Annotated in this window: 387 protein-coding genes, 3 tRNA genes, 4 pseudogenes and 1 riboswitch (2 of these 395 cut by a window edge); of the genes and pseudogenes, 205 read left to right on the top strand and 189 right to left on the bottom strand. The window is 70.8% G+C overall.

The window, feature by feature from the left end:
• Positions 1-2,026, bottom strand: partial view of an APC family permease gene (locus OG782_RS02745; RefSeq protein ID WP_406447782.1) — the 5' portion only. The gene continues 203 nt to the left of window position 1, outside the view; the window shows 2,026 of its 2,229 coding nt (coding positions 1-2,026); it begins with the start codon at positions 2,024-2,026; its stop codon lies beyond the left edge, outside the window.
• 227 nt (positions 2,027-2,253) lie between these two features.
• Between OG782_RS02745 and OG782_RS02740 the strand changes: the two genes are divergently transcribed.
• Positions 2,254-3,606, top strand: a complete 1,353-nt coding sequence (locus OG782_RS02740) for a TerD family protein (RefSeq protein ID WP_406447781.1) — start codon at positions 2,254-2,256, stop codon at positions 3,604-3,606.
• A 16-nt stretch (positions 3,607-3,622) separates the two neighbouring features.
• On the opposite strand, the gene OG782_RS02735 is transcribed toward OG782_RS02740, so the two are convergent.
• On the bottom strand, positions 3,623-4,795 hold the full coding sequence (locus OG782_RS02735) for a glycosyltransferase (protein WP_406447780.1): 1,173 nt from the start codon (positions 4,793-4,795) through the stop codon (positions 3,623-3,625).
• Positions 4,796-4,853: 58 nt separating this feature from the next.
• Here OG782_RS02735 and OG782_RS02730 point away from each other — a divergent pair, with 58 nt between their 5' ends.
• Together OG782_RS02730 and OG782_RS02725 are read left to right on the top strand one after the other, a co-directional pair.
• Positions 4,854-5,639 carry a glutamate racemase gene (locus tag OG782_RS02730; RefSeq protein ID WP_406447779.1) on the top strand — a complete coding sequence of 262 codons (786 nt, stop codon included), beginning with the start codon at positions 4,854-4,856 and terminating at the stop codon, positions 5,637-5,639.
• 68 nt (positions 5,640-5,707) lie between these two features.
• Positions 5,708-6,271 carry a hypothetical protein gene (locus tag OG782_RS02725; protein ID WP_406447778.1) on the top strand — a complete coding sequence of 188 codons (564 nt, stop codon included), beginning with the start codon at positions 5,708-5,710 and terminating at the stop codon, positions 6,269-6,271.
• A gap of 35 nt (positions 6,272-6,306) precedes the next feature.
• Here OG782_RS02725 and OG782_RS02720 read toward each other — a convergent pair whose 3' ends face one another.
• Positions 6,307-7,389, bottom strand: coding sequence for an O-antigen ligase family protein (locus OG782_RS02720; protein WP_406447777.1), 1,083 nt, complete (start codon positions 7,387-7,389; stop codon positions 6,307-6,309).
• A gap of 195 nt (positions 7,390-7,584) precedes the next feature.
• Here OG782_RS02720 and lnt point away from each other — a divergent pair, with 195 nt between their 5' ends.
• Positions 7,585-9,180 (top strand): apolipoprotein N-acyltransferase, encoded by a 1,596-nt coding sequence (gene lnt, locus OG782_RS02715; protein WP_406447776.1) that lies wholly within the window; start codon positions 7,585-7,587, stop codon positions 9,178-9,180.
• 25 nt (positions 9,181-9,205) lie between these two features.
• Positions 9,206-9,688 (top strand): NUDIX hydrolase, encoded by a 483-nt coding sequence (locus OG782_RS02710; RefSeq protein ID WP_406447775.1) that lies wholly within the window; start codon positions 9,206-9,208, stop codon positions 9,686-9,688.
• A gap of 55 nt (positions 9,689-9,743) precedes the next feature.
• On the opposite strand, the gene OG782_RS02705 is transcribed toward OG782_RS02710, so the two are convergent.
• A complete protein-coding gene (locus OG782_RS02705; protein WP_406447774.1) occupies positions 9,744-11,129 on the bottom strand; it encodes an MFS transporter in 1,386 nt (461 codons plus the stop codon).
• A gap of 847 nt (positions 11,130-11,976) precedes the next feature.
• On the opposite strand from OG782_RS02705, the gene OG782_RS02700 reads away from it, so the two are divergent.
• From OG782_RS02700 to OG782_RS02665, 8 genes are all read left to right on the top strand, one after another.
• A complete protein-coding gene (locus tag OG782_RS02700; protein ID WP_406447773.1) occupies positions 11,977-12,330 on the top strand; it encodes a glycoside hydrolase family 97 C-terminal domain-containing protein in 354 nt (117 codons plus the stop codon).
• A 373-nt stretch (positions 12,331-12,703) separates the two neighbouring features.
• Complete coding sequence (locus OG782_RS02695) at positions 12,704-15,055, top strand: discoidin domain-containing protein (protein ID WP_406447772.1); 2,352 nt, start codon at positions 12,704-12,706, stop codon at positions 15,053-15,055.
• 49 nt (positions 15,056-15,104) lie between these two features.
• Positions 15,105-17,483 carry an Ig domain-containing protein gene (locus OG782_RS02690; protein WP_406447771.1) on the top strand — a complete coding sequence of 793 codons (2,379 nt, stop codon included), beginning with the start codon at positions 15,105-15,107 and terminating at the stop codon, positions 17,481-17,483.
• A gap of 703 nt (positions 17,484-18,186) precedes the next feature.
• Positions 18,187-19,479: an extracellular solute-binding protein gene (locus OG782_RS02685; RefSeq protein ID WP_406447770.1), complete on the top strand. Its 1,293-nt coding sequence runs from the start codon at positions 18,187-18,189 to the stop codon at positions 19,477-19,479.
• 113 nt (positions 19,480-19,592) lie between these two features.
• Entirely contained in the window at positions 19,593-20,453 is an 861-nt protein-coding gene (locus OG782_RS02680; protein WP_406447769.1) for a carbohydrate ABC transporter permease, read from the top strand.
• Positions 20,453-21,283 (top strand): carbohydrate ABC transporter permease, encoded by an 831-nt coding sequence (locus tag OG782_RS02675; RefSeq protein ID WP_406447768.1) that lies wholly within the window; start codon positions 20,453-20,455, stop codon positions 21,281-21,283. The genes OG782_RS02680 and OG782_RS02675 overlap by 1 nt, the downstream gene beginning before the upstream one ends.
• A 46-nt stretch (positions 21,284-21,329) precedes the next feature.
• Positions 21,330-22,307 (top strand): aldo/keto reductase, encoded by a 978-nt coding sequence (locus OG782_RS02670; RefSeq protein WP_406447767.1) that lies wholly within the window; start codon positions 21,330-21,332, stop codon positions 22,305-22,307.
• Positions 22,308-22,339: 32 nt separating this feature from the next.
• A complete protein-coding gene (locus tag OG782_RS02665; RefSeq protein WP_406447766.1) occupies positions 22,340-23,182 on the top strand; it encodes an amidohydrolase family protein in 843 nt (280 codons plus the stop codon).
• A gap of 231 nt (positions 23,183-23,413) precedes the next feature.
• Here OG782_RS02665 and OG782_RS02660 read toward each other — a convergent pair whose 3' ends face one another.
• Complete coding sequence (locus OG782_RS02660; protein ID WP_406447765.1) at positions 23,414-24,457, bottom strand: enolase C-terminal domain-like protein; 1,044 nt, start codon at positions 24,455-24,457, stop codon at positions 23,414-23,416.
• Positions 24,458-24,826: 369 nt separating this feature from the next.
• Here OG782_RS02660 and OG782_RS02655 point away from each other — a divergent pair, with 369 nt between their 5' ends.
• The 6 genes from OG782_RS02655 to OG782_RS02630 all read left to right on the top strand — a co-directional run bounded on the left by OG782_RS02655 (position 24,827) and on the right by OG782_RS02630 (position 32,470).
• A complete protein-coding gene (locus OG782_RS02655; protein WP_406447764.1) occupies positions 24,827-25,906 on the top strand; it encodes an ABC transporter permease in 1,080 nt (359 codons plus the stop codon).
• Positions 25,903-26,823 carry an ABC transporter permease gene (locus OG782_RS02650; protein ID WP_406447763.1) on the top strand — a complete coding sequence of 307 codons (921 nt, stop codon included), beginning with the start codon at positions 25,903-25,905 and terminating at the stop codon, positions 26,821-26,823. Before OG782_RS02655 ends, OG782_RS02650 begins: the two co-directional genes overlap by 4 nt.
• Positions 26,820-27,887 carry an ABC transporter ATP-binding protein gene (locus tag OG782_RS02645; protein WP_406447762.1) on the top strand — a complete coding sequence of 356 codons (1,068 nt, stop codon included), beginning with the start codon at positions 26,820-26,822 and terminating at the stop codon, positions 27,885-27,887. The genes OG782_RS02650 and OG782_RS02645 overlap by 4 nt, the downstream gene beginning before the upstream one ends.
• On the top strand, positions 27,884-28,942 hold the full coding sequence (locus OG782_RS02640) for an ABC transporter ATP-binding protein (protein ID WP_406447761.1): 1,059 nt from the start codon (positions 27,884-27,886) through the stop codon (positions 28,940-28,942). The genes OG782_RS02645 and OG782_RS02640 overlap by 4 nt, the downstream gene beginning before the upstream one ends.
• Complete coding sequence (locus OG782_RS02635) at positions 28,939-30,585, top strand: ABC transporter substrate-binding protein (RefSeq protein ID WP_406447760.1); 1,647 nt, start codon at positions 28,939-28,941, stop codon at positions 30,583-30,585. Before OG782_RS02640 ends, OG782_RS02635 begins: the two co-directional genes overlap by 4 nt.
• Before the next feature lie 139 nt (positions 30,586-30,724).
• The gene (locus tag OG782_RS02630) at positions 30,725-32,470 is read left to right on the top strand and encodes a glycoside hydrolase family 35 protein (RefSeq protein WP_406458804.1); all 1,746 of its coding nucleotides are present in this window, start codon (positions 30,725-30,727) and stop codon (positions 32,468-32,470) included.
• A gap of 97 nt (positions 32,471-32,567) precedes the next feature.
• Here OG782_RS02630 and OG782_RS02625 read toward each other — a convergent pair whose 3' ends face one another.
• Complete coding sequence (locus OG782_RS02625) at positions 32,568-33,737, bottom strand: Gfo/Idh/MocA family protein (protein WP_406447759.1); 1,170 nt, start codon at positions 33,735-33,737, stop codon at positions 32,568-32,570.
• A 453-nt stretch (positions 33,738-34,190) separates the two neighbouring features.
• Here OG782_RS02625 and OG782_RS02620 point away from each other — a divergent pair, with 453 nt between their 5' ends.
• The 5 genes from OG782_RS02620 to OG782_RS02600 all read left to right on the top strand — a co-directional run bounded on the left by OG782_RS02620 (position 34,191) and on the right by OG782_RS02600 (position 37,284).
• Positions 34,191-34,967, top strand: coding sequence for a FadR/GntR family transcriptional regulator (locus OG782_RS02620; protein WP_406447758.1), 777 nt, complete (start codon positions 34,191-34,193; stop codon positions 34,965-34,967).
• Positions 34,968-35,312: 345 nt separating this feature from the next.
• Entirely contained in the window at positions 35,313-35,672 is a 360-nt protein-coding gene (locus OG782_RS02615; RefSeq protein ID WP_406447757.1) for a glycoside hydrolase family 2 TIM barrel-domain containing protein, read from the top strand.
• A gap of 346 nt (positions 35,673-36,018) precedes the next feature.
• The gene (locus OG782_RS02610) at positions 36,019-36,528 is read left to right on the top strand and encodes a winged helix-turn-helix domain-containing protein (RefSeq protein WP_406447756.1); all 510 of its coding nucleotides are present in this window, start codon (positions 36,019-36,021) and stop codon (positions 36,526-36,528) included.
• Positions 36,529-36,554: 26 nt separating this feature from the next.
• Positions 36,555-36,941 carry a transposase gene (locus tag OG782_RS02605; protein ID WP_406447755.1) on the top strand — a complete coding sequence of 129 codons (387 nt, stop codon included), beginning with the start codon at positions 36,555-36,557 and terminating at the stop codon, positions 36,939-36,941.
• A gap of 46 nt (positions 36,942-36,987) precedes the next feature.
• Positions 36,988-37,284: a CHAD domain-containing protein gene (locus OG782_RS02600; protein ID WP_406447754.1), complete on the top strand. Its 297-nt coding sequence runs from the start codon at positions 36,988-36,990 to the stop codon at positions 37,282-37,284.
• 307 nt (positions 37,285-37,591) lie between these two features.
• On the opposite strand, the gene OG782_RS02595 is transcribed toward OG782_RS02600, so the two are convergent.
• Both OG782_RS02595 and OG782_RS02590 read right to left on the bottom strand, forming a co-directional pair.
• Entirely contained in the window at positions 37,592-38,416 is an 825-nt protein-coding gene (locus OG782_RS02595; RefSeq protein WP_406447753.1) for an endonuclease/exonuclease/phosphatase family protein, read from the bottom strand.
• A gap of 1,329 nt (positions 38,417-39,745) precedes the next feature.
• Complete coding sequence (locus tag OG782_RS02590) at positions 39,746-39,928, bottom strand: hypothetical protein (protein ID WP_406447752.1); 183 nt, start codon at positions 39,926-39,928, stop codon at positions 39,746-39,748.
• A 111-nt stretch (positions 39,929-40,039) separates the two neighbouring features.
• Here OG782_RS02590 and OG782_RS02585 point away from each other — a divergent pair, with 111 nt between their 5' ends.
• Positions 40,040-43,738, top strand: coding sequence for a beta-galactosidase (locus OG782_RS02585; protein WP_406447751.1), 3,699 nt, complete (start codon positions 40,040-40,042; stop codon positions 43,736-43,738).
• Between the two features lie 914 nt (positions 43,739-44,652).
• On the opposite strand, the gene OG782_RS02580 is transcribed toward OG782_RS02585, so the two are convergent.
• The 3 genes from OG782_RS02580 to OG782_RS02570 form a co-directional block, all read right to left on the bottom strand.
• Positions 44,653-48,180 (bottom strand): discoidin domain-containing protein, encoded by a 3,528-nt coding sequence (locus tag OG782_RS02580; RefSeq protein ID WP_406447750.1) that lies wholly within the window; start codon positions 48,178-48,180, stop codon positions 44,653-44,655.
• A 155-nt stretch (positions 48,181-48,335) separates the two neighbouring features.
• Positions 48,336-48,566: a hypothetical protein gene (locus OG782_RS02575; protein ID WP_406447749.1), complete on the bottom strand. Its 231-nt coding sequence runs from the start codon at positions 48,564-48,566 to the stop codon at positions 48,336-48,338.
• Positions 48,567-49,261: 695 nt separating this feature from the next.
• The gene (locus OG782_RS02570) at positions 49,262-49,813 is read right to left on the bottom strand and encodes a winged helix-turn-helix domain-containing protein (protein WP_406447748.1); all 552 of its coding nucleotides are present in this window, start codon (positions 49,811-49,813) and stop codon (positions 49,262-49,264) included.
• An 833-nt stretch (positions 49,814-50,646) separates the two neighbouring features.
• Between OG782_RS02570 and OG782_RS02565 the strand changes: the two genes are divergently transcribed.
• The gene (locus OG782_RS02565; RefSeq protein WP_406447747.1) at positions 50,647-54,081 is read left to right on the top strand and encodes a discoidin domain-containing protein; all 3,435 of its coding nucleotides are present in this window, start codon (positions 50,647-50,649) and stop codon (positions 54,079-54,081) included.
• A 98-nt stretch (positions 54,082-54,179) separates the two neighbouring features.
• Here OG782_RS02565 and OG782_RS02560 read toward each other — a convergent pair.
• The 11 genes and pseudogenes from OG782_RS02560 to OG782_RS02510 form a co-directional block, all read right to left on the bottom strand.
• Positions 54,180-55,618: pseudogene (locus tag OG782_RS02560) on the bottom strand (SpoIIE family protein phosphatase); the annotation flags it as partial.
• A gap of 94 nt (positions 55,619-55,712) precedes the next feature.
• On the bottom strand, positions 55,713-57,026 hold the full coding sequence (locus OG782_RS02555) for a glucarate dehydratase family protein (protein WP_406447746.1): 1,314 nt from the start codon (positions 57,024-57,026) through the stop codon (positions 55,713-55,715).
• 71 nt (positions 57,027-57,097) lie between these two features.
• Positions 57,098-57,271, bottom strand: coding sequence for a hypothetical protein (locus OG782_RS02550; RefSeq protein WP_406447745.1), 174 nt, complete (start codon positions 57,269-57,271; stop codon positions 57,098-57,100).
• A 67-nt stretch (positions 57,272-57,338) separates the two neighbouring features.
• Complete coding sequence (locus tag OG782_RS02545; protein WP_406447744.1) at positions 57,339-58,019, bottom strand: GntR family transcriptional regulator; 681 nt, start codon at positions 58,017-58,019, stop codon at positions 57,339-57,341.
• Positions 58,019-58,897 carry an amidohydrolase family protein gene (locus OG782_RS02540; protein ID WP_406447743.1) on the bottom strand — a complete coding sequence of 293 codons (879 nt, stop codon included), beginning with the start codon at positions 58,895-58,897 and terminating at the stop codon, positions 58,019-58,021. The genes OG782_RS02545 and OG782_RS02540 overlap by 1 nt, the downstream gene beginning before the upstream one ends.
• Positions 58,894-59,832 (bottom strand): aldo/keto reductase, encoded by a 939-nt coding sequence (locus OG782_RS02535; RefSeq protein ID WP_406447742.1) that lies wholly within the window; start codon positions 59,830-59,832, stop codon positions 58,894-58,896. The genes OG782_RS02540 and OG782_RS02535 overlap by 4 nt, the downstream gene beginning before the upstream one ends.
• A complete protein-coding gene (locus OG782_RS02530; protein WP_406447741.1) occupies positions 59,829-60,617 on the bottom strand; it encodes a ribonuclease activity regulator RraA in 789 nt (262 codons plus the stop codon). Before OG782_RS02530 ends, OG782_RS02535 begins: the two co-directional genes overlap by 4 nt.
• Entirely contained in the window at positions 60,604-62,562 is a 1,959-nt protein-coding gene (locus OG782_RS02525; RefSeq protein ID WP_406447740.1) for a hypothetical protein, read from the bottom strand. Before OG782_RS02525 ends, OG782_RS02530 begins: the two co-directional genes overlap by 14 nt.
• 2 nt (positions 62,563-62,564) lie before the next feature.
• Complete coding sequence (locus OG782_RS02520) at positions 62,565-63,401, bottom strand: carbohydrate ABC transporter permease (RefSeq protein WP_406447739.1); 837 nt, start codon at positions 63,399-63,401, stop codon at positions 62,565-62,567.
• Positions 63,398-64,378 (bottom strand): carbohydrate ABC transporter permease, encoded by a 981-nt coding sequence (locus OG782_RS02515; RefSeq protein ID WP_406447738.1) that lies wholly within the window; start codon positions 64,376-64,378, stop codon positions 63,398-63,400. The genes OG782_RS02520 and OG782_RS02515 overlap by 4 nt, the downstream gene beginning before the upstream one ends.
• Positions 64,365-65,624 (bottom strand): ABC transporter substrate-binding protein, encoded by a 1,260-nt coding sequence (locus OG782_RS02510; protein WP_406447737.1) that lies wholly within the window; start codon positions 65,622-65,624, stop codon positions 64,365-64,367. Before OG782_RS02510 ends, OG782_RS02515 begins: the two co-directional genes overlap by 14 nt.
• A gap of 335 nt (positions 65,625-65,959) precedes the next feature.
• Here OG782_RS02510 and OG782_RS02505 point away from each other — a divergent pair, with 335 nt between their 5' ends.
• Positions 65,960-68,125 carry a right-handed parallel beta-helix repeat-containing protein gene (locus OG782_RS02505; RefSeq protein WP_406447736.1) on the top strand — a complete coding sequence of 722 codons (2,166 nt, stop codon included), beginning with the start codon at positions 65,960-65,962 and terminating at the stop codon, positions 68,123-68,125.
• Between the two features lie 186 nt (positions 68,126-68,311).
• On the opposite strand, the gene OG782_RS02500 is transcribed toward OG782_RS02505, so the two are convergent.
• From OG782_RS02500 to OG782_RS02485, 4 genes are read right to left on the bottom strand one after another with little or no spacing between them, the layout of a single operon-like run.
• Positions 68,312-69,280: a TauD/TfdA dioxygenase family protein gene (locus OG782_RS02500; RefSeq protein ID WP_406447735.1), complete on the bottom strand. Its 969-nt coding sequence runs from the start codon at positions 69,278-69,280 to the stop codon at positions 68,312-68,314.
• A 35-nt stretch (positions 69,281-69,315) separates the two neighbouring features.
• A complete protein-coding gene (locus tag OG782_RS02495; RefSeq protein WP_406447734.1) occupies positions 69,316-70,173 on the bottom strand; it encodes a hypothetical protein in 858 nt (285 codons plus the stop codon).
• Between the two features lie 28 nt (positions 70,174-70,201).
• The gene (locus OG782_RS02490) at positions 70,202-71,461 is read right to left on the bottom strand and encodes a hypothetical protein (protein WP_406447733.1); all 1,260 of its coding nucleotides are present in this window, start codon (positions 71,459-71,461) and stop codon (positions 70,202-70,204) included.
• Positions 71,462-71,489: 28 nt separating this feature from the next.
• A complete protein-coding gene (locus tag OG782_RS02485; RefSeq protein ID WP_406447732.1) occupies positions 71,490-72,632 on the bottom strand; it encodes an amidohydrolase family protein in 1,143 nt (380 codons plus the stop codon).
• Positions 72,633-72,886: 254 nt separating this feature from the next.
• Between OG782_RS02485 and OG782_RS02480 the strand changes: the two genes are divergently transcribed.
• Positions 72,887-74,878: a B12-binding domain-containing radical SAM protein gene (locus OG782_RS02480; protein WP_406447731.1), complete on the top strand. Its 1,992-nt coding sequence runs from the start codon at positions 72,887-72,889 to the stop codon at positions 74,876-74,878.
• A gap of 42 nt (positions 74,879-74,920) precedes the next feature.
• On the opposite strand, the gene OG782_RS02475 is transcribed toward OG782_RS02480, so the two are convergent.
• The 4 genes from OG782_RS02475 to OG782_RS02460 all read right to left on the bottom strand — a co-directional run bounded on the left by OG782_RS02475 (position 74,921) and on the right by OG782_RS02460 (position 78,289).
• A complete protein-coding gene (locus OG782_RS02475; protein ID WP_406447730.1) occupies positions 74,921-76,021 on the bottom strand; it encodes an amidinotransferase in 1,101 nt (366 codons plus the stop codon).
• Positions 76,018-76,875, bottom strand: a complete 858-nt coding sequence (locus OG782_RS02470) for an SDR family NAD(P)-dependent oxidoreductase (RefSeq protein ID WP_406447729.1) — start codon at positions 76,873-76,875, stop codon at positions 76,018-76,020. Before OG782_RS02470 ends, OG782_RS02475 begins: the two co-directional genes overlap by 4 nt.
• A gap of 36 nt (positions 76,876-76,911) precedes the next feature.
• On the bottom strand, positions 76,912-77,949 hold the full coding sequence (locus OG782_RS02465) for a cupin-like domain-containing protein (RefSeq protein WP_406447728.1): 1,038 nt from the start codon (positions 77,947-77,949) through the stop codon (positions 76,912-76,914).
• Between the two features lie 151 nt (positions 77,950-78,100).
• Positions 78,101-78,289: a hypothetical protein gene (locus tag OG782_RS02460; protein WP_406447727.1), complete on the bottom strand. Its 189-nt coding sequence runs from the start codon at positions 78,287-78,289 to the stop codon at positions 78,101-78,103.
• 101 nt (positions 78,290-78,390) lie between these two features.
• Between OG782_RS02460 and OG782_RS02455 the strand changes: the two genes are divergently transcribed.
• Positions 78,391-79,452 (top strand): LuxR C-terminal-related transcriptional regulator, encoded by a 1,062-nt coding sequence (locus OG782_RS02455; RefSeq protein WP_406447726.1) that lies wholly within the window; start codon positions 78,391-78,393, stop codon positions 79,450-79,452.
• A 26-nt stretch (positions 79,453-79,478) separates the two neighbouring features.
• On the opposite strand, the gene OG782_RS02450 is transcribed toward OG782_RS02455, so the two are convergent.
• Complete coding sequence (locus OG782_RS02450) at positions 79,479-81,356, bottom strand: BTAD domain-containing putative transcriptional regulator (RefSeq protein WP_406447725.1); 1,878 nt, start codon at positions 81,354-81,356, stop codon at positions 79,479-79,481.
• Between the two features lie 407 nt (positions 81,357-81,763).
• On the opposite strand from OG782_RS02450, the gene OG782_RS02445 reads away from it, so the two are divergent.
• The 6 genes from OG782_RS02445 to OG782_RS02420 all read left to right on the top strand — a co-directional run bounded on the left by OG782_RS02445 (position 81,764) and on the right by OG782_RS02420 (position 88,345).
• Positions 81,764-82,831 carry a radical SAM protein gene (locus tag OG782_RS02445; protein WP_406447724.1) on the top strand — a complete coding sequence of 356 codons (1,068 nt, stop codon included), beginning with the start codon at positions 81,764-81,766 and terminating at the stop codon, positions 82,829-82,831.
• Positions 82,828-83,517, top strand: coding sequence for an iron-containing redox enzyme family protein (locus OG782_RS02440; protein WP_406447723.1), 690 nt, complete (start codon positions 82,828-82,830; stop codon positions 83,515-83,517). Before OG782_RS02445 ends, OG782_RS02440 begins: the two co-directional genes overlap by 4 nt.
• Positions 83,510-83,719, top strand: a complete 210-nt coding sequence (locus OG782_RS02435; protein WP_406447722.1) for an aroma-sacti cluster domain-containing protein — start codon at positions 83,510-83,512, stop codon at positions 83,717-83,719. The genes OG782_RS02440 and OG782_RS02435 overlap by 8 nt, the downstream gene beginning before the upstream one ends.
• An 89-nt stretch (positions 83,720-83,808) precedes the next feature.
• Positions 83,809-86,880 (top strand): AAA family ATPase, encoded by a 3,072-nt coding sequence (locus OG782_RS02430; protein WP_406447721.1) that lies wholly within the window; start codon positions 83,809-83,811, stop codon positions 86,878-86,880.
• Positions 86,877-87,737, top strand: coding sequence for a S8 family peptidase (locus OG782_RS02425; protein WP_406447720.1), 861 nt, complete (start codon positions 86,877-86,879; stop codon positions 87,735-87,737). The genes OG782_RS02430 and OG782_RS02425 overlap by 4 nt, the downstream gene beginning before the upstream one ends.
• On the top strand, positions 87,734-88,345 hold the full coding sequence (locus tag OG782_RS02420) for a GAF domain-containing protein (RefSeq protein ID WP_406447719.1): 612 nt from the start codon (positions 87,734-87,736) through the stop codon (positions 88,343-88,345). The genes OG782_RS02425 and OG782_RS02420 overlap by 4 nt, the downstream gene beginning before the upstream one ends.
• Positions 88,346-88,378: 33 nt before the next feature.
• On the opposite strand, the gene OG782_RS02415 is transcribed toward OG782_RS02420, so the two are convergent.
• The 6 genes from OG782_RS02415 to OG782_RS02390 all read right to left on the bottom strand — a co-directional run bounded on the left by OG782_RS02415 (position 88,379) and on the right by OG782_RS02390 (position 95,074).
• Positions 88,379-88,852, bottom strand: coding sequence for a GNAT family N-acetyltransferase (locus tag OG782_RS02415; RefSeq protein ID WP_406447718.1), 474 nt, complete (start codon positions 88,850-88,852; stop codon positions 88,379-88,381).
• A 67-nt stretch (positions 88,853-88,919) separates the two neighbouring features.
• On the bottom strand, positions 88,920-90,032 hold the full coding sequence (locus tag OG782_RS02410; protein ID WP_406447717.1) for a glycosyltransferase: 1,113 nt from the start codon (positions 90,030-90,032) through the stop codon (positions 88,920-88,922).
• Positions 90,029-92,164 carry a prolyl oligopeptidase family protein gene (locus tag OG782_RS02405; RefSeq protein ID WP_406447716.1) on the bottom strand — a complete coding sequence of 712 codons (2,136 nt, stop codon included), beginning with the start codon at positions 92,162-92,164 and terminating at the stop codon, positions 90,029-90,031. Before OG782_RS02405 ends, OG782_RS02410 begins: the two co-directional genes overlap by 4 nt.
• Before the next feature lie 50 nt (positions 92,165-92,214).
• Positions 92,215-93,582: an MFS transporter gene (locus tag OG782_RS02400; protein WP_406447715.1), complete on the bottom strand. Its 1,368-nt coding sequence runs from the start codon at positions 93,580-93,582 to the stop codon at positions 92,215-92,217.
• On the bottom strand, positions 93,579-94,775 hold the full coding sequence (locus OG782_RS02395; protein ID WP_406447714.1) for a radical SAM protein: 1,197 nt from the start codon (positions 94,773-94,775) through the stop codon (positions 93,579-93,581). The genes OG782_RS02400 and OG782_RS02395 overlap by 4 nt, the downstream gene beginning before the upstream one ends.
• Before the next feature lie 110 nt (positions 94,776-94,885).
• On the bottom strand, positions 94,886-95,074 hold the full coding sequence (locus tag OG782_RS02390) for a hypothetical protein (protein WP_406447713.1): 189 nt from the start codon (positions 95,072-95,074) through the stop codon (positions 94,886-94,888).
• Positions 95,075-95,476: 402 nt separating this feature from the next.
• Between OG782_RS02390 and OG782_RS02385 the strand changes: the two genes are divergently transcribed.
• Positions 95,477-96,724 (top strand): cytochrome P450, encoded by a 1,248-nt coding sequence (locus OG782_RS02385; RefSeq protein WP_406447712.1) that lies wholly within the window; start codon positions 95,477-95,479, stop codon positions 96,722-96,724.
• A gap of 57 nt (positions 96,725-96,781) precedes the next feature.
• Here the strand turns inward: OG782_RS02385 and OG782_RS02380 are convergent, their stop codons facing one another.
• Together OG782_RS02380 and OG782_RS02375 are read right to left on the bottom strand one after the other, a co-directional pair.
• The gene (locus OG782_RS02380; protein ID WP_406447711.1) at positions 96,782-97,657 is read right to left on the bottom strand and encodes a RimK family alpha-L-glutamate ligase; all 876 of its coding nucleotides are present in this window, start codon (positions 97,655-97,657) and stop codon (positions 96,782-96,784) included.
• A 95-nt stretch (positions 97,658-97,752) separates the two neighbouring features.
• Positions 97,753-98,700, bottom strand: coding sequence for a methionyl-tRNA formyltransferase (locus OG782_RS02375; RefSeq protein WP_406447710.1), 948 nt, complete (start codon positions 98,698-98,700; stop codon positions 97,753-97,755).
• A 245-nt stretch (positions 98,701-98,945) separates the two neighbouring features.
• Between OG782_RS02375 and OG782_RS02370 the strand changes: the two genes are divergently transcribed.
• The 8 genes from OG782_RS02370 to OG782_RS02335 all read left to right on the top strand — a co-directional run bounded on the left by OG782_RS02370 (position 98,946) and on the right by OG782_RS02335 (position 119,033).
• Entirely contained in the window at positions 98,946-100,301 is a 1,356-nt protein-coding gene (locus OG782_RS02370) for a lysine N(6)-hydroxylase/L-ornithine N(5)-oxygenase family protein (protein WP_406447709.1), read from the top strand.
• Between the two features lie 63 nt (positions 100,302-100,364).
• Positions 100,365-101,423, top strand: coding sequence for a FecCD family ABC transporter permease (locus OG782_RS02365; RefSeq protein WP_406447708.1), 1,059 nt, complete (start codon positions 100,365-100,367; stop codon positions 101,421-101,423).
• 11 nt (positions 101,424-101,434) lie between these two features.
• Positions 101,435-102,481 (top strand): FecCD family ABC transporter permease, encoded by a 1,047-nt coding sequence (locus tag OG782_RS02360; protein ID WP_406458802.1) that lies wholly within the window; start codon positions 101,435-101,437, stop codon positions 102,479-102,481.
• Positions 102,482-102,520: 39 nt separating this feature from the next.
• Positions 102,521-103,375, top strand: coding sequence for an ABC transporter ATP-binding protein (locus OG782_RS02355; RefSeq protein ID WP_406447707.1), 855 nt, complete (start codon positions 102,521-102,523; stop codon positions 103,373-103,375).
• A gap of 115 nt (positions 103,376-103,490) precedes the next feature.
• The gene (locus tag OG782_RS02350) at positions 103,491-104,549 is read left to right on the top strand and encodes an iron-siderophore ABC transporter substrate-binding protein (RefSeq protein WP_406447706.1); all 1,059 of its coding nucleotides are present in this window, start codon (positions 103,491-103,493) and stop codon (positions 104,547-104,549) included.
• Between the two features lie 43 nt (positions 104,550-104,592).
• Positions 104,593-106,386 carry an ABC transporter ATP-binding protein gene (locus tag OG782_RS02345; protein ID WP_406447705.1) on the top strand — a complete coding sequence of 598 codons (1,794 nt, stop codon included), beginning with the start codon at positions 104,593-104,595 and terminating at the stop codon, positions 106,384-106,386.
• A 61-nt stretch (positions 106,387-106,447) separates the two neighbouring features.
• Positions 106,448-117,346 carry an amino acid adenylation domain-containing protein gene (locus OG782_RS02340; protein WP_406447704.1) on the top strand — a complete coding sequence of 3,633 codons (10,899 nt, stop codon included), beginning with the start codon at positions 106,448-106,450 and terminating at the stop codon, positions 117,344-117,346.
• Complete coding sequence (locus OG782_RS02335) at positions 117,333-119,033, top strand: ABC transporter ATP-binding protein (protein WP_406447703.1); 1,701 nt, start codon at positions 117,333-117,335, stop codon at positions 119,031-119,033. Before OG782_RS02340 ends, OG782_RS02335 begins: the two co-directional genes overlap by 14 nt.
• 51 nt (positions 119,034-119,084) lie before the next feature.
• On the opposite strand, the gene OG782_RS02330 is transcribed toward OG782_RS02335, so the two are convergent.
• Positions 119,085-120,179, bottom strand: coding sequence for an alpha/beta hydrolase-fold protein (locus OG782_RS02330; RefSeq protein WP_406447702.1), 1,095 nt, complete (start codon positions 120,177-120,179; stop codon positions 119,085-119,087).
• Between the two features lie 222 nt (positions 120,180-120,401).
• Here OG782_RS02330 and OG782_RS02325 point away from each other — a divergent pair, with 222 nt between their 5' ends.
• Positions 120,402-120,614: an MbtH family protein gene (locus OG782_RS02325; RefSeq protein WP_406447701.1), complete on the top strand. Its 213-nt coding sequence runs from the start codon at positions 120,402-120,404 to the stop codon at positions 120,612-120,614.
• A gap of 36 nt (positions 120,615-120,650) precedes the next feature.
• Positions 120,651-121,211 carry a GNAT family N-acetyltransferase gene (locus OG782_RS02320; RefSeq protein ID WP_406447700.1) on the top strand — a complete coding sequence of 187 codons (561 nt, stop codon included), beginning with the start codon at positions 120,651-120,653 and terminating at the stop codon, positions 121,209-121,211.
• An 80-nt stretch (positions 121,212-121,291) separates the two neighbouring features.
• On the opposite strand, the gene argB is transcribed toward OG782_RS02320, so the two are convergent.
• A complete protein-coding gene (argB, locus tag OG782_RS02315) occupies positions 121,292-122,221 on the bottom strand; it encodes an acetylglutamate kinase (RefSeq protein WP_406447699.1) in 930 nt (309 codons plus the stop codon).
• Positions 122,222-122,335: 114 nt separating this feature from the next.
• On the opposite strand from argB, the gene OG782_RS02310 reads away from it, so the two are divergent.
• Positions 122,336-123,130, top strand: coding sequence for a helix-turn-helix transcriptional regulator (locus OG782_RS02310; RefSeq protein WP_406447698.1), 795 nt, complete (start codon positions 122,336-122,338; stop codon positions 123,128-123,130).
• Position 123,131: 1 nt separating this feature from the next.
• Here OG782_RS02310 and OG782_RS02305 read toward each other — a convergent pair whose 3' ends face one another.
• The 3 genes from OG782_RS02305 to OG782_RS02295 form a co-directional block, all read right to left on the bottom strand.
• A complete protein-coding gene (locus OG782_RS02305; RefSeq protein WP_406447697.1) occupies positions 123,132-124,403 on the bottom strand; it encodes an alpha-L-fucosidase in 1,272 nt (423 codons plus the stop codon).
• Positions 124,404-124,595: 192 nt separating this feature from the next.
• Positions 124,596-125,225 carry an HAD family hydrolase gene (locus OG782_RS02300; protein ID WP_406447696.1) on the bottom strand — a complete coding sequence of 210 codons (630 nt, stop codon included), beginning with the start codon at positions 125,223-125,225 and terminating at the stop codon, positions 124,596-124,598.
• A 57-nt stretch (positions 125,226-125,282) separates the two neighbouring features.
• Complete coding sequence (locus tag OG782_RS02295; protein ID WP_406447695.1) at positions 125,283-128,657, bottom strand: pyruvate carboxylase; 3,375 nt, start codon at positions 128,655-128,657, stop codon at positions 125,283-125,285.
• 501 nt (positions 128,658-129,158) lie between these two features.
• On the opposite strand from OG782_RS02295, the gene OG782_RS02290 reads away from it, so the two are divergent.
• The 3 genes from OG782_RS02290 (at position 129,159) to OG782_RS02280 (ending at position 130,915) form a co-directional block, all read left to right on the top strand.
• Positions 129,159-129,917, top strand: coding sequence for an IclR family transcriptional regulator (locus OG782_RS02290; protein WP_406447694.1), 759 nt, complete (start codon positions 129,159-129,161; stop codon positions 129,915-129,917).
• Between the two features lie 141 nt (positions 129,918-130,058).
• Positions 130,059-130,565, top strand: coding sequence for a hypothetical protein (locus tag OG782_RS02285; protein WP_406447693.1), 507 nt, complete (start codon positions 130,059-130,061; stop codon positions 130,563-130,565).
• Positions 130,562-130,915: a winged helix-turn-helix domain-containing protein gene (locus OG782_RS02280; protein WP_406447692.1), complete on the top strand. Its 354-nt coding sequence runs from the start codon at positions 130,562-130,564 to the stop codon at positions 130,913-130,915. Before OG782_RS02285 ends, OG782_RS02280 begins: the two co-directional genes overlap by 4 nt.
• 132 nt (positions 130,916-131,047) lie before the next feature.
• Here the strand turns inward: OG782_RS02280 and ligD are convergent, their stop codons facing one another.
• Positions 131,048-132,016: a non-homologous end-joining DNA ligase gene (gene ligD / locus OG782_RS02275; protein ID WP_406447691.1), complete on the bottom strand. Its 969-nt coding sequence runs from the start codon at positions 132,014-132,016 to the stop codon at positions 131,048-131,050.
• A gap of 190 nt (positions 132,017-132,206) precedes the next feature.
• On the opposite strand from ligD, the gene OG782_RS02270 reads away from it, so the two are divergent.
• Entirely contained in the window at positions 132,207-134,072 is a 1,866-nt protein-coding gene (locus OG782_RS02270) for a serine/threonine-protein kinase (RefSeq protein WP_406447690.1), read from the top strand.
• A 115-nt stretch (positions 134,073-134,187) separates the two neighbouring features.
• On the opposite strand, the gene OG782_RS02265 is transcribed toward OG782_RS02270, so the two are convergent.
• Entirely contained in the window at positions 134,188-134,601 is a 414-nt protein-coding gene (locus OG782_RS02265; protein WP_406447689.1) for an organic hydroperoxide resistance protein, read from the bottom strand.
• Positions 134,602-134,720: 119 nt separating this feature from the next.
• Here OG782_RS02265 and OG782_RS02260 point away from each other — a divergent pair, with 119 nt between their 5' ends.
• On the top strand, positions 134,721-135,200 hold the full coding sequence (locus tag OG782_RS02260; RefSeq protein WP_406447688.1) for a MarR family winged helix-turn-helix transcriptional regulator: 480 nt from the start codon (positions 134,721-134,723) through the stop codon (positions 135,198-135,200).
• A 31-nt stretch (positions 135,201-135,231) separates the two neighbouring features.
• Here the strand turns inward: OG782_RS02260 and OG782_RS02255 are convergent, their stop codons facing one another.
• The 5 genes from OG782_RS02255 to OG782_RS02235 form a co-directional block, all read right to left on the bottom strand.
• Complete coding sequence (locus OG782_RS02255; RefSeq protein WP_406447687.1) at positions 135,232-135,861, bottom strand: hypothetical protein; 630 nt, start codon at positions 135,859-135,861, stop codon at positions 135,232-135,234.
• 298 nt (positions 135,862-136,159) lie between these two features.
• Positions 136,160-136,801 carry a class I SAM-dependent methyltransferase gene (locus OG782_RS02250; RefSeq protein WP_406447686.1) on the bottom strand — a complete coding sequence of 214 codons (642 nt, stop codon included), beginning with the start codon at positions 136,799-136,801 and terminating at the stop codon, positions 136,160-136,162.
• A gap of 172 nt (positions 136,802-136,973) precedes the next feature.
• Positions 136,974-137,987, bottom strand: a complete 1,014-nt coding sequence (locus OG782_RS02245) for an NAD(P)/FAD-dependent oxidoreductase (RefSeq protein WP_406447685.1) — start codon at positions 137,985-137,987, stop codon at positions 136,974-136,976.
• Complete coding sequence (locus tag OG782_RS02240) at positions 137,984-138,511, bottom strand: isoprenylcysteine carboxyl methyltransferase family protein (RefSeq protein ID WP_406447684.1); 528 nt, start codon at positions 138,509-138,511, stop codon at positions 137,984-137,986. Before OG782_RS02240 ends, OG782_RS02245 begins: the two co-directional genes overlap by 4 nt.
• Positions 138,512-138,523: 12 nt before the next feature.
• Positions 138,524-139,579 carry a type III polyketide synthase gene (locus OG782_RS02235; protein WP_406447683.1) on the bottom strand — a complete coding sequence of 352 codons (1,056 nt, stop codon included), beginning with the start codon at positions 139,577-139,579 and terminating at the stop codon, positions 138,524-138,526.
• A gap of 118 nt (positions 139,580-139,697) precedes the next feature.
• On the opposite strand from OG782_RS02235, the gene OG782_RS02230 reads away from it, so the two are divergent.
• The gene (locus tag OG782_RS02230) at positions 139,698-140,567 is read left to right on the top strand and encodes a UbiA family prenyltransferase (RefSeq protein ID WP_406447682.1); all 870 of its coding nucleotides are present in this window, start codon (positions 139,698-139,700) and stop codon (positions 140,565-140,567) included.
• A gap of 47 nt (positions 140,568-140,614) precedes the next feature.
• On the opposite strand, the gene OG782_RS02225 is transcribed toward OG782_RS02230, so the two are convergent.
• The 3 genes from OG782_RS02225 to OG782_RS02215 all read right to left on the bottom strand — a co-directional run bounded on the left by OG782_RS02225 (position 140,615) and on the right by OG782_RS02215 (position 142,297).
• Entirely contained in the window at positions 140,615-141,151 is a 537-nt protein-coding gene (locus tag OG782_RS02225) for a hypothetical protein (protein ID WP_406447681.1), read from the bottom strand.
• Between the two features lie 23 nt (positions 141,152-141,174).
• On the bottom strand, positions 141,175-141,909 hold the full coding sequence (locus tag OG782_RS02220; RefSeq protein WP_406447680.1) for an SDR family NAD(P)-dependent oxidoreductase: 735 nt from the start codon (positions 141,907-141,909) through the stop codon (positions 141,175-141,177).
• Positions 141,910-142,114: 205 nt separating this feature from the next.
• Positions 142,115-142,297, bottom strand: a complete 183-nt coding sequence (locus OG782_RS02215; RefSeq protein ID WP_406447679.1) for a DUF6381 family protein — start codon at positions 142,295-142,297, stop codon at positions 142,115-142,117.
• A gap of 192 nt (positions 142,298-142,489) precedes the next feature.
• Here OG782_RS02215 and OG782_RS02210 point away from each other — a divergent pair, with 192 nt between their 5' ends.
• Positions 142,490-143,176, top strand: a complete 687-nt coding sequence (locus OG782_RS02210; RefSeq protein WP_406447678.1) for a ribonuclease H — start codon at positions 142,490-142,492, stop codon at positions 143,174-143,176.
• A 133-nt stretch (positions 143,177-143,309) separates the two neighbouring features.
• On the top strand, positions 143,310-144,041 hold the full coding sequence (locus OG782_RS02205) for a CDP-alcohol phosphatidyltransferase family protein (protein ID WP_406447677.1): 732 nt from the start codon (positions 143,310-143,312) through the stop codon (positions 144,039-144,041).
• Here OG782_RS02205 and OG782_RS02200 read toward each other — a convergent pair.
• Positions 144,010-144,456 carry an adenylyltransferase/cytidyltransferase family protein gene (locus tag OG782_RS02200; protein WP_406447676.1) on the bottom strand — a complete coding sequence of 149 codons (447 nt, stop codon included), beginning with the start codon at positions 144,454-144,456 and terminating at the stop codon, positions 144,010-144,012. The two genes, OG782_RS02205 and OG782_RS02200, sit on opposite strands and share 32 nt — an antisense overlap.
• Positions 144,457-144,669: 213 nt before the next feature.
• Between OG782_RS02200 and OG782_RS02195 the strand changes: the two genes are divergently transcribed.
• The 3 genes from OG782_RS02195 to OG782_RS02185 are packed head-to-tail and all read left to right on the top strand — an operon-like array spanning position 144,670 to position 148,924.
• Positions 144,670-145,932 carry a glycosyltransferase gene (locus OG782_RS02195; protein WP_406447675.1) on the top strand — a complete coding sequence of 421 codons (1,263 nt, stop codon included), beginning with the start codon at positions 144,670-144,672 and terminating at the stop codon, positions 145,930-145,932.
• Positions 145,929-147,674: a lipopolysaccharide biosynthesis protein gene (locus tag OG782_RS02190; protein WP_406447674.1), complete on the top strand. Its 1,746-nt coding sequence runs from the start codon at positions 145,929-145,931 to the stop codon at positions 147,672-147,674. Before OG782_RS02195 ends, OG782_RS02190 begins: the two co-directional genes overlap by 4 nt.
• Positions 147,671-148,924: a hypothetical protein gene (locus tag OG782_RS02185; RefSeq protein ID WP_406447673.1), complete on the top strand. Its 1,254-nt coding sequence runs from the start codon at positions 147,671-147,673 to the stop codon at positions 148,922-148,924. The genes OG782_RS02190 and OG782_RS02185 overlap by 4 nt, the downstream gene beginning before the upstream one ends.
• On the opposite strand, the gene OG782_RS02180 is transcribed toward OG782_RS02185, so the two are convergent.
• Positions 148,884-150,401, bottom strand: coding sequence for a hypothetical protein (locus tag OG782_RS02180; RefSeq protein ID WP_406447672.1), 1,518 nt, complete (start codon positions 150,399-150,401; stop codon positions 148,884-148,886). The genes OG782_RS02185 and OG782_RS02180 overlap by 41 nt on opposite strands.
• Positions 150,402-150,505: 104 nt before the next feature.
• On the opposite strand from OG782_RS02180, the gene OG782_RS02175 reads away from it, so the two are divergent.
• Positions 150,506-151,666 (top strand): glycosyltransferase, encoded by a 1,161-nt coding sequence (locus OG782_RS02175; RefSeq protein ID WP_406447671.1) that lies wholly within the window; start codon positions 150,506-150,508, stop codon positions 151,664-151,666.
• Between the two features lies 1 nt (position 151,667).
• On the opposite strand, the gene OG782_RS02170 is transcribed toward OG782_RS02175, so the two are convergent.
• From OG782_RS02170 to gmd, 5 genes are read right to left on the bottom strand one after another with little or no spacing between them, the layout of a single operon-like run.
• Positions 151,668-152,495 (bottom strand): glycosyltransferase family 2 protein, encoded by an 828-nt coding sequence (locus OG782_RS02170; RefSeq protein WP_406447670.1) that lies wholly within the window; start codon positions 152,493-152,495, stop codon positions 151,668-151,670.
• On the bottom strand, positions 152,492-153,190 hold the full coding sequence (locus OG782_RS02165; RefSeq protein ID WP_406447669.1) for a hypothetical protein: 699 nt from the start codon (positions 153,188-153,190) through the stop codon (positions 152,492-152,494). The genes OG782_RS02170 and OG782_RS02165 overlap by 4 nt, the downstream gene beginning before the upstream one ends.
• A complete protein-coding gene (locus tag OG782_RS02160) occupies positions 153,187-155,442 on the bottom strand; it encodes a LamG-like jellyroll fold domain-containing protein (protein WP_406447668.1) in 2,256 nt (751 codons plus the stop codon). Before OG782_RS02160 ends, OG782_RS02165 begins: the two co-directional genes overlap by 4 nt.
• A complete protein-coding gene (locus OG782_RS02155) occupies positions 155,442-155,864 on the bottom strand; it encodes a hypothetical protein (RefSeq protein ID WP_406447667.1) in 423 nt (140 codons plus the stop codon). Before OG782_RS02155 ends, OG782_RS02160 begins: the two co-directional genes overlap by 1 nt.
• Complete coding sequence (gene gmd / locus OG782_RS02150) at positions 155,861-156,874, bottom strand: GDP-mannose 4,6-dehydratase (protein WP_406447666.1); 1,014 nt, start codon at positions 156,872-156,874, stop codon at positions 155,861-155,863. The genes OG782_RS02155 and gmd overlap by 4 nt, the downstream gene beginning before the upstream one ends.
• Before the next feature lie 115 nt (positions 156,875-156,989).
• Here gmd and OG782_RS02145 point away from each other — a divergent pair, with 115 nt between their 5' ends.
• Entirely contained in the window at positions 156,990-157,973 is a 984-nt protein-coding gene (locus OG782_RS02145; RefSeq protein ID WP_406447665.1) for a GDP-L-fucose synthase family protein, read from the top strand.
• 96 nt (positions 157,974-158,069) lie between these two features.
• On the opposite strand, the gene OG782_RS02140 is transcribed toward OG782_RS02145, so the two are convergent.
• Entirely contained in the window at positions 158,070-159,560 is a 1,491-nt protein-coding gene (locus OG782_RS02140) for an exopolysaccharide biosynthesis polyprenyl glycosylphosphotransferase (RefSeq protein WP_406447664.1), read from the bottom strand.
• Positions 159,561-159,978: 418 nt separating this feature from the next.
• Here OG782_RS02140 and OG782_RS02135 point away from each other — a divergent pair, with 418 nt between their 5' ends.
• On the top strand, positions 159,979-161,238 hold the full coding sequence (locus tag OG782_RS02135) for an FAD-binding protein (protein ID WP_406447663.1): 1,260 nt from the start codon (positions 159,979-159,981) through the stop codon (positions 161,236-161,238).
• 28 nt (positions 161,239-161,266) lie between these two features.
• On the opposite strand, the gene OG782_RS02130 is transcribed toward OG782_RS02135, so the two are convergent.
• Positions 161,267-162,262: an MASE1 domain-containing protein gene (locus tag OG782_RS02130; RefSeq protein ID WP_406458800.1), complete on the bottom strand. Its 996-nt coding sequence runs from the start codon at positions 162,260-162,262 to the stop codon at positions 161,267-161,269.
• Between the two features lie 67 nt (positions 162,263-162,329).
• Positions 162,330-163,163, bottom strand: a complete 834-nt coding sequence (locus OG782_RS02125; protein WP_406447662.1) for a PP2C family protein-serine/threonine phosphatase — start codon at positions 163,161-163,163, stop codon at positions 162,330-162,332.
• 275 nt (positions 163,164-163,438) lie between these two features.
• On the opposite strand from OG782_RS02125, the gene OG782_RS02120 reads away from it, so the two are divergent.
• The 3 genes from OG782_RS02120 to OG782_RS02110 all read left to right on the top strand — a co-directional run bounded on the left by OG782_RS02120 (position 163,439) and on the right by OG782_RS02110 (position 164,731).
• Positions 163,439-163,738, top strand: coding sequence for a DUF1876 domain-containing protein (locus tag OG782_RS02120; protein WP_406447661.1), 300 nt, complete (start codon positions 163,439-163,441; stop codon positions 163,736-163,738).
• 161 nt (positions 163,739-163,899) lie between these two features.
• Positions 163,900-164,526 (top strand): DUF6629 family protein, encoded by a 627-nt coding sequence (locus OG782_RS02115; protein ID WP_406447660.1) that lies wholly within the window; start codon positions 163,900-163,902, stop codon positions 164,524-164,526.
• A 37-nt stretch (positions 164,527-164,563) separates the two neighbouring features.
• Positions 164,564-164,731, top strand: coding sequence for a hypothetical protein (locus tag OG782_RS02110; protein ID WP_406447659.1), 168 nt, complete (start codon positions 164,564-164,566; stop codon positions 164,729-164,731).
• Between the two features lie 100 nt (positions 164,732-164,831).
• Here OG782_RS02110 and OG782_RS02105 read toward each other — a convergent pair whose 3' ends face one another.
• Positions 164,832-166,904, bottom strand: coding sequence for a SpoIIE family protein phosphatase (locus tag OG782_RS02105; RefSeq protein ID WP_406447658.1), 2,073 nt, complete (start codon positions 166,902-166,904; stop codon positions 164,832-164,834).
• A 225-nt stretch (positions 166,905-167,129) separates the two neighbouring features.
• On the opposite strand from OG782_RS02105, the gene OG782_RS02100 reads away from it, so the two are divergent.
• Positions 167,130-169,019, top strand: coding sequence for a rhamnogalacturonan lyase (locus OG782_RS02100; protein ID WP_406447657.1), 1,890 nt, complete (start codon positions 167,130-167,132; stop codon positions 169,017-169,019).
• Between the two features lie 45 nt (positions 169,020-169,064).
• Here OG782_RS02100 and OG782_RS02095 read toward each other — a convergent pair whose 3' ends face one another.
• Positions 169,065-170,372 (bottom strand): DUF6777 domain-containing protein, encoded by a 1,308-nt coding sequence (locus OG782_RS02095; RefSeq protein WP_406447656.1) that lies wholly within the window; start codon positions 170,370-170,372, stop codon positions 169,065-169,067.
• 239 nt (positions 170,373-170,611) lie between these two features.
• Here OG782_RS02095 and OG782_RS02090 point away from each other — a divergent pair, with 239 nt between their 5' ends.
• Positions 170,612-171,802, top strand: a complete 1,191-nt coding sequence (locus tag OG782_RS02090) for a streptophobe family protein (protein WP_406458798.1) — start codon at positions 170,612-170,614, stop codon at positions 171,800-171,802.
• Here the strand turns inward: OG782_RS02090 and OG782_RS02085 are convergent.
• The 5 genes from OG782_RS02085 to OG782_RS02065 all read right to left on the bottom strand — a co-directional run bounded on the left by OG782_RS02085 (position 171,799) and on the right by OG782_RS02065 (position 178,452).
• Entirely contained in the window at positions 171,799-172,818 is a 1,020-nt protein-coding gene (locus OG782_RS02085) for a serine/threonine-protein kinase (RefSeq protein ID WP_406447655.1), read from the bottom strand. The two genes, OG782_RS02090 and OG782_RS02085, sit on opposite strands and share 4 nt — an antisense overlap.
• Positions 172,818-173,534: a hypothetical protein gene (locus OG782_RS02080; protein WP_406447654.1), complete on the bottom strand. Its 717-nt coding sequence runs from the start codon at positions 173,532-173,534 to the stop codon at positions 172,818-172,820. The genes OG782_RS02085 and OG782_RS02080 overlap by 1 nt, the downstream gene beginning before the upstream one ends.
• A gap of 9 nt (positions 173,535-173,543) precedes the next feature.
• A complete protein-coding gene (locus OG782_RS02075; protein ID WP_406447653.1) occupies positions 173,544-175,898 on the bottom strand; it encodes an FHA domain-containing protein in 2,355 nt (784 codons plus the stop codon).
• A gap of 128 nt (positions 175,899-176,026) precedes the next feature.
• Complete coding sequence (gene pgm, locus OG782_RS02070) at positions 176,027-177,667, bottom strand: phosphoglucomutase (alpha-D-glucose-1,6-bisphosphate-dependent) (protein ID WP_406447652.1); 1,641 nt, start codon at positions 177,665-177,667, stop codon at positions 176,027-176,029.
• Positions 177,668-177,714: 47 nt separating this feature from the next.
• Positions 177,715-178,452, bottom strand: a complete 738-nt coding sequence (locus tag OG782_RS02065; RefSeq protein ID WP_406447651.1) for a 4'-phosphopantetheinyl transferase family protein — start codon at positions 178,450-178,452, stop codon at positions 177,715-177,717.
• Positions 178,453-178,659: 207 nt separating this feature from the next.
• On the opposite strand from OG782_RS02065, the gene OG782_RS02060 reads away from it, so the two are divergent.
• The 7 genes from OG782_RS02060 to OG782_RS02030 all read left to right on the top strand — a co-directional run bounded on the left by OG782_RS02060 (position 178,660) and on the right by OG782_RS02030 (position 189,805).
• Positions 178,660-179,154, top strand: a complete 495-nt coding sequence (locus OG782_RS02060) for a GNAT family N-acetyltransferase (protein WP_406447650.1) — start codon at positions 178,660-178,662, stop codon at positions 179,152-179,154.
• 408 nt (positions 179,155-179,562) lie between these two features.
• Positions 179,563-183,843 carry a discoidin domain-containing protein gene (locus OG782_RS02055; protein WP_406447649.1) on the top strand — a complete coding sequence of 1,427 codons (4,281 nt, stop codon included), beginning with the start codon at positions 179,563-179,565 and terminating at the stop codon, positions 183,841-183,843.
• Between the two features lie 329 nt (positions 183,844-184,172).
• Positions 184,173-185,597 carry an extracellular solute-binding protein gene (locus OG782_RS02050; protein ID WP_406447648.1) on the top strand — a complete coding sequence of 475 codons (1,425 nt, stop codon included), beginning with the start codon at positions 184,173-184,175 and terminating at the stop codon, positions 185,595-185,597.
• Between the two features lie 89 nt (positions 185,598-185,686).
• The gene (locus OG782_RS02045) at positions 185,687-186,646 is read left to right on the top strand and encodes a carbohydrate ABC transporter permease (protein WP_406447647.1); all 960 of its coding nucleotides are present in this window, start codon (positions 185,687-185,689) and stop codon (positions 186,644-186,646) included.
• A gap of 16 nt (positions 186,647-186,662) precedes the next feature.
• Positions 186,663-187,622, top strand: coding sequence for a carbohydrate ABC transporter permease (locus OG782_RS02040; protein WP_406447646.1), 960 nt, complete (start codon positions 186,663-186,665; stop codon positions 187,620-187,622).
• A 124-nt stretch (positions 187,623-187,746) separates the two neighbouring features.
• Positions 187,747-189,372, top strand: coding sequence for a glycoside hydrolase family 13 protein (locus OG782_RS02035; protein WP_406447645.1), 1,626 nt, complete (start codon positions 187,747-187,749; stop codon positions 189,370-189,372).
• Between the two features lie 106 nt (positions 189,373-189,478).
• The gene (locus OG782_RS02030; protein WP_406447644.1) at positions 189,479-189,805 is read left to right on the top strand and encodes a cupin; all 327 of its coding nucleotides are present in this window, start codon (positions 189,479-189,481) and stop codon (positions 189,803-189,805) included.
• 9 nt (positions 189,806-189,814) lie between these two features.
• On the opposite strand, the gene OG782_RS02025 is transcribed toward OG782_RS02030, so the two are convergent.
• Positions 189,815-191,074, bottom strand: coding sequence for an RNA polymerase sigma factor (locus OG782_RS02025; RefSeq protein WP_406447643.1), 1,260 nt, complete (start codon positions 191,072-191,074; stop codon positions 189,815-189,817).
• Positions 191,074-191,430 carry a YciI family protein gene (locus tag OG782_RS02020; RefSeq protein ID WP_406447642.1) on the bottom strand — a complete coding sequence of 119 codons (357 nt, stop codon included), beginning with the start codon at positions 191,428-191,430 and terminating at the stop codon, positions 191,074-191,076. Before OG782_RS02020 ends, OG782_RS02025 begins: the two co-directional genes overlap by 1 nt.
• 154 nt (positions 191,431-191,584) lie before the next feature.
• Between OG782_RS02020 and OG782_RS02015 the strand changes: the two genes are divergently transcribed.
• The 3 genes from OG782_RS02015 (at position 191,585) to OG782_RS02005 (ending at position 194,251) form a co-directional block, all read left to right on the top strand.
• Positions 191,585-192,211 carry a GNAT family N-acetyltransferase gene (locus OG782_RS02015; RefSeq protein ID WP_406447641.1) on the top strand — a complete coding sequence of 209 codons (627 nt, stop codon included), beginning with the start codon at positions 191,585-191,587 and terminating at the stop codon, positions 192,209-192,211.
• Between the two features lie 95 nt (positions 192,212-192,306).
• Complete coding sequence (locus OG782_RS02010; RefSeq protein WP_406447640.1) at positions 192,307-193,179, top strand: ABC transporter substrate-binding protein; 873 nt, start codon at positions 192,307-192,309, stop codon at positions 193,177-193,179.
• Positions 193,180-193,318: 139 nt separating this feature from the next.
• Complete coding sequence (locus tag OG782_RS02005; protein ID WP_406447639.1) at positions 193,319-194,251, top strand: carbohydrate kinase; 933 nt, start codon at positions 193,319-193,321, stop codon at positions 194,249-194,251.
• Positions 194,252-194,463: 212 nt separating this feature from the next.
• On the opposite strand, the gene OG782_RS02000 is transcribed toward OG782_RS02005, so the two are convergent.
• The 4 genes from OG782_RS02000 to OG782_RS01985 form a co-directional block, all read right to left on the bottom strand.
• Positions 194,464-197,784 (bottom strand): S8 family peptidase, encoded by a 3,321-nt coding sequence (locus OG782_RS02000; protein ID WP_406447638.1) that lies wholly within the window; start codon positions 197,782-197,784, stop codon positions 194,464-194,466.
• Positions 197,781-198,101 (bottom strand): sulfurtransferase TusA family protein, encoded by a 321-nt coding sequence (locus tag OG782_RS01995; protein ID WP_406447637.1) that lies wholly within the window; start codon positions 198,099-198,101, stop codon positions 197,781-197,783. The genes OG782_RS02000 and OG782_RS01995 overlap by 4 nt, the downstream gene beginning before the upstream one ends.
• 94 nt (positions 198,102-198,195) lie before the next feature.
• A complete protein-coding gene (locus OG782_RS01990; RefSeq protein ID WP_406447636.1) occupies positions 198,196-201,315 on the bottom strand; it encodes an ATP-binding protein in 3,120 nt (1,039 codons plus the stop codon).
• 152 nt (positions 201,316-201,467) lie between these two features.
• Positions 201,468-202,784: a hypothetical protein gene (locus OG782_RS01985; RefSeq protein ID WP_406447635.1), complete on the bottom strand. Its 1,317-nt coding sequence runs from the start codon at positions 202,782-202,784 to the stop codon at positions 201,468-201,470.
• A 245-nt stretch (positions 202,785-203,029) separates the two neighbouring features.
• On the opposite strand from OG782_RS01985, the gene OG782_RS01980 reads away from it, so the two are divergent.
• The 4 genes from OG782_RS01980 to OG782_RS01965 all read left to right on the top strand — a co-directional run bounded on the left by OG782_RS01980 (position 203,030) and on the right by OG782_RS01965 (position 208,377).
• Positions 203,030-204,967, top strand: a complete 1,938-nt coding sequence (locus OG782_RS01980) for an acyl-CoA dehydrogenase (protein ID WP_406447634.1) — start codon at positions 203,030-203,032, stop codon at positions 204,965-204,967.
• 246 nt (positions 204,968-205,213) lie between these two features.
• Positions 205,214-205,401: riboswitch (cobalamin riboswitch) on the top strand.
• Positions 205,402-205,463: 62 nt separating this feature from the next.
• The gene (locus OG782_RS01975) at positions 205,464-206,504 is read left to right on the top strand and encodes an ABC transporter substrate-binding protein (RefSeq protein ID WP_406447633.1); all 1,041 of its coding nucleotides are present in this window, start codon (positions 205,464-205,466) and stop codon (positions 206,502-206,504) included.
• A 71-nt stretch (positions 206,505-206,575) separates the two neighbouring features.
• Positions 206,576-207,592 (top strand): FecCD family ABC transporter permease, encoded by a 1,017-nt coding sequence (locus OG782_RS01970; RefSeq protein ID WP_406458796.1) that lies wholly within the window; start codon positions 206,576-206,578, stop codon positions 207,590-207,592.
• Positions 207,589-208,377 (top strand): ABC transporter ATP-binding protein, encoded by a 789-nt coding sequence (locus OG782_RS01965; RefSeq protein ID WP_406447632.1) that lies wholly within the window; start codon positions 207,589-207,591, stop codon positions 208,375-208,377. Before OG782_RS01970 ends, OG782_RS01965 begins: the two co-directional genes overlap by 4 nt.
• A gap of 91 nt (positions 208,378-208,468) precedes the next feature.
• Here the strand turns inward: OG782_RS01965 and OG782_RS01960 are convergent, their stop codons facing one another.
• Positions 208,469-209,545 (bottom strand): PRC and DUF2382 domain-containing protein, encoded by a 1,077-nt coding sequence (locus OG782_RS01960; protein ID WP_406447631.1) that lies wholly within the window; start codon positions 209,543-209,545, stop codon positions 208,469-208,471.
• A gap of 497 nt (positions 209,546-210,042) precedes the next feature.
• On the opposite strand from OG782_RS01960, the gene OG782_RS01955 reads away from it, so the two are divergent.
• The 5 genes from OG782_RS01955 (at position 210,043) to OG782_RS01935 (ending at position 215,917) form a co-directional block, all read left to right on the top strand.
• Entirely contained in the window at positions 210,043-210,840 is a 798-nt protein-coding gene (locus tag OG782_RS01955) for an IclR family transcriptional regulator (RefSeq protein WP_406447630.1), read from the top strand.
• Positions 210,841-210,939: 99 nt separating this feature from the next.
• Positions 210,940-212,607, top strand: a complete 1,668-nt coding sequence (locus OG782_RS01950) for an OPT/YSL family transporter (protein ID WP_406447629.1) — start codon at positions 210,940-210,942, stop codon at positions 212,605-212,607.
• 75 nt (positions 212,608-212,682) lie between these two features.
• Positions 212,683-213,741 carry a hypothetical protein gene (locus OG782_RS01945; protein ID WP_406458795.1) on the top strand — a complete coding sequence of 353 codons (1,059 nt, stop codon included), beginning with the start codon at positions 212,683-212,685 and terminating at the stop codon, positions 213,739-213,741.
• An 86-nt stretch (positions 213,742-213,827) separates the two neighbouring features.
• Positions 213,828-215,129, top strand: coding sequence for an alpha/beta fold hydrolase (locus tag OG782_RS01940; protein WP_406447628.1), 1,302 nt, complete (start codon positions 213,828-213,830; stop codon positions 215,127-215,129).
• Positions 215,130-215,251: 122 nt separating this feature from the next.
• Entirely contained in the window at positions 215,252-215,917 is a 666-nt protein-coding gene (locus tag OG782_RS01935) for an adenosylcobinamide amidohydrolase (protein WP_406458793.1), read from the top strand.
• Between the two features lie 16 nt (positions 215,918-215,933).
• Here the strand turns inward: OG782_RS01935 and OG782_RS01930 are convergent, their stop codons facing one another.
• Together OG782_RS01930 and OG782_RS01925 are read right to left on the bottom strand one after the other, a co-directional pair.
• Complete coding sequence (locus OG782_RS01930) at positions 215,934-217,220, bottom strand: sulfite oxidase (RefSeq protein WP_406447627.1); 1,287 nt, start codon at positions 217,218-217,220, stop codon at positions 215,934-215,936.
• A 389-nt stretch (positions 217,221-217,609) separates the two neighbouring features.
• A complete protein-coding gene (locus OG782_RS01925; protein ID WP_406447626.1) occupies positions 217,610-218,572 on the bottom strand; it encodes an RNA polymerase sigma factor SigF in 963 nt (320 codons plus the stop codon).
• Between the two features lie 377 nt (positions 218,573-218,949).
• On the opposite strand from OG782_RS01925, the gene OG782_RS01920 reads away from it, so the two are divergent.
• The 8 genes from OG782_RS01920 to OG782_RS01885 all read left to right on the top strand — a co-directional run bounded on the left by OG782_RS01920 (position 218,950) and on the right by OG782_RS01885 (position 226,318).
• Positions 218,950-219,687, top strand: coding sequence for an SAM-dependent methyltransferase (locus tag OG782_RS01920; RefSeq protein WP_406447625.1), 738 nt, complete (start codon positions 218,950-218,952; stop codon positions 219,685-219,687).
• A 178-nt stretch (positions 219,688-219,865) separates the two neighbouring features.
• A complete protein-coding gene (locus tag OG782_RS01915; protein ID WP_406447624.1) occupies positions 219,866-220,786 on the top strand; it encodes an NADP-dependent oxidoreductase in 921 nt (306 codons plus the stop codon).
• A gap of 68 nt (positions 220,787-220,854) precedes the next feature.
• The gene (locus tag OG782_RS01910) at positions 220,855-221,619 is read left to right on the top strand and encodes a GNAT family N-acetyltransferase (RefSeq protein ID WP_406447623.1); all 765 of its coding nucleotides are present in this window, start codon (positions 220,855-220,857) and stop codon (positions 221,617-221,619) included.
• A 262-nt stretch (positions 221,620-221,881) separates the two neighbouring features.
• On the top strand, positions 221,882-223,093 hold the full coding sequence (locus OG782_RS01905; protein WP_406447622.1) for a PP2C family protein-serine/threonine phosphatase: 1,212 nt from the start codon (positions 221,882-221,884) through the stop codon (positions 223,091-223,093).
• A gap of 163 nt (positions 223,094-223,256) precedes the next feature.
• Positions 223,257-223,928: a TetR family transcriptional regulator gene (locus tag OG782_RS01900; RefSeq protein WP_406447621.1), complete on the top strand. Its 672-nt coding sequence runs from the start codon at positions 223,257-223,259 to the stop codon at positions 223,926-223,928.
• Positions 223,925-224,698 (top strand): SDR family NAD(P)-dependent oxidoreductase, encoded by a 774-nt coding sequence (locus OG782_RS01895; RefSeq protein ID WP_406447620.1) that lies wholly within the window; start codon positions 223,925-223,927, stop codon positions 224,696-224,698. The genes OG782_RS01900 and OG782_RS01895 overlap by 4 nt, the downstream gene beginning before the upstream one ends.
• 57 nt (positions 224,699-224,755) lie before the next feature.
• Positions 224,756-225,796, top strand: a complete 1,041-nt coding sequence (locus tag OG782_RS01890) for an NAD(P)-dependent alcohol dehydrogenase (RefSeq protein WP_406447619.1) — start codon at positions 224,756-224,758, stop codon at positions 225,794-225,796.
• Between the two features lie 207 nt (positions 225,797-226,003).
• Entirely contained in the window at positions 226,004-226,318 is a 315-nt protein-coding gene (locus OG782_RS01885) for a DUF6191 domain-containing protein (RefSeq protein WP_406447618.1), read from the top strand.
• Between the two features lie 39 nt (positions 226,319-226,357).
• Here the strand turns inward: OG782_RS01885 and OG782_RS01880 are convergent, their stop codons facing one another.
• The 3 genes from OG782_RS01880 to OG782_RS01870 all read right to left on the bottom strand — a co-directional run bounded on the left by OG782_RS01880 (position 226,358) and on the right by OG782_RS01870 (position 228,173).
• On the bottom strand, positions 226,358-226,861 hold the full coding sequence (locus OG782_RS01880) for a GNAT family N-acetyltransferase (RefSeq protein ID WP_406447617.1): 504 nt from the start codon (positions 226,859-226,861) through the stop codon (positions 226,358-226,360).
• Between the two features lie 65 nt (positions 226,862-226,926).
• On the bottom strand, positions 226,927-227,529 hold the full coding sequence (locus tag OG782_RS01875; RefSeq protein ID WP_406447616.1) for a phosphatase PAP2 family protein: 603 nt from the start codon (positions 227,527-227,529) through the stop codon (positions 226,927-226,929).
• Positions 227,529-228,173: a DedA family protein gene (locus OG782_RS01870; RefSeq protein ID WP_406458791.1), complete on the bottom strand. Its 645-nt coding sequence runs from the start codon at positions 228,171-228,173 to the stop codon at positions 227,529-227,531. Before OG782_RS01870 ends, OG782_RS01875 begins: the two co-directional genes overlap by 1 nt.
• A gap of 213 nt (positions 228,174-228,386) precedes the next feature.
• On the opposite strand from OG782_RS01870, the gene OG782_RS01865 reads away from it, so the two are divergent.
• The 3 genes from OG782_RS01865 to abc-f all read left to right on the top strand — a co-directional run bounded on the left by OG782_RS01865 (position 228,387) and on the right by abc-f (position 231,674).
• Positions 228,387-228,812 (top strand): BlaI/MecI/CopY family transcriptional regulator, encoded by a 426-nt coding sequence (locus OG782_RS01865; protein WP_406458789.1) that lies wholly within the window; start codon positions 228,387-228,389, stop codon positions 228,810-228,812.
• Positions 228,809-229,747, top strand: a complete 939-nt coding sequence (locus OG782_RS01860) for a M56 family metallopeptidase (protein WP_406447615.1) — start codon at positions 228,809-228,811, stop codon at positions 229,745-229,747. The genes OG782_RS01865 and OG782_RS01860 overlap by 4 nt, the downstream gene beginning before the upstream one ends.
• A gap of 283 nt (positions 229,748-230,030) precedes the next feature.
• Positions 230,031-231,674 carry a ribosomal protection-like ABC-F family protein gene (abc-f, locus tag OG782_RS01855; protein ID WP_406447614.1) on the top strand — a complete coding sequence of 548 codons (1,644 nt, stop codon included), beginning with the start codon at positions 230,031-230,033 and terminating at the stop codon, positions 231,672-231,674.
• A 36-nt stretch (positions 231,675-231,710) separates the two neighbouring features.
• On the opposite strand, the gene OG782_RS01850 is transcribed toward abc-f, so the two are convergent.
• The 4 genes from OG782_RS01850 to dhaK are packed head-to-tail and all read right to left on the bottom strand — an operon-like array spanning position 231,711 to position 234,334.
• A complete protein-coding gene (locus OG782_RS01850; RefSeq protein ID WP_406447613.1) occupies positions 231,711-232,223 on the bottom strand; it encodes an NUDIX domain-containing protein in 513 nt (170 codons plus the stop codon).
• Positions 232,224-232,271: 48 nt separating this feature from the next.
• Positions 232,272-232,682, bottom strand: a complete 411-nt coding sequence (locus tag OG782_RS01845; RefSeq protein ID WP_406447612.1) for a PTS-dependent dihydroxyacetone kinase phosphotransferase subunit DhaM — start codon at positions 232,680-232,682, stop codon at positions 232,272-232,274.
• On the bottom strand, positions 232,679-233,293 hold the full coding sequence (gene dhaL, locus OG782_RS01840) for a dihydroxyacetone kinase subunit DhaL (RefSeq protein WP_406447611.1): 615 nt from the start codon (positions 233,291-233,293) through the stop codon (positions 232,679-232,681). The genes OG782_RS01845 and dhaL overlap by 4 nt, the downstream gene beginning before the upstream one ends.
• Before the next feature lie 54 nt (positions 233,294-233,347).
• Positions 233,348-234,334, bottom strand: coding sequence for a dihydroxyacetone kinase subunit DhaK (gene dhaK / locus OG782_RS01835; protein ID WP_406447610.1), 987 nt, complete (start codon positions 234,332-234,334; stop codon positions 233,348-233,350).
• Positions 234,335-234,574: 240 nt separating this feature from the next.
• Between dhaK and OG782_RS01830 the strand changes: the two genes are divergently transcribed.
• Entirely contained in the window at positions 234,575-235,864 is a 1,290-nt protein-coding gene (locus OG782_RS01830) for an MFS transporter (protein ID WP_406447609.1), read from the top strand.
• A 137-nt stretch (positions 235,865-236,001) separates the two neighbouring features.
• A complete protein-coding gene (locus OG782_RS01825; protein ID WP_406447608.1) occupies positions 236,002-236,547 on the top strand; it encodes a DUF1697 domain-containing protein in 546 nt (181 codons plus the stop codon).
• Between the two features lie 11 nt (positions 236,548-236,558).
• Here OG782_RS01825 and OG782_RS01820 read toward each other — a convergent pair whose 3' ends face one another.
• Complete coding sequence (locus OG782_RS01820; protein ID WP_406447607.1) at positions 236,559-236,981, bottom strand: arsenate reductase ArsC; 423 nt, start codon at positions 236,979-236,981, stop codon at positions 236,559-236,561.
• Between the two features lie 108 nt (positions 236,982-237,089).
• Between OG782_RS01820 and OG782_RS01815 the strand changes: the two genes are divergently transcribed.
• Both OG782_RS01815 and arsB read left to right on the top strand, forming a co-directional pair.
• Entirely contained in the window at positions 237,090-237,398 is a 309-nt protein-coding gene (locus OG782_RS01815) for an ArsR/SmtB family transcription factor (protein WP_406447606.1), read from the top strand.
• The gene (gene arsB, locus OG782_RS01810; RefSeq protein ID WP_406447605.1) at positions 237,395-238,534 is read left to right on the top strand and encodes an ACR3 family arsenite efflux transporter; all 1,140 of its coding nucleotides are present in this window, start codon (positions 237,395-237,397) and stop codon (positions 238,532-238,534) included. The genes OG782_RS01815 and arsB overlap by 4 nt, the downstream gene beginning before the upstream one ends.
• Before the next feature lie 7 nt (positions 238,535-238,541).
• On the opposite strand, the gene OG782_RS01805 is transcribed toward arsB, so the two are convergent.
• Positions 238,542-238,874 (bottom strand): ArsR/SmtB family transcription factor, encoded by a 333-nt coding sequence (locus OG782_RS01805; protein WP_406458787.1) that lies wholly within the window; start codon positions 238,872-238,874, stop codon positions 238,542-238,544.
• A gap of 198 nt (positions 238,875-239,072) precedes the next feature.
• Here OG782_RS01805 and OG782_RS01800 point away from each other — a divergent pair, with 198 nt between their 5' ends.
• The gene (locus OG782_RS01800) at positions 239,073-240,437 is read left to right on the top strand and encodes an NAD(P)-binding domain-containing protein (RefSeq protein WP_406447604.1); all 1,365 of its coding nucleotides are present in this window, start codon (positions 239,073-239,075) and stop codon (positions 240,435-240,437) included.
• Positions 240,438-240,485: 48 nt separating this feature from the next.
• Here OG782_RS01800 and OG782_RS01795 read toward each other — a convergent pair whose 3' ends face one another.
• A complete protein-coding gene (locus OG782_RS01795; RefSeq protein WP_406447603.1) occupies positions 240,486-240,881 on the bottom strand; it encodes a molybdopterin-binding protein in 396 nt (131 codons plus the stop codon).
• 204 nt (positions 240,882-241,085) lie between these two features.
• Between OG782_RS01795 and OG782_RS01790 the strand changes: the two genes are divergently transcribed.
• Positions 241,086-242,588: an MFS transporter gene (locus tag OG782_RS01790; protein ID WP_406447602.1), complete on the top strand. Its 1,503-nt coding sequence runs from the start codon at positions 241,086-241,088 to the stop codon at positions 242,586-242,588.
• Between the two features lie 23 nt (positions 242,589-242,611).
• Here OG782_RS01790 and OG782_RS01785 read toward each other — a convergent pair whose 3' ends face one another.
• On the bottom strand, positions 242,612-243,121 hold the full coding sequence (locus OG782_RS01785; protein WP_406447601.1) for a tetratricopeptide repeat protein: 510 nt from the start codon (positions 243,119-243,121) through the stop codon (positions 242,612-242,614).
• A gap of 193 nt (positions 243,122-243,314) precedes the next feature.
• Here OG782_RS01785 and OG782_RS01780 point away from each other — a divergent pair, with 193 nt between their 5' ends.
• The 4 genes from OG782_RS01780 to OG782_RS01765 all read left to right on the top strand — a co-directional run bounded on the left by OG782_RS01780 (position 243,315) and on the right by OG782_RS01765 (position 249,489).
• A complete protein-coding gene (locus OG782_RS01780) occupies positions 243,315-245,537 on the top strand; it encodes an NADP-dependent isocitrate dehydrogenase (protein WP_406447600.1) in 2,223 nt (740 codons plus the stop codon).
• Between the two features lie 348 nt (positions 245,538-245,885).
• Positions 245,886-247,616: a cytochrome c oxidase subunit I gene (gene ctaD, locus OG782_RS01775; RefSeq protein ID WP_406447599.1), complete on the top strand. Its 1,731-nt coding sequence runs from the start codon at positions 245,886-245,888 to the stop codon at positions 247,614-247,616.
• A gap of 29 nt (positions 247,617-247,645) precedes the next feature.
• Positions 247,646-247,993, top strand: a complete 348-nt coding sequence (locus tag OG782_RS01770) for a hypothetical protein (protein WP_406447598.1) — start codon at positions 247,646-247,648, stop codon at positions 247,991-247,993.
• Between the two features lie 134 nt (positions 247,994-248,127).
• Positions 248,128-249,489: an NAD(P)/FAD-dependent oxidoreductase gene (locus tag OG782_RS01765; RefSeq protein ID WP_406447597.1), complete on the top strand. Its 1,362-nt coding sequence runs from the start codon at positions 248,128-248,130 to the stop codon at positions 249,487-249,489.
• 14 nt (positions 249,490-249,503) lie between these two features.
• Here OG782_RS01765 and rho read toward each other — a convergent pair whose 3' ends face one another.
• On the bottom strand, positions 249,504-250,646 hold the full coding sequence (gene rho / locus OG782_RS01760; RefSeq protein ID WP_406447596.1) for a transcription termination factor Rho: 1,143 nt from the start codon (positions 250,644-250,646) through the stop codon (positions 249,504-249,506).
• Positions 250,647-250,986: 340 nt separating this feature from the next.
• Here rho and OG782_RS01755 point away from each other — a divergent pair, with 340 nt between their 5' ends.
• Entirely contained in the window at positions 250,987-251,868 is an 882-nt protein-coding gene (locus tag OG782_RS01755; RefSeq protein ID WP_406447595.1) for a GNAT family N-acetyltransferase, read from the top strand.
• Between the two features lie 71 nt (positions 251,869-251,939).
• On the opposite strand, the gene meaB is transcribed toward OG782_RS01755, so the two are convergent.
• From meaB to mutA, 3 genes are read right to left on the bottom strand one after another with little or no spacing between them, the layout of a single operon-like run.
• Positions 251,940-252,938, bottom strand: a complete 999-nt coding sequence (gene meaB / locus OG782_RS01750) for a methylmalonyl Co-A mutase-associated GTPase MeaB (RefSeq protein WP_406447594.1) — start codon at positions 252,936-252,938, stop codon at positions 251,940-251,942.
• A gap of 12 nt (positions 252,939-252,950) precedes the next feature.
• Complete coding sequence (gene scpA / locus OG782_RS01745; RefSeq protein ID WP_406447593.1) at positions 252,951-255,152, bottom strand: methylmalonyl-CoA mutase; 2,202 nt, start codon at positions 255,150-255,152, stop codon at positions 252,951-252,953.
• On the bottom strand, positions 255,152-257,008 hold the full coding sequence (gene mutA / locus OG782_RS01740) for a methylmalonyl-CoA mutase small subunit (protein WP_406447592.1): 1,857 nt from the start codon (positions 257,006-257,008) through the stop codon (positions 255,152-255,154). The genes scpA and mutA overlap by 1 nt, the downstream gene beginning before the upstream one ends.
• A gap of 242 nt (positions 257,009-257,250) precedes the next feature.
• Between mutA and OG782_RS01735 the strand changes: the two genes are divergently transcribed.
• From OG782_RS01735 to OG782_RS01715, 5 genes are all read left to right on the top strand, one after another.
• On the top strand, positions 257,251-257,679 hold the full coding sequence (locus OG782_RS01735; protein ID WP_406447591.1) for a DUF6325 family protein: 429 nt from the start codon (positions 257,251-257,253) through the stop codon (positions 257,677-257,679).
• Between the two features lie 53 nt (positions 257,680-257,732).
• On the top strand, positions 257,733-258,086 hold the full coding sequence (locus OG782_RS01730; protein WP_406447590.1) for an SHOCT domain-containing protein: 354 nt from the start codon (positions 257,733-257,735) through the stop codon (positions 258,084-258,086).
• Between the two features lie 218 nt (positions 258,087-258,304).
• A complete protein-coding gene (locus OG782_RS01725; protein ID WP_406447589.1) occupies positions 258,305-259,108 on the top strand; it encodes a tyrosine-protein phosphatase in 804 nt (267 codons plus the stop codon).
• Between the two features lie 86 nt (positions 259,109-259,194).
• Positions 259,195-259,599, top strand: a complete 405-nt coding sequence (locus tag OG782_RS01720) for a DUF1992 domain-containing protein (RefSeq protein ID WP_406447588.1) — start codon at positions 259,195-259,197, stop codon at positions 259,597-259,599.
• A 55-nt stretch (positions 259,600-259,654) separates the two neighbouring features.
• Positions 259,655-260,146 (top strand): GNAT family N-acetyltransferase, encoded by a 492-nt coding sequence (locus OG782_RS01715; RefSeq protein ID WP_406447587.1) that lies wholly within the window; start codon positions 259,655-259,657, stop codon positions 260,144-260,146.
• A 51-nt stretch (positions 260,147-260,197) separates the two neighbouring features.
• On the opposite strand, the gene OG782_RS01710 is transcribed toward OG782_RS01715, so the two are convergent.
• The 3 genes from OG782_RS01710 to OG782_RS01700 all read right to left on the bottom strand — a co-directional run bounded on the left by OG782_RS01710 (position 260,198) and on the right by OG782_RS01700 (position 262,097).
• Complete coding sequence (locus OG782_RS01710) at positions 260,198-260,587, bottom strand: VOC family protein (protein WP_406447586.1); 390 nt, start codon at positions 260,585-260,587, stop codon at positions 260,198-260,200.
• Positions 260,588-260,766: 179 nt separating this feature from the next.
• Complete coding sequence (locus OG782_RS01705) at positions 260,767-261,594, bottom strand: VOC family protein (RefSeq protein WP_406447585.1); 828 nt, start codon at positions 261,592-261,594, stop codon at positions 260,767-260,769.
• Between the two features lie 170 nt (positions 261,595-261,764).
• Positions 261,765-262,097 (bottom strand): DUF6479 family protein, encoded by a 333-nt coding sequence (locus tag OG782_RS01700; RefSeq protein ID WP_406447584.1) that lies wholly within the window; start codon positions 262,095-262,097, stop codon positions 261,765-261,767.
• A gap of 198 nt (positions 262,098-262,295) precedes the next feature.
• Between OG782_RS01700 and OG782_RS01695 the strand changes: the two genes are divergently transcribed.
• The 3 genes from OG782_RS01695 to OG782_RS01685 all read left to right on the top strand — a co-directional run bounded on the left by OG782_RS01695 (position 262,296) and on the right by OG782_RS01685 (position 265,005).
• Positions 262,296-262,688: a hypothetical protein gene (locus OG782_RS01695; RefSeq protein ID WP_406447583.1), complete on the top strand. Its 393-nt coding sequence runs from the start codon at positions 262,296-262,298 to the stop codon at positions 262,686-262,688.
• Positions 262,689-262,915: 227 nt separating this feature from the next.
• The gene (locus OG782_RS01690) at positions 262,916-263,419 is read left to right on the top strand and encodes an ATP-binding protein (RefSeq protein WP_406447581.1); all 504 of its coding nucleotides are present in this window, start codon (positions 262,916-262,918) and stop codon (positions 263,417-263,419) included.
• Between the two features lie 173 nt (positions 263,420-263,592).
• A complete protein-coding gene (locus tag OG782_RS01685; protein WP_406447579.1) occupies positions 263,593-265,005 on the top strand; it encodes an NADP-dependent succinic semialdehyde dehydrogenase in 1,413 nt (470 codons plus the stop codon).
• Positions 265,006-265,099: 94 nt separating this feature from the next.
• Here the strand turns inward: OG782_RS01685 and OG782_RS01680 are convergent, their stop codons facing one another.
• The gene (locus OG782_RS01680; protein WP_406447577.1) at positions 265,100-266,215 is read right to left on the bottom strand and encodes a chemotaxis protein; all 1,116 of its coding nucleotides are present in this window, start codon (positions 266,213-266,215) and stop codon (positions 265,100-265,102) included.
• Positions 266,216-266,356: 141 nt separating this feature from the next.
• On the opposite strand from OG782_RS01680, the gene OG782_RS01675 reads away from it, so the two are divergent.
• The gene (locus tag OG782_RS01675; protein WP_406447575.1) at positions 266,357-266,923 is read left to right on the top strand and encodes a hypothetical protein; all 567 of its coding nucleotides are present in this window, start codon (positions 266,357-266,359) and stop codon (positions 266,921-266,923) included.
• A 14-nt stretch (positions 266,924-266,937) separates the two neighbouring features.
• On the top strand, positions 266,938-268,275 hold the full coding sequence (gene glsA, locus OG782_RS01670; protein WP_406447573.1) for a glutaminase A: 1,338 nt from the start codon (positions 266,938-266,940) through the stop codon (positions 268,273-268,275).
• A 111-nt stretch (positions 268,276-268,386) separates the two neighbouring features.
• Here the strand turns inward: glsA and OG782_RS01665 are convergent, their stop codons facing one another.
• Positions 268,387-269,211, bottom strand: coding sequence for an endonuclease I family protein (locus OG782_RS01665; RefSeq protein ID WP_406447572.1), 825 nt, complete (start codon positions 269,209-269,211; stop codon positions 268,387-268,389).
• Positions 269,212-269,463: 252 nt separating this feature from the next.
• Between OG782_RS01665 and OG782_RS01660 the strand changes: the two genes are divergently transcribed.
• The 4 genes from OG782_RS01660 to OG782_RS01645 all read left to right on the top strand — a co-directional run bounded on the left by OG782_RS01660 (position 269,464) and on the right by OG782_RS01645 (position 272,556).
• Positions 269,464-269,658 (top strand): hypothetical protein, encoded by a 195-nt coding sequence (locus tag OG782_RS01660; RefSeq protein ID WP_406447571.1) that lies wholly within the window; start codon positions 269,464-269,466, stop codon positions 269,656-269,658.
• 128 nt (positions 269,659-269,786) lie between these two features.
• Positions 269,787-270,944, top strand: a complete 1,158-nt coding sequence (locus OG782_RS01655; protein WP_406447569.1) for a methyltransferase — start codon at positions 269,787-269,789, stop codon at positions 270,942-270,944.
• 106 nt (positions 270,945-271,050) lie between these two features.
• The gene (locus OG782_RS01650; RefSeq protein WP_406447567.1) at positions 271,051-272,229 is read left to right on the top strand and encodes an acyl-CoA dehydrogenase family protein; all 1,179 of its coding nucleotides are present in this window, start codon (positions 271,051-271,053) and stop codon (positions 272,227-272,229) included.
• Between the two features lie 186 nt (positions 272,230-272,415).
• Complete coding sequence (locus OG782_RS01645) at positions 272,416-272,556, top strand: hypothetical protein (protein WP_406447565.1); 141 nt, start codon at positions 272,416-272,418, stop codon at positions 272,554-272,556.
• A 21-nt stretch (positions 272,557-272,577) separates the two neighbouring features.
• Here OG782_RS01645 and OG782_RS01640 read toward each other — a convergent pair whose 3' ends face one another.
• From OG782_RS01640 to OG782_RS01605, 8 genes are all read right to left on the bottom strand, one after another.
• Positions 272,578-274,143, bottom strand: coding sequence for a carbamoyltransferase C-terminal domain-containing protein (locus OG782_RS01640; protein WP_406447564.1), 1,566 nt, complete (start codon positions 274,141-274,143; stop codon positions 272,578-272,580).
• Entirely contained in the window at positions 274,137-275,015 is an 879-nt protein-coding gene (locus OG782_RS01635) for an inositol monophosphatase family protein (protein WP_406447562.1), read from the bottom strand. The genes OG782_RS01640 and OG782_RS01635 overlap by 7 nt, the downstream gene beginning before the upstream one ends.
• Positions 275,016-275,019: 4 nt before the next feature.
• Positions 275,020-275,709 carry a methyltransferase gene (locus OG782_RS01630; protein WP_406447560.1) on the bottom strand — a complete coding sequence of 230 codons (690 nt, stop codon included), beginning with the start codon at positions 275,707-275,709 and terminating at the stop codon, positions 275,020-275,022.
• A 26-nt stretch (positions 275,710-275,735) separates the two neighbouring features.
• A complete protein-coding gene (locus OG782_RS01625) occupies positions 275,736-277,025 on the bottom strand; it encodes a DegT/DnrJ/EryC1/StrS family aminotransferase (protein ID WP_406447558.1) in 1,290 nt (429 codons plus the stop codon).
• A 74-nt stretch (positions 277,026-277,099) separates the two neighbouring features.
• Positions 277,100-278,068 (bottom strand): Gfo/Idh/MocA family protein, encoded by a 969-nt coding sequence (locus OG782_RS01620; protein ID WP_406447556.1) that lies wholly within the window; start codon positions 278,066-278,068, stop codon positions 277,100-277,102.
• A 93-nt stretch (positions 278,069-278,161) separates the two neighbouring features.
• Complete coding sequence (locus tag OG782_RS01615; protein ID WP_406447554.1) at positions 278,162-278,605, bottom strand: NUDIX hydrolase; 444 nt, start codon at positions 278,603-278,605, stop codon at positions 278,162-278,164.
• A 534-nt stretch (positions 278,606-279,139) separates the two neighbouring features.
• A complete protein-coding gene (locus tag OG782_RS01610; protein WP_406447552.1) occupies positions 279,140-279,982 on the bottom strand; it encodes an SAM-dependent methyltransferase in 843 nt (280 codons plus the stop codon).
• Between the two features lie 602 nt (positions 279,983-280,584).
• The gene (locus tag OG782_RS01605) at positions 280,585-282,135 is read right to left on the bottom strand and encodes an MFS transporter (RefSeq protein ID WP_406458785.1); all 1,551 of its coding nucleotides are present in this window, start codon (positions 282,133-282,135) and stop codon (positions 280,585-280,587) included.
• Between the two features lie 548 nt (positions 282,136-282,683).
• On the opposite strand from OG782_RS01605, the gene OG782_RS01600 reads away from it, so the two are divergent.
• The 4 genes from OG782_RS01600 (at position 282,684) to OG782_RS01585 (ending at position 288,336) form a co-directional block, all read left to right on the top strand.
• Positions 282,684-283,430 carry a dienelactone hydrolase family protein gene (locus OG782_RS01600; protein WP_406447550.1) on the top strand — a complete coding sequence of 249 codons (747 nt, stop codon included), beginning with the start codon at positions 282,684-282,686 and terminating at the stop codon, positions 283,428-283,430.
• Between the two features lie 124 nt (positions 283,431-283,554).
• Complete coding sequence (locus OG782_RS01595) at positions 283,555-284,454, top strand: oxygenase MpaB family protein (RefSeq protein ID WP_406447548.1); 900 nt, start codon at positions 283,555-283,557, stop codon at positions 284,452-284,454.
• Positions 284,455-284,471: 17 nt separating this feature from the next.
• Entirely contained in the window at positions 284,472-286,739 is a 2,268-nt protein-coding gene (locus tag OG782_RS01590; protein WP_406447546.1) for a tetratricopeptide repeat protein, read from the top strand.
• 52 nt (positions 286,740-286,791) lie between these two features.
• Positions 286,792-288,336: a phytoene desaturase family protein gene (locus tag OG782_RS01585; RefSeq protein WP_406447544.1), complete on the top strand. Its 1,545-nt coding sequence runs from the start codon at positions 286,792-286,794 to the stop codon at positions 288,334-288,336.
• Between the two features lie 25 nt (positions 288,337-288,361).
• On the opposite strand, the gene OG782_RS01580 is transcribed toward OG782_RS01585, so the two are convergent.
• The 11 genes from OG782_RS01580 to OG782_RS01530 form a co-directional block, all read right to left on the bottom strand.
• The gene (locus OG782_RS01580; RefSeq protein ID WP_406447542.1) at positions 288,362-289,336 is read right to left on the bottom strand and encodes an acetylxylan esterase; all 975 of its coding nucleotides are present in this window, start codon (positions 289,334-289,336) and stop codon (positions 288,362-288,364) included.
• 4 nt (positions 289,337-289,340) lie between these two features.
• Positions 289,341-291,764, bottom strand: coding sequence for a polysaccharide lyase 8 family protein (locus OG782_RS01575; RefSeq protein WP_406447540.1), 2,424 nt, complete (start codon positions 291,762-291,764; stop codon positions 289,341-289,343).
• A 10-nt stretch (positions 291,765-291,774) separates the two neighbouring features.
• Positions 291,775-292,926: an SGNH/GDSL hydrolase family protein gene (locus tag OG782_RS01570; RefSeq protein ID WP_406447538.1), complete on the bottom strand. Its 1,152-nt coding sequence runs from the start codon at positions 292,924-292,926 to the stop codon at positions 291,775-291,777.
• Positions 292,923-294,002: a DUF1565 domain-containing protein gene (locus OG782_RS01565; RefSeq protein ID WP_406447536.1), complete on the bottom strand. Its 1,080-nt coding sequence runs from the start codon at positions 294,000-294,002 to the stop codon at positions 292,923-292,925. Before OG782_RS01565 ends, OG782_RS01570 begins: the two co-directional genes overlap by 4 nt.
• Positions 293,999-294,601 carry a hypothetical protein gene (locus OG782_RS01560; protein ID WP_406447535.1) on the bottom strand — a complete coding sequence of 201 codons (603 nt, stop codon included), beginning with the start codon at positions 294,599-294,601 and terminating at the stop codon, positions 293,999-294,001. The genes OG782_RS01565 and OG782_RS01560 overlap by 4 nt, the downstream gene beginning before the upstream one ends.
• A 2-nt stretch (positions 294,602-294,603) precedes the next feature.
• Positions 294,604-296,583, bottom strand: coding sequence for a hypothetical protein (locus OG782_RS01555; protein ID WP_406447533.1), 1,980 nt, complete (start codon positions 296,581-296,583; stop codon positions 294,604-294,606).
• A gap of 3 nt (positions 296,584-296,586) precedes the next feature.
• Positions 296,587-298,374: a heparinase II/III family protein gene (locus tag OG782_RS01550; RefSeq protein ID WP_406447531.1), complete on the bottom strand. Its 1,788-nt coding sequence runs from the start codon at positions 298,372-298,374 to the stop codon at positions 296,587-296,589.
• Complete coding sequence (locus tag OG782_RS01545; RefSeq protein WP_406447529.1) at positions 298,362-299,126, bottom strand: SDR family NAD(P)-dependent oxidoreductase; 765 nt, start codon at positions 299,124-299,126, stop codon at positions 298,362-298,364. The genes OG782_RS01550 and OG782_RS01545 overlap by 13 nt, the downstream gene beginning before the upstream one ends.
• Positions 299,127-299,171: 45 nt before the next feature.
• On the bottom strand, positions 299,172-300,095 hold the full coding sequence (locus OG782_RS01540) for a carbohydrate ABC transporter permease (RefSeq protein WP_406447527.1): 924 nt from the start codon (positions 300,093-300,095) through the stop codon (positions 299,172-299,174).
• Positions 300,082-300,924, bottom strand: coding sequence for a carbohydrate ABC transporter permease (locus tag OG782_RS01535; RefSeq protein WP_406447525.1), 843 nt, complete (start codon positions 300,922-300,924; stop codon positions 300,082-300,084). Before OG782_RS01535 ends, OG782_RS01540 begins: the two co-directional genes overlap by 14 nt.
• A 138-nt stretch (positions 300,925-301,062) precedes the next feature.
• Positions 301,063-302,331 (bottom strand): ABC transporter substrate-binding protein, encoded by a 1,269-nt coding sequence (locus tag OG782_RS01530; protein WP_406447523.1) that lies wholly within the window; start codon positions 302,329-302,331, stop codon positions 301,063-301,065.
• Between the two features lie 226 nt (positions 302,332-302,557).
• Between OG782_RS01530 and OG782_RS01525 the strand changes: the two genes are divergently transcribed.
• Both OG782_RS01525 and OG782_RS01520 read left to right on the top strand, forming a co-directional pair.
• Positions 302,558-303,640, top strand: a complete 1,083-nt coding sequence (locus OG782_RS01525) for a LacI family DNA-binding transcriptional regulator (protein ID WP_406447521.1) — start codon at positions 302,558-302,560, stop codon at positions 303,638-303,640.
• A gap of 256 nt (positions 303,641-303,896) precedes the next feature.
• Complete coding sequence (locus tag OG782_RS01520) at positions 303,897-304,334, top strand: VOC family protein (RefSeq protein ID WP_406447519.1); 438 nt, start codon at positions 303,897-303,899, stop codon at positions 304,332-304,334.
• A 69-nt stretch (positions 304,335-304,403) separates the two neighbouring features.
• Here the strand turns inward: OG782_RS01520 and OG782_RS01515 are convergent, their stop codons facing one another.
• Positions 304,404-306,254: a serine hydrolase gene (locus tag OG782_RS01515; RefSeq protein ID WP_406447517.1), complete on the bottom strand. Its 1,851-nt coding sequence runs from the start codon at positions 306,252-306,254 to the stop codon at positions 304,404-304,406.
• Between the two features lie 183 nt (positions 306,255-306,437).
• Here OG782_RS01515 and OG782_RS01510 point away from each other — a divergent pair, with 183 nt between their 5' ends.
• Positions 306,438-307,547, top strand: a complete 1,110-nt coding sequence (locus tag OG782_RS01510) for an NAD(P)H-dependent flavin oxidoreductase (protein WP_406447515.1) — start codon at positions 306,438-306,440, stop codon at positions 307,545-307,547.
• Positions 307,544-309,085, top strand: a complete 1,542-nt coding sequence (locus OG782_RS01505; protein WP_406447513.1) for an acyl-CoA synthetase — start codon at positions 307,544-307,546, stop codon at positions 309,083-309,085. The genes OG782_RS01510 and OG782_RS01505 overlap by 4 nt, the downstream gene beginning before the upstream one ends.
• Positions 309,086-309,158: 73 nt before the next feature.
• On the opposite strand, the gene OG782_RS01500 is transcribed toward OG782_RS01505, so the two are convergent.
• Entirely contained in the window at positions 309,159-311,582 is a 2,424-nt protein-coding gene (locus OG782_RS01500) for a penicillin acylase family protein (RefSeq protein WP_406447511.1), read from the bottom strand.
• A gap of 150 nt (positions 311,583-311,732) precedes the next feature.
• Here OG782_RS01500 and OG782_RS01495 point away from each other — a divergent pair, with 150 nt between their 5' ends.
• Positions 311,733-313,232: an acyl-CoA synthetase gene (locus OG782_RS01495; RefSeq protein ID WP_406447509.1), complete on the top strand. Its 1,500-nt coding sequence runs from the start codon at positions 311,733-311,735 to the stop codon at positions 313,230-313,232.
• Positions 313,233-313,352: 120 nt separating this feature from the next.
• Here OG782_RS01495 and paaK read toward each other — a convergent pair whose 3' ends face one another.
• Positions 313,353-314,648 (bottom strand): phenylacetate--CoA ligase PaaK, encoded by a 1,296-nt coding sequence (gene paaK, locus OG782_RS01490; RefSeq protein WP_406447507.1) that lies wholly within the window; start codon positions 314,646-314,648, stop codon positions 313,353-313,355.
• A gap of 308 nt (positions 314,649-314,956) precedes the next feature.
• Between paaK and OG782_RS01485 the strand changes: the two genes are divergently transcribed.
• On the top strand, positions 314,957-316,480 hold the full coding sequence (locus OG782_RS01485) for an alpha/beta fold hydrolase (protein ID WP_406447505.1): 1,524 nt from the start codon (positions 314,957-314,959) through the stop codon (positions 316,478-316,480).
• Between the two features lie 22 nt (positions 316,481-316,502).
• Here the strand turns inward: OG782_RS01485 and OG782_RS01480 are convergent, their stop codons facing one another.
• Positions 316,503-318,146 (bottom strand): FAD-dependent oxidoreductase, encoded by a 1,644-nt coding sequence (locus tag OG782_RS01480; RefSeq protein ID WP_406447503.1) that lies wholly within the window; start codon positions 318,144-318,146, stop codon positions 316,503-316,505.
• A gap of 260 nt (positions 318,147-318,406) precedes the next feature.
• Here OG782_RS01480 and OG782_RS01475 point away from each other — a divergent pair, with 260 nt between their 5' ends.
• The 7 genes from OG782_RS01475 to OG782_RS01445 all read left to right on the top strand — a co-directional run bounded on the left by OG782_RS01475 (position 318,407) and on the right by OG782_RS01445 (position 323,725).
• Positions 318,407-319,528: a SchA/CurD-like domain-containing protein gene (locus tag OG782_RS01475; RefSeq protein WP_406447501.1), complete on the top strand. Its 1,122-nt coding sequence runs from the start codon at positions 318,407-318,409 to the stop codon at positions 319,526-319,528.
• Between the two features lie 76 nt (positions 319,529-319,604).
• The gene (locus OG782_RS01470; RefSeq protein ID WP_406447499.1) at positions 319,605-320,039 is read left to right on the top strand and encodes a cupin domain-containing protein; all 435 of its coding nucleotides are present in this window, start codon (positions 319,605-319,607) and stop codon (positions 320,037-320,039) included.
• On the top strand, positions 320,036-321,304 hold the full coding sequence (locus OG782_RS01465; RefSeq protein WP_406447497.1) for a beta-ketoacyl-[acyl-carrier-protein] synthase family protein: 1,269 nt from the start codon (positions 320,036-320,038) through the stop codon (positions 321,302-321,304). Before OG782_RS01470 ends, OG782_RS01465 begins: the two co-directional genes overlap by 4 nt.
• Positions 321,301-322,539 carry a beta-ketoacyl synthase N-terminal-like domain-containing protein gene (locus OG782_RS01460; protein WP_406447495.1) on the top strand — a complete coding sequence of 413 codons (1,239 nt, stop codon included), beginning with the start codon at positions 321,301-321,303 and terminating at the stop codon, positions 322,537-322,539. Before OG782_RS01465 ends, OG782_RS01460 begins: the two co-directional genes overlap by 4 nt.
• 39 nt (positions 322,540-322,578) lie before the next feature.
• On the top strand, positions 322,579-322,836 hold the full coding sequence (locus OG782_RS01455; protein ID WP_406447493.1) for an acyl carrier protein: 258 nt from the start codon (positions 322,579-322,581) through the stop codon (positions 322,834-322,836).
• Position 322,837: 1 nt separating this feature from the next.
• The gene (locus OG782_RS01450; protein ID WP_406447491.1) at positions 322,838-323,317 is read left to right on the top strand and encodes an SRPBCC family protein; all 480 of its coding nucleotides are present in this window, start codon (positions 322,838-322,840) and stop codon (positions 323,315-323,317) included.
• A gap of 75 nt (positions 323,318-323,392) precedes the next feature.
• Entirely contained in the window at positions 323,393-323,725 is a 333-nt protein-coding gene (locus OG782_RS01445; RefSeq protein ID WP_406447490.1) for a TcmI family type II polyketide cyclase, read from the top strand.
• 75 nt (positions 323,726-323,800) lie between these two features.
• Here the strand turns inward: OG782_RS01445 and OG782_RS01440 are convergent, their stop codons facing one another.
• The 3 genes from OG782_RS01440 to OG782_RS01430 all read right to left on the bottom strand — a co-directional run bounded on the left by OG782_RS01440 (position 323,801) and on the right by OG782_RS01430 (position 327,759).
• Positions 323,801-324,862, bottom strand: coding sequence for a methyltransferase (locus tag OG782_RS01440; RefSeq protein ID WP_406447488.1), 1,062 nt, complete (start codon positions 324,860-324,862; stop codon positions 323,801-323,803).
• A 35-nt stretch (positions 324,863-324,897) separates the two neighbouring features.
• Complete coding sequence (locus OG782_RS01435; protein WP_406447486.1) at positions 324,898-325,971, bottom strand: nitrous oxide reductase family maturation protein NosD; 1,074 nt, start codon at positions 325,969-325,971, stop codon at positions 324,898-324,900.
• Between the two features lie 159 nt (positions 325,972-326,130).
• Positions 326,131-327,759, bottom strand: a complete 1,629-nt coding sequence (locus tag OG782_RS01430; RefSeq protein ID WP_406447484.1) for an acyl-CoA synthetase — start codon at positions 327,757-327,759, stop codon at positions 326,131-326,133.
• Between the two features lie 165 nt (positions 327,760-327,924).
• Between OG782_RS01430 and OG782_RS01425 the strand changes: the two genes are divergently transcribed.
• The 7 genes from OG782_RS01425 to OG782_RS01395 all read left to right on the top strand — a co-directional run bounded on the left by OG782_RS01425 (position 327,925) and on the right by OG782_RS01395 (position 335,684).
• On the top strand, positions 327,925-328,725 hold the full coding sequence (locus OG782_RS01425) for a crotonase/enoyl-CoA hydratase family protein (RefSeq protein ID WP_406447482.1): 801 nt from the start codon (positions 327,925-327,927) through the stop codon (positions 328,723-328,725).
• Between the two features lie 16 nt (positions 328,726-328,741).
• Entirely contained in the window at positions 328,742-329,683 is a 942-nt protein-coding gene (locus OG782_RS01420) for a Zn-ribbon domain-containing OB-fold protein (RefSeq protein ID WP_406447480.1), read from the top strand.
• Positions 329,684-330,736 carry a thiolase domain-containing protein gene (locus OG782_RS01415; protein ID WP_406447479.1) on the top strand — a complete coding sequence of 351 codons (1,053 nt, stop codon included), beginning with the start codon at positions 329,684-329,686 and terminating at the stop codon, positions 330,734-330,736.
• The gene (locus OG782_RS01410) at positions 330,729-331,895 is read left to right on the top strand and encodes a thiolase domain-containing protein (protein ID WP_406447478.1); all 1,167 of its coding nucleotides are present in this window, start codon (positions 330,729-330,731) and stop codon (positions 331,893-331,895) included. The genes OG782_RS01415 and OG782_RS01410 overlap by 8 nt, the downstream gene beginning before the upstream one ends.
• A 167-nt stretch (positions 331,896-332,062) precedes the next feature.
• The gene (locus OG782_RS01405) at positions 332,063-332,470 is read left to right on the top strand and encodes an ACT domain-containing protein (RefSeq protein WP_406447476.1); all 408 of its coding nucleotides are present in this window, start codon (positions 332,063-332,065) and stop codon (positions 332,468-332,470) included.
• Positions 332,471-332,648: 178 nt separating this feature from the next.
• Positions 332,649-333,149: a hypothetical protein gene (locus tag OG782_RS01400; RefSeq protein ID WP_018550733.1), complete on the top strand. Its 501-nt coding sequence runs from the start codon at positions 332,649-332,651 to the stop codon at positions 333,147-333,149.
• A 300-nt stretch (positions 333,150-333,449) separates the two neighbouring features.
• Positions 333,450-335,684, top strand: coding sequence for a glycosyl hydrolase family 95 catalytic domain-containing protein (locus OG782_RS01395; RefSeq protein WP_406458783.1), 2,235 nt, complete (start codon positions 333,450-333,452; stop codon positions 335,682-335,684).
• Here the strand turns inward: OG782_RS01395 and OG782_RS01390 are convergent.
• Positions 335,660-337,873, bottom strand: coding sequence for a germacradienol/geosmin synthase (locus OG782_RS01390; RefSeq protein ID WP_406458781.1), 2,214 nt, complete (start codon positions 337,871-337,873; stop codon positions 335,660-335,662). The two genes, OG782_RS01395 and OG782_RS01390, sit on opposite strands and share 25 nt — an antisense overlap.
• 401 nt (positions 337,874-338,274) lie before the next feature.
• Between OG782_RS01390 and OG782_RS01385 the strand changes: the two genes are divergently transcribed.
• On the top strand, positions 338,275-339,606 hold the full coding sequence (locus OG782_RS01385; protein WP_406447474.1) for an N-acetylmuramoyl-L-alanine amidase: 1,332 nt from the start codon (positions 338,275-338,277) through the stop codon (positions 339,604-339,606).
• Positions 339,607-339,715: 109 nt separating this feature from the next.
• Here the strand turns inward: OG782_RS01385 and OG782_RS01380 are convergent, their stop codons facing one another.
• Entirely contained in the window at positions 339,716-340,852 is a 1,137-nt protein-coding gene (locus OG782_RS01380) for an aminoglycoside phosphotransferase family protein (protein WP_406447472.1), read from the bottom strand.
• A 231-nt stretch (positions 340,853-341,083) separates the two neighbouring features.
• On the opposite strand from OG782_RS01380, the gene OG782_RS01375 reads away from it, so the two are divergent.
• Entirely contained in the window at positions 341,084-342,580 is a 1,497-nt protein-coding gene (locus OG782_RS01375) for a hypothetical protein (RefSeq protein ID WP_406447470.1), read from the top strand.
• Positions 342,581-342,721: 141 nt separating this feature from the next.
• Here the strand turns inward: OG782_RS01375 and OG782_RS01370 are convergent, their stop codons facing one another.
• Complete coding sequence (locus OG782_RS01370; RefSeq protein WP_406447468.1) at positions 342,722-344,182, bottom strand: PP2C family protein-serine/threonine phosphatase; 1,461 nt, start codon at positions 344,180-344,182, stop codon at positions 342,722-342,724.
• A gap of 335 nt (positions 344,183-344,517) precedes the next feature.
• Positions 344,518-344,811, bottom strand: a complete 294-nt coding sequence (locus OG782_RS01365) for a hypothetical protein (protein ID WP_406447467.1) — start codon at positions 344,809-344,811, stop codon at positions 344,518-344,520.
• A 209-nt stretch (positions 344,812-345,020) separates the two neighbouring features.
• Here OG782_RS01365 and rpmG point away from each other — a divergent pair, with 209 nt between their 5' ends.
• A complete protein-coding gene (gene rpmG / locus OG782_RS01360) occupies positions 345,021-345,185 on the top strand; it encodes a 50S ribosomal protein L33 (RefSeq protein ID WP_327713035.1) in 165 nt (54 codons plus the stop codon).
• An 85-nt stretch (positions 345,186-345,270) separates the two neighbouring features.
• Complete coding sequence (locus OG782_RS01355; protein ID WP_406447465.1) at positions 345,271-345,540, top strand: type B 50S ribosomal protein L31; 270 nt, start codon at positions 345,271-345,273, stop codon at positions 345,538-345,540.
• A gap of 81 nt (positions 345,541-345,621) precedes the next feature.
• On the opposite strand, the pseudogene OG782_RS01350 reads toward OG782_RS01355, so the two are convergent.
• The 3 genes and pseudogenes from OG782_RS01350 to OG782_RS01340 all read right to left on the bottom strand — a co-directional run bounded on the left by OG782_RS01350 (position 345,622) and on the right by OG782_RS01340 (position 349,476).
• Positions 345,622-346,336, bottom strand: a pseudogene (locus tag OG782_RS01350) (YoaK family protein).
• Between the two features lie 167 nt (positions 346,337-346,503).
• On the bottom strand, positions 346,504-347,877 hold the full coding sequence (locus OG782_RS01345; RefSeq protein WP_406447463.1) for a cryptochrome/photolyase family protein: 1,374 nt from the start codon (positions 347,875-347,877) through the stop codon (positions 346,504-346,506).
• Positions 347,878-347,946: 69 nt separating this feature from the next.
• On the bottom strand, positions 347,947-349,476 hold the full coding sequence (locus OG782_RS01340) for an SDR family oxidoreductase (protein ID WP_406447461.1): 1,530 nt from the start codon (positions 349,474-349,476) through the stop codon (positions 347,947-347,949).
• A 127-nt stretch (positions 349,477-349,603) separates the two neighbouring features.
• Here OG782_RS01340 and OG782_RS01335 point away from each other — a divergent pair, with 127 nt between their 5' ends.
• The 8 genes from OG782_RS01335 to OG782_RS01300 all read left to right on the top strand — a co-directional run bounded on the left by OG782_RS01335 (position 349,604) and on the right by OG782_RS01300 (position 355,730).
• Complete coding sequence (locus tag OG782_RS01335; protein ID WP_406447459.1) at positions 349,604-350,365, top strand: VanZ family protein; 762 nt, start codon at positions 349,604-349,606, stop codon at positions 350,363-350,365.
• Positions 350,366-350,486: 121 nt separating this feature from the next.
• A complete protein-coding gene (locus tag OG782_RS01330) occupies positions 350,487-351,269 on the top strand; it encodes a DUF4389 domain-containing protein (protein WP_406447457.1) in 783 nt (260 codons plus the stop codon).
• Between the two features lie 41 nt (positions 351,270-351,310).
• Positions 351,311-351,826 (top strand): DinB family protein, encoded by a 516-nt coding sequence (locus OG782_RS01325; RefSeq protein WP_406447455.1) that lies wholly within the window; start codon positions 351,311-351,313, stop codon positions 351,824-351,826.
• A 344-nt stretch (positions 351,827-352,170) separates the two neighbouring features.
• Positions 352,171-352,686, top strand: a complete 516-nt coding sequence (locus OG782_RS01320) for a lytic polysaccharide monooxygenase auxiliary activity family 9 protein (protein WP_406447453.1) — start codon at positions 352,171-352,173, stop codon at positions 352,684-352,686.
• 175 nt (positions 352,687-352,861) lie between these two features.
• Complete coding sequence (locus OG782_RS01315) at positions 352,862-353,374, top strand: GNAT family N-acetyltransferase (protein ID WP_406447451.1); 513 nt, start codon at positions 352,862-352,864, stop codon at positions 353,372-353,374.
• 195 nt (positions 353,375-353,569) lie between these two features.
• Positions 353,570-354,556, top strand: a complete 987-nt coding sequence (locus OG782_RS01310; protein ID WP_406447450.1) for an alpha/beta fold hydrolase — start codon at positions 353,570-353,572, stop codon at positions 354,554-354,556.
• Positions 354,557-354,680: 124 nt separating this feature from the next.
• Entirely contained in the window at positions 354,681-355,127 is a 447-nt protein-coding gene (locus tag OG782_RS01305) for a nitroreductase family deazaflavin-dependent oxidoreductase (RefSeq protein WP_406447449.1), read from the top strand.
• Between the two features lie 204 nt (positions 355,128-355,331).
• Complete coding sequence (locus OG782_RS01300; protein ID WP_406447447.1) at positions 355,332-355,730, top strand: DUF6221 family protein; 399 nt, start codon at positions 355,332-355,334, stop codon at positions 355,728-355,730.
• A gap of 112 nt (positions 355,731-355,842) precedes the next feature.
• Here the strand turns inward: OG782_RS01300 and OG782_RS01295 are convergent, their stop codons facing one another.
• Positions 355,843-356,031, bottom strand: coding sequence for a DUF6381 family protein (locus tag OG782_RS01295; protein WP_406447446.1), 189 nt, complete (start codon positions 356,029-356,031; stop codon positions 355,843-355,845).
• A 351-nt stretch (positions 356,032-356,382) separates the two neighbouring features.
• On the opposite strand from OG782_RS01295, the gene OG782_RS01290 reads away from it, so the two are divergent.
• From OG782_RS01290 to OG782_RS01280, 3 genes are all read left to right on the top strand, one after another.
• Positions 356,383-356,976 (top strand): TIGR03086 family metal-binding protein, encoded by a 594-nt coding sequence (locus OG782_RS01290; RefSeq protein ID WP_406447444.1) that lies wholly within the window; start codon positions 356,383-356,385, stop codon positions 356,974-356,976.
• A 187-nt stretch (positions 356,977-357,163) separates the two neighbouring features.
• A tRNA-OTHER gene (locus tag OG782_RS01285) sits at positions 357,164-357,281 on the top strand.
• Between the two features lie 123 nt (positions 357,282-357,404).
• Positions 357,405-357,478: transfer RNA gene (locus OG782_RS01280), tRNA-Met, on the top strand.
• Positions 357,479-357,603: 125 nt separating this feature from the next.
• On the opposite strand, the gene OG782_RS01275 is transcribed toward OG782_RS01280, so the two are convergent.
• The 6 genes from OG782_RS01275 to OG782_RS01250 all read right to left on the bottom strand — a co-directional run bounded on the left by OG782_RS01275 (position 357,604) and on the right by OG782_RS01250 (position 364,023).
• Positions 357,604-358,587 (bottom strand): NAD-dependent epimerase/dehydratase family protein, encoded by a 984-nt coding sequence (locus OG782_RS01275; protein WP_406447442.1) that lies wholly within the window; start codon positions 358,585-358,587, stop codon positions 357,604-357,606.
• Between the two features lie 87 nt (positions 358,588-358,674).
• Entirely contained in the window at positions 358,675-359,808 is a 1,134-nt protein-coding gene (locus OG782_RS01270; protein WP_406447441.1) for a glycosyltransferase family 4 protein, read from the bottom strand.
• A 187-nt stretch (positions 359,809-359,995) separates the two neighbouring features.
• The gene (locus OG782_RS01265; protein WP_406447439.1) at positions 359,996-361,183 is read right to left on the bottom strand and encodes a cytochrome P450; all 1,188 of its coding nucleotides are present in this window, start codon (positions 361,181-361,183) and stop codon (positions 359,996-359,998) included.
• A 37-nt stretch (positions 361,184-361,220) separates the two neighbouring features.
• Positions 361,221-361,955 (bottom strand): class I SAM-dependent DNA methyltransferase, encoded by a 735-nt coding sequence (locus tag OG782_RS01260; protein WP_406447438.1) that lies wholly within the window; start codon positions 361,953-361,955, stop codon positions 361,221-361,223.
• Between the two features lie 14 nt (positions 361,956-361,969).
• On the bottom strand, positions 361,970-363,082 hold the full coding sequence (locus tag OG782_RS01255) for a YcaO-like family protein (RefSeq protein ID WP_406447436.1): 1,113 nt from the start codon (positions 363,080-363,082) through the stop codon (positions 361,970-361,972).
• On the bottom strand, positions 363,079-364,023 hold the full coding sequence (locus tag OG782_RS01250) for an aKG-HExxH-type peptide beta-hydroxylase (protein WP_406447434.1): 945 nt from the start codon (positions 364,021-364,023) through the stop codon (positions 363,079-363,081). The genes OG782_RS01255 and OG782_RS01250 overlap by 4 nt, the downstream gene beginning before the upstream one ends.
• 698 nt (positions 364,024-364,721) lie before the next feature.
• Here OG782_RS01250 and OG782_RS01245 point away from each other — a divergent pair.
• The 3 genes from OG782_RS01245 (at position 364,722) to OG782_RS01235 (ending at position 366,786) form a co-directional block, all read left to right on the top strand.
• Positions 364,722-365,057 carry a ferredoxin gene (locus OG782_RS01245; protein ID WP_406447432.1) on the top strand — a complete coding sequence of 112 codons (336 nt, stop codon included), beginning with the start codon at positions 364,722-364,724 and terminating at the stop codon, positions 365,055-365,057.
• 359 nt (positions 365,058-365,416) lie between these two features.
• On the top strand, positions 365,417-365,884 hold the full coding sequence (locus tag OG782_RS01240; RefSeq protein ID WP_406458779.1) for a sulfotransferase domain-containing protein: 468 nt from the start codon (positions 365,417-365,419) through the stop codon (positions 365,882-365,884).
• 311 nt (positions 365,885-366,195) lie between these two features.
• Positions 366,196-366,786: a hypothetical protein gene (locus OG782_RS01235; RefSeq protein ID WP_406447430.1), complete on the top strand. Its 591-nt coding sequence runs from the start codon at positions 366,196-366,198 to the stop codon at positions 366,784-366,786.
• A gap of 309 nt (positions 366,787-367,095) precedes the next feature.
• Here the strand turns inward: OG782_RS01235 and OG782_RS01230 are convergent, their stop codons facing one another.
• On the bottom strand, positions 367,096-367,479 hold the full coding sequence (locus OG782_RS01230) for a VOC family protein (RefSeq protein WP_406447428.1): 384 nt from the start codon (positions 367,477-367,479) through the stop codon (positions 367,096-367,098).
• Positions 367,480-367,649: 170 nt separating this feature from the next.
• On the opposite strand from OG782_RS01230, the gene OG782_RS01225 reads away from it, so the two are divergent.
• From OG782_RS01225 to OG782_RS01215, 3 genes are all read left to right on the top strand, one after another.
• Complete coding sequence (locus tag OG782_RS01225; protein WP_406447427.1) at positions 367,650-368,642, top strand: GlxA family transcriptional regulator; 993 nt, start codon at positions 367,650-367,652, stop codon at positions 368,640-368,642.
• 84 nt (positions 368,643-368,726) lie between these two features.
• Positions 368,727-369,404: an isochorismatase family protein gene (locus tag OG782_RS01220; protein WP_406447425.1), complete on the top strand. Its 678-nt coding sequence runs from the start codon at positions 368,727-368,729 to the stop codon at positions 369,402-369,404.
• Positions 369,405-369,555: 151 nt separating this feature from the next.
• Positions 369,556-369,897 carry a DUF5713 family protein gene (locus OG782_RS01215; RefSeq protein WP_406447423.1) on the top strand — a complete coding sequence of 114 codons (342 nt, stop codon included), beginning with the start codon at positions 369,556-369,558 and terminating at the stop codon, positions 369,895-369,897.
• Positions 369,898-369,979: 82 nt separating this feature from the next.
• On the opposite strand, the gene OG782_RS01210 is transcribed toward OG782_RS01215, so the two are convergent.
• Positions 369,980-370,357 (bottom strand): MerR family transcriptional regulator, encoded by a 378-nt coding sequence (locus tag OG782_RS01210; protein ID WP_406447421.1) that lies wholly within the window; start codon positions 370,355-370,357, stop codon positions 369,980-369,982.
• A 59-nt stretch (positions 370,358-370,416) separates the two neighbouring features.
• Here OG782_RS01210 and OG782_RS01205 point away from each other — a divergent pair, with 59 nt between their 5' ends.
• From OG782_RS01205 to OG782_RS01170, 8 genes are all read left to right on the top strand, one after another.
• Entirely contained in the window at positions 370,417-371,526 is a 1,110-nt protein-coding gene (locus OG782_RS01205; protein WP_406447419.1) for an alkene reductase, read from the top strand.
• Between the two features lie 443 nt (positions 371,527-371,969).
• On the top strand, positions 371,970-372,176 hold the full coding sequence (locus OG782_RS01200) for a hypothetical protein (protein WP_406447418.1): 207 nt from the start codon (positions 371,970-371,972) through the stop codon (positions 372,174-372,176).
• Entirely contained in the window at positions 372,173-372,763 is a 591-nt protein-coding gene (locus OG782_RS01195) for a sigma-70 family RNA polymerase sigma factor (RefSeq protein WP_406447416.1), read from the top strand. The genes OG782_RS01200 and OG782_RS01195 overlap by 4 nt, the downstream gene beginning before the upstream one ends.
• A gap of 3 nt (positions 372,764-372,766) precedes the next feature.
• The gene (locus OG782_RS01190; protein WP_406447415.1) at positions 372,767-373,453 is read left to right on the top strand and encodes a hypothetical protein; all 687 of its coding nucleotides are present in this window, start codon (positions 372,767-372,769) and stop codon (positions 373,451-373,453) included.
• A 448-nt stretch (positions 373,454-373,901) separates the two neighbouring features.
• Positions 373,902-374,705: an aminoglycoside N(3)-acetyltransferase gene (locus OG782_RS01185; RefSeq protein WP_406447413.1), complete on the top strand. Its 804-nt coding sequence runs from the start codon at positions 373,902-373,904 to the stop codon at positions 374,703-374,705.
• A 64-nt stretch (positions 374,706-374,769) separates the two neighbouring features.
• Positions 374,770-375,282, top strand: coding sequence for a DinB family protein (locus OG782_RS01180; RefSeq protein WP_406447412.1), 513 nt, complete (start codon positions 374,770-374,772; stop codon positions 375,280-375,282).
• A 613-nt stretch (positions 375,283-375,895) separates the two neighbouring features.
• Entirely contained in the window at positions 375,896-377,074 is a 1,179-nt protein-coding gene (locus OG782_RS01175) for an acyltransferase family protein (protein WP_406447410.1), read from the top strand.
• Positions 377,075-377,386: 312 nt separating this feature from the next.
• Positions 377,387-378,133 (top strand): class I SAM-dependent methyltransferase, encoded by a 747-nt coding sequence (locus OG782_RS01170; protein WP_406447408.1) that lies wholly within the window; start codon positions 377,387-377,389, stop codon positions 378,131-378,133.
• A gap of 82 nt (positions 378,134-378,215) precedes the next feature.
• Here OG782_RS01170 and OG782_RS01165 read toward each other — a convergent pair whose 3' ends face one another.
• Positions 378,216-379,073: an EamA family transporter gene (locus tag OG782_RS01165; RefSeq protein WP_406458777.1), complete on the bottom strand. Its 858-nt coding sequence runs from the start codon at positions 379,071-379,073 to the stop codon at positions 378,216-378,218.
• 202 nt (positions 379,074-379,275) lie between these two features.
• Here OG782_RS01165 and OG782_RS01160 point away from each other — a divergent pair, with 202 nt between their 5' ends.
• Positions 379,276-380,154, top strand: a complete 879-nt coding sequence (locus tag OG782_RS01160) for a LysR family transcriptional regulator (protein WP_406447407.1) — start codon at positions 379,276-379,278, stop codon at positions 380,152-380,154.
• A gap of 146 nt (positions 380,155-380,300) precedes the next feature.
• On the opposite strand, the gene OG782_RS01155 is transcribed toward OG782_RS01160, so the two are convergent.
• Positions 380,301-381,272 (bottom strand): aldo/keto reductase, encoded by a 972-nt coding sequence (locus OG782_RS01155; protein ID WP_406447405.1) that lies wholly within the window; start codon positions 381,270-381,272, stop codon positions 380,301-380,303.
• A 274-nt stretch (positions 381,273-381,546) separates the two neighbouring features.
• Entirely contained in the window at positions 381,547-382,536 is a 990-nt protein-coding gene (locus tag OG782_RS01150; RefSeq protein WP_406447404.1) for a GlxA family transcriptional regulator, read from the bottom strand.
• A 72-nt stretch (positions 382,537-382,608) separates the two neighbouring features.
• Here OG782_RS01150 and OG782_RS01145 point away from each other — a divergent pair, with 72 nt between their 5' ends.
• Positions 382,609-383,958, top strand: a complete 1,350-nt coding sequence (locus tag OG782_RS01145) for an MFS transporter (RefSeq protein WP_406447402.1) — start codon at positions 382,609-382,611, stop codon at positions 383,956-383,958.
• Positions 383,959-384,101: 143 nt separating this feature from the next.
• Here the strand turns inward: OG782_RS01145 and OG782_RS01140 are convergent, their stop codons facing one another.
• On the bottom strand, positions 384,102-384,536 hold the full coding sequence (locus tag OG782_RS01140) for an ester cyclase (RefSeq protein ID WP_406447400.1): 435 nt from the start codon (positions 384,534-384,536) through the stop codon (positions 384,102-384,104).
• Positions 384,537-384,674: 138 nt separating this feature from the next.
• Positions 384,675-384,821, bottom strand: coding sequence for a hypothetical protein (locus tag OG782_RS01135; protein WP_406447398.1), 147 nt, complete (start codon positions 384,819-384,821; stop codon positions 384,675-384,677).
• Between the two features lie 256 nt (positions 384,822-385,077).
• On the opposite strand from OG782_RS01135, the gene OG782_RS01130 reads away from it, so the two are divergent.
• Together OG782_RS01130 and OG782_RS01125 are read left to right on the top strand one after the other, a co-directional pair.
• Positions 385,078-386,718: a protein kinase domain-containing protein gene (locus OG782_RS01130; RefSeq protein WP_406447396.1), complete on the top strand. Its 1,641-nt coding sequence runs from the start codon at positions 385,078-385,080 to the stop codon at positions 386,716-386,718.
• Positions 386,719-387,074: 356 nt separating this feature from the next.
• A complete protein-coding gene (locus OG782_RS01125) occupies positions 387,075-387,902 on the top strand; it encodes a class I SAM-dependent methyltransferase (protein ID WP_406447395.1) in 828 nt (275 codons plus the stop codon).
• Positions 387,903-387,999: 97 nt separating this feature from the next.
• On the opposite strand, the gene OG782_RS01120 is transcribed toward OG782_RS01125, so the two are convergent.
• A complete protein-coding gene (locus tag OG782_RS01120) occupies positions 388,000-389,217 on the bottom strand; it encodes an erythromycin esterase family protein (protein ID WP_406447393.1) in 1,218 nt (405 codons plus the stop codon).
• Between the two features lie 58 nt (positions 389,218-389,275).
• Between OG782_RS01120 and OG782_RS01115 the strand changes: the two genes are divergently transcribed.
• Together OG782_RS01115 and OG782_RS01110 are read left to right on the top strand one after the other, a co-directional pair.
• Complete coding sequence (locus OG782_RS01115; protein WP_406447391.1) at positions 389,276-390,025, top strand: TioE family transcriptional regulator; 750 nt, start codon at positions 389,276-389,278, stop codon at positions 390,023-390,025.
• Between the two features lie 247 nt (positions 390,026-390,272).
• On the top strand, positions 390,273-391,445 hold the full coding sequence (locus OG782_RS01110) for a serine hydrolase domain-containing protein (protein WP_406447390.1): 1,173 nt from the start codon (positions 390,273-390,275) through the stop codon (positions 391,443-391,445).
• A gap of 113 nt (positions 391,446-391,558) precedes the next feature.
• Here OG782_RS01110 and OG782_RS01105 read toward each other — a convergent pair whose 3' ends face one another.
• Positions 391,559-392,464: an NAD-dependent protein deacetylase gene (locus tag OG782_RS01105; protein ID WP_406447388.1), complete on the bottom strand. Its 906-nt coding sequence runs from the start codon at positions 392,462-392,464 to the stop codon at positions 391,559-391,561.
• 714 nt (positions 392,465-393,178) lie between these two features.
• Here OG782_RS01105 and OG782_RS01100 point away from each other — a divergent pair.
• On the top strand, positions 393,179-393,673 hold the full coding sequence (locus OG782_RS01100) for a hypothetical protein (RefSeq protein ID WP_406447386.1): 495 nt from the start codon (positions 393,179-393,181) through the stop codon (positions 393,671-393,673).
• Positions 393,674-393,816: 143 nt separating this feature from the next.
• On the opposite strand, the gene OG782_RS01095 is transcribed toward OG782_RS01100, so the two are convergent.
• Positions 393,817-394,308 carry a DUF6886 family protein gene (locus tag OG782_RS01095; protein WP_406447384.1) on the bottom strand — a complete coding sequence of 164 codons (492 nt, stop codon included), beginning with the start codon at positions 394,306-394,308 and terminating at the stop codon, positions 393,817-393,819.
• 148 nt (positions 394,309-394,456) lie between these two features.
• Positions 394,457-394,744: a DUF1905 domain-containing protein gene (locus OG782_RS01090; RefSeq protein WP_406447382.1), complete on the bottom strand. Its 288-nt coding sequence runs from the start codon at positions 394,742-394,744 to the stop codon at positions 394,457-394,459.
• Between the two features lie 335 nt (positions 394,745-395,079).
• Between OG782_RS01090 and OG782_RS01085 the strand changes: the two genes are divergently transcribed.
• Complete coding sequence (locus tag OG782_RS01085) at positions 395,080-395,712, top strand: chorismate mutase (protein WP_406447381.1); 633 nt, start codon at positions 395,080-395,082, stop codon at positions 395,710-395,712.
• A 105-nt stretch (positions 395,713-395,817) separates the two neighbouring features.
• On the opposite strand, the gene OG782_RS01080 is transcribed toward OG782_RS01085, so the two are convergent.
• From OG782_RS01080 to OG782_RS01070, 3 genes are all read right to left on the bottom strand, one after another.
• A complete protein-coding gene (locus OG782_RS01080) occupies positions 395,818-396,363 on the bottom strand; it encodes a GNAT family N-acetyltransferase (RefSeq protein ID WP_406447380.1) in 546 nt (181 codons plus the stop codon).
• Positions 396,364-397,030: 667 nt separating this feature from the next.
• Positions 397,031-397,375: a hypothetical protein gene (locus OG782_RS01075; protein WP_406447378.1), complete on the bottom strand. Its 345-nt coding sequence runs from the start codon at positions 397,373-397,375 to the stop codon at positions 397,031-397,033.
• The gene (locus tag OG782_RS01070; protein ID WP_406447377.1) at positions 397,372-397,776 is read right to left on the bottom strand and encodes a hypothetical protein; all 405 of its coding nucleotides are present in this window, start codon (positions 397,774-397,776) and stop codon (positions 397,372-397,374) included. Before OG782_RS01070 ends, OG782_RS01075 begins: the two co-directional genes overlap by 4 nt.
• Before the next feature lie 551 nt (positions 397,777-398,327).
• On the opposite strand from OG782_RS01070, the gene OG782_RS01065 reads away from it, so the two are divergent.
• From OG782_RS01065 to OG782_RS01055, 3 genes are all read left to right on the top strand, one after another.
• On the top strand, positions 398,328-398,750 hold the full coding sequence (locus tag OG782_RS01065; protein WP_406447375.1) for a GFA family protein: 423 nt from the start codon (positions 398,328-398,330) through the stop codon (positions 398,748-398,750).
• 295 nt (positions 398,751-399,045) lie between these two features.
• Positions 399,046-400,011, top strand: coding sequence for a metalloregulator ArsR/SmtB family transcription factor (locus tag OG782_RS01060; RefSeq protein ID WP_406447373.1), 966 nt, complete (start codon positions 399,046-399,048; stop codon positions 400,009-400,011).
• 1 nt (position 400,012) lies between these two features.
• Positions 400,013-400,615 carry a dihydrofolate reductase family protein gene (locus OG782_RS01055; RefSeq protein ID WP_406447371.1) on the top strand — a complete coding sequence of 201 codons (603 nt, stop codon included), beginning with the start codon at positions 400,013-400,015 and terminating at the stop codon, positions 400,613-400,615.
• 139 nt (positions 400,616-400,754) lie between these two features.
• Here the strand turns inward: OG782_RS01055 and OG782_RS01050 are convergent, their stop codons facing one another.
• The 4 genes from OG782_RS01050 to OG782_RS01035 form a co-directional block, all read right to left on the bottom strand.
• Positions 400,755-401,279, bottom strand: a complete 525-nt coding sequence (locus tag OG782_RS01050; RefSeq protein ID WP_406447369.1) for a GNAT family N-acetyltransferase — start codon at positions 401,277-401,279, stop codon at positions 400,755-400,757.
• A 37-nt stretch (positions 401,280-401,316) separates the two neighbouring features.
• On the bottom strand, positions 401,317-401,700 hold the full coding sequence (locus OG782_RS01045) for a DUF6234 family protein (RefSeq protein WP_406447367.1): 384 nt from the start codon (positions 401,698-401,700) through the stop codon (positions 401,317-401,319).
• Between the two features lie 479 nt (positions 401,701-402,179).
• On the bottom strand, positions 402,180-402,818 hold the full coding sequence (locus OG782_RS01040) for a LysE family translocator (RefSeq protein WP_406458775.1): 639 nt from the start codon (positions 402,816-402,818) through the stop codon (positions 402,180-402,182).
• A 213-nt stretch (positions 402,819-403,031) separates the two neighbouring features.
• Positions 403,032-403,793, bottom strand: a complete 762-nt coding sequence (locus OG782_RS01035; protein ID WP_406447365.1) for a maleylpyruvate isomerase family mycothiol-dependent enzyme — start codon at positions 403,791-403,793, stop codon at positions 403,032-403,034.
• A 113-nt stretch (positions 403,794-403,906) separates the two neighbouring features.
• On the opposite strand from OG782_RS01035, the pseudogene OG782_RS01030 reads away from it, so the two are divergent.
• Positions 403,907-404,133: pseudogene (locus OG782_RS01030) on the top strand (RNA polymerase subunit sigma-24); the annotation flags it as partial.
• 260 nt (positions 404,134-404,393) lie between these two features.
• Here the strand turns inward: OG782_RS01030 and OG782_RS01025 are convergent.
• The gene (locus OG782_RS01025; RefSeq protein WP_406458773.1) at positions 404,394-405,677 is read right to left on the bottom strand and encodes a phosphatase PAP2 family protein; all 1,284 of its coding nucleotides are present in this window, start codon (positions 405,675-405,677) and stop codon (positions 404,394-404,396) included.
• A gap of 388 nt (positions 405,678-406,065) precedes the next feature.
• Positions 406,066-407,016, bottom strand: a complete 951-nt coding sequence (gene sigJ / locus OG782_RS01020; RefSeq protein ID WP_406447363.1) for an RNA polymerase sigma factor SigJ — start codon at positions 407,014-407,016, stop codon at positions 406,066-406,068.
• A gap of 168 nt (positions 407,017-407,184) precedes the next feature.
• Here sigJ and OG782_RS01015 point away from each other — a divergent pair, with 168 nt between their 5' ends.
• The 3 genes from OG782_RS01015 to OG782_RS01005 all read left to right on the top strand — a co-directional run bounded on the left by OG782_RS01015 (position 407,185) and on the right by OG782_RS01005 (position 408,611).
• On the top strand, positions 407,185-407,589 hold the full coding sequence (locus OG782_RS01015; protein WP_406447362.1) for a hypothetical protein: 405 nt from the start codon (positions 407,185-407,187) through the stop codon (positions 407,587-407,589).
• A 348-nt stretch (positions 407,590-407,937) separates the two neighbouring features.
• Positions 407,938-408,195, top strand: coding sequence for a hypothetical protein (locus OG782_RS01010; RefSeq protein ID WP_406447361.1), 258 nt, complete (start codon positions 407,938-407,940; stop codon positions 408,193-408,195).
• 350 nt (positions 408,196-408,545) lie between these two features.
• A complete protein-coding gene (locus OG782_RS01005) occupies positions 408,546-408,611 on the top strand; it encodes a helix-turn-helix domain-containing protein (RefSeq protein ID WP_406458771.1) in 66 nt (21 codons plus the stop codon).
• A 65-nt stretch (positions 408,612-408,676) separates the two neighbouring features.
• On the opposite strand, the gene thpR is transcribed toward OG782_RS01005, so the two are convergent.
• The 4 genes from thpR to OG782_RS00985 all read right to left on the bottom strand — a co-directional run bounded on the left by thpR (position 408,677) and on the right by OG782_RS00985 (position 412,371).
• Entirely contained in the window at positions 408,677-409,273 is a 597-nt protein-coding gene (thpR, locus tag OG782_RS01000; RefSeq protein WP_406447359.1) for an RNA 2',3'-cyclic phosphodiesterase, read from the bottom strand.
• A 95-nt stretch (positions 409,274-409,368) separates the two neighbouring features.
• The gene (locus OG782_RS00995) at positions 409,369-410,217 is read right to left on the bottom strand and encodes a carbohydrate ABC transporter permease (protein WP_406447357.1); all 849 of its coding nucleotides are present in this window, start codon (positions 410,215-410,217) and stop codon (positions 409,369-409,371) included.
• Position 410,218: 1 nt separating this feature from the next.
• Positions 410,219-411,112, bottom strand: coding sequence for a carbohydrate ABC transporter permease (locus OG782_RS00990; protein WP_406447355.1), 894 nt, complete (start codon positions 411,110-411,112; stop codon positions 410,219-410,221).
• On the bottom strand, positions 411,109-412,371 hold the full coding sequence (locus tag OG782_RS00985; RefSeq protein ID WP_406447353.1) for an extracellular solute-binding protein: 1,263 nt from the start codon (positions 412,369-412,371) through the stop codon (positions 411,109-411,111). Before OG782_RS00985 ends, OG782_RS00990 begins: the two co-directional genes overlap by 4 nt.
• A gap of 202 nt (positions 412,372-412,573) precedes the next feature.
• Between OG782_RS00985 and OG782_RS00980 the strand changes: the two genes are divergently transcribed.
• Together OG782_RS00980 and OG782_RS00975 are read left to right on the top strand one after the other, a co-directional pair.
• The gene (locus OG782_RS00980) at positions 412,574-413,191 is read left to right on the top strand and encodes a TOPRIM nucleotidyl transferase/hydrolase domain-containing protein (protein ID WP_406447351.1); all 618 of its coding nucleotides are present in this window, start codon (positions 412,574-412,576) and stop codon (positions 413,189-413,191) included.
• A gap of 170 nt (positions 413,192-413,361) precedes the next feature.
• Complete coding sequence (locus OG782_RS00975; RefSeq protein WP_406447350.1) at positions 413,362-414,591, top strand: sensor histidine kinase; 1,230 nt, start codon at positions 413,362-413,364, stop codon at positions 414,589-414,591.
• A gap of 62 nt (positions 414,592-414,653) precedes the next feature.
• Here the strand turns inward: OG782_RS00975 and OG782_RS00970 are convergent, their stop codons facing one another.
• The 6 genes from OG782_RS00970 to OG782_RS00945 all read right to left on the bottom strand — a co-directional run bounded on the left by OG782_RS00970 (position 414,654) and on the right by OG782_RS00945 (position 421,123).
• Positions 414,654-416,432 (bottom strand): asparagine synthetase B family protein, encoded by a 1,779-nt coding sequence (locus tag OG782_RS00970; protein ID WP_406447349.1) that lies wholly within the window; start codon positions 416,430-416,432, stop codon positions 414,654-414,656.
• Between the two features lie 114 nt (positions 416,433-416,546).
• Entirely contained in the window at positions 416,547-417,092 is a 546-nt protein-coding gene (locus OG782_RS00965) for a hypothetical protein (protein ID WP_406447348.1), read from the bottom strand.
• Positions 417,093-417,190: 98 nt separating this feature from the next.
• Complete coding sequence (locus tag OG782_RS00960) at positions 417,191-418,003, bottom strand: hypothetical protein (RefSeq protein ID WP_406447346.1); 813 nt, start codon at positions 418,001-418,003, stop codon at positions 417,191-417,193.
• Between the two features lie 95 nt (positions 418,004-418,098).
• Positions 418,099-419,340 (bottom strand): hypothetical protein, encoded by a 1,242-nt coding sequence (locus tag OG782_RS00955; RefSeq protein WP_406447344.1) that lies wholly within the window; start codon positions 419,338-419,340, stop codon positions 418,099-418,101.
• The gene (locus OG782_RS00950) at positions 419,337-420,407 is read right to left on the bottom strand and encodes a hypothetical protein (protein ID WP_406447342.1); all 1,071 of its coding nucleotides are present in this window, start codon (positions 420,405-420,407) and stop codon (positions 419,337-419,339) included. The genes OG782_RS00955 and OG782_RS00950 overlap by 4 nt, the downstream gene beginning before the upstream one ends.
• Positions 420,404-421,123, bottom strand: a complete 720-nt coding sequence (locus OG782_RS00945) for a cupin domain-containing protein (RefSeq protein WP_406447340.1) — start codon at positions 421,121-421,123, stop codon at positions 420,404-420,406. Before OG782_RS00945 ends, OG782_RS00950 begins: the two co-directional genes overlap by 4 nt.
• Positions 421,124-421,412: 289 nt before the next feature.
• On the opposite strand from OG782_RS00945, the gene OG782_RS00940 reads away from it, so the two are divergent.
• Together OG782_RS00940 and OG782_RS00935 are read left to right on the top strand one after the other, a co-directional pair.
• Positions 421,413-423,755: a FlgD immunoglobulin-like domain containing protein gene (locus tag OG782_RS00940; RefSeq protein ID WP_406447338.1), complete on the top strand. Its 2,343-nt coding sequence runs from the start codon at positions 421,413-421,415 to the stop codon at positions 423,753-423,755.
• Positions 423,756-423,833: 78 nt separating this feature from the next.
• A complete protein-coding gene (locus OG782_RS00935) occupies positions 423,834-424,283 on the top strand; it encodes a spore-associated protein (protein WP_406447336.1) in 450 nt (149 codons plus the stop codon).
• A 196-nt stretch (positions 424,284-424,479) separates the two neighbouring features.
• Here OG782_RS00935 and OG782_RS00930 read toward each other — a convergent pair whose 3' ends face one another.
• Positions 424,480-424,914: a DUF3592 domain-containing protein gene (locus OG782_RS00930; protein ID WP_406447334.1), complete on the bottom strand. Its 435-nt coding sequence runs from the start codon at positions 424,912-424,914 to the stop codon at positions 424,480-424,482.
• A gap of 247 nt (positions 424,915-425,161) precedes the next feature.
• Here OG782_RS00930 and OG782_RS00925 point away from each other — a divergent pair, with 247 nt between their 5' ends.
• From OG782_RS00925 to OG782_RS00905, 5 genes are all read left to right on the top strand, one after another.
• Positions 425,162-425,770: an ArsR/SmtB family transcription factor gene (locus tag OG782_RS00925; RefSeq protein ID WP_406447332.1), complete on the top strand. Its 609-nt coding sequence runs from the start codon at positions 425,162-425,164 to the stop codon at positions 425,768-425,770.
• Entirely contained in the window at positions 425,767-427,074 is a 1,308-nt protein-coding gene (locus tag OG782_RS00920; RefSeq protein WP_406447330.1) for an MFS transporter, read from the top strand. Before OG782_RS00925 ends, OG782_RS00920 begins: the two co-directional genes overlap by 4 nt.
• A 99-nt stretch (positions 427,075-427,173) precedes the next feature.
• Entirely contained in the window at positions 427,174-427,677 is a 504-nt protein-coding gene (locus tag OG782_RS00915; protein ID WP_406447328.1) for an NUDIX hydrolase, read from the top strand.
• Positions 427,674-427,979: a hypothetical protein gene (locus OG782_RS00910; RefSeq protein WP_406447326.1), complete on the top strand. Its 306-nt coding sequence runs from the start codon at positions 427,674-427,676 to the stop codon at positions 427,977-427,979. The genes OG782_RS00915 and OG782_RS00910 overlap by 4 nt, the downstream gene beginning before the upstream one ends.
• A gap of 8 nt (positions 427,980-427,987) precedes the next feature.
• Complete coding sequence (locus OG782_RS00905; protein ID WP_406447324.1) at positions 427,988-428,590, top strand: gamma carbonic anhydrase family protein; 603 nt, start codon at positions 427,988-427,990, stop codon at positions 428,588-428,590.
• Positions 428,591-428,774: 184 nt separating this feature from the next.
• Here OG782_RS00905 and OG782_RS00900 read toward each other — a convergent pair whose 3' ends face one another.
• Together OG782_RS00900 and OG782_RS00895 are read right to left on the bottom strand one after the other, a co-directional pair.
• A complete protein-coding gene (locus tag OG782_RS00900) occupies positions 428,775-429,209 on the bottom strand; it encodes a VOC family protein (protein ID WP_406447322.1) in 435 nt (144 codons plus the stop codon).
• 87 nt (positions 429,210-429,296) lie between these two features.
• Positions 429,297-429,370 (bottom strand) — tRNA-Ala (locus OG782_RS00895).
• A gap of 561 nt (positions 429,371-429,931) precedes the next feature.
• On the opposite strand from OG782_RS00895, the gene rph reads away from it, so the two are divergent.
• Positions 429,932-432,589: a rifamycin-inactivating phosphotransferase gene (rph, locus tag OG782_RS00890; RefSeq protein ID WP_406447320.1), complete on the top strand. Its 2,658-nt coding sequence runs from the start codon at positions 429,932-429,934 to the stop codon at positions 432,587-432,589.
• Positions 432,590-432,828: 239 nt separating this feature from the next.
• The gene (locus OG782_RS00885) at positions 432,829-433,476 is read left to right on the top strand and encodes a class I SAM-dependent methyltransferase (protein ID WP_406447318.1); all 648 of its coding nucleotides are present in this window, start codon (positions 432,829-432,831) and stop codon (positions 433,474-433,476) included.
• Positions 433,477-433,497: 21 nt separating this feature from the next.
• Here the strand turns inward: OG782_RS00885 and OG782_RS00880 are convergent, their stop codons facing one another.
• The 3 genes from OG782_RS00880 to OG782_RS00870 form a co-directional block, all read right to left on the bottom strand.
• Positions 433,498-434,532: an alpha/beta hydrolase gene (locus tag OG782_RS00880; RefSeq protein ID WP_406458769.1), complete on the bottom strand. Its 1,035-nt coding sequence runs from the start codon at positions 434,530-434,532 to the stop codon at positions 433,498-433,500.
• Between the two features lie 101 nt (positions 434,533-434,633).
• A complete protein-coding gene (locus OG782_RS00875) occupies positions 434,634-436,250 on the bottom strand; it encodes a phosphodiester glycosidase family protein (protein ID WP_406447316.1) in 1,617 nt (538 codons plus the stop codon).
• A 351-nt stretch (positions 436,251-436,601) separates the two neighbouring features.
• Entirely contained in the window at positions 436,602-437,534 is a 933-nt protein-coding gene (locus tag OG782_RS00870) for an alpha/beta hydrolase family protein (RefSeq protein ID WP_406447314.1), read from the bottom strand.
• Between the two features lie 576 nt (positions 437,535-438,110).
• On the opposite strand from OG782_RS00870, the gene OG782_RS00865 reads away from it, so the two are divergent.
• A complete protein-coding gene (locus OG782_RS00865) occupies positions 438,111-438,866 on the top strand; it encodes a hypothetical protein (RefSeq protein WP_406447312.1) in 756 nt (251 codons plus the stop codon).
• Between the two features lie 116 nt (positions 438,867-438,982).
• On the opposite strand, the gene OG782_RS00860 is transcribed toward OG782_RS00865, so the two are convergent.
• The 10 genes from OG782_RS00860 to OG782_RS00815 form a co-directional block, all read right to left on the bottom strand.
• Entirely contained in the window at positions 438,983-439,621 is a 639-nt protein-coding gene (locus OG782_RS00860) for a TetR/AcrR family transcriptional regulator (protein ID WP_406447310.1), read from the bottom strand.
• Positions 439,618-441,366, bottom strand: coding sequence for an AMP-binding protein (locus OG782_RS00855; protein WP_406447308.1), 1,749 nt, complete (start codon positions 441,364-441,366; stop codon positions 439,618-439,620). The genes OG782_RS00860 and OG782_RS00855 overlap by 4 nt, the downstream gene beginning before the upstream one ends.
• A gap of 14 nt (positions 441,367-441,380) precedes the next feature.
• Positions 441,381-444,659: a carboxyl transferase domain-containing protein gene (locus OG782_RS00850; RefSeq protein ID WP_406447307.1), complete on the bottom strand. Its 3,279-nt coding sequence runs from the start codon at positions 444,657-444,659 to the stop codon at positions 441,381-441,383.
• Positions 444,660-444,959: 300 nt separating this feature from the next.
• Positions 444,960-447,032 (bottom strand): discoidin domain-containing protein, encoded by a 2,073-nt coding sequence (locus tag OG782_RS00845; protein ID WP_406447305.1) that lies wholly within the window; start codon positions 447,030-447,032, stop codon positions 444,960-444,962.
• A 241-nt stretch (positions 447,033-447,273) separates the two neighbouring features.
• A complete protein-coding gene (locus tag OG782_RS00840) occupies positions 447,274-448,530 on the bottom strand; it encodes an MFS transporter (protein ID WP_406447303.1) in 1,257 nt (418 codons plus the stop codon).
• A 14-nt stretch (positions 448,531-448,544) separates the two neighbouring features.
• The gene (locus tag OG782_RS00835) at positions 448,545-449,912 is read right to left on the bottom strand and encodes a GH1 family beta-glucosidase (RefSeq protein WP_406447301.1); all 1,368 of its coding nucleotides are present in this window, start codon (positions 449,910-449,912) and stop codon (positions 448,545-448,547) included.
• Between the two features lie 235 nt (positions 449,913-450,147).
• Entirely contained in the window at positions 450,148-450,810 is a 663-nt protein-coding gene (locus OG782_RS00830; protein ID WP_406447299.1) for a TetR/AcrR family transcriptional regulator, read from the bottom strand.
• 196 nt (positions 450,811-451,006) lie between these two features.
• On the bottom strand, positions 451,007-452,209 hold the full coding sequence (gene fabV / locus OG782_RS00825) for an enoyl-[acyl-carrier-protein] reductase FabV (RefSeq protein ID WP_406447297.1): 1,203 nt from the start codon (positions 452,207-452,209) through the stop codon (positions 451,007-451,009).
• A gap of 283 nt (positions 452,210-452,492) precedes the next feature.
• Positions 452,493-453,863, bottom strand: coding sequence for a DEAD/DEAH box helicase (locus tag OG782_RS00820; RefSeq protein WP_406447295.1), 1,371 nt, complete (start codon positions 453,861-453,863; stop codon positions 452,493-452,495).
• A gap of 158 nt (positions 453,864-454,021) precedes the next feature.
• Positions 454,022-455,011 carry a DUF6215 domain-containing protein gene (locus OG782_RS00815; RefSeq protein ID WP_406447293.1) on the bottom strand — a complete coding sequence of 330 codons (990 nt, stop codon included), beginning with the start codon at positions 455,009-455,011 and terminating at the stop codon, positions 454,022-454,024.
• Positions 455,012-455,264: 253 nt separating this feature from the next.
• Between OG782_RS00815 and OG782_RS00810 the strand changes: the two genes are divergently transcribed.
• The 4 genes and pseudogenes from OG782_RS00810 to OG782_RS00795 all read left to right on the top strand — a co-directional run.
• A complete protein-coding gene (locus OG782_RS00810) occupies positions 455,265-456,821 on the top strand; it encodes a S41 family peptidase (RefSeq protein ID WP_406447291.1) in 1,557 nt (518 codons plus the stop codon).
• A gap of 5 nt (positions 456,822-456,826) precedes the next feature.
• The gene (locus OG782_RS00805; protein WP_406447289.1) at positions 456,827-457,558 is read left to right on the top strand and encodes a phosphotransferase family protein; all 732 of its coding nucleotides are present in this window, start codon (positions 456,827-456,829) and stop codon (positions 457,556-457,558) included.
• A 234-nt stretch (positions 457,559-457,792) separates the two neighbouring features.
• Entirely contained in the window at positions 457,793-458,239 is a 447-nt protein-coding gene (locus OG782_RS00800) for a hypothetical protein (RefSeq protein WP_406447287.1), read from the top strand.
• A gap of 27 nt (positions 458,240-458,266) precedes the next feature.
• Positions 458,267-458,392: pseudogene (locus tag OG782_RS00795) on the top strand (IS30 family transposase); the annotation flags it as partial.
• Positions 458,393-458,512: 120 nt separating this feature from the next.
• Here OG782_RS00795 and OG782_RS00790 read toward each other — a convergent pair.
• The 3 genes from OG782_RS00790 to OG782_RS00780 form a co-directional block, all read right to left on the bottom strand.
• Entirely contained in the window at positions 458,513-459,043 is a 531-nt protein-coding gene (locus OG782_RS00790; protein WP_406447286.1) for a hypothetical protein, read from the bottom strand.
• Positions 459,044-459,416: 373 nt separating this feature from the next.
• A complete protein-coding gene (locus OG782_RS00785) occupies positions 459,417-460,778 on the bottom strand; it encodes an MFS transporter (RefSeq protein ID WP_406447284.1) in 1,362 nt (453 codons plus the stop codon).
• Position 460,779: 1 nt separating this feature from the next.
• Positions 460,780-461,373, bottom strand: the 3' portion of a protein-coding gene (locus OG782_RS00780; RefSeq protein ID WP_406447282.1) for a winged helix-turn-helix domain-containing protein. It continues 30 nt past the right edge of the window; only the last 594 of its 624 coding nucleotides appear in the window; its start codon lies beyond the right edge, outside the window; its stop codon occupies positions 460,780-460,782.

Raw genomic sequence — 461,373 nt, 5'->3', positions numbered from 1 at the left:
GGTAGGGGGAGATGACGATCTCCAGGGGCAGATGGTCGCCCCACAGGGTCCAGTAGCCGCGGAAGCGCCGGGCCTCGTCCTCGGTGAGGCCGATGTGGAGGGCCAGGACGGGCTGCTGGAGCGAGGCCGCGTAGGCGAGGGCCCGCATACCGGCGAGGTCGAGTGTGGCGATGGCGACGACCGAGAGATGGCGGATCTCCTCCGGGAATTCCTCGTCCTCCCCGTTTCCGTCCGCAGGCGCGGCGCTCCTCTCGGAAGCGACGGGCGGCGGCTGACCCGGCAGCGGTCCCTCCTCGCTGCGCGCGGGCAGTTCGATGATGTGCGGATGCAGTCGCAGGGCCACGTGGGCGGCCTCGTAATGACGGCGGATCCGTGTGGTCACCAGCAGGAAGAGGGTGACCGCGACGATGGCCACCCACGCCCCCGAGGTGAACTTGCTGATACCCGCGGTGATGAAGACCAGCGCCGACAGCAGACCGCCCGTCGCGTTGAAGAAGAGGCTCTTGCGCCAGTGGTGATCACGCAGCCGCCACCAGTGGACGACCATCCCCGCCTGCGAGAGCGTGAAGGCGAGGAAGACCCCGACGGCGTACAGCGGAATCAGCGACCCGGTCAGCCCGTCGAACGCCACGAACACCAGGGCCGCGGCGAGCGAGAGCAGGACGATTCCGTTGCTGTAGGCGAGGCGGTCGCCCATCCGCATGAACACCCGCGGCGCGTAGCCGTCGCGCGCCAGCAGGGAGAGCACCCGGGGGAAGTCGTTGTACGCGGTGTTCGCGGCCAGCAGGAGCACCGCGGCGGTGGCCGCCTGGACGAAGACGTACATCCACCCCGAGCCGAAGCTCAGATGGGCGAGCTGGGAGAGCATGGTCTCCTGCTCCGTGGGCACCACCCCGGCGAGACGGACGAGCACCACGATCCCGGCGAACATCACGACAAGGAGCGTCACCATCCACGTCAGGGTCGTACGGGCGTTGCGCCATTCGACGGGCTTGAACGCCGGAACCGCGTTCGAGATCGCCTCGATACCGGTCATCGCCGTGGCGCCCGAGGAGAAGGCCCGCATGATCAGCAGCAGGCCGACGGTCTGGGTGACGGCCGGTGGCGGGGCCGGGGCCGGCTCGAATCCCCGGCCGGCCGAGTCGGCCAGACCGACGGCGATCAGCGCGAACATCGCGACGATGAAGGCGTAGGTCGGGGCCGCGAACAGCGCTCCGGCCTGCCGGACCCCCCGCAGATTCCCGGCCAGGAGCAGGACGATCACCCCGACACCCATGGGTACCGTCGCGGAGGTCAGTGAGGGGAGCGCCGAAGTGATGGCCGCGATCCCGGAGGCGATCGACACCGCCACCGTGAGGATGTAGTCGGTCATCAGCCCGGCGGCGGCCATCAGTCCGGGCACCGGGCCCAGATTGTCGCTCGCGACGATGTACGACCCGCCGCCGTGCGGATACGCCCGGATCGTCTGACGGTACGACAGCCCCACCGCGCACATCAGGAACGCGATCGCCGCGGCGACCGGAATCGAGTACGTGAGCCCCGCCGTCCCGGCCAGCACGAGGACCGCGAGCATCGCCTCGGGGCCGTAGGCGACCGACGACAACGCGTCGGCCGACAGCACCGGCAGCGCCAGTGCCTTGCGCATCCGTTCGGTCACGACCGCGGAACTCTTCAGGGCCGCACCCAGCAGCACCCGCCGGGCCCGTACCGTCGCGCGGCCCAGCCGCTGCGCAGGCAGCTCCTCCGTGTCGACCTGTTCCCCCGCTGTGCGTGGCCCCAGTTCGGAGATGCGCACCAGGCGGCCGAATCCGCCGGGTCTGAGCTCCGCCACGGGCGGGAACCTCCCCAGGTCGGGATCGACCGGCAGGGCGCGCCGCCACACCTCCGGAGCCGCCGACACCCGCCCCCATGCCCGCCCCAGCCGTCGCAGCACCCGCAGTTGCTCCTCGCCGAGCCCGGGCGACCCCGCGGCCGGGCCCGGCGGACCTGCCGGGTCCGCGGCTCCACGACTCCTTGCATCCGTCACAGTGCGCAGTGTGACGGAGTGTGGAGGTGGAAGGGGTGCGACATGACGTTCGGCAGCCCTTCACCCGACTCGCGCACCCATGCCGGAAGCGATGTGCTTCGCCCCGTGAACGGCGAGTTCACGGGCGGTTGCCGGCGGATCGGAGGGGCCGTCACGGCACCTCTGTGGGTCCTGGGGTGGGGCTGGCATTAGGTTGACCCGGAAAGGTCTCGGCAGCCGGACTCGCAATGGGGGCGAGCATGACCATGCTAAAGGGAACCAATGTTCCAGTGGCGGCTCAGGCCGTGCGCGTCGAATTGGGGTGGCGCACCGCTCCGGGGACACCGGACGTGGACGCCTCCGCGCTCCTTCTCCTCGGCTCGGGAAAGGTGCGCAGCGACGCGGACTTCGTCTTCTACAACCAGCCCGCCCACGCGTCCGGGGCGGTACGCCATGAGGGCAAGCGGACCGCCGCCGGTGCGGCCACCGACACCCTTGCCGTCGATCTGGCGCGGGTGGAGCCCGCCATCGACCGCGTGGTGCTGGCCGCCTCCGCGGACGGCGGCACGTTCGGGCGGGTGACCGGGCTGTACGTACGGATCACGGACGCGGCGAACGGAGCCGAACTGGCACGCTTCGACAGCACCGATGCCACGGTCGAGACCGCCTACATCCTCGGAGAGCTCTACCGGCGCCAGGGCGCCTGGAAGTTCCGGGCGGTCGGCCAGGGATACGGCACCGGGCTCGAAGGGCTCGCCACGGACTTCGGGATCTCCGTGGACGAACCTCAGAAGCCGCAACGGGCTCCGCAGCCCCAAGCGCCCGTGCAACCTCAACAGCCCCGTCCGGCAACGAGGGTTGCCGCCACACCGCCACCGCCGCAATATCCTCAGCCGACGCTCGCCGCCCCGATGGCACCGCCGGTCCCTCCCGCGCCCCCGGCGCCGCCCGCCACCCAGCCCGTACGCCTCACCAAGGTGACACTCACGAAGGACGCGCCGTCCGTCTCGCTCGCGAAGCAGGGCGGAACTTCGGGATCCATGCGCGTCAATCTCAACTGGGAAGTGCGCAAGCAGTTCAAGGGGTGGGGCAGCAAACTCGGCAGGGCCATCGCACAGCACGCGGATCTCGATCTTGATCTCTGTGCCCTCTACGAACTGACCGACGGCCGCAAGGGAGTGGTGCAGGCGCTCGGAAACGCCTTCGGCGCCCTCCACCAGCCGCCCTATATCCAGCTCGACGGCGACGACCGGACGGGCGCCGTCGCCTCCGGTGAGAACCTGACGATCAACCTCGACCAGAAGGCCAGGATCCGCCGGGTCCTGATCTTCGTCACCATCTATGAAGGCGCCCGGAGTTTCGCCGATCTGCATGCCACGGTCACCCTCCAGCCGCAGCACGGCGCAGCGATCGACTTCTCGCTCGACGAATGCACCGTCGCCTCGACGGTCTGCGCCCTCGCCCTCATCACCAGCAACGGCAACGACCTCACCGTGCAGCGCGAGGCCCGCTACCTGGTGCCGCAGCGCGGAGTGAGTCCGCAGCGCACGATCGACCAGGCCTACGGCTGGGGCATGAACTGGACGCCGGGCCGCAAGTGAGCCGAGTGGCCGGGAGTCACTGATCCGGTGCGGCCTCGGGACGGGCGTACGTACGCCCCTTCCAGGCCGCACCGCGGCCCCGGTAGTGCTGCACCGCGGAATCGGCGGTCATCAGCAGATACAGCAGTGCGGTGAACGGCAGCAGCGGGGCCAGCCACAGCGACTGCCGGTAGTACCCCTGCATCGGCATGTAGGTGCCGGCCATCACGGCCCAGGCCGCGCCCCCGGCCCAGGCGGCGGCCGGGTCGCCGCCGAGCAGCCCCGCGACGAGCGTCACCGGCGGCGCGAGGTAGATCAGCGCGAGCCCCAGCACCGTGCCGAACAGCAGCAGCGGACTGTGCCGCAGCTGGGCGTACGCGCTCCGCGAGACCATCCGCCACAGATCGCCCAGGTGCGGATAGGGCCGCACACTGTCCACCCGCTCCGCGAGCCCCAGCCAGATCCGGCCGCCGCTGCGCTGCACCGCCCGGGCCAGGGACACATCGTCGATCACCGCCTGCCGGATCGAATCCGGCACCCGCGCCCGTACCGCGGCCTCGGTCCGCAGCAGCACGCAGCCGCCTGCCGCGGCCGCCGTCCGCGCCCCCGCCCGGTTCACCCACCGGAACGGATAGAGCTGCGAGAAGAAGTAGACGAAGGCCGGCACGACCAGCCGCTCCCAGACGCTCGCCACCCGCAGCCGCGCCATCTGCGAGACCAGATCGAAGCCGCCCGACCCGGCGGCGGCCACCAGTTCCCGCAGGCTGTCGGGCTCGTGCGCGATGTCGGCGTCCGTGAGCAGCAGGTACTCGGGATCCCGGGCCCGCGCCAGCGCGATCCCGTGCCGCACGGCCCAGAGCTTGCCGGTCCAGCCGGGCTCGGGCTCACCTGGCGAGACCACGGTCACCGGCAGCCCCCCGTACCGTACGGACAGCTCACGGGCGAGATCTCCGGTGCCGTCCTCGCTGCAGTCGTCGACCAGGAAGATCTCGGCGGCTCCCGGGTAGTCCTGCGCCAGCAGCGACGGCAGGCTCACCGGGAGCATGTCGGCCTCGTCACGCGCGGGCACGACGATCGCGACCGACGGCCACCGCGCCGGGACCGTCCGTCGGGGCAGCCGCTGGTCGGTCCGCCAGAAGAACCCCTGTCCCAGCAGCAGCCACACCCATACGACCAGCGAACCCACGGCGATCCAGGCAACGGCGCTCATTGGCCGAAGTCTGCCCCACTGAGCCGGGACCGCAAGGGTGGTCGACTATGGTGACCGGGTGAAGATCGCGCTCATGGACTCCGGAATCGGCCTGCTCGCCGCCGCCGCCGCAGTACGCCGGCTGAGGCCGGACACCGATCTGGTGCTCTCCTCGGACCCCGGCTCCATGCCCTGGGGGCCGCGCACACCCGAGGACGTCACGGCCCGCGCCCTCACGGTCGCCCGGGCCGCCGCCGCCCACCGGCCCGACGCGCTGATCGTCGCCTGCAACACGGCGTCCGTGCACGCACTGGCGGCGCTCCGGGCCGAGCTCGAGCCCACGCTGCCCGTCATCGGAACCGTCCCCGCCATCAAGCCGGCCGCCGCGGCCGGCGGCCCGGTCGCGATCTGGGCCACCCCCGCCACCACCGGCAGCCCGTACCAGCGCGGACTCATCCGTGACTTCGCCGGGTCCACGGCCGTCACCGAGGTCCCCTGCCCCGGACTGGCCGACGCCGTGCAGTACGCGGACGAGGCCGGGATCGAGAAGGCCCTGGCCGCGGCCGCCGCCCTCACCCCGCCCGACGTACGGACCGTCGTGCTGGGCTGCACCCACTACGAGCTGGTCGCCGAGCGCATCCGCGACGCCGTGCAGCAGCCCGGCCGGCCCCCCGTCGTCCTGCACGGTTCCGCGGGGGCCGTCGCCGCCCAGGCCCTGCGCCGGATCGGGGCCGAACCCGCTCCGTCGGCCGAACCCTCCGCCGGCCTCGTCGTCCTCCTCGGCGGACAGGTGTCCGAGCTGCCGGAAGTCGCGCTGGCCTACCCGGAAGGGCGCCGGCTCGCCGCCGTCAGCTCCGCCCGCTGACCGTACGGCGACCCCGCGGGAGCCGTTCTGCCCGTCCCCCCGCGCGGATTCTTCAGTACGCTGCTGGCATGAGGGACCATCCCCGAAATCCGGCGCGCACCGGTGCCGACACCCACACCGCGGTATGGACCGGACGGGCCACCAACCGGACCCAGTGGGTGCTCGCGGCCGCCGGCGCCGCCTGCCTGGCGCTCGGCGTCCAGCTCGCCGTCAGCTCCACCTGGACCTCCGGCATCGCCCCGCTGCTGATGTCGGTGATCGGCTGTGTCGCGGCCGGACTGCTGATGCTGTTCGGAACCCTCGCCTTCGTGAACGTGGCGGTCCGCGTCGACGGTGACGCCCTCGAGGTGCGCTGCGGCCACATGGGGCTGCCGCGCCGCCGGATCCTGCTCACCCATGTGGTGGGCGCGGACTTCGTACCCCGGGTGACCCCGCGCCAGTGGGGCGGCTGGGGCTACCGCTGGCGCCCCGAGCAGGGCACGGCCGTGGTCGTGCGCCGCGGCGAGGGCCTGGTGCTCAGGCTCGGTGACGGCAGGACCTTCACCGTCACGGTGGACGACGCCGAGGCGGGCGTCCGGTTCATCCGCGACCGTCTGCACCTGCCGGCCACCGGGGCACCGGCAGGGGCCTGACCCACGCCGCACGGCCGGCGCGGTCCGCCCGGGGATCAGACCCCGCGCGCACCCTCCACGTCGCGCGCAGCCCGCTTTGCACCTCCGCCGCCCGCCCCGGCACCGGCCTCGATCGGCCGTCGTGCCGAGGCCATCCCGGCGAGCAGCCCCGCCCCCGCCGTCACCGGCGTGAAGCTCAGCGCATTGCCCACACTCGCCAGCGCCGCCAGTGCCGTGAGCGCGGCTCCGGCCGTCAGCACGACCGCGGTGGTGCGCGGCGAGCGCCACAGCGAGTACAGCAGCCAGCCGAACGCGGCCGCCAGCAGCACCACCCCCACCACTCCCTGTTCCGCCGCCTGCTGCAGCGCGGCCGAGTGCGGCTTGCCGTCCGAACCGAGGCTCTGCTGCGCGGTGGGACTGAGCTCGGCGAACCGGTCGGGGCCGACACCCAGCACCGGGTGCTGCCCGGCCAGCCGCGCCGCGTCCTGCCAGAGCTGGACGCGGTTACTGGTGAGCTGGCCCTCGAAGGAGGCCGTGAGCCCTTCGGGCAGCGCGTCCTCGGCCACCGCCCACGAGAGGCCGGCCATCACAGCGGTGGCCAGCGCGAGACCGGCGAGACCGAGCAGCCGCCGGTGCGTCCTGGCCGCGGCCAGTGAGCACAGCAGTACCCCGAGAGCCGCCGCGAACCCGGCCACCGAGCCGACACCGAGCGAGGCGCAGGCCGCGCCCAGGGCGAGCAGGCGCAGAGTGAACCGCAGCGATTCCCGCCGGGCCGCGGCCGCCGCGCAGCAGGCGGCTCCCGCCGCGAGGACCAGCAGAGCCGCGGCCGCCCCGGTGTGTCCGGGCGTGGTCTCCGCCGTGGCCGTCGCCCCCGGCATGCCGTGGCGCCATACGAGCGCCATGACGAGGGCGGCCAGTGCCGCGGTGGTCGCCGCGGCCACCGGAAGCAGCGTTCCGCAGATACGCCCGCAGGCGAAACCCGCCGCGACGGCGAGCAGCGCGAGCAGCACCCCTTCGGGCCGGGTCTCCCGGCCCGCCGCGCTGATCAGCGACCAGATCGCGCAGGCGGCGAGAATCAGGGCCCCGGCCACGTCCGACGCATTGCCACCCTCGTGTCCGCGTTCTGTGGATGCAGTCATCAGGTCCGTCCCCCGGCCTGTGACCGTCCCGTCCGCCAGGGCCGGATCCGGCCCGGTCGGCGGGGGACTGGCGCACAGGCTAACGGCCGCGGCCGCCATCTGTGCAGAAGATGCGGAGAAACGATCCGGCGGTAAGGATTCCGTCACCGGGACGGGGCTCCCCGGCACCCGGGCCGTCACCGTAGACTCCGCCGGGTGAGCACCACCATCGCCCAGGTCGGCGACCCGCAGAAGCCCGCTTCCGCCCCCAGAGCCGGCCGCATGCTGCCGCGCCTCGCACGTCCCGCCGCAGCCGTGCTCTCCGGGGTGATGCTGTACGCGAGCTTCCCGCCCAGGCCCCTGTGGTGGCTGGTACTGCCCGGATTCGCCCTGCTCGGCTGGGTGCTGTTCGAGCGCAGGTTCCGTGCCGCGTTCGGACTCGGCCTGCTCGCGGGGCTGGGCTTCATGCTGCCGCTGCTGCACTGGACCGGTGAAGAGGTCGGACCGGTGCCGTGGCTGGCCCTGGCCGCCGCCGAGGCGCTGTTCGTCGCGGTGGGCTGCATCGGCATCTCCGCCGTGACCCGGCTCGCCTGCTGGCCGCTGTGGGCGGCCGCGGTCTGGACCCTGGACGAGGCGGTCCGGGCCAGGATGCCGTTCGGCGGCTTCCCCTGGGGCAAGATCGCCTTCGGCCAGGCGGACAGTGTGTTCCTGCCGCTCGCGGCGCTGGGCGGCACCCCGCTCCTCTCCTTCGCCGTGGTGCTGTGCGGCTTCGGACTCTTCGAGGCGGTCCGCCGCTTCCGTATCCACCGCACCACGGGCGAACTGCCCCGCGGCGCCGTCGTCGCGGTGGCCGCGACCGTCCTGCTGCCGGTGGCCGCCGCCTTCGGGTCGCTGCCGCTGGTGGACGACTCGGCCGAGGACGGCACCGCCACCGTCGCCGCGATCCAGGGCAACGTGCCGCGCCTGGGCCTCGACTTCAACGCCCAGCGCCGCGCCGTCCTGGACAACCACGCGAACCGTACGCAGCAGCTCGCCCGTGACGTGAAGGCGGGCAAGGTCCCGCAGCCCGACTTCGTCCTGTGGCCGGAGAACTCCTCCGACCTGGACCCCTACCGCAACGCCGACGCGCGGATCGTGATCGACGACGCGGTCAAGGCCATCGGCGTGCCGACCGTGGTCGGCGCGGTCGTCGAACCCGACACCGGAAAGCTGCGCAACACCCTCATCCAGTGGGACCCGGACAAGGGGCCGGTGGCCACGTACGACAAGCGCCACATCCAGCCGTTCGGCGAGTACATGCCGATGCGTTCCTTCGTGCGCGTCTTCAGCTCGGACGTGGACCGGGTGCAGCGGGACTTCGGACCGGGCAGGAAGGTCGGCGTCTTCGACCTGGCCGGCACCTACGTCGGGCTCGTCACCTGCTACGAGGCCGCGTTCGACGACGCCGTGCGCGACACGGTCGAGCACGGCGCCCAGCTGATCGCCGTCCCCAGCAACAACGCCACCTTCGGCCGCAGCGAGATGACCTACCAGCAGCTCGCCATGTCCCGGGTGCGCGCGGTGGAGCACAGCCGGTCCGTCGTCGTTCCGGTCACCAGCGGTGTCAGCGCGGTCATCCGCCCCGACGGCACCATCGTCCAGAAGACGAAGATGTTCACCCCGGACGCCCTGGTGGACGAGGTGCCCCTGCGCTCCTCGCTGACCCCCGCGACCCGGATGGGACCGCTGCCCGAGGGACTGCTGGCGCTGCTCGCGGTGTTCGGCCTCGGCTGGGTGGCGACGCGGGCGGTACGGGCACGACGCGTCCGTTGAGCCGCACGCAACGTAGGGTCGGAGCATGGCTACTCCTGACTTCATCCGCGAGATCCGCGCCACCGCGGGTCACCAGTTGCTCCTGCTGCCCGGCGTCAGCGCCATCGTGTTCGACGACGAGGGCAGAGTGCTGCTCGGGCGGCGCGCCGACACCGGCAAGTGGTCGGTCATCGGAGGCATTTGCGAGCCGGGGGAGCAGCCCGCCGCGACGGCGGAGCGCGAGGTGTACGAGGAGACGGCCGTGACCTGCGTGGCTGAGCGGGTCGTGCTCACCCAGGTTCTGCCGCCCATGCAGTACGAGAACGGCGACCGCTGCCAGTTCCTGGACGTCACCTTCCGCTGCCGCGCCACCGGAGGCACGGCCCGGGTCAACGACGACGAGTCGCTGGAGGTGGCCTGGTTCCCGGTCGACGCGCTGCCGGAGCTCGCCGAGTTCGCGCTCCTGCGGATCAAGCTGGCGCTCACCGACGGGCCCACCTGGTTCGAGGCCACCGCCCCGCAGAAGTGAACGCGCGGGCCGGGCGGGCCGTGCACGGCCCGCCCGGCCCCGGAAACGCGCCGGTTCAGACGCTGCGCACCGTGTCGGCGGGCAGGGCCGCGGGCGCGTCCTGCCCGCCGCCCGGCTCCACGTCCGCCAGGTCCCGGTGCCGGGTCTCCTTGGCGCAGACGACGGCGAGCACGGTGATGAGCACGGCGGCGATCACGTACAACGAGATCGGGGTCGAGGTGCCGAAGTCCGCGAGCAGCGCGGTGGCGATGAGCGGCGCCGGGGCGCCGGCCGCGACGGACGAGAACTGGGCACCGATCGACGCACCCGAGTATCGCATCCGGGTCGCGAACAGTTCCGAGAAGAAGGCCGCCTGCGGCGCGTACATCGCTCCGTGGAAGATCAGCCCGACCGTGACGGCGAGCAGCAGACTCCCGAAACTCCGGTTGTCGATCAGCGCGAAGAACGGGAACATCCAGAGCCCCACCCCGACCGCACCGGCCAGATACACGGGCCTGCGCCCCACCCGGTCGGACAGCGCGCCCCACATCGGGATGACGGCGAAGTGGACCGCCGACGCGATGAGTACGGCGTTGAGGGCCGTCTGCTTGCTGAGATCGGCCGCGGTCGTCGCGTAGACGAGGATGAAGGCCGTGATGACGTAGTAGCTGATGTTCTCCGCCATCCTGGCGCCCATGGCGATCAGCACATCGCGCCAGTGATGCCGCAGCACGGCCACGACGGGCATCTTCTCCGCCGCCCCCGAGGCGGCCCTGCGCTCCTCGGCCTGCGCCAGCGCGGCCTTGAACAAGGGCGATTCGTCGACGGACAGCCGGATCCACAGACCGATGATCACCAGTACGCCGGAGAGCAGGAAGGGGATGCGCCAGCCCCAGGCCTCGAAGGTCGAGTCCGACATCAGCGCGGTGAGCGCGGAGAGCACACCGGTGGCGAGCAACTGCCCGGCCGGCGCACCGGTCTGCGGCCATGAGGCCCAGAACCCGCGTCGCTTCGCATCCCCGTGTTCCGACACCAGCAGCACGGCCCCGCCCCACTCACCCCCGAGGGCGAAGCCCTGCACCAGGCGGAGCACGGTGAGCAGGACCGGAGCGGCGACCCCCACGGTGGCATGGGTCGGCAGCAGTCCGATGGCGAACGTGGCACCGCCCATCATCAGCAGGCTGAGCACCAGCAGCTTCTTGCGTCCGAGCCGGTCGCCGTAGTGCCCGAAGACCAGAGCGCCGATCGGCCGCGCGGCGAAGCCGACGGCGTACGTGAGGAAGGACAGCAGCGTTCCGACGAGCGGCTCGGACTCCGGGAAGAACAGCTTGTTGAAGACCAGAGCGGCCGCTGATCCATAGAGGAAGAAATCATACCATTCAATGGTCGTACCGATAAGGCTGGCGGCGACGATGCGCCGGAGGCTGGAGGGGGGTGGGGGAGCGGATGCTGGGGCGGCCATGGGTACCACTTCCGGACGGTGGGCGGGGACGGGGGTCGTGTCGCCACACCGTAGGAAGGGGCAGGTCAGGGGCGTATGTGGTGGGAGACCATAGTTCTCGGTGCGGGTGTGCGCGGGGCCACTATGACAGGCACGTCGAGACTGCTTCGAGGACCGTATTGAAGGCCGGCAGGCGCTCGTCAGGATTGCGCTATTAGGCATGGTTTATTGCTCTGGTGCTGACTCCCGTGCTGGTTTGGTGCTGACCTGAAACCGCATGTCAGCACCCCTGATCACCTGGCCCGTGCTGACTTGGCGCTGACTACGCAGCGTTGAAATTCGGCGTTCGGGGCGGATCGGGCGGGTCGTGTTCTCCCCTTCCCCGCGCCTGCGGTCAGGCCTGGCGGGTTTCTGCGGAGCCGGCCATGGTTGGTGGCACGTGGTCCCGCACCGGCAGGCCCCCGCACCGTGAAACCCATACATAGGCGGCCGGATGAACCCACGCGACCACACCCATGCCCCGCCAACCGCCGCTTCACCACCATCGACCGGAACCCTCCACGGCCGGAACGCCCAACACCTCGCCGTACGCCTATGTCAACAACGCCCCCAACCAGTCCGCCCCCTCCAGCCGCTGCCCCCTGTGCTTCTCCGCAGTAATCGGCGAACCGTCGCCACGCGGTGTGAGACCAACGCGGCTGGATACCGGAGGCACCAAGCAGCCGGGCAGCGGCAGCGCATCGGACAGGCATCGACTACGCCGACGTCCCCCGCGACGACATCGCCCCCGTCCTTGCGGAACTCGTGCGCCAGCCCGGCATCCGCCGCCGCATCCTCGAACTCACCGCAGGACCCACCCCCATCGCGGATGCCGTTCTCGGACTACCAGGTGTGTCCCGAGGCGCAGCGCTGGATGTGCGGGCTTCCGACCGTCTGGGGCGAGACCCAGTACGTGTCCGGAGACCCGCGCACCGGCGCCGTCATCGCCCGGCACAACGGCGATGACGGGTTCGTTGGCGCGCTCAAGTACGGGGACATCGGCACCATTTCGTACCCGACGGCCTTCCTCGGCTCGGGTACGTGGCGGGCCGAGATCATCACCGTCGGGCCGTCCGGCGGCCTGGTCCACATACGAAAGGCGATCCGGACCGGAGTCACGCTCGGCGTGCCGGTCGTGACGAACGGTGGACACGTGGTGAAGCTGACCAAGGTCGCACCGTAGAGAGGTGTCTTCGACGGCTTCGGCCGTCTCCTCCCCTGCGGCCCGGTCACCGCGACCGGGCCGCAGGTCTACGTGCTTCGCGATCTCAAGATGTATAGGATCTATTGGCTATCGCTTCTTGACGTGCTCGCGATTAAACCGCACACTTTTCTGAGCCAGGGGAGCTTGAAGATCAGGTGCTGGGCGTGAGGGCGTCATCTAGGCCTGTACGGCCATCAGAAGAATCTGAACTATATGAGATCTCTACGATCGATTGTTTAGGCCATCTGGCCTGTCGTCTTGGGAGGATGCTCAACCGGTCCCGCACAGGCCCCCTCTCGGAACGCGCACGCACCTCCAGGAACGATCCCGTCGAGAACGCTTGGAGCCCGCCATGAGATGTCGCCTGAGACGCTTCGCGTGTCTGTTCTCCCTGTTCGTCTCCTTACTGGCCCTGACCCTGGCTGTCCCCGTCGCCCCGGCGACCGCTGAACCCGCCGCCGTGAATGCCAGGCCCACGGTGGTACCCGCCCTGCAGAAGTGGCAGGGCGGTGCAGGCTCCTTCGAGCTGCGTCGGCACAGCCGCATCGTGCTCGCGGGGAAGCAGGGCGACGGCCTGCGCGACCAAGTGGCCGCGCTCCCGAGCGAGATCGAGCAGGTGTCAGGGCGCAGGTCCGCCCTCTCGGCTCGGTCTCCCCAGAACGGCGACATCGTGCTGGCTGTCGATCCCGCGCTGACGGAAGCCGAGGGCGGGGCCCGGTTCAAGGAGGAGGGGTACATTTTCACGGTCACCGACCGGAACGTGCGGATCACCGCACGGACCGCGAAGGGTGTCTACTACGGCACGCGCACCCTGCTGCAGGTCCTGCTGCTCGACGACGGCCGCGACTCCGTGCCCGTGGGCACCGCCGTGGACTGGCCGAACTACAAGGTGCGGGGCTTCAGCCTGGATGTCGGGCGGCGCTTCTTCACCGCTGACTTCATCCGCGACTACGTACATCTCATGGGCTGGTTCAAGCTCAACGAGCTCCAACTGCACCTGAACGACAACGGGTTCAAGGGCAGCGGGTCCTGGAGCGACGTCCAGGCCGGCTTCCGGCTCAAGTCCGACAACCCCGAACTGGCCGGCCTTGCCTCGAAGGACGGGGCCTATGACCGGCGCGACTGGGAATCCTTCGAGGACACCGCCGCCGTCAACGGCGTCACGATCATCCCCGAGATCGACGCTCCCGCCCACTCGCTGGCGTTCACCCGGTTCCGGCCGTCACTGGGGCTGAACAACGGCGACTCCGACCATCTGGACCTGTCGAAGCCCGAGACCACCACGTTCATGAAGTCGGTCTTCGATGAGTTCGTCCCCTGGTTCCGCAGCCCGGACGTGCACTTCGGCGCCGACGAGTACACGGTCGACAAGCCCCGCTACAAGACCTACTTCAACGAGATGGCGGCCCACATCCGCGCGCTCGGGAAGCATCCACGGGCCTGGGGAAGCCTGTCCGTGATGGCGTCCGACACCGAGGGCTACGACCGCGACGTCACCCTCAACAGCTGGAACAACCAGTGGTACGGGCCGCAGGCCGCCAAGCGGGACGGCTATTCCTTCATCAACACCAACGACGCGCTGCTCTACATCGTCCCGTTCGCGGACTACTACCATGGGCGAGGACTTGACGGAAAGTACCTCTACGACCAGTGGGAACCCAACGTCTTCCCGGGCGGCCAGAGCGTCGAACCCCAGGACCCCCAACTCCTCGGCGCCATGTCCGCCGTCTGGAACGACCTGACCCAGGCCACCTACGGCGAACTGGACGTCCATGGGCTGGTCGAGCCCACGTTCGGTGTGCTCGCCCAGAAGATGTGGAGCGGCGCCGCGTCGGGCGTGCCGTACGACTCCTTCCTGAAGACCGTGCGCCGACTCGGCGTGGGTACCGGTCTGACCAAGGTCGCCACAACGCTGGCCGCTCCGGCGAACAGCGAGGTGAGCCTGGGCCGACCGGCGACCGCGTCCGCGGGCGACGCCGGCGCGGCGTTCGACGGCGTAGGCACCACCAGGTGGGAGAGCGGCCCGGGGGAGAAAGCCTGGCTCCGCGTGGATCTCGACCGGCCGGAGACGGTCAGCAAGGTCGAGCTGGACTGGGCGCCCGAGTACGGGCGCGACTACGCGATCCAGGTGTCCGGGAACGGCACGACCTGGACCACGGTCGCCGCGCGCACGGACCGGGCGTCCGCGGGTTCCGACACGCTCGCCTTCGATCCGGTCACGGCCCGGTACGTACGTGTCGTCGGCAGCGAAGCGGCCCGCAAGCAGGACGGATACGCGCTGTGGAGCATGCGCGTGTTCGACGCTCCCGACCTCGCGCTGCACCGTCCGACCACGGCATCGTCGTCCGAAGTGCCGAGCCTGGCACCGGAGAACGCCACCGACGGGGACGGGAAGACCCGGTGGGCCAGTGCCTATCGGGACGACGAGTGGATCCAGGTGGACCTCGGCCGCTCGGGGACCGTCCGGCGCGTCCTGCTCGACTGGGAGACGGCCTCCGCCGCGGACTACGACATCCAGGTCTCCGACGACGCGGAGCACTGGACGACGGCCGCCACAGTCCGAGGCAAGCCGTCGGGCGCGCGTGTGGACGAACTCGTCTTCGCGCCTGCGAAAGCCCGATACGTGCGCATGCGTGGGATCAAGCGCACCTCGTCCTTCGGCTACTCGCTCTGGCGCTTCGAGGTCCGGGCCACAAGCCCGTGACCAGCGCCTGAACCAGCCCCTGCACTGATCACAACAACCAGGAGGAATCATGGACAGGCGGAGTTTCCTGATCGCGGGCGGGGTGAGTTCGCTGGCGACGGTCGCCCTCCCGACGCTGGCCGAACCGGCCTTCGCGGCACAGGAATCCGGCGAATCCAGCGGATCCGGCGCACTGCGCATCAAGGCGGGCCTTCTGGCGATAAGCCTTGACCGGGCGGGCCGAGTGGCCGGCCTCGTGGACCTGCGCAACGGCACCGACTACGTGGCGGCGGACAGAACGGGCCCCTTGGTGTCCGTCGTACTGGCGGACGGGACACGCGAAGTCCCTGCCCGGGTGCAGGCGTCGCGACGAGATCCGCGGGTGCTGGTGTTCAGCAGCGAGAAGGTGACCGTAGAAGTCAAGGTCGTCTCGCACGGGGCCTACTCGACGCTCGAGGTCGTCGGTCTGGACGCCGCGTCGGGTGTCGAGGTGCAGACGCTGCTGTGGGGGCCGCTCGCGGCACGCGTCAACCAGACGGTGGGCGAAGGCGTCGGCGTGGTCGGCGACAGCCGCTTTGTGTTCGGCATCCACCCGCTCAACGACAAGACTGTCGGTGCCTGGCCCAAGGAGTTCGCCGAGTTCGGTTTCGGCGCGGACGTCGAGGCCAAGCCGTACGGGCAGGGCGGGACACAGAACGACTGGAGCGCCGGCGCCAAGACGTCCTGGGGCAGCATCCTGCGCGCCTACACCTACGACTACACCAAGACCAGGATCAGGGACGGGCAGATCCCGACCGGCCCGCTCTCCGGATCCGAAGCGGAGATCGTCGGATCGAAGCTCGCGGTGTACGGCAGTGCACCGGATCTTGTGCTCACCGTGCTCAGCCAGGTCGCGCAGGACCAGAATCTTCCGTATCCGACCATCGACGGGCAGTGGCAGAAGGTGGCCGAGGCGACCCGGCAGCCGTTCCTCGTGCTGCATGACCTGAGCACCACCAACCTGGCCGCCGCCGTCGCGTTCGCCCAGCAGGCGGGCATCAAGAACGTCTACTCCGTCGAGGGGGCCGCAGGGCCCTGGAAGTCGACCGGCCACTACCAGTTCAACGGCAACTTCGGCGGTTCGGACGCCACCGCGACCCAGATGGCGACGACGGCCGCTGCGAGCGGTGTGCGGGTCGGTGTGCACACCTTGTCCAACTTCATTTCCTCCAACGACCCTTACATCGTTCCGGCGCCGGCCGACAGGCGGCTCACGACCGGCAGGACGGTGCAGCTGACGCGTCCTCTCGCCGCCGCCGACACGACCCTGTACGCCGACGGCGACTCGGGTGGCGGCGGGTACGTCCTCGGTCACCGCCTGCGCCTCGGCGACGAGTTCGTCACCTTCTCCGGTGTGTCCCAAGTCGGCCCGGACGAATGGCAGTTCACCGAGGTCAAGCGCGCGCAATGGGGCTCGGCTGCGGCGTCCTACCCGCAGGGGACCAACGCCGTCCGGATCTCCGAGAACCAGTACGGCGGAGCACGGGGCGACCTGCCGATCATCGATGAGATCGCCACCCGCCTTGCCACGGCATGCAACACCACCGGCATCAGGAACATCTCGTTCGACGGCCTTGAGGAGGTGGCCTGGAACGGCTGGAGCGGGCAGGGCTACGCGCACATGCTCAACGGCTTCCACCGTCAGCTGAAGTCCCAGGACAACTTCATCTCCGAAGCCTCCAACCCGTCGTCCAACTCCTGGCACGCCCAGTCCCGGGTCAGCTGGGGCGGCATCGGCTGGTCCGACTCCAACTACGACCAGGTGTCCAGGAACGTCAGCTTCTACCGGGCCAACTACCTCCCCCTCATGGGCGGGTCACTTCCGATCGGCGGCGACTCGAAGACGCTCGACATCGAGACGAACCTGGCGCGGGGCGCGTCCCTCGGCGTGAACTTCGGCTGGTTCGAGACGAGCATGGGCAGCCTGTCCCAGGGAGGCAACACCAAGGCGGTCCTTGCCGTCATCAAGACCTGGAACGCCGCGATCGCGGCAGGCGCCTTCACCTCCGCTCAGCAGCAGCTCATGGCGGACCAGAACAAGTACTGGCACTTGAGCGAGGAGAGTGCCGGCAGGCGCTGGTCACTGCAGGAGATGGACGCGGACAGCAACCCGGTCGGCGCCCCGCAGGCGGTGCAGGCGCCGCGGCCAGGCTTCACCACGCCCGCGCCTCCCGGGGCCAAGGTCGGTGAACTGTACACGTTCAAGGTCACCTCGAGCACGCCGCAGACGGTGCGCTACGAGATCACGTCCGGCGCCCTGCCGGCCGGGCTGACCCTCAACAAGGACACCGGCGGGATCACCGGAGTACCAACCGGTGCCGGCGCCAAGTCCTTCGCCATCACGGCCCGCAACAGTGGCGGAGTGCCCGATGTATCCGTGAATTATCGGATGAAGGTCACCGTGAATTAAGCGAGTTTGCGACTGCCCGGGGATGGCAGAAGGCCGCTCTCTCGCTACGGAGAGAGCGGCCTTCGCCTGTGGTGAGGCCTTGTCCACGGCCGGGTCGTCACCCGGTAGGTGATCTCGGCGTCGTCGGTGTGGCCGCCGCCTCGGGCGGCGACGGCGAACGTGCTTGCGCCTGCGGCGGTGGGCACGCCGGTGATCGCGCTGCGACCGGTACGCCCCGCTGGCGGCCGCCTCTGCGGCCTCGGCCGGGGCGGCGGTGAGCCCCATCGCGGCCGTCGCCGCGATAGAGCCCAGACCACTGACGACAAGAAGACGCCGTCTGTCCATGGTTCCTCCTCGGTGAAGCCTTGATAGTTCGTACTCTTCTGCGAGGGGCCGGAGGCAGGAGGACGGCAGGCTGCCACTTCCGCATCCTCGCCAAGAGAGAGAATTCCTTGCCTCTTCCGGGTAGACGTCCAGCACAAGTGCGATCTAGCGTGCAGTGGACCGCGCAACGAGTCAAGATATAGTTCCTATCCATGTTATTGGTTCTGAGGGATGGTTATGTTTCATCTCTTGACAGTGCTGTGAACGGACTTCGATACTCAGAGCGCTTTCGACGGGGGCGCTCGCGGCGAGCGGTCACCCACAAGCGCAGTAGGGCTCTCCGTAGATCCCGGAAGAGTCTGAACCATGTGACGCATTCGGCGGCTAGGGGAAGAGACGCATGACACGCAATCCGACACTCCTGAGGGTCGTGGCTCTCGCGGGTGTAGTGGTCCTGGCCGGATGCACGGCGGGCAGCACCGGTGGGAGTGCGTCGTCAGGCGACAAGGTCACCTTGACCTTCCTCACCTTCGAAACGCCCAACCTCGATGCCAAGTACTGGGATGCGGCGATCGCCAGGGCCTCGGCGAAGGTGCCCGGGGTGACCATCAAGAAGCTCGTCTCCCCCAGCGCGGACCGCACGGGATACGCGAAGCAGCTGGACAGCACGGGCCAGTTCCCGGACGTCATGATCGGCCTGAACCCGGCCGGGTTCGCCGAGGCGGGCAAGCTGGCACCGTGGTCGGACGGCGAGCTCGCCAAGTACGCCGAGCCGCACGCCAACACGTACGACGGCAAGGTCTACCAATTGCCCTATGCCGCCCAGACGACTCTCGTCTACTACAACAAGAGCGACTTCGCTAAGGCCGGCATCAAGGCGCCGCCGCGTACGTACGCCGAACTGGTTGACGACAGCGCCAAGTTGAAGGCCAAGGGAGTCAATCCCTTCGTGGTCGGCGGTGGCGGCAAGGACTCATGGGCCGACATGTTCCCGCTGATCTGCACCGTGGCCACCGACGTCTACAAGGAGACCCCGGACTGGCTGTCCCAACGCGCCGCGGGCAAGATCAAGTTCACCGACCGGGCCTTCGTGACGGCCGCCAATAAGGTTGCCGATCTGGCCGAAAAAGGTTACATAGACCGGGCGGGGCTCTCCCGCTCGTACGCCGACACCGAGCAGGCCTTCCGTGACGGCAAGGGCGCCATGTACCCGATGGGCAGCTGGTTCTCAGCCTCCGCCGACGCGAAGAGGCCGGGCTTCGACACGGGTGTCTTCGCGTGGCCCACCGATCAGGGAGCGCCGGCGCTGCCTGGCGTCACCGGCGGCGGGATGACGGTGAGTTCGAAGGCACCGGACGTGGCTCTCGCCAAGAAGTGGGCGAAGGCGTTCATGGAGGACGAGAAGAACCTCGACGCCGCCGTCAAGGCCGATGGGCTCATCATCGACATCAAGGGCTATACGCCGCCGCCGAACATGGGCCCCGTCTACAGGGAGACAGCGGCCGTCTATCAGCGGGCACAGAAGTCCGACGGAGTCGTCAACTCCTTCTCCCAGGAGACCGGTGACGGTTCTCTGCCGCCGGGCCTCGCCGACAAGGCCGCGGCAGGGATGCAGAAACTCCTCAGTGGCCGTATGACAGCCGCCCAATTCGGTGCCTACATGGACACCCAGTGGGACAAGGCCACCCGCTGATGCGCCCGCGTACCCCCACGGCCGTAGAGCCCGACGCACCAGAAGAACCGGAGGCACCCACCGTCTCGAAGGGGGCGCCGAGTAGGCCACGGAGGGCACTTTCAGGAGACGGCATGAGCCGCTTCGCCCTCTTCGCGGCGCCGGGCCTGCTGGTCTATCTGGCTCTGGTGCTCGTGCCCATCGCCATCACGACCGGCTACAGCCTCACCAACAAGAACCCCTTCAATCCACCGACCAAGTGGGTGGGCCTGGACAACCTGACCAGTCTCGCCTCCGACGACGAGTTTCTCAATGCGTTGGGGAACACCGTCATCGTCACCGTCATCGTCACCCTCGTCACCAACGCGGGGGGCCTTGCGATCGCCATGCTCCTCGATCGACGCGGCTGGCTGTACAACGTCCTGCGCAGCGTATTCTTCGTCCCGGTCGTCCTCAGCGCCGTTGTGGTCAGCGTCATCTGGCAGTCGATTCTCGTCGACGACGGCCTGCTCAACTCCATGCTGCGTCAGGTGGGGGTGAGCGACCCGCCGGGGTGGCTCTCCGATCCGAGTCTCGCTCTCTACACGGTCTCGTGGGTCATCGCCTGGCAAGGACTCGGCTTCTGCGTCGTCATCTACCTGGCCGGACTCCAGGGAATCCCACAGGAGTTGCACGAGGCTGCGGCGATCGACGGCTGCGGACCACTGATGCGGTTCCGCAATGTCACCTGGCCGATGCTGGCGCCCGCCGTCACCATCAACACGGTGATGTCGCTGATCGGCGGCTTCAAGGCCTACGACCAGGTCCAGGTCCTCACCAACGGCGGCCCCGGCCCCGGCACCACATCCACCCTCGCTTTCCAAGTGATCCAGACCGCGTTCAACGGCAACCACGTCGGCTACGCCTCCGCAATGGCTGTGGCGATGCTCATCCTGGTCGCTGCTGTGTCGGTGATCGCGCTCGGCCTCCTGCAGAAACGCGAGGTGTCCTCCTGATGGCCAACGCATCCAGGGCCTGGCTCCGTCCGGTCGTCGCGCTCCTCGCCGGCCTCGTGTTCTTCCTGCCGATCTACCTCGTGCTGGTCAATGTGTTCAAGGACGGTTCGACGATCGTGTCGAACCCGGTGGGCCTGCCGGTCCCGCCGACCATGGACAATATCCACAGCGTGCTGTCCCGGCCCGACCACCTCTTCTGGTACGGGCTGATCAACAGCACGGAAGTTACCGTGATCTCCATCATCGTCACCACGGCCATCTCCGCCATGCTCGGCCACTACCTGGCGCGGGCGACCGGCGCCCTGGCCAAGATCGCCATGGTCGCGCTGCTGTGCGGCCTCATGGTGCCGCCGGCGGTCATCCTCACCCCGATCACCGACGTACTCAGGGGACTTGGCCTAATGAGCACCGTTCCCGGCCTGATCCTCGCGTACGTTGGGTACTACATGCCGTTCGGAGTCTTCGTCTTCGCAGGCTTCGCCAAGACGATTCCCCGTGAGGTCGAAGAGGCGGCGGCCATCGACGGCGCCAGTGCGTTCCGTGCCTTCTGGCAGGTGGTCTTCCCGCTGATGCGACCCGCGTCGGCCAGCGTGCTGATCTTCCTCGGCGTCTGGATCTGGAACGACTTCCTCAACCCGCTGATCATCCTGGGCCCGGCCTCCGGCACCACGGTGACCGTCGGAATCTACCGGGCCATCGGCGAACACCAGGCGGACTACGGCTCGGTCTTCGCCCTCATGTTCCTGGCGACGCTGCCCATCCTTGTGTTCTACCTGGCCTTCCAGAAGCAGTTCGTCAAGGGCCTCACCGGTGGGGCGACGAAGGGCTGACCGGCCGGTCGACACCAGGGTCTGAACGAGAGGCACCTCCGAACTCATGCGCACCACCGCAGCGGTTGGCGAACTGTCCCTGGGGGCAGCCCCGTTGGGCAACCTGTTCCACGCGATCAGCGACGAGGACGCGGCAGCCACCGTCGATGCGGCCTGGTCCTGCGGAATCCGTGGCTTCGACACCGCCCCGCACTACGGCCTCGGCCTGTCCGAACGCCGACTCGGAGCAGCCCTGCGCACCCGCCCCCGCGACCAGTACACCCTGTCCACGAAGGTCGGCCGCCTGTTGCGTCCTCGTACGGGACCGCATGGTGACGACCGGGCCAACGGCTTCGCCGTCCCGGCCACCCACGAACGGGTGTGGGACTTCACCGCCCACGGCGTCCGTACCTCCGTCGAGGAGAGCCTGACCCGGCTCGGCCTCGACCGGGTCGACATCGTCTACCTGCACGACCCGGACCGGCACGAGCGGCAGGCCCTGGACTTCGCCTACCCCGAGCTGGAACGGATGCGCGCCGAGGGCACGGTCGGCGCCATCGGCGTCGGCATGAACCAGACCGAGATACCGGCCCGGTTCGTCCGCGACACCGACATCGACGTGGTGCTGCTGGCCGGCCGCTACTCTCTCCTCGACCAGAGCGGCCTCACCGCGCTCCTGCCTCAGGCCGCGAGGCGCGGGGTGTCCGTCCTGGTGGGCGGGGTGTTCAACTCGGGCCTGCTGGCCGACCCCAGGCCGGGCGCCACCTTCGATTACGCGCCCGCGTCGCTGTGCGTGCTCGAACGGGCCCTGGACCTGCGGAGGTTGTGCGAGAGCCACGAGGTTCCGTTGCGCGCGGCGGCCCTGCAGTTCCCGTTCGGACATCAGGCGGTCACCGGTGTGCTGCTCGGGGCGCGCACCGCCGCCGAGGTGACGGACGCCGCCGCGATGCTCAGCCACCCCATCCCGTCGGAGCTGTGGGACGAGCTGCGCTCCGGGGGCCTGCTGCCCCGGACCGTGCCGGTGCCCGACCGGCAGGGATCGTGAACGAGCCCGAACACCCGGAAGGCGGAGCAGCCATGACCGTCATCGACGCCCACCAACACGTCTGGGACCTGTCGGTCCGCGACCAGGACTGGATCGCTGGGCCCGAACTCACCCCACTGCGGCGGGACTTCACCCTCGACGACCTGCGCCCGCAAGCCGCGGCCGCAGGCGTCGACGCCACCGTTCTCGTACAGACCATCTGCGTACCCGAGGAGACCCTCGAGTTCCTGACGCTCGCCGCCGCCGACCCGCTGGTGGCCGGAGTCGTTGGCTGGACCGACCTGACCTCGCCCGCGGTCGCCGACGCCCTGGCCGCACTGCGTGCCCGGCCCGGCGGCGAGCACTTGGTCGGCATCCGCCATCAGGTGCAGGGCGAGGAGGACCCGGACTGGCTGCTCCGGCCCGACGTCGATCGTGGCCTGGCCGCGATCGCGTCCGCCGGGCTCGCCTACGACCTCGTCCTGCGGCCCGAGCAGCTGCGCTCCGCGGTGGCGGCGGCGCGCGCACGGCCCGAACTCACCTTTGTTCTCGACCACCTGGGCAAGCCTCCGATCCGCCCGCGCCGGCCCGACACCTGGTCCGCGGACCTGCGCGACCTGGCCCGGCTGCCCAACACGGTGGCCAAGCTCTCCGGCCTGGTCACAGAGGCCGATTGGCGGGCTTGGCGCCCCGCCGACCTACGGCTGTACGTGTCCGTCGCGCTGGACGCCTTCGGCCCGGGGCGACTGATGTTCGGCTCGGACTGGCCGGTGTGCACGCTGGCGGCCGACTACGGGCAGGTGGTCGCCACCACCCGTGAACTCCTGGTGAACCTGTCGGAGTTCGAACTGAGCGAGGTCTTCGGCGGCACGGCTTCGCGGGTCTACCGTCTCTGAGCTGCGACGAGGAAGCAGCCCCTGCTCATGGAGCAGGGGCTGCTTCCTGGTCTACGCACTCGAACAGAGGTGGGGCGTGGTGGCCGCGACGTCACCACCGTCCGCCGGTTCGTCGACCCACCAGTCGGCGAACGTCACCCCTCGACCGGCAATCCGGACGGCGGCGACTCACGTCTTTCGGAGCAGGCCGCACCGCCTGTTGTCACGGGTGACCGCCGCCCACGAGCAGGTTCACCAACTGGGCGAGTCGAACCCGATGCCGGGAGCTGACGGAGCCCGGACCAGACCGTCGGCGCCGACCGAGGGCTCGCGCACCACGGGGTTCGTGTACACCAGGGACTCGTAGTACGTGGTGTTCGGTATCGCCATGCAGAGATGGGCGTTGACCACTCCGCTGCCGTGCACCTCCGCCCGTAGCTGGAAGCTGTCGGCGAGGTGTGCGATGCGCATCGCACCGGTGATGCCGCCCTTGAGCTGTGCGCTCGTCCTGACCCGGCCCGCCGCGCCGGCCGCGATGAAGTCTCCGGCGTTCAGGTGCGCGCCGTCGGAGGTCTCCGCGACCAGCAGCGGGATGTCGACCCGCTCGGCGAGCCAGCGGTACGAGGTCACGCTGAACTCGCGCATCGGCTCCTCGTACCAGAGATACCCGGCCTCGGAGAGCGCCCGGCCGAGGTAGACCGAGTCGTCGAGGTCGAAGCCGGCCGAGCCGTCGTACATCAGCGGAACGTCGTCGCCGACGTGCGCCCGCAGCTTCTGGCACAGCTCCGCGTCCGCCTTCGCGTCGCCCCAGCCGTGCGGCTTGATGGCGACGTAGCCGAGCTCCAGGCACTGGTCGGCGACGTCGAGGTACTCCTCGACGCTGCCGAAGGTGACCGTGCTCGCGTACGCGGGAATGGACTCGCGGTACGGGCCGAGCAGCCGGTGGACCGGCTGCCCGGCGGCCTTGCCTGCGAGATCCCACAGCGCCACGTCGACCAGGCCGAGCGCGTAGAGCGGAAGCTCCTCGATGCGGTCCAGCTCCCACAGCCGATGCCACAGCAGCTCGCGCATCAGCGGATCACGGCCCTTCAGGTCCGCGCGGATCCGCCGCTCCACCAGGTCGGAGACGATCACTCCGCGCCGTGTGTGGGCCTCGCCCACCACGCCCTCATCGGTGTGGACGCGCAGGATTCCGCCCACCACCGCGGGCTCCGAGCCCGGCAGCCCGGCCCGCCACCGGAAGGGCGGCTGAGCGGGCAGGTCGACCAGTTCCACGGTCACATCGGTGATTCGCATGGATGTCCTTCACGGCTGGAGGTTCAGGGCTCAGCCGGGCCCGCACCCTGACCTCGGCGCCCATCAATGTTTACTATACATAGCGTGATCGCGTCATAGTGAATCACATCTAAACTCTTGACGCCAGGACGTGGCCACCTCAGACTCATCCCGTCCCAGTTGGCTTGATCTGACGGGGAATTGACATGAGGTGGGCCCCCGTCGACCGTCGTCGAACCCTCCGTACCCCGCGGTGGTTCTGCACTCGGTTCGATGCAGTTCGCCTTCTCGGGTCTGCCATGAATCAGATCTATCTGTGGCTTGCTTGTGCGCCAGTCACCAAGTAGGCGGCCCTACTCCACCACCGCATCACCGACGAAAGGAGCGGGGATGGCTGCGACACGCGCCGCGCCCGTGCCGGTGCCGACGCAACGCGGCACGTCCCGTGGCTCACGCACCGGGTCACGCGCGGGCCTGACCTTCCTGCTGCGCCGCCTGGGGTTCTACGTTGTCACTGCATGGGCCGCGATCACGCTGAACTTCCTGATCCCGCGCTTCATGCCGGGCGACCCCGCCCTCGCGCTGCTGAAGAACCTCCAGCAGACCACCGGCGCTGCGCCGAACGCGGCGGCGGTGCGGGCGGTGCGGATGTTCTATGGCGATCCGACGCGCAACCTCCTCCAGCAGTACCTGGACTACTGGAACAACCTCGCGCACTTCGACTTCGGTCTCTCGGTGAGCCACTACCCGACACCGGTCTCCAGCATCGTGCTCGACGCGCTGCCGTGGACCGTGCTCCTGGCCGGCTCCACCACCGTGATCGGCTGGCTGCTCGGCACCCTGCTCGGCGCCTACGTCGGCTGGCGGCCCGGCGGCCGGGCCGACTCGCTGCTGACCCCGCTCACCACCTTCTTCTACGCACTTCCGCCGTTCTGGCTGGCGCTCCTTGTTGTCTACGTCTTCGGGTTCACGCTCGGCTGGTTCCCGATCTCCGGGGGCTACGACCCGGACGTGCCCTTCCAGTTGAACAACCTGTGGTTCCTGCTCAGCGTGTTGCGCTACGGCGCACTGCCGGCCTTCACGCTGATCTTCATCGGGATCAACGGCTGGATGTTCGCCATGCGCAACGTCATGGCCACGACCGTCGGCGAGGACTACGTGCTGCTCGCCCGAGCCAAGGGCCTGCGCCCGCACCGGGTCATGCTGCGTTACGCCGCCCGCAACGCGCTCCTGCCCAACGTCAGCGGACTCGCCCTGGCCCTCGGCTCCATTTTCGGCGGCGTCGTCTTCGCCGAGATCGTCTTCACCTACCCGGGCCTGGGCTACGTACTGTTCGAGGCCGTCAGCAGCCACGACTACCCGCTGATGCAGACGATCTTCCTGCTGATCACCCTGGGCGTGCTGGCCGCCAATCTGATCGCGGACTCCACCTACGTGCTGCTCGACCCTCGCACCCGGGAGGAGCGATGAGGCAGTTCCTGACCCATGGCAAGGTCCGCGTCGGGCTCGCGGTCTTCGGCGTGTTCCTGCTGATCGCCCTCATCGGACCCTGGCTGGTGAGCACAGCCTTGGGCACCGACCCGCACCGCATCGACTATGACGCGCTCGGCGCATCGCCCGGCGGTGACCATCTGCTCGGCACCACCACCTCGGGCCAGGACGTCCTGGCCCAACTCATCACCGGCTGCCGGGGATCCGTCGTCGTCGGCCTGCTCTCCGGCGTGATCGCGGTCGGGGTCGCCGCCCTCGTCGGCGTCAGCGGCGGCTTCCTCGGCGGCCGCACCGACCAGGGGCTCACCGCGATCACCAACATCTTCGCCACCCTGCCCAGCTTCCCGCTGATGCTGATCGTGGCCGGATACATGACCAACGTCGGCTCGGTCGCCATCGCTTTGCTGATCGGCCTCTTCGAGTGGCCCGCCTGCGCCCGCTATCTGCGGGCCCAGACGCTCTCCCTGCGCGGCCGCGACTTCGTCCAGGCCCTGCGCATGGTGGGAGAGAGCCGCCGGCGGCTGGTGTTCGTGGAGATCATGCCGCACCTCACCGGCGTCCTCTCCTCGCTCTTCCTGCGGGCCGTGGTGACCGGCGTGTTCGCCGAGGCGGGGCTGCGTTTCCTGGGCATCGGCGGCGGTGACGGCGTCACCTGGGGAACCATGATCGCCAACGCCCAGCAGCAGGAAGGCGTGGTGCGCGGCTTGTGGTGGTGGTTCGCCCCGCCCGGCCTGTTCATCGCGCTGCTCGGGACGGCCACCGCACTGGTCAACTTCGGTCTCGACGAGATCGGCAACCCCGTACTGCGCCACAGCAGCCGCGCCTCGATCCGGCGCGCCCGCGCCCACCTGGCCGCACGCCGAAACCGTACAGCCCCTGCGGAGGTGGCCTCATGAGCGCCCGTCCCCTCGACATCGCCCCCTCTGCGGACGCACCCGCCGCAGCCCCGAGTGGCGAGCAACTCCTCGACGTATCAGGGCTGATGGTGGACTACGTCACCGAACGCGGCGCGGTCACTGCCTGCAACGAAGTGTCCTTCACCCTGCGCCGCGGCGAGATCCTGGGCCTCGCGGGGGAGTCGGGTTCGGGCAAGAGCAGCCTGATCACCGCGCTGACCCGACTGCAGCGGTTGCCCGCGCTGACCACCGGCGGTCAGATCCGCTACCACGCGCGCGACGGGCAGGTGCACGACCTGACCACCCTGGACGAACGACGGCTGCGCGCCCTGCGCTGGAGCGACCTCTCGATCGTGCTGCAGAGCGCGATGGCCGCGTTCAACCCGGTGATGCGCCTGGACGCACAGTTCGCCGACGTGATGACCGAGCACGAGCCCGGCCTCACCCGCGACGAGGTGGCCGAGCGCACCGCCCGGCTGCTGCGCATGGTCGGCATCGCACCCGAACGTGCCCGCTCCTACCCGCACGAACTATCCGGCGGGATGCGCCAGCGAGCCCTCATCGCGCTCGCCCTGGCCTGCGAGCCCGAGCTCGTCGTCATGGACGAACCGACCACCGCGGTCGACGTAGTGATGCAGCGTCAGATTTTGGCGCAGATCCTGCGCCTGCAGCGACGGCTCGGCTACGCCGTCGTTTTCGTGACCCACGACCTGTCCCTCCTCATGGAGATCGCCGACCGGATCGCCATCATGTACGCCGGCCGGATCGTGGAGATCGGCGCACCCAAGGATCTCTACGCCGACCCGCTGCACCCCTACACCCGCGGCCTGCGCGACGCCTTCCCGCCCCTGCACGCGCCCCTGACGCGACTCACAGGTATCCCTGGCAGTCCACCCGACCTGCGCGACCCTCCGCCGGGCTGCGCGTTCCATCCTCGCTGCGGCCGGCGCCTGCCGGAGTGCGAGCAGGTCCTGCCGAGGCTGCACCAGGTCGTACAGGAGCACGGCGAGCGGCAGGTGGCCTGTCTGCTGCACACGTCCATCGCCACCGAGGAGGCTTCATGACATCAATGTTCACGACCTCGGAGACCGTGGAAGAGCCCGCGCTCCTCGCGGCGGTCGACGTCAGCAAACACTTCACCGTGCGCGACCAGTTGGGCCGCAAGGCCACCGTGCGCGCCGTGGAGAACGCCTCGGTGGCGCTGCACCGCGGCCGCGTGGTGGCCCTCGTCGGCGAGAGCGGCAGCGGAAAGACCACGCTGGCCCGGATGATGGCCCAGTTCCACTCGGTCAGCGCCGGGGAGATCCAGCTCAAAGGACAACCGGCGCCGCCCGCCGGGCGGGAGTACTTCCGCCAGGTGCAGCTGATCTTCCAGGACCCGTTCTCCTCGCTGAACACCCTCAAGACGGTGCGGCACATCCTCGGGCGCGTCCTGCGCCTGCACGGCCACGCCCGCACCCGCGCCGAGACGGAGGAACAGGTCCTCGCCCTGCTGAATCGGGTCAACCTCACCCCCGCCGAGGAGTTCATCGACAAGCGCCCCAGCGAGATGTCCGGCGGCCAGCTCCAGCGGGTCGCCATCGCGCGGGCCCTCGCGGTGCGCCCGACCGTGCTCCTCGGCGACGAGCCGATCAGCATGCTCGACGTCTCCATCCGCCTCGACGTGCTCAACCTGCTGGCCCGGCTGCGCGACGAGGAGGGTCTCGCCCTGCTCTACATCACCCACGACATCGCGAGCGCGCGCTACCTGTGCGACGAGGTGCAGGTGATGTACGCCGGACAGACGGTCGAGGGCGGGCCCAAGGAAGCGGTGATCCAGTCACCCAAGCACCCTTACACCCGCCTCCTGATCGACTCCTCGCCCGACCCCGACCGGGCCGGACGCGGACTGCGCGACGAGGCCGACGACGACGCCGAGGACCTGGGGGAGCCGCCCAACCTGACCGCGCCGCCCGACGGCTGCCGGTTCCACCCCCGCTGCCCGTTCGCCATGGACGACTGCCGGCGGGCCTTCCCCGACCGCACCACCTTCGCCGACGGCCAGTGGGCGCATTGCTGGCTGCACCAGCACGGCCGCTCGGCCGAGCTCGACAGAACGACACCGAAGGAGCTCCCATGAAGCGCTCGACCGCCGCGGCCGTCGCGGCCTTGGCCACCGCTGGTCTGCTGACCGGCTGCAGCACCGCCAAGTCGGACGGATCCGGCGACAGGGCCGCCAGCACGGTGCGCCTCACCACCCACCCGACGCAGTCCTTCCAGGCCGGGTGGAACCCGTTCGCGGCCCAGCCCAACGCCGGGGTGTCGTTCTTCTACGAGCCGCTGATCCGCGCCGACGCCCAAAACCCCACACCACAACCGTGGCTGTCCGACTCCTGGACGTTCAGCGACGGCGGCAAGACCCTCACCTTCCGCATGCACAGCGGAGTGAAGTGGTCGGACGGCAGACCGCTCACCGCCAAGGACGTCAAGTACAGCCTGGAAGTGCCACTGAAGAACAAGGAGTTGAACATCACGGGGGCGCCGTACACCTCGGTCGACGCACCCGACGACACCACGGTGGTGGTGCACTACCCGAAGGTCGGCTACAGCGACCTCTACGCCTTCAAGAACCGCAACATCTACCCGGAGCACATCTGGAGCGGCAAGAACCTGAAGACGTATCAGAACCTCAAGCCGGTCGGCAGCGGCCCGGTCACGTTGAACTCCTTCAGCCCGCAGCAGATCACCCTGAAGATCCGCAAGGACTACTGGAACGGGACGTTCCCGGCCGTCAAGAAGGTCGCCATCGTTGCGGCCCAGGAGTCCAGCATCCGCAGCCTGCTCCTGAAGGACAAGCTCGACTGGAGCACCATGTCCTGGCAGGGCGCGGACAAGAACTACGTCGCTCAGGACCCCGAGCACCACAAGTACCAGGTCTATCCGCTGCTCGGCTCCGAAGGCGTGCTGTTCAACACGAAGAAGGGCCCGACCGCCGATGTGCACGTCCGCCAGGCCCTGACCAAGGCGGTCGACGTCGGCAAGGTGCTCCAGGTGATGGGGACGGAGCAGCCCGCCGTCAACCCGTCCGGCCTGAACAACAAGGTCGGTGCCGCCTGGCTCCCCGCCGACCTGGCCGGCAAGACCCTGAAGCAGGACGCGGCCGCTGCCCGCGCCGAACTCGCCGTCGGCGGATGGACCGTACGGAACGGAAAGCTCACCAAGGACGGCAAGAGCCACCCGCTCACGCTCAACGTCTTCCAGCCCTACGCGAACTGGGTCGACATGGGCACCGCCCTCAAGGACCAGTGGAAGACGGCACTCGGCCTGGACGTCATCGTCACCAACATGCCGGAGTCCGCCTTCTACCAGAAGGAGCCGACGGGCGACTTCTCGATGGAGACCGCGTTCACCCCGCCCTCCGCCGACGGCAGCATCTTCGGCGTCCTGAGCACCCTCGGCAGCGACTACTACACCCCGCTCGGCAAGGGAGCCGTCAACAACTTCGGGCGCTTCAACGACTCCGACTACAACGCCCAGTTGAAGAAGATGGCTGCGGTCGACCCGACCGACACCGCCCGGCTCAAGGAACTCGCGGGACCGGCGCTGCGGATCCTCGCCAAGCAGGCACCGTTCCTCCCGATCGGCGCCTCGGCCTCCTTCGTCGACATCAACTCCAGCCACTTCACCGGCTGGCCGACCCCCGAGTCCGCCACGTACACGCCGTCCACCACCGTCGGCCCGGACACCACGCTGACCCTGCAAAAGCTGCGTCCGGCCTCCTGAAAGCCCGGTGGGGCCGGCGGCGGAGAAACCGTCGCCCGCCCCACCGCCACGACCACTGTCTCCACCCCTGTCGCCATCCGACACCACCTGACCACCGGGAACAGTCGTGACTCATCCCCGCCCCGCCGCCGAACTCACCATGAACGAACACGGATTCCTGCGCGACGGCCAACCCCACCAGATCATCTCCGCCGCCATCCACTACTTCCGGGTCCACCCCGAACTGTGGGAGGACCGGCTGCGCCGCCTGCGCGCCATGGGCGTCAACACCATCGAGACCTACATCGCCTGGAACCTGCACCAGCCGACCCCCGACCGGACCGACTTCTCCGGTCAGGCCGACATCACCCGCTTCATCCGCACCGCCGCACACCTCGGCCTGGACGTGATCGTGCGGCCCGGCCCCTACATCTGCGCCGAGTGGGAGTTCGGGGGCCTGCCGGCATGGCTCCTCGCCGATCCCGCGCTGCGCCTGCGCCGCAGCGACCGGCGCTATCTGGCGTCAGTGGACGCCTGGTTCGACGAGCTGATCCCCGTCCTGCGCCCGCTCCTCGCCGGCCAGGGCGGGCCGGTAGTCGCCGTCCAGGTCGAGAACGAGTACGGCAGTTACGGCACCGACACCGCCTACCTCGACCACCTGCGGCAGGGCCTGATACGACGCGGCGTGGACTGCCTCCTGTTCACCGCCGACGGCGCCACCGACGGCGTACTGCGCGGAGGGACCCTGCCCGGCACCCTGGCCACCGCGACCTTCGGTTCACGACCGGAGGAGTCCCTGGCCACCCTGCGCCGCCACCAGCCGACCGGCCCTCTGATGTGCTCCGAGTACTGGCACGGCTGGTTCGACCACTGGGGCGAGCAGCACCACGTCCGCGACCCCAACGAAGCCGCCACGGAACTGGACTGGATGCTCTCCCAGGGCGCCTCGGTCAACATCTACATGGGTCACGGCGGTACCAACTTCGGCTGGTGGAACGGCGCCAACCACAGCGAATCCGCGTACCAGCCCACCTGCACGAGCTACGACTACGACGCCCCGGTCGGCGAAGCGGGAGAGCTGACCGAGAAGTTCCACGCCTTCCGCAAGGTCATCGAGCGCTACCGCGGCCCGATCACACACGAGCCGCCCCTGCCGCCCGACCGGCTCACCCCGCAGACGGTGCGCCCGACCGGATCCGTGCCGCTGCTGAACTGCCTGGACGAGCTGTCCGCCCCGCACCATCGCGTCTGGCCCGAGCCGATGGAGGCGCTGGGCCAGACGCTCGGCCTGATCCACTACCGGACCCGCGTGCGCGGCCCGTTCTCCGACTCGACCCTGCGCGTGCACGGCCTGGCCGACCGGGCCCAGGTGTTCCTGGACGGAGAGCCGCTCGGCCTCCTGGAGCGTGACGGACCGCAGGACGCGCTCGCGATCAGCATCCCCGAGACCGGCGCCGAACTCGACCTGCTCGTGGAGAACATGGGGCGGGTCAACTACGGACCCTGGCTGGAGGATCGCAAGGGCATCAGTGGTGGGGTCCGGATCGACACCCAGTACCAGTCCGACTGGGAGATCCGTCCACTCCCGCTGACCGATCTGACCGCCCTGCGGTTCGGGGCCGCCGAAGCCGTCGGAGTCGTCGAGGGCCCGGCCTTCCACCGGGCGGAGGTGGAGGTCGAGGCCCCGGCCGACGGTTTCCTCGCCCTGCCGGGCTGGACCAAGGGCCACGTCTGGCTCAACGGATTCGCCCTCGGCCGCTATTGGGACCGCGGCCCACAGCGCACGCTCTACGCCCCCGCGCCGGTGTGGCGGGCAGGCCGCAACGAGCTCGTGATCCTCGAACTGCACCGACCGGGCGAGGAGATCGAGCTCCGAGGCGAGCCGGACCTGGGCCCTGCCGACTGAGAGCCGGTGCCGGGACCCCCGCGCGACCGGGTGGCTCCGGTCCCTCCTCCCTTTGGCGGACCGGAGCCACCCCCGAGTCATCGACGCGCCGACAGGCTCACTGCTGACCGTGCGCGAAGTACGCGGCCACGTCCTCCGGTACGGGGACGACGTCGACGGCGCTCCCTGCATTCCGCAGTGACAGGGTGGCCGCGTACCCGGCGGCCACTGCTTCCCGGGCCGCCACCGGCGAGGTCACGGTCGCCCCGCCCTCCCGTACGAACCGCAGGAACTCGGCGACCAGGACCGGGTCGGCGCCGCCGTGGGTGCCGGTCGGCGTGAGCACGGGAACCACCAGATCGGCCTCGGCGCGGTAGTCGCCGCGGCGGTTCCACACCCGGACCTCTGCGCCCTCGGAGTCGCCGAAGTTCTCAAGGCGGCCTTCGGTGCCGATCACCGTGTAGTTGCGCCAGTAGTCCGGTGTGTAGTGGCACTGCTGATAGCTGGCGAAGACACCGTTGTCCAGCTGCATCTGCATCATGCTGAGGTCCTCCACGTCGATCACCGGGTGGAGACCGGTCTGGCTGAGCGGCGGCCAGTTGTCGTGCGACAGCCAGTCGGTCATCCGCTCCCCGCTGCGGTCGCGGTGTGAGTCGATGCCTCCGTAGACCGTGAGCCCGCCCATGGCGTTCACGCGCCGGGTGTAGCCGCCGGCCAGCCAGTGGATGACATCGATGTCATGGGCCCCCTTCTGCAGCAGCAGACCAGTGGTGTTGCGCCGGTCGGCGTGCCAGTCCTTGAAGTAGAAGTCACCGCCGTTGCCGACGAAGTGGCGGCACCAGACGGCCTTCACCTCGCCGATGGCCCCGCCCTCGATCAGCTCGCGCATCGCCACCACGACCGGCATGTGCCGCATGTTGTGCCCCACGTACAGCGGGGTGCGCTGCGCGCGAGCCGCCGCGAGCAGCCGGTCACAGCTCTCGACGGTGATCGCCATCGGCTTGTCGAGGAAGACGGGCACTCCGGCCGCGAGGAAGTCCAGGCCAATCTGCTCGTGCGTGTGGTCGGGAGTGAGGACGAACACGCCGTCGAGCCCGGCGTCGAGCAGTTCGTGATGGTCGGCAGTGGTCCGCACCTGCTCGCCGAAGCGCTTCTCGGCGCTCGCGAGGATCTGCGGATCGCGGTCGCAGGCGGCGGCCACCACGGAGCCCGAGCCCGGCCGATGGGCCAGCTCGACCAGATCGCTGCGATTGCCCAGGCCGACGACGCTGAGTCTGAGGTCGTTCAATGCGCTGTCCTTTCAAGGGACTTGAAGCAGCTACGGTTGCCGCAAGGGTGTGCGGTGGGGGAGGGGGAGTCGCTGATGCGGCGATGGATCAGCGAAGTTCGCGGCCTGCAAGCGTGAGGCGGTGCGAGGAGAGTCGAGTACATGTGGCGACATCGCCACCCATGAGGCGCCTGGGAGGGGATAAGTCAGATGCATACCAGGATTCTTCGGAACGAGGTTGTGCCAGTGAAGGTCGTCAACCGGTGGTGCTGTCGCGGCCGCCAAGGACGGAACGAGTCAGGTGAGGTGGCGCGAAAGGGGCAGAGAGAGTCTGCGGTCGCCGGATCCTGGCGTCAAGGGTCTGCGTGTGATTCACTGAGTCAGTAACGCGCGATGGATATGAAACATGTGGCTGATGTCGAGAGTGGAGCCTGCCGGGCGCGGAGGCCTCAAGTGGGAAGCGAGGGAGAGCTGTTGATCCGCTCAGAGAAGATCGCCGCACCCGCGCCTGTGCCGACGAGCACGGCGGGCGGGTATCGACCCGGATACGAGGTCGCAGCCGAACGCGTCCTTGAGTACGTCGTCCGGGAAGGGCTGCAGCCCGGTGACCGGTTGCCCACGGAGAAGGACCTGGCCGAGGAAGTGGAGATGAGCCGGACCGTGGTGCGGGAGGCGGTGAAGATCCTTTCCGCCCTGGGGCGGCTTTCCGTGCAAAAGGGCCGCGGCATCTATGTGTCCGAGCCGGGGCACTCCTCCTGGCAGCAGTCGCTCGTCAACTTCCTGCCCGCGGACCTGCGGCAGGTGGACGAACTCTTCGAATTCCGTCGCCACCTGGAGACCACCACGGCCCATCTGGCTTCGCAGCGTGCCACTCCCACGCAGGTCAAGGCGGTGCGCGAAGCCGCGCAGCAGTCCACGCAGGCGGCACAGCAGGGTGACATCGACGCCTTCACGCTCGCCGACGAGGCCTTCCATACCAGCATCGCGGCCGCTGCCGCCAACACGTTCTTCGCCTCGACCGTCGAGGCCGTGCGGCGCCTGCAGCGCCAGGTCACGACCATAGGTCTTGCCGGTGTCGCGGGCGGGTCCCTGCACGTGGCCGCCGAACAGCACGAGGCCATCGCCGAGGCCATCGCCGCCGGTGAAACGGATCGCGCCGAAGCGCTGATGGCCGAACACATCGACATGACCGCCCAGCAGTTCCAGCAGAAGATCTGGCGCCGTGTCATACCCGGCGACGAGTCGTCCTGAACCGTGCCTGTGGGGCGGTGTTGGTCGATAGCTGTCGAAAGGTGCCCGGGTCGGTGCAGGTGGTTCCCGCCCGCACCGACCCGGGCACCTGGTTTGGTGGACCGTCTCCGGTAGGGGCTCAGCGGCCGGTGCGCCGGCTGCCCGGCCGTCCTGCCCGCAAGCTTCCGCGGTGTCACATATCGTCCTCGCCCGCTGCGTCACGGTTCCCATACATGTCTCTGCCTGACGCTCCAGTGAGTCGTATCCAAACTCTCGACGTCGGGATCGGGTAACCCCAGACTTCTCCCCGTCCTGGTGGAACGGTTCGGTCGCGGCCGTGAGCCTGGAAGTACTCCGCCCCGACCTGTGGCACCCGGACAGCCCGCACCTGGACGAGCTCGTCACGAGGTCGTCCAGGGCGACCAAGTCCTTGACTCCCTCACCACGCGCATCGGCATCCGCCGTATCGAGTCCCGGCCGGACGGTTTCTACATCAACGGCGAGCGCCTCTACCTGCGCGGCGCCAACATCCACCAGAACTACGCCTACGTCGGCGATGCCGCCCTGGCCTCGATGAAGTGGCGTGAGGTACTCCGGCTGAATCTGGGTGGTTTCAACGCGGTACGTGCCGCGCACTATCCGTACGATCCGGCGTACCTCGACGCCGCCGACGAGCTCGGCCTGGCCGTCGTCGAGTGCATGCCGGGCCGGCAGTTCTGGAACTAGGACGAGACGTTCGTGAACCGCACCTACGCGGATGCCGTGCAGATGATCCGCCGGGACCGTAACCGCCCGTTGGTGATCCTCTGAGGAACCTCGCTGAACGAGACGCACTACCCGGAATGGTGGGCGAAGAAGGTCGCCGAGCTCGCGCACGCGGAAATGCCCGGAGACCAGATGTTCACCTCGGGCGACTACGGCTTGTGGGGGAGAGGAGCACTTCGACGTCAACTACAAGGTTGTCAAAACGGACGGCTCCGACCCCGACCCGAGCAAGCCGTTCCTACTGCGGTTGAACTCGTGGTGTCGTGGGGGGTGAAGGCTGGCCGTTGGCTGCGGTATCACCGGAGTCATGCGGTATCCACAAGGGGGCGGGCTGACGGCCGAACGGCAGTGGTTTCGCGAGGAGTTACGGCTCCAGGTGGCCGGGCGGTTTGCCCGGGGCGAGGGCAGTACAGCGATTGCCAGGGATCTGCGGGTCAGTGTCCGCTCGGTCCAGCGATGGCGTCACGCGTGGGCCGAGGGCGGCCCGCGGTCCTTGCGGTCGCAGGGGCCGGCGTCGCTGCCGAGGCTGAGCGATCAGCAGTTCACGCAGTTTGAGGCGGAGCTGGCCAAGGGGCCGGCCGCGCATGGCTGGGAGGACCAGCGCTGGACGCTGGCCCGTGTGAAGAGGGTCATCGGCCGGCGCTTCCATCTGACGTACACGATCCAGGGTGTGCGGAAGCTGTTGGTGCGTAACGGCTGGTCCTGTCAGGTAGCGGCCCGCAGAGCGATGGAGCGGGACAACGATGCGGTCGCGGGGTGGGTCAAGGAGGTGTGGCCCCGCGCGGAAGGCTCGCGGCGGCCAGTGGAGCCTGGCTAGTCTTCGAGGACGAAGCCGGATTCTCCATGACGCCGCCGCACGCAAAGACATGGTCGCCGCGCGGCCGGACCCCGGTGGTCCGGGTCCGCGGCCGCTACCGCAGACGGATATCCATCGCGGCTCTGACCTGCTGCAAAGACAACGTCAACGTCCACAAGGCCGCCGGACTGCGGGAGTTCCCCGCATCCCGGGACTGGCTGACCATCTACTACCTGCCGCCCTACGCACCCGACCTCAACCCCGTCGAAGGGATCTGGTCCCTCCTGCGACGCGGCCGGCTCTCCAACGTCGCCTTCAGCACTCCCGAACACCTCGTCCAGCGCATCCGACTCGGCCTACGACACATCCAGTACCGCAGCCATCTCATAGACGGCTGCCTCGCCGAGACCGGCCCGACCATCAGCCCTGTCTGATCAGCAGCACGACATCCCGAGTTCAACCTCAGTAACTGCCGCTGGCATGCAGCGCAGCAGATCGGCATCCAAACTCGCCCGTGCCCTCGGAAACCGGCTGCCGGCCAGGCTGTCCGCGCAGCCAACGCGTCCCACTCACGCACCGCATGGAACGAAGACGAGAAAAACCAAGCGATCCTCCGCAGCCGACGTCGTTCTCGGATACCTGAGCGAACACACGGCCCGCATCACCGACCTCGACATCGCGGTTCGACGCGACCAACCCGACGCAGTCCACCGGATGCGGGTATCCGCCCGCCGCCTGCGCAGCGCCCTGAAGACCTTTCGCGGCGATCCGGCGTGACCATCGCGGCGGCATGTCGATGAGGGCGCTTGAGCGCAAGCACGGCGTGACCTGGCGGACGGTGCGGAAGGCGTTGGACTCGTCCTGGCCGGAGCCACGCAGGAAGCGGCCGCCGCGGGCTACGACTCTAGATCCGTACAAAGCGGTGATCGAAGAGGCCGCGGGCGGATCTGGACGCGCCGCGCGCGATGCTGCGATACCTGCGCGTCACGGCCGGCCCCAGCCCGGCCGACGTGCCATGCACGCTCGAAGCGACCCCGCACTCCCGTAAAGCCCGGGGTCGGCTCGAACCCGGCTGGAAGCCTCGTCAGGGCGAGACGACCACCCGACTGATCACCGGGAGGTGGTCCGAAGCCGTGGGGTCCGTGTGCAGGACGCGGGTGACCACCGGCTTGACGTCGTCGGTGGTGTAGATGTCGTCGATCCGCTCGGTCGGGCCCTCAGAGGGAATGGTCATCCCGTCCCCGTGCCCGGCCTTGATCCACGCGTCGGTGTAACTGGTCTGCAGCGGCTGGGACTCGGGCGCGGACGGGACCGCATTGAAGTCGCCCACGAGGATCGACGGATCGGTGTCACCGATGAGGTCGACGAGCTGCGGGGCCTGATGGAGACGGTCGGTCTGCGAGCTGGCCTCAAGGTGGGTGCAATAGAAGTGCACGGCCTTCCCGCGGACGTCGAGCGTGGCATGCAGCAGCCCGCGCTGCTCCTGACCGGGCGACTTGAACAGCCAGGTGTTGTCCCACTCGGTGATCGGGTACCGGGACAGGATCGCGGTGCCGTACTGGATCCGGTGCCCACCGGCAGTCGGCGGGTTGTTGTCGATGTTGGGGCCGTACACCACGTGGTATCCCAGCATGGCGGCCAGCTCGGCGGGCTGATCGGCCCAATTGCTGCGCCCGGAGTAGTGGTTGTCGACCTCCTGCAGCCCGACCACGTCGGCGCCGCTCTCCTTGACGACGTCGGCGATCCGCTGGAGGTCGAGTACATCATCGGTGCCCTGGGCGTGGTGAATGTTGAACGTCATCACATCCAGCACACGGGCACCGGTGCCTTCGGCGGCCGAGGCCTGGGCGATCCCCGTGGTGGCGAGCACGGAGACGACGGCGAGTGCGGACAAGGTACGGCGCAACATGGTGTTGGTCCTCCTGCGACAGGTATCAAAGACGATCACGATCACGATCATGATCCGGCCCCTTGGCGGATTCGTGGCCGGAGGGTGAAGAGCCGCTCCCCTCCCGATGTCGGGCATCAGACGCGCACCAGGCCCAGCCGAGGCCTGAGCTTGTTCTTTGCTTCCTAAAGGACGGCACCCTGACCAAATGGATGACGACTGGTCAGGTGGAGCGATGCGAGAGGCCAGCCAGAAGCACAATTGAACAAACTAAACCGAACAGATTCGCTCAGACGGCTTGAGGTTAGGCAGGCCCCTTCGATGCGTCAAGGTTTCGCACCGACAATACGGTGCGTCACGATGATCGATACGGCGCCACATCGCTCAGTTTCGGTCACGTATCGAACAGTTTCGCGCACGAATCGAGCGGGGAAGTCAGCGGCATCCGCGCCACCTGGGACGGAACCGGGAGCACGGAGGGCGATTCCAGGGCGTTCGAGTTCTCACGGGCGAAGGGTTACGGCCCGGTTCGCTGCGTGGACCCATGCCGCGGAAAACGTGTCACCACCGCACCGTTCACCAAGAGCAGCAGGCTCGGGTAGGACCCCATACGCCCTTTACTGAACGCCAACTCCCTTCCCGCGCTGCAGCCGAGCGGGCACCGTGACATCGACAGATCCGAGCGGTAGCCGGTTGCAACGCATGCTTTTCAGCTAATGCGGCCACACATCCGCCAGTGCCCATAACCACAGAATTCGGGCGCGGCCCCGTGGGGCGTACCACCGGCCCCTGGCGCGCCATCGGCCCTGAGTGTGCTGCGAGCACGGCGTTCCCGTGGATCGCCCAAGTGATCCAACAAGGAAGCGGCACCCCGCATGCGAAGACGTGACGACTGAAAGGAGTCACGCTCTCTGAGCGAATCTGTTGGAAAGTATTGAGATTGGTGCGGATCCGCGCTTCAATTTGGCGCGACGAGTCCACCTCATGTACCACGGACCGCTCATCCGCTGGAGGTGTTGGGCCGCAGGCCCCTGGCGACGACGGGAGTGTGCAGCTGTGGGTGATCCGCGGATCGGCGCGATCGGGTGCGGGGGGCGGCACGCCCTCGTCGCGACGGCGCACAGACCCGTCCACGGCCCTCGTGTCACCGCAGTGGCCGACCTTGATGAGTCCGCTGCACGACAGGCGGAGGTCAGCTCGAGCCGGTCATCTCACCACAGCTCGATCGGAGCAGATTGTGCTGCTCGGCTGTGGGGTGTGCGGGCCGGCATACGTAATCCAGCACGAACTTCTCGTTCGCCGGGGCGCGCTGTTCACCACCAGCGTCTCGCGGGCGGTTCCCATCAGCGTTCAGCTCTGCACTGAGGCCTCGGTGAAGCGGGACCTCTCAACCCGCTCGTCGTCGCCCTTCTCCTGACGTGCTGTTTCGGCGCCCTTGTCACTCCGGACGGCCTCCGGGCCGTGTTCCTCGGCCCGGAGGCCGTCCGGCAAAAGGCACGGGGGCTGCGACATCACGCACGCCAGCTTGCCCATATGGCGTCGTCCTTCCAGGCATGACGCACCAACGAACTCTGATCGCTCCTGATTCCGCGGGCACCGAAGCGGGAGCGCTTCAGTGCTGTGATCCATCTAGTGGAGGTTTCCATGAGCGTGAGAGGCGTAAGACGCCGACTCCTGCACAGCTGCCTGGCGATCGGTACGGCCGTCGCTCTGCTCGGCGGCCTGGGCGTGGCCACGGGTGCGGCGGCGTCGCGGCCAATAGCGGCGCAGGCCGGTCAGTCCGCCGGCCCGGCGGGTTCGGCGCATTCGGTGACGTTCGACGACCACTCGTTCATGATCGACGGCAAGCGGACGTACCTGTGGTCCGGTGAGTTCCACCCGTTCCGGCTGCCCAGCCAGGACCTGTGGCTCGACGTGCTGCAGAAGATGAAGGCGGCCGGCTTCAACGCGGTGTCGGTGTACTTCGACTGGGGCTACCACTCGCCTGCACCCGGGGTCTACGACTTCACGGGCGTGCGCGACATGGACAAGATGCTGGAGATGGCGAATAAGCTCGGCATCTACGTGATAGCCCGTCCCGGCCCGTACATCAACGCCGAAGTGGACGGCGGCGGATTCCCCGCCTGGCTGCACAACAAGGTCAGCGAGGTCCGTACCACCGACCCGGATTGGCTGAAGTACTCCGACGAGTGGCAGACGCAGATCGACCGCATCCTCGCCCGGCACCAGCTCACCAACGGCACGGGCACGGTGATCCAGTACCAGGTCGAGAACGAGTTCTACGACTCCGGCTCGGTCGCCCGGGGGTACATGAAGCACCTGGAGGACAAGGCCAGGGCGGACGGCATCAGTGTGCCGCTGGTCGGAAACAACAACGGCACGTTCAACTCCGGCACGGGCGCCTTGGACGTGGACATGGTCGACTCCTATCCCATGGGGGGCGACTGCTACGAACCGTCGCGCTGGAGCGGCGTCCCGGACATCAGTTACAACCACCCGGCCGGAAGGCCGGTGTCCGTCATGGAGATGCAGGGCGGTTGGTTCGACTCGTGGGCCGGCCCCGGCTTCGACAACTGCACGAAGGAGTTCAACGACCAGTTCGCCGACGTGTTCTACAAGCAGAACATCGCCGTCGGCGGCACCGTGCAGAACATCTACATGACCTACGGCGGCACCAACTGGGGCTGGCTGAGCATGATGAGCCACTACACGTCCTACGACTACGGCGCCGCAATCCGTGAATCGCGCCAGCTCACCCCGAAGTACGACCAGGAAAAGCTGATCGGCTACTTCACGCAGGCCGTCGCCCCGCTCACCAAGACCAACGCCATGCCCGCGGTCCCGACCGACAACACCAAGGTCTGCGACACCGCCCGGGTCAATCCCGACACCGGGACCCAGTTCCACGTGCTGCGGCACGCCGACTCGACTGCGACCAGCACCGACAGCGCGCACCTGAAGATCAACCTCGGCGCGCAGGCCTACACCGTTCCGCAGCAGCAGGGCACGTCGCTGACGCTGAACGGCCGGCAGTCCTCGATCATCGTCGCGAACTACGACCTCGGCAGCAACAACCTGCTGCGCTACTCCACCTCGCAGATCATGACGAACGCCACCATCGGCGGGCGGGACACCGCGGTCCTCTACGGCGACCACGACTCCGACGGCGAAACGGTGCTGCACTACGACACGAAGCCCTCCGTCGCCTCCACCGGCGGCGATGTGACCTCCACCTGGGACGCGTCCACCGGTGACCTGCGGCTCAACTACCGGCACACCGGCCTGACCCGGGTACAGATCAGCGGCGGCGGCGGACACCCGCTCGAGCTGCTGCTCGCCGACACCGCGACCGCCAAGACCTTCTGGCGCCACGACACCGCCGCCGGCCCGGTCCTGGTCCGCGGCACCCACCTGCTGCGCGGCGCCTCGTCCGACGGTACGGCCCTCGCCCTGACCGGCGACACCGGCACCGACGGCGCGGTCGAGGTCTGGTCCACGGCCACCTCCCTGACCTGGAACGGCCGGAAGGTCCACACCAGCGTGACGGACGACGGCGGCCTCACCGGCACGCTGCCCACCGCCGCCGAGGTCGCCGTGCCCGCGCTCACCGGCTGGAAGCACACCCAGGAGTCGCCGGAATCGCAGCCCGGCTTCAACGACTCCTCCTGGCAGGTGGCCGACAAGACGACGTCGAAGATCACCACTCCGGCCACCCTCCCCGTCCTGTCCGCCGACGACTACGGCTTCCACACGGGATCCACCTGGTACCGCGGCCGGTTCACCGGCGACGACAAAACGACCGGCATCACCTTGGCCGCCCGCAGCAGCGGCAAGGCGGCAGCCTCCTCCGTGTGGCTCAACGGCACCTTCCTCGGCAGTTCCACCGACGACAACAAGCACACCTACACCTTCCCGGCCGGCGTCCTCAGGACCGGCGACGACAACGTCATCTCCGTCCTCACCGTGAACATGGGACATGACGAGAACTGGGGACGGTCCGACGCCGGCACCGTCCGCGGCCTGACCAGTGCCACCCTGGTAGGGGACACGCAGGCCAACGTCACCTGGCGGCTGCAGGGCGTACGCGGCGGGGAGACCCCGGTCGACACCGTGCGCGGCCCGCTGGCCACCGGCGGTCTGTACGGCGAGCGCGCGGGCTGGATGCTGCCCGGCTACCCGACCGACGACTGGACCCCCACCACCCTGCCCGCCTCCGACAAGACCCCCGGCGTCTCCTGGTACACCACCGAGGTCGACCTGGACCTGCCCAAGGGACAGGACACCTCACTCGGCCTCACCCTCACCGACGACCCTTCCCGCAAGTACCGCGCGGAGATCTACGTCAACGGCTGGCACATGGGCAACTACGTCAACTACCTCGGCCCCCAGCACAGCTTCCCGGTCCCGAACGGCGTGCTCGACCCGCACGGGAAGAACCGGATCGCCATCGCCGTGTGGAACCTCGACGCAAGCACCGGCGGCCTCGGCAAGGTCGAGCTCACCAACTACGGCAGCTACGCCTCCTCCCTGAAGGTCGCGCGGAACGACAGCCCCCGCTACGACAAGGCGAAGTACGCCATGCCTTCCCCGCACCAACCATCGGTCGCCCTCAAGGTGCCCGGATCGGTCGCGGGCGGCCAGTCCTTCACCGCGACCACAACGGTCAGCGTGCCTGCCGGCATGCCCCCGGCGACCGGGGTGACCGCCGCGCTCGCGGCGCCCGACGGCTGGACCGTCAGCCCGCACACCCCGGCGGCGGCGCCCGTGAGGGTACCCGGCGCGACATCGGCCACCTTCTCCTGGGACGTCACCGCGCCGGCCGCCCCCGGCCAGGTGAACCCGCTCACCACCACCGTGAAGTTCGTCCAGGGCGGCCGGTCGCACACCATCACCGACGAGCGGATCGTCGGCGCGATCCGCCTCCCGCAGTCGAAGATGTCGGTGACCTACGCGGACAGCCAGGAGACCACCGGCGAGAACGCCCCGGCCGCCAATGTCCTCGACGGTGACCCGGACACCTTCTGGCACACCCAGTGGTCCGGCACCGCCACACCGATGCCGCACGAGATCCAGCTCAATCTCGGCGACGAGAACACCGTGTCCTGCCTCTACTACCTGCCACGCCAGGACGGTGCCAACGGCCGCATCGCCGACTACGAGGTATACACCAGCAAGGACGGCACCACCTGGGGCAACCCGGTCGCCACCGGAACCTGGACCAACACCTCCGCAGAACAGAAGGCCTGCTTCACCCCGGTCCGCGCGCACTACATCCGGCTGCGCGCCCTCAGCGAGGTGAGCGGCAATCCGTTCACCACGGCTGCCGAGATCAACGTCGGCTGAACGGATACCGCCGGTAAATCCAGGGCTGCATGACGAGGGCCTGTACGACCCCGCTGGGGTCGTACAGGCCCTCGTCGTCTTCCCGGGTGGGCTCGTGCCGTCAGGGGCATTTGATGGTTGGCCCGCGTTGTTCCCGGTCTCGACTGGCGTCTCATCCGGCTCTGCGGGCCGTCCCTGGTGGGCGGTGGGCTTCCGTCCCCGATCGTGAAGGTCCGTGCGTCCGGTGTTCCGGAGGTGCCGGTGCCGGTGGTCGGGATACTGGTGAGGCCGCTGGTGTCTGCGTTCAGTCGCAGGCCCGCCGGCAGGGATGTAGCGGATGCGCTGGAGGGACCGAGAACGAGTTGGACCGGCGGGTGATCACGCGGGAGAAACTGGTCGAGACCCTGGCCGTGTCCGCTGCCGAAATCACCGCTGTGACCAGGGCGGAGGCGGGAACGGTGCCCGCGCCATTACCGGGAAAGACGGCGCCGCCTTGGCAGGAAGGGCTGCCTGCGGCCCGGCACCCTGCCCCGTCGTACCCGGGGGAGGAGCCTCCTCCACCGCCCAGGTGCGGCCCCAATCGCCGACCTGCACCAACGGAGCGGGCGAGGTCAGCCGGTTCGCCACAAGCGCCTCGATCACCTGCCGATGCGTCAAGCGCACGCTCACACCGCCTGGCACAACTCGTCGACAATCCCGGCCACGTCCAGGCGGCGCAGAAACTCGGCAGCGACAGAGAGCTCCCAGACGATTCTCAACTACAGACGTCGCCACGCACTCACGGCGCTGACGCCGGGACCGAGGCCGCGGGGGACCGGGAAATCATCGACACACCCAGCCAAACCCGCGCAGCCCCACCCCTGACACCACCGAGACATCCCATCCGTCCAAATCGACGAGCCGCGGAGTGCAGGTTCCCGACTCTGTCTCATGGGTCAGCTCGGCGAGCCGTACAGGATCACCTCCGCGATGCCCGCAATTGACTGCGCGCCGCCGCCGACGACGTCGGTGATGTCGATGCGGACGTAACGTACGCCTGCGGCGGTGAAGGCATCCGCCAGCGTGTACTGGCCGCCGCGGGTCACCGTGGGGATCATGGTTGTCCATGAATTCCCGTCCACGGAGGTTTGCAGGTTGTAGGTGTACCAACTGCTGTCCTTGCCCCAGTGGATGCGAGCGCCGGCCAGGTTGTGGGCGGCCGACAGTTGCACGCTCAGCGTCTGCGGAAGCGTTGCCGACGCGGCGAGCCATCCCGTGCCGAAGGTGATGTCGTCGTCGAACGCCTTGGCGGGTTCGAAGCCGCTCGCGTTGCTGGAGGCGCTCACCTCGCTGATCTGGCTGCGGGGAATCTTTGGCCCAGGGTCAGCCGGTTGGCCCCCGCCCGTGCCGCCTGGCGGAACGACGCGGAACTCGCGGATGCTCGGCCACCATCCGCCGCCCGACAGCACATTCACCCGCACATACCGCGCCTTGACCGACACCTTGTGGTTGACGGTGCCGCCGCTGGTGGTGTTCGACTCCTTGTCGACCGCCTTGGTCCAGTTCGTCGCGTCATCCGACGTGAGGACGGCGTACTTGTAGGTTGCCTGGTCGGACTCCCAGACGATCTGGAACTCCGAAATGTCCGACGACTGGCCGAGATCCACCTGCCACCATGCGGGGATGTTGCCGTTCGCGACCCACTTGGAATCCGGGTCGTCATCAACCACGTTGCCGGGGAAGTTGCCTTCTTGGAAGCTCGAGGCTGTGGTTGGCTTGTTCAAGGCGAGGTTCAGCGCGCCTTGGAGCTCCAGCGTCGAGATGTCCTTCCACTCCGGATGACGGCCGTCGGGCATGTGCCTGCCTGAATAGGGGCTTGTCACCACTGTGTAGCTGCCGGACTCCAGCCCGTCGGCTGTCGCTGTGATCTTGATGTCACCTGGGTCCGTGTCCACCGCGAGCAACGCGTAGCCAATGCCGGCCTTAACCTTCTGGGTTTGTACCGCGAGGCGGGGTATGTCGTGGCCGACGAGGCTGCCCCTTCCGGTCACATCGAGCTTGATTTGCGCCGTTGACGTCGGGATGACGGTGCCGTTCGCGTCAACGACTTTGATGAACACCGGGATCAGGTCCGAGCCGTCGGCCACCGGCTGGATCCGCGTGAGCGCGCGGGCGTAACGACGAAGCGTATCGGCCGCCGCAGCGGGCAGCGGGCTGCCGCGCTTCGCGCCTACCTTCTTGATCAACGATTCGACCGTGCGGGGTTGCACGCCGTCGGCCAACGCCGCGGCCGCCTTCACCCCGGCCTGCGACGCGTCCCCCAGGTAGTACGCGAGCAGGTCCCGTAGTGTCTGCCGGACACCCGCGTCGTCGATTTCGATCTCGATGCGGTGCGGGGCGCCGGGGGTTTTCACGACCTGGGTGGTGGCCAGCTTGCCGTCGATGTAGCCCTCGGCTCTCAGCTCGCCTGCGACGAACGAGGGGAGCGAGAAGGTGTAGTAGGGACTGCCGCCCTTCGCGGCGACGTGTTTGGCGGTGCCGGCGTTCTGGGCCCGGCTCTTCTCGCCGACAAGGGTGCCGTTCTGGTACAGCTTCACGTGGTCGGTGTTGCTGAAGACCATGACGTCCCGGCTGGATGTTTCCGAGTAAGTGCTGGCGATGAATACCATGGGGCCGCCATGATTGGGGTTCTTCGGCGACTGCATCCCCTTGAGCCAGTAGTAGCAGTACTTCGGGTACCGGTCGATGTCCACGGCCCCGGATTTCTGGTACGGCGAGTTCGTGCCGTAGTCCTCGAAAACCCAGAGGAAGTAGCCGCCGATCCGGGGATTGGCGTCCAGTCCGCCCCAGTCCCAGTACCCGGGACCATTGAGGTATCCCTGCCTGGTCTCCACCTGTCGGACAAGTGCACCCTCACCCCTTTCGCGGCCCGTCTGGCAGGCACCCCCCCAGTCGCCCCACTCCCGCGTGAGGAACGGCTTGGCCAGATCGGGATCCGAGCCGTCCGAATTGACGACCTTGTAGTTCACGTCATAGTGCTCCTTGCCCCACAACCCATAGTCGGCCGCGGTGAACATCTGGTCGTTGGGCATTTCCGCGTGGGCAACCGCGGTAACCTTCTCTGCCCACCACTCTGGGTAATGCGTCTCGTTCAGCGAGGTTTCCCAGAGAATCATCGACGGACGGTTGCGGTCCCTGCGGATCATCTGCGCGGCGTCCGCGTAGGTGCGATTGACGAACGTCTCGTTCTCGCTCCAGAATTGCCAGCCCGGTGCGCACGCGACGACGAGCAACCCGAGCTCGTCGGCGGCGTCGAGAAACGCCGGATCGTGCGGATAATGCGCGGCACGTACCGCGTTGAAACCGCCCAGCTTCAGCCTGAGCGCCTCGCGCCATTTCATCGAAGCCGGTGCGGCGTCGCCAACGTAGGCGTAGTTCTGGTGGATGTTCGCCCCACGCAGGTAGAGGCGCTCGCCGTTGATGTAGAATCCGTCCGCCCGGAATTCGATGCGGCGAATCCCGATTCGTGTGGTGAGGGAGTCCAACACATGGCCACGATGGAAGACCGTACTGACGAGCTTGTACAGGTGCGGGCTGTCCGGGTGCCACAGGTCGGGACGGATCACCTCCAGGCTCTGCTCGAAGTCGTGATTGGCACCGCTCGCAATTGTCGCGGTCCGGCTCTCCCGGGCGACGATCTCACCTTGCGGATCGCAGATCGTCGACTGCAGCCTTGTGACGGCAGATGAATCGGTGCTGTTCACCACGCTGGTCTTGACTTGGACGACAGCCCGCTTGGCGTCGGCGTGCGGGTAGGTGACAAACACCCCGCCGCTGGCGACGCGGTCGGCCTCCAGAGGATCCGAGATGTAGATGCGCCCGGATACCTGCACCGTGACGTTGCGGTAGATGCCGCCGTAGGTGAGGAACCCGAGCTGTTCGCGGGGTTTACCAGGAGGCGTCTGCGGATCGTCGAGATTCGAAACCCGCACGGCGAGGAGATTGTCGCGATCCCAGTGGAGCTTGTCGGTGACGTCGACGGAGAAGCCGAGATAGCCGCCGTGGTGCTCGACGAGCTTTTCACCGTTGAGGTAGACATTGCAGTTTGTCTGGACGCCGTCGAATCGGACCGTCACCCGGCGGTCTGCATCGGCGGGATCCATGCGAAAGTACCGGCGGTACCAGCCGATGCCGCCGAAGACGTTGTAGACAATCGGCTCCTTGCGTTCCAGCCGCATGGTGTGCGGAATCGACACACCCGCCCACTTGGAGTCGTCGAAGGACACCTCCTGCGCGCCGGGGACATCGTCGCGCCAGAATGCCCAGTCAGTGTCGAGGCCGAGAGTGCGCCGCCCTGTTTCCTTGTTTACTTTTCCACGAGATGCGGCACTCGCCAGCCCACCGGGTACCAACATCACGCCGGCACCAGCGAAGCCCGCTATGAGTACATTGCGGCGCCTGGGGCCGCCTGTCGTCCCATCCATCGGCGGTGACCTCCTTCGTTTCGTGAGGCGCGTCCTCCGCAACCTCGTTGGGTAGTTGCTCCAGTTGCAGTGGTAGTTCTGTCGGCTATCAACAATGGCGGCGGCTGGGCCACCGTGACGCCGGTGTGGCGGATCCGAGCTGGTAGGCGGTGATCTCACCAGTCGGCGGGACGGCCGTCCCGCCTCGGCCACCGCCACAGCCGCGTATCGATCGGCTGAACCAGGCCATGCGCGGCAAAGTGCCGAATGCGGTATCCGGCTAACCAGGTGAACAGGTCGTCCGGGCCGCCCTGCAGGTACCTGGTGATTTTCTGTCGGAACGTTGTGGTCGCAAGGTTGATGTTGGTCTCCGCCTTGACCGACGCCGAAGCCGCCGAAGTCAGCATGAACAAGGCGGACTTGCCTGGCTGGGTCGGTGCATTTCGACCCGAACATCACCGTGCTGCCGACGACATTGCCCGAGCCCCCGGAGAAGCTGACGCCGTCGTTCTTCTTCCCTCGTGCCCAACGAGAAGGAGCAGGCCGTCAGTAGACCACCAGAGACGACGGCCAGGCCGGCCGTGCCGGTGACGCCCCACAGCAGACTTCTGCGGCTGCGCGCGAGGGGTCGCGCCTCTCCCTCACCTGCACCGTGGATTGTTGAAGACTGATTGAACATGGTGACTCCCGCTTGGCAATGATCCCCATAGTTAGTCGAAAATGGGGCGAACTACTCACCGTCTGGCGAGAGTTCGGGCTCACGGTGAAGCAAGAGGGGCAGCGAAGGAAACGGAAACTCTCAGAAACCGACATCCGTCGTGGCAACGTAGGCCAACAGGCACCATGAGTCAACGCCCCGTCAACTACTCGACATTCGCCCGTTGGGTCCGCTGCCTGGCCGCATGCGGTCCAGCCCGCGCATCACAGCTCCGGGCTGCATCGACCTGCACCAGAGGTGATCTCATATGAGACCCGGGGTCGAGGATGTCGACGTCGATGCCGATGGTTTCGTCTCCGCGCGGGGGCAGTCGCAGCCGCCGCGCCTCCGACGCGGGAAGGTGCCGTGGGCACGGCCACCGATGACCGGGCGGCTGGTGGTCCTCTATGCCTGGTAGGCCGCGGAGATCTGGCCCACCAGGGTGGCGAACGGCATGTCAAGGGCGGCGTAGAAGTCATGGTTCGCCCCCCGCCCGCGTGACCGGGTGCGGGTTGTCTGTCCCGGTTGCCGTCCGTGGGCTGTACGGATCACGGAGTGCCGCCGTTCGATGGATGCGGCGGTCGGGTCCGACGTGGCTGCCCTCCGGCCGGAACACCTTCGCGTCCTTGCCCCACCCGGCCACGCGTCGTCATCCCGCTCCATGGTGCGTCGGGCCGGCACCTGGCACGACCAGCCGTCGCGCACCAGAAGCTTCCGCACGCCCTCAATCGTGCAGGCCAGATGGAAGCGCCCGCCGATCAACGTCTTGGTCCGGGCGAGCATCCATCGTTTGTCCTCCCAGTCGTGCTCGGGCGGCCCCTTGGCCAGGTCCGCCTCCAGGTGCATGAACTGCTTCTGGCTGAGCGTCGGCAGCGACGCCGGCCCCTGCGACCGCAGCGCTCGCGGACCGCCCTCGTTCCTTGTCCGCCGCCACCGCTGCACCGACCACCGCTGCACCGACCGGACGCTAACCCGCAGGTCCTTGGCGATCAGCGCACTCGCCTCACCCCGAGCGAAACTCCTGGCGTTCGGCGGTCAGCCCGCCCCCCTGTGGATACCGCATGCCTCCGGTGGTTCCGCTGCGGACGACCAGCAGTCAGTGTGACTCAGTGCCTCAGTTGGCGGTTGAGTGTTGTGGTTGGCGAGCGAGCTGATTTCGCCCCCGACACACAAGCTCTCGCCGCCCGTATCGGCCGAGACGCCGCAGCCCAACCCACCCGGGGGCATGGCGCATGAGTTCCCTGAATCAACCTCTATGCCGCCAAGAGGGTGTCGTCGGCTGTGTTGATCTCCCGTTGGTCTGATGGATCCCGGGGGCGTAGCAGGCTCCGTCACGCCAGCGGGCCCAGATCACGCGGAGCCAGGCGCTGGCGAGGATGCGGGTGGCGTAGGGGTGGCGCTTCTTGCGGGTCCGCGCGTCGGTGTAGATCGGCGTGGCGTGCGTGTGCAACATCTCCGACGTCGCCGCCACTTCGGTCATAACTCATACATATTGGCGCGCCGATGCGAGCCGCGACATAACCCAACTAGGGGCGCTAGCAGTGACATTGCGGCACCTGCGAGCCTGACTCGGCACTCCCGGCCGGGATAGATCCTAACTATCCCTTGACTCACCGGGCCCCCAGCTGCATGCTAGTTCGTATTCACGCCTGCCGTCCGCCGTACCCCGTGCCAGAAGAGTATGAACTATCTGCGTGAGATGCTGCGCTTCCCCTTTCCCGGCTCGAGATTCCGCTCCATGTCGCTCCATGTCGCTCCACTGAATGCTGACTGAAGAAAGGATCTCGGCAGTGAGCAGACGCTTGCAGAAGGTCGCCTACCTGCTAGGGATGGCGATCGTCGCGTCATTCCTGTTCGGCCTGCCCGGAACAAATCAGGCATACGCGCAACAGACGGCGGGGAACGCCCCGTTCATCAACTCATGGCTGGTGTCGGGCCCCTTTGATTCACCGGTCGTCGACAAGAAGTACGCATGCGAGGAAGACGGCGAGGTGCCGGCCGACGGAAAGACGAAGATAGAACCCAAGGTCGGAACGTCGCTGAGCTCCGGCGACGAGGGCCGGAAGTGGGAGTACTTCGACGACCGTATGTACAACCGGACCTACGACGACTACCAGGATCTCTACGGGTACTACTCCGTGAAGAAGGGTGTCGACACACGGAACAAGTATGTGTACGCGCACACATACGTCTACAGCCCGACCGACCGGCAGGCAAGTTTCAACGTCGGGGCGAGCGGCTCATTCCGGCTGTACGCGAACGACACATGTCTGACGAAGCCCAGCACCCCGGTGGAGGTGCGGAAGGACCTGACAAAGCAGACGGTCCAACTGCACGCGGGCTGGAACAAGTTGATGATTCAGATCAAGCACACCTACACGGAGGACATCAATTCAAACGGTGTGCCGATCGCCAAGGACCAGGACGTTTCCTATCTCGGGTTCTACGGCCGGGTGACGGATGAGTCCGGCAACGAGATCACTGACCTCGTGAACTCGGTGGCAGGTCCGTCCGACAAGCTCGAAATCGTGTCTCAAGGACTCTCGACCGACGACTCGACCGGCACGCCGCTACCGAAGGGGAACATGCCGGTCGGCTACAAGGAGTGGCCGTACGTCTGGAACAAGTCGGCGTCCGACAACAAGTATGGTGTCGCCGCATCGGATTTCCAGTTCATGGCCGCTGGTGGCGCGCCGGGCTATACCTGGAAGATCACCGACGGGAAGCTGCCCGGCGGTCTGGAGCTGAACCCCGACGGCTCCATCGCCGACGGACTCGTCGACGGAAAAGTCGATCTGAACAGCACCAAGGGAGTCATCAGCGTCCACACCGAACCGGGCGACTACCACTTCACCGTCCAGGTGACCGACAAGGACGGGAAAACCGCGTCAAGAGACTTCACCATCACGGTGAAGGAACGCCCCAACAAGTGGTTCGAGCAGGGCAGGGTCAGCGCACTGACGCACTCCACCCCGACCTACAACTACTTCGTGGATCCGAATTTCTCCGCTGATCGATGGGCTGTGCGAGCGAAGCGTGAAGGACACTCGCTGGTGTCGATCGAAGCACTGCAGCAGAACTACTTCTGGCCGTCCAAGTTCGCGGACCCGAAGCACATCAGGGCGGAGTACCTCCCCAAGGACAAGGACGGGAAGGTCGTGGACGGGCTGAAGCAGTACGCGCAAGCGGTGAAGCGTTACGGCATGAAGTTCGGCCTGTACTACGCGACCGAGGGCGGAGGCTTGCAGCACTACTCCACTGATGTGTTCGTGCAGAACGTGGCGGACCTCATCCACCGCTACGGTCCGGATTACCTCTACTTCGACGGTCCACAGGCAATGCCCGATGCCAACTATGACGTCATGTACAGCATGGTGCGCAACTACAGCGACAAGATCACCGTGAACTCGAACGCTTGGGGGGCCGAATACGGAGATCCTGATCTGCGCACCGGCGAGGCGTCGGGCATCTACGGCAACGGCGGGAAGAACCATCTTCTGAAGCGGACGCCCATGGAGCCGTGGAAGATGATCCACACCAAGAACATGCTGTCGCCGTATTACGAGAAGCGCGACGACTTCCGGCAGGTCACGAAAGAGATGGTGATGAACGCCGGTCGGGGTGAGGTCGACAACAACGATCAGAGTGTGCTCGACAGCCGCGGGCCGAACTGGGACTCCCCCAAGGATATCTCCACCAGATACCCGAAGGCTGTCCAGGAGTTCATCGACGTAAGAGAGAAGCTCGCCGACTGGTTCGCGCCGAAGGGAAAGCCGGAGAGGCACGAGTCCACGACGGGCACGACCCCGTACTTCCTGTCCGGATACGGCTACGAGACCGACGGCCGAGGAAACTACGAGAAGTTCGCGCACCCCGACAGCACGACCGGCCCGCAATGGGGATACGCGACTTCTAGGGACAATAACGTCTACCTCCACATCATCAAGGGGCCGGACGGCAAGAAGGGGTTCGACGCGATCACCGACAAGTCCCTGACCATTGCCCCGGTCAAGGACCACGTGAAGTCGGTGCAGTGGCTGAACAACGACGTTCCGGTCACGTCATTCCACCAGGACGGCGACCGCCTGACCATCAACCTGTCCCATGTGCAGGAGGATCCGATCGACACGATCATCAAGATCGTGACCGACAGTCCTGAGCGCACGTACAAGCTGACCGACGTCACCGCGACCGGTGAGCAGCTTTCGCCGCGGACATTGAAGGTCAACGCCGAGGGCTACATGACGTATCCCGCGCTGAAGGCCAAGCTTTCCGACGTGAGGTACACCAGCTCGAATCCGGAGGTGGCGAAGGTTCGGCCCAGCGGAATCGTGACTCCGAAGTCGGACGGCACGACGAGCATCACGGTACGCGGAACCCATGAAGGCGTGACCAAGCAGGACACGTTGAAGGTGCGGGTCGAGGACCACATCGTCTACGACGCCGAGGACGTGATCGGCGCATCACTTCTGGTCGAAGGGAAGGAAACCTACGGTGAGTTCGGCCTGAACGACGGGCTGACGTACGCGATCGAAGGCAGGTCGGACGCGGGCGGGCCCATCGGCCTGGACGCGGCACAGATCAAGTGGCATGGCGGCATCGTCGATCTGGGCGGCGGCGACAAGTACAAGCCGGTTGCCATCAAGGAATCGGACACGTTCACGTTCAAGAACGGCAAGATCTTCACTCCGCAGGTCGAGGCGCCGACCAGAGGAGTCGTCTGGGCGGACGTGACGCTGGACGGCAAGACCTTCACGACCAACAGGGTCTTCATGGACCTGCTGCCGTACAGGAACCTTGCCAAGGATGCCGACATCACAGCCGGCCAGCAGCAGGACGCGGTGTCGAACCTCACCGACGGCAAGCTCATCGAGACCGACCAGTTCGATCGGTCGAAGTGGTCGGTGCCAGGAGATGACAAGCCCTGGGTACAGTTCAGGCTTCCTGCGAAGCACGAGATCTCCAGCATCGACGTCAACTTCAACACGCTGGACCAGAATTACCTCAACACACCCAAGACGATGAAGATCCAGACCAGTATCGACGGTGTGACCTGGAAGGATGCCGACACCTTCAACGGCCCCACGGGAAGCGCCTATTTCGGCTTCTACGACCACTACCCACTCAGCACACCGGCCGAGGCCCAGTACGTGAAGCTGGTGTTTGACGGCGGCTCGAACGGGTCGACGACCGATCTGCTCGAAGTGGCCGTCAACGGACGGTAGCCAACACGGCCCCGGTCAGCGCCACCCTTCCGCCGTCGAGGAAGTTCAGCGGGACCTCCTGACTGCCAGCTGCCATCGACGGAGGTGACCGCCCGCGGTCACAGTGTTGGCCCGTCCCACTGATCCAGCAGGATGTCGCCCATGGCGTCACCGGGCCCGGCTGCGGCGTCGTCCAGGGACTGTTCCGTCCAGATGACCTTGCCGCGGGCGGTGTACCGGGTGCCCCAGCGCCGTGCGAACTGGGCGACAAGGAACAGACCTCGGCCGCCCTCGTCGGTGGTGGCCGCGCGGCGCAGGTGCGGGGAGGTGCTGCTGCCGTCGGAGACTTCGCAGATCAGGCTGTCACGGTCGTACAGCAGGCGGAGCCGGATGGGTTCGGTGCCGTGGCGGATGGCGTTGGTGACCAGTTCGCTGAGTATGAGCTCGGCGGTGAAGGCGACCTGATCCAGCCCCCAGGACTCCAGCTGGCGGGCGCAGGCCGCGCGGAGAGGAGCGACGGCAGCGGGTTCGGAGGGCACGTCCCAGTCGGCGACCCGGTCCGGGTCCAGCAGCCGGGTGCGGGCCACCAGCAGGGCGATGCCGTCGCTGGGGCGGGCAGCAGGGCGTCGAGTACCGCCTGACAGGCCTGCTCGGGGGTCTGGTCGGGGTGAGCCAGGGCCTGCCTCAGGAGTTCGAGGCCGGTGTCGATGTCGCGGTCGCGGCTTGCGATGAGCCCGTCGGTGTACAGGGCCAGCCGGGAGCCCTCGGGCAGGTTCAGTTCGACGGTCTCGATCGGCGCGCCGGAGCCCAGGCCAAGGGGCGGTGGGACGGGCACGTCGGGGAAGGTGACGGTGCCGTCGGGGTGCACAAGGGCGGGTCCGGGATGGCCGGTCCGGGCGATGCTGCAACGGCCGGAGACCGGGTCGTAGATCGCAAACAGGCAGGTGGCACCCGTGATACCTTCGCTCTCGCCCTCGGCGGCCTCTCTCTGGTCGATGTGGGCGACCAACTCGTCGGGGTGGCCCAGGAGTTCGTCAGGGGACAGATCGAGGGCACAGAAATTGTGGACGACGGTGCGCAGGCGGCCCATGGTGACAGCCGCATGCAGGCCGTGCCCGACGACATCGCCGACGACCGGGCCGACGCGGGTGCCGGGCAGCGGGATGACGTCGAACCGGTCCCCGCCCACCCCGGCCTGAGCGGGCAGGTAGCGGTGGGCCACCTCCAGGGCCGACTGCCCGGGCAGACCGCGGGGCAGCAGGCTGCGCTGCAGGGTGACCGCCATGGAGTGCTCGCGGGTGTAGCGGCGGGCGTTGTCGATCGCGACCGCCGCTCGGGCGGCCAACTCCTCGGCGAAGGACAGATCCTCCTCCGCGAAGGGATCCTTCTCCGAGCGCCAGAAGTCGACCATCCCCAGCACCACGTCGCGGGCCTGCAACGGTACAGTGATCAGCGAGTGGATACCGAAGTCCAGGACGCGCTGCTGTCGGCAGGTCAGAGGCGTATGTGGTGGGAGACCATAGTTCTCGGGCCGACTGTGCGCGCGGGCACCACGACCGCTGTGACGGCACCCCCGCAGGCCGGCCGGCGGACCACGTGAACCCGGGTCCGCTCCCGCTGCCGGCCGCGGCCTGCCCGGACGTGCCGGCCGGTCACCACCGCGGCTTCGCAGGATTGAAGCCCGGGTGGAACCGGCGCATGTATCCTGTGTCGTCGCGTCCGGTGATGCCCTGCCGAAGGTAGTTCTCGTGCAGTCGGGCGAGCGCGTCCCGGTCCAGCCGCACACCGAGCCCCGGCGACATCGGCACCGGCACGGCGCCGTCGACGAAGGTCAGCGGCCGCTCCACCACGTCGACCCCCAGCTGCCACGGCGTATGGGTGTCGGCGGCATAGGACAGTTGCGGCAGCGCCGCTCCGAGGTGGGTCATCGCGGCAAGGCTGATACCGAGATGGCTGTTGGAGTGCATCGACAGGCCGAGGCCCCAGGTCTCGCAGATGCCGGCCAGACGCACCGACTGCCGCAGTCCGCCCCAGTAGTGGTGATCCGACAGAATGACCTGGACGGAGCCGCGATCGACGGCCTCGGGAAGGTGGTCGAAGGAGACCACGCACATGTTGGTGGCCAGCGGCATCCCGGCGGTCTCGGCGACGGCGGCCATGCCGGCCAGGCCCTCGGTGGGATCCTCGAGATACTCCAGCAGACCCTCGGTCTCGGCGGCGACCCGGCGCGAGGTCTCGACGCTCCACGCCGCGTTGGGATCGATGCGCAGCGGCAGCGAGGGGAACGCCTCGCGCAGCGCGCGCATGGCGTCGAGTTCCTCGTCGGGAGCGAACACACCCCCTTTCAGCTTGATCGACTGGAATCCGTACGTCTGAACCATCGTCCGCGCCTGCGCCACGATCCCCGCGGGATCCAGTGCGGCACCGTAGGGGTCGGGGGCATCGCCGGGGTGCTGCGCCCACTTGTAGAACAGGTAGGCGGAGAAGGGCACGGCGTCACGTACCCGGCCGCCGAGGAGATCGTGGACCGGCCGTCCGATCGCCTGGCCCTGCACGTCCAGGCAGGCGATCTCGAATGCGGCGAAGACCCGCAGCGCCGCCTTCTCCGGTCCCATGCCGCCCGACGGACCGAGTTTCTCCGCGGGTGCGTCAGCGGTGCCGAGGAGTCCGTCCACCACGGACTTGATGTATTCGGTCCGGAAGGGATCCAGCCCGATCAGCAGCGGTGCCACCGTACGCAGCACCGCCAGGTGCGTGGCGTCGCCGTAGGTCTCGCCGAGCCCGACGAGCCCGTCCCCGCAGTCGACTTCGATGATGGCCCGCAGCGCCCACGGCTCGTGGCAGCCCACGGCGTTGAGCAACGGCGGATCGGGGAACGCGATGGGTGTGATGCGGATATCGGTGATCATGGCGTGCCCTGACGGGCACTGCGGCTCCACATGGTTCTTCGAATTCGTGACATTCATGGAGAAATCTCCCATTCAAGGGTTGCCTCGGCCGAGCCGGTGACCGGCTGACCGTGACGAACGGATGGCTGCTACGGGGGGACGGCCGTCACAGGGCTCGCCCAGGGGAGCTCGCGCCAGGTGCCCAAGAGCCGGACCCCGCCGGCGGGGCCCGGCGTGCCGTGCTGGGTCATCACCCCGGGCGCGTACGGCTCGGCGTCGTCGAGCGGGTGACAGCCGATCGCCTCGCCTTCGGTCACGCGCACCGAGCCGCGGGTGTGGCGACTGCCCCCGGACGATCCGCGCGCTGCTCACCGCGTGTGAGCAGGCGGGTTACTTGTCGCGCTGCGCCAGCTGGGAAGCGCCGATCGCGTGCAGCCGGAAAGCCTCTGCGGCGTCGTCCTCCCGGCCGCTCACCAGCAGGTCGAGCAGCCGTGCGTGCTCGTCGACGAGCTTGTCGCGACTGCCGGTGTAGAACGGGTCGGAGACCACGAGCAGGCCCCAGAGGCTGGGCTCCATCACCTCCCACAACCGCGGGAGCAGGTAGTTGCCACTGGCCAGGCAGACGAGACGGTGGAACGTCATGTCGCTGTCGCGGAAGCTGATCGGGTCGTCCTGCCGGGCCGCTTGCCGCATGTCGTCGATCACGGCGGTCAGCTGCTCGACGTAGCCCTCGGCGCGGCACTGGGCTGCGGCTCGCGCAGCGAACTCCTCGAGCTGACCGCGCAGCTCCCGCGCCTGATCGGCCTGTTCCGTCGAGATACGGGCGACCCGGCTGCCCAGCCGCGGCACATGAGTGACCAGGCTCTCGTAGACCAGCCGCTTGACGGCCTCGCGCACCGGGGCCTGGCTGATGCCCAGCCGCTTGGCGATGTCGGATTCGACGATCCGCTGATCCGGCACCATCTCGCCGCTCAGGATGGCCGAGCGCAGCAGCCGGTACACCCGGTCGGACAGAAGTCCGCCGGAAGCCATGCTCTTGTTCTGTTCGAGCAGATCGTTCAGGTCGGTCATCAGTGCTCCCCCTGCCGCGTCGTCATCCTAGTATCGATAGCGGCGGCCGCCGGATCGAGTCCATAGGCCTCGACCGCCGTACCGCCCCACACCGCGGTCGCCTCGTCCGCGGTCAGTCCGCCCAGCATCCGCGCCGCGGCCCCGACCACGTCCTCGTACGGCGACCACTGCGTGCTGACCGGCCAGTCGGACCCGAACGCCAGCCGGCGCGGCCCGAACACATCGAGCAGCACCCGCGCCACGGCGTCCCGGCTCACTCCGCCCGGTCCGGCGGTGGCCCTGCCGAGACCGGACAGCTTGCACACCACATGGGGCAGTCGCCCCAGCGGCGTCAGCTGCGCGGCCCACTCGCCGAGCCCGTCGCGTCGCACGTCGACGGCCGAGATGGCGCCATGGTCGACGACGAACCGTACCTGAGGCAGATCCCCGGCCGCCGCGCAGGCCTCACGCAGAGTCCCGTGCCCCAGCAGCAGGTCCACGGCCAGGCCCCGCTCGCCGAGCGCCGCGAGCGAACGCCGCACCTGGGGCAGCCCGAGGCGGGCGCCGTCGCCCGCCCCGACCGGGTCGCGTACCCCGACCAGCGCGGAACCCCCGTCCTCGGCGCGAAGTGCGTCGATCATGTCCACCGCGGCCGGGTCGGCGAGATCCGCGTGAATGACGACGCCGGCGATCCGGGGGGAGCACGCGGCCAGGCCCAGCAGCCAACGGGCCTCGTCCACGGTTCGCCCGGCCTGCACGGCGACAGCCGTCACCGGCCCGGCGGCCGCGCCGAGGTCATCGAGGAGGCGGGGGCGATTCAGCTCGCCCGCGGACCGCAGCCACCCGTGGTCGTGCAGACCGGGGTCCCACAGATGGACGTGTGCGTCGATGCCGGTCACGGCGTCGGCACCTCCCGCGGGAGCAGTCCCGCCGCGCGCAGATCCGCCCACAGGTCTGCCGGGACGGCGGTCTGCGCCATCGCCAGATTCTCCCGCACCTCTTCGGCGGTCCTGGCCCCGACGACCAGAGCGGACACGGCGGGATGCCCCCACGCGAATCGCAGGGCCGCCGCCTTCAGCGGCACCCCGTGGCGGTCACAGACCTCCGCGATGGCCAGCGCCGCGGCAACCCGGTGCGGCTCGGCCGTCCGGTAGTCGTATCTCGCGCCGGGCCGCGGATCGGCCAGCAGACCGGAGTTGTACACCCCGCCCAGGACGACCCCGACACCACGGGCCTCGCACGCGGGCAGCAGGCCCGTCAGCGCTTCCTGATCCAGGAGCGTGTACCGGCCGGCCAGCAGCACGCAGTCCACATCGACCTGCGCGACGATCCGCTCCAGCATGCCGCTCTGGTTCATGCCCGCGCCCACCGCCGACACCACGCCCTGCTCCCGGAGGTCGACCAGGGCGCGGAAGGCCCCTGTGAGGGCCTCCCGCTCATGGTGGTCGGGGTCGTGCACGTGCGCGATGTCCACCCGGTCCAGGCCGAGCCGCTCCAGGCTCCGCTCCAGGCTCCGCATGGTGCCGTCGTAGGAGAAGTCCGGCTCGGACCCGCCGTCGGTGAGCCGGTATCCGACCTTGGTCGAGACGACGACCTCGGACCTGGGCACCTCGGCCAGTACCTGGCCGAGCCGCTGTTCGGACACGCCGTTGCCGTACCGGGGTGCGGTGTCGAACAAGCGCGTTCCGCCCGCCAGCGCGGCACGCACCGTGTCTCCGGCGTCCTGCTCGGGAACCGGCTCGTACAGGTTGCCCAGGGGGGCGCAGCCCAGGCCGAGGCTGCCGACCACGAGGCCGGCGCGGCCCAGCACACCCGGGGCAGGGACACGGCTCATCGCTGGGACGCCCGTGTCCGGTCGCGCCACTGCTCGTACTCCGCACGCGACTCCGACGTCAGCGGGTAGTAGTTGCCGAGCCGGGCGCCCTCGTCGAGACGCATCCGGCTGAACACCTCCCACTCCTGGTGGTCCTGGGCCGAGGCGATCACCTCCGGCGCGGTCGCCTGGGGGACGACGACGGCGCCGTCGTCGTCGGCGACCACGATGTCGCCGGGCAGGCACAGCACTCCTCCCGCGGCGACCGGCACGTCGTACGCCCAGGGGAACAGCTCCGACTGGGAGGCGTAGTGCGGGGTGGTGCCGGTGCACCAGACCGGCACACCGAGCTCGCGGACCCGCGGAGCGTCCCGGATCCGGCCGTCGACGACGATGCCGGCTCCGCCCTTGCGCTTGAAGTAGCGGACGAGCATGTCGCCGACGCAGCCGCTGAACGCCGACCCGTACGCCTGGATGACCAGGACGTCACCGGGCTGGACCGCCTCCAGGACCGCCCACAGGGCGGTCTGGCGTTCGATGGCCTCCTGCGCCAGGCCGCTGGCTATGTCCTCGCGCTGCGGCATGAACTGGAGTGTCAACGCCGATCCGGCGATCTTCTGCCCGGACGTCAGCGGCTCCGGCCCTTCCATCCACGTGCGCCTGATGCCCATGCCATGGAGCTTCGAGCACGCCGTGGCGCTGCTCACCCCGCCCATCCGTTCCACCAGCTCCGCATCGGCCCGCCGGTATGCGCCGCCGCGCACCGGAAGGGGGAACACCGGCTGGGCATGTTCATCGTTCGTCATTGCGCTTCTCCTGGAATCGGTCGAACGTGGGGTGGCTCGGGGTGAACTGGCGACGCCTCACATACAGCGTCAGATCGAGCCGGGTGCCGGGCGGCAGGATCACCGACAGGTGGCTGTCGTCAACGTCGGTGCGGTGGGTGCTGGTCGTGTACCCGTCGGCCCGGTAGGCGCGGTTCGGGCCCGGGTAGCCGGCGTCGAGCCGGTCCGCCACGACATGGTCGATGGCGTCCTCGGCGAACGCGCCGGCCTGCACGGTCAGACGCCGCTCACGCGTATTGCCCAGGTTGACCAGCCGGACGCGGACCCGGGCCTCGTCGAGGTCCGTGACGAGGGCGGCGACATCGGCCGGCAGGCCGGGACGGTCGCGGTCGGCGTCCCAGTAGCGCACCCGTGCCTGCTGGAGTCCCCCGTTGTAGGGGGCGGCGGGAGCGCCCGTGGTCAGCTGCACCAGAACCTCGGTCACCACGGGATTGAGCCGCTGCCACCAGTGGATGTCATCGGTGCGGGTGGTCGTCGAGTCCTCGCGGATGAGCGCCATCCTGCGGGCGACCTGCCCCAGCGCCATGCGCAGGGCCAGCGCCGGGTAGTCGGGATTGCGGCCGTCGAGGTAGGCGAGCCACGGCGCCTCGTGTCCGGCCTCCTCCTTGTCGCGGAAGGCGTGCACGGTCGTCCAGTCGTAGCCGCATTCGCGCTCCACACGCTCCAGCCGCCGGCGGTCCTGCGGATCGCCGGTGCACCACCAGATCCAGGCAGGGAAGGCGATCTGCAACGGCTGGTGGTCGAACCAGCCGTGCAGGCCGTACCGGTAGGGCACGAGTTGCAGGTCGTTGCCGGCATCGGGTCCCAGGCGCTGGAGCCAGGTGGTGGCCATGCTGGACTCACCCTCCCGGACCGGCCCGCGCGTCGCCTCTTCCAGCACCCGGTCCACAGGGGCGCGGGCCAGGTCGAACCACGCGTTGTCGCCGGTGACCAGGGCGGCGTTCATGGCGGCGACCACCGCGACCGCGCCGACGCTGTGCAGACCGTGCGGCCAGGTCCAGCCGTACGCTCCGCCGAACCAGCGGCCGTCGTGCAGTTCGCCGACCTCTCCGCGGGGTCCCACGTTGTCGGGGACGACACCGCCTGCGGCGGCGGCCCGGTCCCGCCAGGCCTGCACGTAGTCGACGAGCCAGTCGCGGTACCGGTCCCCGCCGGTGTACAGCCACGCGTTGGCGATCAGCGAGGTGGAGGCGAGGTTCACCGCGACGTCGCCGTCGCCGAGCCGCCGGTTCATCGCCTCGCCCATCCGCCGCGCGTTGACGGGGTCGGCCAGGTCGTCCCAGGTGCCGATGCCGGGCAGATCCTCCAGGGGCAGGCCGTACGGTCTCATGTTGGTCAGTTCCGCGCCGAACCCCTGCGCCCAGGCGTCGTCCACCCCCCGGCGCGGTCCGCCGGCCCCGGTGTGCGGGGCCCGGACGATCCTCAGCGGGCCGTCGACGTTCCCGACGGGCGAGGTGGGCAGGTAGAGGTCGGCGAAGCGCAGGGCCCGCCGGCGGAACGCCTCGTCGGACGGGTCGGCCGCGCAGATCCCGTAGAACATCAGGAGCGACTCGCCCTGGTGGAACCAGTCGTAGCCGCGCTCGTACTCGTCGACCAGGAACCCGGCGGCGGAGAGCTGCCGGGTGATCCCGTTCCAGTGCTTCTTGGCGGCGTCGAGCAGGTCGTCCGCCCCGCCCAGCATGTACAGCATCGGCCAGTTGAAGAACGGTTCGTAGAAGTCGTCCGCCCCGTCACGGCCCTTGAGCTCCCCGTCGAAGCGGAGCCCGCCGTCGGGGTGGCAGTAGCGGTCCTCGAAGACCCGCCACGCCTCGTCCAGGACCGAGAACAACCGCCGTTGCAGTACGGCCCAGGCCGGCGGTTCGCAGGCGGGCACCGACGCGGTCACACTCACCGGGCGCTTGCCCACGGTCATCCCTTCGTCGCGCCGGCGGTGAGGCCGCCGACGATCTTGCGTTGCATGATCACGAAGAAGACCAGCACCGGCGCGATCGCCAGGAGCAGCGTCGGATACACCACGGACAGGTCGGTCGTGTGCAGCCCGATCGCGGAGTACACGCCGGTCATCACGGTATAGAGGCCCGATGTGGGGCCCAGGACGATCTGCGGGTTCACGAAGTCCGTCCAGACACCGATGGTGTGCAGGACGACCGCGGTCACGACGACGGGCCGCATCAGCGGGAAGATCACCTGCCAGAAGGTGCGCAGCCGGCCGGCCCCGTCGATCTGCGCCGCCTCGTCGAGCTCCCGGGGGATGGACTTGATGTAGCCCACGAACAGGAACATGGACAGGGGCAGGGTCAGCGTCGCCTCGTACAGGACGAAGCCGGGGATCGTGCCCATCAGACCCGTGAAGCGCAACACGTAGATCACGGGGATGACCAGCACCTGCCCGGGAATGAACAGGCCGGCCAGGAACACCAGCAGCATCCCCCGGTGCCACGGGCGGGTGCCGCGGGCGATGACGTACGCGGCCGGACCGGCCAGCGCCAGGGACAGCGCGTTGACCAGGACCACGAACATCACCGTCACACCGAACGCCGTGATGATGTTGAAGTCCGGTGACGACAGCGCCGATCGGAGGTAGTCCGTGGACAGCACGCCCGGGTCGGCGGAGAACGGCCGCTGACGGATCGCCGACTCCGGCTTGAAGGCGTTGACGATCACGAGGTAGAGCGGCACCACCATGCCCAGGGCGAAGACGCCGAGCATGACCGAGCCGACGCGGCTGCCTGCATTGCGGTTCACGCTTCCACCGCCTTCTCGCTGCGCTGACGCAGCGCCACGATCACGACGGCGAGCACCGTGATGACGATCATGAGGACGATGCTCTGGGCCGAGGCGTAGCCGATCTTCCCGTTCAGGAACGACTCCGACAGGACCAGATACGCGTACGTCTGGGTGTGGCCGGCCGGACCGCCGTCCGTCATCGCCAGTACCAGGTCGTAGACCCGCAGCAGCTGGACGAGTACGAGGACCACGTTGATCGTCACGGTGGGCGCCAGCATCGGCAGCACGACCTGACGGAAGGTCTGCCAGCGGGAGGCGCCGTCGATGCGTGCTGCCTCCAGGAGCGACTCGGGGATCGTCTGCAGCCCGGCGAGGTAGAGGACCACGTTCACCCCGAACGTCGACCAGATCACCACGAAGACGATCGCCGCCAGCGCCCATTGCGGATCGGAGAGGAACGGGATCTTCGAACGGTGGGCCGCGGTCAGGAGCGTGTTGACCGCGCCTTCGCTGCTCAGTACGGCCGACCACAGGAATCCGATGATGACCGCGCCGAGCACGTGCGGGTAGAAGAACAGTCCCCGCAGCATCGCCTTCAGGCGCCCCTGGCCATTGAGCATGACCCCGAGGCCCAGGCCGAGGACGTTGCAGGCCACGGTGCCGACCACCGCGATCACGAGCGTGACATAGGCCGCGCTCGCCACGTCCGGGTCGTGGAACAGCTGAACGTAGTTGTCCAGGCCGACGAACGCGTAGTCGTCGGAGAAACCGTCCCAGTCGGTGAGGCTGAGCCGTCCCGCGACCACGACGGGGATGAGGATGAAGGCCACGATCGCCGCGAGGGCGGGACCGACCATGAAGATGCCGGAAAGGCTCCGGGCGGCGCGTGCGCGCAGGGGGCGCGGGGCGGGGCGGGGGACTGGACGGGGGCGCCCGGGGACCGGCGGGCCGTCCGCCGCTCCGGGGGCGGTGAGCGTCTCGCTACTTGGGCGCATTCGCGGCCCACCACTTGTCCATGGCCCCCGACACCTGACCGGCCGTCGCGCCGAGATACATGCTCTGGACCTGGGTGTTGAACTCCGCGGGGAAGCCCGAAGGGGAGGAGTTGTCGCCCAGCCCGGGGCCGATCGCCACCGTCCTGCCGCCGGCCTCGTCGAGAAGCTTCGCGATGTCGTCGGTCAGCGGGGAGGCTTCGTAGCTGTATCCGGTACGGAAGTTGCCTTCAGCGCTCAGCGCCTTCGTGATCGCCTTCTTGTCGCTGACCAGGTACTTCACCAGGTCAATCGCCGCATCCGCATGCCTGGAGCTCTTGAGCACCGAGTACGGCATCGCCGGATTGGCCGCCTGCGGCGGCGTGGAGCCGTCGAAGGTGGGGACGGGGAACACGCCCGCGTCGATGCCCGGCTTCGCCTCGGCGAGCGAGGCCGCGAGCCAGTTGCCCATCACCATGGTCGCGGACTTGCCGGCGGTGAAGTTGTTGATCATGTCCTGGTACTTGATGCCGTTGGCGTCCTTGGGGACCAGACCGTCCTTGATCCAGGACTGGTAGACATCCAGGTACTTGGCGTAGTTGCTGCCGGCGAAGGTCACGGAGCCCTTGTTCCGCTTCGCGTACCAACGCGGCTCGGAGTTCATCACGTTCGGGTTGGCCATCATCAGGGCCTGCGCGCCGGTGGTCCACTCACCGCCGGTCTGCATCGGTGTGTACCCGGCGTCCTTCAGCTTGCGCAGCGCGGCGGTGAACTCGTCGAGCGTCTTGGGTGCTGCGGTGACACCCGCCTTGGTGAACGCCGTCCTGTTGTAGAACACCAGCGACTGGAGCTGGACGCCGGTGCCGGCCATCCACACCTTGCCGTCCAGCTTGGACGCCTCCGCGAACGGCGCGTCCTTCACCCACTGCGCGTCGGGCAGCGGAGCCATCTGGCCGGCGAGAGCGGTGTTCTGCCCGCCGGCGAGGATGTCGGGAGGGCTGCCCGCGGCCAGTTGCTGCTTCAGCGTGTCCTCGATGCCCCTGCCGGTGGGCGCCTCGATCGTGACCTTCACTCCGGGGTGAGCGGCGACGTACCCCGCCACCAGGTCCTTGTAGAACTGCTTGGTCAGCACGGGAGTGACGTTGACCAGCATGCGGATGTTCTTGTCGCCGCCTGCTGAGTCCGAGCCGGTCGAGCAGCCCGTGAGCAGTGCGGCGGATATGGCGATGGCACCCAGCTTGACCAGATGCCGGCGAGAACCCGAACCCATCGAACCCTCCAACGAACGCTTATCGCTTATCGGTTATCGATAGCGAGCTCACCTTCGAGGACTTGCCGGGCGACGGTCAAGGGTCCTCGGCGGCAGCGTTACCTGTTCGCAACCTTCGAGGCGGGTGAACCCGGCTTCTTTCGACGGGTTCTGCAAGACGCCTTGACACTCGCGGTCGTGGCCCCGCTACTTGTCGCTCAGCGATTATCGATAAGGCGCGAGCATCCTGCAACCAGGGCCGGTAGTCGAAGCATTGTGCAACAAGGGCCCGTCCGGAGCCGCCGCGTGCCCGGACCGTGGGCCCGGTTCCCGTAGGCATCCACGAAAGGCACAGCATGTCCAGACTCTCTCGACGTGATCTCCTCAGGGCCGCAGGGGCCGTCGGCGCCGGTGTGTCGGCGGCGGTTGTTGCCGGACCGGCGTACGCCGTTGACCGCGGGGACCCTTCCGAGGACCAGAAGTACTTCTTCGTGGCAACGGACGGGAAGGACTCGAACCGGGGCACGCGGGCCGAGCCCTTCGCGACGCCGGAGAAGGCGCGCGACGCGATCAGGGCCTGGCGGCAGCATGCGCCGGGCCGTGCCGCGGCACCGGTGACGGTCTTCCTGCGGGGCGGCACCTACCGTCGGACGCGAAGCTTCACCCTTGAGGCGCAGGACTCCGGTTCGCCGGGCCGCCCGGTCACCTACGCCGCCTACCGCGGCGAGCAGGTCCGGCTCGTCGGCGGTGTGGACCTGCCTGCTGCGGGGTTCGGGGCGGTCGGCGACGAGGCGGTACGCAACCGCCTTCCGGCCGGATCGCGTGACGCGGTCCGTGAGTTCGACCTGACGGCGCTGGGGATCACGGACTACGGGCAGATCGTCCAGACCGGATACGGGCTGCCGCGCGCGGTCACCCCGCCCGAACTGTTCTTCAACAGCGAGGCGATGACCCTCGCCCGCTACCCGGGCACCGGGTTCCTCACGGCCGGCGAGGTCATCGATCCCGGCGGGAACCCCCGCAGCGTCCTCGGCGACCCCGACAAGATGGCCGCCGAGTTCGCCAAGGGGGCCACGTTCGCGTACCCCGACTCCAGGCCGTCGTCCTGGACCGGCACGGGTGACGTGTGGATGCAGGGCTACTGGTTCTACGAGTGGGCCGACGGCAATCTTCAGATCAAGGCCATCGACCCGGCGGCGCAGACGCTCTCCACCAGGACCGCCAGCATGTACAGCGTCAAGAAGGGCTGTCGCTACTACTACTACAACGTGCTCGAGGAGCTGGACTCGCCGGGTGAGTGGTATCTCGACCGGTCCACCGGCAAGCTGTACCTGTACCCGCCCAGCGACCTGACCGGCGCGTCGGCGCAACTGTCCCTGCTCGCCGAACCGATGGCCGTCCTCGACGGCTGCTCGAACGTGACGTTCTCGAACCTCGTGTTCGAGGGGTCGCGCGGCGACGGCATCGTCATCACCGACGGCACGTCCAACACGGTCGCCGACTGCACCCTGCGGTTCCTGGGGGGCCGTGCGGTCACGATCGGTGACACGAGCGTCTCGGCCGGCCCGCACGGCGGATCGGACAACGAGGTCCGCGGCTGTCACATCCAGGCCACCGGCCAGGGTGGCATCGCCCTCGCCGGCGGCGACCGGGCCACCCTCACCCCGGGGCGCAACCGGGCGGTCGGCAACGAGATCCACGACTACAGCCGGCTCCAGCTGACGTACAGTCCCGCGGTCGAACTCGCCGGCGTCGGGAACCGGGCCGCCGGCAACCACATCTACGATGCGCCGCACGTCGCCATCCTCTTCCGCGGCAACGATCACGTGATCGAGTACAACGAGATCAACGACGTGGTGAAGGAGACCAACGACGCCGGCGCCATCTACGCGGGGCGGGAGTGGACCGGACGCGGCACGGTCATCCGCTACAACTTCCTGCACGACATCGTCGGGAGCGGCGGAGCGCACTTCGCCTCGGGCGTCTACCTCGACGACTGCTTCAGTGGGACGACGGTCTTCGGCAACATCTTCTACGAGGTCGACACCGCCTTCCAGATCGGCGGCGGCCGGGACAACACCATCAGCAACAACATCGTGCTGTCGTCGGGCCGTTCCGTGACACTCGACGAACGAGGTCTCAACTGGGCGGCGGGGAGCGTGGCGCCCGGTGGCGCCTGGGGGATGTACGACCTGCTGGCCGCCGTTCCGTACCGGGACGAGCCATGGCGGTCGCGCTATCCGCACCTCGTGAACATCGCCGACGACCAGCCGGCGTACCCGAAGTACAACGTCGTCGAGTACAACGTCCTCAGTGCCGTCGCCGCGCTGGACATCGCTCCTTCCGCGCGCAGGTACGGGACGGTCGACCACAATCTGACGCTCACCGCCGACCCCGGCGTCGTGACGGTCGTGGACGGGAGGCCGGTCCTGGGCGACGACGGCCTGATCGCCGCTCAACTCCCCGGCTACCAGCGGATACCCATGGACCGGATCGGACTCCCGCGCATCGCACGGCCGTGAACCGGGCCGGTCACAGGGATATAAATTAGTAATTAACCTTGACGGTGGCCCGGTTGTCCCGTCACTCTGTACCGGCCGCAGGAGTGCCCGCCCACCCGGGCCAGGGGGGCGGGCACCCGTTCCGCGGGGGCGCGGGCGGAGTCGCGATCACGCCTGCGCGCAGCCTCCGGAGGGTGCCACCGTCAGTCACGAAGGGGGAAACGCGGAGAGCGGTGCGCCGCGGACGGCCTCGGAGGTGAAGCCGTCCGGGCCGACCGGACGGTCGCCGAGCACGGCCACCCGGTAGAGGGTGCGGCGATGGCCGGTGTGGTCCAGGTCGGCCGGCTGGAGGTGGGCGACGGCGCGGTTGTCCCAGATGGCGACGTCGCCGGGGGCCCAGCGCCAGCGCAGCGTGTACTCCGGGCGGCCGATGTGCCCGTGGAACAGCTCCAGCAGGTGGCGGCTCTCCCAGGGCAGCAGACCGAGCACGTGGGTGACGGAGGCGGGTGGCGTGAACAGTGCCCGTTCACCGGTTTCGGGGTGGACGCGCACCACCGGGTGGACGGAGAGCAGGGTGTCCTCGGTGAGCCGGCGCAGGACCTCGACGTCCTCCTTGTCGGACAGCAGCAGGCGGTTGGCGGCGTACAGGGTGTGCTCGGCGCGCAGCCCGTCGGCGAGCACACGCAGCGGCGCGGAGAGGCTCCGGTAGGCGGCGACCAGACTGGTCCACTGGGTGTCACCGCCGTACGGCGGAATCACCTCGGCCCGCAGGACCGAGACGGCCGGGGGGTTGACGGTGGCGGCCAGGTCGACGTGCCAGCCGGAGTAGGGCTCGAGGGACTTCGGCCGCAGCCGCTCCTCGAACCGCTGCCCGTGCCGGGTGTCCTCCACGTCCGGATCCACGGTGAGGATCTCGGGGTATCCGTCCGGATGCACGCCGTGCTTGCGGCCCGGACGCCGGGTCAGTTCGCCGAGGCGCCGGCCGAAGGCGATGTGCCCGGCGTGGCCGAGCCGCTGGCCGCGGAGGAAGACCACCTTGTGGCGCAGCAGAGCGGTACGGATCGCGCCGATGATCGAATCGGGCAGGGGCAGTGACAGGTCGACTCCGCCGATCTCGGCGCCGATGTGGCCCGTGAGCCGGCGGACGTCGATACCCGCCTCCGGTGTTTCCGTCATGCGGTTCTCCCCCCGTGGTCGGTCGGCGTGCCCGGTCAGGCCCACTGCAGAACGGTGCCGTCGTCGAGCGGGCCGGTGATCCACACCGCTACGGTCCGGCGTGGGTCCTCGGCTCCGCTCGGTGCGACGGCGTGCACGTTTGCGCCGTCGAAGATGTACATGTCTCCTGCGCGGATCGGCAGCGTGATGCTCTCCAGCCCGGTCAGTGCCTCCAACGGGTAGCCGTAGCTGTCGGGCCGCATTCCCATTGCCTGGCGGTCATCCGGGGTGAACGAGGCGTTCCAGTAGACCAGTTCGCCGCCGGGGCCGTTCTCCAGGCACACGAGCGCGTTGCAGACGCGCTTGACTCCCTCGATCTCGAAGCCGGCCAGATGCGGGAGCATCCAGCTGTGCACGGCGTCGTCGTGCGGCAGCAGGCCGAAGGACTTGCTGTCCGCGCGGGAGCGGAGCTTGTACGCCCCGGCCCGACGCCCCTCGTGCTCGGCGAGCCGGAACGGGATGCCGCGCCCGGCCAGGTAGGCCTGCCACTCCCCGAGCAGGGAGGGCAGGGTGCGGCCGGGCCCGTCGCAGAGGGCGGCGAGGGCGGTGCGGGTGCGCTCGGACTCGGTCAGGTAGGCGTCGAGGGAGCCGGAGGCCAGCAGCAGGGGCCCGATCGCACGCTCGGTGCTGCGGGTGGCGTTCGGGCTGGCGAGCAGGGGGCTGCCCCAGAAGCTGCGGCAGGTGCGCTCGCAGACCTCCGGAGTCAGCGCCCCGCGGAAGATGGCGCCGGCGACGCGGCCGCAGAGCACATCCCAGCAGGCGTCCCAGTCCACGCCGTCGCTCTCCAGGAATCGGAAGTACCCGGCGTCCTGTTGCCGCTCCGGCGGGAGCTCGGCGGGGTCCGGTGCGGTCATGGCTGACGTTCTCCCTCGGTCGGGGCGGTCAGTAGGCGATGCTCACCACGGTCTGCGGTGAGCCGTGCACCTTGCGCGCGTGCTCCTGCATGGCCATGACGCCAACCAGGCCCTCGGGCGTGTAGAAGCCGCTGAGTTTGGTGTAGGCGTCGAAAGTCACCTGGTCCCCGTCCCGGGTGACGCCCGAGGCCGGCTCGGGCGTCATGCGCGCGTCCTGCGCCACCCAGAGGTGGCCGGCCGCGGTGTCGGCCAGGATCCGGTCGAAGAGCGCACGCAGCGCAGTGACCGTGAAACTCCCGGAGTAGTAGACCGCGCGGCTGCCCCAGTTCAGCGTGGGGTGGTGGGAGCCGAACTTGAAGTAGTGGTCGCGCCTGCGGATGCCCAGCCGGCAGTACTCCTCCAGGCTGACCCATCTCCCGTCGGCCAGGTGGAAACCGTCGGGGGTGATGATCTCGGTGTGCGGGAAGAGTCCGCGGACCGCGTCCGGGTAGTACTGACGGGTCTTCTCCCAGAACGGCCAGGCCATGGTCACCTTGGCGTCGTAGAGCGGGGTCGGCGGGTGGTCGAAGAAGAGCTCGCCGCGCTCGCAGGCCTCCATCCACTGGTCGAAGAAGCCGTTGTAGCGCAGGTCGTAGAACTCGTGGGCGCGGACCAGCCCGCAGTCCTTCCAGTGCACCCGGTCGAAGCCGAAGTGCCGGATGCCCTGTTCGCGCAGCCGCTGCACGGTGTACTGGACTCCGTGCGGCCGGGAGGCGTTGCCGGTGAGATGGTGCACGACCAGGTCGTCGCCGAAGCGGGCGCGCAGCGAGGTGGCGAGGCTGTCGACGGGCGCGCCGAGGCGTCGTACAGGGGTGCCGAAGTCGTCGGGGAACGCCTGGTACAGGGCGTGCACCTGGTCGGCTATCTCCCAGCCCGAGGCCGGGCACTGCACCTCGGCGATCTGGCCGGGGGCCGGCTCGTCGGTACGGAAGTACCGGGGCAGTTCGAGGTGCCGTTCCGTCAGATTCTTGTGGAACGCGTGGTCGCGCTCCGGGGGCTGGCCGGTCAGGAGGGTGTCCGCGATGGCCGGGTCGGCCTCGCCGCGCACGCTGGCCAGGAAGACGTCACGGGTGATCCGCAGGTACTCGCGGATCACTGCGTTGCGGTCGACGAAGCCCTGGAAGGTGTCGTCGTCCATCGGATAGGGATGGTCGGAGATCAGATTGGTGAAGCCGACGTCCGTCCGGGTCCTGCGTTCGATGTCGTCGTCGATGAAGCGGTACCAGTGGCTCGCGCTCTGCTCCGCCATGCGGGCTCCTCTACGGTGGGCGGTCGGGTCACTCGGCGGTTTCGGCAGCCAGGGTGGCGAGGTCGAACCCGTACAGCCGGGCGCAGTTCTCCGTGGTCACGTGCTGGCGCGCCTGGGGGCCGGCGTCCTTGAGACCGCGGTCCAGGACGTTCCGGGAGTCCGGCCAGCTCCCCTCGTAGTGCGGGTAGTCGCTGCCCCAGAGGAAGTTCCCGGAGCCGAGCAGCCGCATGGTGAGCACGCCGACCTCGTCGTCGGTGAACGTGGCGTGCACCTGGCGCCGGAAGTACGCGCCGGGGGTCATCGTGAGGTCGGTGCGCAGGGCCGGGCCGAGCTTGTCGTAGATCCGGTCGGCGTGCAGCAGGTGGTAGGCGATCCAGCCGATGTCGTTCTCCGCCAGGACGATCTGCAGATCCGGGAAGCGCTGGAGGACCCCGGAGAAGATCAGGTCGGTGAGCGTGTGCTGGAGTTCCTCCGGGTAGCCCATGTTGCGCTGGATGCGGCCCAGCGGGCTGTCGTAGTCGAAGAGCTTCGGACTGTCCCGGTAGCCGGTGAGGCAGTGCATCGACACCGGCATGGCCAGCTCCTGGGCCTCCCGCCAGAACGGGTCGTTGGCCCGGCCGCCGAAGTCCCGCTCGGTGGGGGCGGAGGCCCAGACCGCGGCGCCCCGCAGGCCCAGTTCGCGACAGCGCCGCAGCTCTCGTACGGCCTCCTCGGTGTCCCACAGCGAGATCAGCCCGAGCCCGGCCAGGCGCTCCGGGGCGTGGCGCACGTAGTCGGCGAGCCAGTCGTTGTAGGCGCGGAAGCAGGAGCGCTGGAAGTCCCCGTCCGAGAGCCAGAACAGGTGCAGGCCCAGGCTGGGGTAGAGCACCTCGGCGGCGACACCGTCCAGGGCCATGTCCTTCAGCCGCGCGGCCGGGTCGCTGCCGCCCGGCCGGGCCGACTCCAGCGCGGTCTCCACGTCGGTGACGAAGCCCTCGGGCGTCGCGTCGGTGGCATAGAGGCTGTTGACCAGGGCGGGCCGCAGGTCGTCGCAGCTGAAGTACCAGCCGCGCCGCCCCGCGTCCCAGGAGACCCGGGGCGCACGGTCGCGGTACCTGCGTTCCAGGCCCTCGGTCCACAGTCGCACGGGTTCGACGACATGCGAGTCGGCCGAGAGTACGGGAGCGGTCACGAATGCACTCCTCACGGGGGAGAGCCGGCACGGCGTGCCCGGGTGGGCGCAGCGCGGCTCGGGGCGACGGCGAGGCGGGGGACGCGGAACTCGCAGGCCACCACAGGGGCTCCAGGGGCGGCCGCAGCTCGCATTCCATTGTTGTCCCGCGCCTGCTCCGGTCAAGGGGGTGCCTTGCCGAGCGTGACGATCAGGACACCTTGCGTGGAACCGCGTGGTGGTGGGGCGGAGCAACGTATGCCACCATCCCGAGCATGTCGGACCCAACCTCGGAGACATCCGGGCGGCAGGGCGTGGACCTCCTGCTGCTCAGTGCCTCGAACTACCCGGCACTGCCCATCTACCCCTACGCCTTCGTCCAGGTCTCGGCAGTGGCCGCGCGCCACGGCCTGACGACCGCCCGCCTGGACCTGCTGCGCACACCCCGGACCGAATGGCGTTCGGTGCTGAGCGCGGAACTGGAGCGCACCGACCCCCGCCTGATCGGCATTCACCTGCGGCAACTCGACTCCATCTTCATCTGGAACTATGCCGAAGCCGACCTGCCCGGCGCCCCGCAGGTCCGCCGCAACAGCTACTGGCCGATGCACGAGTCCGAGCAGTTGATCAAGCTGTTACGGGAGTTGACGGACCGGCCGGTCATGATGGGCGGCTTCGGCTTCAGCACCAGGCCGCACGCCCTGCTGGAGCGGCTGCGGCCGGACTTCGGGGTCGTCGGCGAGGCGGACGAGGTGCTGGGCCGCCTGGACGACGTGCTGGCCGGGCGCGATCTGGACGGGATCGCCAACCTGGCCCACCGCAGCGGCGACGGCTTCAGGACCAACGAACGGGTCTTCCTGCCGCCCGCCGGCGCTCCCGAGTACACCGAGGAGATCCTGCACGACCTGCTGGAGTTCTACGGAGCCGAGCGCGTCCTCGGCCCCGATCCGGAGGTCCACGTACCGGTGGAGGTGCAGCGCGGCTGCCCGTACCGCTGCTACTTCTGCACCGAGCCGATGGTCAAGGGCCGCCGCCATCAGGTGCGGGATCCGGACGTCGTCATGGCCGATATCCAGTTCCTGGCGGATCGCGGCGTCACCCGGATCTGGCTGGTTTGCTCCGAGATCAACATCGGCCGCAACGACCTGCTGTTCGATCTGGCGGCCAGGATGCGCGGGCTCAACGCAGACCGGGACCGGCCGGTGCACTGGACGTGCTACCTGCTGCCCAATCCGGCACTGGAGCGCGCGGACATCCGGCTGCTGCTGGATTCGCACTTCGAGCCGAGCTGGAACCAGTTCGGCTCGTACGACGACGCCAACCTCAAGCGCACCCGCGTGCCCTACCGCGCCCGGCACGCGGTACAGGCACAGGTCTCCTGGCTGGAGGAGGAGGAGACCTACCGCCTGGAGCGGGGCCTGCCCGTCCCGCCGCGGCGGCTGGACATGTTCCTCGGCAACTCCTACGCCACCCCCGAGACCGTCGCGACCACCCTGCGCACGGTCAGCGACCTGCGGCTGGCCGAGCGCTTCGAGGACTCACTGATCACCCGCGCCACCCGGGTCTTCGACCTGGGCGAGGGTCTCACCGGAGAACCGGCCGACACCGCGTACTCGGTCGGACCGCAGGGGCGGCTGGACGCCGTCGACCTGCTGTACCCGACGTTCAGCTACCCGCCCGCGCTGGTGGCGGCGCTCGGGGACGCCCGGACGGTCGACGAGTTCTTCGCCCACGTCGAGACGACATACCTCTCCCGTGCCCACCGCTCACACCTCGACTGGCGGGCCTTCCTGGCGCGGTACACCGGCCCGGCAGAACTGACCGCCTGGTGTGCGCGCCTCGTGAGCACGGGTGAGGACGCGAGCGCGGACGTACGCGCCGTCCACGCACAGCTCGTCGCCGACGGCGCCGCGGGCCTCGCCGAACGCCTGCTGGACACCACTGCGACGCCCGGGTCCGAGACCCCCGGCACGCTCGCCCGGACCTCGGTCGAGCTGATCGTGGCCACCGAACTCCCCGACGTACGACGGGCTCTGGCGCGGATCGGTCTGCCGGGCTACTGGGACGACCGGACCGGCCGCACGGCCTACGAGGTGTGTGCCGCGCTGGCGGACCGGTTCGCCACCACTGACGAGGTCATCGCCGCCGCCCGCGACGCGGCAGGGTCCGGCGACCCCGCGGTGCCCCTGCTCGCCGTGCGCTACTGCCTCTACGACAACAACGTGGTGCTGCGGCCGGACTACACGCGGGTGCTGTTCGCCTCCTGAACCGGGTGCGGGGTGGACCTCCACCCCGCACCCGGCCCGGCACTACCGCAGCGACAGGTACCGGCCCGGCCCTCCCTCGCGCACGGTGTCCAGCGTCACGCAGTGGAAGGACCCGCCGAAGCTGTAGACATGGCGGAAGTCGACCGGGATGCAGCGGAACCCCCACCCGGTCAACGCATCGATCAGGGGCCGCTCCTGGCGTTCCACCACCACCGTCCCGGGATCCAGCGAGAGTACGTTCATGCTCACCCACGGGCTGCAGAAGTACATCGGCCAGTCCGCGGGCAGGGCGGGCGCCGGCGCGGGCAGGATCTCCCAGCCGTCGAACAGCTCGCTGTGCACATAGCGCTCCGGATTGACCAGCAGCCTGCCGGGAGCGAGCGCGGAGACGGTGGCGTCGATGTGCATGGCGTGGGCGTCGTCCGTCTCCACGACGGAGACGGTGAACTCGGGGCCGAGCGCGCTGCGCATCCAGTCGATGCCGAACGCGTTGGTGACATGGCTGCGCTGGACGATCAGATCCTGGCCGAAGCGCAGGAAGTCGGCGGCGTCGAAGACCGGCTCGAACTCGGTGACCGCCCACTGCCCGGGCGAGCCGGGGCTCCTGTACAGCTCGTCGGTCAGCTGAGGACGTGGTGCCGGCAGCCAACGGGCACCACGGCGGAAGTACGACTTGATCAGCGGCCGGAAGGCGTCGGCCTCGTGGTAGCGGCAGCGCCAGGACATCGGCGCCTCGATGATGGCATCGCCCACCACCATCAGCGAGTCCCTGGGCATCGCGGCGTACAGGCCGCCGTCCGACTCCCAGCCGGGGGTGCGGAAGGGGCGGTGGTGCGGTGCCGCGTCCGGGCGCAGAACCCGGATGCCCTCCGACGCCAGTACGTCGGCCAGGCCGTCGAGTTCGTCCTCGGCGGCCTTGAGGTGGCGCTCCGGCAACGGCTTCCCGCCGAGCTCCTGGAAGACCGGCCAGGCGGACTCGGGCATGGTCTGTCTCATCGACTCGTGCCAGGTGGGGAACACCGCACCCGCCAGGCTCCCCACCACGACCTCGCGCAGGGGGTCCCACTCGGTGTACGAGTTGACCGCGCGCCCGGTAGGCGCGCGCGTCCCGTCCCGCGCCGGCTGTGTGACCTCGCCCGTCATACTCTCCCGCCCTCGCCCGGGCCGGGGGCCGTCGCTCCCGGCGCGCAACCTTCGTCGTTCTCCGTCCGGCGTGGAGCGCTGGCCAGCCCGCCCGCCGTCTCGCCTCCGTCGATCACGAACGCCTGCCCGGTCACGAACGCCGCCTCAGGCGAGGCCAGATACGCCACCAGGGCGGCGATCTCCTCCGGGGACCCGAGCCTTCCCAGCGGCAACGATCTTTCCTGGTCCCGGAGTTGCTCGTCCGTGTACTCGGCCCGCTGCATCGGGGTGAGTACGTAGCCGGGGCAGACGGCATTGACCCTGATGCGCGGGGCCAGTTCCAGCGCCATGGTCCGGGTCAGTTCGATCAGACCCGCCTTGCTCACGTTGTAGGCCGCGTAGTCGGGCATACCCACCATCCCGCTGACCGAGGCGGTGTTCACGATCACCCCTCCCTCGCCCGCCGCCATGCGGCGGGCCGCTTCCCGGGCCACCAGGAAGGCGCCGGTGATGTTCACCCGCAGCGTCCGCTCCCAGTCCTCGAGCGAGGTCTCCAGGAACGGGCTCCGAATGCTGATGCCGGCGTTGTTGCAGACCACGTCCAGCCCGCCCCAGGCCGCGTCCGCCTCGGCGAAGGCCCCGCACAGCTCGGCCTCCGTCCCGACGTCGGCCGCCAGCAGCAGCTCGGCCCCGGGCCCCTCCTTCGCGAATCGGGCGAGCGCGTCACGGTCGCGGTCCAGTACGGCCACCCGGTCACCGTCCGCCAGGAAACGTCGCGCGATGGCCGCGCCGATCCCCGAGGCTCCGCCGGTGACCAGGACGCGGCGCGGTCGCCGCGGGTCCGGTCCGGTGGGCGCTGTCAACTCGTTCGGCATGCGATCCCTTCTGCTGAGCGTCTGTGGACAGAACAGCTATGCGTCCGCGCTCGGATCATTGCTGCGGGAGAAGTCGCCGGTGCGCACCGCGTCGTAGAGCCGCTTTCCGGTGGAAGCGGGGCTGAAGAAGAAGCGCGTCGGCTCCTGGCGGCGCAGCATCCCGTGGGTGACGAAGTCCCGGACGGTGGCCCGCCAGTACGCGGGCCCGAGGGCGCCGAGCAGCCGCAGGTACTCCCGCAGCCCCAGCGGCTCACCGAACCAGTGGTTCACGGAGACGGACGGGGTGTGCGCCCGGACGTCGTGCCACCAGCCGCGGGGGATGTACAGCAGGTCGCCCGGCCTGAGCCGGGCGTGGTGCAGGACCGCCTTCCGCAGGCGCGGGAAGCGTCCCAGGTCCGGTTCGGCCAGGTCGATCCGACTGTTCACCAGGTTGTCCGGGAAGGGGTAGACCGCCCTGCTGTCCCGCCAGTCCAGCAGGATGACGCTCTTCTCGCCCCAGACCTGGCAGAAGAAGTTGTCCTTGAGGTCGGAGTGCAGCATGGAGCGGGTTCCGGCGGAACCGATCCACACCCGGGTGTCGGTGCCGTGCCCGTCAGCCGGGCACAGGGACGCGATGTCGTAGTCGGCCGGATCGAAGATCTCGTGGGCGCGCTGGTAGGCGAGGTAGCAGGGGGCGACGGGTCCGGCGGCCGTCATCCGGTCCAGGAACTCGCCGAAGGAAAGCTCCCGTTCGTAACCGCGCTGGTCCTGCGGGAAGAGCACACCGGTCGCGGGGAGGTCCAGCAGGGCCGTCACCCGGCGCTCGCCGTGCCGCTTCGCCAGGTCCGCCGGGTTCCAGCCGGTGCGCGCCGGCCAGTCCTCCATGAGTCCGGAGCAGACCAGCGGGCCGGAACGAGCGGCAACCCTCCGACGCAGCGCGCCCACGTCGGCCGCGGCCGCGTGCTCGATCGGGCGCACCGTCAGCCCGGCCGCCCGCAGGAGCGGGACGAGCTCGTCCGGTGGTCCGGATGACGCACCCGCACCCTCGTGCCCAGCTGATGACCGTCCCGCTCTCTGGCGTTCGATTGGGGTCATGGCATCCCACTGTCCGGTGAAAGCGCAGCGGCGCAAAGACCCGTTCACGCCCTGATCGCGGTCGAGCACCCGGTTTTCGGTCAGAGTGGTTGCAGCGTGACCTGCGGGGCCGGGCGCGGTGCGGGCGACGGTGATTCCGGGGCGGGTCCGGTCACCAGTGGGGCGTCGGTACGTTCGGCTTGTCGTCGTCGCCGCGTACCGGTCGCGGGGGCTGATTGAGGACCTCGCGAGCCGTGCTCCCGTCGTCACCGGCAGAGTGCTGCCGGGCGCGGTCCCTGCCGCCGAGGAGGGGGGTGACGAGTCGGAGAAGCAGGGCGAGTGCTGCTTTGGTCCGTTCCACGGTGATTCCTTCCAGGGGGTCTGGGAATATCCACCGCGCATCTGAACAATAGACATCAGTACAGGCCGGGGTGGAGTCATCTCGCTGATGAGGAGGGTCGGGTGGGCGGCATCGGTGGGGACGGCCAGTTACCGGGTCTTCGCAAGGCGGCCGAACGGACGGCGTCCGGAACACAGTTGTCCGAGGACGCCGTCCGGGTGTTCCGGTGGGTGAGTGATCAGGGATCGTGCGACGCGAGCACGCTGGGCGCGACACTCGGGCTCCCGGAGAGCTGCGTGGCCGCGGCCGTGGCCACCCTGACCGCGCTGCTGCTGCTGCGGCACCTGCCCGAGGACCCCGGCCGGCTCGTGCCGGTGGCGCCGGACGCGGCCATCGCGGCGCTGGTCGCACCCAAGGAGGCGGGGCTGCGCCGGCAGCTCGCCGAGATCGACCAGCTGCGGAGTGAACTGGCCCTCCTGACACCGTTCTACGCGGAGGGCCGGCGCCGGTGGCAGGGGCGGACACCGCTGACCGAGGTCACGGATCTGAAGACCGTGGTGGGCCTGATCACCGAGGCGACCATGCGGTGCCGGCAGGAGGTCCGCACGTGTCATCCCGGCGGGGGCCGCTCCCCGACGCTGCTGGAGCAGGCGTTCATACGGGACCGGGACATGCTGCGCCGGGGCGTGCGGATGCGCACGCTGTACCAGCACACCGCCCGCTACCACCTGCCCACGCAGGAGTACGCGCGGCGGATGACCGACGAGGGTGCCGACATCAGGACGCTGAGCGAACTGTTCGGCCGCATGGTCGCCTTCGACGGGGACGCGGTGTTCATCCCGCACCAGGACGACCTGGACGCGGCCATCGTCATCCACGATCCGTCCACGGTGGCGTACCTGTGCGCGACCTTCGACCATGCCTGGTCGCTGGCCGAGCCCTATCAGCCCGCCTGGACGGAGAGCTCGGCGCGGGGTGAGGTGAAGCAGGCCATCGTGCGGCTGCTGGCGGAGGGCATGAAGGACGAGATGGTGGCCCGGCGGCTGGGCATGTCGCTGCGCACCTGCCGCAAGCACATCGCCGAGATCATGGAGCAACTGGGCGCGGCCAGCCGGTTCCAGGCCGGCTATCTGGCCCGTGTGGAGTCCTCCGGTCCGGCCGCGGCGGCCCCGGGCGGCGCCTGAACGCCGCCCGGGCCGCCGCGGCCCTGTCACCGGGTGCCCGGCCCGGCCGCCTGCTCCCGCGCGAACAGCAGGGTGAGCCAGGGGAGTTCGTAGCACGCGGCCTCCGTGCCCGCTGCTGAGTGCGCGCTCACCTCGGGACAGGACGGCGGAGCCAGGACGCCGACGTCGATCAGGCCCTCCAGAGCGCGCTGCGTGTCCCGGCCGCCCAGGCCCAGGGCGCGGGCGGCGACGGGGAGGGAGAAGGCCGGTTCCGGCAGCGCGGCCAGGGCATGGAGTGTGTCGCGGGCGGGAACGGGCAGCCGGGCCCAGGCGCCGGCGAGGCGGGCGCGGACCCCGAGGCCGCCGGAGGCGAGTTCGTCCAGGGCCTCCAAAGGGTGCTCGAGACGGTCCGCGTACTGCCCGAGCGGCATGTGGCGCAGTACGGACAGACGGTTCCCGCCCGCCCGCAGTGCGAACGGGAGGAGTCCGGTGGCGTTGACGATGCGTGCGGCGGCGGCGTACTCGGCGGCCAGCCGGGTCCGGCCGATGATGGAGCCGAGCAGGTCCAGGGCCTCCTCGGCGGACAGCGGCGGCAGTTCGGTCCGGTGCGCGGACTCCAGACAGGGCAGCCGGCTCCGTGAGGTGACCAGCGTGGCGGTGGGACCCGACGGGGGCAGCAGCGGGCCGAGGGCGGCGGCGTCGGGCGCGTCGTCCAGCAGCAGCAGGATCCGGCGCCCGGAGAGCCAGGAGCGCCAGGCGGTGGCGGCCTCCTCCCGGTCGGAGGGCAGCCGCTCGGTGCACCCCAGGGAGCGGGCCAGCTCCGCGAGCACCGAGGCCCACGGGCGGGTGGATCCGTCCTCGGCGCACAGCCGGGTGGAGACCACACCGTCCGGGTAACGGTCGGCCAGACGGTGCGCGATGTGCACGGCGAGGGCCGTCTTGCCGACGCCGGCCGGGCCGGTGAGGAGCACCGGCGGCCCGCCCTCGCGGCCCAGCTGCGCGCCGACCGCCTCCAGTTCCCGCGCCCGGCCGGTGAAGTCGGCGAGGTCCGGCGGGAGCAGCCGCGAGCCGGCGGCCCCGCCGCGTGAACGGGGCGGGGCCACGTCCTCCAACAAGGAGCGGTAGGCGCATTGCAGCGCCGTTCCGGGTTCCAGGCCCAGTTCCCGCGAGAGTTGCTGACGGCATTCGTCGTAGGCGGCCAGCGCCTCGGTTCTTCGGCCCACCCGGTGCAGCGCGGTGAGCTGGGCGGCGCGCAGCCGCTCCCGCAGCGGGTGGCGGCTCACCATCTCGTCCACGGTGTCGGCGACCGGGGCCGGATCGCCGCTCTCCAGCTGGGCCTCCGCCCACGCCTCGTACACGGCCAGCCGGCGGGTGTGCTGGCGTTCGACGGCGGAGCGCAGCACATCGGCACGGGAAGCGAGGTCGCTGAAGGGGTCATGGCGCCACAGGTCCAGTGCCTGCCGGTAGAGCCGGGCGGCACGGCTCGGTGCCCCCGCGCGCACCTCGGCATCGCCGAGCCGGGCCAGTTCCTCGAACCGCAGGCTGTCGCACTCCTGCGCGGTGAGGTGCAGGACGTAGCCGCCGGGACCGTGGTGCAGCCGGCCGAGGTCGTCCGGGTCGAGCACCCGGCGCAGCGTCGAGACGTACACCTGGAGGTTCTTGCGGGCGGTGCGGGGCGGAGCGTCCGGCCAGACAGCGTCGGTCAGTTCCTCCAGTGACACCGGCGCGTTCGGGCGGGTGAGCAGGACCGCCAGGACGAGGCGCTGCTTCAGCGGGCCGAGCGGCAGCGGCAGGCCGTTGCGGGAGGCGCGCAGCGGACCGAGGAGGGTGACCCGCAGAAGGGCGGTGGCGCCTTCACCGGCGTGCTCTCGCGGAATCCCGGGATCCGCCTCCGTGCCGCGGCTCACCGTAAAGGTATCGGTCATTTTCCTTCAGCCCCTTCCCCAGCCGGTGTCGTCGGTGTTCCGGGAGAAGAGAACAATTCCTTGCACGAAAGCCTCCGGGGAGCGGTCGGGGGGGTGAGCGAATCCGCGAGGAGTCCTGAATACTTCGGGAATTCGAAGGAATTCCTTCCGTTCTTCACAGCATGGTCACAAGCCGGGGGCTGGGCCATGGGCTCGAGGATGGCTCAAGGTGCATGCAGCAACGCACCCGCCGGGATGAAGGGTGAACACGTGTACATAGCAAGGCGAATCGACCGGCCGTGTTCGGCCCGCCGCACACCAGGAGGGCCCTGCGCCGCGTACCGGCCCCGAACCGGGCACCAACCGCGACCGAACCGGCGGCGCGCACGCTGGCGCCGCATGTCCCGGCGACCGACGGAGGTGACGCGATGCGACTGGCGGAGATCATCGAGCTGCGTCCGGTGCCGGCTGCCGGACTGCTCGCCACCCTTACCAGGCGCTGCCCGCTGAGCTGCGCCCACTGCTCCACCTCGTCGGGGCCGCGGGGCGAGGACACCCCGGCCGGGGCGTTGCGCCGCTTCGTCGGCACCTTCACCTCCGCGGACCGTCCGGACGTCCTCATGCTCACGGGCGGTGAGCCGCTGCTGCGGCCCGCGCTCGTGGACGACCTCGCGGTGCTCGCCGCGCCGGCCGGAACACGGACGTCCGTACTCAGCGGCATGTTCTTCGCGGCCGACGGGCGGGTACCCGCCCGCATCATGCGCGCACTTCAGCATGTCGCCCATTTCTCGGCGAGCATCGACGTATTCCACGAACGTGAAGTCCCGCGCGCCGCGGCCTTCCGTGCGGTGCACCGCATCATGGAAAGCGGAATCGACGTGAGTTTCCACGTGGTGGGAAATTCGGTGGATGATCCGTACCTCGCGGACATCACCGCCGCCATACGGGCCGAGTTCCGGGACCGGGCGGCCGTACTGGTCAATCACATCCGGCCGGCGGGGCGGGCGGCCTCCTGGGCGGCCGCGCGGAAGGCCCCGCCCGAGGACGCCGGGCGGTCAGGTCCCGCCGAGGGGCGCCCGGCACCGTGCGCCATGGCTGCCTGGCCGGTGGTGGCCTTCGACGGCGCCGTCGCGGCCTGCTGCAACCAGCGCGTGGTGGACGCCCGCCCGATGCCCGAGCACCTGCGCCTGGGACACATCGCCGTGGACGACTGGCCGCTGATCAGACGCCGCTGCCAGGAGTCACCCGTGCTGCGCACCATCCGTACCGCAGGGGCCGGGGCCTGCGCGGACTGCCGCAGCCTGGCCCGGCGGCCCGCGGCGCTGGACGCCGCGCAGCGGGCCGGGTCCCGTCCGGCGGCCGGCGCGATGGACGCGCTCGGCGCCCGGCTCCAGCGCGACGCGGGGGCCGCGGTGCTGCTGCGGCGGTACGGGAGCGAGCGGTACGCGCCCCTCGTGCAGCTCGGCGGCCGCGGCGACGGGGAGGATCCCGCATGAGCCCGCCGGCCGTCGCGAGCCTGCGGCTCGAACTGTCCCTCGTGCAGCCCGTGCTGCGGTCCGCCGCCGCCCGTATGTGGCGCTCCGACGCGGGGCTCGCCGGCCGGTACCGGCACTACCTGCGCGCGATGCACCAGGTGATCCGTGCCTCCGTTCCGCTGATGGAGCGCGCCGCCGCACGATGCGGGGCGCTGCCGCGGGACCCGGTGGCACCACCTCTCGCGCGCTATCTGCGGGCGCACGCCGAACAGGAACGCGGCCATGACGAGTGGCTGCTCACCGACGCCGCGGCGGCCGGGGGAGCGCCGGACGAGCTGACCGGCGCCGCCCCGCCGGCCCATGTCGCCGCCCTGGTGGGAGCGCAGTACTACTGGATCGAGCACAGTCATCCGGTGGCGCTGCTGGGCTACATCGCGGTACTGGAGGGCAACGCGCCGGCGCCCGGTCTGGCCGGCCGGCTGGCGCGGGGGACCGGGCTGCCGCCGGCCGCTTTCGAGACCGTACGTCTGCACGCGGACCTCGACGACGGGCACAGCGCCGACCTGGACCGGCTGCTCGGCCGGCTGCCCCTGGACGCGGAGCAGCGCTCCCTGGTCGCCGTCAGCGCCCTGCACACGGTCGCCGCCCTCGCCGAACTGTTCGACCGCATCGCGGCATCAACCGTATCGGAGAGCGCCCATGAATGAGCACGCGCACGATCGCGACCGCCTGCGCACGCTGGAGGACGCCGGGTTCCCGCTGCACAGCCTCTCGCCCGAACAGCGGGAGGTCCTCCAGGACCTCAGCGCGGAGGAACTGACCCTGCTGCTGGGGCTGAAGGAACGGCTGGACGCCGCCGAGCCCGAGGTGCAGGCGCACAGCGAGATCGCCGGCGGAGCGCTGTTCTGATGACCGCCACCGCACGGATGAGGTGCCCCCGGTGCCCCGAACCGCCGCCGGACGGGTCAGCGTTCTGCCCCCGGTGCGGAACCGCCTGCGTGGCCGCGGCCGGCAGCGCCGCCGCCGAGGAACGCCGGGTGGTGACCGTGGTCTTCTGCGACCTCGTCGGGTCCACCGCCCTGTCCGGGCGGCTCGACCCGGAGACGCTGCGCACGGTGACCCTCCGGTACTTCGCGCTCATGCGGGCCCGGATCGAGGAACACGGCGGCACGGTGGAGAAGTTCATCGGTGACGCGGTGATGGCCGTCTTCGGGGTTCCGGCACGCCACGAGGACGACGCCCACCGCGCCCTGGCAGCCGCCCGAGGGATGGTCACCGGCCTCGACGGACTCAACGCCGAACTGGAGCACGAGCACGGGGTGCGGCTCGCCGTCCGCATCGGGGTGAACACCGGCGAGGTCGTGGTGAGCGTCGACCCCGCCGCCCGGCAGGCCCTGGTCTCCGGCGAGGTCGTCAACATCGGTGCCCGGCTCGAACAGCACGCCGGTCCCGGCGAGATCCTGATCGGCCCCGCCACGCTGAGCGCCGCCGGCCCCTCCGCGGTCACCGAATCCGCCGGATCACTGTCCCTCAAGGGCGTCGGCGTCCCTGTCCCGGCCCGCCGACTGGTCGCCCTGCACGAGGACGACCCGGAGCGGGTCCGCCGCTTCGACACCCCGTTCATCGGCCGTGAGCAGGAACTGGCCGAACTCCGCCTGCTGCTGCGCAAACTGGCGGCTGACCCCCGTTCGCACCTGGTGACCGTCTACGGCGAGGCGGGCCTCGGCAAGACGCGCCTGCTGCGCGAGTGGCTCAGGGACTGCCCGGCGTACGGCGAGGGCCGGTGCCGTCCGTACGGCGAGACCGGGACCCTCGCCCCGCTCGCCGAAGCGGTACGCCAGGTGCTCGCGGCCGTCGGGGAGGACGCCGGGCTCACAGGGCTGCCCGCCCACGAGCGGACGGAGGCGCAGCAGGCACTGCGCCTGCTGCGGACCGGTCTGCTCGCCGACGGCACACCCAGCCCCTCGGCGGACGACACCCTCATGGCACTGGCCTGCCTGCTGGACGCGCTCTCCCGTGAGCGGCCCGTGGTGCTCGTACTCGACGACTGCCACTGGGCGTCCGCGCCGCTGCTCGACCTGGTCGACCGGCTGCTGGACGAGCTCGACCGCTCCCCGGTCGCCCTGGTGTGCGCCGCGCGCCCCGAGTTGCTGGAGGCCCACCCCGGCTGGGGTAGCGGCCGGATGCGTTCCGCGTCGCTCATGCTCACCCCGCTCACGCGGGAGGAGGCCGCCGCTCTCGCCGGTGAGCTGGTCGAAGTGGCGGCCCACCGGCAGGGAACGCTCGAGGGCGCCCTCGACCGCGCCGAGGGCAATCCCCTGTACCTGGAGCACCTGACCGCCATGGCCGCCGAGTGCGACGACCTGCCGCTCACCGTGCACGCCCTGCTCGGCGCCCGCATCGACGCACTGCCTCCCGAGGAACGGACCCTGCTGCAACTCGCCGCCGTCCTGGGACGCGAGTTCCGCCGCGCCGAGCTGACCGAACTGGCCACCGCCGAGCACCCCGGCCCCACGGAGTCCGCCGCCGGTCTGCTGCGCGGCCTCGTGCGGCGCAGGCTCATCGAGGCAGGGGGCCGCACCCTGTCCACGAGCTCCGTCCTCCGTTTCGGCAGCGCCCTGGTGCAGGAGACCGCCTACCGAGGGATGGCCAAGAAGGTACGCGCCCGGCGGCACGAGCACGCCGCGCGGCTGCTCGTCCGGCACGAGGCGGGTGACGCGGCCGTCGGCACCCATCTGGCCCGCGCCCACCGTCTGCTCACCGAACTGGGGATGCACGACGACGACACCGACGTACTGCGGGCCCGCGCCGCCGCACTGCTCACCAGCGCCGGCGCGGCCGCCCTGGCACGCTCCGACCTGCCGTGGGCCGACGACCTCCTCACCCAGGGCCTGGACCTGGCGGCCCCGGGCGAGCCCGCCGCCGCCGAGGCCGCCCGCCGCCTCGGCGAGACGAAGGTCGCCCGCGGTGAACCGGTGCGCGGCCGCGAACTGCTGGCAGGCGCGCTCGACACGGCGGACCGGGCCGGCGACCTGCTGGGCGCCGCCCATGCCCGGCTCGCCCTGACCGCCCTCGACCCCCGGCACGGGTCCGCGGCCGACGTGGCCGGCAGCGCGCTCGCCCTGTTCACCGTGGCGGGCGACGACCAGGGCATCGCCCGCGCCTGCGTCCGCATCGCCCAGGACCGTCAGCGGCGCGGCCGGCACGCCGAGGCCGAGACGCTGCTGCGCCGGGCCCTGGACCACGCCGACCGGGCCGACGCCGAACCCGAACGGGCCCTGGCGCTCGGCGCGGTCGGCATCTCCCTGTGGCGCGGGCCGACCCCGGTCGGGCGGGCCGTGGCCCGCTGCGAGGAGCTGCTGACGGCCCACGGCGCCGGCCGGCCGACCGTCCGGGCCACCCTGGCCTGTCCGCTCGCCGTGCTCCTCGCCCTCCAGGGCCGCCACGACGAGGCACGCGAGCGGCTGGCCGAGGCGGCGCGGCTCGCCGGAGGCCTCGGCTACGCCGAGAGCGCGCTGTTCGTCCCGCTGTTCGCCGCCGAGGTCGAGGCCCTGTCGGGGACGCCGGAGCGCAGGCTCGCCCTGCTGGACGAGGCAGCCCGCGCCGGCCGGGAACTCGGCGCCACGGGCGCGCTGCCCGGCATCGCCCGCGAGCGGGCCCGGATCCTGCTGGAGCGGGGGGAGCCGGCCCAGGCGCTGGCCCTGCCCGGTCCGCGGGAGGCCGGCCTGCCCCCGGCGGAGTCCGCCGACGCGGACGGGCTGCGGGCACGCGCCCTCGCACTCGCCGGGGAGCCGGCCGCCGCGCGTGCCTGCGCGGAGCGGGCGACCGCCGCGGCCGGTGACACGGACTCCCCGGTCGTCCGCGGCACCGCGGCCCTCGACCTCGCGCACACGCTGCGCACGCTGGGCCTGCCCGGTGACGCGGAGCGGGAGGCGCGTACGGCGCTGCGGCACTTCGCCGCCAAGGGGCACCGGCTCGGCGCGGACCGCGCCGCCGCGTTCGCAGACGACAGCGCGGCCGCGGCCCGGAGCACGGACCGCCCCGCCGGGCGGGAAGGCGGGACCGTATGACCACCGGAACGGCAGGAGGGCTCACCTGGAGCCTGCGCGACCGTACTCCCGAGGACCTCACGATGCTCGCCGACACGGTGCCGGCCCTGCCCGCCGACCCCTCGGCGTGGTCGGACGGCGAAGGCGTACGTGTCTGCGTGGTCGACACCGGCGTGGAGTGCGGGCACTCCGGTGTCGGCGCGGTCCAGGGCTCCTACGAGGTGGCACCCGCGCCCGACGGGACCCTGCGTGTCGTCGACAGCGGTCCGCTGCCCGACGGCGCCGGCGACGACTGCGGGCACGGAACGGCGTGCGCCGGCATCGTCCGGCGGGTGGCGCCGGGCTGCGACCTGTACAGCGTGCGGGTGCTGGGCGAAGGCTTCACCGGCAGCGGCGACGCCCTGCTCACCGGGTTGCGCTGGGCCGTCGACCAGGGCTTCGACGTGGTCAATCTCAGCCTGTCCACGACCCGCCCCAAGTTCCTCGAAACCCTGAGGTCGCTGGCCGACCAGGCGTTCTTCACCGGCACCACGCTGGTGGCATCGGCGCACAACACACCGGTGGAGAGCTTCCCCTGGCGGTTCTCGTCGGTCATCTCCGTCGGTACCCACCGCGAGGACGACCCCGGGCTCTTCCTCTACAACCCGGCACCACCCGTCGAGTTCTTCGCACCCGGCCAGAACGTGCAGGTGGCCTGGACGGGCGGCAAGACCATCCGTACCACGGGCAACAGCTTCGCCACCCCCTTCATCAGCGGGATGTGCGCACGGCTGCTCGGCAGCCGGCCGAAGCTGACGCCTTTTCAGATCAAGCACGCGCTCTACCTCTCCGCCGCGAACGTACGTATCGGCGAACCAGGAACCCGAGGTGAATCATGAGCCAGTCCCACGGTCTCGTCCCCGCCGCAGGCGCGGGCCCCGCGACACGGGCCGGCAGTGCCGAGCGCGATCTGCTGCAGTCCGTCGTCGAGACGGCGCGGGCCATCTTCGGTGCGGCGGCCAGCTCCGTCCTGCTGCACGACCAGGAGGCCGACGAGCTGGTCTTCCAGGCGGTGGCCGGGGAGGGCGAGGAGTCCCTGGTGGGTTCCCGGTTCCCCGCAGGCCGGGGGCTGGCGGGCTGGGTGCTCGTCTCGGGCGAGCCGATGGTCGCCGACGACCTGAGGAAACAGGGCATGTTCGCCCGGGACGTCGCCAAATCGACCGGGTATGTGCCGGACGCGCTGATGGCGGCGCCGCTCGCCCACCGCGACCGGGTGCTCGGGGTGCTCGAAGTGCTCGACCCCGTAGAGCAGTCCAGGTCCAGCCTCTCCGAACTCGACCTTCTCGCCCTGTTCGCCCGCCAGGCCGCCGCGGCCCTCGCGGTCGTCACCGAACGGCGGCGCGACGAGGAACCGTCGGCGGTCCGGCTGCGGAGCCTGGAGCTCGTGACCGCGCTGCGGGACGTGCTGCTCGACGGAATGCCGCCCCAGGGCCCGCACGAGGGGTGAGACCGGGGGAGCCTCCGGCCCCGCGCGGTCGCGTCAGCCGGGTGCGTCGCCGTCCGGACCTGTGCCCTGGGAGATGTAGCGGCGGAAGCCCTGTGCCAGGGCCTTGAAACCGCACGCTTCGTAGAAGGTGTGAACGTACGCGTCATCCGCCGCCAGCAGCTGGACCTTGTAGCAGTCGGCCGACTCGCCCAGCCGAACGGCAGCCTCCATCAGCTGACGGCCGGCACCGCGCCGCTGGAAGGCGCCGGCCACCACGACGTTCTCCACGAACAGGATGGCCCGGCCACCGCGTGTGAGGTTCGGCATGACGAGGCAGTCTGCCGTCCCTGCCACAGCGCCGCCGACTTCGGCCACCAGGACCGTCCGTCCCTGCTGCCCCGATATTGCTGCCCAGACGGCACCTGCCGATGCCTCGGGCAACGGAGCGTCGTCGGGGTTCAATTCGCCGTAGAGAGCCAGCAAGGCCGGCAGATCCCCCTCAGCCGCTGACCGCACCGTGATCGTCATACGCTGAGCGTAGAACGAGCACCGCCGTGCACGTCGCAGCGGCTGCTCGTCAGGCAGCCGCCAGGGATCAGCGTGCCGCCGATTCCACGGCGTCGGCGGCGCGCGCCTCGCTCTTGCCGTCGGCCAGCAGGCCGCCGATCTCCCGAGCGCGCGCCCGCAGCCCGGGATCGCCGGCGGCGCCGGCGACCGCGGCGCGCAGGTCCGCGGCGCAGGCGCCCGCCGCCGGGAAGCTGCGGGCGACACCGGCGCGCAGACAGCCGGCGGCGAGGACCTGCTGTTCCGAGCCGTTGGGGGCGACGAGCAGCGGCTTGCCGTGCAGGAGCGCGGCGAGCACGGGGGCGGACGTCGCATTGGTCAGGACGAGGTCGGCCCGCTCCACGAGAGGTCCCATCCAGGGGCGGCGCCCCACGGTCAGGTCGGCGTCCGCGGCCGCCTCGGGAGCGCCCGAGCGCCCCAGTTCCACGACGGCCCGGTGGCTGCCCGAGGTGAAAGCCGCGTTGAGGCGCGGCCAGAGGCTGCTGCCGCCGAAGGTACGGCCGAGATGCACGTACGCCAGGGGCCTGGAACCCGGCAGCGGCTCCGCCGCCGGGGCCTTCGGCTCCCACCAGCAGGGACCGACATGCCGTACGGCCGGCGGCAGTTCGGCGCCCGGAACCTCCATGGCCGGGTGACCGCGCAGCAGGAAGGCGGTGCCGAGCAGCGGAGTGTCCGGGAACCGGTCGCGCCGTGGGGCGAGACCGGCCGCCTCCCGGATCGTCCCGTAGTGCTTGAGCGTCTCCGCCAGCCGCCACGCACGTCCGCAGTCGTCCGCAGGTCCGGCGCGGTAGGGCCACAGGTGCGCCGCCAGTCCCAGGACCACCACCGGCAGGGCGGCGGCCTCGGCGGCCACCAGCGCACCGTGACAGAGCACGGAGGTGACCAGGACATCGGGCCGCAGCCGCCGGACCGCGTGCGCCACCGCGGCGTACTGTTCGGCGCCCCGGACCGTCCAGTGGGCCACCGAGAGCGCCGTGCCGTCCGTGACGGCCGACAGCTCCAGGCCCGCCGCCGTGACCACGGGCGCGGCCCGCGGTCCGGCGAGGACATGGACCGTGTGGCCGCGGCGGCGCAGTTCACGGCCGGCCGCGAGGGCCGGATACAGGTAGCCGGGGTCGTTCAGCGGACACAGCAGCACGTTCATCGCGGGCCGCCCGTCGTCAGGTGGAGGCCCAGGTGGTGGGCGAAGAAGGCCATGATGTCCGCGTAGAGGGCGGCGCTGCGCGAGGCGCCCCGGGCGCCGTGGCCGACGCCGCTCTCGGTGCGCAGCACGACCGGCCCGTCACCCGTGCCGGCCCACTGCAGGGCGGCGCACATCTTCCGAGCGTGCGCGGGGTCGACGCGCGTGTCGCCGTCGAAGACGGCCAGCAGGACGGCCGGGTAGCGCTCGCCCTCGCGTACCCGGTGGTACGGGGAGTACGCGAGCAGCCGCGCGAACTCGGCGGGATCGGCCGCACTGCCGTACTCGTCGCGCCAGCTCGCCCCCATGCCCGACAGCTCGTAGCGCACCATGTCGAGCAGCGGCGCCGCGCACACGACAGCCGCGTAGGTCCGGGGCCGGCGGGTCAGCGCGGCGGCGGCCAGCAGGCCGCCGTTGGAACTGCCGAGGACGCCCAGCCGGCCCGGTGCGGCCCAACCGGCCCGCAGGAGATGGTCGGCGGCGGCGTCGAAGTCGTCGAAGGTGTTGTGCTTGTGCTCGCGGCGCCCGGCCCGGTGCCACTCCTCGCCCTCCTCCCCGCCGCCGCGTACGCAGGCCACCGCGTACACACCGCCCGCGCGCACCCAGGGCACGGCCTGCGGGGTGAAGCCGGGGGTCATGGAGGCGCCGAAGCCGCCGTAGCCGGTGAGAACGGCGGGGCGGGGGCGGTCGGGACGGCCCTCGGGGGACATCACGAACATGCGCACCTCGGTGCCGTCGAGGGAGCGCACGACCTCCTGGGTGACACTCACACCCTCGGCCGGCGCCACCGCCGGCGGACCGCCGGGCCAGGGACGCAGCTGCCCGCTGACGGCGTCGTAGTGCAGGACGGTGGTGGGAGTGATGTGGTCGGTGTACGCGAACCACGCCTCGTGCCCCGGCTCCTGACGTGAGATCAGACGAGTCACCGTCCCCCTTCCGGGCAGGGGTACGGTTCTGGTCCGGGCTCCGGTCAGGGCGTCGTGAAGCGTCATCTCGCCGACTGCGTGCCGGGTCCGTACGACCACCAGCAGCGGCCGCTCCAGTGCCGGGCCGTCCAGGACCGCGAAGTCCTGGAGCGCCGTGCCTGGTTGCTCGCCGACCAGGGTGCGCCAGAGACCGGGGTCCGTGGCATCGCGAGGGGCTGCGGCGATCCGGCCGCGCGGGGCACCGGCGGTCGTCCTGAGCAGCAGCGGTCCGTCGCCCGGCCGCAGGCGGACCGCCGTACGGGCGTCGGTGCCGTGCTGGAAGCGGCGCAGAGCGGGCCGGTCCGGACCGCTCACGGTCAGGTCGGCGGTCCACAGGTCGGTGCGCGGCGCCGTGCCCTCACTGGCACCGATGACCAGGAAGCGGCCGTCGGGCGAGGTGGCCACGGTGTAGTACTGGGTCTCCGGCCGTCCGGCGCCGAAGATCTCCGTGTCCCGGCCGGCCGGGGTGCCGATCTCGTGCAGATACACCCGGCGGTGGCGGCCCGCCCCGCCGGGAGCCTGCTCCGGCGGCAGCCGGCGCACGTAGTAGAAGGCCCGGCCGCCCGGCAGCCACGCCACGGGGGAGCGGCGGACCCGGTCCACGGGTCCGTCCACCACCTCGCCGGTCACCGCGTCGAGCACCCGCAGCACCGAGTGCTCCGTACCGCCCGAGGACAACTGCACGGCCACCAGGCCGCCCTCCCACGACGGCTCCCACGCGTCGAGCACCGTCGTGCCCGACGGGTCGGCCTCCAGCGGGTCGAACAGCACCCGGGTCCGGCCGCCCTCACGGACGGCGAGCACCGCCAGTTCCCGCCCCGGCTCCCTGCACAGGTGGAACTCCCGCCCGCCGCGCACCACCGGCGGGCCGGTGCCACCGCCGCCGAGCAGCGCCGCCATCCGCCCGCGCAGCACCTCCCGGCCGGGCCAGCGCGCCTCCTCGCCGGCGTAGAGCCGGTCCTGGGCGGCGCTCCACTCGGCGGTGGCGGGGTCCCGCGGATCCTCCAGCCAGCGGTAGGGATCCGCCACCGGCTGTCCGTGCACGATCTCCACCGGTCCGCTGCGGGCGGCGGCCGGGTAGGCGGGCCGGGCCGGCGACGGCCTGGCATCGCTGGGCGGGGACACGGTCATCGCGGCGCTCCAGGGACAACGGTCACGTCGGACACGGGAGAAGGACGGGATCAGGTGCTGCCGGAGCCCGGACGCGGCACCGGAGGTGCCGGGACGAGCCCCACGGGCCCGGCGTCGTCCGCGGCGGCACGCCCGGGACGCGGCTCGGCCGCCGGCGGTTCGCCGGGCGCGGCCGTGTCCGGCTTGCCGGGGGTCTTCGCCCTGTCGCCATCGCCGGTGGCGTCCAGGCTGGTCTCGCGCAGCAGGGGCACCGACGAAACGACCGTGACCACCGCCGCCGTACCGGCCAGCGCCAGCCAGGTGCGGCTCGACCCCAGGGAATCCACGAAGAAGCCCGCCAGGACCGGTCCGACGGAGGCGAGACCGGCCATCAGCAGCCCGGTCGCGGTACTGACCCTGCCCAGCAGGTCCCGGGGTGCGAGCACCAGAACCGCACGGCCGACCACGATCCCCGCCGGCGGGCTGAAGAAGACGACCACGACCAGCACCGGGCCGAGCGTCCAGGGGTGCGTGGTCCCGGAGAACACGGCGAGGCCGAGCGCCCAGACGGCGCCGATGAGCAGGAAGAGCCGGGCGGCCGGAATCCTCTTGATCAGCCATGGTGCCGCGGCCGCGCCCAGCAGGGCCCCGATGCCCGCGCAGGCCATCACCGCTCCGATCGCCGTCCCGCCGGCGCCGCTCTGGCGCAGGGAGACGACCATGGTCGTCTGGGACGCCGCCGAGACGACGTTGATGCCCGCGGCGAACAGCAGCGCGGCCAGCAGCGCCCGCTGGTGCGTGAGCCACCGCAGCCCTGCCGTGAGCCGGTTGTCGCGCTCGGCGTCGGCGACCGGCTCGGACGGGCGGGTGCCGATCCGCAGCAGCAGCACGGCGGACACCCCGTAGGAGGCCGCGTCGACGGCGAACGGCAGGATCGGGTCCACGGTGAACAGCCAGCCGCCGAGGAACGGGCCGATCAGCGAACTCGAAGCCATGGCGGTCTGACTGCGGCTCAGAGCGTCGGTGAGGTCCTTCTCCGGCACCACGTCGCGCACCGCGATCGTGGCCGCGGGCGCGAACAGGGCGGTCGCCGCGCCCTCCACCACGGCCACGCCGAGCAGATGCGCCTGGCCGAGCTCTCCCAGTGCCGACACCAGCGGAATGCTGACCAGCGCGACGAGCCGCACCAGATCGGTCCCGACCATGATCATCCGCCGGTCGAGCCGGTCGGCGAGCTGACCCGCCGGCAGACGCAGCAGCGTACGGGTCACCAGCGAGCAGGTCGCGACCGTTCCGGCCTGTGCGGCGCCGCCGCCGATGGACAGCACGAGCAGCGGGAAGGCGAGCAGCGAGAGCTGGGATCCGAGGGTGGAGAGCGTCGAACTCAGCCAGTAGCGGCGGAAGTCGGGGTTGGTGCGCAGAATTCCGCCGCTCTTCATCCCAGCCGTCCGACGGCGTTGAGACTGTCCAGCACACCGGCGTCGACCCGGTCCTGGAAGACGGCGCGGACGGCCGCCTCCTCGTCGTACTGGTAGTGGTCGTGGCAGCTCACCCAGCGGCCCTCGGTCTGCTCGGCGGACAGATATCCGTCGGTGACGGTGCCGACCTCCATGCCGGGCTTGCCGGCGGTCTCCCAGCAACTGGCGAGCACACCGTCGGCGTTGATCACCGCGCCGTAGCGGCCGTCGGCGAAGGAGCAGGCCTGGCAGGGGACATGGGCGCGCGGGCGCGCCACCGTGAAGCCGAGCTCCAGCGCGCGGGCGTGCCAGCGGACGAAGTCGGAGACGAGGCCGTCCTCGTGCATCAGGGTGTTCGCGTAACCGACGCCGACATCGCCGACCCGTGCGAAGTGGATGCCGCAGCGTGCCGGATCGAGGTGTGTACCCAGGCGTTCCACCAGTTCGTCCACGCCGCCCCGGTTCAGGTGCGAGACGTTGACGCGCAGCATCCAGCGCAGGGAGGTCTTCTCGATGGCGCGCGCGATGTTGGAGACGATGACGTCGAAGGTGCCGCCGCCGGAACGCCTGACCCGGATGGAGTCGTGGTCGGCGCGGTCGCCGTCGAACGTCACCTGGACGGAACCGAGACCCGCCGCGTTGAGCTCCTTGGCGATCAGCGGGGTGAGCAGGGTGCCGTTGGACGTCATCGACGCGGTGAGGGTGCCCAGTTCACCCGCCCGGGTGAGCAGGTCACGGCAGCCCCGCGGGTTGAGCAGCGGCTCGCCGCCGAACAGCAGCAGCGACAGCCGGTCGAGACCCGCCGCGTCCATGCGCTCGCGGGTGAAGTCCAGTACCTGTCCCACGGCCTCGGGGGTCAGGCGGGCGTGCTGGATGCGCGGCGGCCGGCTGCCGCCCTTGGGGTCCTGTGCGGTGTTCTGGAAGCAGTAGCCGCAGCCGAGGTTGCAGTCCGTGCTGGTCAGCACGGTGAGTGAGTACGAGGTGTAGGGCCGTACGTCGTACAGACCCGCTTCACGCAGATAGCGTTCGGAAGAGGGGCGCAGGGTGCCGTCGGGCTCCACCTGGCCGGGCCGCATCAGGGCGTATCCGCCGGCGCCCAGGAACCACCACCCCCTGTCGGCGCGGATCAGACGGGCCCCGGCGGTGGGGACGGCGACAGACTGCGTACCGGGCACGGCTACCTCCGGGTCGGGGCGATGGCAGGAGAGGGACGGGTGGTGCGCCCCCCGGCCGCAGCGGCGCCGTGCGCCGCCGCGGCCGAGGACGACCGGTCGGACTGACCGGATCAGGCGGTCTGCTCCTGGTGGACGCCGCACCACGGGGTGTCCTCGCCCTCCTCGGAGTGCGCGATCACCTCGGGCTCGTCGACCGACTCCTGGTGCACACCGCACCAGGCGACGTTCGACGCGGAGTGAGCGACGACCTCGGGGGTGTCCTCGGCGGGGGTTTCGGTGGGCTCGACGTTCTCGGCCATGATGGTCCTCCATACGACGGGCGATCGGGACGACGGGCAGCGGCACTGCGCCGACCGGCAGGAAGCTAGGAGCTGAGGGTTCGGCACCGGTTCGCCGCCGGTTGTCCTGCGGTGAATCCCCCTGGTCGGCGCCGTGGTGAGCCGATGGGACGGGTGCGCGGCCCTGCCGGAACGTGCCGGGCGATGCGGGTGTCCGGCCCGTCCTCCGGGCGGGTGTGCCGGTTCGCGTCCGGTGCGCGGGCATGCCGGGGCGATGCGGGCGGCCGGCCCGTCCCGCGCGTGGGCGTGCGGGGCAGCCGGTGCGCGGGCATACCGGAATCGCACCGGGCACGAACCGGCGGGCAACCGGCCGTTCCTAGCGTGGCCGCCGCACACTCCGCGACCGCGAGAGGACGTCTGCGCATGGACACCGAACCCGCCGTCAGGGCCGGCGCGCCCGCGCCGGCAGGACCGCCGCGGCTGCCGGAGCCGCTGGGCGCCGGCTTCCTGGCCCGGCCGGCCGAGGCGCTGGCCGAGATCCGGGAGACCTGTCCCGTGGCCCGGGTCAGGACGCCGGCCGGACGGCCCGCGTGGCTGGTGACCCGTGCCGAGGACGTGCGGGCCGGATTCCTGGACCCGCGCCTCTCGTTGAGCGGCGGCCGCGTTCCCGACCCCGGTGTGCGGCGGCGCGCACTCGACGTGACGCTGGTCAACTACGACCCGCCCGACCACACGCGGATCCGCCGCCTGGCGACGCCCGCCCTGACCCCGGCGCGCATGGCGGCCCACCGCGAGCGGATCGAGCGAGCCGCCGCCGAACTCCTCGACGCGGCCGACGCGGCCCGTGGTGAGGGTCCGGTCGAGCTGATGGACGCCTTCGCCCGCCCCTTCGCCTTCCGGTCGCTGTGCGAGGTCTTCGAGGTGCCGGAGGAGGAGCGGGCCGCCCTGTACGAGCCGGTGGCGTGCCTCGCGGACAAGGCGGGCTGCGCCCCCGGAGCCGTCGAGGAGAGCGTCGCCCGTATCGACGCCTTCGTCCGCGGCAAGATGGCCCTCCGGGCTGCCGCTCCGGGTGACGATGTCGTCTCGCGCGTACTCGCGGCCTGGCGCGAGCAGGGCGGCGCGACCGAGGACGAGGTGGCCTCACTCCTGGCGATGCTGCTGCTGGCCGGCTTCGACAGCACGGTGCAGGCGATCGGCATGAGCGTGGTCGCGCTGCTGGGCCACGAGGACGTGCAGCGCTCCCTGCGCGAGGAGCCGCGGCGGATTCCGCGCGCGGTGGACGAGCTGCTGCGCTGGGACACCCCGGGCCCGTTCAGTACGAAGCGGGTGGCCCTGGAGGACGTCCGGTTCGGGGACACGGTCATCCCGGCGGGCAGCGGTGTCCTGCTGTCCGTGGCGGCGGCCAATCACGATCCGCGCTGCCATGCCGACCCCGGAACGCTGGACCCGGGCCGGAGCACCGCGAGCCGCCATCTGACCTTCGGCCTGGGCCCGCACTACTGTCCCGGATCGGCGCTGGCCCGGCTGGAGCTCACGGTGGCGCTGACCGGGATTCTCGGCCGCTGGCGCCGGCTGGCACCGGCGGTGCCGCTGCACGAACTGGCCTGGGGCGGCGGCTATCTGCACCGCCGCCTGGCCGCCCTGCCCGTACTGCCCTGCGGCCCCGCGTAGCCGCACGCCGGGTGCCGGGACCGACGGCGGGGCGGCCCGGCGAACTCGTCCTTCGTTTCAGAGGGCGTCGAGCACCGCGCGGGCCGTCAGGTCGTTGCAGTCCACCGGTGAGACGCTGTTGATGAACGCGAGACCCGGTGCGCCATTGGCGTCCAGGACGTGCAGTCGCCCCTTCCAGGGCACCAGGTCCACCCGGACGACGACGGCGCCGACAGCCTGTGCGACCGCCTCGGCCAACTCGGCCGCCTCCCCGGTCATTTCGGTGAAGTGGGGGGTGCCGCCCGCCTCCACGTTGTTCACCAGGACCCCGCCGCTGCCGGGCGTGCGGTGCATCGCCGCGACCGCCCGGCCGCCGCACACCAGCACGCTGATGTCCTGGCCCTCACGGATCGGGACAAGCGGCTGGGCGATCCTCGTCTCCGTCCCGTCGGTCGGGTCACCCGCCCTCATCGTCCGCACATCGCGCCCGCTCGCCCCGGCGTCCGGCTTCACCACGGTGAGGGCGGTTCCCATGTCCGGGACGACGGCACCCGGCAGCAGCACCTGCGACGGGACGCTGGGCAGCCCGGCCGCCGTCGACGTCACATGCGTCGCCCACTTACTGGCACAGACTCCGAGACATTCACGGGAGTTGATGAGCGGGGCGCGGCCGGCAACGAGCGCGTCGACGAGCGGCCCCGCCGTCGGCCACACGTTCTCACTGACGCGCCACAGGACGCCGTCCAGTGCGAGGTCGCCCAGACGCCGCGTCCGTCCGTCCGGTGCGCGGAGCACGATGTCCACCTGGCCCGAGGCGTCCAGCACCAGATGCAGTTGTTGCAGCGGCAGCGGCACCCATCGGGCGCCGAAGCCTTCCAGGCTCCTGCCTATCCGGTACCGCTCCGGCGGTACCGTAAAACGGTTCACGACCCCGACGGTGATCTGTTCGCTCATGAGTGATCAGCCTGGCACCACATCGCCGCCGGAGTGGGGGAATCGGCCAGGCGCGAAGGACCGCATCATCCCGGACACCCGAACCGGGCGGTGGGTCAGGGGCGGCTCGTCAGATAGCCGCCCATGGAGGTGAAGTACTCCGCCGCGGGCACCTCCAGGCCGTCCTCGGTGCGTACGCGGGTGAGGGCCAGTCCGTGGTTGCGGCCGGTGCGGGCGTCGGCTCCGGCGACGATCACCACGCCCTCGCCCTCGCGGTAGAAGACGCGGCCGGGCGTGCCCCCGTACCGGCCCTCGGAGACCACCGCGGCCAGGACCTCCAGGCGCTTGCCCCGGTGGAAGGCGTAGGCGCTCGGGTACGGCTCGGACTGGGCGCGGACCAGGCGCTCGAGGTCCTCGGCGGGCCAGTTCCAGTCGATACGGATGTCCTCGGCGGACCGCTTGTGGAAGAAGGTGGCCAGGGAGCGGTCCTGCTTGGTGAACTCGGTCTGCCCGGCGGCGATCAGGCCCAGTGCGCCGGTGGTGACCGGGGCGATGAGGTCGACGGTCTTGTGGAAGAGGTCGGTGGCGGTGTCCGCCGGCCCGACCGCGACCGCCTCCTGCCGGACGATGTCGCCCGCGTCGAGCTCGTCGTTCATCATGTGCGCGGTGACGCCCACTTCGCGCTCACCGTTGATGAGGGCCCAGATCAGCGGGGAGAAGCCGGCGTACTTCGGCAGCAGCGAGTCATGGACGTTCAGCGTGCCGCGGCGCGGGAGGGCGAAGATGCGCGGAGGGATCCAGGTCCGCCAGTTGTTGGCGACGATGACGTCCGGGTCGGCCTCCTTGAGACGCTCGAACAGCTCGTCGTCGTCGGGGCGGTTGCGGATCAGCACCGGGACACCGTGCTCCTCGGCGAGGTCCGCGACGGAGTCGCTCCAGATCTTCTCGTACGCGTGGTCGCTCCTGGGGTGCGTCACGACCAGCACCACGTCGTGCTCGGAGTCCAGCAGGGCTTGCAGGGTGCGATGGCCCCAGGTCTGGTAACCGAACATGACGACCCGCATGGGTTCCTCCTCAGTGCAGAAATGAAGCGAGGCAAGTAAAGCAAGGCTTACCTTATGTTGCAATGGGTGGGCGTGGCACCCCAGTTGAGGGGCGCATGTCCTGAATGTGCCCGTTCGGGTCTGTCGACAGGTTCGCAGAATTAGCTTAGGCTCACCTAAGTTCAATCGGGTCACTCCGTCGGCGTGCCCGTCTTTCACACTTTCCCCACACCTGACAGGCGGCTTCCCCGCACGATGGGAGTGACATGTCACAGGCTCGTCCTGGCGACGCACCACCGGTCCACGACCTCATTGGCATCGGCTTCGGGCCGTCCAATGTGGCCATGGCGATCGCGATCAGCGAGCACAACGCACGCAAGGGCACGCAGGAGGCGGTCAGTGCTCACTTCTTCGAGCAGCAGCCGCGATTCGGCTGGCACCGCGGCATGCTCATCGACGACGCGACCATGCAGGTGTCCTTCCTCAAGGACCTGGTGACGCTCCGGAACCCGTCCAGTGAGTTCAGCTTCCTCTGCTACCTGCAGACCAAGGGGCGGCTGATCGACTTCATCAACCACAAGAACCTCTTCCCGCTGCGGGTGGAGTTCCACGACTACTTCGAGTGGGCCGCGGCCCAGGTCGACGACATGGTCTCGTACGACCACGAGGTCGCCGGCGTCACACCCGTCGTCCGCGACGGAATCGTGGAGTACATGGACGTGACGGTCCGCTCGGGGGAGGGGCTCACGGTTCACCGGGCCCGCAACCTGGTCATCGGGACCGGGCTGCGCCCCCTCATGCCGGAGGGCGTGGAGCGCGGCGACCGCGTCTGGCACAACTCCGAACTTCTCATGCGTGTCGACGAGTTGGAGGGCTCCTCGCCCTCACGCTTCGTGGTCGTGGGCGCCGGTCAGAGCGCCGCCGAGAACGTCGCCTACCTGCACCGCCGCTTCCCCGATGCCGAGATCTGCGCGGTCTTCTCCCGCTACGGCTACAGCCCCGCCGACGACAGCAGCTTCGCCAACAAGATCTTCGATCCCGGGGCCGTCGACGAGTACTTCGCCGCACCGGAGAGCGTCAAGCGCAGACTGATGGACTACCACGGCAACACCAACTACTCCGTGGTGGACATCGACCTGATCGATGACCTGTACCGGCAGATGTACCAGGAGAAGGTGCTCGGCGCCGAGCGGCTGCGCTTCCTCAACGTGTCCCGGCTCGCCGGCGTCAAGGAGACCCCGGACAGGGCCCGTGCCACCGTGACCTCACTCGTCACGGGCGAGGAGACCTTCCTGGACGCCGATGTCGTGGTCTGCGCCACCGGCTACAGCCCCGCCGACCCCCTCGGCCTCCTGGGCGGCCTCGCCGACCGCTGCCTCCGCGACGACCGGGGCCGCGTCCGCGTCGAGCGCGACTACCGCATGGCGACGGACCCCGAACTGCGCTGCGGCATCTACCTCCAGGGCGGCACGGAGCACACGCACGGCATCACGTCGGCCCTGCTGTCCAACACCGCGATACGGGTCGGCGAGATCCTGGACTCGCTGCTCGGCCGGGAGGTCGGGTCCGCCTCCGGTGAGGCCCGTCCGGTCGCCGGCGGTACCGGCAGTGCGCCCCGTTAGCGGCCACCACCCGTCCGGACGGCCCTGCCGTCCGAGCGGATCAGAGGGAAAGCTTACGTAGACATGAGCATGACCGCAGTTGAGCGACCCGCACCCGGGGTCACCACGCATGCCCACCGAAGGCGGGTTGTGGGTCTGGCGGCGCTTGCGGTGATCCTCCTGATCGCCGGGGCGCTGTCGTTGGCGGTCGGTGCACGCGCGCTGAGTCCCGCCGAGGTGTGGCACGGGCTGTTCGCGGCGCCCGAATCCGACCAGCGGCTCACCGAGATCCGGCTCATCGTGCAGACCGTGCGGGTGCCCCGGACGGTGCTCGCCGTCGTGGCGGGCGTCGCCCTGGGGGTCGCCGGGGCGCTGATCCAGGGCTACACGCGCAATCCGATCGCCGACACCGGCCTGCTGGGGGTGAACTCCGGCGCCTCGTTCGCCGTGGTGTCGGTGATCGCCCTGTTCGGGTTCACCGACCCGTTCCAGTACGTGTGGTTCGCCTTCCTGGGGGCGGGGGGCGCCGGAGTCGTCGTATTCGGACTGGCGAGCATCGGCAGGGGTGCGGGCAATCCGCTGACGCTCGCGCTCGCCGGCCAGGGCGTCACGGTGTTCCTCGCGGCGATGACCACGGCGGTCTCGCTGTCGGACCAGAAGTCGCTGAACGCGCTGCGGTTCTGGAACGCCGGCTCCGTGGCCGGTATCGGCTTCGACGTCATCTGGCCCGTGACCGCGTTCATCGCGGCCGGGCTGCTGCCGGCGCTGGTCATGCTGCCCTCCCTCAACCTGCTCAGCCTGGGCGACGACGTGGCCCGGGGCCTCGGTGTGAACATCGCGCTGAGCCGGACGGTCGGCATCGTCGCCATCACCCTGCTGGCGGGCGCGGCGACGGCGGCGTGCGGCCCCATCGCGTTCCTCGGGCTCATGGTCGCTCACGTGGCCCGGTATCTGACCGGGCCGGACTACCGCTGGCTGGTGCCGTACGCGGGTCTGCTCGGCGCCCTGGTTCTTCTGGTCTGCGACATCGTGGGCCGACTGGTCGTGCGGCCGGGCGAGTTGGACGCGGGTGTCGTCGTCGCCCTCCTCGGCGCCCCGTTCTTCGCGATTCTGGTGTGGCGAGGAAAGTTCAGGAGCGCTTGAACGTGACGGACATGAAGCAGTCACTGGCACCCGGCGTGCGGTTCGGCCGGATGTCGTTCGTATGGCGGCCCTGGGTGGTGCTCGTCACGCTGGTGCTGGCCGCGGCGTCCTTTCTGCTGTTCTGCCTGTCCATCGGCGTAGGGGACTTCCCCATCGGTCTGTCCCGGGTCATCGCCACGATCCTCGGCCGGGGTGAACGGGTCGACGAGTTCGTGATCATGGACCTGCGGATGCCGCGCGCCCTGGCCGGTCTCGTCGTGGGTGTCGCGCTCGGCGTGTCCGGGGCGATCACGCAGTCCGTCGCGCGCAACCCGCTGGCCAGCCCGGACATTCTGGGAATCACCGGGGGAGCCGGCGCGGTGGCCGTGTTCCTGGTCACCGTCTCGGGCGGGACCGCCGCGGCGGTCGTCGGTGCCGTGGGCCTGTCGGCGGCGGCGCTCGCGGGCGGACTCGGCACGGGGCTCCTGGTGTACTTCCTGGCCTGGCGGCGCGGGATCGACGGATTCCGGCTCATCCTCATCGGCATCTCGGTGAGCGCCGTGATGGAGGCGATCACCACCTGGCTGCTGGCCACGGCCGACATCAGGGACGTGGCCCGGGCCCAGGTGTGGCTGATCGGCTCGCTGGACAACCGGTCGTGGGACGAGGTCGAGGTGGCGCTCCGGTGCACGCTCGTCCTCATGATCGTCGTGGCCTGTGTCGCGTTCCAGTTCAAGCCGATGCACCTCGGTGACGAGGTCGCCGCAGGTCTGGGGGTCCGCTACACGAGGGTGCGGGCCGTTCTCCTGCTGTGCGCGGTCCTGCTGGCCGCCGTGGCGGTGAGCGCGGCGGGCCCGGTTCCGTTCGTCGCGCTGGTGGCGCCGCAGGTGGCGATGCGTCTGGCGCGGTGCCCGACACCGCCGATGGTGGCCTCGGGGCTGGTGGGCGCACTGCTGCTGACCGGGGCCGACCTGGTCGCGCGCACGGCGCTGCCGCTCACCCTTCCGGTCGGCGTGGTCACCGCCGCGATCGGCGGTCCGTTCCTTGTGTATCTGCTGGTGCGGGCGAATCTCAGATAGATGACAGACCAGTTGGACAACCCGAACAGAGGGGGGCTAGTGGCCGCTCACCACATCACCACCGAGGTCGCGCCGGTGCGCACGGACACCGGCACGGACACCGCCCGGCTGATGGCCCGGGGCATCACGGTCGGGTACGGCGGACGGACCGTCATCGACGATCTCGACGTCGCGATCCCGCCCGGGGTGATCACCACGATCATCGGCCCCAACGGCTGCGGAAAATCGACCCTGTTGCGCACGCTGACCCGGCTGCTCAAGCCGGCCGGCGGCACAGTCGTGCTGGACGGCGACGACATCGCCGGACTCAGGACGAGGGACGTGGCGAAGAAACTCGGCCTGCTTCCACAGGCGCCGGTCGCTCCGGAGGGGCTGACGGTGGCCGACCTGGTCGCCAGGGGGCGCCATCCCCACCAGAGCTGGCTGCGGCAGTGGTCGTCGGACGACGCCGCCGTCGTGGAGCTCGCACTGGCCATGACCGGGGTGTCCGACCTGGCCGGCCGTCCCGTCGACTCGCTCTCCGGCGGACAGCGCCAGCGCGTGTGGATATCGATGACCCTGGCTCAGGGCACCGACCTGCTGCTGCTGGACGAGCCGACCACCTACCTGGACCTGGCGCACGCCATCGATGTGCTCGACCTGGTGGACGACCTGCACGAGTCGGGTTGCACCGTGGTCATGGTGCTGCACGACCTCAATCTGGCCACGCGCTACAGCGACAACCTCGTCGTCATGCGGGAGGGATCGATCCTGGCGCAGGGGCACCCGCGCGACGTGATCACCGCCGAGCTGCTGCACGAGGCGTTCGGGCTGCGTGCCCGCGTGATCGACGACCCCGTGGGTGACCGGCCGCTCATCGTGCCGATCGGGCGCACCCACGTTCACCCCAACTGAACACCCAGCCAAGGAAGTACGGAAGTTAGGCTAGGCTAGCCTCACTTCAACGGGATAAGGTTTGCCTGCCCTTACATGGGGCCGCGGCGGACAGTGCGAAAGCAAGGGATTCGGAATGCTCCTCGACAGAACGACGTCCACGAAGTCATGGCGGCGGTTGGCGGCGGTACTGTCCGCGGCGGCCCTCGGCGTCGGCCTTCTCGCGGGATGCGGCGCCGACTCGAAGGACGGGGCGGACAAGGCGGGCGACAAGGCCCCGGCTGCCGCCGGCGCCTTCCCGGTCACCGTGGAGCACGCGTTCGGATCCACTGAGATCGCCAAAGCTCCCCAGCGGGTCGTCTCCGTCGGCTACACGGACGACCAGGCCGTCCTGGCGCTCGGCATCAAGCCGGTCGGCATGGTCGACCAGTACCCGAATCCCGCGGGCAAGTCCCCCGACATCAACACCCAGTGGCCCTGGGTGAAGGACAAGTGGGGTGACACCCGCCCCGAGGTCATCATGAAGAACGGTGACTCCGGCCCCAACTACGAGAAGATCGCCGCGCTTCGGCCGGATCTGATCATCGCGGTCTACTCCGAGATCGACCGGGCCGCGTACGACAAGCTCTCGAAGATCGCCCCGACGGTGGGCCGCACCAAGGGCGAGAAGGAGCCCTTCAGTGCGCCGTGGCAGGACAACGCGGTCCACATCGCCAAGGCGCTCGGCAAGGAGAACGAGGGCACCGCGCTGGTGAAGGGCATCCAGGGCAAGCTCGACGCGGCTGCCGAGGCGCACCCGGAGTTCGCCGAGCAGACCGGCGTCGCGCTGTCCTGGTACGACAAGTCCGTGGCACCGTTCACCACCACCGACGTACGCGGACGGCTGGTGACGGGCATCGGCTACAAGGGTGCGACCGAGATCGACAAGATCGCGGGCGGCAAGTTCTACACCGTGCTCTCCCCGGAGCGCATGGACCTGGTCGACGTCGACCGTATCTTCGTCATCAACGACAAGGCGGACCAGGAAGCCCTGAAGAAGTCCGAGCTCTTCTCCAACCTGTCGGCGGTCAAGGACGGGCGGGTGTCGTACCTGCTGGACAGTGAGGGCCCGGCGGTCGGCGCGGCCATGTCCCAGGGGACGCTGCTGTCCCTGCCGTACGCGATCGACGAGCTCGTCGAGTCGGTCGACCAGTGATGCCGGCCGGCCCCTCCCGCCCCCGGACCGCCCCGGACCGCGGGTGAGCACCACCGAAGCCCCCGTCGCCCCGGCCACCCTGCGCACGGCGACCGGACGCGAGGCCACCCGGTGGATCGCGGCACACTGCCGCGAGGTGCCCTGGCTGACGGCCGCCACCGTGCTCACCACGGTGGCCGGGGCGGCGCTCCAGGTGCTCCCGGTGCTCCTGCTCGGCCAGGTGGTCGACGGGGTCGTCGAGGGCGAATCGAGTTCGGTCCTGGTCACGATCGGGGCGGTGATGGTCGCCGCCGCGCTCCTGGGCGCGGCGGCGACCGCCGGATCGACGTATCTGATCGGGCGGCTGGGCGCCGGTCTGCTCGCCACGCTGCGGGAGGGAGCCGTCCGTGCGGTGCTGGGGATGCCCAGCGCGCGGATCGAGCAGGTCGGCCGGGGGGACGTGCTCTCCCGGGTGGGCGACGACGTGGCGGTGCTGTCCAGAGGGATCAGGTCCGCCATTCCCACGGTGTTCTCGGCCGGGGTGCTGGTCGCCATCGCCACGGTCGGCATGTTCGGGCTCGACTGGCGGCTCGGCCTGGCGGGCGCCTGCGCGCTGCCCGCCTATGCACTGGCCCTGCGCTGGTACCTTCCCCGTTCCGCGCCGCTCTACCGCAAGCAGCGAGCGGCCCAGGCCGACCGTGCGCAGGCGCTGATCAGTGGTCTGAACGGGATCGACACGGTCCGGGCCTACCGCCTGGAGGGCGCGTTCCGCGAGAAGGTCACGGCCGAGTCGTGGCGGGTGCGCGAACTGGGCATCGAGGTCTTCCGGTTCTTCGGCCGCTTCGTCGGCCGGGAGAACCGCGCCGAGTTCATCGGGCTGGTGCTGATCCTCGTGGTCGGCTACGCCCTGCTCGAGGGGGACGCGGCCACCCTCGGTGAGGTGTCGTCCGCCCCGTTGATGTTCCACCGGCTGTTCACCCCGCTGGGCGCCATCATGTTCACCTTCGACGAGGCGCAGAAGTCGGGCGCGAGCCTGACCCGGCTGGTCGGCGTACTGGGGGAGGACGCGCAGGACCGTCTGGTCGGCGATGCCGGTGTGGCGCGGGCGGACGATGTGCCGTACCGGGTGACGGTGGACGGGCTGACGTTCGGTTACCCCGATGCCGAGGACCCGGTCCTGCTGGATGTCAGCCTGACGATCCCGGCCGGTGGTTCGCTGGCTCTGGTCGGGGCCACGGGTGCGGGCAAGTCGACCCTGGCCGCGCTGATCGCGGGCATCGGGAGACCGCAGGCCGGTTCGGTGCGTATCGGATCGCACGACCTGGCGGGTCTGGACGAGGCCGGTGCGCGGGCCCTGGTGAGCATCCTCACGCAGGAGACGCACATCTTCTCCGGTCCGCTCGCCGACGATCTGCGGCTGGCCGCGCCGGAGGCGACCGACGCCGAACTGATGGACGCGCTGGACACGGTCGGGGCGGGCGCGTGGGTCGAGGCCCTGCCCGAAGGGCTGCACACCCTGGTCGGTGAGGGCGGCGAGCGCCTGGATGTCACCAAGGTGGCCCAGATCGCCCTGGCCCGGCTGGTGCTGGCCCGCTCCCCGGTGGTGGTGCTGGACGAGTCGACCGCGGAGGCGGGCAGCGAGGGCGCCGCCGAACTGGAACGGGCCGTACTGGCCGCGTGCGCCGGCCGGACCACGCTGTTCGTGGCGCACCGGCTGACCCAGGCGATGGCCGCGGACCGGATCGCCGTCATGGACGCGGGGCGCGTGGTGGAGCAGGGGACACACGAGGAACTCGTGGCCCTGGGCGGCCGGTACGCACGACTGTGGCGGGCCTGGCGAGAAGGCAGCCCAGTCTAGTTAGGTAAGCCTTAGTTAGGCTAGGCTAAGTGTCTACCTCGGATGGGAAGCGGAGTCTTCGATGATGGAAACGGGCACCGGCCTCGCACTGCTTTCCGGTGCGGCCCTGGCCGGCCTGCGCCGGCGGACCGGCGACTACAGCGACCGGACCATCGCCCAGGCGTGTGCCATCGGCCTCTCCTACTGGGCGACCGGCCGGAGCCCCGAAGGCATCGGCCTCACCCCCGGCACGCTGTTCGCCGACGTCCTCGGATGGGTCGACAACGGAGGCCGCGCCCCCGGTGGTTGGCAGGCCGGTGCGGACGGCCGCAGTATCACCGTTCCCGAAGGCATCGCCCCGGCCGACGCGCAGCTCGCGCTGGACGACCTCGCCGACTTCCCCGACCGGCCCCTCGGCTCCATCGGCCCCTCCGGCGCCGCCGCGAGGATCGAGGCCCTGGCCGAGTGGAACGACACCGCGGCCGACCGGGTCCGCCCGACCATCGTGGAGATGTTCCTCGAGCAGGCGCGGACCAGGCCCGAAGCCGTCGCGATCGTGGACGAGGAAAGGTCGCTGACCTACCGTCAGGCCGCGGAGCTCTCCGGCCGGCTGGCGCACCATCTGACCGAACGCGGACTCGGCCCCGAGCAGGTCGTCGGCATCTCGCTGGGCCGCTCCGCCGACATGGTCATCGGACTGCTCGGTGTGCTCCGGGCGGGGTGTGCGTTCGTACCGCTCGATCCGCAGTGGCCCGCCTCGCGCCGCGCCGTTGTCGTCGAGGACGCCCGGGTCGTGCTCCAGCTCAACAGCTCGGGCGAGCACGCCCCGGGCGAACCTGACGCGGTGGCCGTCGACCTCGGTGACTGGGCGTTCGACCCCCTCCCCGCCGACGGGGCCGAGGTCGCCGTCCCCGGACCCGCCCTGGCGTACGTGATCTTCACCTCCGGCTCGACCGGACGGCCCAAGGGCGCGATGATCCGTCACGAGGCCATCAGCGAGCGCCTGTTGTGGCAGGTCGACGAGATCCTGGGCTTCGGGCACGACGACGCGTCACTGTTCAAGGCGCCGCTGTCCTTCGACATCTCCATCAACGAGATCTTCCTGCCCCTGGTGTGCGGCGGCCGACTGGTTGTCCTGCGGCCCGGCGGCGAGCGAGACCCGCACCACCTGCTGAGCGTGATAGCCGAGCAGCGCGTCACCTTCACCTACCTGGTGTCGTCCATGCTGGACGTACTCCTGGAGATCGCGGGGGAGTCCGGACAGCTGGACAGCCTGCGGCACGTGTGGTGCGGCGGCGAGGTGCTGACCCCGGAGCTCTACGAACGGTTCCGCACCCGGCTCGACATCCCCATGTACCACGGCTACGGCCCCGCCGAGACGACGATCGGTGTCTCGCACGTCATCTACCGGGGCGCGGCGGAACGCCTGTCGACCTCGATCGGCAGGGCCAACCCCAACACCCAGCTGTACGTACTGGACGACGAACTGCGCCCGGTCCCGGTCGGGGCCGGCGGCGAACTGTACGTGGGCGGGTTCCTCCTGGGGCGCGGATACGTCAACGCGGCCGGCCTGACCGCGTCCCGCTTCGTGGCGAACCCCTTCGCCGCCGACGGATCCCGGCTGTACCGGACCGGCGACCTCGCCCGGTTCGCCCCGGACGGGTCGCTGGACTTCCTCGGCCGGGCCGACAACCAGATCAAGATCCGCGGTATGCGCCTGGAGATCGAGGACGTCGAGGCCGGTCTCGCCGAGCACCCCGGCGTACGGCACAGCTGCGTCGTGGCGAAGAAGAACACGGCGGGCGGCACCTACCTCGTGGGGTACGTGATCCCGGCGGCCGGGAACGAGGACCTGAGCGCGGACGAGGTCAGGGCATGGGCCGTCGAGCACATGGTGGAGTACATGGTGCCCGCCCACACCGTCGTGATGAGGGAGTTCCCGCTCACCGCGAACGGAAAGCTCGACCGGGGCGCGCTGCCGGAGCCCGTGCTCTCGGCCGGCCCGGTCATCGCGCCCACCACCGCGAACGAACACGCCGTCTGCGCCGCGGTCGCCGCGGTCCTGCGCCTGGAGGAAGTCGGCGTCGACCAGGACTTCTTCCGGCTCGGCGGAGACAGCATCCTGGCGATCTCCCTGCTGAGCGCACTGCGTGACGCCGGGCTCTACGTCACGGCACGCCAGATCTTCACCCACAGCGTCCTCGGCGCGCTCGCGGCCGTGGCGAGCCGCGAGGACATGACCGCGGTGGAACACGACGACGTGGCCACCGGCTCCGTCGTGGGATCGCCCATCGTGCAGTGGCTCGGCGAGACCACGGACGCGGTCGACGGCTTCGTGCAGTCGATGGTGCTGAACACCCCGGCCGGCCTGACCGCCGACGCCCTCGACGACATCCTCACCGCCGTGGTCCGGCGGCACGACATGCTGCGCGCCAGGCTGGTGCGCGGCGACCGCTGGGGCTTCGACATCCCCGAGGCGGCCGGCGCCGTCGCCGACTGGCAGGAGAGCGGCCTGCCGCTCGACGCCTGCGTCGCACTGGCCACCGGCGGACTCGACCCGGACAACGGTGTGATGCTGCGCGCCGTCTGGCGCCCCGGGGCACGGCAACTGGTCTTGGTCGTCCACCACGTGGTGGTCGACGGCGTGTCCTGGCGGGTCCTGATGGAGGACCTGGCCACGGCGTGGCAGCAGCTCACCTCCGGAACACCGGTCGAACTGCCCCCGGTGGGCACGTCGTTCCGGCGCTGGACGGAGCTGCTCGGCAGCGCCGCGTTCGAAGCGGACCGCGCCTGGTTCCGGCGCCCGCTGCCCGGACCGGACGGACCGGTGGGCAGGCGCGAGCTGTCCGCGTCCGACACCGTCGCCCGGGAACGGGAGCAGACCCTCTCGGTGGGCCCCGGGATCACCGCCGCCCTGCTGGGCGAGGTCCCCGCGAAGTTCCACGCGGGCGTCAACGACGTACTGCTGACCGCGCTCGCCGTCGCCCTCGCCCGGTGGCGGCGCGACCTCGGGCAGGACCAGACGTTCGCCCACATCGAACTCGAGGGGCACGGCCGCGAGGGACGGTTCGTGGCGGGCACCGCGGGTGTCGAGCCGGAACTGTCGCGGACCGTGGGCTGGTTCACCACCCTGTTCCCGGTCACCGTGGACCCCGGCCCGGCAGCCGACCCCACCTCGCCCGCGTACCTGGCCGCCGCGCTCAAGGCGGTCAAGGAAGACCTCGCGGGCGTGCCGGGCAACGGTGTCTCCTACGGCGCCCTGCGCTACCTGAACGACACCGTGTTCGACGCACCGGCGCCCCAGGTGCTGTTCAACTACCTCGGCCGATTCGACTCGGGCGAATCCGGGGACTGGCAGCCCGCCGGCTCCACGGGGCAGCTGGGCGAGAAGCGCGACCCGAGGATGCGCCTGCCGCGCGCCCTGGAGTTCAACCTCATCGCCGAACCGGCGACGGCCGGCGGGTACGAGCTCGTCACCACCCTCTCCTGGCCCGACGGCATGTTCACCGACGAGGACATCACGAAGGTCGCCACGTACCTGCGCGAAGCCCTGACCGGACTGGCCGCGCTCGACGAGGGCGGCCACTCACCCAGCGACTTCGCCTCCGTGGCGCTCACCCAGGCCGACGTCGACGCGCTGGACGGCCCCGCCCTGCGGGACATCCTGCCGCTGACCCCGTTGCAGGAGGGCCTGTACTTCCACTCGGTCTTCGACGACGACTCGGCGGGCAGCTACGTCGAGCAGCAGTTGCTGACCCTGGACGGCGAGGCGGACGCCGGCCGGCTCGCGGCTGCGGCCACCCGGCTGCTCACCCTGTACCCGAACCTGGCCGCACGGTTCGTGGCCCTCGCCGACGGCCGCGTCGTCTCCGTACTGGAGAGCGGCGTCGAGGCACCCTTCACCACGCTGGAGCGCCCCGGCATCACCGAGACGGAGATCCGCGACCACGCCGAGCAGGACCGGCGCGCCGGATTCGACCTGGCCACCGGACCGCTGATGCGGTACACGCTCATCCGCGGGGGCTCCGGCCGTGACGTGCTGGTGCAGACCGTGCACCACATCATCGCCGACGGCTGGTCGGTGCCACCGATGCTCCGTACGCTGCTGGCCGAGTACCACCGGCCCGGGACCGCGTACCGGATCGGCGGCTTCCCCGACTACGTGCACTGGCTGGCCGGACGCGACGACGACGAGAGCGACCGCGTTTGGCGCGACGAGCTCGCCGGCCTGCCCGGCCCCTCTCTGGTAGCCGAGGGACACACCCCGTCCGACCGGTTCGCCGACACCGCCGTGGAACCCGCGGACGACATCGACGCGGCCGCCCGGACGGCCGGCGTCCCGCTGAGCGTGGCCGTGCACAGCGCCTGGGCGCTGACCCTCGGCGGCATCCTGCACGGCACCGACGTGGTGTTCGGCTCCACGGTCTCCGGCCGCGACGCCGATGTCCCCGGCATCGAGGACATGGTGGGTCTGTTCATCAACACGGTCCCCGTACGCGCCCGGTGGACCGGTACCACCACGGCGGGCGACCTGCTCGCCTCCGTACGGGAACACCGCAGCACGGTGCTCGCGCACCAGCACGTCTCGCTGGCGCGGATCGGCCGGCAGACCGGCGCCGACGCCCGCTTCGACACCCTGGTGGTGTTCGACGTCGCCACCGATGTCGCCGCTCTGCGCGGACCCGGTGACGACCTCGTCGTCACCGGCATCGTGAACGAGGGAGCCCCGCACTACCCGTTGACGCTGGTCGTGGAGCGCGCACTCGACGGCCGGCCGCGCTTCAATCTGATCTACGACGGCGAGCTGCTCCGGGAAGCGAGCGCCGAGGCGATCGTGGGTACCTTCACCCGGATCCTCACCTCCCTGCTCACCAGGCCGGACGCCCTGGTCGCGGAGCTGGCCGCCGAGGACGGCCGGCGTCCCGCTGCCGTCACCCCGACCACGCTGGGCGCACTGTTCGACGCAGCCGCACACCGTGACCCGGCCGCCGTCGCCGTCACCCACTGCGCCCTCGACGGCACCACCAGGTCGATGGCGTACGGCGAACTGGCGGCGGCCAAGGACGAACTGGCCGCCGCCCTGCGAGCGGCCGGTGCCGGACCCGGCCGACGCGTCGCCGTCGCCGTTCCGCGCTCCCCGGAACAGATCGTCGCCCTCATCGCGATCGTCAGCGCTGGCGGCGCCTACGTACCGCTGGACCTGGCCTACCCCGACGAACGCCTGGAGTACATCCTCGCCGACTCCGCTCCGCAGGCCGTTCTCGTCAGCCCCGAGCAGCGGGACCGCTTCACCGGCCTGCTGACCCGGGCGGGCGTGCGGGCCCGGGTGCTCGTGCTCGGGGAAGACATGCCGCAACCGGACGGACCGGCACCGGCCGGCCCCCTGTCCGTCGCCGGCCCGGACGATCCCGCGTACGTGATCTACACCTCCGGATCGACCGGCCGGCCCAAGGGCGTCGTCGTCCCGCACTCCGCCGTGGTGACCCTGCTGGCGAACACCCGGCCCGACATGGAGTTCGGCCCGCACGACGTATGGGTCCAGTTCCACTCGTACTCCTTCGACTTCGCCGTCTGGGAGCTGTGGGGCGCGCTGGTGCACGGCGGTGAACTGCTGGTGCCGGAATACGGGCTGACCCGCTCCCCGGTGGACTTCCACCGGCTGGTCCGCGAGCGCGGCGTGAGCGTCCTCAACCAGACGCCGTCGGCGTTCTACCGGTTCATCGAGGCCGACCGGCACGCCGGTGAACCGGTCACCGCACTGCGCCGGATCATCTTCGGCGGCGAGGCGCTGGATCCCGCGCGGCTGCGCGGCTGGGTCGAGCGGTACGGCACCGGCTCGCCCGAGCTGGTCAACATGTACGGCATCACCGAGACCACCGTCCATGTGACCCACCGGGTGCTCACCGACGAGGACTTCGGTGCCGGCGCCGGCGCCAGCCCGATCGGCGGACCGATACCCGGTCTGGACACCTATCTGCTCGACGACCGGCTCCGGCCGGTGCCGCCGGGCCGGGTGGGCGCCATCTACGTGGCGGGCGACCAGGTTTCGCTCGGCTACCTCGGCAGGCCCGGGCTCACGGCCGGCCGGTTCGTGGCGAACCCGTTCGCGGGAGACGGCTCCCGCATGTACCACACGGGCGACCTCGCCCTGCGTACGCTCGACGGCGAGCTCGAGTTCGCCGGCCGCGCCGACGACCAGGTCCAGCTCAAGGGATTCAGGATCGAGCTCGGTGAGGTGGAGTCCGCGATCAGGGAACTCGACGGCGTCGTCGACGTCGCCGTCACGGCGGCGGACAGCGGCGACCACCTGGTCGCGCACATCGTGGGCGTGGTGCCCGGCGAACTCACCGGCCTCCTGGCCGCGAAGCTGCCCGTGCACATGGTGCCGGGCCAGGTGCGATACACCGACGCCCTGCCGCTGACGGTCAACGGCAAGCTGGACCGCAAGGCCCTGACCGCGTGCGCCACGCAGCCCGTCGTCCCGGGGGCCGCGACCGGCTCCGCGCTCACCGCGCTGACCGGCATCTTCGCCGGGACGCTGCCGGGCTCCGCCGTGGACGAGGACACCGACTTCTTCATGGCCGGCGGGGACAGCATCCTCGCCATCACCGTCGTCAACCGGGCCAGGGCGCTCGGACTGGCGATCGCACCGCGCGACGTCTTCCTGTTCAAGACACCGCGCGCGCTCGCCGAACAGCTTCGGACGCGTACCCCGACGGCTGCGGCACCCGTACCCGTCCACCGCGAGGACGGCCCGCTGACACCGACGCCGATCATCCTGCGCCGGCGTGAACTGGGCGGATCACTCGCCCGGTTCGCCCAGGCCAGGACGCTGGTCGCGGACGAAGGCACCCGATTCGCCGACATCGGGCGCGCCGCCGATGCGGTCGTGGCCGCGCACCCGGTCCTGCGGCTGAAGCTGGACACCGAGCACGGTGTGTGGGCCCTGCGCACCGAACCCCACCGCGAGGTCACCGTCCACCGGCCGGACACGGCCGACGCGAGCGCCGCGGCGAACGAAGCCGCCGGGCGCCTCGACCCCGAGGGCGGGGACGTCATCGCGTTCTCCTGGCTGGAGCGGAGCCGCACCCTCGTCATCACCGCGCACCACCTCGCCGTCGACGCGGTGTCCTGGGCGATCCTGCTCGACGACCTGTCCACCGCTCTGCGCGGAGAGGCCCCGGCACCGCCGACCACGTCCTACGCCGAGTACGCCGAGGCCCTGAGCGCCCGGTCGGCGCGGGCGGCCGGAGGCCTCGGGGACTGGCTCACCACGCTCGCGGCCCCCGCACTGCTGCCCGCCGTCCGGAATCCGCGTGAGACCACCGTCGTGCTCGCGCCCGAGGTGAGCGACCGGGTGACACGCACCGCGCCCGCCGTACTCGGCGTCGGCCTCACCGAGTTGCTGTGCGGCGCGCTGCGCACCGCGCTGACCCGGATCCAGCCGGAACCCACCGATCTCGCGATCGAGCTGGAGCGGCACGGCAGGGTCCCGGTGCTGGAGCACCACGACTACACCCGTACCGTCGGCTGGTTCACCGCCATCGCACCCGTCCGGCTCACGGCGCACACCGACCCCGTCGAGGCCGCACGTGAACTGGCCGAACGCCAGCCGGACGAGGACGGGCACATCGCCTACGGCCGGCTCAGGTACCTCAACCCGCAGACGGCCCCGCTGCTGACCGCCCGCCCGCAGGTGCTCTTCAACTACCTCGGCCGGGGCGGCGAGTCCCAGGCACCGCACATCAACGGCGCCGACGAGGGCGCACCGTACGCCGTCGAGGTCAACGCGTGGACCGACGAGGCCACCGGCAGCCTGCACGCGACGTTCACCCTCGCCGACGGCGTTCCCGACGAGATCGCGGTGCACTGGCGAAGCGCACTGGAGCACATCGCGGAGGCCTCCACGACGGCCGAGCGCACCGCACCGGTCACCCCCCTCCAACGCGGCCTGTACTTCCAGGCACAGCTGGCGGGCACCGCCGGACACTATGTCGCGCAGAGCTACTTCACCTTCGACCGCCGCCTGGACACCGAGGCGCTCGCCGAGGCGATGGCCTACGTGATCGCCCGGCACCCCGCAGTGGGGGCGGGCTTCACCACCGACGACCGCGGCAACCCGGTCCAGGTCCTCGGGGCCGGCCGGCGGGTCGGTGTCCGCACCGTCCATCTGGCGACCGACGCGGAGGCCGACGCCCTGCGCGCCAGGGACCGCGACACCGGATTCGACCCGGGCGAGCCACCGCTGATCAGGCTCACCGTGGTGCGTCTGCCCGGCGACCGCGACGGCCTGCTGCTGAGCTACCACCTGCTGCTGTGGGACGGCTGGTCCCGCGAGATCCTGCTGCGGGACCTGTTCGACGCCTACCGGGCCGTCGTCGCGGGCGAACCACTGGACGCGGCCCCGGCCACACCCGGCTTCGAGGACCACGCCCGGACACTCGCCGCCAGGGACCCCGCCGTACCGGAACGCTTCTGGGCGGAGCACCTGAGCGGTCTCACCGGCCCGACGCTGCTCGCAGGACCGCAGCCTGCCGTCACGGACGAGCTGCCGCACGCCCTCGTGCACACCATGTCCGCCGAACTGTCCGGACTGCTGCGAGAGGCGGCCAGGAAGCACGGCGTCACGCTGAACTCCGTCCTGACCGGCGCGTTCGGCCTCCTGCTGGGCGCGCACACCGGCCGCGGCGACGCGGTGTTCGGCGTGACCGTCTCGGGCCGGGAGGGCGAGGGACTGTCCGGCATCGTCGGAGTGCTGCTCAACACCGTGCCCATGTGGACCCGCGCCCGGCCGGAGCAAACGGTCCGGGAGTACCTGACGGCCGTCCAGACGGCCCGGGTCGAGGCGATGGAGCACGAGCACCTGGGCCTCGGCGAGATCCAGCGGGCCGCCGGACACGACAGCCTCTTCGACAACCTGTTCGTGCTCCAGAACTTCCTGGACATGGACGCGTTCGCCGCGATGAACACCAGGCACGGCATCACCTCGGTGAAGGCCGACGACTCGACCCACTACCCGTTCACCTGGGTCGTCACCCCCGGCGACCGGCTCACGGTCAAACTGGAGCACCGCGACGACGACCCCGGCAGGGCCCGGGGCCTGCTCGAGGACTACCTGCGCGTGCTGGAGGACCTGGCCGGATCGGCCGGCCCGGTCGGCGCACTGCGGGGACCGGGACCGCGGCCGCGGTCCACCGGACGTACGGACGTCACCACGGACACCGTCGTCGACCGGTTCGACCGGGCGGCCGACCGTGATCCGCAGCGGGTCGCCCTCGTCGCCGGCGGCGCGTCCATGACCTTCGCCCAGCTCCGGGACCGCAGCCGCGCGGTGGCGGGAGTCCTGGCCGGGCGCGGCATCGGACCCGAGCGGAACGTGGGCCTCGCGATCCCGCGTTCCCTCGACTCGATCGTGGCCCTGTTCGCCGTGCTGCGCGCCGGCGCCGCCTATGTGCCGCTGGAGCTCGACCACCCGGACGAGCGGATCGCCTCGATCGTCGACGCCGCCCGCCCGGACGTGACCCTCACCGTGAGCGCGGTGTCGCCGCGGCTGACCGGCGACCTGATCGAGCTCGACCGCCCGCTTCCGGCGGCGGAGCCGTATCTCACGTTCGCACCGGACGACCCGGACCGCCTGCGGCACCCCGCGTACACGATCTTCACCTCCGGATCGACCGGGAAGCCCAAGGGTGTGGTGACCGAGTACGCCGGGCTCACCAACATGCTGATCAACCATCAGCGCCGGATCTTCCAGCCGGTGCTGGCGGAGCACGGCAACCGGGTCTTCCGGATCGCGCACACCGTGTCCTTCGCCTTCGACATGTCGTGGGAGGAGCTCCTGTGGCTCGCCGACGGCCACGAGGTGCACATCTGCGACGAGGAACTGCGCCGGGACGCGCCCCGGCTGGTCGAGTACTGCCTGGAGCACGGGATCGACGTCGTCAACGTGACACCGACCTACGCCCAGCAACTGGTGGCCGAGGGACTGCTCGACGACCCGGAACGGCGGCCCGCGCTGGTCCTGCTGGGCGGTGAGGCCGTCACGCCGACGCTGTGGCAGCGGCTCGCCGAGACCGAGGGCACGGCCGGCTACAACCTGTACGGACCCACCGAGTACACCATCAACACCCTGGGCGTCGGCACCTTCGAATGCCAGGACCCGGTGGTGGGCGTCGCGATCGACAACACTGACGTGTACGTGCTGGATCCGTGGCTGCGTCCCGTGCCGGACGGGGTCCCCGGCGAGCTGTACGTGTCGGGCATCGGCATCGCACGCGGCTACCTCGGGCAGTCCGCCCAGACGGCGCACCGGTTCGTCGCCTGCCCGTTCGGCGAACCCGGCGAGCGCATGTACCGCACCGGTGACCTGGTCGTCCGAAGGCCCGACGGAAACCTGATGTATCTGGGCCGCACCGACCAGCAGGTCAAGATCCGGGGCCACCGGGTCGAACTGGGCGAGGTCGAGGCCGCGTTCGCGGCGCACCCGGCGGTGCGGTTCACCGCCGCGGTCGCCCAGCCCGACCCGCAGGTCGACGGATCCCACCGGCTGGCCGCCTACCTGGTGCTGGAGGACTCGGACCTGGCCACGGTCGCCGCCGAGGTGGGCGCCGCGCTCCCGGACTTCCTGCGCCCGACGCACTACGCCGAGGTCGACAGCATCCCGCTGACCGTGAACGGGAAGGCCGACACCAAGGCGTTGCCGGAAGCCAGGCCACTGGGTGTCCTGACCACGGCGGCCGAGCGCGCACCGCGGACGGACACCGAGATCACGGTGTGCGAGTTCTTCGCCGAGGCGCTGGACCTGGACGACGACGAGGTGAGCGCGGTGAGCGACTTCGTGTCCCTCGGCGGGCACTCCATGCTGGCGGTGCGTCTGATCGGCCTGCTCCGCAGGGAGTACGGTCCTGTCATCACCATCCGTGACCTGCTCACCCTGCGAACCCCCGAAGCGATTGCCGGTCACCTCGATGAAGAATCCTGACACCCAGCGGCCCCGCCAGGGGACCGCCATCCTGCGGACCGCGCTGCGCCGCAACGTCGGCGCCATGATCTGGGGCACCGTCCTCATGGGCCTGTACCAGGCCGGCGAGACGGCCTTCCCCATCGCGCTCGGCCTGATCGTCGAGTACACGCTCCAGGACCGGAGCCTCGGTTCGCTGGGTCTTTCGATCGGCGCGCTGGCCGTGATCATCACGACCGTTTCGCTGTCCTGGCGGTTCGGGATGCGCGTCCTGCAGAAGGCCAACACGACGGAGGCGCACCGCTGGCGGGTGCAGGTCGCGGAGTGCGGACTCCAGCCGGTGGGCCGGGACGTCGACCTGAAGTCCGGCGAGGTCCTCACCATCGCCACCGAGGACGCCGACCAGACCGCCGACATCATCGAGGTGGTGCCGCTCCTGATCAGCTCGCTGGTCGCGGTTCTCGTCGCGGCGGTCGCGCTGGGCCTGGCCGACATACGGCTCGGACTGCTGGTGATCGTGGGAACCGTCGTGATCCTGTCGATCCTGAGCGTGATGTCCAAGCGGATCGGCGCCAGTACCCAGGAACAGCAGGCCCGGGTGGCGCGGGCCGGCGCCAAGGTCGCCGACCTCATCACCGGCCTGCGCCCGCTGCACGGCTTCGGCGGCAACCACGCGGCCTTCGCCTCCTACCGGAAGGTCAGCACGGAGGCGAAGCACCAGGCGGTCACCGTCGCCCGGGTGAACGGCGCGTACGCGGGCGCCGCACTCGCCCTCAACGCGGTCCTCGCCGCCGCCGTGACCCTGACGGCCGGCTGGCTCGCCTTCGACGGACAGATCAACATCGGTGAACTCGTCATGGCCGTGGGTCTCGCGCAGTTCATCATGGAACCGCTCAAGATGTTCTCGGAGATGCCGAAGTACGTGATGATGGCGCGCGCCTCGGCCGAGCGCATGGCGCTGGTGCTCGCGGCGCCGCCGGTGACGACGCCGGGACCCGAACGCCCGGCGGCGGGCGGGGACCTGGAGATCGACGGGATCAGGTACGGGGCGCTGCGCGGGCTCAGACTTCGGGTCTCCGCAGGCGAGTTCGTGGCGGTCGCCGCCTACCAGCCGCGCGCGGCGGCCGACTTCGCCGCCGTCCTGGCCGTGAACGTCCCGCCGCACGCCTACGAGGGAGCGGTACGGGTCAGCGGCCGGGAGGTCGCCGGCCTGTCGGTCGAGGCGGTCCGTGAGCACATGCTGGTGAACCCGTACGACGGGGAGATCTTCGCGGGCACGCTGCGTACGAACATCGATCCGTCGGGCACGAGCGGTTCGGTCCCCGAGGCCGTCGAGGCGTCCATGCTGACCGACGTCGTCGCCCTGCACCGCGAAGGCCTCGACCACGGGGTCCGCGACCGCGGCGCGAACCTCTCCGGGGGGCAGCGCCAACGCCTTTCCCTGGCCCGCGCCCTGGCCGCCGACACCGACGTCCTGGTCCTGCACGACCCGACCACGGCCGTCGACGCGGTCACCGAACAGCTCATCGCGCGCAACATCGCGAAGCTGCGCCGGGGCCGCACCACCGTCGTCATCACCAGCAGCCCCGCCGTCCTGGACGCCGCCGACCGGGTCCTGGTCCTGGACGACGGCGTCATCACGGCCGAGGACACCCATCGCAACCTCCTCGCCACCGACGAGGCCTACTGCCTGGCGGTGGCCCGGTGAGCCGCTGGGGCCATTGCGCAGGACCGCGCCGGGCCGGCCGCACGCACGGGCTCAGCCGAGTGCCCAGGCGACATCCCTGAGCAGGGCGTGCCGCCAGCCGGCGCGGTCGTGGCCCGACGCGGACCGTGACACCCGTACGGTCGCGCCGGCCTGTTTTGTCAGGGTTTCGGCCGCTTCGCAGTGGGGCAGCATCCGCGTCTCGTGTTCCCCCACGTCGAACGCGATCCGCAGGCCGGACAGGTCGGGGCCGGTGCGCAGGCGTGCGGCGACCGCACCGCCGGCCGGGCCGCCGAAGGGATCCGCCAGGTCCTCGGCCCCCGGGGCCCACCAGAACGACCCCGACTGGCAGGCGACGCGGGACACCAGCTCCGGGAACTCCAGCGCCGCGTAGAGCGCGCTCAGCCCGCCGAGGCTCTGCCCGGCGACCACCAGCCGGTCCGGGTCGGCGGGCACGCCGGACCGGGCCACCAGCGGCAGCAGTTCGTCGCGGACGCCCTCCCACAGTCCGGGGCTGCACATGAACTCGGCCGCCCTGTCCTTGGCCGGAAGGAAGACGAGCGTGACGGGGGGCATCTCGCCGCCGGCGACGGCCGATTCGAAGGCGTCCACGGCCGGGTGCAGGTAGAGCCAGTCGTCCCCGTCGAGCAGCAGGACCACCGGTCCGCCGCCGCCCACCGGCTGGACGCGTACGGTGCGCCGCCCGCCGAGCAGTTCGCCGGCCCAGCGCAGCCGGGTGCGCGGGAGGGGCGGGACGTCGTCGGCGCCGAGATCGGGCCAGTGCGGCTGGGGCGGGGCGTCGGGGGTCGCCGCGATGGAACGGTCCAGGCCGGCACCGGCCGGGTTGAACGGATCGGCGTACGCCGCGCCGTCCACGAGGAACTGGTAGGTCACGCGCAGCCGTTCGGGCATCGGGACCTCGGCGTACCAGCAGTCCGTGTCGCCCCACCGGCTCAGGGGGAAGGGATCCGACCAGCTCTCGAAGCCGATGCGCGCCGGGGACCCGCGCCACAGGAACAGGGTCACCCAGCCACCGCCGGCGGCAGGTATCGACGCGGGTGTACGCGCCGCCGCCCAGAACGCATCGGTGCCGGGTCTGGCGAGCAGACCGAACGCGGAGAAGGCGTTCTCGGTATCGGCCGGGAGCATCGATGTCTCCTTGTGAGAGGGGAGGGGGAAAGGATAGGCTCGAAGCAATTAGGGGAGCCTAACCTAAGTTTGACGTCGTGTTCCATCCCCGCTCCCTCATCGATCCATCACCTGAACGAGCACTCCGCGCCCCGCGCCGGGAGGCGCCGCCGGTGTGGCGGGCCGATGCACACACTCGACGCGGCCGTCGCAGGCCCGTCGGACCCGAGGAGGTACCGATCCATGAGCACCAACCCGTTCGACGATCCCGAAGGCCGGTTCCTGGTCCTGGTGAACGGTGAGGGCCAGCACTCCCTGTGGCCGTCCTTCGCGCAGGTTCCCGGAGGCTGGACGACCGCCTTCGAGGAGAACACCCGGGAGGCGTGCCTGGACTTCGTCGAGGCCAACTGGACGGATCTGCGGCCCCGGTCCCTCGCGGCGGCCGCGGACGCCTGATCTGCCGCGGACTGTCGCAACCGAGGAAGGAAGACGTTGACCACGGCCACGCCCGTCACCGACCCTGCGCCGGATGCGCTTCCGGGGCCCGCGTCCCGCGTGCGCATCGCCGACGCGCAGGACGTGTCCCAGCCGTTCGTGCGTATCGCCCACGCACAGGATGCCGCTGAACTCGCCGACCTGTCCCGGCCGTTCGTGCGCTCGGGCGCCCTGCGGGAGCGGTCCGTCCCACTGTTTGCCCGCCACGCGCCCGACTTCCTGGTGGCCGTCGCCCCCGGAGGCCGGCTCGAGGGCTGTGCGGGCCTGCGTGTGTACCCGGACGGACCGGCCAAGGGCGGCGGACCCGCGGGCGTTCTGTACAACTTCTGTGTGGCCGGGCACCGGCAGGGGCGCGGAGTGGGTGCCCTGCTGCTGCGTACCGCGCTCACCACGGCGCGTGCCCGGGCGCTCGGCACCCTGTTCACCGCGACGACCGGCGACGGCAGGCTGTTTGGCCGGTACGGGTTCGCCCCCGCGGCCGCGTGCCAGGCGCCCGGATCCTGGGCGCAGTCGCTGGATCCCCGGCGCGACGCGCGGATCCTCGCCAGGGCCGTGTGACCCTCGGCGTCAGGGGCGGGGCACCGCGGTGCCCCGCCCCTGACGCCGGCCGCCCGTCCGTGGTGGGCCGTCGCCGGAGGTCACACGGTGACCGGGTCGCGGTCCGGGCCGGTGCCGCCGGGCATCGCGCCGGCGCCGAGAACCACGGTGGTGCCGGGGGTGTCCTCGCGGGTGACGCCGTGCAGCACCGCGTGCGGCATGCGGCCGTCGAGCACATGCGCGCTGCGCACGCCGCCCCGGACGGCCCGCAGGCAGCCCTCCATCTTCGGCAGCATCCCGCTCGCCAGTCCCGGCAGCATCGCGTCCAGCGCGTCGGCCGTCAGATGCCTGATCACCTCGGTGCTGTGCGGCCAGTCCGCGTACAGCCCCGCCACATCGGTGAGCATCACCAGCTGCTCCGCCTCAAGGGCCACCGCCAGGGCCGACGCCGCGAGATCGGCGTTGACGTTGTAGACCTGGCCGTCCTCACCGCGTGCCACGGGCGAGATCACCGGGATGTGCCCCCGCCCGAGCAGAGTGCGCACCATGTCCGGGTTCACCTGCACGATCTCGCCGACGAGACCGATGTCCACGGGCCGGCCGTCCACCCAGGCCGGGCGTCGCACGGCTGTCATCGTGTGTGCGTCCTCGCCCGTCATCCCCACGGCGAACGGACCATGGGCGTTGATGTGGCCGACCAGCTCCCGCTGGACCCGGCCGGTCAGCACCATGCGCACCACCTCCATGGTCTCGGCCGTGGTCACCCGCAGGCCCGCCTCGAAGCGGGTCTCCAGGCCCAGGCGTTCGAGCATCGCGCTGATCTGCGGCCCGCCCCCGTGCACGACGACCGGGCGCAGACCCGCGTGCCACAGTTCCACGACGTCCTGGGCGAACGCCCGTTGCAGGTCCGCGTCCACCATGGCGCTGCCGCCGAACTTGACGACCACCGTTCCGTGCCGTGGTTCCCCCGGCCCGGGAAGCGGCCCTGTGGACGGACCCGCGTCCGTGCGTTCCGTGACGCCCGGTGTCATCTCGTTCCCCACCCCGCTCGTGAACTGTCAAAGATTAGGTGAGCCTAACCTAAATGGAGTCGAGGGGGTTGGCGGCGAGACCGGTCCGCCTGCGGTCACTGGTAGGTTTTCATCGTGCGTGCTTCCTCAGTGACCGGATCCCTCGTCCGGGTCTGCCTGGACGAGCCGCCCCGCGTGGCGAGCGTGGGTGTGGGCGTGCACGGAACCGGAAGTCTGCGCGATGTGTTCCGGCTGCCCGATCTGTGGCAGCTCCATCTGTACGGGTACGCGGGCGAACTCACCGTCGACGGAGTGACACACGCCATCCGGCCGGGGTACGTGAGCCTCGTGCCGCCCGGCGCGCTCGTGGAGTACCGCTACCGCGGGCGCTCCGAGCACCTCTACGCGCACCTTCAACTGGCGTCTTGCGGCGAGCGGTTGACCGTACCCCTGATGCAGAACGCCGGTTCGGTGGCGCCGGTGCTGGCGGGAATGCTGCAAGCGGCCGTCGCGGTGGCCCCGCGCAGCCCTGCCAGGGCCTGTGCCGAGGTGTGGGCCGCACTGTGGCGGGTCGCCGAGCCGGCGGTGCCGCGCGCCGGTGGCGCCGACCGGGCGCACGGCCCGGTCGCCGCGGCCGTCGCCCATGTCGAGGCCCACCTCGCGGGGCCCATGACCGTGCCCGAAGTGGCGAGGGCCGCCGGGGTTTCGCACAACCAGCTCATCCGGCTGTTCCGGGCGGAGACCGGAGGCACGGTCGTCGCGTACATCCGGCGGCGCAGGATGGAGCAGGCCCGCCACCTGCTGCGCGAGTCGACGCTGTCGATCCCCGCCGTGGCGGCCTCGGTCGGCATCGGTGATCTTCAGGCCTTCAACAAGGCATGCCGGCGCGAACTGGGCGCGTCGCCGCGTGCGATCCGCGCCGGCGGCTGAATCAGTCGCGTCCGGCGCCGCGGTACAGATCGAGCTCGCCCTCGAGCTCCACGGCCAGCACGGTGGCGAACTCGTCCGTGTCCGCGGCCGACGGGGCGTCGATCCAGTGGACTCCGGGTACGTCGCCGAGCCCCCCGATGACCCGGTGGCCGAGCTCGGTTCCCGTGCCGACGACGCTCACGCGCTTGACCGCATTGCGCAGACCCCGCAGGCCGATGGTCTCGCGCGGTGCGTCGAAGCAGACCAGATACAGGGTGCGCCGGTCCGCGGACAGGGTGCTCGGACCGTAGTGATGTCCCGCGGGGAGCCCGGCGACCGTCCCGTACACGGCTGCGCGGTGCCGGGCGATCCAGTCGCCGAGCCCTTCGAGGCGCTCGGCCTGCTCGGCCGGGATGGTGCCGTCCTGCCGGGGACCGACGGCGAGCAGCAGATTGCCGCCCATGGCGATGGTCTCGGCGAAGTAGCGCACCAGCAGGCGTACCGACTTGTGGTTGGTGTCCTGCGGCTGGTGGCCCCAGGAGTCGTTGACCGTCAGGCACAACTCCCACGGCCCGTCCGGGGCCTGCAACGGCACGCCCTGTTCGGGCGTGGCGTAGTCGCCGTACCCGAGCAGCCGCGCATTGAGCACCGTGTCCGGACTGCCTGCGAGGATCTCCTCGGAGAGCTCCCGCATCTTCCACTGTTCCTCGCTGCGCTCCCATTCACCGTCGAACCAGAGCAGGTCCGGGCGGAACCGCCCGACGAGTTCGCCGACCTGCGCGTTGCGGTACGAGAGGAACCGGTCCCAGGCCTCGGGGTCCTCCTCACCGGGCGGGGCCGAGGCGTAACGGTTGTCGGCCAGCTCGGCGTTCGGCGGCTGTGGATGCACCGTGCTCGCGTAGTCGGGGTGGTTCCAGTCGGAGTGCGAGTAGTACAGACCGACCTTGAGGCCCTGCTCGCGCAGCGCGTCGGCGTACCCGGCGAGGAGGTCGCGTCCGGCCGGTGTGTGCCGTACGACGTTCAGGTCGCCCTGGTGGGTGTCCCACAGGGCGACGCCGTCGTGGTGGCGCGCGGTCAGCACCGCGTACTTGGCACCCGCGCGGGCGAACAGCGCGGCCCAGGCCTTCGGGTCGTACTCCGAGGCGGTGAAGCCGTCGAGCTGCTTCATGTACTGCTCGTGCGGGACCTGGCCGTTGTAGAACGACCAGGACTCGGGGACGCCGTCGACGGCGTAGATCCCGTAGTGGATGAAGATGCCCAACTTGGCATCGGAGAACCAGGGCTGCATCGGCATGTGATCACGCTAGGCGCAGGAGTCGGGCCCGCGCGTGGGATGCAGTCACCACCACTGGTCCGTTTTCACCTGATGGACGATCGCGGCAGACAGCCGCCTCCCGCTCCTCCCGCCGTACGCCCCCTGGACGCATCCGCCGGATGCCGCGCATCCCACCCGGATCGCGCACCGGCGGCACGGCGGTGTCCCGGATCAGGCCGGCCCGGCAGCCAGCAGCCCGAGCGCCCGCAGCGGACCGGGCAGGACGCTGTCCGCCGGCTCGTGGGAGTCGTACAGATGCCCCCAGGCGGCTGCGGCGCCGTGGCTCCCCGCGGCCTTCGCGGCGCGCAGGTCCAGGGGCGAGTCGCCCACGTAGGCCAGTTCGGCCGGACCGGCACCGAGCATCTCCGCGGCCAGCAGGATTCCGTCGGGCGCGGGCTTGGGCCGCGCCACCTGATCCCCGCCGATCACGACATCCGCCTCCAGACCGGCAGCCTTCAGGAGAATCCGCGCCGCGCGCCTGCCGGCGCCGGTGAAGACCACGCGGGGCCGCCCCCGCGCACGCAGGGCATCGAACACCTCGGCCGTGCCGGGATACGGCGCCACCTCGACGCCCAGCAGTTCGCGGTAGTACACATCGGTCTCCGACGGCTCCAGATGCCGCCCCGTGAAGTGCTCCAGGATGACCTCCGGCGTGCCCCGGCCGTAGGCGTCGACGACCTCGGCGGCCCCGATCGCGGGGCCGCCCAGCGCGCGCACCGCGCGGACGAACGCCGCGGGCACCACCTCTGTGGTGTCCAGCAGCGTGCCGTCCATGTCCCAGACGAGTTCCTTGATCTTCACCCCGGGATCCTCCACCGGTCCATGGAACCGGTCAAGACCCGGGCCCGGCGACGGGCGTCAGGCGATCTCGATGAGCAGGTCGCCGGCTTCGACCTGCTGGACCCGGCCGATCGCGAGCCGGCGCACCGACCCCGCGGACTGGGCCGTGATCGACGCCTCCATCTTCATCGCCTCGATGGTGGCGACGGTCTGGCCGGCCGACACCGACGCGCCCTCCTCCACCTGAAGGGTGACGACCCCGGCGAACGGCGCGGCGACATGGCCCTCGTTGCCGCGGTCCGCCTTCTCGGCCGCCTTCACCTCGGTGGCGATGGACCTGTCCCTGACCGACACCGGCCGCAACTGCCCGTTGAGAGTGGCCAGCACGCTGCGGAATCCGCGCTCGTCGGCCTCGGAGATGGCCTCCAGCTCGATCAGCAGGGTGACACCGGGATCCAGCGTGACCGTGTGCTCGGTCTCCGTCTCCAGCCCGTACAGGAAGTCCTGCGTCGGCAGGACGGACGTGTCGCCGTACGCCTCCCGGTGGGCGTTGAACTCCTTGGTCGGGCCGGGGAAGAGCAGCCGGTTGAGAGTGGCGCGCGGCGACTGCTTCAGCCCCTCGCGGTCCTCGTCCGACAGCTGCGGGGTCTGTGCCCTCGCGGGGCGGCCGTGCAGTGCCCGGGTGCGGAACGGCTCGGGCCAGCCGCCGGGCGGGTCGCCCAGCTCGCCGCGCAGGAACCCGATCACGGAGTCCGGTACGTCGAACCTGCCCGGGTCGGACTCGAAGTCCGCCGCCTCGACCCCCGCACCCACCAGATGCAGTGCCAGGTCACCGACCACCTTCGACGACGGCGTCACCTTCACCAGCCGGCCGAGCATGCGGTCGGCCGCGGCGTAGCAGTCCTCGATGAGTTCGAACCGGTCGCCCAGACCGAGAGCGATGGCCTGCTGGCGCAGGTTGGACAACTGCCCGCCCGGGATCTCGTGGTGGTAGATCCGGCCGGTGGGCGAGGCGAGCCCGGATTCGAACGGGGCATAGACCTTGCGGGTCGCCTCCCAGTAGGGCTCCAGGTCCCCGACGGCCTGAAGGGAGAGGCCCGTCGCGCGCTCGGTGTGGTCGGTGGCGGCCACCAGGGCCGACAGCGGGGGCTGGCTGGTGGTGCCGGCCATGGAGGCGACCGCCGCGTCCACCGCGTCCACCCCCGCGTCGATGGCGGCGATCAGCGTGGCGAGCTGCCCGCCTGCGGTGTCGTGGGTGTGCAGATGGACCGGCAGGTCGAACCGCTCGCGCAGCGCCGTCACCAGGGTGCGGGCGGCGGGCGGACGCAGCAGCCCGGCCATGTCCTTGATGGCGAGCACGTGTGCTCCCGCCGCCACGATCTGTTCGGCGAGACGCAGGTAGTAGTCCAGGGTGTACAGGCTCTCGCCGGGGTCGGACAGGTCGGCCGTGTAGCACAGGGCCACTTCGGCGACCGACGTTCCGGTGGCGCGTACGGCGTCGATCGCCGGACGCATCTGGGACACGTCGTTCAGCGCGTCGAAGATCCGGAAGATGTCCATTCCGGCGCTCGCCGCCTCGGCGACGAACGTCTCGGTGACCTCGGTGGGGTAGGGCGTGTAGCCGACCGTGTTGCGGCCGCGCAGCAGCATCTGCGTACAGATGTTGGGCACCGCCTCCCGGATCTTGACCAGGCGCTCCCAGGGGTCCTCGGCGAGGAAGCGCAGCGCCACGTCGTACGTGGCGCCTCCCCAGCACTCGATGCTCAGCAGTTCCGGGACGGTCTGGGCGACATGCGGCGCCACGGCCAGCAGGTCGCGTGTCCGGACCCGGGTGGCCAGCAGGGACTGATGGGCGTCGCGGAACGTCGTGTCGGTGACGGCGACGGCCGACTGGGCGCGCAGCTCGGCGGCGAAGGCCTCCGGGCCGAGGGCCGCGAGGCGCTGCCGCGAGCCGGCCGGCGGTGTCCCGGGCCGGAGCACGGGCAGCTTGCCGGCCGGGTCGATGACGGAGGGGCGGGGACCGTAGGGCCGGTTGACGGTGGTCTCGGCCAGATAGCCGAGCATCCGGCTGCCGCGGTCGGCCGACGGGCGGGCCCGGATCAGTTCGGGGTGTTCGTCGATGAAGGAGGTGGTGATCCGCCCCGCCCGGAAGTCGGGGTGGTCCAGCACGGCTCCCAGGAACGGCAGGTTGGTGGCGACTCCACGGATACGGAACTCCGCGATCGCCCGGCGCGCCCGGCGCGCCGCGTTGGCGAAGTCATGACCGTGGCAGGTGAGTTTGACCAGCATCGAGTCGAAGTGCGCGGACACCTCCGCGCCGGTGTGGACGGTACCGCCGTCCAGCCGGACGCCCGGCCCGCCGGGGGACCGGTACGCGGAGATGGTGCCGGTGTCCGGCCGGAAGCCGTTGCCCGGGTCCTCCGTGGTGATGCGGCACTGCATCGCGGTGCCGTTGAGGGAGATGTCGTCCTGGGTGAGGTTCAGTTCGGGCAGGGTCATCCCGGCAGCGATGCGCAGCTGCGCGATGACCAGGTCGCGCCCGGTGACCTGCTCGGTCACGGTGTGCTCGACCTGGATACGCGGGTTCATCTCGATGAAGACGTGGTTGCCGCGCTCGTCGACGAGGAACTCGACGGTGCCCGCGTTCACGTAACCGATGTGGCGTGCGAAGGCGACGGCGTCGTCGCAGATGCGTGCCCGCAGCTCCGGGTCGAGGTTCGGGGCGGGCGCGATCTCGACGACCTTCTGGTGGCGGCGCTGCAGGGAGCAGTCCCGCTCGTAGAGGTGCGCGACGTTGCCCTCTGCGTCGGCGAGGATCTGCACCTCGATATGGCGGGGATTGATCACCGCCTGCTCGAGGAAGACCGTCGCGTCGCCGAACGCGGAGCGTGCCTCGCGCATGGCCGCGTCGATCGACTCACGCAGCTCTCCCGCCTCGGCGACCCGGCGCATGCCACGCCCGCCGCCGCCGGCCACGGCCTTGACGAACACCGGGAAGCCGATGTCCTCGCAGGCGGCGACGAGCGCGTCGACGTCCTCGGACGGTTCGGACGACTTCAGCACCGGCACACCGGCCGCGCGCGCCGCCGCGACGGCCCGGGACTTGTTCCCCGTCAGGTTCAGTACGGGTGCGGGCGGCCCGACGAAGGTGATGCCGGCTTCGGAGCACGCGGCCGCGAGGTCCGGATTCTCCGACAGGAAGCCGTAGCCCGGGTAGACCGCGTCGGCACCCGCCTTCCGGGCGGCCTTGATCACCTCTTCCACCGAGAGGTAGGCCCGCACGGGATGTCCGGGCTCCCCGATCCGGTAGGCCTCGTCGGCCTTGGCCCGGTGCAGGGAGTTGCGGTCCTCGTGCGGATACACGGCCACCGTGGAGATTCCGAGCTCGAACGCCGCGCGAAACGCGCGGATCGCGATCTCCCCGCGGTTGGCGACCAATACCTTGTCGAACATCAGACTCCCCAGTCGTGTCACGAGCGCGTGGCGTAAGGACGGGCGGTGCGGGGCGGGATGCGCAGGCCGGCATCCGGTGGCCGCACGGTGGTGGCGAGGTGCTCCGGGACCCTCGGACCGTGTCCGCGTGGTCCCGCCCCGGCCGTCGGGTCCGGCCCGCGCATGATCCGCGCCGCCGGAGCCGTCCCCGTACGTCCAGTACGAGGATGAACCTCCGGCGCGCGATTGCGCGCACCGCACGCCGCAGGCCACACCTTTCGGGCGTACGACGGGACTTCGCGGACACGACCTCGGGTCCGAAGCGTTCGACACCGTACCGGAGACATTCCCCGAGATCACGAGCACAAAAGATGGCCTGCGTCACGTCCCGGCGGCCGCCTCCCCGCGCAGGCGCCGGAGGCGCTCACCCGCAGGGGTCCGTCACCTGCATCGTCACGGGCCGGCGCGGTGGGGATCCTGGACGCGTTGCCGCCCCCCGCTCCCCGGGTGATGCTTATGGGCATGGCTGACCACGACGGCCCCGAACCCGTCGCGGCCGTCCGACGCGCACTGCGCCTGTTGGAGGCCGCGGGGGCGCACGGCGGTGAGGCAACCGCGCAGCAGCTGGCCCGGGAGGCCGGGCTCAGCCCGGCCACGGTCGTCGAGCTGCTTCCCGTGCTGTCCCGCGACGGGTATGTGACGGACCTGGGGAACGGAACGTTCGTCCTCCCCGACGCGGGCACCCGGCCGGTCGCGGAGCCCTACGGGCAGGTGCTGCCGGCGCGGGTCCACCCCGTTCTCACCGCCCTGCGGAACGATCTTTCGGCGGCCGTCTATCTGACGCTGTACGAGGACGGCGAGATCCGGGTCATGGAGATCGTCGACAGTGCCCGGACACCGCGAGTGGACCTCTGGGTGGGCTTCGAGGACGCGGGACATGCCACGGCCCTGGGCAAGAGCGTGCTGCGGGAACTGGATGGGGAGGCGCGCGCCGAATACCTCTCCCGGCACGCCCTGACGGGTCTCACGCCCCGGACCATCACGCACCGCGACGAGCTCCTCCACGAGCTCGACGCCTCGCCCGGGGCGCCGGTCGTCATGGACCGGGAGGAGTACGCCCTCGGTACGACCTGCGTGGCGGTGCCCGTGTACAGCGGCGAGCAGGTCGGTTCACTCGGGATCTCCTTCCGGTCGGACCGGATGTACCGGACCAGCCAGGTCCGGGAATTGCTGCTGTCGTCCGCGATCAGGGTGTCCACCGGGCTGTCGCTCCCCGGCTGAACCAGGGCGGTGGGCCGGCCGGATGGCGGGCGTCGTCGCGGGCTGCCTCGAACCGTCAGGAAACTACTTTCCTTGCAGGAAAGTACATGCCATGATGGCAACGAATTGCTCCCCTGCCCCTCCTCGGAAGGTGTCGTAGTCATGTCCAGGCGCGAAGGTGTCACGGAGTCCGCCCCCTACGGCCGGGGCCTGTCCGCCCAGGAGGCGGCAGAGGCGCTGGCGTCCGTCGATACGGCCACGGCGTCGCCCGGGAACGTGGCCGGTTCATGGTGGTACGGACCGGTGGCAGCCCTCGCCGTGGCGGCCGGTGTCGTCGTCGTGGGCAGCCAACTGACGCATGCCGGCCGTCCCGGCGCGGTGTGGACGGGAGCCCTGCTCATCTGGGCCGTGGCGCTGCTGCTCATGCGTACCCGTTCCCACGCCACGGGAGTGCGGCTGCCGCTCTCCGCCCACCTGCGGCGCGGCAACCTGGTCAATGTCGCTCTGCAACTGGCCGCGGCCGGCGCGGCGTGGGCACTCTGCGCCCTGCTCGGGGCCGGAGGCGCCGTCACCACGGCGGTCGTGGCCGTGGTGACCGGCCTCGGCGTCTGGGCCCGGGTCGTCGCATACAACCGCCGGACCCGGCGCGGCCTCCAGGGACGCGCGTGAGCGCTGACGGCGGGCGGGCGGCGGGCCCCGCTCTCGACGAGGTCATCCATCACCCCAGCCGGCTGGCGGTCTCGGCGTTCCTTTCCGCGTGCGTCGAGGCGGACTTCGCGACGGTCCGCGAGCGTTGCGGCCTTTCCGATTCGGCGCTGAGCAAGATCGCCACTGCCCTGGAGTCCGCGGGCTATGTCCGTATCCGCAAGGGGCACGTCGGCCGGCGGCCTCGCACCTGGCTCTCGCTCAGCCCGGCCGGACGGGACGCACTGGCCGGCCACATCGCCGCGCTCCAGGCAATCGCCGACTCGGCCCGCAACGCGGGCGCCGCCGCCACGGCAGCCGACGCGCGGTCATGACGACGACCCCGGCGGCTCCGGTTCGCGGCGTGGGCCCGCCGTACACGACGCGCCGTGCGGGCCGCTGTACACGATGCGCGGCGTGGGCCCGCCGTACACGACGCGCCGTGCGGGCGAGCCGGCTTCCGCGTGTCAGCCCAGTCGTGTGAGGTCCGGCCGCAGCCGCTGCCAGACCGGCTGGCGCAGGCGGCCCGCGGCGGTCCACTCGGACGCGGTCACCTCCGCGACCAGGCGCGGCTCGACCCAGTGCGCCCCGGCCACGTCGACCGGGTCGAGGAACGGCGACGAGGGGCGGGCGATCACCTTCAGATACGCGCCGAGTTCGCCCAGTTCGCGGTCGGACATCCCCGACCCCACCGATCCCGCGAACCGCAGACCTCCCGGACCGTCCACGCCGACGAGGACCGCGCCGGGCACGCCCGCGGCCGCGCCGCTTCGCTGCGTCCAGCCGCCGATGACCACATCGAGGGTCTCGACGCGCTTGGTCTTGCGCCAGTGAGGTGAGCGGACGCCGGGCGTGTACGGGGAGGAGAGCCGCTTGGCGACCAGGCCCTCCAGGCCGCCGCTCAGGACGGTGTCCCACGCCTGCGCGCCGTGACCGCGAACGTAGGCGGGGACCGACCAGTGCGGACCGGCCGGCGCCAGAGCGGACAGAACCCGGCGGCGCTCCTCGTAGGGGCCGGCGGACAGTGCGCGGCCGTCGAGGAACATCACGTCGAAGATCATCAGATGGGCGGGGCAGTCCAGTGCCAGACGGGCGGCGCGGCGCGCGTTCATGATGCCCATCCGGCGCTGGAGCAGGCCGAAGTCGGACCGCCCGGCCGCGTCGAGCACCACCACCTCACCGTCCAGGACCACGCCGTGCCCGCGCAGTACGTCGCCCAGTGCGCCCAGCTCGGGATAGGTGACGGTGACGTCGTTGCCCGCGCGGGAGGTCAGCCGCACGGTTCCGTCGCCCGGGGTGGTCAGGACGCAGCGCGCACCGTCCCACTTCGCCTCGAACGCCCAGTCCGTGTCCGGTACGGGCAGCGGACCCGGCACGCAGAGCATCGGTGCGATCGACGGAAGCGCCCAGGGGACGCCCGCGGGATTCGGGGTCATGATCCCGATGATCGAACGGCCGGCGGATCTCCGCAGTCCGGGACCGGCGAGCGACCGGCCCGGGGCGCGGCGCCGGACCGCGTGCGCCGGCGCCGCGGGACCGGGCGGAGACGCGGCCCACCGCCCGTAACAGGCAGGTGAGTTGTGTGCTGCGGGTCCGCCGTCCGGGCGGATGTGGCACAGTCGGGCCGTGGATGCACTGCGGCCTCAGGACCCCGCGCACATAGGCGCCTACCAACTACTCGCCCGCCTCGGAGCGGGCGGCATGGGGGAGGTGTATCTCGGCCGCTCTCCCGGCGGACGGCTGGTGGCCGTGAAGGTGATCCGTGACGAGATCAGTGATCACCCCGAGGCGCTGGCCCGTTTCAGACGGGAGGCCGCGACCGTCGAGACCGTGCGCAGCGCGTACACGGCACAGCTGATCGAGGCGTCACTCGGAACGTCCCCCTACTGGCTGGCCACGGAGTACGTGGCCGGGCCCACCCTGCGCGGCGCCGTGGGGACGCACGGCCCCTTCCCGTACGACAGCGCGCTGCGGCTGCTCGCCGCGCTCGCCGAAGGACTGGCCGCCGTTCACGTCCACGGAGTCACCCACCGGGACCTGAAGCCGCACAACGTCATCCTGTCGCAGCAGGGACCGCAGCTCATCGACTTCGGGATCGCGCGGGGGCTCGAGCAGACGAAGCTCACCCGCGAGGGAATGGTGTCGGGCACACCCGGTTACACCGCTCCGGAGGTGCTGCTGCGCAACGAGGTGGGCCCGGCGGCGGACGTCTTCGCGCTGGGCGCGACCCTGGCGTACACGGCGACGGGCCGGCCCCCGTTCGGCGCGGGCGAGGCGGCGGCGGTGAGCTACCGGACCGTGCACGAGGAGATCGACCTGGAGGGAGTCCACCCGGCGCTGGCGGCCCTGATCCGCTGGTGTGTCGCCAAGGACCCGGCGCACCGGCCGGAGCCCGCCGCCGTCATCGCCGGCTGCGCGGTGGACTCGCCGCTGGCATCGGATCCCCACTACCGTGCGGTGGCCCGGACCGCCGAACCCGTCCTCGTACCCGGGTACGCGGACACACCGTTCGCGTCGACGGGCGCGCAGACCGAACCGCTGGCGGATCCCGGTCCGGACCGTGTTCAGTTCAACGGGACCGGGACCGGGGCCGGGGTCCCGGCGCAGCCGGAGCAGCGCGAGGAGGGCGGGCACGGCGCCCCGGCTCCGGCGACGACGCTCCCCACGCACACCAACGGCACCACCGCACCGTCCGGCGGCCCCGACCGGCAGCAGCGGGGCCGCCGCGGCCCCAGGAGCAGGTCCTGGCTCGCCCTGTGCGCGGTGGCGATCGCCGTGCCGCTGACGGTCTGGCTGCTTCCGGAAGGGGGCGACGAGGACACCGGGGACGCGGCGGCTTCCGGGGCCACGACATCCGCGAAGCCGGCCGCGTCCCGGCCGGGCGGCAAGGAGCCGTCCGGTAAGGGTTCGTCAGGCAAGGAGTCGTCAGACGAGGCCTCGTCAGACGAGGGCTCGTCCGGCCGGCCGCCGGACCACATCGTGAACGACCGCGTCTCGAAGGACCGCTGGACGCTCTCGGAGGACAAGGGACAGGCCGCTTTCGGGGCCGGCGACTGCGACCTGGACAGTCTTCCCGATGACTCACCACCGACGGGACTGCTCTCCTCCGTCTCGCACACCACCGGCGCGAACACCGCCAAGGTGACCCTGCGCCCCAAGGATGCGGGGGAGGGGAAGAGGCCGGCGCCGTACTACGTCTCGGTGGGGGTGCGGCCCCCGCACGAGACCGACCGTGCCACCGGGCGGCCGCTCGCAACGGTGAGCAAGGGCATCGGCTTCACGAGCAAGCCGGTCGACCTCTACTCCCGCTGGACCTCCGGCGGGAGCGTCGAGCTCAGGTACCCGGAGGACTTCCGGGCCCATTTCGGCAAGCGCGCCGTCGACGCGATCCCGGTGGGGGACGACAGGGGCGACTGGACCGTCGTCCTCTACCACGTCGAGGGCGGGCCCTCGGCGTACACCTCCGTCTCGTGCAACGGATTCCACGCCTGAGGCAACGGCCGGGCCGCCCGGCCGGGACAGCCGCTCCGGCGGCCGGGTCGCCGTCGGGCAGCGCGGCCGCGGCCCGGCACGCCGCCGTCCCTCGCCGCCGGGTGAGCGCTGAGCGCTATTCGATGACGAGCTCGACCGGGATGTTGCCGCGGGTGGCGTTCGAGTACGGGCAGACCTGGTGGGCGTGCTCGACCAGCTTGCGTCCGGTGGCCTCGTCGATGCCCTCGGGCAGCTCCACGCGCAGCGTGACCGCGAGCCCGAAGCCTTCGCCCTGCTTGCCGATGCCGACCTCGCCCGTCACGGCGGCATCGCTGACATCGACCTTGGCCTGCCGGCCGACGAGGCCCAGGGCGCTGGCGAAGCAGGCTGCATAGCCCGCGGCGAACAGCTGCTCCGGGTTGGTGCCCTGGCCGCTGCCGCCCATCTCCACCGGGACGGCCAGCTGCAGATCCAGTGTGCCGTCGGCGCTGACGGCGCGGCCGTCACGGCCGTGGGTGGCGGTGGCGACGGCGGTGTAGAGCGTTTCCATGGAAACAGTTCCTCTCGAAGGTCTTGTCCCGACCGCGATGTCCGGCCGCTTCCACTCAAGCAAAGCACACAATTAAATTGTGCACAATCAAATCGGGTGCGCGAAGCTATGCTGGATCCATGACCGCCACACCCAGCTCCGCCCGCAAGGTCCCGTCCGAGGCCGACTACCTCCGCCTCGACCAGCAGATCTGCTTCTCCCTGAATGCCGCGTCGCGCGCCTTCGGCAGCGTCTACCGGGTGCTGCTCAAGGATCTCGGGCTCACCTATCCCCAGTACCTGGTGATGCTGGTGCTGTGGGAGCGCGGCGAACTGCCGGTCAAGAAGCTGGGGGAGCACCTGCGGCTCGACTCCGGCACGCTGTCGCCCCTGCTGAAGCGGCTGGAGGCGGCGGGGATGGTACGGCGCGAGCGCAGTGCCGAGGACGAGCGCTCGGTGCATGTGCACCTCACGGACGACGGCGCCGCGCTGCGCGAGCGGGCCCTCATGGTGCCTCGGCGGATCGCCTCGGCGACCGGCTTCGACCTCGACGAGATCGGCGAACTGCGGGACCGCCTGAACCGGCTCACGGCCGCACTGGACGCGGCGGCTGCGGAGTGACGGGGTTCCCGCGCGCGGAGCGCACCCGGCGTCAGGCGACGTAGGCGGACAACGTCAGGGTCCCCGCCAGAAGCCGCCACAGCACCCAGGCGCCCGCGCGGCTCGCCGTGCCGCACAGCACCGCCTGTGTGCACCGCGTCGGCCGGTCCTGCCAGGCGCCCACGACCATGTAGTGGAAGCCGAAGGTACGGGTGAACGTGAACCGGATGTGCAGCCCGTCACCCAGGTCGTGGCCGGGAAGCGTCGCGATCTGGAGGTGGTCGCCCGAGACGGCCTCCACCCGCACGGGGTTCCCGCCCAGCAGGTCGCATTCGTCCGCCGGACGGACCCGGGCGGGACACCGGCCGCTCACCGGGAACAGCCAGAAGTGGTCGGTGAGCTGCCGGCGTACGGCATCGGGGCCGGTGAAGGGGTGGATGCCCAGGAAGTAGCTGTACCGGTACAGCCACTTGTGGCCACCGGGGCACCCGGCGGGGCCGGACTCGCACTCCTGGGAGGCGTACCGGGAGCCGCCGTACGCCGTCGTGCTCTGCGGCCCGGACGGAACGGCGGCTGTTCGCGGTGCGGCGTACGAGGGCGACGGCACTGCGCAGAGCGTGAGCGCGAGACAGAGGGCGAGGGCCGACGCGGCGCGGCCCGTCGTGCGGGTGGGGCTCCTCATGAACCGCAACGGCAGGGGGTTGCCTCCGCCGGCCCCGGGGCGGACTACCGGAACGCGCGGCGCCATCTGCGACCCGCCTTCCCCGTCGGCACCTCCCGATTGGGGTGCTCGCCACAGGAAAGCTATGCCCTGGTGAGGGCTCCGGCACCTCGGCGTCCATGGCGCGCCCTTACCGTGGCCGGTACGGCCGCGGGGCTCGGGCGGCGAACCCCGGGCGCCAAGGGGTGCGGCCACCGCCCGCCGCGAGGCGCACCGGGGCGTTGCCGACCGCCCCGGTGTCGCGCGCCCGCCTGCTGCGTCAGCTCGGCCGGATCCGGCGGGCGAGCAGGAACAGATGCGGTTCCGGCAGGCCCGCCGGATGGGCCGGAGTGAAGACGCTGCTCTCCTGCGACAGGACCGTGAATCCGGCCGATGCCACCCGCGCGGTGAAATCCGACTCACCGAAACTGGTCACCTGCACCGGCCGGCCCATGAACGTCGCGTTCACGCCCTCCACGTCCAACGGCACCGTGGCCGCCGCCAGATGGCCGCCGGGCCGCAGGGACCGCCCGACCAGGCGAAGGACCTCCGACTGGTCGGCGCGCGACATCTGCAGGAGGGAGAAGTACACGCATGCCGCATCGAAACTCCCCTCCTGCGGGTTGAGCTCGCGGATGTCCGCGCAGCGGAACTCGGCACCGGGCACCTGCCGGGACGCGATGTCCACCATGACCGTGGAGACGTCGACGCCGAGCACCTCGTGGCCGGCGTCGACGAGGGTCTGGGCAGTCGGCCGCCCGGTGCCGCTGCCGACGTCCAGTACCCGGCTGTGCGGGGCAAGGAGATGCAGCAGTTGCCCGAGCGAGTCGCGATGCGCGGCCGATCCGGCGAACGCCCGCTCGTAGTCGGTGCCGAGGGCGTCGAAGACCGACGCTGCGGTGGGGGGTCGGTCCGCGTCCAACGCGCATCCCTTCCTTCTCGGGCTGTTGGCTCCGGGGGAGCGCTGGTGCAGATGGGGTGAATTGCTCGTTCGGTGCATTCTTCCACAGCAACTACCGTATGAAGAGGGTGCGTTGAAGGGATGAGGTGCGACCGGCGGAACCGGGAGCCGTATCCGTCCGCCCCGCCCCGCGCTACTGCAGCGCGTGTACCGCCGCGCCGAAGACCGCCGGCGCGCGGTGCGCCGCCGGCACGATCAGGCGGGCCGTGACGGGATACCTGGCGACAGCCAACAGGCCTGCGGTGAGCATGCGATGACGCAGTGTCAGCTGCTGCCAGCGGGCCGGATAGTCCTGCGGGCGGCCGGCGGCGAGCGAGTCGACCGCAGCCGTGGCCGTCGCCACGGCCAGTGCGACGCCCTCGCCGGTCAGCGCGTCCAGGTATCCGGCGGCGTCACCGACCAGCAGGACACGTCCGGCCCGCCGGGCCCGGGCCCGGCGGCGCAGCGGCCCGGCGCCGCGTACGGGACCGGCCTCCAGGCCGAGCAGGGATGCGGCCAGGCGGGGGAACGCCGCCAGATGGCTCTCGTAGGGCAGGCGTTCCCCGCTGAGCACGGCCACGCCCACCGAGCCGTCGCCGAGCGGTGTCACGTACGCCTCGCCGTGCCGGGACCAGTGGACCTCGACGAAGTCCGTCCACGGGGCGATCCGGTAGTGGCGGCGCAGCCCGTACCGGCGCCGGGCCGTGCCGGGTGTGTCCAGGCCCAGCTCGCGGCGCAGCGGTGAGCGCAGTCCGTCGGCGGCGATCAGCCAACGCGCCGTCAGCCCGCCCGCGCCGACCCGGTCGTGCCCCTGCCACACCCGCGCGACCTTGCCCGGGACGATCCTGACGCCGAGCTCCAGCGCCCTGCTGTGCAGCGCGGTGTGCAGCGCGGTCCGGCGTACGCCCAGGCCGGGCCGTCCGCGGAACGGCGCCACCGCGCTCCGCGCACCCTCCAGATACCGGATCCCTCGCAGTGGCCGGCCGGACACCGCGACACCCAGGGCGTGCAGCGCCGCGACTCCGCTGGGCATGATGCCTTCGCCGCAGGCCTTGTCGATGGGGGCGGAGCGCGGCTCGACGACCACCACCTCCATCCCCCGTCCGGCCGCCCGGATCGCCGCCGCCAGGCCGGCCGGACCGCCGCCCGCGACCAGCAGGTCGATCATGCCGGTGCCTCCGCGGCCGGTGCGCAGGCGAGTGCCGTCTCCTCGCACCGGATACGTACGGCCATGAGGGCCGCGTTGAGTACGGTGAAGAGCACCGCCGTCACCCACGCGCCGTGGACGAGCGGCAGGGCGAGCCCTTCGGCGGCGACGGCCACGTAGTTGGGGTGACGCAGCAGGCGGTACGGTCCGCCGGTCTCCAGCGGCAGGCCCGCGACGACGATGACGCGGGTGTTCCACCGGTGCCCGAGCGTACGGATGCACCACCAGCGCAGGGCCTGCGCGGCCAGCACCACGGCCACCATCGTCCAGCCGAGCACCGGGAGGAACGGCCGGTCCGCCAGCGCGACTTCGGCGAGACAGCCCGCGAGCAGAGCGGTGTGCAGGGCGACCATCGCCGGGTAGTGGTTCCGGCCGTACTCGGTCCCGCCCCTCGCCAGCGCCCAGCGCGTGTTGCGCAGCGCGACGACGAGTTCGGCGATGCGCTCGCCCGCCACGCCCAGGACGAGTGCGGTGTACCAGATCATGTGACCTCCGACCTACCAGCGCAGCAGCACCAGTTCGCAGCAGAATCCCGGTCCCATGGCCATCAGCAGACCCGGCGAGCCCGGCTCGGGGCGCCGCTGGTCCAGGGTGTCCCGCAGGACATGGAGCACCGAGGACGAGGACAGGTTCCCGACCTCGGCCAGTGAGCGCCAGGTGACGTCGAGCGCGCCTTCGGGGAGGGAGAGGACCTCGGACACGGCCTCCAGGACCTTGGGGCCGCCCGGGTGGCACACCCAGTGGGCCACATCCTTCGGTTTGAGCCCGTGCTCCGCCAGGAAGTCACGCACGTCGTCGCCGAGATAGCGGCGCACGACATCGGGGACGCCCGGATCGAGCACCACCTTGAAACCGGAACTCCGGATGTCCCAGCCCATCACGTGCTCGGTGTCCGGATACATCCGGCTGCGGGTGGCCACCACCTCGGGCCCGGCGGCCGGCGCCCTGCCCTCGCCGAGCGCCACCACGGCGGCCGCCCCGTCGCCGAACAGCGCCGTCGCCACGAGATTGGCGGGCGTCGCGTCGTGCCGCTGGAAGGTGAGGGAGCACAGTTCGACCGAGAGCAGGACCGCCACGTCGTCGGGCCGGCCGAGCAGGTAGTCGTGCAGCCGGGCCACCCCGGCGGCCCCGGCGACGCAGCCGAGGCCGAAGACGGGCAGCCGCTTCACGTCGGGGCGCAGACCGAGCCGCCCGACGAGCCGGGCGTCCACGGACGGTGCGGCCACCCCGGTGACGGAGGTGAACATCACCAGGTCCACATCGCAGGGCCGCAGTCCGGCCGTCCGCAGTGCCCCGCGCAGCGCCTCGGCCCCCAGGTCCACCGCGGCGCCGATGAAGACGTCGTTGGCGTCCCCGAATCCGTCCAGCTCCGCGTAGCGCTCCAGCGGCAGCACCATGTTCCGGGTGCGCACCCGGGCGTTCTCGTGCAGGCGGTCCAGGACACGCCGGTCGGCCCCCGGCGGCAGACAGGTGCGGGCCACCATGTCGGTGACCTCCCGCTGGGTGTGGCGGTACGGGGCCAGGGTGCCGTGAACGGCCGCGATCCGGGTCATTCCCGGTCCTGCTGCGGAGGCGTCATGGCCCATCCCTGCCCCGCGGGAGGGACAAAACACCGTAAACAACCCGTGCGGCTGTCAGGTGCGGCCTGTCCGGAGTACCTACGATCACGTGATGGGCACTCCGGAACCGCCGCGCGTCTGCGCCGCGACCCCGTGGCCGCTGCGCCGCACGGCGGGGCTGGCCCGCTCCTGTCATCCGGGGCCGGTGATCGCGGTGACCGCGATCACCGGCGCGCTCGGCGTGAGCGCCGGCCTCGACGGGGTCCGGTGCACCCTGCTCGTCGCGGCCGTCCTGAGCGGTCAGCTGTCGGTGGGCTGGTGCAACGACGCGTTCGACGCCCGGCGGGACGCCGTGGCCGGCCGGAGCGGCAAGCCGGTGGCCGACGGGTCGGTGAGCGGGCGGGCGGTGTGGACCGCCGCCTTCACCGCCGCCCTGCTCTGCGTTCCGCTCTCACTGGCCTGCGGCCTTCTCGCCGCGGCGGTGCATCTGACGGCCGTGGCGGCCGCCTGGGCGTACAACCTGAGGGCGAAGGCGACGGCACTGTCCTGGCTTCCGTACGTCATCGGGTTCGGCAGCCTGCCCGCGGTGGCCGCGCTGACTCTGCCCGGCAGCCCCGGACCGGCCTGGTGGGCGGTGACCGCCGGTGCGCTGCTGGGCCTGGGGGCCCACCTCGGCGACGTCCTCCCGGACATCGAGGACGATCTGCGCAACGGGGTGAACGGCCTGCCGCAGCGGCTGGGCACCACCGCCACCGGTCTGCTGCTGCCGGTGCCCCTGCTGGCAGCCTCGGCGGTCCTGGCGCTCGGCCCGGCCGGGCCGCCCGGCCGGTGGGGAGCGGTGACCCTCGCGGCGGCGGTACCGGTGGCACTCGCGGGGCTCCTGCTCGGCCGCCACCGGCGCAAGGCACCGCTCGCCGCGGCCGCCGTCGTCGCGGCGGCGGACGTGATGCTCCTGCTGGTGCGCGGCGCCGCCCCGGTGTGACCCGGCTCCGGCAGCCCACCGCTCCGGACCGTGCGCGGGCCGGCGCCTCAGACAGTGCGCAGCCAGGCGTCGAGCAGCCGGAGATCGGCATCGGCCAGACCGCGGGCGGGATCGACACGGTGGAGGAGGGCCCGTTCGCCGTGGTGCGCTGCCACCCGGATCCGGTCCGCCCCGGTGATCTCGTCGTCGGCCCAGGCGAAGGCCCGGCCGGCCGCCCAGCCGACGAGTGTCCGGGTCTTCCAGTGCAGCCCCGCCCGCGCGTCCCGTTCCTCCTGGTCCGAAGGGCCGGGCCAGTCGACCACGCGGAGTTCCGGCAGCCCCAGCCGCGGCGCCACCGTCTCGTTCGCCTCATGCGTCCATGTCGTCGCCCAGACCAGCTCGCACGGGAGGGCGGCCAGCCGGGGGCCGAGCGACGGGTCGATCCTGGCGAGCAGCGGGTTGGCCCCGGCCCCGTCCGCGGCTGCCTCCCCGGAAGGCGGCGGCCCCGCCGGAAACGTCGGGTGGCCGCCGGTGCGCGGGCCGAACGGGATGAGCGGGCCGTCGACATCGAGGAAGAGGAGCGGAAGCCCACCGGGAACGGTCACCCGCAGCACCGTACAGCCTGAGGTCAGCGACCGCCGGCCACGCGCAGGATCGCCCCGGTGGCGTACGAGGCGTCGTCCGAGAGCAGCCAGGCGACGGCGCCCGCGATCTCCTCGGGCTGCCCCGGCCGGCCGAGGGGGATCTGGGCGGCGGCCTTGGCGGGGCGCTCCGGGTCCGCGTGGAAGCCGGTGCGGATGATGCCGGGGGCCACGGCGTTGACGCGGATGCCGTCCGGGCCGGCCTCCTTGGACAGCCCGACGGTCATCGTGTCCACGGCGGCCTTCGCGGCGGCGTAGTGGACGTACTCACCGGGGCTGCCCAGCGTGGCGGCGGCCGAGGACATGTTCACGATGGCGCCGCCGCCCGAGCGGCCCATGTCGCGCACGGCACGCCGCGCGCAGAGCAGATATCCGATGACATTGACGTCCAGGGCGCGCCTGAGCCCCGCCGCGTCGGCGTCGGCGAGCGGTCCCAACGGGCCGCTGATCCCGGCGTTGTTGACCAGACCGGTGACGGGGCCGAGCTCGGCGGCCGCCGTTTCGAAGAGCCGGTCGACATCGGCCTCGTCGGTCGTGTCCACCCGCACCGTGACGCAGCGTCGCCCCGTCTCCCGCACGGCCGCGGCGACCGCCTCGGCCGCCGCCGCGTCGGAGCGGTAGCCCAGCGCGATGTCATGGCCGTCGCCCGCCAGACGTACGCAGACCGCGGCACCGATGCCGCGACTGCCGCCGGTGACCACGGTGACCGGTTGACGGCTCATGGGAAGCCCCTCACTGCTGTGCGACGACGTGATGCCCTCGGTGAAGGAGCCCATCGTAGGCAGTGATGATCAACAGCCCCCGTGCGGGCCTGTGATGTCCGCCGGCCGGGCACGGGCGTTCCGCGCGGTCCCGGACACACGACGATGGACTGCCACCCACTCATGGAAGAGTGGCAGTCCATCGGTCATCTGTGCGGTGCGCCTGCTACAGGGGGATGGCGTCGCCGTCCCGGCCGCTCTGCTGCTCACTGCGCTCGTGCAGCTTCCTGGCCTTCTCCTGGAGCCGCCGACGCTGCTCCGGGTCGCCGGTGCGTTCCGCGGCCTCGGTCATGTGCCTGGCCTTCTCGCGCATCTGCTCGGCTCGGGCGGATTCTCCTGCAACGCTCATCGTCGCTCCTTGAACGGTAGGGAAGAGCGGGCCCCTTCAGAGAAGCAGTGCGGCGCGGGCGTCGCATGCCGAAGCGCTACGCACCGTAAGGACGCCTGCTGGGGCGCCGTGGGGGAGAGGAATGCGGGAGCGCGGGCGCCGACGGCCCTACCGGCGGAAATCCGGGCGGCGGACGCTGGCATGATCAGGGGTATGAACGAGCGCATGATCGCCGCGTGTGACGGGGCGTCCAAGGGTAATCCGGGGCCCGCGGCCTGGGCCTATGTGGTGGCCGACGCGGAGGGCAGGCCGCTGCGATGGGAGGCGGGACCACTGGGCACCGCCACCAACAACGTGGCCGAGCTCACCGCCCTCCAGGAACTCCTGGAGTCCGTCGGTCCGGCCGTGGCGCTCGAGGTGCGGATGGATTCGCAGTACGCGATGAACGCGGTCACCAAGTGGCTGCCGGGCTGGAAGCGCAACGGCTGGAAGACCTCGGCCGGCAAGCCCGTCGCCAACCGCGAGCTGGTGACCCGCATCGACGCCCTGCTCACCGGACGCGCCGTGGAGTTCGTCTATGTGCCGGCCCACCAGGTGGACGGCGATCCGCTGAACGCGCTGGCCGACCAGGCCGCGAGCGAGGTGGCCGTCGCGCAGACCGCCGCGGGCACCTCGCAGGGCTCCGCGGACCTGCCCGTTCCCGCGCCCGCCCGCGCCACCGAGCAGCGGCGCAGTGCCGGTGCGGCGAAGCGGACGGACGGTACGCCGCGCTCCGGCGCCACCATCCGGGCCCGGTTCGCGGGCCGGTGCCACTGCGGAAAGCCGTACGCGGCCAAGGAGATGATCGCGAAGAACGACCACGGCTGGGGCCACCCGGAGTGCCGGACCGCGTCCGCCTGACGAGCGGGCCGCCCCCTGGCCGGGCGGCGCGATCCCGCCCGCGCGGGGGGTCGCGCATGCCATGATGCGGCTCCGGCGGTGTGAGCGGTCCGGCCGCCGCACCTGCGGGATTCCGCTACACGCTGGGGGGCGTATGGAAAGCACGGTTACGGTGCTGCGTGAACTGCGCGGGGCGCAGAAGTCGGCCAAGGGGGTCTCGCTCTACTCGCGGTACGTGAACCGGCCGGCCGGGCGGATCTTCGCCGCCGCCGCGTTCCGGCTGGGAATGACACCCAATCAGGTCACGTTGGTGAGTGCGGCGTTCACCTTCGCCGCTCTCATCGCCGTGGCCCTGGTCCGGCCCGGCTGGGGGCCGGCTGTCCTGGTCTACCTGGGTCTTGCCGTGGGCTTCGCCCTCGACTCGGCGGACGGGCAGCTCGCCCGGCTGACCGGGCGCGGCGGCCCCGACGGCGAATGGCTCGACCATGTCGTCGACTGCGCCAAGATGATCCTCGTCCACACCGCCGTACTGATCTCGTTCCACCGCTTCTTCGACCTGACCGCCGACGGCTGGCTCCTTGTGCCGCTCGGCTTCCTGTTCGTCGCGGTGCTCACGTTCTGTGCGGGGCTGCTGCGTGAGCAGCTCGGCAAGGCGGCCGCCCGTAGCGGGCCGGCGGGCGGCGCGGCGCCCGGACCTGTCTCCCGGCTCCGCGCCGTGGCCCTGCTGCCGGCCGACTACGGGGTGTTCTGCCTGGTGTTCCTGCTGCTCGGCGACGAGACGGCATTCCGTATCGGCTATGCCGTTCTCGCCGCCGTGCACGCACTGTTCCTCGTGGCGTTCCTCGCCAAGTGGTTCAGGGAGCTGAAAGCGCTCCGGGCGCCGTGACCAGCACGTCCAGCGCCCGGCGCAGCTGGGTGCTGGACGTGTGCACGGTGTACGGGAAGTAGACGACCTCCACTCCGACCTCGGCGAAGTCGCGTTCGAGGCGCCTTCCCTTGTCCGTGTCGCGCCAGTCGTCCCCCTTGAAGATGACGTCGAACCTGACCTGCTGCCAGGTCACGACCTTGTCGGGGACGGTCTCGACGAACGCCGCGTCCACGTACCGCACGCTCCGGATGATCTCCAGGCGCTCCGGCAGCGGAATGACCGGCTTGTGCCCCTTGGCGAGCGTGGCCATCTCGTCCGAGACGACCCCCGCGACCAGGTAGTCGCACTGACTGCGGGCGTGCCGCAGGATGTTGAGGTGGCCTATGTGGAACAGGTCGTAGACCCCCGGTGCGTAGCCGACCCTGTGCACCATCCGTTCTCTCCCCCCACGGTGAAGGTGATGCCCGTGTCCCCTCGGCAGTTATCCGGACATCGCATCCGGTCCGGTGGGATATCGGTATCGGTGGTGATCGTGCAATGACCTTACTGTGAAGACCACTTGCGCATCTCGTGAACGGATAAGCTCACTTTTGGGGCTGTTCCTTGGGGGGAACACAGGTGGCTCCGGGGGGAAGGCGATCGGCCGATGCCAGACGCAGAGCACCACAAGCCGTTCGAGCACCGCCGCCTGCTGGTGGTCTCGACGAACTACGCACCGGAGCTGACCGGGATCGGTCCGTACGCCGCCCAGCTCGCCGAGCACTGGGCCGGGTCCGGGGCCGAGACCCACGTGCTGACCGGTATGCCGCACTACCCCGCCTGGCGGACCGAGGCGGCGTACCGCGGGGTGTGGCGGGCCGAGGAGGAGCGCTCGGGCGTCACCGTCCACCGGCGGCGGCATTACGTGCCACCCCGTCAGAGCGCCCTGCGCAGAGCGGCGTTCGAGGCGAGCGTCCTGGTGCACGGCCTCGTCTCTCCGCCCGCGCTGCGGCCCGACGCGGTGATCTCCCAGATGCCGAGCCTCGCGGGAGGGGTCATCGGGGCCCGGCTGGCCCACCGCCACCGGGTTCCCCACATACCCGTCGTCCAGGACCTGATGGGCGCCGCCGCCGCGCAGAGCGGGATCCGCGGCGGTGACCGGGCGGCGGCTCTCGCGTCGAGGGCGGAGCGGTACGCACTCGGCGGCGCCGCCCTCGTCGGAGTCATCCACGAGAGCTTCGTCCCCCGCGTCACCGCCTACGGAGTGGACCCCGGACGCATCCGGGTCGTCCCCAACTGGAGCCATGTGCAGGCGCCTTCGGCCGACCGTGCCGCGACCAGGGCCCGGCTCGGCTGGTCCGAGGGAACCCCCGTGGTCCTGCACTCCGGCAACATGGGACTCAAGCAGGGCCTGGAGGTCCTCGTCGACGCGGCCCGGCTCGCCCCCGGCATCCGCATCGTGCTGATGGGCGACGGCAATCAGCGCGACGCGCTGCGGGCCCGCGCGACGGGCCTGCCCAACCTCGAATTCCTGCCGCCGGCCGGAGCCTCGGAGTTCACCGACATCCTCGCCGCCGCGGACGTCCTCGCCGTGACCCAGCGGGCGTCCGTGCTCGACATGAGCGTGCCCTCCAAGCTCACCTCCTACTTCGTCTCGGGCCGCCCGGTCGTCGCCTCGGTGGCCGGCGGGGGCGGCACCGCCCAGGAGGTGCAGCGCTCCGGAGCCGGACTCCTCGTCGCACCCGAGGACCCCGCCGCCGTGCTCGCGGCGGTCCGCAAGCTCGTCGAGGCACCCGCCGCCGCCGACGAACTCGGCTCCCACGGGCCGCAGTACGTGGCACGCCACCTGGGACGGGAAGCCGCTCTCGCCCGCTTCGACGCCCTGCTCACCGAGGTCCTTCAGGACGCGCAAGGGAGACCACGCCGATGACCCATCCGATCCGCGCGCTGGAGGACCAGGACGAACCCGCGCTCCTGAGGGATCAGTTCCGCCAGCTCCTGCGCTACCGCACCCTGCTCGTCTGCGGCGTCGTCGCCGGACTGCTGGGCGGTGGCTGGCTCGCCCTGAGCGGCGAGGACACGTACACCTCCACCGGCGAGGTGTCCGTACGCTCCGCCGCATCCGACCCGTTCGCCGCCGGTGCCTCGGCCGACAAGGGCATCAACATCGGCTCCGAACGCCAGACCGCCGTCAGTGACGCCGTGGGAACGGTGGCCGTCGGCTCGCTCACCAAGCTCGGCGACCCGGTGGAGGTCGGGAAGCTGCTCACCGGGCTCCAGGTCACCAACCCGCCCAACACCCTGGTGCTCAGGTTCTCCTACACGGGCCGCACCCCGGAGCAGGCGAGGGCCAGAGCACAGGCCCTCGCCGAGGCCTACCTGGAGATCCGCCGGGAGCGCACCGAGAACAGCATCGACAACATGGTCGACGGCTACCGCGCCCAGCTGAAGCCACTCACCGAACAGCGCGACCGGCTCGCCGAGCAGGAGACCGGCACCGTGGGCGACGACGTCACCAGCGCACGGGCCAACCTCATCGTCTCCATCTCCGAACTGAGCCAGAAGATCTCGGAGTTGCGCGCCCTGGACACCACACCCGGCTTCCTCAACAAGAAGCCCGTCGTGCCCGAGCATCCCAGCGGCGCCGGACTGCCCCTGCTGCTCGGCCTCGGCGCCGTCGTCGGGCTCGCCCTCGGTCTGCTGCTGTCCTGGGTGCGACTCGTCTTCGACCCGGCCGTCCGCTCCACCAGGGAACTCGTCCGCTCGCTCGGGGCCCCGCTGCTCGGCACCCTGCCCAGGGAACGGGCATCGGCGGGCGCCCTGCTCGCCATCGGCCGCAGCGGCAGCAGGCTGGCCGAGGAGTACCGGGCGGTGGCCTTCCGGCTCGCCTACGACCCCTCGTTCACCGAGCGCCGCCGGCTCCTGGTCACGGCGCCCCGCGGCGACAACGCCATGGCGACCGCCGCCGCGGTCAACCTCGCCGCGGCCTTCGCCGAGATGGGCCGCGACGTCCTGCTGGTCGAGGCCGATCTGCGGACGCCGTCGCTGGCCTGGGACCTCGGCGCCGCCGTCGCGGGCGGCCGGCCCCGCTGGGCCGAGGACCGCGACGAGCGGAGCTGGCCGTCGGACAGCCGCACCAATGTGGACGTGCCCGGGTCGGGAGCCTTCACCCTGATCGCCGGCCGCCCGATGGACAACGTACCGCGCGCCCTGACCTCCGCACCCGTCGGCCGGATCCTCGCCGAGGGCGGCAGGCCGGGAGCCGTCGTGATCGTGCTGGCCCCGCCCGTCCTCGCGTACGCCGACGCCGTCGCGCTCATCGACCGGGTGGAGGGCGTGGTGGTGGTCTGCGACCCGCGCGAGGTGCACCGCAGCGACCTGGAGCGGATCCGCGAGATCATCGGCGCGGCGGGCGGCTCGGTACTCGGCACCCTCCTGCACCCCGGACACGGACGGTTCGAGCGCCGGGCCCGCCGGAAGGCGGCCGGGCGGCAGGCCCGTGGCCGGCAGGCCCCCGGCGGGCCGGAGCGACGCGGCAGGACGGACGGGCCGGGCCGGCCCGAGACGGACGGCCGCACCGGCGACCCCACCGAGACACTCGGCCTGCGCACCCTGGACGGCGGCAACGGACGCGGCGGCAGCGGCCGCAGCAGCACCGCGGGACGCAGATGAGGGCCCGCACCGCGATCGTCTGCTCGGTCGCGGACCAGGGGGTGGCGGCGCTCACCAACATCCTGGTCCTGGTGGTGGCCGCCCGGCTCTCCACCGTCGCGGACTTCGCCCGCTTCTCCGCCGTCTACCTCGTCTTCACCGTGCTGCTCGGAGTGTCCGGCGCCTACACCGGGCAGCCGCTGGTGCTGCGCCGCGGGGCGGGCGACGCGACACGCGGCGCCTGCCGTTCGGCGCTCGGCTTCACCCTGCTCGCCTCGGCCGCCCTCGGCGGCCTGCTCGCCGCCGTCTGCGCGCTGCTGCCGGGGGAGACGGCACGGGCCCTGACGATGCTGGGCCTCGTGCTGCCCGTCGTCCTCGGACAGGACACGGCCCGCTACGCCTTCGCCACGCTCCAGGCGCAGCACCTGGCCCTGGCCGCCGACACGCTCCGGCTGGTCTGCGTCCTCGGGGCACTGGCCGTACAGCCCCACGGAACCCCGGCCGCCCGGCTGATCGTCGTCTGGGGTCTGTCCGCACTGCCCGCGCTCCTGCTGTCCGCGGCCGTGCTGCACCGGCGGACGGCCGGCGCCCCCGTGCTGCTCGGCCCCCTGCTGCGAAAGGGGCACCTGGGCCAGCGGTTCGTCGTCGAGTTCGGGGTGGGCAACGCGACCAGCCAGCTCTCCGTGCTCGGGCTCGGCCTGGTCGGCAACCCCCTCGTGGTCGGCGCCCTGCGCGGCGCGACCACGCTCTTCGGCCCGCTGAACGTGCTGTTCACCTCGGCCACCGGCTTCGGCCCGCCGGTTCTGGGACGCCTCGCCACCGACCGGCTCAGGGTGCGTGCCACCGCTGTCCTGGCGGCGGCCCTGGCGCTGACCGCCGCGGGCTGGGCCACCGTGCTCGCCCTGCTGCCCGGATCGGTGGGCCGTCATCTGCTCGGCGACACCTGGCCCACCGCGGCGGCCCTGCTCCCGGCGACCGGCAGCCAGTACGCGGCCATGGCCGTCGGCACCTGCGGACTGCTGGCGCTCAGACTGCTCGATCCACGCACCACGCTCTCCATCCAAGTGGTCTTCTCACTCGCCGCCGTCGCCTTCCTGACCGGCGGATACGTGCTCGGCGGAGTGACGGGCGCCGCCTGGGGCCTGTGCCTGGGTTCCGTCTGCAAGGCGCTCGCCACGTGGACCCGGGTGGCCCGGCTGACCCGTGACGGCGCGGCGGTGCGCGCCCCGGTCAGCGCGGCCGCTGCCGGCTCCGGTCCCGGAACGTCGTGATCAGTGCCAGGCACAGCGCCGCGATGGCGAGCTTCCCGACGGCCTGGAGCAGCGGACCGCGCAGCAGGATGAAGGTGTATCCGGCGATCAGCGGCGCCGCGATCGCCAGCACACTCCCGGGTCCGGGCCCTTCCCGCGAGACCGCGCGCGCATAGCGGCGGTCGGTCCGCGCGGCCGCGTAACCGATCAGGGCGAGACCTCCGATCGTGCCCGGCGCCCCGAAGTCGACCCAGAGCTCCGTCCACAGCGGCGCGGAGAGGTTGGTCATGTTCATCCCCATCCACTGGCCGACGCGCACCCCCGTGTCCTCCGGCTTGCCGCTCCACGCCGACCGGGGTACGAAGAAGAAGACGGAGCCCGCGAGCTGACGGCCGTAGGTGTGACCACGGGTGTCGACCCAGGAGATGGTGTTGGCGAACATGACCGTCTGGTCGTAGTCCTTGGTGGCCAGCGGCTCGAACACCGACGAGGACTGCACCGGCCGGTACCCGGATTCGTCGTAGCGGAACCGGTCCGCGTACGGGAACAGCACCAGCGCCCCGATCACCCCCATGGCCAGCACCGAGCGGTACATCGCCGCACTGCTGGGGAACGCCGTGAACAGCAGCGAGACCAGCACCGTCAGGAACCAGTAACGGGCGTTGGAAACCGGGTTGTTCACCACCAGGTTGACCACCGCCAGCGCGAACCAGACCAGCACGGTCGACGGCGAGCGCCGGGCCCGGCGCGAGGTCACCAGCCTCCGGGTGAAGAAGAGCAGCGCCAGCAGCGCCGGCACCGTACCGAAGCCCTTCAGGAACGCCGATCCCACATTGGACCCGCCGGACGCCACCCCGCTCTCGGCGACCGAGGCGCTGATCTCCTGCCTGCTGGAGAAGAACACGGCGGGCCCGCCGAGCTTCAGGACGTAGTAGCCGCTCGCCGCGAACGCGAGCAGCACCAGCAGCCGCAGCCGGACCGGGTGCGCCGTGGCGGGACCGCCGCCGCCCCCACGGGCCGCGCCGCGCCGCCGCAGCGGGCGCCGGGACGCCAGCAGCGCCCCCAGGTCGAAGGCCGCACACCCCACCAGGATCAGCGCGATCGCCGTGACCAGGTCGGAGCGCGGGCCGACCATCGGTGTGGGCGTCTGCCCGATCACGGCCTGGGCGAACGGCGCCACACCCATCGCGATGTACACGAACATCCAGAAGACGCCCTGCAGCAGCCGCCGCCGGGTGGACAGGATCATGGTCGCGAGCCGGGCCCCGGCGTAACACGTCAGCACGAGCTGCAGCCAGTACGCGGTGTCCCGGGCCCCGGTCCCCGGCTGGGCGGCGATCAGTGCCGGCAGGAAGCAGACCAGCCCCAGAATGAGCGGCACGGCCATCGCCCGCGACAGCATCGCCCAGGACATCGGCTTGGCGGGGGGCTCCACGGGATGGCGCGGACCGCTCTCCCGTACGGACGCGATGGGTGCCGTCCCGTGCCCGGACGTCATGCGTTCCCCGTTCCGTGAGCCTGTGAACACTCTAACGAACCAACCCACTTGAGGGGATGTGATGACTAGTCTGTGAACAGCTGCCGAGGTCGAGGGGAACCCTGGTGAAGATCCTGCACATCGTCACACTGCACACCCCGGACCACGCCTTCGGCGGTCCGACCCGGGTGGCCCTGAACCTCTCGAAAGCCCAGCGGGCCGGGGGCGACGACGCCCGGATCATGGCCCTGGGCGACGGATTCGCGGGTCCGCTGCCCGGCGAGGTGGAGGGAGTGCCCGTCCACCTCTTCCAGGCGCGCCACCTGCTGCCGGTGTTCGAGGTCAGCGGCATCACCTCCGGCGCGCTGCTGCTGGCCGCGCGCCGCATGATGCGCGGCGCCGACCTGGTCCACGTCCATCTGATGCGTGACCTGGTGACGCTGCCCGCCGCGCTGCTCGCCCTGGCCACCCGCACCCCGCTCGTCGTTCAGACCCACGGCATGGTGGACCCCACCGAGAAGCGGGTGGCGCAGCTGACCGACCTGCTGGGCGTACGCAAGGTCCTGCGCGGCGCGGACGCGGTGCTCCACCTGACCGAGGCCGAACGCGTCGATGTGAACGCCGTCGCGGCCCCGGTGGCGCTCACCCGGACGGTGCGCCTGGTCAACGGCGTACGCCCGCAGGAGTTCAAGCCCGCCCGCGACCCCGCACGCCCGCCGACGGTGCTCTTCCTCGCCCGGATCCAGGAGCGCAAGCGGCCGCAGGACTTCGTCGCCGCGATGCCCGCGGTCCTGGCGAAGCACCCGGACGCCCGGTTCGTGCTGGCCGGACCGGACACCGGCGCCCTGCCCGGGACTCTCGAACTGGCGGGCAGGCTCGGTGTGCTGGACTCGCTGGACCATGTCGGTCCGCTCGGCCACGAGGAGGTGCTGGCCGCCGGACGGCAGGCCGATGTGTACGTCCTGCCGTCGGTCGAGGAGCCCCTGGGAGTCTCGGTCCTCGAGGCGATGTCCGTCGGCACCCCCGTGGTCATCACCCGCACCTGCGGCCTGGGGCCCGATGTCGCCAGGGCCGGAGCCGGCCGGGTGATCGACAGCCGGACGGGCGAGGACGAGGCCAACGCGGCGAAGGTCGCGCAGGCCGTTCTGGAGCTGCTGGAGCCCGCGGCCAACGCCCGGGCGGGGAAGGCCGCCTGGGACCTGGTCAACGAGGGCTTCACCATCGACGTCGTGACCCGGACGCTCCGGCGGACCTACCAGGACGTGGTCCGCCGGAAGCGCGGATGACTCAAGCGGAAGGCCTCTCCCGCGACTTGAGGGCGATCTGCCACCGGTAGAAGCTCATCGCCAGGGCGAAGTCGAACCCCGCCCGGCCGTCCAGGAAGCCCCGCCGGTACAGGTACATGTACGCGAAGGACACCAGCGGTTTGAACGGTGCCTTGTGGAACAGCTGCCCCTGCCGGGACTTGACCCGGCGCACCTGCTCCTTGACGTCGGGGTGGTGCTCCAGCCACGCCTCCCAGTCCGAGTACCGGTTGTGCCGTTCGAACCACGCGGTCACCGGGTCGAGATCCTGGTGCTCGATCGGGTTGCGGAGCGATCCCGCACTGTCGGCGACCGGCTGGTAGTGGCCCTCGACCTCGCCGATGCCGGGCGCGTCGAGATCCCCCACCTCCGGGTAGTGGCTGCGGGTGCGGTCGGTCAGTGACCGCTTGCGGATGGTGTAGCCGTGCCGCAGCCGCTTTCCGGAGAACCAGTACCCGAGCGGAATGTCGTACGCCGCCGGTCTGGACGCGGCCGGACCGGCGAAGACCTGCCGCAGCTCGGCCAGCAGTCCCGGGCTCAGCCGCTCGTCCCCGTCGAGCAGCAGGATCCAGTCCAGGTCCGTGCGGACGTGGTCCAGACACCACTGCTTCTTCCGGGGATGCCCGCCGTCCCAGGTGTACATGACGACCTCGGCCCCGCACTCCGCGGCGATCTTCGCCGTGTCGTCGGTGCTGTGCGAGTCGACGACGACGACCGCCTCGAAGTGGCCGAGGACCGACTTCACCGCCTCGGCGATGTTGAGCCCCTCGTTCTTCGTGGGGATCGCCACGGCTATCGGCAGCTTGCTCATCCGTTGTCTCCTTCGGGCAGCCAGGCGTAGCAGCCTGTGGAGGTGAAGGTGCGGGCCGCCGCCGGGATCGTGATCACGGTCCGTTCGCCGGCGCCGGACGAACCCGATCCCAGGTCCTTGCCGTTCGCCCCGGTGATCTGCCAGGCGCAGTTCCCGGTGGGCGTGACGTCGCGGTAGCGGCCCGGCCGGAGTGCGGACCCTCGGTGCGTGCCGTCGGCGTAGCCCCGGGCGGCCTCCGTCACCAGGTCCCGGTGTTGGGTGCACAGATGCTCGACGGCGGGCTTCGCCCCGGCGATCTCACCGGTGAGGACGGCGCCGACCGCCGTGTCCCGGTCCACCTTGACCAGATACGTCAGCCGGTCGCAGGTCTCCTGCCCGGTCTGGAGCACCGCCGCCGGGTCCATGCCCTGGGGGACCCTGTCGACCAGGTACTCCTTCTGCTTCTTGGTGAACGTGCCGGTGGCCGGGGTCAGTTCGCCGGCCGGAATCTTGGGCGGCTCACTGGTCCTGGACGGTTGCGGACCGGTGGACGAGGAGCCCTCGGGCCCCGCCTGAGGCCCGGCCGAGGGCTCCGAGGATGCCGCAGGACCGGCGCCGGCCGCCTTGTCCTCGCCTCCGCCGGAGGACGAGCCACACGCGGCCAGCGCCGCCGTCATGAGGACGACGGCGGCGCCGGCCAGGAACGGATACCTCATCCACCCGTCCTCAGGGCGTAGTGGGCACTGACCGTGGAGCCGGACAGCGCGGTGGGGTAGACGGCGGTCTCGTCGATCTGCCCGGCGAAGAAGTTGCTCGTCGGACGGTTCGGCCAGCTCGCGAGGTTGTCCCCGCCCACCCGCCAGTAGCCGGGGTAGCTCTCGCTGCTCGTGTACAGCGGGTTGGAGGCGCGGAGCTGTCCGTCGACGTACAGGGCCATACCGCCGGTGCCCTGCGTGGCGACGACATGGTGCCAGGCACCGTCGTTGTACGCGGCCGGTGTGGTGACGGTACGGGTGCTGCTGTCGTACACGCCGAAGGACAGCCGCCCGTTGTTGAGCATGTACACGTGCTTGTCGTACTGGACGCTGTTCTCCATGGTCATGTTGCCGAACCCGATGATCTTCCCTCCCCGGGTCGTGGTCGTCTTGATCCAGGTCTCCACGGAGAACCTGGTGGGCTGTGCGTGGCGCCGGTTGCTGTACGCGTACTGCGTGGACCCGTTGAAGCCGATGGCGGTCGAAGGGCCGGCCACGGCCGCGGGGGTCTGCCGGTAGGAGGGTGCGTTGCGCAGGAAGCCGTTGTCCAGACCCGCCCCCGTGTCGGCGGCGAAGGTGGACGTCCCCTCGTCGTAGCGCCAGTACAGGGTGGCGCCGTCGGAGAGCACCCGGGCCGGGTAGCTCTCGGCGGTTGAGGCCACGGTCGCGGTCACCGCGGGGGACTTGGCGCTGGTGTTGGTGCCGTCGCTCGCGCTGATCCGGTACGTGTGGGTCTCACCCGGGGCGACGTCGGTGTCCGTCCACCGCAGCTGGGGGCGGTCCCAGAAGACGGAGTATCCCGTGGTGGTGTGGACGGGAGTGGCTGCCCCGTCCCGGTAGATCCGGTAGGTGAGCTCCCCGTCGTCCGTGTCGAAGCTCGACTGCCAGTTGACGTCCACCTTGTCCGCGGCGACCGTGGAGACGCTGACGTTGGGCACCCAGGGCGCCCCGGTGTCGGGACCGTCGGCGAACCGGGTCAGCCCCTGCTGGGGTGAGCTGTTGACGGTGGTGAACTCACCGCCCACCCACAGGTAGTGGCGGCCGCCCTTGTCGGTCTGCGCCATCACCCGCGGGCCCACCGGTTCCCCGATCCCGTCGTTGGTGTCCGGGAACCACGGCAGCAGCTTCGGATCGTCGACGGACTGCGCCAGCAGATGCTTGCGCGGCTGGTCCGGGAACTCGCCCATCGAGGCGCAGTCATGGGCGTGACTGCCGCTGTAGAGCACCCCGTCGTGCACCAGGACGGCCTGCGTGGCGCCGAGGCAGGTGTCCCGCCACACCTGCTGAAAGGTGGTCAGGTCCACCGCGATCCGGCCGTCGAAGACACCGCCACCGGTGCCCTCGTTGGCGGTGTAGAACTTGGTGGCGTCCGTGGTGAGATCCTGCACCGTCGAGGTGTTCGGGATGAAACCGGGGTAGCTCTTGTCCAGAGCCCCCGTCGTCGCGTTCACCACCGCGAGCGCGTGCGAGGTGGTGCCGTTGACGGTGAAGAAGTCCCCGCCGATCAGCACGTGCTGCCCGTCGGGGGTGACCTCCACCGCGCGGCCCACCTCGTCCGTATTGGCCGTCCACGGCTTCAGCGCGGCGCCCGTGGTGACGGCGGCGAACTTGTTCCGGGTCTGTCCCGCCACGGTGTTGAAGTCGCCTCCCAGGTACACCGTGTCGTCCGTGACGGCGAGGGCCCGGACGGTCGCGGACACGGCGACCTTGAAGTTCTGCCGGGGCGTGCAGGTCGCGGTGTCGATGGCCGCGATGTTACTCACCCCGACCCCGTTCACCGACCCGAACTGCCCTCCCGCGTACAGGGTTTCACCGTCCGGGGACAGCACCAGGGAACGCACGGTGGCGGTTCCCGAGGAGAGCGTGAACGACAGGCTGCAACCTGTCGGCGCCCCGGTCGCCGCATCGAAGGCGGCGAAGTTCACCGCGGGCTGCTCGGACGTACCGGACGGGGCGTCCGGCGGCCGTACGGTGGAGAAGGTGCCGCCCGCGTAGACCACACCGTCGGCCGACGCGGCCATCGACCAGACGATGCCGTTGGTCTGCCAGGTGGACAGGTCGTCCGCGGTGAGCGAGACCGGCGGGGTGAGGGCCGCGGCCGGGGAACCCCCGCCGGCGGCGGCGCTCAGGGCCCCGGCGAGCAGGCAGAGCGCGGCGGCCGCGGCACGCGTGCGGCCGCGTGCACCGGGACTGCGCCCCGTACTTTCGTTCATCATTCAGCTCCGAAGGTGAGAACGAGCTGCGGCCGGTGGGCCGCGGTTGCGACCTCGCCCGACCAGACGCGCAGACTGTCCGTCCCGCTGCTGGTCAGGGCGAGTGAGGAGGCGGAGCGCAGGGCCCCGCCCGGTGCCGGCGTGTTCGGCTCCACCGCGTAGCCGGTGGAGACGGCGGTTGCGCCGGAGATGGTCCCCGGTACCGTCGAGGCGAGCGACGGCCGGGTGGTGCGGGTGGCCGCCGGCTCGGTCCGCGCGCCGGTGACCGGCACGCGTGGGCGGCTGCGGGCCGGGCCCGCCGTGGAGTGCGGCGAGGTACGGAGGATGAGCCGGGCGCTCCTGAGCACCTGCCCGGCCGCGGGGGCGGGGACGGCGGCGAACACGCCGCTGCGGCTGTGTCCGAGAGGTCCTGGGCGGCTCATCGGTCCACCCGCACGGCCGCTCCGGTGAGCTGGTCGGTCAGCTGCCGGACATCGGCGTCGACCATGATCCGGGCCAGCTCCCGCGACTTCACGGCGGGCTTCCAGCCCAGTAGCTCCGCGGCCTTGGAGGCGTCCCCGATCAGTGCGTCGACCTCGCTGGGGCGCTCGTACTTCGCGTCGTAGCGGACATGCTCGCGCCAGTCGAGACCGGCGTGCTCGAAGGCGTACTCCAGGAACTGCCGGACACTGACCCCTTCACCCGTGGCCACCACGTAGTCGTCCGGGGTGTCGCACTGGAGCATCCGCCACATCGCGTCGACGTACTCGGGGGCGTATCCCCAGTCGCGTACCGCGTCCAGGTTGCCCAGATGCAGTTGCGTCTGGAGACCCGCCTTGATCCGGGCCACCCCGCGGGTGATCTTCCGGGTCACGAACGTCTCGCCGCGGCGCGGCGACTCATGGTTGAACAGGATTCCGTTCACCGCGAACATGCCATATGCCTCACGGTAGTTGACCGTCGCCCAGTACGAGTAGACCTTGGCGACGCTGTACGGGCTGCGCGGATGGAACGGGGTCCCTTCGTGCTGCGGCGGCGGGTTGGCGCCGAACATCTCCGAGGAGGACGCCTGGTAGACGCGGGTGTCGATGCCGCTGGCGCGCACGGCCTCCAGCAGCCGGACCGTGCCGAGCCCGGTGATGTCGCCCGTGTACAGCGGGGCGTCGAAGGAGACCCGCACATGTGACTGCGCACCCAGGTTGTAGACCTCGTCGGGCCGGATGTCGCGCAGCAGGTTCACCAGGGCGACCCCGTCGGCGAGATCGGCGTGGTGCAGCACGAACGTCCGGTTCTCCTCCTCCGGTCCCTGGTAGATGTGGTCGATCCGCTCGGTGTTGAAACTCGACGAGCGGCGTATGAGGCCGTGGACCGTGTATCCCTTCTGGAGCAGCAGCTCGGACAGGTACGAACCGTCCTGTCCGGTCACGCCGGTGATGAGCGCGGTCTTCGCCACGTCTCCCCCTTCTGTGGTCGCCCGAGAGGCGGTCGGTCAACACCGAAATTTCAGAGTTTGAGCGAGTTGCGGCAAAGGGTCACCGCGTCAAACGGCTGCTGGCACAATCCGAGCCATGACGACTGATCTCCCCGGCCCTCCCCAGGAATCCGTCCCGTCCCTGCTAAGCCCCGGCGCCCGTGTGTTCGTCGCCGGCCACCGCGGTCTGGTGGGCTCGGCGCTGGTGCGCCGTCTCACCGCCGGCGGACATGAAGTGATCACCCGCGACCGCGACCGCCTCGATCTGTGCGACGCCGAGCGGACCGGGGCCTTTCTGCGTGATACGCGGCCGGACGCCGTGGTGCTGGCCGCCGCCAAGGTCGGCGGGATCATGGCCAACAGCACGTACCCCGTGCAGTTCATCGAGGACAATCTGCGCATCCAGCTGAGCGTGATCGCGGGCGCGCACGCCGCCGGGGTCGAGCGGCTCCTCTTCCTCGGCTCGTCCTGCATCTATCCCAAGCTGGCCCCGCAGCCGATCCCCGAGACCGCCCTGCTCACCGGCCCGCTGGAGCCGACCAATGAGGCGTACGCGCTCGCGAAGATCGCCGGAATCGTGCAGATCCAGTCCTACCGCCGCCAGTACGGCGCCTCGTACATCAGCGCCATGCCGACCAATCTCTACGGACCGGGCGACAATTTCGACCTGGAGACCTCGCATGTCCTGCCCGCCCTGATCCGCCGCTTCCACGAGGCGCGGCAGAGCGGGGCGCCCGCGCTCACGCTCTGGGGCTCCGGAAGCCCCCGGCGCGAATTCCTGCACGTCGACGATCTGGCAGCCGCCTGTGTGCTGCTGCTTGAGCGGTACGACGGTGACGCGCCCGTCAACGTCGGTTCCGGCGAGGATCTGACGATCCGTGAACTCGCCCTGACCATAGCCGAAGTGACGTCCTATCAGGGGCGGATCGACTGGGACACGGCCAAGCCGGACGGCACGCCGCGCAAGCTCCTGGACGTGTCCCGGCTGTCCTCGCTCGGCTTCGAGCCGCGGATCCCGCTGCGTGACGGGATCGCACGGACCTACGCGTGGTGGCTGGAACGGCAGGGCGCACAGGTCTGACGGACTTCCCGGTCCGGGCGGTCCGGCCGGGCGGGACGCCGCCGCGCGGCGCCCCGCCCGGCCCTCTGCTGTACCGCGCATCCGTCCCCGCCGCTCTCAGTAGGCCCCGCGGCCGTCGGTGACGGCGCGCAGAGTACGGGCCATGAGCCCCATGTCCGTGGCCACCGACCAGTTGTCGACGTACCAGAGGTCGAGCGAGACCGTCTCCTGCCAGGACAGGTCGGACCGCCCGCTGACCTGCCACAGCCCGGTCAGGCCGGGTTTGACCGCGAGCCGCCTCAGCTCGCGCTCGTCGTAGCGGGACACCTCGTCCGGCAGCGGAGGACGCGGACCCACCAGGGACATGTCCCCCTTGAGGACGTTGACGAGCTGGGGCAGCTCATCGAGGGACGAGCGGCGCAGCAGCCGGCCGATGCGGGTGACCCGCGGGTCCCGACGCATCTTGAACATCGGTCCGTCGTTCTCGTTCGACACGACGAGCCGCGCCTTGTGTTCCTCGGCGTCCACCACCATCGAGCGGAACTTCCACATGGTGAACGGACGGTTGTGCTGCCCCTGGCGGATCTGCCGGTGGAAGACCGGCCCGTCCGAGGTGAGCCGGACCGCCACGGCGACCAGCAGCAGCAGCGGGGCCAGTACGACGAGGCCGAGGGCGGCGCCGGTGCGGTCCACCGCCGCCTTGAGGGCAGGCTGCACCCCCCGGCGCAGCGGAGGCACGATGTGCAGCAGGGTCAGCCCGGCCGCCGACGACGGGCGGACCCGGCCCGCCGCTATCTCCGACAGGTGGGAGAGCACCGACAGTTCGAGGCCGCCGTCATGCAGCCCCCAGGACAGCTGCCGTATCCGTTCCTCGGCGAGCTGCGGCCCCGGCACCACCAGGGCCAGGTCCGCCTCCTGGGCGAAGGCCGCACCCAGGACCGTCGAGGCGTCGTCGTCGGCGGGCGCCGGTGCCAGCCGCCCCGGCACCGGGGCCTCGCAGGTCAGCGCAGCCGTTCCCACGGGCACGGCGGCCACCACGAGGTAGCCGTGATCCGCCCGCGCGGCGAGCAGTCGCACCGCCCGGTCCACCCCCGCGGCCTCGCCGACCACCAGTACGCGGCGGACGGTCCGGCGCCGCCCGGCCCACGGCAGCCGCCGCGCCCCGGCCAGCGCCACGGTCGCCAACAGGCCGGGGATCAGCGCCATGACGGCCGTCGCCGGGTCGATGGACGGGTCGGCCACGGTCCACAGGACCGCCAGCAGGCCGATGAGCAGCAGCCAGTCCCCGGGCGCGGTCAGTGCCCCCGGAGGCCGCGCCGTGTACCGGCCGCGCGCGGCCCGTACCCCGGACCACATCACCGCCGCCGCCACCGCGCCGGCCAGGGCCCTGGGCTGTCCGTCGGTGCGCAGGACGAGCCAGGCGGGCAGCCCCAGGCCGAACAGGTCGAAGCAGATGACGAGTGGCAGATACCGGCCGGGGCCGCGCTTCGGTCCGGGCCGGGCAGAACGTTCGCGCTGTACGGTCGGGCCCTGTCGCAGCCGGTCGACGACGTGGCTGCGGGGCCGGTTCGAAGCGGTCCGCGGACGAGGCGCCCCCGCCAGTCCCACGGGTCCTGATATCTCGGATTCGGGTAGCTCGACATGCCCCATGAACCCCCCAGTCACAGTTGCATTGCCACAAACGGGGCGCATCCGCCGATCCTGTGGACTGACGGACGCGCCCTCGCTCGGTGCACGATATCCACACACGTGCCATTTCGCTGGAGTTCCAGTGAAGTTCAGACATGCGGGGCGATCCGGAACTCGTCCCGTTCCGTACCTGATCTCAGCTTCTGTGGGCGGCTGTTGGTATTTGGGACCCGCCGGAATCGGATGGTGTGTGGATATGTACCTCCGCCCCGTCAACTACTGTACGTGGCCGCGTGGTTGCTCCGTGGGCTCCGGTGGCGCCCGGGTCTGCGGGGCCGTCTGGGAGAATGCACCGCCGGGGGAAGGCGCCCGGCCACGAGCGAAAGAGGGACGCACGGTGACTCCCGCGGAGACGAACTGGGCCGGCAACATCACGTTCGGGGCGAGGCGGGTGTGCGTGCCCCGGTCGGAGGCCGAACTGAGGGAGACCGTGGCCGCCGCCGGCTCGGTGCGGGCCCTGGGCACCCGGCACTCCTTCAACACGGTCGCCGACACGGCCGGGGACCTCGTCTCGGTGGCCGGGCTGCCGCGCGTGGTCGACATCGACCCGGCGGCGCGCGCCGTCACGGTGAGCGCGGGGCTGCGCTTCGGTGAGTTCGCCGGCGAGCTGAACGAGAACGGCTTCGCGCTGCACAATCTGGGCTCGCTGCCGCACATCTCGGTGGCCGGAGCCTGCGCGACCGGCACCCATGGTTCGGGCGTCGGGAACCGCTCCCTGGCAGGCGCCGTCCGGGCGCTGGACATGGTCACGGCGGACGGCGGGACGCGCACCCTGCGGCGCGGGGACGCGGACTTCCCCGGCGCGGTGGTGTCCATGGGCGCGCTGGGCGTGGTGACCCGGCTGACGCTGGACCTGGTGCCGGCCTTCGACGTCCGGCAGTGGGTGTACGAGGAACTGCCCGAGGCGACGCTGACCGCGCGTTTCGACGAGGTGATGTCGGGCGCGTACAGCGTCAGCGTCTTCACCGACTGGCGGCCGGGACCGGTGGGCCAGGTGTGGCTCAAGCAGCGGGTGGGGGACGAGGGGCCGCAGCAGGCTCCGGCCGAGTGGTTCGGCGCCCGGCTCGCCGACGGTCCGCGCCACCCGATCCCCGGCCTGCCGGCCGGCAACTGCACCCGCCAGCTGGGTGTCCCCGGACCTTGGCACCGGCGGCTGCCGCACTTCCGGCTGGAGTTCACCCCGAGCAACGGGGACGAGCTCCAGTCGGAGTACTTCGTGGCGCGGGAGGACGCCGCGGCCGCGTACGAGGCCGTCGGCAGGCTCCGGGACCGGATCGCCCCGCTGCTCCAGATCTCCGAGATCCGGACCGTCGCCGGCGACGACCTGTGGCTGAGCCCCGCCCGCGGCAGGGACTCGGTGGCCTTCCACTTCACCTGGGTGCCCGACACCGCGGCGGTCGCACCGGTGCTCGGCGAGATCGAGGAGGCGCTGGCGCCCTTCGGCGCGCGTCCGCACTGGGGCAAGGTGTTCACCACCGCGCCCGATGTCCTGCGTACGCTCTACGGTCAGTACGAGGATTTCGAGGAACTGACGCGGCGGTACGACCCCTCCGGCACCTTCCGCAACGACTTCCTGGACCGGCACTTCCCGAGGTGACCCCCGGTGCCCCGTCCGCGCGGCGGGATCAGCGGCCCTCGCGCTCGTCCCTCGCCCGGAACGGCCAGGCGGCCGCCGATCTGCCGGGCGCGAGCTGGTCCACCACCTCGGCCAGCTCCTCGCAGGCGCGTTCGATCCGGCGCCGGACGTTCTGCTGTTCGGCGACGACGGCGGCCAGCAGGAGCGAGGTGAGTGCCACGGCGCCGTTGAGGACCGTGAGGTTGACCATGATCTCGACGATGGAGTGGTTCGCGAACGGGCCGACCCTGTCCGTCCCCGCGACGATCGCCAGGACGGAGACCAGCAGGGCACACGGCGCACTGCCCGCGAGCCGGAAGCGCAGCGCGGCCCAGATGATGATGGGGAACACCAGGTAGAGCATCGCCAGCGAGCTCCGCGTGGCCACGAGCGCCCCCGCCACCGCGACGATCAGCAGCGCCCCGGCCTCCGCCCACCGGTCGGTGACGCGTGGCATCCGTGCCTTGCGCATCACGAGCAGCAGCGGGGTGACGACGAGCACTCCGATGACGTCCCCCGCCCACCAGGCGGCCCAGACCGGCCAGAACGCGCTGAGCGGCAGCTTGTCGTCGGCCACCAGCATCGCGGTTCCCGTGGTCGCGCTGATCACCATCCCGGCCAGCGCACCCAGGAAGACCAGGACGACACCGTCGCGCAGCCGGTTCAGTTCCGTACGGAAGCCCGCCCTGCGCAGTATCAGGTACGCGCAGACGGGGGCGAGCGTATTGCCCGCCACGACGACAACGGTGGACGGGGTCACCGTGCCGCTGAGCGTGACGATGACGACCAGCGAGCCGAGCGCGATCCCGGGCCAGATGCCCAGCCCCAGTAACAGCAGGCAGCTCAGCGCGATACCGGTCGGTGGCCACAGTGGTGTGACCACCGCGCCGTGGATGGTCACCTGACGGACCAGGCCCAGGCGCGCGGCCAGGTAGTAGGCAGCGGCGACGGCCAGGATGCGCAGCAGCGCCACGGCCGTACGTCGGGTCCTCTCGCTGCGGATCACGGTTCTCATCAGACACCGGCCCCTGCGGACGGCGGCTGTGTGACACGCACAGGTCTCGGCGGCGGCCTCATCCGGGGGCGGCGGGAAGCGCCTCGTGACGCAGGACGAGCACCGCGGCGTCGTCCTCGTGCCCGGTGCGCTCCGCCGACCCCAGGATCGCGTCGGCCAGCTCGTCCGCGTCGTCGCCCACCCGGGAGCGCACCAGCCGCACGACGTCGGCCAGACCCTCGTCGATGGCGTACGACGGGCCTTCCACCACTCCGTCGGTCAGCAGGACGAAGGCTCCGGCGGCCGTGAGCCGGCGGGTGGTGACCGGGTACGCCTCACCGGCCTGGATCCCCAGGGGCAGACCGCCCTCGTCCTGTGTGGTGCCCGCCCTGCCGTCGGCGGTGGCCCACACCCCGGCCACGTGTCCGGCCCGCGCGCTCCGCAGTTCCCGGGTGCGCGGGTCGAGCCGGACGAAGGTACAGGTGGCGAGGAGACCGGAGTCCACCGACACCAGCAGGTCATTGGTCCGGCGAACCACCTCGCCCGGATCGGCCGCGGTCCCCGCCAGCGCTCGCATCGCGATCCGGATCTGGCCCATGAAGGCCGCGGCCTCGACGTCATGCCCCTGCACGTCTCCGATGGCGAAGGCCAGCGAACCGTCCGGGAGTGTGAACCCGTCGTACCAGTCGCCCCCGATGTCCAGTCCGCTGCGCGCGGGTGCGTACCGGGCAGCGGTCTGCAGTCCGGGCAGGGAGGGCAGGGCGGCGGGAAGCATCTCGCGCTGCAGCGCCTCGGCCAGCTCCACCCGCGCCTGGTGCAGCTCCACCTCGCGGCGTGCCCGGGAGGTGAGGTGATGGAGCGTGGTGAGCAGTTCCTCGGCGCTGGCCGAGCGGGGAGGACGCCGCCGGTTCATGGGCCGCTCCGCAGGACGCGTGAGAGGGCGAGCCGCACCACGGGGTCTGCCGTGGTGCGACGGTCCGGGAGGTCGGTGCCGGCTCCGGACGGGACGGGTTGCGCGGCCCGGCTGCCGCGGACGCCGCTGACTGCATCCTATTGCGGCAGCGGGATGCGCGCAGGGCGGCAGCGGGGTCCGCTCAGAGCGAGCGGGCAGGGCCGGTCGGGTGGATCCTGGGAGTGGACCCGTGCGGCGGCGGCGCCTGCGGCCGGTGCGGGCCCTGGAGGTGCGCGATGAACCGCACGATGGAGTGGACGGTCCGTGTCGACCTGTCCGAGGAGGACGGGACGACGAAGGCGGAGGCGGTGCTGGACACCGGGACGGCGAAACTCACCGGCCACGGGATCGCCCGCTGCAGCCCGCAGGACCCGGACGTGCCCACCATCGGGGACGAACTCGCGGCCAGCCGTGCGATGCGCGACGTGGCGGGTCAGCTGATGAGTGTGGCCGACCGCGCGCTCGGCGAGGTGGGTGCGGGATCCTCCCAGGGGCCAGTCCCGCCGCCGTACGCCTGGTCGGACGCGACGGCCTGAGGCGGGCGCCGCGCCGCCCGGCGGGTTGCCGGCGCACACCGGCATGGACCGGTCGGGGAGTGGGAGTGTCATCGCCGCTGCCCGCCGGGGCCGCCGTAGCGTGACCGGGGCAGTGGCCGGGGAGTCGACCGGCCGACGGATACGAACCCCCGGGTGACGCCATGTGCTGGAGTGCGACCGCCGATCTCGTCGCGGGCACCGTGGTGGCGGGAATCGGTGCGGCCTGCGTCGCGCGCACCCGCCGGGCCCGGGACCTTCCGCTTGCGGCCCTGCCGCTGCTCCTGGGGGCCCACCAGATCATCGAGTCCGCGGTCTGGCGCGCGGACGGCGGCGACGGCCCGGCCACCATGGCCTGGGCGGTCATCGCCCTGCCGCTCCTGGCTCTGTGGGTGCCGCTGGGCGTGCTGTGCGCCGCCCCGCCGCACGCACGGCTGCGCCTCGCGGTGCCGCTGGCGGCCGGTGCCGCGACCTGCGCCGCTCTCGCGTACAGCCTGGCCACCCGGCCCGTGACCGCGCAGATCCGCGGACACACCCTCGGTTATGTGCTGGACCTGCCGCGTCCCCAGCTGCTCGTCGCGGGCTACCTCCTGGCCACCGTGGGTTCGCTGCTCCTGTCCGGCGACCGCCGGCTCGTGTGGCTCGGCGTGGTCGTCGCCGGCGGGGCCGCGGTCTGCGCGGCGCTGTGGCGGCTGGAGTTCATCTCCACCTGGTGCGCGTTCGCCGCCGTGTGCTCCGTGGTCCTCCTCGGCTGGTCCGGCAGGCGTCCCGCCGGGCCCGCCCGGATCTGACGGACGGTCCACCGGGTCCTCGCGGTCGCACCGGCCGGTGTTCGACAGAACGCCGGCGTCGGCCGCGACAGCCGCCACGACGTCTGCCAGGACCTCCGCCGCCACGGTCTGGGACAACAGCGACACGGCGACCCTGAGGGACGAGCACGGCCACAAGGCCGACTCCACGTCGTGGGGCCGCCACCACCACGGCCCGCGCCGCTGAACCCGCTGCCGGCAGCCCCCTGGACCCGGGGCCGCCACCGGCGTCCTGACCGCGGCGCACCACGGCCCGACCGCCGGGGTGCGCCGCACCCATGTGCCGGTCAGGAGGCCCCGTCGGCGGGAACCTCCTGCTCGGTCCACAGCGCCTTGCCGTAGGTGCTGTACCGGGTTCCCCAGTGCGTCGCGAGCTGCGAGACGATGAACAGCCCGCGGCCGCCCTCGTCGACGGTGCGGGCATGGCGCAGATGGGGCGCCACCGGGCTGGTGTCATGGACCTCGCAGGTGAGGGTGCGGTCCAGCAGGAGCCGCAGATGCAGGGGCGGCGTTCCGTAGCGGACCGCGTTGGTGATCAGCTCGCTGACGATCAGTTCGGTGGCCTCGATCGTGTCCTCGTCGAGGTTCCAGCCCTCGAGCCGGTCCCGGACCAGGGTCCGGGCCACGGCGGGCGTGGTCCGGTCGTGGGCCAGTTCCCACGTCGCCACCCGGTCGGGCGGGACGACGCCCGTCCTGGCGAGGAGCAGCGCGGCGCCGTCGGGATGGGCTTCGGCGGGCAGGTTGTAGACGATGGCGTCGCACAGGTCCTGCAAGCGGCGGTCCGGATAGGCGAGTGCGTCCTGCACCCTGGCCACCGCCCGGCCGTCGGCCAGGAGCGAACCGGTGAGCAGGGCCAGCACACTGCCTTCGTCGAGCTCGACCGTGGCGGTGGCGAACGGGGCACTGTCCTCGGAGAACAACGGCGGTCCCTCCGGCACGTCGAGGACGACCGGACGCCCGTCCGGGGCGACGGCGACCGGCGCCGGATGCCCCGCCCTGGCCACCGTGCAGGTCCGGGAGAACGGGTCGTAGACCGCGTAGAGGCAGGTGGCGGTGAGCGGCTGTTGGTGCAGTGAGTCGCCGGGCGGAAGGGACCGGCGCTCGCGGGCCAGCCGTTCGGCCGTGTCGTTGAGACGGGCCAGCACTTCGTCCGGTTCGAGGTCGAGACCGGCCAGGGCGTGGATCACCGTACGCAGCTGCCCCATGGTGATGGCGGTCTGGAGCCCGTGCCCCTCGACGTTGCCGATGATCATTGCGGTCCGCGCACCCGACAGCCCGATGGTGTCGAACCAGCAGCCGCTGTTGCGCCCCGGAAGCAGCACGTGCGCGGTCTCGACGGCGATCCGGGCACCGTCGTACTGGGGGAGGAGCCTGCGCTGCACGGTCGAGGCGATCACGTGGTCGCGGGCGTAGCGGAGCGCGTTCTCGATGCTCAGAGCCGCATGGGCGGCCGCTGTCAGCGCGAGGGCGAGATCGTACTCGTCGTACGGCTCGGAGCCCCGGTGCCGGTAGAAGCTCACCAGGCCGAGAACGGCGCCGTGCACCTTCAGCGGAGCCACGATCAGCGAGTGGGCCCCGTTCACCTCGATCAGCCGCGCCGTGGCGGGATCCGAGTCCAGCCAGGGGGTGTCCGGGCCGAGTGCGACGAGACGGGGGCGCAGATCGGTGACGGCGAGCGCGAACGGGGTGTTCGCCGGGAGCCGCCGCAGCTCTCCGACCCGGCCGTCCCCGTCGGCGCCGCGCATCGCCGCGCGGCGCAGCGGGACATCGTGTTGCAGTGGGCTCAGCGGAGTGTTCGCGCCGCGCAGGACTTCGTCCACCACCTCGACCACCGCGAAATCGGCGAACCGCGGCACCAGAGCCGAGACAAGACCCTCGCACGCCGCGGCCACATCGAGGGAGTGGCCCACCTCCCTGCGGACGGCCGCCAGGCAGTCCGACCGCAGGTGCGCCTTCTCCCGTTCGTTGACATCGACCACCGCGGCCAGCAGTCCGAGCGGGCGGCCCGAGGGATCGTCCAGGCGGTGGACGGTGACGTTCAGACTGTGGCCGGGGACCTGCGCCCCCATGATCCGTCCGCGGATCACCCGGTTGAGGACGGGCACACCGCTCTCCAGCACCCCGCGCAGCAGCCGTTCCGATTCCTCGGGTGCCTCGAGTTCGTACGCCTCGGTGAAGTACAGCCCCACGATCTGCTCGGGAGGGACCGTGTCCGACAACGCATTGACGCGTTCGACCCGCAACTCCGTGTCCAGCACGTGCAGTCCCACCGCGGACTGATTGAACAGCGTGTCCAGGAGCGCCCCCGCCATGGGGCCGGCGGGGGACGGCCCGGGGGGCGTTACACCTGCGTCCGACACCTTGCACCCCCATCGTTCTGCGTCACCCCTGTGGCACGGCAGCTCTGCGGACAGCCTGTGCACGCCCCGCCCGGGCCGCCACCGCGCTGCGGCAGACGGGTGAATTCCGCACCCGGAGCCGGCCCCGGAGTGCGCTCCGGAGAACGTCCGCCCGGACGGCAACCTTTCCGGGCCCGGCGGCCACTGAGGTGTACCCGACCGTCCCCGCTCCGGAAGGCACGCACCGTGGCACCCGACCGCCCCCGCTTCCCCCGCAGACGCCGCAGCACCCGGACCCGCACCCTGCTCGGTGCCGTCACCGCAGGGCTGCTCGCCGCCACCGCACTCGTCGTCACCGGTCAGACCTCGCAGGCCGCGACCGCCCGCCAGGCGGAGGCGCTGGACCGGGGCGTCGTCAGCGTCCACACCGACGCCGGCAATCTGATCAGCTGGCGCTGGCTCGCCACCGACGCGGACGACGTGTCCTTCAACGTCTACCGGGCCGGCGCCAAGGTCAACGCCTCACCGGTCACCGCCTCGACGAACTACTTCCACGCCGGGGCGCCCAACTCGGCGGACTACACCGTGCGCGCGGTCGTCGGAGGCGTCGAGCAGAGCGACTCCGTCCACGCGATCCAGTTCCGCACCGGCTACAAGGACGTGCCCATCACCCCGCCGGCCGGCGGTACGACCCCCGACGGCGTCGCCTACACCTATGAGGCCAACGACGCCTCCGTCGGCGACCTCGACGGTGACGGCGCACTCGACTTCGTACTGAAGTGGCAGCCCACCAACGCCAAGGACAACTCCCAGTCCGGCTACACGGGCAACACGATCGTCGACGGGATCAAGCTCGACGGCACCCGGCTGTGGCGCGTCGACCTGGGCCGCAACATCCGCTCGGGCGCGCACTACACCCAGTTCCAGGTGTACGACTACGACGGCGACGGCAGGGCCGAGGTCGCGATGAAGACCGCCGACGGCAGCACCGACGCCACGGGCACGGTGATCGGCAGCGCGTCGGCCGACCACCGCAACTCCTCCGGCTACATCCTGTCCGGACCCGAATTCCTGACGATGTTCAACGGACGGACGGGCGCCGCCATGGGCACGGTCGACTACGTCCCCGCGCGCGGCACCGTCTCCTCGTGGGGCGACAGCTACGGCAATCGCGTCGACCGCTTCCTCGCGGGCACCGCCTACCTCGACGGCGCCCGCCCGTCGCTGATCATGGCCCGCGGCTACTACACCCGCACGGTGATAGCCGCCTGGGACTGGCGGGGCGGGGCGTTCACCCGGCGCTGGACCTTCGACACCAACAGCTCGACCAACTCCGGCAAGGGATACGACGGCCAGGGCAACCACCAGCTGTCGGTCGCCGACGTCGACGCGGACGGCAAGGACGAGATCGTCTACGGTGCCATGGCCGTCGACGACAACGGCAACGCCCTGTGGACCACGAAGAACGGCCACGGCGACGCCATGCACGTCGGCGACCTGGACCCGTCCCGCGCGGGACTCGAGGAGTTCAAGGTCGACGAGGACAGCTCGAAGCCCTCGTCGTGGATGGCGGACGCACGGACCGGACAGGTCCTCTGGTCGACGCCCGCCGACGGCGACAACGGACGCGGCGTCAGCGACGACATCTGGCCGGGCAGCGCCGGCGCCGAGTCCTGGTCGTCGGCGGCCGACGGGGTACGCAACCCCCAGGGCACCGTCGTCGCGAGCCGCAAGCCCTCCAGCGCCAACTTCCTGTCCTGGTGGGACGGCGACACCAGCCGGGAACTCCTGGACGGCACCCACATCGACAAGTACGGCACCTCCGCCGACACCCGGCTGCTGACCGGGGCATCGGTCCACTCGGGCAACGGGACCAAGGCCACCCCCGCGATCTCCGGCGACCTGTTCGGCGACTGGCGCGAGGAAGTGGTCTGGGCGACCACGGACAACACCGCGCTGCGGATCTACTCCACGCCGTACGAGACCGGCACGAGGATCACCACACTCCTCCACGACACCACCTACCGCACGGCCCTGGCCTGGCAGAACACCGCCTACAACCAGCCGCCGCACCCGGGCTTCTTCATCGGGACCGGGATGGCGACGGCGCCTCGGCCCACGGTGTCGACGCCCTGACCGGCGGACGGCCCGCCGGGGGACCGGCGGGCCGTCCCGCGCGCTCTAGGCGGTCCCGTCCGACGCACCGTCACCGGAGCCCGGCGGGGCGGGCGGGCCCTCGGACTCCGCGGTCTGCGGCGTCACGGGCCCGGGGGCCGACTCCGATGTCGGCGGCGCCTTTGAGGAGGGCGGCGGAGGGGGCGGTTCCTCGGACGACGGGGGCGGCGAAGGCGGCTCCGTGGACGGTTCGCCGGGCTGCGTCGAGGGGCCGGGCGGCGGTTCGGACGAAGGGGACCGCGCGGACGAGGAGCCCGAGGGGCATACCGGGTCCGGCTTGCCGCCGGAGCCCGGCGGACACGGCGAGGCGCTCCGGTCGGCGGGCGGATCCGTCTTCTTGTCGCCGCCGCCCGTGTCACCGGCATCGCGTGAGAACCAGCCCTCGCTCCGCGGGTCGAACATGACGAACACGTGCACCGGCTGCGGGGCGGGCTCCACCACCACGACGTTCGACGCCCGGTATCCCGGCCAGGCGTCACCCGTCTGCTTCGGTGTTCCCTTCAGCGCGACCGGCGGCAGCAAGGGGTTGCCGCAGGCGCAGCGCACCCGGGGCACACCGCGGTCGTCGACCATCACCGCCGTACCGGCCTGAAGGACCGCCTGGTAGCTCGTGGCGGCACCGTTGTCGTATCCGTGGTTGGTGACGCGGGTGTCCAGCCGCAGCTGCACCGGTGTCAGCGAGCGGAGGTACGCCGGGACACCGGACGGGTCGATGTCCTCGACCGAGGCGAACGCCTTGTTCTTGCCCGGCTGGGACGACAACGCGCTGATCTGCTTCTCCACGTCGCAGCTGGCGACCTTGCGGGTGCCCCCGTACAGGCCGGGGGCCGAACCGTCCACGCCCTGGGTGACGTTGGACCGCGTCGCCGAGGCGCTCGCCGCCGGACTCGGCACCGCGGTGGGCGTCGCGTCCCCGGCGGTGCCGCGCGCGGTCGAGCCGGTGAACGGGTCGGGGCCGGTCGATCCCGCCGCCTGGAGGAACACCTCACCGCCCGCGTTGCTCGAGCCGTCCGGCCGGGTGAGGACGACCGTCAGCACCACCGCCGCCACGAGCGCGACGGCGATGGTCACGACCTTCGGCACCGACCGCCACCAAGGGGTCCGGGAGCCACCGTCGCCGGAGTCCCGCGGGGCCTCCCCGGGACCGCCCGGACCACCGGACCCGCCCCGGCTGCCGCCGCCCGAGGGCGGACCGGCCGGCGGACCTGACGGGCGCTCGGGAGGGGGCGGGACGGGCCGCTCCTGCGAAGGGCCGGAAAGCGGTCCGGAGGGCGGCCCCGTGGGGCGGCCGGACGATGGCGGCTGGTCACTCACGGTTCTCCTCCCCATGCCAGGGCCGGTGCTGGATTCTTCCGGTATCTGTCATTCTGTGCCCCGCCTCCGAGGGGCCCGCAAGCCGACGCGGTCGGCTCACCCGGGGGGCGGCCGGCAACCGGACTGCCTAGCGTGGGCGCGTGAGGACACAGGGATCGGACGGCCCGGGCGGTACACGACACCGCGTCGCGCACGGCTGGGCCGACGCACTCCTGGCCGTTCTCGCCGCACTGGTGGTCATGGGCGTCACCGCCGCCCTCGGACTGTGGGCGGCCGGCGCCGCGGATCTGCCCGGCGGCTCCTTCCCCCGGGTGGTCGCGGCCGTCGTCGTCATGGCGGCGGGCGGGTCGGTCGCCCTGTCCGGGAACGCGGGGGAGCTCGCCCGGACGCATGCGGACATCTCCGCGCTGCCCCTCTCGGTCACCCTCGCCGGTGTGCTGGTGCTCGCGGCCGGATTCCTGCGGCCGCTGAGACACCGCGCCGTCGCCACCGCCCGCGAACTGGCGGGCTGGGCCGCCCGGATCGCGCTGCTCTGGGCCCCGGTGCTCATCGGGCTGTGCCTCCTGGCCCGGCAGACCTTCGGGATCCCCGGCGCCGACCCGACCGGCGGCGTCATCGGCGACGTGTTCGACGCCACGCCCCGGGCCGGATTCGAGGCAGAGATCCCGCTCACCCTCGTCCTCGGCCTGCTCTGGCTGGCCGGTGTCCTCGTGCTGGCCCTGCTCGTCTCACGCGGTGCACCGCTGCCCGCCCGGCTGGTGCGCTTCCAGGAATCGGTGCGCCCGGCCGCGTACGCGATGGTGGCGCTGCTGCTGGCGTACGTGGCGCTCGGCCTGGTCATCGCACTCGTCGTCGCGGTGACGCGCGGGCAGCCCGCCGCGACCTTCGCGGTGATCCTGCTCGGCCTGCCCAACCTCGTCTGGCTGGTGCTCACCCTGGGCCTCGGGGCGTCCTGGGAGGGAAAGGTGGACGGGCCGTTCGGGCTGCCGATGCCCCAGGTACTGGACTCCGTCCTGCGGACCCCGGACCTCGCCACCCTGAACGTCGGCACGCTCGCCGAGCAGGACGGCCGGGTCTGGTGGTGCGTCGTCGTGGCGGCCCTGTTCACTCTGGCGGCGGCGTTCCTGATGGCCGCGCGTTCACCCGCCCGGATGCGCCCCTGGCAGCATGCCCTGCACATGGCCGCGGCGCTCCTGCTCACCGTGCTCGCCGTGTGCCTGCTCGTCCAGGTCTCCGCGCACTACGGACTGTCCCTGCTGGGCCTCGGCGACCTCGGCGGCGGGCTGGGCGGCGAGGTGCTGCTGCGACCGCGGCTCTGGGGCGCGCTCGGACTCGCCGTGCTGTGGGGGCTCGTGACCGGCTGCCTCGGCGGGCTGCTCGCCTCCCGCGTCCACCGGCGCGGCGAGGTGGATTCCCGGGACAGCCCTTAGCCCGGGAGCCCGGGAAACACCGGCAGAGCCCACCGCGGCGGCGCGGGCGGCGGTTCGGCGCCGGACGTCCACGCGCCGATCCGCCGGTCCACCTGGGTCGGCGCATGGCCGCCGCGCACCTCGCCGCGGGCAGCGGCGCGCAACGCGGCCACGAACTGGAGGCAGGAGTCGTACCGGTCGTCCGGGCTCTTGGACAGCGCCTTCGCCAGCACCGCGTCGACGCCCGCCGGAAGACCGGGGCGCAAGGCCGTCAACGCCGGCGGCGGGTCGAACTGGTGGGCCCACAACAGCGCCATGTCGTCGTCGCGCTGGAACGGCGGCGCACCGGCCATCGTCTCGTGCACGACGCACGCCAGGCTGTAGACGTCGCAGCGCCCGTCCACCGGGCGGCCCGAGATCTGCTCGGGCGCCACGTAGTCGAGCGTGCCGACGAACTGGCCCACCGAGGTGAACCCGGTCAGGGAGAGCGACTTCTTGGTCAGGCCGAAGTCCGTGAGGTAGACGTGCTCCGGATGGTCGCTGTCGGTGCCCGCCGCGACCAGGATGTTGCCGGGCTTGACGTCCCGGTGCACCAGATCGTGGTCGTGGGCGGCGTCCAGGGCCGACGCCACCTGCGCGGCGATCCGGACGGCGGTGCCGATCGGCAGCGGCCCCTGCCGGTCGATGAGGGCACGCAGATCCTGACCGGCGACGTAGCGCATGGCGATGTAGAGAATGCCCTCGGTCTCACCTGCCTCGAAGACCGGCACGATGTGCGGATGGTCGATCGCGGCCGCCACCCGTGACTCATGCGTGAACCGCTTGCGGAACGTGTCGTTGCGGGCGAGTTCCGGGGCCAGCAGCTTGAGGGCGACCGTGCGGTCCAGCCGCAGGTCCCTGGCCCGGTAGACGACGGCCATACCGCCGCGCCCGATCTCGCCCTCCACCAGATAGTCCGCGATCTGCCGGCCGATCAGGTCGGAGGGCCGCCCGGCGGGCAGCGAGGATTCGTGCGAGGGACCGGGGGGCGGGCACATCAGCCCTCACCCCGCCGGGTCGGCGGATGCGAGGCGGAAGGGCCGGGCCCTTCCGCGGGACGCAGCAGCCGGGTCTTTTCAGGATCGCCGGGCGCCGGACTCCCGGTGTCCGCTGTGTCAACGGATTCCGGCGGCCGGGGCGTACGGTGGGCGGCGGCCTCGTCGGGGCCGACGAGCCGGGTCGCCCCGGGACCGGCCCCGGACCCGGCCGCCGGGGCGCCGCTCGGACGGCCCGGACCGGCCTGCGCCGCGTAGGTGGTCATCCGGGCCCCGTCGGTGTACACCCAGCGCTCGTGCTCGGCGTCGTACAGCCACACGGCGTCGCCGTCGACGACCATGCCGACGCGCAGTCCCCGGGTGCGCCGGCGGAACGTCTCCCCGTCGACGCGGCCGTCGGCGAGCTCCTCGGCGGCCCGCCGGAACCGTTCCAGCGACTCCTGGACCCGGGCCATCAGCGGCAGTGGATCGGCCGTCCGGGCCGGCGGCGCTCCGGCCCGCGGCGGTTCGCGCGGTACGGACACGAGCAGCCGGCCGTCGACCCAGGCCGACCAGCCGTTCGCGCACAGGACCTGCCCCCAGTCGCCGCGCCGGTCGAGCAGCTGGACAGGGAGAAGCGGATCGAGCGGTTCGGTGGGCCGGGACACGTCGGGCGACTCCCAGGCGGGCAGCCCGTCCTGGGGGACGACATGGGTCGGGCGGAAGTCCTCGGTCGCCATGGGCCGCTCCTACTTCCGCATGATGGCGGGCTCGTGCCGGCGCAACAGCCTGGCCACCGCGCATGCGAAGAGGGCCGACAGCACGACGAGCATCCCCGTGTTGAGCAGCCAGATTCCGGCGGAGTGCTCGAACAGCGGGTCCGCGGTCAGCTTCCCTGGCACGATCCTGGCCAGACCGATCGTCCCCGCCATGGCGCCCAGCGCCCAGCGGGAGGGGATCAGCCAGGCCAGCTGCTCGATGCCGGGCACCCCGTGCAGTTTCAGCAGCGCCCCGCAGAAGACGACCTGGACGATCGCGAGCAGCACCAGGAGAGGCATGGTGACCTCCTCCTTGCGCACCAGCGCGGACACCAGGAGGCCGAGCATCATCGCGGTGAAGGACAACAGCGCCACCGTCAGGGTGATTTCGGCCAGGGGCGGCAGCAGTACGCCCTTTCCACCGGGGGCGTTGAGATCGACCCCCACGAGACCGACGAGGGTCAGCACGACGGCCTGGAGCACCGTGATGGTGCCCAGCACCACCACCTTGGACATCAGATACGCGGATCTGGACAGGCCGACGGCCCGTTCCCGCTGGTAGATCGCCCGTTCCTTGACCAGCTCCCGCACCGCGTTGGCGGCGCCCGTCAGTACTCCGCCCACACACAGGATCAGCAGCGCGTTCATCGCCGTCTCCTGCGTCAGCCTGCTCCCGGCGAGGGCCCGTGTCATGGCGCCCATCACGAAAGGCAGCGCGATCATGATGACGAGAAAGGTCCGGTCGGCGCTCAGCGCGGCCGCGTACCGCCGTACCAGGGTTCTCAGTTGCGCACCCCAGCTGCGGGTCTTCGGCGGCGGGGCGACCTCCGCGGCCGCCTCGTGCGGCAGCAGGGGCTGCGCGCTGGCGTTGGTGATGTAACGCCGGTGGAAGGGGGAGGCGGCGAACTCATCGGCCCAGGGCCGCTCACGGTCGTTCTCGAAGGCCTCGAACGCCTCCGGCCACTCGGAGAATCCGAAGAAGGCCAGGGCGTCCTCGGGCGGCCCGTAGTAGGCGATCTTCCCACCCGGTGCGAGGACGAGCAGCCGGTCGCACACGTCCAGGCTCAGCACACTGTGCGTCACGACGATGACGGTGTGCCCGTCATCGGCCAGACCGCGCAGCATGTGCATGACCGAGCGGTCCATCCCGGGGTCGAGTCCCGATGTCGGCTCGTCGAGAAAGAGCAGTGACGGTTTGGTCAGCAGTTCGAGCGCCACGCTGACCCGCTTGCGCTGACCGCCGGAGAGACTGTGGATCGGCTGTGTGGCCCGCTGCTCCAGCCCCAGCTCCCGCACCACCTCGGCGACCCGCTCCCGGCGCTCCGATCTGGCGGTGTCCTGCGGGAACCGCAGCTCAGCGGCGTATCCGAGGGCTTTGCGCACGGTCAACTGGGCATGCAGGATGTCGTCCTGGGGCACCAGGCCGATGCGCTGACGCAGTTCGGCGTAGTCATGGTAGAGATCGCGGCCGTCGTAGAGCACCGTGCCCTCGTCGGCGGGACGCAGCCCGGTGAGTGCGTTCAGGAGTGTGGACTTGCCCGCACCGCTGGGTCCCACCACACCCAGCAGGCACTTCTCGCTCACCGGGAAGGAGACGTGGTCGAGCAGTGTCCTGCGTCCCTTGTCGACGGTGACCGCCAGGTCCTGGACGTCGAGCGACACCTCACCGGTGTCGACGAACTCCTGGAGCGTGTCGCCCACCAGACAGAAGGCGGAGTGCCCGATGCCGACGATGTCCCCGGGGGAGACGAGGGCGCGGTCGGCCGGCTGGCCGTTGAGGAAGGTGCCGTTGTGTGAATCGAGGTCGACGATCTCGTACGTCCCGTCGGTATGGGACAGCAGCTCGGCATGGCAGCGCGAGACGCTCAGATCGTCGACGACCAGGTCGTTGCCGGATCCGCGGCCGATCCGCAGCGTGCGGGTGGGCAGCGGCCGTACGGTGGTCGGCTGCCGGAACGTGCCGGTGGCGGCGGGCATGGAGACGGCGGACGGACGGTCCGGTGGCAGGGGTTCGGGATCTGCGCTGCTGCGGCCGCTCAGAACGGCCTGCGGCCCGTCCGCCGGATGGCCGAAGCGGATGACCGTGCCGGGCCCGACGTCCGACGTCCCGATCCGCCGCCCGCCGCAGTAAGTGCCGTTCGTGCTGCCCTCGTCCTCGATCGACCAATGGCCTGCCAGAGGTCTGAGCACCGCATGGTGCCAGGACACCCGGACGTCGTCGATGACGATGTCGCTCAAGGGGTCACGTCCGATGTGGTACTCCCGGCTCGGACTCATCACCGTGGGTCCTGCGTCGGTTTCGAGTACGAGCTCGGGCGCAGTCGGCGCGACAGGCCGCTCTCCCATGCCCGAATTCTATCGACCGGTACGGTTATGTGCCCGGCCGCAGGGAGCCGGCGAGGCGTCCGACGTGATGCCGCCTGCCCGCACCGGCCCGGTGCGGGCAGGCGGCATCACGTCGGACGCCCGGGGTGTCAGGCGTCCAGGGCCGCGGAGACGACGGCCTTGGCCTCCTCCTGGACCCGGCCCAGATGCTCGGCGCCCAGGAAGGACTCCGCGTAGATCTTGTAGACGTCCTCGGTGCCCGAGGGACGCGCCGCGAACCAGGCGTTCTGCGTCGTCACCTTGATCCCGCCGATCGCGGCACCGTTGCCCGGCGCCGAGGTGAGCACGGCCGTGACCGGTTCGCCCGCCAGGGTGTCGGCGCTGACCTGCTCGGGGGAGAGCCGCGCCAGCACCGCCTTCTGCTCGCGGTCCGCCGGTGCGTCGATGCGGGCATAGGCCGGCTCACCGAAGCGGGCGGTCAGTGCGGCGTAGTGCGCGGACGGCGAATCGCCCGTCACCGCGAGGATCTCGGACGCGAGCAGCGCCAGCAGGATGCCGTCCTTGTCCGTCGTCCAGACCGAACCGTCCCGGCGCAGGAACGAGGCCCCGGCCGACTCCTCGCCGCCGAACCCGAGCGATCCGTCGGCCAGGCCGTCCACGAACCACTTGAACCCGACCGGTACCTCGACCAGCTCCCGGCCCAGATCGGCGGCGACCCGGTCGATCATGCCCGAGGATACCAGGGTCTTGCCGATACCCGCACCGGCCGGCCACCGGTCCCGGTGCGCGAACAGGTAGTTGATGGCCACGGCGAGGTAGTGGTTCGGGTTCATCAGCCCGCCGTCCGGGGTGACGATGCCGTGCCGGTCGGCGTCGGCGTCGTTGCCGGTGGCGATCTGGAAGCGGTCGCGCTGCGCGATCAGCGAGGCCATCGCGTACGGGGAGGAGCAGTCCATCCGGATCTTGCCGTCCCAGTCCAGCGTCATGAACCGCCAGGTGGGGTCGGTGAGCGGGTTGACCACGGTCAGGTCGATCCGGTGCTGCTCGGCGATGCGGCCCCAGTACGCGACCGAGGCGCCGCCCAGCGGGTCGGCGCCGATCCGTACACCGGCCGCGCGCACGGCGTCCAGGTCGAGCACGGACGGCAGGTCGGCCACATAGCTGCCCAGGAAGTCGTACGTGCCGGTCGAGGGCGCGGCCAGCGCCCGGACGTACGGCACCCGGCGCACGTCCTTGAGACCGCCGGTGATGATCTCGTTCGCCCGGTCCTGGATCCAGCCGGTGGCGTCGGAGCCCGCCGGGCCGCCGTTCGGCGGGTTGTACTTGAACCCGCCGTCCCCCGGCGGATTGTGCGACGGCGTGACCACGACACCGTCGGCGAGGTGGGAGGCGCGGCCGCGGTTGTACGTGAGGACGGCGTGCGAGACCGCGGGCGTCGGGGTGTATCCGTCGGCGGAGTCGATGAGCACGCTCACGTCGTTCGCGGCGAACACCTCGAGGGCGGTGACCCGTGCGGGCTCCGACAGCGCGTGGGTGTCGGCGCCCAGGAACAGCGGCCCGTCGGTGCCCTGCATGGCCCGGTACTCGCTGATGGCCTGGCTCGTCGCCGCGATGTGGTCCTCGTTGAACGCGGTGGCGGTCGACGACCCGCGATGCCCCGAGGTGCCGAAGGCCACCCGCTGGCCGGGTTCGGCCGGATCGGGGTGCAGCGTGTAGTACGCCGTCACCAGCCGCGCCACATCGGTCAGATCCTCCGGGCGCGCCTGCTGTCCGGCTCGTGTCTGCGGCATCTGCCACTCCTCCGTATCGGTCGGTCGGTACGTTCCTGCCCGCCCGGTCATTTTCGCCGGTCGCCGTCGTGGGCGGGAGGCTGCCCCGCCGTGCTGACGGCCACCGCCGCCGCGTATCCGGCGGGGACGGCGACATCGGTGACGGCCCAGCCCGCCGGTCCGGGCAGAGGCCGGGGACCGGTGCCCACGTGTTCGCGGTCGAGGCCACCGACCAGGCCGGTGCCCTCGCCCTTGAGGTACGCCTCCTTGCGGGTCCACACCCGGGCGAAGGCGGCCGGCCGCTGTTCCGCCGTCAGTTCCGCCAGCTCGCGCGACTCGGCCGGATGCAGCTGCCCCTCGATCTCCGACACGATCCGGGCCTCCGGGACGCTCTCCACATCCACTCCCACGGGTACGTCCGCGAACGCGAGCAGCGCGATGCCCCGGGTGTGCGAGAGCGAGAAGTGGATACCGCCGCCGGTCGCGGGGCGGCCGTGCGGGCCGCCGCAGGACGGACAGCGTTCGCGCGTCAGCCGTACGGCTTCGGGGGCGACGCCCTGCCGGGCGCCGAGGAGGACCCGCAGGGCCACGTGGGCCGCGGTGTAGCAGTTGCGGTCCGCCGCGGAGATCAGCCTGTCCGCGCGGCCGAGCTCCGCCGGGTCGAGTGTCCCGGGCGCGATCCGCCGGGCGTGCTCGCCCGTCAGGTCCACGTCCACCAGCCACAGGGCGGGGGCGCCGGGCCGCCAGGAGGGTGCGGGGCCCCGGTAGCCGTCGTCGGTGAGTGCGAACACTTCGGGCTGATACACCGTTACGTCAATTCCTTGGCCGGGTCGGGTGCCGTGAGGGAGCGTCGACGGCGGAGCGGTCATCCATATCCTATGGAGATCCGGAGCGGGCCCGACGTATGTTCGATCACAGTGTGACCAGGTCATCGCGCCCCAGGAGGTGCGGTGTGCCCCTTCCCGGCCCTTGGCCCCACCGGGCACCGGCCCCTTTCGGACAGGAGACACCGGATGCCTCCGGAAAGCCGCCCGCACCCCGGCACGGCCGTGCTGCGGCAGGCCCGCGCAGACGACGCGGGCCCTCTCACCCGGCTCCTGCTCGCTTCCCGCGCGGCCGCGATGCCCTATCTGCCGAGGGTGCACAGCGACGAGGACACCCTCGCCTGGATCACCCATGTCGTGCTGCCGGGCACGGACGTCCGGGTGGCCGAGCTCCACCAGGACGGCGGAGCCGTCGAGCTCGCCGGCTTCATCTCGCTCGACGGCGGCGAACTCGAGCAGCTCTATCTGAGCCCGGACATGCGGCGCCGGGGCATCGGCACGCTCCTGCTGGCGCACGCGAAGGAGAGCAGCCCCGAAGGGCTCTCCCTCTATGCCTTCCAGCGCAACACCGCGGCGCGCGCCTTCTACGAGCGGCACGGCTTCACCGCGGTCGCGTTCGACGACGGCGGCCGCAACGAGGAGAACGAGCCGGACGTCAGATACCGGTGGAGCCCCTCGGGCTGAGGCGGGCCGACGGGAGAACGGAAACAGGAGACACGAGCGGGGTCCGCGGCTGCGGACCCCGCTCGTCGTCGTGTCCGGCCTTCGTGGGGCGCAACCTCCCCTCCCAGCTGGCACCTTTCAGCGGCTTGCGTATGTACGCAAATTTCTTGCGTCGAGCGACGGAGCGGTGCAGGGCGGCTGACTTGTCATCAAACGCCCTGAATACCTGGTTAGTTGAAGCGGGATGGTCGAGTCCGTTTGAGTTTCGGGTTCTGTCGCAACGGTGGACTCCCCGTCAATTCTCTGCAACTCTCTGACCGCAAAACGCAAAAGTCCACCCTGTCGGTGCAGGAATTCATGCCCCGGCAGGTACGCAGACAGAGCCGCGCCTCGGCCGTCCCCTGCGCCGAGGCCGAAGATCGGGGACATATGAGAACGCAACGCTGGAGATGGCGGGTTCTTTCCGCGACCGTCTCCACCAGCCTGTTGATGGTCGCCTGGCCGGCGCTGAACGCGTCGGCGGCCGGCGGCCCGAACATCGCCGCCGGTCACCGAGCGGCCGCGAGCAGCGGGAAAGCCGCCGGGAACATCGCCGACGGTCAGCAGTCGACGTACTGGGAGGGGGCGGGCGGTTCGCTGCCCCAGTGGGTACAGAGCGACCTGGGCAAGGTCACCCGCATCGACCAGGTCACGCTGAAGCTTCCCGCCAACTGGAAGAGCCGCCGGCAGACCCTCTCGCTCCAGGGCAGCGCCGACGGCACCGGTTTCACGACGCTCAAGACCTCGGCGGCCTACACCTTCGCACCGGGCAGCTCCAACAAGGTGACCATCGCCGTCCCGGCCACCCGGGCCCGGTTCGTACGGGCGAACATCACCGCGAACACCGCCTCGAAGAACGGGCAGCTCGCCGAGCTGGAGGTGCGCGCCGCGGCGGAGTCGTCGGTGAATCTCGCCGCCGGCCGTACGCTCACGGCCAGCAGCTACACCGAGACGTACATCGCCGCCCACGCCAACGACGGCAACGCGGCCAGCTACTGGGAGAGCCGCAACGGCGCCCTGCCCCAGTGGATCCAGGCCGACCTCGGGTCCTCGGTGCGGGTTGACCGGGTGGTCCTGCGGCTGCCGGACGGCTGGGAGACCCGCAGCCAGACGCTGAAGATCCAGAGCAGCACCAACGGCACGGACTTCAGTGACGTGACGCAGCCCCAGGCGTACACCTTCAGCCCCACGGCCGGCGAGTCGGCGACGATCTCGTTCGACGCCACCACCACCCGGTATGTACGCGTGCTCGTCAGCGCCAACTCCGTCCAGCCGGGCGCGCAGGTCTCCGAGCTGGAGATCTACGGTCCCGAGTCCGGTGACACCCAGGCGCCGAGTGCGCCGGCGCAACTGGCGTACACCGAACCGGCCACCGGTCAGATCAAGCTGACCTGGAACGCGTCGACGGACAACACGGCCGTCACCGGCTACGACATCTACGCCGACAACGCGCTGCTCACCAGTGTGGCGGGCGACGTCACCACGTTCACCGACACCCGTCCGGCCGGTTCCACCGTGTCGTACTACGTCCGCGCCAAGGACGCGGCGGGCAACGCCTCGGCGAACAGCAACACCGTGACCCGGAGCGGGGACACCGGCGACACCCAGGCGCCCACCGCACCGGCGAACCTGAGTTTCACCGAGGCGACCGCCGGTCAGATCAAGCTGGTCTGGCAGGCGTCCACCGACAACAAGGGCGTCACCGGGTACGACATCTACGCCAACAACGTGCTGCGCAGGAGTGTGGCGGGCGATGTCACCACCTACACCGACACCCAGTCCGCCGGCACCACCGTCTCCTACACCGTCCGGGCCAAGGACGCGGCCGGCAACACCTCCGGTGACAGCAACACCGTGACCCGCAACGGCAGCACCGGCTCGGCGTCCAACCTGGCGATCGGCAAGCCCATCACCGCCTCGTCCGTGGTGAACGCGTTCGTCGCGGAGAACGCCAACGACAACCAGCTGACCACCTACTGGGAGGGCGCCGGGGGCAGCTACCCGAACACCTTGACCGTGAAGCTGGGCTCCAACGCCGACACGGAGAGCGTCGTCGTCAAGCTCAACCCGGACAGCAGCTGGGGCGCCAGGACGCAGAACATCCAGGTCCTGGGCCGCGAGCAGAACGCCTCGGCCTTCACCGGTCTGGTCGCGGCCAAGGACTACGCGTTCAGCCCGGGCAGCGGAAACGCGGTGACCATCCCGGTCAGCGGCAGAGTCGCCGACGTCCAGCTGAAGTTCAACTCCAACACCGGCGCGGGCGCCGGTCAGGTCGCGGAGTTCCAGGTCCTGGGCGCCCCGGCCCCCAACCCGAACCTCCAGGTCGGGTCCGTGACGGCGGCTCCGGCCGCGCCGGTCGAGTCGGACCCGCTCACGCTGACCGCGACGGTCCGCAACAGCGGCGCGCTCGCTTCACCGGCGAGCAAGCTCGAATTCCGGCTCGGCGGGACCAAGGTCGCCACCGCGTCCGTGGGAGCACTGGCCGCCGGGGCATCCGCCCAGGTCAGCGCCGAGATCGGGGCGCGGGACGCCGGTACGTACGAGATCGGTGCCGTCGCCGACCCGGCCAACGAGGTCATCGAGCAGAACGAGACCGACAACACCTACACGAGCGCGACCGGCCTGGTCGTGAAGCCGGTCGCCAGCTCGGACCTGGTCTCCACCGGGGTCAGCACCTCGCCCTCGGCCCCGTCCAGCGGCCAGAACGTCACCTTCTCCGTCGCTGTCAAGAACCAGGGCACGGTGGCGTCCGCGGCGGGCGGTCACGCCATCACGCTGACCCTGCTCGACTCCAAGGGCGTCACGGTGAAGACCCTCACCGGCACCTACACCGGAGCGATCGCCGCGGGTGCGACGGGTGCCCCGGTGAGCCTGGGCAGCTGGACGGCGGTCAACGGCTCGTACTCCGTGAAGACGGTGATCGCCGACGACGCCAATGAACTCCCGGTGAAGCGCGAGAACAACACCACCACCGGCTCGCTCTTCGTCGGACGCGGCGCGAACATGCCGTACGACATGTACGAGGCGGAGGACGGGGTCACCGGCGGCGGCGCCCAGGTCGTCGGCCCGAACAGGACCGTCGGCGACGTGGCGGGCGAGGCGTCCGGCCGCAAGGCCGTCACCCTCAACAGCACCGGAAACTACGTCGAGTTCACCACCAGGGCGAGCACCAACTCCCTGGTGACCCGCTTCTCCATCCCGGACTCCGCGGGCGGCGGGGGCATCGACTCCAAGCTGAACGTCTACGTGGACGGAACCTTCCTCAAGGCGATCGACCTCACCTCGAAGTACGCCTGGCTGTACGGCGCCGAGACCGGTCCGGGCAACTCCCCGGGGTCGGGTTCGCCGCGGCACATCTACGACGAGGCGAACATGCTGCTGGGCAGGACCGTCCCGGCCGGCAGCAGGATCCGGCTCCAGAAGGACGCCGCGAACACCAGCACGTACGCGATCGACTTCATCAGCCTGGAGCAGGCGGAACAGATTCCGAACCCGGACGCGGCCGCCTACGCCGTTCCCGCCGGGTTCACCCACCAGGACGTCCAGAACGCCCTGGACAAGGTCCGGATGGACACCACGGGCAAGCTGGCCGGCGTCTACCTGCCGGCCGGTGACTACCAGACCGCGAGCAAGTTCCAGGTCTACGGGAAGGCCGTCAAGGTCGTCGGCGCCGGTCCCTGGTACACCAGGTTCTTCGCACCCTCCGGCCAGGAGAACACGGACAACGGCTTCCGGGCCGAGGCCAGTGCCAAGGGCTCGTCGTTCGCGAACTTCGCGTACTTCGGGAACTACACGTCGCGCATCGACGGCCCCGGCAAGGTGTTCGACTTCTCCAACGTCTCGGACATCGTGATCGACAACGTCTGGAACGAGCACCAGGTGTGCCTCTACTGGGGGGCCAACACCGACAGCATCACCATCAAGAACTCCCGCATCCGCAACACGTTCGCCGACGGCATCAACATGACCAACGGCTCGACGGACAACCACGTCGTCAACAACGAGTCCCGGGCCACCGGCGACGACAGCTTCGCGCTGTTCTCGGCGATCGACTCCGGTGGCGCGGACATGAAGAACAACGTCTACGAGAACCTCACCTCCCTGCTGACCTGGCGCGCCGCGGGCGTCGCCGTCTACGGCGGCTACAACAACACCTTCCGCAACATCCACATCGCGGACACCCTGGTCTACTCCGGCATCACCGTCAGCTCGCTGGACTTCGGCTACCCGATGAACGGGTTCGGGACCGATCCGACGACGGTCGAGAACGTGTCCGTGGTCCGCTCCGGCGGCCATTTCTGGGGGACGCAGACGTTCCCCGGGATCTGGCTGTTCTCCGCCTCCAAGGTCTTCCAGGGCATCCGCATCAACCATGTGGACATCGTCGACCCGACCTACAGCGGCATCATGTTCCAGACCAACTACGTAGGAGGACAGCCCCAGTTCCCGATCAAGGACACCATCCTGACCGACATCACGGTCTCGGGCGCCCGTAAGAGCGGGGACGCCTTCGACGCCAAGTCCGGATTCGGGCTGTGGGCCAACGAGATGCCGGAGGCCGGCCAGGGGCCCGCCGTCGGTGAGGTGACCTTCAACGGGCTGAAGCTCAGCGGCAACGCCCAGGACGTGAAGAACACGACGTCCACCATGAAGATCAACATCAACCCGTAGCGGCCGTCGCACCCGGGCGCCGTCCGGCCTGCCGGACGGCGTTCCGCGGTGCGTAGATTCCTTGCGCCCTGACGTGCGAAGTTTGCATGATCGGCGCCGCCGCGGGACCGCGAACCATGCGGAACCAACCCTGACGCGCCGCCCCGGCTCCGTGGAGCCCGGGCGGCGCGTCGCTGTCGTGCAGGGCGCGGCGCGTGCGTACCTCTGTCAAACTTTTACGAAAACTGCGCGAGATATTGCGTTCACATGTCGACGCTGATTGAGTGTGCCTCGCCCCGGCAGAGAGTCGGCCGAGGGCCATCCACGCTCATGCCCAAAGGGGACCATCGATGAGAAGTGCTGGGTTGCGCCGCACACGCCGTATCAGCCGTGCCTCCGCGGCTGCCCTCGTCACCGCACTTGCCCTGACCTCGCTCGCCTCCTGCGGCACGAGCAGCAGCAAGGACGGGGACTCGAACAGCGCGTCCAAGGGTTCGTCCGATCCCTCCGCCCCGCTCGACCCGAAGGCGAAGGTGACGATCTCGATCGACTGCATGCCGCCGGCGGCCAAGGCCGCGGAGCTGCGCGAGTGGAACGAGGACATCAAGACGTTCAACAAGAAGTACCCGAACGTCACGATCAACGGAAAGTCCACCCCCGGCCAGTGCAATGAGCCGCCCCGCTTCACGGCGATGCTGAAGGGCAAGTCGCAGCCCGACGTCTTCTACGCGTACTTCAGCGACCTGCAGCAGGTCCTGGACAACGACGGCGCCGAGGACATCTCCGCCTACGTCAACGACAAGTCCGTGCCCGCGATCAAGGACATCCAGACCCAGGTCGTGGACGTGGCCCGCAAGGACGGCAAGCTCTACGCCCTGCCGACCAGCAACTACACCATGGGCCTGATGATCAACCGGACGCTGTTCACGCAGGCCGGTCTGGACCCGAACACCCCGCCGGCCACCTGGGACGAGGTCCGCGCCGCCGCCAAGAAGATCGCGGACCTCGGCAAGGGCATCTCCGGCTACGGCGAGTACAGCGCGGGCAACAACGGCGGCTGGCACTTCGCGGCCACCCAGTTCGGCCTCGGCGGTGACGTCGTCGACGCCTCCGGCAAGAAGGCGGCCTTCAACAACGCCACCGGCAAGCAGGTCCTCCAGCAGCTGCACGACATGCGCTGGGAGGACGACAGCATGGGCAAGACCCAGCTGCTGAAGTGGGGCGACCTCCAGAAGCAGATAGCCAGCGACAAGCTGGGCATGTTCCTGGCCGCACCCGACGACATCGCGTACATGGTGCAGCAGCTCGGCGCCAAGTACGAGACCTTCGGCCTGGGCCCGATCCCCGGCGCCAAGGGCACCCTCTTCGGCGGCAACAACTACATGATCAAGAAGGGCTCCTCGCCCGACCAGATCAAGGCCGGCATCGCCTGGCTGAACTTCAAGAACCTCACACCGGGCAAGGGGCAGTTCGACTGGGCCCGCACCAAGGCCGACAAGCTCCCCGTCGGGCTGCCGCAGCCGAACTTCTTCCTGGGTGACAGCAAGACCAAGGACGACGCCGCGCGCGCCACGAACGCGACGATGCCCGTCGAGAACTTCAAGGCCTTCATGGACAACCCCGTCCCCGGCAAGGCCGAGCCGCCGAAGGCGCAGGAGATCTACAAGATCCTCGACAACGCCATGTCCGGTGTGCTGACCAACGAGGGAGCCGACATCGACAAGCTGCTCTCCACCGCCGAGCAGCAGGTCAACCAGGTTCTGGCGAACCAGTAACGGACGCGCGGGGCCGGGTCACGCGGACCCGGTCCCGCATCCGGACCCGTCCGACTGCGCTCGAAGTTCACCGGCACCGAGGAGACACCATGTCGGCCCCCACCCTGTCCTCCCGCAAGGCGACCAGGCCTCGTCCAGGACATCCAGGCCCCGCCCGCCGGGACTCCGCCCGCGAGGAGTTCCTGCGCGCCGTGCGCCGCAACATCTCAGCACACGGCTTCCTGATCGGAGCGGTGCTCTGCTTCTCGCTCTTCTCCTGGTACCCGATGGTCCGGGAATTCATCCTGGCCTTCCAGAAGACCGAGGACGGAAAGACCACCTGGGCCGGCTGGTCCAACCTGACCTACGTCTTCAACGACCCGGCGTTCTGGCAGGCCTGGCGCAACACCCTGCTGTTCACCGTGCTCGCCCTGCTGCTCGGCTTCGTCGTCCCGTTCGTCGTCGCCGTCGTGCTCAACGAGTTCCGGCACGGACAGGGCTATCTGCGGCTGCTGGTCTACCTCCCGGTGATGCTGCCGCCGGTCGCCTCCGTCCTGCTCTTCAAGTACTTCTACGACCCGGGCTACGGGCTCTTCAACCGCGTCCTGGAGATCTTCCACCTGCCCGCGCAGCAGTGGCTCCAGGACACCGGCACCGCCATGCTCTCGGTCGTCATCGCGGCGACCTGGATGAACATGGGCGGCGCCACCCTGATCTACCTGGCCGCACTCCAGGGCATCCCGGGGGAGCTGTACGAGGCGGCGGAACTGGACGGTGCGGGGCTGCTGCGCAAGGTCTGGCACGTCACCATCCCGCAGACCCGGCTCATCCTCTCGCTGCTCCTGCTGATGCAGGTCATCGCGACGATGCAGGTCTTCACCGAACCGTTCCTGCTCACCAACGGCGCCGGCCCGGAGGGCTCCACCACCACCGTCGTCTACCTCATCTACCAGTACGCCTTCAACTTCAACAACTACGGCAGCGCGGCGGCACTCGGCCTCGTTCTGCTCGTCGTCCTCGCGGGATTCTCCGCGGTGTACGTACGACTGAGCCGCGGCAGCGAAGACTAGGACGGGAGCCAGGACCATGGCATCGAACACGCTTGTCTCCCGGCGCGGGAGCGACGTACGCAAGTCCGCACGGCGCAGGGCCGCACGCGCGGCCGATCCAGGGCGCCAGCGGACCCTGATCTCACCGGCCCAGCTGGGCAGACCCCGCGGCAAGGCCTTCTACTGGACCGTCTTCGCCCTGGTGGTCATCCTGTTCACGGTGGCCTTCCTCGGGCCCCTGTACTGGATGGTCACCGGTGGCCTCAAGACCACCCAGGAGGTCGTGCAGAGCCCGCCCACGGCCTTCCCCAGCTCGCTCCACACGGAGAACTACAGCCAGGCATGGACCGTGATGGACCTGTCCAGGCTGCTCTTCAACACCCTGTACTACGCCTTCGGCGCGCTCGCCTTCCAGCTGGTCTTCGACGTCGCGGCCGCCTACTCGCTGTCCAAGCTCCGGCCGGTGTTCGGCAAGGTCATCCTCGGCATGATGCTCGCCACCCTGATGATCCCGGCCACCGTCCTGGTCGTACCGCAGTACCTCACGGTCCTGGACGTCCCGGTCTTCCAGCGCAATCTGGTCAACTCGCCCTGGGCGATCTGGCTGCCGTCGGTCACCAACGCCTTCAACATCTTCCTGCTGAAGCGATTCTTCGACTCCATCCCACGCGAACTCCTCGACGCCGCCGCCATCGACGGCGCGTCGCCCCTGCGCACCCTGCGCTCGATCGTCCTGCCGATCTCCCGGCCGATCCTCGGAGTCGTCTCCATCTTCGCCGTCGTCGGCGTGTGGAAGGACTTCCTCTGGCCGATGCTCACGCTGCCGGACCCGAGCAAGCAGACCCTGAACGTGGGGATCTACTCGCTGGCCAGCGGTGTGCCGGAGAACGTGCTCATCGCCGCGCTCACCATCGCCTCGGTCCCGACGCTGCTCATCTTCCTGCTCTTCCAGCGCAACATCATGAGCGGTCTGACCGCGGGCGGCCTCAAGGGCTGACACCCCGCTCCGGGATCACGTCCCCGCTCAGCCGCCTCCCCTCAGCACTCCGCCGCCGGCCCCTGCATCCTGCCCCGCTCGCCGGGCCGGCGGCGGAGTACCACCTGCCCGAAAGGAACGCCACGTGGCAGCCAACCGTCCGTCCGACGCCACCGCGAACTGGTGGCGCGACGCCGCCATCTACCAGATCTATGTACGCAGCTTCGCCGATGGCGACGGTGACGGCACCGGCGACCTGGCGGGGGTACGGGCCAGGCTGCCCCACCTCGTCGAACTGGGCGTGGACGCACTCTGGTTCACCCCCTGGTACCTCTCGCCGCTCGCCGACGGCGGCTACGACGTGGCCGACTACCGCACCATCGACCCGGCGTTCGGCACCCTCGCCGAGGCCGAGAAGCTGATCGCCGAAGCCCGTGAACTGGGCATCCGCACCATCATCGACATCGTTCCCAACCATGTCTCCGACCAGCACGCCTGGTTCCGGGCCGCCCTCGAGGCCGGCTCCGGCAGCCCCGAGCGCGACCTGTTCCACTTCCGTCCCGGACGCGGCGCCGACGGCGAGATACCCCCCAACGACTGGGTCTCCGAATTCGGCGGCACCCCCTGGACCCGGCTGGACGACGGCGAGTGGTACCTCCACCTCTTCGCCACCCAGCAGCCCGACCTCAACTGGGCCCATCCGGCGGTCCGCCAGGAGCACGAGGAGGTGCTGCGCTTCTGGTTCGAGCGCGGCGTCTGCGGTGTACGGATCGACTCGGCGGCCCTGCTCGCCAAGGACCCCGCACTGCCCGACTTCGTCGTGGGCAGCGACCCGCACCCCTTCGTCGACCGCGACGAACTGCACGACATCTACCGCTCCTGGCGCGCCATCGCCGACGAGTACAACGGCGTCTTCGTCGGCGAGGTGTGGCTCCCCGACACCGAACGGTTCGCCCGCTACCTGCGCCCCGACGAACTGCACACCGCGTTCAACTTCAACTTCCTGGCCTGCCCCTGGGACGCCGGACTGCTGCGGACCGCCATCGACGACACCCTCGCCGAACACGCCTCGGTGGGAGCACCGGCCACCTGGGTCCTGTGCAACCACGACGTGACCCGCACCGTCACCCGCTACGGCCGTACGGAGACCGGGTTCGACTTCTCCGCCAAGGCCTTCGGCACCCCGACGGACCTGGCCCTGGGCACCCGGCGGGCCCGGGCCGCGGCCCTGCTCTCGCTGGCCCTGCCCGGCGCGGCCTACCTCTACCAGGGCGAGGAGCTCGGACTGCCGGAAGCCGAAATCCCCCTGGACCGCATCCAGGACCCCATGCACTTCCGCAAGGGCGGCATCGACCCGGGACGCGACGGCTGCCGGGTACCGCTTCCCTGGTCGGCGCGGGAGCCGTACGCCGGATTCGGGGCCACCGCGGAGCCCTGGCTCCCGCAGCCGGCCGGCTGGTCCGCGTACGCCGCCGACCTGCAGAGCGGCGAACCGGACTCGATGCTCACCCTGTACCGCGAGGCCCTGCGCCTGCGCCGCACCGAACCGGGGTTCGAGACCGCGGGGGAGCCCGGCATACGGCGGCTGACCTGGCTGGACGCGGCCCCCGGTGTCCTCGCCTTCACCCGGACCGACGGGCTCGTCTGTGTCGTCAATCTGGCCGCCGAGGCGGCCGGGCTTCCCCCGCACACCGAGCTCCTGCTCGCCAGCGGTCCGCTGGACGGCGCGGGACGGCTGCCTCAGGACACCGCGGTCTGGCTGCGGACCTGAGCGTGCCACCACCGGAGTACCGCCCACGGGCCCGGCCGCGTGTTCCGCGCGGCCGGGCCCGCCGGCAGGATCGCGGGAGCACGAGGGCTGCGGCACAGTGGGGCGTATGGACGCTCCGAATGACCTGAATGCCCTCGCCGACGAGCACCTGGCGGCGGCCCGCACCTCCCCGCACGGCCGCAGCGCCCACCTCCTGCTGCACGAGGAGCCGCTGCGGCAGACCGTCATCGCGCTGACCGAGGGCTCCGCCCTCGACGAGCACAACGCCCCGCCCGCCGCCTCCCTCCAGGTGCTGCGCGGCTCGGTGCGGCTCACGGCCGCATCCGGCGATGTGGAACTGGCAGCCGGACGGCTGCACCCGATCGCTCAGGAACGGCACGGACTGCTCGCCCTCGAGGACGCCGTGGTGCTGCTGACGGCCGTCAACGGCTGACGGCCCGGGTCAGCCCCCGGGCAGCGCACTGCGGCGGCGCCGCAGGAAGTCCTGCTCGGCCCTGTTGTCCGTGAGCCCGGCGGCCGCCTCGTAAGCGGCCGCGGCCTCAGGGACACGGTCCAGCCTGCGGAGCAGATCGGCCCGTACGGCGTGGAACACGTAGTAGCCGCCGAGATCCAGCCCGTCGACCAGCGCCAGAGCCTCCTGCGGCCCCGCCACCTCGGCCACGGCCACCGCACGGTTCAGCGCCACCACCGGGCTCGGGTCCATGGCCAGCAACTGGTCGTACAACCGCAGGATCTGGCCCCAGTCGGTGTCGGCCGCGACCGCGGCGTCGCTGTGCACGGCGTTGACCGCGGCCTGGATCTGGTAGCGGCCCGGTCTGCCGCGCCGCAGGCACTGCCGGACGAGCGCCTGCCCCTCGGCGATCAGCGTGCGGTCCCACAGCCCGCGGTCCTGCTCGTCCAGAGGCACCAGCGCGCCGTCCGGTCCCGAGCGTGCGGGACGCCGCGACTCGGCGAGCAGCATGAGCGCGAGCAGCCCCACAGCCTCCGGCTCGTCGGGCATCAGACCGGTCAGCAGCCGGCCGAGGCGGACCGCCTCCGCGCAGAGGTCCTCGCGGACCAGCCGCTCTCCCGAACCGGCCGCGTACCCCTCGTTGAAGACGAGGTACACGACGGCCAGGACCGAGCGGAGCCGCTCGGGCAGATCGGTGTCGGCCGGCACCCGGTAGGGGATCCGGGCATCGCGGATCTTGGCCTTGGCCCGCACCAGCCGCTGCGCCATGGCCGGCTCCGGAACCAGGAACGCGCGCGCCAGCTCCGCGGTGGTGAGTCCGCCGAGCAGCCGCAGGGTCAGAGCGACCTGCGCGGGGGTGGAGAGCGCGGGATGGCAGCAGGTGAATATCAGCCGGAGCCGGTCGTCCTTCACGGGGCCCTCCTCGGCAGGTTCTCCGCGGGCGTGCAGCAGCGCCGCCCGGGCGTGCCGGTCGGCACGCGAGGCCTCGCGGCGCAGCCGGTCGATGGCGCGGTGGCGCGCGGTGGTGATGATCCAGCCGGCCGGTGCCGGCGGCACTCCGGTCTCCGGCCACCGGCCGAGCGCGGTGGTGAACGCCTCCTGGACCGCCTCCTCGGCGATGTCGATGTCACCGAAGGCGCCGACGAGCACGGCCACGCACCGGCCGTACTCGTCGCGGAACAGACGCTCGATGTCCGCGACGGGCACGGCCGGTCCTCCGGCCGGGCCGGCCCGGCCGGATGTACCCGGCATCAGCCCTCCACTTCACCCTCGAAGGGCCGGACCTCGATGGGGAGCCCGATCGCCAGGGCGGCCTTGCGGCCCCAGTCGAGTGCGGCGTCCAGATCGGGGGCCTTGACGATGCTGAGCCCGCCGAGGTACTCCTTCCCCTCGGCGTAGGGGCCGTCGGTGAGCATCGTGCCGCCGTCCTTCGCCCGTACGACGGTGGCCGTGTCCGGTGCGCTCAGCCCGCCGTCGAAGACCCAGGCCCCGGCCTGCCGGAGCTCCCGGTGGAAACCCTCCACGTCCCGCATGATCGCTTCCAGCTCCCCGGGGGAGGGCGGAACGCCGTCGGTCGGTGTGACGACGCTGAGCAGATAGTGCTTCATGATGTGCCTCCTGGCAGGCGACGCCGGCGCCGTGCCGCCGTCCCACCCTCTATACGAACGGCCGCCGCCCGGATCGACACGGAACACGGCCGTGTTCGAAGAAATCTTTCCCGCACGATTGTGGGAGCGCTCCCAGTCCCGGCAGGATGAGGAGGTGACCCTGCTTCCCGGCCCAAGGGCCTACCACCCCGGCGACCGCGCGGCCCTGGCCGACATCTGCGTCCGCACGGCCGACAACGGTGGCGACTCCCGGCATCTGTACCCGGACCACGAACTGATGCCGTCGATCTTCGCCGCGCCGTACGCCCACCTCGAACCCGAACTGGCCTTCGTGATCGACGACGGGACCGGCCGGGCGGTCGGATACATCCTGGGCACCGCCGACACACCGCGCTTCGTGACCGAGTTCCGCGAGCGGTGGCTGCCCCTCGTCGAGGACCGCTACCCGAAGCCGGACGGTGCGCCGCAGAGCCCCAGCGACGAGATGATCGCCCTGCTGCACGATCCGGAGCGCATGGTCCTGCCCGAACTCGAGGACCATCCCGCCCACCTGCACATCGACCTGCTGCCCGACTGGCAGCGCAGGGGGTACGGGAGAGAGCTGATGCGCACGTTCCTGGCGGCCGTGCACGCCAAGGGGGTCGAGGGCGTGCACCTGTCCATGCTCACCGCCAACACCTCGGCCGGAGCCTTCTACGACCGGCTCGGCTTCACGGGGATCGCGGTCCCGGATCCCGGACCCGTCACCTACCTCGTGCGTTCCACGGCGGCGGACCTGTAGTCCGTCGCCGGCGCCGGGGGTGCCGCGCCGTCCCGCTGGGCAGGTAGTCCTCGACGAAGCCGCGACGGGGGGCGGCAGGTGGTGCGAGGTGTGACGTGAGGGAGCGGACCGTGTGGCAATTCTCCGACGATCGTGGACAGGTATCGGCCGCCGGGCGGCGCCCGGCGAAGGTCCTCGCCTATGTCCAGGCCGGTGCGACCTTATGGGATCACGGCATTCGCCCGAGCGCGATATTCGGCTCGGGGCACGATGACCCCGCGGTGCCGGACGCGGCGAAGACCGGTTCGCTGCCCCTGGCCGACGTCGCGTACGCCGGGGCGGGCGCCAGGCTGGACGTGGACACGCTGCTGAGGGGCGAGCCGGACCTCGTGGTGGCCGTCAGCTACGGCGGCGGCCAGGTCTACGGCCTCGATCCGGAGACGGCCAAGCATCTGGAGGAGCGTGTTCCGGTCGTCGTCATCGACGTGGGCCAGACACGCACCCTCGCGGAGATCGCCGTGCGGTTTGCCGAGCTCGCCCGCTCCCTCGGTGCCGAGGAACCCCTGGCGGCCACGCGGGAACTGGACGCCGCCCGCGACCGGCTGCGCGCACTGACCGCCGGGCCGGACCGGGCGAGGGTCCTCGCACTGTCCCCGGCAGGCCCGGAGCAGGCACACCTGGCCCGCCCCCGCATGTGGCCCGAACTATGGGTACTGGCCGAGCTCGGCGTCGGCCTGGTGGAACCGGCCGAGGGGCCCGGTGCGAACTGGTCCACGGTCGGCTGGGGGCAGGCCGCGGCGCTCCGCCCGGCCGTCGTGCTCGCCGACATCCGGGTCAACGCCACCCCGCTCGACGAGCTGGGGACCAACGAGCAGTGGGCGGCGCTCGAGCGCTCGGCGCGGGTGGTGCCCTGGAACCCCGAGCCGGTGTGCAGTGCGCGCGCCCACGCGCGATTCCTGGCGCTGGTGGCCGACGCCCTGGAGGCGTAGCGCCGGGGGGTGGGCCCGGCCGGTCGCCGACGCGACCGATATCCGCCGTGCACGAGGCAGGATCGGGCTCAACGGATCCGCGGGCCCCGCCGCCTGCCAGGACACCCATGCCACCGCACTCCAGGAGAAACTCACCCTCATGATCGACAGACTCGACCTGCTGGTCATCGGCGAATGCGTCGCCGACATCGTCCGGCTGCCGGGCGCGGCCGACCGGGTCCACCCCGGCGGCAGCCCGGCCAACGTCGCGTACGGCCTGGCAAGGCTCGGCCAGGGTGTGACCCTGCTCACCCAGCTCGGGGCGGACGGGAACGGGCGGCTGATCCGTGACCACCTGGCCGGCGCCGGGGTCGACGTCCGCACGGACGGTTCCACCGCGCCCACCCCGTCCGCGGCCGTGACCCTGGACGGTGCGGGACAGGCCGCGTACACCTTCGAGATCACCTGGACACTCGGCCCCGTCGCCCCGGAACGGTCGCCCGCTCACGTGCACACCGGCTCGATCGCCGCCGTGACGGAACCCGGTGCGGCCACGGTCCTCGCCGCCGTCGAATCGCTGCGGGCCGCCGCCACCGTCAGCTACGACCCCAATGTGCGACCCGAACTGATGGGAGACCACGAGGCCGCCGTGCGCAAGGCCGAGCTCTGCGTGGCCCTCAGCGATGTGGTCAAGGCGAGCGACGAGGACCTGGAATGGCTGTACCCGGGCCAGGACCCGGAGAAGGTCGCCGAGAGGTGGCTTGCCGCCGGCCCGGCGGTCGTCCTGGTCACCAGGGGCGCAGACGGAGCGTTCGCGGTCCTGCCCGACGGGCGGGTGACCGCGGACGCGCTGCCGGCCGAGGTCGTCGACACGGTGGGGGCGGGGGACGCCTTCATGTCCGCCACCCTGCACTCGCTGGCCGGTCACGGACTGCTCGGGCCGGCGGGGCGGGAACGGCTGCGGGCGCTGGACCGGGCCACCGTCACCGACGTCCTGCGGCACGCGGTGGCAGCGGCGGCCGTGACCGTCGCCCGGGCCGGCGCCACTCCGCCCGACAAGGCGGAACTCGAGGTGGCGCTCGGCCGGATGTGAACGCGACGGTGCCACCGTCACCCCCCACGGGGACGGTGGCACCGCCACGGTGCGGATGACGTGCTGGCGGACCGGGGGTCGGGACCTGCCGGACACCCCCCACCGATCCGCTGCCGCCGGCACGAGGACTGTCTACCCACTGCCCGTTACTGGGGCATTACCGGCGGCCCGGACCGGCGGCCCGGACCGGCGGCCCGGACCGGCGGCCGGGGTCAGGTGACCGGGATGGCCCTCGGGAGGGCCGAGTCCACGGTGTTGCCCTGCCGGTCCTCGGCCGTCACCCGGAGGCCGAGGAAGCCGCCCTTGACCAGTGCCGAGTGCGGCGCGACGAAGCGGTAACCGCCGTCGTGCGGACGCAGGACCAGGACCTGCTTCCAGGTCACACCGTTGTCGGAGGTCACCCAGGCGCGGACCTTGCTCAAGCCGCCCACCGCGCCCGTGACATCGGCCTTCACGAGCAGGGGGAGACCGGCACGCGCCTGGTTGAGCTCGTTCAGCGGCGCGTCGAACGACACATTGAGCAGGTTCACCGGCGTCGCCGTCTCACCCGTGCCGCCCGCCGTGAACGTCCACTTGGCGCTCCCCTCACCGCCCATCGGGAAGATCCCCGCAGAGGTGAAGCCGCGCCGCAGCTCGTACGAGGCCTTGTCCGCGTCCGCGAAGGTCTTGTCGATCATCGACCCCTTGTCGGCGACGAGCGTGCCGTTGCGGAAGAGCTGCGTCGTGGACCGGAAGCGCTGCGGGACGTTGAAGTCGGAGTACTCGCCGACGCGTCCCTCCGGGTTGACGTTGTCGTCGATCCTCAACTGGAGCCTGGGACCTGTCGTCAGGCCGGAGACACCGATGGAGAACGGCCCGGTGAACCAGGTGTCCCGGGTCGAGCTGCCCGGTACGTAGCTGAATTGGCTCGCGGCGTAGTCCATCTCCACGCCGCCCAGGTGACGGTAGGTGAACCGCAGCCAGATCCGGTCCTCGGCCTGGTGGTACTCCGTGCGTTCACGGGGGACCGTCAGGTAGGAGGGCGAGGAGACGTTCAGGCCGTTCAGGCCCGTGCCGTAGACAACGCTTCCCTCCTGGTAGCGGAGCTTCTCGTTCATGCCCCGGTAGGTCATGCGGACCTTGGCGAACTTCTTGACCTCGCCGCTGGTCAGCCGTCGCTCCGGGTTGTCAGCGACATCGTCCTGCGCGTAGGCGGCGTCGTACAGCGCCGTCGTGTCGCCCACCGTGATGTCGCTGTCCGCGTCGGCAAGCCGCCAGCGCTCGTTGAAGGCGACCTTGCCCAGATGCGGTGCGGTCGTCGGAGTGATCCACAGCGCGTCCCGGCCGAAGGCCCCGTAGGCGCCGCCGGCCAGCATGCTGTGCCGGATGCCGAACCGGCCGTCATCCGTCGTGCGGGTCAGATTGCCGGTCATGAACTCGGGCCGGGTGTCCTTGCCCTCCAGGGACGCCGTCCAGCGGCGTGCCTTGCGGGCGTCGAAGACGATCTCGTCCGCACCGGGTGCGAGGTCGGCGCTGACGATCGCGATCTGGTGCACACCGTCGATGGTCATCGCGATCATCGCCAGACCCATGTAACGGCCCTCCGGCACCCGCAGATCACGGGTGCCCTCCGCTCTGACCTCCGCGTTCATCGCGGCGCCGTTGTCCGCGTTGAGAAGCGAGATCTGGGCGGCCGCCGGCTTGCCCGCACGGTCGAGGGTGGTGACCTTGAGGGTCTGGGCCCGGTCCAGGAGCAGCGGAATGCGCAGTTCCTGGCCGCCGCCGGACGGCAGGGCTGTCAGGTTGCCGGTGTACGTACCGGTCGGGGTGCCGGCCGCGTCGACGGTCAGGGTGACTTCGGTGGACTCGCCGGCGCCGAGGGCGACCGTGGACGCGGACAGCTTCAGCAGACCGGCCGGCGGGGCCGAACCCGTCGCGGCCAGCGAGCCCTTGAGGTCGAGGGTGACCGGGGCGTCCGCCGTGTTGGTGAGCTTGACCGGGCGGGTCGCGGTGCCGTCCGACACGTCGAGGCGGCCGAAGTCCACGGCTCCGGTGTCGGCCACCACGGACTGCTTCAGCGCGGCGGGGAGGTTCACCACACCGGTGCCGACGTCGTACACCGACTGGCCCGTCTGCGGGGCCGTCGTGCTGCCCATCAGCGTGTGCTTGAGCTGGTCGGCGCTCCAGCCGGGGTGCTCCTGGGCCAGGACCGCCGCGGCACCCGCCACGTGCGGGGCGGCCATCGACGTACCGCTCAGCGCGGTGTAGGCGGGGTCGGCCTGCGGGGTTCCTATGTTCGTCCCCGCCGCGCGCGCCGCCACGACATTGACACCGGGGGCGGCGATCTCGGGCTTCACCGTGCCGTTGAACGACGGCCCGCGACTGGAGAACGAGGCGGTGCCGCCGGTGAAGTCCACCGCGGCGACGGACAGGGCGTGCGGGGCGATCGACGGCGCGGACACCGTGCCGGTGTTCGGCCCTGTGTTGCCCGCGGACACCACGAACAGCGTGCCGGAGGAGCTGGCCAGCGCCTCCAGTGACTGGGTGACCGGGTCCTTGCCGTTCGTCGGGCCGCTGCCCAGCGACATGTTGACGACCTTCGCACCCTGCGCGACGGCCCACTCCATACCGGCGATGACCTGGGAGTCCGAACCGGATCCGTCGTCGCCGAGCACCTTGCCGACGATCAGGTCCGCGTCCGGGGCGACGCCGGAGCGCACTCCCGGCGCACCGGCCCCGCTGCCCGCGACGGTGGCCGCCACATGTGTGCCGTGACCCACCTTGTCCAGGGTGTTGCCGGTGCCGGAGAAGTCCTTCGCCTCGCTGACGCGCCCCACCAGGTCGGCATGTGTCTGATCCGCGCCGGTGTCCAGCACGGCGACCTTGACGCCCTTGCCGGTCCGGCCGGACTGCCAGGCCGTGTCGGCGCCGATCTGTGTGAGGTTGCGGTCCAGCGCGTCGGCGTGGACCTTGCCGTCGAGCCAGATGCTCTGCACCCCGTCGAGTGCGCCCTTGGCGGAGAGGGCGTCACCGACCTCGGCCGCGTCGTCCTTGTCCAGGACCGCGGTGCTGGCCTTCAGCGCGTGGAAGTCCCGCTTGGCGGGCAGCAGTCCACCGGCGGTCAGGGCCTGCGGCCGGCCGGCGCCGGTCCGCCGCACGATGAGCGGCAGTGAGCCGGTGTGCGTGTCGTCGTAACCGTCTCGGACCAGACCGTCGACGTTGAACAGCTGCGGGTCCAGCACCGAGCCGACCTTGCCGATGACATCGCTCGGGTAGAAGTAGGCGTCGCCGTCGATGTCCGTCCGCATGAGGACGGTGCCCGGCCGCGAACCGGCAGCAGGAACCGCGCTGTACGAAGTCCGGCCGTCCGTGGTGGTGGTGACCGTCACCCGGTCACCCGTGATGAGCGTGACGGTCCGGTGCACGGCTGTGCCGGACGGGCCGGCCGAGGGCAAGGAAGCGGGGCCTGCGGCCGCCGATGGCACGAGGGCCGGCGAGCACAGGGCGGCGACGGCGAGCGCTGCCACGAATCTGGCACGGGCGGGAGGTCTCATGAGGACTCCGGGTTCTGGAGGGGGGACGGATGCGGCGTGCCCCGCGCGGGAGGTGCCGGCTCGATGCGGTACGTGCTCCGCTCGCCCGACGCCTCCTCGCTGAGGAGGGTGGAGCCGGTGAGCCGGCACCATTCGTGCAGCGAGGCGCGGACCACGGGGTTGGCGCTGTGCAGTTCCAGGACGCCGCCCACAGGCAGGTCACGGCAGCGCCGCTCCAGCAGACCGAGGATCCGGGCCCACGGCTCGCCGCCCGCGTCGACGACGGCACGGACCGCGTCGTCCGGGCCTGACGGTGCGGGGAACGAGGCAGCACACATGGGCAGTTCTTCCTCGGGAGGTACGGGCACGCACACCCCGGGATTCCGGGACTGGCCAGGACGGTAGGCAGGCCCTGTTACCCGGCCATTACCGTTACGGCCGCGCGGCCGCCCGTGCGGTGCGGGCCTCGGCGAGCTCCTGTGTCAGCCTCCGCATGCCGTCCAGCACCTGCGGGTCCGGCGAGGGGGACATCGCCTCATCGCACTCGCTCAGCGCGGCCTGGGCCCCGTCCAGCCGGCCGCGGCGCAACTCGACCTCGGCCAGGCCCACCAACGCGTACGGCAGCACCCACGAGGAGCCGAGGGAACGGGCCAGCCGGACGGCCGCGGTGGCCAGCGCGGCAGCCCGCTCATGGTCGCCCAGGAGCAGTTCGGCACCGGCGAGGTTGCTCTGGTCGAAGGCGAGGACGGTCGGGTCACCGGTGCGCCGGGCCATCGACACCGCACGCCGGGCACAGTCCCGTGCCGCGTCCAGCCGGCCCTCCTCACGGGCCAGTTCACCCACCACGGACAGGGCGCTGGAGATCAGAGCGGCGTCGTCGCACTCCTCGGCCGTGCGCAGGGACTCCTCGGCCGCCCCGCGGCACTCCCGGATCCGACCGGAGACCAGCAGACAGGCGGCGCGGATAGTGAACAGCCGGGACAGCAGCGGCCGTCGCGCGGCGACGGGCATACCGGCGGTCTCCAACTCGGCGCGGTGCAGCGCCGGCAGGGCGTCTTCGTAGCGTCCGGCGTGGAAGTTCAGTGCGCCGACGGCCAGTTGCCGGGCGACCCGGTCGGCCGCCGCCGACCTGCTGTCCACCCGCGCGTTCCGCAGCACGTCGAGCCCCTCGTCGGGGCGCCCGGCCCGGCCGAGCACCTCGGCCAGGCACACCGCGGCGCGCAGAGCCCCCGGTTGGCGGCCGGCCGCCACCAGATCCGTGAGGGACCGCCGCAGCACCTCCTCCGCCTCCGGATAGTGGGCGGCGCGCCGCAGCACCTCACCCCAGGCCAGGCGCGCCTCGGCGGCCCCCGCGAGGTCCACCGGTTCGAGGTGCGCCACCAGCTCCCGGTAGTAGTCGCAGGCGCTGTCGTTGGCATACAGGGCCGCGGCCCGGTCGGCGGCGGTCCGCAGGAAGCCGGGCGCACGCACGTCGTCGGCGACCGCCAGATGGAAGGCGATCAGATCGACGGCTCCGGGCCGCAGCCGCAGCACCGCGTCCGCGTACGCCCGGTGCAGACGCCGTCGCGCGGCCCGGCTCAGCCCGTCCGCACACGCCAGGCGCACCAGCGGGTGGCGGAACGCATGGCCGAGCACCGGCCGGCCCGCGATGACGACGTCGCGTTCCTCCACGATCCCCGACAGAACGGCCGCGTCGAGCGCCGATGTGACGGCCGGCCCGTCCATGGGCGGATGCAGTCCGGCGGCGGCGACGGACTCCAGCTCGCCTAGCGGGACGGCGGCGCCGCCCGCCACGGACAGCGCGGCGAGAATCCGCCGGGCGTCCGCGGGCAGCCGGGCCAGCCGGCCGCCGACCAGCCGGCGGATGCTGTCGGGAACGGCGTCGCCCGCCGGTTCGGCGGTGGTCCTGCGCAGCGGCCCCATCCGCTCCAGGTCGGTCTCCGGACTGCTGGTCAGTTCGATGGCGAAGAGCGGGTTGCCGAGCGAGAGGCGAAAGACGCGGGAGCCGTTGCGCCGGTCCTCGGCGCGTCCCTCGGCCGCGGCGGCCGCCGCGGCGAGTCCCGCGCAGTCGGCGCGGCTCAGCCGCAGCAGATCGACCTCCACCGCCATGCCCTGCCGCAGGATGCCGTCGAGCACCCGCCGGCGCAGTCCGTCCGGTTCCGGGCCGTCGTCACGGCTGGTGGCGATGAACCGCCACCGCCGGGCCTGGGAGGTGCGCACCAGATGATGCAGCAGACTCAGCGATCCCGGGTCGGCGGTGTGCAGGTCGTCGAGCACGATCAGCACCGGGCGGGTCGCCGCGAGATCGGTGAGCACACCGGCCACGGCCCGGAACAGCCGGGCGCGCTCCTCCTCCGGACTCGCGGCGGCGGGCGGGCCGCCGCCCAGCGACGGCAACAGGGAGGCCAGCCCGATGTGTTCGGCACTCACCCGGGACCGTTCCGCGGCGCTGCATCCGGCGAGATGCCCGTCGAGCGCGTCCGCGAACACCCCGTACGGCGTCTGCCCCTCGGCCTCGTGGCCGGTACCCCACAGCACGCACACACCCTGCGCCGCCGCGTGCCGGGCCGTCTCGGCGACCAGCCGGGTCTTGCCGATCCCCGCCTCACCGCGCACCACGACGAGCGGGGTGCCGCCCTCGGCCGCCGTCGCATGCCGGGTGAGCAGATCCAGCGGCCGCTCGCGGCCGAACAGCGGCAGCCGTTCGGGCCGGCGGATGGGGGGCGGGAGCGGGGCGGGTGCGGGCGCCTGCCGCGACCGGGGCGGGGCTCCCAGGGCGTCGAGCGCCGCCAGCGCCGTACGGTGCAGCGCCTCCAGCTCGACCCCGGGCCGCACCCCCAGCTCGTCGGCGAGCGCCTCGCGGCAGGCGTGGTACTGGCGGATGGCCTGACGCGGCCGGCCCAGTTCGCACCAGATGCGGGCCAGACGCAGATGGAGGACCTCGTCGGCGGGGGAGCGGTCCACCGCGCGGCGCAGCACACCCACCGCGTCATCGGTGCGGCCCGAGTCCGACAGCCGGTCGGCCAGTGCAGGCACGAGCTGCTCGCGCAGCGTCTCGATCCGGCGGCGGCGCTCACCGGCCCAGTCGGCGAACCGGTCCTCGGGCAGCAACTCCTGTTCCAGCACGCCGAGGGCGGCGCCCAGTGCGTCGGCGTCCCGGGCGGCGAGCGCCGCGTGGGCGGCCTCCTCGGCCTCCTCGGCGTCGACGCGCACGTGCTCCGACAGGAACAGCAGCTGCCCTTCGGCCCGGACATAGGAGGAGGCGGTCCGCGGCGCCAGTTCGGGCTCCAGGGCGTGGCGGGCGGCGTGGAGCGTGACCCGGAGATTGCGCACCGCCGTCTCCATCGCCGCGTCCGGCCACAACAGGTCCATCACCTGCTCGCGGTGGCGCCGCTGCCCGGGCGCGACGGCGAGCACCTTCACCAGGGTCTGTGCGGTGCTGCGGCGCCAGCGGCGGGGGATGGCCACCCCGTCGTCGCGGACGGCCGCGAACCCGCCGAGCAGCCGCAGCGACAGCCGTCCCGCGCGCGGTGGTTGGGCCGGTCCGGACATGCCGCACACCCTAGCGATCAGCTGTCATCCGTACGAGAGCGTAGGAGAGCTGTCTACCCACTCCGCGTTACTGGGGCGTTACGGACCGCCTGGACCGGTCCGTCGGCGCGTTCCGGTGAGGGGGCGGTGCGGGGACGGACAGCCCTTAGCCGTCAGGAACCGCCCATGACCCGCCCGTTACCGTCCGCCGCCAGATGCGGGGCGCTGTCGTCGTCGAGGAACTCGACGACCGCCAGGGCGAGCAGGGCGCACAGCGTGATCCACACCGTGACCAGGCCCGTCGGCCGGTCCCACGCCACCAGCACCGCGACGGCCACCACGACCACCGCCCAGTTCAGCGGACGCCTCGCGCGGTGCACCCACCTGCCGACCGGGCCGCCGGTGAATCCGGCCGCGTCCCGCACGGCCCCGATGCCGCCGCTCCACATCGACATGACCCGGGTCGCCGCCCGGCCCCGGCCCGTCAGCCACGCGGCGAGCGCCACCACCGCTGCGACGGTCACCACCAGCCGGACACCGGCGCGCAGATAGCCGGCCAGCGCGTCGAAGACCGCACCCGCGGCCGGCTGGGACACCTCGGACGGGAGACTGTCGAGATAGAAGGCGCGCCCCGCCCACAGACCGATCCCGAGCAGGGCGGCACCCACCGCGGCCGCGAGCGCCGCGGTGACCAGGGCCCGCCGGCGGCGGACCGCGAGCAGCACCCCGCCCGCCGCGACGACCAGGGTGAACACGGGAAGCCAGAAGCCGAGGACCTCCAGCGCCCGGAAGCCCTTCTTGGCCTTGCCGACCGAGTCGGAGGTCAGCACCGTGAAGTCGGTGTGGATCTCCGGGATCTTCCCGGCGACCGTCAGACCGCGGTCGACGAGGCGCTGTTTCACCTGGTCGATGACGGGGGCGAGGTCCAGGGTGACGGCGTCGTCGGTCAGCTTCACCGCGCCGCCGCCCTCACCGGTCAGCGCCTTAACGACCGAGGCGTGGGCGGACCGGTTGAGGTTGGTCCACACCTGTGCGAACGCGTCGCTGGTGACGAACCGCTCCACCGTGCCGTGCACGAATCCGGTGATACCGGCGGTGAGCGGATCGCCGAGTCTGCCGAGCGCCTTGTCGACGAGCGGCCGGTCGGCGGGGGCGACGTCCGCCAGCAGCGCGTCGACGTCGAGATGGGCCATGACGGCGTCGGTGACCCGGTTGCTCACCGCCGCCTGTACATCGGGGTCGGAGGCCAGCGGCTTCATCATCGCCACGTAGCGGTCGGTGTCCCCGGCGACGTCGCTCGCCCAGCTCGACAGGATGCTCAGGGGGGTGAGTACGGCGGCCACCAGGATCAGCAGCACCGCGGAGAACGAGCGCAGCCGCAGCCGGGGCCGGGCCGGGACACCGGCCTCCAGCTGTGCCACCCGGGCGCGCAGGGCTTCCAGTTCGGCGCTCTCGTCCGGTACGGCCGACTGGCCGGGGTCCCGTTCCATGCCCCAAGGGGATGCCCTGGACGCTCGTGCGGCGCGGCGGGTTACTGCGTACGGGTGATGTGTGCGGGGCGGGTGGCCGGTACGGGCGGCGACGAGCGCGCCCTCCGGGCGGGGCCGTGCGTCCACAAGGTGCGAGTGCCGGCCGCTGTGGCGGGGCGGCCGGGCCCGGTGGCCCCGCCTGCCGGAATAGGGTGTCCTGACACTGGTATCGGGTGTCCTGACTGTTTCCCGCTCGTTCTTGTCTTATGACCACAATGATCGACAGTGCCGGATTCGCAGGCGCGGGCACCGAACCGGTCGTGGACCGGCTCACCACGGTGCTTCTCGGCGAGGAGGCCCGCCGGGAGCACGGCTTCTGGCGACGGCTCGTCGCCACCGAACCGTTTCGCCGCCCGTCCGGCCCCCCTCCCGGGCCCTCGCCCGATGAGCGGCTCGCGCTCACGTACGCCCGGCTGCACCGCCTCAACGAGGCGCTGGACAGCGGCGCCCGGCTGGCCGCCGACCCGCGTGCGCTGGCCGCGCTGCACGAATGGCTCGCCCCGCTGGATCCCGCGCTGACCACCGTCGCGGGAATCCACTACAACCTCTTCCTCGGCACCCTCCTGGACCACGACCCCGACAACCCCCGCGATCTGTCGGACTTCCTCCGGCTCCGGCGGACAGGAACGTTCCTCTGTACGGAGGTGGCGCACGGCAACGACGCCGCCGCCGTCGAGACGACCGCCACGTACGACCGGGAACGGGACGGATTCGTCCTGAACACCCCGGGACCCGGGGCGCAGAAGTTCATGCCCAACACCGGTCCGGCCGGCGGCCCCAAGACGGGGCTCGTCGCCGCCCGGCTGATCGTCGGCGGCACCGACCACGGGGTCTTCCTCCTCCTGGTGCCGCTCACCGACGACGTCCGCGCCCTGCCGGGGGTGCGGGTCCGCAGGCTGCCCGCGCGGATGGGCAGCCCCGTGGACCACTGCCTGACCTCCTTCGACCAGGTGTTCGTCGGTCGAGGCGCGCTGCTCGGTGGCGATCAGGGCCGGGTCGGCGACGACGGAGAGTTCCGCAGCGGCACCGCGGGCCGCAGGCGCCGCTTCCTCACCTCGGTGGCGCGCGTCACGGCCGGCCGGATCTGTATGAGCGCCAGTGCGGTCGGCTCCGCCCGCGCCACCCTGGCCGTCGCGGTGCGCTACGGCGGCCACCGGTACATCTCGGGGATCCGCCCGTCGCCGCGGGTGCCGGTGATCGCCCACCGCAGCCATCACGGCCCGCTGGCCGAGGCCATGGCCACCGTCTTCGCGATGAGCCTGCTGCACCGCCGGGTCCTCGCCCGCTGGGAGGCGGCGGCGGACCGGCCGGCCGCCGAACGCGAGGAGGTCCAGCGGCTGGTCGACATCGCCAAGGGGTGGATCACCTGGCAGGCCAGGGCGGTGATCGTGGAGTGCCGCGAACGATGCGGTGCGCAGGGCCTGCTGGAGCACAACGGCATGACCGAACTCGTCACCGGCGTGGAGGGTGCCATCACCGCGGAGGGTGACAACCTCGCCATCCATGTCAAGGCGGCCGCCGACATGGTCTTCGCCGCGGGGCCCGACACCCTGGCCGGTCCCGGTCCCGGTCCCGGTCCCAGTCCCGGTCCCGGTCCCGGCGCCGCACCGCTTCCCGGTGACCTCACCGATCCGAGGTTCCTCGCCGGGCTCCTGGCGCACGTGGAACGGACCTGGTTCGCGCGGGCCGGGGCGCGCATCGCACGGGCCGGGGACGGTGACCCGCTGGAGCGGTGGAACGCGGCCGCCGGACCCGCGCTGCGAGGGGTGGAGGCCCATGCGTACCGGCTGGCGGCCGACGCGTACGCGGACGCGGTCGACGCCCTGCCCGAAGGACGGGCCCGCGAGCGGCTGAGAGAACTGGCCCGGCTGTTCGCCTTGCGCTGGATCGAACGCAACACCGGTGACCTGCTCGTCGGCGGCCGGCTGACCGCGGAGCAGGCCGACGGGCTGGCGGAGACCGTCGAAGGGCTCGTCTCCGCCGTCGGCGCGCATCTGCCGGCCCTGGCCGAATCCTTCGCGATTCCCGAGGAACTGCTCGCCGACTGGCCCATCACGGGAGCCGGGTACATCGACGCGTACGACGACCCGGGCGCGTCCTGGCACCGGACGCGGAGCGGGACACCTGCCGGGGGTGAGCGATGAGGCGCACTGCGCGAAGGGCGCCGTCGCGGTGGTGCGGAACGCCGCAGTACATGAGTGAGGAATCGGTTCGCCACAAGAGGTGAACGGGTGGACGCCGCCCACGCGCGACGGCCTCGCGCGGGGGCGGCTACATCGGGCGCCATGCCGCCCGTCGGCCCCGTCGGCCCCCGGCGTCCCCGCCGGGCCGGGCACGACGGGGAGCCCGCAGCACCGGCCGCACCGCCGCTGAGCTGCGCAGAAGCTCGTGGTAGCGTGCCCGGAGCCAGTCGAACTCCACGTAGGGGTCAGGGAATCCGGTGCGAATCCGGAGCTGACGCGCAGCGGTGAGGGGGACGGGCGGGGCCACGGCCACTGGGAGACCCACGGTTTCCCGGGAAGGCGCCCCGTCCGCATGAACCCGAGTCCGAAGACCTGCTGGCACCCGCGGTCCGGGACCGGGCCGCGGAACTCCGTACACCGGGCCCCGCGCATGGGCCCAGAGACGCCGAGGTACTCCGTGCCGCCCATAGCCGGCCCCGCCCGATCCGCCGCCCTGCTCACCGCCTCACTCCTCCTGCTGACGGCCTGCGGCGGCGGTGCGGACAGCTCCGCCGCCAAGTCCCCGGGAGCCGACGGCTATCCGGTGACGCTGAAGAACTGCGGACGCACCGTCACCGTGAAGGCCGCCCCGCAGCGTGCCGTCCCCGTCGACCAGGGATCGGCCGAGATCCTGCTCTCGCTCGGCCTCGCGGACCGGCTGGCCGCCACGGCCACCTGGACCGACCCGGTCATGAAGGGCCTGGAGAAGGCCAACGCCGGCGTCCCGAGGATCTCCGACAACCGCCCCTCGTCCGAGAAGGTCCTGGACCAGGAGCCCGACTTCGTCAGCGCGTCCTTCGAGTCCACGCTGGCCAAGGGCGGCGTCGCTCCCCGGGAGCAGTTCGAGAAGCTCGGTGTCCCCACCTACGTCTCGCCCGCCGACTGCACCGCCAAGGACAACACCAAGGACGGCGACGGGGTCCGCACCGGTGCGCTGACCATGGACAGCGTGTACGCGGAAGTGCGCGACCTGGCCGAGGTGTTCGGCGTTCCGGAGCGGGGCGAGAAGCTCGTCACCGAGCTGCGCGCCCGGGTACGGAAGGCAGCGAGCGGCATCGACGCCTCCGGCGCCTCCCTCATGTACTGGTTCGCCAACTCCGAGGCCCCGTACCTGGCCGGCTGCTGCGGCGCGCCCGGCATCATCACCCGGGAACTCGGTGCGGAGAACGCCTTCGACGACACCCATGAGGAATGGCCGCAGATCAACTGGGAGACCGTCGCCGACCGCAACCCGGACGTGCTGGTCATCGGTGACCTGACCCGCAAGTCGCAGACCGCCGAGAGCGCCGCGAAGAAGATCGCCTTCCTGGAGTCCAACCCCGCCACGAAGAACATGGACGCCGTCCGGCACCAGCGCTACGTGCTGCTCAGCGGCCAGGCCATGAACCCGTCCATCCGGACGGTCGAGGGCGTGGAACTCGTCGCCGCGGGGCTGCGTACCTTCGGGCTCGCGGGGTGACGGACACCGGACAGGCCGCAGCGGTACGCGAGCGCACGCCCCCCACGGACGGTGGGCGCGGGCGTCCCGGCATCCGCTCCATCCGCGGCGGGCTCCTGTGGGCCGGCGGGCTCCTGCTGCTCGCCCTGTCCGTCGCGGTGGCCGTCACCATCGGTCCGGCCAGGATCTCCGTCGGCGACGTGCGGTCCACGGTCGCGGCCCACCTCGGGTTCGGGCAGTCGCCGCTGAGCCCGATCCGGGACGGCATCATCTGGAACCTCCGCATGCCCAGAACCCTGCTCGCCGCCGTCTGCGGCGCCGGGCTCGCGGTCTGCGGCACCGTCATGCAGTCCCTGCTGCGCAACCCGCTCGCCGACCCGTTCGTCCTCGGCGTCTCCTCCGGCGCCTCGACCGGCGCGGTCGTGGTCGTCGTCCTGGGGGCCGGCGGGGGAGCGGTGTCCCTGTCGGCCGGCGCGTTCATCGGGGCGCTGTGCTCCTTCGCCCTGGTCCTGCTGCTCAGCCACACACTCGGCGGCAGCACCGACCGTGTCGTGCTGTCCGGGGTCGCGGCCATGCAGCTGTTCTCCGCGCTCACCTCCTTCGTCGTGATGACCGCCGCCGACGCCGAGCAGACCCGCGGGGTGCTGTTCTGGCTCCTCGGCTCGCTCGGCGGCGTCGGCTGGAGCGACGTGTGGATCTGCTCCGCCGTGCTCGGGGTGACGCTGCTGATCTGTCTGGGCCACGCCCGTACGCTCGACGCCTTCGCCTTCGGCCAGGACGCGGCCGCCACCCTCGGTGTCCATGTCGGGCGCACCCGGATCGTCCTGCTGTGCACGACCGCGCTGCTGACCGCCGCGCTCGTGAGCTCGGCAGGCGCCATCGGGTTCGTCGGACTGGTGCTGCCGCACGCGGCCCGCGCCCTCGCCGGCGCCGGCCACCGCAGGCTGCTGCCCGTCACCGCGCTCGCCGGCGCCGTCTTCCTGGTCTGGGTCGACACCCTCGCCCGGACCGTCCTCGATCCGCAGGAGGTTCCGGTGGGTGTCGTCACCGCACTGATCGGGGTGCCCGCCTTCGTCCTGGTCCTCTACCGCACCCGGCGGGCCACATGACCGGGACCACCGCCGGCGGCCTGCGGGCCGACCGGGTCAGCCGGTCGGCGGGCGGCCGCCTCATCCTGGACGGCGTCTCGCTCGCCCCGCCGCCCGGCGCCACCATCGGGCTGATCGGCCCGAACGGCTCCGGGAAGTCCACCCTGCTGCGGATCCTGGCCGGAGTCCTGGCCCCGGACGCCGGTGCGGTCACCCTCGACGGCGATCCGCTGACCGCAGTGGGCCGTCGCACCGTGGCCGGAAGGGTGGCGGTGGTCGACCAGCACGCCGTCACCCAGGTCGAGCTGAATGTCGTGGACGTCGTACGCCTGGGCCGCATCCCGCACCGCCGCGCCTGGTCGGCGCCGACGGCCGCGGACGAGAGCGCGGTGCACGAGGCGCTGGAGCGGACCGGTCTGGCCGGACGCCGCGACCAGTCCTGGCACACCCTGTCCGGCGGGGAGCGCCAGCGCGTCCAGATCGCCCGGGCGCTGGCCCAGCAGCCGCGTGAGCTCCTGCTCGACGAACCGACCAACCACCTGGACATCCAGCACCAGCTGGAACTGATGTCCCTGGTCACCTCGCTGCCGCTGACCGCCGTCGTCGCCCTGCACGACCTCAATCTGGCCGCGATGTTCTGTGACCGGATCGTGGTGATGAACGAGGGACGGGTGGTCGCGGCCGGCACACCGGCGGAGGTGATCACCGAGGAACTCATCGCCGGCGTCTACCGGGTACGGGCCGTCGTGACACCGGACGGCCCGCAGGGCCGGCCCTCGGTGCGCTTCCGTCCGGAGCGGCCCTGACGTCCTCCCGGGGAACACGAGAGGGCGGACCCCGTGAGCGGGTCCGCCCCTCGCTTGTCCGGTGCGGCCGGACCGACGCGGTGCGCGGGGGTCAGCGGCGCCGGCCCTGACCGAACTCGCCGCCCATGTCCTTCCCGCCCATGTCCTTGCCGCTCTTGGTGGTGCCGTCCGCGTAGTCGATCTGCTCCTTGCGCAGTTCGGCGGAGACTTCCTTCTGCTCGGTCACCTTCTTCGTTTCCATCCGCACCCGCTCGACCGGCACGGTCTCCTTGCGCATCGTGGCGCGTTCCGCGTGCAGGGTGACCTCCACGTCCTGCTCGGTGATGTCCGCGCGGGCGGCCGCCTTGTCGCCCGGCTGCAGCGGTTCACGCACCACACGTACCTCTTCGTGCGAGACGGGCACGGTCCGGGTGACGTTCTCGGTGACGACGTACTTGTGCAGGCGGGCCCTGCCGCTCTCGTACTCCTCGGTGCCGATGTGCAGCTGTTCCTCGGAGCGGATCATTTCCTCCTTGCCGCCGACGCCGTCGGCGGCGGAGCGTTCGGAACCCGCTCCGGCCCCGACCAGCGGGCGGGCCGTGCCCGAGGTCTCGGTGTCCCGGTGCCTCCCGGTTCCGGCGCCCGCTCCGGCGCCCGCACCGGTCATGCCGGCCGCCGAGGTGCCCGGCGTGGTGCCGGCCACCTGCGTCCGGCCGGTCCCGGACGCGCCTGCCGCGCCCATGGCTCCGGCGCCCGCGGCCGCGCCGGCTCCGGCGGCGCCCATGGTGCCGGTCCCGGACGTGGTCGGCGCACCGGCACCCGCGGTGCCGCCGGCGTTCGCCCGGTCACCGAGTGCGGCCTTGGTGTTCCTGCTCAGGCCGTAGTGCCGGTAGAGCTCCTCCTCCTCGGAGACGGACAGGTGGGCGTCCGCGTCCACCCGCGGAGCTTCCTTCACCAGGTCCTTCGTATGCGAGATGTGCAGGTCGGAGCCCACGCGACGGGCTCCGGCGAGGGGCACGAAACTCTCCTTCATGCCGAACAGGCCGGTCTTCACCGTGATCCAGTCCGGTCGGCCGGTGTTGTCGTCGACATACACCCGCCCCACGTTGCCGATCTTCTCGCCCGCGGTGTCGTACACCGTCAGGCCGTCGAGCTCTCCGGAATCCGTGAAACCGTCAGCGGCTCCCATGACCGATTCCTCCTCGCCCGGGCGCGTCCTGTGGGTGGCTCCAGCAGGGGAGGCGCGTCCGGATTCCATCGCGCCTCACCCGGATGGACGCTGCAACCGCCCGGCCCCCGCAGGCCGGTCGCCGTACCCGTGCCGTGTCGGCGCAGGCCCCGCGCGACGCCGCTGCGGGGCCCGAATCCCGATTAGGCCAATCGAGTGAACGGGTCTGGGTGTGCCGCGAATCCGGCCGCCGGTGAGGGCGGGGGCGGCGGAGCGGGACGACCGGACGCGCGGCGCCCGGCAGCGGCCCCCTCTCGCGCTCGTCCGGCACCGGCCGCGGGGCGTGTGCGCCGGCCGCCCGGCACCGCCCCTGAGCAGGCCGTTGCCGCTGCGAAGCGAATTTCCGGGAAACCCTTGACACCCGCTGGGCGCAGCCGCATCCTTTCGCCAGAAATCGCAACGGCGTTGCGATTTCCGCACCGACAGACGGACGATGTGGACGAAGGAGGCCCGGCCCCATGGCTGAGCACGGCATGGACACCACCCCGGCCCCCGCCGCACAGCAGGCCCCCGGTGTCCTGCAGACCGTGGACCGGGCCCTGCTCGTCCTGCTCACCTTCACCGAGCAGCGGCCCGAGTGGGGCGTCAGCGAACTCGCCCGCCATCACGGCTGGGACAAGGCCGTCGTCCAGCGCCTGCTCACCACCCTGAGCGCGCGCGGCTTCCTGCTCTGCGACGAGCACACCCGCCGCTACCGCCCGGGTCCTGCCCTGTCCCGTCTGGCCCGGGTCAGCGAGCACAGCGGAGTACTGTCCTCGATCTGCCGGCCGATACTGGCCCGGCTGCTCCGCGAGACCGGTGAGAGCGTCGTCCTCAACGTCCCGCACGGCGGCAGCTACCGCTGCGAAGCCGCCGTCGACGGCACCGGACCGGTCCGCTACACGGCCATCATCGGCGCGGTCATGCCCGGCCACGCCGGAGCGTCCGGGCACACCATCTTCGCGTACCACCCCGAACGCGAGATCCGGCAGATGTTCGGCGCCACCGGACTGACGCGCTTCAACGACCGCACCATCACGGACCTGGACGCGCTCCTCGCCTGCTACGCGCAGGTCCGGGCCGACGGTTACTGCATCAGCCACGGCGAGTACGACGAAGCCGTGGCGGCGGTCTCCGCTCCCGTCTTCCAGGGAGACGGCGTTCCCGCCTCCCTCACCGTCATCGGCCCCTCCCACCGTGTGGAGCGGGCCGTCGACACCCTCGTGACGCTGGTACGCGCCGGAGCGGCGGAGATCACCGCCGCCCTCGGCGGCTGAACCCGCGCCCGCCGCCCCGCCCCACCACGGCCTTTCCCCATGCCGGCGCGCCCGCGCGCCCGCCGGCCTCCCAGCCCTGCTCACCGAAGGGGGTGCCTCATGGCGCACCACGTCTCCGCGCCGCACTCTGCCCCGCCGCCGGCCGGCCCCGACGAGCCCCGGTCGCACCCGAGGGTGATGGAACCCGTCCTGCTGGTCATCCTGGTGCTGCTCTCCGCCGTGGGAGCCGTCATCGGGATCGACCTGGTCTCCAAGCTGGGCATCTCCGCCAACACCTCGGTGGTCGGAGCGCTCGTCGCGATGCTGATCGGACGCATCCCCCTGGGCTTCCTGCGCCGGATGCGGTCCGTACACCGGCAGAACCTCGCCCAGAGCGCGATCTCCGCCGCGACCTTCGCCTCCGCGAACGCGTTGCTGACATCCGTCGCCGTGCCCTACGTCTTCGGCCGCAAGGACCTGGTCTGGCCGATGCTCGCCGGCGCGTTCATCGGCCTCGTCGTGGACGCCTGGGTCCTCTACCGGGCCTTCGGCTCCCGGCTGCTGCCCGCCGACGCCGCCTGGCCGCCCGGCACCGCCGCCGCGGAGACCATCAAGGCCGGCGACCGGGGAGGACGCCGCGCCCTGGTCCTGGCCGGCGGCACCGCGGTCGGACTCGCCGGAACCCTCTTCAGCCTGCCGCTCTCCGCGGCCGGTGTGGCCTTCCTCGGCAACGTCTGGGCGCTGATGATGTTCGGCATCGGACTCATGCTGCGCCAGTACAGCCCCGATGTGTTCCACACCGATCTCGGCGCCGGCTACATCCCGCACGGCGTCATGGTCGGCGCGGGGATCGTCGCACTCGGCCAGGCCGTCCACATGCTCATGGGCGGCCGCGAACGCAGGCGGAAGGCCGCCGAGGCGCAGGCCACGAGCGCCGCGACCGTCCGGCCGGCGGACCCGACCACCGCCTACACCGTCGACGAGCGCGCCCTGCGGCTGTCCCTGGTACGCGGCTACGCGCTCTTCACCGCGGGCGCCGTCGTCCTCGCCGTACTCGGCGGACTGATCGGCGACATGAGCCCGCTCGGCATAGTCGGCTGGGTGCTCTTCGCCGCCTTCGCGGCCCTGGTCCACGAACTGATCGTCGGCCTCGCCGCCATGCAGTCCGGCTGGTTCCCGTCCTTCGCCGTCACCCTGATCTTCCTCATCCTGGGCCTGGCCATCGGCATCCCGTCCGTGCCGCTCGCCCTGCTGATCGGGTACGTCTCCGCCACCGGACCCGCCTTCGCCGACATGGGCTACGACCTCAAGGCCGGCTGGCTGCTGCGACGTGAGCACCGCCCCTGGGACCCGTTCGAGCGCGAGGGACGCCGCCAGCAGTTCCTGGCCGCCCTGATCGGCTTCGGCGTCGCCCTCGTCGTCGTCGCCGTGGCCTGGCGCTCCTACTTCGGACAGGGGCTCATCCCGCCCGTCGCCAAGGTCTACGCCGACACCATCAAGAGCGGACTCGGCGACCCGGACGCGGTGCGCACCATGCTCCTCTGGGCCATCCCCGGCGCCGCCATCCAACTGCTCGGCGGCACCCGCCGGCAGATGGGCGTCATGCTCGCCACCGGTCTGCTCATCCTCACCCCGCAGGCCTGCTGGCTCGTCCTCGGAGCCCTCGTCGTCCGGGTCGGCTACCGCAAGCTGCGCGGCCCCGCCGCCGACGAGGAACTCAACCTGGTCGGTGCCGGACTGATCGCGGGCAGCTCGCTCGGCGACTCGGCCCAGATCCTCAAGACCTGAGCGCCCACCGCCCCCTGAACCACCTTCCGCACCACTCAGCACCACCCGCACGGCAAGGAGAACCACCCCGTGGACATGTACAGCAGGCTCGAACCGCGTCCCGAGTACCTCAGCTTCGAACTCGCCCTGGCCGCCCGCAAACTCGTCGAGGAGGTCATGCTCGTCAAGCGTGGCGAGCACGTCGTCCTCACCGGCGACACCAGCAGCGACCGCCGGGTCCTGGAGGCCACCGCACAGGCCGTCGCCGCCGCAGGCGCCCACCCCGTCATCGTCTGGTACGAGACGCTGCCCGGCGCCTCGATGGAGCCGCCCCGGCCCGTCGCCGGAGCCATCGCAGACGCCGACGTGTGGATCGAGTTCGCCGTCTCGTACCTCATGCACTCCGACGCCTTCCGCGCCGCGATGGCCAACGGCTGCCGCTACACCAACCTCACCGCGATGGACGTCCAGATGCTGGTCGCCACCGTCGGCCGCCCCGACTTCCAGGGCGTCATCCGCCTCGGCAAGGCCCTCGTCGCTCTCCTGGAGGCCGCCGACGAGGTCCGGATCACCTCCGCCAACGGCACCGACCTGACCGGCCGCAACGGCGACCGGCCCATCAACCTGCGCGGAAAGCCCGCCGAGAAGCCCGGCGAGACCGTCATGCTCTCCGGCCAGATCTCCTGGAACCCCCTCGAGGAGACCCAGGACGGCGTACTCGTCTTCGACGGAGCCCTGTGGCCGCCGGACGAGCTCGGGCTGCTGCGCACCCCGGTCCGCTGCACCGTCGAGAAGGGCGTCGTCACCAAGATCGAGGGCGACGCCGACGCGGACACCTTCCGCCGCTGGATGGAGTCCTTCGACGACCCGAACATGTTCCGCGTCGCGCACTGGTCGCTCGGCTTCAACCCCGGCGTCCTCGCCCCGACCGGCCGCATCGTCGAGGACGAGCGCGTCTTCGGCTGCGTGGAGCTCGGCATCGGCACCAAGGGCGCCTGGATCGGCGGCGAGCCGTGGGTCGCGGCCGCCCACACCGACGGCAGCATTCTCGGCCCGTCCATCTACCTGGACGGTGTCGCCATCGAGGAGAACGGGCGCTACGTGCACCCCGAGCTCGTCGGGATCTGCCGCGACCTGGGCGTCGCCGGCTACTGAGCCGACCGCCGCCCGGGCCCGCACCTTCCCGGTGCGGGCCCGAGCGGCACCCGTGAAACCGCACCGAGACGCGCAAGGAGCGCCCCATGACCACCCCCGCCCCCGTCTCCTACCGCCACGGCGGCCTGGTCTGCACCGACCACACCCTCGACGTGCCGCTCGACCACCACACCCCGGACGGCCCGGCCATCGGCCTGTTCGCCCGCGAGGTCGTCGCCGAGGGCCGCGAGCGCGAGGACCTGCCCCGCCTCCTCTGGCTCCAGGGCGGCCCCGGCGGCCGGGCCGAGCGCCCCAACGCCGCGGGCGCCTGGCTGCGCCGCGCCCTCGCCGACTACCGCGTCGTCCTCATGGACCAGCGCGGTACCGGCCGTTCCACCCCCGCCGACCGGGTCACCCTGGCCCGCTTCGGTACGGACTCCCGGGCCGCCGCCGACTACCTCGCGCACTTCCGCGCCGACTCGATCGTCCGCGACGCGGAACTCCTGCGCCGGCACCTCCAGGGCGACCGGCCGTGGAGCGTCCTCGGCCAGAGCTTCGGCGGCTTCTCCACCCTCACCTATCTCAGCCTCGCCCCCGAAGGACTCACCCAGGCCTACATCACCGGCGGGCTGCCGACCCTGACCGGTCACGCCGACGACGTCTACCGGGCCGCCTACACCCGCACGCTCGCCCACAACGAGCGCTACTTCGCGCGCTACCCCGGCGACCAGGCCATCGCCGACGCCGTCGCCGCCCACCTGGACACGCACGACGTCCGCATGCCGACCGGCGAACGCCTCACCGTGCGCCGCTTCCAGACCCTCGGCATCACCTTCGGCACCGCGGCCAAGTCCGACTCGCTGCACTACCTGCTGGAGACCGCGTTCACCGACGGCGCCGACGGGCCGGAGCTCACCGATACGTTCCTGCGGGGCGTCGACGCGGCGGTGTCCTTCGCCGAACGCCCCCTGTACGCGGCGCTCCACGAGCCGATCTACGCCCAGGGCGGCCGCCCCACCGACTGGTCCGCCCACCGGATCCGCCAGGAGTTCCCCGCCTTCGACGCCACCGCAGGCGGCCCTCTCCGGTTCACCGGCGAGATGGTCTACCCCTGGCAGTTCGAGGAGGACCCCGCGCTGGTGCCGCTGCGCGGCGCCGCCGAGGCACTCGCCGCCCGTACCGACTGGCCGGCCCTCTACGACCTGGACCGGCTCGCCGCCAACGACGTCCCCGTCGTCGCCGCCGTCTACCAGGACGACATGTACGTCGACCGGGAGCACGCCCTGGCCACGGCCGACGCCGTACGCGGTCTGCGTACCTGGGTCACCGACGCCTACGCGCACGACGGCGTCCGGGCCGACGCCGCCGTGCTGGACCGGCTGATCGCCATGGCCCGCGAAGAGGCCTGACCCGCACGCCGAACAGGCGGGGCGCCCGCGGGGGCGCCCCGCCCAGGCACCTATGATCAACGGGTTCTTTGCCGACCGCCGTCCTGCCGCACCACCGGGAGCACCCCATCCGTTCCGTACGCATCCGGCTGCCCGGACAACGCGGTCAGCTGCTGTCCAGGCGCGAGGACGGACAGGACCTGCACCACCTCGTGTGGCGGCTGGGGCCCGGGTGGCGGGTGTGCAGCAGTGCGGTGCTCGGCGGCGGCATCGGCCCGCGCGAGTGGATCCTCAACGCCCAGGTGCCCGGCGGCTATCCGCGTACGGACCCCGACCGTCACCTCGCCGAGATCGCCGCCGCCGAGAAGCTCGCCGGACCCGGCGCGGGACTGATGACGGCCGCCGACGTCACCGCGTACACCCTTGCCGCCGACGAGGGCGTCACCGCGACCGTCACCTGTGGCCTGGGCGTGCGCGGCTGGGCGGCGGCGCCCGCCGAGGAGACCGGGGGACCGCAGCGGCCGGGCACGGTCAACATCGTCGTCACGCTTCCTGTGCCACTCTGCGACGCCGCGTTCGTGAACGCCGTCGCCACCGCCACCGAGGCCAAGGTCCAGGCGCTCGTCGACGCCGGACTCGACTGCTCCGGCACCCCCACCGACTCCGTCTGCATCGCGGCCCCCGCCCCCTCCCCGGAGACCGGCGCCGGTGAACCGTTCGCGGGGCCCCGCTCGCTCTGGGGTGCCCGGCTCGCCAGGGCCGTGCACGCCGCCGTCATCGAGGGCGCGCTGCGGCAGTCCCGCACCTGAGGGCTGTCCCCTTGGGTCAGACGACCCGCACCTCGTGCCGGACCACCGCGTCGAACAGGTAGCCCTGCGTGTTGTGGACGGCCACCTCCGGCTGGGTGCGGCCCGTACGGTCCGTGGCCCGGGCCAGCAGGACGGCCGGCCCGCGGTCCCCGGTCAGCCAGTCGGCCGACCAGCGCACCCAGCTCCCGCTGCGCGGCTCGTCGCGCAGCCGCGCACGGCGCCACCGCGCACCCCCGTCGGTGCTGACCTCGACCGTGCGCACCGGCGCCCCGCCCGACCAGGACCGGCCCGTCAGCACCTGGCGCCGACGGGCGGGGAACCGTGCGTCCGGCGCCAGTTCGAACGCGCTCTTCAGCGTCTGCCGGGTCAGCGGCGCACTGCCCTGGGCCGGGTAGCCGGGGCCGAACAGCCGGTAGAGGCCGGTGTTCCACGGGGAGACCAGGGGCTGTGCGCTCACCTCGATGTCACCGACCCACTTGATGTTCGCGATCCCGATCCAGGACGGCACGATCAGCCGCACCGGATAGCCGTGGTCGGGCGGCAGCGGTTCGCCGTTCATCTCGTACGCGAGCAGCACGTCGTCCAGCGCCTTCGCCACGGGCAGCGGACGGCGCACGTGCCCGAGGTTGATCCCGTCGCTGACCACCTCGTCGTCCAGACCGCGCGGCAGCACGTCCACCGCGTGCCGGGCGATGCCCGCTCGGCGCAGCACATCGCCGAGGCGCGCCCCGCGCCAGCGGGCCGTCCCGATGGCGCCCAGAGTCCAGGCGGTCCCGCTGACCTGCTGGTTCTGCTGCGTCGTGTAGTAACTGCGGGCGTTTCCCGCGCACTCGACGAACGAGGTACGGGTGACCGCGGGCAGGGCGCGCAGTTCCTCGTACGTGAACTCCACCGCCGGTCCCCTCAGCCCGTCGCCCCACACCTTGAGCCGCCAGCCGGCCGCGTCGATCCTCGGGGTGACGGTGTGGTTGCGGACGAAGAAGCGGTCCGCCGGGGTGAGCAGCCCGGTCGACCGCAGCGCCGCGAAGTTCGTCTCCGCGTTGGTGCCGCGCACCGTGAACACCTCGGGCGGCAGCGGCTTCACGATTCCCGGCGCTGCGGACGGCGCTGCGGACGGCGCTGCGGACGGGGCTGCGGCGTGGGCGGGAGCGGTGAGCCCGGCGAGCGGGCCCGCCACCGAGGCCGCCGCGACCAGCCGCAGCAGATCACGACGCTCGATCCCCGCGGAGCGCGCGGCACCGCGCGACCACTGGCGCAGCCGCATCCCGTCGTAGGCGGCCTCGGACGGCGGCACGGAACTCATGAACAACTCCAGAGGACGAGTGAGCGGGGAGGGGGAGAGACAAGGGAAGAACTGCGGCCCGGACCGACGTGGCGCCGCGCGAGGAGAACGCGGGATCGCGGGCCTGCGGGCGAGCGTGTCAGCGGCTCCGGAGAGCGTCAACAGCGTCCCCGTACGGCAACGGGCCTGCCGGGAACGGGGGAAGGGCGGGCCGCCCGACGTGCGGGGCGCGGGCTGCCGGGCCTTCGGCCTGCGCGGATGTGCCGCACGCGGGGGAGTGCGTCCCCGGCGCGGGCAGTGGGCCGGCCGGGCGCCGGGCCTGCGGCGAATTCATCGGGCCGCAATGTTCGGGTACCGGGAAACGCCGAGGGGGCTCCCGGCCACCGCGGCCGGGAGCCCCCTCGCACCGCTCACTCCTCGACGAACATGCCGTCGCGGAGCTTGTGCAGAATCCGGCTGATCAGACGGGAGACGTGCATCTGCGAGATGCCGAGCTCCGCGCCGATCTGTGACTGTGTCATCTCCTGGCCGAACCGCATGTCGATGATGCGGCGCTCACGCTCGTCCAGACCGCCCAGCAGCGGTGCCAGCGTATGCAGGTTCTCCACCGTCTCCATGGCGGGATCCGGGCTGCCCAGCACATCGGCGAAGGTGCGCCCCGCCGCGCTGTGCTGCCCCGCGTCGGCCGGCGCGGCCGGCATGTCCAGAGAACCCGCGGTGTAGCCGTTGGCCGCCACGATGCCCTCGGTGATCTCGCCCTCGCTCAGCCCCAGTTGCTCGGCCAGTTCGGGAACGGTGGGGTCGCGGTCGAGCTCGGTGGCCAGCGTCTCCTTCGTCTTGGCGATGTCGACGCGCAACTCCTGGAGCCGGCGCGGGACATGGACCGCCCAGCTGGTGTCGCGGAAGAACCGCTTGATCTCCCCGGTGATGTACGGGATCGCGAAGGAGGTGAACTCGACCTCGCGGGACAGATCGAACCGGTCGATGGCCTTGATCAGCCCGATGGTGCCGACCTGGACGATGTCCTCCATGTCGCCGCTGCCCCGGTTCCTGAAGCGGCCCGCGGCGAACCGGACGAGGGACAGGTTCATCTCGATGAGCGTGTTGCGCGCGTACTGATGGGCCGCGGTGCCCTCCTCCAGGACCTGGAGCCGGTCGAAGAACAGCCGGGACAGCTGCCGCGCGTCAGTGGGTGCGACCTTCCCCGCGTCCTCGATCCACGGCAGTTCCCCGAGCTCGCCGGACGGCAGCGCCGCGCCCGTGGGTTCCTCGTGTACGGCGAGGGCCGCCGGGGCCCCACCGTTGTCGGCCGGCGCCGGCCGTGCACTCTCCGCTCGCTCCGCATGGGCAGTCCGCGCGGTGTGCGCAGTCATCTCGTCACGCTCCCCTGGTGGTAGGCCATGAGGTGTATGCGTCTGCCCCGCCAGGGGGATTCCATGCGCAGAAGCGGAAGCCGGTCGTCTCACAGCGCTTCCACGGCAGGGAAATAACGTGACGCATCGCCATATCCGTGCGGAGGCGGACGTACCGGCACGAGGAACCGCCCCACCGGTACGGGGGAGCCCGGTGGGGCGGTCGCCTACAGAGTGCCACAGCCACGGGTGCAAGGGGGACCGACCGGCGCATATCCAGCCGTAGTTGAGTCGAAATCGCCGGTGTCCGGGCGCGAGCGGGGGACGGTGGCCCCGGGCGACCCGGACCGTGCCGAAAACGATGTGCGTACGGCGGGCGACGCTGTCAGGCTGCGCCGGTGAACCGTGACCGTGTTTCCGCGCTCGCCCATGCCGACCACCCGATCAAGGCCCCGCTCGACGACGACTCGGTGAGACAGCTCCTCGGCCATGCCGTCCCGCGCGGCGACGCGAGGGCGCTCGATCTGGGGTGCGGAGGAGGGGAATGGCTGCTGCGCGCCCTGGGCGGCCACCCCGGCCTGAGGGCCGAAGGGGTCGACATCTCCGAGGGCTCCCTGCGGCAGGCCGGTGAAGCGGCTGAGGGCCTCGGCGTGCGCGAGCGCCTCGTGCTGCACCAGCAGGACGGCGCCGCCTTCGCATCCGCGGACCCGTTCGACCTCGTCCTCAGCGTCGGGGCCGCGCACGTGTTCGGCGGACTGCTGCCGACCCTCGCGGCCGCCCGCAAGCACCTCGCTCCCGGTGGACGCGTCCTGATCGGTGACGGCTTCTGGGAACGCGAGCCGTCTGCGGAGGCCGTGGAGATGCTGGGGGACTTCGCCGACCTGGCGACCACCCTGGACCTGGTCGCCGGCGACGGATGGACGCCCGTGCACGGACACGTCAGCTCGCGCCGGGAACTGGACGACTACGAGTGGTCCTGCTGGGGATCACTGGCCTCCTGGGCCCTGGACAACCCCGCCGACCCGGAGAGCGCGGAAGTACTGGAAACCGCGGCCACCCGCCGTACCGAGTGGCTGCGTGTCTACCGGGAGACGTGGGGCTTCGTGACCCTGGTGCTGCGCCCGACGTCCGGCTGACCCGGACGGTTCATTGCGGTCCGGTGAACACTCCGGACCGGGGAATACGTGCGAGGCGAACGGACTTTCTGCTGCTGGGGCAACCGGTGTCCGGCCGGGGTCCCGTGCGATGAGCGATCTGCGCGGCGAACGACCCGTGCAGTGAACCACCCGTGCCAGGAGCAGAGAGAGGGAGCCCATGCCCAAGGCGTACGTGTTCACCCGCAACGGCGGACCGGAGGCCGAGGCCCTCGTGGACCGGGACACACCGGTGCCCGGCCCCGGGGAACTCCTCGTCGCCGTCCGGGCGGCCGGGGTCAACCCCGTGGACTGGAAGCTGCGCGCGGGCTACACCAGGCCCGGCAGTGAGCCACTGCCGTTCCCCACCGTCTTCGGCAGCGAGGCCGCCGGCGTCGTCGTGGCGACCGGCCCCGGCGTCGGGACATTCGCTGTCGGGGACGAGGTCTTCGGCAGCGTGCTGACCGGCGGGTACGCCGAGTACACGCTCCTGCCCGTCGCCGTGACGGCCCACAAGCCGGCCGGCCTCTCGTTCGCCGACGCCGCGGTGCTGCCGGTCGCGGCGGCCACCGCGTACGACGGCGTGAGCCAGCTCGGCCTCGCCCCGGGGGCCACACTCCTGATCACCGGGGCCGGGGGCGGTGTCGGAGCCGCTGCCGTGCAGCTCGCGCGCCATGCCGGTGTTCATGTCATCGGCGCAGCGAGCCCGGCCAAGAAGGAATTCGTCGAGTCGCTCGGCGCCGTGCACGTCGCATCCGGCGCCGGACTCGCCGACCGGGTACGGGCCGCGGCACCCGACGGCATCGACGCGGTCTTCGACCTGGTCGGCGGAGACACGCTGCGGGAGGCGGCCCGGCTGCTCGCCGACCCCGCCACGCTGATCAGCGCCGGCGGCAAGCCCCTGGCCGAGGAACTGGGCGGGGCGCCCGTCGAGCGGGCCCGCACCGCCGCCGTGCTCGCAGAGCTGGCGGACCTCGTCGCGAGCGGTGTCCTGCGCACCCATGTCACCCGGACGTTCCCGCTCGCCGGGGCGGGCGAGGCGCTGCGCGCGGTGGAGAGCGGCCACGCGCTCGGGAAGACCGTGATCGAGGTGACCGCATGAGCACGGACGGACGCGACCACATGAGCACAGACCGAAGCGACCGCATGAGTACGGACCGAGGTGACCGCATGAGCACGTCCCGGATCCCCGCCGGCGGGGTGCACCCCCTGGACGACCCGGTGGGCACCTCGCTGACGGGGCCGCACGCCCATTTCGCCGAGCGCCGCGGGCGCATCCTGCGCTACCCGCCGGACGTCACCCCCTGGGCCGCCCTTCCGGACACGCCGGAGGCTGCCGACTGGGCCGATGCCGCCGCGCTCGCCGGACCCGGAGGCGTCGTCACCATCACCGCTTTCCGTGAGCCGCCGCCGGAGGACTGGCAGGTCGTCTTCCACGCCGAGGGCGTACAGCTCGTCGACGCGGGAGTGGAGGCCGCTCCGTATCCGGAGGCGGTCCGGCTCGGCCCCGCCGACGTACCGGAGATGCTGGACCTGGTCGCCCGCACCCGGCCCGGCCCCTTCGAGCGCCGCACGGTCGAGCTCGGCACCTACCTGGGTGTACGGCGCGACGGGGTGCTTGTCGCGATGGCCGGCGAACGCATGCGCCCGCCAGGCTGGAGCGAGATCAGCGGCGTCTGCACGGACGAGTCCGTACGCGGACAGGGGCTCGCCGGCGGACTCGTGCGCGCCGTCGCCCACGAGATCAGGGAGCGCGGCGAAACACCGTTCCTGCATGCCGCCGCCTCCAACACCAACGCCGTCCGGCTCTATGAATCACTGGGTTTCGCACTGCGACGCCGGACGCCGTTCCTCTCGGCGCTCGTGCCGGACCACCCGCCGGTACGCCGGTCGGGCACCGTTCACGGCGACACCCGCGAGGCAGCCGCGCGCTGAGCTCCGGCCCCGGAGGACCGGTCCCCGGCCGGAGGTCCTGCGGCCTTCGCGCTCTGCCGGTCGGCCCGCGGCGGTCGGCCGGGGACCTTCGGCCCGGGACCTCCGGTCCGCCGACCGGGGACCGACGACCGCTTCCGGGGCCCGTTCCGGGACCTTCGGCGCGGCGGGTGAGGCCGTAAGCCTCGTGTGCCGCCCGCCGTGCCTCGGGTGCACTGGGACCGAACGCCGGCGCCGGGCCGGCAGATCCCGGGAGGACGCGGCCGTGACGATCGGACTTCAGCACCAGCCGAAGACACGGGCGACGCTCCCGGGTACGGACGCGGGAGAAGCGGCCGTCCGGGCGCCCAGGGTCGGAAACCCGGTGCTCTTCGGCGGTCTGGTTCTGCTGACGGCGGTGATCGTTCTCCTCGACATGGGGTCCGGCGACGACCTGCGCATCGTGCCCCTGCTGGTCGTCGTGCCCGCACTCGTCTCGGTCTTCGGGACGGTCCGGCAGACCGTGGGCGTGGCCTCCTGGATCATGGTGGTGGCCGTCACCTCGCGGCTGCTCTCCGGCGGGACGTTCTGGGACATCACCAGCAGCGTCGTCTTCACGGTGCTGGCCTGTGTCCTCGGCGTCGGCGCCTGCGAGCTGCGCATCCGTCACGCCACCGAGATAGCCAGGCTCCGCTCCGCCGCCGTGGCGCTCCAGCGCCAGATCCTGCGCCCGCTGCCGATCCTGACCGACCAGATCGTCGCGCACGGCACGTATGCGCCGATCGAGGAGGACCGCCTGGTCGGCGGCGACATCTACGAGGTCGTCCAGTCGCCCTACGGAACCCGGGTCATCATCGGCGACGTCCAGGGCAAGGGGCTCGCCGCGATCGGGGCCGGCTTCGCCGTCCTCGGAGCGTTCCGCGAGGCGGCCATCCGTGAGCCCAGCCTGACCGGTGTCGTCGACGCCCTGGAGGACGCGGTCGCCCGGCACAACGCCTTCTCCGCCCAGACCGGCGAGATCGAGCGCTTCGTCACCGCCCTGGTGCTCGGCTTCGACGGCGACGGGCGCGTCCAGGCCGTCAACTGCGGCCACCTGCCGCCCCGGCTGCTGCACGACCGGGTGGCCACCGCCGTTCCGCTGCGCCGCACCTCGGTGCCCCTGGGCATGGCGGAGCTCAGCAACGAGGCGCGCGTCACGGAATGGCTGGACTTCCCGCCCGGCTCGACGCTTCTGATGTTCACCGACGGAGTGACCGAGGCCCGCGACGCCGCCGGAACCTTCTACCCCCTGGACAGCCGGCTGGGCCGCTGGGTGGGCCTGGGCCCCCGTGAACTGCTCGACGCACTCCACACCGACCTGGAGCAGTTCTCCGGCGGTGTGCGGCGCGACGACATCGCCGTGCTCGCGCTGAGCCGGGCGGCGTCCGGCGGCCACCACGGGCCCACGACGCCGGGCCATGGCGCGCGGCGGGCCGCGGAGGCGTTCAGCGGGTACTGACGGCCCTGATGTCCTGCCTGCCTGCCCATCTGTCTGTCTGCCTGATGTTCTGACGGCCATGTCCCGGCCCCGCAGCTGTTCCGCGGTCCGGGAACGCCGCGACCATATATGTCCCGACGCGACGTTTGTCGCGTCGGGACATTTTTGGGTGTACGGTGCTGTTATGAACCGGGAACGGAAGACCCCGGAGAGGCGCAGCCGCAAGGCACGCCGGACCCGGGACACACTGGCCCAGGCCGCGTTCGAGCTCGTGCTCGACCGGGGTCTGAGGGACGTCACGGTCGAGGAGATCGCGGAGCGCGCGGACGTCGACCGCCGCACGTTCAGCCGGTACTTCACGAGCAAGGAAGCCGCCGTCCTGGACTCGGTCCGCGGCGACGGCGACCGGATCAACGACGCCCTGCGGGCCCGCCCCGCCGGTGAACCCCCGCTCACCGCCTACCGCCGGGCCGTTCTGGACTGGCTGGCGGACCCCGAGGCGGAGGCCTGGCACCGCCGCCCGAGGATCTTCGAACTGCTGGTCCTCGCCGAGCAGGAGCCGACCCTCTACGCGGCGTTCCACCACATCCGGGTGGACGCCCAGGAGGACTCGGTCACCATCGTCGCCGACCGGCTCGGAACCGACCCGCGGCAGGACATCCGTCCGGCCGTCACGGTCGCGGCCGGAGCCGGGGCGCTCCTCGCCGCCCAGGCCGCCTGGGTACGCGGAGGCTGCCCCGACGAGTTGCCCCGACTCGTCGAGCAGGCATTCGACGCCCTCGCCGGAGACCTGCTCGCGCAGTCTCCCGCCGGACCCGCGTCACACAGCACCACGGAAGGAAACGCAACATCATGAGCACCACCCCCACCCCCGCCGGCCAGGAGTTCGCCGGCCGAACCGCCCTCGTCACCGGAGGGGCCTCAGGCATCGGCCTGGCCCTCGCCCACCGGCTCGCCGCCGACGGCGCGTCCGTCGTCGTGGCCGACTACGACGAGGAGAGCGCCCGCAAGGCGGTCGCCGCTCTGGAGAGCACCGGCGCCAAGGCCGCCGCCGTGGCCATGGACGTCACCGACCCCGCCTCCGTCGAAGCGGGCGTCCGGTTCGCCGTCGACACCTTCGGCGCCCTGCACCTCGCCGTCAACAACGCCGGCATCGGCGGCCCGAGCAACCCGACCGGCGACTACGCCGTCGATGACTGGAACCGGGTCGTCGCCACCAACCTGAGCGGCGTCTTCTACTCGATGCGCTACGAGCTGCCCGCCATCGTCGCCGCGGGCGGCGGCGCCATCGTCAACATGTCGTCGATCCTCGGCACGAACGGCTTCGCCGGCTCGCCCGCGTACGTCGCGGCCAAGCACGGAGTCGTCGGACTGACCAAGACGGCCGCCCTCGAGTACGCCGCGCAGAACGTCCGCGTCAACGCCGTGGGTCCCGGCTTCATCGACACCCCGCTGCTCCGCAACACCGAGGGCCCGGCCCGTGACCACCTGATCTCGCTGCACCCGGCGGGACGCCTCGGCACGGCGGAGGAAGTGGCGGAGCTCGCCGCCTTCCTGCTCTCCGACCGCGCCTCCTTCATCCACGGCAGCTACCACCTGGTGGACGGCGGCTACTCCGCCTCCTGAGTGGCGGACGGGGGACAGGGGGCGAGAAACAGAGCAGCAGAGGTCAAGGAGGACCCCATGAAAGCCGTTCAGTACCGAGAGGTCGGCGCCGCACCCGAGGTCGTCACCGTGCCCGACCCGGAGCCCGGCCCCGGCCAGGTGCTGCTGAAGGTCACCGCGGCAGGTGTCTGCCACTCCGACATCGCGGTGATGAGCTGGCCCGCCGAGCAACTGTCGTTCCCGCTGCCGCTCACCCTCGGACACGAGGGCGTCGGGACCATCGCCGCACTCGGCGACGGGGTCGAGGGACTGACCCTCGGCGACTCCGTCGCGGTCTACGGACCCTGGGGCTGCGGTACGTGCATCAAGTGCGCCGAGGGCAAGGAGAACTACTGCCTGCGGGCCAGGGAACTCGGCATCAACCCGCCCGGACTGGGTTCCCCCGGCGCGATGGCCGAGTACATGATCGTCGACGACCCGCGCCACCTGGTGCCGCTGGGCGACCTCGACCCGGTCCAGGCCGTGCCGCTCACCGACGCCGGGCTCACGCCGTACCACGCGATCAAGCGCTCCCTGCCCAAGCTGGTGCCCGGCGCGACCGCCGTCGTCATCGGCACCGGCGGGCTCGGCCACGTCGCCATCCAGCTGCTGCGCGCCATGACGGCCGTCCGGGTCATCGCCCTCGACGTCACGGAGGACAAGCTCGCCCTCGCCCGTGCGGTCGGAGCGCACGAGACCGTACTGTCCGACCGGCACGCCGCGGACCGGATCCGTGAGCTGACCGGCGGCATCGGGGCCCAGGTGGTCCTCGACTTCGTCGGAGCGCCGCCGACCGTCGCCACGGCCGGCGCCGCGGCCGCCATCGACTCGGACGTGACGATCGTCGGCATCGGCGGCGGGGCGCTGCCGGTGGGCTTCGGCTCCCTGCCGTTCAGTACGACCGTGACCGCCCCGTACTGGGGTTCGCGTTCCGAGCTGGCCGAGGTGCTCGATCTCGCCCGCACGGGCGCCGTCGAGGTGCACGTCGAGACGTACTCGCTGGACGAGGCGCCGCTGGCCTACGAACGGCTGCACGACGGCAGGATCAACGGCCGCGCGGTCATCCTCCCCAACGGCTGACCGGAGCTGACGGGAGTCGACCGGAGCTGACCAGAGCTGACGGGGGCCGCCGGTCCGGGCCCGTTTGCGTGGCCGGGCCCCTCCTCCTCACGACCCTGCGACCCTGCGGGCCGGCGCACCGTGCGCCGGCCCGCAGCGCGTCGTACCCGCGGCCATTGCGCACCCGCGGCCATTGCATACCCGCACGCATACGGAGAGACTGCTGAGATGGAGTTCCTCGCGCTGATGACGCTGCCCGGACTGGTGATCGGGCTGACCATCGCCGCCTTCCTCGACCAGCTGCTGCTGCGCGCGGGGCGGGCGGGTCTGCTGCCGTGGCGCAACAGCGCCCGGCAGGGCCAGATCTCGGCGACCGGCTTCGAGCAGTTGCACGCGACGTTCTCGCCCGGAAAGCAGAGCGAGCTCAAGGAACGCCAGAGCGCCCTGCTGCTGCGCGACGACGAGGAGGACGGGGCCCCGCCCCACCGCTCCACCGTCGACCTCGACGGCGGCCTCGCCGTCATCCGCCTGCGGCGGCCGTGAGCGGCTCCGCCGCAGCCTCCTCGGGCGCGCGGTCCCGTGTCAGGGCAACGAGCGTGTGAGCCATACCACTTCACCGCTCTCGTCCGTGGAAACGTGGTCCCGCTCGAAGCCGAGCTTCTCGAGTACACGCAGCGACGGTGTGTTCCACGCGCCGACGGTCGACCAGAGCCGTTTCCGCCCGGTCGCGACAGCGGCATCGAGCACCGCGCCGGCCGCCTCGGTGGCGTAGCCACATCCGTGCGCGCGCTGGAACAGCTCATAGGCGATCTCGGGTTCCTCCACGGTGGAGCGGCCGATGATCAACCCGCAATAGCCGATGAAGTCGCCCTCGTCACGGCGCTGGATGGGCAGCAGGGCGATTCCCGTTGCCGCTGTCGCGGTGAGCAGCTTCGCGATGGACGTCCGGGTGCGCTCGACCGTGGGCGTCCCCTTGCCGCGTTCGGCGAGGAGGGCGCTGAACGCGGCGGCGTCCGAATCGGCCCACGGCCGCAGTATCAGCCGCTCGGTCTCGAGGTGGAACGACATCGTCTCGTACATAGACATGTCCTTACTCTGCCCCAGGGGTCACCACGGACCGCAGCCGGACCAGCAGGTCCTGAGCGCCTCGGTCACCCCGCCGCCACCAGTGGGCGGAGCCGGCTGCCGCGCAGCCGATCCACCGCCGGGGTGAGCCGGCGGGCCGCCACTGTCAGCGGCAGGGCGACGAGGGTTCCGGTGAGCAGGCCGATCAGTACGTCGTGCGGGTAGTGCACCCCGATCCAGACCCGGGAGGCGCCCATCAGCAGCGCGGCGGCGATGGCGGCCGTTCCGAGCCGCCGGTCGGCCAGCCAGATCGCCGTCGCGGCGGCCGCCGCGATGGCGGCGTGATTACTGGGAAAGGACCAGTCGCCGAGCGGCGGACATGCCTCCACCGTCACGACATGCAGGGTCCGGCAGGGGCGCTGCTCGTGGAAGAGCGACTTGACCAGGTCGTTGGCGAGGTATGCGGCCACCACGACGAGCGGGGTGCACAGCGCCATCGCGGTGCGTGCGGGATCCGAGGTGCGCGAGCGCCACCAGGACACGAGCATCAGCACGGCGAACAGGGCCAGTCCGTAGTCCGACCAGAGGCGGACGGCGGAGTCCAGGGCGGCCGGGGAGCGCTGGGCCAGCCCGGTGATCCAGGTGTAGAAGCCGCCGTCGATCGAGGAGGCGGCCGAGGCGAGCGGCATCAGTGGGTGCCTCCTTCGGCGGAGCGCCGGGAGCGGGCGCGGAGCAGTTCGGCTGCGAGCGGGATGAGCGAGACGGCGACCACGGCGGCCACGACCGGCATCAGGTAGCGGTCGACATGGGGCACCGAGGACCCCAGCCCGTAGCCGGCGAGCACCAGCCCGACGGTCCACACCACGCCGCCGACGACCTGCCACAGCGTGAACAGCCGCGCCGGCACGTTGAGCGCTCCGGCCAGGGGATTGAGCACCGTGCGCACGACGGGAACGAAGCGTGCCAGCACGATCGCGCGGGCATGCCCGTATCTGCCGAAGAGCTCCTCGGCGCGGGCGGCACCCTCGCGGATTCTTCCGGTGCGGCTGCGGGCGAGCAGTGCCCGGCCGCCGCGCCGGCCGATCCAGTAGCCCGCCTGCGCTCCCAGCAGTGCGCCGGCCACCGCGGCGGTCAGCACCTGTGGCAGCGACAGCTCGACCGGACCGTGGGCGCCGGGCACACTGAGAAGGCCCGCGGTGAACAGCAGGGAGTCGCCGGGCAGGAAGAAACCCACGAGCAGCCCCGTCTCGGCGAAGAGGACGACGGCCACGCCGAGCGCACCGAACGCTCCGAGCAGCGAACCGGCATCCAGCAGGTTCACGGCCTGCGGCATGGCCGTCGAAGAAATTACGGACACGGTGGCGGGCCTCCCATAATGGTGAACGGACGGCCCTGCTGAACGCCAGGGCCGACTACAGTGATGTAGACGGTCTACATCACTGTAGACGATCAATCGGGGAGGAGAGTTCCCATGTCCGAGGTGAACGGGATATCGGCCGGAGAATCCGCCCCCCGCACGAACGGCACGCCCGCTTCCGGGCAGCCGATGCCGCCGGCCTCGCCCGGCCCCGGGACCCCGGCCCGGTCCGAGTCCGGCCCGGCGGACCGCGCCGCAGCCGAGCGGCGCCCCTCCGGCGAGCTGGAGTCCACCATCCTGGCGGCCCTCTGGGCGGCCGGAGCCCCGCTCACCCCCGGCCAGGTACAGGGAGCGATCGGGACGGATCTCGCCCGCACCACCGTCACCACGATCCTGTCGCGCCTCCACGACAAGGGCGCGGTCACCCGCAACAGGTCGGGACGCGGATTCGCGTACACCCCCACCGAGGACGCGGCCGGACTGACGGCCCGCCGGATGCACACCGAACTGCGGAAGGAGGAGGACCGCAGCACGGTGCTGGCCCGGTTCGTCTCCCAGCTCACGGACGAGGACGAGCGGCTGCTGCGCGATCTTCTCGACGGGGGAGAGCGTTGATCTACGCCGTGTGGATTCCGCTGCTGGTGCCCTTCGTAGTCGTTCCCGCCGCCCGCAGGCTGGCCGATGCCCTGGCGCCCGCACGGGCCGTGCGGCTCCTCGCCGCGACCGGGGCCGGCCTCGCCCTGTGCACCGTGCTCGCCCTGGCGCTGCTCGTGGTGCCCGGTGCCGGACGGCTGCCCGCGATCGCCGACGCGGGAGAACTCGTTCACCCGCTCGGCGTCGTCGCACCGGCCACCGCCGTCCCCCTCGCCGCCACCGCCCTGGTGCTCCTCCTGGGCTGCGCCGCGGCGCTGACCCGTACGGTGCGCGGCCACTGGTCCCAGCTCCACCGCCCGGCCCGCCCGGACCGGGGCGACGGCAGTGAACTGGCGGTCCTGCGCGACAGCCACCCGGATGCCTACGCGCTGCCCGGACGGCCCGGCAGCCCCGGCCGGATCGTCGTCACCACCGGAATGCTGCACGCCCTGGCGCCCGCCGAGCGGGACGCGCTCCTCGCCCACGAGCGCGCCCACCTCGCCGGCCACCACCACCTTTACCTCGGCGCCGCCGAACTGTTCGCGCGCTGCCATCCGGCCCTGCGCGCCCTGCGCGCGCCCATGGGATACGCGCTGGAGCGCTGCGCGGACGAGGCCGCCGTGCGGGCCGTCGGGGACCGCCGGGTCGTGGCCCGCGCGATCGGACGTGCCGCGCTCGCCGCCCGGTCCGCAGCGGAGCCGCCCGCGCCCCGCCCCGCCGTGGCGCTCGCGGCGGCGGCCGGCCCCGTCCCGCGGCGCGTCGCCGTACTCCTGGGCCGGGCCGCCGTGCGCCCGCGTATCGGCAGGGCGGCCGCCGCGACCCTGCTGGCCTGTGCGGTCATCTCGGGCGCCGCCGCCCTCGATGCCTCCTACGACCTGCACAGCAGTATCGAAATCGCCCAGGGCGAGCACCCGTAGGGCGGTCCGGGCCGTCCCCCTCGTGAGCGGACCCGGGCGAAATGCACCTGACAGCCCCCGCACCCGCATGGCTACACTGGCTTCCATGGGTTCGTACTACTTCTTCCGCTGATTCCGGGCCGCGACACCGCCGCTCGACGCCGAGCCGTCGAGTCCTGGGGCCGCCGGCCGCGTGACCTTCCGGTCACCCCGCGCGCCGCCGCCCCATCAACCCGTCCGGAATCCCCGCCCGCCGTGCCCTTCCCGGGCCGGCGAGGCATGTCCCCCTCAGGGAAAGCGACCCATGTCCCTCCAGCACGACCGCGCCCAGCTGACCGTCAAGGACGTCTCCAAGGCGTACGGAGACCGCACCGTCCTCGACCAGGTCTCGCTCACCGTCCGCCCCGGTGACCACGTCGGTGTCATCGGCGAGAACGGCTCGGGGAAGTCCACCCTCCTGCGGCTGATCGCCGGCGCCGAGACGCCGGACAGCGGCGAGATCACCGTCCGCTTCCACGGCGGCACCGGCTACCTCTCCCAGACGCTCGCCCTCGACCCCGCCCGGACCGTCCAGGACGCCATCGACGCCGCCCTCGCCGAACTGCGCGCACTGGAACAGCGCCTGCGCGCCGCCGAAGCGGCACTCGCCGCGTCCGGAGGCGCCGACGACGCACAACTCGCCGCGTACGGCGACCTGCTGACGGAGTACGAGGAACGCGACGGATACCTGGCGGACTTCCGGGTCGACACCGCCATGCACGGCCTCGGGCTCGCGCATCTGCCCCGCGAGCGCACCCTCGGCACCCTCTCCGGAGGCGAACAGTCCAGGCTCGCGCTCGCCTGTGTCCTGGCATCCGGTCCCGAACTGCTGCTCCTCGACGAGCCGACCAACCACCTCGACCTGAAGGCCACCACCTGGCTGGAGGAGCACCTGCGTGCCCACCGCGGCACCGTCGTCGTGATCACCCACGACCGGGCGTTCCTGGAACGGACCACCACCGTCATCGTCGAGGTCGACCGAGATCTGCGCAGTGTCGTCCGGTACGGGGACGGCTGGGACGGGTACCGCACGGCGAAGGCGGCGGCACGCCGCCGCTGGGCGCAGGACCACCAGGAGTGGCTGGACGAACTGGCCCGTACCGAAGAACTCGTGAGCGCCGCGGGCCGGCGGCTCGCGTTCGCCGGAAAGGATCCCGGGGAGGGCTTCGGAAAGCACCGCCGCTCGCACGAGGCCAAACTCTCCGGGCAGGTCGCAGCGGCCAGGACCCGGCTGGAGGGGCTGCGCAGGGCGCCGGTGCCGGCCCCGCCCGGGCCGCTGCGGTTCTCCGCCGAACTGGTGCTCGCAACCGAGGGCGGGAGGGACCCGAGGCCACTCGTGGAACTCGAATCCGTCGCCGTGGGCGACCGGCTGAACATGCCCGGTCTGCGGGTGGGGCCCGGGCAGCGCCTGCTGGTCACCGGACCCAACGGGGCCGGGAAGTCGACACTCCTGAGGGTCCTGGCGGGGGACCTCGCCCCCGATACCGGCACGGTGCGGCGCCGGGCCCGGATCGGATACCTGCCGCAGGAACTGCCCGCCCGGCCGACCCGCCGCACCCTGCTGGCGACCTTCGCGGCCGGACGGCCCGGCCACGCCGACGAGTACACCGACATGCTTCTGGCGCTCGGCCTCTTCCGCGCGCAGGACCTGTCCGTTCCGGTCGCCGCGCTCTCCGCCGGCCAGCAGCGCAGACTGGCGCTGGCGCGGCTGGTCACCCGGCCCGCGGATCTGCTGGTGCTGGACGAACCGACCAACCACATCGCCCTGGACCTGGTGGAGCAGCTCGAGGCGGCGCTGGGCGCCTACGGGGGAGCGGTCGTGGTCGTCTCGCACGACCGCAGCTTCCGCGGCCGCTTCGGCGGCGGCCGGCTGGAGCTCCTTGCCGGCAGGCGGGTCGTGGGCACGTGACCGCCGCACCGCGCGAAGGCTGCGTCCGCCGGGGGTTCAGGAATCCCCGGGCACCGGCGGTGCCTGCCCGCCCGCCAGATGCGCGCGCAGCCGCTCCACGAAGACCCGCTGGCCCTTGACCAGCCGCTCGGCGGCAACCTCCGGTGTGCACCAGGCGAACCGGTCCATCTCCGGGAACTCCCGCTGCACGCCGGACCCCCGCGGCCACTCCATCGTGAACGTCCCCGGAACAGCCGTCCGCGGATCGAGGCCGGCCGCCACGGCCCACACCGTCACGGTCTTCCCGCCGGCCTGACGGGACTCGCCCAGCGCCACCCACGCGCCCTCCGGTACGGGGTGGCCGAACTCCTCCCCGAACTCCCGTCCGGCCGCTGCCGCGGCCTCCTCCCCGGGGCCGTACTCGCCCTTGGGGACCGACCACGCGGCGCTGTCGCGGCCGGCCCAGAACGGCCCGCCCATATGGCCGATGAGGACTTCCAGACCGGAGTCGCCATCGGTACGGAACAGGAGGAGACCGGCGCTGCGGCGGGGGCGCTTACTCGATGACATGCCGTCAGTGTGACGGGCGGGCACCGGCGTCACCCCCGACGACAGGCCCTACACCTTGCGATAGCCGTATGCCTCCGACGCGGCGCCCGCCACGGCATCCAGGTCGCCGCCGGCCGAGGCCGTGACCACCGCGGCCACCGCACCCTCGACGAACGGCGCGTCCACCAGCCGTGTGCCGTCGGGGAGTTCGTCGCCCTCGGCCAGCATCGCCTTGACCGTGAGCACCGCACTGCCCAGATCCACGAGCACGGCGACCCCCGCACCGCCGTCGACCGACCTGGCGGCCTCGGCGATGAGCTCGGCACTGGTCCCGAGCCCGCCCGCACCCGTACCGCCGGCCGCGGCCACCGGGGCTGTCGCACCGCCGGCGGCGAGCCCCCTGGCCAGCTCGGCGACCGCCTCGGCCACCGGACCGCTGTGCGAGACCAGCACGATCCCGACCTGCCTGTCGCCGCTCACGCGCCACCACCGGCCCTACCCGCGGTGTCCGCGAGCGCGGCGATGAGCAGCGCCGCGGATGTGGCCCCCGGATCCTGATGCCCGATGCTGCGCTCACCCAGATAGCTCGCCCGGCCCTTGCGCGCCTGCAGGGGCACGGTCGCCAGCGCGCCCGCCCGGGCCGCGTCCCGTCCCGCCTCGAACGAGGTCCCGAGCGCCTCGACCGCGGGCAGCAGGGCATCGAGCATCGTCTTGTCACCGGCCTTGGCCCCGCCGAGCTGGGCCACCGCCGCGACGCCCGTCCCGAGCGCGGCCGCCAGCTCCTCGGCGCTGACGGCCGGGGCATCGCCCAGCGCCTTGCCCGTGCGCCGCAGCAGCGTTCCGTACAACGGCCCCGACGCCCCGCCGACCGTCGAGATCAACTGCCTCCCGGCAAGCATCAGTACGGCCCCCGGTGTCCGCGGTGGCTCCTTGCCCAGGGCGGCCGAGACCGCGGTGAATCCGCGCTGCAGATTGCTGCCGTGATCGGCGTCCCCGATCGCGGAGTCGAGCTCGGTCAGACGGCCCGCCTCACGGTCTACGGCAGCGGTGGCCGCGGTCATCCAGCGGTGGAAGAAATCGGCGTCGAGCACATGCTCTCCTCGGTCCATCGAATGTGACGGCCGGCCCGTGCGGGACCCGGCGGATCAACGGCCCCAGCGCAGCGAGGGCGTCTGCACCGGCGCGTCCCACAGCCGTACCAGCTCCTCGTCCACCTGGCAGAGCGTCACCGAACAGCCCGCCATGTCGAGCGAGGTCACATAATTGCCCACCAGGGTACGAGCCACCACCACGCCGCGCTCGGACAGAACCCGCTGCACCTCGGCGTTGAATCCGTACAGTTCGAGGAGCGGAGTCGCACCCATCCCGTTGACGAGCGCGATCACCGGCCCGTTCGGCCGCCGGTCCTCGAGTACCGCGTCCACCGCGAAGTCGGCGATCTCCCGCGAGGTCATCATCGGGCGCCGTTCCCGCCCCGGCTCGCCGTGGATGCCCACGCCGAGTTCGAGCTCGCCGGGCGGCAGATCGAAGGTCGGGGATCCCTTGGCGGGCGTGGTGACGGAGCTCAGTGCCACCCCGAAACTCCGCGACGCCTCGTTGACCTGCCGTGCCAGGGCAGCCACACGGTCCAGCGGCGCGCCCTCCTCGGCCGCCGCTCCGGCGATCTTCTCGACGAACAGGGTCGCGCCCGTACCCCGGCGCCCGGCTGTGAAGAGGCTGTCGGTGACTGCCACGTCGTCGTTGACGAGGACCTGGGTGACCTGCAGCCCTTCCTCTTCGGCGAGTTCGGCGGCCATCTCGAAGTTGAGCACGTCACCCGTGTAGTTCTTGACGACGAACAGCACCCCCGCCCCGCTGTCGACGGCGGCGGCGGCCCGCACCATCTGATCCGGCACGGGCGACGTGAAGACTTCGCCGGGGCACGCGGCCGACAGCATGCCGGGCCCGACGAACCCGGCGTGCAGCGGCTCGTGCCCGGACCCGCCGCCCGAGACCAGGGCGACCTTCCCGGCCACGGGCGCGTCGCGTCGTACGACGACCCGGTTCTCGATGTCCACGGTCAGTTCGGGATGGGCGGCGGCCATGCCGCGCAGCGCGTCGGCGACCACGGTTTCGGGGACGTTGATCAGCATGCGCAACGGTATCTCCCAGGGAAGTTGCCGGACGGTGCTCCGGCCCGGCCGACGGCGCGGTCCGTGGTGCGGTGCGGGACGGACAACGGTGGACCACCACCGTAGGCCGTCGCAGGCCCGGTGCGAAGAACTGCGCCCGCCCGCCCGCGCGGTGTTCCGGCCGCGGGCGGAAAAGGGCAGGCCCACAGGCCGCTCCGGCGCATACAGTCGATGCTTTGGCCGGAGTCGGGGAGGCACGCCGTGGGCGCAGGCACATCGTCCGGGAAGCAGGAAACAGCAGTGGCCGGCGGGCAGGGCTCCTCCTCGTTGTGGAGCAATCCCTCCTATCGCAGATTCCTGGCGATCCAGACCCTGTCCGCCCTCGGTGACTCCTTCTCGTTCGTGGCGATTCCGCTCCTGGTGCTGCACACCACGGGGTCCGTGGTGCAGATGGGGCTCGTCACCGGTCTCACGGGAATCGCCTCCATTGTCACGGGTCTGTTCGCCGGTGTGATCGCGGACCGGATCGACCGCAGGCGGCTCCTGATGGTCAGCGACGGCGCCCGGTGTCTGCTCCACGCCCTCATTCCCCTCGTCTGGCTGTTCGCGTCGCCGGTCTGGCTGATCTACACCGTGGTCCCTGTTGTCGGTGTCTTCTCGATGCTCTTCGAGGTCACCTATGTGACCGTGGTCCCGGCCATCGTGGGACCCGGCAACATCGCGAGGGCCAATGGGCACCTCTACGCCACCTTCGCCGTCGCCGGGGTCGCGGGCCCGGCACTCGCGGGATTCGTGGCAGCGGCCGCCGGGCCGGCCGCCGCCATCGGCATCGACTCCGTGACCTTCGCGGTCTCCGCCGTCGGTGTGCTCTTCGTCAGGATCCGTACGGCGCCGCCCGCCGGCCCGGACAGGACCGAACGCGGCGCGGTCCGGAACGAGTTCCTGGCGGGGGCGCGGTTCCTGTGGGCGCATCCGGTGCTCCGTCCGCTGACCGTGCTGCTGTCGCTGCTGACGTTCCTCACCTATGGACTGACGGACCTCGTCATCTATCTGCTCAAGCATGATCTCGGGCACCCCGACACCACGGTCGGCTATGTGCTGGCGGCCGGTACGGTCGGCACGTTCATCGCCTCCGCCCTGGTCGCCCGGGTCCGGGCGCGGATGGGGTTCGGGGCGAGCTGGATCGCGGCCTTCGCGCTGGCCGGAGTGGCAGTCGCCTGCCTGGGGCTGCCGCGGAGCGTGCCGGTGGTCGCCGCATTGATGACGGTCAACGTCCTGTGCACCGGTGTTGCCGGCATCTCGTCCATGTCGCTGCGTCAGGAAGTGACCCCGAGCCGCCTGCTGGGGCGGGTCACCTCCACGTTCTGGACCATTCATTCGGCCCTCGGGCCCCTGGGCGCGGCCGCCGCGACGGCGGCCGCGGCCGGATTCGGGGTCAGCGCCGTCTTCGGCGTCATCGGTGTCGCCGTGGTGTGCCTCGCCCTGGCGGGAACGGTGACCGGAATCGCACGGTCCCGGGCCGACGGGCACGGGCAGGAGGCGGCGGCGTGAGAGGGCGTACCGGGCACGCCGGTTCCGGGCGGATCCGCTGACCTCCCCTGCCACGGCGAGCGGACTACGCTGGCGGGCGCCGGCCGTAGGTCCCCTCTCGCGGACCGGTGAACCTTCTTGCGGAAAGGTGATCGCAATTGCTGTACATCGCGTTCCTGCGCGGGATGAATGTGCCGGGCCGTTCGGTGAAGATGGAGTACCTGCGCAGCCTCTTCACGGACATGGGGTTCGACTCCGTACGCAGCTACATCCAGAGCGGAAACGTCTTCTTCGAGTCCGACGGGACCGACCGGGCCGAACTTGCCTCACGCATCGGTGACCACCTCGCGAAGGCGCTCGGCTACGAGGTCGCGGTCTGTCTGCGCACCGTCCCCGAACTGGAGGCGCTGATCGCGCTCGACCCGTTCGCGGACGTCACGGTCACCGGCGACGTGCGCTGCTGCGTGGTCTTCACGACCGAGCGGATCGATCCGGAACTGAAGTTGCCGATGCTCTCCCCGAAGGAGGACATGGAGATCATCGGCGCCACCGCGTACGACGCGTTCGTCGTCTGGCACCTGATCAACGGCAGGGCGCCCGCCGCGAAGGGCTTCCAGGAACGCGTCCTGGGCCATGACGCGACGACGCGCTTCTTCCACACCGTGGTGAAGATCCTCGCCGCGGCGAAGAAGGGCGAGGCCTGACCCGCGGGCCGTCAGACGGTGCTGTCCGGCGCGATCTCTTCGATCAGGCTCTCCACCAGCGCCCTGATCTCGTCGCGGACGGGGCGCACGGCCTCGACACCCAGGCCGGCCGGGTCCTCCAGCACCCAGTCGAGGTAGCGCTTGCCGGGGAAGACGGGGCAGGTGTCGCCGCAGCCCATCGTGACGCACACATCGGACGCGCGGACCGCGTCGAGCGTGAGGACCTTCGGCATCTCGGCGGAGATGTCGATTCCGGCCTCGGCCATCGCCTCGACGGCGGCGGGGTTGACGCGGGCACCCGGGTCCGACCCGGCGGAGCGCACCTCGACGCGGTCCCCGGCCAGATGGGTCAGCCAGGCCGCGGCCATCTGGGAGCGGCCGGCGTTGTGCACGCAGACGAACAGTACGGACGGCTTGCCTGAGGCCTCGGCCATGGTGATCGTTCTCTTTCGTCGTGCGGCGGGTCCGGCACGGCTGGTTCGGACGCCCGGAGAATCAGCCCCGGCTGACATCAGTGAGTGGTGATGTGAAAGTATCAGTACATGCTGACTTCAGTCGATGCTGATCTGATCCGGGTGCTGGGCGATCCGCTCCGCCTGCGGATCGTGACCCTGCTGGCGCGCGAGACGCTCTGCACGACGCACCTGGTCGAGGAGACCGGTGCGAAGCAGACCAATCTGTCGAACCATATGAAGGTCCTGCGGGAGGCCGGTGTGGTGGAGACGGAGCCGTGCGGCCGCTTCACCTACTACAGGCTGCGCCCCGAGGTTCTCGCCGGACTGTCGCAGCAGTTCGCCGCGCTGGCCGATTCGGCCCGTGCCGCCGGCGGGAACAAGAGGGCCTGCGCGTGAGCACCGGGCGCACCACGACGACCCCCGCCGCCGGTCGGGCCCCGGGCGGGGACGGCTCGGTCGTCAAGAAGCTCTCCACCCTCGACCGCTACCTCGCGGTGTGGATCCTGCTCGCCATGGCCATCGGCCTGGGGCTGGGCCGGATGGTCCCCGGCATGAACGACGCGCTCGCGAAGATCGAGATCGGTGGCGTCTCCCTGCCGATCGCGCTCGGCCTGCTCGTCATGATGTATCCGGTGCTGGCCAAGGTCCGCTACGACAAGCTCGACACGGTCACCGGCGACCGCAAACTGATGGTGTCCTCGCTGGTCATCAACTGGGTCATCGGGCCCGCCGTCATGTTCGCCCTGGCCTGGATCTTCCTTCCCGACCTGCCCGAGTACCGCACCGGTCTGATCGTCGTCGGCCTCGCCCGCTGCATCGCCATGGTCATCATCTGGAACGACCTCGCCTGCGGCGACCGCGAAGCCGCCGCCGTGCTGGTCGCGCTGAACTCGGTGTTCCAGGTGATCGCGTTCGGCCTGCTGGGCTGGTTCTACCTCGACCTGCTGCCGCAGTGGCTGGGCCTCGGTGACGGGCAGGGCCTGGACGTACCGGTGTGGCACATCGCGCTCAACGTCATCGTCTTCCTCGGCATCCCGCTGCTCGCCGGGTTCCTCACCCGCCGCATCGGCGAGAAGAGGATGGGCCGCCGGTCCTACGAAGCGAAGTTCCTGCCGAGGATCGGTCCCTGGGCGCTGTACGGGCTGCTCTTCACGATCGTCATCCTCTTCGCCCTCCAGGGGAAGACCATCACCTCGCAGCCGCTGGACGTCCTGCGGATCGCACTTCCGCTGCTCGTGTACTTCGCGGTCATGTTCTTCGGTACGTTCGTGCTCGGCAAGGCCCTCGGGCTGGCCTACGACCGCACCGTGACGCTGGCGTTCACCGCCGCGGGCAACAACTTCGAACTGGCCATCGCCGTCGCCGTCGCCACTTTCGGCGTCACCTCCGGCCAGGCGCTGTCCGGAGTGGTCGGCCCGCTCATCGAGGTCCCGGTCCTGATCGCACTGGTGTACGTCGCGCTGGCCTGGCGCAGGAGGTTCGCACCCACGGCCCTCACCACCCCGGCGCGGGCGGGCCGGTACTCCGTGTAGACGTCCGTCAGCCGCGCAGGTCGAGCATCGCGGACATCGCGGCCACGACGGACGGGGCGACCCGGTAGTAGACCCAGGTCCCGCGCCGCTCCGAGGTGAGGAGCCCGGCCTCGCGCAGCTTCTTCAGATGGTGGGAGACCGTCGGCTGGGATACGCCGACGTCGGAGATGTCGCACACGCACGCCTCGCCGCCCGGATGCGAAGCGACCTTGGAGAACAGCCGCAGGCGCACCGGGTCGGACAGGGCCTTGAACATCCCCGACATTCTTTCGGCGTCATCCCGGGACAGTTCACCGGCGGTGATCGGCGGGCAGCAGGGCACCACGGCCCCTGCGGCCAGGCCTCCGTCTCCGCGGCCGCCATGTCCAGGGCGTCCGGATCCGCGGCCTTCGCGTCCTGGGCCGGCAGTTCCGCGAGTTCTGACTTCGACATTCTTCTATGTTGACACTCGTCTATGGGGAGTGGCAAGCTCCTTGTATCGACATCAATCGAATCAGCGGCCGGAACTGTGCCGCTCGCCTCGGAGGACATCACCGTCATGACCACTGCTGACCTTCCGGTCGTCGTCATCGGAGCCGGCCCCGTCGGGCTCGCCGCGGCCGCGCACCTCGCGGGGCGCGGCATCACCCCGCTCGTCCTGGAATCAGGGCCGGTGGCCGGGGCCGCGGTGCGGGGATGGGCCCATGTGCGGCTCTTCTCCACCTGGGGCGAGGTCACCGACCCGGCGGCCGAGAAGCTGCTGGCCCCGACCGGCTGGACCAGGCCCGACGCGGACGCATACCCGTCCGGGGGAGAGTGGGCCGAACGGTACCTCCAGCCGCTGGCCGACGCCCTCGGGGAGCGGGTCCGGTTCGGCGTCACCGTCACAGGGGTCTCCCGCGCCGGCCGGGACCGTGTCGTGGACGCCGATCGCGGGGCCCAGCCCTTCGTCGTCCACGTCACGACGGCCGACGGCGGCGAGGACCGCGTCCTGGCCCGCGCCGTCATCGACGCCTCCGGCACCTGGACCACCCCGGGCCCCGCCGGTGCGAGCGGGCTGCCCGCACTCGGGGAGAAGGCGGCGGCCGACCGCATCACCTACCGCGTCCCGGACTTCGGCGACCCGGCCGTCCGCGCCCGCTACGCGGGGAAGCGGACGGCGGTGATCGGCTCCGGCGCCTCCGCCTTCACCGCGCTGGCCTCCCTCGCCGCCCTCGCGAAGGACGAAGCCGGCACACACGCGGTGTGGATCCTGCGACGCGGCATCAGCGGCTCCACCTTCGGCGGCGGGGCGGCCGACGAACTGCCCGCCCGCGGCGCCCTGGGGCTCGCCGCGAAGGCCGCCGTCGACCAGGGGCGCGCCGACGCGGTCACGGGCTTGCGCACCGAACGCGTCGAGCGCGCCGGTGACGGCCGCCCGGTCCTGGTGGCCGAGGACGGGCGGCGCCTCGACCCGGTCGACGAGGTGATCGTGCTGACCGGGTTCCGCCCCGACCTGTCGTTCCTCTCCGAACTCCGCCTCGGCCTCGACGAACGCCTCCAGGCGCCGGTGGACCTCGCGCCGCTGATCGACCCCAACCAGCACTCCTGCGGCACGGTCTACCCCCACGGACACCGCGAGCTCGCCCATCCCGAGCCCGGTCTCTACCTCGTCGGCATGAAGTCCTACGGCCGCGCCCCCACGTTCCTGGCGATGACCGGGTACGAGCAGGTCCGCTCCGTCGCCGCCGCCATCGCCGGTGACATCGAAGCGGCCGACCGGGTCGAACTCACGCTGCCCGAGACCGGGGTCTGCGGCGGCGCAGGCCTCTACGACGCCCCGGCCGCCGCGCAGGGCGACGACGGAGGATGCTGCGCCGCACCCGTGCCCGCTTCCGCCGCCCCCGCCCCGGAGCCCGCCGCGGGCGGCTGCTGCGGAGCCTGACCGGGGCCGGCGATCCGCGGCGCGGCGCCCTGCGGGCGGGGAGGTGCGTCAGGTGCGGTCGATGTGCACGCTGGTCGACTTCACGCGGGCGGTGGCCTGCACGCCGACCTCCAGGCCGAGCTCCTCGACGGCCTCCCGGGTCAGCAGGGACACGAGCCGGTGCGGACCGGCCTGGATCTCGACCTGCGCCGCCACGTCCCCGAGCTTGACCGCGGTGACGATGCCCGGGAAGGCGTTGCGCGCGGAGGTGTAGGAGGCGTCCCCTTCACCGGTGCCGTTCTGTGCGACCTCGACGGAGAACGCGGCGAGGTCGCGGCCGTCGATGAGGCGGCGCCCGCCCTCCTCGCGATGGGTGGCGACGCGTCCGGCATCCGCCCAGCGCCGTGCGGTGTCGGGGCTGACGCCCAGCAGACGGGCCGCCTGTCCGATGGTGTAGGACTGCATGCGCTGCACGATATGGCCTGAATCCTGGCATGTGCAAGCCTGTGTGGAAGAATAGCTGGCGAATGCGGCCGCTTGTGGATTCCGGCGCTTCCCGGGAGGCCGACCCCGTCCGCATGCCGCGGATCCGTGCCAAATGTAGCGCGCACACGGCCGGGTGGCCCTGCCGGGATGAGGAATCGCGGCGTGCGACCTAGTGTGCGAGCCATGGCAGAGAGTGCGGCGTACCGGGGTTCTGCGGGGCGGGGTGCGGACTCCGGCTCCGGGCCGGACACCCCCGACCCCCGACGATGGCAGGCGCTGGCGGTATGCCTGGTCGCGGGCTTCATGACCCTGCTGGACGTATCGATCGTCAACGTCGCGCTGCCGTCCATCCGGGAAGGGCTGCACACCCCCGAGTCCGACCTGCAATGGGTCCTCTCCGGCTACTCCCTCGCCTTCGGTCTGCTCCTGATCCCCGCCGGGCGGCTCGGGGACGCCCGCGGGCGCCGCGAGGTCTTCATGGCCGGCCTGGTGCTCTTCACGCTCTCCTCCGCGGCCTGCGGCGCCGCCCAGTCCAGCACCTGGCTGGTGATCGCCCGACTGGTCCAGGGGCTGGCCGGCGGACTGGTCTCGCCGCAGATCTCCGCCCTCATCCAGCAGATGTTCACGGGACGCGAGCGGGGCCGCGCCTTCGGCATGTTCGGCACGGTGGTGGGCATCTCCACCGCCGTCGGCCCGCTGCTGGGCGGACTGCTGATCCAGGCGGCCGGAGCACAGGAGGGGTGGCGCTGGGTGTTCTACGTCAATCTGCCGCTCGGCCTGGTCTGCCTCCTGCTGGCCCGGCGGCTTCTGCCGGACACCCCGTCCGCGGGGCCGGTGAGGCTGCGGGACCTCGATCCCCTCGGCGTCCTGCTGCTGGGTGCGGGTGTACTGGCGCTGCTGCTGCCGTTCGTCCAGGCGCACCAGTGGCCGGGCGACGGGAAATGGCTGCTCCTGGCCGTGGCCGCGGCCCTGCTCGCCGCCTTCGTCGGCTGGGAGTCCCGGTGCGGTCGCCGCGGCACCCAGCCGGTGGTCGACCTCACGCTGTTCAAGGTCCGCTCCTACTGGCTGGGCTGTCTGCTGATCCTGCTGTACTTCGCGGGCTTCACGTCGATCTTCTTCATCACCACGCTCTACCTGCAGAGCGGACTGCACTACACCGCCCTGCAGGCGGGACTGGCGATCACCCCGTTCGCCCTGGGGTCGGCCATCGCGGCCGGGCCCGGCGGCAGGCTGGTCGGCCGGTACGGGCGGCCCCTCGTCGTCATCGGTCTGGCCACCGTCGCCGTGGGACTCGCGGCCACCGCGCTCGCCGTGCATCTGGTGCCTGGCAGGGGCGCCGGGTGGGCGATGGCGGCTCCGCTGCTGTTCGCCGGACTCGGCAGCGGCCTGGTCATCGCACCCAACCAGACCCTGACCCTGTCGCAGGTCCCGGTGGCCAACGCGGGAAGTGCGGGCGGCACCCTCCAGACCGGCCAGCGCGTCGGCTCCGCGATCGGGATCGCCGCGGTCGGCTCGGTGTTCTTCGCGCAGGTGGGCTCCGCCGCCTGGTCCACCGCGTACGACCACGGGCTCGTCGTCTCGGTCGCCTTCGTGGTCGCCGGACTGATCGTGGCGCTGGCCGACGTGGGCGGCGCCCGACGTGGCCGAAGCCGTGCACGTACACAGCAGTCCGCGGACGCCCCGTAACGGTGGCCAGGCCCTGAAGCGTGCTACTCCGTGTCGTCCAGGTGGTCGGCGTAGTACTCGATGGCGGAACGGTACGCCTGGACCTGCGGGTCCCCGCTGGTGGCGGCCGACACCAGCAGCAGGGTCCGTACGGCTTCGCGGGACTCGCCCACGTTGTACAGCGTCATGGCCAGGAAGGTCCGCAGAGCGGCATCGTGCGGAAACTCACCGAGACCGCGTCGCAGTACATCGAGCGCCGCCGCGTAACGGCCCAGCACCCGCAAGGTGCTGCCGAGACCGAGGAAGGCCCCGTGGCGGTCCTCGGCCGCGAGACCCGCACCCTCCAGCGCGCGCTCGTAGAACGGCACGGCCCCGGCCTCGAGGCCGAGGGAATCGTGCGACCAGGCGGTCTGGTAGGCGATGGCGGCGTCGTGCGGATGGCGGGCCGCGAGGCGCACCAGTTCCTCGTGCGCCCGCGGATCCTTCCGCTCGCGCAGCCGCACCGCCTGCGCCAGTGCCTCGTCCGCCACCCCGTGCCCGCTGTCCGTGCTCATGCGCCGCAGGCTGCCAGGACTGCCGGGCGACCGCAAATCCATGGAGGGCCGGGTGCGGCGGGCGCCACTCCCGCCGGGGCGCCGGGCGGTACGGCGGGTTCCGGCCGGTGTGGGGCAGGGCCCTGTCGAACCGGCGGGGATCACGAGATATCTTGATGTCAAGCAATGTTGCAGACGTGGAGCGGAGCACAGGGTGACTGACTCGACCATCATCTATACACACACCGACGAGGCCCCGGCCCTGGCGACGTATTCGTTCCTGCCCGTGGTCGAGGCCTACGCCTCGAAGGCCGGGGTCACCGTGGAGAGCCGCGACATCTCCCTGGCGGGCCGGATCATCGCCAGCTTCCCCGACCGCCTCCAGGAGAACCAGCGCATCGACGACGCGCTCGCCGAGCTCGGCGCGCTGGCCACCACTCCCGGGGCGAACATCATCAAGCTGCCGAACATCTCGGCTTCGATCCCGCAGCTGAAGGCCGCGATCGCCGAGCTCCAGGAGCAGGGCTACGCGCTTCCGGACTACCCGGACGACCCGCAGAGCGACGAGGACAAGGACGTCCGCGCGCGCTACGACAAGGTCAAGGGCAGCGCGGTCAACCCCGTCCTGCGTGAGGGCAACTCCGACCGCCGCGCCCCCGCGTCGGTCAAGAACTACGCCAAGAACCACCCGCACCGCATGGGTGCCTGGACGGCCGACTCGAAGACGAACGTCGCCACCATGGGTGTCGACGACTTCCGCTCCACCGAGAAGTCCGCCGTGATCGCCGAGGCCGGTTCGCTGCGCATCGAGCTCGTGGGCGACGACGGCACCACCACGGTGCTGCGCGAGTCCGTACCCGTGCTCGCCGGCGAGGTCGTGGACGCCGCCGTCATGCGCGTCGCCGCGCTGCGCGAGTTCTTCACCGCGCAGATCGCCCGGGCCAAGTCCGAGGACGTCCTGTTCTCCGTCCACCTCAAGGCCACGATGATGAAGGTCTCCGACCCGATCATCTTCGGCCACGTGGTCCGTGCCTTCTTCCCGGACACCTTCGCCAAGTACGGCGACGTGCTCGCCGCCGCGGGTCTGACCCCGAACGACGGCCTCGGCGGGATCCTCAAGGGTCTCGACTCGGTGCCGCACATCGGTGCCGAGATCAAGGCGTCCTTCGAGGCCGAGCTCGCCGAGGGCCCTGCCCTGGCGATGGTCGACTCCGACAAGGGCATCACCAACCTGCACGTCCCCAGCGACGTCATCGTCGACGCCTCCATGCCGGCCATGATCCGCACCTCCGGCCACATGTGGGGCCCGGACGGCCAGGAGGCCGACACCGTCGCCGTCCTGCCGGACAGCAGCTACGCGGGCGTCTACCAGGTCGTGATCGACGACTGCCGTGCCAACGGTGCCTTCGACCCGGCCACCATGGGCTCGGTGCCCAACGTCGGTCTGATGGCGCAGAAGGCCGAGGAGTACGGCAGCCACGACAAGACCTTCGAGATCCCCGCCACGGGCACCGTGCGCGTCGTCGACGCCGCCGGCAACGCCGTGCTGGAGCAGGCCGTGGGCGCCGGTGACATCTTCCGGATGTGCCAGACCAAGGACCTGCCGATCCAGGACTGGGTCAAGCTCGCCGTCACCCGCGCCCGCGCGACCGGCAACCCGGCCGTGTTCTGGCTCGACGAGGACCGCGCGCACGACGCCGAGCTCATCAAGAAGGTCAGGACCTACCTGGCCGGCCACGACACCGACGGTCTGCAGATCGAGATCATGTCGCCGGAGAAGGCCACCGCCTTCTCCCTGGAGCGCATCCGCCGCGGCGAGGACACCATCTCGGTGACCGGCAACGTGCTGCGTGACTACCTCACCGACCTGTTCCCGATCCTCGAGCTCGGCACCAGCGCGAAGATGCTCTCCGTCGTCCCGCTGATGAACGGCGGCGGCCTGTTCGAGACGGGCGCCGGCGGCTCCGCGCCCAAGCACGTCCAGCAGCTCGTCAAGGAGGACTACCTGCGCTGGGACAGCCTGGGTGAGTTCCTCGCCCTCGCGGTCAGCTTCGAGCACCTCGCGCAGACCACGGACAACGCCCGCGCCCAGGTCCTCGCGGACACGCTGGACCGCGCGACGGCCACGTTCCTCAACGAGGACAAGTCGCCGAGCCGCCGCCTCGGTGGCATCGACAACCGCGGCAGCCACTTCTACCTGTCCCTGTACTGGGCCCAGGAGCTGGCACAGCAGACCGCCGACGCCGATCTCGCCGAGGCGTTCGCACCGCTCGCCAAGACGCTGGCCGAGCAGGAGCGGACCATCGTCGACGAGCTGATCGCGGTCCAGGGCAAGCCTGTCGACATCGGCGGCTACTACCAGCCCGACCCGGCCAAGGCCGAGGCCGTCATGCGCCCGTCCGCGACGTTCAACCAGGCGATCGCGGGCCTCGCCTGAGGTGAGAAGGACCGGACGGGGCGGGGGCGCACCGCCTGCCGCATCCGCCGGTCCACCGTTTGACCGTTCCGCCCCGGCCGACATCCCGTCGGCCGGGGCGGCGTCGTTTCCAGCGCCGTTCCCGTGCGGCCGAGTTGGTCCGGCCGCGGTGGGACGGAGAACGCCCTGACGAGTGAAAGTCACGCCGTGGCGGGCGCCGGGCCCCCTCCGGCGGGCCGCCGGCTGGTTTGCTGCAACCGGAATCGCGCGCGACGCGCGGGGAAGTGCCCCGTTCGGGCGCCCCCGCCGGCAGCGGCGCCGCGCCGGGTGCGCAGTCCACCCGCGGATGACAATCGAAGGAGCGTCCCAGTGACGACGACGGGTACAGCAGAACCGGCGGAGGACGAGGAGTCGTACGCGAACGAGCTTCCGGTGCACAGCAAGGAGCCGGGCAACGTCGTCATCAAGTGGCTGACCACCACCGACCACAAGACGATCGGCACGATGTACCTGGTCACCTCGTTCGCGTTCTTCATCGTCGGTGGTCTGCTCGCGCTCGTGATGCGCGCCGAGCTGGCCCGGCCCGGTACCCAGATCGTCTCGAACGAGCAGTTCAACCAGGCGTTCACGATGCACGGCACGATCATGCTGCTGATGTTCGCGACGCCGCTGTTCGCCGGATTCGCGAACTGGATCATGCCGCTGCAGATCGGCGCGCCCGATGTGGCGTTCCCCCGGCTGAACATGTTCGCGTACTGGCTGTACCTCCTGGGCTCGATCCTGGCGGTCGCCGGCTTCCTCACGCCGAACGGCGCGGCCGACTTCGGCTGGTTCGCCTACTCCCCGCTGACGGACGCGGTGCGCTCGCCGGGCATCGGCGGTGACATGTGGATCATGGGTCTGGCCTTCTCCGGCTTCGGCACGATCCTGGGTTCGGTCAACTTCATCACCACGATCATCTGCATGCGCGCGCCCGGCATGACGATGTTCCGCATGCCGATCTTCGTCTGGAACGTCCTGCTGACCGCTGTCCTGGTCCTGCTGGCCTTCCCGGTACTCGCCGCGGCGCTCCTGGCACTGGAGGCGGACCGCAAATTCGGTGCGCACGTCTTCGACGCGGCCAACGGGGGCGCGCTGCTCTGGCAGCACCTCTTCTGGTTCTTCGGGCATCCGGAGGTGTACATCATCGCCCTGCCGTTCTTCGGGATCGTCAGCGAGATCATTCCGGTCTTCAGCCGCAAACCGATCTTCGGATACATCGGCCTGGTGGCCGCGACGATCTCCATCGCCGGTCTCTCGGTGACGGTGTGGGCGCACCACATGTACGTCACCGGCGGCGTACTGCTGCCGTTCTTCTCCTTCATGACGTTCCTGATCGCGGTGCCCACCGGGGTGAAGTTCTTCAACTGGATCGGCACGATGTGGAAGGGCTCGCTGTCCTTCGAGACACCGATGCTGTGGTCCATCGGCTTCCTCGTCACCTTCCTCTTCGGTGGTCTGACCGGTGTGATCCTGGCGTCGCCGCCGATGGACTTCCACGTCTCGGACTCGTACTTCGTGGTCGCGCACTTCCACTACGTCGTCTTCGGCACCGTGGTGTTCGCGATGTTCGCCGGGTTCCACTTCTGGTGGCCGAAGTTCACCGGCAAGATGCTGGACGAGCGGCTCGGCAAGATGACGTTCTGGACGCTGTTCGTGGGCTTCCACGGCACGTTCCTGGTGCAGCACTGGCTGGGCGCGGAGGGCATGCCGCGCCGTTACGCGGACTACCTCGCCGCGGACGGGTTCACGACGCTGAACACGATCTCGACGATCTCCTCGTTCCTGCTCGGCCTGTCGATGCTGCCGTTCTTCTACAACGTGTGGAAGACCGCGAAGTACGGCGAGAAGATCGAAGTGGATGACCCGTGGGGTTACGGCCGTTCGCTGGAGTGGGCGACCTCCTGCCCGCCGCCGCGGCACAACTTCCTCACGCTGCCCCGGATCCGTTCCGAATCCCCGGCGTTCGACCTGCACCACCCCGCTGTGCGCGAGCTCGGCGAGGCCGCCAAGCCCGGTGGCCGCTCCGCGACGGTGGCGCCCGGGGACAGGCAGGCATGAGCGGGCGGGCCGGGGGAGAGGAGAAACGCATGGGCCACGACCCCGACACGGACAGCGCCCGCGGGCTGGCCCAGATGGAGGGCTATCTGCTGTGGAACGCCGAGGTGGAACAGGCGCGCCGGCTCGCCCGCCGCTTCACCGACGAGCTGCCCTGGCTCACGACGGCCCAGCGCGAGGACGTGGAGCGGGTCTACGCGGCCGACCGGGCCGCCGCTTCCCGGGTGATGCTGGCGCGCATCGCGGTCCGCGCCACCGAGCTGCGCGGTGAGTACGGCGAGCGCTACCGCAGGCTCAGGGCGCGCTGCGTGGCCGCGGCGGTGGTCTGCGTGGGGACGGCCTCGGGCGCCTGCACCGTGGTGACGTACCTGGCCAGGTGAGCCGGTGAGGTCGTCCGTTCCGCCGCCCCAGCAGGCGGACTCGCACCCCTCTCGTAAAGATGTAGGGGTGACGGGCGCGTGTGACAGGGCAGGCGAACGGACGACCGTGCAGACCCCGAGAAGGGACGAACACTGTGGCACGACCCAGGATTCTCGTTGTCGGAGCCGGTTTTGCCGGGGTCGAGTGCGTACGCCGTCTGGAGCGGGGACTGCGTCCCGGTGAAGCGGACATCGCGCTCGTCGCGCCGTTCTCGTACCAGCTCTATCTGCCCCTGCTGCCCCAAGTGGCCTCGGGCGTGCTCACCCCGCAGTCGGTCGCGGTGTCACTGAGACGGAGCAGCCGCCACCGCACACGCATCATTCCGGGCGGGGCCATCGGAGTGGACCCCAAGGCCAAGGTCTGCGTCATCCGGAAGATCACCGACGAGATCGTGGACGAGCCGTACGACTACCTCGTGCTCAGCCCGGGCAGCGTCACCCGCACCTTCGACATCCCCGGACTGCTCGACAACGCCCGCGGGATGAAGACGCTGGCCGAGGCGGCCTATGTACGCGACCACGTGATCGCCCAGCTCGACCTCGCGGACGCCAGCGACGACGAGGAGGAGAGGGCCTCACGGCTGCAGTTCGTGGTGGTCGGCGGCGGGTACGCGGGTACCGAGACCGCGGCCTGCCTCCAGCGGCTCACCAGTAACGCGGTCCGGCACTACCCCCGGCTCGACCCGGACCTGATCAAGTGGCACCTCATCGACATCGCGCCGAAGCTCATGCCGGAACTGGGCGACAAGCTCGGCATGAGCGCGCTGAAGGTGCTGCGCGACCGGGGGATCGAGGTGTCGCTCGGCGTCTCCGTGGCCGAGGCCGGACCCGAAACGGTGACGTTCACCGACGGCAGGGTGCTGCCCTGCCGCACCCTGATCTGGACGGCCGGGGTCACCGCGAGCCCGCTGGTCACCACCTTCGACGCGGAGACGGTGCGCGGCCGGCTCGCGGTGACGCCCGAGATGACGCTGCCGGGCTTCGACGGCATCTTCGCGCTCGGTGACGCGGCAGCCGTGCCGGACCTGGCGAAGGGCGACGGTGCGGTCTGCCCGCCCACCGCACAGCACGCCATGCGCCAGGGCCGCAAGCTCGCCGGCAACCTTCTGGCGACGCTGCGCAATCAGCCGCTGCAGCCGTATGTCCACAAGGACCTCGGGCTCGTCGTGGACCTCGGTGGCAAGGACGCCGTTTCCAAGCCGCTCGGCATCGAGATGCACGGAATCACCGCCCAGGCCGTCGCCCGCGGGTATCACTGGTCGGCGCTGCGGACCAATGTGGCCAAGGCGCGCGTCATGACGAACTGGCTGATCAACGCCGCCGCCGGCGACGACTTCGTGCGCACCGGATTCCAGTCCCGCAAGCCCGCGACGCTGCGGGACTTCGAGTACACCGACAGCTATCTCACCCCGGAACAGGTCCGCAAGCACACGGCGTCGCTGCACACCCGGATGTGATGGCGCCGCGCGTTTCAGGCGGACGGCACGGTGTTCCGGATCAGACGGAGGAACGCGGCGTTGTCCGGGGTGTGCCGGATCCGGTCCAGCAGCGTTTCCAGGGACGTCTGCGTGTCCCGGGAGTGCAGGGCGCGGCGCAGCCCGCGTACGGCGGTCAACTCCTCTGCCGGTACGAGGAGTTCGTCGCGACGGGTTCCTGAAGCGGCGATGTTCACGGCGGGATGGATACGCTTCTCGGCCAGGGAGCGGTCAAGCCGGAGCTCCATGTTGCCGGTGCCCTTCAACTCCTCGAAGAAGTACTCGTCGGCCCGGGAGCCGGTGTCCACGAGTGCCGTGGCCAGAATGGTCAGGGAGCCGCCCTCCTCGGTGAGGCGGGCCGCGCCGAAGAGGCGCTTGGGGCCGAGCAGCGCGGCGGCGTCCACACCGCCGCTGAGGGTGCGTCCGCCGTTCGACGCGGCGTTGTTGTGGGCCCGGCAGAGCCGGGTGAGCGAGTCCACCAGCATGACGACGTCGCGCCCCTGCTCGACGAGCCGCTTGGCGCGTTCCAGCGCGAGTTCCGCGAGGGCGATGTGCTCCTTGGCGGGCCGGTCGAAGGTCGAGGCGTAGACCTCGCCGCGCACCGACCGGCGCATGTCGGTGACCTCCTCCGGCCGTTCGTCGAGGAGCACCACCATCAGATGGCTTGCGGGGTGGTTCTCGGCGACCGCGGCCGCGATCTGCTGGAGGAGGACCGTCTTGCCGGTCCTGGGCGGTGCGACGATCAGCCCGCGCTGGCCCTTGCCGATCGGCGCGACGAGATCGACGATGCGGGTCGAGGGGCTGCCGGACGGCGTCTCCAGGCGCAGCCGCCGGCGGGGGTGGAGCGGTGTGAGGTCACGGAAGTGCGGGCGGGCCCGCAGCGCCTGCGGGGCAAGGCCGTTGACGCGTTCGACGGTGCTCAGTGAGCGGGGCCGGTCGCAGAGGCCCTCGACGGCATCGCCTTTGCGCAGGCCGTGCCGGCGGATGAGTGCCGTGGGGACCTGTACGTCGCCCGGGGCCGGGTGGCCGCCGGGGGAGCGCAGGGCGCCGTGCCCCTGATGCGTGATGTCGAGGATGCCTGCTGCGGCCGTGAGGGCCGCGGGAGGGGTGGCTGTGGGGTGTTCGAGTGTGGTGGTCATGCGGGGTGGTCCTTTCGCGGACATGCGAATGAAGGGGCCCGGCAGGCAGGAGGCGGAGAACTCACGCCCCGGACGACGGGCTGGAAAATCCGGTGGAAGGTCCGCACCGGACTGGAGAGGAAATGCGATGAGCTGGATCGCCGGCCGGAAAGGGCGGGCGCATCAGCGTGATGAGTGTGAACCGGTACCGGCGCCTGAATGCTGAGGCGTACACATGTACCAACTGCAATGTACCACGCCTCTCGCGCGCAACTCGACGCGGTGATGTGGCAAACCCATTGCGGCGGTGCAGCGGACATGCTTTCGTACGGCGGGCCGTTCCCTCGACTCCGGAGTCACCTTGCCGATCCACATCACCGCTCTGACCGATCCCGACCGCGGGGAGAACGACTACCGACTGGCGTGGCTGGCGTCCGACGACACGGGAGTCCCGGTCGGGTCGGCGTTCCTCCGGGTGTTCACCAGGGCCGGCCAGGACCATCTCGCCGAGCTGGAACTCCATGTGCACCCGGCCGAACGCCGCAACGGCGCCGGCTCCCGCCTCCTCGAAGCGGTCGCCGCGGCCGCCCGGGAGCACGGCCGGCGCTCGGTCGTCGCGCAGACCGGGGCCGGCTCCCCGGGCGATCACTTCCTGCGGGCCAGGGGGCTGCGCAAGGTCCTCACCCTCACCTACGCCCGGCTCCCGATGGCGGCGGTGGATCCCGAGGCCCTGGCCACGCTGGCCGGGCGGCCGCATCCGGGCTACCGCCTGGAGTCGTGGGAAGGCACCGTCCCCGACTCCCTGGCGCAGACGTTCGCCGCATCGCGCCGGGCCATGGACGACATGCCCATGGACGACACCGACTACGGCACCGTCGCCTGGGACGTCGACCGGGTCAGGGCCGTGGCGCAGGCCGTCGCGCAGCGCGGCGATCTCCTGCACACGGTGGCCGCCGTCGACGAGAGCGACGGCTCGATCGCGGGCTTCACCGAGCTCGTGGTGCCGGGCGGCGGGCAGGGGGACGGCCAGCACTACGGGACCGGTGTGCTGCCCGAGCACCGCGGCCACGGCCTCGCCCGCTGGATGAAGGCCCAATCCATCCTGCGGACCCGCGAGCGCCACCCGGACCTGGGCGGACTGCTCGCCGACACCGCCGACAGCAACACGTACATGCGCAGCATCAACGACGGGCTCGGATACGAGCCGACGCATCGCTCGATCGACTACCAACTCGACCTGTAGTGCCTCCCGTTCGGATCATGCCGGGCTCGCGGCGCCCGGCACGGTCCGAACGGAAGACCCCGGCCGGCAGCTCAGGCCGCCGGCCCCGGACCCCGGAACACCTCCAGGATCTGCTCGGCGGCCAGCGTCGCCGGCACCGTGCCCTCCCGTACCCGCATTTCCAGCTCCGGTGCGAGCGCGCGGACCCCGGGGTGGCCGCGCAGACTCTCCAGCAACTCGTCCCGCACCATCGTCCAGGTCCAGTCGACCTGCTGCTCGCTGCGCTTGGCCGCGAGCCGGCCGGTCGACTCGAGCAGCGCCCGGTGCTGTTCCAGCCGCTCCCACAGGGTGTCCAGACCGGTCGACTCACGGGCACTGCACGTCAGCACCGGGGGAGTCCACGCCGCGTCCACCGGGTGCATCAGCCGCAGCGCGCCCGCCAGTTCACGTGCGGCGGCGCGGGCGTCGCGCTCGTGCGGGCCGTCGGCCTTGTTCACCGCGATGGCGTCCGCCAGTTCCAGTACACCCTTCTTGATGCCCTGGAGCTGGTCACCGGTGCGGGCCAGCGTCAGCAGCAGGAACGTGTCGACCATATTGGCGACCGCGGTCTCCGACTGGCCGACGCCGACCGTCTCCACCAGCACCACGTCGTACCCCGCGGCCTCCATCACCACGATGGACTCCCGGGTCGCCTTCGCCACCCCGCCCAGCGTGCCGGCGGTGGGGGAGGGGCGTACGAACGCCGCCGGGTCCACCGCGAGCCGCTCCATCCTGGTCTTGTCACCCAGGATGGAGCCGCCCGTCCGGCTGGAGGACGGATCGACGGCCAGGACCGCGACCCGGTGCCCGAGACCGGTGAGCATCGTGCCGAGCGCGTCGATGAACGTGGACTTTCCGACGCCCGGAACACCGCTGATGCCGATGCGCCGGGCCCGGCCCGAGTGCGGCAGCAGTTCGCGCAGCAACTGCTGGGCCAGCGCCCGGTGATCGGGCCGGGTGGACTCGACGAGCGTGATGGCGCGCGCGATGTGCGCACGCCTCCCGTCGAGCACACCCTTCACATAGCTGTCGAGATCGATCTTCGGGGCCATCGGTTCAGCGGCTCACAGCTCGTGACCGAGGGAGGCGCCCAGGCGCGTCACCAGATCGTGGGCCGCGTCCGGGATCACCGTCCCGGGCGGGAACACGGCAGCGGCGCCCGCCTCGTGCAGCGCCTCGACGTCCTGCGGCGGAATCACCCCGCCCACCACGATCATGATGTCCTCACGGCCCTCCGCCGCGAGCTCCTCGCGCAGCGCCGGGACAAGCGTGAGGTGCCCGGCGGCCAGGGAGGAGACGCCCACGATGTGCACGTCCGCCTCGACCGCCTGCCGGGCGACCTCGCCCGGCGTCTGGAACAGCGGGCCGACGTCCACGTCGAAGCCCAGGTCGGCGAAGGCGGTCGCGATCACCTTCTGGCCGCGGTCGTGCCCGTCCTGGCCCATCTTGGCGACCAGGATGCGCGGACGCCGTCCCTCGGCCTCCTCGAACGCGTCGACCAGCGTGCGGGTGCGGTCCACGGACGGCGACTCCCCTGCCTCGTTGCGGTACACACCGGAGATCGTACGGATCTGACCGGCATGCCTCCCGTACACCTTCTCCAGGGCGTCGGAGATCTCGCCCACGGTCGCCATCGCGCGTGCCGCTTCGACGGCCAGGGCGAGCAGGTTGCCTTCGAGTCCGGGTCCCGGGTCCCGCTCGGCCGCGGCCGTCAGCGCGCGCAGCGCGTCCTGGCAGGTCTGCTCGTCGCGTTCCTCGCGCAGCCGCCGCAGCTTCTCGATCTGCTGGGTGCGCACCGAGGAGTTGTCGACCTTGAGCACGTCGATCTTCTCGTCGGTCTCGACGCGGTACTTGTTGACGCCGATGACGGGCTGGCGTCCGGAGTCGATGCGGGCCTGGGTGCGGGCCGCGGCCTCCTCGATGCGGAGCTTGGGGATGCCGGCGTCGATGGCCTTGGCCATGCCGCCCGCCGCCTCGACCTCCTCGATGTGCTGCCAGGCCCGCCGCGCCAGGTCGTAGGTCAGCTTCTCCACATAGGCGCTGCCGCCCCACGGGTCGATGACCCGTCCGGTGCCGGACTCCTGCTGGAGCAGCAGCTGGGTGTTACGGGCGATGCGCGCCGAGAAGTCCGTCGGCAGGGCGAGGGCCTCGTCCAGGGCGTTGGTGTGCAGGGACTGAGTGTGTCCCTGGGTCGCGGCCATCGCCTCCACACAGGTGCGGGTGACGTTGTTGAACACGTCCTGCGCGGTCAGGGACCAGCCCGAGGTCTGTGAATGGGTGCGCAGCGAGAGGGACTTGGCGTTCTTCGGCTCGAACTCCCCGACCAGCTTGGCCCAGAGCAGCCGGGCGGCCCGGAGCTTGGCGATCTCCATGAAGAAGTTCATGCCGATCGCCCAGAAGAACGACAGCCGCGGCGCGAACGCGTCGACATCGAGCCCGGCCTCGCGCCCGGCCCGCAGGTACTCCACCCCGTCGGCCAGGGTGTAGGCCAGCTCCAGGTCGGCCGTGGCTCCGGCCTCCTGGATGTGGTAGCCGGAGATGGAGATCGAGTTGTAGCGCGGCATCTTCTGCGAGGTGTACGCGAAGATGTCGGAGATGATCCGCATCGAGGGCTTGGGCGGATAGATGTAGGTGTTGCGGACCATGAACTCCTTCAGAATGTCGTTCTGAATGGTCCCGGCCAGCCTCTCGGGCGCGACGCCCTGTTCCTCGGCGGCCACGATGTACAGCGCCAGCACCGGCAGCACCGCGCCGTTCATCGTCATCGACACGGACATCTTGTCCAGCGGGATGCCGTCGAACAGCTGCCGCATGTCGTAGATCGAGTCGATCGCGACACCCGCCATACCGACGTCACCCGTCACCCGCGGGTGGTCGCTGTCGTACCCGCGGTGCGTCGGCAGGTCGAACGCGACCGAGAGGCCCTTCTGCCCGGCCGCGAGGTTACGGCGGTAGAAGGCGTTGGACTCCTCGGCGGTGGAGAAACCCGCGTACTGCCGGATCGTCCAGGGCTGGTTCACGTACATCGTCGGGTACGGGCCGCGCAGATACGGCGCCACACCCGGGTAGGTACCGAGGAAGTCGAGCCCCTCCAGGTCCTGGCCGGTGTACAGCGGTTTGACCGCGATGCCCTCCGGGGTCTCCCACAGGAGGTCTCCGTCGGAGCTCCCGGAGGACTCCTTGACGGCGGCCCGCCACTGGTCCTCGGTCGCCCCGGCGCCGCCGCCCGGCCCGAGCTCGATGTCGGAGAAGTCAGGGATCCGCATTACGCCACACCCATACGGTCGAGAACGGAAGAGAGCACGGCCACCACGTCACAGCCGGCGAAGACGTACTCGTCGACACCGGAGTACTCGCCGGGCCGCCCCGCCAGGTACACCCGCCGCGCGCCGGCCGCCACGAGCGCCCCGGCGACCTCGCCGGCCTGTTCGGCGTAGAGCGCGTCGCTGGAACACAGGCACGCCACGTCCGTGCCCGCGGCCGCGAACGCGGCGGCGGCCGAGGAGGCGTCCACCTGCACCGGCTCGTGGACGGGTTCGATGCCGCCCGCCTGGAACAGGTTCGCGGCGAACGAGGCCCGCGCGGTGTGCGCGGCAGCGGGCCCGATCGCGGCAAGGAACACCCGCGGCCGCCGGCCGGTCGTCGCCAGATGGGCGTCCGAACGGGCGCGGAGCGCCTCGAACGCCTCGTCGCGCCGGACGACGGGAAGGCCGCCCGCCGCGGGAGCCGACGGCACGGCCTCGCGCTCCACCGCGCGCTCGGCCAGCTGCGGGAACTCGCTGACGCCGGTGATCGGCTCCTTGCGCCGTGCCAGATCCCGGCTGCGCTTCGCCCAGGTGGCCGCGATCCGCTCCGCCACCAGCCCCGAGCCCAGCGCGGCCGCCTGGCCGCCCGCCCGCTCGATCTCCTGGAAGAACGCCCAGGCGGCGCCCGCGAGTTCGTCGGTGAGACGCTCCACGTACCAGGACCCGCCCGCCGGGTCGATGACCCGGGCCAGATGCGACTCCTCCAGCAGGATCGTCGACGTGTTACGGGCGATGCGCCGGGCGAACGCGTCGGGCAGGCCCAGTGCGTGATCGAACGGCAGCACGGTCACCGCGTCCGCCCCGCCGACACCGGCGCCCAGACTGGCCAGCGTGGTCCGCAGCATGTTCACCCACGGATCACGCCGCGTCATCATCACGGCGGACGTCACGGCGTGCTGCCGCTGTGCTCCGGCCTCCGGGGCCCCGCAGGCCTCGGCTACCCGCGCCCAGAGCCGGCGCGCGGCGCGCAGCTTGGCGATCGTCAGGAACTGGTCGGCGGTGGCCGCGTACCGGAACTCCAGCTGTGCGCAGGCGGCTTCGACATCGAGCCCCGCATCGGCCAGCGCCCGCAGATACGCGACGCCCGTGGCCAGCGAGCTGCCCAGCTCCTCGGCCGCCGAACCGCCGGCCTCGTGATAGGGCAGGGCGTCCACCGTCAGGGCCCGCAGCCCGGGGTACCCGGCGGCGCAACGCTGCGCCCAGCGGACCGCGTCGCCCAGTTCGGGTTCGGTGCCGCCCCGTGCGGCCTGCCCCAGCGGATCGGCGCCGAGATTGCCCCGCACCGACTGCGCGGGCACGCCGCGCTCCGCGTGGATCCGGAGCAACTCGGTTGCCGCGGCGTTGAGTTCGCCCCCCGCTTCGAGTACGACCGGGGCCAGATCGAGATAGACGCCGTCCAGCGCCCGGGCCAGAGCGGAGACCGGGACGCCGCCGGCGCCGCCCACGGTCAGCCACAGCGAGGTGACGCCGTTCTCCAGATCCGCGAGCAGGGCCTCGTTGAGCCCGGCGGGATCCGTCGAGGCGTGCCGCTGCCGCACGCCCCAGCCGCCCGCCGTGCTGCCCTCGGGCCTGCTGCCGCGGGTGAAGGGGGCGAAGCCCGGGAGACCGGCATCGGGCGCGTTGTCGCGCGAGGTGTAGAGGGGGCGCGTGATGAGCCCGTCCTCCACCGTGGTGGACAGTGCTTCCTCGGCGGCCGAACCCGAGACGTCCTTGCCCGATTTGCGCAGCACACCTTCGACAAGGCTCTGCCACTGCTCATGGGCGGGATCAGGGAATTCGGCGGCCAACGAAAGCCCGTCAGCTGGCTGGACCGTCATGCCTGGATGCTAGGACAGGTCCCGTACGAGCAGCAGAGCGCCGGCCTGTGACCTTGCCCTCTCCCAGCGCGCTTGATCCTTTACGTACTGTCGCGTAACCGCCGCCGGTGGCGGACACGCGGCAGGGGCTCCCCGGGGCTGCACCCCAGCGGTCCGGAGGTTTATGGCTGTTTTCCACAGTGCGGTACGAAATGACCGAAGTTATGCTGCTGGCAATCCATCCCTCTGGAGAGGACACGCCCGTGGCTGTGGGACCAGTGGAGTACATCGTCGTCGCCTTTCCCGGCAGCCGCTTCACCGGCGCCATCGCGCCGGCACTGGCGGACGCGGTGGCGTCCAAGGCCGTACGCATCATCGACCTGACCTTTGTGTACCGGGCCGAGGACGGCACGATCGAGACGGTCGAGCTGGAGGACCTGGACCCCGACGACCTCGTCTCGTTCGAGCCGGTCGAGGGGGAGGTCACCGGAATGCTGAACAGCGACGACATCCGGATGCTCGGCGAGAGCGTGCCTCCGGGCAGTTCCGCCGCGCTGATCGTGTGGGAGGACCTCTGGGCCGTTCCGCTCACCGAGGCCGTCCGTGCGTCGGGCGGGCAGCTCGTCGCCCATGAGCGGATCCCCGCCGAAGTCGCGGAGGCCGCGGTGTCCGCCACCGCCTCCACTCGCTGATACCGCACCGCACCGGAAGGGCGTACGACATGCCGATCTTTCGAGGACCTGGAATGAATCGCCGTGGACCCGGGCTGCTCGGCGCTGTGGCCCGCACGGCCGTTGTCGCGGGCACCGCTTCCGCGGTCAGCGGCCGCGTCCAGCGGCACCAGCAGGCGAAGTTCGCCGACGCGGACGACGAGCAGGCGGCCGAGCAGCAGATGCAGCAGCAGCAGATGCAGCAGCAGCAGATGCAGCAGCAGCAGATGCAGCAACAGGCCGCTCAGCAGCAGGCCGCTCAGCAACCGGCACCCGCACAGGCGGACGATCTCATCGGCCAGCTGGAGCGGCTGGCCGACCTGAAGAAGCAGGGCATCCTGACCGATGCCGAATTCGCTGCCCAGAAGACGAGAATTCTGGCCGAATGAGTGCGGCCGGGCCCGGCGGCGCGGAGGACCCGCCCGCCGGGTGCGGCACCGCAGGCCAGAGGGTTAGTGGTGGCATTTCCCCATGTCGTTCGTCCCGCTTCGCGCCCGATCGGTGATCCACGGCGTTTTACTTTGTCGATTTCCCGACATCATGCGACTTTTGATCCGGCCAGGCCGAAATCAATTCGGATACGTGTCGGGAAAAGGGGAAGTTCATCGTGCAAACCGCCAGGGCCGTCCCGGCAGTCTCCGTTCTCAATCTGCGCGATCTGGGCGGCATCCCCCTGGGGCCCGGCCGGCAGGTCCGGCCGGGCGTGGTGCTGCGCTCCGGACAGCTCAGCGGACTCGACGCCGAGCACGACGAGGCGGTGGCCGCACTCGGTATCCGCACGGTCGTCGACCTGCGGACCGCGGACGAGCGCGCCGGTGCCCCCGACCGCCTGCCGCCCGGTGCCCGGCTGTTCGTCGCCGACGTGCTCGGGGACGACCCGGGCGTGGCGCCCGCCCGGCTCCGGGCGCTGCTCGCGGACCCGGTGGAGGCGGAACGGCTGCTCGGCGGCGGCAGGGCCGAGGAGATGTTCGCGGAGACGTACCGCCAGATGGTGCTCTCACCGCGTGCCGCCGCCGCCTACCGGGCCTTCGTCGAGACGGCTGCCGACGCCGCCGCACGCCCCGTGCTCTTCCACTGCACGGCGGGCAAGGACCGCACGGGCTGGGCGGCTGCCGTGCTGCTCCTCGTTCTCGGCGCCTCGCGGGACGTGGTGAGGACGGAGTTCCTCGCGGTGAACCCGGTGGTGCGGGTAGCCTTCCGGCCGTACGTGCAGAGCTTCCTCGACGCCGGCGGTGACCCGGACATCGCGTCCGCGATCATCGAGGTCCGTCCCCGCTACCTGGCCACGGCGCTGGATGCCATGGACGAGCGATGGGGAGGGCTCGACGGATACGTACGCGACGGACTGCGCATTCCCGAACCGGTGCTGGAGCGCCTGCGCGGCGAGCTCGTGATCCCCGCCGGGCCGTAGCTTCCCCGCCCTCCCCAACGGGCCCGGGATGCGGTCTCGGTAGAGTGAAAGGGCCGCATCACGAGTACTCCGAGAGGGGCGTCAGGGTGACCGAGCGCAAACCCGCAGGTGTCAGCTTCGAATCATGGGTCGACAAGCAGATTCGTGAGTCCGAACAGCGTGGTGATTTCTCCCACCTTCCGGGATTCGGCAAGCCGCTCGAAGGACTCGACCGCCCGTACGACGAGACCTGGTGGATCAAGGCGAAGATGCAGCAGGAGGGGGTCTCGGTGCTCCCGCCGACGCTGGCCCTGCGCAAGGAGGCGGAGGACACCCTCGCGGCCCTGCCGGGAGTCCGGACCGAGGCCGAGGTGCGGCGGATGCTGACCGAGGTGAACGAGAAGATCGCCGAGGCCGTGAGGCGGCCGCCGCCGGGTCCGCTCCTGAACCGCGCACCGTTCGACATCGAATCCCTTGTCGAGGAGTGGCGCGCGGCGCGCGGATCCGTCTGAGGCGGAGGCCGTCGGTGCCGACTTCGCACCCCTGCGAATGCGTAATACTCGCTGCATGAGATCAAGCGTTACGTCATCGGGCCGACGGGCCCAGGATGCGGGTGTCCGGATCAGGCGGGCGACCGTCCGCGACGCGAAGCGTCTCACCAGGATGGTCCGGACCTCCCGCGCCTACGAGGGCCCGTACGCACCCATGGTCGCCGGCTACCGGCTGGGGCACGACTACATCGAGACCCACAGGGTCTTCGCGGCCGTGGCGCAGGACGCCGAACGGCTGCTCGGCTTCTACTCGTTGATCCTGGATCCGCCCGAACTCGACCTCATGTTCGTCACCGACGACGCGCAGGGTGCCGGCATCGGACGCCTGCTCATCGGCCACCTGCGGGAGGAGGCGCGGTTCAGTGCGGTGACGGGCGTGCGCATCGTCTCGCATCCGCCGTCGGAGGGCTTCTACCTCAGCGTGGGCGCCGTGCGGACCGGCACCGTGCGGGCGACTCCGCCCGCGGTGATGTGGGACCGTCCCGAACTGCTGCTCCCGGTCGCCTGAGCGCGGGAAGGGCCCGGCCGGATCCCGGCCGGGCCCTTCCCGCGCCTGCGGTTACGACTCGTAGCCGCCGTACGGGCGCGTGATGATCTCCATCGCATGACCGGCGGGGTCGAGGAAGTAGACGCCCCGGCCGCCGTCATTGTGGTTGATCTCGCCCGGGTGCCTGCGGTGCGGATCGGCGTAGTACGTGATGCCGAGTTCTCGGATGCGGGCGTACGCCGTATCGAATTCCGGTTCCGATACGAGGAAGGCGTAGTGCTGCATCACGATCGACTCGGCGGGGATGGTGGCGAAATCCAGGGTGACCCCGTTCGCCGTGGTGACCGCGATGAACGGGCCCCACTCCGCCCCGATCTCAAGCCCCAGAATGCCGCACAGGAACTCTGCGGATTCCCGGTTGTTCCGGGCGTGGACAATGGTGTGGTTCAACTCGACCGACACTGTGGAATGCCTCCAACGGGCATCTCACGGGCACCTCCACGCCTCACCCGGCCGGTGACCGACGCGCGATGCCGTACAAAGATCCTAAGTGGACCCGTCGCGCTCCGTCGAGGTGTTTTGCGCCAAGCTCGGTGGCCGTACGGTGAGCCCGGGACCCGCGGGACCGGGCGCGCCGGGCCTCAGACCGGGCCCGCGGCCGTGGCGTCGTGGCCGTCGGTGAGGGTGAAGAGGCCGCCGTCCGGATCGATCAGCGTCGCCTCGCGCCCCTCGCCGCGGGACAGCTCCTCGACGAGCGAACCACCGTGCTTCCGCGCCGTTTCGACGGCGTCGTCCACGTCCGTCACGGGGAAGTTGACCTGCCAGTGCGGGCGGACCAGCGGATCGGGCGCCGCCTCGACCGCGCCCGAGCTGATCCGGGCCAGCTGACGCCCGTCGCACCGCACGATGACCTCGTCCTTGGCGTACTCCACCTCGCAGGAGCCGGGCCGCCCGCTCGCCCACTCCAGGACCTCGCCGTAGAAGATCGCCGCATCGAAGGCGCTCCTGGTGTGCAGCCTCAGCCAGGCGTGCGCATGGCCGTCCGGGGCGGGCGGCGACGTCGCGGGCTCGGTCCGCTCCCAGATGCCGAACCCCGCACCGTCGCGGTCGGCGGCCAGAGCACCGCGCCCCTTGCCCAGGCCGAGCGGCCCCACGGCCACCGTCCCGCTGCGCTCGCGGATCCGGGAGGCGGCCACATCGGCGTTCTGCACGGCGAAGTAGGGCGTCCAGGCCACCGCGACGCGAAACGCGGTCGCCACCGCGCCGATACCGGCGACCGGCACGTCGCCGCGGCGGGCCACCGAGAACTCCTGGCCGAGCTTGCCGGGGCGGAAGGTCCACCCCATCACCGGCCCGTAGAACTCCTGGGCCGACTCCAGGTCCCGGGTCATGAGATTGACCCAGCAGGGTGCCGCGGAACCGGTCAGTGCTGCGGTCCCGGGGGCCGTGCCAGAGGTGCTTCCGGTCATGGTCCTACTGCCTTCATGGGGGGTGCGGCGGATGCGCCGACGGCCTTCGGGGCCGTCACCAGCGTCGCCGCGGGCAGCCGCTCCCGCAACACACGGCGGCGCCGCCCGCCGCGCTCACCGCGCGGGCCGCCCGCCGAAGAGGCGGTCGCCGCGGCTGCGGGGGAGGCGCTTCAGTCGCGCCGCTCGTCGTTGTCCCGGTGGATCGTCTCGTTCCCGTGATCACCGAGCTCGTACGGCGAGAGTCCCCGGCCGTCGGCGGGGAAGCTGTCGTCGCCGTGGACATCGCGCTCCTCGACGTGGGTGCGGTGGTCCGGCGCCACCGGCTGCTCGTCGGGCCGGGGAGGGGGCAGCTCCTGGGCGCGCCGCCGCTTGCCCAGCCAGACCGCGCCGATCAGCAGGGCCACCAGGACCACTCCGACAACGGCCATGACCCACCCGGTCGCGCTCCGTCCGTCCGCGAGGGTGAGGGCGAGGGAATTCAGGGCTCCATCCGATACGTCCATGCTTGCCGGATACCCCGGGGCGGGGCCGTCACTCGGGTCTGACGTCGAATTCATGTTTTAAGTGGATATAGATGGAAAAAACGTTTCGAATGGCGAGGGTCCGTCGCCGCCGGTACCCGCGGGGCGGCCGGGCCGCTCATGTCGCAGGCGTCCGCCCGCGGGGCGAGCCTGGAAGTGACCCCTTGGGAAGGATCCGCGGTGAACAGCACACAGGAGAAGCAGCAGGCCGGCGAGAGCCGGTACGCCAGCGAGGTGTCGGTCGTCGTCAGCGGGTGCGAGAAGGACGACGCACGCATGGTTTTCGACGTGCTGAGGGCCGCGTTCACCACCGACCGCGCCTCGGTCGACGTGCCGCACGACGTGATCGGCAAGCGGCCCACCGCATGGGTCGTGACCGTCGATGTGACCGAGGCCCGTGTGGTGTCGGGGCCCGTGCGGATCGGTGCGCCGGTGACGGTCGACGCGCAGGGCGGGTACTGGGCCGTCGACCGCCTCCGGGAGAGCCTGGCGGGCGCCTTCGCCGTCCGGGTCGTGGGCACCGTGTCCGGTGACCAGGAGGAGGAGGTCCGGCTGCGGCTGGAGAACAAGTAGCCCGGGTGACCGCTGCTCCATCCGCCCGGACCGGGGTGTGCGAACGGACCGCGCCGGAGACATCCGCGCCGGTCACGGGGGGTGTGCGGCCGGATGTGTTGCGCGACCGGCTTTCCGGCCTCACCCTAAGGAGTGACCCAGAAGTGACATCTGCTCACTCTTCGTATTCGGGGGTCGTTCGTTCAATGGGGCGAAGCATGTGGGCCTCGATGTGAGGAGCCTCGACGATGACCGTTCCACTCGACCGGCACTATCTGGTCGAACTCCAGGTATCGGCAGAGCGTGTGTCCCAGCTGCGGCGGATCGTCGCCGCACACCTCCGCCACTGGAGTCTCGAACTCCACATCCGGCCCGTGTGCCGCGCTGTGGAGGAGCTGCTGACCAACGTCCAGCGGCACGTCGGTGACGACAACACCTGTGTCCTCGAACTCCGCTGGTCCGGACGGCACCTCACGGTCTCCGTCGCCGACAACGGTTCCGACATGCCGCGACTGCTCCAGGACGGCGGCGGCCTCAGCCGCGTCATGGCCCTCAGCGACAGCTGGGGCACCTGCCGGACGGCCGAGGGCAAGGTCGTCTGGTTCACCCGGTACGCGCAGGAGCCGCAGCACATCGAGCTGGTGCCGCTGCCGCCGCTGCCCGGAGTCCGCGAGTTCCGCCGGCCGCCGGCCGTCGTCACGGACTTCCCCACGGCCGCCCCGGTCGAGGCCGACGACCTCGCCCTCGTCTGAGACGGCGCCACGGAGCGGGCCCACGCCCCCGTCCCCCTGCCCCTCCGGCGCGGACCGCATGCCTCGCGCGTGCACGGTCCGCGCCGGCCGGGGTCGCGGGTGGCGGGGGCCCGCGTTGCGCCGCCGCGTGCGGCGCGGCACGGTCGAAGTACCGAGGCAAGGAGGCCACACTCATGCCCATCGCGACGGTCAACCCCGCGAACGGCGAGACGCTCAGGACGTTCGACGCCCTCGGAGCGGACGGGATCGAGCAGCGGCTCGCCGCGGCGCACGCCGCCTTCCGCGAGTACCGCACCACCGGATTCGGTGAACGCTCACGGCTGCTGAACCGGGCCGCCGACCTCCTCGACGAGGATCAGCAGGACATCGCCCGCACCATGACGCTGGAGATGGGCAAACCCGTCAAGGCGGCCCGTGCCGAGGCCGCGAAGTGCGCCAGGGCGATGCGCTGGTACGCGAAGCACGCCGAGGAACTCCTCGGCGACGAGCACCCCTCGCCCGCCGACGTCGAGGACGCCGGCGCGTCCCGTGCGTACGTCCACTACCGGCCACTGGGCACGGTGCTCGCCGTGATGCCGTGGAACTTCCCCCTCTGGCAGGTCGTGCGGTTCGCGGCCCCCGCGCTCATGGCCGGCAACACCGGGCTGCTCAAGCACGCGTCGAACGTGCCGCAGACCGCGCTGTACCTGGGCGATCTGTTCCACCGGGCCGGATTCCCCGCCGGCTGCTTCCAGACCCTCCTGGTGGGCTCCGGAGCCGTCGAGGCGATCCTGCGCGACCGCAGGGTGGCCGCGGCCACCCTGACCGGCAGCGAACCGGCCGGCCGCGCCGTCGCGGCCGTCGCCGGCGACGAGGTCAAGCACACGGTCCTGGAACTCGGCGGCAGCGACCCCTACCTCGTCCTGCCCTCCGCCGACGTGGCCAAGGCGGCCCGCACCGCTGTCATCGCACGGGTCCAGAACAACGGGCAGTCGTGCATCGCGGCCAAGCGGTTCATCGTGCACACCGAGGTGTACGAGGAGTTCGCCGAACGCTTCACCGTGGGCATGCGCGACCTCGCTGTCGGCGACCCGCTGGAGGAGTCCACCGACATCGGCCCGCTCGCCACCGAGCAGGGCCGCACCGATCTGGAGGAACTCGTCGACGACGCCGTTCGGCAGGGGGCGCACGCACTGTGCGGGGGCGGCCGCCCCGAAGGCCTGGCCGGCGGCCTGGAGCGTGGCTGGTTCTACGCCCCCACCGTCCTCGGCGGCATCACGCCCGCCATGCGTATCCACCACGAGGAGACCTTCGGCCCCGTCGCCACGCTCTACCGGGCCGGCAGTCTCGACGAGGCCGTGGAGCTGGCCAACGACACGCCTTTCGGGCTCAGTTCCAACGTCTGGACCCGCGACGCCGAGGAGAGCCGGCGCTGTATCCGCGATCTGGAGGCGGGCGGTGTCTTCTTCAACGGCATGACGGCCTCGCACCCCGCGCTGCCGTTCGGCGGGGTGAAGCGCTCCGGGTACGGACGTGAGCTGGCCGGACACGGCATCCGCGAGTTCTGCAACGCCACCACCGTCTGGTTCGGCCCCGAGCCGAGGTAGCGAGCGGGACCGGCGCACGGCCGGGGCCCGGACGGTCCTTCCGTCCGGGCCCCGGCCGTGCGGCAGAAGGGGCCGTGCCCCGAGCCGCCCGCGGTCAGTAGCGCAGCGCCGCCGCGATCCGGCCGTGCTCCTTGAGCGAGTCGTCCGCGACGAACACCACGTCGGCGCCGCTGTCCAGCGCCGTCTCGACCAGTTCGTCGACGATGTCCGCGCGCACCTTCTCGTCCGCCGGGCCGGCGGCGTCCCCGCTCACCGGCACCAGGTGCTCCTGATCGACCCGGACCGTCTGCTGGTAGTGCTCCTCCACCGCCACCAGGCCGGCGCGCCCCTCCCGTACGGCGGCCCACACCTCGTCGAGCCCGCCGGCGAAGGCGCGACGGCCGCGTGCCTCGTCCAGCTTGCCGTCGATCTCCGCGGCGAACCGCTTGTGCCGGGCCTCCAGCGCGGGCCGCAGCTCGCTCAGCAGGTTGGCGGCGGAGGTGTCGGCGGGGGCACCCTTGGTGACCCGGCCCGCAGCGCCCTTGGTGCTCTCGCCGACCTCGTCGAGCAGTGCGAGCGCCGGAGCGAGGCCCACCAGGTACAGCGGCCGCGGATCGGTGGCCAGCACCCCGCGCAGCTTCTCGTCCACCGCGCGCAGGAACTGGCGGGTCTCCTCGTCGCTGAAGGTGCTCGGGGTGTCGCCGATCCGCTCCTCGCGCTGCGGGTTGGGCGCCTCGCGCGGGGCGGTGAGCGGGAAGCCCCCGATGTGCTCCTCGTGCGCGGCGTCGGATGTGCCGCTGAACAGGGAGGCGTGGTCGGCCGACACGGTGAGCGCCCAGAACGGCTGTGCCTGAGCCTTCGCGGCGACCAGGTTGCGGGTCAGATAGGTGTCGCTGAACACCACCCGCTCGGGGGCGGTGCGCGGGAGCTGCCAGATCTGGTACTCGTCCGCCGTGGCGAGGAGTACCAGGGAGTCCAGGGCCCTGCGCGGATCGATCTCGGCGGCCGCGCGGTCCAGCTGCTGCTTGATCGCGGTGCGTGCCTCGCGGGTGACCGCGGGATCCGCCTCGAGCCTGGCGCCGGCCTCGGAGACCAGGTTGCGAAGGCGCACGGCGTCCTGGGCGTTGTCCGGTGCGCGACGGTGGGTCGGCATGGTCAGGGACAGGGCCGGATAGGGCTTGGCCGCACGAAGCTCCTGCAGCAGGCCGGCGGTCAGGGCATCCGTATCCATGAGTTCCCTCCCGGGGGACGTTCCCGCACTGCCGTGCGAGACGGGTGATTCAATGAGTCAATTCATACCTTTTGAGACTAATATGGGCGAATTGACCGCCCTCCCCGCGTCCCTTCGTACGTCCGAGCAGACGGAGCGTCCGTGAACCAGACCAGCCCCGTACGGCGCGCCCCCGGCGGCCGTGCGGCCCGCCGCCTGACCCCCGCCGTGCTCGCCGCGGTGATCGTCGCCGGCGCCGCCGCCTGCGACAGCTCCGACACCTCATCGCAGGGAACGGCCACAAGCACCCGTACGGTGTCCGCCGAGCCGGCCGGGTCACCCTCGGCCACCGAGAGCCCGCGCACCCAGCAGGACTTCGCGGCCTCCGTCTCCGCCGATGCGGAGCGCAACCGGCAGAAGGCCGTGACGACGCTCAAGGCCGTCGACGGAAAGGGCGACGCCGTCGGGGACGTCTCGGTCAGCGGCCTCCCGGTGGTGGCATCGGAACAGTTCCGCAGCGCCCTCGTGCGGGTGACCAACCGCTCCGGCGAGGCCGCCTTCTACGCCGTGCGGGTGGAGTTCGTCGACGCATCCGGGAAGGTGCTCGACTCCGTCGTGCTGGGCTTCGCCGACGTCCCGCCGAACCGGACGGTCAGTCAGCACGCCAACAGCCGCAAGGCGGCCGGCGTCAAGTCGTTCCCCCGGATCGCCCAGGCCGAGCGCGGCTGACGGACGGGACCACGGTGAGCGCCGCCACCGGTGCGGTCACGGACGCACTGCGCGACCTGCACGCCCGGTTCGCCGGGGTCGACGAGGGCGAACTCGCCGACTACATCCCGCAACTGGCCCTGGCCGACCCGGGCGCCTTCGGGCTGGCCCTGATCAGCATGGACGGCCACCGGTACAGCACGGGCGACGCCGACGTGCCGTTCACCGTCCAGTCCGTGTCGAAACCGTTCGTCTACGCCCTGGCCCTGTCCGTGCTCGGCCTCGAGGAGGTGTCCCGCTGGGTGAACGCCGAACCCAGCGGCGAGGCGTTCAACGCGATCAGCCTGGAACGGGTCACCGGACGCCCGGCCAACGCCATGGTCAACGCGGGCGCCATCGTCACCACCGCGCTGATCCCCGACACCCCCGCGTCCCCGCGGTTCGGGCGCATCCTGGACTGTCTGAGCCGGTTCGCCGGCCGGACACTCGACGTCGACGAGCAGGTGTACGCCTCCGAGGTGGTCACCGGGGACCGCAATCGCGCCCTCGCCTATCTGATCCGCAGCACGGGGCCGCTGCCCGTCGACCCGGTGGCGGCGGTGGAGACGTACTTCCGCCAGTGCTCGGTACGGGTCACGGCACTGGACCTCGCCGCGATGGCGGCGACGCTGGCGAACGGCGGCGTCAACCCGCTCACCGGGGACACGGTCGTCGCGGAACCCGTCGCCGCGCAGGTGCTCGCTGTGATGGCGACGTGCGGGATGTACGACTCCTCGGGCGACTGGCTGCTGCGGGTGGGACTGCCGGCCAAGAGCGGGGTGTCCGGAGGCCTCATCGCCGCGGGTCCCGCCCGGTTCGGACTGGCGACGTACAGCCCCCTCCTCGACCGGACCGGAACCTCCGTGCGGGGACACCGGGCGATCGGGACGCTGTCGCAACGGCTCGGCCTCCACCTGATGCACAATCCCGCGCTGGCGGCGTCCACCGTCACCCTGGTCACCACTGCCGACGACCTGCCCTCCGCGCCGACGGGGGAGCGGGAGCGTGCCCGGTACGAACGGGTGGCGGTCGTCGCCGCCCAGGGCGCACTGGACTTCACCGCGGCCGAGCGGGTGCTGTTCGCCCTGGACGAGCAGCGGCCGCAGGACACCGTCGGCGTGGTCCTGGACCTGCTCCGGGTGACGGACATCGGCACCGTGGCCCGGGCGATGCTGCGCAGCGGGCTCGCCCGGCTCACGGCCGACGGCCGGCGCGCCGCCGTCGCCGACCCGGACGGCCGCCTCCGGGAACCGGGCGGCGGGGCCGCGGATCCGCGGTGTTTCGCCACCCGTGAGGAGGCCGTGGCCTGGTGCACGGCGGAGCAGGCCGGCTGAGCCGCTTCACGAGGAGGCGGCGGCCCGGCGAACGGCCGGGCCGCCCGCTCCGCACATGGTCACGGCCATGTGCCGGACCAGCACCGGGGGAGCGACGTCAGAAGCGTCCGTCTACCAGATGGATTCCACCCACTCGGGGTGGTCGATGAACGGGTTCCGGTTGTGCTGGTACTGGTTGAATATGACGTCGTTGCGCCGCTTCTCGAAGGTGTCCGGCGGGTCCTGCTCACTCCATGTCTTCAGTACGGAGAGCCGGCCGATGTTCGGTGCCGATCCGTTCGACACCTTGTCGTTTGGTTCGAGGTCGGCGAACGCGTCGTCCCCCTCGTAGCGCACCGCCATATAGAGGATCATGCGGGCGACGTCGCCCTTCACCGCGTCGCGCGGTTCGAAGGAGTCGCTGTCGGTGTAGTTGCCGGGCGCCTCGCTCAGCTCGGTGCCACCGTTGTCGAAGTCCTTGTTGCCACGGGTGGAGTTGACCGTGACGTCCTCCGGGCGCAGATGGTGGATGTCGGTGCCGGGGCCGGTCGCCGTACCGAAGTCCCCGTGGGACTTGGCCCAGACGTGCTCACGGTTCCACTGGTCCACGCCGCCGCCGTTGTTGCTCTTGGGTTCGGAGCGCCCGGAGTACAGGAGGATCACGTTCGAGGAGTTGGCCGGGTCCTGGTCGGTGTTCTTGAGCGCGTCCCAGACCTGGCTGTAGCTGAGCTTGGACTGGTTGCTGATGATCGTGTGCAGGGAGCTCTTGAGCGCGGTGCCGGTCTTGCCGAGGGCGTTCTGGTAGTACGTGTCGTCCAGCGCGCCGAGCGGGGTGGCGGCGCCCGCCGGGGCCGGTGGTGTCGCGGCCGGGGCCGCGGCCGCGGTGCCGGCGAGCACCGCGAAGGCGGCCAGAGTGGCCAGCAGCGTGCGCCGGCCGGAAGGGTGACGACGGGACATGTGGGGTGTCCTCTCCGGAAATACGGGCACCGCGGCGCCGTCACGGGGTGGAGGACGGCTCCGCGGTGGTCGTGTGCTATGTGGTCAGCGGGAGCCTTCCACACGCACCGTGACCCGGGTGTGAACACTGCGTACTTATCATGTGCAGGTCAAGTGAGGGTCGCGGAGTCTCCCCTTCCGGTCGCTGCGGCCGGTATCGGATGCGCGGCCACCGGCACAGGGCGAGAATTGCCGCAAGGACGAGGAGGCGGCATGAGCGACGAGCCCGAATCCGTATCGCGGAGTGTGACCCCGGACAGCCACCTGCACACCGGCGGCAGCGACCATCCGTCGGCGGAGGACGTGGTACTCGCCTCCGGGCGGGACCTGACCCCGCAGAATCTCGAGTGGGCGCGGCGCAGGCTGGCCAGGGAGGGCCGGGCGGCCCTGGACAAGCAGCTGCCCTGACGGCCGGCGGACGCGCTGGACGGGCGGCTTCGGCAGCCGGTGGAGGGCGCTGCCCGGGCGGCGTGCGGCCGTGGCGCCGACGGGAGGTGTGCGGGTGCCCGGCGCTGCTCGGATAGCCTGAACGCAATATGAACCGTTTGACGACGTCAGGGGCCGGTTACGACCTGGCCCGATTCCCCGAGGACCCCCGCGACCCGTTCCGTGCCTGGGACGCGGCCGACGAGTATCTGCTCCGGCACCTGGAGGGGATCGACGGGGCGCCGCCGGTCGACCTGTCCGGCAGCGTCGTCGTGGCCGGCGACCGCTGGGGCGCCCTGAGTACCGTGCTGGCCGGGTACCACCCCGTACAGATCACCGACTCCTACCTCGCGCAGCGGGCGACCGCGGCGAACCTGGCGCGCAACGGGGCCGGGGCGGACGCCGTACGCCTGCTCTCCCCGCACGACACCCCGCCGGACCGGATCGACGTCCTGCTCGTCCGCGTACCCAAGAGCCTCGCGCTCCTCGAGGACCAGCTGCACCGGCTCGCACCCGCCGTACATGCCGGCACCGTCGTCATCGGCACCGGCATGGTGAAGGAGATCCACACCTCCACCCTGAAGCTGTTCGAGCGGATCATCGGTCCCACCCGCACCTCGCTCGCGGTCAAGAAGGCCCGGCTCATCCACTGCACGCCGGACCCGTCACTGGTCCGCACCCCCAGCCCCTGGCCCTACCGCTACGAGCTGCCCGACGACGTCGGGGCCGTCTCTGGCCGGACCGTCGTCAACCACGCCGGCATCTTCTGTGCCGAGCGGCTCGACATCGGCACCCGCTTCTTCCTGAAGCACCTGCCCGTGCGCAGCGGCCCCGACCGGGTCGTCGACCTCGGCTGCGGGAACGGCGTCGTGGGTCTGGCCGCCGCCCTCGCCAACCCCGACGCCGCGCTCACCTTCGTCGACGAGTCGTACCAGGCCCTCGCCTCGGCCGAGGCGACCTTCCGGGCCAACACCGGCCCGGACGCCGAGGCCCGCTTCGTGGTCGGCGACGGGCTCGCCGATGCCGAGCCGGGCAGCGCCGACCTGGTACTCAACAACCCGCCGTTCCACTCGCACCAGGCCACCACCGACGCGACCGCCCGGAACATGTTCCACGGCGCACGCGGCGCGCTGCGCCAGGGCGGCGAACTCTGGGTGGTGGGCAACAGGCACCTCGGCTACCACACCCAGCTGCGCCGGATCTTCGGCAACTGCACCACGGTGGCGGGCGATCCGAAGTTCGTCGTGCTGCGCGCCGTCAAGCGCTGACGGCCAACCGTTCGCGGGCCCGCGCCCCTTCCGGATTCTTGCAACACGTTCTACTGTGTGCGCCGCCGCACACGGGCGACGCGACCGCGAGAATCCTGGAGGGGCCGTGCACCTCGAATACACGCCTGAACAGCAGCAGTTGCGCGCCGAACTGCGTACCTACTTCGCCACCCTGGTGCCGGACAACGCCTATGCGCGCTACGCCGACCCCGCCGCCCAGAAGCGCTTCTACCGGGAGACGATCAGGCGTCTGGGCACCGACGGCTGGCTCGGCGTCGGCTGGCCCACGGAGTACGGCGGGCGCGGGCTGTCGCCCATGGAGCAGTTCATCTTCTTCGACGAGGCGGCCCAGGCGGGCGTCCCGCTGCCGCTGATGGCCCTCAACACGGTCGGCCCGACGATCATGCAGTACGGCACCGACGAGCAGAAGGCGTACTTCCTGCCGAAGGTGCTCGCCGGGGAGATCGACTTCGCGATCGGCTACAGCGAACCCGACGCGGGCACCGACCTGGCCGCACTCAAGACCCGGGCGGTGCGCGACGGCGACACCTACGTCGTCAACGGGCAGAAGATCTGGACGACCAACGGCGACACCGCGGACTGGGTGTGGCTCGCCGCCCGCACCGACCCGGACGCCCCGCCCCACAAGGGCATCACGATGCTCCTCGTCCCGACGTCCGACCCCGGCTACTCCTGCACCCTCATCAACACCCTCGCCTCGCACGACACCGCCGCCAGCTACTACGAGAACATCCGCGTCCCCGTCTCCCGCCGGGTCGGCGAGGAGAACAAGGGCTGGCGGCTCATCACCAACCAGCTCAACCACGAGCGCGTCACCCTCGCCGCCCACGGCACCATGGCCATCCGCGCCCTGCACAACGTCCGCCGCTGGGCCGCGGAAACCCGGCTCGCCGACGGGCGCCGCGTCATCGACCTCGGCTGGGTCCGCGCCCGTCTCGCCCGCACGCACACCCGGCTCGACGCGATGAAACTCCTCAACTGGCAGATGGTGTCCGCCGTCCAGAACCAGACCCTCACCCCCCAGGACGCCTCCGCCGTCAAGGTCTACGGCTCCGAGGCGCGCCGCGACGCCTATGCCTGGCTGATGGAGGTCGTCGGCTCGGCCGGCCCGCTCAAGGAGGGCTCCGCGGGCGCGGTACTGCACGGCGAACTCGAGCGCGGATACCGGTCCGCGGTCATCTTCACCTTCGGCGGCGGCAACAACGAGATCCAGCGGGAGATCATCTCCTGGATCGGCCTGGGGATGCCGCGCGTGCGCCGCTGAGGTGTGGTGTGACGAGGCGGAGCCGTCCTCGCCGGCTCGGCCGAGACCGACCTGCGACACCCCCGTGTGATCACCCCTCACGACTGGATTCACTGCCCGCCGCTTCCACGGGGACAGGACGAGCGACGAACTCCGCATGCCCCGCCCCGGGCGGCGGACGCCCTGCTGACGCCCGTCCTCAAGACCATGTGCAACCGTCGGCTGCGGCTGCGCCGTGACCCCGCGGCCCTGGCCATGGAGCGGCAGAAGAACTGTGTCCTGGCCAAGGGCGCGGACAAGGACGTCACTGCGGCAACCGCGTACCGGCACGCGGCACACCCCTTGTGACCGCCGTGTGGGGGCGGAGCACTACCGCCGCGGGGTCATGAAAGCGCCGTTCACGACATATCCATCCAGCCCATGGAGTTCGCCGTACGCGATCAGATCGCTGGTGCGGTTGATGAATCCGCGCCCCGAGTAGTTGAGCGAGGTGTTGCACAGGACGCTGAATCCGGTCAGTTCGCCGAAGGAGCTCAGCAGTTCGGCCATATCCGGGTTCGCCACCGGGTCGACGGTCTGTGTGCGGGCCGTTCCGTCGACGTGTGTGACCGCCCGCAGCCCGTCGGATTCGACCTGGCTGAAGTACAGCATGTAGGGGTCGGGGACTCCGCCGCCGAACCAGCGGCCCGCGTCCTGCTCCAGGCAGATCGGGGCGATGGGGCGGTAGCTCTCGCGCTGCTTGATCTTGTTGAGCCTGACCGTCGTCTCCTCGGTGAAGGGAGCGGCCAGGATCGACCGGTTCCCCAGTGCGCGGGGGCCGATCTCCCAGCGGCCCCGCGCCCAGCCGATGATGTTCCCGTCGCGGAGGTAGCGGGCGACCTCGTCGTAGCGCACCGGGCGGATCTCGTAGCGCTGCGGGTCGAAGGGCAGGTCCTCGACGAACTCGCCCCCCGCGTACACGTCCCAGTCGAGGGCGGCCGACCCGGTGTAGAAGTGCTGGGCGTCGATGGCGGTGCCGATCGCGGAGCCACTGTCGTTGGGGCACGGCGGGACGAATACCGCGGGGAAGAGCCCGCACTCGCGCCAGCGGCGGTTCCACTCGCAGTTGAGTCCGCAGCCGCCGGAGATGAGCAGTGGAAGGCCCTCCGTCAGATGCTCCCGGGCGTATGAGTGGAAGCGGTCGAAGATGGCGTCCGACAGGCGGGCGGCGAGGTTCTTGTACGCCTGCGTCTCCACGCCGATGTTGTGGAAGGGGGAGTCGGTCATCCGGTTCTTCAGGCTGCCGGTGATGACCTCCCTCTGACCGAGGATGAAGGCGATGGCTTCCTGCTCCGCCCGGTCGGCCGACCGGGCGTCGGCGAATCCGGCGAGCGCCATCTGCTTGCCCGCGTCCTGGAACCGGACGAATTCCTCGTGCGGACTGTACTTGGGGTCGGCGAGCGCGAAGCCGTAGGAGTACTTGTTTCCGGGGTAGGTGAGCACCTCCTGGAGGTGGGTCACGCCTCCGTGCTCGTCGATGCGGTAGAACGAGCCGATGTTCCCCTCCCACACCAGGCTGTAGAAGGGCTGGTCCCGGCGGAACGCCGACATTCCGTAGGACGTCATGATGTGGGAGCGCTCGTGCGTGGAGGAGAAGACGCGCACGTTCTTCCCGAAGAACCGGCCGGCCTCGTCCGTGATCGCGGATTCGCCCACCCCGAAGTACCCGGCACGCGAGGGCTGGTCGGTGGCCTGAGTGCCCTTGATCCAGCCGCTCACGGCGATGACGTCCGGCTGTTCGTCCAGCCGGTCGGCCGCTACGGCGAACGCCTCGGCGGTCAGAGTGCTGTAGCGGACGAAGGAGTCCTTCTCCGCCTCCAGGGAGAAGAGCAGCTTTCCGTCCTTGACGGCTGCGATCGCCCCGTCATGGCCTTCCTTGAGGGAAAGAATCAGCATGATGGTCCTTTGCGCTGTGGGTGTGCGACCTGGGAGAGAGGGGGTCCGGCAGCGAGGTGCGGGGATCGGACGGCGCCGGGTTCGGCTGCCGTCGAGAGGACTTCGAGGGCGAGCCGGTGCAGCTGCGGATTGGCGGACAGAGCACCGGTGCCACCCTGGGGCGAGGCGCCCAGGAGATCGGTGCAGACCCCGCCTGATTCCGTGACGAGGATCTGTACGGCGGCGATGTCCCAGGGGTTCACGACCGGTTCGGCGGCGATGTCGAGGGTTCCTTCGGCGACCATGCAGTGCTGGAGGAAGTCTCCGAAGGCACGGTCCTCCCAGCACTCTTCGGCCAGGCGCAGATAGGCCTCACGTGAGTGGAAGACGTCCCAGGTGCGTGTGCTGGTGGTGGACAGGTAGGCGTCGGCGAGACCGTTCCGGCCGGAGACCCGCAGGGGCAGGGGAGCGCTGCCGTCCGGGCCGCGCCGCAGCCAGGCGCCCTGTCCGGCCGCCGCCCACCAGCGGCTGTACAGGGCGGGGGCACTGATGACGCCGACGGTGGGCCGCCCGTCCTCCAGCAGGGCGACCAGGGTGGCCCAGACAGGAATCCCGCGCAGGAAGTTCCTGGTGCCGTCGATGGGGTCGACCAGCCAGGTGCGCCCGGTGGCGACGGAGCCGCCGGTCTCCTCCCCGGCGAAGGCGTCATCGGGTCGGGCGGAGGCGAGGGCCTGGCGTACGGCCCTCTCGACGGCGGTGTCCGCGTCGGTCACGGGCGTACGGTCCGGCTTCTCCCGGACCCTCAGGTCGAGGGCCTGGAAGCGGCGGCCGGTGATGCCGTCGGCGATGTCGCCGAGGCGCAGGGCCAGTTCGAGATCGTCCTGTGGGGACACGGGATCACCTCGCGTGGAGTTCGAGCAGGTGGTACTCCATGACCCGGACCTCCTCGATCCGGCGCACGCGGCGCAGCAGTTCGACCCGTACGCCGGCTTCCTCCGCGATGGCGTCGAGCCGTTCATGGTCCCCGAGGTCGGCGGTGCCCAGCAGCAGCCTGCCGCCGTCCGCCAGATGCTTGTGGGCTCCCGCGATGTAGCGGGCCTGGCCCTGGTAGCCCGGATCGAAGACGGCGGAGTGCAGATCGGTGGAGAGCACGAAGTCGTCCTCCACATAGGTCCAGGGCACGTTCCAGAAGATGGTGTCGAAGCGGTCCACGGGTTCGAGCGCCGTGTACATGTCGCTGTGGAGGACGCGCACCCGGTCGCTGACACCGTGCCGTTCGGCGTTGGCGACCGTGTTGGCCACCGCCTTGTCGTTGATGTCCAGCGCGGTGACGGAGGCGCAGCCGGTGAGGGCGGCGGTCACGGCGATGACGCCCGTGCCGCAGCCGACCTCCAGGAACGAGCCGCCGGACGGATAGGGCACGAGCGAGGCGAGCACCTCGGTGGCGGCGCTCAGGGTGCTCGGGAACACGCCTCGGTGCAGGCTCCATTCCCGGCCCAGCAGGGTGAAGGAGTCCGGCAGGTCGTCGCCGACGAGGGCGTGCCGGAGGGCCTCGGCAACGGTCTCGGGGGTCTCCTCGAAGGTCATCGGCTCTGCCTCTCCGGCGGTGTGGGTCATCGGTTCGGCCCGGCGGCGTACCGTACGAGCGCTTCGCGGTGGCGGCCGATCTTGCGGAAGGCTTCGGCGTACTGGTCGATGAGCGACTTGTCCTCGGGCCAGTTGGTGAAGGTGGGCAGGGACAGTGCGTGCTGCTCGACGTGTTCCGCGTGCGAGCCGCTCGGCGGTGCGAGGCCCTTCTTCGGAGTCCCGGGGAACAGCGGGTTCTCCTGACCGGTGTAGAGCGGAAGGGTCGACAGGCGGGGGCCGGAGGGGGCGCCCACTTCCATGCCTTCGGCGCGCAGGGCCTCGACGAGGACGGAGCGGGGGACGCCGCCCAGGGCCTCGGGCCGGTAGAGCGGTTTGTAGCCGTACCAGGCCCCCATGTCGACGTGTCCGGCGACGTGTACGGGTTCCAGGTAGGGCACGTCGCCGAGTTGTTCGCCGAGGTGGCCCAGGCAGCGGTGCCGTGCCGCCTTGCGTGCCGGGAACGCGGCGAGCGCGTGCCGGGCGACGATGGCGTTGAACGGCGACATGCGCAGCTTCAGCCCGTAGCCGGTTACCCAGTGCGCACGCAGGTCCTCGTCGAGGACGGCGTCACGGGAGCGGTCCCGGTAGTGACCGAGGAGCGTGGCGCGGTCGTGCACCAGGGGGTCGCTGGTGACGAGAATGCCGCCCTCGCCCGCGTAGACGGCCTTGTTGGCCTGGAGGGAGAAGACCGCGGCGTCGCCGAAGGTGCCGACGGGCCTGCCCTTGTAGCGGCTGCCGTGGGCGTGGGAACAGTCCTCCAGGACGCGCAGTCCGTGGCGCTCGGCGATCCGCAGGATCGCGTCCATGTCGCAGGGATGGCCCCACTGGTGGACGACCGTGACGACCTTGGTGTGTTCGGTGAGCGCGGCCTGGAGCGCCTTCGGGTCGAGGCCGCGGGTGTGGGGGTCGATGTCGGCCAGGACCACGTCGCCGCGGAGGGCGAAGACGGGGCTCAGCGCCGCGTGGTAGGTGAGGGCCGGTCCCACGACATCCACGCCCTCACGCACACGGAGTGCGAAGTAGGCGGCGAAGAGGGCGCTGGTACCGGAGTTGAAGGTGACCGCGAAGCGGGCTCCGCCGTCCAGGAAGGCGAGGAAGTCGTCCTCGAGCCGGCCGATGGGGCCGCTGTTGCCCTTGATGGAGATGTCGGTGTTCCGCTGCGCGGCCAGTTCGGACAGCTCGGCCTCGTCGGCGGGGGGCGGCCAGACTTCGTGCGGGAGCGGCTGTTCGATGGCGGGTGCGCCTCCGAGGAGGGCGAGTTGTTCGACGGTGGCCATGTGTCCTTCCTGCTTTCGTGGGTGGGCTCGGGACCGGCGCTTCGGGCGTGGTCGGTGTGCGTACGGGGACGGGGTCAGGCGCACCGGCCGGCGAGCTGGTCCTGCTCACCCGACCGGTCCCGGTAGATCCCGTCGATCGTGCGCACGGCGGCGAGCTGACGCTGGAGGTGGTCCTGGCGGTAGGAGCGGTCGTCCAGGTGCCCCAGATGGTGGGCGATCATGGAGCGCACGGCGTCGGTCTTGGGGCCTTCCGAGGTGTAGCGCTCCAGTGGCAGCCCACCGATGGAATGCAGAGTGGCGACCGTGGGGGCGACGTTCAACGCGCCCTCCGTACCGAGCACGCAGAGGTGTTCGATCTTCTCGTGGTGATGGCGGGAGATGCGCAGTGAGCCTGTCAGCCCCGTTGAGGGATAGCTGCACATCAGGCTGACGAGATCCTCCAGCCGACGGTCCCGCATCTCCTGGTACTGGTGCACGAAGGCGGAATGCACCCGAGGAGGTTCGGGGAACAGGCCGCTGAGCACATCGATGAGGTGGTAGCCCATGTCGAGGAGCACCCCGCCCCTCGCCTGCTCCCGCGAGGCGCGCCAGCCCGTGGTCGGGTGAGCCAGGTTGAAGTGGTAGTCGTAGGAGAACCAGTAGGGCTCCCCGATCCGCGCGAGATTCTCCTGGGCGAACCGGAACACGGGATTGAAGTTCCGTTGCAGCAGCGTGAAGACGCTGCGGTCGGCCCGTTGCGCCAGGGATATCAGTTGCCGGGCTTCTTGTTCGGTGACGGCGAACGGCTTTTCCTTGATGACGTGCCTGCCGTGCGCCAGGAGTTCCGCACAGACCGGTAGGTGCTCACTGTGCGGCACGGTGACCACCGCGGCGTCGAAGTCGACCTTCTCGATTGCCTCCCCGAGGAGGCCGTAATACGGGAATCCCCAGGCGTCGGCGAGTGACGAGGCCGCCGGTGCGGGGTCGACGCCGCCGACGACATCCGCGCTTTCTCGTACGACGGGCAGATACTCTATTCCTTGATGTCCGGCAAATCCGACCACCAGTACTCGTGGGCGCGGGACTGCGTTTTTCGACCTGTCACCGGACATGCAGAATATCCCCCTCGGGGAAAAGATCTGAAGTCGTAAAGGGATTCAGGGAACTCGGTGGCTCTTTCTGGACTCATCGGCGAGCCAGGTGTGTGCCGCGGTCACGACGTCCTTGATGAAGGTGCTTCCGCTGAGCTCTGTGTTCTCGTCGAGCAGCGTGACGCCGTCGGCCGCGATCCAGGTGAACTCGGTGTGCTTGTCCCGTTCGAGTTCGGGCGACGAGAGGTCCCCGTCCACCTCGACGATGTAGTCCGATTCGATGTGCCGCAGTCCGTCCGCCGTCCACTCCTCGTGCGCCACCTGGGCGAGCACGAGGCGCAGCTGCCACCCGGTCTCCTCGGCAACCTCCCGGCGGAGCGCGTCCAGTAGGGACTCGCCCTCCTCCACGGCTCCGCCGACGATGTCCCAGCAGCCGGGGAAGAGGCGTCGGCCGGCCGAGCGGCGCTGGACGAAGATCCGGTCGTACGGGTCGCGGATCAGTGCGCCCACTACGCGCCGGGGTTCATTCGACGAGCTGACCATTCTTCCCCCGGTTCACCAGCCTGCGAGATTTCGAGTGCGCCCTGTGCCGGGTGAAATAGAATAGGAATCGAACGGCCTGAAGGAGAAGGTGGGCAGCCTCAGTTGCTGCCGGATGGGATCGTGTCGGGTTGATTGGCCGGTCGTATTCTCCGTCCTGAAGAATACCGGAGATCCTCGACGGCACAGGAGAGTGTGCAAGATTTCGGACGCCGAAACTTCTCCTTGACATGCTGTCACGTCATATGCTGACGGTTTGACTCGTGCATGTCGCACGCCTATTCGGGTTTAGGTGTCGGGGTGGCCGCGCACTTGAAGTGCGGGCCACTCTCCGTCGCGCTTTCTGACTCCTGGGGCGAGAGTTTTCGCGCCCCGCTTTGCTGAGCGATCGTTCTTTTCTGTCCCCGCCGGTCGTGTCGCCCTGGAATATGTTGGCCGGATTTGCCAGGCGCCGGGGCCCGATGGCGCTGCCCGGCGCCCCGGACGATCACTGGCGGCGGACGGTCACCGGCGGCGGGCGACCAGCAAGACGTACCCGACCTCGGGGAGCGCACCGAACCTGGGGAGGGAGCGGGTGGAGGTGAAGAACTCGTAGTGGGGGTCGTCGGGGGTGGGCTCTACGCCGTCGAAGGCATCGGCGAACGCCTGGTAAGTGCGCCGGACCTGCTCTCCGATGTCGTTGAACTCCACGATCTCCAGACCGGCGCGGTCGAGGGCCGTACGCAGCTCCGCCGGGTCGGGGAAGCCGGGGGACTGGAACGCCCGGCACGTCTGCCGGACCGTCTCCGCGGCATCCCCGGTCACCGGAGACCGGAGCAGCACATCAGCGACGACCAGCGGGCTTCCCGGTCGCAGGGTCCGGGCGATCTCGGTAAGAGCGGCGGTCCGGTCGCTGATGTGCATCATGCACTCGATCGCCCAGGCGCCGTCGAAGGACGCGGCGTCGAAGGGCAGTGCGCAGGCGTCCGCGTACCGGAAGTCCACCCGGCCGGCGAGCGCGGCCGCGTGCGCGCGCGTCCGGGCGAGGTCGATGTCTTCTTCGCTGACCGAGATTCCGGAGACGCGCGCACCGGTGGCCCGGGCGATGCGCAGGGCGGGCCGTCCGGTTCCGCAGCCGACGTCCAGCAGGCGCCGGCCGGGTGCGGCGGCCAGCCCCTCTGCCACGAGGTCGGTGAGCCGGTCGGTGGCTTGGTCGAGGGAGCGGTCGTCGTCAGCGCCGTCCCAGTAGCCGACGTGGATGTTCCCGTCGACGGCCGCGCCGTCCGCGGTTTCGGTCTGGTCGTCGTGGAGCAGGCCGACGTCCGGTGACGACGGGGCGGTGTGGTGGACGAAGGGGTCGTTGGTCATCGAGATCTCCCGCGCTTGAGTGGCGTGTCAGCCGGTGAAGAGGACCGTCGGGCGCGATTCGCCAAACTGATGAACAGGCGAACGAGCGGGCAGGGGCTTCCAGGGTTCACCGGGATCCCGGGACGCATGCGGCGGGGTCGTGGGCGAGGCGGCTGCCGCTCATGGTGAGGTCGGGGCGATGCCGCTGAGGGCTGCGACAGCTCTGTGGGCGACGCGCTGCACCCTGGGGTGTCCTGCGGCGATGGGCGTCGAGCGACGATTGTCCTGGAGGGTGTGAAGTTCGTCCAGGGTGCCCCGTTGGCATGGTCGCGACCGAACCGGCATGCGGGGCCCGCTGGTGCACCACTGGAAAGCGGCTCACCTGGAACGCCTCTGTGTTCCAGGGGAGTTGGCTGGATCTCCCCTCCCGTGCCGGTAGCTTCGGTGGCATGGGCCGGCCCCGCCCGCTGAGCAGGTGCGTACAAACTCGCCGGAACGCACGACCTCGTCGCCCTTCAGCAAGTCCCGCTCGGCGCACCCGCGGGGTCGCACTACCAGGGCCGGATCAACGGCGTCGGGCACTGCCTATGTCGAGCACTGCCTATCGGTAGAGGGCGCCGACATCAACTGACTTCGTACTCCGGCTCCGGGACGGGCTCCACCTTCCTTCCGGCAGCCGGCAAGGTAGTCAGCAGCACAGCTGCTCCGAGGAGCGCGATGCCCGCGATCCAGGCCGCGCCGACGTGCATGGCGTGGATGAACGCGTCGTCAGCGGCCTGAGCAAGAGCGGGCCGGTGGACAGTGGTGGCGACGTGGCGGGCCTGTTCGGCGGAGACCCGCGCCTGCTCCCGCACCGGACCGGGCGCACCCTCGAGCGAAGGTTCGATCGCACGGCGGTACATGATCGACATGATGGTGCCGCCTATCGCGATTCCGATCACACTGCCGGTCTGTCGCACGGTATTGGTGACGGCCGATCCTGCACCGGCCTGTTCCAATGGCAGGTCGCTGATCAATGCGGCCGTAACGGGGCCGATCACCATGCCGATCGAGAAGCCCTGCACCAACAACAGGATCTCGATCCGGACGAGTGGAGTCTGGAGCCCGAGGAACCCGTATCCGCCCATGGTCAGCGCAGCCATGGTCAGCGCCGGAACGGTGACCAGACGTAGCGGCAGACGGCGGACCAGTCGCGAGGCGAGGGGCGCCCCCGCGAGCGCGCCGAATGCGGTCGGGATGTTGGCCAGACCCGCCTTCATCGGCGAGAAGCCGAGCGCGCCCTGAAGGTAGAACGCGTTGTAGAAGGTGATGGCGGCCACGCCGAAGAGCAGCAGTCCGAGCGCCACATTGCCGCCACTGAACGCGCGTTGCGCGAACAGCCGCGGGTCAAAGCTGGGCACCTTGACGCGCAGTTCGACGAGTACGAAAACGGCCAGTAGAACCAGGCCGGCAATGACCGGCGCCCAGACGTCGGTACGACTCCACGCCGCCACCTGCCCCGCCCGGATCAGCCCGTAGGCCAACGCCACGAGCCCACTGATCGACAGCAGCATTCCAGCGGGGTCCAGTGGCCGCCGAATGGGGCTGCGGAAATTCGGAACCAGCACGGCGAGCCCGGCCAGAGCCAATGCCGCGACCGGGACATTGATGAGAAAGACCGAGCCCCACCAGAAATGATCGAGCAGGAATCCCGCCAGCACCGGGCCGGCGGCCATTCCGACACCGGCCGACGTCGAGAAGATGCCGATCGCGGCAGCCCGTGCGGGGCCCGTAAAGGTCCACATGAGGATGGCCATCATGGCGGGTGTGATCAGTGCGCTGCCCACCCCCATTGCGGCTCGCGCGGCAATGAGCCGGCCCGCATCGCTTGCGTACGCCGCCCACAGCGACGACCCGGCGAAGATCACCAACCCGCTCGAGAACACAGTCCGGTGACCGAACCGATCGCCCAACGCGCCTGCCGTGAACATCAATGTGGCGAAGGCCAGAGTGTACGAACCGGTCGCCCATTGCAGCTGACCCGGGCTGGCCCCCAGTCCGCGGACCGGGTCTGCCAGGGTCTCCAGCGCGGTACTCAGGACGGTATTGTCCAGCCAAATCAGAAGCGAACACGACATAAGAACGGCAAGGATTAAGTGCTGCCTGGACTTCGGCAATACAGGAGGCGTGGTCATGAACACCTTTGGATGTTGATCGGTGGGAACCTGAACGACTGGACCATAAGCAAACTCTGCGATGCCGTCAAGCTTAGAATTAATGGGAAATACCGTTGCGACCGAGCGGCCTGTATGCCCTCTGTCAGATTTGTGAACCGAGCGAATTTGTGCCCTCTGGCGGATTTGCGAGTTGAAGAATTCTATGACTTCAGGAGGTTGCGACTGGGCTGATTTCATGCCCTCCGGTCAGCTCTTGAGGCTTCCGGCGGACAGACCCGAGCGCCGGAACCGCTGGGGGACGAGGAACGCGATACACAGGGGGATCACCGACACCAGGGAGCCCGTGACGACGATGCCGTACCAGGGCTGGTCCCGGAGCCGGCTGTTCCAGAAGCAGAGACCCGAGGTGAGCGGCCACACACGGACGGGTGACCCCGGTGCTCCCCCGAGCGCCGAACGGGCCGGTTCCGGCCTGCTGTTGGACCATGGATCCGGCGCAGCCGCGCGGGCTCCGCCTCCGTCGTGCTGATCTCAGACTGCACACCTCGACCACGACAGGAGAAGTCATGCCCACCAAGACGCTCCGGATTCCCACCGCTGACGGCCAGGCCGACGCGTTCGCCGCCTTCCCCGACGGCGGCGGGCGGCACCCGGGGGTGCTGATGTACCCGGACGGCTTCGGCATCCGGCCGGTGCTGCGGGAGATGGCCCGCGAACTGGCCGGGCACGGGTACTACGTGCTCGTCCCCAACATCTTCTACCGGCACGGACCGGCACCGGTGATCGAACTCCCCGAGTACATCGGAGCCGAGGCCCGGCCCGCGGTCCTCGCCCAGCTGATGCCGTTGATCGAGGCGCACACCACCGAACGCGTCCTGAGCGACGCCGACGCCTACCTCGGGTTCCTCACCACCCGGCCCGAGGCCGGTCCCGGACCGGTCGCGGTGACCGGCTACTGCATCGGCGGTCTGCTGGCGATGCGCACCGCCGCGGCCCACCCCCGCCAGGTGGCCGCCGTCGCCGGATTCCACGGCCCCGTGGTCGCCGACGAGCCGGACAGCCTGCACAGCTTCCTCTCCAAGGTCACCGCCCAGGTCCACCTCGGCCACGCCGAGAGCGACTTGACGCCCGAGGCCCTCGGCGAGCTCAACCGGGCCCTGGACGCCGCAGGTGTCAGCTACACCTCCGAGATCTACCCCGGCACCGTCCACGGCTTCACCATGTCCGACACCGACGCCTTCGACCCCGCCGCACTTCAGCGTCACTGGGACCGCCTGCTGCCCCTGCTCGGCCGCACCCTGGCCAACGGCTGAGGCTCCGGCCCCGGGGACCCGGCCGACGTGCAGAGCGGCAGCGCGTCGGCCGGCAGCGATCCGCAGCGGAGCACCGCAGTGCGAGGAGTGCGCCGCTACGCTGTCGCACGGGAGGTGCGAACACATGACGGAATCCGACCCCGGGCTCTTCGGCCCCGCATCGGTCACCTGGCAGATGCACGGCGACCCGATGATGTGGGTCGCGGGAGTTCGTGCCCTGTACCTCCAGGCGCTCCACCCGCGCGCGGTGCGCGGCGTGATGCAGAACTCCGACTTCCGCAAGGACGCCTGGGGCCGGCTGATGCGCACGGCGAGTTTCGTGGGGACGATCACCTACGGCACCACCGAGGCCGCCGAGAAGGCGGGCGCCCGGGTCCGCAGGATCCACCGGCTCCTCAAGGTCACCGACCCGCTGAGCGGCGAGACCTACGGGGTCGACGACCCGGAGCTGCTGCTGTGGGTGCACTGCGCCGAGGTCGACTCCTACCTCCGGGTCCAGCTCCGCTCCGGCTACCCGCTCACCGCCGCACAGGCCGACCGCTACATCGACGAGCACCGCCGCAGCGCCCGCCTCATCGGCCTCGACCCGGCGGGCGTCCCCGCGACGACCGCGCAACTGGCGGCCTACTTCGCACGCGTGAGACCGCAGCTCGCGCACTCCCCGGAGGCGTCGGACGTCGACGACTTCCTGCGCAGGCCGCCCGTCCACCCGCTGCTCGTACCGGCGCGGGCCCTGCTGTGGCGGCATGTGGCGGCACTCGCCTACCAGTCGCTGCCGCCGTTCGCCCATGAGCTGTACGGCAGACCCGTGCCGCCGGAGCCCACCGTGGACCGCCGCCTGCGCACCACCGGAACAGTCCTGCGCGCCATCCCCTCGCGACTGCGCTGGGCACTCCCGCCCGGTCACATCGTGAAGGCCATGGAACGTCTCGGCCCCGGAAGCCGCCCCACCCCGTACAGACTGAAGAAGCAGGCAGCCATACTGGACGGGCCGGGGAGGGTGCGGCGACAGCAGGCGGAGTGACGGGGGCGACAGCAGGGATGGCGGAAACCAGGCTGATCCAGAGCCGGTACCGGCTGCTCGATCTGATCGGGCGCGGCGGTATGGGCGAGGTGTGGCGTGCCCGCGACGAATCGCTCGGCCGCCAGGTCGCCGTCAAATGCCTCAAGCCGATGGGCCCGCAGCACGACCAGGACTTCACCCGCATCGTGCGCGAACGCTTCCGCCGCGAGGCCCGGGTCGCCGCCGCGCTCCAGCACCGGGGCGTCACCGTCGTCCACGACTTCGGCGAGTACGAGGGTGTGCTGTATCTGGTGATGGAGCTCCTGGACGGCCGCAACCTGAGCCAGCTCCTGGAGGACAACGAGCAGCACCCGCTGCCGGTGGACGACATCGTCGACATCGCGGAACAGGTCGCCGACGCCCTCGGCTACACCCACCAGCAGGGCATCGTCCACCGCGATCTCAAACCCGCCAACATCATGAGGCTGGCGGACGGGACGGTGAAGATCTGCGACTTCGGCATCGCCAGGCTCGGCCACGACATCTCGGTCACCTCCCGCCTCACCGGCGTCGGCATCGCCATGGGCACCCCGCACTACATGTCCCCGGAACAGATCAGCGGCGGACAGGTCGACCACCGCAGCGACCTCTACTCGCTCGGCTGTGTGCTGTACGAGATCGCCACCGGAGCACCGCCGTTCGACCTCGAAGACTCCTGGGGCATTCTCGTCGGACACCGCGACACCCCGCCGCAGCCGTTGCGCACCCACCGCGCCGAACTGCCCGGGTTCATCGACCGGGTCGTTCTGGAACTGCTCGCCAAGACCCCGGACCAGCGCCCGGCAGACGCGGGCGACCTGCGCCGGCGCATCGCCGTCGGCCGTACCGGCGAACAGCCGTACCCGGAGCCGGCCGGGCAGGTGCCCCTCGCACCGCCGGCCCCCGTCCTGCGGCCCGGCCGGACGCCCGGCGCAGGCGCGCGGCTGCCCGCATGGACGCGCGGGATGAGTGCCGGGCACAAGGCCACCGGCACCACGAACCTCCCCCTTGCACCGCCCGACCACTCGGCGGGCCTGACCGGTTCCTGGACCACCGGCACCGACCGGCGCACGGACACCCCGGCCGCGCCGCCGCCCGGCGCCGAACGGCCCACACCGGCACCGGAGTTCCTGGCGGTACTCGCCGGCCGCCACAGCGCCGGCCTCAACCTGGGCCGCCTCGGGCACTGGGAGGAGGCGGGCGAGGTGCACCGGGCGGTCGCCGCCGAACGCGAGCACGCGCTGGGCCCCGACCACCCCGACACGCTCTCCAGCCGGTACGAGGTCGGGTTCACCCTGAGCCGGACCGGTCGTGCGGCGGACGCGCTGCGGGAGTTCGGCCGCGTCGCCGAGGGCCGCGAGCGCACCCTGGGGGCCGACCATGCGGACACCCTCGCGGCCCGGCAGGAAATGGCGTACGCCCTGGGCCGGCTCGGCCGCCACTTCGAGGCCCACCAGGTCTACGCCGCCGTTCTCGCCTCGCGGGAACGCTCCATGGGGCCGGACCACCCGGACACCCTGCGCTGCCGCCACAACCTGGCGTTCAACCTCAGCAGGCTCGGTCGGCTGGAGGAGTCGTACAGCATGGCCCGGGACGTGGCGAGCGCCCGCGCCCGGCTGCTGGGCGCCACCCACCCCGACACGCTGGTCACCCTCTACGAGGTCGGCTACACACTGGGCCGCCTCGGACGGTGGACGGAGGCCCTGCAGACCTACCGGGACGTCGTCCGGGCCCGGTCGCAGGCGCTGGGCGCCGACCACCACGACACGCTCGCCGCACGCTACGAGATCGGCATCGGCCTCGGCCGGCTGGGCCGCAGCGCCGAGGCACTGGAGCTCTACCGCGCACTCGTCGCCGACCGGACCCGGATCGACGGACCCGATGATCCCGAGACGCTCCGCGCCCGCCACGGACTGGGCGTCAACCTGGGCCGGCTCGCCCGCTGGGACGAGGCGCTGACCGAATCGCGCGAGGTGTGCGCGACCCGTGAACGCGTCCTGGGCGCCGACCACCCCGACACCCTCGTCAGCCGCCGCGAGGTCGCCGTCGGCCTCGGCTGGCTGGGCCGGTGGGCCGATGCGCTCACCGTCTACCGGCAGGTCGCCGAGGCACGGGCCCGGCTCCTGGGCGCCGGCCATCCCGACACCCTCGCCGGCCGCGACGACGAGGCGCACTGCCTCGAGCAGCTCGGCCGCGGGCCGGAGGCGGTCGAGCTCTACCGGGAGGTGGCGGCGCTCCGGCAGCAACGGGGCGCAGCGCCGCACTGAGGGGGCCGGCGGGGGCCCTGGCCCGGGCCGTGCGTCCGTGTTACCAAGGGGCATGCCCGTACGAGACAGCTATGACGCAGTGATCGTGGGCGGCGGCCACAACGGCCTGGTCGCCGCCGCCTACCTCGCCCGCGCCGGACAGTCCGTCCTGGTCCTGGAGCGGCTTGCCGGCACCGGGGGAGCGGCCGTCTCCACCCGCCCCTTCGCAGGCGTCGACGCCCGGCTGTCGCGCTACTCGTACCTGGTGTCCCTGCTCCCGCCGAAGATCGTCCGCGATCTGGGTCTGGAGTTCGCCGTACGCAAGCGGACCGTCTCCTCCTACACCCCGGCCGTCCGCGACGGACGCGCCACCGGGCTGCTCGTCGGCGGCGACGGCACCCGCGCCTCGTTCGCCGCGCTCACCGGATCGGACCGGGAGTACGAGGCGTGGCAGCGCTTCTACGGACTCACCGGACAGGTCGCCGAGCGGGTCTTCCCCACGCTCACCGAGCCGCTGCCCACCCGCGACGCGCTCCGCGAGCGGATCGGTGACGCGGACGCCTGGCGGATGCTGTTCGAGGAGCCCATCGGCGTCGCCGTCGAGGAGACCTTCGAGGACGACCTCGTGCGCGGCGTCGTGCTCACCGACGCGCTGATCGGCACGTTCGCCGACGCGCACGATCCCTCACTGCTCCAGAACCGCTGCTTCCTCTACCACGTGATCGGCGGCGGCACCGGTGACTGGGACGTCCCGGTCGGCGGCATGGGCGCGCTCACCGACGCCCTCGCGGGCGCCGCGCTGGCGGCCGGCGCGCAGATCCGTACCGGGCACGAGGCGATCCGGATCGACACCGACGGGACGCACGCCGAGGTCACGGTGCGGACGGACAGCGGTGAGTCGGCCGTCGGCGCGCGCCGCGTCCTGGTCAACGCCTCGCCCGAGGCCCTCGCCGCACTCCTCGGTGACGAGCCGCCGACGCCCGCCGAAGGCGCCCAGCTGAAGGTGAACATGCTGCTCACCCGGCTGCCCCGGCTGAAGGACCGGTCGGTGGACCCGCGCGAGGCGTTCGGCGGGACCTTCCACATCGCCGAGGGGTACGGGCAGCTGGCCGACGCCTACCGGGACGCGGCGGCGGGGCGGCTGCCCGCCGCCCCGCCCTCGGAGATCTACTGCCACTCGCTGACGGACCCCTCGATCCTCGGACCGGAACTCGCCGCCCGCGGCTACCAGACCCTGACCCTCTTCGGCCTGCACACCCCGGCCCGCCTCTTCGCCGCGGACAACGAGGCCACCCGCGCCGCGCTGCTCAAGGCCACGCTCGCCGAGCTCGACGCGCACCTTCAGGAGCCGCTCGCCGACTGCCTGGCGCTCGACGCGAACGGCGAACCGTGCATCGAGGCCAAGACACCGCTCGACCTGGAGCGGGACCTGCGGCTGCCCGGCGGCCATATCTTCCACCGGGATCTCGCCTTCCCGTACGCCACACCGCGGACCGGGCGCTGGGGCGTGGAGACCGCGCACGCCAACGTCCTGCTCTGCGGGGCCGGTGCGGTGCGCGGCGGCGGGGTCAGCGGGGTCCCCGGCCACAACGCCGCGATGGCGGCGCTGGGCCGGTGAGCCCCGCTGACCCGGGCAGCGGCCGCTACTGCCCGAACACGCCCCGCAGCGCGGCGATCTTGCGCGGCAGGTCGTACTCCGCGCCGCCCTCGTGCCCGTTGTACGTGAACACCTCGATCTGCGCCGGGCCCGCATAGCGGTGGTAGGCGGCGTACACCGTGGAGGACGGGCAGATCTTGTCCATCAGCCCCACCGAGAACCACGCCGGAGCGGTCGCCCGCGCCGCGAAGTTGACACCGTCGAAGTACGACAGTGTCTCCATCGCCTCGTCGATCCGGAAGCGGTGACCGGACAGCCAGCGGGCGATCTCCGCGTACGGTCCCGCGTCCGTGATCTGCGAGGCACGCCGGTAGTGGCAGAGGAACGGCACATCGGCCACGGCCGCCACGACGTCGTCCCGCAGCCCCGCCACGGCGAGCGCGAGGCCGCCGCCCTGACTGCCGCCGAGCACCGCGACCCGTGAGGCGTCCACCGCGTCATGGGCCTTCGCGGCGTCGACGGCCCGCACCGCGTCCGTGATCAGCCGGCGGTAGTAGTGCCGGTACGGGTCCTCGATACCCCGGGTCAGGAAGCCGGGGGAGGAGGAGCCGTTCCCGTCGGGGCCGATGTCGACGGTGTCCGCGGTGTTCTTGCCGCCGCCGCCCTGACCCCGGTTGTCCATCACCAGATGGGCGTAGCCCAGGGCGCTCCAGGTGAGCCAGGAGTAGGGGATGCCCCGGCCGCCGTTGTACCCGATGTACTGCACGACGGCGGGCAGCGGACCTGAGCGTTCCCGGGGGAGCATCAGCCACGCCTTCACCGGCTGCCCGCCCCAGCCGCGGAACGTCACGTCGAACACCTCGACGGTGGCGAACCCGGCGTCGTACGGGACGAACTCGGCGTCCAGGCCGTGGCGGGCGCTCTCGGTGAGGGTCTTCTCCCAGAAGGCGTCGAAGTCGGCCGGCTCCTCCGGCTCCGGCCGGTAGTCGCGCAGCCGGTCCAGGGGCATGTCGAACAGCAAGGGTCTAGCTCCTCTTCAGGGTGAGGTTGAGGGTTGCGCCGTGGCGGTCAGCCGTGACGGCGGTGATCCGGACGCCGGTGCCGGTCGGGGCCACCGTGATACCCGGGTCGGCCGAGACGACGCTCAGATTGCGCAGGGCCAGGTCCAGCACGACGGAGGACCGCAGCTGGGTCGGGTCGGACAGCGAGACGGTGACGGTCTTTCCGTCCGGCCGCACCAGGACCGATGCCGGTCCGTCCGCGGTGAGTTCCTGCACGGTCCCGGCGGTCCAGAAGTTCGCGGCGAGCAGCCCGTCCGCGCAGCGGCGTACCGCGTGCACGGCCGTGGTGCGGGCGACCGCCTTCACCGGGGGCGCGGCCGACCACTGCTTCGTGCGCTCGGCGGAGGCCATCGGCGCCTGCAGCCAGAAGTAGCCCGCTGCCTCCGGCGCGGCGCCGTGGTCCTGCCACAGCGTCAGATACGGGCGGGTGACGGAGGTGTCCGTGCCGTACTTGAGGTTGATCTCGCGCCAGGTCGCGGTGCGCTGCTCACGCAGACCGTTCAGGGTGACGGGCTCGGGGAAGATGTAGCCGCCGGTCCCGGCGACATGCAGCCATTGGACCTTGTCCAGCTGCTCCGACCAGCCGGTGTCCGTCGGGGCCGCCTGGCCGTTGACGGTCAGCGCGGCGGCCGGGTCCCGCAGCTTGCGGTTCTCCACGACGGTCTCGGCCGTACCCGTGTCGGCCGAGATCCCCGAGCCGACGCAGGCGATGACGTCGTCCAGGCAGAACCAGCTCTTGTAGCCGTGCAGCGAACTGCCGAAGGCCCGCAGTTCCATGCCGTACGCGCCGAGCGTGGTGCCCGGCAGCGCGGTGCCGCCCGCCCAGTCGGCGGTGCTGGTGGTGCGCTGCCCCGCCGCGTCGGCGGGCCGGCCCGCGAGAACGGTGGTGCCGGGCAGCCGGGCGGGGTCGACCGTGGGCCAGTAGTCCTCGCTGTAGTGCCCGAGGTCGTCCGTGTAGAGGAGCACCATGCCGTCGGAGAGGTGCCAGGCGTGCAGGTTCTCGTTCTGGATCGACTCGTAGTTGTAGATCCGGGACGAGTAGGCGGAGACGCCGAGGGCGAACGAGGGCCGGTGGTGGGCCGCCTTGTCCATCCGGGGGTGCTGCTTGTGCGCGACCAGCGGGCCGCGGGCCGGCACCGGGGAGGCGATGACGTTGCGGGCCGCGACGAGCGAGGCGAGGTCGGTGACGGCGAGGAAGTCGCGGTAGGTGTCCTCGGCGATCCACTGCTTGACCAGGGCGGTGAACCGGTCGGCGGTCTCTCCGGGGAAGGTCGGGATCAGCCGCACCACCGCCTCGATCACCGTCTGCGCCGAGACATGGCCCTGCTTGCTCGGCCGGGCGATCTCGCGCCCGCACACCGACGCCATCACGTCGCCGCGCGCGAGCAGCGGGTCGAAGCCCTCGTCGACCCAGAGCCGGACGTTGTCGAGGTCCGGGTCGGTGACCGTCCACGCCGTGCCGGCGAGAAGGTTCAGCAGCCGGGAGAGGTTGTTGAGGAGCTCCTTGCCGTAGCCACCGTTGTACGGGTGCTTGTAGTGCTGGAGGAACGAGCCGTCCGAGTAGAAGCCCTCGCCCGTGCCCTGGGCCGCCGCGCTCGCGTCGTTGAAGGCGAGGACGCTGTTGGCCCCCGAACCCTCGACGTCCGAAAGAGCGTCACGGACCCGGACGAGGTCCTCCCCGCTGTCGCGGAGCACCGCGTTCACGGCGACGACGGTGGAGATCCACACCCGGTTGGCGCCGGTCGCGATCTGCCGGTCGGCCCGCCAGAGGTTGGGGTCCGGTGTGTAGCTGCGCACGGCGTCGTTGATCCGGCCGAGCCGCTCGGCGCCGAGCGCGTCGTACAGCAGTACGGTCGCGTCGTTCAGCGCGAGCGCGGAGCCGATCTCCCAGTCCCAGTCGTTGTCGAACCGGGTGTGGCCGGGGCCGTACCGGTTCGTCAGCATCCAGTCGATGCCCGCCAGGAGCAGGTCCCGCAGCGCGGTGTCGCCGTACTGGACGGTGCCGGGGACGGCCCACGCGGTCGCGACCGTCGCGAGCCGCTTGAACGACGTCGTCACGTGGTTGGAGAGCGTGGTGCTGGTCAGGTCGGGGAAGAGCCCGTCGGTACGGGACGGGTCCAGGCCCACGGCGGACGTCGTCGCGGCCTTGCCGATCCTGGCCACGGCCGCCGCGATCTGCGGGTCGGTGGGGTCGAGTCCGGGACCGCCGGTGAGAAGGGTGTGCCACCGGGTGCGCAGGGAGGCGGCGTCGTCGACCGGGTCCGCGGCGTGCGCGGTCCCCGTCGCGAGCGTGAACGGCAGGGCGGCGGCCGCGCCGAGCGCCGCCGCACCGGCGAGGACGGTGCGGCGGGTGGTGCCGGTGGTGCCTCGGGTGGTGCCTGGGTTCATGGTGCGGCCCTCACAGAAGGTGTCGGCGGTCGACGGCCGCGGCGAGCGCCGCATGGCCGGAAGGGTTGGGGTGGAGCCCGTCGCCGCTGTCGTACGCGGGCAGCATCCGCTCCGGGTGGTCCGGATCGCGCAGGGCGGCGTCGAAGTCGGCGACGGCGTCGAAGACCCGGCCGGTCCGTACGGCCGCGTTGATCTGCTGCCGCACCGTTTCCAGCTCGGGCGTCCAGCGGGTCCAGCCGCCGAACGGCGTGATGGTCGCGCCGACCACGCGCAGACCGGCGTCCCGGGCGCGCAGCACCAGCTGCCGGTAGCCGGCCAGGACGAGCGCCGGGTCGGTCTGGCTCGGCGGCTGCTGGAGGTCGTTGACCCCGAGGTGGACCAGGACGGTCCGCAGTCCGGGCAGGGACAGCACATCGCGGTCGAAGCGGGCCTGTCCGCCCGGGCCGAACCGGGCGTCGTCCAGCAGCACCCGGTTGCCGCTGATCCCGAGATCGGCGACCGCGGCCCCGGGCAGGCGCCGGGCCAGCTGGTCGGGCCAGCGCAGATCGGAGTCGTCCGGTGTGCCGACGCCCTCCGCGATCGAGTCGCCCAGCACCGCGATCACCGGACCGTGCGCGCCCGTCACCTCGACGCCCGTCAGCAGGAACACCGAGGTGGTGCGGACCCCGTCGACATCGTGCGAGGCATGGGTGTTGCGGTGGAACGACAACGGCCCGGTGGGGCCCGGCAGTTCGGTCCGGACCGTCAGCAGGGAGCCCTCGGCGGTCCGCAGCTCCGCGACCGCGTCACTGGTCAGCGAGGCACCCGCGGCGAGCCAGGCCTGCCGCCGCCCGCCGAACGTCACGGGCTTGCCGCCCGCGGTCACCGGGCCGATCAGGACCGGCACGGTTCCGAACGCGTGCCCGTAGCGCAGCCGGACCTGACCGCCGGCCGACAGCCGGACCCGCGCGGTGAACGTGCCCTGCGTCAGCCCGGTGCTCGCCACGGTGTCGGTGGGCGTCGGCGCGGTCTGCGCGGTCGCCCACGAGGTCGTCCAGCGCGAGCGGCGCGCACCGGTGCCCGGTGCATCGGCGGCCTGCGCGCCCGGCGCCGTCGCCACGACCGCGGCCAGCCCGGCCGCCGCCGTCAGTACCCCGCGTCTCGCGGGTCCCCGCCCGCTCACTGGGGGCACGCACCGGTCGGGGTGTACTCGCCGCCGTAGGTGCCCACGGAGTCGCCGCCGGTGTTCCCGCTCATCGTGTTGGTGCAGACGGGGCCCTGCGGGGTGCGCATGAACTTGATGCCGCCGCCGGCGTTCCCGGTGATGGTGTTGCCGTAGACGCTGGTGTCGATGCCGTCGGTCGCGGTGTCGCCGCCGAGCCGGATGCCCGCGCCTGCGTTGTCGTGAATGGTGTTGTAGCGGAAGATGTTGCCGCTGCCGCGCGCGTCGAGCCCGCCGGAGCTGGAGTCCTTCTGCTGGCTGCAGTCGTTGTACTCGACGTAGTTGTTGGTCGAGTTCTCCTTCACGTCGACGCACTCGTTGCCGCGGGTGGCGATCGTGTTGTGGTGGATGCGGTTGTTCTTGCTGATGTCGGGGGCGGCGTCCGGGGCGCCGTTGGCGCCCTGCTGCTCGGGGGCCGTGCCGAGGTAGATGCCCTCGCCGTTCTTGCCGCCGCCGCCGAACTTGAAGTCGGCGACGCCGCAGTCGGTGATGGTGTTGTCGGAGATCTCGGCGCCGGTGACCAGATAGCGCACCCGCAGGCATTCGTCGGCGGCGTTCTTCAGGGTCATGCCGGTGATGCGCAGAGCGCCCACACCGTTACCGGGGGTCGTGCTCATGACATATATCAGCTTGAGGCGGTACCCCGACACATCGGTGGACGACCCGTGCAGCCCGTCCACGGTGAAGCCGCTCAGCGTCGTCGAATCGTGCTGCACCTGAATGATCCGGGCGTCGCCCGCACCCTTCACCACAGCGTTCGCGGGGCCGGTGATGGTGACCCCGGCGCGCTTGGTCACGACGTCCTGTTTGTACGTACCGGCGGCGAGGTTCACCACCGCCCCCGTGGGCGCCAGATCGACCGCCTTCTGGATCGTGGCGAGCGGGGAGCCCGCCGACGTACCGGAGTTGGTGTCGCTGCCGGACGGCGACACGTAGTAGGCGGTGGCGGCGGCAGCGGCCACCGACGGCGGCGGGAAGACGAGCGGGGCGCCGACGGCGAGCGCGGCGACGAGGGTGGTGCGCAGTGCGTGGCTCATGGGGTGTGCCTCCTGGGATCAGCGAAGGACAGAGCAAGCAGTACGGGAATGCTCGGGCCGAGAAGCAGTGGCCCCAGCGGTACGACGAGAGAGAGCAGTACGGCGGAGATCACCGCACCGAGCAGGGCGGTGCCCCGGGCGGCCGAACCGAAGCCGAGCACCAGTGCGCCTCGGGTCCAGGTACGGACGGTGCCGCCGGGCTCCCGGCCGGCCTCGGCCGCGAACGCCACATGGTGGATGACCAGGGCGGCCGCGATGCCCGCCTGGGCGGCGAGCAGAACGAAGGCCCACGGCTCCGAGCGGCCCAGCAGATGAACGATGTTGGCGGCCAGTACGCCCACGGCCGCCGTGGAGAGCAGCGAGTGCCGCCACAGGGCGCGCCAGTACTGCGGGAACGCCGTGAACGTATGGATGAAGCAGCGGCTGTCCCCCTCGGCCCGCCACCGCTGGAGCCCGTGCGCCATCGCGGCGAGCGCGGGAAGCCAGGTCACCACGCCCAGCGACAGCACGGCGAACGCGGCCCCGGCGACGGCCGGGTAGGCCACGAACTCCAGCCGCCGCAGCAGCGTCGGCCAGCCGGAGGAGAGAGTTGCCTGCATGGTCAGCCGACCTTTCCTGTGTACGGTTCCACCACGTCGAGCAGCACGTCGCCGTCCAGCTCCAGCCGGGTCGCCGCCACGACGTGGGGTGCGTCGCCCTCGGTGAGCAGCACCGCCGCCGCGTCGGCGAGAACGCCGGCGCTGCGGATCCGCCGGGTGACGGGCGAGAGCAGCACGGTCTCGGCTCCGAACGTCACGCCCTGGCCCTGCGTGCAGGCGACCCGGGTGGCGACCGTCTCCGTGCCCGGGGTGATCGTGGTGAGGAACAGCCCCTCGGCCGACCGTGCCGTGGCCGAACGCAGGGTGTGCAGCGTGCGGGTGAGACGCAGCTCCGGAGTGCTCGACGTCGGATTGGCCTCCACTTCGGTGACCTCGCCGACGACGCGGCCGCCCGCGGGGGCGAACTGCCGGAACCGGGCCGAGGCCGCCCCGGAGCGGATCAGCCGGCTGCCGTCGCGCTGCGGCTCGGTCGGCCGGTCGGTCTGGAGCAGGAACGTCCACTCCCGCGCCGTCTCCGCCTCGGCGAGGTCCAGCAGCACCAGGCGTCCCGACGGGGTGAACACCAGTGTCCGGTCGAGCCGCCGCACCCCCAGCGCGGGGTCGTACATCGCGGCGATCTCCGCCGTCGAGTGCGCCCAGCCGCAGTCGGGGGAGACGAGCACATCGCGCTGCCGGGCCTGCCGCTCGAAGGGGATGTCCCGGTACACGTGGTACCGGTCCTCGTCCGCGTACCCCTGCCCGTCCACCAGCAGAAGATTGTGGTGCGCGGCCTTCTTGCGGTTGCTGTAGCCCTCGTCCACCGCGAGGAAAGCGCCCTGGGAGACGAAGACGAACGAACCCGAATCGGGGTGGTGGTGACCCTGGTTGAGGGTGTCCCAGCCCTTCTCCGCCCGGTGCTTCCCAGCGGTCTCCCAGGCGCGGTGGCCGCCGCCGGGGCTGGCCTTGAACGACACCAGGGTGGCGTCGTCGTCCCAGCCCGTGCGCGCGGCCAGCAGCCCGAGGTCAGGGAAGAACGCCCGCGTCTCGGTGGGCCGGACCGCCGGAACCGACGGGTCGTACCAGAGGTACTCCAGATAGGCCTCCGGCAGGATCCCCGGCCGCACCCCGCTCTCGGCCGCCTCCTGCCACAGCAGCTCGCCCGAAGCGAGATCGCCCATCCACTGTGCCTCGGGGATCGTGTACTGGGCGGCGAGGCGGTAGTAGAGACCGGCGCTGTGACCACTGCGCCGGTCGTGGCAGTCGCCGTGGTCGACGTTGAACGCGAACCCGGGCGCCGTCTGGTGCAGCCGGTAGCGGAACGTCCGGGACATGAAGCCGCCCCGGTCCCACCAGTCGATGCCCTCGGCCTCCTTCAGGAGGTCCAGATGGATGGCGAGGAAGGGCACGCCGTAGCGCCAGTAGACGACGCCCTCGGCATGCGACCCGTCCTCGGGCATCAGGTCCAGAACCGTCCCGAGGTTCTCCTTGGCGCGCTCGGTCCACTCCTGCTTTTCCAGCACATACCCGGCCGTCGCCAGGCCCGCGTAGCAGATCCAGTTGTGGTTCTGCCAGTACGACGACGACCACCAGCGGCCCTCGCTCGCCACCGCGAACTCGTACATCCGCCGCCCCTGGAGCAGCAGTTTGTACCGCAGCAGCGCCCGCACCCCGTCCGGCAGGTCGTCGCCGATCCACCGGTAGGCCAGGGACAGGTGGTGCAGCAGCCAGCCGGCGTCCAGGTCGTGGTCCGGCATATGGGCCCTGCCCCAGTGCGGCAGCCGCACCGCGGCCTCGATCCAGCGCAGGCTCTCCGCCAGATGCGCCGGGTCACCGCCGACCCGGTAGGCGAGCGCCGGGTTGGAGGCGGCCGGGCCGAGCCAGGTGATGCTGGCCAGGGGGTGTGTACGGGGCGGGGTCAGCCCGCGGTGGCGGGCGGCCTCCTCCTGCAGCCGCAGCTCCTGCGCGGGTCGCGGGCCGGGCGGCGGGGTCGCCGAGAGCAGCAAGGGTCAGTCCTCCGTCCGGAAGCGCGCGGTGCTGCCGTCGGCCAGACAGACCGTCAGCCCGTCGTCGTCCAGGTGCACGTCGCTCACCGCGGGGCCGGCCGAAGCGGCCTGGTAGACCGAGGCGAACGTGACCCGGTCGGTTTCGGTGGTGAAGTCCACCCGGGTCCGTACGCGTTGCGGGTCGTCGGCCGGACCCGGGCCCGGCCGGCTCACCGGGCGCACCGGCGCACCGGCCCGGTGCGTGTGCCAGCCGTGCAGGGTCTCGTCGCCGTACCAGGTGGTACGGGCCGCACCCGCCGCCTGCACCTGCACGTCCAGCGCGGTGCCGGGGCGCAACTGGGCGGTGATGTGCCGGGGCTCCGCGGCCGTCACGGTCAGCAGGTCCACCAGATAGCCGGCGCCCGCCACGATCCGCCGGACCCCGCGCACACCCTCGTACGCCGTGGTCACCTCGGCGGTGACGGAACACTCGTCCGAGCCGAGCAGCGTTCCCGCGCACTCCGCCTGTTCGAGGCCGTCCACCCGGAACGCCGGATGGGCCTCGGTCGACGCGTACAGATCACGGAACTCGGCATGGGCGTAGGGCACCTGGCCGGGATCGGGCTGCCACGGCGTGGTGTCGCCGTAGAGATAGAGAGACAGCTTGTCCCGGTGGCCGTGCGAACCGCCGTGCGGACCGAAGTCGAGCAGCGCGTGAATGCCCGCGACCCGCAGCACCGCATAACCGGCGGTGTCGAACAAGGTGAGCGCCCCGGGCGCCGGGCGCTCCGGCAGGGGCGGGCCGGTGAACCAGCCGCCCAGCTCCCGGTCCAGCCCGTCGTCGCCGGCGCCCAGCTCGGCACGGGCCCGGCCGGCCACCGCGTCCAGCGCGGCCGAAGGGACCAACTGCTGGGCAAGGGCGATGAGTTCGAGCCACTCCAGGGCGAGCAGGGCACGCAGGTACGGGCCGTCGTGCAGCGCGGGCAGTATGCCGCCCGGCGTCGCGATCGCCGCCAGGACATCCGTCATCCCGGCCAGCACACCCACCACATCGGCCGGCAGGGCCGACGGATCGGTGCCGCGCAGCGCCAGCAGCGCCGCCCGCAGCACGAACCCGTGGTAGTAGGTGCTGCCCTCCCACTCCCAGCCGTCCTCGGCGACCGCGACCCGCAGATGCGCGTACAGCCCGCTGTCGCCCTCCAGCCACTCCTTGGAGCCGTCCCACTCCTGCCCGCGCACCGCCGCGGCGCCGCGCCCGGCGGCGGCGCCGGCGGCATTGAGCCACGCGGTGTAGTTGGAGGCGAGCTGGCCCTTGCCGACCAGCACGGAGCGGGCATCGAGCGCCGCCCGCTCCAGGGAATCGAGCAGCGGCAGCACCGCGGACAGATCATCCGTGCCGTGCTCGGCGAGCGTGATGACGGTGTGGCCGATGTTCACCGCCCAGATCGCGTCGGTCAGCGCCTGGTGAAAGAGCCGGCCGCGCAGCATCCAGCCCTGCGCCTCGCCGTGCTGGGCCGTGGCGAGCTCCTCGTACAGCTCGGTGTACTCCACGAGGCGGGCCACCGCCTCCGCGCGCTCGCCGCGGTGGGCGAGCACCCGAAGATGCCGCGCCCACGCCTGGTGCGACAGCACCAGCCAGGCGCCGCGCACCGCCTCGTTGTCCACCCGGCAGCCGTACGCGCAGCGCGCACCGCCCTCGAGGAACACCCCGGCGAGCACATCGCCGTGGTCCAGCTCCACCCCGTGCGCGGGGCAGACGTACGCGTGCCACCAGCCGCCGCGCTCCCGCGCGATCCGCCTCAACGCGGCCATACGCCACCGTCGATGTCCACCGTGGTGGCCGTGAGGAAGCCGGAGGAGGGCGACGCCAGGTGGACGACGGCCGAGGCCACGTCCTCAGGCGTGCCGGCCCGGCCCACCGGGATGCCCGCCTCCATCGCCTCCTGCGCCGCCGGCGCGGTGAACGTGTCATGGAAGGCGGTGCCCTTGATGAAGCCCGGGGCGACCGTGTTCACGGTGATGCCGCTGCCGCCGAGCTCCTTGGCCAGCCCCTTGGTGAATCCCCGGATTCCGGCCTTGGCGGCCGCGTAGGCGACCGATCCGGGGCCGCCGCCGTTGTGCGCGGCCAGCGACGACATCGTGATGATGCGCCCGGCGGACGACTCCTTCAGCTGCGGCAGCGCCGCCCGGACCGTACGGAACGTCGACGTCAGGTTGGTGCTGATGACCTGGTCGAAGTGGTCGTCGGACATCTCGGCGATCGTCGCCCGCCCGATCAGATGGCCGGCGTTGCAGACCAGGACGTCCAGCCCGCCGAGGAACCCGGTGGCCTCCTCGACGAAGCGGTCCACCTCGGCCGTCACCGTCACATCGGCCTGGAACGCCTTGGCCCGCCGGCCCAGCGCCTCGATCGCGGAGACCGTCTTGGCGGCCTCGTCGGCGGAGGAGTGGTAGTGGACGGCGACATCGGCGCCGGCCTCGGCCAGGGCGACGGCGATGGCGCGGCCGATGCCGTGGCCCGCCCCGGTCACCAGCGCGCGGGAACCTTGGAGATCAGCAGACATGGGGGGTAACCCTTTCGATAACCGGCCGTTGAGGACCGGGACCGGTCACTTGAGACCGGCGGTTGCGAAGCCCTGCACGAAGTAGCGCTGGCCGATCAGGAAGAGAACGACCATGGGCAGGGTGGCGAGCGTGGTGCCCGCCATCAGGAAGTGCCACTGGGGGCCGTTCTCCGTCCTGAAGACGGAGAGCCCCACCTGGATGACCCGCAGACTGTCCGTCCGGGTCACCAGCAGCGGCCAGAGGAAGTTGTTCCAGGAGGACTCGAAGGTCAGCAGCGCCACCGTGATGAGGGCGGGCTTGACCTGCGGCGTCATGATCCGGGCGTAGATCCGGAACTCGCCCAGACCGTCCAGCCGGGCGGCCTCCTCCAGCTCCACCGGCAGGTCCAGATAGAACTGCCGGAAGAGGAAGACCGCGAACGGGGTGACCGCGCCGGGCACGATGAGCGCCCACCAGGTGTCGAGCCAGCCGCTGCCGCCCTGGCCGAACAGGTCGTTCCCGCCGGCCAGCGGCATGAAGCGGACGATCAGGAACTCGGGCAGCACCTTCGTGTACGTCGGGATCATCAGCGCCGCGATGAACAGGTAGAAGATGACCTCACTGCCCCGGAACTTGATCCGGGCCAGCGAATAGCCGGCCATCGAGGCGATCACCAGGTTGAGCACGGTGTGACTGATCGCGATGATGAAGCTGTTACGGGCGTACGTGGCGAAGGGAGCGGCCTTCAGCGCCTCGGTGTAGTTGCTGAAGTCCCAGTGCTCCGGCAGCAGTCCGGCGTCCTGCGACGCGATCTCCACCGGAGTCTTGAGCGAGGTCAGCACCATCCAGACGAACGGCACCACCATCAGCAGCGACACGGCGGACAGCGTCACATAGAGCGCGATCCGCCCGAAAGTGACCGGCTTCCCCTTGGCCGTGGGCCGGGGCGGGCGAGCGAGGCCGGGCTTGTGCAGCTCAGTTGTGGCCACGGGTACCTCCCATGATCCGCCGGTTGACCAGGGTGAAGCCCATCAGCAGGACGAACAGCACCAGGGACTGGGCGCAGGCGTAGCCGACGCGGAACTCCCGGAAGGCGGACTTGTAGATCTCGTACGTCATCATCGTGGTGCTGTTGGCCGGACCACCCTCGGTGAGGATGTAGATCTGGTCGAACGACTGGAACGCGGTGATCATCGAGGTGATGAGCACGAAGAACGTCGCGGGCTTCAGCAGCGGCAGAGTGATGGAGAAGAACTGCCGGGCCTTGGACGCACCGTCCACCGACGCAGCTTCGTAGAGCTCCTTCGGCAGGGACTGGAGCGCGGCCAAGTAGATGAGCATCTTCATGCCGATGCCCTGCCAGATGCCGACCAGGATCACCGAGGGCAACGCCCAGGTGGTCGACGAGAGCCAGGCCGGGCCGTCGATCCCGACGAAGGAGAGCAGGGCGTTGAGCAGCCCGTTGCTCGGGTTGTAGATCCACAGCCAGACCAGGGCGATCGCCACCGTGGCGGTGACCTGCGGCAGGAAGATCGCGGTACGGAAGATGCCGCGCGCCTTCAGGCCCGTGTGCAGGGCCAGTGCCACCAGCAGCCCCAGGATCATGCCGAACGGCACGGTGAAGAAGGTGTAGACGACGGTGTTGACGATGGACTTGCGGAACACCGCGTCGTCCATCATCTCCTTGAAGTTGTCCAGCCCCACGAACTGCGGCGGCGTCAGCACGTCGTACTTCGTGAAGGCCAGGACGAGCGAGGCGACGACCGGCAGGCCGATCCAGAGCGCCGCGTGCAGCAGGGCGGGGGCCACCATCAGCATGCCGGCCCGTTGCCGGCGGCGCCCCGGACCCGTCGGGGTCCTGCCGGCCCGCCGCGTGGCGGGCCGGGGCTTCTCAGGCGGGGAAGGCGGCCGCGCGGGCCGTGCCTTCAGTACGGATACAGCTCCCACGGTGGCGCCTCACATCCGGCCGATGGCGGCTTCGGCGAGACGGCCGAGTTCCGCGATGGCGTCCTTCGCGGACTGGTCGCCCACGATCGCGGGCTCCAGCGTCGGCTTGATCTTCTCGCGGATCTCCATCCAGGCCGCGGTGCCGCCCTCGGAGCAGGCGGCGCTCATGTTCTGCAGGGAGAGGTCGACGAACTTGTTCTCCTTCACGTAGCTGGTGTCGCTGAGGTCCTTGAGTCCCGGCACCGAGCCGCGCTGCTTGGCGGCGCCCAGGATGGACTCCGGGGTCGCGAGGTACTCGACCAGCGCACGGGCCGCGGCGGGATGCTTGGAGCTGGCCGACTGGGTGACGAGAGTGCCGCCCTGGAGCATCGCGGGCTTGCGGTTGGCCAGCACGAAGGCGCCGAGCTTGTCGTCCTTCAGCAGCTCCGGGTTCTGCAGGCGGACCTGCTCCCACAGGGCGCTGGTCGTCATCATCATCGACGCCTTGCCCGTCTGGACGTTCGCCGGTTCACCGAGTGCCGTCTTCTTGGCGTAGCTGGCGGAGCCGTCCTTGATGAGGTCCTTGAAGAACTGCAGAGCCTCGACACCCCGGTTGTCGGTGAAGAGCACCTTCTTGCCGTCCGCGCTGAACAGCTGACCGCCGTTGGCGAACAGGAAGGTCTCCCAGCACTGGCGCAGATCGATGGAGAACGGGTCGAAACCGACCCGCCCGTCCTTCGTCAGCTGCTTGGCCACGGCCCGCAGCTCGGCCCAGTTGGCGGGCGTCTTCTTGATGCCCGCCTCGGCGAAGTGGTCCTTGCGGTAGACGACGATGCGGGTGTCCAGCACCACCGGCAGCGCGTACAGCTTGCCGTCGTAGCGCGACGGCTCCAGCACCCGCTTCTCGTAGTCGTGCGCGGTGGCGAGCTTCTCCGGCAGCGGGGCGATCGCCTTCTTGGCCGCGAACGGCGGGATCCAGCCGACCCCCATCATCAGCACGTCGGGCAGCAGGCCGCCGGCCATACCGGTGGTGATCTTCTCGTTGAGCTGCGCATACGTGGTGTAGTCCACGTTCACCTTGACGTCCGGATACTTCTTCCGGAAGCCGACGAGGATCTCCTTCTCCAACAGCTGCTTGCCGTTGGCGTTCTCGTAGATCGGGGTGAGCAGCGTGATCTCGCCCTCGGCGGGACCATCGGCGGAGCCGGCGGCCGTGGAGCCGGTCCCGCAGCCGCTGAGAGCGGCCGCAGCAGTACCGGCACCGATGGCAGCGAGCAGCGACCGTCGTTTGAGTTCCATTGGGCACCCCTTTTGAGGTGGAGACAGTGGATCGATCCAGCGATGGCAACTCAGCCATGGCCGAGAAGCGCTGGTAAATCGATGCACTGAGACTAAGAACGCTGTGAGAGGCTCGTCAACAGCTGATGCACAACAATTTTCAGGGAAGTTAACGGGTGTACCGGTGAAGCAAGTTCAGTAAATCGGTACACTAGGCTGGCTGAACACGTCACGAACCGGAGGTGGCATGAGCGGGGTAACGATCCATCAGGTCGCGGAGGCTGCAGGTGTCTCCGCCAGCACGGTGTCGAACGTCCTCAACGGACGTACGGACCGTATGCAGGCGTCGACCCTGGCTCGCGTGGAGCGGGTGATCGAGCAGCTCAGCTACCGGCCCAACCGGGCGGCGCGCATGCTGCGCACCGGCCGGATCCAGGTCATCGGCCTGATCGTGCCGTCCGTCGCCAACCCCTTCTGGGGGGCGCTCGCCCGGGAGCTGGAGGCCATCGCGCTGGCCGAGGGCTACCACGTACTGCTCTGCAACAGCGAGCGCGATCCGGCCCGCGAGCTCAAGTACGGCGAGGAACTGCTGGCCGACGGTGTGAGTGGTGTGGTGCTCTGCTCCTCGCTGCCCTCGCTCGAACATGTGGCCCCGCTGCTCAGCCGCGGTCTGAAGATGGTCGCCTTCGACCGCACCGCCCAGGCGGGCGATCCGCCGTCGCTGGCCTCCATCAGTGTCGACAACGCGATGGGCGCCGAGCTCGCCACCCGGCACCTCCTCGAGCTGGGCCACCGCCGGCTGGCCTTCGTCTCCGGCTCGGTCAACAGCGTCAACCGCCGTGAGCGTCTGCGCGGGTTCCGGGCCGCTCTGGAGTCGGCGGGCCTCGATCCGGCCGACGCCATCGTCTGGCCCGGCGCCGACACCGCCGAGTTCGGTGACAAGGACGCCGCCGAACTGGGGCGCAAGGCCGCCCGCGAACTGCTCTGCGGACCGCGCCCGCCCACCGCCTTCGTCGCCATCAACGACATGTGCGCCATCGGGATCTGCCGGGGCGCGAAGGACGCCGGCCGCAACGCGGGACACGACGTCTCGGTGGTCGGGTTCGATGACATCCTGCTCGCCGACCTCTTCGAGCCGCCGCTGACCACGGTCCGCCAGCCGCTGCCGGAGATGGCGGCCGAGACCTTCCAGCAGCTGCGGGCCCGTATCGACTCGGCCCCGGTCGCCGGACGTTCGCTCCTGATCAGGCCCAGACTGGTGGTCCGGGAGTCGACGGCCCCCGCACCCGCCGAAGTGCCTGCGCAGGGCGCGACCCTCGCGCACCGGTGAGCCACCGGAGCCGGCCGGTGCACGGGCGAGGCTTGGACACCGTCCGTGAGGCGGCGCCCTCGCGCCGGCGCGTGCCGGGACGTCCCGAGGCGCCCGCCGCGAGCTCCGCACCCGTCCGAGGACCAGGACGTGGTGCGGGCGCCGTTTCGGCCCGCAACGAATCCTGAACCGGATCCCGGGGATTCCCGGGACCTCCCGTGGCACGATCGGTTCCCGCAGCCGGCCGAGGCGCCGGGTGCTTCGTGGGGAGGGATTCATGGCGACACGGTGGAGTCTGACGATCGACTGCGCGCGCCCCGCGCAACTGGCGCGGTTCTGGGCACTCGCCCTGGGGTACGCGCAGAAGCCGCCGCCGAAGGGATTCGGCAGCTGGGAGGAGTGGTTCGCGCACTACGACGTCCCGGAGGAGGAGTGGGACGACGGCGCCTACCTGGCGGACCCGGACGGCGAGGGGCCCGGCCTGTCCTTCATGAAGGTGCCCGAGCCGAAGGCGGGCAAGAACCGGCTGCATCTGGATGTGCAGGCCGGCGGCGGCCGTGAGGTGGCGTGGGAAGTGCGGTGGCCGCGCGTGCTGGAGGCGCTGGCCCGGCTGACTGCCGCGGGAGCGACGGTCCTTCATGAGTACGAGGCCCAGGGCCGGCCCGATCACTTCATGATGGCGGACCCGGAGGGCAACGAGTTCTGCCTGCTGTGACGGCCGGGCACGAGCGCGGGGCGGCCGTCCGTGGTGGCCCGGCCGCCCCGCGCCCCGGTGGGGTGCCGGTCAGTTCGTCGAGGCGGTCCAGCCGTTCGCCTCGATGCGCCGGGCGTCACCCGGTCTCCCTTCGTCGAAGACGGCACGTCCGCCGTCCTCGACCCTGATGGCGTCCACGTACACCCCGCGGCCGACGTACAGCTGGTCCGTGGCGTAGCGCCAGCGGAGCAGGACCGTCGCGCCGCGCCAGCCCGAGAGGTCCGCGTCCAGCCGGTGCCAGACCCGGCCCGACCAGCCGGACACCGAGCCCGCGGGGTGCGGTTCGGGTTGCTCACGGCCCTTTCGCGATGCCGGTCCTGTGGTGAAGGGGACCGGCTGCCAGGTGGCCCCGGCGTCCGCGGAGGCCTCCAGGAAGAGGTAGTCGGACCCCGGCTCGGTGTCCCACCACAGGGCGCAGCTCAGCCGGGCGCGCGCGGAGGCGAGGGGGAGCGGCGGGAGGGCGAGGGTGGCCGACGAGGCGCTCGCCAGACCGGAGAACCATGCCGTACGGCCGCGGGCAGGCCGGACCGCGACGGCTCGGGCCATCTGGTTGGCGGTGGCGACGCGGGGCGCGCTGCCGGAGCGCCAGCTGCGCACCGGGTGGACCGAGTTGCCCAGCACGATCAGGAACGAGTCGGTGCTCGGGTCCAGGACCAGGCTGGTGCCCGTGAAGCCGGTGTGGCCCGCCGTGCGCGGAGTGGCCATCGCCCCCATGTACCAGTGCTGGTAGAGCTCGAAGCCGAGCCCGTGCGCGTCACCGGGGAACGCGGTGTTGAAGTCCGTGAACAGCAGATCCACCGACGCGGCCGAGAGAATCCTCGCGCGGCCGTAGACGCCGCCGTTGAGCAGGGTGCGGGCGAGGATCGCCAGGTCCCAGGCGCAGGAGAAGACCCCGGCGTGGCCGGCGACACCGTCGAGGCTGTACGCGTTCTCGTCGTGCACCTCGCCCCAGACCAGTCCGCGCTCAAGACCGGACCAGGGGAGCCGGGCGTCCTCGGTCGCGGCGATCTTCGGCTTCCAGGAGGCCGGCGGGTTGTAGCGGGTGCGCTGCATCCCGAGCGGAGCGGTGATCTGTTCGCGGAGCAGCACGTCCTGGGCCCGGCCGGTGATCTTCTCCAGCACCAGCTGGAGCGAGATCAGGTTGAGGTCGGAGTAGAGGTAGACCGTGCCCGGAGGGTTCGCCGGCACCTCGCTCCAGAGCAGCGCCAGCTTCCCCTCCCGGGTGGGCGCCTTGTAGAGCGGGATCCAGGAGCGGAAACCGGAGGTGTGCGTGAGCAGCTGACGGATCGTGATGTCCTGCTTGCCGCCGCCGGCGAAGTCCGGGAGATACGAGGCTACGGTCGCCTCCAGCTCCAGCGTGCCGCGCTCGATCTGCTGCACGGCCAGGATCGAGGTGAACAGCTTGGACACCGACGCCAGGTCGAAGACCGTGTCCTCGGCCATGGGGATCTGCTGGTCGGCCGGGAACTCCACACCGGTGTCGGTCTTCTCGTCGTACGCCGCATAGCGCACCGCCTTGCCGATCGGCCGGTGCAGCGCCACCGTCCCGCCCCGCCCCGCGAGCAGCACGGCGCCCGCGTACCAGGGATGCTTGGGCGAATCCGCGAGATATCTCTCCGCTTCCGTGACCAGTTGGTCGAGCGGCTCCTGCAACAGCCCCGCTCGGGCGGCCGATCCGCGCCGCAGCGTCGGTCTGCCCTGCCCCGACGGCGTACCCGCCGCAGTCCCTGTGCCCATGTCCGACGACCCCGCCCCCGACTCCGTGGCAGACGCCGCCCCCGCGAAAGGAATGGGCGCCAGGGCGAGTGCTCCGCCCAGGGCCAGCATCCCACCGCCGAGCCTCCGCCGGCTGATGCCGCCGCCCGCCGTGTCCTCGGTCATCCGGAACCCCTTCCCACTGCCTGAAAGTAATTTTCGAAATCTCTTCCGAGCATGAAACTTCCTGCCGAGGCAGAGAGTACTGTCACCCCCCGCCGTCACGGAGGCCTCGGGAGTCACAAAGAATCTGACACTGCATCAGAAAATCTCTTCCCTCGGTTGTCGGACTGCGGCATCCTGCCGCCCATGGAGACGGAGCTGAGCCAAAAACTGGGTATCGAGCACGCCATCTTCGGCTTCACGCCGTTCCCGGCGGTGGCCGCGGCCATCACCCGGGCCGGTGGATTCGGCGTACTCGGCGCGGTCCGCTACACCGCCCCCGACGACCTCGCACGTGATCTCGACTGGATGCAGGAACACACGGACGGCAAGCCCTACGGACTCGACGTCGTCATGCCCGCCAAGAAGGTGGAGGGCGTGAGCGAGGCCGATGTGGAGGCGATGATCCCGCCCGGCCACCGGCAGTTCGTCCAGGAAACCCTCGCCAAGCACGGAGTCCCCGAACTCGCCGAGGGCGAGGCCTCGGGCTGGCGCATCACGGGCTGGATGGAGGAAGTCGCCCGCAACCAGCTCGACGTGGCCTTCGACTACCCCATCAAGCTGCTCGCCAACGCGCTGGGCTCACCACCCGCCGACGTCGTGGCCCGTGCCCACGAGCATGACGTCCTCGTCGCCGCGCTCGCCGGAAGCGCCCGGCACGCCCGGCACCACGCGGACGCCGGAATCGACGTCGTCGTCGCCCAGGGGTACGAAGCGGGCGGCCACACCGGCGAGATCGCCTCCATGGTCCTCGTCCCGGACGTGGTGGACGCCGTGGGACCACTCCCGGTCCTCGCCGCGGGAGGCATCGGCAGCGGTGAACAGATCGCCGCCGGGCTCGCGCTGGGCGCCCAGGGCGTCTGGCTCGGCTCGCTGTGGCTCACCACGGAGGAGGCGGACATGCACTCCCGGGCCCTGACCGCCAAACTCCTCGCCGCGGGCTCCGGCGACACCGTCCGCTCCCGCGCACTCACCGGCAAACCCGCGCGTCAGCTCCGTACCGAATGGACCGACGCCTGGGACGACCCGGCGGGACCCGGCACCCTGCCCATGCCCCTCCAGGGGCTCCTGGTCGCCGAGGCCGTCTCGCGTATCCAGAAGTACGAAACGGGCGCCCTGCTCGGCACGCCCGTCGGCCAGATCGTCGGCCGGATGAACACCGAACGCAGCGTGCAGGCCGTCTTCGACGACCTGACCAGCGGCTTCGAACGGGCCATCGACCGGATCAACCGCATCGCCGGACGGAGCGCCTCATGAACCAGCCGCCCAACGGCTTCTGGGCCCAGGCCACCGCCGAACCCGACCGCAGGGTCCTCGTCGCACCCGACGGCGAGGAATGGACGGCGGGCCGGCTGCACGCCGAGGCCAACCGCATGGTCCACGGACTGCGCGCGGCCGGACTCGAGGAGGGCGACGCCTTTGCCGTCGTCCTGCCCAACGGCGTCGAGTTCCTCACCGCTTATCTGGCCGCCTCGCAGGCCGGTTTCTACCTCGTCCCCGTCAACCACCACCTCGTGGGCCCGGAGATCGCCTGGATCGTCTCCGACTCCGGCGCCAAGGTGCTCATCGCCCACGAACGCTTCACGGAGGCGGCGACCGCCGCCGCCGACGAGGCGAAACTCCCGGCGAGCCACCGCTATGCGGTCGGCGCCGTCGACGGCTTCCGCCCCTACGCCGAACTGCTGGAGAACCGGCCGGTCGCGCCGCCCGAGGGGCGCACCCTGGGCTGGGTCATGAACTACACCTCCGGCACCACCGGCCGCCCGCGCGGTATCCGCCGGCCGCTGCCCGGAAAGCTTCCCGAGGAGAGCTACCTCGGCGGCTTCCTCGGCATCTTCGGCATCAAGCCGTTCGACGGAAACGTCCACCTCGTCTGCTCACCGCTCTACCACACCGCCGTGCTGCAGTTCGCCGGTGCCGCCCTGCACATCGGCCACCCGCTCGTCCTGATGGACAAGTGGTCGCCCGAGGAGATGCTCCGGGCGATGGACACCCACCGCTGCACCCACACGCACATGGTCCCGACCCAGTTCCACCGCCTTCTCGCCCTCCCCGACGAGGTCCGGCAGCGGTACGACGTCTCGGCCATGCGCCACGCCATCCACGGCGCCGCACCCTGCCCCGACCACGTCAAACGAGCCATGATCGACTGGTGGGGCCGGTGCGTCGAGGAGTACTACGCGGCCAGCGAGGGAGGCGGCGCCTTCGCCACCGCCGACGACTGGCTGAAGAAACCGGGCACCGTCGGCCGGGCCTGGCCGATCAGTGAACTCGCGGTCTTCGACGACGACGGCAACCGGCTCGGGCCGGGCGAACTCGGCACCGTCTACATGAAGATGAGCACCGGCGGCTTCAGCTACCACAAGGACGAGGGCAAGACGCGGAAGAACCGCATCGGCGACTTCTTCACCGTCGGCGACCTCGGTGTCCTCGACGAGGACGGTTACCTCTTCCTCCGCGACCGCAAGATCGACATGATCATCTCCGGCGGGGTGAACATCTACCCCGCCGAGATCGAGAGCGCCCTGCTCACCCACCCCGCGGTCGCCGACGCAGCCGTCTTCGGGATCCCGCACGCCGACTGGGGCGAGGAGGTCCGGGCCGTCGTCGAAGCCGCCGAGGGACACGAGGCGGGCGACGAGCTCGCCGCCGAGATCCTCGGACACTGCGCCGGGCTGCTCGCCGGGTACAAACGGCCCAAGACCCTCGGCTTCATCACGACGATGCCCCGCGACCCCAACGGCAAGCTGTACAAACGTCGGCTGCGCGAACCGTACTGGGAGGGGCACGCGTAAGACCCCCGGCCGGGCGGGCGTCCGACCGGCCCCTGACCGCAGCGGTCAGGGGCCGGTCGCCGGCCGGGACGCGCTACCGGCGCTCGTGCACCCGCACCACCCGCAGCGCGGGGGAACGCGCGATGTCCTTCTCGCAGAACCGGGACGTCACCCAGCGCTCACCCGAGTACAGCTCGGTCTGGTCGCTGTAGTGCGGGGACGCCGGATTCGACGACTGGGAGTACGTGAGCAGCGTCCGCGCCACCGGGCAGGGACCGCCGTCCCAGCCGACCGCCTGGATGTAGCTGGAGCCGGTCGAGATGTCCGTGTAACCGCCCGCCGCCGCGTCCCACACGCCCTCGGTCTTGTTCCAGATGCCCAGGGCCTCCGTACCGCCGCCGATCGGTATGCGCCCCTCGCCCCGCAGCACCGACTGGTGCTCGCCCAGCGGGGCGTCCAGCGCGATGCCCGCGCCCCTCAGCTCGGCCACCGCGTCGGCGAGCGCCACGAGGACCCCCGGCGCCGAGGTGTTGAGCGTGCGGGGCGTGCCGACCGGGTCGGCGGGGGAGAAGGGAACCTTCCACAGCTCGGCCGCCGGCACCGCCACCGCCCGGCGCCAGAACCGGTCGAAGAGCAGCGCGCCCCGGCTCCCGGTGTCGACCTTCCGGTCCCAGTCGCGCAGCACCGCGCACGCCGCCGACACATCGACCGGCGCGCCCTTGCTCCCGGCCGTGGTGCCCCCGGGCAGCGCCGCACACGCGCGTGCCAGGTCCGCCGCCGCCAGATCACCGGCCGGCGCCCGGTTCGCGAACTGCTGACGTTGCAGATCGGCGACGGTCAGCCCGCCGCTCCCCGCCATCGCGGACACGTCCTGGACGGCGCCCCGGGTCCGCATGGAGCGCGGTGTGGCGACTGTCCCGAACACGCGCTCGTAGCCGCTCAGCGGAGCGTCGGCGTTCGTCAGCCAGGCGCTGTCGTTGGAGTTCTCGACGTACGGGGCGTCCTTCACGGTCGGCATCCGGCCCGGCCCGAAGATCCCGGGCTGCACCGCGTCAGGGTCCGACCCGAGGGCGCAGTCGCTCCGCGAGCCGTCCAGGACCGCGAGACCGGACGCCGCGTACGTGGCGCGGCCCAGCGGCGTCGAGCAGCGCTGTGCGAGATCGTCCGTGATCCTGGGCAGCACCTGCGACTGCGAGAACAGCGTGTGCCCCGAGGAGTCCGCCGCGATCGTGTTGACCCACGGCAGACCCTGCGTACGGCGCAGGGCCTCCACGATCCCGGCCGTGCTGCGCGCCTTGCTGAAGCCGAGGGACGTGTCGCCCGTGCGCAGGTTCACGGCGTTGGGGTCATTGAGCGCGTACGCGGTCGATGAGGTCCAGGGCAGCGGCATCCCCGCACCGAGCGAGGTGACGACCGGTCCGTACCGGGTCCACCACTGGACGCGGGTCACGTCCGGTCCGCCCCTGACCGCCACCGACACCGTGCGCCTGGCCATCCGCTGCGGGCTGCCGTCCACCAGGTACACGGTCGGATCGGCCGGATCCAGGGTCAGCTGATGCAGATTGAGGGTGACGCCCGTGGCCACGGTATGGCTCCACGCGACGTTCGCGCTGTGCCCGATGGACATGGTCGGCGATCCGAGCAGCGAACCGCCCGCCACGTTCAGCTCCCCGGGGATGGTCTGCTGGGACTGCCAGAACCGCCGCCCGCCCTGCCACGGATAGTGCGGATTGCCGAGCAGCAGCCCGCGCCCGCCCGCCGTCGTACTGCCGCGGAACGCCACGGCGTTGGACCCCATGTCGGCGTTCTGCGTGGACAGCAGCCGCGCCGCCGCGTCCGCCGCGTCGCCGGGGGACGGCGAGGGGGACGGGGGAGCGGGCGCCGGTGAGGCGGCGGGCGGCTGCGCGGCCGTGATGCCGTCGACGGCGCGCCCCTGACCGCCGAGAACGGAGAGGGAGAAGCTGCGCACCGCGACATCGAGCGCGGTCACCGGGGTCACCCAGCGGGCGCCCCGGCAGGCCGGATCGGTGATCCGGTTCTGCGCCAGCCAGGCGTTGTAGCCGGCCGCCCAGCCGCGCTGCAGTTCCCTGGACGCACGGCTCGGACCCGCCGGGGCGGGCACCTTGAGCAGCTTCTCCACGGTGCGGCTCGCGCGCACCCCGCGGAAGTACAGGTCGCTGGAGAGGTTCTTCGCCGCGGAGGACAGCGAACCGTCCGGCGCCGCGTCCGGGCCGAAGTAGCGGGAACGCTCGCCGCGCAGCGTGACGAACCCGTCGGCGAGGGTGCACACCTGGTCGGCGGCCTGCGCCCAGCCGTTGCCGAAGCCCAGATTCGCGTAGTCCTTCGCCACGATGTGCGGAATGCCGTACTCGGTGTAGCGGATCACGGCGGAGAGCCCGCCGCCCGAAGGATGGTGGGTGCGGGTGGTGAGCGCCGAGGCCGGCGGCAGGGACGCCGACACGGTGAACAGCGCAAGACCGGATACGGCGAGAATCCTCAGACGCTTCCGGAGGGGCAACGGTCCTCCCAGCTGTGCGGGTGCGAAAGGCGGTTACTCAGTAGTTCGAGATGTCATGGGCAACTCAGCCAGCACGCCCGTACGCCTGTCAACAGGGCGGCCCGCACCGTGACCCTTGACCGCCGGGCCCCGCCCGCACAGGATCACGCCATGACAGGTGTACGCAGCAGCACAGTCGACGGCGTCGTGACCCGCAGCGCACGGCGCACCCCCGAGCGCACCGCCCTGCGGTACGCCGGCCGGGCCTGGACCTACCGGGGGCTCGACGAGGCGGTCGATACCGCGGCCGCCGTCCTCATGGACGGTCACGGGCTGCGCCCGGGGGACCGGGTCGCCTCCTACGCCCACAACTCCGACGCGTACCTGATCGCCTTCCTGGCCTGCGCACGCGCCGGACTGGTCCACGTACCGGTCAACCAGAACCTCACCGGCGAGGACCTCGGCTACATCCTGAGCCAGTCCGGCAGCGCCCTGGTCCTCACCGACCCGGACCTCGCCGGCCGCGTCCCGGACGGGTACGCCGTACGGGCGCTGCGCGACGCACCGGACTCCCTGCTGGCCGAACTCGCCACGCCGCGCGCCTTCGAGGCCGGGCACGAACCGGCCGCCGACGACCTCGTCCAGCTGCTGTACACCTCCGGCACCACCGCGTTGCCCAAGGGCGCGATGATGACGCACGGGGCCCTCGTCCACGAGTACGTCAGCGCCGTCACCGCCCTCGACCTGCGCGCGGGCGACCGGCCCGTCCACGCGCTGCCGCTCTACCACTCCGCGCAGATGCACGTGTTCCTGCTGCCCTACCTCGCGGTCGGCGCCGAGAACACGGTCCTGGACTCACCGGACGCGGGCCGGATCTTCGACCTCGTCGAGTCCGGACAGGCCGACAGCCTCTTCGCGCCTCCCACCGTGTGGATCGGCCTCGCCAACCACCCGGACTTCGCGGTCCGTGACCTCGGCGGCCTGCGCAAGGCGTACTACGGGGCGTCGATCATGCCCGTGCCGGTGCTGGAACGTCTTCGCGACCGTCTGCCGGGCCTCGCCTTCTACAACTGCTTCGGGCAGAGCGAGATCGGCCCCCTCGCCGCGGTACTCGGACCGGACGAGCACGAGGGCCGGATGGACTCCTGCGGCCGGCCCGTCCTCTTCGTCGAGGCCAGGGTCGTGGACGAGAACGGCAAGGAGGTCCCCGACGGAACCGCGGGCGAGGTGGTCTACCGCTCGCCCCAGCTGTGCAGCGGCTACTGGGACAAGCCCGAGGAGAGCGCGGAGGCGTTCCGCGACGGCTGGTTCCACTCCGGCGACCTCGCCGTCCGTGACCCGGAGGGCTACTTCACCGTCGTCGACCGGGTGAAGGACGTCATCAACTCCGGCGGCGTCCTCGTCGCCTCCCGGCAGGTGGAGGACGCCCTGTACACCCATCCCGCCGTCGCGGAGGCGGCAGTCGTCGGGCTGCCCGACGAACGCTGGATCGAGGCCGTCACCGCCGTCGTCGTGCTGCGCGGGGAGGCGACCGAGGCCGAACTGATCAGCCACGCCCGCGAGAGGCTCGCCCACTTCAAGGCCCCCAAGCGGGTCGTGTTCGTGGACGCACTCCCGCGCAACGCCAGTGGAAAGATCCTCAAGCGCGAGCTCCGCGACCGTTTCGCCTGACCGGCCGGTATTCCCGCCGTACGGGACGGCGCCGGGGCCCAGGGCGGCCCCGGCGCATCCTGCCGCAACGAGAAACCGGTCCTTCGCGGCCACTCGGCCCGGCCGCCGGCCGGGCCTCGGTCAGCTGCCCGGCCGGTCCCGCTCGTCCACGATCCTGCGGAACTTGCCGACCGACCTCTCCAGCGTCCCGGGGTCGAGGATCTCGACCCCGACCGAGACCCCGATCCCGTCCTTGACGGCAGCCGCGACCGACGCGGCAGCCGCGGCCCGCTGCTCCTGGGTCGCTCCGGCCCGGGCCTCCGCCCGTACCGTCAGCACGTCGAGCCGTCCCTGACGGGTCAGCCGGAGCTGGAAGTGCGGCGACACCCCCGGCGTACGGAGCACGATCTCCTCGATCTGCGTCGGGAAGAGGTTCACCCCGCGCAGGATCACCAGATCGTCGCTGCGCCCGGTCACCTTCTCCATCCGCCGGAAGACCCTGGCGGTGCCCGGCAGCAGTCGGGTCAGGTCCCGGGTGCGGTAGCGGATCACCGGCATGGCCTCCTTGGTGAGCGAGGTGAACACCAGCTCACCCTCCTCCCCTTCGGGCAGCACCTCGCCGGTGAACGGGTCGACCACCTCGGGATAGAAGTGGTCCTCCCAGATGTGCAGCCCGTCCTTCGTCTCCACGCACTCCTGTGCCACGCCCGGACCCATCACCTCGGAGAGCCCGTATATGTCGACCGCGTCGATCGCGAACCGCTCCTCGATCTCGCGGCGCATCTCCTGCGTCCACGGCTCGGCCCCGAAGATGCCCACCTTCAGCGATGTCGTGCGCGGGTCGACACCCTGCCGCTCGAACTCGTCCAGGAGCGTCAGCATGTAGGACGGCGTCACCATGATGATCTCGGGCCGGAAGTCCTGGATCAGCTGGACCTGCCGGGCCGTCATGCCGCCCGAGGCGGGAATGACCGTACAGCCGAGCCGTTCCGCCCCGTAGTGCGCGCCCAGGCCGCCGGTGAACAGCCCGTACCCGTAAGCGACGTGCACCTTCTGTCCAGGGCGTCCGCCGGCCGCCCTGATCGAGCGGGCCACCACATCCGCCCAGGTGTCCAGGTCCTTCTCGGTGTATCCGACGACGGTCGGCCGGCCCGTCGTGCCGCTGGACGCGTGGATGCGCCGCACCTGCTCCTCGGGCACCGCGAACATCCCGAACGGATAGTTGTCGCGCAGATCGGCCTTGGTGGTGAACGGGAACCGGGCCAGGTCGGCGAGGGAGCGGCAGTCCTGCGGACGCAGCCCCGCCCGGTCGAACGCCGCCCGGTAGTGGCCGACACGGGTGTACGCGTGATGCAGTGTCGTCCGCAGCCGTTCCAGCTGCAGGGCCCGCAGCTCCTCGCGGTCCATGCGTTCCGCCGCGTCCAGCAGAGCCGTCATGCGGATCTCCCTCTTCCCGTGCGCACCATGCAGTCGACCGATCATTCGGTCGTTTCTCTCGGGAGCAGTAATTCAGGATCCTCCGCCGCATGGCAAGAGGTGCGGCGCATCCGGTGCGCACCGCCCCTCCACCGGCCCGGGGCCGCCGCGCCCCGCCACCGCGTGCCGCAGGGCCGCCGAGACGGGCCGGCCCGCCTCGCGAGGACATCCGGCCCGGTCCGCCGCAATCGCCGGGGGCGGTCCGCATCGCGGATACGCCCGTACCGAACACGGCTGCATCACCCGGTCGGCCCTGTTTGGATGGGTCCATGCCGACTTTCCACTCATACGACGGGACCGAGCTCGCCTATCACCTCAAGGGGGAGGGCGCACCGCTGATCTGTCTGCCGGGCGGCGCGATGCGGGCGAGTGCCTATCTCGGCGACCTCGGCGGGCTCTGCGCCACACGGCAGCTGGTACTGCTGGATCTGCGCGGGACCGGGGACTCCGCCGAACCGGACGACACCTCGACCTACCGCTGCGACCGTCTGGTCGACGATGTCGAGGCGCTGCGCGTCCACCTGGGACTGGAGCGCATCGATCTGCTGGCCCACTCGGCGGCAGGTGACCTCGCCTCGCTCTATGCCGCACGCCACCCGCAGGCCCTGCGCAGCCTGATCCTCGTCGCCCCCGGCACCCAGGCCACCGGATTCGCCTTCGTGGAACGCGAGGCCCGGGAAGCGGCCGCGCTGCGCAGCGCGGAACCCTGGTACGAGCAGGCGCTTCCCGCGCTGGAGGAGATCTGGGCTGGGCGCATCACGGCCGAACTGCGGGCCGCTGCCAGGCCGTTCCTCTACGGCCGCTGGGACGCCGCCGCGCAGGCCCACGCCTCCCTCTCGGCGCAGCAGATCAACTCCATTGCCGCACAGGCCTATTACGGGCAAGGGGCCTTCGATCCCGCCGGGACGGTGGCGGCGCTGCGTGAGTTCCCGGCACCGGTACTCGTCCTCACCGGTGCGTACGACGGGTTGACCACACCCGACCGGGCAGCCGAACTGGCCGCGCTCTTCCCCGAGTCGGAGTTCGCCGTGCAGCGGGGAGCCGGACACTTCCCCTGGCTCGACGACCCGGGTGCGTTCGTCCGGACCGTCACGGCGTTCCTGGACCCGGACGTGCGCAGCGTCCAGGCCGGAGGGATACGGCTCGCCTACCGGGTGTGGGGCGACCCCGGCGCCCCGCCCGTCGTCCTCGCCCACGGACGCTGCGGCTCCAGCACCACCTGGACCGCCGTCGCCGAACAACTCGCCGCCGCACACCGGGTGTACGCCTTCGACTTCCGCGGCCACGGGCTCAGCGACTGGACCGGCCGCTACTCCTTCGAGCTTTTCCGCGACGACCTGCACGCCTTCCTGGAGGCCCGCAACCTCTCCGGCGCCACGGTCGTCGGGCACTCCATGGGCGGCGCCGCGGCCTATCTGCTCGCCGAACGGCAGCCCGGACTCATCGGCCGCCTCGTCCTGGAGGAAGCGCCGCCGCCCTTCCCGCTCGATCCGCCCCGTGCTCCCGTCGAACGCCCCGAGGAGGAACTCGGCTTCGACTGGCCGGTCGTGCCCGCCACCGACGCGCAGCTCAACGAGCCCGATCCGGCCGGCCGCGAACGACTCGGCGAGATCACGGCCCCCACGCTCGTCATCGGCGGCGGGCCGGGCAGCCAGATCGACCAGGAGGACCTCGCCTGGATGGCCCGGCAGATACCCGGCGCCCGGCACATCACCATCGAGGCGGGTCATCTCGTCCACACCGAACGGCCGGAGGAATTCCTCACGGCCCTGCGGTCGTTCGGCGTGGGCTGAGCCGGCGGAACCGCCCGCCGCGTCAGTCCCGGCGCAGCAGCGTCACCATGGCGTCGTACAGGGTCGCCTCTGCGTCCTCGGCGTTCTCGGCGCCCGAGACCGAGCGCCAGGCGACGAACCCGTCCGGGCGCACCAGAACCGCGCCCTCGGGGCTCGTCCCGTGCGCCCCGGCCCAGTCGGCACCGGCCTCCGGCTCCAGATCGCCGGCCGGGCCGGTGCCGATCCCGAACGCGTCGAGCCGCACCCCCAGCCGGTCCCCGACCCGCGCCGCAGCCCGGCGCCACGCCACGTCCGCACCGTCGGCGAGGAGCACGAAGGACCGCTCGTACAGATCCAGGGTGGAGATCCGCTCACCGGACCGCCGCACCCACAAGTGCGGTGCCCGGCTCCCCGGTTCACCCGTCAGCTGCATCCCCTGCGGCACCACCGGCTGCTCCGGGGCGACGCCCAGCACCGCGCCGTCCACATAGCGGTAGCCCAGTGCCACATTCAGCATCCCGCCCCGCTTGCCGCCGCCCGCGGTGGGCGGCGCCGCATAGCCGGGGTGGCTGTGCTCGCCGGAACGGGCCGAGGCGCGCTCACTCGTCGCCCGCGCCACCGGCAGCCGCTCCGCCCCGTACGTGTCCAGCAGACCGGGACCGGCCTCGCCGCGCAGTACGGCTGCCAGCTTCCACGCCAGGTTGTGCGCGTCCTGGATGCCGGTGTTGGAGCCGAACGCCCCGGTGGGCGACATCTCGTGGGCCGAGTCGCCGGCGAGGAACACCCGGCCCCGGGAGTACCGGTCGGCCACGCGCTCAGCCGCATGCCACGGAGCCTTGCCGGTGATCTCGACGTCGATGTCCGGCGCACCGACGGCCGTGCGGATGTGCTCCGCGCACCGCTCGTCCGTGAAGTCCTCCAGCGTCTCGCCCCGGCCGGGCTGCCACGGTGCGTGGAACACCCATTCCTTCTCGTTGTCCACCGGCAGCAGGGCGCCGTCCGCCTTCGGATTGGTCAGATAGCACACGATGAAGCGCCGGTCGCCCAGCACATCGGCGAGCCGGCGCGAACGGAAGGTGATGCTCACGTTGTGGAACAGGTCGCCGGCACCCGACCGGCCGATGCGCAGCTGCTCGCGGACCGGACTGCGCGGGCCGTCGGCGGCGATCAGGTAGTCCGCCCGCACCGTCGTGTGCTCACCCGTCTGCCGGTTCTTCAAGGTGGCCGAGACACCTGAGCCGTCCGGGTCGAACGACATCAGTTCGGTGGAGAACCGCAGATCCCCGCCCTGCTGCCGGGCCCGCTCCAGCAGGACGGGCTCGAGGTCGTTCTGACTGCACAGGCACCAGCCCGTCGGGCTGAAGCGGGCGATGCCGCCACCCGGGTCGATCTCCTTGAACAGCCACTCCTGGTCGTCACCGGTCAGCGAACCGGCTTGCAGGATGCCGTGGTTCTCCGCCAGGACCGACGCCGCCGCCCGGATCTGCGGCTCCACACCCGCCCGGCGGAACACCTCCATCGTGCGGACGTTGTTGCCGCGGCCGCGCGGGTGCGTCGAGGTGGCGGCGTGCTTCTCGACCAGCAGGTGCTCGACGCCGAGCCGGCCGAGGAAGAGGGACGCGGACAGGCCCACCAGGGAGCCGCCCACGATGAGGACCGGTACGTGGAGGTCGACGTTCTCGTTCATGAGTTGCTCCAGCTCGGACGTCGTACAGATGCAGTGTCCATGCCCTCGTCCGAGCGGTTCGGACGCCCGCTCACCTGAACGGTTCATAAATCTCGCGTCAGGCGGACCAGCGTTTCACGATCGGTCACGGAGACGACGCCCCCGGTTCGGGGCGGACCGTGCGCATCCGCCGGGAGACTCCCCGCTCCGATCCCCTCGACAGCCGGCAGTTCCCCGCCCGCCCGGCCGGTTTCTCCCCCCGTCTCGAAGGAGTTCGCAAGATGACCACCACCCTCTCGGAACGGACCTCCCAGTCCGCCTTCGACGGATCAAGGCTGCGGGTCATCCTGCTGCTTGACCTGCACGACGGCGCCCAGAAGCAGTTCCTGGAGGCGTACGAGCACATGCGCAACCAGGTCGCCTCGATCCCCGGCCACATCAGCGACCAGCTGTGCCAGTCCATCGAGAACCCGTCCCAGTGGCTCATCACCAGCGAGTGGGAGAGCGCGCCGCCCTTCCTGGCCTGGGTCAACAGCGAGGACCACGTCGCCACGGTCCAGCCCCTGCACAGCTGCGTGCGCGACACCCGTTCGCTGCGCTTCAGCGTCCTGCGCGAGACCGGCGCGGCCTTCGAGGAGAGCTTCGAGCCCGTCAAGGGCGGTCTCCAGGCCGCGCCCCGCCTCGGGGACGGGGTGGTGCGCCACGCGCTGACCTTCACCGTCAAGCCGGGCACCGAGGAGATCGTCGCGAAGATCCTTGCCGACTACGACTCCCCGCAGGCCCGGGTCGACGAGCACACCCGCCTGCGCCGCACCTCGCTCTTCATGCACGGCAACCGGGTGGTGCGCGCGGTCGAGGTCGAGGGTGACCTCCTCGCGGCCCTGCGCCACGTCTCCCGGCAGCCCGGGGTACGGGCCGTCGAGGAAGCGATCAACCCGTATCTGGAGCAGGACCGCGACCTGGCCGACCCCGACTCCGCCCGGATGTTCTTCACCCGGGCGGCCCTGCCCACCGTCCACCACGTGACGACGGGCCGCCACGCAGCCGGGGAGCGCAAGCGCCACGCGCTGTTCTACCAGGCCAAGGAGGGCTGCGGAATGGCGCTGGCCCGCCTTCTGGCCGAGCACGACGAGGAGGAGGCCGACAACACCGGCAGCCCCATCGAGAGCAGCACGATCTTCCAGCGCGACGACATCGTGGTCCGTCTGCTGGAGGTGGGCGGCCCGCTCGACGCGCAGCCCGCCAAGGCCCTCGGCATCCACGGCCCCGGCAAGGCCGCCCGGCTCGCCCGCCTCCTCGACGGGGACGCGAACGCCGTGCCGACCACCGACCAGGACGCCGCACGCTTCCTCGCCCGGTCCGAGATGAAGCTCATCACCGACCGGCGGGCCGCGGAGTCCTGAGCCGCGCATCAGCACCCTGGGGGGTTCTCGCTCAGCCCGTCGACACAACGCGCCACGCGCCAGGAGGAAAGCACTCATGACCCTGCACCGGCCACGCATCGTGGACCTCAGTGAGACCCAGCCCAACACCAGGCGCGGGGGTGACCTGCGCGCCCTTCTCACCCCGACGGCCGTGGGCGCCACCAGCGGCTTCATGGGGCTGGCCATCATTCAGCCCGGCGACCGCATCGGTGAGCACTACCACCCGTACTCGGAGGAGTTCGTCTACGTCGTGGACGGGCTGCTCGAAGTGGACCTGGACGGCGAGCCGTACGCGATGCGCCCGGACCAGGGGCTGCTGATTCCCCTGAACGTACGCCACCGCTTCCGCAACGTCGGTGACGTCGAGGCGCGCATGGTCTTCCACCTCGGCCCGCTCGCCCCCCGCCCGGAACTCGGCCACGTCGACACCGAGGTCACCGAGTCCGCCGAGCGGGGCGCGCCGCCAGAACGATCCGAGGCGGCTTCATGACCCGGCGGGTGGCGGTCACGGGCGTCGGCGTCGTCGCGCCGGGCGGTATCGGCACGCCGGCCTTCTGGGACCTCCTGTCCAGCGGCCGCACCGCGACACGGGGCATCACCCTCTTCGACCCGGCCGGCTTCCGTTCCCGGATCGCCGCCGAATGCGACTTCGATCCGGCCGCGTACGGACTGGACGCCGAAGAGGTCGCCCGGGCGGACCGGTACGTGCAGTTCGCGATGGTGGCCGCCCGGGAGGCACTGGCCGATGCGGGCCTCGACGTGGAGCGCACCGACCCCTGGCGGATGGGGGTGTCGCTCGGCACCGCCGTCGGCGGAACCACCCGGCTGGAGCACGACTACGTCGCCGTCAGCGACAGCGGCGCCCGCTGGGACGTCGACCACCGCCCGGCCGGCCCCCACCTGGAACGCGCCTTCTCGCCCAGCACGCTGGCCGCGGCGGTCGCCGAGCAGGTCGGTGCGCACGGTCCCGTGCAGACCGTCTCGACGGGCTGCACCTCGGGCCTCGACGCGATCGGCTACGCCTTCCACTCCATCGAGGAGGGCCGTGTCGACGTCTGCATCGCCGGGGCGTCGGACTCGCCGATCACCCCGATCACCGTGGCGTGCTTCGACGCGATCAAGGCGACCTCGGCGAACAACGAGGACCCGGAGCACGCCTCCCGGCCCTTCGACTCCCGCCGCGACGGCTTCGTGATGGGCGAGGGCGGAGCCGTACTGGTCCTGGAGGAGCTGGAACACGCCCGTGCCCGCGGCGCGACGGTGTACTGCGAGATCGCGGGCTACGCGACCTTCGGCAACGCGTACCACATGACCGGGCTGACCCCGGAGGGCCTGGAGATGGCCGAGGCCATCAACCGGGCGCTCGGCCACGCGGGGATCGCGGCCTCGGACATCGACTACGTCAACGCGCACGGCTCGGGCACCAAGCAGAACGACCGGCACGAGACCGCGGCCGTGAAGCGGGCACTCGGCGCGCACGCCCACGACGTACCGATGAGCTCCATCAAGTCGATGGTGGGTCACTCGCTCGGGGCGATCGGCGCGATAGAGATCGCCGCGTGCGTACTGGCGTTGGTCAACCAGACGGTGCCGCCGACGGCGAACTACGAGTCCCCGGACCCCGAGTGCGACCTCGACTACGTGCCGCGCACCGCACGTCAGCTGAAACTGCGCAGCGTTCTGTCGGTCGGCAGCGGATTCGGTGGATTCCAGTCCGCGGTGGCCCTGACCAGAACCGGTGGGAGGACACCATGAACACCCGAGAGGCCCGGCGCACCGTCGTCACCGGCATCGGCGTCGTCGCCCCCAACGGCACGAGCACCGAAGCCTTCTGGAAGCGGACGCAGGAAGGCCTGAGCGTCCTGGACCGGGTCACCCGCGAAGGGTGCGAGGAACTGCCGCTGCACGTGGCCGGCGAGGTCAGGGGCTTCGACCCCGTCTCGCTGATCGAGGAGCGGTACCTCGTACAGACCGACCGGTTCACGCACTTCGCGATGGCCGCCGCCGACATGGCGCTGGACGACGCCCGGCTGGGCCGTGCCGACTACGAGGACGCGCCGTTCAGCGTGGGCGTGGTCACCGCCGCCGGTTCCGGTGGCGGTGAGTTCGGCCAGCGCGAACTGCAGAGGCTGTGGGGCCAGGGCTCCAAGTACGTCGGCCCCTACCAGTCGATCGCCTGGTTCTACGCGGCCAGCACCGGCCAGATCTCCATCCGTGGCGGCTTCAAGGGGCCGTGCGCGGTGGTGGCCAGCGACGAGGCCGGCGGCCTCGACGCCCTGGCGCACGCCGCCCGGTCCGTCCGGCGCGGCACGGACGCGGTGGTGGTCGGCGCGGCCGAGGCCCCGCTCGCGCCCTACTCCGTCGTCTGCCAGCTCGGCTACCGCGACCTGAGCGCCTGCGACGACCCGACGCGGGCCTACCGCCCGTTCACCTCGGACGCCTGCGGATTCGTGCCCGCCGAGGGCGGCGCGATGTTCGTGGTCGAGGAAGAGGGCGCGGCCCTGCGGCGCGGCGCCCGGATCCGGGCCCAACTGGCCGGTCACGCCGCCACCTTCACCACCGCGATGCGGTGGGAGGAGTCCCGCGAGGGGCTCGCCCACGCCATCGAGGGCGCACTGCGGGAGGCCGGCTGCGCGCCCGAGGAGATCGACGTGGTCTTCGCGGACGCCCTCGGCGTTCCCGCCGCGGACCGGGCCGAGGCACTGGCGCTGGCCGACGCGCTCGGCGCACACGGCCGGCGCGTCCCGGTCACCGCGCCCAAGACCGGAATCGGACGGGCCTACTGCGGAGCTCCGGTGCTGGACGCGGCCGCCGCCGTCCTCGCCATGGAGAACGGCCTGATCCCGCCCACGCCCAACGTCTTCGAGGTCTGCCACGACCTCGACGTCGTCATGGGCCGGGCCCGCCCCGCCGAACTGCGCACGGCCCTCGTGCTCAGCCGCGGCCTCATGGGCTCGAACGCGGCCATGGTGCTGCGGCGCCCCGCGTGAGCCCCACCGACACCCTCTCGTGAGAAGGAGAAGTCCCTCATGACCGAACGACTGACGTATGAAGAGCTGGCCGTCCTGATGAAGAAGGGCGCCGGACTGACCGTCGACCCCAAGGAGATGGAGAACCGGTCCGGCACCGCCTTCGACGAGTTCGGCCTCGACTCGCTGGGTCTCCTCGGCATCGTCGGCGTACTGGAGAACCGGCACGGCCAGCCGCTGCCGGCCGACGCCGACCGGTGCAAGACGCCCCGCGAGTTCCTCGACCTCGTCAACAACACCCTCATGACAGGAGCCTGACGTGTCCGGACACACCGAGAACGAGATCGTCATCGCCGCACCCCTGGACCTCGTCTGGGACGTGACGAACGACCTGGAGAACTGGCCCCAGCTGTTCAGCGAGTACGCCTCGGTCGAGGTCATCGAGCGCGACGGCGAGCGGACCACCTTCCGCCTGACCATGCACCCCGACGACAACGACAAGGTGTGGAGCTGGGTCTCCGAGCGCACCACGGACCGGCCCGGACGCACCGTCCGGGCCCGCCGAGTCGAGCCCGGCCCCTTCCAGCACATGGACATCCACTGGGAGTACTCCGAGGTCCCCGGCGGCACGCGCATGCACTGGGCGCAGGACTTCGCGATGCGCCCCGACGCCCCGGTCGACGACGCCTGGATGACCGACAACATCAACCGCAACTCCCGCGTCCAGATGGAACTCATCCGGGACCGGATCGAGCAGCGCGACCGCGAGCGGCGCACCTCCGCCGTCCAGGCCGGCTGACGCAGCGTTCACCGACGGCCCGGCCGCCCGGCCCCCGGCCGGGTTCCGGACCGGGAACCAGAAAGGCATCACCCGATGCACCACGCTCTGATCGTCGCCCGTATGGCGCCGGAGTCGGCGCCGGACATCGCCGAACTGTTCGCCGCCTCCGACAGCAGCGAGCTGCCGCACCTGGTCGGCGTCACCCGGCGCAAGCTGTTCCAGTTCGGCGACGTCTACCTGCACCTGATCGAGTCCGAGCGCCCGCCCGGCCCGGAGATCGCCAAGGTGACCGGGCACCCGGCGTTCAAGGACATCAGCGACCGGCTCACCGCCTTCGTCAGCCCCTACGACCCGCAGACGTGGCGGGGGCCGAAGGACGCGATGGCCCAGGAGTTCTACCGGTGGGAGCGCGACACCACCGCCTGACGACACCGAATCGCCCCGGGTCCGGCCGCAAGGCCGGACCCGGGGCGATTTCCGTGCTGCCCAGGGAAGGCGGGATCAGTCGGGGACCACGCACTCGAACGCGTGCAGGTACGGGTTGACCGGCCGGATCTCACCGATCAGCAGCCCGGCGTCGGACAGCCGGTCGACCAGGCTCTGCCGGGTGTGCTTGGCTCCGCCGACGTTCAGGAGCAGCAGCAGGTCCATGGCGGTGGTGAAGCGCATCGAGGGGGTGTCGTCGACGAGGTTCTCGATGACGACGACCCGGGCCCCGGGACGCGCCGCCGCGACGACGCTGCGCAGCGCCCGGCGGGTGCTGTCGTCGTCCCACTCCAGGATGTTCTTGATGATGTAGAGGTCGGCCGCCACCGGGATGCCCTCACGGCAGTCCCCGGCCACGATGTCCGCCCGGCCGGCGAGCGAGCCGCCGTCCCGCAGCCGTTCGTCGGCCCGGGCCACCACGCCCGGCAGGTCCATCAGGGTGCCGCTGACCGACGGGTGCTTCTCCAGCAGGCTCGCCAGTACGTGCCCCTGGCCACCGCCGATGTCGGCGACGACGGACACCCCGGTGAGGTCCAGGAGAGCGGCGACGTCCAGCGCGGACTGCATGCTGGAGGTCGTCATGGCCCGGTTGAACACCTGGGCCGACTCATGGGCGTCCTGGTGGAGGTAGTCGAAGAACTCCTTGCCGTACACGTCCTTGAAGACGTTGCGGCCCGAGCGCACCGCGTCGTCCAGACGCGGCCAGACCTCCCAGGTCCAGGGCTCGGTGCACCACAGCGAGATGTACCGCAGGCTGTTCGGGTCGTCCTCGCGCAGCAGCCGGGACATCTCCGTGTGGGCGAAGGTGCCGTCGGCGTTCTCGGTGAAGATGCCGTAGCAGGACAGGGCGCGCAGCAGCCGCTGCAGCGGCACGGGTTCGGTCTTCACGATCGCGGCCAGCGCGGCCGCGGTGGCCGGCGTCTCGCCGAGCGCGTCGGCGACACCCAGGCGGGCGGCGGCACGCACGGCCGCGGAGCGGGCCGCGCCGAACACGATCTCGCGCAGCCGCATCGCCGGCTGCGGGGTGGGAACGGGCTGGACGGGGGTGGTGGCGGGGGTGGTGCTCACGGTGGTCATACCGTCTCGCTTCTCCTTGTGCGGGGGGACACCGGTCAGCACATCCCGGCCGGTGCTGAGGTGGTGCAGACATTGCCGGTGAAGCGGTTGCCCGTGCCGGTGTCATCGCCGGCCAGGTCCGCCGGCTGATTGCCGAGGACGACGTTGCCGCTGATGGTGTTGTCCCTGTTCTTCGCGCCCACGAAGCTCTTGAACAGCACGACGCCGCCCGAGAGCGGCGTGGCGCCCACGTTGTTGCGGATCAGGTTGGACCGCACCTCGGTGGCCTCGGTGCCGGTGAGGACGATCCCGGAGCCCTGGATCGCCGGGAGGCGCTCGGTGGCGGCGCAGAACTTGTTGTTGTCGGTGATCCGGTTGGACCGGATGGTCATGGCGCCCGCCTGCGGCGTTCCCTCGTCGCCCACGACGAACACGCCGCTGCAGTTCGCGGTGAAGGTGTTGTCGCGGACCGACAGATCGCGCACGCGCCGTGCGGTGAACCCGATCCGGTTGTCCGTCAGGGTGTTGCCCCGGACCCGGGTTCCCCCGGTGTCGGTGGCGCCGCCCTCCTCGTCGACGCTGTTGGCGACGAAGATGCCCGCGTCGCCGTTGGAGCGGGCGGTGTTGTCCCGGATGTCGGAGCGGGTGGACCGCTGCTGGGCGATGCCCCAGACCCCGTTGGACCCGGAGGTCACGGACCGCACGTCCAGCCGGTCCGTCCAGGAGGCCCAGACGCCGCTCCGGGCGAACCCGGAGACGTTCAGGGACCTGATGGACACGTTGTCCACGGTGTGCTGCGCCGTGCCCAGCACGCAGACCCCGTTGCCGGCCTTCGCGCAGGCGTTGTCCGGCTGTGCGCCGCTCGCCCCCGGCACGATGACGGTACGTTCCCCGGAGCCCCGCAGGGTCAGGCCGGGCGTGGTGATCAGCACGCTCTCGCGGTACGTACCCGGCCGGACGACGATGGTGTCACCGGGCTGCGCCGCGTCCACCGCCGCCTGGATCGACTGGCCCGGAGACACCACATGACCGCCGGCGGCCGCGGCCGGCCCGGCCGGCACGACCGCGCCCAGTCCGGCCGCCGAGGCGGCTGCGATTCCCACGAGGCATTTGATGTGTCGTTTCCTCATGAGCCGAAGCTATGGGCGATCACCCCCGGATGCCACGCAGGGTGAGCGGTTGGGTACGGGCCGTGCCCGAATGGCTTACGCCGCTGCCGCCGCCCCGCGTCCGCGGTGGACGCGGGGCCGTGCACTCGGGTGATTCGCCGCCGCCGGGCCGGGGCCGGATCAGTCGGCGGCCCCGGTGGCGGGTGCGACGACGGAGCGGGCCCACCGGTAGTCCGCCTTGCCGCTGGGGGAGCGCTGGATCTGCGGGGCGATGACCAGGTGGCGCGGGATCTTGTAGCCGGCCAGCCGGGTCCGGCAGTGCGCCTGGACATCGTCGAGCGTCGGCGCGTCGGCGCCGTCACGCAGCTGCACCACGGCGGCGACCTGATTGCCCCAGCGCTTGTCGGGAGCGCCCGCCACCAGTGCGTCGTACACATCCGGGTGGGACTTGAGTGCCTGCTCGACCTCCTCCGGATACACCTTCTCGCCCCCGGTGTTGATGCACTGCGAACCCCGGCCGAGGACCGTGACGATGCCGTCGGCGTCGACCGTCGCCATGTCGCCGAGCAGCACCCAGCGCTCATCGCCCTTGCGGAAGAACGTCTCGGCCGTCTTGGCCGGGTCGTTGTAGTAGCCGAGCGGTACGTGACCGCGCTGGGCGATCCTCCCCGGTTCACCCGGGGACACCGGTTCGTACGTCGCCGGGTCGACGACCGCCGTACGGGCGTTGACCCGGAGCCGGAAGCCGTTCTCGGGGCTGGAGTCGGCGGTCGCGGTGCCGTTGAAGCCGGACTCGGACGAGCCGAAGTTGTTCAGCAGCATCACGTTGGGCACCAGTGCCTGGAACTCCGCCCGCACCGAGTCGGACATGATCGCGCCCGAACTGGAGACGGAGAACAGCGCCGAACAGTCGGTGCCCTTCAGCGGCCCGTTCAACGCGTCGATCAGCGGCCTCAGCATCGCGTCGCCCACCAGCGACACACTGGTGACCTTCTCCTTCTCGATCGTACGCAGCACCTCGTGCGGCACGAACTTGCGGTGCACGACGACCCGCTGCCCGAAGTTGAAGCCGATGAACGCGGTGAGCGTCGAGGTGCCGTGCATCAGCGGGGGAGTGGGGAAGAAGGTGATGCCCTCCCCGCCGGCCGCCACCCGCTCGGCCAGCTCCTGCGGGGTCTTCACCGCGTCGCCGGTCGGCGCTCCGCCGCCCAGACCGGAGAAGAAGAGGTCCTCCTGGCGCCACATCACCCCCTTGGGCATGCCCGTGGTGCCGCCCGTGTAGATGATGAACTGGTCGTCGGCCGAGCGGGGCGGGAAGCCGCGCCCGGGATCCCCGGCGGCCTCCGCCTCGGCGTACGCGACGGCCTCGGCCCCGGGTACGCCGTCCGTGGACGCGCCCACCCGTACGAGATGGCGCAGCTTCGGCGCCTGGGGAGCGGCGGCCGCGACTCGCTCGTCGAACTCGGCGTCGAAGACCAGCGCCGCCAGATCCGCGTCGCGGTAGAGATAGACCAGCTCCTCCTCCACGTAACGGTAGTTGACGTTGACCGGCACGATGCGCGCCTTCAGGCAGGCCAGCACGGTCTGGAGGTATTCGATGCCGTTGTAGAGATGCAGCCCCAGGTGCTCGCCGGGGCCGATGCCGGCCTCGATGAGGTGGTGGGCGATGCGGTTGGCCGCCGCGTCGAGCTCCGCGTACGTGAGCCTGCGCTCGGCGCCTGTTCCGGGATGGTCGAGGTAGACGAGCGCCTCGCGTTCCGGGACAGCGTCGACGACCGATTCGAACAGGTCGGCAAGGTTGTACTCCACCGTTCCTCCTGACCCCGGTTGCTGAGTGGCCCGGCGGTCATTAGAGCGCCCACCGGCACAAGTGGGAAGAGGGCCCGGGAAGAAATCTGACTCCCTGTCAGAAAACTATTGAACTGCCTCCCCGACTACTGCAACCTGTTCTAGCCTCACGACGGGAGACAGACCATGGGCGGTACGGAACACCTCACCGTGCAGCGCGAAGGCGCCACACTGGTGCTCACCTTGAACCGGCCCGAGAGCAAGAACGCGCTCTCGCTGCCGATGCTGGTCGGCCTGTACGACGGCTGGCTGGCCGCGGACGCGGACGAGGAGATCCGCTCCGTCGTCCTCACCGGAGCCGGCGGCTGCTTCTGCGCCGGCATGGACCTCAAGGCCCTCGCGGGCGGCGGGATGGAGGGCGAGCAGTACCGGGACCGGATGACGGCCGACCCCGATCTGCACTGGAAGGCCATGCTGCGCCACCACCGCCCCCGCAAACCCGTCATCGCCGCCGTCGAGGGCCACTGCGTGGCGGGCGGCACCGAGATCCTCCAGGGCACCGACATCCGCATCGCCGGTGCGGGCGCCACCTTCGGCCTCTTCGAGGTCAAGCGGGGCCTCTTCCCCATCGGCGGCTCGACCGTACGGCTGCCGCGTCAGATCGCCCGCACCCACGCCCTCGAGATGCTGCTCACCGGCCGCCCCTACAGCGCCGATGAGGCGGCCAGGATCGGGCTGATCGGCCGGGTCGTACCGGACGGCACCGCGCTGGAGGCGGCCCTCGCCGTCGCCGAACAGATCAACGCCTGCGGCCCGCTCGCCGTCGAAGAGGTCAAGGCATCGGTCTACGAGACCGCCGAGATGACGGAGACCGAAGGCCTCGCGGCCGAACTCAAGCGCGGCTGGCCCGTCTTCGCCACCGCCGACGCCAAGGAGGGCGCCCGCGCCTTCGCCGAGAAGCGCCCGCCCGTCTACCGGCGGGCCTGACCCCAAGGAGGCACCCGTGCCAGACATACTCAGCGCACCGCTGGTGGTCGAATTCCCCTTCACCCGCTCCCTCGGACCCGTGCAGAGCGCCTTCCTCACCGGGCTGCGCGAACGCACCGTGCTCGGTGTACGGACCTCCGACGGCAAGGTCCTGGTCCCGCCCGTCGAGTACGACCCCGTCACCGCCGAGGAGATCCGGGACCTGGTCGAGGTCGCGGCCACCGGCACGGTCACCACCTGGGCCTGGAACCCGCAGCCCCGCCGCGACCAGCCCCTGGACACACCCTTCGCCTGGGTGCTCGTCCGGCTCGACGGCGCCGACACCGCACTCCTGCACGTGCTGGACGCACCCGGGCCCGAGGCCGTCCGCACCGGCATGCGCGTCCGCGTCCGCTGGGCCGAGGCCCGCACCGGCGCCATCACGGACATCGCGTGCTTCGAACCGTACGAGAGCGAGGCGGGCCGGTCCGCCCCGCACGACGGCGAGTTCGCGGACCCCGTCACCGGCATCGTCACCCCCGCACGCCTCGACTACACCTACTCACCGGGCCGCGCCCAGAGCGCCTACCTGGAGGCGCTGGCGGGCCGGCGCGTCGTCGGCGAACGCTGCCCGTCCTGCCGCAAGGTGTACGTTCCGCCCCGCGGCGCCTGCCCCACCTGCGGTGTCGCCACCGACGAGCGGGTCGAGGTCGGGCCGCGCGGCACCGTCACCACCTTCTGTGTCGTCAACATCAAGGCGAAGAACCTCGACATCGAAGTCCCCTACGTCTACGCGCACATCGCCCTCGACGGCGCCGACCTCGCCCTGCACGCCCGGATCGGCGGCATCCCGTACGACCAGGTACGGATGGGGCTGCGCGTCGAGCCCGTATGGACCGAGGGCAACCGCCACCCCGACCACTACCGGCCCACCGGCGAACCGGACGCCGACTACGACGCGTACAAGGAGCTGGTGTAGATGCGAGACGTGGCGATCGTCGCCTTCGCGCAGACCGACCACCTGCGGCGCACCGACGAGCTCTCCGAAGTCGAGATGCTGATGCCGGTGCTGCACCAGGTCCTGGACGCCACCGGCCTCAGGACCAGTGACATCGGCTTCACCTGCTCCGGCTCCAGCGACTACCTCGCGGGCCGCGCCTTCTCCTTCACCATGGCACTCGACGGCGTGGGCGCGTATCCGCCGATCTCCGAGTCCCATGTGGAGATGGACGGCGCCTGGGCGCTGTACGAGGCCTGGGTCAAGATCCAGACCGGCGAGGCGGACACCGCCCTCGTCTACGCGTACGGGAAGTCCTCGCCCGGCGAGGTGCGCGACGTCCTCACCCGGCAGCTCGACCCCTACTACACCGGCCCGCTGTGGCCCGACTCCGTCGCCCTCGCCGCGCTCCAGGCGCAGGCGCTGATCGACGCGGGCGACACCGACGAGGCCGCGCTCGCGGCGATCGCCGCCCGCAGCCGCGCGGACGCGGCGGACAACCCGCACGCCCAGCTCAGCGGCGCCGTCCCGGCGGGCGACTACGTCGTCAGCCCGCTGCGGACCGGCGACTGCCCGCCCGTCGGCGACGGCGCCGCCGCCGTGATCCTTGCCGCCGGGGACACCGCGAGGGCCCTGTGCTCCCGGCCCGCCTGGATCCGCGGTATCGACCACCGCATCGAGGCCCACGGACTCGGGGTGCGCGAGCTCACCGAGTCGCCGTCGACCCGGCTCGCCGCCGAACGGGCCGGGGTCTTCGAACGGCCCGTCGACACCGCCGAGCTGCACGCCCCGTTCAGCTCGCAGGAAGTGGTGCTGCGCAAGGCGCTCGGCCTCGGCGACGGCGTGCGGGTCAACCCGTCCGGCGGCGCGCTGGCCGCCAATCCGATGATGACCGCCGGGCTGATCCGCCTGGGCGAGGCCGCCGCCCGCATCCACCGCGGCGAGTCCGACCGGGCGCTCGCCCATGCCACGTCCGGGCCCTGCCTCCAGCAGAACCTGGTCGCCGTTCTCGAAGGGGAGAGTGCTCATGCCTAAGGAGCCCGTGGCCGTCGTCGGCATCGGCCAGACCAAGCACGTCGCCGCCCGCCGCGACGTCTCCCTCGCCGGCCTCGTCCGTGAGGCCGCGGTGGCCGCCCTCCAGGACGCCGGGCTGACCTGGGCGGACATCGACGCAGTCGTCATCGGCAAGGCGCCCGACTTCTTCGAGGGCCTGATGATGCCGGAGCTCTACCTCGCCGACGCCCTGGGCGCGGTCGGCAAACCCATGCTCCGGGTCCACACCGCGGGTTCGGTCGGCGGCTCCACGGCGCTCGTCGCCGCGAACCTCGTCGCCGCCCGCGTGCACCGGACCGTCCTCACCCTCGCCTTCGAGAAGCAGTCGGAGTCCAACGCGATGTGGGGGCTCTCCCTCCCCATCCCGTTCCAGCAGCCGCTCCTGGCCGGAGCCGGCGGCTTCTTCGCCCCGCACGTGCGCGCCTACATGCGCCGGACCGGGGCACCGGACACCGTCGGTTCCCTCGTCGCGTACAAGGACCGGCGCAACGCGCTGAAGAACCCGTACGCCCACATCCACGACCCGGACATCACCCTGGAGAAGGTCCAGGCGGCGCCCATGCTCTGGGACCCCATCCGATACTCGGAGACCTGCCCGTCCTCCGACGGGGCCTGCGCGATGATCCTCACCGACCGCGCCGGCGCCGACCGTTCACCGCACCCGCCCGCCTGGGTGCACGGCGGTGCGATGCGCAGCGAACCGACCCTCTTCGCCGGCAAGGACTTCGTCTCACCGCAGGCCGGCAAGGACTGCGCCGCCGATGTGTACCGGCAGGCCGGCATCAGCGACCCGCGCCGGGAGATCGACGCCGTCGAGATGTACGTGCCCTTCTCCTGGTACGAACCGATGTGGCTGGAGAACCTCGGATTCGCCGACGAGGGCGAGGGCTGGAAGCTCACCGAGGCGGGAGTCACCGAACTCGACGGCGATCTTCCGGTCAACCCCTCGGGCGGGGTGCTCTCCACCAACCCCATCGGCGCCTCCGGCATGATCCGCTTCGCCGAGGCCGCCCTCCAGGTACGGGGACGGGCGGGGGAGCACCAGGTGGACGGGGCGCGCCGGGCCCTCGGCCATGCCTACGGCGGCGGCGCCCAGTTCTTCTCCATGTGGCTGGTGGGCGCAGAACCGCCCACGGGATGACCGCAGCCGCTCCGGACGGGCCGCGCGACGTCCCTCCGAGGCCTGTCCGGCGCCGGAGCTGTCGGGGCGGGCCCGTCCGGCCCGCCCCACCGTGCGCCAGGGCGGGCGGTGCACGCCCGGCCGCCGGTGTGCGGCCGGTCGCGCCGTCGATGGGTAGCGTGGTGCGGGTGACTGCCGAGAGTGATCTTCGAACCCTGCTGAGCGGCCTGCGGCCGGAACTGCACCCGGGGCGCTACGTCTACGCGACCGTGCCCGACGGCCTCGTTCCCGACGGCACCGCTCCCGTCGTCACGGTCCGTGAGGCCGAAGGGCTCACCCTGGTACTCGCGGAGGCGGAGGCCGCGGCTGCCGGCCTGCACCACACCTACACGGCGGGCTGGATCACGCTCCGTGTGCACTCGGCGCTGGAGGCCGTCGGACTGACCGCCGCCGTGTCCCTGGCCCTGACGGACGCGGGGATCAGCTGCAACGTGGTGGCCGGGTTCCATCACGATCACCTCTTCGTCCCGTACGGCCGGGCCGCCGAGGCCGTTGCCGTGCTGGAGGCGCTGGCCGCGGAGTCGGGCACGGAGTGACAGGGTGCCGGGCCCGGTCCGGGCGGGGCTGCGTGCCGGGGCCGGCCGCCTGCCGGGGGGTGAATCGCGCGCCCGCCCGCGGCCGGAGGCACCCTCACGCGGATCGGTGCCCCCGGCGCCCGTCCGTGCCCTGTGGGCCCGGCTCGGCGAGGTGAGCCCGGACACGTAACATGTCTGCATGTCCTTCCTCCGCCGCCGTAGTGCCGCCACCCCCGCGGGCCCCGACTTCGACGTCCTGGCCATGGACCCGGGCGACTGGCCCGGAAACCTCGGCGCCGGTCTGCTGCCCGCCCCCGACGGCAGCTGTCAGGGCGTGTTTCTGCGCTACGACCTGTTCGGCGGCCGCGGCCCCGCGATGATCATCGGCAACCTCCCGGAGGGCTCGCCCGCGCGCGAGACCGAGGAGGGCCAGGTCCCCTTCGAGGTGGCCCAGCTGCTGCTCGCCCTGGAGAACGACGAGCCGGTCGAGGTCACCGGCACCGAGGACATGCCCGTGATGCAGGGCGACAACCTGCTGATCGTGCGCCGGGTGAAGCTCTCCGAGAGCCGGATCTCCTGCGTGCAGTTCGACCGCAGCGACGGTGTGCTCGTCACCATCGCCAGCTGGGACCGGCCGATCACCGACGATCTGTACACGCTGCTGAAGCCGTTGCCCGCCGAGCTCTTCCAGCAGGGCTGAGCCCGCTTCGGCCGCCGGGCCGCCGCTTGGCGCCCGGTCCGGTGGTGCCACTTCCGTCCAAGTGCACACGGCCTCCGTCCAAGAGGCCGCTTTGCCATGTCTCTTGTCCGGACAGTCATCGGACCTCTAGCGTCGTCCGGTATGACATCCGGGATGACGCGACGCACCACAGTGAAGACAGTGATCGGCGCAACAGGTGCTCTGGCGCTAGGAGTTCCGGCTCTCGCCGGGACCGCTGTCGCCACCAGTACCTCCGATGAATCGGTGAAGGGCAAACGAGCGGAGGCGCTGCCGAACCCGGTGCTCCACTACCGTGCGCCCGCCGCAGGGTGGGAGCGGGAGTCCCTGCCCATCGGCGGCGGGGCCCTGGGCGCCAGCGTTCACGGAACGCTCGCCTCCGAACTCCTCACCCTCAACGAGAAGACCCTGTGGACGGGCGGACCCGGCTCCTCCCAGGGCTACGACTTCGGCAACTGGACCGCGCCCAGACCCGGCGCTCTCACGGGCGTGCAGCAGCGCCTCGACGCCGAAGGCGCCCTCGGCCCGGACGCCGTGGCCGCCGAACTCGGTCAGGCACGCGTCGGCTACGGCGCCTACCAGGTCTTCGGGGAGCTGCACCTCGACCTGCCGCACGCGCCGGCCGCCCCCGATGACTCCTACCGGCGCGGCCTGGACCTGCGCACCGCCCTCGCGTCCGTCTCCTACACCCACGAAGGGGTCGCCCACACACGGGAGTTCTTCGTCTCGCACCCCGGCTCGGTCATCGCCGGACGGCTGGCAGCGGACCGGCCGGGGCAGGTGGCGTTCACCCTGCGCTACACCTCGCCGCGCAAGGACTTCACCGCATCCGCCACCGGTGACCGCCTCACCGTTCGGGGCGCACTCAAGGACAACGGCCTGCGCTTCGAGGCCCAGATCCGGGTCCGTACCAAGGGCGGCACGGTCAGCGCCGGGGCCGACGGAAGCATCACCGTGACCGGCGCCGACAGTGCCTGGTTCTTCCTCGCCGCGGGCACCGACTACGCGGACACCTATCCCGGCTACCGGGGCGAGGACCCGCACAGCAAGGTCACGGCCGCTGTCGACGCCGCGGCTGCCACCTCCTACGAGCGGGTCCGCGACACCCATGTGAACGACCACCGCACCCTGTTCGACCGGGTCGCACTCGACATCGGCCAGCAGCTGTCCGACCTGCCCACCGACCAGCTGCTCAGCGGCTACACCGGAGGAGCCGCCCCCGCGGACCGCGCTCTGGAGGCCCTCTTCTTCCAGTACGGCCGCTACCTGCTGATCGCCTCCTCACGGGCCGGTTCCCTGCCCGCCAACCTCCAGGGCGTCTGGAACAACTCCACCACCCCGCCCTGGTCCGCCGACTACCACAGCAACATCAACCTCCAGATGAACTACTGGCTCGCCGAGGTCACCAACCTCGCCGAGGCCACGGCCCCGTACGACCGCTACATCCAGGCCATGCGCGAGCCCGGCCGCAGGACGGCCGAGGAGATGTTCGGGACCGCCGGCTGGGTCGTGCACAACGAGACCAACCCGTACGGCTTCACCGGCGTCCACGACTGGTCCACCGCCTTCTGGTTCCCCGAGGCCGCCGCCTGGCTCACCCAGCAGATGTACGAGCACTACCGCTTCAGCGGATCCACCGACTACCTGCGCTCCACCGCGTACCCGGCGATGAAGGAGGCCGCCGAATTCTGGCTGGCCAACCTGCGCACCGACCCGCGCGACGGGCTCCTGGTCGTCACCCCGAGCTACTCGCCCGAGCACGGTGACTTCACCGCCGGGGCCGCGATGTCCCAGCAGATCGTCCACGACCTCCTCACCAACACCCTGGAGGCCGCCCGTACCCTCGGCGACGCAGCCGCCTTCCGGGACCGTCTCGAATCGGCTCTCGAGCAGCTCGACCCCGGTCTGCGCATCGGGTCATGGGGCCAGCTCCAGGAGTGGAAGACCGACCGCGACGACCCGGCCGACGACCACCGCCACGTCTCCCACCTCTTCGCACTCCACCCCGGCCGCCAGATCGAGGCCGGGAGCAGCTGGGCCGAAGCCGCCAAGGTCTCCCTGGGAGCCCGCGGGGACGGCGGCACCGGCTGGTCCAAGGCCTGGAAGATCAACTTCTGGGCCCGGCTGCTCGACGGCACTCACGCCCACAAGATGCTCTCCGAGCAGCTGAAGAGCTCCACCCTGCCCAACCTCTGGGACACCCACCCGCCGTTCCAGATCGACGGGAACTTCGGCGCCACCTCGGGGATCGCGGAGATGCTGCTGCAGAGCCAGCACGACGCCGTCGAGATCCTCCCCGCCCTCCCCGCGGCCTGGCCGGCCGGGTCGGTACGCGGGCTGCGCGCCCGGGGAGGATTCACCGTCGAGATCGAATGGGCCGCCGGGAAGGCCCGCCGTGTGGTGATCACGGCGAGCCGTACCCGCGAAGTGACCGTCCGCAGCACGCTGTTCGCCGGCGGCGAGAAGGTCATCAGGGCCCGTGCGGGCAAGAGCTACACACTGACTCCCGAGAGCTGAGCGAACAGCGAGGCCACCTGCGCCGCCGAAGTGCCGAGCCCCGTGGGACCGCCCAGGTGCCACGGGGCGCCGGTGCCCCGCCGCAGATCCTCCTCGCGGTAGCGCCTGCAGTCCCGGTGCCAGATCAGGATGCCCGCGATCCAGTGCTTCAGCTCCTGGACGTATCCCGCGAGGATCTCCCGCGCCTCGGAGTCGAGCCCGAAGTCGTCGTACAGCAACGGGAGTTCGTGCTCGGCGACGTGCAGGAACTGGCGCAGCCGTGACTTCATCAGGTCGTGCACGATCTCCACCGCGGTCGGATAGTCCACCCCGAAGAAGTTCTGCACCACCAGGACGCCGTTGTGCACCTCACCCTCGTACTCGATCTCCTTCTGGTACGAGAACAGATCGTTGAGCAGCGCGGCATAGTCGGCGGCCGCGTTCTCCAGGGAGCGCAGCGGTCCGCTCCCGTAGATCTCCTGCGGCACCTTCCTGCCGTGCCCGAGCCGGCACAGCGCCATCGTCAGATCCGAGCCGAACGTCATGCGCCGCATCTCGACATAGTCCACCGGGTCGGGAATCCGGTTCTGCGCCTGGTTGGCGAGTTCCCACAGCCAACTGGCCGTCATGTCCTCGATGCACGTGCGGAACGCGCGCCTGCCGCCGTCGTCCATCGGCGCGGAGGTGCGCTCCCAGAGATCGCCCAGGCCGCGCTCCAGCGCGTTCACGGGCACCGGCGGCGCAGCCCCGTCCAGCGGCATGAACAGCGACAGCCGCTCATTGGCGAGACGGGCCCCCGCCAGATCCCGGGTGCGGCCGTGCACCACCGGGAACCAGTCGTCCCCGTACGTCCCCCACGCCAGCCACTGGGAGGACAGATCGAGTTCGTCCGGCGTGGCGTCCGGATGCAGTCCCGCCGCGCACAGCGGAAGGTCGATCGCCAGCAGCCTCTCCTCGTCCCAGATGTGCGAGCCCGGCACCCCCGGCTGCGCCTGAAGGATGCCCATCCGGCCCGCCCAGCCGACGATCCGGACCCGGGCGCCGTCCAGATGCGGACTGAGCGTCGTGCCGAACGGCAGGTCGAAGTCGGGCACCAGGGACGGGCCGACATGCTGGTACGGAAGATGGGTGAGGGCGCGCAGCCGGGCGGACTCCGAGCGGGGCGTGAAGCGGATCGACGCGGCGGCCATCCCGAAGCCGGGCGCCGCCTGCGCGGCCCCGCCGTCGTTCATGTAGCGGCTGGAGCGCATGTGCCACTCATGCCCGCCGGACTGCCAGTCCTGGAGCCCCTTGATGTACGCCAGCACCGCCGCGGTCTGCGCCGCGTCGAGGCCCTTCTCCGCGCAGAGCGGGCCCAGTTCGGTGAGGGCGGTGTTCTCGAACTGCTGGAGCCGCGATGTCAGGAGATCGTTCACCGCCTCCGCAGCCTCCTGTGTCGAGCAGCCGAGGAAGTGCTCCAGGACCAGGACGCCGTTGCTGTTCTCGCCCTCGTCCTCGACCTCCCGCTGGTAGGAGAAGAGGTCGTTGCGCAGGTGGACACCGTCGGAGAACGCATCGCGCAGCACCCGCAGCGCCCGCTCGCCGGCCACGGCCTCGGGCACCTCGGCCCCGGCGGCGTACTCCACCAGCCCCGCCGACCAGGGGGCACCGCCCACCTTGCGGCGCATCTCGATGTACTCGACGGGGTTCGCGATGCGGCCCTCGTTGATGTTGGCGAGCTCCCACAGCGACTCGTTGAGCAGGTTCTTCGTCGCCTCGGCGAACCGTGCCCGCCAGCCGTCGGACATGGCGGGCACGGTCCTGGCCCACAGGTCGGCCAGCCCCGCCTCGACCGGGTTCGTCGGCTCGGGCGTGGGCGCTCCGCGCTCCATGGGCATGAAGGCGGGCAGCCGGTCCAGATACCGTTTCCCGCCCTCACGGTCCGGGGTGCGTTTGAACAGTTCCAGGAAGTGGTCGTCGAAGAAGAAGACCCACACGTACCAGTCGGTGACCAGCGCCAACGCCTCGGCCGAGCAGTCGGGGTGGGTGTAGGCGCACAGCAGGGCGTAGTCGTGGGAGTCGAGGTCCTTCTCCTCCCAGATGCCGGATCCCTCCAGCATTCCCATGGCTCGCGCCCACGCCTTCGTGTGCTGCCGTGCCTCCTCGACATGCGGGCTGAGGCGCGCCGGATACGGAACATAGAAGTCCGGCAGAGTGAAGGGCTGTGCCATGTGCGTCATGCCTCTCCGAGGTCTTCCGCGTGAGCGTCACGCGGACCGTTCCTGTCCGCGCCAGCACTACCCTTCGGCCGTTCGGGGCACGCACACCCGCAATTAGTCACACAACAGGTGCGCCCATTCGAGGGACGGCGCCCGCCGGAGCCGACCGGTCCGCCCCTGCGTAAAACTCCGGTAACGCGGCGCCGCCAGAAACCCGTTGCTCCTTTCCGGCCGCAGGTCAGAGCACCTTCCAGTGGTCTGGTCCACTGGCTCGACTCGCGGTTGCCACAACGCTCTTGACGGGCTATCGCCTCAGGTCACAGAGTGTGCGCGCACGACGGAACAGAGATCGGAACACAAAGACCTCTCGACACGAACGGCTCGGGAAACGCCCAGCTCCAAGAAGGGTTGTCATGACGTCCAAGCAGAGGACCAGACTCGCACTCGCGTTCACCACCGCCGGGGCGCTGAGTCTCGCGCTGCTCAGTCCCGCGGCACAGGCCGGTGCGGACGGCGTGCGGCCGGAGTGCCCGCGCGGTCTCGCATGCGACTGGGTCCCGGCGGCCTACCAGCAGACCGGCGACCCGGCCGACAAGGAGACGTACGGCAACTACGACACCGCCGACAGGCCGAACAGCAACAAGATCAAGTTCATCGTCCTCCACGACACCGAGGAGGACTTCGACACCACCCTGAAGATCTTCCAGAACCCGCTGAAGCAGACCTCGGCCCACTATGTGGTGCGTTCGGGCGACGGTCATGTCACACAGATGGTGAAGAACAAGGACGTCGCCTGGCAGGCCGGCAACTGGTACGTCAACACCCACTCCATCGGCATCGAGCAGGAGGGCGTCGCCACCGAGGGAGCGAAGTGGTACACCCCCGAGATGTACCGCTCGACCGCCGCTCTCGTGCGCTACCTCGCCGCCAAGTACGACATCCCCCTCGACCGCCAGCACATCATCGGCCACGACGGGGTGCCGCCCACCAGCGCCTCCGGGACCAAGAGCATGCACTGGGACCCGGGCACCTACTGGGACTGGAACCGCTTCATGGCCCTGGTCGGCAGGCCCACCGTGCCGTCGGCCCGCCCGAGCAGCGAACTCGTCACCGTCAGCCCGCGGTTCAAGGACAACCAGCAGGCCTTCCGCGACTGCGAGAAGGGCATCGACCTGCCCGTGCAGGGCTCCAGCGCCGTCCCGCTCCACACGGAGCCCTCCGCCGGCTCACCGCTCTTCTCCGACCCGGGACTGCACACGGACGGTTCGCCCGGCACCAACTGCGCCGCCGACTGGGGCAGCAAGATCAGCGCCACCCAGCAGGCCGTCGTCGCCGACCACGCACCCGGCTGGACGGCGATCTGGTGGTACGGCAAGAAGGCCTGGTTCCAGACCCCCGCCCGCACCCGCACCACGACCCCCACCTCGGGCTACGTCGTGAGGCCGAAGGCGGGCAGGGATGAGGTGGCGGTGTACGGGGTCGCGTACCCGGAGAAGTCCGAGTACCCCGACGGCTTCGCGGACCAACGGGTGGGCACGGCACTGCAGTACACGATCAAGGCGGGCCAGTCCTACCCCGGCGGCGGCGAGGCCCCCACCGGATTCTTCTACGCGCCGACGATCGACTCCTCGTACCCGCTGGACCACTCGTACTTCCTGGGCAGGCAGAAGTACGTGACGGTCCAGATCGGCCACCGCGTCGCCTTCGTGAAGGCATCCGACGTGGACATCGTGCGCGCACACTGAGCCCGGCCGGGCCGGGAGCAGGCCCAGGCCCGGCCCAGGAACGCAACAGCGCGCTGCGGGACCGGTGTGTCGGCACCGGACCCGCAGCGCGCATCCCCCGTGGGGCAGGTCAGCGAGTGCCGACCGCGGCTCGTACGGCGCGCCGCGCCATCGCGCAGTCGTCATGCAGCCGGCGCAGCAGCAGACGCTGTTCCTCGCCCGACGACAGCGCACCCGGACGGTCCTGAGCGGCCCTGGCCGGCACGGTGTCCCGCATCGCCCGCTGCACCGCGGTCTCGTACGTGCGGATCTCCCGGGTGAGCACCAGCATCAGATTGACCAGGAACGCATCCCGCGCCGCTGGGCCCGCGACCTGGGCCAGCTGGCTGATCTGACGGCGGGCCATCGGGGCGTCACCCAGCACCGCCCACAGCGTCGCCAGGTCGTAGCCGGGCAGATACCAGCCGGCGTGCTCCCAGTCCACCAGCACCGGCCCGGTGGGCGACAGCAGGATGTTGGACAGCAGCGCGTCACCGTGGCAGAACTGCCCCATGCCGTGACGTCCCCCGGCGTGGGCGAGACCGTGCAACAGCTTCTGCAGGTCGCCCAGGTCACGGTCGGTGAACAGACCGAGCTCGTGATAGCGGGCGATACGCGCCGCGTAGTCCAGCGGGGTGTCGAACAGACCGGCCGGCGGCCGCCACGCGTTGACCCGGCTGACCGCGCCGAGCACGGCGCGCAGATCGGCGCGGGGCGGCGCCTCCGACGGATGCCGGGTCAGGGCCGCCACCCGGCCGGGCATCCGCTCGATGACCAGGGTGCAGTTCTCCGGGTCGGCGGCGATCAGCCGGGGCACCCGGACCGGAGGACGGTGCCGGACGAACGCCCGGTATGCCGCTATTTCGTGGCGGAACCGCTCCGACCACGCGGGGGAGTGGTCGAGTAAACACTTGGCGACCGCGGTGGCCCGTCCGGTGGAGCCGACCAGCAGCACCGACCGCCCGCTGCGCCGCAGTACCTGGACCGGATTGAACTCCGGGCAGATCCGGTGCACCGAGGCGATCGCCATCCTCAGCTGCGTTCCCTGGGGGCCGGACAGGTCCAGTCTCCCGCTGAGCGACGGTGCGCCAGGCCCTGCCATGCGCCGGGCTCGACCAAGGCCGGGCGCCGGTGCTGCGGCGCGTGGGTCGAGATACGGTCCGCCGCCCGCCCCGAGAGGACGCAGCGGGCGGGGCGGGGCGGACACGGAGGACGATGCTGTGTACATGGGCGAGACAGATCCCTTCGTGCGCCGACAAGTTGCGTGCGCCAGCCCGGCCGGCGGCCGTTCGGCACCCTGGGGAGTACCTAGGGCTGCCGGGCGGGGTGGCGCTTTCCTACCTGACATCCATCGACGGGTGGCAGACCACGTAGCGACCCCTGGCGAAGCCTGGCGAATAGTCGCAGGGCATCTGACAGGGGGTTACTGTCAACACAGCCGAGAACCTGGGGGCTTGACGTGACCGGAGAACCCAACACCCGCCTTTCCGACCTGTTCGGCCTTGCCGGCTGGTCCAAGGGCGAACTCGCGAGAATGGTGAACCGGAAGGCGGCGGCCATGGGCCATCCGCAACTGGCCACCGACACCTCGCGCGTGAGGCGCTGGATCGACATGGGGGAGTCCCCCCGTGATCCTGTGCCCAAAGTGCTGGCAGCCCTGTTCACCGAGCGGCTCGGCCGTGTCGTGACCATCGAGGACCTCGGGTTCGGCCGGCGCGGGCGTGTGGGGAAGCGGCGAGATACCGGGACGGAAGACAATCCCGATCAACTCCCGTGGGCGCCCGAACGGACGGCAGCGGTCCTCACCGAATTCACGGGAATGGACCTCATGCTCAACCGACGCGGCTTGGTGAGCGCGGGTGCCGCGCTTGCCGCCGGCTCCACGATCGCCGGCCCCATGCACGACTGGCTCCACACCGACCCCGTACTGGCGGCCGACGCCCCACGTATCGACGATCCACTCTACGCGGACCCGGCCGGCTTCGACCGGTACGAGGCCGCGCCCATCGGCTCGGAGGAGATCGACGCACTGGAACGCTCCGTGGAGGTGTTCCGGGCCTGGGACGCCTCCCGTGGCGGCGGTCTCCAGCGCAAGGCCGTGGTGGGCCAGCTCAACGAGGTGGGCGGCATGCTCGCCTACCGGCACCCCGACCATCTGCAGCGCCGCCTCTGGGGCGTCGCCGCCAACCTCGCCGTACTCGCCGGATGGATGTCCCACGACATCGGTCTCGAACCCACGGCCCAGAAGTACTTCGTCATCGCCGCACACGCGGCGCGCGAGGGCGGCGACCGGCCACGCGCCGGCGAGGCGCTCTCACGGGCGGCCCGTCAGATGGTTCACCTGGGCCGGCCCGATGACGCGCTCGACCTCATGAAGCTCGCCAAGTCCGGCTCCGGCGACATGGTCCTGCCGCGCACCCAGGCGATGCTGCACACCATCGAGGCCTGGGCGCAGGCATCGATGGGCCGGGGCCAGGCCATGCGGCGCACCCTCGGCAGGGCCGAGGAGCTCTTCATCTCGGACAAGGGCGATGTGCCGCCGCCCAGCTGGATGCAGATGTTCGACGAGGCGGACTTCCACGGCATGCAGGCCCTGGCCTTCCGCACCCTGGCCGAGCACGACCCCTTCGCGGCCGTCACCGCCCAGCGCCACGCGAAGCAGGCACTGGAACTGCGGGTCAACGGGCGGCAGCGTTCGAAGATCTTCGACTACATCTCGCTCGCCTCGGCATGCTTCATCGCCGACGACCCCGAGCAGGCAGATCGCTACGCCCGGCTCGCCCTCGTGACGATGGGAGAGACCTCCTCGCACCGCACCTGGGACAGGCTGCGCGAAATGTACCGGCTGACGGGCCAGTTCGCGGGCTACGCGAAGATCGAGGACCTGCGCGAGGAGATCGAGCTCTCGCTGCCGCCGAGCACCCAGATCAAGAGGCCCAGGAGTTCCGGGATCTGATCCGTTGGCGCCATGACCAACGGGCGCCGTTCTCCACACCTGCCCGGAGACAGCACTGTGGTCGGTCCCGGCCTTCCACGTCACCCGCATGGTGGGTTCCGTGTGCCCGCGCCCCTGCGTGCGGTGTGTCTGTGCTGTGCCCTACGCCCCGATGCGGGCGATCAGCACACATGCGTCGTCCAGTCGCTCGGCGCCGCCGAACTCCTCGATGACGGCCCGTACACAGTCCTGTGCCGTACGGGCTCCGGCGAAGCGGGGTGCGAGTCCGAGCAGTGCTTCCGTGCCCGGGCGCAGACCGCGGTGGTCGTTGTTGTTGTCCCGGGCCAGGCCGTCGGTGTGCAGAACCAGCACATCACCGGGCAGCAGGTGCGCTTCGTCCTGCTCGTAGGTGACCCCGGACGCCGCTCCGAGCAGCACTCCGTCCGGCGGGGGAAGCGGGCGCCCGGCGCCGTTGCGGAAGAGCAGCGGTGCGGGGTGTCCGGCCTGCGCCCAGTCGAGGGTGCGGGTCGCCGGGTCGAACCGGCAGCACACCGCGCTGCCCAGGGCCGGCTGGATCGATGTCTCCAGTAACTGGTTGAGATGGCCCATCAGCGCCCCGGGCTCGATCCCGGCCACCGCCATGCCGCGCAGCGCGCCCAGGATCACCGCCATCGCCGAGGTGGCCTGGATGCCGTGGCCGGTCAGGTCACCGACGGTCAGCAGGGTTCTGCCGTCCGGCAGTTCCATCGCGTCGTACCAGCCGCCGCCGATCAGGGCGCTCGACTCCGACGGCAGATAGTGGGCCGCGATGTCCAGTGCGCCGGGACCCTGCTCCGGGAGGCGAAGCGAACTCCGCCACGGGGGGAGTACGGCCTCCTGAAGCTCCACCGCCATCCGGCGCTCGGTGCTGGCGATGTGCTGCTGGCGGCGGGCCGAGTCATGCGTGCGGCGCACCACCTGCTGGCTGCGCCGCAATGCGCTGACATCCCGCAGGACCGCCCACATGGAGGCCGTGCAGCCGTCCGTGTCGAGGACGGGCTCGCCCATCATGTGCAGAGTCCGGGTCTGCCCGTCCGCGCGCAGGATGCGGAACTCGCCGTCTATCGGCTTGCCGTCGACCAGACAGTCCGTCACCAGTGCGGTGAGGAGGGGCTGGTCCTCGGGGAGGAGGAACGAGGGAAGGTCGTCCAGTGACAGGGCGCCCGCCTCGGTGCTGCGGCCGAAGATCTGGAACAGCTCCTCGGACCAGCTGACCTCGTCGGTCAGCAGGTTCCACTCGGCGCTGCCCACCCGGCCGATCAGGGAGCCGGCAGGCTCCTCGCCGGGTGCCTCCCGGTCCGTCGTCCGCGCTGCCCCGGACCCGAACTGTGCGGCGATCTCCGGCAGCAGGCCTTCCTTGAGCTGCCCCAGATGCGCGCCGAGATCGTCGAGGTGGTGGACCGCCAGGTCGCAGAGCGCGCGCTGCCAGCGCATCTGGGCGTCGTCCTCGTCGATGAGGCCGGTGTCACCCCGCACCGCGTCCACATCGCCGCGCAGCCGACGCGTCCGGTTGATCAACGCGTCGACGGTGTCACGCTCGGGCGGCTGCGGGGCGGGGCGGTCCGCGGACAGATGGGGCGGCATGTCGTACTCCGATACAGGCGCGGTACAACCAGGTCTGAAGGGTGGACCGAATACGACTGTCGCACAGCCGTGAAGGGCCCGTAAGTGGTTTGGCAACACTCGATGCGTTCCTGCATCTGACATATGCCAGAGGCTGACTTTAGCTCAGATGCGTCGAACAGCCTTGCTGTCCACGGGTGTTGGTGCAAGTCGTCCGGCGCGCACAACGGGCTGTGCGCCTGCGGGCGCCGTTCCTGCGCGGGAGTGCGCCGCTCGCGCCGGGGCATATGCGGCCGCTGCCCCTGCGCTCGGCAGGGGCACCGGTCCGGGCGGGGGTGGCGCCGGGGTCCGCGCCGTCAGCACAGGGCGATGCGGCCGTACGAACCCGTCCTCCACTTCCATTCCAGGGTCTCACCGGGTGACGTGGTCCAGCACCGCCTGTCGGGCCCGTGGTCGATGACCAACTGGATGTGCATGTTCCTGCCGCAGTTGTTGGTCGTCCAGGCGGTCTTGTTCTGCTTGATGACCTCGCGCGCCACGCATGCGGGCGCGGTGTCGCCGGCTGCGGCTGCCGGGCCGGCCGCGGTCATCGTGCAGGCGGCGATCATCGCGGTGGCCGCAAAGGTGGTCAGGGTGTTCTTCAGGCGCATGGCTCACATTCCTTGGGGGAGTCCTGTGCTGTGCCGGGCACAGCGATCAACGAGCGCGACGCCCCCGCGTGACGGCGTCGGCCGTCCCCGATGCGCAGGATCCGGGCGGGAATGTCTCCCGGAACCCTCGCGTTACATCACCGGAACGAAAATGAATCCCGTTCTCATCAGGAGTCCGGTGTTCAGTGTCCATGAGTCCGGAGGTGCCCATGGCCCGCAGTGAGACCCGTCCTGTAGTCACGCTCCGTTCGACCGCGGGGACGGGGCAGAGCTATGTGACGCGCAAGAGCCGTCGCAACAACCCCGACCGGCTGGTGCTGCGCAAGTACGATCCCGCCGCCGGTCAGCATGTCCTCTTCCGCGAGGAACGCTGAACGGCGCGCCCGCAACCGGTGGGGCGGCGGCCCCGGCCGCGCGCTCCCCTCTCCCGCACTCTCCCGCGACAAGGAAGGAACGCTCATGAAGTCCCGAATCCACCCCGTCTCCCGTCCGGTGGTCTTCCGCGACCGCGCCGCGGGGACGGCCTTCCTCACCCGCTCGACCGCCGGCTCCGGCTCCGGGGCGCGGGTCACGTGGGAGGACGGCCGGAGCTACCCCGTCATCGACGTCGAGACCTCGTCGGCGAGCCACCCGTTCTACACGGGTGCCCGGCAGGTGCTGGACACGGCGGGCCGGATCGAACAGTTCAACCGCAGGTACGGCACGGGGGCGTCCTCCGCCGGTGCGTGAGGCCGCCGCGTCGTCCGCCTGCCGGTCCGTGCCCTGGATCACAGACCCGGGTACGGATTGCCGGGAACAGGCGGTAATGGTTTATCGTTCACCTATGTGTGGATGACGCGCTGAGCGCGCCCGCACCAGAGCTGCCCCGGCTGGATTCCCCCGATCCGGCCGGGGCTTCCCCTTGCCCCGGGAGACCACTGCCCGGACCGGTTCACCCCCGCCGCGCCACGGCCCCGACCACCAGTGCGGCCATCGCGAGAGCCGCGGCCGCCACGGCGCCGGCCGCGGGCCAGAGACGTACCGCCAGCGCTGACAGTCCCGCGCCCGCGACCACGGCGACGAGCCGGCCGACGACCCAGCCGTCATCGCGATCCCACCTCCCCAGGGCCAGCCGGCCGATGAGCGATGTCAGTGTCCCGGTGAAGTAGTTCGTCGGCGTGGCACGGATACGGCCCTGAATCCCCATCGCGAGCCCCATGAGTACCAGCAGTCCCAACCGGTCCACGTCCGATGTGATCAGATCCCCTGCCCACAGTCCCGCACCCACCGCGAGCAGCGCCACCTCGATGAGCAGCATGACGGGCAGCCGCCGCCACACCAGTGGGCCCATCCACGACCCCCAGGCCACCCCGCATCCGTACGAGAGGAGCGCGGTGACCACACGCAGGGCGACACCTTCCTCGCCGGCTCCTGCGGCCGAGGCGCCCAGCAGGACCAGATTCCCGGTCATCACGCCCGCGAAGACCTGGCCCACACAGATGAAGACGAACGCGTCCGCGGCCCCGGACGCCGCGGACAGCAGCAACAGCGCCGCATGGCCGCGCACATCACCCGCTCCGCCCGAGCCGGCCGGAACGGTGGACGCTGCGGAGCGGGGAGTCGGCACATCAGCATCTTCGCCGCCGCCCGTCCGGGCGGGCCGCGTTGCGTGCGGCGCGGCGCGGCGGGAGCTGTGGAGTCCGCCGGTGAGCCTCATTCCAGGCCGCGGGCCCGCCTGAACCGGGCCAGGCCGTCGGCCAGTGCCACCACCGGATCCGGATAGTCCAGGCGGGCGCGCTCCGCGCCGCGGAGCTTCCACGGCTCGTGCACGGCGGGGCCGGCCAGTGACGCCAGCTCCGGCACCCAGCGGCGGACATAGCTGCCGTCCGGGTCGTACCGCTTGGCCTGCACCACCGGGTTCAGCACCCGGTTGGGGCGGCTGTCCGTCCCGGTGCCGGCCATCCACTGCCAGTTGAGCTGGTTGTTGGCGACGTCGCCGTCGACCAGCAGGTCCAGGAAGTGGCGTGCCCCGATGCGCCAGTCGACGTACAGCGTCTTGGTGAGGAAGCCCGCGGTCAGCAGGCGTCCGCGGTTGTGCATCCAGCCCTCGTGGCGCAGCTGGCGCATGGCGGCGTCGACCACCGGGTAGCCGGTGCGCCCCCGCCGCCACGCCTCGATGTCCGTTGCCGCGTCCGCCTCGGACCGCCAGTGGTCGTGGCGGGTTCGGTAGTCCTGCCGTGCCGCGGCGGGCCGGGCCGCGAGGACCTGGTGGTGGAACTCGCGCCAGCACAGCTGCCGGACGAACGCGTCGGCTCCGGACCCGCCCGCCGCGCGTGCCCGCCGGACCAGTTCGACAGGCGACAGCGTGCCGAAATGGAGGTGCGGCGAGAGCCGGGACGTCGCGTCGCCCGGCAGGTCGTCGTGACGCTCCTCGTACGTGGTGAGCCCGTGGCGCCGCCAGTCGGCGAGCCGCTTCCTGGCCACCCTCTCACCGCCCTCGGCGAGCCCGTCCGAGACGCCTGAGACACCGGTACGGGCCGGCACCGCCTCGGAACCCGGGCCGTCCGGCACCCGAACCGCACGCGGCGCGCCGAAGACATCACGCACCGGTTCTCCGGACCAGCGCCTGAAGTACGGAGTGAACACGGCGAAGTGGTCCGAGGCGGCCGGGGTCACCGCACCGGGAGCGACCGCCGTGACCACACCGTCGTGGACGTGCAGCCGCCGTCCGCCGGACTCCAGCGCCGTGCGCAGCCGCTCCTCGCGTCGCCGGGCGTACGAGCTGACGCCCGCGGCCAGGTGGACATCCCGGGCACCGGTCCCCGAGGCGACCCGGCACACCTCCTCGACCACATCGCCCGAGCGGATCACCAGGCGGCCGCCCCGCTCACGCAGCCCGGCATCCAGGTCCCGCAGGCAGTCGGCGAGGAAGGCGAGCCGGTTCGGGGCGTCGAACCCGGCCGCCCCGATCGCACGGTCGCGGACGAACAGCGGCACGACCTCGTCCGCCGACGCGATCGCGGCCCGTAGCGGCGGATGGTCGTGCAGGCGGAGATCGGCGGTGAAGAGAACGACCGCTACGGTCATGGCGCAACTCCTGGTGGGGCCGGGGACGTGCCATGCTGCCGCCCCGGCTCCCACTCGTGGACGCACCGCTCAGGGCGACACCGCAGCTTTCGCCCGTCCGGGTGACGCGGCCCCCGCCGCCGCCCGGGCGACGTTGCGGGCCATCCCGCCGAACACGATCGCGTGGAACGGTGAGACGCTCCACCAGTACGCGTGGCCGAGCAGCCCGCGCGGATGGAACAGAGCCCGCTGCCGGTAGCGGGCCCGGCCCCGCTCATCGCGTTCCGCATACATCTCCAGCCATGCGAGACCGGGGAGCCGCATCTCGGCGCGCAGCCGCAGCAGGCGCCCCGGCTCGATCTCCTCGACGCGCCAGAAGTCCAGGGAGTCACCCACCCGCAGCCGGTGGGTGTCGCGTCGCCCGCGGCGCAGTCCCACGCCTCCCACCAGCCGGTCGAGCCAGCCCCGCACCGCCCAGGCCGACGGGAACGAGTACCAGCCGTGCTCGCCCCCGATCCCCTCGATGACCTGCCAGAGGGCTTCGGGCGATGCGTCGACATCACGTTCGCGCACATCCGTGTACAGGCTGCCGCCGGCCCAGCCGGGGTCCGTGGGCAGCGGGTCGCTGGGCACCCCGGGCACCGAGGCGGAGGACCAGCGGGTGGTGACCCGGGCCTCCCGGACGCGCTGAAGGGCCAGCTGGAGCGCCTTCTCGAACGTGAACGGCTGCCCCGCACCGTCCGGGACGTACCGCGCGATGTCGTGTTCCCCGCACACCACCTCGTACCGCAGCGACTCCGCGAGCGGCCGTGCGATCGACCGGGGCACGGGCGTGACCAGACCGATCCAGTGGCTGGACAGCCGGGGCGTCAGCATCGGAACGGGCAGGATCAGCCGGTGCGGAAGCGCCGCGACCTCCGCGTACCGCTGCATCATGTCCCGGTAGGTGAGGACGTCGGGCCCGCCGATGTCGAAGGCGCGGTTCACGTCGCCCGGCATACGGGCGCTGCCCACCAGGTAGCGCAGCACATCCCGTACCGCGATCGGCTGGATCCGCGTCGACACCCAGCTCGGCGTCACCATGACCGGAAGCCGCTCCGTGAGATAGCGCAGCATCTCGAAGGAGGCCGACCCCGAGCCGATGATGACCGCCGCCCGCAGCGCCGTGACCGGGACCCCGGAAGCCAGCAGGATCCGGCCGACCTCCGCCCGTGAGCGCAGATGAGGCGACAGTTCCTTCTCCGGTACGCCGGAAGGGGTGAGGCCGCCGAGATAGACGATCCGGCCGATCCCCTCGGCGCGCGCCTGCCCGGCGAAGACCGAGGCTGCTCTCCGGTCGGTCTCCTCGAAACCCGATCCGGTCGTCAGCGCATGCACCAGGTAGTAGGCCACGTCGATGCCGCGCATCGCCGTGGCGAGGGACCGCGCATCGGTGACATCACCCTGGACGATCTCCACATCACCGGCCCACGGGTGGTCCCGGAGTTTCACGGGGCTGCGGGCCAGGCAACGCACCCGGTGTCCCGCCGCCAGCAGTTCCGGGACCAGGCGGCCCCCGATATAGCCGGTGGCGCCCGTGACCAGGCAGCTCAGGGGCTTCTCGGCGCTTTCGTTCCGCATGTGATCTCCGTATCGGGTGGGTGCTGCTCCGTTCACCGTGCCCGTCCGCCGCACGCCGCGCCTTCCGAAGTGCTCGGTCATCCCGCCCGTCAGGTGTGGTCCGAACGGTCCGGGGCACCTGTCGCCCATGAGCGCAGAGACACAGAGCGGTACACGGAACGGGGCGCGGCCCAGATCATGGGGTCGTGTCCTCCTGCAGGTGACCATTCTGGTGCTGGCCTTCGCGGCCATGGTCGGATTCTCCGTCGTGCTGGCGAAGGTGACGCTGACACCGTCGCCCGCCTCGGAGGATCTGGTGAAGTCGAATATGCGGCCCGGCCGTTCGCTGAGGCAGTATGCCGAGGACTACACCTTCCTCGCCGCCTGCAAACAAGCAGGCGGAAACCTGTTGCTGGGCATGCCGTTCGGCATTCTGCTACCCATTCTTGTTCCGCGCCGCCTGCGGATGGTGCGCATGGTCCTGCTCACGGTGCTGGTCATAGCGATCGTCGAACTCGTGCAGGGAGCCCTCGTAGCGGGACGGGCCTTCGACGTCGACGACGTCATTCTCAACACGGCCGGCGCGATTCTCGGATATCTGCTGCTGGGCCGCCGGCTGAGCCATCGCTACCACGTGCTCGCGGAACAGCCCAAGGACGGACCGAAGCCGCATCCGAAGCCGAAACCGGATTCCGGCCCGAAGCCCGGGCAGACTCCCAAGTCCAAGTCCAAGCCCAAGCCGAAACCCAAGCCGGAGCCGAAACCCAAGCCGAAACCGAAGCCGAAACCGAAACCGAAGGCCGGCCCGAAGTCCGGGCAGACCGCGCAACCCAAGGCGGGCGCCAAGAGCCGGAAGGTCCCGAAGTCCGGCCCGGCCCGGGGTCTTCTGAACCGGTTCCGCAGCAGCTGAGTCCCGCCGCGGGGCACCCGATCAGCCCGTGGCCGATTGCGGACGGCTTCCCGGGGGCCGAGCGTGAGGGGATGCCGGGCGTGCACAGCGCGCCCGGAATCACCCGCCGAAGGGGAGCGATATGACGGACGCCCAGTGGACCCCCGGGCGAAGGGCGGGCGACGCGGACGAGTTCCTTCCGGTCCTGGACGTCATCGAGCCCGCGCGTCAACGCCGGCTCACCGTCCTGTTCCGCCTGCTCCTGCTGATTCCGCACTTCGTCGTGCTCTTCTTCCTGGAGATCGCCGCGTTCTTCACCGTCGTGTTCGGCTGGTTCGCCGCCCTCGTCCTGGGCCGGCTGCCGGAACCGGTCTTCCGCTTTCTCGCCGGAGTTCTCGGCTACCGCACGAGGGTCGGCGCGAGCGTCATGCTGCTCGTCGACCGCTATCCGCCGTTCGCGCTGAGCCCACAGACCGACTACCCGGTCCGGATCGATGTCCGGCCGACGCAGCTGAACCGGCCGGCCGTCTTCTTCCGGCTGATCCTGGTCATCCCCGCCGCTGTCCTGCAGAGCCTCGCCACGTCGGGCTGGTTCGCCCTGGCGATCCTGTGGTGGCTGATCACGCTGATCCTGGGGCGCATGCCGCGCCCGCTCTTCGAGGCGACCGCGGCCACGCTGCGCTACGACATGCGCCTGTCCGCCTACCTGTCGATGCTCAGCCCGGCCTACCCCAAGGGGTTCTTCGGCGAGGACGCACTCTCCGTACCGGAGCAGCAGGCGCGCTCCGCCACCTGTCCCCTGGTCATGAGCACCGCGGGCAAGGCGCTGCTGGTCCTCTTCCTGGTCATCGGGCTCATCGGCGGCATCACGACGTCCGTCACCGGTTCGTCGTCCGACGACACCGATTACCACATGCAGGCGTAAAGGGCTCGTGCGAAGCACCTGGTCCGAGGCATGATCAACAGATGACATGGACAGCACCAGAAGTCACACGCACGGGCGGATCGCTCGTCGCCGGCGAGCGCGAGATGCTCACCGGATATCTCGGATGGTTCCGCTCGACCCTCCTGCAGAAGTGCGCCGGACTGACCGGTGAGCAGCTCGCCGGGCGAACCGTTCCGCCGTCGAACCTCTCGCTCCTCGGGCTCGTACGTCATATGGCCAAGGTCGAACGCACCTGGTTCAGGCAGCGGTTCGCCGGTCAGGAACTCGAGTCGATGTACGACCCGGAGAAGGGCAAGGACGCGGACTTCGAGGACCTGGATCCGGCCCGGGCCGCCGAGGACTACGCCCGCCTGATCGAGGAGTGCCGTCTGGCGGACGAGATCGTCGCCGGCGCCTCGCTGGACGACACCTTCACCCACGGCGGTGATGTCTACTCGCTCCGGCTGGTACACGTCCACATGATCGGCGAGTACGCGCGTCACATCGGCCACGCGGACCTGGTGCGCGAGCGCCTGGATGGTGTCACCGGGGCGTGAGGCAGGCCCGGAGCCGGCGGACACCACCGCCATGCTCCGGGGCCCGCCCGGCTTTCCGCAAGGGGCGCGGTCCGCCACGGCTGCGCGCGCTCATAGCCGTATACGGTCACGCCGCAAGCTCAACTCCCTTTGTTCGCAGCACCCTTGACGCTCATGCCTCGATGAGTATGGTCTAGTCCAAGTGCAGGGCCGGTGCCGGAAGCCCGCGGTCCAAAGGGATCTCCCGGCCATGGAACTGCCGTGCCCTTCGCGCCTCTTGGCCCCACACTCGAGAGGCTGGACTGCCGCTCCCGGGCTCCCCACCGTCCGCCCGCGTGCAGCGATGCCTCATGTGAAGGAGAAGCATGCACGCGAATAGGAAGACCGCAGCTGTTGTCGGCGCCGTACTCGCACCGGTGCTCGCGCTGACCCTCCCGACAGGCTCCGCCAGTGCCCACGGCTACATCTCGTCACCGCCCAGCAGGCAGGCGCAGTGTGCCGCCGGCACCGTCAGCTGCGGCGACATCAAGTACGAACCCCAGAGTGTCGAAGGCCCCAAGGGGCTGACCAGTTGCAGCGGTGGCAACAGCCGGTTCGCCGAGCTCGACAACGACTCCAAGGGGTGGCAGGTCACCCCGGTGAGCCGGAGCACCTCCTTCCAGTGGGTGCTGACCGCCCGGCACTCCACGAGCACCTGGCAGTACTTTGCGAGCGGTCAGAAGATCGCCGAGTTCAACGACAACGGCGCCCAGCCCGGAGCCACCGTCACCCACCAGGTGAACTTCGGCGGACTCACGGGGAAGCAGAAGGTCCTCGCGGTCTGGAACATCGCCGACACGGCGAACGCCTTCTACGCCTGCATCGACGTCAACGTCAGCTGACGGCACGCCTCACCCGCCGTGCCGGACGCCCGTAGCGGGACGCGGCTTCGCCGCGGGTGCACCGGTCCGAGGGGGAGTTCCCGCCCTGCATAGGGTGGGAACTCCAACGGCGTCACCGCGGTCCGGCCCCTTCGCCGGTGTACGGCGCGGTGTGCGGGAACGGCGAAGGCAAGGCATGACTCAGCAGTGGGTGAAACTGGAGCTCGACACCGCCGCGTTCGACGCGGACCGGTTCGGCGCGTACGTGACCAGGTGCCGCGACGAGGGCATAGCGCTCACCACGCTCGCCGAACTGGGTGACACACCGGAGCGCCGGCGCGCCCTGTACGACCTCAACAAGGAGTGTTCCGCCGACATCCCGGAGCGGGGCGAGTTCTTCTCGTACGAGGAATTCTGCGCGCGCCGTTTCGACGTGCCCTCCTACGATCCTCGCGGTGTCGTGATCGCACTGGACGGCGACGACTGGATCGGCCTGGCGGTCACCTCCCGCCACCGTGACTTCGTCTTCAACGAGATGACCGGGGTCAGGGCCGCCTACCGGGGCCGCGGTATCTCCATCGCCATGAAGACGTTCGGGATGGGATTCGCCGACGTGTGCGGTGTCAGCCGGATGAAGACCTTCCACCATCCGGCGAACGCGAGCGCCATCGGGATGAACCGGACCATGGGCTTCGTCGACACCGAATGACCAGGCCCGGGCTGCTCACGGCCCGGCACGGGGTCGCACCCGGCGGGGCCGCACGGCCGCCCGAACCGGCCGGGCGCCCGTTCCGGGACACCCGGATGGTCGGTTCCGTCACCCGCGTGCTCTGCGGGCCGCGCCGAACGAGTCATTCCTGGCAACGCTGAATCCGTCACCGTGTCTTCAGAGTCGGGATCAGCGATGCTCATATCGACCTTCTTCGGACCGCAGAGCCGTACGCGCCGCCGATACGCCCTCGCCACCGCGCTCACGGCGGTGGTGTACGCCGGAGCCGCACCGGCGGCCGCCGACGGGGCGGCCCCCGCCACGCAGGCCGCGGACACAGGTGCGAGGCCCACGGTCGTGCTGGTGCACGGCGCGTTCGCCGACGCGTCCAGCTGGAACGGCGTCGCCGAGCGGCTGCAGAGCCGGGGGTACACCGTCGTCGCCCCGGCCAATCCGCTGCGCGGGCTCGCCGGCGACGCCGCCGGAACGGCGGACGTGCTCAAGCGGATCACGGGTCCGGTCGTGCTCGTCGGCCATGGCTACGGCGGCGCGGTCATCAGCGGCGCGGCAGCCGGAAACCCCCAGGTCAAGGCGCTGGTCTACATCTCGGCGCTCATGCCGGACAAGGGCGAGGCGCTCGGCCCGCTCAGTTCCCGGTTCCCGGGCGGCGAACTCGGTACGGCGCTCAGGCGCACCCCCGTCCGTAACGCCGACGGAACCCGGGGCACCGACCTGTACGTCCAGGACGCCAGGTTCCACGACATCGTCGCCGCTGACCGGCCCAGGGTCTCCGCCGCTGTCATGGCATCGTCCCAACGCCCCATCAGCGCCTCGGTGTTCGAGGACCGGGCCACGGCGGCTGCCTGGCGGACCATTCCGTCCTGGGCCCTGGTCGCCACCCGGGACAAGGTCATCGCCCCGCAGCTGGAGCGCTTCCAGGCCGCCCGCGCCCATTCGCACACCATCGAGGTGAACTCCTCGCACGTCGCCATGGTGTCCCGTCCCGCGGTGGTCACCGCCCTCGTCCTCGCCGCCGCCGGTGACACGCCCGCCGGGCACCGGCCGCTCGCCTCGACGGGAACGCGAACACTGGTGCTCGCGGGGACGGGCTGCGCGGCGGGGCTGGCGGTGTTCCTCGGCGGCGGTCTGGTGGCATCCGCCCGCCGCCGTCATGGCTTTTGACGCTGACGCCTGTGTGCGACACGTCGGCCGGGCCGGATTTTCTTGGCGGCCAGGGGCGTGGAAGTCATGATGGACCGAGGCCGATGAGGCGACACGGCCCGATACCGACGATGGGACAGACGCGATGCCGCTCCAGGGAGAGTACGAGCCGAGCCCCGCTCAATGGGTTCGTGACCAGGTCGACCAGTACGAGAGCTCAGGGGGCACGGAAGGGACCACGATGCGGGGCATGCCGGTCATCGTCCTGACGACTCTGGGCGCCAGGAGCGGGAAGATCCGTAAGACGCCCCTGATGCGCGTCGAGCACGACGGCGCGTATGCGGTGGTCGCCTCTCAGGGCGGAGCCCCGAAGCATCCGGTCTGGTATCACAACCTCGTGGCCGACCCGCGCGCCGAGCTGCAGGACGGGCCGGTCCGCCGGGACATGAGCGCCCGTGAGGTGACGGGGGAGGAGAAGGCGCTCTGGTGGGGGCGTGCGGTCGAGGCGTTTCCCGACTACGCCGACTACCAGAAGAAGACGGACCGGCAGATCCCCGTCTTCGTACTGGAGCCGGCCGAATCCGGCCACTGAGCGCACAGGCAGTCGTGGGGCGGGCCGGTGCCGCACCGTGCGCCGGCCCGCCGCGCAGGAACTCCGCAATGCGGCCAAGGCCCGGTGGCGGCGTGATCCCGGCCGTCTCGCCCCGCGAGCGGCGGCGGGACCTGGCGTGTGCGGCGGGATAGTGTCCAGCACGGTCCCTGAGGAGCGGGGCCGAGCGGAAGGATGCAGAGCCAGATGACAGACAACTCCGACATCATCACGTTCGTCCGGGCGCGCCTCGACGAGGAAGAGCGCGTCGCGCGGGCAGCAGGCGGCGAGGGGTGGCGGTGCCCGGCCGAGGTGCCCGGCGAGATCCACGACCGGATCGGCGCGATCGCGTTCACCCTCCGGACGCACGGCTACGACCATCACATCGCCTTGCAGGATCCCGCGCGCACCCTCCAGCGCGTCGAGACCAGCCGGGTTCTCCTCGACGAGTACACGGAGGTCGCCGCGCTGGACGTCGACCGCCCCCAGCGGGACTTCCCCTCCGGCCGCGCCGTCGGGCTGGGTTTCGTGGTCCGGCAGATGGCCGCTGAGCACGCGGGGCACCCCGACTACCAGGTGAAGTGGCTGCCCCGGTTCACGCAGTAGCGTCCCCGCCCGGCGCCCAGGGACGCACCCGCCGCCCGCACGGCCGGGCCGGTGCCCCTCCCGCCACGCGATACGAGGGGCACCGGCCCGGCCGGACGGCAGGTACGCGGGTTCAGAGCGGGTTCATGTTCCCGTCGCCCTTGGTGGTCACCTGGTCACTCCGTTCCTGGAGCCGGCGCGCCTTGTCCGCGAGGCGCTGCCGCTCCTGCGGATCGGAGGCACGCTCGGCGGCCTCCTGCATTTCCTGCGCCTTGGCGCGAATGCGCTCGGCACGGCCGCCGGTTTCATCCGCAACGCTCATGATCACTCCTGGACCTCGGGGGGAGAGCCGACCCCATCAGCGAATCAGCGTGTCCGCACACCTGCATCTCGAGCGGTCACCCACCGCTACGAAATCCGGTGTCCCTGAGTGCCGTGCGGGCGCTTCCCGCGTCTCCGGTGTTCCGTTACCCCGAGACGGCCCGGCGCCACCGAGCCTAAGGGCTGTCCCGTAGTCCCCGGTGGATCAGCGCGCGGCGTCAGATGCGGTGCATCGCAAGGCGGAGGGACGTCCGCGTACTGGATGTATTCGGGCGTTCCGACAACGCGGCGAGGTGCCGTAGCTGTCGTCGTGCGCCGCCGGGGATCACGGGACAGCCCTTAAGCTCGCGCCATGGGAAATGTGGATCTGCTGTCGAGTGTTCTGGCCAAGACCGGCGATGTCGTCGAGGGCGTACGTACCGATCAGCTCGGCCTTCCGACCCCGTGCGACACCTACGACGTCGAGGCCCTGGTCAACCACATCGTCGGATGGCTTCAGGTGTTCGAGGCCGGTCGTCACGACCGGTCGTACGAGGGTGACGCGAAGGACTACCGCTGCGGGGCGGACCCCGCCGGCGAGTTCCGCAGCGCGGCGGCCGGCCTCGTCGCAGGGTGGGAGGAGCACGGATTCGACGGCCAGGTGGGCGTCACGGGAGGGAAGATGCCGGCCGAGCAGGTGTTCAGCATGACGGTCATCGAGTTCCTGACCCACGGCTGGGACCTGGCGGTCGCCACCGGGCAGCCGGTTCCCTTCACCGAGCAGGAGGCCGAGGAAGTACTGGCACGGGCGGAAGCCACCCTGCCACCGAAGTTCCGGGGCGAAGGCATGCCGTTCGCGCCCATCGTGCCCGTTGCCGAGGGAGCATCCGCCGTCGACAGGATGGTGGCCTTCATGGGGCGCGAGCCGGGCGCCCGGCCGGAGAGTTCCGGACCGGAAAGTTCCTGACCGGTCCGGTGCGGTCCGGTGCGGTGCGGTGCGGCGTGGATCGGGCGTGGATCGGCTGTGGGGCCCCTGCAACTCGCCCCAGAATCAACGTCCTTCGGCATGAAGCGCCACCTCGGGGATCGTCCGTGCACGGCGGGTCGTCGCCCCTATGCTCCGTGCAGCGGGACTGCGCAGTCCCGCAGGTTGCGCAGCCGTGGCAGAGCGGCCCATTGCGATCGTCGTGGGGAGGTCTTCCTCGCGACGACTGACGGGGTGCGGGCGGACCTGCCCCTGCCTGTCCGCGGGTTCGAATCCCGTCGGCTGCGCAACCGCACGCCGCTCGGTGCAGGCCGGAGCCGGAGGCGGCCACGGCCTCTCCGGCGCGGTCCGGCCCGGCGGCGGCTGGTCACGGGGCCTGCCGCGATGGCATAGGGTGGGGATCACAACGACGCGGGGTGGAGCAGCTCGGTAGCTCGCTGGGCTCATAACCCAGAGGTCGCAGGTTCAAATCCTGTCCCCGCTACTGAAGGCAGTGCACAGAACTCCCAGCACGGATTCGTCCGGGCTGGGAGTTCTTTTGTTGGGTTCGGGGTCTTGGCTGAGGGATCGGCGCGCCTGGACCACTGGTGCTTCGGTGGGGTGCGTATTTCAGGGCCGCAGGGGGTCGGCGGCCGTGAGGTGGCGGAGCTGGTGGGAGATGCCCTCGAGGAGGGCGGTGCGAGGCTTCCAGTCCAGGAGGGCTGCCGCCCTGGAGCGGTCGGCGAGGGTGGCGTCCACGTCACCGGGCTGGGCGGGGAGCCTCTTGAGCGGCACCGGGTGGCCGGTCAACTCCTCGACGGCGGAGAGCACATCGAGGACGCTGGTGCTGACGCCGGCTCCGACGTTGAGGACGGTCGTGCCGATCCGACGGGTTGCCGCGGTGGTGGCGGCGCGGACCACGTCCCCGACATAGGTGAAGTCGCGTTCGTGGCTGCCGTCCCCGTAGAGGCTCAGCTCCGGGCCGCCCAGTGCCGCCGTCAGGGCGCGGCCGATAAGCATGTCGGGGCGCTGGCGGGGCCCGTAGACGGTGAACAGACGCAGCGCCACCGCGGTGAGCGTGGACGTGGTTTTGCCGGCATGGGCCAGGCAGAGTTGCTCTCCGGCGAGCTTGCTGACCGCGTACGGTGACGCGGGCCGCGGTGCGCTCTCCTCGTGGGTGGCTCCGTTCCTTGTCCCGTAGACGCTGGAGGAGGAGGCGTAGACGAGGCGGGGAACGTGGGCGTCCTCGCAGGCCGACAGGACGCGTTCGGTGGCGAAGACGTTGCAGGCGGTGTATTCGGCGAATGGTTCGCCCCAGGAATCGCGCACTCCCGGCAGGGCCGCGAAGTGGAGGACCGCGTCGGCCTGCTGGAACAGGGGCGTGAGCGCGCAGCTTTGCAGGTCGGCGGTGACCAGGGTGAAGTCCGGATGGCCGAGGACCGCGCCCAGGTTGGCCGCCGCGGCCGGGTCGAGACGGGGGGCACGGCGGTCCACACCGACGACGGTGATCCCGTCGGCGAGGAGGGCCTCGACGAGGTGCGAGCCGATGAAGCCGGCGGCGCCCGTGACGACCACCCTGGCAGGCGCCGGTCCCTGGTTCGCCTCTCTCCGCATGTGCATCCCCCCAACTGGTTGGTACCTGACGACCCGGGCGTCCGCCGGACGCCGGTGTGATCGGTCCTGTTCCTGTCGCGGTGGGTCTCACGTGCTCACAGTGCCCGGTAGCCGGAGGTCCGCGAGGACCAGGTCGGCCCGGCGGCGCCAGGTGTAGAGCTCCAGGAACTGACGCCGGGCCTCGTCGCCGAGCCTGCTGCGCAGCGCCCGGTCGGCGACGAGGTCGGTGACGGCGTCGGCCCACGCCTGCGGCCGGTCGGACGGGCGCAGCAGGCAGTTGACGCCGTCCTCCAGGACTTCGCGCAGGACCGGGAGGTCCGAGGCGACGATGGCGCGGCCGTGCGACATGTACTCGAACAGCTTCATCGGGGAGGTCCAGCGTCCGATCTCATCGAGTCGGTCCCAGGTGTAGACCTTGGGCTGGTGGGGTGCGAGGACCACGTCGAAGAGCGGGAAGTAGCCGGGGAGGACAGCGGGCGGCCGGTGCCCGTGGAAGTACACGTTGGGATGCGGACAGGGGGCTTCCCAGCGGGCTCGGTCCTCGGTGGTGCCGCCGACCAGGTGGAAGTCGAAGCCGGGGAGCAGGCCGGCGAGGTCCAGGACGAGGTCGATGCCGCGTCCGTCGTAGAGGTGACCGACGTAGCCGATCCTCGGTGCGTCCGGGCGGCCCGGCAGCCTGGGTGCGTCGAGGACCGCGCCGGGGTCCGGCGGGTCGGCACAGTCGGGCGCCACCCGGATCGGCAGTGTTCCCAGGCCCCGGTAGGCCGCCTGGAGGTCGTGGGCGAGTACGTGTGTGACGACCACGACCTGCGCGAGCCCGGGAAGGCTGAGCAGGGCCTGTTCGGTCCCGGTGGGCAGGTCCTGTCGCAGCTGGTGGACCTCGTACACGAAGGGGGCGAGGCCGGCGGTGGCGGCAAGGGCGTAGGGGTCGCGCCCGTAGATGAGGTCGGGGGCGTCGTCACCGGTCAGCAGGCTACGGATCTGTTCGCCGCGTTTGCGGTAGCCGTCCGGTGTGTCGTCGGGGGCGGGGATCAGCTGGATGGGGAAGCGGTGCCGGACACCGTAGTACTCGTGCGGGTCGTCGTCCGAATAGGAGCCGGGCATGGAGTAGAGGGTGACGTCGTGTCCGGCGTCGGTGAACGCGTCGCACATGCGCATGACGTGGACGCCGTTGGCGAAGAACGAGGGAATGCTGCCGCCGTGCAGATATGCAATGCGCATGCCGTCCTGCTCCTTGCTCGCCGGGGGCCCGGGCGGCACGAATGCCGCTGTCAGGCCCCGATTGACGTGGGAATCTCGTTGCTGTGCCGGGTCCGCGGGAGCCCCGGAGCCGGTGGCTCCCGCGGACCCGAAACGGACGTCCATCCGGCCGATGGCCTGCAAGGCCCTTTGGCGGGATGGCCGCGTCTCACCAGCGCACGTGCAGCGTGCGCGGGGACCGGGTGATCTGGCCGCGCTTCCAGTCCGCCGGTCCGGCCGCGCGGAGTCCCGGGAAGTGGCCCACCAGACCGGCGATGGCCTCCTGAAGCTGGACCCTGGCCAGTTGCGCCCCGACGCAGAAGTGGGCGCCGTAGCCGAAGGCCAGGTGGGCCGGGGCGGCCCGCGTGAGATCGAGCAGGTCGGGCTCGGTGTGGACGCCCTCGTCGTGGTTGGCCGAAGAGGTGAGCGCGATCACCGCCTCACCCTCCTTGACCGTCACTCCGCTCAGTTCCACGTCCTCAGTGGCCACCCGGAGGTTGGCCCCGACATTGGCCTGGGCGTACCGCAGCAGTTCCTCGACCGCGCTGGGGATCAGCTGCGGCTCGCGGCACAGCACCTGGTAGCGCTCCGGCCGGTCCAGCAGCAGGTGGACCAGGCCGGCGAGACGGTCGGCGGTGGTGCCGTATCCGCCGGCGAGCAGGACGATGCAGAACGAGATGAGCTCACCCTCGCTCAGCCGGTCGCCCTCGTCACGTGCGGCGATCAGGTCGCTCAGCATGTCGTCGCCGGGATGGGCACGTTTGGCGGCGACCAGGTCGGTGAGGTACTCGGTCATCTCGTCGACGGCTGCCATCACCGCGGCATCCGGCATCGCGGTCAGGCTCCGCATCGCGTCGTTCCAGGCGTCCAGCTGGTCGCCGTCGAGCCGGGGTGCTCCCAGAAGGTCGCAGATCACGGTCAGGGGGAGTGGCCTGGTGAAGCACGCGACGAGATCGGCGTGGCGTGGCTGCCGCTCCATACCCGCCAGAAGTTGGCCGGTCAGCAGCCGGATCTCGCCGCGCATCGTTTCCGCCCGGCGCCCGCTGAGCGCGGGCGCGACGAGCCTGCGCAGCCGGGAGTGGTCGGGCGGGTCGGCGGCGAGGATCGAGTCCGGCAGCGTGGTGGTGCGGTTGATCCTGGGCCCCTCACCCCGGGTCGCCCGAGCACGGCTGAAGCAGGGGTCTGCCAGGACTCGGCGGACGTCGGCATGACGGGTCACCAGCCACGCGGTGTCACCGCTGGGCATCCGGACCCGGATGACCGGGGCGCTGCGCCGCAGTTCCGCGAACTCGGGCATCGGGTCGAGCCCGTCGCGATGTGGGAAGGGGAACGCCTGGATCTCTTCGGCCTGGTTCATGCGGCCCTCCTCCATCATGTGCGTGGTGGTGTGCTGGTCAGCGGCGTTCGTAGACGGAGACGTGGTAGCCGCTGTCGCGCGTGAAGGGATCGCCGGTCCAGCTGCCCCAGCGCTCCTTGAGCCGCAGTCCGGCCCGGCTCGCCATCAGGTCGAGCTCGGCGGGGGTCGCACAACGGAACTCCACGCGTAGGTGCCTGGTGCGGCCGTGCTCGTGGATGACGTAGTGCGAGCGGTAGCGCTGGGCCGACGGGTCGAGCCGGCGGTAGCACAGCACCAGATGGTCATCGCCCTCGGAGACGGTCTCGGGGCCGGTCACCGCCGCCAGAGCCTCGGGCACGTGTGCGTCCAGCACGAAGAGACCGCCCGCTGTGAGCCGGGCCGCCGAGTTGGCGAAACACCTTGTCTGGGCGGCCTGGTCCGGCAGTTCGGCGAAGGTGCCGCCCGCCAGGTAGACCAGGCTGAAGCTCATGGTGACCGGGACCTCGGCGAAGTCGCCGATCACCACCGGGATCCCGGCTCCGCCGGGCTTGGCGCGCAGCCGCCGGATCATCGCCGCCGAGCCGTCGACACCGTGCACCTCGATGCCGCGCTCCCGTAGCGGCAGGGCTATCCGGCCGGTGCCGATGCCGAGTTCGAGGACTGGCCCCCGGCCTGCGAGAGCCGCCAGGGACGCGACTGTCGCTCCGGTGATACCCGGCTTGGCGAACCAGCGGTCGTAGTCGTCGGCGAACTCGGTGGCATAGCCGGGCTGGTTTTCCGGGACGGCGTTCATAGGGCTCCTAGGGCCTAGCCGAAGGGATGCGGATGGCCGGTGCCGTGGCCGGACGGCAGCGGCAGCGTTCCGGGGGCGAGCACGCGGACCACCCGCACCCCGGCGTCGCGGGCCGGCGCGGCGGTGGTCTCGACCAGGACCACCTCATGGCCACAGTGCCCGGCGAGCACGTCGAGCGGGTCTGTCCGCACGCCGCCCTCCGGCTGGTCGACCGTCTGCCGCGACACGTTCCAGAGCCGCAGGCTGTTCTGGCGGTGGTACGTCCACAGCGCGTGCTGGACGGCGGTTGCGGGCGGGCTCGCGCCGCGCCACTGTTCCCAGGCTGCCCTGGCGGTCGATGTCCGCATGCTCCAGCGGACCATGACCGCCTCGTAGGCAGCCTTCTCGGCCAGGGCCCCAACGGTGTCCGCCGGCCCGCAGCGGGCACCGAACGCCTGCCCCGTGCCGTCGGGCCGGTGCAGGCACACGACGACGCAGGCGACCCCGGCCGGAGCAGGGACGGCGAAAGCCGTCGTCACCAGCCCACCGGCCTGGACGAACCCCGCCAGCGGCGGCGAGGGGACGAACCGGATCAGACTCGGCGGCCGGTCCGCGAGCCCGTACCAACTGCGCCGCACCAGGTCGCGTTCGAGCACTTCCCAGGCCGCGTGGCGGGCCGCCGACCTCAGATCGGGGTGCGCGGCGATCCCGGTGGACCCGGACGACTGCGCGGCGTCGCATCCGGCCGGCGGCCGGTGGTGGAGAAACGCCGTGCCGGCCGGGACGAACGCCTCGGCCCCTCGGACCGTACGGCCGTGCACCCACAGCCGTCTGGTGTCCGCTCCGGGCTGCGGTTCAACGGTGGGTATCCCTGTGCGGCGCAGCTCCTCACGGGTACCCACCACCTGCTCGGGGGCAGCCTCGGCTTCCCGTCCCGCCATCACGTTGCCGAGCCGCTCCAGCAGTTCGCCGCGGGCGCTCAGGGTGATCCGGCCCACGTCATGTCCTGCGGCGCTGCCGACGAGCACCGGTGCCCCGCCGGCCGCGCTCGTTCCCTCGAACGCAGCCGAGCGGGCCGCCACCCTGGCGAACAGGATGCCCGGCTGATCCGGATAGGGCGCGAAAACCTGCGGAGCCCATGACGTCACGCGGACACCCCGAGAACGCCGGCGCACTCATCCAGCAGGCGTCGTCCGTGTGCGGTCAGCTTGCCGGAGTGGGTGCCCAGAGTGTCGACGGCCTGGTGCGCCGAGCCCAGGAGCGTCTCGTGCCGGGCGGTGACCGTCTGGCCCAGACCCGCCAGCCGCCGGTACAGCAGCACACTGCGGGCAAGTACCACCGTCTGCTGGAACAGACCGGTCAGCGGCCTGGGGTCGGCCCGCAGCGGTGTCGCGATCAGCAGCTGCCCGCCGCGGTCCGAAGCGTCCGGCCCCTGGGGCCGGTCGGGGAGCAGGAAGGGGTCCGTCAGGGCCGCTGCGTTGCACCTCGTGTGTGCGCCCTCGTGCACCAGCGCCTCGGCGAACCGTACGGGGCCGGGGAGTCCGGTGGCGCCGGCGGTCAGGCGGACCCGGTTGACCAGGATGGCGCCGTGGATGGTGAAGTCCGTGAACCCGTCGATCGCCTCGCCGTCCAGCAGCGCGATCTCGGCGACTGTCTCCCGTACCTCGGCGGCGGCTTGGGGCCAGACCCGGTTCAGCAGGGCGACTGCCTGCGCAAGTGCCTCGCGCTCGTGTTCCTGCCAGGGGGCGACCTCGGCCGTGACCGGCTGTCCGTCGGCGCCCTGATGGACCGGGACCGACCGCAGCGCGCGGGCCACGCTACGACTCAGGTGGCCCTTCGGGTCGGCCGGCCCGAAGGCGGACGGTGTCACACGTGCGAGTCCTGCTGTCAGCTTCCGGTGCTGCGCCGCGTCCAAGGGGCCGGACCGCAGGGCCCGTTGGGCGATGTGGACGACCTCGACCACTGCTGGACGGTGCAGCCTGTCGAGCCCAGGAGGCGTCAGCTCCGCCCGCTCGAGCACTCGCCGCATGCGATGCAGCAGTTGTGTCCGCTCGTGGACGGCACCCCTGGCGTCCGGCTCGACGCGCATACTTCCCCTTCCGGGTCTTCGGCAGCGACGTGCGGCGGGCCGGAAGGGCCCGCCGCACGGAGTGCATACGCACAGTTGATGACTCAGTCGCGCGAGGGGATGTCGACCATCAGCGCGAGCTCGGGAAGGTCTTCGTCCGCGAGCTGCTCGATCTCGATTTCCTCGTTCATTGAGGACTCCCTTCACTGCACCGGCCCTACCGTGCTCGGTCGGATCCACCGGCAGCGTCATCCTCCGAGGCGGAGATACCGCCGCCAAGGGAGCGTGGCCGGTCACGATGAGTATCCGGACGACAGCATGAAGTCCGGAGTGCGGCTTGCGAACAGAGCCGGAGCCGGTGTTGAGCGCTGCGGGCGCCGATGGCGCGCGAGGAGCCGGCGCAGCGCCCGCGCCCGCTGCCGGCCGCGGTACCTCCTGCCGCTGAACACCCGAGGTCCACGCCACCCGTGGCCGTCCCGCAGCGCCTGTCCGGTAGATCCGGTCCACAGCCGGATCGACGGATGGCGATGCCTGTGGGAGGACCAGGATGTTCGGTGACGGCCGTGCATGACGCTGATCCGCGAGCCGATCTCGGCCATGGCGCCTCGGCCCGGACGAGTTGAACATGGCCGGATGCGGCGGCCTTTCGCCCTGCAGAAGAGACGGATAACTTGGATACGGCACGTCCTTCAGCGTCGTACTCCCGTTCCGTCAAATGTATGACTGAGTCATTCCGCATGTATGTGGTCGGGGAATCACCACCCGGCCGAGAAAGACAGCGGATCGATATCGCATGGATAAGGAGCAACGGCATGACGGATGACTGGCGGCTCTCCGTTGACAGTGGTAGCTGCATCGGTTCAGGAGTGTGCGCGAGTGTTGCTCCCGACCACTTCACGATCGACAGTTCCCGTCGATCGCGACCGACTGCTGCCCAGGTATCCCGTGATGATCGATTGCTGGACGCGGCGCACACCTGCCCCGTGGAGGCTGTGTCGATAGTCGAGGTGAGCACCGGGCTCACGGTCTTTCCCGAGGAGGAAAGGCGTCAGTAGTCCTGGTCGCCTGGGGGGGGGGGGGGGGGGGGGGGCGGTAGGCGGCCGACTTTCTGCCGAGGTCGGAGCGGGTGCGTCTCGAACGACTGCCTGGATTTGGGAAGGGAGGTGGAGTTCAGCGCCGTGGATCCGCGTATCCCGGAAATCACCTTCTGGTACGACGATCGAGTGGGCCGTCGCACGCCCGGCCAACTGTCCACGGGCAAGGAGCGCTACCGCAGTTGCCGGGTCGTGTTCCTGACCCGCGATCTGCGTGACACGACGGTCTCCTACCACTTTCAGCGCAGCTTGCGGCCGGACAACCCCTACTCCGGCCCGCTCGGAGAATTCATCGGTGAGAACGAGGGAAGTCTGCGGACCTGTGTTGCCTTCTGGAACCTCTGGTACGCCGGTCAGGAAGTCCCGCGCTCGTTCCACTCAGTTCCTACGAGCGTCTTGCGGTCGACGCCTCCGGCGAAGTCGCGCGGATCCCGGAATTCTGCGGACTCCCACGAGTCGATCAGGAAGTCCTGCGGAAGGCGGTCGAATACGCCGGCTTCTCAAGCATGCGTGCGATGGAACTCGGCGACGCCTTCGACTCGGAGCGCCTGCGGCCCGGCAGGCCGGGCGACCCCGAGCCCTTCAAGACCCGCCGCGGGGGCATCGGGGGATTCCGGGCCTATCTGACAGAGGCTCAGATAGGTGAGGTCGACAGCCTGATCAGGGCCGCCCTGGTGCCTGAATGGCACGCATTGGCGTTCGCGGCGGGCGATCCGGCCGTCGCGGCAGGGGCGTTTCGCGAACGGACCGGGTCCCCGTCCTCGCCCGCCATGTCCGAGGGTCAATGACGCGCCCGCTGGGGCGAACGGATCGCGGGCCGGTGTGGGCACCGGTACTGCTGCGGGCGGACGAACTGCCCCGAGGCTGTTGGCATGTGACGAGAGTTCAGGTTGATTCAGGACACCTGATTGATCAGATTCACCAGGGTGTGGTGGTCGTGTGTGCCGAAGGGGCCGGCACGGTCGGACGGGTGTCCGGACCCTCCTGTGGAGCGGGCTACGCCCTCTGGCAGGATCGTGCGCTTGAACGCGGAGACCGGCCGCGGGAGTTCCGGGCCCGGCCGGGTGAACAAGCATGTTGAACGGGGAACGAGGAAGATATGCGCACGTGGACTCGCGCCGTGCCTGCGGCGATGGGCGCTGTGGTGCTCGCAGTGGTACTGAGCGGCTGCAACGGCACGGATTCGGCAGGCGGCGGGAACTCCGGCTCCGACAGCTCGAAGGAGAAGACGACCTACCGTCTGGGCGAGGCCAGCCCGCCGCAGGAAAGCACCATGCAGAAGTCGAAGGACAGCAAGTTCACCGTCACGCCCACGAAGGTGGAGACGGGAACGAAGGCGGACATGGACAAGTCCGGCCTGGACAAGAACAAGGACGACGGTCCGCAGGTCCCCGTGTACGTGTGGGCGACCGTCACGCACAAGAGCGGAAAGGCCATGGAAGTCGGGGACATGGACGACGACCTGGTCGTCAAGACGGACAAGGGTGAGCGTACGAAGGCGCTCATCGTCATCATGGGTGAGGCGACCTGGCCCAACTGCCCGGCTCCCGACACGGCGAAGAGGCTGAGCCCGGGACAGTCGGAGAAGATCTGTCAGGCCTTCCTGATTCCCGAGGGCCAGAAGGCTGCCGCTGTCCAGCTGAGCCAGGGCTTCTACAAGGACCCGCTGGAGTGGCCGGCGGGCAGCTGACACACGCAGAGAATCGGCGCCGGCCGGCGGCTGACGCAAGCGGGTGACCGGTGGCGGCTGACGCAAGCAGGTGACCGGTTGCATGTGAGGGCCGGGACCCGGGCGACGGCTGAGCGCCCGCCCGGGAGGGACGGCAGCGCCCATGATTGAGGCCGGCACGGTGTGCGGCTGAGGCGGTGGACGCGGCCTGCGGCTGAAGCGGGACGGGGTGCGTGGCTCCGAAAGGAACGGCCGCGCACCCCGTCCGTTGCATTCCGTGCTGGTCCGGCGGCCGGCACGTATCCACGTCCGGCCCTGGGCGCGTGAGCCTCAGGAAGACGTTGCGGCGCGGTCGGACGCGCTGCGCAGTACACAGAACTCATTGCCCTCGGGGTCCGCGAGGACGGCCCACCCCCCGCCGTCGAGTTCTCGGCGATCGGCGACGAGGACGGCCCCCAGTCCCAGCAGTCGCTCGATCTCTTCCTCGCGCGAGGTCTCCGGGCGCAGACACAGGTGGATGCGGTTCTTGACCACCTTCGGTTCGGGCACCTGATTGAAGTACAGCACCGGACCCTCCGGCAGCGTCACCTGAGTCTCAGGATCGCCCGGCCCGTCCTCCGGGTGCAGCGGACACCCGGTCACCTCGCTCCAGAATCGAGCCAGTTCATAGGCATCCGCACAATCGATCGCCACGTTCTGCACTACCGAGACCATGAGCGGAAGCCTGCCCGACCACTGTCCGGTCCGCCACCCCGGGGTGCCCGGACGCCGCCGGCACACCGATCGCGTATGGCGCACGGCTCCGGCGCTGCCGGGTTGCGGGTGTCCGGATGTGACAGGGGATCGTCATTGCGGTCATACCGGACGGCGGTGAGGATGGAGCCATGTCCCCTTCGCACCGTGTCGTCATCGCGGTCTTCCCCGATGTCGATCTCCTCGACGTCGCAGGTCCGGCCGAGGTCTTCGCCCTGGCCAACCGTGAGACCGCGGGCCGCGCCGGATACCGGGTGCGTCTTGCCGGGCCGGCCGACGGTGAGGTGCGGACGTCGGCGGGCGTGCGGGTGCTCGCCGATCTGTCCTTCGACGAGGTCGGCGGACAGGTGGACACGCTGCTGGTACCCGGTGCGGTCGACATGACCGACGAGGGTCCCGTCGCCCGTGTCGACGAGGACGTCGTGGCATGGGTGAAGGCCACCGCGCCGCACGCGCGGCGGGTGGCGTCCGTGTGTGTGGGTGCCCACCTGCTGGCCGCGGCCGGACTTCTCGACGGCCTCACGGCGACCACCCACTGGTCGACCGCCGCCCAGCTCGCCGCGGACCATCCGGAGGTCACCGTCGACCCGGACCCGATCTTCGTCCGTACCGATCGGGGACGTGTGTGGACGGGGGCGGGCATCAGTGCCTGTCTGGACCTCGCGCTGGCTCTGGTGGCCGAGGACCAGGGCGAGGACGTCGCCCTGGCCGTGGCCCGGCAACTGGTCATGTATCTCAAGCGGCAGGGTGGTCAGAGCCAGTTCTCCGTCCCGCTCAGCCGGCCTGCCACCTCCCGCCGAGACATCGACGACCTGCGGCTGTGGATCGCCGACCATCTCGACGGGGACCTTTCGGCGGAAGTGCTGGCGGCCCGGATGTGCCTGAGCGAGCGGCATTTCGCCCGCGTCTTCAAGCAGGAGACGGGGATGAGCCCGGCCGCCTACGTCGAGGCGGCCCGGGCCGAAGTGGCGCGGCGTCTGCTGGAGACCACCGACGACTCCCTCGACCGGGTAGCGGCTGCGTCCGGGCTCGGTTCGGTGGAAACCCTGCACCGCGTGCTCAAACGGCAGATCGCCACCACGCCCGCCGCCTATCGCCGCCGCTTCCGCACCCGGACCACCTGACCCTTCGTTCCCGACGACATTTCTCCGTACGCAGGCGTGACGGACAGCACCGCCATGCCTCAATCCCTTCAGGAAAGGCACACAATGAGCCAGAACCAGGCTGCCCAGACCCCTACCGCTCGGACTCGTTCCACTCAGTCCCCGTCCGTCCAGCCCTCCACGACCCTGCGCGACGCGATCGGTCTGGACTCCCGGCCGCCGCGGCTGAGCGACTCCGTGCTGATCATGATCGACTTCCAGAACACCTACCGCACCGGCGTCATGGCCCTGGAAGGTGCGGAGGAAGCGCTCGCAGCGGGCGCCCGGCTCCTGGAGCGCGCCCGGGAAGCGGGTATCCCGGTCGTGCACGTCATCAACGACGGCGGGGAGAACACCCCGTACGACATCCGCGCGCACATCGGCGCCATCAGCGACGAGGTTGCCCCTGCGGAGGGTGAGACGGTCGTCGTCAAGCAGTTCCCCAACTCCTTCCACCTCACCGAACTGGAGAAGACCCTGACCGCTCTGGGCGCCGCCGCCGGCAGCGGCAAGGACCTCGTCCTGGCCGGCTTCATGACCCACATGTGCGTCAACTACACGGCTCAGGGCGCCTTCAATCTGGGATACCGCCCCACTGTGGTCGCCGAGGCGACTGCCACCCGCGCTCTCGCCGCCCCGGACGGTACGGTCCTGCCCGCCGCCACCCTCCAGACCGCAGCGCTCACGGCGGTCACCGACCTGTTCGGCATCGTCGTCCCCACCGTGGAAACGCTCCCCGCCTGAGGCCGCTTCGTGCTCCCGCCGCGCGAGGACGGGTCTCCCGGCGGCTCTCCAGGCGGGTCCCCGGCCTTCTCGGCCGCTCGGACCCGGTGCGTTGTCAGTGGCGTCGTGCAGGATGAGCAGGTCGGTTCCTCCACGGAAAAGGGGATGCACGGTGTCGATCGCGAACCAGCAGGTGAAGGGGCACGCGTTTCTGCAAGGGTTGTACGACGACGCATACTTCCCGGATCACGTCGTCGACAGGGGCCGGCGGATCCTGCTGGATCTCTGCGAGCGGATCGAGGCGGAGAAGCCCTCGGACCTGGCGGCGCTCTACGTACTCACCGAGGTGGCGACACAGGCGTTCAACGCTCTGGAGGCCGAGTTCGAGGCGGCGGGCAGCGAGATCGAGACCGTCGCTCGCGAGGAGATAGCCGAGGACTTCTGGACCGTGGCGACGGCCTACGGGTTCGAGGACGCGGATGTGGAGAATCTCATCGCCGCTCGCGAGTGGTGACACCTGACCGAACGAGTGGGGCGCCGGATCGGGTAACCGCCCGGACGGCGCTCCCGCGTCGACACGGCGTCGGGGACCGCAGCTACGCCGGACCGGCGGGGGTGCGGCCCGACGCCGTGTCGATCACTTCGTCCAGGACCTCGCGGGAGCGGAGCAGGTCATTGATCATCCGGTCGATGCGGTCCCGCTCCGTGGTGAGTTCGGCGACCAGTTCGGGGGTTGCGCGCAGCGACGGGCCACCGTCCTCATCCCGCATACAGGGCAGAATGCGCGCAATTCTTGAACTGTGCAGGCCTGCCGCATAGAGCTCCTGGATGCGGATGACCCGGTCGACGGCCCTCTCGGGGAAGTCGCGGTGGCCGCCCGGCGTACGGTCGGCGGCCAGCAGGCCCTGCTGTTCGTAGTAGCGCAGCGAACGTTCGCCGACTCCGGTGCGAGCCGCCAGTTCCCCGATCCGCATGTACCCACCCCAGACCACGACTTGAACCTGACATCAATGTCAGGTTCTACGTTACCGGCATGACGCACACACAGCAGGCTCCCACCACATCCCGACTGTTCGAATCCGCTCGCCTCGGCGGGCTGACACTGTCCAGCCGCCTCGTCATGGCACCACTGACGCGTAACCGGGCCTCCGCCGACGGCGTCCCGGGTGAGCTGATGGCCACCCACTACGCGCAACGCGCCTCGGCCGGCCTGATCATCGCCGAGGGGACGACGCCGAACGCCGTCGGTCAGACCTATCCCCATATCCCAGGCATCCACAGCGCGGCGCAGATCGCCGGATGGCGTCGGGTCACCGGGGCGGTGCACGCCGTCGACGGAGCCGGCCGGATGTTCCTCCAGTTGCAGCACGGCGGCCGGGTCGGCCACCCCGGCACCAGCGGCCATATCCCGCTCGCGCCGTCCGCCGTGCGGTTCCCGGAGACACTGCAGACCCCGATGGGCCTTGAGGACGCCGTCGAGCCCCGCGTGATGACCGACGGGGACATCAGGTCCACCATCGCAGACTTCGCCGACGCCGCCCGCAACGCGGTGGCCGCGGGCTTCGCCGGTGTGGAGGTGCACTCCGCCAACGGCCACCTCCTGCACCAGTTCCTGGCAGAGAACACCAACCGCAGGACCGATGCCTGGGGCGGAACGGCGGAGGGGCGGATCCGATTCACCGTCGAGGTGGTGCGGGCTGTCACCGAGGCGATCGGCGCGGAGCGCGTCGGCGTACGCATCTCACCCGGAACGGGCGTCAATGGCATCGAGGAGGGTGACACGCAGGAGATCTATGCGGCGCTCGTTCCCGCCCTTGCGGAAGTCGGCCCGGTCTATCTGCATCTGGTCCATGCCGATCCGGACCGTCCGCTCTTCGCGGCGATCCGCAAGGCGTGGCCCGGAACGCTGATCGCCAACCCGGTGCTCACGCGTGAGGAGGTCGCGGCCGACGGCGGCATGGCGCGGGGGGAGCGGCTGCTGGCGGAGGGGGCCGACCTGATCGCGCTGGGCCGCGGATTCCTCGCCAACCCCGACCTCGTCGAGCGGCTGCGCACGGGCGTGCCGCTCAACGCGGTCCGGCCGGAGTTCCTGATGTACGTGCAGGGGGCGGAGGGGTACAACGACTACCCCGTCCATGCCTGACAGCATCAGCGGTAGCGGTAGCGGCACTTCGCGACGCGGGTGCGGGAGGGATGGCATGCCTGTGCCGCCGCTGGTGGAGTGCGCGTCGACGGAGTATGAGCCGCGCAATGTGTGGAGCGCGGCGACGGCCACCCGACGTCATGTGATCTGAGTCACAGTCGGCTACGATGGGTTTGAGACGGGAAGTGGTTGCGGGGCGCGGCTCCGGTAGGCATCGGTGCAGGTCGAACGGATGTGCGGTGAAGTCTGACTCGCTGCCGGACGTGACCGATGGGCCGAAAATGACTACCTGAACGTAAGAAGTAGATCACTCACGGTGCATTTTTCTTCGGAAGGCGTTGCACGTTTGACCCTTGCGGTCCGAAAAGCTGCATCTCGAGGACATCGAAGTCCTCCGGCGTCGTGGGGTGTTGACGGTGCTGCCGAAGAAGGGGAGGAAGCCCGTGACGCCTCACGACATGCTCGCTCTGCTGGTGGTCGCCACCGCCGTGCGCGTCTTCGCTCCGGATCTGCGCTCTCTGTCGCGGCGTGCGCTCGGCGCCGGTGTGAGGGCAGGCGCTACCGCGCTCATGGAGGACCACCGCCGCCGCAGCGCCTACCCGGCCCAAGTGGTCGTCGACGCCGACTCCACCGAGGAGGCGCAGCGGTGACCGCAGCCCTTCCCCCGCCCGATGAGCACGGCGAGTTCGTGGCCGACATCTGCACCCTTCCCCCAGCCCTGGAGGCGTTCCACGACCTGTATGTGAAGGCCTATCTGAACTACGCGTATGCGATGCTCGGCGACAAGGAAGCGTCCCGGGCGGTCGTGGGCCGCTGTTTCTCGCACCTGGCCCTCAACTGGCGCAGGGTCATGCGGGAGGAAAGCCCGGAGGCGTACGCGTGGGCGCTGCTGAAAGCCCGGGTGGACACCCACCTGAGGCTTGCGGGCAGCGAACCGCGCCTGGTCGAGACGGCGGCCTTCCAGCGCACCGCAAGGGCCGTGCTCGAGTCCGTGCGCTGCCAGTTCGCGGTCATGGAGACGTCCCTCGGCCTCTACGCGGCGATCGCTGCCCTGCCGGAGCGGCAGTACGACGTGATCGTCCTGCTGTACGTGCTGGGCTACCCCTCCGACCGGGTCGCCGACATCATGGGCGTCGAACGCGACACCGTCCGCTCCCACCGGCGCCTGGCCAGGCGACGCATCGCCAAACAGCTCGCCCTGCCGCTGTACGCGGCCGCCGGCCAGGAGAAGGAATAGCCCATGCCACTTCCGCGCAGCATCGATGAGGTTCTGGAAGATGCCGTGATCCCCGACGCCTTCGCCGACTACGACCTCGCCGCCTCCAAGCGGCAGATCGCCCGGGGCGTCGCCGACACGCTCCTGTACGACACCGCGACGGCCCGGCTCGCCGGAATCGCACGCTCCCACCCGGCCACCCCCGCGAGCTCGATTCCCACCCTCCATGTCCAGGCGAGACAGGACCTGGACATGCTCTCGGCCGACGCGCTGCACGGTGTGGAAGCCGCCGCTCAGCTGGCCCGCCTGGCCAACACGCGGCGCATCGACCCGGAAGGCGCCCTGCAGTTCGCCTGCCTGCTCAGCCTCGCCGGGTGCACGGAAGCCGCGCAGTTCTGGTGGCAGTTCGCGGCCGGAGCGGGTGACGCCACCGCTGCCTACTGCCTGCACCTCCTCCACCTCAGCCGGGGTGAGCGCCGGGATGCCGCCCATTGGGCGGAACAGGCCGCAGCCCTCGACTGCGGCGCGATCCGGGCGGGCCGGCTGAGTGTCCGCCACGCCACAGGCCAGGGGCGCGATCACCGGCCCAGCCCGCAACTGCGCGCCGCCGTACAGCGCCTGACCATCGAGGAGGACGACGACTTCGGCAGCGTTCCGCACCCGGACCCCGACCTCGCCGACCAGATCGTGGAACTCGCGGACGCGTTGTGAGGCCCGCGGGGGCGTCTCGGGGGACAGGCCGTTGCGCCTGTCCCGCATCCTGCGGGGCGCGGCCCTCCCCGCTGCACCGGTCGAGCCGGGAGGGGGACATCGGGCGGGGGGACAGGTGGGCGAGCGGGGCGAACCCGGGCTCGCGCGCGTAGCTGTTGACCCCGGCCAGCCCCCGCTCGCGGTTCATCGTGCTGTTGGCGACCACGGTGGACCGCTCGAGAGCGTCGTCCGGGAGCAGCAGTAGGGGAGCGGCAGGAGGGGAGCAGCAGCAAGGGAGCGGCAGGAGGGGAGCAGCCATGGTGCCGACGGCAGGGCGATGGCGGAAGTCATCTCCCCGTCTGTTCCTGCACACACGGCTGCGCGAGAAGCGAACCGTGCAGGCAGCCCGTCCCGCAGGGCCCGAAAACTCAATGGCACAGAGCCTTTTGAACGTGAAGACTGACCGGCTATGTCTACCAAGCCCGGGACCGGACCAGCCGGACCCCTTTGTACGCGCGCCACCCTCGCTGCCGATCTGCGGACCCTGGGCGTACGCCCGGGTGAGACCCTCCTCGTTCACTCGTCGCTCAGCTCGCTGGGGTGGGTCTGCGGCGGACCGGTCGCCGTTGTCATGGCGTTGCTCGACGCCCTCGGGCGCGACGGAACCCTGGTGGTGCCCACACACTCCGGGGGCAACTCGGATCCGGCCGACTGGGGAAACCCGCCGGTTCCGCAGGCCTGGTGGGCGGACATCCGCGCCTCCATGCCGCACTTCGACGCACACATCACACCCAGCCTGGGTGTCGGCGTCATCCCCGAGACCGTCCGCAACTGGCCCGGAGCGCTTCGCAGCAGCCATCCGCAGACCTCCTTCGCGGCTCTGGGGCCGCGCGCCGGTGCGATCGTGGACGGCCACGCACTGGATTGCCGCTTCGGCGAGCAGAGCCCGCTGGCCCGGCTCGAGGATGGCGGGGCGCGAATTCTCCTGCTGGGAGCGGGCTACGAGGCCTGCTCGGCATTCCACTTGGCGGAGTACCGAGTGCCCGGACCGAAGGCGCAGAACGCCTTCGCGGTCATGACCCCGCAGGGCGCCCGCTGGACCACAGTGACCGACACGCCTGCCTCCGCCGAACGCTTCGACGAACTGGGTGCCGCCTTCGAGAAGGAGGGCCCCGTGGTACGAGGCACTGTGGGCGCCGCGGAGGCCCGGCTGTTCACTCTCGCCGACGCTGTTGCCCACGCCGAGGCCTGGCTCCCGGTGCACCGGCCGTAAGCGCAAATCGATGCGGCGGCCCGGTCCCGGTCCAGGTCCGCAGACCGCTGGTGATAATCGACCAATGAGCACCGTCGAACGCCCGATGCCGCCCCTGAACGCCGACGAGCGCACCACGCTCGAGAGCTGGCTCGACTTCCACCGCACCACACTGGCCATGAAGTGTGAGGGTCTGAACGATGAGCAGGCGGCCCTCGCGTCCGTGCCGCCGTCCGGCTTCACGTTGACCGGCCTCGTCCAGCACATGGCGGAGGTGGAGCGGAACTGGTTCCGCCGAGTGTTCGCCGGCGAACAGGCTCCGCCCATCTTCGACCCGCAGGCCGACCCGGATGGTGTGGACGGCGGCTTCGAGCTGACTTCGGGCGCCACCTTGGGCGACGCCCTGGCCGCCTGGCACGCGGAGATCGCCCGCGCTCGCGAGCTCTGCGCCGACCGTGCCCCGTCCGACACCGGTCGCTTCATGGAGCAGGACGTCAGCCTCCGCTGGATCTACGTCCACATGATCGAGGAGTACGCCCGCCATAACGGCCACGCCGATCTGGTGCGGGAACGCATCGATGGCGCCACCGGCGTGTAGCGCGGATCAGGCGGCGTTGGCCCTGTAGCCGACGGCGAGGAGGCACCGGTCGCCGGCCGGCGCCGAATCCGTAACGACCTGCCCGGCTGTGGTCACCCCGGTCGGCGCGAGTCACTCCATAGACAGTCTTGAGCGCTCCACGAGCGCGCGACTGTACAACAAGGCTGTGTAACTCCCTACGAGGAAGCAGCACTTGATGACAGAAGTGACCAACTCCGCGCGGCAGTCGAAGCCGCCCGGGCCGCCGCGCCGGAGCTGGAGGCGCCGGCCACTCAGTTGACCGGACCGCGCGGCCGCGCCCGGTCCGGGGCCGGTGTCGTTCGGCAAGCGGCGCGGCAGGCGGTTGCCGCGTTCGCGGTTGACGAGGAGGACGGCATCCGTCCTGGTGGACGGGGCAACGGGTCCTCTCGGCCACCGCGAGCGCAGCCCGTCAGAGCGGGGCCGTACAGGTCGAAAGCAGGGCCGGGAACGCCGCCGGCACGCCACCCGCGCCCGCCACCTGTGCGCGGTCGCTCACTGCCCCCGTCGAGTCGCACCGTTCGCTGGACCGCCCCAGTCCCGCATCCCTGCAGCACCACACCACTGCAGGACCATCCCCGAGAACGGAAAGCCCATGGCCACGGACCAGATCGTCACCCGCTCGGCACCACCCGGTGAGCGCCCCGAAGCCGTCGAACCGAAGCGCGCCTCGGCCTCCCGGCTGCCCTCTCTCACGGGCCTGCGGTTCCCCGCCGCGCTGGCCGTGTTCCTTCATCACTCCTTCCTGCCGATACCTCCGCTGAGGCTGCTGGCCGATGACGGCACCGCTGACAGGCTGGCCGGCTGGTTCACGCAGGCCGGCGGGCTCGGTGTGTCCTTCTTCTTCGTGCTCAGCGGGTTCGTGCTGACGTGGTCGGCTCGGGAGAAGGACACGGCGAAGGCGTTCTGGCGGCGCAGGTACGTCAAGATCTATCCGATGTACGTCGTCACCTGGGCGCTGGCCGTCTCGCTGTTCGCCATGTACTACACCTCGGTCGGCGTCGCCATCGCCAACCTGTTCATGGTTCAGGTGTGGTGGCCCGAGTACATGACGAACTTCAGTGTCAACGCACCGAGTTGGTCGCTTGCCGTGGAAGCGGTCTTCTACCTTGCCTTCCCGATGCTGCTGGCCGCCTTCCGCCGTATCGACACCCGCCACCTGAAGTACTGGATCACCGGGGCGATCGCCGCGGTGGTGGCCACCCCCGCGCTGGCGTACGCCTTGTTCCCGAGCTCCCCCGGGATTCCCAGCGGCCACGAGAGCTCGGTCTCGCAGTACTGGTTCAGCTACGTACTGCCTCCGGTCCGGATGGTCGACTTCGCCCTCGGCATCCTCGTGGCACTCGCGGTCAAGCACGGGCGCTGGCGCAACATCGGCATGGTCTGGTCGAGCCTGCTGCTCGCCGGCTCGTACGTCCTGACCTTCCATGTGCCGTACCTCTACGGGCAGCGCGCCGTGATGATCGTGCCGATCGTGCTGCTGATCGCCGCCGCGGCCACGGCGGACGTCGAGGGGCGTGCCTCCTTGTTCCGGAACCGGACGATGGTCTGGCTCGGGGAGGTCTCGTTCGCCTTCTACCTGCTGCACTACATCGTGCTGTGCTCGCTGCGCTGGGCGCTGGGCGAGGACCAGATGTTCTCCACCACCACGACCATCGCGATGCTGGTGGGCGCGGCCCTCGCCTCGGTGCTGATGTCCTGGGGGCTCTACGCCTGGATCGAGAACCCCCTCGTGCGCCGGTACAGCCGGTCGCGACGGGCCGGGATCAACTGATCGGCCGGATAGGGAGTTCGTGCGCGAGGAAGGCGACGAATGCGCCGGGGTGCCGTACGGCACCCCGGCGTGATGTGTCGCGCACGGAGTTCAGACGCAGGTTGCCGGATGACCAGCGGGGCAAGGGGGTGAGGCATCCGGGCATGAGCCCAGAACGATGCGAAGCAAGGCCCCCGGGATTTCGAACGGGTGGGGTCGGACACCCTTCGGAGCTGTCCGGCGCGGGCGGGGCGCGGGCGGGGCGGGGGCGGGGCGGGGGCGGCGCAGAGGAAAGAGCGGCGCCGGATCCAGCGAATCGTCAAGAATGCCTGTATGAACCGTACTTCGCAGGCTCGCTCGTTCGACATGGCCGCAGCCGACTACGCCGCGAACCGCCCTTCCTATCCGCCCGCCCTGTTCGACGCGGTCGAGGAACTGGCCGGCCGCCCCTTGCGGGGCGCCCGCGTCGCAGACGTCGGCGCAGGCACCGGACTGGCGACAACCCTCCTTCGGGCCCGCGGAGCGCATGTCGTCGCGGTCGAGCCGGGCCCCGGAATGGCTTCGCAGTTCCGCCTCGGCCTACCCGATGTCCCCCTGGTGATCGGGAACGGCGACAACCTGCCGCTGGCCTCCGGCTCCGTGGACATCCTCACGTATGCCCAGGCCTGGCACTGGACCGACCGGAACAAGTCGGTGCCCGAGGCCCTTCGCGTCCTGCGGCCCGGCGGCGCACTCGCCCTGTGGTGGAACGACTCGGACAGCACCGTTGAGTGGATCGCCGACCAGGACGCCCGTCTGCGACGCCTCTTCGGCGCGGCCGAGAGCGCCCCCGACCCCATGGCCAGATTTCGGGGCCTTGCGCCCGAACTCGACTTCGCCACGCGGCAGATGAACTGGAGCCGAAGCGTCACACTCGACAGGCATCTCGCCAACCTGGCCAGCTACTCCGACTTCCTCGTCCTCGGCAGGGAGGCGACCGGCACGTTCCTCGCCCGGGAGCGCGCACTGCTCGCCGCGCTCTTCCCGAGCGGGACGGTCGAGGAGCACTACGTGGTCAGCCTGGCTGTCGCGGTCCGCTGACGCGGCAGCCTTCGCGTATGTCTCGCACCCCCTCGACGCGGCATCGGCTCTGCCGCCGGTGGACGAGGACGTACGGCGACGCTCAGAGCGAGGCGCCCTTCCGTACGGGCGGGGAGCCGGAACCGGCAGAGCGGGTGGGCGCGGGAAGCTGCCCCGCGACGATCGCGGCGAGTGAGAGTCCGAACCCTAGGATCTGGACGGTGCCGAGTGTCTGGCCCAGGAGTACGGCGCCGAGTACGGCGGCGACCAGCGGCGAGAGCAGGCCGAGAACTGCGACGGAGGTGACCGGCAGGGCGGTGATGCCGCGGAACCACAGGACGTAGGCGGCCAGACCGCCGGCCAGCCCCAGCCAGAGGTAGCCGAACGCACCGGGCAGGTCGATGGCGGGAGGCGTCCCTTCGGCGAGGAAGGTGACCGGCAGCAGGAAGAGGCCTCCTGCGGTGAGCTGCCAGCCGGCAAAGGCGGTGGGACCGACCCCGGCGGGCCGTCCCCAGCGCTTCGTGAGCGTCACACCGAGCGCCATCGTCGCCGCGCCGGCCAGCCCTGCCGCGAGCCCGACGCCGTCGAAGGCCGCGTTCGGCCCGATCACGACCAGCGCGACACCCGCGAGGCCGGCCGCACCCCACGCGAGCCGCCAGACGGACGGGCGCTCATGAAGGACGGTCACCGCCAGGACGGCGACGACGAGTGGCTGGGCCGCAGCGACGGTCGCGGCGATGCCTCCCGGCAGGCGTTCGGCCGCGATGAACAGCAGGGGGAAGAACAGCCCGATGTTCAGCACGCCGAGCACCGCGGCCTTCCCCCACCACGCGCCCCGCGGCAGCGTCCGGGTGAGCGCGAGCGCGATCAGGCCACCGGGCAGGGCGCGCAGCAGTCCCGCGAACATCGGGTGTCCCTGCGGGAGAAGCTCGGTGGTGACGACATAGGTAGTGCCCCACACCAAGGGGGCGAACGCTGTCAGGAGGGTACGAGGCAGGTCGCCGCGGAACGCGCCGCTTCCGCTTCCGGTGCCCTTTCCGGTTCCGGTTCCGCCGACTGTTCTCGATGCTGCTGGACTTGTCATAGCCGCAGTCTCGTGCGGGCACGATCAATGAGTCCAACACATGTTTGTCAGCTCATCGATCTCGATACAAGATGGATCCATGGAGCTCCAGCAGATGCGCTACGTCATCGCCGTCGCCGAGACGAACAACTTCACCCGGGCCGCCGAACGGTGCCTGGTGGTCCAGTCCGCCCTCAGCCACCAGATCGCCCGCCTGGAGCGGGAACTCGGCGCGAAGCTCTTCGAGCGCACCAGCCGCAGGGTGCGGCTGACACCGGCCGGTGAGGCGTTTCTCCCGTCCGCCCGCCAGTGCCTCGACGCCGCCGAGCGGGCGGCCGCCGAGGTCGCCGCAGCGGTGGGAGAGGTACGCGGACGTCTCGCCGTGGGCCTGATCCCCACGGTCGCCGCGGTCGATGTCCCCGGCGCCCTGCGGGATTTCCGCCGGCTGTACCCGCAGGTGCGCATCAGCCTCCGGGTGGGTGCGAGCGAGGAACTCGTCGAACAGGTCAGGGAAGGAGTCCTCGATGTGGCCTTCCTCGGACTGCCGACCACGGCGCGTCCCGAGGGCGTCGCGGCCCACGAACTCGCCCGCGACCGACTCGTTGCCGTGGTCGCGCCCGACCACCCCCTGGCCGGCGAACCCTCGGTCAGCCTGCAACGGCTCTCCTGCGAGGACTTCGTGGACCTCCCGGCCGGTACGGCCGGTCGCATCCAGTCCGACCAGGCCTTCTCGGCCGCCGGTATCGGCCGCAACGTCGCCTTCGAGGTGACCAGCGCCGACTTCATCGCCCGGCTCGTGGGGCCGGGCCTGGGCGTGGCCATGCTGCCCTCCGCCTACGCCCCGCAACTCGTCGGCGTTGTGACCATCGAGGTCGCCGACGCGCCGGCCCGTGTCGAGTACGCCGTCTGGAGCCCCGTCAGCCGTACGCCGGCGGCGGCCGCCTTCCTCGCCGTCATCGGCATCACGGAACACAGCTGAGGCGCATCGGATCGCTCACCACGACCGGCCGCCACGACCGCCACCACGACCGGTCACCCGACCGGTCGCCACAACCGGCCACCCGACGTCACCGGCGCGGATCACGTCCGGCCGCGGGGACGCCGGGCTGCCGACACCGCCGCCCGTCAGTCGAGGATGCCGAGCCTGGCGATGTCCTCGTCCGTCCGGTTGCCATGGATCTCGATCCTGGCGAGCTCGGACTCGATACGGCCGAACTCGTCGGCGGTCAGCTCCACCTCGGCGGCGCCGAGATTCTCCTCGACGCGTTCGATCCTGCGCGACCCGGGGATGGGGACGATGAAGTCCCCCTTGTGCAGCATCCAGGCCAGGGAGATCTGTGCCGGTGTGGCGCCCTTCTCCTCCGCGAAGCCGGTGAGCAGGTCCAGGAGAGGCTGATTGGCGCGGATGTTGTCCTTGTCGAAGCGGGTGATGACCCTGCGGACGTCAGCTCCGGTGTAGGTGTCATCGGCGGCGATCCTGCCGGTGAGGAAGCCGGTGGCGAGCGGGCTGAACGGGACGAAGCCGATGCCGAGTTCCTCGCACGCGGGGATCACGTCCTGCTCGAACATGCGCTCCATGATGGAGTATTCGCTCTGTACGGCCGTCAGCGGCGTGACCGCGTGCGCCCGGCGGATCTGCTTCTCGGTGGCCTGCGACTGTCCCCAGCCGAGGATCTTGCCTTCGTCGATCAGTTCGCCCATGACGGCGGCGATGTCCTCGACAGGTATGGAGTCGGGAACGCGGTGCTGGTAGTACAGCTCGACATGGTCGGTGCCGAGCCGGGACAGGGAGGCGTCCAGACGCGTGCGGATCTCCTTTCCCAGCTCGGCGCGGGTGGGGGAGCCGCCGATGTAGAACTTGGTGGCGAGGACGACCTGGTCACGGATCGGGGCCAGCGCGGCGCCGGTCAACTCCTCGTTGGCGCCCGCGGCATACCCCTCGGCGGTGTCGAAGAAGGTGCAGCCCAGGTCGAACGCCTTGCGGATCAGGCCGGTGGCCTCGCTGCCGCTGACACCGGCACCGTAGCCCTGGCTGAGGCCCATGGCTCCCAGGCCGACGGCGGAGACCTCAAGGGGCCCGATGTTCCTCGTCCTCATGTGTGTGGGTCCTTTCTGACGGCGGGGCCATGGTGCGTGGGGCGGGTAACTGCCGCTCCTTCGCCCGGTGCCGGTCCGCCGGGGCCGGGGGCCGGACCCTGCGACGCGGGCGGTTGTTCATCGCGTCGAACGATGGTCCTGCCGGCCGGAGAGCCGGTGGAGGGCCGGTCGTGGGGGCTGACCGGGTGTTTCGCCCTGAAGGATCTGGCACGCCGGAGCGTGGCGGCGGCGCACGCTTCGCCGGCGCTTCGGGTCGCAGCGCGAACGTGCGCCCCTACCTGGCCCCCGCCGTGCGAAAAGCACGCCGGTAGGCGGCGGGTGTGGTGCGCAGAGCCTCGTGGAAGCGCCTGCGCAGGTTGACGGCGGAGGAGAGGCCGACCCGGCGGGCGATGGTCTCCACCGGCAGGTCGGTCTCCTCCAGCAGAGCCCGGGTGGCGGAGATCCGCCGGTCCAGCAGCCAGCGGCCGGGACTGATGCCCAGTTGCTCCGTGAAGCGGCGGGTGAGCGTGCGGGCCGAGACCTGGGAGCGGACTGCCATCTCGGCGACACTGACCGGCTGCTCCAGCCGCCCCTCCAGCCATTCCAGCAACGGGGCAAGCGAGTCGGCGACCGGCCCGGAGACGGGCAGTTCGGCGTACTGCAGCTGACAGCCCTCGCGGTGCGGCGGCATCACCATCTGCCGGGCGATCCGCATCGCGTACGCGGCGCCGTGGTCGGCGCGCACCAGATGCAGGCAGAGATCCACGCCGGCCGCCGATCCGGCACTCGTGGCGACGTCGCCATGGTCCACGTAGAGCACCCCGGGGTCGACATCGACCAGCGGGAACCTCGCTGCCAGTTCGGCGGCCCGGGCCCAGTGAGTGGCGGCCCGCCGGCCGTCCAGCAGTCCGGCGGCGGCGAGCACGAAGGCGCCCGAACAGATGCTGACGATCCGTGCGCCGTGCCCGTGCGCCCGGCGGACCGCCGCGACCACCGCGGGCGGCACCTCGCCGCCGGCCGGCTGCTGCCAGCCGGGGACCAGCACGGTGTCCGCGCGCTCCAGCGTGTCCAGGCCGGCCGTGACCAACAGGTCGTAGCCGGCCTGGGCGCGTACCGGGCCGGGGTGTTCGGTGCAGACCTCGAAGGTGTAGCGGGCCGGGACCGCCGGCCCGTGGTCACCGAACACCTCGGCCGCGCAGGCCAGGGAGAACGACGACTGCGGGGGCTGAAGCAGGGCCACCACCCGGTGCGGGACCGGGGACTTCGGCAGGGGGCGAGGCGTCATGGCGTGAAAGTACCCGATCATGTCGTTCAGGACACTGGGAGCGGCCAATTGGTCCGGACCAGGATGGTGGCTGTGACCACCACGCAGGCTCATTCCCCGTCCTCGCCGCCCACCGATCCGCCCGGCGGCCGGCCCACCGATCCGCCCGGCGAACGCCCGCCCTCCCGGACCCCGTTGTGGGACCGGCGCTTCACGCTCTACTTCACCGCCCGTACGGTCTCGCTGGTGGGCGACGCGATGATGCCGGTGGCCGCCGCTCTGGCGATCGGCGCGCTCTACGGCGTCTCAGGGGTCGGGTTCGTCCTCGGTACCTGGACCGGGACGTGCGTCGCCCTGGTCCTGTTCGGCGGAGTGTTCGCCGACCGGCTGGGCGCACGCCGGATGATGGTCGGTGCGGACCTCGCCCGGGTGCTCACCCAGGGTGTGCTGGCGGCCGCGTTCTTCGCCGGGACACCGCCGCTCTGGCTGCTGGTGACCATGGCCGCGCTGGCCGGTGCGGCCACCGCGATGTTCCAGCCGGGGGTGAACGGGATGGTCCCGCTCGTCGCCCGCGAGCCGCAGCGGGCCAATGCCACGCTCAAGGTGGCCGATGCGCTGGCCCAACTGCTCGGCCCGGCCCTGGCGGGACTGCTGATCGCGCTGACCGGCGCCGGGACCGTGTACGCGATCGACGCCGGCACATTCGTGCTCAGCGCGCTGTGCCTGGCGCTCATCCGGCTCGCCCCCAAGGGTGCCTTTCCGCAGGCCGACTCCGAGTCACCCGGCGGGAGTTCACTGCGCAGAGACCTTCGGCGGGGCTGGTTCGAGTTCCGCTCCCGCACCTGGATGTGGGCGGTCATCCTGATCTGGGTGGGATACGGCGTGCTGCTCTTCGGTCCCTTGGTGCCACTGAGCTCGGCGCTGATCGGCGCCAGGCTGGGCCCCAACGCGTACGGCCTGGCGGTCTCCTTCCTCGGCGTCGGAACAGTGCTCGGTGGCCTGCTGGCGCTGCGGCTGCGCCCTGCCCGGCCGCTCGCCGCCGGTGCGACGGCGATGGCACTGTTCACCGTGCTGCCGTTCTGTGTGGCGCTGGGTGCCGGACTGCCGGTGCTGCTGGCGGGCCACGTGCTCGGCGGCGGCGCCCTGGCGTTCTGGTCGGTGATGTGGGCCACCAGCGTGCAGACCCACACCCCGCCCGAGGTGCTCAACCGGGTCACCGCCTACGAGTTGGCCGGCTCGGTGTCCGGGATCGCGATCGGCCAGATCCTGGCGGGTCCGGCCACTGCGATGGCCTCCCCGGCGCGGCTGCTGCTGGTCTCGGCGGGCGCCTGCTTGGCGGGGTGCGTGGCGCTGCTCTCGGTCCCGGCGATCCGCACGCTGCGCCGCGCCGCTCCCGCGGACGACGGTGAGTCAGAGCTGCCGGCCCGTCCGCACGAGGATTGAGCGGACCTGTGACCGGGCGCCCACGACCGGGCGGCGGCCGCAGTGCCGCCCGGCCGGCGGAACGGCTGCCCCGGACCCGAACGAGCGCCGAGGAGTGCGCCAGAGGCCCCTGGCGTCCGCCCGGGAAGCCGCCGAGGGCCCGCTCAGGCCGGGATGACGCCGAGCTGCCGCATCTGCGAGAACACGTCGACGACTCCCCAGATCTCGGCGATGCGGCCGCCGGCGAAGCGGAGGATGAAGATCTCGTTGTACGTGACGGATCTGCCGGTTGCCGGCAGGCCCCTGAAGTCGCCCAGATGGGTTCCGGTGACCGTCTGCCTGCTGACGAGTTTGTCCCCGTCCACGATCATGTCCTCGACCGCGACATGAAGGTCGGGGAACCCGCGAAGGAGTACCGTCCATACCTGTTTGAGGGCCTGAACCCCCGTCGCGTCACTCGGAACCGGTGCGTGGAACAGCACGTCCGGGTCGACGACCTCGTCGACGGTCTTCGAGATGACGTCCGTATCGCCGCTGTTCACGGCGTCATGGAAGCGCAGGAACGTCGCTCTGTTGTCTGTTGTCCGGTCTGCGGACACGGGTTCTCCTCGGTCTCGGTCGATGTGATGGGTCGTGGGGTGGCCGCTGCCCGGGCCCCGGGACCCGGCTGCCGGCTTGTGCCGGCCCCTCCGCCCGCCCGGGGGACAGCCCGGGTCAGAGATGTTCGATCCGGCGGGTCAGAAGTCGCCGTTCCGGCGCCCCACTCGTCCCGGAAGACCTCCTCCAGCCAACGCGAAGTACTCGGCGTACGCCGCCTCGCGTTCCACGTCGGACAGTGCCTCGGTGCGGCTGGGCTCGGGGCAGATCAGCAAGGCGTACCGCATCGCAACCTCCGGGACGGGGGCTCTCACTCGTACGACGAACGAACAGCTGCGGTGGGGACAGTACCGGGAGCGCACACCTCGCAACGGCCGGGACATGGCGATCCGGCCCCGGCTCATCGACTTGGGAGCTCGGGCACGTACGTGCGGGTCCCGGTCCAGGAGCTCCGGCATGCACCTGCGGGTCAAGGACCCGCTCATGCACACTGACCGGGAACGGATGGGCTCTTGCGTCGCGGTGGATCAGAGGGGGCAGCGCATGCAGTGGGGCGACACGGAGACGATACGTCCGGGGCAGCGGATCGGCCGGTTCACGGTTCTGGCGGAGCTGGCGAGCGGCGGGATGGGCCGGGTGTACCTGGCACGGTCGCCCGCAGGACGCACGGTCGCGCTGAAGACGCTGATCACGGACAGCGCGGACGACCGAAGACGGTTCGCCCGCGAGGTCGAGTGCGCGCGCCGGGTACGCGGGGTGTACACGGCGAGTGTCGTCGACGCCGATCCCACCGCCCAGGTGCCGTGGATGGCCCAGGAGTACGTCCCCGCACCCTCGTTGAAGGATCTGATGGAGGGCTGCGGCACCCTGGGGTCCGATGCGCTGCACTGGGTGGCCGGCGGTATGGCGGAGGCGCTCGCCTCGCTGCACAGCGCCGGCCTGGTGCACCGGGACATCAAACCGTCGAATGTGCTGCTGCCCGTCGAAGGGCCACGCCTGATCGACTTCGGCATCTCGCAGGCGCACGACCTCACCCGTACCCAGTCGGCCCTCGGCACAGTCGCCTACGCCTCACCGGAGCAGGCCCGGGGCGAGCCGACCACGGAGGCGTCGGACGTGTTCTCCCTGGGGGCGACCCTGTTCTTCCTGGCCTCGGGCCGGCCGCCCTACGCGGACATCGAGGAGATCTCGGCCCTGGAGTTACTGATGCGCGCGGCAACCGGTGACACCGATGTGTCCGGTCTGCATCCGGACCCGGCTGCCCTGATTCTGCCGTGCCTGGAACTGAACCCGCAGTCGCGGCCCACCCCGGCCGAGCTGATCGCCCACTGCGCAGGCCACCTCGACGGAAGGCCGGCAACCGGCGGGAACGTACTCGAGTCGCGCTGGACCACTTCCATCGAGCGCCACCGCGCCGAGCGCACCGATGCCCTGCACGCGGCGATCCGCCACCTCGACGAGGCCGGCCGTGCCGCGCCCGGCAGCCGTCGTACCGGGCCGCACGAGCCGACGCAGGCCGTGGGCTCCCCGCCCGCCACCTCACGCCTCAACGGCACCCCGGCCGCCGGCACGCCTGCGACGGGAGCGCGGTGGCGGGGCATGCGACGGTGGCCGCTCGCCGCCGGGCTGGCCGCGGCCGTGGCACTGGTCGGCGTGCTGGCGGTGCGGCCCTGGGACGCCTCCGACGGCGCTGCCGCGGCGGGCGTTCCGGACGAGCCGGTGCGCTTCCTGGAAGTGCAGAGCGAGCAGCCCGGGGTCTGCCCCGACGGTGAGGCGTCCTCCTCCGATCCCTTCGCCACTCAACAGCCCGCGGTGCCCTCCGGCCGGGGCTTCACCTCGGACGACCGGAAGATGTGTGTGGTCGTCTCCACTGCTCCGGGGATGACGGTGAACAGGTTCAAGGAGGTCACGGCGTTCGAGGACACGGAGCCCGGCGGTCAGGGCGGATGGTCGGTGCGGGTCGTGTTCGAGGACAAGGACGCGACGAAGTTCGCCGCCCTGACAGGCAAGGTGACGGACCGGACACCGCCCACGAACGCGCTGGCGTTCGTCCAGGGCGACGACCGTCTGCTCGCCCGGATGGCGATCGGCAACCGTCTCACGGGCGGTGACGCGGTGATCGCGACCGAGCTGGGCCGCAATGAGGCACGGTTCCTCGCCGGTGCGCTCGGAGCCGCCTCGTGAATCCACCCGGGCGCGGGTAGAGCGCGGGTGACACGTCCGGAACCGGCGCGTGCGGGTGGTTCGCGGGCCATCGGCCGTGTCGGCCTCGGCCTGGCGGCCGGTCCGTGTGCAGGGTCCGTGGGCCCTTGGGGCCGTTTGGGCCGATCGGCTCAGACGCGGCGCGCCTCGGCCACGGGGGCGGCCGCCGGTGGAGGATCGCCGGGGCGGCGGCCGCGCGACGGGCCGCCCCGCACTTGCCCCACCGCGTGGAGAGGCCCGGTCATGAATCTGTTTGGCGACCCGCAGTTCCAGTCCCTCGCCGGCCGGGGGCCCGGACTCGTCGAGGACGACGCGCTCGGCGCGGCGCCGGGGGAGGCGTGAACGCCGCACCGCCGGAGGGCGCGCCGGGCGGCGGCCGGTACGGCGAGGCCGTCTTCCCTCCCGAACAGGCGGGCGAGAGCGAGCGCATCGACTTCGGGGCCCTCGCCTACGACGACATCACCATGGCGCGGCTGCGGGGACTGGGGGCCGGCCCGGGGTGGCGCTGCCTCGACGTGGGTGCCGGGACAGGAACGGTCTCACGCCGGCTGCTGGACGAGGCCGGGGTGGCGAGCGTGCTCGCCGTGGACCGCGACGTACGGTTCCTCGACGAGCGGTCCTCTCCCGGGCTCGACGTGCTGGAGGCCGACATCACTGCCCCGGCCTTCGTCCCAGGCCGGTTCAGGCTCGTACACGCGCGCTTTGTGCTGATGCACCTGCCCGAGCGCGAGCGACTGATCACGCGACTTGCCGAACTCGTCGAGCCCGGCGGTGTGCTGGTGCTCAGCGACGCCCTCGACCTGACGAGCGACCGTGCACCCGGCACGCCGTACACCGAGATGATGCGGGCGATGTGGCAGGGACTGCGGGGCACGATCGGCACCGATGTCTCCTGGGTGCCGTCGTACCCGCAGCTGCTGCGCGGGGCGGGGCTCAAGCCCGTCGCCGCCGAGATCCATGCGCCGCCGCTGCTGCCTGGCAGTGCCATCAGCCGTTTCTGGGCCGACACATGGGAGCGCAGCAGAGAGGCGATGCTCGCCACCGGCCTGGTCGACGATGCTGCCGTTGACGCGGCTGTCCGGTATCTGGAGTCGGAGGAGTGCGCCGCGTTGTCGGCCGGCATGCTCACCGTGTGGGGATGGAAACCCGAGGAGACCCCGGAATGACCCGTCCCCGATCACGCCGGCCCCGACGACCGGCGTGCCGGCGCAGGAGCGGACCGGACTGTCATGGATAGCCGGACCGTTATGGATGGCCGGACCGTTATGGATGGCACCGGCTCTGTGGGACGTCCTTGACGAACACCAGGCCGTCGCTGTCCGCCAGGTGAGCCGGGTCGAGCGGGGCGTAGCCGAACCAGGGGGATACGCGGGGCGCGGGCAGCGTATCGCCGAGGGCGGTCGCGAGCCGGGGCGGGTCGATGACACAGCGGTCTGCCGGAAGGGCGTACAGGAGTCCCTCGACGGTGTCCGGCGGCGGCGTGTCCACTCCCTGGTGCCGGATCGTGCCGAGTGCCGTGGCGACGAAGGCGTACTCCTCGCCGAGCCGGGCGCTCACCAGCGCACCGGCGCTCCACCACTCAAGTGGTGTCCCGCCCATGCGCACCGTGCTCTTCTCCCGCTGGAGATGGGAGTTGTGGGCGTGGACGAGTGCCGGGCCCCGGGCTGCGACGGCGAGCAGGTTGTGGGCCATCATCTGGTCCCGCACGCCGAGCAGCCGGGTCATGCGGGCAGTCGAGGTGTCGGCCATCCAGTAGTGGTAGCGAAGCAGGCCCGTCGCGGTGCGTCCGTACAGGCATGCCCGGTCCCAGTCGTCCCGCGAGGTCGCCGTGATCAGGTGGGGCGTCTGGGCGTCGAGGAGCGCCACCAGATCGTCGGCGAGCAGCCGCAGCCGAGCGGCCCGGGCCGACTGCCCGACGGATCGGGCCGGGTCCGTCATCGCGGCGGGCTCGGTCCACGGGGCATCGGCGCCGAGCAGCCGGTCGAGGGCCTCCGCGGTACAGGGGAACAGATCCGCGTCCACCCCGGCCGACGCGAGGTACTCGTGGAGGGCGGTGAGGGCCTGGCGGGGGCTCGCAGCGCCGGTGATCTCCAGAGGGCCGTCGAAACCGGCGAACCGGAGCCGCTCGGACGAGGGCCGGCCGTCGTTGAAGGCGCGCATCCAGCGCACGAGCTCGCGGTTGGCGGCGGAGGTGCCCCAGCCGTGGCTGAATCCGTGCTCCATGACCTCGTCGAGAGTGCCCGTGCCCGAAGCGATGTAGGCGTCCACGGCCAGGCCGGTCATGCAGTCGTTCTCGATCGCGATCGTCCCGTAGCCCTCCTGCTCGACAAGCTGCCGGAAGAGCTCGTTGCGCAGGCCGAGCAGTGCGTCCTCGCCATGGGTCGGTTCGCCCAGCGCGAGCAGCCGGGGCCGGACCGGAAGCAGCCTCATCACGGCCGCGGCCTCGACGGCACAGGCGGTGTCCTTGATGTCAGTAACCATGCCTTGAACGCTATCGCTGAACCTTCGGTTGAAACTTTTGCACGATAGTCTCGGGACCGTGGGACGAAACCTTCAAAGCAGTGATCGGCTCAGACCGGTTGACCTGGCTCGCGGGCACGGTCTGTCCACGCAGGCGGTCAGGAACTACGAGGAGTGCGGCATCCTTCCGGCCGCCGGCCGCACACCGCACGGCTACCGCGTCTACACCTCGCTGCACGCGGGAGCCCTGCGCGCGTTTCTCGCACTGCTGCCCGGTCATGGCCATCGGACCGCGACGTCGATCATGCAGGCCGTGAACCAGGGCACGGTCGATGAGGCGTACCGCCTCATCGACGAGAGCCACGCCCAGCTCCTCGACGACCGGCGGACTCTCCTGACCGTGGAGAACGCCCTGCGCGACCTGGAGCCCACCACGGTGCCCGGGACCCGCGCGGCGCCCGGGCCGGCCGCGGTGCCAGGGACCGACGCCATGTTCATCGGGCCGCTGGCCGGGAAGCTCGGCGTCGGGCCCGCGACACTGCGCAAGTGGGAGCGCGCCGGGCTGGTCCGCCCACGCCGCGACCCGCGGACCGGCTACCGCGTCTACGACGAGGCGGATGTACGGGACGCCCGGCTGGCCCACCAGCTCAGGCGGGGTGGCTACCTCCTGGAGCAGATCGCGCCGCTGATCGCCCAGGTACGGGCGGCCGGCGGGCTGGAGCCACTGGAGGCCGCACTGTGCGACTGGCACGGCCGGCTGTCCGCCCGCGGACGCGCGATGCTCGCCGGAGCCGCACAACTGGATGCGTACCTCCGCGAGCGCGGATGAGGCAACGGCCGCCGGCCGGGGAGAAGCAGGAGTCACCAACGGTTCGGCCCCGGCCGGGACCGACCTGCCCCGCACACCGCGGCCTGCGGATGGTCATCGCCGGCAGCGCGCCGCGGCCCGCCGTCTCCGCGCGGCCCTCGGCATCGCCCGGGTACCGCTCTCGGCTGGATGGAGCAGAGCCGCGCGCGGCTTGCGGACCGGCGGGCGAAGCTGGGCCTCCACCGCGCCGACGTTCCAGGAGTGCCCCATGCCGCCTTCCAGCCTCCCGCGGGTCCGCCAGCCCCTTGTCGCTCTGCTGGCCGCTGCCTGCGTGGCCGGGCCGGTGCTTGCCCCGGCCCAAGCCGCGGATGCGACCGCCGGCCACGACCGGGCCCTGCGCACGCAGTTGCAGGAACTGACCACCGCGCCCGGCGGACCGCCCGGAGCGATTGCCGTTCTCAAGCGCGGGCTGCGCACCGAGGTCTACCGGGCGGGTGTGGCCGAGACCGGCACCGACCGACCGATCGAGGCCACCGACCACATGCGTATCGCCAGTACGGCCAAGGCGTTCAGCGGCGCGGTCTCCCTCCAGCTCGTCGACCGCGGGAAGCTGCGGCTCGGCGACACCATCGGCAAGGTGCTTCCCCGGCTGCCGCGCGCCTGGCACCGGGTCACACTGCGGCAGCTTCTGAACCACACCAGCGGACTGCCGGACTATTCGCAGGACCCGGAGTTCCTCGAGTTGCTGACCGCGGACCCGCGCCGCCGCTTCGACTCCCGCCGGCTGCTGGACTTCGTCGCCGGGGAGCCGCTGGTGTTCCGGCCGGGGGCCCGGTACAGCTACTCCAACTCCGACAACATCGCCGTGGCGCTGATGGCGGAGGCGGTGACGGGCCGCCCCTACGAGGAGCTGCTGGCCCGGTTGGTGTACCGCCCGCTGGATCTGGGCAGCACCACCCTTCCCCAGGGCTACCGGATGCCCGAGCCGTACATGCACGGGTACGACGTCACCCCGCCGGACCCGCCCGAGGACGTCAGCGAGGTACTGAGCGCGTCGGGCGTGTGGGCATCGGGCGGGATCGTCTCGACACCGAGGAACATGACGGCCTTCATCCGCGGATACGCCGGCGGAAAGCTGATCTCCGAACAGACCCGCCGGCAACAGCTGAACTGGGTGAACGGCGCATCCGAACCGGCCGGCCCGGGCAGGAACAAGGCCGGTCTGGCGATCTTCCGGTACGCCACCCGCTGCGGCGTGGTCTACGGCCACACGGGCAACTTCCCCGGCTACACCCAGCTGATCGCGGCCACTCCTGACGGCAGACGGTCGCTGACCGTCTCCCTCACCACCCAGATCAACAAGACGAACAAGCCCGAGCTGCTGGAGCGTCTGCGGGCTTTGGAGGAGAACTTCGTCTGCGCGCTGCTGCGCAAGCAGTAGCAGGTCCGCGCCTGCCGGCGGGCCGGGCGGCCGTCGCCTCGCCTCTCCGGTGGCACAGCAGGTCCGCGCACGCGTGAAGCGCGCGCGGCCGTCGGGGGCGGGCTCTCACCGCCTCACCCGGGCCCCGCCGCCTCGTCGTCCACCACGACACCCAGCCGGGCCGCCACCGTGGTGAGGGCTGCTCCGAGCGGAACAGCGATGCGGGTGACGGCGTGGTGGTCGCCCCGCGTCGGGTCCCGGTTGACGATCAGTACCGGCTTTCCGGCCTGGGCCGCCTGGCGGACGAACCGGAGCCCGGACATCACCGTCAGCGAGGAGCCCAGGACCAGGAGCGAGGCCGCCTCGCGGACGAGCTCGCGGCAGTGCTCGACCCGCTGCGGGGGCACGGCTTCGCCGAAGAACACCACGTCCGGCTTGAGCACGCCGTCGCAGACCTCGCACGACACCACGCGGAAGTCCCCGACCTGTTCGTCGGTGAGGTCGGCGTCACCGTCCGGGTTGATCGCGGCCGCCACCGGTCCGAAGCCCGCATTGGCCTCCTCGAGCCGCTGGGCGAGTTCGCGGCGCGGGCTGAAGGCACCGCAGGAGAGGCAGACGACCCGCTCCAGGCTGCCGTGAAGGTCCACGACCTCCTCGCTGCCCGCGGCCTGGTGCAGACCGTCGACGTTCTGAGTGATCACACCCGACAGCAGGCCGTGCCGGCCGAACGCGGCCACGGCCCGGTGCCCGGCGTTGGGCAGGGCGTGGCGGAAGGTGCGCCAGCCGAGGTGGCTGCGCGCCCAGTACCGGCGCCGGGCCTGGGCACCGGCGGTGAAGTCCTGGTACGTCATCGGCGTGTGCCGGCTCAGGCTCCCGCCCTCGCCCCGGTAATCGGGGATGCCCGACTCCGTGGAGAGGCCCGCCCCACTGAGCACCAGCACCCCGCCGGTGCCCAGCGCTTCGGTGACCGGTTGCAGATCCGTGGTGCCCGGCGGCAGGTCCTCTGCCGGGGTCCAGCTCAGAGTGGGACGCATGCGCATGCCTCCAGGGTACGAAACAGAGCGCCGGAGCCTGTCCGAAGCTCGCCGTGGGCGGGATTCCCGGCATCCGGCGCCGGTCGGGCACCTCTGGTCGCGTATCCAGATCATGGACGGAGACCGGTCAGGCCGTGCGGCCTCCCTCGGCTGCGCAGAGGTCGCGCGCTTCACGGAGGATGTCACCCGCCACCGAGTTCGAGCCGGTGGTCAGGTGCCCTACGGCCTGATCGGTCAGAGCCCGGATCAGGCGCCGGGGGCCGCTGCTCGGACGGGCGCCGGTGCGCCGACGCTCGAGAGCGAGATTCTCCGCGGCCTCCTCGAAGTACGGGATACGGGCCGAGGGCCTTGCCCGATCGATGCGCCATCCGAACCCCATTAGGGACCTGGCCAGTTCGGGGAGCCCGGTGGCCGACTGGTCGCGACCAGGATCCGTGCCGCGGCGAGGGATGCCTCGGCGACCGGCTCACTCCTCATCGAATCTCACGCTCTAGCATCGCCTCATGACCACGGCAGCTATCACCATTGCATTGACCTTCATCGGCATTGTGGCTACCTAGGCGGATTCAAGCGGTCGTCGCAACACCTCGTGACCAGCGAGGTGTGGGATGGTTCGTCGTCAGCAGGCAGCCGATCGGGCGGTGCGCCCGAAGTTGAGGTCTCCGGGACATCCGAAGTACCAGCGTCACATCGAGGCGGCGTTCTGGGACGCGATCGCCGATGGTCTATCTCAATGGTCTGCGCCTGTCGCAGCGCCAAGAACGGCTCGCGCGTACCAACCGTCAACTCAGCGACTTCTACGGGCCGCTGTTCGCCCTCACGGAAGCCAACAGCCGTATCTTCAACGCATTCCTGGAGCGCAACTCCCGCTCTGACGGCAGGTCACCATTCGTGCATGCGGTCCCGCCCTCCGACGAGGAACTCGCCGAGTGGCGACTGTGGGTCACAACCGTCTTCCTGCCGAATATCCAGGCGATGCGCGACCTCGTCATCAAGCACGCCGACCTCCTGATCGGCGCCGACATGCCTCCGATCCTCCTGCAGTTGTGCGCAAACGTTTCGGGCTACGAGATCACAGCCGCCCGATGGGCACAGGGAAGTTACGAAGAGCACCTCTCCGTGGTGTCTTTCCCCAGCGAGGAGATAGCCGCATACGCACGGCACGGATTCGCCGGACTGAAGCAGGAACAGGGACGGCTGCTCCGTCGGCGGTGACAGGTGGGTGGCCGGGAGCCCGGTGGACAAGCCCGGGACGGGGTAGGCCGGCGATCGTGACGGGCGACGGGCGACGGGCGACGGGCGACGGGCGACGAGACCGCCGGCGGGGGCGGGACGGCCGGCCTCGACCGGGCAGCATGTCAGGACCCGTCGGGCCTGGCTCTCGCGTTCCGTAGCCGGATGCCGCTGAACTCCAGCGTGCTGGCGATCACCGTGTCCCAGAGTTCCCAGAGGCTGTCGAGTACGCGCAGCTGGATTCCGGCCTCCTGGTGGATCCGGAGCAGATCGCCGACGGGCTGTGCCGGAGCCAGCGGTTCAACGGGCTCGGTCGCAACGAAGGCGTGCGGCACCGGGCGGCCGAAGGGCCGGAAGGAATCGGCGGACAGGCGGTAGGCGAACAGTTCGACGCTCAGGAACCGCTTCAGCCAGTCGTACTCGATCACGTGGACTCGCTCACCGCCGCCCGGACCGAGGACGTGTTCCCGGTCCGTCTCGGTCGTGTCCGCCGCGGCCCACGCCATCGCGCGCGGGCACTGGCGGGGGAACCAGTAGGCCGGCGCCTGGACAGCGTCGACGGCCCAGACGTAGGCCTCTGCCTGCTTGGCGGTGGCAGCTACGTGCGGACGGAACACGGTGATCGTGGGATCTTCCGAGAAGTGCAGAACTTCTCCTGGTTGTGGGCGCATAGCCCCCGTTCTACCGTTGACCGGCCACCGGATCGACCCGGCCGGGCTGGGCAGGACCCCTGCGCGAGATGAATGCCGGGGCGTGGCAGCGGTGTCAGACCCGGACGGTCAGCTTCACGGTCACATCGTCCCCCGCCGAGAGACCCAGCGGCTTGCGTACCGCGTTCCGGAGCGGCAGGAGATAGCCGCCGTCCTTGGGGAAGAGCGACGTGGTGAAGGCGATCTCGTCGACGTGCGCCTCGACTGGGACTGCACCCCAGCCGTACGTGGCCAGTGCCGCCACCTCGCGGATGTCGGCGGCCTGTTCCTCCGGAACGGCTGCGAAGTAGAAGGGCGAAGGTCCACGCCATTCGATCACGCGGCCGGTGAACACGACTTTCACAGGGGCAATCCGCTCATTGGGGAGGGTCAGATCCTGGGCAGCGTACCTGCTGTGCCCTGGTGGTTGTTCCCGACGAACGTACACCGGGACCGAGGTGCACAACTGGCAGTCCGGCGGGCGGACGTCATGACCTGAACAGGCTTGATCGGTCCCGCCGCGAACCTTCCGTTCTCCCTCGGCAGACCGGTGAGGACAGCGCGGTGAACCAGGGCGACGAGGGCGCAGGGCAGACGGCCCGGTCGAAGCGGGGACGTCGCCCGGCGCACGAGAAGACACTCCCTGACGCGGCTCGAGGTTCGACGCCCGGCGTCCGGCCGGACCGTACGATCGGGTCCGTGCGGCCGACCGTTCACGCCACCCGCTTCCTGACCGCCGGTGCGCTCATGGCCGCTCTCTTCAGCGTTCCGGCAGCGGCCGCCGGGCCGTCACCGCGGGCTCCCGCGGCCGGTGCGTACGACGGCGGCTACGCCGGGTTGTACCCGCTCGCCGATCTCTCGGCCCAGCGGCTGGCCACGGCCGGTCTCGTGGCCGCTGCCAAGTGGGGGACCGGCAGCCCCATCGACGACCCGGACCGAGAGCAGCAGGTCCTCGACACCGCGGCGAGGCAGGCGCGCGAAGCGGGAACCGACCCCGATGCGACCGTGCGGATCTTCCGGGACCAGATCGAGGCGAACAAGCGGGTACAGCGCGCACTGCACCGCCGCTGGCGCCTGGACCCCATCAGCGCACCGGCGGGCCGCCCGGACCTCGCGGACGTACGCAAGGAGATCAACCGAGTCAATGCCGGCCTGATCCGTGCGATCGCCGGGTCCGGGAGGGGCCGCGCGGCTCCGTGGTGTGATGGCGCCCTTGCCGTTGCTCAGGCACACCTACGGGCCCACCGGCTTCTCGATCACCTCCATGCGACGGCGCTGGCCCACGCACTGCGTTCCGTCTGCGGGCGGGCCCTCACCGCGAGCAACCGCTGAAGCAGGACGAGACCGTGCGCGGGACGCAGGGTCTGTTCCTCGGTCCTTCGGAACCGTGAGCGCCGCCGACGGCGCCGCGCCGGCCGGGCAGGTGCTGACCGGGGATCACGACGGTGCGGCTGAGGGGAGATCCTTCACGAGGACGACGCTGTCGTAGTTGGTGACGTCCCACCGCCACGTTCCCATCGGTGCGTAGCCGCGACGGCGGTACCAGCTGACGAGCTCCGTCGCGTGCGAGGAGGTATCGATCACGACCTGCTCCGATCCCAGCGCGGCGATACGTGACTCCGCCAGCGCCAGCAGCCGGTGCCCGAGGCCTGTGCCTCGTTGCGACGGGTCGACGGCGAGCTGCCAGAACGAACCCCCACCGGCCGGGCCCGGGTATCCCGCCGGAGCGGTGTGCGGTGCCGACACCGTGACGGTCCCTACGATGGTGTCCTCCTCCGTGGCGACCCAGCACTCGCCCTTGCTCAGACGGTGGCGGGTGTCCTGGGGCGTCTGGTAGGAGGCGAAGAAGACCCGCCCTGCCGCGGCATGGTCCGCGTAGGCACGGTGTGGCAGACTGGTCAGCTGCTCCACCGAGTCGTCGTTGTGGAAGCGTCTGATCCGCGCACTGATTGACGGAGATGCACCCGTCGATCTGATGTCCATCCCATGAGCCAATCATGCTTCTGCGGTCTGTCCGTGGGAGTCGAGGACGTCCTGGCGCCGATGGTGTGAAAGGACTCCGGCTACCGGGAGTTGGCGTCGTTCACCTTCCCTCTTCCAGGCAGGCCCGCTGACGCCCTCCAGAGAACTGTCCGGGCCCGTCCGGGCAATTGTCTGCGCCCGCGCTGAACCGGCCCCCACTTCTCGCGGTCGCATGCCCTGCGTAGATCATTTCCGTACCGTCCGATCCGTCGCAGAGAACCGGCTGTCGCACGGTGTCGTAGATCCGCACACCGATCCGTTCGTAGTGGAGGGGAGGCGCCGGGGTCGTAGCCGCCGGGGACTTCGACCGACGCCTGGACCATGAGCCGCTGCCCGTGCTTGAGGGTGATCCTCCAGAACTCGAAGTCGCCTACCGTCAGCTCCTGTTCGAGGTGAGCCCCGTTCCGGATCTGCGGACCGGTGTTGAAGGAATGCCCGCCCGCCGGTCCGCCGGCCGCATGGGTGGCTGTGCCCCATGCGGCCGCGCCGAACAACGTCGCGAGACACAGTACGGAGGAGGCTGTACGGCGGATGACCCGTGTCATGGGTCAGATTCCCCTTCTGCGGCGGATGACCGCGCGGGTGAGAAGGGCCACGGCGGCACCGAGAAGCGCGGCGAGCGCCGTCGTCACAGGGGTGTTGAACAGCGTCGCCCGGGTAGTCCGGGAAACGTGGGGTCCTTGCAACCGCGGCTCATGTCGGTGCCCGCGTACTGGGCGCCGTACCCGCGCAGTCCCATCGCGGTGCCGTCGGGGGTGCCGTCGAAAAGGGCGCCGACTGCCGATCTGGCGGCGTCCAGCCGCGTCCGACCGCCGGCGTCCTTCGCCGCCATCGAGCCGGAGACGTCCAGTACGGTCTCGATCCGTGGGGGCGCGTCCGCCGCACCTGAGGCCGCCACTGCCGGTGCTGCGGCCGGCAGGAGCGCCGCCAGACCCACGGCGAGCACGATGCACCGGCGCGATGCCGCGGTCATCGGGCTTCCTCTTCGGGACTGGCCTGCCGGCCGGTGCCGGTGGGGAGCAGGGGCCAGACGGTGATCAGGTCGCCGTCGTGGCTGACGGCCCGACCGGGGTGGGCGGCCTGGACGGCCTCGAGGTCCCGTACGTCGAAGCGGCCGCGGAGAACGGTGGCCGCGGGGTGATGGGAGACCCATGTCGTGCCGAGCGGCCAGACGACGATCTCGGACTCGCAGCGGGTGACGTACCGCCAGGGGAAGAGTTCCTGGATGACCTGAAGCGACGTGTTGTCGAAGTCGCCGGTGAGGTGGACGAGTGTGTGGTGCCGGGCGGTGTGGCGGACGCCGGACGGCCACGGTGAAACTGTCCGGCTCCGCAGGGTGTCGGCTGCATCCCGACCTCCTGGCTCGCCAACCACCGATGCTTCTCGGGTGCGAACCGCAATCAGTGAACGAGACACGACAATCCCCCATCTCCCAGCAGAATAGGGAGATTGACCCCCCGTTGGCTTCGCTTGAGGAAACTACAGTGTTGCGTATGCAAATATCAAGAGAGTTTGGTTGTATGCCGCGGCCCTCGCCGACCGCTCCCCCCATGAGGCCTTCGTGTGCGTTCGGTACGGACGAGGCGTGTGGGCGACCCGGGCGGCGCTCATGGCGACAGCGCGGAGCGGGCGGGACGGCGCCGCTTCCCTGTGGCGGATCCGGGGGGCGAACCAGGGGGCGCACTCGCCTTGCTCGCCACAATCGCCGATGCCGCCGCTCTCGGCCGATTGACTGCTTGCCGGATCTGCAGTGCTTCCGGCGGCCGTGAAGGTGAACCCACCCCGTCCTCCTGCGGTGAGGAGAACAGGCCGTCCTCGGTGCGAGGCCGTTCACCGCGACGAGTGAATATGACCTCGTCCGCGGGGCCTGGAGCCCTGGCCCCACAGCACACTGGAGCCCCCGACCACCTTGTGCATCAAGGGAGATGTTCGAATTGACTGGATCGACCTCTGCATCCGAACCACGGGCGGGTGGCTGCCAGTGCGGTGACATCCTTTACGAGGTCACCGGCATTCCGGACGACCCCCACCTGTGCTCCTGCGAGCACTGCACGCTTCTCTCCGGAGGGCCGGCGATGACCTGGGTCGGATTCCGTAAGGAAGCGCTGACCTGGACGGGTCCCGGAGGTCGGCCCGTCTGGTATGCGAGCTGGCCGACTCTGCATCGCGGATTCTGCCCGCGTTGCGGGAGCCACCTTGTCTCCCTTGCGGAGGACTCCGAAATGATCATGGTGACAACCTTCAGCCTCAAGGAGCAGGGCGGCCTGGAACCCGTCGGTCACAGTTACCGTCAGGCCGCGGTGCCGTGGATGTCGGTCACTCTGGCCCCCTGTCCTCCTTGCCCGTAACGCTGCCGGAGCCGCTTCCCGCTCGACACCGAACGGTTCGGCACGGTGGCAGTGCGTCTGCCGAGGTGCATTCCGTCGGAGCTCGGGGGAAGCGCCGCCCGAGCATGTCTTCACGCCGGTTTGTCACCTCGGCCGCGCACGGTCCGTTGCCTGCCTTCCCGATGTCGCGCCCGATGCTGGCCGGCATCGCCACGCTCGTCGACTTCCTGCGCCTGCCCTGATGGCCTCTACGGAGCCGGGGCGATCACAAAGAATTCCTTGACACGAATATTCGTCATGGAGAATAGTTACCTCCATGGATGCACTCCTCACTGCTCTGGCCGACCCGGCCCGCTGGCGGCTCGTGAGTCTGCTGGCCGAGCGGCCCCGCTCGGTCGGCGTCCTCGCCGAGCTCGCCGAGGCGCGCCAGCCGCAGACGACCAAGCATCTGCAGGCCCTCGAGCGTGCCGGTGTCGTCACCTCTCACCGCAGCGGTCAGCGCCGTATCTACGCACTCCGGCCGGCACCGTTGCGGGACCTTGCATCGGCACTCTGCGGGCTCGCGGACATCGCGGACCGGTCCGGTGGCCCGCAGACGACCTACGACCGGTATGGACTCAGTCTCCATGCGGAGCGGCTCTCCGCGGAGGAGCCGGGGTGGGCCGACGGCCGCTCGTTCACGTTTCTCCGGTCCCTGACGGGGCGCCCCGAGCTGGTGTGGCGCTACCTGACCGAGGCCTCGTTTCTCGTCCGATGGTGGACGCCCGACGACCTCCGTGTCTCCGAGCTCGTCTTCGAGGCGCGGCCGGGTGGGCGGATCGTCCAGGAGTACCGCGATGCGGAGGATGCGGATGGCTCCGGTCTTGTCGCCGGACGCGCGGAGGGAGTCGTTGACGACGTACGCCCCGGTGAGCACCTGACCTACCGGCTCTCCCCACTCCTTCCGGACGGCGGCCTCGCCTTCACCGCCCACGTCGATCTGGGCCTGCGGCCCACCGGCACGGGCACCGGCACCGGCACCGGCACCGGCACGGAACTCGACGTCCGGTGGCGGATCACCGACAGCACGGTCGACTCCGCGGACTTCATCGCCGGCATCGAGATCGGCTTCGGGCAGAGCCTCGACAGGCTCGCGGCGACCCTCATCGCGGAAGCGGAAGCGGAAGCGGAAGCGGAAGCGGAAGCGGACGGGAACACGGACACCCACGACGCCAACAGCGTCGACGGCACCGATGACGACACGGACACCCCTGAGTACGACATCGACACAAGGAGCAAATGAAATGACGGAGCAGACCGGCGGCCGCAGGGTCGTCATCAACATGAGCCTTTCCCTCGACGGCCACTACGCCGGGCCGCGCGATCCCGAGGACAACGGCTGGGTGATGCCGTACGCCCACACGGACGTCGCCCGGGACCACATGACCGGCCTTCTGGAATCGGCGACAACTGCCATGCTCGGGCGGGTCAACGCCGAGGGATTCCTCGGTTTCTGGCCTACCGTCATCGGCGCGGAGGGCGTGGATCCGCGCGACGAGGGCTTCGCGAAGTGGCTCATCGACACAGAGAAGGTGGTCCTGTCATCCACCCTGGGTGAGTCGCCGTGGGAGCGGACGACGATCGTCGACAAGCCGGCCGCCGAGGTGGTCGCGGACCTCAAGGCCACCGAGGGAGGCGACATCCTTGTGCTCAACAGCGCGAGCATCATCAAGGCACTGCTGGCGGCCGACAAGGTCGACCGGCTGGCGCTGACCGTCTTTCCCGTCTTCCTCGGCGGCGGGCCGCGCCTGTTCGACGACGGCCTGCCCGCGGGGCAGTGGGCGCTCGCAGGCCAGACCGCGGGCGAGCACGGCACGTTGGCTCTCGTCTACGACCGAGTGCGCTGACTCGGTGGCTCGGCGGCTCGGTGCACGCGGACCGAGCCCGGCGAACCCCGTCCGCTTCTGGAGACGGCCGATCCCGTCAGTCGCCGCGTCCCGCCGAGCAGTTGCTCCTGCTGAGAGCCGGGGCGTGGCCGGATGCGGTTTACTGCTCGTCGTCCGTCACGGACTTCTCGAGGAGCGTGAAGGCCTTGACCCTGCCGTCCGGCTGCGGCTTCCCCTCCTTGTGGCCCACGACCTCATAACCGGCATCGAGGTAGTACGCGCGCAGACGCACGTTGTCGGCCAGGCAGTCCAGGCGGACCAGCGCTCGGCCTGCATCGGCAACGCGGCGCTCCGCAGCTCGCAGAAGCCGGCGCCCCGTCCCCGGCGGGGCGGCGGCATGGTCCACCATCAGCCGGTGCACATAGCCGGCCACCGGTTGCTGGAGCCCCCAGGCATCCTCGTCACGCCACCACAGCTCCCAGGCCCCGAGCACACGGCCGTCGGCCTTGGCGATCCAGACTTCCCCGTGCTTCATGATCCGGCGGAAGTGGTCCTCGGTCAGTTCACCGGGTTGCCACTGGCCGGTGACGCCCTGGGCGTGCATCCAGCGGGCGGCGTCGTCCCGAAGGCGTACGACGCGGGAAAGGTCGGTGTCGTCGGCGAGGTGGAAATGGAGATCGTTCACGCAAGTGATCCTCGCACGGGCATCCGGCCCGGTGTCCTCATGCCGCGAGACGGGAGAGCGCATCGACCGATGGGAGGAGCGGCTCAGTTGCACGTTCCGCTGCCGCTGTAGCAGGGCGAGCAGCCTGCGCTCGGGGCAGGCGGGGGCCTGGATGGCTGCGGTCATGGCTGTGCTGCGCGAGCACGAGCAGTACGGCCACCGCTCCGGTGGCCAGGAGCTGTGACAGCAGTGTCCCGGGTGCGCGGCACACGATCGCGAGCCCGGCGACCACGATCACTACGATGAGGAAATGGCCCATCCAGGTGAGTTGTTCGAGTTCTGCTTCCTGGATCCGGGCCTGGTCGTTCTGTGCGGCCCACACCTCCATGCCGTACCCGAACTCCACCCACAGGAATACGGCGACCTCGACCATGAGCAGCATGAGGCCGCTGCTGATGTCCCCGGCGCGAGACGTTCTGTGCGACCAGGGCCACCTGCGCCGGGATGGATGCTCCGGAAGTGCGTACGTCATGGACAAACTTTGCGGGCCGGCCGCAGTGGGCGCATGAGTACGCGCACTCCACTTGGGGAGATCGCGTCGATACCTAGGCGGATGGAGGTCTTCAACGGGCAATGAAATAGATGGAGTTGTCCGTCGGACGGGCCCTCTGGAGGGGTTCAGGAGTGCCGACCGATGCGCAATCGGGGTCGGACGCCCGACAGTTGGCGGATGATCCCGACGGCAGCCGGCCCCGAGGATGACCACTGTCGATCCCGAACTCGAACCATTCATCCCCTTGCTTCCTCGGACCGACCTGTCCGCCCCGGTCGCCTACCGCGGGATGTACGACGAGATGGCCGCTGCACGGCCGGAGCCCGTCACCGCTGGACTGGCACTCCGAAACGCGGCTCGCGAGGAGGTCAGTCCTTGCGGCCTGTCGCGGCGACGGTGACGCCGAGGCCGATCATCGTGAGTCCACCCGCGCCGCCGACGAGAGCGAGGCGTTGTGGCGAACGGGCGAACCAGCTCCGCGTCGTGGCCGCCACCAATCCCCACACACTGTCGGAGGCCACCGCAATGACATTGAAGACGAGGCCGAGAAGCAGCATTTGCAGCGCGACGTGCCCCTGGCGATGGTCGACGAACTGAGGCAGTACGGCGGCGAAGAACACGATGGTCTTGGGGTTGGCAACGCCGACCGCGAACCCCTCCCACAAGGTGCGCAGGCCGCCATGTGTGGGACCGTCACCGGTGAACGCGGCATGCAGGGACCGGCGCTGACGCACCGCCTTGATGCCCAGATACACCAGATACGCGGCGCCTACGAGCTTCAGTACCGTGAAGACGAGGACCGACCGTTCGACCACGGCGCCCACGCCAAGGGCCACGGCGACCACGAGAACGTACGCTCCGAGCGTGTTCCCCACGACCGAGGTCAGCGCGGCACGTCGCCCCTGCGCCAGTGCCCGGCCGATCACGAAGAGCACGCTGGGGCCGGGAATCACGATCAGCAGAAACGACATGGCCGCGAAGGCCAGCAGTCGGTCGGTGGACATCATGAAGTCCATGTAAGCACGGTGATTGTTCCCGTCCGCAGTCCTTATCCGAATCGAATGAGGACCCCGCGCGGCAACCGACGTTGCAGGCAGTCTTCCGCGTCGGACTCGAGTCAGAACTTCTCGCCCTGAAGTGCCCCGACCGCTACAGCTGCGATGACCGCGGTGACGGGGAGCTCCGCCCACCAGCCGCCGTCCAGCGGCGGGACTGACCGGCTACTCCTCGGGCTCCCAGGCGATCAGCTGCTCGAACACCTGCTTATCGCCCTCGGTCTTCAGGTCGCTCAGCGTGAGGCGGCCCCAGACGAAGAGGAGCAGCTGCTCTGCCGTGCCCGTGGCCGAAGCGGAGGCGGGCGCGGCGTCGTCCGTGAGGGGTGCGGGCCAGGCGCCGGTGCCGTCCAGCACGAGGAGCCAGGAGCGGCCCTCGGTGGCGTGGTAGTGGATGGTGGCGGGCTCATGCGGCCAGGCCGCCGGGGTGGAGTTGCAGGTGTCGAGAAACTCGGCCACGCCGTCGATGGCGACGTCCACCGGCATCGGCTGCACGGCGCCTGCGGCGAGCTGGGCGTCGTAGGTGTGCACCAGCAGCTCGTGCACCCGGCGCCGGGCAACGCCCCAGCCATTCGCCGGCGACACGCCGGCGCCCCACCACACCCAGCACTCGCGCTCCGGGCCGGCCTCGCGCAGCGCACTCAGCAGCAGCTCGTTCGACTCGGCGTACCAGGCCAGCAGCGCGTCGAGCTCGCGCGGCGCCTTTGCGGCATCCTTGGCCGGCGGAGCCTCGGCCGGGCCCGCGGCGACGATCGTGGCCCACCAGCGCTGGCCCGTACCCAGGTGCTGCACCAGATCGAACAACGTCCACTCGGGGCAGGACGGCACCGGCGCGTCAAGGCTGGACGCGGAGGCAACAGCACTCCGGAACGCGGCCGACCGCTCGTCGATCAGTTGCAGCAGGGCGGAATACTCAAGACTCTCTGTCACGTCCCTTGCCTATCACCCCAGCTCAGCCGAGTGCACCCTGTTTTCCAGGCCGTCAGCTGCGGGCGCCAGAGCACCTGATGGAAGCCGGGGCGTAGCCATATGCCCTTCCTGGCCGGCTCGTTGAACGAGCCATCGGGCACATGGAAGCCGGGTGGCCACGTTTCGAAGCGGGCCGTCGGGAGAGGCAGGAGCTGGCGCGCGGTTCTTCGACGCGCTGAAGGACGGTGATGTGGGCAGGCTTCAGGATCTGCTGGCTGCCGATGTGCAGTTCATCGGGGACGGCGGCGGCAAGGCCCCGCAGCTGTCCAAGCCGGTCACGGGAGCGGAGCACGTGGCGCGGCACATCCTTGTCCTCGATGTCCTCGATGTCCTCGATGTCCTCGACGGGTTCGCCGGGAGATGAGTTGACCTGGGGGTGGTGTGGGGCGTTCCCGTCAACCGGGAACGCCCCACACCATCCGCGACGCCCCGAGGTCCACTCTTCGAGGCCGCCGCGAACGAACCGTCCAGTACGCCGACCCCGTCGGTCGCGCGTACCCCGCACGCGTCGGGCAGACCACTGTGTGATGCCTCAGCTGCGCACGGCCCCAGGAAGGCGACTCAAACCAGTTCGGGTTGCGGTTCCGGTTGCCGTGCCGGTGCGGCCTTCGGTTCCCACCGGCCGGTGGTCCGTACATAGCCGTAGATCACTGATGCCATCGCCAGAATGAGTAGCGGCCCGAACACCCACGGATGGTCGGCCATCTCCGTCGGCAGATAGCGATACGACACCAGGAGCGCGGTGAAGACCACCGCACCGTAGGAGACCAGTTGGATTCCTGACCGGTCCCAGCCATGTGCGAGCGAGCGCGTGGCTGCCTCGATCGTGAGGGTGAACACCACGCCGGCGATGATGTCCACGCCGTAGTGGTAGCCGAAGCCCAGCGTGGCAGCGAGGGTGGCGATCAACCAGAACGCCCCTGCGTACTGCAGGGCTCGTGGTCCCTTGCGGGAATGGATGAAGATCGCGGTGGCCCACGCCGTGTGCAGGCTGGGCATGCAGTTACGTGGGGTGATCTCGTCGAAAGGCATGTGTTGCGGGGCGTTGAGCGGCGGCGGTGTGTCCGGCCACAGGTTGGCCACGGCCCAGTGCCCGCCGTCGGCACCGTACGCGAAGATCGGTCCGACCACCGGGAAGATCATGTAGATGGCCGGTCCGAGGAGGCCGATCACCAGGAAGGTGCGCACCAGATGGTGGCTCGGGAAGCGGCGCTCGCTTGCCACGTTGCGCAGCTGGTACATGGCGACGAGGACGGCGGCCACCGGGAGCTGGGTGTAGACGGAGTCGAGAAAGCGGTCGCCGATCGGCCCGGTGGCCTCGACGAGCCGCCCTACCAGCCATGAGGGGTTACCCAGTGCGTGATCGGCGGTTGCCGTGTACTGGTCGAGCACCAACGGGCGGGTCTTCGAGGTGATGAGCAGCCAGGTGTCGCCGGTCTTCCGGCCGGCCACCAGCAGCAGGCCCAGGCCGACGCCCTTCAGCAGCAGGAGCCGTTCCCCACCGGTGCGTCGTGTGATCGCGATGACCGTAACGCCCAGAATCACCCACAATGCACCGTTGCCGAAGGGGTGGCCATCCGTCACCTCGGCGTCGGCCGCCCAGCGCACCAGCAGGATGATGAGGTCGATCCCGACCGCGACACCCAACGCGATGAATCGCTGTCGCCAGGTGAGCACCACCATCATCAATCCCATGCTGGCGTACAGCAGGAATCCCGACTGGGGCGCGACGATCACTTCTTGCGCCTGGGTGACGATCGGTCCCGGCAGGCCGTAGTGGCGCGCGGCGATCTCCAGCGCGACAAGGAATCCGAGGGAGACCACAGCTGCCGCGGCCCAGAGTATCGTCCGTGGTCGACGCCAGTTGGCGAACGTATTTCGGCTGCTTATTCGCGAAAACACCCGCGATGCTCTAGATATCAATTGTTTGGCCGATTTGGTAGAGGTTGGTTTGATTGGTAGCTCTTCGTCCCGGATGGCACGGTCTTCCGGTGAAGGTCGGGCAATGAAGGCTATCGCCCGTTAGTTCGATCATGTTAGCGGAGCGGTACGGGCGGGATTCGTTGGTGTCGGGCGGTGCGAAAGGGCAGCCGATCAAGAACCACTCGTTGGCCCGGCGTCGCGGGGCGGGTCGTGGAAGCGCTCGATGCCCGGCGAGCTGATCCGTCCCCGGTCGGATCTCCAGCCCCGCCCTTCGCCGCTCGCGATCCTCGTGGACCGGAGGTGCGCCGGGTCAGTTCCGTCCGCTCTCGGCCCACGGGCGGAGCTTCTCCGGGTTGCGGACGGCCCAGATGCGATGGACACGGCTGCCGGTGAGGCTGAACGCCGCCACGGTCACGGTGACGCCGGAGTGCTGGGCCACCAGGCCGGGCAGTCCGTTGACCGTCCGTTCCAGGAGCGCCAGACCCGGGGCCTTGTCAGCGATATGGATCAGGTACTGGGCGATGCGCTCGCTGCCCTCCACCGGGCGCAGAACGGCGCCGACCATGCCGCCGCCGTCGGCGATCATCGTGGCGTCGGGGTCGAGGAGGCCGACGAGGGCCCCGATGTCCTTGGCCTCCCAGGCCTCCTTGAAATGCCGCACCAGTCCGGCCTGCCCGACCGTCGGAACCGCCGGAGCCTGCGCGGCGCGAATGCGGTGACGGGCCGAGGAGGCCAGCTGCCGGCAGGCTGCGGGCGTGCGGCCGACGATCTCGGCGACTTCGGCGAAGGGGTACCGGAAGACGTCGTGCAGGATGAACGCCACGCGCTCGGCCGGCGTCATCGATTCCAGTACGACGAGGAACGCCATGTTCACCGACTCGTCCAGGGTGACGCGGTCGGCGGGGTCGGCCCGCTCGGGCCCGCCGCCCATCCGTCCGCCGATCCACTCGGAACGGTCGGGCAACGGCTCGGGTATCCACTGGCCGACGTAGCGCTCGCGCCGGACCCGCGCCGAGCCGAGCACGTCCAGGCAGATGCGGCTGGTCACCGTCGTCAGCCAGCCGCCGGGGGAGGCGATGGCCTTCTGCTGCTGAGGTGACATCGCGTACCAGCGGGCGTAGGCCTCCTGCACGGCGTCCTCGGCCTCGGCCAGCGAACCGAGCAGCCGGTAGGCGAGATTGATCAGCCTGCGGCGCTCGCCGACGACCGCGCTCAGGCCGGGGTCGGGCCGGTCATGAACTGGTTCGGATGGGGTGCTCATGGTCGCGACCGGTCCCTCGTTCTTCTTGTCCGCTTCCGCTGCCGGCACTTCGGCAGAGGCCTGCGGGAAAGAAGTTCGGCGCTTCGCCTCACATTCCGCGGACCCACGTCGTCGAAGTACCGAGACACTACCGATCAACCGCCGCGAGGCAGAAGTGGGGACCGCGTCATGGCAGCACGGACGACGGCAGAAGAGCGCAGCGGCACATTCCTGCAGGTGGCGATTGCCCTCCAGACCTTGGCCATCTTCTTCCAGGCGACCACCGCCGGACTGCTCCTGTCCTCGTCCCACGGCGAGGTCCTGCACAGCGTGGGCGCGCGCGTGATGTACGGCGCCTCGATGCTGTACGTGCTCGCCGCGATCCTGGCGTGGCGGCCGGGCGGTGGGACGCCCCGCCCCATCGTTTACGCGTCCGGCTTCCTCGTACTCGCCTCGGTTCAGGTGGTGCTGGGCATCAAGCACGAGGCCTCGCTCCATGTCCCCCTGGGGGTCCTGATGTTCGGCCTGAGCGTCCTGGCGCTCGGCCAGGCGCTGTCCACCCGCTTGCTGAAGCGGTCCGCTGCCCGGTCGTAACCACAGGCGACGCGATGTCGCCACCGCCCTCGCCGGTGTTCATGACCTGAAGCCGCGCTGCCCCGTCCCTCGGTGACGATCGGACGCCGGGCCGTGCAGCCTCCTGGCCGATGCGCCTGCTACGGCCCGGCGCATCGGCGAGAGCCCGCTCCCGGACGGAGACGCGATAACTGAGGGACTACCGTGGGCGGTTCGCCGCACCGCCCAGTCACCACACCCGCGAGCAACACTCGCCAGGAGACCCGTCATGGCCATGTGTCACCGGCGCCGAACCGTCACACGGCCGGCCCGCCCCGCCTCGTCCTGCGCCACCGGCGCCACACGTGTCGTCCTCCGGGTGGCCGGGGCATGAAGACCGGAACGGCAATTGCCTGCGCCGCTGCGGCGGTGGCGGCCGCGGCGGCCGCCACCGCCGGCATCTATGCCACCCGGGCCGCGGAAGCCGACGGGACGCCCACTCGGCAGGAGCGGGAATGTACCTGGATCCTGAACCTCATCGAGAGCGGGGAACGCGAGTACGCCGATCACCTGGCGGCTGAACCGATCCCTTCCGAATGCGTCCCTGAAGCCCGGGAGCGTGGCCTGCTCGGCATGGAACAGCGCTGAGGCCGCCCCCGCCCCGCAGCGGGGGCCGGGGGCCGGTCGGCAGCGCAGGCCGACGATGCCCCGGCCGCGGCGCTCTGCCTGCGTGACGACCTCTCCCCAGCCGTTGAGGAGGTCGGCGAACGCGGGGAAGTCGGCGATCCATCCGCTGGAATCCGCTGCGTGCCGGTTGAACGGCTCGCGCAGGAGCTCCAGTCGGGGCGCTGCCTGCCGCCACCGTCCGGCGATCAGCGGTACGTCATCGGGCGGGCACCACGGCAACAGATCCGCGTCCCAGGTGCGCGGACGGTCCGGGAGCCCCGAACCGGTCCCGGTGGTGTCCTCCAGGGCGTGCCAGAAGAGCGCGTCGTTGAATCTGCGATGCCCTCCGGTGCCAGCCGGGAGACCTGATCACCCACGACCCTGCCGGGCCGGCCTGAGCGCTGTCCCGTGCGGCCGGGGTTCGATGTCCACGCCGGACGCTCGGCCGCGCCGGTCGGTTCGTTCAGGATCCGGCGCGGTTCCCGTCGCCGAGGGCCCAGGCCTCGATATCGCGGTAGTGGATCGGTCCACGGCTGCGGCCCGCGTTGCTGCCCACCAGGTGCAGGCGTTCGGCAGGCCATGGGCCGCCTCTGAATCCGTCGAGCCCTGCGGCGATCTCTGCTGCTGAGGTCTGATCGCCCCGACGGGCACGTGCCAGTGTCAGGTGGGGGCGCAGGGGCCGCTCCTCGAACGTGATGCCGCAGTTCCTCACCGCGGTGCGCACGTCGGCAGCCAGCTGGTGCAACTCGTCGAGGTCCCCGTCGATTCCGCTCCACAGCACCCGTTCGTCGAAGCTTCCGCCGCCGCGCAGGGCCAGACGAGGCGGTCGGTGCGCCGCTGCGAGACCGGCGAGCGGTGCGCGCAGGAGCGGAACGGTTCCGGCCGGCAGCTCTCCGAGGAACGCCAGGGTGATGTGCCAGTCCTCGATGCGGTTCCACCGCATCCGAGGGTGTGTGCCGTACGCGGGGCGCAGCTCCCGGGCGAGTTCCTCCTTCGCGTGGTCGGGTGGGGCGAGGGCGATGAACACGCGAATGGTGGCGGGCTGAATCTGTTCGTTCACACCGGTCTTCGTACCGCATGCGGGAGGTGGAGGCGATGACCGGGGTGGCGCGGCAGACTCGCATCGGCCCTGCGGACCCGCGGCACGCCCCCGGTTCAGTCGTCGATGCCGGAGCGCTCCATACCCGCCACGATGTGACGCTGCAGGAGCAGGAAGACCAGCAACAGCGGCAGGATCGACACCGCCGCCGCCACGAACAGTTCATGGACGTTGACCACTTGGGCGGTGGTGAAGGTGGACAGCGCGATCTGGACCGTCCACGCCGACTTGTCCTGGCCGATGACCAGCGGCCACAGGAAGGCGTTCCAGGCGCCGATGAAGACGATCGTCGACACCGCCGCGAAGACCGGCAGCGAGTTGGGCACGACGATCCGCCAGAAGGTGCGCCAATAGCCCAGTCCGTCGACCTTCGCGGCATCCTCCAGCTCCCGCGGGAAGCCCAGGAAGTACTGGCGGAAGATGAAGCAGGCGAACGCCGAGAAGACCGTCGGGATGATGAGCCCGCGCAGCGTGGAGACCCACCCGAGGGAGGAGACCAGCACGAAGCTCGGTACGAAGGTGACGGCCGCGGGCACCATCAGCGTGCCGAGGATCGCGTAGAAGACCTGGTTCGCGTACCGGTACGGGATGCGCGCCAGGCCGTAGCCGGCGAGGGATGCCAGCACCACCGTGCCCAGAGTCGTGGATACCGCGATCAGTGCCGAGTTGAGAAGGGAGCGGGCCATCGGGACCGCCGGGTCGTTGAACAGCTCGGTGATGTTGGACCACTGGAGACGCGCCGGGAAGAAGGTCCAGTCCGGGGAGGTGATGTCCTGCTCGGTCGCCAGACCGTTGCGTATCAGCAGGTAGAAGGGGATCAGGAAGAGCAGCGCGAGCGCCACGAGCAGTACGAGGCGCAGCGCGCGTCCGAGTGCGAGCAGGGCCTGCTCCCTGTCGTTCCTCATCTCAGTCCTCCTTTCCGGCGAGCCCGAACCACCGGGCCTGGACCACGGTGCCGACCGCGATGATCAGTGCGAGGATCACGGCCCCCGCGCTGCCCTCGCCCAGGTTCTGCCCCTGCCCGAGCGCGGTGTAGTAGAGGTAGACCAACGGGGGCCGGGCGTAAGGGGGATAGCCGCGCGAGTCGCTGAGCAGGTTGTAGAACTCGTCGAACGCCTGGAACGCGTTGATGACCAGCAGCAGCACCACGGCCACCGAGGTGGCACGCAGCTGCGGGAAGGTGATGTACCGCAGGACCTGCCATCCCGGGCGTGCGCCGTCCACGGCTGCCGCCTCGTACAGCTGCGGCGGGATGCGCTGCAGTCCGGCGAGGAAGAGGATCATGTAGAACCCGGCCTGGAGCCACAGCCGCACGGTCACGATCACCAGCCAGTACCAGGGCGGGTGGGTGGTGGACAGCCACGCCGTCTGGTCGGTGCCGAACCATCCCAGCACCGTGTTCGCCAGACCGAAGCGCACCCCGTTGAAGATCGACAGCTTCCAGATGAGCGCGGCCACCACATAGGAGCAGGCCGCCGGCAGGAAGAACACCGAACGGAAGAACGCCTGCGCGTGGCGCAGCCGGTTCACCATCAGGGCAAGGGCGAGCGCAAGGACGTACGTGGCGGGCACGATGAACAGCGCGAACAGCCCGAACGTGCCGAGGCTGTCCGTGAACGCCCCGTCGCCCAGCATCGACGCGTAGTTGTCCAGGCCCACGAACCGCGTCGGCGAGACGGTGTTGTGCGCGTCGAAGAAGCTCAGGTACACGCTCCACAGCAGAGGCACGTACGTGAACAGCGCGAGCCCGGCCGCGAAGGGGCCGACGAACACCCAGAACCACAGGGTGCGATGCCTCACCGCTTCTTCCGTACGCGCTGGAGCTCGGAGCCGGCCTTGCGCACGACCTCCTTCACCTCCGTGTCGGGGTTCGCACCGTCCTTGATGATGCGGCTCAGCGCGTCCTGGTACGCGGTCTGGCTGGCCGGCGTCCACAGCAGCGGCTGCGCGTAGCCGTGCTCGGTGGCGTAGGAGACGGCATCCGCCGCCGCGCCCTCCCGCAGCTTGGCAGCCTTCCTGGCCAGCGAGATCCGCGCCGGGATGTGGAAGCCGTAGGAGAGGGCGAAGTCCTCCTGGTACTCGGTCCGGTCGACCCACAGCCACTTGATGTACGCCTTGGCCTCGGCGAGGTGCCTGCTGCGGGAGCTGACGACCGCGCTGTACGCGCCGACGGGCACGGTGGGCCTGCCCGCTGCGCCGTCCTTGGGGAAGGGCAGCACCCCGAAGTCGTCGCCGAGAGCCTTCTTGATGGCGGGCAGTGCCCACAGCCCGGACCACTGCATCGCGGTGAGCCCCTGAATGAAGGCGGACGGGTCGGACCAGTCGGTCGGTGCCCCCAGCAGCAGTGACTTGTCGGCGTGGAGCCGGTGGAACTTGGCGAGTGTGCGGGCGGCGGCCGGGTCGTCGAAGCCGACCTCGCCGCTCTCGGTGACCAGGCGCAGCCCCGCCGCGTACAGCGGCGTCCCACCCAGCACCCCGGCGCCGCCGTCGTTGCCGAGGAACAGCCCCTTGACTTCCTTGGTGGTCAACTCAGCTGCCGCGTCGATGAGTTCGTCGAGCGTTGTGGGCGGCTGGACATGCGCGTCCCTGAGCAGGCTCTTGCGGTAGTAGAGCATCTGCATGTCGATGACCTGGGGGATGCCCCAGAGCTTCTCGTCGTACGTGCGCACCACGGCCGGGTTGAAGTCGTCGCGCACCGAGGCCACAAGTTCGGTGACGTCGGCCACCTGGCCGCCCTGGATCTGGTCGAGGGTCGGGCTGCCCTCGAAGATGTCGGGCCCCGAGGAGGTCAGGAGCGCCGCGGCGGTCTGCTCGTCGTAGGACCCGGGCCGCCACTGCACCTCCACCCGGGCCGGCCCGTAGGCGCCCGCGTACCGTCGTACGGCCTGCTCGGTGCCCGCCTCCCCGTACTGGTGGTACCACTGGTGCAGGGTGACCTTGCCCGCGCCGCCGCCCCCGTCGTCCTCCCGCCCCGTGTTCGATCCGCACGCGGCGGCCAGCGCCCCCGTCAGTGCGAGGCTTCCCCCGGTGCCGATCAGTTGCCTGCGGCTGAGCGTCACGGTGCATCCCTCCCTCGTCGCAATGGGCCGGCCGAGAAGGCCCATGTCGGCTCAACGACCAACCATGCAGATGGATTACGACAGAGTTGTTGCGTGCACATGGCAGCATCCCGGGTGTGCGTCGGCGCCGCAACCGTCGAACACCGCGCCGGACGGCGGAAATTCCCTACCGTTGCGGGCGGGGATGGCGCAGACTCGTCCCGTGTCCGACATGGGGTTGTTCCGGGAGGCGGTCACCGCGTGGGCGGCGGGTGGCCCTGGCGACCCCGCGCGCGAACTTGCCGCGCGGCTCTCCGTCCGGGCAGCCGTCCTGCTGGAGGGGCCGAGCGATGCCGCGGCGGTCGGCGCGCTGGCCGCGAGCCGCGGCCGGAACCTGGCGGTCGAGGGCGTCTGCGTCCTGCCGATGGGCGGTGCGATGAGCGTGGGGCGCTTCGCTCTCCTCCTCGGGCCGTCCGGCCTGGGAATCCGCCTCACGGGACTGTGCGACGAGGCGGAGCGTCCGTACTACAGCCGCGCCCTGGAACGAGCCGACGCGCCACAGCAAGGGTTCTTCGTCTGCGCGGCGGATCTGGAGGACGAGCTCATCCGCGCACTCGGCGTGATCCGGGTGCAGGAGCTCATCGAGGCGGAGGGGGATCTGCGTCCCCTGCAGACGTTCCTGCGCCAGCCCGCGCAGCAGGGCCGTACCGAGCAGCAGCAGTTGCGGCGCTTCCTCGGCACGAAGAAGGGGCGCAAGATCCACTACGGTCGTGTGCTCGTCGAAGCCCTCGACCCCGATCGTGTACCTGCACCCCTCGGCGACCTGTTCGCCGGCCTCTGACCGCTGGACGGCTTCAGCCCGGCGGCGGGGTTCGAGCGGACCATCCGCAGGTATCCGGTCTGTAGACACCATCCACGGGCACCCGGGTAACCGATGAGTCGATTCGGAAGGGATCATTCCGGATAGCCTGGAGCCGGGGGACGGCCGGTGGTGAGGAGTGCGCAGTGCGGATGAACGAGCGGGCGCCCATCGACACGGACTCGGCCGACCCCGATGCCGGGTGGCTCGCGACCGTGATGCACGTGGCGTTCTTCGTACTCCTGTGCTCGTCGCTCACGCGGTATCTGCTCGTCCACCCCACCACCGCGACCACTCCCTGGGTGATCGGCCTCGCCGTCGCCCTGTCCCTGCTGTACGTACTCGGTCCGGTTCTGGGCCCGAGGGATGTTCCCGCACCCGGCGAACCCGGGGCCGCCACCAGGGCCGCCGCGCTCTGGCTGACGGCCGTGATCGGGGTCTGGCTCACCCTGGTCGTCCTCGCGCCGAGCTTCGCGATGTGCGCGGTCCCGCTCTTCTACACCGCGATGCGGTCCCTGCGCACCAGGTCGGCGATCGTCCTTGTCGCACTGATCACCACCCTTGTCGTGGTCGCCCAGGTGAAACTGCGGCTGCGCTTCGGCTTCGACCCCAACCTGGTGCTCGGACCGCCGGCCGTCGCCGCACTCGCGACGGCCGTGTTCCTCCACGCACAGCGACAGGCGGCCAGGCTCCGGGCCGTCATCGCCGATCTGATCCGCACCCGCCGGGAGCTGGCCGCCACCGAGCGCCGTGAGGGCACCCTCGCCGAACGCCAGCGGCTGTCGATGGAGATCCACGACACGCTGGCCCAGGGGCTGTCCAGCCAGCAGATGCTGCTCCAGGCCGCCGAACGGCTCTGGGACAGCGACCCCGCGACCGCACGCCGCCATACCCGTACCGCCGCCTCCATCGCCGAACACAACCTGGCCGAGGCCAGACGCTTCGTGCACGACCTCGCCCCCGCCGACCTCGCCGGCAGCGGCGGCCTCGACGGCGCGCTGCGCACTCTCGCCGACCGGGAATCGTCGGACACCCTCCGCATCCGCTTCCACCGGGACGGCGCCCGCGCCACCGGTCTCCCCGACCGGGTGCAGTCGGCGCTGCTGCGCATCGCGCAGGGCGCCCTCGCCAACATCCGCGAGCACGCGGGCGCCCGGTCCGCCGCGCTGACGTTGACGTACCTCGACGACCAGGTGGTGCTGGACATCGCCGACGACGGCCGCGGCTTCGACCATGTCGAGAGGCCCGGCGGCGTACGCGGCCACGGTCTGCCCGCGATGAGGGTCCGCGTCGAACAGCTCGGCGGCACTCTGACCGTCGAGTCCGCTCCGGGCGAGGGCACCGTGCTCTCCGCCGCGATCCCGCTGGTCCAGCAGCCCTGAGTCAGCCGAGTGCAAGGATCGCCACAGGCGCCCCATGCGCATTCTCCCCTGATGCCCAGCCCTCACAACGCGTAGGAACGCAGCCACAGTTCGAGCGTCAGGACCAGCCACAGTTTGCCGCCCTGACGAGGCAGGAGCGTGCCCTCGCCCTTCATCCAGGTGCGGACCGTGTCCGCGCGGAACAGACCCCGGCCGGCCGACTGCCGGCTCAGCAGAAGATCGTTCCCCAGTTCACGGAGCGGCCCCGACAGCCACTGCTGCACCGGTACCCGCATCCCGCTCTTGGGGCGGTCGACGACCGTGGCCGGGAGAAGGTCGCGCACCGCCTCCTTCAGGATCCACTTCTCCGCGGATCCACGGAGCTTGTACGCGGGCGGCGTCGCGAAGGCGTGGTCGACGACCCGGCGGTCGAACAGGGGCGCCCGCCCCTCGATGCCCTGTGACGCGGTCAGGCGCTCCACCTTGGTCAGGATGTGGTGTGCCCCCTTGGTCCGCAGATTGCAGTGCAGAAGCTGGTTGAGGAGATGGCCCATGCGGTGCGGACCGCCGGCGCCGGCGCTCAGGTACGGCTCGACGAACCGCTGGGGGAGCGGGGCGTCCCTGAGCGCGTCCAGAGTCTGTGCGGTGAGCAGCGCCGGGAGATCCGTCCAGCACTTGCGGTACGAACGCAGATACGCCGTCGCCCGGTCCTCGTCCCACGGCGCTCCCGCCTCCCGGTGCATCTCCTGCACCAGCATCGGAAGGTTCTTCGGCCCGCCGAAGACGGGGTCGCCTCCCTCGCCGTTGAGGACGCACGAGGCGCCGTCCGCGGCAACGGCCTCCGCGAGCAGCAGATTCGGGACTGTCAGCGGGTCGCCCACCGGACTGTCCAGGAGCGCTGCCGCCTCCGCGAGCCGCGAGGCGACCGTCTCGCCCGACACGCTCAGGACCCGGTGGCGGGTCCGGCAGTGGGCCGCCACCAGGCCCGAGTAGCCGAGCTCGTTGGGGAGTTCGTCGCCGAAGCTGATCGAGTACGTGTGCACCGGACGGTTGTGGAGCCTCGCCGCCAGCGCGGTGACGAGGGAACTGTCGATGCCGCCCGAGAGCAGGACGGCGGCAGGCTCCGCCACCGGGAGCCGGTCGGCCGTCGCCCGTTCCAGGAGCGTGCGGAGCTCTGTGACGTACTCCGCCGGATCCTCCGGCACCGGCTGCGCGATGTTCTCGCGGGGCTCCCAGTACACGGATTCGGTGACCGTCCCGTCCGCGGACAGTCGCACCACGCGGCCGGGCAGGACCTCCCGCACACCGGTCAGGAGCGTCTCCTCGCCCGGCAGATAGGCGAAGGTGAGGAACGAACGGACCGCGGACACATTCATCGACGTGCCGAGTGCCGGCCAGCGCCGCAGCGCCCTCAGCGAGGTCGAGGCCGCCCAGGCCCGTCCGGCACGGGCATGGAAGAGTGTGCGCGCGCCCACCTGGTCACGGATCAGGACCAGGTCCCCGCGGTCCAGCACGGCCAGGACGAACATGCCCTCGGCCAGCGCCGGCCCCGCCTCGCCGAGCCGCGCCCAGCAGCGCAGCAGCAGTTCACCGTCGGAGCACCGGGCGGGTACCGGTTCGCCCTCGGCGTGCAGCGCGGCCACGAGGTCCGGGCGGTTGTGCAGGGTGACCTCACCCACCGCCGTCAGCCCGTACGCCGCGAAGGGTCCCTCCGCGCGGCCGGGTTCGCCCGGGATCAGTCCCAGACCGGCCCCGGCGACGCCGTCCATGACGGTCCGGTCGCCGCCGGACCCGCCCATCGCCTCGACGTGGGCCCTGGCCTGCCCGGTGGTCGGGGCGATGCAGACACAGAAGCGTGCCACGGACGGCTCCATTCCTTGTCCGGTCGCACTGTTCGTGCCGGCCGCACTCATTGCTCTGTTCGTGCCGTTGCTCTCGAATCCGGTGGCGTCCGGGAAGCCCGGACGCCAGGCGGCTCAGCCGAAGTCGTCGTCGCTCCACGTGTCCTCGCCGTGGTCCCAGCCCGCGTCCCAGTCGTCCGGCCCGCCCTCACCGCCTCCGCCCTCACCGCCTCCGCCCGAGCCCGAATCCCCGGAGGACGACGACTGGCTCCGGTCCTGCCGGCGCAGTTCCTCCTCCTCCTCGGGGCTCATGCTCAGAGGCGGCAGCTGAGTGGCCGTGATGGCGAGGCCGGCCACCCCCAGGCCGGTGAGCATGACGCCCATCCTGCCCCCGAACGATGTCCGGTTGACCGTCACACTCTCGCCGCGGCCCCAGAGCGTGCGGCCGTACCCGATGTCCCGGGCATACGTCACCGTGCCGTCGGCGAGGGTGCGCTTGATGATGCGGTTGCCGAGGAGTTCGTCGGTCCCCGAGGCGTTCCGGTTGTCGTGCCAGCGGGCGAGGCCGCCGGAGGAACCCTCGCGCCTGCGCCACTCCTCCAGGCCGTCCTCGTACCGCCGGTGGACGCTGCCGTCGGCGAGCAGTTCGTCGGAGTAGCCGATCTCGCGAGGTCGGATCATCGTGGGCGTTCCTCGGGTCTGTGGGCGGTCGTGGCCGCAGGAGGCAGGGCTCGGCTCGGGCGGGTCATCCGGTGTTCACGTGCGGGTGAGGCGGTGGATCATGAGGCGGGCCAGGTGAGGAACCCCGTGGTCCGCAGCTCACGCAGCCCGGTCCACATCGAGGTCCTGGGCGGTCGTGGTCCCCGCGTGAGATGCAGCACCGTACGCACCAGGCGCGGTGGCGGGACGGCCGCCACCTGCGCGAACCGTCCCCGCTCGAGCCAGGTGATCTCCTGCGGCCGCAGCGCCGGGGGCCAGGCGCGCGGCTGGGGAGCCGGTGCCGGGCGGCGGCCGGTGGGAAGGCGCAGGGCCGCCGCGTGCCGGGGCACGAGTCCGATCGACGCCACCCGGACACCGGGGACGGGTCCGAGCGCGGCCCGGATCCGCTCCGGGAGCCCGATGCCCTCGGGGCTCGCGTCGTGCAGCACATGGACCGTGGCACCCTCCGCCCGCTCCAGCGCCGCGAGCAGTCGCGGGTCGAGAGGGAGGGCGTCGGCAGCAGTGAGAACGGGGCAGGCCGCCTCCAGATGGACATGGTTGGCGAGCAGCATGCGGGCGATCGCCCGGTCCTGGCAGAGGAGAAGACGGGGCAGCCCGTACGCGTAGAGATCGGGTTCGGGCCCATCGGGCAGCGGAACCGGCCGAGGCGGCGGCGCGGCGGGTCCCGGCAGCAGTCCTTCCACGGACTGCCTGCCGCGCGCCTCCAGCGCGCCCATGAACGTGGAGAGCCGCAGGGCAGGGGCCGGGGTTCGCGGGATACGGGTGAGCAGTGTGGCGGCCGGATTCAGGACGCGGCAGGTCTCGTAGTAGAGCTGGCGTTCCGTGAACCTGATGCCGCTGGGACCCGCGGCGCGGGCAGCGGCCCGGGACATCGCGAGATCGAGGAGACGGGCGGCGGGCCCACGCCCGGTTCGGGGAGCCGGGGCGAAGGAGCTCCCGCCGCCGGGAACCTGAGAGTGTCGCGGGGTCATGCGGGGCGGGGGCCTTCCTTCTTGGAGGTGCCGGCACCGGGCCGGCCGGTGCCTCGCCCCTGCCGGGCCCGGGGGGAGTGCGGAGTCTGCGGATCCTGTGGCCAGGTGAGGAATCCGCCGGTGTGCTCGGCCAGGGGACCCGGCGGCGGTGCGGCAAGGGCCCGCTCCACCGCCCGTAGGACGGCCGATTCGAGAACGCGCGGCGGGACGGCGGCGACCGGGCTCCAGAAACCGGCGGCGAGCCACGCGGCATCTGCTTCCGGGAGTCCGGCGACCGTGCGCAGCTGCTCCGCGTCGGTGAACCGGTTCTGGCGGGCAAGCCGTACGACGCCCGGCTTGCCTCTGGCCGCGGACACCGGCAGACCCGCGTCCACCACGATCCGCCCCGGCTGCGCGCCGCGAATGAGGGGTGCCAGCAGGACGCCCATCGGGTCGGCGTCGTGCAGGACCACCACCGGAAGCGCGCCACCGTAAGCCGAGAGCGCTTGGAGAGCAGCCCCGGCAGCGGCGGACGACACGTCGGCTCCGTCCGCCTCGCCCGTCCCGGTCGAGCGCTCAGCCCCCTGCGCTCCGACGGCCTCCAGGAGGACCGCATCCAGCCGGTCAGGAATGCCGTTGGCCGTGAGGAAGCGGGAGACAAGCGGGTCCGTGCACAGGATCAGCGCCCGGGGCCGGGACACCGGAGGAGGGACTCGGGCCGGGCTCGCGCCACGCGGCCGGGGCAGCGGGCGCGCGTCGTCGATGACGCCGTCCGGGAGGTGGCGGTACGCCGCCGTCCACGCACCGTTCATCAGACCGCGGAACACCGCCTCGGACGGGATGATCTGCGAAGTGGGCGGCTGAGCCGGGCGATGGCGCATGGCCGATGCGACGACGAGGACGGCGGCCCCGGCAACCGAGGCGGCGAACGCGAGAACACCGTCGGTCAGGGCCGCGCACAGAAGGAGGCCCAGGCTCACCGGCAGTGCCACGAGCCAGCGGATCCGGGCCGGGACCCCCTCCGCGTCGCGCCCGGCCCACGCGTAGTTGCGGGTACGGGACAGGTACCAGAGCTGGCCCAGGGTGATCTTCAGACGGCCGTGGTCGGTGCCGCGCCGCGCCACCGACCGGATACGGAGGTCGTGCATGCCCGTGCCGTGGACCGCCGGGTCGAGGGCGAAGCGCTTTCCGCAGTGCGCGCAGAGGCGTCCGGTGCGCTGCTTGCGCGTCAGCGAGCCGGTGCAGCGGGGACAGATCACCGGTCACCCTCCGGGTTCTGGTGCGCCGGAGCGGGCCAGGTCATGAATCCCACAGCCGCCGCTCGATGCTGCCCCGGCCCGGTTCCCCGGGCGGCCCGTTCGGCCACCCGGCCGACGGTCGCGAGGAGCCGGGCGGGGGGTATGCCGACGAGCGCCACCCGCCATCCCCTGCCCAGCCACTTCAGCTCCTCCTCGGTGAACTCGCCGAGCGCCGTGAGCCGCGCCATGGTCTCCCGTCCGGGCCGGTCGGCGCGGTCGCGGTAGGGAACGGGCCGGGCGAGCGCGCGGGCGGCCCGCAGCGGCACTCCCGCGTCGATCACCGGGCGTTGCCCCAGGGTCTCGCGGACCTGGCGGATGAGGAGTTCGCCGTGGGCGTCGGCGTCGCGGAGCACGATCACGGGGCCGCGCGCCGGCAGGGCGTGGACCGCGTCGAGATGTTCGGCCAGCGTGATGCCGTAGCGGGCCGGCAGTCCGTTCGCGGTCAGGAACGCCCTGATGGAACTGTCGGGGCACAGCAGTACGGCCCCGGCCCCGGCCCCGTCTTCCGACGAGGGGCGGGATCCGGTCCGGACGCGCGGCGGTGCGCTGTCCTCGATCACCTCGAGCGGCAGCGCGCCGTACACCGTGCGCCAGGGCCCGAGCACCTGCGAACGGAACGCCGCACGGCTCATGGCCGGGATGCCCCGGCCGGCCCCGGCGGCTCGAGCGCAGGCGAACGCCACCGAGGTGAGCAGCAGGACTGCCGAGATGACGAGGAGGGCGCCGATGTGCGTGGAGAGGCCGAAGAAGCCGACGACAAGGCCCGCGAAGAGCGATGACCCCGCACAACCCGGGGCGAACTTGCGCTCCTTGATGCGGGTGCGCGCGAGCGCGAACCACAACTGGTCGGGCGCCACCGCGATCCGGCCCTCCTCAGTGATCTTCGCGAGGACGCGTCGCACCCGCAGGTCACTGAGACCGAGCGGATTGGTCTTGGGATCGAGGGCGTACTCCCGCCCGCAGTGGGAGCACGTGTTGCGTGGGCGCTCCTTGCGCAGGAGGTTCCTCTCGCAGTGCGGGCAGATCACCGGCGCACCTCCAGTGCGGCGGCCAGCCGGCGCAGCCGGGCGGCGATGCGCTCACGGACGCCGGTGGGGGCGATCCCGCGCTCGCGCTGAAGCCGCTCGATGTCGCGCAGCGCCGCGGCGAGTGCGTGGTAGTCGGTGGCGGTCGCGACAGCGAGCGGACCGGCCGTCGAAGCGTCCTCGCGGGCGCGGCGCTCGGCCTCGCCGGAAGTGATCGCGTAGTCCTCGTGGTCGATTCCGTATCCGGTGTTGGCCGCGAGGATCGTCAGCGGACCGGTGCCCCTGTTCGCGAAGGAGTGGGGCATCATCTCGGGGATCCGTATCAGCATCCCGGGCACCAGCGGGACATCGACGACCCTGTCGTGGTGCACGTCGAAGAGACCGCACGACGCCGAGCCCATGCTGAGGACGAAGTGCTCACCGCCGTGCGCATGAGGTGTGAAGGCGCTGCGGGGCGCCACGACACCGAGCTTGACCGTGGCGTTCGAGGGGCGCTCGGGAGAGGTCTTCGCGTCGCCCACCAGGTAGTGGGCGAACTGCCCGTCATCGATGAAGCGGAGGAACTCCCGCTCGGGCCCCAGTTCGCGGGTGCCCGCACGGTCGGCGAGCTCGATGCCTCCGTCCGGCCGCAGGCGGTACAGCTCCACCCCTTGCGGGAGCGTGTGCCACGCTCCGGCCGGCATGGCGTCGGGCATGCCGTCATTCGGTCTCCCGGACATCGCGCCTCCCCCCGTACTCCTGTGCGCGGCGCGCGCCTCGCAAGCGCATCGTATGGCCTTGATTCACCACAAGGGGAGCCTCTGGAACGACACTTGGGCAACGTGCCCATGGACGCCGGGTGAACAGACGGGGTGGGGGCGGCCCTTCACGCCCCATCGCGCCCGGCCCCACCCAGCGTCCCTGCGACACGAGTTGCACACATCACGCACACAACTCCCGCGCAACTATGTATGGTTGACCGTGTTCACACGGCAATATGCATGTTAACGGATAGCAATAGGGGGTCAGGTGTCCCATCACCTGCACGCAGTCAGCCGCACCGACAGCACGGACAGCAGCACGGGTGGTACGGACAGCGCGGACGGCACCGTCCGTACTGCCCGTACCACCCGCATCAGCCGTACGGCCGGCGCGGCAGCCGTCGCCGCCGTCCTCGCCGCGGGGCTGACAACCGTCCTCCCGGCCACGGCTCACGCAGCTGAAGCGATCGAGGTCGCCATACCCGCGCCCGACGCCTACGGCGACGGGGCCGAAACGGTACTCGCGACCGGCAGCCAGGGCACACTGCACCGCGAGGGCGGCAGCTACCTCTGGACAACGACGTACAACCGCACCACCAAGCCCGTCCCGGCCCTCGACGGGGTGCCGCAGGACGCCGTCGTGCGCACCCACGACGAGTTCAACCGCGTCGTCTACACAAGGCCACGCGAGGACGGCGGCACGGACGTCGTCCGGGTCGGCATCGAGGATCCCGGCTTCACCAGCACCATCAGCCTGCCCGCCGGATACCTCAACCCGCGCGTCGCCAACGGCTGGGTGCTGGCCACCGTCGACCAGGGCGACGGTACGTACCAGCTGCGTGTGGCGCGCGGCGGGGACCCGTCGAGCGACCCGGTCGTGCAGCTGCCCGCCGGAGCCGGCACCGGCGCCGAGCCGGTGCTGCTCGGCGCGTACTCCAACCAGCTCGTCATCGGCTACCGCACCGCGGACGGCACCCCGGGCTACGGCATCCTCACCGCGTACAACGGCAGGGTCGCCCCGCTGCCCGTGACCGGCGACGCCGGCAGTTTCCGCATCACGCAGAACACGGTGAGCTGGTTCTCCCGCAGCGGGGAGCCGGGCGTGCGGGTCATGCCGCTGGGCGGCGCCGCCGCCCCGCGCATCGTGCCGCTCGCCACGCAGTCCTCCGACAGCAAGGTCACCTCGTTCGTGGTGGGCGACAACGTGCTCTGGTACGAGGGCGAAGGCGGCCCGCTGCGACTCACCCCCTTCGGCGGGGCGGACGCCGGGCGGACACTGCTGGGCGACGTGGAGCAGGCCTTCCTGCGCTCCGAGGGCTCCGGCTCGCTGGTCGTGCTGGGCAAGGACGCCGACGGCAGGCGCGCCGTGCATCTGTTCAGCGTGGACGGCCTGGGGCTCGTCGCCGATCTGCCGCTGCGGGAGGTGCCGCGGGTCAAGACGGCCGACGGCGCGATCGGGGCACTGAGCCTCGACCGGGGCCGCCTGCGCTACGTCAACTCCCTCGCCGGTACGCAGACGTTGCACGGCAAGGACATCGGCTCCGGGCTCGACCCGGCCGACGGTGCGGAACTTGCCGCGTTCCCGGGACCCGGTGCCGGCCGCTTCGCCGACGGCACCGACGAAGGGCCCGCCAGGCTGCTCACCGACCAGGACACCGGTGCCGATGTGCTCGTGACCGGTGACGACCCGGAACATCCGGTGGACAGCCTCCCGCTGCCGGGCAGAGGCGGCCGGATCCTGGACACGGCACCGCAGTTCGTGCTGTACGAGGCGGCAGGCCGGCAGTACGTCGTGGACACGGCTCGCGACGTCGTCGTCCGCGAACAGCCCGCGCAGGCAGCCGTACTGGAGCAGAAGACGCTGTTCAAGCCGGCACCGAACAAGCCCGGCACGGTGAAGGCGATCAACCTGATCTCCGGCAGGGTGACCGGGACCACCGACCTCGGTTCCGCCTGCGTCCCCGACGAACTGCAGCACAGCGGCACTCTGCTGTACTGGAGTTGTGCCGCACAGGACACCGCGGGCGTACGCGACCTGGCGACCGGCCACACCTACCCCGCCCCACCGGCAGGTGTGCTCCTGGGCGACCGCTTCCTTGCCCGGCGCGACGCATCCGGGGATCTGCGCCTCACCGCCCTGCAGACGGACGGCACGACGTCCGACCTGGGCACTGTCACGGGCCTGAAGACGCCCGTCGAAGGCGACGGACGCGGCACCACCTGGACCGTCGACGCCGGCGCGGGCAAGCTGGCCTGGGTCGGCGCGGACGACACCGTCCACGTCACCGCCCCGCAGCACGCCGTTTCCCCGCTGAGCATCGCCCGCACTGCCGCACCCCGGACCTCTGCGGGCGAGTGGGCGGGCGCGTGGTGGCTCTCCAGGCCCGCGGCGTCCTGGCAGCTGACACTCACCAGCCGCGCGACCGGCGAGACCGTGCGCACCTGGACGGGTGAGGACGCCCTCAGCGCGGTGCGGGTCACCTGGGACGGCACGACCGAGCCGGGCACGGCAGCGGCCGCCGGGGGCTACACCTGGCGACTGACCGCCACCCCGGCAGACGGATCGGGCGCGGACGTCACGGCATCGGGCACCGTGAGGACGACCGGCTGAGCAGAGCACAACCATCCCTGCTGATCGCGAGTCACATAAGTGTGAGCAAAACGCTCTCGGAGCAACAAGGGGGAAATAATGGGAAGCGTGCGCAATCTCGCGACTGTCGGGGCGTTGACCACTCTGGTGGTGGGCACCACGGCCTTGCTGGGCACGGCCGCATCGGCCGCACCCAACGTCACACCGCAGGGGGTCTGCGGCAACGCCTACAAGACCGTGAACTCGGTGCCCGTCGGCTCACTGGGCACCGTCTATCTGACGTACAACGCCACGAACGGCAAGAACTGCGTCGCGACCATCCGCACCAACCCGGGCACGGCCAAGGACATGTCCACGTACATCTACGTCCCCGACACCGACGAGTGGGCCGGGGACTCCGGTAACTACACGTCGTACGCGGGGCCGGCCTACGTCTACGGCAAGGGCCACTGCGTGAGCTGGGGCGGCAACATCGCCAACGTGTACGTGTCCGTGGACAACTCCAACTGCGCATCGCTCAAGGAGAACCGGGTCACCGAGATCCGCTGATCCGCCTCATCGCCGCACGTTCCCGCGCCGCCCCCGCCCGGAGTCCGACCGCCGAACCGCCGGCGGTTGCCGGGGAGAATCCCTGAGCAGCAGGCGACGCGGGAACGTGCAGGGGAGAGACGGGCAGCGGCCGGCTCGCGACGCGGGGGCCGCCCGGGCCATGCCTTCCCGGCGCCGCCTGCTTCGCGCATACGGCTCAGGAGCGCCGCCGGCCCGCCACCACGAACGCCGTCCCGATCGTCGCGAACACCAGCCCGACCCCACCGAAGATGAGCGGCAGCAGCCACAGCGAGGCGAACCCCTTGATCCGCGCGTCCTCGGGGGAGCCGGCGCGGTACAGCACCTCGACCTGTTCCCCCTCCTCGTAGGACGGAGGGTTCGAACCCGTCGAACTGCGGAACGTCCTCGCTTCGCCGTCCGCCGAGGTGAACTCGACCACCGGGTAGGCCACCGGCTTGTCGCTCGCCCGCCTCTTGTGGGAGGCGCCGTTGTGATCGTTGCGCCACTCCAGCTCCACCACCGTGCCCGGGGCGTGCTCCGCGTCCGCCAGGAACGAGACCGTCACCCCCGCCAGAATCACCGCGACGACCAGGAAGACCGCCCCGAACGCAATCGTCGCGAACGTGATCAACCGGCGGGCGCTGCGCCCACGTATCCGAACCTGCACGAGATCCCTTTCACCCGCCCGGAGTGAGAGGGACGTTATCCCACGCAGGCCGGCTGACGCCGCCCACGGCCGGGCCGCGAGGGCACCGAACGCCCGATCTTGCGGCGTGACCTTGCGGGGCGGGGCTTCGGCCGGGCGCATGTCCGGTCTCCCTGGGATCCAGAGATGTGAGACTTGACTCTCACAATACGTGAGAGGAGACTCTCACGTTATGGATTCCGGAAACCGTCTGGGCGATATCGAAATCACTGATCCGCAGGCGATGCGGGCGCTGGCGCACCCGGTGCGGCTGGCGATCCTCGAACGCCTGCGGCGGCACGGCCCGGCGACGGCGACGCAACTCGCACCCGATGTGGGAGCAACCCCGTCGGTGACCAGCTGGCATCTGCGGCATCTGGCGAGTTTCGGGCTGGTCCGCGACGCCGAGCCCGGCCCGGACCGGCGCCAGCGGCGGTGGGAGGCGGTGGCACACGGCTTCCGGTTCGAGGCGCCGGAGGATCCGGACGATGAGGAGGGCCGGTCGGCTGCGCGGGTACTGTCCCGGGAGATGTTCCTGCGCTCGGGAGACCTGCCGAACCGGTGGGCCGCCGAGGTCGAACCCGAGCTCGAACCGGTGTGGCGACGGCTCGCAGGCCTGGCCGGCACCCGCGTCGTCGTCTCCGCCGACGAACTCGTCGCCATCGAGGACGCGATCGAGCACATTCTCGCCCCCTACGTGATGCGTGACGAGGCCGCGCGGCCGGTCGACAGCCGCGGTGTGCAACTGCTGCGTTACGCCCTGCCGGAGCGTGCCGAGGACCTGACCGGCGGGACGCCATGAGCGCTGCGGACCAGCCCATACCCGTCTCGCTGTGGCGTGATCGACGATTCCGTCGCTTCTGGGCCGGCCAGACGATCTCGCAGTTCGGCGACCGGATCACGGAACTGGCCCTGCCGCTGATCGCGGTGGGAGCGCTGCACGCCGCCGCCGGTCAGGTGGCGTTGCTGACCGCGCTCGTCTGGACCCCGAACCTGCTCGCGATCGTCCTCGGCGCCTGGGTCGACCACCGCGCCCACAAGCGGCGCCTGATGGTTCTCGCCGACCTGGTGCGGGCGGCAGTACTGCTTTCTCTCCCGGTTGCCCATCTTCTGGGGGCGGTGACGCTGGGCCAGCTGTATGCCGTGGCCTTGTTGACGGGTGCGGCCGGGGTGCTGTTCAACACCGCCTATCCGCCGTTCTTCGTCCACCTGGTGCCTCGCTCGTCGTACGTCGACGCGAACAGCAAGCTCAGTGCCGGCCGTTCGGCTTCGTACGTCGCCGGTCCGGCGATCGGTGGCGCCCTGGTCCAGGCGCTGACCGCGCCCGTCGCCATTGTCGTCGATGCCCTGACGTTTCTGGCGTCTGCCGTTCTGGTCGGTCGGGTCTCGATCGAGGAACCGCCTGCGGCCCATGACCCAGCGGCATCCTCGCTGCTGGGGCGTGCCAGGGAGGGGCTGGTGTTCGTCGCCCGTCACCCGGTGCTGCGGGCGAGCCTCGGGTGCGCGGCGACTGTCAACTTCTTCACCTTTGTCGCGGGCAGCGGGCTGATCGTGCTGTTTGCCAGCCGGAATCTCGGACTGACTCCGGGAGTCATCGGAATGGCGTTCGGGATCGGCGCCACCGGTGCGCTCCTGGGCGCGGTGATCGCCCCGGGGATCTCGCGGAGACTCGGTGTGGGCCGCAGCATCGTCGTGGGCGCTGTGCTCTACCCGGCGCCGATCGCCATCGCCGCCGCTGCGGGCGGTCCCCTCTGGGCTCGCGCCGGAGCCCTGGCCGCGGCCGAGTTCTTCTCCGGAGTCGGCGTCATGCTGTTCGACGTCAACCTCAACTCCCTTCAGGCGGAGGTGATCCCCGACGGCATGCGCAGTAGGGTCGCCGGTGCGTACAGCACGATCAATTACGGCCTGCGCCCTGTGGGCGCCCTTCTCGGCGGCCTCCTCGCCACCCTCATCGGCCTCCGGGCGACCCTCCTCATCGGGGCCGTGGGCGGAGCGCTGTCCCTGCTCTGGTTGCTGCCCTCGCCGATACCCCGTATCCACTCCCTGGCTCCGGACCATCCGGTGGCTCCCGGCAAGGACGCGGACGCGCGACCGCTGCCGAGCTGATGCCGGGCCCACCGGGGCCCCGGGGGCCACCGGGGTCAGGCGAGGTCTCCCGGACCCGCGCGATCCGGTAGACACTGGCCGGCGAGTACGGTCTGCGGCATGACAGCAGAGACGTCGAAAGCTCCAGCACCTCGGGTGCAGTTGGTCATTGGCATCATTCGCCGGGGCGACGAGATCCTGCTTGTGCGGGAGCGACTCGGCGCCTCCGGTGAGATCCTCTGGTCGCTGCCCGGTGGCGGGGTCGAGGACGGCGAGCTCATGCACGAAGCCCTCCGGCGCGAGCTGCGGGAGGAGACCGGGCTGCTGGTGGGCGACCCGGTACGGACCGCGTTCCTCATGCACATCGACTCCGAGCGGCACCCCTCGGCGTTGGCCGTTGCCTTCGAGGTCGACGAGTGGTCGGGGAAGGTCGCCCCGGAGGACGACGACATCGAACAGGCCGGATTCTTCCCGCTGCCTGACGCCCTGAATCTGCTCGGAGAACTGGACAGGGCAACGCAGCGGGACCCCATCGTCGGCTACCTGACCGGAGCCGTCGCCCCCGGGACCACCTGGCTGTACCGCAACCGGGGTATGGAAGAAACGCTCGTTGCGCGCTGGTGACGCGGCACAGCTGCCACCATGCATGGACCTCTATCCAGGACTTCGCCGCTCAACGGGTCGGCGCCGCCCCGGGACGCGGTGACGGATGGACTCAAGCCGATCTTGATGTTGCCGAGGAGAGGCTGGGTCTCGGACTGCCGACGGCGTTGCGTGAGGCGTATCTGCTGTTCGGGCGCCGGCAGGATCTCACCAGCAACCACGATGTGCTGCTCGGCCCTGCGGAGCTGTATGTGGATGACGCCAAGGAGGCCCTGGTCTTCCGTCAAGAGAGGCGCGCCGCAGCGAACCGGGCTGCGGCATGATCGCTGGCATGTTGATCGACCATGAGGGCTGTTCGCCGACCGTGCACCCCACGGCCTATGTCGCGCCGACCGCGACGCTGAGCGGGGACGTACGGGTTGGAGCGGGATGCCGGGTGCTGTTCGGTGCGGTGCTCACTGCCGAAGGCGGTCCGGTGGAACTCGGTGAGGGTTGCATCGTGATGGAGAACGCGGTCCTGCGTGGGACGCGCCGCGATCCGCTGAGCTTGGGGCGGCAGGTTCTGGTCGGTCCCACCTCGTACCTGACCGGTTGCACGGTGGAGGACGAGGTATTCCTGGCAACCGGAATCCGGGTGTTCAACGGCGCGCGCATCGGGACGCGTTCGGAGGTGCGCATCAATGGCATCGTGCACCTGCGCACCGTGCTGCCCGCCGACTCGATGGTGCCGATCGGCTGGGTAGCAGTAGGCGACCCGGCGCGGATTCTTCCGCCCCAGGATCACGAGGCGATCTGGGCCGTGCAGAAGGAACTGGACTTCCCTGGTCACGTCTTCGGCCTGGACCGGCCGGATGACGGCGAGAGCCTGTTGCCGGGCATCTCGGAGCGCTTCGGCAGGGCTCTTGGCCGCCATCGGAACGACATTCAGATCTGAGCCCAAGCCCTTGGCGGCACAGCAACGGCGAGCCTGCCGTTACGCAGGAGGGCTTCTCATTCTTCGACCGCCGGCCTCCGCGCGCGACGGATGACGTGGCCGGGCAACTGCGGTCGGCGGTCGACGCCCGGGAACGTGGTCGGTCGGCGCGGAGGCCGACGTACAGGAGCACCCGCCCCTGCCCTCAATCCAGGCAGAATTCGTTTCCCTCCGGGTCGGTCATCACGATGATCCCCTCGTCCACGCCATCGGGATCGAGCCGGTAGAGCCGCTTCGCGCCCAGAACCCCGAGCCTGGTGGCCTCCTCCTCGAGTATGGCCATCCGCTCGTCACCGGTCAGGCCGGGGGCTGCGCGCACATCCAGGTGCACGCGGTTCTTCGCAGTCTTTCCCTCCGGGACCCTCTGGAAGAAGACCCGCGGCCCCCTGCCGTCCGGATCCGTGATGGCCGACCGGTTGTTGTGGTGCTCAGGTGGCACGCCCCGCGCTGTCAGCGCGGACGTCCAGTCGGGGAAGCCCTCGGGCGGCGGCTGGACGAGATAGCCCAGCGCCTGAGCCCAGAACGCCGCCTGCGCGCCCGGATCGGCACAGTCGTACGTCACCTGGAATTCCTTGGCCATGCTGCCTCCGACCGTTCGAAACCCGCCCACGACCTTGCCCCGGAAGCCCCCCGGAAGCGGCCACGGGTCGAGAAGTGCAGAGTGGGATGGGGCCGGCCGGATTCGAACCGGCGTCCTCCCACATGCAGTGAAGGCGCGACAACCGCTGCGCTACGAGCCCCGTCCCGCGGTTGATCATACGGGCCGGCAGCACTTCGACGCTCTTGAATTGTCGATGGGACAACAGACTGCGGATTGCCCAGCGTGCCGACAGCGAAAGAGCTGAGCAGGAACCGCGGGTGGCACACGGCCGTTCCTGGCGCACCCGACGAATTCGTGCCGTCGCCGCACGAAAACCGCGCCGAAACGCGGAGCAGAAATGGCAAGGAGGTCTCTCTCCTTGCCACTCTTAACCTATAGCGCACTGGGGGGCTTGCCACAAGCCCCGGGTGGTGGCGCAGAATCGTCGGCCGAGGCCCTTACCTGCGGAAACGGAGTCACGACGTGCGTGTGTGGTCGACGTATGGGGGATGCGGTGGCGTCGAATCGGCAGTGGTTCCGGCAGCGGGGTCGCGAGCGCTTGGGTCGGTGGTGCGGGATAGCGCGCCGCCCGACCGGGCGGATCACGCGGCCGACTCGGCAGCGACGGCGTGTCTGACAAGGGACTCGAGAGGGCTGGAGGCGCCGGTCATTCGATCGGCCGGTGCAGCGCAACGGAACACGACAGCCCGGGAGGAATCGCGGTGATCGAGCAGTACGTCTTGGATCTTCAGGAGATCGACGAGACACAGGTAGCGGTCGTCGGTGGCAAGGGCGCGCACCTGGGCGGGCTGGCGCGTATCGAAGGTATCCGCGTGCCGGGCGGCTTCTGTGTGACGACCGACGCCTTCCGGCGGATCATCGCGGAAGCGCCGTCGCTCGTCGCTCGGCTCGATCAGTTGTCGTGCTTGAAACCGGACGACCGGGAGGCGATCCGCATGCTCAGCGCGCAGATTCGCCGGGCGATCGAAGAGATCGTCATCCCGGGCGATCTCGCGGAGGAGATCACCCGCGCGCTCGCCCGGTTCGGCGAGCAGGCCGCGTACGCCGTGCGATCCAGCGCGACGGCGGAGGACCTGCCGACGGCCTCCTTCGCCGGCCAGCAGGACACGTACCTCAACGTCGTGGGGCCGGCAGCGGTCCTCCAGCACGTCAGCCGTTGCTGGGCCTCGCTGTTCACCGAGCGGGCTGTGACCTACCGCCGGCGGAACGGCATCGACCACCGTACGGTCCACATGGCCGTGGTCGTGCAGCAGATGGTCGTCCCGCAGGCGGCCGGCATCCTGTTCACGGCCGACCCCGTCACGGGCAACCGGCAGGTGGCCACGGTGGACGCCGGCTTCGGCCTCGGCGAGGCCCTGGTCTCCGGCCTGGTGAACCCGGACGTCTTCAAGGTGCGAGGCGGCGAAGTCGTCGCAAGGACCATCGCCGCCAAACAGCGTGCCGTTCACGCCCTGCCGGGCGGCGGTACGCGGGAAGTGGCGATCGACTCGCAGCGGCAGGAGCAGCCGGCGCTGACGGATGCGCAGGTCGTACGGCTCGTACAGCTCGGGCGGCGGATCGAGACGCACTTCGGGCGCCCGCAGGACGTCGAATGGTGCCTGGCCGATGACGGCTTCCAGATCGTCCAGAGCCGGCCGATCACGACACTGTTCCCCATCCCCGACTCCGGTGACCAGGAGAATCACGTCTACGTGTCCGTCGGTCATCAGCAGATGATGACCGACCCCATGAAGCCCCTGGGGTATTCCATGTGGCAGCTGACGGCCATGGTGCCGATGCACGAGGCCGCCGGGAGGCTGTTCGTCGACGTCACCCGGCGCCTGGCCTCGCCCGCGAGCCGCGCCGCCCTCCTGGACATCATGGGACGAGGCGATCCACTGGTCAGGGACGCCCTGGAGACGGTCCTGGACCGCGACGACTTCATCATGTCGCGCCCGGACGAGGGCCCCGGCGGGCCGCCGCACGCCAGGGGCGCGTCCGCCCCGATCGAGACCGATCCGGCCATCGTCACCGGGCTGATCGAGCGCAGCCGGACGTCCGTTGCCGCCCTGGAGCGCGACATCCGGACGAAGACCGGACCGGCGCTGTTCGAGTTCCTGCTGGAGGCCTTCGAGGAGCACAAGCGAGTCCTCGGCGATCCGCTGAACCTTCAGGTGATCATGGCGGGGATGGAGGCCACGTGGTGGCTCAACGACAAGCTGCATGAGTGGCTGGGCGAGAAGAACGCGGCTGACACCCTCACACTGTCCGCCCCCGACAACGTCACGTCGGAGATGGGCCTGGCGCTGCTCGACGTCGCGGATGTGATCCGCCCGCATCCGGAGCTGGTGGCGTTCCTCCACGGCGTCGAGGACGGCGGGGACGAAGCCTTCCTGGACGGGTTGGCGAAGCTCGCGGGCGGGGTGGAAGCGCGCGACGCCATCGAGGCCTACCTCGACCGGTACGGCATGCGTTGCGTCGGCGAGATCGACATCACGAGGCCACGTTGGCGCGAGAGCCCCAGCACGCTCGTTCCCGTGATCCTCGACAACGTAAGGATCTTCGAACCGGGTGCCGCCGGGCGGCGGTTCGAGCAAGGGCGGCAGAGGGCGCAGAAGAAGGAACAGGACGTGCTGTCACGCTTGCGGGCCCTGCCGGACGGCGAGCAGAAGGCCGACGAGGCCAAGCGGATGATCGACCGGGTCAGAACCTTCATCGGGTACCGGGAGTACCCGAAGTACGGCATCGTCAGCCGCTCCTTCGTCTACAAGCAGGCCCTGCTGGGAGAGGCCGAGCGCCTCGTACAGGCCAAGGCGCTTCCTGAGAAGGAGGACGTCTTCTACCTGACGTTCCAGGAACTCCATGACGTCGTGCGCTCGAACCAGGTGGTGGACGAGCGGCTCATCCAGCAGCGCAAGGACGCGTTCCGCTCGTATCGAACGCTCACGCCGCCCCGGGTCTTCACATCGGACGGTGAGGCCGTAACCGGGTCGTACCGGCGGGACGACGTGCCGGCGGGTGCGCTGATCGGAGTACCGGTCTCCGCCGGGATCATCGAGGGAAGGGCCCGCGTCATCCTCGACATGGCGCAGGCCGATCTCGAGGCGGGCGACATCCTGGTCACGGCCTTCACGGACCCCAGCTGGTCGCCGCTGTTCGTCGGGATCGCGGGCCTGGTGACCGAGGTGGGCGGCTTGATGACCCATGGCGCGGTGATCGCCCGGGAGTACGGCTTGCCCGCCGTCGTGGGCGTGGAGCAGGCCACCCGGCTCATCAGGGACGGGCAGCGGATCCGCGTGCACGGAATCAACGGGTACGTCGAGATCCTGCCTGCCGATCCGCCGAGCAGTTCCTCCAGCCGTGCACCGGCCGACGGCTGAACTCCCTGACCGGAGTGCGCCCGGCGGCGTGCAGGATGTCTGGTCCGACGCCCTGGACACCGCCGGGCGGATGCCTCGCCGAAGCCGACCGGGCCGACGCTGCGGTTGACGGTCCCGCTTCTTCGGCCTCGACGCCGGTGCTGCCGCACGCGCTGAGCGCTGCTCCGGGGCTGCCTTCGGTCCGGGCGGGTCCGGTTGGATTCCTCGCTTGCCTCCGGGCAGGAACTATTGTCGCGACCATGGTCGAACACGATGCCCTCAGTGCCACCCGCGAGGCTTACGATGCTGCTGCCTCCACCTACGCGCAGCTGTTCCGGGACACGCTGCGTGACAGTCCCCTGGACCGTGCGATCCTGGGCGCCTTCGCGGAGTTCGTCAGGACGAGCGGGGACGGCCAGGTCGCGGACCTGGGGTGCGGGCCCGGCCACATCACCGCCCACCTGGACGAGCTGGGGCTTGCCGCGTTCGGCGTTGACGCCTCTGCGACGATGATTGATTTGGCTCGACAGGCCTATCCGGCCCTGCGGTTCGACCTGGGCTCGATGGCCGCGTTGGACATCGCGGACGGCGTGCTGGGCGGCGTCCTCTCGAGGTGGTCCATCATCCACACGCCGCCGCAGGAACTCCCCGTCATCTTCGACGAGTTCAACCGCGTGCTGGCCCCTGGCGGCCACCTTCTGGTCGGCTTCTCGGCAACCGATGATTCGTCGCACCCGACGCAGGCCTTCGATCACGCAGTCGCCCTGGCCTATCGCTGGTCGCCCGATCACCTCGCCGCGATGCTGCGCAAGTCCGGTTTCACCGAGGTGGCCCGGATGGTTCGCGAGCCTCAGCCCACCGACCGACGGCAGTTCCAGGAGGTTCAACTGATCGCACGCAAAGCCTAAGGGCTGTCGCTCTGGGTCCTCCTAGCGGTCGGCTCGCAAGGCGTGGAGCAGCACCGGCAGCGAGGAGTGCAACTCGCGTTGCCAGTAAGCCCACCCGTGGGTTCCGGGTCCGTAGAAGTGCGTGGTCAGGTGCCGTGCGCCACGGCGTTCGAGCTCGCCGGCAAGGGCCTGGTTCTGCCGGTTGAAGTCCGCCTCGAGCGCACTGGTGGCGCCGGGCGGATCCAAGGGGCCGGTGGTGCCGTCACCGCAGGACAGGTAGACAGGGATCGACTTGAGGCGCTTGGCCAGGTGGAACGGGTCGTGGGCCGCCCAGACACCGCGTTGCGCGACCGGGTCGCCCCAGACCCTCAGAGGGTCGTTTCCCTGGCCGGCGAAGAAACCCATGATGCGGTTCACCGACTCGTCGTTGAGCAGCGGGTGCACGGAGCCCGAGTACGCCGCGGCGGCCTTGAACATCCCGGGGTGCCGGGCGGCGTACAGCAGGGCGCCTTGGCCGCCCATCGAGAGTCCCGCCACGACGCGATTGCTGCTCGCTCCCCAGCCGTGCTCAAGGAGAAGACGCAACTCCTTGGTGTGGAAGGTCTCCCATGCCGGGTCGCCGCCCTGCCCGTAGTTCCACCAATCGCTGTACCAGCCGTTCCAGCCGGCCTCGGGCATGACCACGAGGACATCGCGCAGGCTCTCGGTCCGCGCGATGTCGGTCCGGCCGGTCCACGACGTGTAGTCCCCGCAGCAGCCGTGCAGAAGCCAGAGGGTCGGCCAGTGCCGGCTCCGGTCGCTGGGGTCCCATCCATCGGGCGTGAGCAGACGGACGTTGACCGTCCGGCCGCCGAGCGCCGGTGAACGGACCGACAGGTCGACCTGCCGCTCGGCGACCTGAGTGGTCGCGACGACCTCGGCACCCTGGGACGAGGCGAGCCCGGCCGCTCCCGCGGAGGGCGACGCTGCCGAGGCGTTGGCCGGCGCCGGCGGGGTCGACACCAGAGTGAGCAGCAGCGCGGTGACAACGAGCAGGAGGCGGGCCCGGCGGATCGGGACGGCGGTCATGGCTGGCATGGCGGTCATGGCGTCTCCTGGCTGTGGGCGGGCTCCGGCTCGGGCCGATTCGAGTCGGGGCGATTCGGGTCGATTCGGGTCGGGTCGATTCGCGGGCCGGGTCAGCTCCGGTCGGGGAGAATCAGCAGTGCGTCCCCGACAGGGCGTTCACCGGCCGCGTCGGACGGGGCGTTGATCACTTCTGAGCCGACCACCATGGTGGTCGACCCGCCGCCGTCGAGATTGATCGCGTCGCGCAGGCCGAGTGCCCGGGCGACGGCGGCGCTCTCGGGGATGCTCAGCCCGAGCGCGTCCGTGCTGCGCCCGTCGGCCGTGACCAGTACGGTCCTGCCGGCGGCGTCCACCCCGGCCAGCGTGCGTGGATTGCGCTTGTGCATCCAGCCGTAGTAGAAGCTCGCGTTGCCGGGCTGAACCATCCCGTCGGCCGTGGGCGTGACGTGCAGGCGTCCGTCGCGGACCAGTTCGGGGCCCCCGTTGAGGATGCTGGTCGTCGATGACAGGGAGACCTTGCGGCCGTCGCCGTCACGCAGTGTCCTCTCGACGCGCAGAGGCCGGCCGACCGGCGCCAGAGCGGCCAGCTCGGCGACGCGGCTGCCGGTCGCCTGAACCGAGCTTCCGCCGTCCGGCAGCGGTCCGCCGCGTGGTGAGCGCAGCTCCAGGACCCGGCCATGGGTGTCCAGTACGGCTTCGAGGCCGTCGCCGTGCGGCGTCTGCCGGCCGTACTCAGGCGTGAAGGCGACGAGCTCGTCGTGGTCGGTGCAGGTCACGTCGTGCAGGGGGAGCGAGGTCGGGGTGTCGTCGGCGGTGCCGCCGCAGTTCCTGATCAAGCCCGGTACACGGTCGATGCCGTCCAGGGGCTGCGACGCGTCACGCCCGAGGACTCGCCCCTTCCAGGTGAACCGGGAGACACTGCTGCGCCGGCCGGTGTCGCGTATCACCAGGCCGGGGCGCCCGTTCACCGGCTCGCTCAGCAGCCGGCCGTCGTAGACGCCGACGCCTGCGGGATCGCCCGGTGCTCCGGCGTTCGGGTCGAGGACGAAGAACCCGGCGTTGACGGCTGCGGTCGCACCGGCCGCCGCCGCCAGCTGACTGGTCTTCTCGCGGTTCTCCAGATCTGGACCGTACGACGCCTTGAACCCGCCGCGGAACCGGACCGGATCGATGGTGAGTACGTCGATCCGCCACGGACCGCGGTCTGCGGGATCGCCGTCCCAGCCGGTGTACACGGCAGAGCCGGCGTACCCGGCCTTTCTGAGCCGGGTGAGTTCGGCCGTCGCGGCCGACTGCGAGTCGAACCGCCCGACCCGGACCCGCCAGCCGAGCGATCCTCCGGCGTAGTCGGCGACGGCCGGAGTCATGACCTGTTCGGCCCGGGCGTCGAAACCGTCACTCCGTACTTCACCGGTCAGTTCGTCGGCGCTGGACCGGTCCTTCAGCGCCGTCGGCGGCGCGTCGGGGTCCGGCGAGGTGGCACCGCCCGGTATGGCCACCTCGACCGTCCACGCGAGCGCCGGGGCATCGGCGCCGCGCACGATCCGCGTGAGGGTGACACCGGGCTGGAGCGTCTGTGTGCTGCGCGTCTCGGTCAGGCCGACGGCACCCAGTGGCAGGGCATGCGTCGGTCCCGGGCGCGGCACGGAGGAGGCAGGAGCCGGCAAGGCCCCCACCACGGCCAACAGGGCCAGGGCCGTCGACGCGCCGAGAACCTTGCTGTTCATGTATCTCCCTGGGGAAAGATCGGCTCAGTAAAGGTGCGTGCGACAGCGACCGTCAGTCAAGACGTGTGCACGTCAAGTTTGCCGGTTCGGTGCCGTCCCGCATGCGGTCGAGGGCGGCATGGCATACGGCGCCGCCCGGGTGCCCCGAGCTGGAACGCTGACCGGTACGAGTTGATCAGCGCATGGACAACCGCTCGAGAAGGCCCGGTTAACCGGAGCGGAACTCGGTGCCTGACCGGGCGTCCGCGCCGTCGGCACGTAGGGCGAGGACCGCCGGAGCCGTCCTCCGGCCCGGTTCGAGGCCGGATCCGTCAACTGGGCTCAGGGCCATGGGCTCAGCTCTCGCCACAGTCACGGCGAAGCCGCCACGAGGCCGGGACGCTGCGTTGCCGTGGCCTTCGCGCCGGATGGCAGGAACTCCTCGAAGAAGGCGAGCGCGCGCAGGTGGTAGCAACGGGCGGCCCATCCGAGGCTGATGTTGTGGCCCGCGTCCGGCTGGTGCTCGATCCGGAGAGCGGGTGCCCCGGTCAGCCGGGAGGCAAGCTCGGCGATGTCCGGTTCCTCGTGCAGCCACCAGGCCTCGTGCTCGGCGAACGTCAGCCGCAGCGGGATGCCGATCCGCGGCGCCAGTTCCTCGAACATCGCCGGCCACCGGGTCACCTCGGCGGCCTCGCGGACGGGCATGGGGGCGACCAGGGCCTCGGCCGCGCGGAAGGTGCCCGGGGGATAGAGCTCCAGCGGGCCCCAGGTGCGCTCCCAGTGCATGTGGCGGCGGATCCGGGGGAGGGCGCCCGGCTCGATGTTGTAGCGATGACCGAGGCCGGAGATGTCCAGGGCGAGCCAGTCGGGGTGGTGCGCGGCGGCCGTGAGGGCGAGCTTGCCGCCGTACGAGTGGGCCAGCACCAGGAACCCCTCCCCGACGGCGTGCCGTTCGGCGTAGGCGTCGAGCGCTGCCGGCAGGACCGCGGACTGCTCATCCAGGGTCAGGCCGGCGGGCACCTGCGACGCGGACCGGCCGTAGCCGGGCCGGTCGAGGGCCAGCACCGTGAACCCGAGCCGGGCGCCCAGCGTGAGCAGGGACAGGTCGGCGTGGGCCTGCCCGTCGAAGTAGCCCGCGCGCATGCCACCTCCGTGCACCGCGACCACGGTCGCCCGCGGTGGCCCGTCCGGGGGCTCGGCCAGCAGGCCGGACAACGTGAGACCTGCAGCCTGAAGGAGGAGCGGGCGCACCCCGGCCGAGCGGGTGTGCAACGGTTTCTTCCGGTCCGTCCTGGAGTTGCTCACGGGTGGTCCTTGTCGGTCGGCGGTGGACTGGGCCGAGGCGGTCGGGGCGCCCGGATCCGGGTGCCGGGCGAGGAGGCCGGGTCCCGCCCAGCCGGTCGGGCACCGCGGTGGCCAGGGCCGGCCCGGCAATCAGGGCGAGGCATCACCGGTCTTGGACCGCACGGGCGATGCCATCAAGGCTCAGCGGTTCCACGTATCGCTCCCGGACGATCCGCACGGCCCGTTCCACCGCATGCTCCATACGCACCTCCTGAGCAGCCGTGGAACAAGGTGTATGCATGGGACAACGCTAGGGATTGCGAATTGAGGAGCGCTTGACCTGGGGTCGCAAACTCCTGAAAACGCGCCCGGTCGGTGAACCGGGGCCGCCGTTGCAGAGGCCTCCGTGGGCAGCCACCACTTCGCGGCCGAGACTCACGGCCGAGGGGGCGGTCCACGCCGAGAGGTGGTCCGGCGGAGCTGCACCCCGGGTCGGAACACTGAGCGACGTGGTGGGATGCTGAGCCGCTCGCCGGTCCGCGACGAGCGGGAACGTATGGAAGGGCGTCGAACGTGGTGACGCGGAGAATGTGCGCGGTGATGCTGTGCACCGTGGTGGCAGCGGGCGGGCTGGCTGGGTGCGGTGGGTCCGGCGGGGGGAACGAGGATCGCAAGGCCTCCCCGGCGCCGTCGGCGAGCGACGCGCAGCGAATGACTGAGGCGTTGAAGCTGTTCAAGGGGTACCGGTCATTCGGCCTGAAGGGGGAAGTCAGGGACGAGGCCTACACCCGTATCGACTTGCACGTCGATCGGCAAGGGAATTGCGCCGGAAGCTACCAGGCCATTGAATCCACCACCGAGTTCGTCATCATCGGTGACCGTGCCTGGTCGGCGTACGACGAGAAGGGGCTGAATGACTCCATCGAGATGGCGGGGTACCAGGGGCCCGAGGCAGTGGCCGCGGCCAAGGAAGCGGTTGCGAAGGCGCGGGGAAAGTACGTGGAGTCCTCGGCCGACGAACTGACCGAGAGCGTCGCCCTGTCCCTGTGCCGGATGGACCGGGCGTACGCGAAGGTGCCCGCCTCGGTGACCAAGGCCGAACGCGGCAGGCCCCGCACGGAGAATGGGGAGCGCCGCGTATCGCTCACACATACGCATGAGGGCGGCGAGGTGGTCGTCCACGTGTCACCGACAGGAACGCCGACACCTCGCAGCATCGAGTTCGAGATCGGTGACGTCCCCGTAGTGGTCGACATCGACGACTACGACGTGCCGGTCAAGGCGCGACGGCCCGACAGCTCCGACGTGGTGCAGTCGGAGGACGTTCGCGGGCTCGACCCGTTCGCCGACTGACCCCGGCCACCACCGGCTCAGCACACGGAACGCCCCCATGAAGCGGGCCCGCTGGGGGCGATGGCTCTGCGTCCGAGATCGCCGACCGTCTCGTGGAAGCCCCCCTTTCAGACCCCTTACGCTGCCTGCGCCTCCACCCCGATGAGGCGCAGGTACATCGCGGTAAGGGCCTCGACGAGGTCGCCGAAGGCTTCCTCGTCGGCGGGGGCGGAGCGTCCGAAGCGAGCGAACATGCCGACCACCGCCTCGGCGACGAGGTCGGGTGCCGCCGCGGGATGTGCGAGTTCGTCGGCGGCCAGGCGCCGTACGTATCGGGCGACCCTTCGGGTGGGACGCTGCTGGATCTCCGCCCATACCTGAGCGATCGCCGGGTCGGAGATCGCCTGGTGCTCGATCACGGTGAGCAGATCGTTGTTCGCGGCGTAGGCCGCGAGGAAGGCCGCGCTCGAGGCACGGCCGAGCGCGTACGGATCGGACTCGTCCACGCCGGGGATCTCATGAGCGGCGAGGAACTCCTCGCGTACACGTGTGGCGACCTCCCTGAAGACCTCGGCCTTCGAAGCGAAGTAGACGTAGAACGTCGGGCGGGACACGTCGGCCTCGGCGGTGATGTCGGCGACCGTGGTGCGCGTGTAGCCGAGGCGGGTGAAGACCAGCGCCGCCGAGTCGAGGAGCAGCGTGCGTGTCTCGTGTCCCTTCTCGGCCCGGATCACCCGGGCCGCCGCCCAGGCCGGGACCGGCGCTGTCGCGTTCATGATCCTGTGCCGCTGTCGCCGATTTCGTCGAGCAGCTGTGAGCGCAGCTTGTACTTCTCGATCTTGTTGGTCGGCGTTCGCGGGATGTCGGGGACGACGCGAATGTGTCGTGGACGCATGTACTTCGGCATCGTTTCCTCGGCGAACGCACGGATTTCTTCCGCGTTGAGTGTAGAGCCCTCGATCGGCACGACGTACGCGACGATGTCGTCCTCGTCCCCCTCCCCTCCGGGGATCGCGAACGCGGCGGTCAGCTGGACCCGGTCGTGCTGGTTCAGCAAGTCCTCCACCTGGAAGGCGGACAGGTTCTCGCCGCGCACGCGGATCCGGTCTCCCAGCCGCCCGGCGAAGTCGAACATGCCGTCCGGCTGGAGCACCACGGAGTCACCGGTGTGGAACCAGAGGTTGCGCCACGCCGCGATCGTGGTGTCGGGCTTGCCGAGGTACTGGTCCATGATCAGCGCCGGCAGTCTGGGCCGTACGGCGAGTTGGCCGGCCCGGCCGACCGGGCACGGACGGTCATGCTCGTCGAGCACCGCCACCTCGACGAACGGGGTGGGCACACCCATCACTGCCTTGCGGGTGATCTCGGGCCCGCGCAGCAGCGCCGTCCCCGAGGCACGCACCCGGCTCACGATCTCGGCACGGGGCAGTCCGCGGTAGAGCTCGGCGGGGGTGCCCTCGCCCTCGGGCACCTCCTCGATGAACAGGCCCAGCGGCGCGCCGGACTCGGTCTGCCCGAATCCGGCCGTGACGAAGTCGATTCCGAAACGCGTGGCTACCTCGTGGTGCTGGAGCGGAAGCGGCTGCATGTGCACCTTGTTGAGCGTGTTCGCCCGGTCCCTCTCGCTGGTGGGCGCTTTCACCAGCCACGGGATCATCACATCGAGCAGGATCGCGGTCGTGGCACCCCGCGCGGCGATCCGCGACCAGAATGCCGTCGGGGAGAAGCGGTCCCAGAGCGCCACCTCGCAGCCCGCCCACGCCGCCCGGGCGACGTTCGCGATGGCGCCGCCGACGTGGTACATCGGCAGGTCGTTGTAGATCACGTCCTGCGACGACAGCGGTAGACGCAGGTTGTAGGTGTACTGCGCCATCCAGCGGTACGGCTGTACGACGCCCTTGGCGGGCCCTGTCGTTCCGGAGGTGTAGACGATGTTGGCGGGGTCGTCGAACGCCACGGTCACATCAGGCCGGTCGGCGGGGGCGGTCAGCGCGTCCCAGGGGAGGGTGGGGAAGCGCGGGGCGACGGGTTCCGGACGCTCCATGTGGTCGTGTGCGCCCGCCGGGGGTGTGTACAGGACCAGGGTCGGTACGTGGGTGAGTTGGTCGGCCACCGCGTTGACCGTGGGGAGCAGTCCCGGGTCGGTGACGAGCAGCCGGGGAGCGGTGTCGTCGATCTGATAGGTGAGCAGACTTCCGGTGAAGCTGAAGTTCACCGGTGCGTACACGGCACCGGCCTTCCACACCCCGAACATGAGGAGTGTGGCCGCCAGCGGGTTCGTGGAGAACACGCTCACCCGCTCACCCTTGGACACACCGTGGGCGGCGAGGTTGCCCGCGATGGCGTCGGTCGCGGCCGCGAACTGTGCGTAGGTGTAGGTGACGTCGTCCTCGCCGTAGTGCAGGAAGGTGCGGTCGGGCGTCGTGGCGGCCCAGTGGTCGAGGCGCTCGGTGACGAGTTCGCCCTCGGCGGTGAGCAGTGCGGTGAGAGTCTCGGCGTCGTGGTGGGGATGGGCGGTCATGGTTGCTCCTCGGTTCACGGGCGGGTGCCGAAGGACGGTCGGCCGATCTGTTCGGGGAGAAGTCGGTAGGCATCGCGCACCCAGTCGCACAGCAGCGGCCGGCTTTCGCGGGGGTCGATGATGTCCTGGACGCCGAACCGCTCGGCGGTCCGGAAGGGCGACGAGACCGCCTCGACCTGCGCGGTGAGGCGGGCGAGTTCGGCGGCGGGATCGTCGGCGGCCTGGATCCGGGCCCGGAACGCGGCCTCGACGCCGCCCTTGGAGGGAAGCGAGCCCCAGTCGCCGGACGGCCATGCCCAGCTCCGCGTCGCGCGGTGCCGGTTGACGATGCCGGCGCCCCCCACGCCGTAGACGCGCCGGATGATGAGCTCGGTCTGCGGAACACGTGCCTGGTAGACCGCCGTGAGCGCGCGGGCGCCGTGCCGGATGGTGGCCGCGCGTTCCGCCGCGGACCCGATCGTCATGCCCGCCTGGTCGGTGAGGCTGACGAGGGGCAGGTGGAAGGTCTCGCAGAGATCGACGAGCCGTGTCACCGCGAAGGCACCCTGGGCCGACATCGTCGCTCCCTGGGCCGGTTCGGCCGCGATGACGCCGACGGGGTGTCCGTCCAGGCGCGCGAGTGCCGTCAGGGTCCCGCCCCCGTACTCGGCGTACGGGAAGACCGAACCCGTGTCGAAGACGGCGGCGAGGATCGTGTTCACGTCGTACAGATGGCGAGGGTTGCGGGGGACGACGCCCAGCAGCGCCTCTTCGCGACGGTCGGCCGGGTCCTTCGTGGCGGTCACCGGCGGGAGCTCGAACACGCTGCCCGGCAGATAGGACAGGAAACGGCGCACCACGTCGAAGGCGGCCTGTTCGTCCGGGACGATCCTCTCGACCGTGCCGTTGGCGCGGTGGACATCGCCACCGCCGAGCTCCTCCTTGGTGAGCCGCTCTCCGGTGCCGCCCAGTACGACCGGTGGCCCGGCGGTGAAGAGCTGGCCCTGTCCCTCCACCAGAACAGCCAGGTGGGACATGACCAGGCGGGCCGCACCGAGGCCGACGGTCGGGCCCAGCGCGGCCGCCACCACCGGGACGAGCGAGAGGCTGTCGACGACTGCGTCCCACGCCGGGTTGACGGGCACGTAGGTGTAGCCGGCATCGGTGGCCATCTTCACCGAGCCGCCGCCGCTGGCTCCGTCGAGCAGCCGGACGACCGGCAGGCGCATCTCCCGGGCGTACTGCTCGGCGAATACCTGCTTGGCGTGGACCGCGGCGTCGCCGGAGCCGCCGCGCAGGGTGAAGTCGTCGACGCCGAGAACGACCTTGCGGCCGTCGATGCGTGCGGTCCCGGCGACGAAGTTCGCCGGAGTGAACACCGGTTGCTGCCCCGCGTCGTCGTAGGAGGCGAATCCGGCGAGCGCGCCGATCTCGCAGAACGAGCCGGCATCGGCCAGGGCGTCGACGCGTTGGCGGGCGTCGAGCTTGCCGCCCGCGTGCTGGCGGGCGACCTTCTCGGCCCCGCCCATCCTCAGGGCGGCGTCCCGGCGGCGCCCGATCTCGGCGACCTCGGGGGACCAGTCGTCCTCGCCCGGCAGCGCGCCGTGCCGGCCGTCAGGGGTTTCGTCGGCATCGGCGGAGTCCGTGGGCCTGCCGTACGCCAGGACCGCACCCGACTCGACGACGTCGCCGGCGCGGACCGTGACGACATCGACGCGGAGGCCGGCTGCGGCGCGCACGACGTGCTCCATCTTCATCGCCTCGAGGACGGCCACCGCCCGGCCCGCCCCGACGACGGTTCCCGGCTCCGCGTCCACCCTCAGTACGACACCGGGACTCGGCGCCACGACGACGACGGCTCCGGGCGGTACCTCGGCCGCCGGGTCCCCGGCAGCGCGGTCGCCGGCCGCCCGGCCGCCGGGCGTCTGGGAGGGAGCCTCCTGGAGCGGAGAGCCGACGCGGCGGTGGGCGTGCAGTTCCTCCAGGTGCTCGGCGATGAAACCGGTGTCCCAGGGAACCGCGGAGAACGCGTGGTGCGACACGATCCCGTGCAGCAGGTCGGTGTTGGTCTCCACGCCCTCGATCACGACCTCGTCGAGTGCGGCACGTGTCCGGGCGACGGCCTGGGCGAGGCCGGAGCCGTGCACGACGACCTTCGCGAGCAGGGAGTCGTAGCGCGGGCTGACGCGGTAGCCGCGGTAGCCGTGCGTGTCGACCCGGACGCCGGGGCCGCTCGGCAGATCGAAGCGGGTCAGCCGGCCGGTGCCGGCGACCGGCGTTCCGTCGGGGGCGAGCGTTTCGGTATTGACCCGGACCTGGATCGCCACACCTCGCGGGCTCGGCGCGTTCTCGAGGCCCAGGTCGGCCAGCCGGCTGCCGGAGGCCACCGCGAGCTGGGCGGCGACCAGGTCGATCCCGGTGACCTCCTCGGTCACCGTGTGCTCGACCTGGACACGCGGGTTCGCCTCCATGAACCAGTACGCGTCACCGCTGACGAGGAACTCGAAGGTGCCGAGCCCGGCGTAGCCGACGCCGGCCGCCAGCCGTACGGCGGCCTGCGCGAGGCGTGTCCGCAGACCCTCCCCGAGCCAGGGGCTGGGCGCCACCTCGACCAGCTTCTGATGCCGGCGCTGGATGCTGCAGTCGCGCTCGCCGAGGGCGATCACCGCGCCGGAACCGTCGCCGAGGATCTGTACCTCCAGGTGCCGGGGCCGCACGAGCAGCTTCTCGACGTACACCTCGCCGGCGCCGAACGCCTTCCCGGCCTCCGCCGTGGCCTGCTCGAACGCCTCCGCGAGTGTGCCCGGATCGGTGACCGCACGCATGCCCCGCCCGCCACCACCGGCCAGGGCCTTGATCATCACGGGGCCGTGCTCGGCCGCGAACTCCGAGGCGGACCGCAGGGTCGTCGCCCCGCTCGTGCCCGGGAGTACCGGGATGTCACGCGCGATCGCGTACTCCCGGGCCCTGGCCTTGTCCCCGAAGAGATCGAGCACCTCGGGCGCCGGGCCGACGAAGGTGAATCCGGCCTCGGCGCACCGGCGGGCGAAGCCGGCGTTCTCGCTGAGGAAGCCGTATCCGGGATGGACCGCCGAAGCCTGCGCCGACACCGCCGCCGCGACGACCGCCTCGACGTCCAGGTAGGCGGACGTGCCGAGACCGGGGATCTGTACGGCCTCGTCCGCCAGGCGGACATGGAGGGAGTCCGCGTCGTCGGCGGGATGGATCGCGACCGCCCGACCGCCCGACTCGTGGACGGCCCTGATGATCCGGACGGCGATCTCGCCCCGGTTGGCCACGAGAACGGTATGCATTGCCGGGACCTCCTGTGTAGGTGGTCACCACAATGAATGACATTGACGTCAACGTCAACGGACGCGGCGGAGGTCGGCATGACCTTCCACGTGCGCTCCCGCCGGGACGTGGCGTACGTCCTCACCGCTGTACGGACGGGGCTCGACTCCGGGCAACACCCCGAGCGCCCCCGCCGCGCAGACCACGGCCGCCGCACCTTCACTGCCGGGTTGTGGCGTGCCCGGACGTCAGGCCGGCCGGATCAGAAGAACTGATCCGGCCGGCCCCGGTCCGCTGCACCGCCTCCGGTGCCGGTGCCGTCAGTCGCTGAAGACGCCGACCTCCCGGAGCGAGTAGCCCCACTTGGTGCCGCGCTCCACGCCGTGGATCCGCACGTAGCGGGCCTGGGTCCGGGTGAACCACGCGGTGTCCAGGCCGCCGTCACCGGCGGTCGTGGACCATGCCGTCTGCCAGCTCTCGCCGTCCTGCGACAGCTCGATGCGGTACGACTTCGCGTAGGCCTCCTCCCAGTCGACGGTGACGCGCTTGACCGGCTTCGCGGATCCGAGGTCTACCTTGAGCCACTCGTCGTTCTTCCACTCGCTGGCCCAGCGGGTGTCCTTGTTCCCGTCGACGGCCTGGCCGGGAGCGAAGTTGACGACCGGGTTCCACCACTGGGTCGTGGAAGCCGAGGCGGCCGCGCCCAAGGCCAGATTCGCCCCGGACTGGTGCTTCTCGGTGTTCCCCCAGGTGCGCAGGTAGGACTCGGCGCCCGTGAACAGGTCGTCCACGACCTTCTGGCCGCCGACGATGCGGATGTCCTCGATCCAGTCCGGGACCACGCCGTAGTGCGCCGCGCCGTCGGTGTTGAAGTCCCATGTGCGCTCGCCGGTGATCTGCTTGTCGATCACCGAGCCGCCGTCCGTGCTGCGGAAGGGGTACTTCACCGGGTTGGGGGTGTCCGCGCCCCGCGGGGCCGGCCAGCCGCCGACACCGTTCATGTCGGTGCCGAAGCCGTAGCCGACCTGGTACTTCTCGCGCAGCGCCTGCGTGCGGCCGGCCTCCGCGCTGAACGCCGCGGAGCCGCTCATGTACTGGGCGGCGAACCCGCCGAGCTTGTAGAGCCGCTCGGTCCACCCCTGGTCCATCCAGCTGTGCGAGGAGATGATGCCCGGGTACGACTCGGACTCGAGGACTTCGAGGGCCTGGCCTGCGGCCTTGACGCTCATGTGGTCGACCTCGAGCATCATGTGGCGCTTCATCATCCCGCGCACCGCGTACTCACCCAGGCTGGTCAGCCCCCGGGTGTTGCACTGAGCGTCCGAGGAGTACGAGGGGACGCTCACCCCGCTCGGAAGCAGCTTCTGCGCCTCCGCAGCCACCGCGTTGCCGATGGGGTTGTCGTGCTGCGGGCCGGTGCAGGTCTCCGTCTTCCAGAAGGTGCCGGTCGACAGGAACTGGCCCACGTTGATCGCCGTACCGAGAGCGCCGGAGTCGTAGCGCACCCCGCACAGGGCGTTGTCGAACTTGTGGCAGAGGAACATGCTGCTCACGCCCAGTTCGCGCAGCTCGTCCAGACCGCGGTCGATGTCCTCCTTGCTGCACTGCGAGACGTCCAGGATCTGCTTGCAGCCGAACGGCTCGGACGTCTCGACGCCCAGGACGACAGCCAGCTTGCCCTGCTCGACGACCTCGCGGGCCTGCGCGCTGCTGGTGACGATCCGGAACCAGCCCTTGCCCGGGCCGCCGTACATCTTGTCGATGAAGGCCTGCATGTCGTACGACTTCTTCGCCTCGAGACGGATGGCGGTCATCTCGTCGCAGCTGCGGTCCTTGAAGAAGTAGACCGAGCAGATCACTCCGTTGGTGACCAGGTCATTGACCAGCACCCGCTGGCCGCCGCGCCAGGCCCGCTCGATCTCGGCGTAGTAGTTCTGCTGGTGGGTCAGCGAATCGTGGGCGGGCCAGTCCTTGAAGGTGGGCCAACCGTCGGGGTCGTGCCTGCCGTCACCGCCCTTGGTGACGAAGTCGAAGACGGCGAGCGAGCCGTCGGGGTAGTGCTCGGGGCAGTCCTTGAGCGCATCGGCGACGCCCTGCTCCGAGAACGGCTTGCCGCAGATCAGCCGGCCGCCGAAGCCCTCGTTGGACATGATGTGGTCGTGGGCGTCGACGAAGCCTCTGACGCGGCCCTGGGCGTCGGTGCCCTTGAAGGGCTCGCCCGTGACGTTGATCTGCGCGTCGGGCGCGGGCCGGGCGGTCGGGTTCCACCAGCCCGTTTCGGGCTCCGCCGCGGAGCTGGGCATCGGGCCGAGTACCAGGGACATCACGGCGAAGAGCAGTGACACCACCGTGAGGGATCTGAGTTTGCGGCGCGGGGGTTGAGCCATGGTCATCACTCACTTCGATTTGACATGCTCACTCAAGTTACTGATGAGTTATCAGAATCGCGACCACGGTCGGCGGAGTCAACGGTCCGGGCAGGGAAAGATGAGAAATTCTCATCTTTGATGAACTCATGCTCAGTTAAGGCCAGTTGCGGAGGGAGCGAGTGGCGGGAAATGAATGGCCCGGGGGCGGGACGGGCTCGCTCGGCCGCTCGCCGCCCGCCCGCCCGCTCGCCCGCCCGTCCGTCCGTCAGGCCACGCCGCGGATGCGGTTGACGAGGAGACCGCCGATGAGGATGGCCAGGGCCGCGGTGGCGTAGAGGCCGGTGTAGCCGCCGAGGTGGGTGATGATGGGCGAGGCGAGAGCGGGGGCGAGGACCTGCGGGCCGGAGTTGGCGATGTTGATGACGCCGAGGTCCTTGGCGCGGTCGGCGGCCTCGGGCAGGACCTGGGTGACCAGGGCCTGGTCGACGGAGAGGTAGATGCCGTATCCGGCGCCGAGGACGGCCGCGGCGGCCACGGCCGACGGCCAGGTGTGGAGCAGGGAGAGCAGCACTGCCGCTGCGGCCATCACCAGCGAACAGACGACGACGAAGACCTTGCGGCGTCCGAGGCGGTCGGACAGGACACCGGCGGGGACGGCCGTGAGCGCGGCGCAGAGGGTGTAGATCACCGTGAGGATCAGCACACCGGTCCCCGGGTCGCCGTAGTGGACGGCGTCGGCGAGGAAGTAGAACAGGTACAGAGTGCCCAGGGCGTTGCCCAGGTTGATCAGGAACCGGGTGAGCCAGGCCCAGCCGAAGTCGGGGTGCTGCCGGGGACTCACCCAGAGCGAGCGGGCGAAGGCGCGGGCGTCGAAGGCGGGACGCAGCGCCCGGGGCAGCGGCGGCTCGGAGTGGCGCAGCACGAAGGGCAGGGCGAGTACGACCGTGAGCACGGCGAGCGTGACGTAGCCGGAGCGGACGCCGGTGATCAACAGGGCGGTGATCAGTGCGCCGAGGACGAGGCCGACGGACTGCATGAGGCCGGTCCAGCCGGAGACCTGAGCGCGTTGGGTGAGCGGTACACGGTCGGCGACCGGTGTGGTGACCCCGGCCAGCATCGCGTTCAGCCCTGCCTGCGCGAGGCACCAGCCGACGGCGACCCCGGCCACGGTGTGCTGGGTGGCGGTGACCGACAACCCCACTGCCCCGGCGACGGCGCCGCCGAGGATCCAGGGCCGGCGGCGGCCGAACCGGCTCGTGGTGCGGTCCGACCATGCGCCGGCGAGCGGGTTGGCAACCACCGCGACCAGTGCGCCGAGGCCGGTGACGAGCGAGAGCGCATCGTTCTTGTCGTGCGGGTCGATGTCCTCCAGCTGGAGTGGCAGCAGGATCTGGATGGGGGTCATGAACGCCATGAAGACGGCCAGCGTGGCCAGCGAGAGGTTCACCGTCCACTCGGCCTTGACCGGGGCGGTGGGCTCGGCGAACACGGCGGCGTCGTCCGCCGTGGAGGCGTGGGGCATGACAGCTCCGTCGCTCAGGACCGCTGGGAGGCGATCAGGCCGCGGTACCACTCGAAGCTCGCCCTGGGCGTGCGGCGTCGGGTGGCGAAGTCGACCTCGACCAGGCCGAAGCGCTGGTGATAGCCCTCGGCCCACTCGAAGTTGTCGAGCAACGACCAGGTGAAGTAGCCGCGCACGTCCACTCCGAGGGACACGGCGCGGGCTATCGCGGTGATGTGTCCGGCGAGGTAATCGATGCGCGTCTGGTCGTGCAGCCCGGCCGGCTGCGAGCAGCCGTTCTCGGTGATCCACACCGGGGGAAGGCCGTCGCCGTACCGGGCCTTGAGGCCGGTGAGCAGCTCCGTGAGGCCGTCGGGGACCACCGGCCAGCCGAACGCGGTGCGCTCGTACGGCTCCGCGGGCTCGGCCAGGTCGAAGGGAAGTGCGGCGGCAGGGTCGGCCGGGGCGGTGACCCAGGTGGGGTTGTAGTAGTTGACGCCCAGCCCGTCCAGGGGTGCGGCGATCGTGGCGAGATCACCATCGCGCACCACTCCGCCCCAGCCCGGGTCGGTCATGCCGTAGGCCGAAAGGTCGGGGTAACTCCCCAGCATCAAAGCGTCGTTGAAGAGCCGGTTGTGCAGGGCGTCATAGGCGGAGGCCGCGGCCACGTCCTTGTCCTGCCGGGCGTCTTCGCGCAGTCGGACGGGCGTGCAGTTGTTGGAGATCAGTATCTGCCCACCCGGGACGGTGGCTCGCAGCGCCTCGGCCGCGAGGCCATGGCCGAGCAGTTGGTGATGTGCGACGGGCAGTGCGTCCAGCATCAGTGCGCGGCCCGGGGCGTGGACGCCGAAGGCGTAGCCGAAAGTCATGTGGATGAAGGGCTCGTTCAGGGTGATCCACCGCTTGACCCGGTCGCCCAGTCGTTCCCCGACCACGGCCGCGTACTCGGCGAACCGGTAGGCGGTCCCGCGGTTCAGCCATCCGCCCTCGTCCTCCAGGGCCTGCGGAAGGTCCCAGTGGAACAGGGTGGGTGTGGGCTCGATCCCGGCGTCGAGCAGCGCGTCGACCAGGCGGTCGTAGAAGTCCAGTCCGCGCGGCTCGACCTTGCCCGCGCCGGTCGGCAGGATGCGGGGCCAGGACACCGAGAAACGGTACGCGTCGAGCCCGAGCCGGCACATCAGCGAGACGTCCTCGTCGAACCTGTGGTGGTGGTCGCAGGCGATGTCGCCGGTGTGGCCGTCGCGTACGGCCCCGGGGCGCCGGACGAAGGTGTCCCAGATGGACGCACCCTTGCCGTCCTCGTAGGCGGCGCCCTCGATCTGGTACGCGGCGGTCGATGCGCCCCAGGCGAAGTCGGCCGGGAGCCGGGGGAGTCGGGTGGCATCGGTGGGGCTCGTCGTCACTGGCGTCTGCCTTCAGGGGTGATGCGCGAGTCGCCCAGGTTCGGCCGCCCGCGCGCGGCTCCGGAACTCCGCCGGCGGGCTCCTCGCACCCCAACGACGGCTTGGAGGGCGGCTGTTCGCAACCGGGGCACGCCGTCCAAGGTGGGCCGCACCATAACATGAACACTCGTTCATGTTCTATGGGTCGAGCTGGGCGTCGTGACCTGGAGGCCCGGCGAACGCTGAACGCCTCGATTCACCCCTGCGCGGCCGTCAGCCGGCCGCGCAGGTCCTCCCAGTAGGAGTTCAGCATCCGCTTGAGCTCGTCCACGGTTTCCAGGTCCGGCTCGCCGTCGCTCTTGAACACTTCGTGCAGCACGGCGTTGGCCGCCCACACCACCATCCGCGTTGCCCGCTGCACCCGCTGGCCGCCGGGCCCGTCGGTCAGCTGCTCCACGATCCGCTGCAGCCCCTCGGCGATGTACGCGTTGCTCGCCTCGTCGGCCCGCGCGAGCTCGGGACTGAGGTGCCGCCCTGCCCACAGAGCCATGCCGCCCGCCTGGGACCGGACGAGCTCGGCGTAGACGTCGACCATCATGCCGACCGGGTCGGACAGGTCACCCCCGACCGCCCGCTCGACGAGTTCGTCGATGGCCGCCTTGAAGGCATCGAGATACCGCTGGCCCAGCGCGTCCACTACGGCGCTCTTGTCCGCGTAGAACTGGTAGATGCTGCCGACCGGGGTGCCCGCCTCCTCGGCGATCCGCCGCGTCGTCAGCGCCTCGTACCCCTCCTGGGAAAGGATCCGGTCCGCGGCGGTGAGGATGGCCTCGACCCGGGCCCGGCTGCGTGCCTGCTGAGGCTGCCTCCGCAGCCGCCCCCGCGAAAGCGGCTGCGGCTTGCCTGCTTCCGTCACCACGTGCCCCCGGTCGTCCGATGACGCGAACGTAGCACGCGGCCATGGAACGGCGGCCGGCCACCACGTGCCCCCGCACCATGCGGCGGCCGCTGGATTCCCGTTCCGGCGTACATCTCCACGGCGTTTCCCAGGTGTTGCTGCCGGGTGATGAGGGTGTCATCGGTGGGCAGGGACGCAGGGTGCTTCCGTGAAACGGTCAGGCGTCCGGGTTCGGCCAGGGGATGTCGGTGTCGACCGGGGCGGTGTAGTCGACGCCGGGCACGGCGAAGCCGTACAGGCGCTGGACCTCGGCGTGGAACCAGTCCAGATCGGCGAGGCCGGCGATGGTTTCGGTGGTGGCGCGGTTCCAGCGGCCGGCGACGGCCTCCTGTACGGCGGGGGCGAGTTCCCACAGGTCCAGGCGGAGGCGGCCTTCGTCGTCGAGGGTGAGGGGGCGGGTACCGGTGAGCTGGTCCCACAGGCCGGTGAGCTGGTCGATCGGCGGCACCATGTCCTGGCCGAGGACGCCGCGCAGCAGTCCGACGTACAGGGCGATGCCGGGAATGGCGGTGGAGGACTGGGTGACGGCGGCCCCGTTGACGGAGGTGAGCGCGCGGCCGCCGAGGAGCTTGCCCAGGCGTTCGTCCAGGGTGCGGGCGGTGGCTTCGAGGTGCGCCTTGGCCGCGCCGATCGTGCCCTGGCGGTAGATCCCCGCGGTCAGCGGTGAGCCGATGTAGGAGAGTGCGGCGGTGGTGAAACCGTCGGCGAGCAGGTCCCTGTCGGCGAGGTGAGCGATCCAGCGTTCCCAGTCCGCACCGCCCATCACCGCGGTGGTCTGCTCGATGTCGTCGTCCCTTGCCGGTGCGGTCTCCACCTCCGTGACCTGAGGGCCGGTGCCGGCGTCGAAGGTGAGGGTCTTGGTCGTGTACGGGGCGCCGATCGGCTTGAGGACGGAGGCGTAGGTGGTGCCGGTGTCCGGGTCGGTGCGTCGGGGGGCGGCCACCGAGTAGATCAGGTGGTCCAGACGGCCGTAGCGCCGCTTGAGGAGATCGGCGACCTGGTCCTTCATCGCGTCGGAGAAGGCGTCACCGTTGAGGAACACCATGTCGCGTCCGTGCTCGCGGGCCAGCTCCGCGGTGGCTGCGGTGCGGTACCACCCGGCCGTGCCGGTGCGCCGGCCGGGCGCCTTCTCGAAGCACACCCCGATGCCGCGGATCCCGGCTCGGGCGAGCCCGGCGACCGTGGCGGCGAGCCCGTAGCCGGCGGACGATCCGATGACAAGCGCCACCGGACCCTCCCCGCCGGGCAGGCCTGCGGGCACCGCCCGCCACATGGCGTCCACCAGCTTCCGGCAGCCGGCCGGGTGGGAGTCGAGGAAGAGGAAACCGCGGTTCTTCGGGGCGATGACGCGCTCGTTCACATCAGGTCCTTCGGGTCGGAACGCAGGGGAGGGCGGCGGCGCCCAGGAGCTGGACCCGCGCCCTGTAAGTCTGCGACCGTACGGATACGCGCGGTGATCACATCCGGCACAACGTTCGCGAGACGGCCTTGGAGGGTTGCCACCTGTTCAAGGGGCAGAGCAAGCAGGAGCGCGAGGCTGTCCCCGCCCCGCGCGACTGATTGTTCTGTACCTGCGACCGGACCGGTCGTCGGCGCCGTCCTTCCGGCCGGCCCGACGGTGTTGTGCGGCTGCCCTCGCCGGGTCAGCGCCCCTTGCGTACCCGGGCCGCCGCGCGTGCTTCCGCTGTCCTGCGGGCGTCGGCCGTCTTGCGGGACTCCTTGGCGCGGCCCGGCCGAGTGCCCATGCCGCGGAACGGGACGTTGCCGCTGCCCTTGCCTTCGATGGGCGGGCGCTTCGCCCCGGTGATGGCGGTCAGCTTCTCCTCGCCGGATCGCACCTGCGTGACAGTCGGCCGGATCCGGGCGTCGGCCATGATCCGGTTGACGTCCTGCCGCTGGTTCGGGGTGACCAGCGTGACCACGTTCCCGGATTCCCCGGCGCGGGCCGTACGCCCACCACGGTGCAGATAGTCCTTCGCGTCGGCCGGCGGGTCGACGTTGACGACGAGGTCGAGCGCCTCGATGTGAATGCCCCGCGCCGCGACATTGGTGGCCACCAGCACGGTGATCTCGCCGTCCTTGAACTGCGCGAGCGTGTGCGTGCGCTGCGGCTGCGACTTCCCGCTGTGCAGGGCGGCAGCCCGTACGCCACTGGCCCGCAGGTGCCGGGTGAACTGGTCCACACCGGCCTTGGTGTCCAGGAACATCAGGACCCGGCCGTCCCGCGCGGCGATCTCGGTCGCGGTCGCGTACTTGTCGGCGGGGTGGACGTTCAGTACATGGTGATCCATCGTCGTGACCGAGCCCGCCGCACGGTCGAGCGAGGCGACTACGGGCTCGTGCAGATAGTTCGTCACCAACTGGTCGACATTGCGGTCGAGCGTGGCCGAGAACAGCAGCCGCTGTCCGCCGGGGCGGACCTGGTCCAGGATCTCCGAGACCTGCGGCAGGAAGCCCAGATCGCACATCTGGTCCGCCTCGTCCAGCACCGTGATGCGCACCTGCCGCAGCTCGCAGAACCGGCGCGATACGAGGTCGGCCAGCCGCCCGGGCGTCGCGACGACCACTTCGGCGCCGGCCTTCAGCTGCGCCGCCTGCCGGTTGATCGCCAGCCCGCCGACCACCGTCGCCATCCGCACGTTCAGCGCCTGCGCGTACGGGGCCAGCGCGTCGCTCACCTGCTGCGCGAGCTCCCTGGTCGGCACCAGGACCAGCGCGAGCGGCCGCTTCGACTCCGCTCGCATGCCGGCGGTCCGGGCCAGCAGCGCAAGCCCGAAGGCGAGCGTCTTGCCGGAGCCGGTCCGCGCGCGGCCCAGGACGTCATGGCCTGCCAGCGCGCTGGGCAGGGTCGCCGCCTGGATCGGGAAGGGCTCCGTCACGCCCAGGCGGGTCATCATCGCCGTCAGCTCCGACGGAAGCCCGAGGGCGTCGAAGGACTCGGCCGGCGGCAGGCCGGGGACGGCCGTCTGCGGCGTGGTGAGTTCGCCCTTGGGGGCAGGCGGCTTCGCGTTCATGGGGCAACCCTTCTCGGTCCGGCGCCCAGAATGCACCGGGGCCCGTACCCCTCGGCACGGGCCCCAACGGTTTCGAAGCGTGCCGCCAGTTTACCAGCGGGCGCCCGGCACATTCCGATCCCGTCAGTGAGGGCTCGCAGCTGAGGAGCATCGGCCCCTCATCGAGCAGTCCTCTCCGGGACCGTCGACAGAACCTTCTCTGCGATGGTGAGGAGAGCGCTGTCGTCGGGCAGGGCTCCGGACTTGCTCCATACGGTGATGTCGTAGAAGCCGCCCCGGTCCTTCCGGTCGAAAGCCACGGACAGAGTCCTGGCCAGGGGACCCTCTTCGACCGGCCCGCTGCTCCCTTCCCCTCCGAAGCCGATCTTGAACTGCATGGTGTGATCGGAGGAGAAGACCGCGGGCCGGCCGAGGACCTTCAGCGTCTCGTAGTCATCGCCCCCGAGCTTCATCAACTTCACGTACTGGCCGGTCGACAGCTTGTTGTAGGCGGCAGAGACATTCACGGTGTAGGTGTCGAACGTGACCTCGGCCTCCGGCTGGGCGACTTTCCCATCGGTCAAGGGCGCAGTGCCGCTGGTGCCGGAGGCCGAGATGGGTATCTCGTCAGGCGTTCCCAGGAGCTGGGCCAGGTCGGCCCGGTTGAGCGCCTCGCACAGCTCGTCGCCGGTTACGGCCTGGGGCGTCGCGGCGTAGGCCTTCGGCAGTTTCTCGTGCTCTCCAGCCGAACACGAGGCGGGCTGCGGTGTGCTGTCCTCGGACGGGAGTACGCGTGGGGCCACCCACAGCGCGGCTGCGAGGGCCCCGAACACGGCCACGGCCGCGACGGCCTGACCCCATGCGTTGGGTTCCTTCACCGGCGTGTGCGGCCCGGCTCCTGCCTGGGGCGGGGCCGGCGGCACCGCATTTCCCGCCGTCTCGTCGGCGAAAGCCACCGGACTCCGGCTCCGGCGTGCGCGCAGCGCACGGACCACCGTGCGGACGCGTATCGAGGTGAACACGAGGAACACGGCGCCGAAGCCGGCCGCGATCCCGTCGAGATCGCGGATGGCGAGATACATGATGCGTACGCCGAGAACGGACCCGACCAGGATGAGCACAGGCTCGCGAACCCAGAAGGGCAGGAGACGGAGGAGGAAACCAAGCACCCGGTGATCTCACCAGAGCAAGATCGCTACCGCTGTGACGGAAGCCACAATTCCGGGAGGGTGAAGGTATTTGCCGACATCGCTGATACGAGTCGGTCAGGCGAAGGCATCGGCGAGAAACGATTCGATGATCAGCCATGTGACCGAGCCGCCTCGAACCTGAGCCGACGCCGTCGCCGTGGGGCTGTTGTTCACTCTGCCCGCTCAAGGGACAGGCTCAAGGCGCAGGCTCAAGGGACAGGACCTAAAACGGATGAACGGGAACGTACCCGAGGCCGGCGCCCCCAGTGGAACCAGATGGTTCGCCGGCAGCGCCCGTACGGGGCTCACATGGACCGCTGTCGCACTGGCCGCCATGCTCATGGCCTGCTCGTCGGACGGCCGCGGCGGCCCCGTCCGCCCACGGCCGAGCGACGTCGACGGCGCATGGCGGAGTGCCGGATACGGCAGCGTGTACGTGATCAGGCAGAACGAGCACGGGGGTGCGCGGACACTTTCCGCCTACGAAACGTCCGGGACGAGCTGCGTCGGGGACGACCAACTGACGGCACTGGGCAGCGAGCGCGGCAGCAGCGGCGCGGTGACCTTCGGCGCGGACGGCGACCGCGAACTGACCGTCCGCAGGCAGGGCGACCATCTGATCGTGCAGGAGTTCGGCTCGGTAGGCCACATCCGCATGAACCGCCTGAAGGCACTGCCGCACTGCCCGTCCGAGACGCCAGGGGAGGGCCCCGCCCGTCGTCTGAAGACCTTGGACCAGTTCTGGCAGAACCTGTCCCAGCACTACCCTCCCTACGCGCACCGACGCCTGGCCCTGGGCGACCGGGAACGCGACTACGCGACCCTCAAACGCGACAACACCGACCGCACGTTGGAGGCTCTGCTGCGAGGCACCGTCCACAAACTGGGCGACATGCACACCGGCATCACCTGGAAGGACGGGAGCAGCTACGGACTGCGGCCCGGAACCCGCGATTCGGCCGACCTGACCGACGCCGATACCGCAGCCGTACGGTCCGCCATCGAGGGCGGGCTGGGAGCCGAACTGCGGCCCGTCATCGAGGAGAAGCTGGAGTACGCGACCGGCTTGCCGGGCGGAATGGGGTACTTGCGGATCACCCAGCTCGACGAACTCGGCGGCGAGGAAAGCAGCTACGACGACGACCTCGCGCGGTTCAAGGACGCCCTGGACACCGTATTCATCCAGGGAGCCAGGGACCACTGGCGTGGACTGATCCTCGATCTGAGGCTCAACGACGGTGGTCACGACGCACTCGGACAGGAACTCGCCTCCCGTCTGACCAGGTATCCGCATGTAGCGTTCAAGAAGCGTGCCCGCGATCTCAACGCTCCCAGCGGCTTCACCCCGTACGAGACGGTGAACGTCGGACCCGGCAGGTCCCCAGGCTTTCACGGGCGGCTCGCGCTCCTGGTCAGCGACCTGACGGTGAGCGCCGGAGAGACGACAGCGATGACCCTGCTGAACCGCAGCCCCGCGCCCGCACTGATCGGCCGCGAGACACAAGGCATATTCTCCGACCAGCTGTCACGAACTCTGCCCGGAGGTTTCTCACTTGACCTCAGCAATGAGGACTACCGCGACTCCACCGGTCAGAGTTTTGAAGGCCGAGGCCTTCCCGTCGCCGCCCGATTCCGCACGCCTGTCTTCACGTCCGCCGAGCTCGACAACGGCTGTGACTCGGCCCTTGCCAAGGCGCTCGACCACCTCAGGCACAGGAAGCTCGGCGCAACACCCCGGTGCCCCTCCGGCTCACGGGGAGAACGGCGGAGCCCCGACCCGGCAGGATGAACCTCATGGACACTGAAGTGCCGCTGTCCGGCGGTCGCGTCACCCAGGGCGTCGTCCGGGTCGGCGACACCGTCAGGCGCCCCGCCGGCGCCGCATCGTCCTTCGTCGCCGAGCTGCTGGAACACCTGGATGGGCAGGGCTTCACCGGCGCACCGCGCTATCTCGGCCGTGACCCAGCCGGCCGTGAAACCCTCACCTTTCTTCCCGGGTGGGTCCCGGCCGGATTCCAGCGTTGGACCGATCCGCAAGTGGCAGAGGCGGGCGCCCTGCTACGGGCGCTGCACGACGCCACGCGCGGCAGCGCCCTCACCGGACCGCACCCGGTCGTCTGTCACCACGACCCCGGGCCCAACAACACCGTCTTCCACGACGGCCGGCCCGTTGCCTTCATCGACTTCGACACCGCCGCCCCGGGAGACCCGCTCGAAGACCTCGGCTACATGGCCTGGACATGGTGCGTCGCTTCCAAGCCCGAGGCTCGACCTGTCGCTGAGCAGGCCGCCCAAGTGCGGGTCCTGGCCGACGCCTATGGACTCGTGGGACCGGCCCGCGCCCTTCTCCTCGACGCGATCCTGGACCGCCAGGCCCGCAACGCCCACTGGTGGAACGCGCACCTCATCGCCTCCGCACCCCGCATTGCCACGGAGGATCAGATCAGCGAGCGAATCGCCTGGTCCCACCGTGAGTACTCCTTCACGGCCACCCACCGCAACGTGTTCGTCGAAGCGCTGCGCTGACACCACAGACCCCTACGCGAATCGATCAGCCGGAACCCGGCTCGCGACAGCCCATCCCCACGCGGAGCCGCTCCGGCGGGTGATTTCCTGGCCCGTTCAACCGGTCACTCGATCCTCCGAGCGGGGCTGCTGAGGTCTGTGAACTCCTGTGTCCCAAGCGGTACTTGAGCAGGATGAAGCGAAGACATTCGGATCTTAGAGTGGGCGCTTCACCAGATCGATCCGAGGGGTTCCATGTCTCGTACCAGTACATCCTCCGCCGTCACCGGCCGCTCCGGCCGCGGTCGGCGTGCCGTCGCCGTTCTGCTCGGCGCGGCGGCCGTGGCCGCACTGACCACCATCACCGCACCGGCCGCCGTCGCAGCGCCCGAGCCGCCCGGCGGCAGCTGGGACCACATATATTCCGCACCGGGTGTGCGGGTCTACGTGGTGGAGCACGGCGACTACATCTCTGTATGCGACACAGCGGCAAATGGGCACGGAGCCGTGGTCCAGGTCCGGGCAACCACCATTTGGCCCTACGACTACCAGATGACGGCCCTCGCCGGGAACGGTACCTGTTCGTCACACAGGGCCAGTGACGGCGCCCGGTACGACCTGGACGAGGTGGGCATCGACCTCGAGTTCGACGGCGACGGCGGCGAGTGGGGAGGATCGGGCTACTTCCTCAACGATCGCTGATTCGTTGCCCGAGGAGAGGGACCGGCCTCCGACCTCAACGTCCATACCCGCGAGTACCTGGACGCTGCCGCCGCCGAGGTCAACAGCCGCCCAGACAGAACGCTCGGCTGGGAAACCCCAGCCGAGCGCCTGTCCGAACTGCTTGCGGCCTGATCGGCTGGCCACGTGTTGCGTCGCCCCCTGGAACTCGCCCGGCGCGGGCCCCTCTTCCGTCGTGCCGAGGGGACCGCGCCGGCAGGGGCGCGGTGTGGGCGGCGGGTGGTGGCGTGGGTTCTACACGGTGGGGGAGGCGCTGAAGTTGGTGGTGCGGTAGCCCTTGCCGTCGCCGTCCCAGTCGAGCTGGATGTAGCCGTCGGCGAGGTAGCGGCCTGAGCCGGCCTTGTACTTGATCGTGCCGGTGGTGTAGGTGCCGTTGCCGGCGGTGTTGCCGTGTTCGAGCTTGTACTCGAGACCGGTGTAGTTCGCCGACTTCACTACGGGGTCGGTGCCGGAGACGGACTTCTTGGTCTGCAGGTGGAAGCGGGCTGCGTCGAGTGTGCCGGTCATGTTGACGTAGCTGACGGGGCCTTCGAAGGAGACCTTGGCGTAGGTGTATATGTAGCCGCCGGAGCGCTTGGCGCAGAGCTTGACGTCGAAGTTGTAGTTGTCGGCCCAGGGCCCGGAGTAGGCGGGGTTGTCCACGGAGGCGCTGCTGGTCTTGCAGTGGTAGCTCGCCGCGGAGGCGGTGGTGGCGGTGGCGAGCGAGGTGCCGGCCACGGCCGTGGCAGTGATCAGGGCCGAGGCGGCGAAGCGCTTGAGGCGCATAGGGGAGATTCCTCCGAGAGAAGTACGGGTGAAACGTTGGGCGTTGACGGCCGCGGGCTGTCCCAGGCCGGTGCCTGACCGGCCCGGTCCGAGACCGCCGCACGCTTGCCGGAAGGCGCAGCCGTAGCCGGTTGCAGGAGCCCGCACATTCCGGCGTGGAACCCGCTCCGAGCTACGGATCCTGAAGCTGCCTCCCGTCGTGCAATGGCGAGATGATCTCGGACCGGCTGTCACCTAACCGGACGCAGGCCAGGGCGGTGCGGTTGCGGAGCCCCAGGCCAGGACGGGTCACCGGCGGTGGCGATTGTGTGAAGTCACGTGCTGGTGCTGCCGTCATTCCCCTCCCGTCACGAGTGGGGGAGCGGGGCTGCCGTCAGGCCGGCCGGTCCGCACGCTCCACGGGATCCGGTACGGCCGGTGGGGCGGTGGCGGTTGCGGGCCGGTCCGCGGGTGCGGTGGCCGGTTCTGCCGACCGACGGGTGAAGACCATGGCGAGGCAGCCGCCCGCGATGAGCCCGACGCCCTGGGCCGTCAGGAGCGCGATGATGCCGACCGCGTCGGCGCACGTGGCGCCGATCGCGATGCCGGTGAGCATCGAGGCGGCCTCGGCCGCGCCCAGCGCGCCGAAGACGCGTCCGCGTATCGCGTTGTCGGTGGCGTCCTGGATGACGGTCATCAGGCCGGTGAACATGAGTGAGGCGGGCAGCCCCACCACGACCACACAGACGATCGCGGGCCCGACTCCGGCGTCCCGCAGGACCAGCGGGTAGCAGAAGATGACCAGGTCGATCGCCCCCGTCAGCAGCGCGCCGAAGACCCAGAGGCGTACGGCACGGAAGCGGCTGCCGATCACGGCCGTGGCCAGGCCGCCCGCGATGCCGCCGACGGCCTGCGCGGACACGACCGTTCCGTACGCGGCGCCGCTGCCGTGGAGCACATCGACGACGAAGGGCGCGAACAGCGTGCTCATGATGCCCTGTCCGACACCGGTGAGGACGACGAATCCGAGGACGACGCGCAGCGGCCGGTGCTGCCAGGTGGGGCCGAGGGCGGCGGAGCAGAAGGACCGGAGGCGGCGAACGGGTCCCGTGGCGGTGCGCCGTGCAACACCGGCTGCGGTGGCCGGCGGGTCCGTGGGCGGGCCGGCGGCCTTCTCGTCGCGCGGGGCGACACGGGTCAGCAGGAACGCCGACAGGGCGAAGCTCGACACGTTGAGCAGCGTGACGGCGCCGATGCCGCCCCAGGCCGCAGTGGCGCCGCCGGCCGCGCCGCCGATCAGCCGGGCGACGTCCGCGTTCTGGGCGTTGAGGGCGTTGGCCGTGATCAGCTGACGGGGATCCACCAGGAGCGGGATCAGGGCCTTCTCGGCGGGCTCGAAGAAGATCTGCACGGTGCCCTCCCACAGCATCACCGCGTACACGATCCAGATGCGGTCCGGTCCGTCCACGATCAGCAGCGGCAGCAGACCGGCCGCCAGCAGCACGTTCGCGGCGATCATCGTGCGCAGGCGGTCCCACCGGTCGACGAGCGCGCCGGCCAGCGACCCGAGGAGGACCTGAGGCAGGAACGACGCCAGGAGCATGCCGCCGGACGCGAGCGTGGAACCGGTGATCAGGAAGACCTGATAGGCGAGCCCGGTACGCAGGATCCAGTCGCCGGTGAGGGAGATCAGTCCGGCGGACAGGACGAGGCGGTAGTCGCGGTGTTGCAGCAGGAGTTGCCGTAAGGCACCCATGTCACCCTTCCGGGGATTCGTCGGCGTCTGCCGGGTGAGGTTCCACCGAGACCAGGTACGTCAGATCGACGAGCCTGCTGCCCTCGGGGTGTGTGGCCGGGGCGTCCATCGGACGCGCGTCGACGTACGGCTTGATCAGCGCGTCGATCGCGTCGACGAGGCTCGCCAGTTCGTCGCCGGTCAGGTGCACGCTGTTGAAACCGACGCCCGCGGTGTCGCGCCAGCCCGGCTCGGCGCCCCCGCGTACCTGTTGCCACGCCAGGTAGCGGTTGACGGCCGCTTCGAGGAAGACCTGCTCCAGCAGGTCGGCCGCCGCCGCGCCCTCCTGGGTCGATCCGGCTCCGCGCCAGCTCATGGAGTTCGACACCGCCTGCCAGGGGTGTTCGCGGTTGTCGCGGCCGGGTGCGCGGGTGAGGAATCCGTGGCGGGCCAGCTGCCGGATGTGGTGGGAGGCGAGGGCCTGGCTGATGCCGAGCCTGCGCCCGGCCTCGGCGGAGGTGAGGGGGCCCTCCCGGCCGATGAGCCCGTAGAGGTCCACCCGCAGGGGGTGGGCGAGGGCGCGGATGGTGCGGGGGTCGCTCAGGACGTGCGTCTT

Source organism: Streptomyces sp. NBC_00876, from assembly GCF_045207435.1.
GTDB lineage: Bacteria > Actinomycetota > Actinomycetes > Streptomycetales > Streptomycetaceae > Streptomyces.
This window is presented reverse-complemented; position numbering and strand designations above follow the sequence as displayed.

Coding starts and splice junctions, on each gene's coding strand:
- OG782_RS02700 (WP_406447773.1), top strand. CDS start 11,977: ATGCCGTTCTCGGACTACCAGGTGTGTCCCGAGGCGCAGCGCTGGATG.
- OG782_RS00900 (WP_406447322.1), bottom strand. CDS start 429,209: ATGGCCAAGGAATTCCAGGTGACGTACGACTGTGCCGATCCGGGCGCG.
- mutA (WP_406447592.1), bottom strand. CDS start 257,008: ATGACGGTCCAGCCAGCTGACGGGCTTTCGTTGGCCGCCGAATTCCCT.
- OG782_RS01705 (WP_406447585.1), bottom strand. CDS start 261,594: ATGACCGGAAGCACCTCTGGCACGGCCCCCGGGACCGCAGCACTGACC.
- OG782_RS02385 (WP_406447712.1), top strand. CDS start 95,477: ATGGACACCGAACCCGCCGTCAGGGCCGGCGCGCCCGCGCCGGCAGGA.
- OG782_RS02500 (WP_406447735.1), bottom strand. CDS start 69,280: ATGACGGAAACACCGGAGGCGGGTATCGACGTCCGCCGGCTCACGGGC.
- OG782_RS02665 (WP_406447766.1), top strand. CDS start 22,340: ATGACCGTCATCGACGCCCACCAACACGTCTGGGACCTGTCGGTCCGC.
- OG782_RS02695 (WP_406447772.1), top strand. CDS start 12,704: ATGAGATGTCGCCTGAGACGCTTCGCGTGTCTGTTCTCCCTGTTCGTC.
- OG782_RS00960 (WP_406447346.1), bottom strand. CDS start 418,003: ATGTCCCGGGCCGCTGCCCGCGCCGCGGGTCCCAGCGGCATCAGGTTC.
- OG782_RS00935 (WP_406447336.1), top strand. CDS start 423,834: ATGGGAAGCGTGCGCAATCTCGCGACTGTCGGGGCGTTGACCACTCTG.
- OG782_RS02325 (WP_406447701.1), top strand. CDS start 120,402: ATGAGCACCAACCCGTTCGACGATCCCGAAGGCCGGTTCCTGGTCCTG.
- OG782_RS02290 (WP_406447694.1), top strand. CDS start 129,159: ATGGCTGACCACGACGGCCCCGAACCCGTCGCGGCCGTCCGACGCGCA.
- OG782_RS02220 (WP_406447680.1), bottom strand. CDS start 141,909: ATGAGCCGTCAACCGGTCACCGTGGTCACCGGCGGCAGTCGCGGCATC.
- OG782_RS02490 (WP_406447733.1), bottom strand. CDS start 71,461: ATGGCGGAGCAGAGCGCGAGCCACTGGTACCGCTTCATCGACGACGAC.
- OG782_RS01105 (WP_406447388.1), bottom strand. CDS start 392,464: ATGCGCATGCGTCCCACTCTGAGCTGGACCCCGGCAGAGGACCTGCCG.
- OG782_RS01130 (WP_406447396.1), top strand. CDS start 385,078: ATGCAGTGGGGCGACACGGAGACGATACGTCCGGGGCAGCGGATCGGC.
- OG782_RS00810 (WP_406447291.1), top strand. CDS start 455,265: ATGAACGGGAACGTACCCGAGGCCGGCGCCCCCAGTGGAACCAGATGG.
- OG782_RS02165 (WP_406447669.1), bottom strand. CDS start 153,190: ATGAGGTATCCGTTCCTGGCCGGCGCCGCCGTCGTCCTCATGACGGCG.
- OG782_RS01645 (WP_406447565.1), top strand. CDS start 272,416: ATGTGCAACCGTCGGCTGCGGCTGCGCCGTGACCCCGCGGCCCTGGCC.
- OG782_RS01365 (WP_406447467.1), bottom strand. CDS start 344,811: ATGCGCCTGAAGAACACCCTGACCACCTTTGCGGCCACCGCGATGATC.
- OG782_RS01785 (WP_406447601.1), bottom strand. CDS start 243,121: ATGAGCACGGACAGCGGGCACGGGGTGGCGGACGAGGCACTGGCGCAG.
- OG782_RS02160 (WP_406447668.1), bottom strand. CDS start 155,442: ATGAACGAAAGTACGGGGCGCAGTCCCGGTGCACGCGGCCGCACGCGT.
- OG782_RS01560 (WP_406447535.1), bottom strand. CDS start 294,601: ATGCAGGCAACTCTCTCCTCCGGCTGGCCGACGCTGCTGCGGCGGCTG.
- OG782_RS01180 (WP_406447412.1), top strand. CDS start 374,770: ATGAGCACCGTCGAACGCCCGATGCCGCCCCTGAACGCCGACGAGCGC.
- OG782_RS01135 (WP_406447398.1), bottom strand. CDS start 384,821: ATGCGGTACGCCTTGCTGATCTGCCCCGAGCCCAGCCGCACCGAGGCA.
- OG782_RS01205 (WP_406447419.1), top strand. CDS start 370,417: ATGACGCACACACAGCAGGCTCCCACCACATCCCGACTGTTCGAATCC.
- OG782_RS02020 (WP_406447642.1), bottom strand. CDS start 191,430: ATGAAGCACTATCTGCTCAGCGTCGTCACACCGACCGACGGCGTTCCG.
- OG782_RS01885 (WP_406447618.1), top strand. CDS start 226,004: ATGGAGTTCCTCGCGCTGATGACGCTGCCCGGACTGGTGATCGGGCTG.
- OG782_RS02365 (WP_406447708.1), top strand. CDS start 100,365: ATGAGCATGACCGCAGTTGAGCGACCCGCACCCGGGGTCACCACGCAT.
- OG782_RS01270 (WP_406447441.1), bottom strand. CDS start 359,808: ATGCGCATTGCATATCTGCACGGCGGCAGCATTCCCTCGTTCTTCGCC.
- OG782_RS01610 (WP_406447552.1), bottom strand. CDS start 279,982: ATGACCAACGACCCCTTCGTCCACCACACCGCCCCGTCGTCACCGGAC.
- OG782_RS02195 (WP_406447675.1), top strand. CDS start 144,670: ATGCCAGACGCAGAGCACCACAAGCCGTTCGAGCACCGCCGCCTGCTG.
- OG782_RS01155 (WP_406447405.1), bottom strand. CDS start 381,272: ATGAGGACGAGGAACATCGGGCCCCTTGAGGTCTCCGCCGTCGGCCTG.
- OG782_RS01015 (WP_406447362.1), top strand. CDS start 407,185: ATGGCAGCACGGACGACGGCAGAAGAGCGCAGCGGCACATTCCTGCAG.
- OG782_RS02505 (WP_406447736.1), top strand. CDS start 65,960: ATGTCCAGACTCTCTCGACGTGATCTCCTCAGGGCCGCAGGGGCCGTC.
- OG782_RS01990 (WP_406447636.1), bottom strand. CDS start 201,315: ATGTCCGGACCGGCCCAACCACCGCGCGCGGGACGGCTGTCGCTGCGG.
- OG782_RS02655 (WP_406447764.1), top strand. CDS start 24,827: ATGGCTGCGACACGCGCCGCGCCCGTGCCGGTGCCGACGCAACGCGGC.
- OG782_RS02370 (WP_406447709.1), top strand. CDS start 98,946: ATGTCACAGGCTCGTCCTGGCGACGCACCACCGGTCCACGACCTCATT.
- OG782_RS01550 (WP_406447531.1), bottom strand. CDS start 298,374: ATGGCCGCGTTGAGGCGGATCGCGCGGGAGCGCGGCGGCTGGTGGCAC.
- OG782_RS01175 (WP_406447410.1), top strand. CDS start 375,896: ATGGCCACGGACCAGATCGTCACCCGCTCGGCACCACCCGGTGAGCGC.
- OG782_RS02740 (WP_406447781.1), top strand. CDS start 2,254: ATGGGGGCGAGCATGACCATGCTAAAGGGAACCAATGTTCCAGTGGCG.
- OG782_RS02335 (WP_406447703.1), top strand. CDS start 117,333: ATGAAGAATCCTGACACCCAGCGGCCCCGCCAGGGGACCGCCATCCTG.
- OG782_RS00925 (WP_406447332.1), top strand. CDS start 425,162: ATGGATTCCGGAAACCGTCTGGGCGATATCGAAATCACTGATCCGCAG.
- OG782_RS02735 (WP_406447780.1), bottom strand. CDS start 4,795: ATGAGCGCCGTTGCCTGGATCGCCGTGGGTTCGCTGGTCGTATGGGTG.
- OG782_RS01665 (WP_406447572.1), bottom strand. CDS start 269,211: ATGTCCCGTCGTCACCCTTCCGGCCGGCGCACGCTGCTGGCCACTCTG.
- OG782_RS02170 (WP_406447670.1), bottom strand. CDS start 152,495: ATGAGCAAGCTGCCGATAGCCGTGGCGATCCCCACGAAGAACGAGGGG.
- OG782_RS02045 (WP_406447647.1), top strand. CDS start 185,687: ATGTCGGCCCCCACCCTGTCCTCCCGCAAGGCGACCAGGCCTCGTCCA.
- OG782_RS02725 (WP_406447778.1), top strand. CDS start 5,708: ATGAGGGACCATCCCCGAAATCCGGCGCGCACCGGTGCCGACACCCAC.
- OG782_RS01585 (WP_406447544.1), top strand. CDS start 286,792: ATGCCCGTACGAGACAGCTATGACGCAGTGATCGTGGGCGGCGGCCAC.
- OG782_RS01770 (WP_406447598.1), top strand. CDS start 247,646: ATGGGCCACGACCCCGACACGGACAGCGCCCGCGGGCTGGCCCAGATG.
- OG782_RS02190 (WP_406447674.1), top strand. CDS start 145,929: ATGACCCATCCGATCCGCGCGCTGGAGGACCAGGACGAACCCGCGCTC.
- OG782_RS01220 (WP_406447425.1), top strand. CDS start 368,727: ATGAGCCAGAACCAGGCTGCCCAGACCCCTACCGCTCGGACTCGTTCC.
- OG782_RS01370 (WP_406447468.1), bottom strand. CDS start 344,182: ATGCCGCCCCATCTGTCCGCGGACCGCCCCGCCCCGCAGCCGCCCGAG.
- OG782_RS01930 (WP_406447627.1), bottom strand. CDS start 217,220: ATGAGTTCCGTGCCGCCGTCCGAGGCCGCCTACGACGGGATGCGGCTG.
- OG782_RS01445 (WP_406447490.1), top strand. CDS start 323,393: ATGCACCACGCTCTGATCGTCGCCCGTATGGCGCCGGAGTCGGCGCCG.
- OG782_RS01925 (WP_406447626.1), bottom strand. CDS start 218,572: ATGACTGCGCACACCGCGCGGACTGCCCATGCGGAGCGAGCGGAGAGT.
- rpmG (WP_327713035.1), top strand. CDS start 345,021: ATGGCCCGCAGTGAGACCCGTCCTGTAGTCACGCTCCGTTCGACCGCG.
- OG782_RS01525 (WP_406447521.1), top strand. CDS start 302,558: ATGAGCGGGGTAACGATCCATCAGGTCGCGGAGGCTGCAGGTGTCTCC.
- OG782_RS02510 (WP_406447737.1), bottom strand. CDS start 65,624: ATGGGTTCGGGTTCTCGCCGGCATCTGGTCAAGCTGGGTGCCATCGCC.
- OG782_RS02415 (WP_406447718.1), bottom strand. CDS start 88,852: ATGACGATCACGGTGCGGTCAGCGGCTGAGGGGGATCTGCCGGCCTTG.
- OG782_RS01960 (WP_406447631.1), bottom strand. CDS start 209,545: ATGGGAGCCGCTGACGGTTTCACGGATTCCGGAGAGCTCGACGGCCTG.
- OG782_RS01120 (WP_406447393.1), bottom strand. CDS start 389,217: ATGGTTACTGACATCAAGGACACCGCCTGTGCCGTCGAGGCCGCGGCC.
- OG782_RS02115 (WP_406447660.1), top strand. CDS start 163,900: ATGTGCTGGAGTGCGACCGCCGATCTCGTCGCGGGCACCGTGGTGGCG.
- OG782_RS01700 (WP_406447584.1), bottom strand. CDS start 262,097: ATGGACGTATCGGATGGAGCCCTGAATTCCCTCGCCCTCACCCTCGCG.
- OG782_RS01305 (WP_406447449.1), top strand. CDS start 354,681: ATGCCGCTCCAGGGAGAGTACGAGCCGAGCCCCGCTCAATGGGTTCGT.
- OG782_RS00850 (WP_406447307.1), bottom strand. CDS start 444,659: ATGCATACCGTTCTCGTGGCCAACCGGGGCGAGATCGCCGTCCGGATC.
- abc-f (WP_406447614.1), top strand. CDS start 230,031: ATGTCCCTCCAGCACGACCGCGCCCAGCTGACCGTCAAGGACGTCTCC.
- OG782_RS01875 (WP_406447616.1), bottom strand. CDS start 227,529: ATGCCGCTCGCCTCGGCCGCCTCCTCGATCGACGGCGGCTTCTACACC.
- OG782_RS02410 (WP_406447717.1), bottom strand. CDS start 90,032: ATGAACGTGCTGCTGTGTCCGCTGAACGACCCCGGCTACCTGTATCCG.
- sigJ (WP_406447363.1), bottom strand. CDS start 407,016: ATGAGCACCCCATCCGAACCAGTTCATGACCGGCCCGACCCCGGCCTG.
- OG782_RS01795 (WP_406447603.1), bottom strand. CDS start 240,881: ATGCAGTCCTACACCATCGGACAGGCGGCCCGTCTGCTGGGCGTCAGC.
- OG782_RS01410 (WP_406447478.1), top strand. CDS start 330,729: ATGCCTAAGGAGCCCGTGGCCGTCGTCGGCATCGGCCAGACCAAGCAC.
- OG782_RS02640 (WP_406447761.1), top strand. CDS start 27,884: ATGACATCAATGTTCACGACCTCGGAGACCGTGGAAGAGCCCGCGCTC.
- OG782_RS02350 (WP_406447706.1), top strand. CDS start 103,491: ATGCTCCTCGACAGAACGACGTCCACGAAGTCATGGCGGCGGTTGGCG.
- ligD (WP_406447691.1), bottom strand. CDS start 132,016: ATGACCCCGAATCCCGCGGGCGTCCCCTGGGCGCTTCCGTCGATCGCA.
- OG782_RS01100 (WP_406447386.1), top strand. CDS start 393,179: ATGGTCTATCTCAATGGTCTGCGCCTGTCGCAGCGCCAAGAACGGCTC.
- OG782_RS02475 (WP_406447730.1), bottom strand. CDS start 76,021: ATGACGGGCGAGGTCACACAGCCGGCGCGGGACGGGACGCGCGCGCCT.
- OG782_RS01330 (WP_406447457.1), top strand. CDS start 350,487: ATGACGGACGCCCAGTGGACCCCCGGGCGAAGGGCGGGCGACGCGGAC.
- OG782_RS02530 (WP_406447741.1), bottom strand. CDS start 60,617: ATGACGAACGATGAACATGCCCAGCCGGTGTTCCCCCTTCCGGTGCGC.
- OG782_RS01290 (WP_406447444.1), top strand. CDS start 356,383: ATGGGAAATGTGGATCTGCTGTCGAGTGTTCTGGCCAAGACCGGCGAT.
- OG782_RS02710 (WP_406447775.1), top strand. CDS start 9,206: ATGGCTACTCCTGACTTCATCCGCGAGATCCGCGCCACCGCGGGTCAC.
- OG782_RS01150 (WP_406447404.1), bottom strand. CDS start 382,536: ATGACGCCTCGCCCCCTGCCGAAGTCCCCGGTCCCGCACCGGGTGGTG.
- OG782_RS01900 (WP_406447621.1), top strand. CDS start 223,257: ATGAACCGGGAACGGAAGACCCCGGAGAGGCGCAGCCGCAAGGCACGC.
- OG782_RS00915 (WP_406447328.1), top strand. CDS start 427,174: ATGACAGCAGAGACGTCGAAAGCTCCAGCACCTCGGGTGCAGTTGGTC.
- OG782_RS00845 (WP_406447305.1), bottom strand. CDS start 447,032: ATGACCATGGCTCAACCCCCGCGCCGCAAACTCAGATCCCTCACGGTG.
- OG782_RS01040 (WP_406458775.1), bottom strand. CDS start 402,818: ATGATGTCCACCGACCGACTGCTGGCCTTCGCGGCCATGTCGTTTCTG.
- OG782_RS02230 (WP_406447682.1), top strand. CDS start 139,698: ATGGGCACTCCGGAACCGCCGCGCGTCTGCGCCGCGACCCCGTGGCCG.
- OG782_RS01940 (WP_406447628.1), top strand. CDS start 213,828: ATGACCACCCCCGCCCCCGTCTCCTACCGCCACGGCGGCCTGGTCTGC.
- OG782_RS02595 (WP_406447753.1), bottom strand. CDS start 38,416: ATGTTGCGCCGTACCTTGTCCGCACTCGCCGTCGTCTCCGTGCTCGCC.
- OG782_RS01250 (WP_406447434.1), bottom strand. CDS start 364,023: ATGCGCGTCGAGCCGGACGCCAGGGGTGCCGTCCACGAGCGGACACAA.
- OG782_RS02470 (WP_406447729.1), bottom strand. CDS start 76,875: ATGCCGAACGAGTTGACAGCGCCCACCGGACCGGACCCGCGGCGACCG.
- scpA (WP_406447593.1), bottom strand. CDS start 255,152: ATGCGGATCCCTGACTTCTCCGACATCGAGCTCGGGCCGGGCGGCGGC.
- OG782_RS02005 (WP_406447639.1), top strand. CDS start 193,319: ATGATCGACAGACTCGACCTGCTGGTCATCGGCGAATGCGTCGCCGAC.
- OG782_RS02040 (WP_406447646.1), top strand. CDS start 186,663: ATGGCATCGAACACGCTTGTCTCCCGGCGCGGGAGCGACGTACGCAAG.
- OG782_RS01890 (WP_406447619.1), top strand. CDS start 224,756: ATGAAAGCCGTTCAGTACCGAGAGGTCGGCGCCGCACCCGAGGTCGTC.
- OG782_RS01225 (WP_406447427.1), top strand. CDS start 367,650: ATGTCCCCTTCGCACCGTGTCGTCATCGCGGTCTTCCCCGATGTCGAT.
- OG782_RS01475 (WP_406447501.1), top strand. CDS start 318,407: ATGACCACCACCCTCTCGGAACGGACCTCCCAGTCCGCCTTCGACGGA.
- OG782_RS01895 (WP_406447620.1), top strand. CDS start 223,925: ATGAGCACCACCCCCACCCCCGCCGGCCAGGAGTTCGCCGGCCGAACC.
- OG782_RS00995 (WP_406447357.1), bottom strand. CDS start 410,217: ATGAGGAACGACAGGGAGCAGGCCCTGCTCGCACTCGGACGCGCGCTG.
- paaK (WP_406447507.1), bottom strand. CDS start 314,648: ATGACGGCTCTGCTGGACGCGGCGGAACGCATGGACCGCGAGGAGCTG.
- OG782_RS02555 (WP_406447746.1), bottom strand. CDS start 57,026: ATGAATGTCACGAATTCGAAGAACCATGTGGAGCCGCAGTGCCCGTCA.
- OG782_RS02585 (WP_406447751.1), top strand. CDS start 40,040: ATGAGCGTGAGAGGCGTAAGACGCCGACTCCTGCACAGCTGCCTGGCG.
- OG782_RS02435 (WP_406447722.1), top strand. CDS start 83,510: ATGAATGAGCACGCGCACGATCGCGACCGCCTGCGCACGCTGGAGGAC.
- OG782_RS01955 (WP_406447630.1), top strand. CDS start 210,043: ATGGCTGAGCACGGCATGGACACCACCCCGGCCCCCGCCGCACAGCAG.
- OG782_RS01715 (WP_406447587.1), top strand. CDS start 259,655: ATGAGATCAAGCGTTACGTCATCGGGCCGACGGGCCCAGGATGCGGGT.
- OG782_RS02670 (WP_406447767.1), top strand. CDS start 21,330: ATGCGCACCACCGCAGCGGTTGGCGAACTGTCCCTGGGGGCAGCCCCG.
- OG782_RS01260 (WP_406447438.1), bottom strand. CDS start 361,955: ATGAACGCCGTCCCGGAAAACCAGCCCGGCTATGCCACCGAGTTCGCC.
- OG782_RS01820 (WP_406447607.1), bottom strand. CDS start 236,981: ATGGCCGAGGCCTCAGGCAAGCCGTCCGTACTGTTCGTCTGCGTGCAC.
- OG782_RS01515 (WP_406447517.1), bottom strand. CDS start 306,254: ATGACCGAGGACACGGCGGGCGGCGGCATCAGCCGGCGGAGGCTCGGC.
- OG782_RS02200 (WP_406447676.1), bottom strand. CDS start 144,456: ATGGTGCACAGGGTCGGCTACGCACCGGGGGTCTACGACCTGTTCCAC.
- OG782_RS01160 (WP_406447407.1), top strand. CDS start 379,276: ATGGAGCTCCAGCAGATGCGCTACGTCATCGCCGTCGCCGAGACGAAC.
- OG782_RS02265 (WP_406447689.1), bottom strand. CDS start 134,601: ATGGAAACGCTCTACACCGCCGTCGCCACCGCCACCCACGGCCGTGAC.
- OG782_RS01390 (WP_406458781.1), bottom strand. CDS start 337,873: ATGGCACAGCCCTTCACTCTGCCGGACTTCTATGTTCCGTATCCGGCG.
- OG782_RS01520 (WP_406447519.1), top strand. CDS start 303,897: ATGGCGACACGGTGGAGTCTGACGATCGACTGCGCGCGCCCCGCGCAA.
- OG782_RS01870 (WP_406458791.1), bottom strand. CDS start 228,173: ATGCCGCAGGCCGTGAACCTGCTGGATGCCGGTTCGCTGCTCGGAGCG.
- OG782_RS01480 (WP_406447503.1), bottom strand. CDS start 318,146: ATGAACGAGAACGTCGACCTCCACGTACCGGTCCTCATCGTGGGCGGC.
- OG782_RS01080 (WP_406447380.1), bottom strand. CDS start 396,363: ATGGACATCAGATCGACGGGTGCATCTCCGTCAATCAGTGCGCGGATC.
- dhaK (WP_406447610.1), bottom strand. CDS start 234,334: ATGCTGATCAACGTCCCCGAAACCGTGGTCGCCGACGCGCTGCGCGGC.
- OG782_RS01210 (WP_406447421.1), bottom strand. CDS start 370,357: ATGCGGATCGGGGAACTGGCGGCTCGCACCGGAGTCGGCGAACGTTCG.
- OG782_RS01110 (WP_406447390.1), top strand. CDS start 390,273: ATGCCGCCTTCCAGCCTCCCGCGGGTCCGCCAGCCCCTTGTCGCTCTG.
- OG782_RS00880 (WP_406458769.1), bottom strand. CDS start 434,532: ATGCCAGCCATGACCGCCGTCCCGATCCGCCGGGCCCGCCTCCTGCTC.
- OG782_RS02680 (WP_406447769.1), top strand. CDS start 19,593: ATGAGCCGCTTCGCCCTCTTCGCGGCGCCGGGCCTGCTGGTCTATCTG.
- OG782_RS00820 (WP_406447295.1), bottom strand. CDS start 453,863: ATGAACGCGAAGCCGCCTGCCCCCAAGGGCGAACTCACCACGCCGCAG.
- OG782_RS01425 (WP_406447482.1), top strand. CDS start 327,925: ATGGGCGGTACGGAACACCTCACCGTGCAGCGCGAAGGCGCCACACTG.
- OG782_RS00800 (WP_406447287.1), top strand. CDS start 457,793: ATGTCTCGTACCAGTACATCCTCCGCCGTCACCGGCCGCTCCGGCCGC.
- OG782_RS02090 (WP_406458798.1), top strand. CDS start 170,612: ATGGGCGTCACCGCCGCCCTCGGACTGTGGGCGGCCGGCGCCGCGGAT.
- OG782_RS02480 (WP_406447731.1), top strand. CDS start 72,887: ATGTCGGACCCAACCTCGGAGACATCCGGGCGGCAGGGCGTGGACCTC.
- OG782_RS02705 (WP_406447774.1), bottom strand. CDS start 11,129: ATGGCCGCCCCAGCATCCGCTCCCCCACCCCCCTCCAGCCTCCGGCGC.
- OG782_RS01530 (WP_406447523.1), bottom strand. CDS start 302,331: ATGGAACTCAAACGACGGTCGCTGCTCGCTGCCATCGGTGCCGGTACT.
- OG782_RS01300 (WP_406447447.1), top strand. CDS start 355,332: ATGACAGACAACTCCGACATCATCACGTTCGTCCGGGCGCGCCTCGAC.
- OG782_RS01640 (WP_406447564.1), bottom strand. CDS start 274,143: ATGCTGATTCTTTCCCTCAAGGAAGGCCATGACGGGGCGATCGCAGCC.
- OG782_RS02185 (WP_406447673.1), top strand. CDS start 147,671: ATGAGGGCCCGCACCGCGATCGTCTGCTCGGTCGCGGACCAGGGGGTG.
- OG782_RS00975 (WP_406447350.1), top strand. CDS start 413,362: ATGAACGAGCGGGCGCCCATCGACACGGACTCGGCCGACCCCGATGCC.
- OG782_RS01915 (WP_406447624.1), top strand. CDS start 219,866: ATGCCCAAGGCGTACGTGTTCACCCGCAACGGCGGACCGGAGGCCGAG.
- OG782_RS01470 (WP_406447499.1), top strand. CDS start 319,605: ATGACCCTGCACCGGCCACGCATCGTGGACCTCAGTGAGACCCAGCCC.
- OG782_RS01065 (WP_406447375.1), top strand. CDS start 398,328: ATGTTCGAATTGACTGGATCGACCTCTGCATCCGAACCACGGGCGGGT.
- OG782_RS01385 (WP_406447474.1), top strand. CDS start 338,275: ATGACGTCCAAGCAGAGGACCAGACTCGCACTCGCGTTCACCACCGCC.
- OG782_RS01465 (WP_406447497.1), top strand. CDS start 320,036: ATGACCCGGCGGGTGGCGGTCACGGGCGTCGGCGTCGTCGCGCCGGGC.
- OG782_RS00860 (WP_406447310.1), bottom strand. CDS start 439,621: ATGAACGCGACAGCGCCGGTCCCGGCCTGGGCGGCGGCCCGGGTGATC.
- OG782_RS02545 (WP_406447744.1), bottom strand. CDS start 58,019: ATGACCGACCTGAACGATCTGCTCGAACAGAACAAGAGCATGGCTTCC.
- OG782_RS02285 (WP_406447693.1), top strand. CDS start 130,059: ATGTCCAGGCGCGAAGGTGTCACGGAGTCCGCCCCCTACGGCCGGGGC.
- OG782_RS02180 (WP_406447672.1), bottom strand. CDS start 150,401: ATGACGTCCGGGCACGGGACGGCACCCATCGCGTCCGTACGGGAGAGC.
- OG782_RS01345 (WP_406447463.1), bottom strand. CDS start 347,877: ATGACCGTAGCGGTCGTTCTCTTCACCGCCGATCTCCGCCTGCACGAC.
- OG782_RS02125 (WP_406447662.1), bottom strand. CDS start 163,163: ATGAACCGGCGGCGTCCTCCCCGCTCGGCCAGCGCCGAGGAACTGCTC.
- OG782_RS01545 (WP_406447529.1), bottom strand. CDS start 299,126: ATGTCTGCTGATCTCCAAGGTTCCCGCGCGCTGGTGACCGGGGCGGGC.
- OG782_RS01510 (WP_406447515.1), top strand. CDS start 306,438: ATGGAGACGGAGCTGAGCCAAAAACTGGGTATCGAGCACGCCATCTTC.
- OG782_RS01815 (WP_406447606.1), top strand. CDS start 237,090: ATGCTGACTTCAGTCGATGCTGATCTGATCCGGGTGCTGGGCGATCCG.
- OG782_RS02685 (WP_406447770.1), top strand. CDS start 18,187: ATGACACGCAATCCGACACTCCTGAGGGTCGTGGCTCTCGCGGGTGTA.
- OG782_RS00875 (WP_406447316.1), bottom strand. CDS start 436,250: ATGAACAGCAAGGTTCTCGGCGCGTCGACGGCCCTGGCCCTGTTGGCC.
- OG782_RS02420 (WP_406447719.1), top strand. CDS start 87,734: ATGAGCCAGTCCCACGGTCTCGTCCCCGCCGCAGGCGCGGGCCCCGCG.
- OG782_RS01380 (WP_406447472.1), bottom strand. CDS start 340,852: ATGTACACAGCATCGTCCTCCGTGTCCGCCCCGCCCCGCCCGCTGCGT.
- OG782_RS01355 (WP_406447465.1), top strand. CDS start 345,271: ATGAAGTCCCGAATCCACCCCGTCTCCCGTCCGGTGGTCTTCCGCGAC.
- OG782_RS02060 (WP_406447650.1), top strand. CDS start 178,660: ATGCCTCCGGAAAGCCGCCCGCACCCCGGCACGGCCGTGCTGCGGCAG.
- meaB (WP_406447594.1), bottom strand. CDS start 252,938: ATGGCCCCGAAGATCGATCTCGACAGCTATGTGAAGGGTGTGCTCGAC.
- OG782_RS01865 (WP_406458789.1), top strand. CDS start 228,387: ATGCCGCCGGCCTCGCCCGGCCCCGGGACCCCGGCCCGGTCCGAGTCC.
- OG782_RS02425 (WP_406447720.1), top strand. CDS start 86,877: ATGACCACCGGAACGGCAGGAGGGCTCACCTGGAGCCTGCGCGACCGT.
- OG782_RS02375 (WP_406447710.1), bottom strand. CDS start 98,700: ATGCGGGTCGTCATGTTCGGTTACCAGACCTGGGGCCATCGCACCCTG.
- OG782_RS01595 (WP_406447548.1), top strand. CDS start 283,555: ATGACGGAATCCGACCCCGGGCTCTTCGGCCCCGCATCGGTCACCTGG.
- OG782_RS01400 (WP_018550733.1), top strand. CDS start 332,649: ATGTCCTTCCTCCGCCGCCGTAGTGCCGCCACCCCCGCGGGCCCCGAC.
- OG782_RS01190 (WP_406447415.1), top strand. CDS start 372,767: ATGCCACTTCCGCGCAGCATCGATGAGGTTCTGGAAGATGCCGTGATC.
- OG782_RS02245 (WP_406447685.1), bottom strand. CDS start 137,987: ATGATCGACCTGCTGGTCGCGGGCGGCGGTCCGGCCGGCCTGGCGGCG.
- OG782_RS01230 (WP_406447428.1), bottom strand. CDS start 367,479: ATGGTCTCGGTAGTGCAGAACGTGGCGATCGATTGTGCGGATGCCTAT.
- OG782_RS01945 (WP_406458795.1), top strand. CDS start 212,683: ATGTACAGCAGGCTCGAACCGCGTCCCGAGTACCTCAGCTTCGAACTC.
- OG782_RS02440 (WP_406447723.1), top strand. CDS start 82,828: ATGAGCCCGCCGGCCGTCGCGAGCCTGCGGCTCGAACTGTCCCTCGTG.
- OG782_RS02055 (WP_406447649.1), top strand. CDS start 179,563: ATGAGAACGCAACGCTGGAGATGGCGGGTTCTTTCCGCGACCGTCTCC.
- OG782_RS01690 (WP_406447581.1), top strand. CDS start 262,916: ATGACCGTTCCACTCGACCGGCACTATCTGGTCGAACTCCAGGTATCG.
- OG782_RS01880 (WP_406447617.1), bottom strand. CDS start 226,861: ATGTCTATGTACGAGACGATGTCGTTCCACCTCGAGACCGAGCGGCTG.
- OG782_RS01415 (WP_406447479.1), top strand. CDS start 329,684: ATGCGAGACGTGGCGATCGTCGCCTTCGCGCAGACCGACCACCTGCGG.
- OG782_RS01680 (WP_406447577.1), bottom strand. CDS start 266,215: ATGGATACGGATGCCCTGACCGCCGGCCTGCTGCAGGAGCTTCGTGCG.
- OG782_RS01575 (WP_406447540.1), bottom strand. CDS start 291,764: ATGAACCCAGGCACCACCCGAGGCACCACCGGCACCACCCGCCGCACC.
- argB (WP_406447699.1), bottom strand. CDS start 122,221: ATGACACCGGGCGTCACGGAACGCACGGACGCGGGTCCGTCCACAGGG.
- OG782_RS02590 (WP_406447752.1), bottom strand. CDS start 39,928: ATGGGCAAGCTGGCGTGCGTGATGTCGCAGCCCCCGTGCCTTTTGCCG.
- OG782_RS01170 (WP_406447408.1), top strand. CDS start 377,387: ATGAACCGTACTTCGCAGGCTCGCTCGTTCGACATGGCCGCAGCCGAC.
- rho (WP_406447596.1), bottom strand. CDS start 250,646: ATGACCACCACACTCGAACACCCCACAGCCACCCCTCCCGCGGCCCTC.
- OG782_RS02465 (WP_406447728.1), bottom strand. CDS start 77,949: ATGACCCCAATCGAACGCCAGAGAGCGGGACGGTCATCAGCTGGGCAC.
- OG782_RS02295 (WP_406447695.1), bottom strand. CDS start 128,657: ATGTTCGACAAGGTATTGGTCGCCAACCGCGGGGAGATCGCGATCCGC.
- OG782_RS01800 (WP_406447604.1), top strand. CDS start 239,073: ATGACCACTGCTGACCTTCCGGTCGTCGTCATCGGAGCCGGCCCCGTC.
- OG782_RS01275 (WP_406447442.1), bottom strand. CDS start 358,587: ATGCGGAGAGAGGCGAACCAGGGACCGGCGCCTGCCAGGGTGGTCGTC.
- OG782_RS02405 (WP_406447716.1), bottom strand. CDS start 92,164: ATGACCGTGTCCCCGCCCAGCGATGCCAGGCCGTCGCCGGCCCGGCCC.
- OG782_RS01605 (WP_406458785.1), bottom strand. CDS start 282,135: ATGACCACGCCTCCTGTATTGCCGAAGTCCAGGCAGCACTTAATCCTT.
- OG782_RS00790 (WP_406447286.1), bottom strand. CDS start 459,043: ATGCGCCTCAAGCGCTTCGCCGCCTCGGCCCTGATCACTGCCACGGCC.
- OG782_RS02575 (WP_406447749.1), bottom strand. CDS start 48,566: ATGCTGACTTCGGCGGCTTCGGCGTCGGTCAAGGCGGAGACCAACATC.
- OG782_RS02025 (WP_406447643.1), bottom strand. CDS start 191,074: ATGCCGGGTACATCCGGCCGGGCCGGCCCGGCCGGAGGACCGGCCGTG.
- OG782_RS01495 (WP_406447509.1), top strand. CDS start 311,733: ATGACAGGTGTACGCAGCAGCACAGTCGACGGCGTCGTGACCCGCAGC.
- OG782_RS01625 (WP_406447558.1), bottom strand. CDS start 277,025: ATGGCCACCGTCGAACAACTCGCCCTCCTCGGAGGCGCACCCGCCATC.
- OG782_RS02400 (WP_406447715.1), bottom strand. CDS start 93,582: ATGAAGAGCGGCGGAATTCTGCGCACCAACCCCGACTTCCGCCGCTAC.
- OG782_RS01045 (WP_406447367.1), bottom strand. CDS start 401,700: ATGCTGCTCATGGTCGAGGTCGCCGTATTCCTGTGGGTGGAGTTCGGG.
- OG782_RS02155 (WP_406447667.1), bottom strand. CDS start 155,864: ATGAGCCGCCCAGGACCTCTCGGACACAGCCGCAGCGGCGTGTTCGCC.
- OG782_RS02645 (WP_406447762.1), top strand. CDS start 26,820: ATGAGCGCCCGTCCCCTCGACATCGCCCCCTCTGCGGACGCACCCGCC.
- OG782_RS02380 (WP_406447711.1), bottom strand. CDS start 97,657: ATGAGCGAACAGATCACCGTCGGGGTCGTGAACCGTTTTACGGTACCG.
- OG782_RS01325 (WP_406447455.1), top strand. CDS start 351,311: ATGACATGGACAGCACCAGAAGTCACACGCACGGGCGGATCGCTCGTC.
- OG782_RS00965 (WP_406447348.1), bottom strand. CDS start 417,092: ATGATCCGACCTCGCGAGATCGGCTACTCCGACGAACTGCTCGCCGAC.
- OG782_RS00840 (WP_406447303.1), bottom strand. CDS start 448,530: ATGCCCCACGCCTCCACGGCGGACGACGCCGCCGTGTTCGCCGAGCCC.
- OG782_RS01950 (WP_406447629.1), top strand. CDS start 210,940: ATGGCGCACCACGTCTCCGCGCCGCACTCTGCCCCGCCGCCGGCCGGC.
- OG782_RS01685 (WP_406447579.1), top strand. CDS start 263,593: ATGCCCATCGCGACGGTCAACCCCGCGAACGGCGAGACGCTCAGGACG.
- OG782_RS02210 (WP_406447678.1), top strand. CDS start 142,490: ATGAACGAGCGCATGATCGCCGCGTGTGACGGGGCGTCCAAGGGTAAT.
- OG782_RS02515 (WP_406447738.1), bottom strand. CDS start 64,378: ATGCGCCCAAGTAGCGAGACGCTCACCGCCCCCGGAGCGGCGGACGGC.
- OG782_RS02605 (WP_406447755.1), top strand. CDS start 36,555: ATGACGCCGCCGCACGCAAAGACATGGTCGCCGCGCGGCCGGACCCCG.
- OG782_RS00905 (WP_406447324.1), top strand. CDS start 427,988: ATGTTGATCGACCATGAGGGCTGTTCGCCGACCGTGCACCCCACGGCC.
- OG782_RS02580 (WP_406447750.1), bottom strand. CDS start 48,180: ATGGATGGGACGACAGGCGGCCCCAGGCGCCGCAATGTACTCATAGCG.
- OG782_RS00945 (WP_406447340.1), bottom strand. CDS start 421,123: ATGTCCGGGAGACCGAATGACGGCATGCCCGACGCCATGCCGGCCGGA.
- OG782_RS02050 (WP_406447648.1), top strand. CDS start 184,173: ATGAGAAGTGCTGGGTTGCGCCGCACACGCCGTATCAGCCGTGCCTCC.
- OG782_RS02000 (WP_406447638.1), bottom strand. CDS start 197,784: ATGAGACCTCCCGCCCGTGCCAGATTCGTGGCAGCGCTCGCCGTCGCC.
- OG782_RS02240 (WP_406447684.1), bottom strand. CDS start 138,511: ATGATCTGGTACACCGCACTCGTCCTGGGCGTGGCGGGCGAGCGCATC.
- OG782_RS02205 (WP_406447677.1), top strand. CDS start 143,310: ATGGAAAGCACGGTTACGGTGCTGCGTGAACTGCGCGGGGCGCAGAAG.
- OG782_RS02660 (WP_406447765.1), bottom strand. CDS start 24,457: ATGCGAATCACCGATGTGACCGTGGAACTGGTCGACCTGCCCGCTCAG.
- OG782_RS00805 (WP_406447289.1), top strand. CDS start 456,827: ATGGACACTGAAGTGCCGCTGTCCGGCGGTCGCGTCACCCAGGGCGTC.
- OG782_RS01565 (WP_406447536.1), bottom strand. CDS start 294,002: ATGAGCCACGCACTGCGCACCACCCTCGTCGCCGCGCTCGCCGTCGGC.
- OG782_RS02030 (WP_406447644.1), top strand. CDS start 189,479: ATGGACGCTCCGAATGACCTGAATGCCCTCGCCGACGAGCACCTGGCG.
- OG782_RS02445 (WP_406447724.1), top strand. CDS start 81,764: ATGCGACTGGCGGAGATCATCGAGCTGCGTCCGGTGCCGGCTGCCGGA.
- OG782_RS02075 (WP_406447653.1), bottom strand. CDS start 175,898: ATGGGAGAGCGGCCTGTCGCGCCGACTGCGCCCGAGCTCGTACTCGAA.
- OG782_RS02675 (WP_406447768.1), top strand. CDS start 20,453: ATGGCCAACGCATCCAGGGCCTGGCTCCGTCCGGTCGTCGCGCTCCTC.
- OG782_RS02305 (WP_406447697.1), bottom strand. CDS start 124,403: ATGCCGATGCAGCCCTGGTTCTCCGATGCCAAGTTGGGCATCTTCATC.
- OG782_RS01655 (WP_406447569.1), top strand. CDS start 269,787: ATGAACCGTTTGACGACGTCAGGGGCCGGTTACGACCTGGCCCGATTC.
- OG782_RS02120 (WP_406447661.1), top strand. CDS start 163,439: ATGAACCGCACGATGGAGTGGACGGTCCGTGTCGACCTGTCCGAGGAG.
- OG782_RS01075 (WP_406447378.1), bottom strand. CDS start 397,375: ATGACCGCGGCATCGCGCCGGTGCATCGTGCTCGCCGTGGGTCTGGCG.
- OG782_RS02360 (WP_406458802.1), top strand. CDS start 101,435: ATGAAGCAGTCACTGGCACCCGGCGTGCGGTTCGGCCGGATGTCGTTC.
- OG782_RS02255 (WP_406447687.1), bottom strand. CDS start 135,861: ATGAGGAGCCCCACCCGCACGACGGGCCGCGCCGCGTCGGCCCTCGCC.
- OG782_RS01435 (WP_406447486.1), bottom strand. CDS start 325,971: ATGAGGAAACGACACATCAAATGCCTCGTGGGAATCGCAGCCGCCTCG.
- OG782_RS01995 (WP_406447637.1), bottom strand. CDS start 198,101: ATGTGTGCTGCCTCGTTCCCCGCACCGTCAGGCCCGGACGACGCGGTC.
- OG782_RS02145 (WP_406447665.1), top strand. CDS start 156,990: ATGACGACTGATCTCCCCGGCCCTCCCCAGGAATCCGTCCCGTCCCTG.
- OG782_RS01335 (WP_406447459.1), top strand. CDS start 349,604: ATGAGCGCAGAGACACAGAGCGGTACACGGAACGGGGCGCGGCCCAGA.
- OG782_RS02600 (WP_406447754.1), top strand. CDS start 36,988: ATGCAGCGCAGCAGATCGGCATCCAAACTCGCCCGTGCCCTCGGAAAC.
- OG782_RS02535 (WP_406447742.1), bottom strand. CDS start 59,832: ATGAGCCGTGTCCCTGCCCCGGGTGTGCTGGGCCGCGCCGGCCTCGTG.
- OG782_RS01245 (WP_406447432.1), top strand. CDS start 364,722: ATGACTGAGTCATTCCGCATGTATGTGGTCGGGGAATCACCACCCGGC.
- OG782_RS01630 (WP_406447560.1), bottom strand. CDS start 275,709: ATGACCTTCGAGGAGACCCCCGAGACCGTTGCCGAGGCCCTCCGGCAC.
- OG782_RS02495 (WP_406447734.1), bottom strand. CDS start 70,173: ATGACCGCACCGGACCCCGCCGAGCTCCCGCCGGAGCGGCAACAGGAC.
- OG782_RS02080 (WP_406447654.1), bottom strand. CDS start 173,534: ATGGCGACCGAGGACTTCCGCCCGACCCATGTCGTCCCCCAGGACGGG.
- OG782_RS01295 (WP_406447446.1), bottom strand. CDS start 356,031: ATGAGCGTTGCGGATGAAACCGGCGGCCGTGCCGAGCGCATTCGCGCC.
- OG782_RS01185 (WP_406447413.1), top strand. CDS start 373,902: ATGTCTACCAAGCCCGGGACCGGACCAGCCGGACCCCTTTGTACGCGC.
- OG782_RS01315 (WP_406447451.1), top strand. CDS start 352,862: ATGACTCAGCAGTGGGTGAAACTGGAGCTCGACACCGCCGCGTTCGAC.
- OG782_RS01455 (WP_406447493.1), top strand. CDS start 322,579: ATGACCGAACGACTGACGTATGAAGAGCTGGCCGTCCTGATGAAGAAG.
- OG782_RS01055 (WP_406447371.1), top strand. CDS start 400,013: ATGACGGAGCAGACCGGCGGCCGCAGGGTCGTCATCAACATGAGCCTT.
- OG782_RS02630 (WP_406458804.1), top strand. CDS start 30,725: ATGAACGAACACGGATTCCTGCGCGACGGCCAACCCCACCAGATCATC.
- OG782_RS02635 (WP_406447760.1), top strand. CDS start 28,939: ATGAAGCGCTCGACCGCCGCGGCCGTCGCGGCCTTGGCCACCGCTGGT.
- OG782_RS00885 (WP_406447318.1), top strand. CDS start 432,829: ATGGTCGAACACGATGCCCTCAGTGCCACCCGCGAGGCTTACGATGCT.
- OG782_RS01590 (WP_406447546.1), top strand. CDS start 284,472: ATGGCGGAAACCAGGCTGATCCAGAGCCGGTACCGGCTGCTCGATCTG.
- OG782_RS02330 (WP_406447702.1), bottom strand. CDS start 120,179: ATGCTCCCGGCCGATACCGAGAACGCCTTCTCCGCGTTCGGTCTGCTC.
- OG782_RS02650 (WP_406447763.1), top strand. CDS start 25,903: ATGAGGCAGTTCCTGACCCATGGCAAGGTCCGCGTCGGGCTCGCGGTC.
- OG782_RS01485 (WP_406447505.1), top strand. CDS start 314,957: ATGCCGACTTTCCACTCATACGACGGGACCGAGCTCGCCTATCACCTC.
- OG782_RS01060 (WP_406447373.1), top strand. CDS start 399,046: ATGGATGCACTCCTCACTGCTCTGGCCGACCCGGCCCGCTGGCGGCTC.
- OG782_RS01310 (WP_406447450.1), top strand. CDS start 353,570: ATGCTCATATCGACCTTCTTCGGACCGCAGAGCCGTACGCGCCGCCGA.
- OG782_RS01660 (WP_406447571.1), top strand. CDS start 269,464: ATGAGCGACGAGCCCGAATCCGTATCGCGGAGTGTGACCCCGGACAGC.
- pgm (WP_406447652.1), bottom strand. CDS start 177,667: ATGCCGCAGACACGAGCCGGACAGCAGGCGCGCCCGGAGGATCTGACC.
- OG782_RS01505 (WP_406447513.1), top strand. CDS start 307,544: ATGAACCAGCCGCCCAACGGCTTCTGGGCCCAGGCCACCGCCGAACCC.
- OG782_RS02215 (WP_406447679.1), bottom strand. CDS start 142,297: ATGAGCGTTGCAGGAGAATCCGCCCGAGCCGAGCAGATGCGCGAGAAG.
- OG782_RS01535 (WP_406447525.1), bottom strand. CDS start 300,924: ATGCTGATGGTGGCCCCCGCCCTGCTGCACGCGGCGCTCTGGATCGGC.
- OG782_RS01010 (WP_406447361.1), top strand. CDS start 407,938: ATGAAGACCGGAACGGCAATTGCCTGCGCCGCTGCGGCGGTGGCGGCC.
- OG782_RS02720 (WP_406447777.1), bottom strand. CDS start 7,389: ATGACTGCATCCACAGAACGCGGACACGAGGGTGGCAATGCGTCGGAC.
- OG782_RS02340 (WP_406447704.1), top strand. CDS start 106,448: ATGATGGAAACGGGCACCGGCCTCGCACTGCTTTCCGGTGCGGCCCTG.
- OG782_RS01265 (WP_406447439.1), bottom strand. CDS start 361,183: ATGAACCAGGCCGAAGAGATCCAGGCGTTCCCCTTCCCACATCGCGAC.
- OG782_RS01790 (WP_406447602.1), top strand. CDS start 241,086: ATGGCAGAGAGTGCGGCGTACCGGGGTTCTGCGGGGCGGGGTGCGGAC.
- OG782_RS02235 (WP_406447683.1), bottom strand. CDS start 139,579: ATGACCCGGATCGCGGCCGTTCACGGCACCCTGGCCCCGTACCGCCAC.
- OG782_RS02450 (WP_406447725.1), bottom strand. CDS start 81,356: ATGACCGATACCTTTACGGTGAGCCGCGGCACGGAGGCGGATCCCGGG.
- OG782_RS01340 (WP_406447461.1), bottom strand. CDS start 349,476: ATGCGGAACGAAAGCGCCGAGAAGCCCCTGAGCTGCCTGGTCACGGGC.
- OG782_RS01965 (WP_406447632.1), top strand. CDS start 207,589: ATGACCGGGACCACCGCCGGCGGCCTGCGGGCCGACCGGGTCAGCCGG.
- OG782_RS01980 (WP_406447634.1), top strand. CDS start 203,030: ATGACCACAATGATCGACAGTGCCGGATTCGCAGGCGCGGGCACCGAA.
- OG782_RS01910 (WP_406447623.1), top strand. CDS start 220,855: ATGAGCACGTCCCGGATCCCCGCCGGCGGGGTGCACCCCCTGGACGAC.
- OG782_RS02260 (WP_406447688.1), top strand. CDS start 134,721: ATGACCGCCACACCCAGCTCCGCCCGCAAGGTCCCGTCCGAGGCCGAC.
- OG782_RS02085 (WP_406447655.1), bottom strand. CDS start 172,818: ATGTGCCCGCCCCCCGGTCCCTCGCACGAATCCTCGCTGCCCGCCGGG.
- OG782_RS02690 (WP_406447771.1), top strand. CDS start 15,105: ATGGACAGGCGGAGTTTCCTGATCGCGGGCGGGGTGAGTTCGCTGGCG.
- OG782_RS02390 (WP_406447713.1), bottom strand. CDS start 95,074: ATGGCCGAGAACGTCGAGCCCACCGAAACCCCCGCCGAGGACACCCCC.
- OG782_RS02610 (WP_406447756.1), top strand. CDS start 36,019: ATGCGGTATCCACAAGGGGGCGGGCTGACGGCCGAACGGCAGTGGTTT.
- OG782_RS01600 (WP_406447550.1), top strand. CDS start 282,684: ATGCCCACCAAGACGCTCCGGATTCCCACCGCTGACGGCCAGGCCGAC.
- OG782_RS01320 (WP_406447453.1), top strand. CDS start 352,171: ATGCACGCGAATAGGAAGACCGCAGCTGTTGTCGGCGCCGTACTCGCA.
- OG782_RS00785 (WP_406447284.1), bottom strand. CDS start 460,778: ATGGGTGCCTTACGGCAACTCCTGCTGCAACACCGCGACTACCGCCTC.
- OG782_RS01235 (WP_406447430.1), top strand. CDS start 366,196: ATGCGCACGTGGACTCGCGCCGTGCCTGCGGCGATGGGCGCTGTGGTG.
- OG782_RS01440 (WP_406447488.1), bottom strand. CDS start 324,862: ATGACCACCGTGAGCACCACCCCCGCCACCACCCCCGTCCAGCCCGTT.
- OG782_RS00920 (WP_406447330.1), top strand. CDS start 425,767: ATGAGCGCTGCGGACCAGCCCATACCCGTCTCGCTGTGGCGTGATCGA.
- OG782_RS01730 (WP_406447590.1), top strand. CDS start 257,733: ATGAATCGCCGTGGACCCGGGCTGCTCGGCGCTGTGGCCCGCACGGCC.
- OG782_RS01985 (WP_406447635.1), bottom strand. CDS start 202,784: ATGGAACGGGACCCCGGCCAGTCGGCCGTACCGGACGAGAGCGCCGAA.
- OG782_RS01460 (WP_406447495.1), top strand. CDS start 321,301: ATGAACACCCGAGAGGCCCGGCGCACCGTCGTCACCGGCATCGGCGTC.
- OG782_RS00855 (WP_406447308.1), bottom strand. CDS start 441,366: ATGACCGCCCATCCCCACCACGACGCCGAGACTCTCACCGCACTGCTC.
- OG782_RS01850 (WP_406447613.1), bottom strand. CDS start 232,223: ATGTCATCGAGTAAGCGCCCCCGCCGCAGCGCCGGTCTCCTCCTGTTC.